Below are 453,884 nucleotides of genomic sequence, written 5' to 3'. Positions count from 1 at the left end.
CGGCGGCTATCTGTCGCCGCTCAAGGCGGCACTCGGCGCCGCGGCCTTCGGCATGGCGGAATCGCTCTGGGCCGGCTATTTCCCGCTCGAATGGCGCGACGCCTGGATCTACCTCTTCCTCGTCGCCATGCTGGTGCTGATCGGCGCCAGCCGCGACCAGGCCAAGATCGCCTGAGCATCAGACTTTGGTTGAATGACGTTTCGTAAGGCAGCGGATTCCAGCCGCTGACCGACACTCGTTGCGCCTGCCTTCCGCCGGGCGCGCCTTTGTCATGTTGACCATCCGTACCACGCACTGCATACCGTTGGGCCAAGCGGCGCGACACCGGAGGGGGAATCGGGCGCGCAGCGGCGCTTTGAGTTTACGCATCGTGCTTTCCGAAAATCGCATGCGATTTTCGGGCCGATGCGCCAGGGAGGAATATGCATGGCAGGGCTTCTCGCTCTTTCCAGGACGATCGACCGCATCAACGAATTCATCGGCCGCTGGGTCTCGTGGCTGATCCTGTTCGCGATCCTGGTGAGCGCCGGCAATGCCGTCATCCGCAAGGTGTTCGACATTTCGTCGAACTCCTGGCTGGAGCTGCAGTGGTACCTGTTCGGCGCCGCCTTCATGCTGGCCGCCGCCTACACGCTGAGGCAGAACGACCATATCCGCATCGACATCGTCTACGGCATGTTTTCACGGCGCGTGCAGCACTGGATCGACCTCTTCGGCCATCTGTTCTTCCTGATGCCCTTCGTGGTGCTGATGGTGATCTACTTCGTGCCTTACGTGTCGCTTTCGTACCGAAGCGGGGAAATGTCGAACAATTCCGGCGGGCTGATCATCTGGCCGGCAAAGGCAATCCTGCTGGTCGGTTTCTTCCTTCTGGCGGTGCAGGGCATCTCCGAGATCATCAAGAAGATCGCCATCATGCGCGGTCACATGGACGATCCCAATCCCTTCATATCGGCACATGAGCAGGCAGAGCTCGAGGCGAAGGCGCTGGCCGAGGAAGCCAAGGCGCTGGCCGGCGAGGTGCGCTCATGATCGAGTTCATCGCCCAGAACATGGCGCCGATCATGTTCGCCTCGCTGATCATCTTCCTGCTGATCGGCTACCCCGTCGCCTTCTCGCTCGCCGCCAACGGCCTCATGTTCTTCTTCATCGGCGTCGTGCTGTCGCCCTATTCGGGCGGATCGATCAACCTCGCCTGGCCGCTACTGCATGCGCTGCCCGACAATTTCTACGGCAGCCGGGTGATGTCGAACGACACGCTGCTGGCCATCCCGTTCTTCACCTTCATGGGCATCGTGCTCGAACGCTCCGGCATGGCCGAGGACCTGCTCGACACGATCGGCCAGCTGTTCGGACCGGTCCGCGGCGGCCTTGCCTATGCCGTGATCTTCGTCGGCGCGCTACTCGCCGCCACGACCGGCGTGGTGGCGGCCTCCGTCATCGCCATGGGCCTGATCTCGCTACCGATCATGCTGCGCTACGGCTACGACCGCCGCCTGGCATCCGGCGTCATCGCCGCCTCCGGCACGCTCGCCCAGATCATCCCGCCCTCCCTGGTGCTGATCGTGCTGGCCGACCAGCTCGGCCGCTCGGTCGGCGACATGTACGCCGGCGCGCTGATCCCCGGCCTGGTTCTGACCGGTATCTACATGGCCTACATCCTGGTCATGTCGATCATCCGGCCGAAATCGATGCCGGCCCTGCCGCTGGAGGCTCGCACGCTCGGCCATGGCGTGCTGTCGCTGTTGGCGGCGCTGCTGGTGGCGGTCGCGGCTTCCTATGCGGCCTATCGCTATCTGGCGCCAACGCATGGCGACAATGCCGACATCCTCGGCGCCTGCGTCGGCGTGATCCTGATCTATGTCGTGGCGATTGCCGACAAGGGCCTGAACATCAACATGATGTCCAGGCTTACGCAGCAGGTGATCATCGTGCTGATCCCGCCGCTGGCGCTGATCTTCCTGGTGCTGGGCACCATCTTCCTCGGTATCGCCACGCCGACCGAGGGCGGCGCCATGGGCTCCGTAGGCGCATTGATCATGGCGGCGGCAAAGGGGCGACTGTCGCTTGACGTCGTCAAGCAGGCGCTGGCCTCGACGACCAGGCTGTCGTCCTTCGTGCTGTTCATCCTGATCGGCGCGCGCGTCTTCTCGCTCACCTTCTACGGCGTCAACGGCCATATCTGGGTCGAGCACCTCTTGACCTCGCTGCCCGGCGGCGAGACCGGCTTCCTGATCGGCGTCAACATCCTCGTCTTCGTGCTCGCCTTCTTCCTCGATTTCTTCGAGCTCGCCTTCATCATCGTGCCGCTTTTGGCGCCGGCCGCCGACAAGCTCGGCATCGACCTGATCTGGTTCGGCGTTCTGCTCGGCGTCAACATGCAGACCAGCTTCATGCATCCGCCATTCGGCTTCGCGCTGTTCTACCTTCGCTCTGTCGCCGCCCGCGTGCCCTATCTCGACCGCCTCACCGGCAAGAAGATCCAGCCGATCACCACCGGCCAGATCTATTGGGGCGCGGTGCCCTTCGTCTGCATCCAGGTGCTGATGATCGGATTGACCATCGCTTTCCCGCAAATGGTGATGCACTACAAAGGCACGGTGGCCGAGCCGAGCACGATAGATATCAAGCTGCCGGACATGCCGGGGCTTTCGCCGCTCGGCACGCCGCCGGCGGACAAAGGGGCGGCACCCGCAAATGGCGGCACGGCGCCGGCGGCACCCGGCACGTCCGATCTGTCGCAGCCGCCGAACTTCGGCGACGCACCTGCCAAGCCGGCGGAGCCGGCGCAAGACCTGTCGCAGCCACCCAAATTCAATTGAGGTGATACCCATGAGAGCCGTGCGGCTGGAAGCGGTGGGCAACATTGCATTGCGCGAGGTCGCGAAACCCGTTCCCAGGCCCGAGGACGTTCTCGTGCGCATCGAGGCCTGCGGTGTCTGCGGCACCGACCGGCATCTTTTCCATGGCGAGTTTCCCTGCACGCCGCCGGTGACGCTCGGCCATGAGTTCTGCGGCATCGTCGAAGCCGTCGGCGATGCGGTGTCCGGCATTGCCGTCGGCGACCGGGTGACCGGCGATCCTAACATCGCTTGCGGGCACTGCGCCCACTGCCATGCCGGCCGCGTCAATCTGTGCAGCAATCTCAGGGCCATCGGCATCCACCGCGACGGCGGCTTCGCCGACTATGTGCTGATGCCCCACAAGCAAGCCTTCCGGCTGCCCGCGGAGCTCAAGTCGACGCATGGCGCTTTCTGCGAGCCGCTGGCCTGCTGCCTGCACGGCGTCGACCTTGCCGCGATCCGGCCGGGCTCGTCGGTCGCGGTGCTTGGCGGCGGCGTCATCGGCCTGCTCGTCGTACAACTGGCCAAGCTCGCGGGCGCGGCGACCATCATCCTGTCGACCAGGCAGGCCTCGCGCCGCGCGCTTGCCGAGGAGCTCGGCGCGACGGCGACGATCGACCCCAGCGCCAGCGATCCAATCGAAGCTATCGCAGGCTCGTCCGGCCTGATGCCGGGCGGTGTCGACGTGGTGCTGGAATGCGCCGGCGTGCGCGACACGGTCGAGCAATCGGTGCGGATTGCGAGGGCCGGCGGCACCGTCGTCATCGTCGGCGTCGTGCCGCAAGGCATGAAGGTGGAAATCGAGCCGTTCGACCTTCTGTTCCGGGAGTTGAAGGTGCTCGGTTCCTTCCTCAACCCGTTCACGCATGGCCGGGCGGCGCAACTGATCGCCTCGGGCGCGATTGAGATCGACAAGCTGATCTCGAGGCAGGTCAGTCTGGAGGAAGCGCCAGATGTGATCGCCAATCCGCCGGCGCCGGGCGAGGTCAAGGTGCTGGTGGTGCCGGGCCAGGGGTGAGGCGCTGGTTCTTCCCTTCTCCCCTTGTGGGAGAAGGTGTCGCCGAAGGCGACGGATGAGGGGTGTTCCAGCGGAGTGAGACGCTGGCGTTCCCTGGAGTACCCCTCATCCGTCTCGGCGCTGCGCGCCGATCCTCCTTCTCCCACAAGGGGAGAAGGAGGGCCCCGCCTACAGCTTGCCGTTGCGCTGCTGCACCATCATGAAGGTGTCGTAATTGTATTCGGCGACCTGGGCCCAGAGATAGTGCTCCTTGCGGAAGCCCTTGATCGAGTCCCAGATCTTCTTGAACGGCGCGTTCGAGGCTTCCATCTCGGCATAGACCTCGTTGGCCTTCTCGAAGCAGGCGGCCATGATCTCCTGGCTGAACGGCTGCAGCTTGGCGCCGCCCGCGACCAGCCGCTTCACCGCCGCCGGATTGAGATAGTCGTATTTCTGCAGCATGTTGGCGTCGGCGGCTTGCGCGGCCGTGTGCACCAGCGACTTGTAGGTCGGCGACAGCTCCTCGTACTTGGCCTTGTTGAACATCAGGTGCACGGTCGGGCCGCCTTCCCACCAGCCGGGGTAGTAGTAGTAGGGCGCGACCTTGTAGAAGCCGAGCTTCTCGTCGTCATAGGGACCGACCCATTCGGCGGCGTCGATGGTGCCCTTTTCCAGCGCCGGGTAGATATCGCCGCCGGCGATCTGCTGCGGCACGACGCCGAGCTTCTGCACCACCTTGCCGGCAAAGCCGCCGATGCGCATCTTGAGGCCGGAAAGATCGGCGACCGTGTTGATCTGCTTGCGGAACCAGCCGCCCATCTGCACGCCGGTGTTGCCGCCCGGCAGGCCGAACAGCCCTTGCGTGGCGAGGAACTCGTTGAACAGGTCGATGCCGCCACCATGGTAATGCCAGGCATTCATGCCGCGCGCATTGAGCGAGAACGGCACGGCGGCTCCCAGCGCCCAGGTCGGGTCCTTGCCCCAGTAATAGTATGCCACCGTGTGGCAGGCCTCGACGGTGCCGCCGGCGGCGGCGTCGGCCGCCTGCAGGCCGGGCACAAGCTCGCCCGAGGCAAAGACCTGGACCTGGAAATTGTCGTCGGTCGCTTCCGACAGCATCTTGGAGAAGACTTCGGCGCCGCCATAGATCGTGTCGAGCGATTTCGGAAAGGACGATGCCAGCCGCCAAGTCACCTTCGGATTGGACTGGGCTATGGCCGGCGTGGCGAGCGCCGCGGCCGCCGCCGCGGCGCCGACACCGGACGCACCGGCCTTGCGGATGAATGAACGACGATCCATGCAGTTTCCTCCCATTTTGGATCAACAGACCGACGTTCGGACATCCTCGCTGCCCGGATCGGTTGGAGAAGAAACATACACAGGCGACAGGTCGTGTCCAGCATCGCAGCCAAGGTTCCGGCCATTCGCGGGCCTGCCTGCAACTATAGTTTAACGCCGATGAACCTGGCCCATGCAAGGCGGCGAAACTTGCCATGGCAAAGTGCCTTCGGATCGCCTATTTAGTAGGCAGAATAGTTCGTTAGCTTCAATGGAACCCATATCCAAAATGCAGCAGCCGCTCGTTGCCATCTCGACCGATGTCCGCCAGTTCGACAACTACACCTGGCATGCTGCGCCGCAGCAATATCTGGAGGCTGCGCTTGTCGGCGCCGGCGTGTTCCCGCTCATGGTGCCGTCCTTCGGTGACCGGCTCGATTTCGACGAATTGCTCTCGTCCGTCGACGGCGTCATGGTCACGGGTTCGAAGTCCAATGTGCATCCCTCGCTCTATGGCGGCGATCCCAGCGAGGCGAACGGCCCCTACGATCCGGCGCGCGATTCAACCACGCTGCCGCTGATCCGCAAGGCGATCGAGCGCGGCGTGCCGCTTTTAGCCATCTGCCGCGGCATCCAGGAACTGAACGTGGCGCTGGGCGGCACGCTGGGCACCGAGATCCAGGAGCGCGAGGGCTCGCTCGATCACCGCGCGCCGGTGAGCGACAATCAGGACGAGCGCTTCGGCATCCATCAGACGATCTCGATCAAGCCGGGCAGCTGTCTTGCCGGCGTGTTCGGCGCCGGTGAGATCAAGGTCAATTCATTGCATCGCCAGGCGATCGACCGGCTCGGATCGAAGCTGCAGGTCGAGGCTTTAGCCGCCGACGGCACAGTCGAAGCGGTTTCGGTCAAGGACGCCCGCGCCTTCGCGGTCGGTGTGCAATGGCACCCCGAATACTGGGTGAAGTCGGACAGCAACTCCGCCAAGATCTTCCGCGCGTTCGGCGATGCCGTTCGCCTGCACGCCGCGGCGAAAGCCGGAGCACGCGCGGCGGCCGAATAGGTCAATCGTCAGAGGTCACGGCTGCCGGCGGCACAGGTCATACGGCATCGATCGCGTTTTGCGGGAACATGGCGCGACGTGATCGACCCGTCGTTTGACGGGCCAGCCATGAAAGGCCAAAGCACACCATGAGCCGGGGAATGGCAGCGGCTGCAAGGCAGCCCTGCCATCCTTTCCATCGTCATACCCGCTCGCATCGGACTATTCGCCGATCCATTCGGTAGCTGACTGATGGGTTTGCGGGTCAGGCGGCACGCTCGAGTGCAGCCCGGATTTGTGCTTCGGTGGAGGCGATCGCAGCCTTGGCAGCGTCCGGGCTTACGAGTGTCCCTTCCACGCGGACCACTTCGATATTCGTCAGTCCGATAAAACCGAGAAGATGCGACAGATAGGTGGTCTGGAAGTCTAACGCGGCGTTCCTGCCTTCCGAGAAGACGCCGCCAGTTGCGGTCACGAGATAGACTTTCTTGGCGGGCAACAATCCCATCACACCGGTTGCGTCGTAGCGAAAGGTGACGCCAGGCCAAGTGATGTAGTCAAACCAAGCCTTGAGCTGCGTCGGCGGGCCGAAGTTGATCATGCCCGAGCCAACGACAATCACGTCGGCAGCCTGAACCTCATCAACGAGGCTTTGAGCGAGATTGACGGCTTCGATCTGTTCGGGCGTACGTGTCTCGGGCGGCGCAGTGCGGCCGTCGATATAGGCTGCTGCGATATGCGGCAGCGGTGCTGTCCCAAGATCACGTTCGACAATTATGCCGCCAGAACGGGCGTTGAGGCTTTCAGCGATGTCGCGGGCAAATCGGGTGGAAAGGCTCTGAGGACCGCGTGGGCTAGAGGTGACGAGGAGGATGTTGGTCATTGGTGGCTCCTTTGGGGTAGTATCAAATTGTGACCAACCCTATTAAGGTAACCATTTGACTGCTCGCAAGAAGGCACATCCATGACACTCAGTGACATAGAGTTTCCTACCCCAAGCGAAGACGCCGACTGCCGTCCCGTTCGGGAGATCCTCGATCGCATCGCCGATAAGTGGAGTCTTTACATCTTCGTGGCCCTGAAGGATGGGCCGGTCCGCTTCAATGCATTGCGACGGCAGATCGACGGGATCTCGCAGCGGATGCTCACGATTACGCTTCGTCAATTGGAACGCGACGGTTTGATCAGTCGAACCCTCTTTCCGACGATCCCACCGCGCGTGGATTACGAGCTGACCGCGGTCGGCAGGTCGCTTCTCACCCCAGTCATGGCCTTGATGACCTGGGCAGATTCAAATCGGGACGTGATCGAGGAGGCGCGCCGGCAACATGACCAAACTAGATGATCGCTGCGGCGATATCCTCAAAGACTGCAAATCCGCCGCAATGCGTCGTTCAGGGTGCTTCCCCTGAGGTTCTGGAAATGGCGCGGCCACGCTAGTCCGGCGGCCTGCGGGCACGACAAGATTCCACCCCGTTGCCGTCATCTAGGACCGTCTAACGTCCGGCGGCCGCCAGCGACAGGAGCGGCAGCGCCGGCGCGTAGGATTCATAGCCATCGCCGTCGGCAACCGCGAACGTGACGATCGGATCGCTGCCGTTGGCGCTGAAGGCCACCGTGCCGTCCTCGCGCTCGCGCCAGAATTTCGCCCTCTCGATGCCAGGCAGAAGCCGACGGCAATTCGAAGCGACGGTCAGCAGCGACAGGCCGGCCGAGACTTCGGCGCCACGGCTGACCGCGCAATCCGCCTCGTCGCCGTTGGCGGTCAGCCGGTAATTGCTGGAAGGCGTTGCCTCACTGGCCGCACGGCTTTCGCCGGTGCCGCCGTGAAACAGCTGGAAGCCGCCGAAAAGCGCAGCGGCCACCATCAATGCAGGAAGCGTTTTCACCCTGTTTCTCCGCATCTTAGACGCGCATCGCGTTTAAAGGAGGCTGACGCGGCGCTTCAAATCCTGCTCTCATGCATGTTGCCCGAAACCGCTGCGCGGTTCAGGCGACATGCATAACGAAGTATGCAGAATGATTCCAGAGCGTTAAGCCGGCGTTAATAAGTGTGGCGGACCGCCGCTCAAGCTCGCGCTTCAACGTCCGCCGTCTCCGGCACCGGGGTCAGCGCCTTTCCTTGCGAAAACCAGGAAACCAGGTTGTCGACGCAAAGGTCGGCCATGGCACGGCGCGTATGCTCGGAAGCCGAGCCGACATGCGGCAGAAGCGAGGTGTTGGGAGCGTCAAGCAGGGCCTGCGGCACGTTCGGTTCGTCGGCAAAGACGTCGAGCCCGGCGGCTGCGATGGTGCCGTTCTCGAGGGCGGCAGCAAGGGCTGCCTCGTCCACCGTCGAGCCGCGACCGATATTGACGAAGACGCCGTTCGAACCTAGCGCCGACAGGATCCCGGCGTTGATCACTTTTTCCGTGGCGGCGCCGCCCGGGGCAATGCAGATCAGCGTGTCGACGGCTTCGGCGAGGCCTTTCAAAGTGGCATGGTATTCGTAGGGCAGGCCTTCGACCTTGCGGCGGTTGTGATACGCGATCGGCAGGCCGAAGGCTTCAATGCGATGGGCGACGGCAAGGCCGATGCGACCCATGCCGAAAATGCCCACACGGCGGCCACGCAAGGTAAGCCGGCTCAGGCGATAATTGCCTTGCTTCACCCAGTCGCCGTCGCGCAGGTATTTCTCGGCGGCGTACATTTCGCGCACGGTGTTGATCAGCAACCCGATCGTGGTGTCGGCGACCTCCTCGGTCAGCACATCGGGCGTGTTGGTGACCATGACGCCGCGCGTCGCCGCATGGCGGGCGTCGACCGAATCATAGCCGACGCCGAAATTGGCGATGATCTCGAGATTGGGCAGCGCGTCGATCATGGCCGCGTCGATGCCGCCGAAGGATGCGATCCCGCGTACGGTCTTGCGCATCTCGTCCGTCAGCAGCCCAGGGTCGGCGCGTTCGATCCGAACACGCTTGAACGCCTTGTCGATGCGGCCGATGGCATGGTCGTTGAAATTGCCCGGCACCAGGATGGCGACCGGCAAATTTCCTTCGGCCTTGGTCATGCACGCTCCACCGGCTTGCCGGTCGACTGCCGCACATGCAGCTCCGGCTTGATCAGTTCCTGCGAGGGCCGCACCGCTTGCCCGTTCAACTTGTCGAGCAAGGCACTGGCGGCGCGGCGACCGACCTCGCGCTGGCCGTTCCAGACCGTGGTCAGGGCCGGTGTCGCGATTGCCGCCTCCTCGAGATCGTCATAGCCGGTCACGGAGATATCGACGCCCGGCACGAGGCCGGCGCGCGCGATGCCGTTCATCAGCCCGATCGCGACCAGATCATTCCAGCAGCAGGCGGCGGTGGGCTTGTCTTTTAGCGCCAAAAACTGTCCTGCGGCCTCGAAACCCGCCTGCTTGGTGCGCGGTCCGGGAATGCGCCAGGACGGCTTCACCTCCAGGCCGGCCGCCTCCATCGCGTTCAGATAGCCCTGGTAGCGGTCGCGGCCGGTCGAGGTCTGATCGGTGCCGCCGACCATGGCGATGCGCTTGTGGCCGAGCGAGATCAGATGGTTGGTTGCAAGCGCCGTGCCATAGGCATCGTCGCCGCGGAACACCGGCACGTCGGCGCCGGCGACGGTGCGCGCGATCAGGACTGCCGGCAGGCCGTTTTCCTCGGCCATGATGATGTCCTCGGCCGGCGTGCCGATGGCCGGCGACATGATGACGCCATCGGCGCCGAGCTGCAGCAGCGTGTCGATGAAGGTGCGCTGCTTTTCGAGCTGGTCGTAGTGGTTGGACAGGATGAAGGTCTGGCGGCTGCGGTCGAGCTCGCTTTCGATCGAGCGCAGGATCTCGGCGAAGAACGGGTTCATGATGTCGTGCACGACGACCCCGACGATGCCGGAGCGCGAGGTGCGCAGCGAGGCGGCGCGGCGGTTGTAGATATAGCCGATGGCGCGGGCATGTTCCTTGATGCGCTCGCGCGTGGCGCCGGCTACCAGCGGGCTGTCGCGCAGCGCCAGCGATACCGTTGCCGTGGAGACGCCGAGCGCATCCGCGATCGTCGAAAGCTTGATCTTCTGTGCCAGCGCCCCTCGCTCCCTAGAGCATGATGCCGAAAAGTATTAAGCGGTTTTCGGACGATATCATGCCCTATCTCGTTGATTTTAGAGCCGGATTTAGATTCAGGTTAGAGCTGAAATCATCCGGCTCCAGGGTCCTCGGAACCACGTCTTTAAATTTTTTAAACGCGGCCTTATGCCACCGGATTTGGAGCAAATCAAAGTTTTTTCGCCAGCGACTCGGTCTCGGTGTCGAGCGAGGCGGAGTTGCGCAGCCGAAGCCGATGCTCGCGGTGGATGATATAGAGCCCGCTGGCAACGATGATGGCGGCGCCGAGCAGCGTCCAGCGGTCCGGGAACTGATGGAAGATCAGCCAGCCGGAAATGATCATCCAGACCATCTGCGAATAGGGATAAGGCGCGAGCTGCGTCGTGGTGGCCAGGCGATAGGCCCGGACCAGCAAATAGTGACCGCCGGCGCCGAAGACGCCCAGCATCAGGACCACGAACCATTGAAAGCCGCCATGCGGCAGCGCGTGCGAAAATACCAGCATCGGGGCAAGCAGCACGGACGGCGCCAGGGCGGAAAACAGGATCAGGCTTTCCGATGTCTCCGAGGCCGACATGCGCCGCGTCATGATGACGTAGAAGCTGTTGGACAGCATCGAGCCGAGCGCGAAGAGATGGCCGATGCCGAAAACGCCCACGCCGGGCCGGGTGATGACAAGAACGCCGACAAAGCCCGTCAGAATGGCCAGCCAGCGCCGCCAGCCGGCCCATTCGCCGAGCAGCGGGCCGGCGAGCGCGGTGATGACCATCGGGCCGAAGAAATAGATCGAGGTGGTTTCGGCGAGCTGCAGCGTGCGCAGAGCCAGGATGTTGAACATGGTCGAGCCCAAAAGCAGGCAGCCACGCAATATATGCGCCGGCAGGTTATTGGCGCGAAAGCGCGACGGCTCGCGCCAGCCGCGCAGGAAGAAACCGACGAGCAGCACGTGCACGGTGAAGCGGGTCCAGGCGACGATCAGCGCCGAGACGCCGGCCAGCACCAGATACTTGCTGGAGGTGTCGAGAAAGGTGAAGCAGACATAGACGCAAAGCATCAAAAGCATCGCCGCGGGCGGCGTTGCGCTGTCGTCTTGATTTTTGGGAACGCTCAAGGTCGGACCGAAGGAAGATAGACGTCTACCTTCTGCGGCAATCGCCGCGGGCCGGCAAGCCAAAAGCGACTGGCCCAACAAGCGCTCCGGACAGGCTTAGAGCGCACAGCTGCTGGCGATTTGTCCGACCATGCCTCGCGGTCGTCCTATGGTCTGCGCGCGTCGCTACGCCCAAGGACGAAGCTGGGAGGCTGCGGCCAATCTCAAACGTTCGCAATCAAACCCGAGCGAATGCTCAATCCACCGGCGCATGCACGGCAAAGGATCAGCCATGCATGCGGGCGCCCTTGGTGATCTTGTCGACCAGCTTCTTTTCGGCGCGCAGCGCGATGCCGACGATTTTTGCATCGTCCGGGGCGAATTCGGCGAAAACGGCGCGGTTGGCGACATCATGGCCGGTCGCGAACATCTCCTCGACGTAGGCGGACGTCGTCACGCCGCGCTCCAGTGCCCGACGATGGATCGCATTGAGCGTAAGGCCGTCGGCGGACAGCACGATGACGGGCTGGATCGAGAGCGGGTTGTAGAGATTGCGGGCGCGGTCGCGATAGGGCTCGCCGATGATTTCAGGGAATTGCGCGACGATGCCGCTGGTGAGGAAGGCGGTGACGTTGAGTTTCTGCCAGACGGCGAGGTCTTCCCTCAGCACGATTGCAAATTTTGTGTCGAACACCAAAATGTCTCTCCGAGATTGGGCCCATGACGGGCATGGATGAGGCGATGGCGCTGGGTCTAGGCGGCGAGACGCTCGAAGGTCTTGAACGTTCGTGCGCGGATGCGACCACTACCGGAGATAGGATCGTTTCGGCGCCGGGCGGCCTGGGCCTCGAACGCATCGAAGCGCGCTTTCATGGCAATGCCTTTGAACTGCACCGGCACGACACCTATGCCATAGGCGTGACCTTGCAGGGCGTGCAGCGCTTCCACTATCGCGGCGCGCTGCAACACAGCCTGCCCGGCCAGGTGATCGTGCTGCACCCCGACGAATTGCATGATGGCGGCGCCGGCACGGAAGACGGCTTACGCTACCGGATCCTGTACCTGGAGCCGTCCCTGCTGCTCGACTGCCTGGATGGCGAGCCGCTGCCCTTCGTCCGCGACGCCGTCGTCGACGATCCTCAGCTGCGCGACACGCTGCTGTCGGCGCTGGCGCCGCTGGACGAAGAGCTCGGCGACCTGTTCGTGGCGGATTTCGTTGCGCAGATGGCGCAACACCTGAAACGCCACGCCGGACAGCCGGCAAAGTCAACGGTCAGGACCGCATGGCGCGCCGCAGCACTTGCCCGTGACTATCTGGAGGAGAATGCCGAACGGCTGGTGCGCTCCGACGAGCTGGAGGCCGTTACCGGCCTCGACCGCTACGCGCTGTCGCGGCATTTTCGCGCGACCTATTCGACCAGCCCGCATCGCTTCCTTTTGATGCGCCGGCTGCAAAGGGCGCGGCGCATGATCGCCGAGGGAGAGGCGCTGGCGGAAATCGCCGCTGCCGCCGGCTTCAGCGACCAGAGCCATTTCAACCGGCATTTCAAGAAGGCGTTCGGCTTGACGCCAGGGCGTTGGGCGGCGCTTGTGCGCGACGCGTAGCGTCGTCGCTCACCCGCGAGACGTTCGGTGATAGCGCTCAGGCGCGACGCGCAGCGTCGTCGCCCTTTCCGCTAAGCCGTCGATGCTTGGGTGGTGCGTGGAGCGACGACGCTGCGCGTCGCGCTTTAGCAGGATTGCGAACGCCTCGCGGTTGAGCGACGACGCTGCGCGTCGCGCTTTCGTCACGCTTCATCCAGCTCCGCGTCATCGTCTATCAGCACCAGATCTTCGTTCGACAAATTGGCCTCGATGCGGGCGAGCAGCTTGAACAGTGCCTTCTGGTCCTTCTTGTCGAGGCCCCTCAGCGCCTGCTTCTCGGTCTTCTTGACCGACTTCTCGATGGCGCGGATGGTTTCGCGGCCGGACTCGGTGAGAAAGATATGCGCCTGGCGGGCGTCGGCGTTGGACGCGCGTTTTTCGAGGAAGCCCTGCGCCTGCAGCCGGTTGATCGTCTTGGTGATCGTCGGCGGACGCACGCCGAGCCGGCCGGCGAGGTTGCCGGGGGTCTGGCCGTCCTCGCGATCGAGCGCCAGCATGATCTGGTCCTGGCCGGCATAGAAACCATGGGCCAGAAGCCGCGCCGCGAGCGCCGTGCGCGCCAGCCTTGCCGCCGAATGGAGCCGGCTCATTGTCGCTGTCTTGTCCGCCTTGGCCATGGTCATCCCCTCTTCGGCCGAACCGGCGCGGGCAGCATAGAGGCTGTCCTACGGTTGGCAAATGACGATCTCTAAGAATCCGGCTTGCGAAACGCTTTGCCGGCAAGCATTGCGGTGCCCGCGCAGGTGATGCCAGATGTTTATTTCAGTTAGATGACAAACGACTTTTGAGCAGGCGAGATTCACAGCGGAAGCCCGCAAAGGCCATCGGCGCTCACGTGGCTCCTCCGTTTGGCCGGCCCCGACCGCCACCGATCCGTCTTCGGCGTCATCGCGATTGGAGGGTCCGACTGGCCCATCGGTTTGGCGCGTGCAAAAGCGTGGCACCCATCCTATATGAGGCCGACAATCCAAGATTTTCGAGGCCAAGACTTTCGAGGCAAGCCATGAGCGATGCACAGACACAAATCCCCGTAACCGTTCTCACCGGCTATCTCGGCGCGGGCAAGACGACGCTGCTCAACCGCATCCTGTCGGAGAACCACGGCAAGCGTTACGCCGTCATCGTCAATGAGTTCGGCGAGATCGGCATCGACAACGACCTGATCGTCGAATCCGACGAGGAAATCTACGAGATGAACAATGGCTGCGTGTGCTGCACGGTGCGCGGCGACCTGATCCGCGTCGTCGAAGGCCTGATGCGGCGGCCCGGCCGCTTCGATGCGATCGTCGTCGAAACCACGGGCCTGGCCGATCCGGTGCCGGTGGCGCAGACCTTCTTCATGGATGACGACGTGCGCTCCAAGACCAAGCTCGACGCGGTGGTGGCGCTGGTCGACGCCAAGCACCTGCCGCTGCGCCTGAAGGACTCCAAGGAGGCCGAGGACCAGATCGCCTTCGCCGATGTGGTGGTGCTGAACAAGACCGATCTCGTCACCCCCGAAGAGCTCGAAAAGGTCGAGGCGACGATCCGCGCCATCAACCCGGCGGCCAGGATCCATCGCACCCAGCGCGCCGGCGTGGCGCTCGGCGAGGTGCTCGACCGCGGCGCCTTCGATCTTTCGCGCGCGCTGGAGAACGATCCGCACTTCCTCGAGGCGCACGACCACGATCATGACCACGATCACGACCACCATGATCATGACGGTCACGATCATCACCATCATCACGACCATGCTTCCGACATCCATGACGTGACGGTGAAGTCGGTGTCGCTGCGCGGCGGCGAGATGGACCCGAAGAAGTTCTTCCCCTGGATCGAGAAGGTGACCCAGATGGAAGGGCCGAACATCCTGCGGCTTAAAGGCATCATCGCGCTCAAGGGCGACGACGACCGCTATGTCCTGCAGGGTGTGCACATGATCCTCGAAGGCGACCACCAGCGCGCCTGGAAGGACGGCGAAAAACATGAAAGCCGGCTGGTCTTCATCGGCCGCGATCTCGACGCCGATCGGCTCAGGAAGAGCTTCGAAGCCTGCCAGGCGTAGTTGTCCGGTAGGGGTTGATTGCCGACTTCTGTACACATATCATGTGTACAGAAGTACCGCGAGGTGACAATGCCAAGATCCGCCGACAACAAGAACGAACGCTACCAGATCCGCATTCCGTCCGCACAGAAGGCGATGATCGCGCGCGCCGCCGCTCTGTCGCACAAGGACATGGCCGATTTTATCTTAGATAAGATCGTGCCAGAAGCGCTTGCTGTAATCGAAGCTGCAGAGGTCACGAAAGCTTCCAACCGCGACTTCACGCGGATACTTGACCTGTTGGAGCACCCACCCAAGCCCAATGCCAAGCTGCGGGCAGCTATAACTGCATTGCCAGATACGCTGTGACGCTTCCCTCCTGGCACGAGGAGCCGATCGCAAAAAGCCACGATCGAACGTCCTTCGATTGCGGCGACAGGCAAATGAACGATTTTCTGCGACGATACGCGCGGCAGAGTCATGATCAAAACGCAGCAAAGACCTTCTGTGCGATCGACGACACCGCATCGGACCGAATCCTCGGCTTCTATACAATCGCCCCCTCTGCCGTCGCTCATGAAAACGTCCCCGATGCCATGGCGAGAGGCTTGGCGCGGCATGAGGTTGCGGGCTTCAAGCTGGCTCGACTTGCGACTGACCGTGCGGTGGCTGGGCAAGGGCTCGGGGGTCAATTGCTCGCCGCCGCCGCACTACGGTGCCTGCGTCTGGCCGGCGAGGGCGGCGGCATCCTGCTCATCATCGATGCCAAAAGCGAGCGCGCCGCGCGATGGTACGCCAGCTATGGTGCCGAGCCTCTCCAAAACCAGCCTCTGACTTTGGTGATGCCACTTGCAACCTTCGCGGCGGATTTACGAAACAAAGGATTGCTCTGATCTAGTGCGAGCCTTCACGTTGATCGGCATGCTTGCCGATGAATGAACTGTCGAGTAAGCCCCAGAACAGACTTACAACCTCGCCCAACCTGGAAGCCATGCCTACAGTCGCCCCACTTGATCTCGAAGGCCATTGCGTCGCTGCGGTCTTCCTCGCCGACGTGCCGCATTTCGCCTTGGCCGACGGAGCGATCCACCGGCTCGATAATGGCCACAAGACGGTGCAGGCCAACGATGGGATGCTTGCAGCCTTTCACGATGCGGCCAACGACCGGCTGATCACCGGCGGCGAGGACGGCAAGGTGTTTGCCGTAAAGGCCGGCGGCGAGGTGAGCGAACTCGCCAGCGCTGGAAAGAAGTGGATCACCAGCGTCGCCGCCGGACCACAAGGCGCGATCGCCTATGCCTCGGGCAAGACCGCTTTCGTGCGTTTCGCCGACGGCAAGACCAAGGAATTCACACATCCGCGCTCGGTGGAGGGGCTCGCCTTCTCGCCCAAGGGCATGCGCTTCGGCGTTGCCCGCTACAATGGCGCGACGCTGCATTTTCCGGCCGCCGAAGGCAAGCCGGTGGAGCTCGAATGGGCCGGGGCCCATACGGGCATCACCTTTTCGCCGGACGGCGCCTTTATCGTCACCACCATGCAGGAGAATGCGCTGCATGGCTGGAAGCTTGCCGACGGCAAGCACATGCGCATGAGCGGCTATCCCGGCAAGGTGAAAAGCCTGTCGTGGAGCGTCAAGGGCAAATGGCTGGCGAGCTCGGGCGCGCCGGCGGCGATCGTGTGGCCCTTTTCAGCCAAGGACGGGCCGATGGGCAAGGCGCCGCTGGAACTCGGCACCCGCGGCAATACGATGGTGACCTGCGTTGCCTGCCACCCCAGCCAGGACGTGGCGGCCATCGGCTATGAGGACGGCATGGTGATCGCGGCGCGCTTCGCCGACGCCAAGGAAGTGTTGCTGCGCCGCCCCGGCAAGGGCGCCATCACCGCGATGATGTGGGACAAGGAAGAACGCCGCATCGTGTTCGGCAGCGCCGCCGGCGACTGCGGCGTCATCGACATTACGGCGTAGACGGACTTCATTCCGCGCCGCAGGAGACCTTGCCGGTCGTCTCCACCGGCTTGCCGTCCTTGGCCACATCAGCCGCGACATCATAGACGGCGAGCGTGTAGCGTCCATCATAAACGCCCTCGTCGCTGGCCTTGGTCAGGATTGTCAGTTCGACGGAGCCGTAGCTGTTCGCCTGCTCGTGCTCGCGATAGATGAGCAATCGCAGTTCCTTGTCGTCCAGCCAGTACTGCGCCAGGTTGGAATCCTCGAACACCGTCTTGCGAAAGCCATCGCCGACCGGCCTTGACTTGATTTCGAGGTCGCCGCGAAAGTTGAACGTCGGCCCGCCCATTCCGGTGGTGACGCCGGCGCCGACTTCGAATTTCACCGCCGCGTCGTCGACATTGCACCAGATGCCGCCTGTGGCTGATGCGGCGCCGGCCGGCAACAGCAACGCCGCCATACAAAAGATCGATCGCATCTGCCTCCCCACTACCCCTGCAGTTGCATTGGCGCCGACATGGCCTTTCAGGTCAAGCACGGTGAGCGCTGAGCCATTGCAGGACGGCACGCGGCCAATTGCGGTTACAGGCGCTGATTGGCTAAGAGTGGAGCAGCAGAGGGGTTTTCATGCATAGCAGAGACACGTCAAAAACATCCATTGGCGGCATCGCTGCCGCCCGTATCGCGGAGTTGCGCGACACGGAAGCAGCCGCCTTCCGCAAGGCGCGGCCGAAATCCGAGGCGAAGCTCGGCAACGGCATTGCCGGCTTCCTCGGCGGCGTGCCGATGCACTGGATGACCGACTGGCCGACGCCGTTCCCGATCCTGGTCGACGGCGCGAAAGGCGCCACCATCACCGATATCGACGGCAACAGGCTCGACGATTTCTGCCTTGGCGACACCGGCTCGATGCTCGGCCATTCGCCGCCGCCGGTTGCCCGCGCGATCCGCCGGCAGTCCGGGCGCGGGCTGACCTACATGCTGCCCAGCGAGGATGCGCTGGCGATCGGCCCGCTCCTGCAGCAGCGCTTCGGCTTGCCCTACTGGCAGATCGCCACGACCGCCACCGACGCCAACCGCTTCGCGCTGCGGGTTGCCCGCGCCGTGACCGGGCGCGAGAAGATCCTGGTCTTCAATGGCTGCTATCATGGCTCGGTCGACGAGACGATGGTGCGGCTGATCGACGGCATCGCGGTCAACCGGCCGGGGCTCGCCGGCGAATTCCGCGATCTGACGCGGGCGACCAAGATCATCGAATTCAACGACATTGCCGCGCTGGAGGCCGCACTGGCCGACCGCGACGTCGCCTGCGTCATCACCGAACCGGTGCTGACCAATTCCTGCATGGTGCTGCCGGAACCGGGCTTCCACGACACGCTGCGGCGCCTTACCCGCGCGGCGGGCACGCTGCTTCTGATTGACGAGACGCACACCATTTCGACCGGGCCGGGTGGCTATACGCGCAAGCACGGGCTGGAGCCGGATCTGTTCGTGCTCGGCAAACCGGTGGCGGGCGGCGTGCCGGCGAGCATCTGGGGCATGAGCGAGGAAGTCGCTACCCGCTACGGCGCCTACAACCGGGCCAAGGAGCCCGGCTATTCCGGCATGGGCACAACACTGTCGGCCAATCCGCTGCAATTCGCGGCGATGCGCGCGACGCTTGAAGAGGTGATGACCGAAGAGGCGTACGCCCATATGGATCGGCTGGCGCGCCGCCTCGACGCCGGGCTCTCGGCGGTCATCGACCGTTATCACTTGCCATGGCACGTCGCGCGTGTCGGGGCGCGCGTCGAGTTCATCTGCGCGCCCAGGCCACTGCAAAATGGCGGCGAGGCCGAGAAGGCGCATGCGCCGGAGCTCGAAGCCGCCATACATGTGGCGCTGGTCAATCGCGGCGTGCTGATCGCGCCGTTCCACAACATGATGCTGATTTCGCCGGCAACGACTTCAGCGCAAGTGAGCCGGCTGATCGCCGCCTTCGCCGCTGTTGCAGCCAGACTTACGGCATGAGAAAAGCGGCGATGGACAATCCGAACGCCGTTGCGACCTCCCCCTCGGGCTCGACACCCGCCGAGGCAAAAGCCTTTCTCGATGCTCATCCCAAAATAGAGGCGTTCGACATCGTGCTCACAGACGCCAACGGCATCGGGCGCGGCAAGATCGTGCGCCGGCACGAGCTGATGGGCATTTTCGAGAACGGCCGGCATCTGCCGATCTCGATCCTCGGCCTCGATATCACCGGCGAGGATGTGCACGAAACAGGGCTGGTGTGGGACACCGGCGACGGCGACCTTCGAGCATGGCCGATCCCAGGCACGCTGGTGCCGCTGTATGGCACCAAGCCTGCTCGCGGCCAGGTGCTGATGTCGATGCACCATCTCGACGGCCAACCGATGACCTCCGACCCGCGGCTGGTGCTGGCAAGGCAGGTGGAGTTGCTGGCGGCCCGCGGCTTGCATCCTGCCGGCGCCTTCGAGCTGGAGTTTTTCCTGCTGTCCAATGAGCGCGATGCCGATGGCAAGGTGCAGGCGGCGCGCGCGGTGCTCGACGGCCGCCGCTCGGCCAAGACCGAGGTTTACTCCGTCGACCATCTGCACGGCATGGAGCCGCTGTTTTCCGACATCTATGCCGCGGCCAAGGCGCAAGGTATTCCGGCGGAGACCGTGATCTCCGAATACGCGCCCGGCCAGTACGAGCTGACGCTGAACTACCGCAAGGACGTGATGCGGGCGGCCGACGACCTCATCATGCTGAAGCGGCTGGTGCGGGCGCAGGCGCGGCGGCATGGCGTCACGGCCTGCTTCATGGCCAAGCCCATCGAAGCCTATGCGGGCTCGGGCATGCATTTCCATGTCTCGCTGCAGGACGATGCGGGCCGAAACGTCTTCACCGAGGCTGCCGGCGAAAAATGGTCATTGAGCCTGCTCAACGCGCTTGGCGGCCTGATCCACACCATGGCGGAATCGATGCTGGTGTTTGCGCCGCACGCCAATTCGTGGCGGCGCTTCGTCTCGCAATCCTACGCGCCGGTGGCGCCAAGCTGGGGCGTCAACAACCGCTCGGTGGCGCTGCGCGTACCGGCTGGCGACGCCAAGAACCGCCGCATCGAGCATCGGCCCTCCGGTGTCGACGCCAATCCTTATCTGGTGGCGGCGACGGTGCTGGCCGGCATCGTCAAAGGCCTCGACGAAGGGCTGGATCCAGGGCTTGAGACAACCGGGAACGGCTACGAGCAGGCGACAGAGGAATCGACCATGCCGGCCGACTGGCGCGCCGCGATCGAGGCGGCCAGGGCCTCGGATTTCCTGAAATCGGCGCTCGGCGCCGACCTGCACCGGACTTTCGTGGCGATCAAGCAGGCGGAATATCTGCGCGTAGCGCGCACCGTCAGCGAGCTGGATTACCACCTCTATCTGCATGAGGTGTGAGGATCGGGAACCATCGCAAGGCTCGCCCATTTCAAGTTTGAAGATGGGCGAGACGGAGCGATGGCGACAACACCAGCAGCCTTGCAGCATGAAGCGAAGCGTCCAGCCAGGCAGATCCCCGCACCGGAGGTAGCTGCAGGGGGAGATGCTACCTCCATCGACGAGGCGCACGAGGCGGCGAAAGGCTGCCGACGCTGCCCGCTCTGGCGCAATGCCACGCAGACCGTGTTTGGCGAAGGGCCTGGGAGCGCCGAGGTGATCTTCGTCGGCGAGCAGCCCGGCGACCAGGAGGATCTGGCCGGCAAGCCATTTGTTGGTCCGGCGGGAAGGATCCTCGACACCACGCTGGATGATGCCGAAATCGAGCGTCGGAAAACCTACGTCACCAACGCCGTCAAGCATTTCAAATTCGAGCCGCGCGGCAAGCGCCGCATCCATTCCAAGCCGAACGCCGGCGAGATCCAGGCCTGCCGCTGGTGGCTGGACAAGGAGCTCGACCTCATCAAGCCGAACCTGGTGGTGGCGCTCGGCGCGACGGCGGCGCAGGCGCTGCTCGGCAAGGCGGTGCCGGTGCTGAAGCGACGCGGCGAGGTGATCGAGCGCGACGACGGGCTGCGCGTGTTCATCACGATCCACCCCTCGCTCATCCTGCGCATCCGCGAGCCCGCGGACAAGGACGCCGAGCGCGAGCGGTTTCTCGATGATATGAAGGCGGTGAAGCGGCTGATGGCGGCTTGATGGATCGCGTGAGATTAGCCGAGACGATCGTCGCTTCGTCATCCACGGGCGGAGCAAGGAGCGAAGCGACGCGCGCAGACCCGAGGATCCATGCCGTTACTTCAATGCGTTGCAACGGTGCAGAATTCTGCTCCGCTGCACTCTTCGGCTACGGTCACGGAATGGATTCTAGGGTCTGCGCGCGTCGCTTCGCTCCTTGCTCCGCCCTAGAATGACGACTTCTGTGGGGCTCTGCGCTACCTAACCAGGATCGCCCTGAGATCATTGACATTCGTTCCCGTCGGCCCTGGCACGAACAGATCACCGACCGCGTTGAAGGCCGTCCAAGCATTGTTGCCGGCGAGCATCGCCTTGGCGTCGATGCCGGCTGCGCGCATGCGCGACACGGTCGAGCCGTCGGCGAAGGCGCCGGCGTTGTTCTCCGAGCCGTCGATGCCGTCGGTGTCGGCGGCCAAAGCGTGGACGCCGTCGATGCCGTTGATGCCGATCGCGAAAGCGAGCAGGAATTCCGAGTTGCGGCCGCCCTTGCCCTTGATGCCACCAATTGGGGCGCGAAGCGTCACCGTCGTCTCGCCGCCCGAAAGAATGAGCACCGGCCTGGCAAAAGGCCGGTTGCGGATCGCCACCTCGCGGGCGATCGCGGCGTGGACGCCGCCGACCTCGCGCGCCTCGCCTTCGATCGAATCCGACAGGATGACGGCCTCTATGCCTTGCCGCTTGGCTTCAGCGGCGGCCGCTTCCAGCGAAACGCCCGCCGATGCGGTGAGGTGCACTTCATTGCCGGCGAAGCGCGCATCGTCGGGACGCAGCGCATCGGCGGCCGGCGACTGGATATGCGCCATGACGGAGGCCGGAAGCTTCATGCCATAGGCGGCGATCGAGGCCAGCGCATCCTGCCGGCTGCCTGCGTCGGGAACGGTCGGACCCGAAGCGACCAGCGCCGGATTGTCGCCCGGGATATCGGAGACCACCAGCGACACCACGCGCGCCGGATGAGCGGCAGCGGCGAGGCGCCCGCCCTTGATGGTCGAGACATGCTTGCGGATGGTGTTCATCGCCGCGATCGGCGCGCCGGAGGCAAGCAGCGCCTCGTTGACGGCGATCTCATCGGCCAAAGTCAGCCCGGGAGCGGGCGACGGCAGCAGCGCCGAGCCGCCGCCGGAGATCAACGCCACGACCAGATCGTCCGATGTCAGGCCGCGCACCTTGTCCAGCAGCCGGCGCGAGGCCTCGAGGCCGGCGGCGTCCGGCACCGGGTGCGCCGCCTCGATGATCTCGATGCGTTCGCATTTCGCGCCATAGCCGTAACGGGTGACGACCAGCCCGTCGATCGGACCGTCCCACAGCTTCTCGAAGGCGGCCGCCATCTGCGCCGAGCCTTTCCCCGCGCCGATGACGATGGTGCGGCCTTTCGGCTTCGCCGGCAAATGATTGCGGATCGTCTTTTCCGGATCGGCGGCGGCGACGGCGGCGTTGAAGATCGACGTGAGGAAGCTTTTTGGGTCGGTCATTTTTCTTCCGGCGGCAGCGCGAGCCCGCTCGCATCGATGCCGAGATGGGCGCAGAGGGCGTCGACGACGACGCCGTGATCCTCGCGCTCCGGCAGGCCCGAGACGGCGATGACTCCGATGACCCCAGCGCCCTTTACGGTGACCGGGAAGCCGCCGCCGGCGAGCACATAGTCGGCAATGTCCAGCGCCTCGCCGACCTTGAAGGTGCGGTCGGGGCGCTGCTGCTCCAGCACGAGCCGATAGGTGCTTCTGAGATAGCGCTTCACGACATTGATCTTGCGGCGCGCCCAATCAGGATTGGAGGCGTTGGAGCCCGGCAGCGCGGCATAGAAGAGCGGCCGGTCGAAGGTCCTGATGTCGACGATGATAGGCATGTCTTCCTTCAGCGCCCGGTCCCTGATGGCGGAACCGATCTTGAAGGCGACGGCCTCGTCGAAGGCCGGGAAGACCAGCGTGGCTTCCTGTTTCTTGATCAGAGCGATGTCGTCGGCAGTGGCCATATCTCTTCCTCCGAAAAATCGACATCGTCGTTTGTACGACAACCTCCGTCTGGTCAAGCATCCGTCGCGGACGCCCTCTCATCCGGCCGCTTCGCGGCCACCTTCTCCCCGGCGGGGAGAAGAGGCAAGCGCCGACGCCGGGCTCCCTCCTCTCCCCTTGGGGAGAGGTCGGATTGCCCCGAATTGGCCTTGGCAATTCGGTTGGCAATCCGGGTGAGGGGGATTCACGCGACAATCGCGCTCTTCGCCGGCCGCCCCGCCACATAGACCTCGCGCACCACGCGGTCGTCGCCCAGCGTCTGCAGCAGGAAGAGTTCTTCCGCCAGCGTTTCCACCGTTTCCATCCTCAGCCGCATGCCAGGCGTCGCATGGGCGTCGAGCACGACGATGTCGGCATCGGTGCCTTCGTCCAGCGTGCCGACCTTGTCGGACACGGACAACGCCTCGGCATTGCCGCGCGTCAATTGCCAGAAGGACTGGAACGGATTGAGCTTCTCGCCGTTCAGCGCGATCACCTTGTAACCCTCGTCCATGGTGCGCAGCATCGAATAGTTTGTGCCGCCGCCGACATCGGTCGCCGCCGCGATCCGCAGCGGCTTGTCGCGCCGGCGATAACGCTGGTAGTCGAACAGGCCGGAGCCGAGGAAAAGATTGGAGGTCGGGCAGAATACCGCCACCGAGCCTGACTGCGACAGCGCGTCCGCCTCGCGTTCCGACAGGTGGATGCAGTGCCCGAACAGGCTCTTTTTGCTGAGCAAGCCGTAATGTTCATAAACGTCGGTGTAGTCGCGCGACCAGGGATAGAGCTCCTGGGTGAAGGCGATCTCGGCGTGGTTCTCCGACAGATGCGTCTGCATGTGGAGATCGGGATGTTCCCGGCAAAGCGCGCTCGCCATCTCCAACTGCTCGGGCGAGGAGGTGATGGCGAAGCGCGGCGTGATGGCACAGAGCTGGCGGCCCTTGCCATGCCATTCGGCGATCAGCGCCTTGCTGTCGTCATAGCCGGTTTGCGGCGTGTCGAGCACGCCGTCCGGCGCGTTGCGGTCCATCATTACCTTGCCGGCGATGTTGAGCATATTGCGCTCATGCGACTCGGCGAAGAAGGCTTCCGCCGACGATTTGTGCACCGAGCAATAGGCAGCGACTGTCGTCGTGCCGTGCCGCAGCATCTCGTCGAGGAACAGCCTGGCGATGCGGCGGCCGTGCTGCGCGTTCTGGAATTTCGATTCCTCCGGGAAGGTGTATTTGTTCAGCCAGTCGAGCAGTTCGGCGCCGTAAGAGGCGATGATCTGCATCTGCGGGAAGTGCACATGCGCGTCGATGAAGCCGGGCAGGATGAGATGCGGGCGGTGGTCGGCCGTCGCGACGCCCGCGCCGGCGCGCTTCTGGACCTCGGCATAGGAACCGGCGGCAACGATCTTGCCGTTGTCGATCAGCAGCCCACCATCCTCTTCGTAGCGCCAGGCGGAATGGTCGTCGATCGCTTCGGGCCAGCGCAGGAAGGAGAGCGTACGGCCGCGCAATAATTTCATTGTCATGCTTATTTTCCGGCGCCTTCGAACCAGGCCACAAGGAAGGCTCGCTCCTGGTCGGTGATATGGCTGACGTTGGCTGGCGGCATGGCATGCGCCCGGCCCGCCTGGATATAGATCTCGCGGGCATGCTCGGCGATGCGCTCATCGGTGTCGAGCAGCACGCCCTTCGGCGCATGGTAGATGCCTTCATAGACCGGCTCTTCCGTATGGCACATGGAGCAGCGGCCAAGCACGGTGTCGCGCACGGCCGGGAAGTGGGCCGAGGCGATGTAGACCTGCGCCGCGGCAGAAGCGGCTGAGGTCTTCGGCTCGCCGGTCAGCACTTTCGGCACGGTCGACAGCCAGATGATGATCATGAACAGCACGGCGGCACCGAGCCAGGTCCAGGTCGGATTGCCTTTGCGCGCATGCACCGTGTTGAAATAGTGCCGGATCAAGACGCCGATGATGAACACCAGCGAGGCGATGACCCAGTTGAACTCAGTCCCGAACGCCAACGGATAGTGGTTCGACAGCATCAGGAACAGGACCGGCAAGGTCAGGTAGTTGTTGTGCAGCGAGCGCTGCTTGGCGATCTTGCCGTATTTCGGGTCCGGCTTGCGGCCGGCGATCAGGTCGGCGACGACGATCTTCTGGTTCGGGATGATGACCAAGAAGACATTGGCCGACATGATCGTGGCGGTGATGGCGCCGAGATGCAGGAAGGCGGCGCGGCCGGTGAAGAGATGGGTGAGGCCCCAGGCGATGAAGACCAGCACGCAATAGAGCACCAGCATCAGCCCGGTGTCGCTTTTGCCGAGCGGCGAGCGGCAGAGCAGATCGTAGACGATCCAGCCGACGCCGATGGTGGCCATCGACAGCAGGATGCCCACCGGCACCGAGATATTGAGCACGTTGGGATCGATCAGGAAGAGATCGGCACCGGCATAATAGACCACGCAGAGCATGGCGAAGCCCGACAGCCAGGTAGCGTAGGATTCCCATTTGAACCAGGTGAGATGCTCGGGCATCTCGGCCGGCGCGACCAGGTATTTCTGGATGTGGTAGAAGCCACCGCCATGCACCTGCCATTCCTCGCCGAAGGCGCCGGCGGGCAGGCCGGGACGCTGGCGCAGGCCGAGGTCGAGGGCGACGAAATAGAAGGACGAGCCGATCCAGGCGATACCGGTGATGACATGCAGCCAGCGGACGGCGAAACTCAGCCAATCCCAGAAAATCGCGAAATCCATCATCGAGTAACCCCTGGGAAATTGTCCCCGCCGATTGAGTGACTTTACGGGGTGGAGCGCAAACGAAAAGAGGCAAGGTATGCGATGACTTTCAAAAAAAATTGGAAAATACTAGGCTTGCCCTACGCCGCCGCTTGAGAGCCACGAAAAGCCCATGGCCTATCTCGACAACATCGCCGTCTTCGTCCGCGTCGTCGAGCTCGGCAATCTGTCGGCCGCTGGGCGCGACATGCGCCTTTCGCCGGCCGTCGCCTCCAACCGCATCAAGGAACTGGAGAAGCATCTGGGCGTGCGATTGTTCAACCGCACGACAAGGCAGTTGATGCCGACAGAGCATGGCACGGTGTTCTACACCGGCGCCAAGCAGGTGCTGGATGCGATCACCGAGGCCGAAGCCGCGGTGGCAGCGCTTTCCGGCCAGCCGCGCGGCACGATCCGCGTGACCGCGCCGCTCGGCCTCGGCCGGCGGCTGATCGCCTCCGGCATCCCGGATTTCCACGACAAATACCCTGATATCGAGGTGCGGCTCAGGCTCTCCGACCACAATGTCGACATCATGAAGGAAGGCATCGACGTCGCCTTCCGGCTCGGCATCATCGAGGATTCGAGCCTCAGGATGCGCGGCATCATGGAATGCGAGCGCGTGCTGGTGGCGGCGCCGAAATATCTGGAGGTGCGCGGCGAACCGGCCGAGCCGCAGGAACTGATCGGCAAGAAGCACGATTGCCTGATGCTGCGCTACGCCGGCGCACGCGAATATGTCTGGACGCTGCAGACGCAGAGCGGCCCGCAGAAGTTCGAGGTGCACGGCCCGTACGACACCGACGACGGCGACGTGCTGACCGGCTGGGCGCTGTCGGGACGCGGCATCATCAACAAGCCGCGCTTCGAGGTCGAGCCGTTCATCCGCGACCAGCGGCTGAAGGTGATCCTGGCCAAGACGCCGCCTACGCCGGTGCAATTCGCCGCCGTCTATCCGCACAAGAAGCTGCAGGACCCCAAGGTGCGGCTGCTGCTCGACTTCATGGCCGAGCGCTGCCAGCGGCTGATCAAGGATCTTCTCGCGGGGAAGTGAGAGGCAGTGGCGTTGCATGCTTCGGGTTGGCCGAAGCCTCCGTGACGTCGTCATCCACGGGCGAAGCGACGCGAAGCGGAGCGCAGACCCGAGGATGACGACGTGATGGGCGATGGCTGGCCGGCACGTGACAGGCTGGTGGCCCACTCGATCCCGTTGCCTTGCGCGAGGGCGGACCTAGGTTGATGGCCAGACGCTTGTCCGAGTTTCAAGGCAGCCGAAGGGCCGCACTATGCATCTCGCCGTTTCGCTCAACATCGCCACCACCGACGGGCAGGCTTCCCTGACATTCGCAGAGATCGCCGCCTTCGTGCGGCAGGCCGAGGCGGCGGGCGTCGACATGATCGTAATTTCCGACGCCGCGGATGGGCCGTCGAGCAGCCCGTTCGAGGCGACGACGCTGCTTGCCGCCCTGGCGACCGTGACCGACAGGATCGGACTCGTCGCCGGCGCCTCGACGCTCGCGCACCAGCCCTACAATCTGGCGCGCCGGTTTGCTTCGCTCGACATCATCAGCCATGGCCGCATCGGCTGGAACGCCACGACGGCGCAGAGCCCGCACGAGGCGGCGAATTTCAGCCGGCCGGAAGGTTTTTCCGACAATGATTTTCGGCGGCGTGCGGAAGAATATATCGGCATCGTCCAGGGGCTATGGCGGGGCTGGGACCCGGACGCGCTGCTGTTCGACCGAGGGGGCGGCCGGTTCCACGATCCCGGCAAGATGCATTTCCTCGATCACAAGGGCGAGTTCTTCTCGGTACGCGGGCCGCTCAATGTCGCCCGCTCGCCCCAGGATACGCCGGTTCTGGTCATGTCCGGCCTGACGGAAGCAGATCTCGATTTTGGCGCCAAGGTCGCTGACGTCATCATGCTCGACGACGTGGCACCGGCAGACGCAATGGCCGCTTGTGACCGCCTGAAACGCCGGGCGGTCACTGCCGGACGCGAGCCGGAAGCGCTGAAGGTGCTAGTCACTTTCCCCGTTGGACCTGAATTCAGCACAGAGAGGCTGGACCGCTTCGCCGCGCAAGCCTGCGATGGTCTGAACCTCACTTTTTCGGCTGATCTTTCGGCAGTCGGCGACTTCACCGATCGCGTGCTGCCGGACCTTCGTCGCCGAGACCTCGCCCGCTCTGCTCATGCCGGGGCAACGCTGCGTGATCATTTCGGACTTGGCGCGGGGGGCGGACAATGAGCGCGCGCCAGATGAAGCTCGGCCTGTTCCTGTGGGCGACCGGCCACCACATCGCCGCCTGGCGCCATCCGGATGCACATGTCACGGCCGGCATCGACATCGACCACTACATCGCGCTGGCGCGCACGGCCGAGGCAGCGAAGTTCGACATGGTGTTCTGCGAGGACGCCGCCGGTCTGCGCGAGACCAATGTCCAGATCGCCAGCCAGACCTCGCGTTCGATCGGCTTCGAGCCGATCAGCCTGCTGTCGGCGCTCGCCGCACAGACGGAGCGCATCGGCCTCGTCTCGACGGCATCGACGAGTTACAACGAACCCTATGGGCTGGCGCGGGTCTTCGCCTCGGTCGACAATCTGAGCGGCGGACGGGCCGGCTGGAACCTTGTCACTTCGGCAAGCCCCATCGAGGCCGCGAATTTCGGCGCGACGGGCCTGCGGCCGCATGCGGATCGCTATGCGCGGGCGCGCGAGTTCGCCACCGTCATCACCGGCCTGTGGAACCGGCGCGCCGCCGGACATGACGGCGAGAGCTTTTCGGTGCGCGACCCGCTCGACATACCGCCCTCGCCGCAAGGCGCGCCGGTCATGGTGCAGGCCGGGGCTTCGGACGACGGCAAGGATCTTGCCGCGCGAACCGCCGATGTCGTGTTCTCGGCGGCGCAGACTTTCGAGGACGCAAAAGCCTTCTATGGCGACCTCAAGGGGCGGCTCGCCGCCTATGGACGGCAGCCGGAGGACGTCAAGATCATGCCCGGCGTGGCGCCGATCGTCGCGGCAACGAAAGCCGAGGCGCAGGCAAAATACGATGCGCTGCAGGAATTGATCCCCGACGATGTCGGCGTGGCGCTGCTGTCCAGCTATCTCAGCATTTCCGATCTTGGGCGCTACCCGATCGATGGGCCGCTACCGGAGTTGCCGGAGAGCGAAGGCATGAAAAGCCGGCAGGCGCTGGTCATCGAGCAGGCGCGCCGCGACGGCCTCTCGATCCGTGAGCTCGCGCGTTACTTTGCCGGCGCGCGCGGCCATTGGCGGGTGGTCGGCACGGCCGAGCAGATCGCCGATGAATTGCAGGCGCGCTTCGAGGGCGGCGCGGCCGACGGCTTCAATGTCATGCCATCCTGGTTTCCGGGCGAGCTCGACGCTTTTGCAACGCTGGTCGTTCCGGAGCTGCAGCGACGCGGCCTGTTCCGCAAGGACTATGAAGGCCGGACGCTGCGCGAGCATCTCGGCCTGAAGCGGCCGGTCTAGAAAGACTCAGTCCATGAGCCGGGCCGTTCCGGACACCCTGATCGAGCTGCCGGGCACCGGCGGAATATCGGCATGGAGCCGCGAGCGCATGCCCATGTCCTCGCCCTGGACGATGTCGATCGCGCCGCCATGCGGCCAGTCAAGATCGCGCAGATAGCCGGCAAAGGCAGCGGTCGCGGCGCCCGTCGCGGGGTCCTCGTAGACACCACCGGAAGCGAATGGATTGCGGGTGTGGAAGAGGCGCGGCGTCTCGGCCCAGGCGAGCAGGATGGTGACCAGGCCTTCGCGCCGCATGAAGGACTGGCCTTGCTTCAGATCATAAGCCATGGCGGCCAATGCCTCGCGTGACTTCAGCGCCAGCACGAGATGATCAGCGCCGCCATGGATGAGCGCCGGCGGAATGGCCGGATCGAGGTCGACTGGCTGATAGCCGAACAGGGAGAGCGCCTCGCCGACCAGTTCCGACGAAGCCGGCCCGCTGCGCGTCGATGGCGATTGCAGGGCGGCGGCAAAATTGGCGCCATCGCGAAAACCTTCGACGGTTATGTTGGCCTGGTTGAGGGTCAGCTTGAAAATGCCGTCGCCGAACTTTCTGACCAGCGCCGCGCCGAGCGCAATGGTGGCGTGGCCGCAGAACGGTACTTCCGATTCCGGCGAGAAGTAGCGGACGCGCCAGCTTGCACCTTCGGGCGCGGCAAAGGCGGTTTCCGAAAAGCCGACTTCGGCCGCAATACGCTGCATCTCCACGGCATCCGGCAGGACGTCGCCGATCACCACGCCGGCGGGATTGCCGCCGGTGTTCCCATCCGAAAATGCCGCTATGCGCAAAACGTCCATGTCGCTCGCCTCGTGTTGGTCAGGCGCGCAGAAAACACGGTTCGACCTCCTATGGGAAACGAAGAAAGCGACGAGCAGCTGTGAGCGGCAGTCATATCTGCGGCCGACACTGCGGCTCTTCGATCCAATGCGGAACGAAAATCGACCGATGGCCGTTTTGACGATCGGCGGTCATTCTGGCCGCTTCTTCAGCTTCACCAAGCGACGCAGCGCGACAGGAGCCGACTATGGACGCCATCGTCACCAAGAATGACCTCAAATCCGATGCCAAGAAGGAATCGATCGATATTCTCAACGCCAGGCTTGCAGACGCCATCGACCTGGCGCTGATCACAAAGCAGGCGCACTGGAACGTCAAAGGCCCGCAATTCATCGCCATCCACGAGATGCTGGATGAATTCCGCGAGGAGATCGACGGTCATGTCGACATCATCGCCGAGCGCGCCGTCCAACTCGGCGGCACCGCGCACGGGACCTCGCAGGAAGTATCGAAGGCGACCAAGCTGAAGCCCTATCCGACCGACATCCACAAGACCAAGGATCATCTGGCGGCGCTGATCGACAGCTATGCCGCGGCTGCCAAGCTGGCCCGCGAGGCCATCGATGAGGCGGACGACGCCGGCGACGCTGACACCGCCGACATTTTTACCGCCTATTCGCGCTCGCTCGACAAATTGCTGTGGTTCCTCGAAGCGCACACGCAGGAGAAGGAATAGCCAATCAGCCACCCGTTCCTTGGATGGCCGGCTGAATCAGCCGGCCATCGCCTTTTCGTGCGCGGCCGACGCGTGGGCTGCGTGCGAAACCAGCGCCGTCATGATCTCGGCGGCGGCGAGTGCAGCGATCACCGGCGGGCGCTTGTCCTTTACCGCATTGCCGCCGATCGGCGAGACGAGCCGGCCGAACTGCGCGTCGCTGCCCTCGGCGGACTTCAGGAACCAGTTCCTGAACGTCGCCTTCTTGGTCCTGGAGCCGATCATGCCGACATAGGCGGTGTCGTCGCGCTTCAGCGCTTCGGCAACGATCAGGAAATCCAGCGCATGGTCGTGGGTGAGGATGGCGAAGGCCGATCCCGCCGGCGCCTCGCGCACAATGGCCTCCGGCATTGGCGTCAGCTTGGTTTCGACCGTTTCCGGCATCCCTTCGAGCGCGTCCGCGCGCGTCTCGACGACGACGGCATGGACCGGCAGCAGCGCCAGCGACGCGGCCAGCGCCTGGCCGACATGGCCGCCGCCGAAGAGATAGACATGCGGCAGATGCGCCTCTTCGGTTTCGGCCCTGGCAATCAATTCCTGTCCGAGCGGACCATCGACGAGGCGGATCGACACCTCGACGCGGCCGCCGCAGCACTGGCCGATCTCCGGTCCAAGCGGAACGTCGAGCGTGGCGCGGGCCGCGTCGACCTCAATGCGGGCCTCTTTGCCCTTCCCCTTGTGGGGAGACAGGGGCCGCAGCATCTGCCGCGCCTTGTCGATCGCCATGTATTCGAGCTGGCCGCCGCCGATCGTGCCGAAAATGGCCGATGCCGAGACAAGCATGAAGGCGCCGGCCTCGCGCGGCGTCGAGCCTTTCGTGGCCGCCACTTCGACGAGGGCGACCCGGCCGGCTTGGCCAAGGAACTGCTTCAGGCTTTGCACTTTCGAGTTCATCGTTTGCATTTCCACGCAGGAAATATAGCGTTTTGCGTCCCGATTTGCACGTTTTCAGGCTGGCTTTGCGGCTTCCTGCTTCAACCGCTCGATCGCCATCAGCACCCGCTCGGGCGTGGCCGGCGCGTCGAGACGCGGGCAGATCTTGTGGTCGGCGACGCTCGCCACCGCGTCCGACAGGGCATGCAGCACCGACATGCCGTGCGGCAGCGGCGGCTCGCCGACCGCCTTGGAACGATGGATGGTCGGCTCATAGGCCGACGACCAGTCGGTCAGCTTGACGTTGAAGATTTTCGGCCGGTCGGAGGCGAGCGGGATCTTGTAGGTCGACGGCGCATGCGTGCGCAGGCGGCCGCTGTCGTCCCACCAGAGCTCTTCCGTCGTCAGCCAGCCCATGCCCTGGATGAAGCCGCCCTCGATCTGGCCGAGGTCGATCGCCCGGTTCAGCGAGCGGCCGGCATCGTGAAGGATGTCGGTGCGTTCGACGACATATTCGCCGGTCAACGAATCGACCGAGACCTCCGAGCAGGCCGCGCCATAGGCGTAGTAGTAGAAGGCATGGCCCCTGCCCTTGGCGCGGTCCCAGTGGATCTTCGGCGTCTTGTAGAAGCCGGCCGCCGAAAGCTGGACGCGGTTGATATAGGCCTGCTTGACCAGGTCGTTGAAGGCGACTTCCTGGTTGCCGACGCGCACCCGGTTGGGCAGGAACACGACCTGGTCGTGCGGCACCTGGTATTTGTCCGCCGCGAAATCGGTCAGCCGCTTGCGGATTTGGCGGGCGGCATCCTGCGCCGCCATGCCGTTGAGGTCGGCGCCGGAGGAGGCGGCCGTCGGCGAAGTGTTCGGCACCTTGGCGGTGGTGGTCGCGGTGATCTTGACCCGGTCGAGATCGATCTGGAACTCCTCGGCGACGACCTGCGCCACCTTGAGATGCAGGCCCTGCCCCATCTCGGTGCCGCCGTGGTTCATGTGCACCGAGCCGTCGGCATAGACATGCACCAGCGCGCCGGCCTGGTTGGCCTCGGTCTTGGTGAAGGAGATGCCGAATTTGACCGGCGTCAGCGCCAGGCCGCGCTTGATGAAGCGGCTGTTGTTGTTGAACGCGCTGATCTCGCGGCGCCGCCGCGCGTAGTTGGCGCTTTCCTCCAGCTCCGCCACGATGCGCTGGATGATGCAGTCCTCGACCCTCTGGTGATAGGGCGTGAAGCAGCGCTCGCCGATGGCCTCCATCGGGTCATAAAAGTTCAGCTTGCGGATTTCGAGCGGATCCTTGCCGACCGCGAAAGCCACCTCGTCGATGACGCGTTCGGCGCCGACCATCCCTTGTGGGCCGCCGAAGCCGCGGAAGGCGGTGTTGGAGACGGTGTTGGTGTAAAGCGGCACCGACCTGGCGTGCACCGCCGGGTAGAAATAGGCGTTGTCGCAATGGAACAGCGCGCGGTCGCCGACCGGACCGGACAGGTCGGCGGAAAACCCGCAACGCAGCGCATAGGTGAAGTCGACGCCGAGGATGTTGCCCTCGTCGTCGAAGCCGACCTCGTAGTCGATGGCGAAATCGTGCCGCTTGCCGGTGGCGGTCATGTCCTCGTCGCGATCAAGCCTGATTTTCACCGCGCGCTTCAGCTTCTTGGCGGCGATGGCGGCGAGCGCCGCACACTGGTTGGCCTGTGTTTCCTTGCCGCCGAAGCCGCCGCCCATGCGGCGCACTTCCACGGTCACCGCATGGCTCGGCACGCCGAGCGTATGCGCGACCAGATGCTGTGTTTCGCTCGGCCCCTGGGTCGAGCAATAGACGATGACCTCATCATCCTCGCCAGGGATGGCGAGCGAGACCTGGCCTTCGAGATAGAAATGGTCCTGGCCGCCGAGCCACATGCGGTTCTTGATGCGGCGGGGAGCCGCCACGATCGCCGCCGCCGCGTCGCCGCGCTTCAACACAAGCGGCGTGGTGACCTGCTTGTCCTTGACCGGATCGAGATCCCAGATGTCGATGACGGCCGGAAGCTCGTCATATTCGATCTTGGCCAGACGCGCGGCGCGGCGCGCCTCCTCGCGCGTCTCGGCGACCACGGCGAAGATCGGCTGGCCGTAAAACTGCACCTTGCCTTCGGCCAGCACCGGATCGTCATGCATGTTGCTTGGCGAAACATCGTTTTGACCGGGAATGTCGGCATAAGTCAGCACGTCGACCACGCCGGGCGCCGAGCGCACAGCCGACAGATCGACGCTCTTCAAGCTGCCGTGCGCGACCTTGGAGAGGCCCAACCCGACATGCAGCGTGCCGGCAGGCTCCGGCATATCGTCGATATAGACGGCGGCGCCGCTGACATGCTTGTGGGCGGAATCGTGCCGCTGGTCGGTAGCGACGCCGCCGACGATCTTTTCTGCCTTGATATTGGGGGTGGCGTGCTTGTTCATTGAGCGCCTCTTTTCCCTTCTCCCCGTTCACGGGGAGAAGGTGACCCGAAGGGTCGGATGAGGGGCAGCGCCAAGGCCGACAGGTTTGCGACGGTCGGCCGGCGACAGCGCCGCTCCTCATCTGCCTGCCGGCATCTTCTCCCCGTGAACGGGGAGAAGGACGCTACTCGCGGCCGTTTGCCCATCTGTGCGGTCGAGCTGGTGTTCATCAGGCCGCCTCGTCGCGCGACACTTGAAGTGGCGCTTTCGTTCCCGTCGTCTCGATATAGAAGCGCAGCAGCAGGTTCCGTGCCGCCAAAGCCCGATATTCGGCGGACGCGCGCATGTCGGTCAGCGGCGTGAAGTCGCTGGCATATTCGGCCATCGCCACCTCCACCGTCGCTTCGTTCCAGATTTTGCCGATCAGCGCCTTCTCGACCGCCGTGGCGCGCTTCGGTGTCGCGGCCATGCCGCCATAGGCGATTCGGATATCGGCCACCGTGCCGTCCTTGGCCAGCGTCAGATAGAACGCGCCGAGCGTCGCGGTGATGTCCTCGTCACGGCGCTTGGTCACCTTGTAGACGGCAAACTTCGTGCCCTTTGCCGGCACGGGCACATGGACTGCCTCGACGAACTCGCCAGGCTGCCGGTCCTGCTTGCCGTAAGCGATGAAGAAGGTTTCCAGCGGGATCGTTCGCCGCGCGCCGCCCTTGCGCAAGGTGAGTTGCGCGCCGAGCGCGATCAGCGGCGGCGGCATGTCGCCGATCGGCGAGCCGTTGGCGATGTTGCCGCCGACGGTGCCCATGTTGCGCACCTGCTCGCCGCCGATGCGGTCGACCAGCGGCCCCAAGGCCGGGATGCGTTTCGACAGCGTCTCGAAGGCCTCGCTGTAGGTGACGCCGGCGCCGATGGTGATCACCCCGTCGGCCTCGGACATCGTGCGCAGGCCGTCGAGGCCGCCGATGAAGATCGCCGGCGAGATGTCGCGCATGTGCTTGGTGACCCACAGACCGACATCGGTCGAACCGGCGACGACGGTGGCACCCGGCTCCTTTTCGAGCATGGCGGCGAAATCGTCGACATCGGCCGGCACGATCAGCCGCTGCTTGGCCGATCCGATCTCGACCCTGGCCCCGTCGCGCAATGCCTTCAGCCGCGCGGTGATGTCCTTGCGCTCCACCGCCAGCGGATCCTTCGCAGCCTTGCCGTAGCTCGAAATGGCGTGCGCGGCGCGCATGATCGCCTCATAGCCGGTGCAGCGGCAGAGATTGCCCTGCAGCGCCTTCTCGATCGCCGCGTTGGACGGATCGGGCGTCTTCATCCAGAGCGCGTAGAGCGACATGATGAAGCCCGGCGTGCAGAAGCCGCATTGCGAGCCATGGAAATCGACCATCGCCTGCTGCACCGGATGCAACTTCTCACCGTCGCCGCGCAGATGTTCCACAGTCACGACATGCGTGCCGTCGAGCGAACCCATGAAGCGGATGCAGGCATTGACGCTTTCGTAGACGAGACCTTCAGAGGAGAGCTTACCGACCAGCACCGTGCAGGCGCCGCAATCGCCCTCGGCGCAGCCCTCCTTGGTGCCGCGCAGCGAACGGTTGAGGCGCAGCCAGTCGAGCAAGGTCGCATCGGGTGCAACGTCTTTCAGCGCTACGTCGCTGCCATTCAGGATAAAGCGTATCTCGTTGCGGGTCTCTGCCATCTCTCAGCTCCCCCGATAGGTCGAGTAGCCATAGGGCGAAATCAAGAGCGGCACATGATAGTGCCGCTCTTCCGCCATGCCGAAACGGATCGGCACGATGTCGAGGAAAGCCGGCTTCGGCAGATCGATGCCCTGGCTGCGCAGATAGTCGCCGGCGGCGAAGACCAGCTCATATTCGCCGGTGCGGAAGTCGGCGCCGGCCAACAGCGGCGCGTCGCAGCGGCCGTCATCATTGGTGCTGACGGTTTTCAGATGCGTGCGGGTTTGCCGCTCGATGCGGAAAAGCTCGATCGACAGGCCCTTTGCCGGCCGACCGGTCGCGGTGTCGAGCACATGGGTCGTCAGGCGCCCGCCATCGGCTTTCGACGTTTCTGCCACTGGCCGCCTCCCATCTCGGTACAGTCCGACGTTTTCAAGTCAATTGTGCGCCAATTAAAGGCGATGCATAAGCCCAGGTCGAGCGGAGTGCGGCAAAAAGCACTTTCAAAAATTTTCGGGGGAATGCATGCGCACTCCTTTCGATATCTTCAACGCAACAATCGGGCAGGAGCGGCGATGCGTTACGACAGGGACATGCGCGGTTACGGGGCAAATCCGCCGGATCCCAAGTGGCCCGGCGGCGCGCATGTCGCGGTGCAGTTCGTCGTCAACTATGAAGAGGGCGGAGAGAACTGCGTGCTGCACGGCGACAAGGCTTCGGAGGCCTTCCTTTCGGAGATCGTCGGGGCGGCTCCCTGGGTCGGCCAGCGCCACTGGAACATGGAATCGATCTATGAATACGGCGCCCGCGCCGGCTTCTGGCGACTCCACCGGCTGTTCACCGAAGCGCAGGTGCCGGTGACCTGCTACGGCGTCGCCACGGCGTTGGCGCGCTCGCCCGACCAGGTCGCGGCGATGCAGGAGGCGGGCTGGGAGATCGCTTCGCACGGGTTGAAATGGATCGATTATCGCGACCATGCGCCCGAGGACGAGCGACGCGACCTCGAAGAGACGATCCGGCTGCATTACGAGGTGACCGGGGCGCGGCCGACGGGCTGGTACACCGGCCGCACCTCCGTCAACACGGTGCGGCTCGTCGCCGAGGAAGGCGGTTTCGACTATGTCTCCGACACCTATGACGACGAACTGCCCTATTGGTTCGACCGCGACGGGCTGGAGAAGCCGCAGCTCATCATCCCTTACACGCTCGACGCCAACGACATGCGCTTTGCGACACCGCAGGGCTTCAACTCCGGCGACCAGTTCTTCGCCTATCTGAAGGACAGTTTCGACACGCTCTATGCCGAGGGCAAAGCGGGGCGGCCGCGGATGATGAATATCGGCCTGCATTGCCGGCTGGTCGGCCGTCCCGGACGGGTCGCAGCATTGAAGCGTTTCATCGACTATGTGAAATCGCATGACAGAGTGTGGCTTACGCGGCGTATCGATATCGCCAGGCATTGGCGAGAAACGCACCCTTACGAGGCGCCGGCGCTGCGCCCCTCGCGGATGGAATTCGAAGCATTCGTGCATGCCTTCGGCGGCGTGTTCGAGCATTCGCCGTGGATCGCCGAGCGCGCCTACGAATTGGAACTCGGGCCTGCGCATGACAGCGCGGGCGGCCTCCACAACGCGCTCTGCCGCATCTTCCGCGCGGCAACGGAAGCTGAACGGCTTTCCGTGCTCAACGCCCATCCGGACCTCGCCGGCAAGCTGGCCAAGGCTGAGCGCCTGACGCCGGAATCGGCCAAGGAACAAGCCTCCGCCGGGCTCGACGCGCTGACCGACGAGGAGCGCGAGCTGTTCTCGAAACTCAACGCCGCTTATGTCACCACCTTCGGCTTTCCTTTCATCATCGCGGTCAAGGGCAAGACCAAGGACGAAATCCTGGCGGAGTTCGAGACGCGGATCGGCAACAGCCGCGGCATCGAGCTGGAAACCGCGTGCAGACAGGTCGAGCGCATCGCGCTGCTTCGACTGAAAGACATGCTCCCGCAATAACGCCAGGGATCCCCATGGATATGATCAAGACTGCCGAGCGAACCTATTACGCCCCGCGTGGCGGCCATCCCGGCCAGAACGAGCTTTTGACCGGCAGGGCCGTCTTCACCGAGGCCTATGCGGTCATCCCCAAGGGCGTCATGCAGGACATCGTCACCAGTCCGCTGCCGTTCTGGGACGACACAAGAGCCTGGATCATCGCAAGGCCGCTGTCAGGCTTCGCCGAGACGTTTTCGCAATACATCGTCGAGGTCCTGCCCGGCGGCGGCAGCGAACGACCGGAACCGGATGCGGGCGCCGAGGGCGTGCTGTTCGTCGTCGAGGGCGAGCTTACCGTATCGCTAGCCGGCAAAAAACATGCGCTGGCCCCCGGCGGCTTCGCCTTCCTGCCGCCGGCGAGTGGCTGGACGGTGCGCAACGAGAGCGGCACTGCCGTCCGCTTCCACTGGATCCGCAAGGCCTACGAGGCCGTCGACGGTATCGACGTGCCGGAAGCCTTCTTCTCGAGCGACCAGCAGGTGACGCCGAGCCCGATGCCGGGCACGGAAGGGCGCTGGGCAACGACCCGTTTCGTCGACCCGGCCGACATGCGCCATGACATGCACGTCACCATCGTCACGTTGAAGCCGGGCGCGGTCATCCCCTTCGCTGAAACCCACGTTATGGAGCACGGGCTCTATGTGCTGGAAGGCAAGGCCGTCTACCGCCTCAACCAGGATTGGGTCGAGGTCGAGGCGGGCGACTTCATGTGGCTGCGCGCCTTCTGCCCACAGGCCTGCTATGCCGGCGGCCCCGGCAATTTCCGCTATCTGCTCTACAAGGACGTCAACCGGCACGCCAGGCTTGGTGGCTATCTTGGAGGTAAGGCGCGGTGAACCGCATCGTCGCCCGACCGCTGACCCACGAAAACTTCGCGCCCTTCGGCGACGTCATCGACATGGGCGGCGACAACCGCTACCCGATCAATGGCGGCAAGGCGATGCGCTACCACGACCTCGCCACTGTCGAAGCCGCAGGCCCGAATGCGCGCGTGCTGATTTCGATGGTGCGCGGAACGCCCTACGAGATGCCGCTGAAGCTCGCCATGGTCGAGCGTCATCCGCTCGGCAGCCAGGCCTTCATCCCGCTGTCGCCGCGCCCGTTCCTGGTGGTCGTCTGCCATGACACCAAGGACGGTCCGGGCGAGCCGCATGCCTTTCTCGCCGGCCCCGGACAAGGCATCAACTACCGCCGCAACCTCTGGCACGGCGTGCTGACGCCGATCGGCGAGGAACAGGATTTCCTCATCGTCGACCGCGGCGGCGACGGCTCCAATCTCGAAGAGTTTTATTTCTCGCATCCTTACGAGATCCACCTTCCCTGAAAGCTTGCGACTTCCCATGACCGACGTTTCGCTGATCGACCGCCTGCTCGACGTCATCGAGCATGATATCGTGCCGAAAACCGCTGAGGGCGTTGCCCACGGCAACAAGCTGTTCGGCGCCGCAATCCTGCGGAAGCACGACCGCTCACTGGTGTTGGCCGAAACCAACAACGAGACGGAAAATCCGCTCTGGCATGGCGAGGTGCACTGTCTGAAGCGTTTCTACGAGATGCCCAAGGCCGAGCGCGTCGACACCAAAGATGCACTGTTCATAGCCACGCACGAGCCCTGCTCGCTCTGCCTGTCGGCGATCACCTGGACCGGCTTCGACAATTTCTACTACCTCTTCAGCCACGAGGATTCGCGCGACAGTTTTGCTATCCCGCACGATTTGAAAATCCTGAAAGAGGTCTTCACCCTCGATCCCGGCGGCTACAACGCCGAGAACGCCTATTGGAAGAGTTTTTCCATCCGCCGGCTGGTGCGCGCTTTGCCCGAGGCCGAGCGCAAGCGGCTGGAGGCTCGCATCGGCAGGATTGCGGCGCGCTACGACGAGCTGTCAAGCGCCTACCAGGCGAGCAAGGCCGAGAACGACATTCCGCTGAATTGACACGTATTGCCTACCTTACCTTCGCGTTTTTCAGCACTTCATTTATCCTTGCCTGCCAGCCCTTCCCGGTCGCCTTGAATTTTCTGACGACATCCTGGTCCAGGCGAATGGAGACGACTTGCTTTGGTTTTTCCATGGCCGGCCGGCCACGGGAACGCCTTATACTCTCGAAAAGCTCCGGGAGCGCTTCCGCGAAAGGCTTGGCTTGGGCCAGCTGTTCGTCGGTCGCCTCCCCGTCCTCGGGATCAGCAGCAATCTGTCTTTGAATCTCGGCTTCCTCGGCATCGGTAAGCCGCCGAACGTGAGACTTAGTGTTGCTCATACACGGACCTTTCCTTTCGGCTGGCATGACGCATCGAGATCACCGAGATCGCTTCGGAACCAAGCGGCTTGAAGATCACGGCGAGAATGATCTCTCCAAATTCTCCAACCGCCTTGAGCCGACCGGCCTTGGCCGAGAGGACGATTGACGTGACAAAAAACTCGATATCGAGATCGGCGAAGTCGAGACCCCGGTTTTCGAGGTTCGTCACCCGTTTTGGCTCATCCCAAACGATTTCCAGGCGAGATCATCCACTGTGTCTGCGTCGGGCCACGTGAATAAACGTAATACATAAATTAATCGAGGGATGCAAGAAGAAGCCGGATAATCGGAGGATGCGCTCGCTAACGGCCCAGGTCGCATTTTTTGATGCTCCAGTCGCGAATGGCGATTGAAAGTCGTCACGCCGCGGAGCGTTATGCGCGACCATGAAAACCGTCACCGAATTTCCCCGCAAGGTCATCGAATTCCCTGACATGGGCATCGTCATGCCGGACGGTTGCCGGTTGTCGGCGCGCATCTGGATGCCCGAGGACGCGACCGGAAATCCGGTGCCCGCGATCCTCGAGCATTTGCCCTATCGTAAGCGCGACGGCACCATCTTCCGCGACCAGCTCACCCACCCCTATTTCGCCGGGCACGGCTACGCGTCGATCCGCGTCGACATGCGCGGCAACGGCGATTCCGAAGGGCTGATGGACGACGAATATTCCGAGCAGGAATTGCAGGATGCCTGCGATGTCATCGCCTGGGCGGCGGCGCAGCCCTGGTGCAACGGCAATGTCGGCATGATGGGCATTTCCTGGGGCGGCTTCAACTGCCTGCAGGTGGCGGCCAAGCAGCCGCCGGCGCTGAAGGCCGTTATCAGCCTGTGCTCGACCGTCGACCGCTACGCCGACGACATCCACTACAAGGGCGGCTGCCTGCTGCTCGAGAATTTCGGCTGGGCCTCGACGATGCTGTCCTATTCGTCACGGCCGCCGGATCCGGCGATTGCCGGCGGCAACCGCTGGCGCGACCTGTGGCTCAGCCGGCTGGAAAACCAGCCTTTCCTGTTGCCGCTCTGGCTCAGCCACCAGCATCGCGACGCCTATTGGAAACGCGGCTCGATCTGCGAGGATTTTCCCGCCGTCAAGGCGGCCGTGCTGTCGATCGGCGGCTGGCATGACGGCTACCGCAACACGATCTCCAATCTCGTCGCCAGCATCCGGTCGCCGGTCAAAGGCATCGTCGGCCCGTGGATCCACAAATACCCGCATTACGCCGGACCCAATCCGGCCATCGGCTTCCTGCAGGAAGCGCTGCGCTGGTGGGACCGCTGGCTGAAGGACGCCGAGACCGGCGTCGAGGCCGATCCCGATTACCGCGCCTATGTGATGGACAGCGTGCGGCCGGCGCGCTGGCATCCGGAGCGGCCGGGCCGCTGGGTGGCGGAGCAGGAGTGGCCGTCTTCGAACATCAAGGTCAAGTCTATCGAACTGATTGCCGACGACGCCAAGCCCTCGATCGTCGCTTCGCCGCAGACCTGCGGACTTGCCGGCGGCGAATATTTTCCCTTCACCTTCGGGCCGGAATTGCCGGGGGACCAGCGACCCGACGACGCGTTGTCGGTTTGTTTCGACCAGGCCGAGCTTGGCGAGGCGATCGACATTGTCGGGGCGCCGGAGCTTGAGATCCGGGTTGCGTCCGACCGGCCCCAAGCTAATATCGCGGTGCGGCTGTGCGACGTGCATCCTGATGGCGCCTCGGAGCTGATCTCTTACGGCGTGCTCAACCTCACCCACCGCAATTCGCATGAATTCCCGCAAGCGCTGGTGCCGGGCGAAACAGTTTCGGCGCGCGTCGTGCTCGACCAATGCGCCTACCGGGTGCCGGCAGGGCACAAACTGCGCATCGCCGTTTCGACCGCCTACTGGCCGATGATCTGGCCCTCGCCGGAGCCGGCACGGCTTGATCTTGCAAAGGCGACGCTGAAGCTGCCGCTGCGCCCGCTGGCGAAAGGCGACGAGGTTTCGTTCCCCGAGCCGGAAGGCGCGACTCCATGGGCAACCGAGGAAATCAGGCCGGCCAACTCGGAGCGGCACGTCGACCGCGATGAGAAGACCGGCCTCGTCACGCTTTCCATAACCGACGATTTCGGCGAGATGCGCGACCTCGACCACGGGCTCGTGCACGGCAGTACTGTCCGCGAGACATGGGCCATCCACCCCGACGGTCCGCTGTCGGCCACCGGCAGCACACATTGGACGCAGACCTTCTCGCGAAATGAATGGTCGGTGCGGACCGAAACCTTCGCCGATATGCGCTCAGACGCGCAAAACTTCATCCTCAGCGCCAGAATAGAGGCCTATGAGGGCGAGAAGCTGGTTTTCGAGCGTAACTTCGAACAGACGATTCCCCGCGCCCTCGTCTGAGCGCTGGCAAGATTGGTCCAACCGCGACGTACGATTTACGCCACGGCATGTCGCATTCGGTCTTGCCTGCCGCTTTCCCTTGCGGTCATTATCCCCTCACAAGAAACAAGAAACGACCACAAGGTCGAACCAACAGAGTGAGGAACTCATAAATGTCGAACGAACTGGAATACCTCAGCCGGCGCGTTGCATCCGGCAAGCTGAGCCGTCGTGATTTTCTCGGCCGTGCTGCCGCGCTCGGCGTCACCGCACCCTTCGCCAACATGCTGCTTTCCAGTGCGGCTCGCGCGGAAGGCCCGGTCAAGGGCGGCACGCTGAAGGCCGGCCTTGTCGGCGGCGAATCCACCAACAGCCTCGATCCGGCCCTGTTCATGACCCAGGTGCCGTTCGCTTTCGGCAAGATGTGGGGCGAACTGATCGTCGAGCTTTCGCCGGAGGGCAAGCTCGAGAATCGCATCGCCGAGGAGATCGGCTCCTCGGACGATGCCAAGGTTTGGACGCTGAAGATTCGTGACGGCGTCGAATTCCACAACGGCAAGACGGTGACGGCCGAGGACGTGGCCGCCACGCTCGAGCGCCATTCAGACGAGAAGTCGAAGTCCGGCGCGCTCGGCTACATGAAGGGCATCGAGACCATCAAGGCCAACGGCAAGGAAGTCGTGCTGACCTTGAAGGAGCCGAATGCCGACCTTCCCTACCTGCTCAGCGACTATCACCTGATCGTGCAGCCCAATGGTGGCAAGGACAAGGCCGATGCCGGCATCTCGGCCGGCCCGTACAAGGTCACCACCAACGAGCCCGGCGTGCGCCATGGCGGCGAGCGCTTCGCCAATTATTGGCAAGGCGACAAGATGGGCCATGCCGACCAGATCGAGATCATCGTCATCAACGACGCGACGGCGCGCACGGCAGCCCTGCAGGGCGGCCAAGTCAACATGATCAATCGCGTCGAGCCGAAGATCGTCGATCTGATCAAGCGTCTGCCAGGCGTCACCATCCGCAACCATGCCGGCCCTGGTCACTATGTCTTCATCATGCATTGCAATACGGCGCCGTTCGACAACAACGACCTCAGGATGGCGTTGAAGCTGGCGATCGACCGCGAGGAGATGCTGGACAAGATCCTGCGCGGCTACGGCTCGCTCGGCAACGACTTCCCGATCAACGCGTCCTATCCGCTGTTCAGCGAAATCGAACAGCGCAAGTACGATCCGGACAAGGCCAAGTTCCACTACAAGAAGTCGGGCCATGACGGCACCGTGCTGCTGAGGACCTCGGACGTCGCCTTCCCGGGCGCGGTCGATGCCTCGCAGCTGTTCCAGCAGAGCGCCGCCAAGGCCGGCATCAAGATCGAGCTCAAGCGTGAGCCCGGTGACGGCTACTGGAACGAAGTCTGGAACAAGCAGCCCTTCTGCGCCTCCTACTGGGGCGGCCGCTCGACGCAGGACCAGATGTACTCGACCGCCTATCTGTCGACCGCCGACTGGAACGATACGCGTTTCAAGCGTCCCGATTTCGACAAGATGGTGCTGGCGGCGCGCGCCGAGCTCGACGAGGCCAAGCGCAAGGCGATGTACCACGACATGGCCGTCATGGTGCGCGACGAGGGCGGCCTGATCCTGCCGATGTTCAACCAGTTCATCGACGCCACCGGCGCCAAGGTCGGCGGCTGGGTCGACGATCCGCATCAGGAGCTGATGAACGGCTACGCGCTCGCGAAGTGCTGGCTCGAAGCTTGAGCTTGGCCTTGCGGATATGTCCTCACCCGTCGTGAAACTGGTGGCCCAGCGCATTGCGCTGGGCATCCTCCTCCTGCTGGCCGTTTCGGTCCTGATCTTCGCCGGCACCCAGATCTTGCCCGGCGATGTCGCGCAAGCCATTCTCGGACAGTCGGCGACGCCGGAGTCGCTCGCCAATCTGCGCGAGCAACTTGGTCTCAATCAGCCGGCTTACCTACGCTATTTCCATTGGCTGGGCGGCGTGCTGACCGGCGACCTCGGTACGGCGATGTCGAGCGGCCAGGATATCGCGACGTCGATCAAGGGGCGGTTGTGGAACACGCTGTTCCTCGCCTTCTGGGCGGCGATCGTGGCCGTGCCGCTGGCAATCATCCTCGGCCTGATCGCGGTGCGCTACCGCAATGGCTGGGTCGACAAGTTGATCTCGGGACTGGCGCTCGCCTCGACATCGTTTCCCGAGTTCTTCATCGGCTATGTGCTCGTCTATTTCTTCGCCGTGAAGTACCAGATCTTCCCCGGCATCTCGACGGTCTATGAGGGCATGCCGTTGGGCGAGCGCATGCAGGCGATCGCGCTGCCGGCGACGGCGCTGACGCTGGTGGTGCTGGCCCACATGATGCGCATGACGCGCGCCGCGATCCTGAACGTCATGCAGTCAGCCTATGTCGAGACGGCGGAACTCAAGGGGCTTTCGGCCTTCTCCGTCATCCGCAAGCACGCCTTTCCCAACGCCATCGCGCCGATCATCAACGTGGTCATGCTTAACCTGGCCTACCTGATCGTCGGCGTCGTCGTGGTCGAAGTGATCTTCGTCTACCCCGGCATGGGTCAGTATCTCGTCGACCACGTCACCAAGCGCGACGTGCCGGTGGTGCAGGCGGTCGGCCTGATCTTCGCCGCCGTCTATATCAGCCTGAACATCATCGCGGACATTGCGGCGATCGTCGCCAATCCGCGTCTCAGACATCCGAAGTGAGGGGGCGGGCATGCTCGATATCAGACGCATCCCCATCCCCGCATTGATCGGTATCGTGCTGACGGCCATGTTCGTGCTGGCGGCGGTCTTCGCACCGTGGATCGCGCCGCACGGCAATGGCGAGATCGTCGGCGACGTCTGGGAGCCGATGTCGGCAACGCATTGGCTGGGCACCGACAATCTCGGCCGCGATTTGTTGTCGCGTATGATCTATGGCGCCCGCATCACCTTGTTCATCGCGGTGCTGGCGACCGCGCTGTCCTTCTCGCTCGGCGCCATCCTCGGCTTCTCGGCGGCAGTGTTCGGCGGCTGGTTCGACACGCTGTTGTCGCGCCTCGTCGATCTCCTGATGTCGATCCCGACGCTGATCATGGGCCTTGTCGTGCTCTCGGTGCTGCCAACCAATCTGGTGACTCTCATCCTGGTCATGGGCGTTCTCGACTCGACCCGCGTCTATCGCCTGTCGCGCGCGGTTGCCGTCGACATCAACGTCATGGATTACGTCGAGGCGGCGAAGCTGCGCGGCGAAGGCGAAGGCTGGATCATCTTCCGCGAGATCCTGCCCAACGCGCTGTCGCCGCTGGTTTCCGAGCTCGGCCTGCGCTTCATCTATGCGGTGCTGTTCCTGTCGACGCTATCCTTCCTCGGTCTTGGCGTGCAACCGCCGGACGCCGACTGGGGCGGCATGGTCAAGGAGAACAAGGACGGCATCGTCTTCGGCATAGCAGCCGCGCTGATCCCGGCGGCGGCGATCGCAATGCTGGCAATCTCGGTCAATCTGGTCGCCGACTGGGTGCTCAACCGCACGACCAGCCTGAAGGGAGGGCGTGGGTGATGGCTGACAGCAAAGCAAAATCCGGCCTGCTGCTCGACATCCGCAATCTGCGCATCGAGGCGACGGTGTTCCCGCCCGGCGAGGCGCCGAAGAACATTGTGCTCGTCCACGACGTCTCGCTGACGCTGGAGAAGGGCAAGGTGCTCGGCCTGATCGGCGAGTCCGGCGCCGGCAAATCGACCATCGGCCTGTCGTCGATGGGCTATGGCCGCGGCGGCGTGCGCATCACCGGCGGCGAGGTGATCCTCAACGGCCGCGACATCCTCAAAGGTGGCAAGGAAGGGTTCCGCAGGCTGCGCGGCCGCGAGGTCTGCTATGTCGCGCAATCGGCGGCGGCGGCCTTCAACCCGGCGCACAGACTGATGGACCAGGTGGTGGAAGCCACGCTGCTGCACGGCACGGCGACACGCGCCGAAGCCGAGAAACGCGCCATCGCGCTGTTCAAGAAGCTCAGCCTGCCCAATCCCGAAACCATTGGCGAGCGCTTCCCGCACCAGGTGTCGGGCGGCCAGCTGCAGCGCGTGATGACAGCGATGGCGCTCTGTTCCGAGCCCGACCTTATCGTCTTCGACGAGCCGACCACGGCGCTCGACGTGACGACGCAGATAGACGTGCTGGCGGCGATCAAGGACGCCATCCGCGATACGCATGTGGCGGCTTTGTACATCACCCACGACCTCGCCGTCGTCGCCCAGGTATCGGACGAGATCATGGTGCTGCGCCACGGCCGGCTGGTCGAATGGGGCGGCACAAGGCAGATCATCAAGGAGCCGCGCCAGGAATACACCAACGCGCTTGTGTCGGTGCACGAGATCGAGCATGCCGAACAGAAACCCGGCACGACACCATTCCTGTCGGTCAAGAACGTCACCGCCGCCTATGGCCGCAGCCACATCAAGGTGCTGAAGAACGTCTCGGTCGACATCTATCCCGGCCAGACGCTGGCTGTCGTCGGCGAGTCCGGCTCCGGCAAGTCGACGCTGGCGCGTGCCATAACCGGGCTTTTGCCGCCGGAGGAAGGGACGGTCACTTTCGATGGGCGACCGCTTGCCAACAGGCTTGCCGACCGGCCGAAGGAGGATCTGCGCCAGTTGCAGATGATCTACCAGATGGCCGACGTGGCGATGAACCCGCGCCAGACCGTCGGCACCATCATCGGCCGGCCGCTGGAATTCTATTTCGGCATACGCGGCCGCGAGCGCGACAAGCGGGTCGCCGAACTGCTCGACAAGATCGAGATGGGCAAGGGCTTTTCCGACCGCTACCCGGCCGAATTGTCCGGCGGCCAGAAACAGCGCGTCTGCATCGCCCGCTCGCTTGCCGCCAAGCCGAAGCTGATCATCTGCGACGAGGTGACCTCGGCGCTCGACCCGCTGGTGGCGAACGGCATCCTGAAGCTTTTGCTCGAGCTGCAGAAAGAGGAGAGCGTCGCCTACCTATTCATCACTCATGACCTGGCGACGGTGAAGTCGATCGCCGATTCGATCGCGGTGATGTTTCGCGGCGAAGTGGTGCGCTACGGCGCCAAGAGCAAGGTGCTGACGCCGCCGTTCGACGCCTATACGGATCTGCTCTTGTCCTCCGTGCCCGAGATGGAGATCGGCTGGCTGGAGAAGGCGATCAAGGGCCGGCGCATGGCGAGCGCCGGCAACTAATGCATGTCGCCCAGAAGTGTGCAGCGGTTCTGGGACAACGACATGCATCAAAACAAAGACCTAAAGCACGTCGCCTGAATCCGTTTCAGCGTGACGCGCTTTAAGCTGGCTTCCTCTTCTCTCCGCATCGACGGGTTTGGCCGGCCAAGCCCTCGATGCTGATCTCTCCCGCAAGACCGCATGGAACCGCCGTGGCGCCCAAATCCAAACTGCTGCTCATCATCCTCGATGGCGTGCCTTACCGGAACTGGCGCCGGCTGATGGGCAATCTCGAGGGCTGGGCGCAGTCCGGCGAGGCGCAGGTTTGGAAGATGCGCTCGGTGCTGCCGTCGACCTCGGCCTGCTGCTACGCCTCGATCCACACCGGGGTTTCGCCGCAGGTGCACGGCATCCTTTCCAACGAGAAGCGCTTTCGCGTCACGCAGCCGGATATCTTCTCGGAAGTGAGCAAGGCCGGCGGCAAGACGGGCGCCGTGACCCATTCCTACTGGTCAGAATTCTTCCGTAGCTTCCCGTTCGACCTTGTCGAGGACATGGAGTTCGACGAGCCAGGTGGGCCGATCACGCATGGCCGCTTCCACACCATGACCGGCTACAATCTCAAGAACCAGATGACGCCGAGCGACGTCGACCTGTTCGCGACGCTGACCATGCTGGCGAAGCGCCACGGCATCGACTACGGCATCCTGCACAGCTGCACGCTGGATTCGATGGGCCATCGCTTCGGCCATGACTGCCACGAGATGGATCATGCCTGCTACGCCATGGATGCGATGCTCGCCGCCTTCCTGCCTTTGTGGCGCCAGGCGGGCTACGAGGTGATCGTGACGGCCGACCATGGCCAGACGGACCGTGGCCACCACGGCGGCCATGACGACGAGATGCAGGATTTCGCGCTGTATTATTTCGGACCTGCGAAGGGCCCCGAGGCCGACGCGCTGCTCGACCAGCTGCAGCTGGCGCCGACGGTGCTGAGCCGGCTTGGGGTGGCTATACCCGAGACGATGAAAGCGAAGGTGTTTTTGGGGTGAGTACGGCCTTTCCTTCTCCCACAAGGGGAGAAGGAAAGGCGCTCCTACTGGCAACCTCCCCGCTCTTCGGTTAGCTTCCGAAAATTCCTTGGCGGAGGATGAACCTTTTTGGACCGATCAGCGACAGAGCTTCGAGGAGCCAGGCGGCTCGACCGGCCATGAATGCGGCGACGGAAACCGATCGCGCGCTTGTAGACCGGGTCGCGAAGGGCGACCGGGCCGCCGTTCGGCTCCTGTTCATGCGTCACCACGCGCGGATCTACCGCTTCGTGGCGCGCCAGACGGGATCGGAATTGATGGCCGACGATATCGCAAACGAGGTCTTTCTGGAGCTGTGGAAGCAGGCGCCCAGCTTCGAGGGACGCTCTGAAGTCTCGACATGGCTGCTCGGCATCGCCCGCTTCAAAGCGCTGTCCTCGCTGCGCAAGAAGAAGGAAGACTGGATCGGCGACGATGACGCGGCGCAAGTTCCCGACGGCGCCGATACGCCGGAAGTCGTGACCATGAAGGAGGACAAGGCCGCCGCCTTGCGCCGCTTTATCGATGCCTTGCCTGAAGAACACCGCACGGTGATCGACCTTGCCTACTACCATGGGCAGTCGGTGACCGAGATCGGCGAAGTGCTCGGCATTCCGGTCGCGACCGTCAAGACCAGGATGTTCTACGCCCGCAAGAAACTCGGCGAAGCCCTCAAGGCTGCCGGTTACGACAGGGGGTGGCCATGAGCGCCGCTGAAAAGATGTCGCGCCGCGACGAGATGGAAACGCTGCTGCCGTTCTATCTGAACGGCTCGCTGGAAGGCGCCGAGCTGGAGGCCGTCGAGGAATGGCTGGCCACCGATCCTGCGGCGCTTGCCGCGCTTGGCGAAGCGGAGGCCGAGTTTTCCGGCACCGCCGCCGCCAACGAGGCGATCCGGCCGCCCGCCGACGCGCTCTCGCGCTTTGCCAAGGCGCTCGACGCCGAAGCGGGCCCGGCGCGCACGCCGGCCGGCCGGTCTTGGCTTGCCAGCCTGTTCGGCCGGGTGACGGCGATGCCAGCCGGCGTCGCCTGGGCGGCCGCCGCGGCGCTGCTTGCGCTCGTCCTGGTCCAGTCTTTCGAACGGCCGGGCGGCAAGGGCAACGATTTCGAGGTGGCCGGCGCGCAGGACGACCTCGCCAAGCTGCCTTTCGCCCTGGTCAAGTTCAAGCCGGATGCGAAGATGGCCGACATCGCCGCCTTCCTCGGCCAGAACGGATTGAAGATCGCCGGCGGCCCGACCGCGGACGGCGTTTTCCACCTGGCGATCCCGGCCAGCACGGCGGCCGACTATGACAGGCTTGTCGGCCTCATTGCCGCCCAGCCTTTCGCGGATGCTGTGATGCAGGGAAGGAAACCGGACGATGGCGGCTAACGCAATTCCAGGAAAAGTGCGCCGCGGTTTTCCGTTCGGAATTGCGTCGAGGCCGAGAGTCATTCTTCACGCGGCAATCCTCGCGGCGGCCTTTGTCGCCCCGCCTGCATTTGCGCAGACCAATGACCCCAACCTGACGCAAAAACAGGTCGACTGCCTGGACCGCACAAAGGCGGCCGGGGACGGCTGCGCCAAGAATGGCGGCGGAACGCCGGGCATAGCCACGACCACCGGCAGCGCGGTGTTCCTGCCGGCGCTGATCGTCGATTTGTTCCCCAATCCGCCGGCGGGTGCCGCCCCGCAAACGCCGGCGCCCTCGAATGGAACATCGTCAGCGAACGGCTCCGCCAACACACCGGCACCCGCGCCGAGCGGCCCCGTGACGGCGCCTCAAGGTCTCAATCTGGCCGAACCGCCGCGCGCGATCACCGGTGAATTCGTGCCCGACGAGGTGCTGGTGACGGTCGACGGCGATGCCGGCGTCGTCCAGCAGATTGCCAATTCCTTCGGCCTGCAGGTTCGCGCGCAACGCCAATCGCTTCTGCTCGGCACCACGCTCGTGCGTTTCGGCATCACCGACGGGCGGCCTGTCGGCGTGGTGCTGGCGCAATTGGCAGCCGATGGCCGCACGCAGCGGCGCGAACCCAATCATATCTATTCGCTGCAACAGGCGGCCGGCATCGTGAACTACGCGTTCGAGCGCATCGCGCTCGATTCGAAGCAGGCGAGCGGCGAGAACGTGCGTGTCGCCGTCATCGACACCGGCATCGACGACACCAATCCGGCTCTCGCCGGCGTCATCGCCGAGCAATATGACGCCATGCCCAACGTGCCGATCGAGAAGCGCGACCACGGCACCTCGGTCGACGGGCTGATTGCCGGCGTGGGTCCGCTGGAAGGCATGGCGCCGGGCGCCAGGATCTATCACGCACGCGCCTTCGAAGGCGGCAAGTCGACGATGGACGTCATCCTGTCGGCGCTCGACTGGGCTGCGGAGCAGAACGTTCGCATCATCAATATGAGCTTCGTCGGTCCGAAGAACGACCTGCTCGGCACCGCCTGCCGCAATGCCCGCGCGCTGGGCATCGTACTGGTCGCGGCCGCTGGCAACAACGGCCCGAAGGCGCCCTATGGCTATCCGGCCGCCTTTGACGGCGTCATCGCCGTCACCGCCACCGACGCCAGGGACGGGCTGATGCCGCAGGCCAATCGTGGCGCCTACGTCTTCCTCTCCGCGCCCGGCGTCGAAATGGTGGCGCCGAGCGGCGCCGGCTCCGACGTCGTGACCGGAACCTCCTTCGCCGCAGCGATCGTGTCCGGCGCCATCGCCAACCTCATCCATGCCGCGCCCGACCGCTCGGCCGACGACATCGAGAAGGCGCTGGCGGCCACGGCCAGGGATCTTGGCCCCAAGGGACGGGACAATGACTTTGGTTATGGGCTGCTGGATATCAAGGCAGCCGGGGCGGCGAAGGAGTGAGTCCAGGCAGTCGGCTTCAAAATGCCGGGATGGGAGCAACCAGTTGCCCCTTTAAAGAGCCGGACCTAGCCGGACAGGGCTTCCATCATAGAAGCGCGACAGCCGAAAGCGGCTGAGATCGTGCCCGGTTTCATGTCCCTGGATCATGTCCGAGACGACGCGACCTATGCCAGGCCCGATGCCGAAGCCGTGGCCGCTCATTCCCGTCGCGACGAAAAGACCGCCGATCGCCGCCACGCGATCGACGACGGGGACGACGTCAGGCATGGCGTCGATCATACCGCCCCAGCGGACCTTCAAGCGAACCGTTTCGAACTGTGGGAAAAGCCGTTTGAAATTGCGCTCGATCGAACGAAGCCGGGCGGGTTCAGGGGCTGGGTTGAGCACCCGCATTCTTTCGAAAGGACTCTCTGAATCCGGCGCCCAATCGCGCGGGGTCGACCAGCCATCGGGGTAGCCTGGCGGAGCGAACGGGAAATAGCGCGTTCCCAGCGGATTGTCCCTGAGGGCGGGAAGATATTGGGTAGCGTGCCGGAAGGCGTCAGGTCCCAGGTAATGCAGATGGCTGCCGCCTGCGGCGAGCGTGTAGCCGCCATCCTGCCGGCGCCTGAAAGCGATGCGTTCGTCAGTCGCCGCACCTGCATAGATTTCAGGCAGGGGTTCCGTTGCGGCTGCGGTTACCCTGACGCTGAGTTGGGGGATGGAGACGCCGTGTCTGCGCAAGAACAGGGATGACCACGCGCCACCCGCGACCAATACGCTGGAGGCCTCGATGTATCCCGCCTCGGTCCACACGCCCTTGATTTTACCACCTGAGATTTCGAGGGTTCGCGCTGCGCAATTCTCCGCGATTTTGACGCCTTTTCGCACGGCAAGCCGGGCAAGTGCCGGCACCGCCAGCCAAGGCTCCGCGCGCATGTCGGAGGGCGTCGTCATCGCACCCTTGAACCTGCGCGACATACCTTTGATGAGCTTCGCGGTTTCGTCTCCGTCCAGGAGGCGCGTGTCGAGCTGATGGGTCGAGGCGATCTTCATGAACGTTTCGAAGCCGGCCATGTCCTTGTCGGAGTTCGCCAGGTAGGTTACGCCCGTTTGGTTCAGCCCGATGTCTTCGCCACATTCCTCAGCCAGTTGCCGCCACAGGCGAATAGCCTCGATGACGATCGGCAGTTCATCCGCGTCTCGTCCCTGTTTTCTGATCCACCCCCAATTTCGGGAGGACTGTTCGGCCGCAACGCGGCCTTTTTCCAGCAGCGTCACCGGAATGTTCCGGCTCGCAAGGAAAAGGGCCGTCGTTACGCCGATAACACCGCCACCAATAATCACCACCTCCGAAGTCTTCGGCGGCGGCCCAGGGTACTGGATTGGATCCGCTGCGGTGAACGGGAATGTCGGCAATGGCGCACTCTGAAGAACTGGTTGACGGTCTGGCTTACCGGTTGTCACTTTCCAACATCAGGAGCAGCCGAAGGCGGACCGTTGTCCCACGGACAGTAAAGGATGCCCGGAAAGGAGGCGGTCGGGGAAGCTGTTGGATCGTGACCCTACCCCGGCGCCCCAGCCACCGAGCCCCTGACCACCAGATCGACCGGCCAGACCTCGCCTCGCGCCCCCTCTTCCAACCCCGAAATCCGCGCCGCGAGCCGTTCTGCAACGCGGGCGCCGGCGAGGCGGATCGAGGAGCGCGTCGTCGACAGCGGCACCGGGAAATTCTCCGGCCGCAGCCAGGGGAAGACGTCGTCATGCGCGACCAGCGATAGGTCGCCCGGGATGGTCAGGCCGAGATCGCGCACGGCGCGCACGACGCCCAGCGCCATGATCAGGCTCGAGCAGACGATCGCCGTCGGCGCCTCGTCCTCCTCAAGCAGGCGTCTGGCGGCGCGATAGCCGTTCTCCTCGGTCATGGTGGCCGAGCGAATATGACGCTCGCCGAGCGCCAGCCCGCTCGCGGCAAGCGCCCGGCGCATGCCGCGTTCGCGGTGAATGGCGAAGGTCTCGCGGTCGTTGCCGTTGATCAGCGCCAGGCGCTTGTGGCCGAGTTGGATCAGCAGCCGCGCCGCTTCGTGGAAGGCGCCCTCATTGTCGATGTCGAGATAGGGATAGTCGAAGTCGAAGCCCTCGCTGCGGCCATGGACGATGAAGGGAATGCCCAGCGTGTTGACCAGCGCCAGCCGCTTGTCGGCCGGACGCGGCGAGGAGAGGTAGACGGCGTCGACCTGCCGGTTGGCGACGATGCGCCGGTAGGTCGTCTCCTCGTCGTCGGCATCGGCGGGCGAAAGCACAAGGTCGAGCTCATGCGAACGGGCATAGTCGCCGAGGCCGGAGAGGAACTCGACGAAATGCGGATCGATGTCGACGGCCGCACCCGTCGGCAACACATAGCCGATCATGCCCGACTTGCCGGTGGCGAGGCGGCGCGCGCTGGGGTTCGGCCGGTAGCCGTGCCGCTTGGCGGCATCCACTACCCGGCGCCGGGTTTCCTCGCTGACCTCGGGATAGCCGTTCAGCGCCCGGCTCACGGTGGTCTGCGAGAGCGACAGCATATGCGAGAGTTGCTTGAGGTTCATCGGAGGCCTCCAGCCTCAAAGCGCTTTCAATTTGAATCGATCCGATGATTGTTGGCGAGATCGCCAAGCATGATGAGCTTAGAGGTGGACCGGCGCGGTTTGAAGCAAAATTGCTGCTGCAGCGCCAAAAAACCATGCTGCAGCGCACTTTCCTTGTCCAATCCTTCAGGATTTAAATCGATTGATGAACTCACCCCTTGACTTCCAGATGATTCAATGGCGAGATCAGAATAGCCAAAGCGCTTTGGAAGTCTCTTCGAAAGGTTGCGGTTATCCTTTCGCTGAGTCACAGTTCCACGGGCGTCGGCGGACGAAATGGAGGTTTCGTCCTGTTTGTGACCATTGGGAGGACTTGCGATGAAGAAAATGCTTCTCTTGGGCGCGGCGTTCGCGGCGCTCACCCTCAGCCTGCCGGCGCAAGCCGATTTGAAGTTCAAGCCGGGCGAGGATCCGAAGTTTCACTGGGCGAATTACGACGACCTCAAGAAGGTCGACCTCAAGGGCGAGACGCTGACGATCTTCGGACCGTGGCGCGGCGAGGACGAGACGCTTGTCCGTTCCGTTCTCGACTATTTCCAGGAAGCGACTGGCGCGGAAGTGAAATATTCCTCGTCCGAGAACTATGAGCAGCAGATCGTCATCGACACCCAGGCCGGCAGCCCGCCTAACATCGCCGTCCTGCCGCAGCCCGGCCTCATCCAGGATCTTGCTTCCAAGGGCGTGCTGACCCCACTCGGCGACGACGTCGCCGCCTGGATCAAGGAAAACTACGCCGCCGGCGAATCCTGGGCCAAGCTCGGCACCTATAATGGCAAGGACGGCAAGCCCGGCTTCTACGCCTTCCCCTACAAGATCGACGTGAAGGGGCTGGTCTGGTACTCGCCCGACAATTTCGACGAGGCCGGCTACAAGGTGCCGAAGACCCAGGAAGAACTCGCCGATCTTGAAAAGAAGATCGTCGCCGACGGCGGCAAGCCCTGGTGCATCGGGCTCGGCTCGGGCGGCGCAACCGGCTGGCCTGCGACCGACTGGGTCGAGGACATCATGCTGCGCACGCAGCCGCCGGAAGTCTACGACAAGTGGGTGAAGAACGAGATCCCGTTCACCGACCCGGCGGTGGTCAACGCCATCGACATCTTCGGCAAGATAGCCACCGACGACAAGATGGTGGACGGCGGCGCCAAAGCGGTCGCGGCGACCGACTTCCGCGACAGCCCGAAGGGCCTCTTCACCGTGCCGCCCAAGTGCTACATGCACCATCAGGCCTCGTTCATCCCCTCCTTCTTCCCCGAGAACGTGAAGCTCGGCCAGGATGCGGACTTCTTCCCCTACCCGGCTTACGCCTCCAAGCCGGAACTGGGCACGCCGCTGGAAGTGGCCGGGACGCTGGTGATGATCACCAAGGACTCCAAGGCCTCGCGTGAATTCATCAAGTTCCTCGAAATGCCGCTCGCGCATGAATTGTGGATGGCGCAGAAGAGCTTCGTCACCCCGTTCAAGGCGGCCAACAAGGACGCCTATGGCAGCGATGCGCTGAAGAAACAGGGCGAGATCCTCGTCGGGGCCACGACCGTGCGGTTCGACGGCTCCGACCTGATGCCCGGCAAGGTCGGCGCGGGCTCGTTCTGGACCGGCATGATCGACCTGGTCGGCGGCAAGTCCGCGCAGGACGTCGCCGACGGCATCCAGAAAAGCTGGGATGCAATCAAGTAGGCAACCGGCAAACGGGTCGCGCGCGGCCCGGGTTTGGATGCAATTCCGGGCGGAAGGCTACAGCGAAGTCGCCGAGCCTTTTCCTGGAATTGCTCTGAGATCCTCCTCATCCTCCTACTGGATCCGGGCTACGGCCCGGGTCCGACCGGCGGTCCACGCCGGAAGCCTTCCCGTTTCGAATTACCGAAAGTCGGTGCATCCGGTCGCCAGCCTTGGCTGACTGGTGGTACGCAGGGAGAGGGACCCATGGCGACTCAGATTTTCTCGGCCATATTCGTCATCATCATCGGCGTCGGCGGCTGTGTCGCCTATTTCTGGGGCGCCAACAAACTACTCGATCTTGTCTTCCCGTCGCGCGGCGTCTCCGGCACTGCCGCCGTCGACAATCTCCGCCGGCAAGGGCTGGTGCGGCCGTGGCTGTTCGTCGGCCCGGCGATGATCATCCTCACCATCTATCTGATCTATCCCGTGATCGAGACGCTGAGGCTCTCCTTCCTCGATCGCGGCGGCGCGAATTTCGTCGGACTGGCCAACTACAAATGGGCGTTCGGCGACCACGACTTCCGCAACTCGATCCTGAACAATGTCCTTTGGCTGGCGGTGGTGCCGGCGGCCTGCACCTTCCTCGGGCTGATCATTGCCGTGCTCACCGACAAGATCTGGTGGGGCACGATCGCCAAGAGCCTGATCTTCCTGCCCCTGGCCATCTCCTTCGTCGGCGCCAGCGTGATCTGGAAGTTCATCTACGAGTATCGCGGCGAGGGCCAGGTGCAGATCGGCCTGCTCAACGCCATCATCCAGTATTTCGGCGGCCAGCCGCAGGTGTGGATATCGCTGCCGTTCTGGAACAATTTCTTCCTGATGATCATCCTGATCTGGATCCAGACCGGCTTTGCCATGGTGATCCTGTCATCGGCGCTGCGCGGTATTCCGGAGGAGACGCTGGAGGCGGCGGTCATCGACGGCGCCAACCCGTTCCAGATCTTCTGGAAGATCATGGTGCCGCAAATCTGGGGCACCATCGCCGTTGTCTGGACCACCATCACCATCCTGGTGCTGAAGGTGTTCGACATCGTGCTGACCATGACCAACGGCCAATGGAACAGCCAGGTGCTCGCCAACCTGATGTTCGACTGGATGTTCCGCGGCGGCGGCGATTTCGGCCGCGGGGCGACAATCGCGATCATCATCATGATCGCGGTCATCCCGATCATGGTCTGGAACATCCGCCAGGCCAACAAAGAGACGGGAGGGCATTGAGATGGCTGCGACCCGCGGAAAGTCCTTCGCCGGCCGGTTCGGCGTCCATATCGCCGTGCTCGTCTTTGTGGTGATCTGGACCATCCCGACACTCGGCATTCTCGTCTCATCGCTGCGCGACAAGGACCAGATCGTGGCGTCGGGCTGGTGGAATTCCTTCGCCAGTTCCAGCCAAACCGAGGCTGGGCGGCTGCCGGCCGCCTCGGCGCAGGTGCAGAAGGACGGCAAGTATGTGATCGAAGGCAACATCTTCGGCGATGGCGCCAAGCGCGACATAAGCGCCTTCGGCTTCAAGGCGGCGACACCGACACAATACAAGGCCGGCACAGCGGCCGATCTTGGCGACGGCGTCACCTTGCAGGTGAATGCGGATGGCGGCTTCGTGCTCGCCTCGCCGAAAGCCTTCGAGGGCGAGCGTGGCCAACGCGTCTATTTCGCCTCCTCCGCGCCGCCGAAATTCACCTCGGAGAACTATCACGCCGTGCTGTTTTCCGAAGGCATCGGCCGCTCGTTCATGAACTCGTTGACGGTGACCATCCCGGCAACGATCATCCCCATCCTGATCGCGGCCTTCGCGGCCTATGCATTGGCCTGGATGCGCTTTCCGGGCCGGGCGCTGTTGATTGCCGTCATCATCGGCCTGCTGGTTGTGCCGCTGCAGATGTCGCTGATCCCGCTGCTCAAGCTCTACAACGGCGTCGGCACCTTCTTCGGCGTGCCGTCCAAGACCTATCTCGGCATCTGGCTGGCGCATACCGGCTTCGGCCTGCCTTTCGCCATCTACCTGCTCAGGAGCTATATTGCCGGTCTGCCGCGCGAGATCATGGAATCGGCGCGGATCGACGGCGCTAGCGACTTCGAGATCTTCGTCAAGATCGTGCTGCCGCTGTCCTTCCCGGTGCTTGCCTCCTTCGCCATCTTCCAGTTCCTGTGGGTATGGAACGATCTCCTGGTGGCGATGGTTTTCCTCGGCACGGCACCCGATCAGATCGTGCTGACGGCCAAGCTCAACGCGCTGCTCGGCTCGCGCGGCGGCAACTGGGAGATCCTGACGACATCGGCATTCATCACCATCATCGTGCCGCTGGCCGTGTTCTTCTCGCTGCAGCGCTATTTCGTCCGCGGGCTGCTTGCCGGCTCGGTGAAAGGAGGTTGAAGACATGCAATCGGCTTTGAAGGCGACTTCGAGACCAGACCCCGCCGTCGACCGCGACTGGTGGCGGGGCGCGGTGATCTACCAGATCTATCCGCGCTCCTACCAGGACTCGAACGACGACGGCATCGGCGACCTGAAAGGCATCGTGCGGCGCCTGCCCTACATCGCCTCGCTCGGCGTCGACGCCATCTGGATCTCGCCCTTCTTCAAGTCGCCGATGAAGGATTTCGGCTACGACGTGTCGGATTATTGCGACGTCGACCCGATGTTCGGCACGCTAGCCGATTTCGACGCGCTGGTGGCGGAAGCCCATCGGCTGGGCCTCAAGGTGATGATCGACGAGGTGCTGTCGCACACCGCCGACATCCACCCCTGGTTCAAGGAAAGCCGCTCGAGCCGCGGCAATCCGAAAGCCGACTGGTATGTGTGGGCCGACGCCAAGCCCGACGGCACGCCGCCCAACAACTGGCTGTCGATCTTCGGCGGCTCGGCCTGGCAGTGGGACACCAGCCGCCAGCAATATTACATGCACAATTTCCTGGCCGAGCAGCCCGACCTCAACTTCCACAACGCAGAAGTCCAGGACGCGCTGCTCGACATCACCCGCTTCTGGCTGGAGCGCGGCGTCGACGGCTTCCGCCTCGACACGATCAACTTCTATTTCCACAGCCGGGGGCTGGAGGACAATCCGCCGCTGCCGCCGGAACAGCGCAACGACCAGACCGCGCCCGCGGTCAATCCCTACAACTACCAGGACCATATCTACGACAAGAGCCGGCCGGAGAACCTCGGCTTCCTCGAGCGTTTTCGCGCGCTGCTCGACGAATATCCGGCGCAGGCTGCCGTCGGCGAGGTCGGCGATTCACAACGCGGCCTTGAAGTGGTCGCCGCCTACACCGCCGACGGCAAGCGCGTGCATATGTGCTATTCCTTCGACTTCCTGGCGCCGGAGAAGATCAGCGCCGCGAAAGCGCGCGCGGTGCTGGAGGCTTTCGGCACGGTCGCCAGCGACGGCTGGTCGTGCTGGGCCTTCTCCAACCATGACGTGATGCGCGTGGCCTCGCGCTGGGCCGCCAACGAGGCCGATCCGACCGCCTATCTCAAGGTGATCTCGGCGCTGTTGATGTCGCTGCGCGGCTCGGTCTGCATCTATCAAGGCGAAGAGCTCGGCCTTGGCGAGGCGGAGCTGAAATTCGAAGACCTGCAAGACCCCTACGGCATCCGCTTCTGGCCGGAATTCAAGGGCCGCGACGGCTGCCGCACGCCGATGGTGTGGGAAGCCGCGGCCAAGAATGGCGGCTTCTCGACCGCCAAACCCTGGCTGCCGGTGCCGGGCAAGCACCTTTCGCAAGCCGTCAATGTGCAACAGGGCGATGCAAGCTCGCTGCTCGAGCATTACCGTCGCTTCCTCGCCTTCCGGCGCCAGCATCCGGCGCTGGCCAAGGGCGACATCGACTTTATCGAAAGCGATGGCGACACCGTCGCCTTCACTCGCCGCGAGGGCAACGAGCGGATCGTCTGCGCTTTCAACCTCGGCAGCAAGCCCGCCGTGGTCAATCTTGGCCAAGGCGCGCTGCAACCCTTGCCCGGACATGGCTTTTCGGGACAGACTGGCAGCGGGCCGGTCCGCCTCGGCGGATACGGCGCCTGGTTCGGGCGAATCGACTGAACTTGCAGACAGAGATTAACGGGAGGAGAAAATCATGGCCGATGTCACGCTCAACCAGGTGAAGAAATCATACGGCAACCTCAACATTCTCCACGGCATCGACCTCGACATCAAATCGGGCGAGTTCATCGTCTTTGTCGGGCCGTCGGGTTGCGGCAAGTCGACCTTGCTCAGGTCGATCGCCGGCCTTGAGGAGATCACCTCGGGCGAGCTGAAGATCGACGGCGAGGTGGTGAACGACGTGCCGCCGTCGAAGCGGGGCATCGCCATGGTGTTCCAGTCATACGCGCTCTATCCGCATATGACGGTCTACGACAACATGGCCTTCTCGATGAAGATCGGCAAGGAAAGCAAGGCGGAGATCGACAAGCGGGTGCGGCAGGCGGCCGAAATCCTGCAGCTGACCAAATATCTCGACCGCCTGCCCAAGGCGATGTCGGGCGGCCAGCGCCAGCGTGTCGCCATCGGCCGCGCCATCGTGCGCAACCCGAAAGTGTTCCTGTTCGACGAGCCGCTGTCGAACCTCGACGCAGCACTTCGCGTCGCCACCCGCATCGAGATCGCCAAGCTCAAGGAATCGATGCCGAACACGACGATGATCTACGTCACACACGACCAGGTCGAGGCGATGACGCTGGCGGACCGCATCGTGGTGCTGAAGGATGGCGTCGTCGAGCAGGTCGGCACGCCGATGGAGCTGTACAAACGGCCCGGGAACCTGTTTGTGGCCCAGTTCATCGGCTCGCCGGCCATGAACATATTGCCGGCCAAGATCGAGAAGGCCGGCAATCCGACCGTGGTCAGCCATGTCGGCGGCCGCAAGGCGACTGTGCCGATCGCGACGCCGGCTTCGGCAAGCGGTGCCGCGGTCAGCTTCGGCGTGCGGCCGGAGGATCTCGCGATCGCCACCGGCGCGGACTATCTGTTCGAAGGCAAGGTGGACTATATCGAGCAGCTTGGCGAGGTTCAGCTTGTCTATGTCGATATCGGCCGCACCGACCTGCCATTGGTGACCAAGCTGCCGGGCAATGTCGAGGTCAAGCGCGGCGAGACCCTGCGGCTCAACGCCGGCGCCGGCGATCTGCACATCTTCGACACGGACGGCCACTCCTTCACGCTGCATCGCGAGGAAGCGAAGGCGGCCTGAGCGCGCAAAGCGCCTGCCGCAACGAAGAAGCGGCGGCCATGGCCGCCGCTTCTATTTTAATCGCAGTCGGCTGTTAACGGTTGCCGAAGTGGTCGCGGTCTGCACCCTGCGGAGCCGACTTCTGCACGTCACGCGACGAGTTCAGCAGCTTGTAAACCGTCGAGTCGTCGCGGATCGACGAGGTGCGCGTGGTGTCGACGGCCGGAGCCGGCTGGTTGACGCCACTGTTGTTGTAATTGTCGCTGCCTGCAAAAGCAGCCGTGGAAACGGCCATCAGGGCCGCGGTGGCAAGAAGGATCTTCTTCATTTTCAGTACTCCTGAATTCCTGTCGGGCCAAGACGGCGGGCGCACCCGCCGCCGGTCCTGAATCGGCTGTTAGTTGTTGCCGAAGAGGTTGTGGTCGGCACCCGTCTTAACGGGGTTCTGCGCGGCCGGCTCCGCCTTGCGGACCGAGGCCGTGTAGGACGAGTCGACCGAAGCGGCCGCCTGGTTGCCTTCATTCGGGTTGTAATGGTCGCTACCAGCAAAGGCGTTGCCGGAAATTGCCAGAAGGGCCGCGGCAGTGAGAACAATCTTTTTCATTTTTGCTACTCCAGTATTTTTATTCAGTCCGTCTAGCGGCGTGTCTTGGGAATGAAATCGCGTCGTTCGGACAGCGCTGATTTGGGTGAGCCGACCGCCGGATTCCAATCACGAAGTTTTTCCGGCTGGACCATGAATCCACACCTTGAAATTGTCATAAGCATGCCTACGATCTATTTTTCTCTTTTTAATTCAATTATTTAGATGAATATGCCGCTTGGCTCACCGAGTGTGTCATAGCGACAGCGTTCACCCCCTATTGCACGCACCGTCAACAGAAACGAACCGTTCGGTTCGATTTTAGGATCTGCTAATAGTCACTTTTTGATACTGTTAACTATTTCCCCCCATTGCGACGGTCGATTCGACTGGCTCCGGGGCCAGGATTCAGACTGAAGCGAACTCACTTGCCGCCCGTGTCGCGCCGCATGGATGCGATGTCGCTTTCATGCCGACGGCGCTCTCTGCTCCGTGATTAGATCAGGCCATCTCAGGTGCCGCTGCGTCGTGACGGGGCGGAGAATTGGGAAGCCGGTCGAAATCCGGCGCTGCCCCCGCAACGGTGGTGGAGTGAAGTCGCAACGGGAGACCACTGGGCCTTGGCCTGGGAAGGTGTCGCGACCGCCCCGCAAGGGCAACTCCAGAGCCCGGAAACCAGCCAGGGACATTTTTGAACTCGACTGATCGCGGTGGGCGATCAAGGGGCGGATAGCGCATGCCGGTCAGTCGGCGGCAGCCGTTCTTCTCCATCTCCACCAGTTCAGTCCTTGACATGAGGACAGGACATGGACGCGCGCAACGACATGCTGAGGCTCCTGCAGAGCCGCAAGCCGGGCTACTCGCTGGAGCAGCCCTTCTATACAGACCCTGGCTTCTTCAAGCTCGACATGGAGCTCATCTGGTACCGCGACTGGCTGTTCATTGGCCATGACTGCGAGCTGCCTAAGCCGGGCAGCTTCGTCACCGTGCAGATCGGCGATTATCCGGTGGTTCTGGTGCGCGACCAGCAGGGCAAGATCAACGCCTTCCACAATTCCTGCCGGCATCGTGGCAGCCGGGTGTGCAACACCGACAAGGGCATGGCCGCCAAGCTGGTCTGCCCCTACCATCAGTGGACTTACGAGCTCGACGGCCGGCTGCTTTTTGCTCGCCAGATGGCCGAGGGGTTCGACAAGAGCCGGTTCGGACTGAAGCCGGTCGCCTGCGAAAGCGTCGGCGGCTACATTTTCATTTGCCTCGCCGGCGAGCCGGCCGGCTTCGCGCCGATGCGCGCCATGATCGAGCCGTATCTTCTGCCGCACCGCCTCAGCGAGGCGAAGATCGCTTTCGAGTCGACCATCATCGAGAAGGGCAACTGGAAGCTGGTCTGGGAGAACAACCGCGAGTGCTATCACTGCGCCGGCAATCATCCCGAACTCTGCAAGACTTTCCCGGAAGCACCCACGGTGACCGGCGTGCACGGTGCCGAAAGCGACCCGGAAATGCAGGCGCATTGGGCGAAATGCGAGGCGGCGGGCCTGCCCAGCCGCTTCCGCATCGATCCGGCTGGCCAGTATCGCGCCACCCGCGCGCCGCTGCTGCGCGATGCGGTGAGCTATACGATGAACGGCAAGCGCGCGGTCCGTAAGGATCTCTCGGCCAATGTCAGCGCCGACCGTATCGGCACGTTGATGCACTACCATTACCCGACGACGTGGAACCACATCCTCATCGACCACGCGGTCACCTTCCGCGTGCTGCCGATCAGCGCCACCGAAACCGCCGTGACGACCAAATGGCTGGTGCACAAGGACGCGGTCGAGGGCGTCGACTATGACCTCGCCGAGCTCACCCATGTCTGGACCGAGACCAACGACCAGGACCGCCGCATCGTCGAGGAGAACGCCTTCGGCATCCTGTCACCGGCCTACGAACCCGGTCCCTATTCGGAGCTGCACGAGGGCGGCGTCATCCAGTTCGTCGACTGGTACGCGTCCTTCATAGGACCGCGCCTTGGCGAGCGGGACCGGCCGACGCTGCGCAGCGTCGCCTGAGGGCTGGGAGATGAACGCCATGACCGAACTCGGCCTCTACCGCCATCTCGACGAGATGACGCCCTGGAACGACCGGCTGCAGGTGCTGGAGGTGATCGGCGTCAGCGACGAGGCGCCCGACGTGAAGACCTTTGCCTTCCGCTCCGACAACCAGACCTGGTTCCGCTACAGACCGGGCCAGTTCATCACGCTGGAATTGCCGACCGCCAACGGGCCGCTGATGCGCACCTATACGCTGTCGTCGTCGCCGTCGCGGCCATTCTCGCTCGCGGTGACGGTAAAGGCGCAGAGCGGCAGCATCGGCACACGCTGGATGTTCGACAATTTGAAGCCGGGGGCGCTCGTCAAAGCCTACGGGCCCGCGGGCGATTTCTCGCTGCACAGCCACCCGGCGGCAAAGTATCTGTTCATTTCGGCCGGTTCGGGCGTCACGCCGATGATGTCGATGCTGCGTTGGCTGAACGACTGCGCGCCGTGGACCGATGTCGGCTTCGTCAATTGCGCGCGGCGGCCCGAGGAGATCATCTTCCGCAGGGAGCTCGAATTGCTCGGCACCCGCATGCCCGGCCTCTCGCTCGGCTTCATGATCGAGGAGCGGTCGAGCCGCGAAGGCTGGTTCGGCCATATGGGCCGCATCGACGCCATCCGGCTGCCGCTGCTGGCGCCCGATTTCCGCGAGCGCGAGATCTTCTGCTGCGGTCCCGATCCTTTCATGCGCGCCGTGCGCCAGATGCTGGACGCTTCAGGCTTCGACATGAGCCGCTACCATCAGGAGAGCTTCGCCGCGCCGCTTGTCGAGGAAATTGCGGCACCCTTCGCACCGGCGGATGGCGCACATGTCTCTGTCGACGCGGCGACGCCCGTCCGCTTCTCGCTTTCCGGCGTCGACGCCGAATGCGTTGCCGGACAGACCGTGCTGCAGACGGCACGCGCCGCCGGTGTCAGGATCCCGGCAGCTTGCGAATTCGGCCTTTGCGGAACCTGCAAGGTCAGGAAGGCTGCGGGCGAGGTCGCGATGGATCACAATGGCGGCATCCTCGACCACGAGATCGAGGACGGCTTCATCCTGGCCTGCTGCTCGAAGCCATTGTCGGCGCTGGAAATTGAGGCCTGAACCGCGAATCAATCCCAAAAAGGTCGAAATGGCGCCGACTTGCCTTAAATCGGCGTTCAAACGCCATAACGCTCGGTGCGGATAATCCCTGCCGGAACGCCGGCACCGATCAGCGACTCGGCAGCGGCCGAGACGAACGCGTTCGAGCCGCAGACATAGGCAAGCCTCGGCGCCTTCGGCAGCCGCTCGATGGCCTGCACCATCATCCGGGGGTCGACGCGCCGGGAATAGTCGGACGGCCGCCTCGCCTGTTCGCGGGTCAGCGTCAGCACCAGATCGAACCCATCGCGGCGATCGTCGAGGCCGATCAGTTCGTCGCGGAAGATCACTTCGTCCCAGACCCGCGCCGAGAACACTAGCGCAACGGGCACCGCCTTGTTGCGCAGCGTGCGATGACGCACCATCGCCATCAGCGGCACGACTCCCGATCCGCCGCCGACCAGAAGGATCGGCCCGCCGTCGCTCTCCTCCCAGATGAAATGGCCGCCCAGCGGTCCGCGCAGCTCGATCTCGTCGCCGACCGCCGCCACGTCGTGGAAGAAGGGCGAAACCTCGCCGTCGTCGAGGCGCTCGATCGCGAGCTCGATGCCCGCACCGGCTTCCGGCGCAGAAGCAATGGAGTAGGAGCGACGCGCCTGATAGCCGTCCGGCGCCGTCAGCCTGATGTCGACATGCTGCCCCGCCAGATGGGTGAAGGGCCGCGACGGCTGGAACCAGAAGCTGGTGACGCGCGGGGTGCGCTTTTCGATGCGGGTGATCTTGGCTGCCTGCCAGGGCGATTGCGGCGACGGCCCGGCGCTCATGGTTCGCCACTCACGGTTTGCCACTCACGGGGCCGCTCCTCAGGGATCGCTCGAATAGCGCTGCTCGCGCCACGGGTCGCCATAGATGTGATAGCCGCGCAGCTCCCAGAATCCCGGCTCGTCGCGCTCGGTGAACTGCAGCCCGTTCACCCATTTGGCCGATTTCCAGAAATAGAGGTGCGGCACCAACAGCCGTGCCGGTCCGCCATGATCGGGCGTGATCGGCTTGCCCTCATAGAGCAGCGCCACCATCGCCTTGCCGGAAACGAGGTCCCTGGTCGGCACATTGGTGGAATAGCCGTCGAAGGACAGCGCCAGCGTGTAGGCGGTCGGCGGTTCGATGCCGGCGTCGGCAAGGATGTCGTCGATCATCACGCCTTGCCAAGGCGTGTTGAACTTGGTCCAGGCCGTGACGCAATGGATGTCGCGGGTCATCTTGCTTTGCGGCAAGGCGTTGAATTCGGCCCAGTTCCATTTCTTGAGCGGCTTTGGCCCCTGCTTGAGCGTGAAGGACCAATCCTCGGGGCGCAGGCGCGGCGTCGGCCCCGCCGAGAGAACCGGGAAACCCTGCTCCAGATATTGGCCCGGCGGGATGCGCGTGTCGGTGTCGGAAGGAGGACGCCGTCCGGAAAAGAAGCCGCGGGTGACCATCGAGACATCCCTTACGCCAGATTTGGCCTTGCGTTGGATTTGGCCTTGCGTTGGATTTGGCCTTGCGCCGGGTTTGGCCGACCGCGGGGAGTGTTCTCGAATACGCCTCGGGGGGCAACAGAAATCTGCAGGCAAAGCCCACCGGAGACGCCGGCGGGCTCCGCCCGAAGCGTTGCTCAGCCTGCGGCGAAGGGCACGGCGACGAAGATCTGCGCGTCGCCGCGATCGATAAGCAAGAGCACCGACTTCTTGCCGGACTTACCGGCCTCGGCGATCGCCTGGTTGGCCTGCCTGGCCGTCCTTACCGGCGTCTGGTCGACACCGACGATGACATCGCCGGGCTGGATGCCGGCAGCCGAAGCCGCCTTGTCCGGATTGACCCGCTCGACCACCGCGCCGCGCTGGTTCTGGGAAAGGTTGAGCTGGTCGCGGATGTCGGGCGTAAGGTCGGTCAGGCCAAGGCCGAGCGACGGCACGCCCTGTCCGGCAGACGGCTTGCCCGGTTCGCCAGTGGAAGCGGTCTGTTGATCCTCGGTGTTGCGCCCGACATCGGCCGCGATCTGGAGCGCCTTGCCCTTGCGCCAGACATTGACCGTCTCCTTGGCGCCGGGCGCGACATCGGCCACGGCGCGCGACAGGTCCTTCGGATCCTTGATCTCCTGACCGCCGAAGCCGGTGATCACATCACCGGTCTCGATGCCCGCCTTGGCCGCTGGCGACCCGTCGGTGACCGCGGCGACAAGCGCGCCGCCCGGGTGATCGAGGCCCATTGCGCTGGCGACATCCGGTGTGACGGGCTGGATCTGCACACCGAGATAACCGTATTCGATGTTGCCGCCCTTCATCAGCTTGGCGACCACCTTCTCAGCCTGGTTCGACGGGATGGCGAAACCGACGCCGACGCTGCCGCCATTGGGCGAGAAGATGGCGGTGTCGATGCCGATGACATTGCCGTTGACGTCGACCAGCGGTCCGCCGGAGTTGCCGCGGTTGATCGGCGCGTCGATCTGGATGAAATCGTCGAACGGCCCGCTGTGCAGGTCGCGGCCGCGCGCCGAGACGATGCCGGCGGTGACCGTGGCGCCGATGCCGAACGGGTTGCCGAACGCCAGTATCTGGTCGCCCGGCATGAGCTTGTCGGAATCGCCCCATTTGACGGTCGGCAGCGGCTTGCTCGCCTTGATCTTGAGCACCGCCAGATCGTTCTTGCCGTCGTGGCCGACGAGCCTGGCGGGAAGCTCGGTGCCGTCGTCGAGCGTCACCTTGATCGATGTCGCGCCGTCGACGACGTGGTTGTTGGTGACGATGGTGCCGTCCGAGCCGACGATAAAGCCGGAGCCCAGGGCCTCGGCACGCTGCGACTGCTGCGGCGGCGCCTTGGGCACAGGCATGCCCTGATCGCCGAAGAACTGGCGGAAATATTCGTCGAAGGGTGAATTGCCGTCACCGCCGTCAGGAGGCGAGGCCTGTCCCATGGCATCGGGCTGGGCATTGGCGACCGTGGTGACGGTCACGACGGCCGGCTTGGTGGTGGCAACAATCGGCGCGAACGAGCCGTTGGGTGCCTTTGTGCCGGCGACCGGGGTCTGGGTCGTCGCGGCCACGGTGCTCAAGCCGCTGTTGCCTCCATTTTGCGCAAAGGAGATGACGACCGGGGTGATGATCAGCGCAGCGCCCAGCAGGGCCGCGACGCGATGTCTGCGAAGTATGCTTGATGGTGACATGGTCGTTTCTGTCCGGGCGAGAGTTGATCCAGCGCCGCGGGCATTTTCGAACGAATCGCCCGTCGGCGTGTCGGCGGCCGGATTGCCTGTCTCGCCGAACATGGCAGCCGGCCGGATCGACAATGAAGCATTTAGGGCGGGGAATGGCCCGATTTAGGGTTTTGGGTCGACCTTACGAAGATTTAATTCAGAGAACGCTTACAAACCGCTCCCTCCGGCGCAGGTAGGCGGACGCGATCTCGCGCATCCTCGCGCCGTCGAAGCTCGGGCCGTGGCCGCCATGGCCGATGCGGATCGGCAGGTCGAGCAGGCGCTGCATGGTGCGGCAATAGGCAGCACGGTCCGAATCCGGCAGATCGTCGATCAGCATGCCGTCATAGATGGCGTCGCCAGCGAGGAATAAGCCGTCGGCCTCATCGAAAAGCGCGATCGAATCCGGCGAATGTCCGGGCAGATGCAGCACGCGGAATTTTCGGTCGCCGAGATCGACGATGTCACCCTCGTCGAGCGCGCGTGTCAGCGGCGCAGGCGAAATCCGATAATCGGCCGGCTTCCATCCGGGCGCCGGCAATTTGGACACGGCGCCATCGAGATTATGGAACATGTAGGCATAGGTGACGGCATCGTCCATGCTGTCGAATTGCGCCGCGCTCATCCTGGGTCCCATGCGCAACGGGAATTCGTGCAGCGAGCCGACATGGTCGAGATGGATGTGGGTGGCGACGACGATGAGCGGCTTGCCGGCCGGCGTGTCGATCTCCTGCGCCAGCGGGCAGATGCCCATGCCGGTATCGACCAGAAGGTCGGCATCGCGGCCCCTGAGATGCCATATATTGGCGCGCACGAAATCATGCACGAAGGGTTCGGTCAGCATCGTCGTGCCGGCATCGACGATAGCCTTGCCGAACCAGTCGCCCACCACAAGCTCGCCCATCAGACGAACGGCTTGCCGATCTTGTATTTTTCCGGCACCAGCCGCTTGAGGTAAGCCATGCCGGCTTCCGAAAGCTGGTTGACGTCCGGCTTCATGAAATCGTCGGGCATGTGGCGCGTCTTGCCGGCCACGGCCTTCAGCGGCACCTTCTTCAGCACGGTCTTCGAGCCATCGTATTGGATCGCGACCGAGCCGCCGCCTTCGTCGGCGACGGCGACCGCGAAGGCGCCGGCATCGAAGGCTTCCCTGGCGTCGACGGCGCTGATCGCACCGACATAGCCGCGCGGCATATAGCCAAGCGCGTCGACCCGCGCGCGCTTGCCCGGCAGGCCTTCGGCCAAAGCCCGTTCAAGCGCCGCCGGCAGGTCGCTGCCCGACAATTTGACGTTGCCATGCTGGTCGCGCTCGAGCTTTTCCGGCGGAACCAGGCTCTCGACCAGCGCCTTGCCGTCGGCGGTGCTGACGCCTTCCGAGACGGCGACGATGCAGCGCTTGTGGCGGTCGAGCGTTTCGCGCACGTCGTCGATGAAGCGCTTGGCCGAGAAGGCGCGCTCCGGCACATAGACCAAATGCGGACCGCTGTCGGAATCGAGCTGCCAGGCTGCGGCCGCGGCGGTCAGGAAGCCGGCATGCCGGCCCATGACGATGCCGACATAGATGCCGGGCAGCGCGCGGAAATCGAGATCGACGGACAGGAAGGCGCCGGCGACGAATTCGGCCGCCGAGATGAAGCCCGGCGTATGGTCGTTCTCCTCGAGGTCGTTGTCGATGGTTTTCGGCGCGTGCACGAAGGCGATCGAGCCGCCCGCGGCATCGGTCAGGATCTGCTGGGTGCCCGAGGTATCGTTGCCGCCGATATAGATGAAGGCGTCGGCGCCGGCCTTTTTCAGGCCGTTGAGGATGACTTCGCAATAGGCGGCGTCCGGCTTGTCGCGGGTCGAGCCGAGCGCGGCGCTCGGCGTGCCGGCGATCAGCCGCAGCCGGTCCTCGGGGATGGCGGAGAGATCGACATAGTTGCCGTCGCGGATGCCGCGCACGCCGTGGATCGAGCCCAGCACCTTGGCGCCGGGGTGACGCTTGCGGATTTCCAGCGTGGCGCCGACGACGGTCTGGTTGATGACGGCGGTCGGGCCGCCGCCCTGCGCAATGACGAAGGTTCCAGCCATGCTTTTCTCTCCCTAGAGCATGATGCCGAAAAGTGTGAAGCGGTTTTCGGACGACATCATGCTCTACTTCTTTGATGTAGAGACGGATCCAGATTCCAGGTCCGAATGGACCTGAAATCATCCGGCTCCAGGCGAAGGTTTTCAGGGCACCTTCGCCTGTCTTGCGGCATCGCGCAACGGGGGAATGGGCTGGCGGAAAAGATCAGACGACGACGACCGGGTTCTTCTTGGAAACGCGGCTGTAGAGGTCGATGATGTCCTGGTTGATCAGGCGCACGCAGCCCGACGACATCGCCTGGCCGATGCTCCACCATTCGGGCGAGCCGTGGATGCGGTAACCGGTGTCCTTGCCGTCCTGGTAGATGTAGAGCGCCCGGGCGCCGAGCGGATTGGTGAGGCCGCCAGGCTGGCCACCCTGCCATTTCACCAGTTCCGGCTTGCGCTGGATCATCTCCGGCGGCGGCGTCCACACCGGCCATTCGCGGCCGTACTGGATATTGGCGCGGCCCGACCAGCGGAAGCCGTCCTTGCCGATGCCGACGCCGTAGCGGATGGCGTCGCCGCCCGGCTGGACCAGATAGAGCATGCGCTCCTGCAGATGGACGACGATGGTGCCGGGCGCCTCGCCGGTCTTGTCGACGACGATCTGGCGGCGGAACTGCGGCTTGACCTTCTGCCAGGGCACCTCCGGCACCTGGAAACCGCCATCGGTGAGCGAGGCGTACATGATGTCCGGGCCGGTGATGTTCTTGTCGACGCCGATCGCCGGGCGCATGGGCGGCACGGAACCGGTGACGGTATTGTCGAGCTGCATTTGCGGCAGGTCGAGCGTGTCGGTGGTGCTGCAGCCGGCGAGGCCGAGCAGCGCCATGGCGCCAGCGCCGGAAAGCACGGCGCGGCGGGAAAGCTGAATTTCGGTATCGATTGCGGCGCCGTTGGAAGACGGCGTCAGACTTTGCGGCAACTCGCGCATACACCAACCCTACGCTGCCGGCGGGAAGCACGGTCCGGCCGGATCGCAGGCATTTTCGCCATTCATGGTTGAAAAAGCGTGAAAGCGCCGGGGTCCGGCTTAACCCTGACGGATCCTTGTGCCGGCTGATCCGCCGGCACCGGCCCTGGCGTTGAAGATTCTTTCAAAGGGCTCTTTACATTCCCGGCGGCCCCAGGATTTATCCTTTTCTTTGCGCTCAAGGAGTAGGAAATGTCCTTCGAAAACTGGGCTGCCTTTGCCGCCGCTTCTTCCATTCTTCTCGTCATTCCGGGTCCGACGATCCTGCTGGTCGTCTCCTATGCTCTGGGACAAGGCTGGCGCACTGCGCTGCCGATGGCGGTGGGCGTTGCGCTCGGCGACTTCACCGCCATGACGCTGTCGATGCTCGGCATCGGTGCGCTGCTCGCGGCTTCGGCGACGGTGTTCACGGTGCTCAAGGTTATCGGCGCCGGCTACCTGATCTATCTCGGCATAAAGCTGTTCCGCGCCGGCGGCGCGCTGAAGGCGGAGCCGCGCACCGACGCGGTGCCGGCAGCCAGGATGATGGCGCATGCCTGGCTGGTGACGGCGCTCAACCCGAAGAGCATCACCTTCTTCGTCGCCTTCCTGCCGCAGTTCCTCGACCGGCACGCGGATTTCTGGACGCAGATGCTGATCTTCGAGACGACCTTCCTGACTTTGGCCTTCCTCAACGCCTTCGGCTACGCGCTGGTCGCCTCCAGGGCCCGCGCGATCGTGCGCAACCCGAAGGCGATCCGCATCTTCAACCGCACCGGCGGGACATTGCTGGTCGGTGCCGGCATCGCCACGGTGGCGGTACGGTCGGGGAATTGAGGTCAGGAGCAGGCAGCTGGTGCTAACCGCTCTTTTGCCGGGCGTTTGCGCTGCCCCTCATCCGGCTGCCGCCACCTTCTCCCCGTGAACGGGAAGAAGGACGATCACCATTTGACACTGAGCCCCAGATTGCCCTCCAGCACGCGGCGTTTGTCGCCGCCGAGGTTGGTCGTGTAGTCGCCGGTGGCGAAGACGCTGACCTTGTCCGTCACCTTGGCGACCACGCCGCCACCGAATTCGAAGGAGGTGGACCTGCTCTCGGTCGATATGTCGGTGCCTTCGAAATCGACGCGGTCGGTGCCGCCGAAATCGTGCCAGAGGTTGGCTTTGAGATATGGCTGCAACGCCATGCCATTGAGCACCGTCTCGCCTTGCAGCCTCAGTCCGATCCTGCCGGTGACATTGTCGTCGGAATCGAACGACACCGAGGAGAACCGGTCCTTGGCATCGTCAAGCGACAGATGCTGCCAGACCAGTTGCGCCTGCGGCTCCAACGTCCAACCCTGGGCGAGCGCGACCGGATAGCCGCCTTCAAGCGAAGCGGTGACCCCGGTTCCGCCGACATCGATGCCGATATCTCGCGACGACGTGGCCGAGCCGCCGAAGAACGTCGCCATCAGCACGCCGTCCAGGTACCAGCCGGCCTTGCCGATGCGGGTCCAGTAGCCGCCGACGCTGGTGCCGGTGACGTCAAGGCTGCCGACCGCGAGGTCGTCCTGTCCCAGCGCCTGGCCGCGCACGTCGCCATTCATGCTGCCATAGGCAAGGAACAGGCCGGCGCGGTCGACCGAGCCCGAGGCGGTCTCGCGGCCGACAAGATCGAAGCCGGCCTGGAGGCCGAACAACGTGCCGTCGAAGGATGGCGAGACTGTCCCCGACCAGTCCATCTTGGCGTCCTGGCCGAAGATGCGGCCCCAGACGGGCTGCAAATCGGTGTCCGACGACAACAGGCTCTGCTCGCCGCGCCGTTCATGGAAGGTGCCGAGCGTCGCCATCGTCAGGTGGTCGGCCACCGGCGGCACGGCCGAATAGACCGGCACCTCGACGCGGTAGAGCAGGATCTGCTGGCCGGGCGCCGGCGTCGGCAGGTCCGGCACGGCGGTCGGCACCGGCGGCGGCGGCGGCGGCGGGTCGGCGGGAGGCGCTTCCACCGGTGCAGGAGGCGCTTCGGGCGCGTCATCGCCGGCTTGCACCGGCGGCGTCGGATCGACCGGCGGGTTGTTGATGTCGCCCTCCGTCGGCACCGGCACCGGCGGCAATTGCGACGGCGGCGGCGGCGGCTCGGTTTCAGGAGGCACAGGCTCCAGTGCCGGCGACGGCTCGGCTTCCGGCGGGGCCGCCGCAGGCGATGTCGGCGTTATCAGCGTCGAGCGCAGATACCAGTTCTCCGCGCTGCCGGCGCTGACGCCGCCCTTGAACAGATAGTATTCGAAGGCGCCGGCGGCGACCGGCGCGTCGAGCGCAAAGGCGCTGGCGCCGGACGTGGCGCCGTTGATCGCCTGGACGACCATGATGCCGTCGGCCGTCGTCTCGGCGCCGGCGCCACCGGCATTGACCACTGCGATACCGGTCGAGCCGGAGGCTGTGCCGCCGGACAGGACGAGCCGATCGGAAGCGGAGGAATCGTCGCCAAGCTCGGTCTGGATCAGCAGCAGGCCGCCGAGCCCGGTGTAGTTGCCGTTGATGGTCAACCGGTCAGTGGCACCGGTGCCGCCATTGGTCAGGTCGATGCGGCCGGCATTGATCACATTGGCCAGTTGGCCGGACGTGAAGGCCTGGATCGACGCGTTGAAACCGCCGCCGTAAAGCGTGCTTGCCTGATCGACATTGAGCGAGCCGGTGCCTGTGCCGCTGTCGCCGAGCAAGAGGTTGCCGTCCAGCGTCAACTCGGTGTCGTTGGTGGCGTTGATGGTTTCCCAATTCTGGACTCTGGCAATGCCATCCAAGTCGACATTGTCGAATGTCAGCGTGTCAGCGCCGAGACCGCCATTCAATGCGTCGGCGCCGCCGAGATTGGCCTTGGTGAGGTTGCTGAGCTTGGCAGTGTCGTTGTCGGCGCCAAGATCGACGCTGCCGTAGATGATGCCGCCGCCGTCCCAGACGAAGCTATCGGACCCAACGCTCATCAGCACGTCGTCGCCGACGGTGCCGCCGGTGATCGTGACACTATCGGCGCCGCCGCTGACGCTGATGTTGCCGCCGATGATGCCGCCGGAGAGGATGATCGTGTCCTGGTCGAAGCCGGTGACGAGATTACGGTCGATGGTGCCGCCGGACATGTTGAAGAAGTTCTTGTCGAGCTTCATGTTGACGCGGCCGATGCGGCCGCCGGTCATCACGGCGCGGTCGCCGTCGTCGAAGAAATCGACGATGCGGCCGCCGCTCATGGTGAAGGTGTCGAGCCCATCGCCCTGGTTGAGCGAGCCGATCTGGCCGGCGCTCATGTTGAAATCGTCGATGCCCGCGCCCTGCTGGACATTGCCCGTGACCGTGCCCGACTGCATGTCGACACGGTCGACGCCGGCACCGAAAGTGACGTTGCCGCTGATCTGGCCTGAGCCGCCGGCCGGAAAGGTCAGCGTATTGTCGCCTCCGGTATCGGTAAGGCTGCCGCCCGAATCGCCACTGTCGCAAACGAAGGTGTCGTTGCCGGCCGTAGGGGCAAATATGCATGCCGCGAAGGCTGGCGCGCCAGGCAGAAATGTGAGTGCGGTCGAGGTGAAAAGGCCAATCACCCAAGGATGATCCAAACCTCTTCTATGTCGATCAGGAGTTGCTGATATAACTATACCTTCCGAGGACAGTCTCGGAAGGCAGTTTTCAGAGTGCTTCATCGCGTCCTCGCAATTCGCGATTTAAGCCCGTCCACCCCTGCCGCAATAAAGTCATAATTCGTTTCGTTTTTCAAAGCCTATTCTGCACCGTATGGTTGATAAACTGCGGCGCCTGCCGGATAGCCCCGAGTATTGATTGATCCAGGCGGCCGTTGGCACGCCCGGCGCCGATGCTTTAGGATCGGCCCCGGAATGGCCGAATTGCGATCATCGAGGGACATCCAATGGCATTGAAGGATGCGTTTGGCCTCACCTATTCCGGGGCGACCGAAGCCGGGTTCTCGTCCTACGTCCGCGCCACCCGTGAGCTGCAATGCTTCATCGGCGATCCGGTCGGATCGATCGACCGAGCCATTGCCGATGACCCGGCCTTCGTCATGGCGCATGTCTTCAAGGGCTATCTGTTCGGCCTCGCCACCGAGCGGGACGCAACGGCTGTTGCCCGGTCAAGCCACCAGGCGGCGCTGCCGCTTGCCGCCACCCCGCGCGAAGAGGCGCATGTCGCCGCACTTGGCCATCTCGCCGCAGGGCGATGGCATGAAGCCGCCCGCATCCTCGAGGATATCGCGATCGACAATCCGCGCGATGCGTTGGCGCTGCAGGCCGGGCATCAGATCGATTTCTTCACCGGCAACGCGCGCATGCTGCGCGACCGCATCGGCCGGGCGCTGCCGTCGTGGCACAAGGACATGCCGGGCTATCACGCCATTCTTGGCATGCAGGCCTTCGGACTGGAGGAAATGGGCGATTATGCGCGCGCCGAATCCTTCGGCCGGCAAGCCATTGAGATCGAACCGCGCGACGGCTGGGCGCAGCATGCGGTAGCGCATGTCATGGAAATGCAAAGCCGGCAAAGAGACGGCATCGCCTGGATGCGCGCCAACCCGGAAGCGTGGACGAAGGAGAGCTTCCTGCAGGTCCACAATTGGTGGCATCTGGCGCTGTTCCATTACGATCTCGGCGAAAGCGGCGAGGTGCTCGAGCTCTATGACGGGCCTATCTACGGATCGCGCTCGACATTGGCCCTGAACATGGTCGACGCTTCTGCGATCCTGTGGCGCCTCAATCTCGGCGGCGTCGATGTCGGCGACCGCTGGGCGGCACTTGCCGCCAACTGGACCCCGAAAGCCGCCGCCGGCAATTATGCCTTCAACGATGCGCATGCGATGATGGCCTTTGTCGGCGCCGGGCTGGAGGCGCCGGCCAGGACGCTGATCGAGGCGCAGCGTGAAGCCATGCGCGGTGATGACGACAACGCCGCCTTCACACGCGATGTCGGCCATCCGCTGACGCTTGCGATCAAGGCCTTCGGCGAGAGAAACTACGACGAGGCGGTGCGCCTGATCCGGCCGATCCGCTCGATTGCCCACCGTTTTGGCGGCAGCCATGCGCAGCGCGACGTGATCGACCTGACGCTGATCGAGGCGGCGTTGCGCGCCGGCGATACGGCGCTGGCGCGGGCGTTGGCCGCCGAACGGCAGATGGCCCGGCCCGACAGTCCGCTATCGGCGCTGTTCTCGCGTCGCGCATCCAATTTGTCTGAGAATTGACCCGAAGCGGATCTTGTCTTAAAAACTGGCGAGCCAGATTTTTTCGAGATCCGAAAAAATTAATGGCAATGGGAGGAAATCATGTTTCTCGGCCTCGACCTGGGCACCTCAGGCGTCAAGGCGCTGCTGATCGATGACGGCCAAAAGGTCATCGGCTCCGGCCATGGTTCGCTCGACGTCTCGCGGCCGCATCCCGGCTGGTCCGAGCAGGATCCGGCGCATTGGATAGAGGCCTGCGAGACGGCGATTTCCGAACTCAAGGCTTCGCATCCGAGGGAGCTTGCGGCGGTCAGGGGCATCGGCCTTTCCGGCCAGATGCATGGCGCCACCCTGCTCGATGCCTCGGACAAGGTTCTGCGTCCCTGCATCCTGTGGAACGACACGCGCAGTCATGTCGAAGCGGCGGCGCTCGATGCCGATCCGCGCTTCCGCAAGCTCACGGGCAATATCGTTTTCCCGGGCTTCACCGCGCCGAAGCTCGCCTGGGTGAAGGAACACGAAGCCAAGATCTTCGCCGCCGTCGCCAAGGTGCTCCTGCCGAAGGATTATCTGCGGCTCTGGCTGACCGGCGAGCATATTTCGGAAATGTCGGATTCTGCCGGCACATCCTGGCTCGATGTCGGCAAGCGTCGCTGGGCGCCTGAATTGCTGGCGGCGACATCGCTCGACGAGAAGCACATGCCGGCGCTTACCGAAGGCACGGCCAAGGCCGGCGCCCTGCGCGGCGAGCTCGCATCGAAATGGGGTATCGCGGCGGGCATTCCGATTGCCGGCGGCGCCGGCGACAATGCGGCCTCGGCCTGCGGCATGGGCACGGTCGGCGCTGGCCACGCCTTCGTGTCGCTCGGCACGTCCGGCGTGCTGTTTGCGGCGAACGCGTCCTACCTGCCCAACCCGGAAAGCGCGGTGCACACATTCTGCCATGCGCTGCCCGACACCTGGCACCAGATGGGCGTCATCCTGTCGGCCACCGATTCGCTCAACTGGTTGTCCGAGATCACCGGAAAGAGCGCCGGCGACCTGACCGCCGAGCTCGGCGATACGCTGAAGGCGCCGACGGGCGTCACCTTCCTGCCCTATCTCTCGGGCGAGCGCACGCCGCACAATGATTCCGCCATCCGCGGCTCCTTCACCGGGCTGGCGCATGAATCGGGCCGGGCCGTGCTGACACAGGCCGTGCTCGAAGGTGTCGCCTTCGCCTTCCGCGACAGCCTCGAAGCGCTGAAGAAGGCCGGCACGACGCTGACGCGAGTGACCGCGATCGGCGGCGGCTCGCGCTCCCGCTATTGGCTGAAGGCGATCGCCACCGCGCTACAGGTTCCGGTCGATATCCCCGCCGACGGCGATTTCGGCGCTGCCTTCGGGGCTGCGCGGCTTGGGCTGATCGCCGCGACGGGCGCCGACCCGCTTGCGGTGTGCACCGCGCCGCCTACCGATGCGACGGTCGAGCCGGATACTGCGTTTGGCGGCGCCTTCGCGGATGCCTATCAGCGCTATCGCGCGCTTTATCCGGCGATCCGGAGCGCAACCGCGTGAGCAGGCGCGAGGCGCCCCCCTCTGGCCTGCCCGTCCTACGCTGCGCTGCAGCTACGGAGGGTGGACCGGGCATCTCCCCCTCAAGGGGGGAGATTGGCAGCTTTGGCGCCCCGCTCATTCCTGTGACGCTGGAGATTGGCGAAAGCCGGAGCGACATCCAATCTTCCCCCTTGAGGGGGAGATGGCCGGCAGGCCAGAGAGGGGGGCTTCGCACCCCACCTCCCCAGCTAGCCTCACTGCGCCGGCACCTTGTCGAGGAAGCCGGTGACGCTCCTCAGGCGGCCGTTCTCGATGACGCCGATATCGGTGCCTTCGATGACGGACTCCGTGCCTTCCGGTCCGAGATGCCACGAGAAGCGGATTTGGTCGGCGAAACCGTCGGGCTCACCCTTCAGCGAGAAGCGGAAGCCGGCAAAGCGCTGCTGCACGCCGTCGATCAGCGCGGCGATGCCGTCATGGCCATCGCCCTGCATGACCGGGTCGCGATAGCTGACGTCGCTGGTGAAGGCCGCTTCGAGCAGCGCCTTGCGGCGGGTCGCATCGCTCTCGTTCCAGGCGGTGATGTAGTTGCGGGCGATCGTGTTGAGGTCGGTCATGGTCTTCATCCTTCGTTGGATCGTTTCGACATGACCCTTTTCGCCCGACAAAAGAGTGAAACCAATTACGCCTGAGGTAATCGGGCAGAACCATCTCGGAGAGGAAGGAAACCATGAGCAGCGGATTTTTCGGCGACATCAAGAAGATCAAATATGAGGGACCGGATTCGACCAATCCGCTGGCCTACCGGCACTACAATCCAGACGAGGTCGTGGCCGGCAAGCGGTTGGAAGACCATCTGCGCTTCGCCGTCGCCTACTGGCATTCCTTCGCCTGGCCCGGCGGCGACCCGTTCGGCGGCCAGACGTTCGACCGCCCCTGGTTCGCCAAGTCGGGCGGCGTCGACACGATGGAACTGGCCAAGCTCAAGGCCGACGTCGCCTTCGAGATGTTCTCGCTGCTCGGGGCGCCCTATTTCTGCTTCCACGACGCCGATGTCCGCCCGGAGGGCAAGGATTTTTCCGAAAGCGCCGTACGGCTCGACGAGATCGCCGACTATTTCGCGGCCAAGATGAAAGAGACCGGCGTCAAGCTGCTCTGGGGCACGGCGAACATGTTCTCCAATCGCCGCTTCATGTCGGGCGCTGCCACCAATCCCGATCCGGATGTCTTCGCCTATGCGGCAGCGACCGTGAAGAGCTGCATCGACGTCACCAAGCGGCTGAAGGGCGAAAACTATGTGCTGTGGGGCGGGCGCGAGGGCTATGAGACGCTGCTCAACACCGACCTTGCCCGCGAGCAGGAGCAGGCCGGCCGCTTCCTCAACCTCGTCGTCGATTACAAGCACAAAATAGGCTTCAAAGGCACGATCCTGATCGAGCCGAAGCCGCAGGAGCCGACCAAGCACCAGTATGATTACGATGTCGCGACCGTCTACGGCTTCCTGAAACGCTTCGGCCTGGAGAAGGAAGTCAAGCTCAACATCGAGCAGGGCCATGCGATCCTTGCCGGCCATTCCTTCGAGCATGAGCTGGCTTTGGCCAATGCGCTGGGCATCTTCGGTTCCATCGACATGAACCGCAACGACTACCAGTCGGGCTGGGACACCGACCAGTTCCCGAACAACGTGCCGGAAATGGCGCTGGCCTATTATCAGGTCCTGCAGGCCGGCGGCTTCGAGACCGGCGGCACCAATTTCGACGCCAAGCTGCGGCGCCAGTCGCTCGATCCAGAAGACCTCTTGATCGGCCATGTCGGCGGCATGGATGCCTGCGCGCGCGGCCTCAAGGCGGCGGCGAAGATGGTCGAGGACAAGGCGCTGTCCGGCCCGCTCGCCGAGCGTTATGCCGGCTGGAACACCGCCGAAGGCAAGGCGATGCTCTCGGGCAAGCGCACGCTGGAGGAGATCGCCGAACGCGTGGTGAAAGAGAAGATCGAGCCGCAGCCGCGCTCCGGCCGGCAGGAACTGCTCGAGAACATCGTCAACCGCTACGTCTGAGGGCCCCTGTGGCGCCCAATCGGGAGCCGCCGAGCCTGAAATTGCTTTCCGCGCGGGGTGAAACCGGACGACAAGGTTTTGCCCCGCGCTGCCCATCAATCGCCCAGCTCTTGCCTTCAAACAGCCGTCACGGACCTCCTATATTGTGGCCATGTGGCGGGAAGGAAAGAAGGAGGCGAAACGTATGCAGCACGAACGTGAAATCGACGCCCTGCTCTCTCCAAGCGAGGCCGGATCGATCATCGATCGGCTGATGGCGCTGCCTAATCCAAAGGACGGCGCCCGCAAGACAAATGAATGGGATCGCGCGGTCGCCGCGCGGCTCGAAACGGCGCTTGCCAGGAGCATGCGCTCACGCATCGTAGGCGAAGGCCGCGACGCAGCCTGATTCTTCCGCGACTTGATTCTTCCGCGACTGATCCTTCCTTGATTTGACGAACGGAGACCGTTTCTCCATCCTGCATCGATGATACGCGCGGTGCTCCTGGATCTTCTGGGTGTCGTCTACGACGGCGACACCCAGATCGCAGGTGCAGCGGCTGCGGTCGAACGGCTGCGACAGGCCGGTTTGCCGCTCCGTTTCGTCAGCAACACGACACGCTCGCCACGCAGCGCCATCATCGCGCAGCTTGCCCGGATGGGCATCAAGGTAGCGGACGAGGAACTGCTGACGCCGGCGCGCGCCGCGGTCGACTGGTTGCGCAGGCATGGCCGCCAGCCGCATCTGCTTGTCCACCCCGACCTCGAGGTCGAGTTTTCCGGGCTGGAAGGCGGGAGCGGGCGCGCTGTCGTCGTCGGCGATGCCGGCGAAGCTTTCAACCATGCCAGCCTCAATCGCGCTTTCCGCGAGCTGATTGCGGGCGCCGATTTCCTGGCTTTGGCCATCAACCGCACCTTCAAGGATGCCGACGGCCTGCTCAGCCTCGACACCGGTGCCTTCGTCGCGGCGCTGGAATTCGCCGGCGGACGTAGCCCTGTCGTGCTCGGCAAGCCGTCGCCGGATTTCTTCCTTTCAGCGCTTGCCGATTTGAACTGTCCGGCAGCCGAGACGGTCATGGTCGGCGACGACGCGGAAAGCGATGTCGCCGGCGCTCTGGGCGCCGGGCTTGGCGCGGCGCTGCTCGTGCGGACCGGCAAATATCGCCCCGGCGACGAAACGCGCTTCGATCCGGCGCCCACGGCGCTTGTCGACGATCTCGCCGCCGCGACCGACTGGATAATCAGCCGCGCCGCAGCCTGACCGGCGCCTCGCCAAAAGCCCGGGAAAATGCCCTGGAGAATGCTGCGGCCGAGGAAAAGCCGGTACGCCCGGCAATGTCGGCCATGGCGACGCGGGTGTCGACCACCAGCCGCCGGGCGGCGCTGAGGCGCAGCCTCAGATAGTAGGCGCCGGGCGTCTCGCCGATCGATTTGCGAAAAATGCTTTCCAGCGTTCTTGCCGTGACGCCGGCGCGCTTGGCCACCGCGTCGATGGTGAGCGGCTGGTCGACATGCGCTTCCATCAGCCGGATCGCCTGGGCCAGGCGCGGATCGTAGCCGTCGAGCCGGCCGAGCGACACCAGGGGCTGCGCGTCGGTCGCGGCGCGCGCCTGATCGTAGATGAAGACGCTCGCGACATCGAGCGCCGCCGCCATGCCGAGCCGGGTGCGGATGAGATGCAGCATCAGGTCGAAGGTCGGCGAAGCGCCGCCCGAGGTGAAGACCGGCCCGTCGATGACGTAGCGGTCCGGCCGCACGTCGACGCCGGGAAAGGCGGCGGAAAAATCCTCCATGTCCTCCCAATGCGTGGTGGCGCTGCGGCCCTCGAGCAGGCCGGCGCGCGCCACCAGCCAGGTGCCGGCCTCGACGCCGCCGCAGGCGCGGGCCGCGCGCGCCGCCCTCCGCAAACCGGCAAGCAACGCCGCCGTGGCGTAATTCTGCGTGCCGAAGCCGGCGACGACCACCAGCATGTCGGTCGGCTCGGCGGCATCGAAGCGGCCGCTGACCGCCACGGGGAGGCCGCAAGTGGTGACCGGCGCCTCGCCGGTGACCGAGACCAGCTTGAAGTCGAACAATGTCTCGCCAGAAATGCGGTTGGCGGCACGCAACGGATCGACCGCCGAGGCGACGCACATGATCGACGAGCCGGAGAACACCAGGAGCGTCACCTTGAGCGGCTCACGTTCGGAACGAAAGATGGTCGGCTTTTCGCTTTTTATCATGAGAGCTTCGTAAAACGCAAAACAGTTTCCGGCAAGTCGGGCATTGTTGGTCAGCTTCGGCGCGTGTCGTCATAGCAAAGCCGGTTTCCAGTTTTTTGCTCGACATGAATGGCCGATCGAATTTGGGAGGAACGACGATGCCGCTCGCGATGAACCGTGAGGTCTTCATTACCTGTGCCGTGACCGGCTCCGGCGGCACGCAGGACCGCAGCCCGCATGTGCCGCGCTCGCCCAAGCAGATCGCGGATTCGGCGATCGACGCGGCCAAGGCCGGCGCCGCCATCGTCCATTGCCATGTGCGCGACCCCGAGACCGGCAAGCCCAGGCGCGACGTCCAGCTCTATCGCGAGGTGACAGAGCGCATCCGCGATGCGAATGTCGACGTGGTGCTTAACCTGACCGCCGGCATGGGCGGCGACATGGTATTCGGCTCGCCCGAGGCGCCGCTGCCGCTCAACGAGAAGGGCACCGACATGGGCGGCGCCACCAACCGCATGGAACATGTGCGCCAGTGCCTGCCGGAGATCTGCACGCTGGATTGCGGCACGATGAACTTCGCCGAAGCCGACTATGTGATGACCAACACGCCCGGTATGCTGCGCGCCATGGGCGGCATGATGACGGCGTTGGGCGTCAAGCCCGAGATCGAGGCCTTCGACACCGGGCATCTGTGGTTCGCCAAGCAACTGGTCGAGGAGAAGGTGCTGAACCCCGACGCGCTGGTGCAGCTCTGCATGGGCGTGCCGTGGGGCGCGCCGGACGACCTCAACACCTTCATGGCGATGGTCAACAACGTGCCCTCGACATGGACCTGGTCGGCCTTCTCGATCGGCCGCAACCAGATGGCCTATGCGGCGGCGGCGGTGCTTGCCGGCGGCAATGTCCGCGTCGGCCTGGAGGACAATCTTTGGCTGGACAAAGGCGTTCTTGCCACCAATGCGCAACTCGTCGAGCGCGCGGCGAGCATCGTCACCGATCTCGGCGCGCGGGTGCTTGGGCCGGAGGAGGTGCGCCAGAAGCTCAACCTCACCAAACGGGCGCCGCTCGCGGCATGATTTGAGGGAGTCGGAAATGGCTACCGTCAAATTCACCGCAATGAAGGATGGCGACCGGGCGGACTACGAGTTCTTGACCGCCCATGAGGTCGACTACGCCGCCAAGACCGGCGACCGGCTGCTCGACGCGCTGGTGCAGTTGGACGAGGGTCTTTCCGGCTACAAGATCACCAGGCTCGGCCATTCGCTGCAGGCGGCGACGCGTGCTTGGCGCGACGGCGCCGACATCGACTGGCTGGTCTCCGCGCTGCTGCACGACATCGGCGACATCTACGCGCCCTACAACCACGATGAATACGCTGCTTCGATCCTGAAACCTTTCGTGCGCGAGCAATGCACCTGGGTGGTGGAAAAGCACGGCGATTTCCAGCGCCTCTATTACGCGCATCATCTCGGCGGCAACCGGCATGCCCGCGACCGCTTCGCCGGCCACCTCTATTTCGACGATTGCGACCAGTTCTGCGAGCACTGGGACCAGTCGAGCTTCGACCCCGACTACGAGACGCTGCCGGTTGAGTTCTTCCGGCCCTTCGTGCTCGAAGTCTTCGCCCGCAAGGCCTACGACCCGGCGGTGATCCGCGCCGGCGAGCGCGTGGCGCTTACCAACCCTGATACAGCCAAGACAAGAACCGGAGCCTGACCATGAGCATCATCAACAAGGCGGCCGCCATCGGTGGCGGTGTCATCGGCGCCGGCTGGGTGGCGCGGCTGCTCTTGAACGGCATCGACGTCTCGATCTTCGATCCCGATCCCGAGGCGTCGCGCAAAGTGGGCGAGGTGATGAAGGGCGCGCGCCGCGCTTATAAGCAGATGCTGCCCGGCGGCCTGCCCAAGGAAGGCAAGCTCACCTTCGCCAAGACCATCGCCGAGGCGGTGGCCGATGCCGACTTCATCCAGGAGAGCGTGCCGGAGCGGCTCGACCTCAAGCACAAGGTGCTGGCCGAGATCGACCAGCATGCGCCGGCCAACGCCATCGTCGGCTCGTCGACCTCCGGCATCAAGCCGACCGACATGCAGGTGGCGATGAAGAAGCACCCGGAGCGCCTGGTCGTCGGCCATCCGTTCAACCCGGTTTATCTCCTGCCGCTGGTCGAGATCGTCGGCGGTCAGCAGACTTTCCCCGAGGCGATCGAGGTCGCCAAGGAGCTCTACGCCTCGATCGGCATGAAGCCGGTGGTGGTGCGCAAGGAGATCGAGGCGTTCGTCGGCGATCGCCTGCTCGAAGCAGCCTGGCGCGAGGCGCTGTGGCTGGTCAAGGACGGCATCTGCACCGTCGAGGAACTCGACGACATCATGCGCTATTCCTTCGGCCTGCGCTGGGCGCAGATGGGCATGTTCCAGGTCTATCGCGTCGCCGGCGGCGAGGCCGGCATGCGCCACTTCATGGCGCAGTTCGGGCCTTGCCTGAAATGGCCATGGACCAAGCTGATGGACGTGCCGGAATTCAACGACGAGCTGGTCGACCTGATCGCCACGCAGTCGGACGAGCAGGCGCACGGCCTGTCGATCCGCGAGCTGGAGAAGATCCGCGACGACAATCTGGTCGCGATCATGGAAGCGCTGTCGAAGCAGAACAAGGGCAAGGGCTGGGGCGCCGGCGCGCTACACAAGGACTACACCAAGCAGCTTGCCAAGCTGGCGGCCAAGAAGCCAGTCTCCAAGGCCGCCGAGAAGGCGAAGGCTGTCAAACCGGCGAAGAAGGCCGCCAAGCCGGCAAAGGCTGAAAAACCCGCCAAGGCCGATAAGGCGAAGAAGAGCAAGAAGAAGGGCTGAGGCGATGCATTTCGGTCTGTCGGAAGAACAGAAGCTCATCGTCGAGACGACGCGCGCCTTTGTCGAGAACGAGCTTTACCCGCATGAGCGCGAGGTGGAGCGCACCGGCGTGCTGCGCCGCGAGCTGATCGACGAATTGAAGGCGAAAGCCATCGACGCCGGGCTCTATGCGGCCAACATGCCGGCCGATGTCGGCGGCGCGGGCCTCGATACGGTCAGCTGGCTGCTCTACGAGAAGGAGCTTGGCCGCGCCAATTACGCGCTGCACTGGACCTGCGTGGCGCGTCCGTCCAACATCCTGCTTGCCGGCACGCCGGAGCAGCGCGAGAAATATCTCTTCCCCTGCATCCGCGGCGAGAAATCGGACTGCCTGGCGATGACCGAGCCGGGCGCCGGCTCCGACCTGCGCGGCATGAAGGCGACCGCTGTGCAGGACGGTTCGGACTGGGTGCTCAACGGCACCAAGCACTTTATCTCCCATGCCGACATCGCCGATTTCGCCATCGTGTTCATGGCTTCGGGCGAGGAGGATTCGCCGCGCGGCAAGCGCAAAAAGATCACCGCCTTCTTCGTCGACAAGGGCACCAAGGGTTTTTCGGTGCGTGACGGCTACCGCAATGTCTCGCATCGCGGCTACACGAATTCGATCCTCGAATTCGACGATTGCCGGCTGCCGGCTTCCCAGGTTCTGGGCGAGGTGCACAAGGGTTTTGACGTTGCCAATTCCTGGCTCGGCGCCACGCGCCTGCAGGTCGGCGCCACCTGTCTCGGCCGCGCCGAACGTGCGCTGTCGCATGCCATCGAATATGCCGCGCAGCGCCAGCAGTTCGGCCAGCAGATCGGCAAGTTCCAGGGCGTGTCGTTCAAGCTGGCCGACATGGCGACGGAGCTGAAGGCCACCGACCTGATGGTCTTCGAGGCCGGCTGGAAGTACGATCAGGGCACCGTCACCGACCAGGACATGGCGATGGCCAAGCTGAAGGCCACCGAAATGCTGGCTTTCGTCGCCGACGAAGCGATCCAGATCCACGGCGGCATGGGGCTGATGGACGACCTGCCGCTGGAACGCATCTGGCGCGACGCGCGCGTCGAGCGCATCTGGGAAGGCACTTCGGAGATTCAGCGACATATTATTTCGCGGGCGTTGCTGCGCCCGTTCGGCGCTTAGAGCATGATGTTCCAAAGCCAGGATCCGGCTTTGGAAAACATCGCGCTCAAACGAAAAGATGGCCATGCATAAACTCGAACGTCTCCTGCGCCCGAAATCGATCGCCGTGTTCGGCGGGGCGCAGGCCGCCGCCGTCGTGGCGCAGTCGATCAAGATGGGCTTTGCCGGCGAGATCTGGCCGGTACATCCGACCAAGGACGAGGTCGCCGGCCGCAAGGCCTATCGTTCGGTCGCCGACCTGCCCGGCGCGCCGGACGCCGCCTTTGTCGGCGTGAACCGGCATCTCACCATTGAGGTGATCAAGGCGCTGGCCGAGCGCGGTGCCGGCGGCGCCGTCTGCTTTGCCGCCGGCTTCCTCGAGACCGAGGCCTATGACGAGGACGGCGAGCGGCTGCAGGCGGAGCTCGTCGTCGCAGCCGGTGAGATGCCGATCATCGGCCCGAACTGCTACGGCCTGATCAACTATGCCGACGGCGCGCTGTTGTGGCCCGACCAGCATGGCGGCATCCGGCTTGCGGAGGGCGGCAAGGGCGTCGCCATCATCACGCAGTCGTCCAACATCGCCATCAACATGACGATGCAGAAGCGCGGTCTGCCGATCGCCTTCCTGCTGACGGCCGGCAACCAGGCCCAGACCGGCCTGTCCGAAATGGCGCTCGGCCTGATCGAGGACGAGCGCGTCACCTCGCTCGGCCTGCACGTCGAGGCTTTCGATTCGGTAGCCGGCTTCGAAAGGCTCGCCGCGCGGGCGCGCGAATTGAAAAAACCGATCATCGCCATGAAGGTCGGCCGCTCGGAACAGGCACGGCAGGCGACTGTCTCGCACACCGCCTCGCTGGCCGGTTCGGATGCTGCTTCCGGCGCCTTCCTGAAGCGGCTCGGCATCGCGCGCGTCGATTCCATCCCGGCCTTCATCGAGGCGCTGAAGCTCCTGCACGTCACCGGGCCGTTGCCCGGCTACAAGCTGTCGTCGATGAGCTGCTCGGGCGGCGAGGCCTCCGTGATGGCCGACAGTGCCGAAGGGCGCTGGGTGCATTTCCCGGCGCTGGGCGCCGAGCATCGCGCGCATGTGAAATCGACGCTCGGACCGCTGGTCGCGGTCGCCAATCCGCTCGACTACCACACTTTCATCTGGAACAACGAACCGGCGATGACGGCCACCTTCACCGCCATGGTGTCGGGCGGCTTCGATATCAACATGCTGGTGCTCGACTTCCCGCGACCCGACCGCTGCTCCGACGTCGACTGGTGGGCGACGCTGCGCGCCTTCGAGGCGGCGCTGAAGACCAACAAGGCGCAAGGCGCGATCGTGTCCTCGCTGCCGGAGAACCTGCCGGAAGAATATACCGCCGGCCTGATGGCGCGTGGCATGGTGCCGTTGTTCGGCATCTCGGAAGCGCTGGACGCCGCCCAGGCTGCCGCCTTCATCGGCTGGGCCTGGCGCGAGCCGCAGGCGCAGCCGGTCGACACCACCGCGGCGGGCGCATCCGAAGCCAAGCGCGTGACGCCGGACGAAGCCGAAGCCAAGGAAAGGCTGATCACGGCCGGCTTGCCGGTGCCGAAGGGCGAGCGCGCTTCCAACGCGGTCGAGGCGGTGATCTCGTCCATGACGCTGGGCTTTCCGGTGGCGCTGAAGGCGCTCGGCGTCACGCACAAGTCGGAAGTCGGGGCGGTACGGCTGAACCTCAAGGACGCCGAATCCGTCAGCGCCGCCGCGCATGACCTTCTGCCGCTCGGCACCGGGCTTTATGCCGAGCGCATGGTGCGCGACGGCGTCGCCGAGCTGATCGTCGGCTTCACCCGCGATCCGATGTTCGGCGTGGTGATGACGCTCGGCACCGGCGGCGTGCTGGTAGAACTGTTGCGCGACAGCGTGACCTTGATGCTGCCGGCGACGCGCGACGACATCGAGGCGGCGCTGCGTGGGTTGAAGCTCTATCCGCTGCTCGAAGGCTATCGCGGCCGGCCCAAGGCCGATGTCGCGGCTGCCATCGACGCCATCGCGGGCATTGCCGACTTCGTGCAGAAGAACGAAGGCGAGATCGAGGAACTCGACATCAACCCGCTGATCGTCTGCGCCGAAGGCAAGGGCGCGTGGATCGCGGATGCGCTGCTGGTGCTTGGAGAAAAGAAGAATGGCTGACGTCATCACCACCCGCCGCGAAGGCGCCATCCTCGAAGTCACGCTCGACCGGCCGAAGGCCAATGCCATCGACCTGAAGACGTCGCGGCTGATGGGCGAGACCTTCAAGGCGTTCCGCGACGATCCGGAGCTTCGCGTCGCCATCGTCAAGACGGCCGGCGACAAGTTCTTCAGCGCCGGCTGGGACCTCAAGGCGGCGGCTGGCGGCGACGCCGTGGACGGCGACTATGGCGTCGGCGGCTTCGGCGGGCTGCAGGAACTGCGCGACCTGAACAAGCCGGTGATCGCTTGCGTCAACGGCATGGCGGTAGGCGGCGGCTTCGAACTGGCGCTGTCCTGCGACTTGATCTACGCCTCGGACCATTCCTCCTTCGCGCTGCCCGAGATCCGCGCCGGCACGCTGGCCGACGCAGCCACCATCAAGCTGCCGAAGCGCATTCCCTACCACATCGCCATGGACCTTTTGTTCACCGGCCGCTGGATGGATGTCGCCGAGGCGCATCGCTGGGGCCTGGTCAACGAGGTGCTGCCCAAGGACAAGCTCGAAGAGCGCGTCTGGGAGATCGCGCGGCTCTTGGCCAGCGGCCCGCCGCTGGTCTTTGCGGCGATCAAGGAGACGGCGCGGGTCGCCGAGGCGCTGACCTTCCAGGAGGCGATGAACAAGGTGACGCGCCGGCAGTTGCCGACGGTCGATATCCTCTACGGGTCGGAGGACAACATGGAAGGGTTCCGGGCGTTTGCGGAGAAGCGCGACCCTGTGTGGAAGGGGAAGTGACTCCGCGGAAATGACGGCGCCAGGCCCCCCTCTCTGCCCTGCCGGGCATCTCCCCCTCAAGGGGGGAGATTGGATGTCGCGAAGGGTTTCGCCAATCTCCGGCATTGCAGAAGGCGCGATGCGGCCGAAGCTGCTGATCTCCCCCTCTGAGGGGGAGATGTCCGGCAGGACAGAGAGGGGGGCCTGGGCGCCATCACCTAAAATTGGTCATCCGATATGACCGACTACAAAACCCTCATCGATGCCGAGACCTGGGCCTTCATCGAGAAGACCAACTCCTACTATCCGCCTGATACCATCGACTACACGATCACCCGGCAGCGCGCGATCTACGACCGGATGTGCCGGGAGTTCTTTGCCGGCTATCCGCAAGGCGTCTCCGCCGAGACGACTGCTATCGCCACGCCCAGCATCCCCATCCGCATCTACCGCAGCGCTGCCCCGAACAAGGCCGCGATGGTGCTCTACGTCCATGGCGGCGGCTTCATCCTGGGCGGGCTGGACAGCCATGACGATGTCTGCGCCGAACTCTGCGCCCGCACCGGCTACGAGGTGGTCTCGGTCGACTATCGGCTGGCGCCGGAACATCTGCATCCGGCCGCCTTCGACGACGCCATGACCGCCTTCGAATGGGCCGCCAGAACCTATGACCGCCCGGTCGTGCTTTGTGGCGACAGCGCCGGCGGCAATCTCTGCGCCGCCGTCGCGCATGCGACGCGCGGCCATGCGAAAAAGCCGGCCGGCCAGATGCTGATCTATCCCAGCCTCGGCGGCGATCACTCGAAAGGATCCTATCTGACACATGCCGAGGCGCCGATGCTGACCGTGCGCGACCACGACTTCTACAAGCATGTCCGGACCGGCGGCGTCGACCGGACCGGCGACATCACACTGTATCCGCTCGCCGACGCCGATTTCGCCTATCTGCCCCCGACCGTGCTGGTCACCGCCGAATGCGACCCGCTATCGTCCGACGGCGAAGCCTATCGCGACCGCATCGTCGCCGCCGGCGGGCATGCATATTGGTTCGAGGAGCCGGGGCTGGTGCATGGTTACCTCAGAGCCCGGCACATGGTCGGCCGGGCCCGGGCGAGCTTCACGCGCATCGTCGAGGCGGTATCGGCGCTTGGCCGAGCCGACTGGACCTGGTAACGCCCCCGGCGGCCAGAGGCGCTTTCCGCTTCGCCGTCCTCCCATGAACCTTTCCCCGCCAGCCAGCGACTGATGGCCAGGCGCCGCAATGGTGCGGCCCGGAAAGGGAAGCCTCATGACCAGAAACCCAGAGACTCCGCGGTCTCCGGGAACAGCGAAAGTCCAGCGCGATCACCGCCTTCGGGAAGCGGTCGACGCGCTGGGCTTCCGGCTGATTCCGTTGACCCTGCCCAGGAGCAGGCGTATCGTCACGCAGAGGAAAACAGACAATTCGATCAGGGAAGAACGTGCCGCAACGCCGCGCCTTGCCCTGGTTGGCGCGGTAGAGCCAGACGTTCCTTCCAGCGGCTTCGGGGGGAGTTCAATGTCTGGCGGCCACGGCTCGTTCGTGCCTTCGCATGTCGGCCGTTTGCGCCGCGCAATTGCCACAAATAGCGGAATTCTTGCTCTCGCGCTATCGGCCGGCCTCTTGCTGGGCGGTGTGGCGAAGGCGCAGGAAACCCAGATCATCTATCCCGGCTCGATGGCGGTCACCGGCTTCCCCGGCACCGTGATCCCCAATTTCGATCAAGGATTGCCGCCCGGCGTCGATCCGGTCGACGAGACTTTCATCGACACCTCGCGCGCCACGCTGCGCATTTTCGACGGCTCGCATCTCGGCGGCCCGGCCTCGGGCCAGCTCGTCTTCACGCCGCCGCCCTTCGAGGTGACGGCGGGGCAGATTGGCGAGGTTTTCGGCCTGACCTATGACGACGGCGTGCGCGATGGCGTGCCGTCGGGCATCCCCAATCTCTACGCGGCCGCGACCTCGCTGCATGGCGTCGAGATCGTGACGCCGGACGTCGATAATGACGGGCGCCCGGAACGGCAGCGCCGCGGCACCGCTGGCGCTACCTTCATGGACGGCCAGTTCGGCACCGAAAATGGCGGCGGGCCGGGCACGATCTGGAAGATCGACGGCATCACCGGCGCCGTCTCCAAATTCGCCGACATCGACACCAACAGCGGGCCGGGCATCGGCAACCTCGCCTTCGACCCCATTCACCGCCAGTTCTTCGCGTCCGATCTCGACACCGGGCTCATCCACCGCATCGACACCAATGGCCACCTGATCGACACGTTCGACCATGGTGTCGCCGGGCGTCCGGCGCATGGGCTTGCCCCGGTCGCCGATGACGGCGCCGTCATGGATATCCAGGGCGCCGCCTTCGACACGGAAGACCCGGAGACCTGGGGTTACACCCAGGACGAACGCCGCGTCTGGGCAGTCTCCTATCACGGCGGCCGGCTCTATTATTCGGTCGGTGAAAAATCCGAGATCTGGTCGGTCGGCATCGCGCGCGACGGCAGCTTCGCCGGCGATCCGCGCTGGGAACTGACGGTCAAGGCCGACAAGGATTACGCCGTCACCGACATCGCCTTCGACAACAAGGGCTTCATGTATCTCGCCCAGCGCGGTCCGGTCGAAAACCGTTACGATTACAGCCGCTTCGCCGGTTCCGGCAAGGCCGAGCTGATCCGCTACTGGCGCGAGGATCCGGATGATCCGGCGACGGAATCGGTTTGGGTCGAGGTGCCGCAGGAATATGCGGTCGGCTTCCCGCAAGGCAACCGCCAGTCGGCCGGGGGCATCGATCTCCAGTATGGTTATGACTCCGACGGCAATCTCGACACTTCCGTGTGCACCGACACCGTCGTCAACACCGGCGACAAGTTGCGCGACAACCCGGAACTTGCCGAGCGGCTCGCCGCCGGCGGGCCGCTTGCCGTGCATGGCGTGCAATTGATGCCCAGCGCGCTGGTCAAGCCGGCCAACGTGCCGCCTTTCGGCTCATGGTTCGTCGACTTCGACGGCTATTTCGAAGACCCAGAGGTCGAAGGCCATGTCGGCGACGTCAGGGTCTGGCGCCCCTGCGAGGGCCGCGCCGGCTATTATGAGGAAATCCCCGGCGGCTACCTGCCTCCGTTCTATCCGCCCGACTTCCCGCCGCCCGGCAATCTGCCGCCCTGCGTGGATGTCGAGGACGTGCATTATTACTGCACGCCGCGCGGGCTTCAGGCCGATCTCTATCTCCATGACCATGCCGGCTTTGGCGGCGATTCGATCAAGGCTCAGTCCAGGACGCCCGGCGTCGGGGTGACAACCCCCATGTCGCATGTCCCGGGCAAGCCTTACACGATCGACATCACCGGCCATTACCCTGGCGACACCGTCAATGTCGGGCTCTGCTTCTACCGCAAGTCCGACCAGGACAAGGGTGGCTACTACCCTTGCTGCAAGATGACGCTGCCGCTCAGAACGCCAGCCGTCAGCTGCGAACGTTGAGGGAGGGACAGATGGATAATCTCGCCCTTTCCCGTTTCGTTTCGAGCAATCCCAAAACCGTCATGGAGACGATCATGAAACCCCTGTCATACGCCAGGCGCGGCGCGCGCTGGCTGATGGCGGCCGGTATCGCGGTCGCCATGATGCCGGCTTTGCCGGCGCTTGCCGAAGACACCGCTCCGGCGAAGATCGCCGATGTCGCTGGCGCTGAACCCAGGCTCGACCTGGAAAACCCCCGCGTCATCAACCCCGAACCCGGCCGCATCGTGCCCTTCTTCACCAAGACGGGAGGCCAGCGCAGCTGCGACTATGTTTATTACACCTTGAACTTTGGCCTGCGCGGCAATGAGCAGGCCTTCGGCAATCCGGCTTTTGTCAATGCGCTGAAGAACGCCAGGATCGAGTTCAAGGACCAGCTTGCGCACGGCCTTAAGATCGTCAGCGTGCATGTGAGCGGCGACGGCACGGACGCCTCCGGCGGGCCGCTGCCGGCGGCCACGATCAGCAGCTCTGCCAACCCCGACGACACGGCCACGGTTTCCGATTTCCGGATCTCCGCTTCCGACCTCGACGGCTCAGGCGCGCCGAACGAACGCGTCATCACCTTCCGGATCCTGGCCAAGATCGACCAGGCGGCGTTTCCCGCGCCGGCCAATGTCGACAACCAGGGCCTGATCAAGATCGGGGCCGGCACCGGGACCGTCATCCCGTCGCAGGACCCGGGCAAGCCGGATGACGGCGATTTCCTCACCGGCGCGAAGACGACGATCCACATCGACCTGACCAAATGCAACCCGCCTCCACCTCCCGGCAAGGAATGCTTCAAGGTCGAGCGTGGCACCGTGGACTGCGTGCCCGGCGGCGGCGCTTTCATCTACCACATGCCGGTCGGCCCGGAGATGGGCGGCAAATGGGTGCAGGTGTCGACGACGACGCCCGGCATCAGCATCGTTCCGAACACGCAACTGGTGCCGGCGGGCGGCGGCGTGCTGAACTGGAAGATCATCGGCGCCTCGCCGGGCGATGTCATCCACCTCATCGTCACCGGCATCGAAACCTATGCCGGCCCGAAGGAAGGCTGGGGACTGTGCTGTACGCAGACGATCGACATCGTCATTCCACGCGACCTGAGATGTCCGCCTGAACGGCAGCCCGACCTCAAGGTCGAGAAGAGGGCCGATGTGCCGCGTTGCACGATGGCCGGCGGCTGCGACTTCACCATCACGGTCACCAATGTCGGCGGCGCGCCGTACAACGGCAAGATCGTGCTCGACGAGGTGACGCTGCCAGCAGGCTCCGTGCTGACATCGGGACCGAATGCGCCCTGGGTCTGCGTGCCCGGAACGACGCCGATGACCTGCACCTATCCGGTGACGACGCTCAACCCCGGCGCTTCCATCAACCTCAAGCTCGGCTTCAAGCCGGCAGGCGGATGGCAGGGCAGCGTGCTGCGCAACTGCGCCGTCTACGACTACCAGGCCAGCGGCAAGCCGCTGTTCGGCAGCCAGTTCAACGACCGCGGCTGCGCCTCGATCCCGATCTGCCGCCGTGGCGATCGCGACCCGCAGTGCAACCCACCGGTCGAGAAGAAAGTCGACCTGATCCTGAAGAAGCGCGCCCGCATCCCGGTCTGCACACCGGACGGCGTCTGCTATTTCGTGATCGACATCATCAACAACGGCACCAGCACCTATAACGGGCCGTTGACGGTGACCGACAACTACCCCGGCGGCGCGCCGGCCTCGTCGACCTTCGGGCCAAGCCCGCCCTGGACCTGCGGACCGAACGGCCCCGGCCAGTTCCGCTGCGACAATGCCGGCATCTCGCTGCCTCCGGGCGCCTCGACGCCGATCATCGTCAAGGCGGTGATGCCGGCGAACTACCGGCCGGACACGGTGGAGAACTGCGCCGAGGTGAGGGGCATTCCCGGCGAGGTCAACCTCGCCAACAACAAGGCCTGCGCGACCGAGCGCATCCGCCATCCAAATGGCGGCCAGCCCGGCCTGCGCATCACCAAGACCTGCGACGGCTCGCTGGCCGGTGCCGCGGCTGTTTCCTGCCGCATAACCGTCACCAACGCCGGCACTGCGGCCCCCACCGGTCCGGTGCGGGTGAGCGATGCCGCCACGCTGGTGTCGGGGGGCGCGCCTGTCCAGATTCAGACCGTCACCCCCGATGGCGCGGACTGGTCTTGCGGGCCGGTGCCTGCCAACGCGCTGTCCTGCCAGATTCCCGGCGCCGCGATGACGCCTGGAACCAGCCGGCACTTCGACGTGACGGTGAGCGGCAATGGCACGTTCGAGAACTGCGCGCGCGGCTCCTACGGGCCGGCGCCGGGCGACGACATCGTCTACCCGATCGGCCAGGCCTGCGCGAAAGGCGGTGGCACTTCCATCATCCGTGTCGAGAAGACCGGCGATGCCGAGTGCCAGCCGGGCCAGCCATGCTCGTTCGAGATCACCATCACGAATGACGGGCCGACCCCCTTCTCCGGTCCGGTTCGCATCGGCGATGCGATCGGCGTGGAAGGTCTCGGCCGGCTGGAAGGCGTCGCGATCGACTCGATCGACCCGCCCTTCGGCTGCTCGCCGGAACCGACGACGCTGCCCGCATCCTGCATCGCCGATCTGACGCTGGGCGCCGGCGAAAACCACACCCACCACGTCACCGTGATCCTTCCCGAGGATGGCCGTCTTGCCGATCTGCAGGGTTCGGTCAACGGACAGAACTGCGTCGGCGTGCTCTCTCCGAACACGCCCGTGCAAGGCGGTGGCGACGTGCTGCCGCGCGACCTGACCAACGTCCCGGACGATCGCGGCAAGGCCTATGCGTGCCATCCCTTCACCATCAGGCATGAGGTGAAGAACCAGTGCTCGGATGGGCTGGTGCTCAATTCGGCCGGCCGCTGCGCCTGCCCGGACGGCGCCATTTTCCGCAACGGCCAATGTTCGGGTAGTGGGGGCTCTGGCGGTGGCACCAAGCCGCTGCCGGTGCCGCCGCGCTGCGTCCTGCTGCAGGGCCAGATCCGGACCGCGGACGGGCGCTGCGTCTGCCCGCGTGGCACGGAGCTGGAAAACGGCAAGTGCGTGCGGGGCGAAGAGCCGCAGGAGCCGCAGTGCACGCTGCGTCCCGGCCAGTACCGCGACCAGGACGGCAACTGTGTCTGCCGCCGCGGCGAGCTGGTGAACGGTGTGTGCCAGGTCGTTGGGCCGAAGTGCACGATCCGTGGCGCAGTGCCGACTTCGAACGGCAATGGCTGCACCTGCCCGGACGGCACGCATCTCGACCGCGCGGCCAAGGCTTGCGTGCCTGACAGGCAGCCGCCCGCCCAGTGCCGTATCCGCGGCCAGTCCCGCAACGCCGATGGCGATTGCGTCTGCCCGAGCCGCACGGAGGTCCGTGACGGCGCCTGCCGGCCGATCGTGTCGAGGCAGTGCCCGATCCGCGGGCAGGTGCGCGACGCCAACGGCAACTGCGCCTGCCCGGACGGCCTGGAGGTGCGGGGCAAGGCCTGCCAGCGGCCGAAGCCGAGCCAGGAGCAGTGCACCATTCGCGGCCAGGTCCACAACAAGCGGGGCGACTGCGTCTGCCCGCGTGGAACCGAAATCCGCGACGGCGCCTGCCGCAAGCCGCAGCAGGAGTGCGCGCCGGGCTCGCGCTTCATCGATGGCCAGTGCCAGCCGGTGCTGACCAAGCGGCGCTGCCCGGTCGGCACGACCGGACGGTTCCCGGACTGCACGTCGATCCGCAGGCGGCCGGGCATCGAGATAAACCCCGGCATGCTGCTCAACCCGAACGTGCTGCAGCAGCTGGTGCCGCAGCGCCAGCCACGGCGGGTGCTGCAGGATCCGGCGGGCGCCAACATCCAGAACTTCAAGCCGTAATCCTGTGGCTGAAGACCCAGACCCGCCGGAGCGATCCGGCGGGTTTTCTTTTCCACATCGAAGATGGCCTTGTGGGCAGGCGGGCCACTGCACCTGTCGAAAACATGCTTCCCCTCGGCTGGTTCATGGTCTAGGCAATCGGCCTGACAGGCGCGCTAAGCGCACAAGATTGCCGGGAGAATTTGCGCCATGAGCAAGAAGACCCTGATTGCGCCATCGGTGCTGGCGTCGGATTTCTCCAAGCTCGGCGATGAGGTCGAGGCTGTCGTGGCCGCGGGCGCCGACTGGATCCATCTTGACGTGATGGACGGCCATTTCGTGCCCAACATCACCTTCGGGCCGCCGGTGATCAAGGCGATCCGCAACCGCACCAAGGCCTTCTTCGACTGCCATCTGATGATCGCGCCGGCCGATCCTTACCTGGCGGCCTTCGCCGAAGCCGGTTGCGACGGCATGACGGTGCACGCCGAGGCCGGGCCGCATCTCGACCGCTCGCTGCAGACCATCAAGGACCTCGGCAAGAAAGCCGGCGTGTCGCTCAATCCGTCGACGCCGGAAAGCGTCATCGAATATGTGCTCGACCGGCTCGATCTGATCCTGATCATGACCGTCAATCCGGGCTTCGGCGGCCAGGCATTCATCCCGGCCATCGTCGACAAGGTGAAACGGGTGAAGGCGCTGATCGGCAGCCGGCCGATCCGCATCGAGATCGACGGCGGCGTCTCGGCCGAAACGGCGCCGCTGGTGACCGCCGCCGGCGCCGATGTGCTGGTGGCGGGCGCCGCCGTCTTCAAGGGCGGCAGCGTCGAGGCCTACAGGGCAAATATCGAAGCGATCCGTTCAGCGGCCGACAAGGCCGCCAGTTAAAACGCATAGCTGCCACACTTCTCGCAGGAGTTGTGCAATTGGGCCTCCTGTTGAACAAGCGTTCAATATATCAAGTTGCCTGCAGATGTCAGCTTTTTCTGCACGGACTTACTTCACAGCCCAAATAGACTGGTGACCTTGTCTTAAAGTCGAATATTGTCAGCTTTCCGCTTGAGACGCCGTTGCCCGGCTGTATGATACATGTACGGGAGGATTGCTTCGCCGAGGGGCCCTGACAGAGCAGGGGCAAGCAACAGGAGCTCGATTGACAAACGGAAACGCCGAGCCGGGTGAAGGCAAGGGTGCCAAAAGCACGCTGGCCAGCTCGGTCTATCAGCAGCTCCGCGAAGACCTGCTTCGCGGAGCCCTGGAGGCCGAGACCAAGCTGCGTGTCGAGTGGGTCGTTTCCCGCTACGGCGCGGGCGCTTCTCCTGTGCGCGAGGCGCTCAACCGTTTGGCCGCCGAGGGCCTGCTCGGTCGTCATGACCAGCGCGGTTTCTTCCTGATGCCGGTCAGCGCTGCGGAGCTGGAGGAGCTGACGCGGACGCGATGCTGGCTGGAAGAACGGGCGTTGCGCGAATCCATCGCTCACCGCACGGCCGAATGGGAGGAACAGCTGGTGCTGGCCCTGCACCGCCTGGCGCGCGCCGAGCGTCGCCTGCCGGACGATCCGGCAAGCAACAATCCGGAATGGGAGAAGCTGCACCGGGCCTTCCACCGGGCGCTGATCGCCGCATGCCGGTCGCACTGGCTGGTTGGCTTCTGCGATCAGCTTTCCGACCAGGCCTCGCGCTACCGCCTGATCTCGCAAAACGCGTCGGGTACGGGGCGTGACGATCTTGGCGAGCACCGCATAATTGCCGAGCGCGCCTTGGATGGCGACGCCGACGGCGCGGTCGAAGCGCTTCTCAATCATTACCGCCTCACCGCGGCGATGTGCATGGAGCGCCTCGCGCAGGGCTATGACCCGAGGGCCGGTTCAGGCAAGTCCCAACGCAGCCGCAAGTAGCGGACGGAAGGCCAGGGCGAAGTCGCCGAGCCCAACCGCTGCGCAGTTTTTGCTCCAGCCGCCAAATCTGGTATTCGCTCGGGCGAACGCTGGTGTCATTGGGCTTCAGCGCGCCTTGAGGACGTTTCATGACCAATCATCTGTTCGGCGCTTTCCGTTCCCGCATGCCGGCGCCCGGCCGGCTGCTGATGGAGACGGATGACGGCCGTTTCATCACTTATGGCGACATGCTGGCCAAGTCCGCGCAACTGGCGCATGCACTGGCGCAGGCGGGCGTCGAACCCGGCGACCGCATAGCCGTCCAGGTCGAGAAGAGCCCGGAGGCCGCATTGCTCTATCTCGCGTCCGTACGCGCCGGGGCGGTCTTCCTGCCGCTCAACACGGCCTACACGCTGCCGGAGCTCGACTATTTCTTCCGCGATGCCGAGCCACGGCTGATCGTGTGCGATCCCGATCGTCTGTCCGGTGTTGAACCGCTGGCTGCGTCGATCGGCGCGACGGTGCTCACGCTTGGCCGCGACGGGCAAGGAACGCTGGCCAGCCAGGCTTCGCGGCAGGCGACGGATTTCAGCGATGTGGCGCGCGGACCCGATGACCTTGCCGCCATCCTCTACACCTCCGGCACGACCGGCCGCTCCAAGGGCGCGATGCTCAGCCACGAGAACCTCGCTTCGAATGCCCGCGTGCTGGTCGAGCAGTGGCGCTTCAGCACCGACGATGTTTTGATCCACGCGCTGCCGATCTTCCACACGCACGGCCTGTTCGTCGCCACCAACGTCATCCTGATGGCCGGCGCGAAAATGCTGTTCGAGCAGAAATTCGACCCGGCGCGCATCCTGTCGCTGATGCCGCGCGCGACGGCTCTGATGGGCGTGCCGACCTTCTATGTGCGGCTGCTGCAGCAGGACGGCCTGACGCGCGAGGCCGCGAAGACGATCCGGGTCTTCATCTCCGGCTCGGCGCCGCTGCTGGCCGAGACGCACAAGGCCTGGCGCGACCGGACCGGCCACGCCATCCTCGAGCGCTACGGCATGACCGAGACCAACATGAACACGTCCAACCCCTATGACGGCGAGCGGCGCGCCGGCACGGTCGGATTCCCCTTGCCGGGCGTCTCGCTGCGCATCACCGATCCCGAGACGGCCAAACCGCTGGCACAGGGCGAAATCGGCATGATCGAGGTCAAGGGACCGAACGTCTTTGCCGGGTACTGGCGGATGCCCGAGAAGACCAAGGCGGAATTCCGCGACGACGGCTTCTTCATCACCGGCGATCTCGGCCTGATCGATGCCGACGGCTATGTCCACATCGTCGGACGAGGCAAGGACCTGATCATCTCGGGCGGCTTCAACGTCTATCCGAAGGAGATCGAGAGCGAGATCGACGCGCTCGACGGCGTCAGCGAAAGCGCGGTGATCGGCATCGCCCATCCGGATTTCGGTGAAGCCGTCACGGCGGTGGTGGTGCGCAATCCGGGATCGGCAATCAGCGCCGCCGATATTGTCGGCGCCATCGCTGGGCGGCTGGCGAAATACAAGCATCCGAAGCAGGTGATCTTCGTCGACGAATTGCCGCGAAACACGATGGGCAAGGTGCAGAAGAATGTGCTGCGGGAGAGGTACAAGGATATCTACGCCAAAGCCGGCTAATGGAAGACCGAGTGGCTGAACCTCGACTGGCTTGTCGGGCAGCTCGCGAACCTTGGAAATTAGCCAAACCTATCGTGCGTTCGTCATCCTAGGGCGGAGCAAGGAGCGAAGCGACGCGCGCAGACCCTAGGATCCATTCCGTGACGCTAAAGCGCTGCTAATGTTGCAGAATTCTGCACCGTTGCACTTTACGCCACAGGTCACGGAATGGATCCTCGGGTCAAGCCCGAGGATGACGACGCGCGAGGGGCTCCGGCCAAGCGCGAACGTTTGCATTGGTTTCCTGATTGACGGTGGATCGAGTACCTACGCTCCAAACACCTTCTTGCCGCCGATCCAGACATTCCTGACGTCGAGCCCCTCCGACAACCCGACAATGTCGGCGGCGGTGCCGTTGGCGAAGCGGCCGAGGCGATGGGCCTGGCCGATGGCCTCGGCCGGATAGAGCGAGGCCATGCGCAAGGCCTCGTCGAGGTCGAGCCCAACGACGAGGTGGACGTAACGCACGGCGGAAATCATGTCGAGGTCGGCGCCGGCCAGCGTCCCATCCGCCAGCCGCAGACTGCCGTCCCTGCGGTAGATGGTGCGGCCGTTGAGCGTGAACGAGGTCATGTCGGTGCCGATCGTCGCCATGGCGTCGGTGACCAGCAGGATCTTGCCCGGCCCCTGCTTGCCGCGCAGCGCAAGGATCATCGTCGCCGGATGGACATGGATGCCGTCGGCGATGATGCCGGCGTACAAGCCGCCGGTGTCGATCGCCGCGCCGGCCAGACCCGGCTCGCGGTTGCCGATCTGGCTCATGGCGTTGAACAAATGCGTGACCACCGTGGTGCCGGCGGCGGCGAAGGCGCTGGCGGTCGAATAGTCGGTGTCGCTGTGGCCGAGGCTGACGATGACGCCGGCCTTGGCCAGCGCCGTGACACGGGCCGGTTCGACCGATTCCGGCGCGATCGTGGTGAGCAGCACCGGCAGGTCATGACGCGCCACGATGAGCGCGGCCTGATCTGCATCGGTCATCGGCCGGATCAGCGCCGGATCATGCGCGCCCTTGCGGGCTACGGAGAGATGCGGCCCTTCCAGATGCAGGCCGAGGAAGCCCGCCACGTTTTCCCGGGTTGCCTCGGCGCCTGCGGCGATGGCGGCGGCGGTGATCTTCGGCGTATCGGTGATCAGCGTCACCAGCAGCGCCGTGGTGCCGAAGGGCGCATGCGCCCGGCAGATGGTTGCGATCGAGGCGACATCGGGATGGTCGTTGAGCATGACGCCGCCGCCGCCATTGACCTGGATGTCGACGAAACCCGGCACCAGCAGGCCGCCGCCGGTCTCGACCGCCGAAACGCCGGCCGGAATGGCGCCGGCGGGCAGGATGGCCTCGACCACGTCGCCATTGACGACAAGGGCGGCATCGTCGTGCCAGTCGGCGCCGTCGAAGATGCGGGCGCCGGTGAGTGCGAAACGGTCGCTCATACGGTTTCCGTCACCTTGCGCAGGTTGCGCGGCGTATCGGGATCGAGCCCGCGATGGCGCGCAAAGGCCTCGACGAAGCCGTAGAAGGACACGATCAGCGGCAGCGGATCGGTCAGCGGATGGCCGGTGGCGACATACGGCAACAGCCTCGCGGTCTTCGCCTTGTCGGAGGTGATGAAGGCGGCCGCGCCCTTGGCCGTCAGGCCGTCAGCCGCCTCGGCGACCGAGGGTTCGGAGGCATCGCGCGCGGCAAGCGCCAGAACCGGGAAATCCGGCCCGACCAGCGCCAGCGGTCCATGCATGACCTCGGCGGCGCTATAGGCCTCGGCATGCATGGCGCAGGTTTCCTTGAATTTCAGCGCCGCCTCGCTGGCGATCGCGAAGGATGGACCGCGGCCTAAGATGAACAGCGATTGCGGGTTCTCCAAAGCGCCGGCGAGCGCCATCCAGTCGCAGGCGATCGCCTTCTCGAAATGGCCGGGCAGGCCGGCGAGCGCCCGAAGCAATGGCTGGTCGTCGGTCGCATGCGCCATCAGCGCAAGGCCGGCGACGGCCGAATTGACGAAGGTCTTGGTCGCCGCGACGGACCGTTCCGGCCCTGCAAGGATATCGATAGCGTAATCGGAAGCCCGCGCGAGCGGCGAGTCGGCCGTGTTGGTGATGGCGACGGTGAGCGCCCCTCCGGCCCTTGCCGTTTCGGCCATGGCGACGATGTCGGGGCTCTTGCCCGACTGCGAGACCGCCAGGCAGGCCGAGCCGCGCAGCCTGAGCTTGGCGCCGTAGATCGAAGCGATCGACGGTCCGACCGAGGCGACGGCCAGGCCTGCCGTCAGCTCGACGGCATATTTCATGAAGGTCGCAGCATGGTCGGACGAGCCACGCGCCACAGTGACGACGAAATGCGGGTCGCGCTCGCGAAGGCCGCGACCTGCCTCTGCCAGCACCGAAGCCGAGCCGTCGAGAAGCCGAGCGGCGGCTTCAGGGATCTCGTCGATCTCGCGCCGCATATGGGTGGTGGTTGCGCTCATGCCCGGATCTCCTCTCCCGGCCCGGTCAGCCGGAGTTCCGCGACGAAATCATAGGCGTCGCCCCTGTAGACCGAGCGGGTGAACTCGATCACCTTGCCGCTCGCCAGATAGGAAATGCGCTCGATCTGCAGACCGGCAACCCCCGGCGGCACTTCCAGGAGGCGCGCATCGGCGTCGCCAAGATTGGTGGCGGAGATGCGCTGCACCGCGCGCACCGGACGATTGCCGGTCATGCCCAGCGCGGCATAGAGCGAGGAGCCGATCGCCTCGGGGTCGGGCAGGACGCTGGCCGAGAGCGCCGCGCGCTCGATCGCCAACGGCGTATCGTTGGCGATGCGCAGGCGCGCGACACGCGCCACCAGTTCGGCCGAGGACAGGCCGAGCACCATCATCTCGTCCGGCGAAGGCGCATAGAGGCCGCGGTCGAGCCAGACCGAGCGCACCGTCATGCCACGGCGCGCCATGTCTTCGGTGAAGGAAGTGAGCCTCGACAGCGATTGCTCGACGCGCTCCATGCGCGGCGCGACGAAGGTGCCCGAGCCATGGCGCTGGACGAGGATGCCGCCCTTGACCAGGTCCTGCACCGCCTTGCGCACGGTGACGCGCGAAATGTCGGCCTTGCTGGCGATGTCGCGCTCCGACGGCAACGCGTCGCCGGGGCCGATCAGGCCGCGATTGACCGCTTCCTCGATGCTGCGCCTGAGCTGCAGGTAGAGCGGCGCGCCGCTCTGCGAGGATTCTTTCAGCATGGCGAAGATCTGGTCGGCGGTGCTCATCGCGACGCCTCCGACCCCTTGGCGAAGACGCGCACGGCCATCTGCACGGCGCCGCCCAGCGCATCGTCGAGCGGAGCTTTCAGCAGCGCCTGATAGCGTGCCGACAGGCGCGGCGTATAGAGCGGCGCCAAGCCGCCAAGCAGGCAAAGCGGAGCATCGTCGGCAAGATCGAGCGCGCCGAGCGACGCCTCGACATCGGCCACCGCCTTGGCGAGGATCCAGTTGGCGATGAGGTCGCCCTTTTCGGCATGCTCGAAGACCTTTGGCGCGAAGCCGCCGAAATCACGCGGCTTGGCGTTGGTGGTAAATTCGACCACGTCCTCGGGATTGTTGCGGAAGACGGCGAGCATGGCGTCCGTCAAGGGCGAGCCCGGACGGATGCCGTCATAGGCAAGCAGCGTCTGCTCCAGCAGGTCGCGGCCGATGCGGGCTCCGCTGCCCTGGTCGCCGACCTGGAAACCCCAGCCGCCGATGGCGCGCGACTTGCCACCTTTACGCGCCATATAGGCGGTGCCGGTGCCCAGGATGGCCATGGCGCCGTCGCCCGAACCGACCGCGCCCTCGAGCGCGATCTCGGCGTCGGTCTCGACGCGGCTCTCGCTGAAGGGCAGGATCGCCTCGAGCTGCTGGCGGTAGGTGCCGACATTGGCGCCGGCGAGGCCGAGAATGGCCGGCGTGCTCGGGATCAGCTCCGGATCCTTGCCGGCGGCCAGAAATGCCTGCCTGGCCGCCTCGACGATGTTGGCGCGGGCGCCGGTAAGGTCGGTTCGGATGTTGGCGGCGCCGCTCTTGGCACGGCCGACGACAACGCCGTCGACGGTCGCAAGGGCCGCCCTGCAGCTGGTGCCGCCGCCATCGATGCCAAGCACGAAATTCACGCGATTTTCTCCTCGATCTTGATAATACCAATAAAATACCAATAGCCAAGAGTTAATTTCAGTTCAAAAAAGATTAAGCCGTATTTTATTGAAAATCCACGATAATTTGCCGGCAGGCGAGTTGCTCGATCTGAAAAGTGTTAATGCGTGTGGACAAGTGGTATTTTTTTGGTATTGTTTCTTCAATCGGAGGAAAATGGATGGCCGAGACGCGCACGGAAGCGCTCCACCAGAATGCCGAGGGGCTGGATGTCCAGGCCCCGGAAGCCATTCTGGCGTTCCTCGCCAATGCCCAGATCGAGGCCGCCAAGGCCGTGCAAGGGGCCATCCCGGCGATCGCCGCCGCCGCCGAACTCATCGCCAGGCAATTGAAGAGCGGCGGCAAGCTCGCCTATGCGGCGGCCGGCAGCTCCGGCCTGATGGCGGTTGCCGACGCGCTGGAACTGCCCGGCACTTTCGGCATCGCCCGCGACCGCATCGCCGTCCTGATCGCCGGCGGCGACGAAGCGTTCCGCACGCTGGCCGGCGGACCGGAGGACGACACTGAGGAAGCTTCGGCGGCTGTCGCCGCAGCCAATATCGGCAAGGGCGACTGCCTGATCGCCATCTCGGCCAGCGGCTCGACCCCTTATGCGGTCCAGGCGCTCCAGGACGCGCGACGCCGCGGCGCGGCAAGCGTCGCGATCGCCAACAACAGGGGCGCCGCACTCTTCAAGCAAGCCGACGTCGCCATCCTGCTCGAGACGCCGCCGGAGCTGATCGCCGGTTCGACGCGCATGGGCGCCGGCACCGCGCAGAAGATCGCGCTCAACATGCTTTCGACGCTCACCGCCATCCATCTCGGCCATGTCCATGATGGCTACATGGTCAACCTCACCGCCGACAACATCAAGCTGCGCGACCGCGCCGTGCGCATGGTCGCCGCCATCAGCGGCCGCAGCCGCGACGATGCCGCCCGCCTGCTCGAGGAAAGCGGCGGCGTTGTCAAAACCGCCATTCTGCTCGCCGCAGGCGCCGCCAGCGCCGACGCGGCCGAGAAGATACTGGAAGGAACCGGCCAGAAGCTCAGGCCGGCGCTTTCCGCGATTGAGGGGAGCAAGGGGCGCTGAGCCTCTGTTCTCAAAACCGAACCTGAAAAAGGTCAACAGGGAGACTGAAGATGACGACCAAACTACTGACGGCCCTTCTGCTCGGCACAAGCATCCTCGGCACGACCGGGATGGCTCTGGCCGAGGACGTGACGCTCAACATCGAAAGCTGGCGCGGCGACGACCTGACCATCTGGAAGGACAAGCTGATCCCGGCCTTCGAAGCCAAGAACCCCGGCATCAAGGTGGTGTTCGCGCCTTCGGCCCCGACCGAGTATGACGCAGCCCTCGGCGCCAAGCTCGCCGCCGGATCGGCGGGTGACCTGATCACTTGCCGCCCCTTCGACAAGTCACTCGAGCTGTTCAAGAAGGGCAACCTCGCCGACCTTACCGCGCTGCCGGGCATGGAGAACTTCTCGCCCGTCGCCAAGGCCGCCTGGCAGACCGACGACGGCAAGTCGAGCTTCTGCGTGCCGATGGCTTCGGTCATCCACGGCTTCATCTACAACAAGGACGCCTTCGACAAGCTGGGCATCAAGGTACCGCAGACCCGCGACGAGTTCTTCGCGGCGCTCGACAAGATCAAGGCCGACGGCACCTACATCCCGATGGCGATGGGCACCAAGGATCTGTGGGAAGCCGCGACCATGGGCTACCAGAACATCGGCCCGAACTACTGGAAGGGCGAGGAAGGCCGCGCAGCCCTGATCAAGGGCGAGCAGAAGCTGACCGACAAGGACTGGGTCGCGCCGTATGAGGAACTGGCCAAGTGGAAGCCGTATCTCGGCGACGGCTTCGAGGCGCAGACCTATCCGGACAGCCAGAACCTGTTCACGCTCGGCCGCGCCGCCATCTACCCGGCCGGCTCGTGGGAAATCGGCCTGTTCAACACCCAGGCGCAGTTCAAGATGGGCGCCTTCCCGCCGCCGGTCGAGAAGGCCGGCGACACCTGCTACATCTCCGACCATACCGATATCGGCATGGGCCTGAACGCGGCCTCGAAGCACGCGGAAGAGGCCAAGAAGTTCCTGTCGTGGGTTGCCTCGCCGGACTTCGCCACCATCTACGCCAACGCGCTGCCGGGCTTCTTCAGCCTGAACTCCTCGCCGGTGAAGATGGAAGACCCGCTGGCGCAGGAATTCGTCTCCTGGCGCGGCAAGTGCAAGTCGACGATCCGCTCGACCTACCAGATCCTGTCGCGCGGCACGCCGAACCTCGAGAACGAGACCTGGGTTGAATCGGCCAACGTGATCAACGGCACCGACACGCCGGAGGTAGCGGCCAAGAAGCTGCAGGACGGCCTCGACAGCTGGTACAAGCCGGCAAAGTAAGAGCACCGATCGCGATCCCGGCCGGGCGCGATCCCGGCCGGCATCCAAACAGTTCCGGATAGCGATTGTCGGCGTAGCCTCACGGTCTTACCCTCACCTTGCGGGGAAGACGGAGCCGATCTGTCGCTGGCCTTGTCTTCCCCCTGAAGGGGACAATCGGGCCGCGCATCGAGGCATCATCTAGCATCATCCGACCTGGAACCGAGAGACGGCGGGGACCGAACTCATGGCCGCACAGACACGACCGAAAAGACCGATCCGCTGGCATGTCGGCGTCTTCCTGGCGCCGGCGGTGCTGGTCTACACGGCGATCATGATCCTGCCGCTCGCCGGCACGCTTCAACTCTCATTGTTCCGCAACGTCGAACAGCACCAGGTGTTCGTCGGTTTCGACAATTTCCGCACCCTGTTCGGCGACCCCAACTGGTCGGTCAATTTCTGGAATGCGCTGCGCAACAATGTCTGGTTCTTCATCATCCACATGCTGGTGCAGAACCCGATCGGCGTGCTTTTGGCGGCGCTTCTCTCCAGCCCTCGGCTGCGTTTCGCCGTCTTCTACCGCACGGCGATCTTCGTGCCGACGATCCTGTCCTTCGTCATTGTCGGCTTCGCCTGGAAGCTGATCCTGTCGCCGCTGTGGGGCGTGGCGCCGCATCTGATGGATTTCGTCGGATTGAAAAGCCTGTTCACGCCATGGCTGGGCAAGGAGCAATATGCGCTGACGGCGCTCAGCCTGGTTTCGGTGTGGCAGTTCGTCGGTATCCCGATGATGCTGATCTACGCAGCCCTTTTGTCGATCCCCGAGGAGGTGATCGAGGCGGCCGAATGCGACGGCATCACCGGCATGGCGCAGTTCTGGAAGATCAAGCTGCCGCTGATCCTGCCTTCGATCGGCATCATCTCGATCCTGACCTTCGTCGGCAATTTCAACGCCTTCGACCTGATCTACACGGCGCAAGGCGCGCTCGCCGGACCGAACTATTCGACCGACATCCTCGGCACCTTCCTCTATCGCGCCTTCTTCGGCTTCCAGTTGCAGGTCGGCGACCCCAACATGGGCGCGGCGATCGCCACGATGATGTTCCTGATCATCCTCGGCGGCGTCTGCGTCTACCTGTTCCTCGTGCAGACGCGCTTGCGTCGCTACCAGTTCTGAGGCGCGCCATGAGCACCGCTACCCGCTCTCTTCCCCGCGCCATCGGCGCCCACGCGATCCTTCTGACCTACACCGCGATCGCCCTGTTTCCGGTGATCCTGGTCATCATGAACTCGTTCAAATCCCGCGCGGGCATCTTCGGCGCGCCGCTGACGCCGCCGACGCCGAAGACCTTCGACCTGATCGGCTACACCACGGTGATCGGCCAGGGCGACTTCATCCACTATTTCCAGAACAGCCTCGTCGTCACCGTCGCCTCGCTGTTCTTCGTGCTTTTGTTTGGGGCGATGGCCGCTTTCGCGCTGTCGGAATACCGTTTTCGCGGCAACACGGTGATGGGGCTCTACCTGGCGCTCGGCATCATGATCCCGATCCGCCTCGGCACGGTCGCCATCCTGCAATTGATGGTAGCGAGCGGGCTGGTCAACACGCTGACGTCGCTGATCCTGGTCTACACCGCGCAAGGCCTGCCGCTCGCCATCTTCATCCTGTCGGAATTCATGAAGCAGGTGTCCGACGATTTGAAGAACGCCGGACGCATTGACGGGCTGTCGGAATACACGATCTTCTTCCGGCTGGTGCTGCCGCTGGTGCGGCCCTCCATGGCGACGGTCGCCGTCTTCACCATGATCCCGATCTGGAACGATCTGTGGTTCCCGCTGATCCTGGCGCCGTCGGAAGAGACCAAGACGGTGACGCTCGGCGCGCAGCTCTTCCTCGGCCAGTTCGTCACCAACTGGAACGCGATCCTGGCCGCGCTGTCGCTGGCGATCCTGCCGGTGCTGATCCTCTATGTCATCTTCTCGCGGCAGCTGATTCGCGGCATCACGTCGGGAGCCGTGAAGTGAGCGGAGCCCTACAGATCTCCGCCGGCGCCTCCACCCCACCCGGCGCTTCGCGCCGACCTCCCCATCGAGGGGAGGTAGGAGGTCGCCGCTTTATGGTCGACCGCTTGGGTTCCCAATTCAGAGCAGCTTCTTCGGTGGTGGGGATGTTCACGCCAACGCCCTACCTCCCCTCGATGGGGAGGTCGGCGCGAAGCGCCGGGTGGGGTGACACCCTCTCAGGAGATGGAGCAGTCAGGTGAGCGACAGAACACCCCTTCGCGTCGTCGTGGCTGGGCTCGGCAATATGGGCCGCAGCCATGCGCTGGCCTATCACACCAATCCGGGGTTCGAGATCGCCGCGCTGATCAACCGCTCCGACGTGCCGCTGCCTGACGGGCTTGGCGGCTACGGCATCCGACGCTCCTTCGAGGACGCGCTGCGCGACGAGAAGCCCGATGTCGCCGCCATCGCCACCTATTCCGACAGCCATGCCGACTACGCGGTGCGGGCCTTCGAGGCCGGCTGCCATGTCTTCGTCGAGAAGCCGCTGGCGACGACCGTCGCCGACGCGCAACGCGTCGTCGACGCTGCCAAGGCCAACGGCAGGAAGCTGGTGATCGGCTATATCCTGCGCCATCATCCGTCCTGGGTGCGGCTGATCGCCGAGGCGCGCAAGCTCGGCGGCCCTTACGTGTTCCGCATGAACCTCAACCAGCAGTCCTCCGGCCACACCTGGGGGACGCACAAGCAGCTGATGCAGACGACCTCGCCGATCGTCGACTGCGGCGTGCATTATCTCGACGTGATGCTGCAGATCACCGACGCCAGGCCGGTCGAGGTACGCGGCATGGGGGTGCGCCTGACCGACGAGGTGGCGCCGTCGATGTACAACTATGGCCATCTGCAGGTGCTGTTCGATGACGGTTCGGTCGGTTGGTACGAGGCCGGCTGGGGTCCGATGATCTCGGAGACCGCCTTCTTCGTGAAGGACGTGATGTCGCCCAAGGGCTGCGTGTCGATCGTGATGAAGGAGGGCGTCAAGTCCGACGATATCGACACTCACACCAAGACCTCGACCATCCGCCTGCATAGTGCCGAGACCGGGCCCGACGGCAAATTCGCCAAGGAAGACGAGCTGCTGTCCATGGAGGGCGAGCCGGGCCACCAGGAGCTCTGCGACCTGGAGCAGGCCTTCCTGCTCAAGGCCATCCGCGAAAATATCGACCTCACCCGCCACATGGACGATGCCGTGAAGTCGCTCGCCGTCTGCCTTGCCGCCGACGAGAGCGTGCGCAGCGGGAAGGCGGTGCGGCTTTGACAAGAGGGTTGTCGTCACAGGTTGCGCTCTACGGCGCCCCCCTCTGTCCTGCCGGCCATCTCCCCCTCAAGGGGGGAGATCAGATGTCGGAACTGCTTTCGCTAAATACCAGCGCCGCAAAGTGGTGCGAGACCTTGAAGCTGCCAATCTCCCCCCTTGAGGGGGAGATGTCCGGCAGGACAGAGGGGGGTGTCTTGGCGCCCACTCATCAATTTGGAGGACTGCCGTGGGCTCGCTGAAGATCGAGAATGTGAAGAAGGCTTTTGGGCCGGTCGAGGTGCTGAAGGGCATCGACCTCGAAGTGACGGACGGCGAATTCGTCGTCTTCGTCGGCCCGTCCGGCTGCGGAAAATCGACGCTGCTGCGCGTGATCGCCGGATTGGAGGACTCGACCTCCGGCCGTGTGCTGATCGACGGCGCCGACGTCTCGATAACGCCGCCTGCAAAACGCGGCATCGCGATGGTCTTCCAGACCTACGCGCTCTACCCGCATCTGACGGTGAAGAACAATATGGGCCTCGGCCTGAAGCAGGCGGGCACGCCGGGGGCCGAGATCGAGCGGCGCATCAAGATCGCTTCCGCCATGCTGTCGCTCGAGCCCTATCTCGAACGCCGGCCGGCTGAGTTGTCGGGCGGCCAGCGCCAGCGCGTCGCCATCGGCCGCGCCGTGGTGCGCGAGCCGAAGCTCTTCCTCTTCGACGAACCGCTGTCGAACCTCGATGCCGCCTTGCGCGTCAACACAAGGCTTGAGATCGCGCAGCTGCACCGGCGGCTGAAGGCGACGATGATCTACGTCACCCACGACCAGGTCGAGGCGATGACGCTGGCCGACAAGATCGTGGTGCTCAATGCCGGCAAGATCGAGCAGATCGGCAGTCCGATGGAGCTCTACAATTCGCCGGCCAACGAATTCGTCGCCGGCTTCATCGGTTCGCCGAAAATGAATTTCATCGATGGCGCGCGGCTGGGCGGGACAGCCAAGACCATCGGCGTGCGGCCGGAGCATTTGACGGTCGATGCGAAGTCCGGCACCTGGAAAGGCACGGTGGTGCATGCCGAGCATCTCGGCGCCGACACCAACCTCTATCTCGACTGCGAGAAGGCGGGACTGATCACCGTGCGCATCTTCGGCGTCTACAATGCCGAGCCGGGCGCGACGCTTTATGCGACGCCGGACGCGGCCAAGACGTACCGGTTTGGAGCGGATGGAAGAGTGTTGAAATAGACTGGCGCGGCGTCCCCTTCTCCCCTTGCGTGACGGATGAGGGGTGTTCCAGCGGAGTGAGACGTTGGCTTTCCCTGGAGCACCCCTCATCCGGCCGCTTCGCGGCCACCTTCTCCCACAGGGGAGAAGGGAAAGGTCGCGCTACTCGTCCGCCTTGAAGGTCTGCTTCTGCTGGCCGAGCCCCTCGATGCCGAGCTCGACGACGTCGCCGGCCTTCAGGAACACCGGGGGCTTCATGCCGAGGCCGACGCCGGGCGGGGTGCCGGTGGAGATGATGTCGCCGGGATGCAGCGACATGAACTGGCTGAGGTAGGAGACCAGATACTTCACGCCGTAGACCATGGTCCTGGTCGAGCCGTTCTGCATCGTCTTGCCGTTGACGGTCAGCCACATCTTGAGGTTCTGCGGGTCGGCGACCTCGTCCTTGGTCACCAGCCACGGGCCGGTCGGGCCGAAGGTGTCGCAGGACTTGCCCTTGGTCCACTGGCCCTGGCGCTCGGCCTGGAAGGCGCGCTCGGAAACGTCATGCGCGACGCAATAGCCGGCAACATAATCCAGCGCGTCGTCCTCTGAGACGTACTTCGCCGTCTTGCCGATGACGACGCCGAGCTCGACTTCCCAGTCGGTCTTGACCGAGCCGCGCGGGATCAGCACGTCGTCATCCGGCCCGACGATGGCCGAGCTTGCCTTCATGAAGATGATCGGCTCCGGCGGCACGGTGGCGCCGGTTTCGGCGGCATGGTCGGAATAGTTGAGGCCGATGCAGATGAACTTGCCGGTGCCGGCAACGCAGGCGCCCAGGCGCGGCTTGCCGGAAACGGCTGGCAGCGATTTCGGATCGAGCTTCGAGAGCATCTCCAGCGAGGCCGGATGAAGTGTCGTGCCGGCGATATCGGCGACATGAGCCGAAAGATCGCGGATCGTCCCGTCCGCATCGAGCAGGCCGGGCTTTTCGCTGCCTGTCTCACCGTAGCGCAACAACTTCATCTTTTCTCTCCTGCTTGCGGCCTACGGCCGTTTTTTCAAACTCTTTGGCTGGGCCGGTCGGACCGTAGTCATCGACCTGATCGTGGGCAAGCGCGCATCTCACTCAAGTCGGGCGAGCGGCTGGATTTTCAGACTCTGCCAACCCCTGTGCCGATAAACGCCTGCCGCCCCCGGTCTTTTCCCAAGGCAGCCGTCAGATCGACCAGCCGCCGTCGATATTATAGGCCTGCCCCGACGTGTAGGTGGCGCCGGCCAGATAAACGGCGAGATCGGCGATCTCTTCCGGCGTGCCGAGCCTGCCCATCGGCTGGCGAGCTATAAAAGCCGCGCGGGCCGCCTCATAGTCGCCCTGGGCATGCATGCGGTCCTGCAGCGACGGGCTTTCGACCGTGCCCGGGCAGATGGCGTTGCAGCGGATGCCCTTGGCGACATAGTCGGCGGCAACCGATTTGGTGAGGCCGACCACCGCCGCCTTGGTCAGGCCATAGGCAAAGCGGTTCGGCACGCCCTTCTGCGAGCTTGCCAGCGACGCCATGTTGATGATCGAGCCGTCGCCGCGCTCCAGCATGCCGGGCAGCACCGCGCGGATGGTGCGGATCATCGAACGAACATTGAGGTTCAGCGCGAAATCGAGGTCTTCATCCTTCATTTCAAGGATCGAGCCCGAATGGACGAAGCCGGCGCAATTGAACAGCACATCGACACGGCCGATCTCGGCGAAGGCAGCGGTGACGGCCGCGTCGTTCAGCACATCGAGCTTGCGGGTTTTTATCCCGGAAGTCCTGGCGAGATCGGCAAGAAGCGGCTCGTTGATGTCGGTGGCGTGGACCGTGGCGCCCGCCTTGGCGAAGGCCAGCGCGCTGGCCCGCCCGATGCCTTGCGCCGCTGCGGTGACCACGACCACCTTGCCTGCCAGGTCTGCCATGCCTCTCTCCTTGCCTGCCTGATGCGTCCGCCTTTATCGATGGCCCGCTGCGGCGCCGTGTGCCAGACAGCCGGCATCGTGCGGCCTACGCCGGGATTTCACAGATAAAGATGTTTTTTCTCGTTAAAGAACACAGGCAGAAGCGTCAAGCCCGAACGGGATCATCTTCGCGATAGCAGGCTCGGCATCAGTCGCCGTAAGGTACCCAGACGTTCTTTATCTCGATGGCGCGGCGCAGGAAGGCCTCGCCGGCGGCCTCGCTCGAGGTCCAGTCGAGGCTACGGCCATTGCCGGTCCAGACGCGCTTGAGGTTGCCGATGGAGTCGGCCTCGGCCTTGGCGCAGGTGTCGGCATCGGCGAATACCCAGAGCCCGTCGACATCGTCATGCTTGGCCAGCACGCCGCAAAGCTCGGCGCTGCGGCCGGTGACGATGTTGATGGCGCCGGCGGGAACATCGGAATATTCGATCACCTGGTAGAGGTCGGTGGCCAAAAGCGGGTGACGCTCGGACGGAACGGCGACCACGCTGTTGCCCATCGCGAGCGCCGGCGCGACCAGCGACACGAAGTTGAGCAAAGGCTGGTTGTCCGGCGCGACGATGCCGACGACGCCCACCGGCTCATGCAGCGCAAGCGTGACGACACGGGCCGGCGGCTGGTGGACGCTGCCTTCGAATTTGTCGGCGAGACCGGCATAGAGGAACAGCCGTTCGACCGACTGCTCGACCTCCTCGCGCGCGGCTTTTGCGGCGACGCCGGTGAGCTGGACGAGGCGCGCCGCAAACTCGTCGGCGCGGCCGGACAGGTTCTCGGCGAAATAGTAGAGCACCTGGCTGCGGTTGTAGGCCGTCGCTTCCGGCCAGGCTTTGCACGCGCGCGCGGCGGCGACCGCGTCGCGGATGTCCTTGCGGCTGCCGAGACCGACTTCGCCGGCAAGCTTGCCCTTGGCGGTAGCGACGGCAAGCGAGTAGTTGCCGTCCGGCCGCACCTGCTTGCCGCCGATGAACAGCTTTGCCGTGCGGTCGATAGTCGTGCCGTCGGCCTGTTCGACCGGCTGGGCCGAGCCCGCTGCAGCCGGCTTGAGGACCGCGCCAACCGGCAGTTTGGCGGCAAGATATTCGAACATGCCTTCACGGCCGCCTTCGCGGCCAAAGCCGCTTTCGCGATAACCGCCGAAGCCGCAGGCGGCGTCGAACATGTTGGTGCCGTTGACCCAGACCACGCCGGCCTTCAACTGCGGCGCGGCATGCAGCGCTAGGTTGATATTCTCGCTCCACACCGAGGCGGCCAGGCCGTAGCGCGTGTTGTTGGCAAGCTCGATCGCTTCCTCGGTGTTGCGGAAGCTCATCGTCGCCAGCACCGGGCCGAAAACCTCCTCCTGCGCCAGAATATTAGCCGGCGAAACACCGGTTGCCAGTGTCGGCAGATGATAGTAGCCCGTTGCCGGCAAGGCAGCGTCCGGCTGCCAGCAGACGGCGCCCTGCTTCGCGCCCTCCGCGATCAAGCCTTTGACGCGATCAAGCTGGGTGCGATCGACAAGCGGGCCGATGTCGGTGTTCTTGTCGAGCGGACTGCCGACACGCAGCCGGCTCATCCTGACCTTGATCTTGGCGATAAAGGCTTCGGCGATGCCCTCCTGGACCAGGAGGCGCGAGCCGGCGCAGCAAACCTGGCCCTGGTTGAACCAGATGCCGTCGACCAGGCCTTCGACGGCGCTGTCGAGATCGGCATCCTCGAAGACGATGAAGGCCGACTTGCCGCCGAGCTCCAGCGACAGTTTCTTGCCCGATCCAGCCGTCGCCTTGCGGATGATCTTGCCGACCTCCGAAGAGCCGGTGAAGGCAATCTTCTGGACGCCGGGATGATTGACGATGGCGGCACCCGCTTCCGGTCCGCCCTGGACGATGTTGACGACGCCCTTCGGCACGCCTGCCCGCTCGCAGATTTCGGCGAACAGGATGGCGGTGAGCGGCGTGAACTCGGCCGGCTTCAGGACCACCGTGCAGCCGGCGGCAAGCGCCGGCGCGATCTTCCAGGCCAGCATCAGCAGCGGGAAATTCCACGGGATGACCTGGCCGACGACGCCGACCGGCTTGTGGTCGGGGAAATCCTTCTCAAGCGCCTGCGCCCAGCCGGCATGGTGGATGAAATGGCGGATGGCCAGCGGCACGTCGATGTCGCGGCTCTCGCGGATCGGCTTGCCATTGTCGATCGATTCCAGCACCGCGAACAGGCGCTGGTGGCGCTGCATGGCGCGGCCGATGGCGTAGAGCACTTTTGCACGTGCATAGCCCGAACTGGCGCTCCATTTCGGCAGCGCCTTGGCGGCGGCCGAGACCGCGGCGTCGATGTCGGCGGCACCCGCGTCCGAGACCTTGGCCAGAAGCTTACCGGAGGACGGCTCGCTGGTGTCGAAAGTCTTGCCGCTGGCGGCGGCTTTCCAGGCGCCGTCGATGAACAGCGCTTTTGCGAAATCGCGCCCGGCGAGCCAGGCATCGGCCTCGTTGCGGGCTTCCGGCGCCGGGCCGTATTCCATGGCGTGATAGCGTTCGAGGATGTTCATGTGGCGCCTCCTTTACCCTCCCCCTTGTGGGGAGGGTCGATCGGCGAGGCCGATCGGGGTGGGGGTAAATGGCTGATGGTTTCGTGCATTGGATAGGCTGTTGTTCTTTCGACCCCCACCCCGCCGCTGCGCGGCGACCCTCCCCACAAGGGGGAGGGTGGGGCGCTCACGCCATCGCGTGACGGTGGTTGGCCGAATAGTGGCCGGTCAGATGATGCTCAAGCTGGCGCTCGATGTCGGTGAGCAGGCTGGACGCGCCGAAGCGGAACAAGTCGGGCTCCAGCCAGGGCCGGCCGAGCTCTTCCTTCATCAGCACCAGCCAGTCGAGCGAGACTTTCGCTGTCGAAATGCCGCCGGCCGGCTTGAAGCCGATGAGGTAGCCGGTCTCCTCGAAATAGGCGCGGATGGCGCGCACCATGGCGAGGCCGACGGGAAGCGTGGCGTTGACGCTTTCCTTTCCGGTCGAGGTCTTGATGAAATCGGCGCCCGCCATCATCGCCACCATCGAGGCGAGCATGACGTTGCGCAGCGTGGCGAGATCGCCGGTGCCGAGGATGACCTTGAGGTGGGCGTCGCCGCAGGCGGCGCGCATGGCGACGATCTCGTTGAACAGCTCGCGCCATTTGGCGCCGTAAACCAGGCCGCGCGGAATGACGACGTCGATCTCGTCGGCGCCATCCTTTACCGAGGCCTCGATCTCCTGCAGGCGGGTCGAGAGCGGCGCAAGCCCGTGCGGGAAGGCCGTGGAGACGGCAGCGACATGGATACCGGTGCCGCGCACGGCGTCGACCGCGGTGGCGACGAAAGGATGATAAACGCAGACCGCCGCCGGGCGGATGGTTTCGCCGGCGATGCCGAGACCCTCGACGATATCGCGACGCAGCGGGTTGATCGCCTTGGCGCAGAGCCGGCGCACGCGCTCGTCCGTATCATTGGAGTTGAGCGTGGTGAGGTCCATGCAGGCAATGGCGCGCAGCAGCCAGGCCGCCTGGTTGTCGGCCTTGATCGAGCGCCGCTTGGTCAGCGTCGCGACGCGGCGCTCCAGCGCCGAGCGGTTGACGCTACGCACCGATTCGAGAAAACCGAGATCGAGCTTCATGCCGGGGTTGCGGGCAATGCCATGTTCCTGCGGCGCAGGGGTGTTGGCGGCGGCGCGCGCCGGCAGCGGCATAACCTTGGACGCGCCTGCGCCGGCCTCGCGGATCGTGCTCATCTCCTGCCCTTTCACTCAGCTTTTTGCCGTTTTTCTTGGTGCGTGTCGTTTTCCCAAAACCGCTCGACACTTTTGGGCGACGCGCACAAAGATAGCCCGCGAAGCAACGCTTCACGAGTCTTTCAAAGGCTCATAGCGGAAAAAGGCTGGCAAGGCAGTAGATTTTTGACCGTATGGTCAAAGCATCGTGCTGAGTGGGCGCTCCCGGCGTTGGAGATTGGCCGAAACGCCCTTCCCTTCGTCATACTCGGGCTTGACCCGAGTATCCATTCCGTGACCTCAGCCGCAGAGTGCAATGGCGCAGAATTCTGTAACCGCTGCAACGCCTTAGCATCGCGGAATGGATTCTAGGGTCTGCGCGCGTCGCTCCGCTCCTTGCTCCGCCCTAGAATGACGAAGCTCGAATGTCGTCGCTAATCTCAGACGCCTCCAACAGAGCTGGCGGGCTGAGACGTGCCTCAGCCGACGAAGGCGCGCTCGACGACGAAGCTCGCCGGATGGCTGAGCGAGCCTTCCTGGAAGCCGAGGCTTTCGGCGAGTTCCTTGACGTCCTTCAGCATATGCATCGAGCCGCAGATCATGATGCGGTCGGTCTCGGGGTTGAGCTTGCCGATGCCGAGGTCGGAATAGAACTTGCCCGAGCCGATCAGCGCTGTGATGCGGCCCATGCGCGCCGACTCCTCGCGGGTCGTCGAATTGTAGAGCGTGACGCGGCCGCCGGTCAGCTCGCCGATCAGCGGGTCGCTCTCCAGCGCCGCCACCAGCTCCTGGCCGTAGGTAAGCTCGGCATTGTCGCGGCAGGTGTGGGTAAGGATGACCTCATCGAACTTTTCATAGGTGTCGGGATCGCGCAGCAGGCTGGCGAAGGGCGCGATGCCGGTGCCGGTCGAGATCATGACGACGCGCTTGGCGGGCGTCAGCGCGTCGAGCACCAGCGTGCCGGTCGACTTCTGGCGCATAATGACGGTGTCGCCGACCTGGATCTTCTGCAGCTCGGAGGTCAGCGGGCCGTCCGGAACCTTGATCGAGAAGAATTCGAGCTCGTCGTCCCAGGCCGGGCTGGCGACCGAATAGGCGCGGAAGATCGGCTTCTCGGCATTGGGCAGGCCGATCATGACGAACTCGCCGGAGCGGAAGCGCAGCGACTGCGGACGGGTGATGCGGAAGGAGAACAACCGGTCGGTATAATGCTTCACCGATACCACGGTCTCGGCATAGACGTTGGCCGGGATCGGGAATTGCAGCGGCCTGGCGCCGGCGACGTTGACCGCGGATGTCGTGTTCATCAAACCCAACTTTCCGGCGCGGACGTGAGACGCTGGCGCCAAAATTTCTCCTGTGCGCCCGAACCGTCAGGTTCAGGCGTGCTCCCTGCACACTGCCAAGCGGTAAGCTCTTGTGTCCCGAATTTATTAGTATACAAATGATATTCAGGTCAAGATGGCAGCGTAAAACGCCTTTCCAAACCAAGGCATATCCGTAGTCCCGGCATTTCGAGTTTCGGCAATGAATGAGAAATTTTCGGCGTTGGCGGGAAGCGTCGTTGCCGGTATCGATGTCGGCGGAACCTTTACCGATCTGCTCCTGATCGACGGCAAGGCGGGCGGCAAGGTGCATATCGCCAAGACGCCGACCACGGTCGAAAACCAGGCCTTTGGCGTGGTCGCCGCGCTTGGCGCCACCGGCTTTCCGATCGACGGCATCGACCTCATCGTGCATGGCACGACGACCACCACCAACGCCGTGCTGGAGCGCCGGCTGGCCCGAACCGGCATGATCACCACGCGCGGCTTCCGCGACGTGATCGAGCTTGGACGGCGCACAAGGCCGCAGGCCTATGGCATGACGGGCACCTTCATGCCGGTCATTCCGCGCGATCTGCGGCTCGAAGTCTCGGAGCGGGTCGAGGCATCCGGCGCCGTGCGGGTGCCGCTCGACGAAGCCGAGATGCGCGACGCGGTGAGCCGGCTTCTCGACGCCGGCTGCGAGTCGCTGGTCATCCATTTCCTGCACTCTTACGCCAACCCGGCGCATGAGCGGCGCGCGGCGGAAATCGCGGCGGAGCTTTGGCCGAACGGCCACATCACCACCGGCCACGCGCTGCTTTCGGAAGCGCGCGAGTTCGAGCGCGGCGTGACGGCCGCGGTCAACGCCTCGGTGCAGCCGATCCTGGAACGCTATGTCGAGCGGCTGCGCACGGAACTCGGCGCCAAGGGCTATGCCCGCGACTTCCTGATCATGAACGGCAATGGCGGCATGATCTCGGCGCGTTTCGTCACGCTGGAATCGGCAAAGACGGTGATGTCCGGCCCGGCCTCCGGCGTGATCGCCGCCGCCTATACCGGAAAGCGCGCCGGCTTCGGCAATCTCGTCACCTATGACATGGGCGGCACCTCGACCGACGTGGCGCTGATCCGCAATGCCGAGCCGGCTGTCTCCAACGAGATCGAGATCGAATATGCGATGCCGATCCACGTGCCGATGGTGGCGGTGCATACGGTGGGCGCCGGCGGCGGCTCGATCGCCCGGGTCGACGCCGCCGGGCTGATCCAGATCGGCCCGGAGAGCGCCGGCGCCAATCCCGGCCCGATCTGCTACGGACGTGGCGGCAGCGAGCCGACCATTACCGACGCCAACCTGGTGCTGGGGCGGCTGGCGCCGAAGAAGCTGCTGGCGGTCGACAACCCGGTCACCGTCGAGCGCGTGACCTCGATCTTCGAGGACAAGATCGGCACGAGGACCGGCCTTTCCGGTGTCGAAGCGGCGGGCGCGGTGCTCAGGCTGGGCAACATGAAGATGGCGGGCGCCATTCGCATGGTCTCGGTGTCGCGCGGCCACGACCCGCGCGATTTCGCACTGTTCGCCTTCGGCGGCGCCGGACCGCTGCATGCGACAGCGCTGGCGCGCGAGCTCGGCCTGCCCAGGGTGCTGGTGCCGGCGCGGCCCGGCATCACCAACGCTCTCGGCTGCGTGGTCGCGGATTTGCGCCACGACTTCGTCAACACAATCAACATGCCGGTCGGTGGGCTCGACGAGGCTACGCTTCGCGAGGTGTTGATACGGCACCGTAACGAAGGCGAGGCGCTGATCGCCAAGGAAGCGGTGAAGCCGGACGCGATCCGCGTCACCCATTCGGCCGACATGCAGTTCGTCGGCCAGACGCACATCATCAACGTGCCGCTGCCCTCCTCATCGGTTTCACGAGAAACGCTGCAGCAACTGTTCGAGAAAGCGTATTTCGCGCGCTTCAAGGTCGAACTGCCGGAGATCCGCGCCAACCTCGTCAACCTCAACACCTCGGTCACCGGCGTGCGGCCGCAAATCGACCTGTCGCGGCTGATCGACCCGGCAGGCCGCGCGGCAACACTCGAGGAGGCCAGGCGCGAAATCCGGCCGGTCTGGTATAGCGGTCGCTGGCACGACACGCCGGTCTACGCCCGCGAAAAGCTGCCGCTCGACGCCGTCATCGAGGGTCCGGCGATCCTCGAGCAGATGGACGCAACAACGGTGCTCGAACCCGGCGACCACGCGCGCTCGGACGCGGACGGCAACATCATCATAGAGGTGGGGCAGTTATGATAAGGCTTTCCTCGAAGAGGACCCCCACCCCTAGCCCCTCCCCACAAGGAGGAGGGGGATTTGGTCGAGCCAGCAGTTCCTGGCATGGACACGCAGCGATTTTCCGCTTTCAGCGCCGACGAGAATCCCTCTCCCCCTTGTGGGGAGGGGTTAGGGGTGGGGGTCCCTCTTCGTCAGAATCCGTATGTCAGCTCTCGGCGTACAAAATTAACGCCCGCTTCGTCCAACTTAAGGCGCGCGGATGATCACTCTCGACGCCATCACGCTCTCCGTCCTCCAGGCGGCCCTGCAGCAGGTCTGCGACGAGATGGATTTGACGTTTTCCCGCGCCGCCTTCTCGCCGGTCATCGCCGAGGCCAATGACCGCTCCGACGGCATCTATTCGGCGGTCGACGGCTCGCTGATCGCGCAAGGCAGCCAGGGCCTGCCGGTGTTCGTCGGTGTCATGCAATATTCGACCAAAACCGTGATCGAGATGATCGCCGACGGCCGCTGCCTCGCGCCTGAACAAGGCGACATCTACATCGTCAACGACCCCTATCTCGGCGGCACACATCTGATGGATGTGCGCTTCGCCATGCCGGTCTACCGGGATGGAAAGATCTTCTGCTGGCTGTCCAACACCGGCCACTGGCCGGACATCGGCGGCTCGGTGCCGGGCGGCTTTTCCGCTTCGGCCACTGCCGTCGAGCAGGAAGGTTTGCGGCTGCCGCCGGTCAAACTGTTCAAGAAGGGCGTGCTTGATCCGGAGATCTACGCCATCATCTGCTCCAACATCCGCGTCGCCGACCAGCGTATCGGCGATATCCGCGCGCAGGCGGCGGCACTGCTGATCGGCCAAGACCGGCTCAATGAAATCCTCGATCGTTACGGAGACGAAACCGTCGTCGAGGCAATCGCTGAGCTGCGCCGTCGCGCCGCCGAGCAGATGCGCGCCTCGATCGCGGCGATACCGGATGGCGTCTACCGCTCGCAGGCCTTCGTCGATTCCGACGGGGTGGTGAACGAGCCGCTGACCATCAATCTGGCGGTCGAGAAGAAGGGCGATACGCTGACCTTCGATTTCGCCGGCTCGTCGAAGCCATGCGCCGGGCCGATGAACAGCGTGCTGGCGACGACCTTGTCGTCGGTCTATCTCGCCATGCGCCATATTTTTCCGGAAGTGCCGATCAGCGCCGGCGCCTTCGAGCCGCTGAATGTCAAGCGCCCGGAAGGCACATTCCTCGACGCGAAATATCCGCGCCCGGTGTCGGGCTGCGCGGCGGAGGTTTCTCAGCGCATTGCCGAAGCGGTGTTCGCCGCCATGGTGCAGGCGCTGCCCGAGAAGGTGACGGCGGCGCCGGCCGGCTCCAGCGGCAATTTCGCGCTCGGCGGCAACGATCCGGCGCGCGGCCGCGACTATGTCATGTACCAGATTTCCGGCGGCGGCTATGGCGGCAATGCCGGCCATGACGGCTTGAGCAATGGCTGCTCGACCATCGGCATTTCGAAATCGCCGCCGGTCGAGATCATGGAACAAGCCTTTCCGGTGCTCTACCGGCACTATGCGCTGCGCGAAGGCTCCGGCGGCGCCGGCAAGCACCGCGGCGGCTTCGGCCTTGCCTATGAAGTCGAGATCCTGCGCGGTGAAGCCCGTGCGTCCTTCGTCATGGATCACGGCCGCTTCGGGCCGCAGGGCGCGCTCGGCGGCAAGGACGGTGCTCCCAACACCGTAACCGTGTTCCGGGGCGGCGAGGCGCATGTGCCACCGCATCTGTCTAAGGAACAAGACATCGCGCTCAAGGCCGGCGACCGCGTGCGGGTCGGCACGCCCGGCGGTGGCGGCTATGGCGATCCCCGCGATCGCGATCCCAAGCTGGTCGCGGAGGATGTCAGGCTCGGCTACTATACGCCCGAACAGGCCAGGGAGATGTTCGGCACTATTATTCCCCCACCGGCCGTCTTTTAAGTATAGTTCCTTGTATTTCGTATTGCTAAATTGTTTTCTCGACACCTCAAACGCGAGTTAATCCGATAACGGTATATTAAGCCGACAACTATAGATAGAAGTCGCGGCGGCGTTTTGGGGGCGCTCATGGACTTATCCTGCAATGCACTCGATGATGCAAATTTGCCTGACCAGGCGTGGCGCGACCACGGTCGGCAGGCGAGCCTCCTGAGAATCGGCAATGTCCCGCAAAAACTGCTTGCGCTCTGCCTGGTCTATATTTCCGGAGCGGCACTGATCTGGCCATCGGCATACGCTGCGATGATGGAAATGCATCTGCAGCGGCTCTTCGTCTTCGGGCTACCCGCCTTTCTGGTCATGATGATCCCGGCGGCCATGATCATCTCACCCAAGGCTCCGCTCACATTCATCGCAACTTCAATCCGCACCAACGGGCTGCGCGCGGCGATAGTCGTGACCGTGTTCATCCTGTTGCTTGCCGCATTCACCGTCTACAAGGTGAACATACCTGACATCGTTCCCTTTTACTGCGACAAAGCCTTTGCCGACATCGGCGAATTGCTGCACGGTCAAGCGCCATGGCGAATCGCCCACGCATTCGATTCCGATATTTTGGCGATGGTCGTGGCGGTGACCTATGCCAAGCTCTGGTTTTTAGAGTGGTTCGGCTTAGCGTGTTTTGCAGCGCTATTCGCCAATCAGCCGGTGCATCTGCGATATCTCACCGCGATGGCCCTGGTCGTTGTGTTGGTGGGAACCGTCTTGGCGACGCTGTTTTCCTCGGTCGGCCCAATCTTCTATGATGAGTTCCTGGGAGGCGAGCGCTACTCGGAACTTCTGGAAGTATTGAAGCAGCACTCCTACAACGAGCATGTGCTGTCTTATTCCAACTACCTTCTTAGCGTGTACAAGGCCGACAAGCCGGCGCTTGGTTCCGGGATTTCCGCCATGCCCAGCATGCATGTGGCGATCGCCACGCTAAACGCCTTTTATCTTGGGCGTCTCAACCGCTGGGTCGGGATTGCGGGCTGGGCATTTGCGATCGTCATCCTCTTTGGCTCCGTGTATACCGGCTGGCACTATGCTGTTGATGGCTATATTGCGATGCTCGTCGTCGCCGTGATCTGGCAACGTACCGTAAGCATCAGCGACGGCAAGCTTGCCGCTTCCGGCTCGACGACGGACGCATTGTACCCCTCGCCCGCTACCTGACCGACAGACACAAGCCCGCGCGGCGTTTGCCGGCAGCAATCGCTCTAGAGCGTTTCACGGAAACGGCGAACCGCTCTATCTCTTTGTTTTTACGCAATTCCGGACGGAAAACCGCTCACACTTTTCCTGAAATTGCTCTAGGCAAGCTTCGCCAGCAGCCGCAGGAAAGTCGCGGATTCCTTTGCCGTCAGCGGCGCCAGGGTTTCTTCGGTGATGGCGCGGGCAAGCGGGATCAGCCGCTCGATGGCCGCACGGCCTTGCGGCGTCAGGTTGACCAGCAGCCGCCTTTTGTCGACCTCGTGCTTGGAAACCTCGACCAGCCCGCGCGCCTTCAAGCGGTCGATGACGCCCTTCACCGTGGCGGCATCCATGGCGATCAACGTTCCCAACTGGTTCTGCGAGGTTTCGCCGATGTCGTAGAGCTTGGCCAAGGCGGCGAATTGCGGCGGCGTCAGGTCGCCGATGTGCGAGGCGAAGATCGAGACATGGCGCTGATGCGCCTTGCGCAGGATGAAGCCAACCTGGTTCTGCAAGCGGTAATCATGATCGTCAGGCTCTTCGGCCTCGACGAGCTTGAGCAGATTGTCCTCGCCGCTCATCGCAAACCGTCCCATGCCTTGATGTCCTCGGCCGCCAGGCCGCCCATGCGGTTGTGGACGCGCGGGCCGCAGGTCATAGCGAGGCAGAACAGGATTTCGTCGGGACGCGGGCCGTCGCTGATGCCGACTTCCATGGCGTCGAAATGGCTGCGCACATAGGCGGCGTTGATGTGGCCGAGCGGCACGTCGAGCTTTGACCCGAAGGCGCCGACCTTCTTGGCCGACGGAACGATCGCCTTGGCGTCGCCGAGGCGTTCGCGCATGGCGTAGCCGCCCGGCACATGCCACAGCGCGCCATGTTCCAGCTCGCCGGCGGAGCCGACGATGGCGCCCTTGCCGTAGCCGTCGATCTTCTTCACGTCGCCGCCGAGCACTGCGATCAGCCTGTCCGAGAGCAGAAGCCCGAGCGGCTTCAGATCCTCCATCGCGCCCTGCAAATCCTCGACATAGCGGCCGGCAAAGGGATTCTTGACCACGGCGAGAGCGGCGGCGCGCAGGCGCGGCTGCCTGGCCACGGGACCTCCATCGTGGAAGATCTCCTCGGTCAGCACCGCGACCTTGCGGATCGGAAAGTCAGGCATGGGCAAATTCCTCCTGGGCATGCTTGTTGGGCGCGGCGAGCGTCACCGAACCACTGATGCGGGCTTCGCCCGCAAGAAACAGCGCCGAGGCGGCAATCAGGCCGCGCCGGCGAAAATCTTCGGCGACGGCAAGGCCGTTGTCCAGCGCCCGCGCAACCTCGCCGGGTGCAAGCGCGCCGACGTTTTGCGTCACCAGTTGCTCACCCAGATCGCTGTCAGGCGACAGGTCGCGCGCCGAAACGCGCGTGATGGCGGGATGGCCGGGCAGGTCGACGGCATTGGCAATCAGCGTTGCCGCCGCGTCGGCCTCGGCGCCGGTGCGCGCAAGAACGGTAACGGCATCGGCGATGCCCAGCGAAAACGATCGGCCGCGCCAACCGCTGGTGGCAACGCCGCGCACGCCGTCCTCGGCGCGGATGGCGACGCGGTCGGCCATGCCATTCCCGGTGCCGGCGATCGCCACTGTCATCGACTGGCCGATGCCAAGATGGAGAGCGCAATCGCCGCCATTGTTGACGTAGGCGCGGTCGAGCCGGCGGCCGGCGAGCATTGCGCCAAGAATTTCGTCGGCTACCGAACCGGCAACGGCGGCCATCGGCGTGATAAAGCATTCCGCCAACGGCATGACGGCTGCCTCCATGCGGCGCGCGGTCGGGCCTGCGAAGTCGCGCGCCGCCAGGAAGAAGGCCGGCAGGCGCAATTCGGGAAGCTCTTCGACCAGCTCAATCAGGATCGTCTGAAAGCGCGCAACCGCCTGCTCGTATGCTCCGCGACGTTCGTCTTCAGAACCAAACGTCTCTGCAATGAGGTCAATCGGCCCATGATTGAGATGGAGCCGCCTGCCGTCGGCCAGCCAATGCGCCTGCGGGCCGTTCATCACCCGGCACCATTCGCCGCTGCGCGACGCAACTGCGCCAATGGCGGCCAGGGGTTGTTGACCGGCGCTCCCGTGCCGCGGCGCGGGTTGAGATACTCGCCGCCTTTGGCGAGGATATCCTCGACGCTTCGGATCTCGTTCTCATAGCCGCCGAGCCGGACATAGTCGTCGCGGCGCATGGTGAATTCTATCGGCGCCACCAGCGCCGGCGTCGGCACATAGCCGAAGGCGCCTTCCGGCACGCGGGTGACGTCGACCATCAGCGTGATGCCGCCGCCCGGCCAGACATAGACCGGCGCGCCGCCGACCGTCACATAGGTTCTCAGGCCCTGCACCGAGCGCGTCAGGTTGACCGGGTTTTCGGTGACGCCGGCGCGCAGCGAGCCGCCGGCGCCGCCGACGAACAGCACGGTGCACAATGCCGGCTCGCAATTGTCCTCGATCAGGCCGACCGATTTCTGCAGCCGCTCCGGAAACGGTTTTTCGATCGGCTTCAACTGGTCGTCCAACTCGTAATAGGCGAACTGCTCGCCGGTTGTCGAAACCATGAGCAGCGACAAGCCGGGACGCGCGCCCTTCTTGGCGTTCCAGTCGCCGAGGATCGACAGAGGATCGGAGATCGTGGTGCCGCCCCAGCCGAGGCCGGGTTCCGACACCTTGAAATAGCGGCCGGGCGTCGAGCGGCGGCCGATGATCTTGATGCCGGTATCCTGCCAGCCCAGCACCTTGCCGGCCTGATGCTCGGAGACGACACCGGTGATGTGGTCGTCGACCACCACCACCTCGTCGACAAGGCCGCGCCACTGCGTGGCGAACATGCCGATGGTGGCTGAGCCGCAGCCGACGCGCATGCGATGCTCGACCTTGCCGTCGATGACCGGCGCCTTGCCGGCCTCGACGGTGACCGTCGCGCCGCCGTCAATGGCGAGCTCGACCGGCTTCCGGTTGCATAGATTGAGCAGCGCGTCGCAGGTGGCGCGTCCCTCGGCCTTCGAGCCGCCGGTCAGGTGATGGACGCCGCCGAGCGACAGCATCTGCGAGCCGTATTCGCCCGTCGTGACGTGGCCGATCGCCTCGCCTTGCGAGCGCACGATCGCCGTCTCGTCGCCGATATGGCGGTCGGTGTCGATCTTCACCTTGACGCCGCAATAGGAGAAGATGCCCTCGGTGACGACGGTGACGAGATCGACGCCCTCGACCTCCTGGCTGACGATGAAGGGCGCCGGCTTGTAGTCGGGATAGGTAGTGCCGGCGCCGATAGCGGTGACGAAGCGGCGCCCGGTGTTGACCAACTCGCCATTCCAGGCTTCGCCTTCGGCAATGAACGGCACGACGGCGCCATCGGTCTCGGCCGCGTGGTCGAGGATGGTCAGCGGGTCCATGCGCACGATGCGGCCGCCGACATTGCCGTAGCGGTCGCAGGCGCCGGTGCGGCCGTCGGCGATGTAGCACATGACCGGGCAGGCATCGCAGCGGATCTTTTCCGCGACCTGCTTCTCGCCGGGATCATGGGTTTCGAAACGTTCGGCAAGCTCGCTCATCGACGCGCCTCCTTTTCACGGATCGCCGCCAGGATGCGGCCCGGCGTCGCCGGCACCTTGGCGACCAGGACGCCGGTGGCATGGCGGATGGCATTGAGGATCGCCGGCGCGGTCGGGATCAGCACGTGCTCGCCCAGGCCCTTGGCGCCGAACGGCCCTTCCGGATCCGGGACCTCGACCAAGATATGCTCGACCGGCGGCACGTCGCCGATGGTCGGGATCAGATAGTCGTGCAGGTTCTCGGTGCGGCCGGGGATGTATTCCTCCATCAGCGCCATGCCGATGCCTTGCGCGATGCCGCCCTCGATCTGGCCCTCGACCAGCAGCGGGTTGATCGCCTTGCCGACGTCATGCGCGGCGGTGATCTTGATCAGCTTGACGGTGCCGAGCTTGAGATCGACCTCGAGCTCGGCGATCTGGGCGCCATAGCCATAGACGGCGTAAGGCTTGCCCTGGCCCTTGGCGTCGAGCGGCAACGTCGGCGGGTCGTAGGTTTCTTCGGCGACGAAGACCAGGCCGTCGGCATCGGCCTTCAGCGCCGCGAGATCAATGCGCCGAGCCGCATCGCCTTCACGAATTGCGAGGCTTGATCCTTCGAGCGCAATCGTCGCCTGACCGGAGACATTGGCGAAGCGCAGGATTTCTTCACGCAGCGCGCGGCCGGCCTTCTCGGCGGCCTTGCCGGTGACAAAGGTCTGCCGCGAGGCGGATGTCTTGCCGGCGTCGGGCGTGATGGCAGTGTCGGCGCTTTTCAGCCGGAATCTTTCCAGCGGCAGGCCGAGCGCGTCGGCGCAGATCTGCGTGATGACGGTGTTGGAGCCCTGGCCGATATCGACCGCGCCCTGGTGCAGGACGACGTCCCCCGAGGCCGAGATGCCGACCTTGATGGTCGAAGGATTGGGCAGCGAGGTGTTGCCGCAGCCATACCAGCAGGAGGCGATGCCGACCCCGCGCTTGCTTGCCACGCTGGTGGCGTTGAAGGCTTCAGCCTCGGCCAGCGCACGCGACCAGTGCGGCTGAAGCTGCTCCAGGCATTCGGCGATGCCGACGCCGGACTCCAGGCACTGGCCGGTGACCGTTTCGGACCCGTTCCGAAGGCAGTTCTTAAGGCGGAAGTCGAGCCGATCCATGCCGAGCCTGCCGGCGAGCTCGTCATAGAGCGTTTCCTGCATGATGGTGGCCTGCGGCACGCCGAAGCCGCGGAAGGCGCCGGCGATCGGGCCGTTGGTGTGGATGGCGTAGCCGGTCGCCCGGTAGTTCGGTGTCAGATAGGGGCCTGAGGCATGCACCGGCACGCGGTTCGCGACCGTCGGCCCCCAGCTGGCATAGGCGCCGGTGTTGAAATCGCCCTCGAAGACCATGCCTGTGACACGGCCCTCGGCATCGGCGCCGATGGTCGCCTTCATCTCGGCCGGGTGACGCTTGGTGGTCGACATCATCGATTCATTGCGCGTGTAGGCAAGTGCTGCCGGTCGGCCCGTCTTCATCGCCACGAGGCCGATGAGAGGCTGCAGCGAGACATCGAGTTTCGAGCCGAACCCGCCGCCGGTGGCGGTCGGCACGATGCGCACCTTTTCGACCGGCAGGCCGAGCACCTTAGCGGTGTCGTCGCGGTCCATGTAGGGAGCCTGGGTGCAGGCGACGACGACCAGAGTATCGCCGTCCATGTAAGCATAGCCGGCTTCCGGCTCGATATAGGCGTGCTCGACGAAGGACGTCTCAATGGCGCCGGATGCGGTGACAGCGGCGCCAGCCAGCGCGTCGTCGGGATCGCCGCGCTCGACATAGCCGGAGGTGAGCAGGTTGGCCGGGCGATGCTGATGGATCAGCGCTGCGCCGTCGGCTTTCGCCTCGGCGGGCTGCAGCATATGCGGCAGCTCGGTCCAGGTGACCGGAAAATCCATCAGGTCGAGATCGAGGATGGCTTCGCGTTCGCCCGCCACCAGCGCCACCGCCTCGCCACGCAAGCGAGCGAAATCCTCGGCCAAGGCCGGCTGGTCGGCAAAGGGGCCGATAACGCCAAAACAATTCTTGCCGGGAATATCGGAAGCGGTGAAGACACCGGCGATGCCGGGGTGCGCTTTCATCCAGGCGCCGAGATCGCCGAAGCTGAAACGGGCATGGTGGTGCGGCGAGCGGACCACCAGTACCGAAAGCGCATCGGCCGGGAAGGAGTCACCGCCGAACTTCTCGTCGCCCGTGACTTTCGGCACGCCGTCGAGGCGGATTGGCGAGGCGCCAACGGCATGGCCGGCCTTCGGCAGGCGATGGTCGACGCCATTCATGTGCTGTGAGGCCTGCATCACCGCCGCGACGATCTTCCTGTAGCCGGTGCAGCGGCAGAGCACGCCGCCCAGCGCATCCTGCGTCTCGGCTTCGCTCGGCGTGGGGTTGTCCTCCAAAAGCGCGGTGGCCGCCACCAGCAGGCCCGGCGTGCAGATGCCGCATTGCGCCGCGCCATGCTCGAGGAACGATGCCTGCAAGGCGGAGAGCCGGCCGTTGCCGAGGCCTTCGACGGTGGTGACGGAAGCGCCCGCCACCGAGGCTGCCGGCATCAGGCAAGCGCAGACCGGATCGCCGTCGATGAGCACCGTGCAGGCGCCGCAATCGCCCGCATCGCAGCCGACCTTGGTGCCGGTCAGCCGCAACTCGTCGCGCAAAACCTGCGACAACCGCCGCACCGGCGGCACCGAGACCCTGACGCTTGCGCCGTTGACCTCGAAGGCTATGTCGGCGCGTTCCATTCCGGACTGGGCCATGCCTGATTGGACCATGCTCATGCCGCCACCTTGGCTTCGCCGGGGCCAGCGGCGGCGCGCACCGCGCGGGCGACGATCTCGCGCGCCGCATCCTGCCGATACTCGGCGCTGCCGCGCACATCGGCGATCGGCGACAATTCATCGATCGGCGCCGACAGCACGGCATCGGCAAGTGCAGCCGTGATGGGTTGGCCGCGCAACGCCGCCTCGACGCCGGCGAGACGGCGGGCGACCGCCGAGCAGGACCCGACGGCGATCGCCGCATCGGCGATCATGCCATCCTCGATCACGAGCCGCGCCGCGGCCATGGCGATCGAGATGACAAGATAGCGCCGGGCGCCGAGCTTGACGAAAGCCGAGGCGCCGACCGCGGAAGACTTCGGCACGCGAATGGCGGTGACCATCTCACCTGGCTGCAGCGCGGTGCGGCGATTACCGAGGACGAACGCGCCGAGCGGCAGATGGCGGGTGGCGTTCACCGAGCGCAGTTCGACATCGGCGTCGAGCGCCAGCAGTCCCGGCACGCCGTCGGCGGCGGGCGAGGCATTGCAGAGATTGCCGGCAATTGATGCGACATTCTGGATCTGGACCGAGCCGACTTCGCGCGCGGCCGCCTTCAGGGCGTCGAACGCCGCCGGCAGTGGGTGGCGCACGATATCGGTCCAGGTGGCGCGGGCGCCGATCCGCCAATGCTCGCCGGTCTCGGCAATACCGCGCAGCGCGGCGAGACCGTTGATGTCGAGGATGTTTTCGCGGAAAGGTCTCGCGCCCTGCGCTGGATAGAAATCCGTGCCGCCGGCGAGAATGCGCCAGCGATCCTCGCCAAGCAAAGCGAGCGCCTCGTCGACCGTGGTGGGTTTCGCGTAACGGATCACGCTTTGCCTTCCAGACAATTGGGCCTTCCAGACAATCAGGCCTTCCCCGGGCCTCCCGAAGTGCCGGCTCCGGGTGTTCTTGCCGGCCTGTCGGCCGGTCAAATTCATTCGTATGCAAATGATATCAGGCCGGTCGGAATTGTCAAAGCCGGAGTTGGCGCCGCAAAGACCTGAACGCGATTGTTATGGCGCCGGAGGTTGACGCCGCCGGCCATCTGGTCAAGGTTCTGCCTCCGGTCGCGTCAGCGACTTTGACTGCGGCCCCGAAGCCGAACCGGGGGGCCGAAACGAGAAGGAAGCTGCATGGCCGAAGAAGCGCTTATCGTCATCGACCTGCAGAACGATTTTTGCCCCGGCGGCGCGCTGGCGGTGGCCGGCGGCGACGAGATCGTGCCTTTGGTCAACGACCTGATCCGGCGCAGCGAGCATGTGATCCTGACGCAGGACTGGCACCCCGCAGGACATTCGAGCTTCGCTTCCAGCCATCCCGGCAAGCAGGCCTTCGAGACCATCGAGATGCCTTACGGGCCGCAGACACTTTGGCCCGACCACTGCATTCAGGGCAGCCTCGGTTCCGATTTCCATTCCGGCCTCGCCTGGACCAAGGCGGAAATGGTGATCCGCAAGGGTTTTCGTACCGCGATCGACAGCTATTCGGCCTTCTTCGAGAACGACCATACGACGCCGACCGGCCTCGGCGGCCATCTGAGGGAGCGCGGCATCGATGCGGTGACCCTGGTCGGCCTCGCCACCGATTTCTGTGTCGGCTTTTCGGCGCTCGATGCGGTCAAGCAAGGCTTCAAGACGACGGTGCGGCTCGATGCGTGCCGCGGCATCGACCTCAACGGGTCGCTCGACACGATGATCGCGCGCATGCGCGAGGCCGGCGTGACGCTCGAAGACCATTCGTCGGATTGATCCGCCGGTGGGGCAGGCGAAAGTTCCTTTCGTATCTTCCTGGCGGGGGCGCCTCACCCGCGAGTTTGCGGCGCCGGGATGCGGGCTCCCCCTTCTCCCCTTGTGGGAGAAGGTGTCGCCGAAGGCGACGGATGAGGGGTGTTCCAGGGAAAGCCAGCGTCTCACTCCGCTGGAACACCCCTCATCCGTCTCGGCGCTGCGCGCCGATCCACCTTCTCCCACAAGGGGAGAAGGGGGGCCGCGCAGCGGCCTTTTCCTATTTGCCACGCTCGCCGCTGCAATGCTGCTTCCGGCACAGGCCTTCGCGGCCGAGGAACACGGACTGCCCGGCGCCGCGATGTCACTCTGGTGGGCGCTGCCCTTTGCCGGCTTGCTGCTGTCGATCGCAACCGGGCCGTTGCTTTTCCATCATGTCTGGGAACATCACTACGGCAAGATCGCCGCTGCCTGGGCAGCGCTTGCCGTGGTACCACTCGCGGTCGCGTTCGGCATTCCGGTGGCAGGCGAGGCGGTGCTGCACACGCTGCTCACCGAATATATGTCCTTCATCATCCTGTTGTTCGCGCTCTACACGATCTCGGGCGGTATCCTGCTTGCCGGCAACATCCACGGCACGCCGCTGGTCAATGCCGGCCTGCTGCTTATCGGGGCGCTGCTCGCCTCGGTCATCGGCACGACCGGCGCCTCGATGATCCTGATCCGGCCGATCCTGCGCGCCAACGACAACCGGCCGTTCAACGCGCATGTGGTGATCTTCTTCATCTTCCTGGTCTCAAACATCGGCGGCTCGCTGACACCGCTCGGCGACCCGCCTTTGTTCGTCGGCTTCCTGCGCGGCGTCGATTTCTTCTGGACGACGGTGCACATCCTGCCCGACACGCTCTTCGTCGGCGGCCTGGTGCTGGCGGTTTTCCTTGCGATCGACATCATCCTGCACCGCCGCGAAGCCGGCATGCCGAAGATCAAGGACCCGACCCCGGACACGAAGGTGCGCCTGCGCGGGCTGGCCAATTTGCCGCTGCTTGCCGGCGTCATCGGCGCGATCCTGCTTTCGGCGAGCTGGAAACCGGGGGTAAGCTTTTCCATCCTCGGCGTCGGCCTGGAACTGCAGAACCTGGTGCGCGACGCGATCATCCTGGCGCTGGCCTTTCTCTCGCTTCGCGTCTCCTACAAGAGCCATCGCGAGGCGAACGGCTTCACCTGGGGGCCGATCGCCGAGGTGGCGAAATTGTTTGCCGGCATCTTCATCTGCATCGTACCGGTCATCGCCATCCTGCGAGCCGGTCACGACGGCGCGCTGGCGCCGCTGGTGGCACTGGTCACGTCCGGCGATGGCCAGCCCAACGACCTCGCCTATTTCTGGCTGACCGGGGCACTGTCGTCCTTTCTCGACAACGCGCCGACCTATCTGGTGTTCTTCGAGCTAGCCGGCGGCGATGCAAGGCACCTGATGACGGAGGCGGCCTCGACGCTTGCGGCAATATCAGCCGGCGCCGTGTTCATGGGCGCCAACACCTATATCGGCAACGCGCCCAACTTCATGGTCTATGCCATCGCCAGGCATCGCGGCGTGAAGATGCCCGGCTTCTTCGGCTATATGGCGTGGTCGGGCCTGGTGCTGATCCCGACGTTTCTGATCGCGGGATTTTTGTTCTTCAGGTGAGGCGCTTTACCCCCCTGTGGGCAGGGCGATCGCATATGAGTTTTACGAGGAAGACCCCCGCCCCGCCGCTTCGCGGCGACCCTCCCCACAAGGGGGAGGGTAAGCCTTATCCCACGCCCACATATCGCCTGACAGCCGACGGATCGGCGCGCAGTGCCTCGACATCGACGGTCTCGCGGTTGCGGCCGTTCTCGATGAAGGAAACGCGATCGGCGACCGAGAGCACGGCGTCGACGCGCTGCTCGACCAGGATGGTGGAGACGCCGAGCCCGCGCAGCTTGGCCACCGTCTCGCGGATCTTGGCGATCATCGAGGGCATCAGCCCTTCGGTCGGCTCGTCGAGCAGAAGCACCTGCGGCTCGAGACAGAGCGCGCGGGCCATGGCCAGCATCTGCTGCTCGCCGCCGGAAAGGGTGCCCGAGCGCTGCTTCAGCCGCTCCCTGAGCAGCGGGAAGAGATCGAGGACGTTGTCGCGTGTCTGCTTGCCCTTGCCGCGCGCCATCAGGCCGATCTCGATGTTTTCCGCCACACTCATCTCGGCGAACAAGCGCCTGCCCTGCGGCACATAAGCGACGCCGGCCTTCGGCACGTCATGCGCGGCGAGCCCGGTCAGTTCCTTGCCGTCCAATTTGATCGAGCCGGCCGCCGCCGGCACCAGCCCCATGATCGCCTTCAGCGTCGTCGTCTTGCCGGCGCCGTTGCGGCCGAACAGGCACAGCACCTCGCCCTTGTTGAGGACGAGGTCGAGGCCGTAGAGCACCTGGACCTCGCCGTAGAAGCAGTCGAGGCCGGAAATGGTGAGCGCCTCAGCCATGGGTCGCTCCGAGATAAGCATCCTGGACCTCGGCGTTGGCGCGGATCTGTTCCGGCGTGCCCTCGGCGAGGATCTTTCCCGAATTGAAGACGGTGATGCGGTCGGCGAGTTGCATGACGACCGGCATGTTGTGCTCGATCAAAAGCACCGTTGCATCCCTGGCGATCTCGCGCACCAGGGTGATGAAATTGTCGATCTCGCTGTCGGCCAGGCCCTGCGTCGGCTCGTCGAGGATCAGGAGGCGCGGCTTCAGCGCCAGGCCCATCGCCACTTCCAGCAGGCGCTGGTGGCCGTAGGACAATTGCCCGGCCAGCGTGCCGGCGCGGTCGGCAAGGCCGGTGCGCTCCAGCGCCGCCATGACGCCACTCCTGACCTGTCCCTTCGAGCGGCCGTCGGTCAGCGTGCGCTGCACCGGCAGCGCGACATTGTCGAAGGCTGTGAGGTTGGCGAAGACGCTGGTGATCTGGAAGGTGTAGGCGACGCCGAGCCGAACCCTTTGGTAAGCCGGCATGGTGGTGATATCGGCGCCGTCGAAGACCACCATGCCGGAGGATGGCCGGATGCGGCCCGAGAGCAGGCTGACGAAGGTGGTCTTGCCGGCGCCGTTGGGGCCGATGATGGCGCGGATCTCGCCCGGGATCAGCGCAAAGTCGACCCCGTCGACAGCACGCAGGCCACCGAAATTTCGCGACAGGCCCTTGGTGGTGAGCAGCGGCATCATGGCAGCCACCCCAGCCAGCGCTCACGGATGCTGCCCAGGATGCCTTTCGGGAAGAACAGCACCAAAAGGATGAGCGCGACGCCGACGATCAGGAGATAGGCCGAGGTGAAGCCGCTGGTGATGTCGGTGACGTAGTACATGAACAGCGTGCCGACCAGCGGTCCGAGTGTCGTCGCGGCGCCGCCGAGCAGCACCCAAAGCAGCGGCAGGATCGAATACTGCACGCCGGCGAAGCTCGATCCGACATAGCCGAACAGCAGCGCATAGGCGGCGCCCGACGCCGCGCAGATGGCGCCGGAGGCAACGACGGCGGCGAGCTTGTTGGCGACCGTGTCGTAGCCGAGCATCTTTGTCCGCTCCTCATTCTCGCGGATCGCGACCAGCACGCGACCGAAGCGCGAGCGGACGACAGCGAGGGTGATGAGCAGCACGACCGCGAACAGCGCCAGCGCGCTCATGTAGCGCACGGTCGGATCGGTCAAGTCGAGCGAGGCATCACCGAGATTGAGGGTGCGCGACGCCTGCTGGATGACCAAGCCCTGGTCGCCGCCGGTCCAGGCGGCGAAATAAAGGATGAGCAGATAGAAGACCTGCGCAAACATCATGGTGACGATCATGAAGGCGACGCCCGAGGTGCGCAACGCAAGCAGGCCGATGACAAGGGCAAGCAGCGCGCCGCAGGCGACACCCGCGACGAAGGCCTCCGGCACGCCCCAGCCGAGATGGTAGACGGTAAGCCCCGCGCCATAGAGGCCGGCGGAGAAGAACATGGCGTGGCCGAGGCTGAGCAGGCCGACATAGCCGAAGAGCAGATTGTAGCCCATGGCAAAGACGGCGAGGGCCATGATGCGGGCAAACAGGCCCTGGTGGTAGTCGGGCAGGACGAAGTTCAGCGCGAACAGAAGCGCTACCACGGCGATATGCAGTGCGTAGATCTTCGCCGGCGAAGCATCCTTCATCGCGGCGTGGTCCCGAACAGGCCTTGCGGCCGGAACACCAGCACCATGGCGACCACCAGCGTGGCGATGATCTTGGCCAGCGTCGGCGAGAAGAACATCGAGATGATGCCGTCGGAGAGGCCAATCAGGACGGCCGCGACCACCGTGCCGCGCAGCGAGCCGAGGCCGCCGATGATGACGACGATGAAGGACAAGAGCAGCGGGTCCTGCCCCATCAGATAATGCGCCTGGCTGATCGGCACGATCAGCACCGCGGCGATCGCGGCCACCATGGCGCCGACGGCGAACACGCCGGCATAGACACGCTCGACCGGAATGCCGAAAGCCTGCGCCGTCTCGCGGTCATATTGCGTGGCGCGCATGATCAGGCCGATCCTGGTGCGCGTCAGCACCAGCCAGGTGATCACCAGCAAAATGGCGGAAGCTGCAACGACCGACAGCTTGTAGCCGGAATAGCCGAACCACGGCAGGAGGATGCGGTAGCTGAAGGGCGGCTCGACCGGCCGCGCCTCGGGACCATAGAAGGTCAGCGCCAGTTGCTGGATGATGTAGAGCATGCCGATGGTGGCGACGATGGTGCCTTCTGGATTGTAGTTGAGCCGGCGCAGCACCAGGCGCTCGGCGACCAGCGCGACCAGCCCGACGAGCAAGGGCGCGACGACGAGCGCTGCCACGAAGCCGACCGCCGGATGACCGGAAATCGCCGTCGAGATCGCCCAGGCAAGCACCGCGCCGAGCATGAAGAACTCGCCATGCGCGACGTTGACGACACGCATGACGCCGAACACCAGCGACAGGCCCAGCGCCGTCAGCGCCAGCACGGCGGAGGTGACGAGGCCTTCGAGGGCGGCGAGGAGGAGATGGGGGCCGAAATGCATGGGCTAAGCACCAGCGGATGCGCGAGGCACCCCCCTCTGCCCTACCGGGCATCTCCCCCGCAAGGGGGGAGATTGGCAGTTCGCGCGGCGGCGTCCACTTGTCGACTTTGACGATTGGCGAAACCCAAAGCGACATCTGATCTCCCCCCTTGCGGGGGAGATGGCCGGCAGGCCAGAGGGGGGTGACTGGGCTCCCACGTTTGCAGGCGAAGCCGTGCTACAGCGCCTGCGTCGTGTAATCCCCTTCAGCCTCGTACAATCCGTCCTCGATCTTGGTCTTGTGCACGACCTTGAGCTTGCCGCCTTCGACCTTGGAGATGTTCTGGATGCCGAAGCACTGGTGGATCTTGCCGTTGAAGGTTTTCGGACCCTGCGGATGCTCCGGGCCCTCGGCGAATTCCTTCAGCGCCTCGGTCGCCTCGACGAGCTTGGCGCGGTCTTCCGGTCCCTTGTAGCCGGCATCCTCCATCGCCTTCTTGACGACATAGAGCGTTTCCCAGCAGCCGAACATGTGGGCGGCGGTGGAGACGTCCTTGGGGTCGCCGACGGCGGCGCCGTTGTCGTCGATGCCGACGGCGGCGCGGTAGGCCTTCTGCGCGGCGGAATCGTCAGGCTGGGCGTAGCGCGGCGAGCCTTCCCAGAAATGGCTGCCGTCGAGGAATTCCAGCCCGGGGCTGTTGATGTCGACGGCTTCGAGCGAATCGATGAAGCCGAAGAGCTGCGGCCTTTGCGAACCGTAGAACTCACCGAGCTCCTTGACGAAGGTGAGCACGGCCGGGCCGACCATGACGTGGTAGATCACATCCGTCTCGGCCGGGATCTGCGGGAAGTATTTGGTGAAGGAACTCTCCGTCGGCGGGATGGCGATCTGCGCGATCACGTCGGCGCCTTGCGCCTTCAAGGCCGGCGGCAGGTAGTCGCGATGGTCGTAGCCGAAGGCGAAGTCGGGGAATATCTGCGTCACCTTCTTGCCGGCATTGGCGGCAATCCACGGCGCCATCGACTGGATCTGGCTCTTCACGTCGGTGATGCCGGGCTGGAAGACGTAGCGGTTGAGCTTGGTCGAGGCGACGTGATGGCCTTCGCTGACCACGAAATAGGGAATCTTGTTCTCGCCGGCGGCGGGCGCGGAGCCGATCACGACATGCGAGAACAAGGTGCCGAAGACGATGTCGGTCTTGTGCTGCTTGGCGAACTTGGCCACCACCTCGGCGCCGCGGGCGGGATCGGTGCCATCATCCTCGATGACCAGCTCGACCTTGCGGCCGCTGATGCCGCCGGCGTCGTTGATCGCCTTGACGGCGGCGGCGCTGGTCTTCTCGTACCAGCGGCCATAGGCGGCGCCTATGCCGGTGCGGTGCGACTGGAAGCCGATCTTGATCGGCGCCGAGCTCTGCGCCTGGCTGTAGCGGACGAAACCGGGCGCCAGCGCAAGGCCGGCGCCGGCGGCGATCCCCTTCAGCGCGGTGCGGCGCGAAAACGTCGTCTTGGAGAGGTCGAAAAATCCGTTCTTGTCAGCCATGTCCGTTCCCCTGTTTTTTTCAGTTTTGACCAGCGATAAGGCGACTAAACCGTCCTCACCCGGAGGATGGAAAATTGCATGTGTACAAACTAAATCACCAAAGCCCTGACGTGGCAAGCGAGCTTCCCTCTCCAGTGCCGCGCGTCCGTCGTGACGCGCAAAGGACGCTGGAGCACTTTTAATTTGGGCATGACACGACCTTGTCTCATCCGGCGGTCGGCGTGGCAAGCAACCAGAGGCCGAAGATCGTGTAGGCGATCATCAACAGGGTAAGCGGAAGCTGGCTGAGCGCGGCGCGCGATGCCTGTTTGTGCAGCCGCCAGGCGAGGCCATGCGCGACGAGCACGGCCAGCACATGGCCGGCGATGATGACGCCGGCCTGAATGTTCCACAGCCACCAGGCCGACTCGGCGCCGGCGACGACGCCAGCCTCGACCATCATATTGGCGGTGCCGAACAGGTTCCAGCCGCGCGCGAACGGATCGGAAAAGGCGACCAGCGCATACTGGCCGTCGACCAGCAGCACGGTGAGGTAATGCGCGATGTGATAGGCAAGCGCGATCGGCACAATCGACCAGACCAGCAGGCCGGTGGCCTCACTGAATGAGCGGTCGTCGCCGACGAGGCGCTGGCCGAGAAAGACAGCGAGCGCGAACACCGCCGCAAGCAAAACGAAAGTGAGCACGAGGCCGAAGCTGCCGACGCCGATCAGCGCGGTGCGGCCGGGATATTCCAGCGGATTGATGCCGGACAGGCCGAGCCAGAAGAAGGTTTTGGACAGGCCATCGAAGGATACCGACGACAGCGCCAGCAGAAGGAAAGCCGTGCCGCTCAGGGGCCGCGGCTCGGCCGCCAGCAGCTTGGCGCCGGGCCAGCAGAGGCCGAGCCGGCCTTCGCGGCGCTCGAAAGGCGCAAAGCGGGCGACCATGGAGAAAAAGACGGTCAGGAATTCACCGCGCCGGCTCCAGTCGTAGCCGAAGATGAGCATCGCTATGAAGCTCATCAGCCAGTAGATGCCGGCGGCATGTGCCAACCGCGCCGGGTCGTCGGGCGCCGGGTCGATCAGTTCGAACCAGGCGAAGGCGACGAACAGCACAAAAGCCGGCCAGAAGCCGAGCCATTCAGGCAGACGCGACCGCTCGTTTCCGCTCCATCGTCCGCCAACAAGCCGGCTTATGACGCGCCAAGGCCCATACCATGGATTTAGCCACGACCAGAGATCGCCGAACACGCCCTGCAGCAGCGTGAGGCCAGCCCAAAGCAACGTCCAGATCACCAGCGGCAGCGGATTGGAGAGCGGGTCGCGGCTGCCGAAGAGGCCGGCGGCGATGAGGAGCGCGAAGCAGGCAAAGGAAATCAGGCTGACGATGGCGCGTGGACTGCCACCGAGGGTGAACAGGGAGACGCGCCGGCGCCAGAAATTGTCGAGGGCGGCAGGCGGCAGAAGCGCCAGGACCAGGAAGCTTATGGCCACGGCAAAAGCGCCGCCGGCGATATAGTAGCCGGTCGGGAGAAGCAGGACGTGGCCGCGGTCGGAGGCGTGGGCGAAGGCGGGAGTGGGGAGGAGCGCAAGGAAAGCGAGGGCGAAGGCTAACCTGTGGCGACGGCGTTCTACGGCCCCCCTCTCTGTCCTGCCGGACATCTCCCCCTCAAGGGAGGAGATTAGCAGTTTCGGCGCCGGTTCTTTCTTAGCAACATCGAAGATTGGCGAAAGCGGAGACGAAAGCTTAATCTCCCCCCTTGAGGGGGAGATGTCCGGCAGGACAGAGAGGGGGGCGAAGGAACTCGACCTATCCAGCCGCGCAATATTGCTCGACGATGCGGGATACGCACAGGTCACAGGGAATAGCCGCTCACACCTTCACCAGCTGCTCGACCCGCCCCTTCTCGCCGAAGATGCGCAAATACCGCTTGATCTCCTTCGCATCCCCCGTCGCCTTGGCCGGGTTGTCCGACAGCTTCACCGCCGGCCTGCCATTGGCTTCGCTGACCTTGCAGACCAGCGAGATGGCGTCGAGGCTCTTGGTTTCGGTCGGGGCGCAGCCTTCGAAGTCGTTGGTGAGGTTGGTGCCCCAGCCGAAGGACATGCGCACCTTGCCGCGGAAGTGCCTGTAGGTTTCCTCGATGCTCTCGACCTCGAGCCCGTCGGAGAAGATGAGCAGCTTCTGCTTGGGGTCCTTGCCCTTCTTGCGCCACCAGTCGATGATTTTTTCGCCGCCCTCGATCGGCGGCGCGCTGTCGGGGCGGAAGCCGGTCCAGTCGGCGATCCAGTCCGGCGCGTCGCGCAGGAACGCAGCGGTACCAAAAGTATCCGGCAGCACGATCAAGAGATTGCCGCCATAATAACGCTGCCAGTCCTGCAGCACCTTGTAGGGTGCTTCGCGCAGTTCCTCCTCGGAATCGGCAAGGGCGGCAAACACCATCGGCAGTTCATGCGCGTTGGTGCCCAAAGCTTCGAGGTCGTTGTCCATGGCAAGAAGCACGTTGGAGGTGCCGGTGAAGGCGTCGCCGATGCCTTCCTTCAGCGCTTCGACGCACCAGCGCTGCCACAGGAACGAGTGGCGGCGTCTTGTGCCGAAGTCGGAAATGCGGATGCCGGGCAGCGCCTTCAGCCGCTCGGTCTTGGCCCACATCTTGGCCTTGGCGCGGGCATAGAGCACGTCGAGCGCGAACGGGCCATAGGAGCGCATCGCCGCGCGAGATCGAAGTTCATTGATAATAGCCAGCGCCGGGATCTCCCAGAGCGTGGTGTACATCCACGGTCCAGGGAAGGAGAGCTCGTACTGACCGTCTCGCTTGGTGAGTTCGTAATCGGGCAGCCTGAATCCTTCCAGCCAGGCGAGGAATTCCGGTTCGAAGATCTGCTTGCGGCCGTAGAAATTGTTGCCGCCCAGCCAGATCATCTCCTTCTTGGAGAAGCGCAAGGTGCGAGCGTGGTCGAGCTGCTCGCGCAATTCGCCCTCGTCGATGTCGTCGGCGAGGCGCACCGAGGTCGTGCGGTTGATCAGTGTGAAGGTGGCGTCGACCTTGGGATACATGCCCCAGATCATCTGCAGCATCAAAAGCTTGTAGAAGTCGGTGTCCAGCAGGCTGCGGACGATCGGGTCGAGCTTCCATGTATGGTTGTAGACGCGCCGCGCTATATCGGTTTTTGTCATGTCTCAATGCGCTTTCGTTGCTCGCTAGATCGGGATGACGTTTCGTTGAATCGCCATCCTGATCTAACTTTCTGTTGGCGCATGATCTTTCCCGAAAACCGGTTCCCACTTTTCGGGATCATGCTCGAGCCGCGGGAATGCCTCTTAGCACTGTATTTTCGAACGCGCTTCCTGCTTTGCAAGCTGGCCCGACAAAAACCAGCTATGCAAGTCCAGCCGTCAGGAGCCGGCCCTAGCTTTTTTGTCTGACGCAATTCCAGACGGAAAACCGTTTCACACTTTTCCTGGAATTGCTCTCGCGCCGATAACCTTAAGGGCGGGGCGTTTCCTGCGGCTGGGCACACGGCCGGCCACCGGCGCGTCGGCGCGGCCTTCGTCCTGCTCCTTTTCGGCGAACAGCCAGTCGATGAAGAGCTGGACGATCGGGGCCGAGCGCATTTCGTTGCGGCAGACGACGTAGAAATCGTCGACCGCCGGCACCGACAAGGTGAAGGGCGCGACGAGCATGCCCCTGGCGAGCAAGGCGCGCGCCGTCACGGAATCGCCGAGCGCCACGCCATGGCCGTGCACCGCCGCCTCCGTCGCCATGCGCGCATCGCCCAGATGGTGGCGGCGGCCGCGCTCCAGATCGAGCGCGTCGGCGGCGGCCAGCCAGGTGTGCCATTCGCGGCCGTCGTCGCCATGCAGGAAGACGTGATCGGCAAGGTCTCGGACGCTGCGGATCGGCCGGTTGTTGATCAATGTCGGGCTGACCACCGGGAAGAGCTCCAGGCCCGACCATTTGCGCATCCAGCAGTCGGTCCAGCTGCCGTCGCCGTAGTGCACGCAGACATCGATCTGCGGAGCACGAATATCGCGGGCATCGTTGGACGGGATCAGGGTGAGCTGTATGTCCGGGTATTGCGCGGTGAAGGAGCCGAGCCGCGGCGTCATCCAGAGCAGCAGCAGCGCTGGCACGCAGGACACGGACAGCGCACCGGCGCTTGCCGGGCGCGTCATGCGCTGGGTGGCGGCGGCGATGCCGTCGAAGGCGGCCGAGACGGCGGGAAGGAACTCGGCGCCATGCGGCGTCAGCTTCACGCGCTGACCGGTGCGCTCGAACAGCTTTACGCCGAGCGACTGCTCGAGCGCCTTGATCTGGTGACTGACGGCGCCGTGCGTGACACTGAGCTCGCCCGCGGCCTTGGTCAGCGAGGCGTGCCGTGCCGTGGCCTCGAAGGCGCGCAACGGGTTCAGCGGTGGCAGGCGCTTGGCCATGGGGGCTCCTACTTTGTGAGATTTTCTCACAAGGTGAACCCTAACAATATCAATTGATTTTTCAATGCGGCTGCCCGACACTTTTGCCCGGAACAGCTTCAAGAGACGTGGAATCCGCGGGCGCCAGCGGGGCAACGATCCAGCCGGGCAACAGGCTGGCTTGGCAAACCGTCCATGCGGGCAGCGCTGCAAGCAGGCAAGAGAGGAGAACCGGACATGGGTTACGATCGCGGTAAGCTCGAAGCGTTGCGCCGCAAATATGGCGAGAGCCACGGCGGCGAGATGTTCGACCCGAAATTCCGCAAGGTCGCCGACAAGATCTTCAACAAGTCGGGCACAAGGCTCGCGCCCTATTCCGGCATCCCGACCTTCCTCGCCGCGCCCTATCGCGAGATTGCGGCCGAGAATCCCGATTTCGGCGACCTGCAGGTGGCGATGATCGGCGTGCCGATGGACCTCGGCGTCACCAACCGTCCCGGCGCGCGCTTCGGGCCGCGCGCGCTGCGCGCCATCGAGCGCATCGGGCCCTACAACCATGTGTTGGAATGCGCGCCGACGCATGAGCTTCGCGTCGCCGACATCGGCGACACGCCGTTCCGCAGCCGCTACCGGCTGGAAATCAGCCATGAGGACATCGAAAAGCGCACCAACCAGATCGTCGATGCCGGCGTGCTGCCGCTCTCGATCGGCGGCGACCACTCGATCAGCCATCCGATCCTGAAAGCGGTCGGAAAAAAAGCTCCGGTCGGCATGATCCATATCGATGCCCACTGCGACACCAGCGGGCTGTTCGACATGACCAAGTTCCACCATGGCGGCCCGTTCCGCAACGCGGTGCTGGACGGCGTGCTCGATCCGTCGCGCACCATCCAGATCGGCATCCGCGGCTCGGCCGAATATCTGTGGGAGTTCACCTACGAGTCCGGCATGACCGTCGTGCATGCCGAAGAGGTGACCGGGCTCGGCATTCCGGCCATCATCGAAAAGGCCAGGAAGATCGTCGGCGACGGGCCGACCTACATCTCCTTCGACGTCGACAGCATCGATCCGGCCTTCGCGCCGGGCACAGGCACCCCGGAAGTGGGCGGGCTGACGACGCGCGAGGTGCTCGAGCTGCTGCGCGGCCTGAAAGGCCTCAACATCGTCGGCGGCGACGTCGTCGAGGTGGCGCCGCAATACGACGCGACCACCAACACCGCCCATGTCGGCGCCCAGGTGCTGTTCGAGATCCTGAGCCTGATGGTGTTCAGCCCGGCGATCAAGAAGGGCTGACGCTCTTTGTTTTCACGCAATTCCGGACGGAAAACCGCGTCCCACTTTTCCTGGAATTGCTCTGACCAACGGCCGCCGCGCTGGAGCCGGCGGCCGGTTTCAACAACAAGCTTCCAGCAGGGGAATAACAATGACAATCCATGCCAAGTTCAAGTCATCCATTGCCGCCGCGATGATGCTCGCCACGGCGGGCTTCGGTCTTGCCACACAGGCCGCCAAAGCCGACGCCGTCGACGACATCACCAAGGCCGGCGCCATCAATGTCGGCATCTTCTCGGACTTCCCGCCCTTCTCCTCGGCCAGCGCCGACATGAGCATCAAGGGCTACGACATCGACGTCGCGCAGGCCATCGCCGATTCTCTGAAGGTGAAGCTCAACCTGGTCAGCGTGACCGGCCAGAACCGCATCCCCTATCTCACCGACAAGCGGGTCGATATCCTGATGAGCGTCGGCTACTCCAAGGAGCGCGAGCAGGTGATCGACTTCGCCGCCGCCTACGCGCCCTACTATATCGCGGTCATCGGCCCGGCCGCGCTCGCGGTCAAAGGCAAGGAGGACCTCGCTGACAAGTCGATCGCCGTCAACCGCGGCACGCTCGAGGATACGTCGCTGACCCAGGCGGCTCCGGCTTCGGCCGATGTCCGCCGCTTCGACAACTACAATTCCGTCATCCAGGCCTTCATCTCGGGCCAGACGCAACTGATGGTGGTCGGCAACGACGTCGGCGCCCAGGTGCTGGCCAAGCAGGATGCGCTGAAGCCGGAGCAGAAGTTCCAGCTGCTCACCTCGCCCTCGCATATCGGCCTCAACAAGAACGAGGACCGGCTGAAGACGGCGGTGAACGACGCGGTCGCCAAGATGCTGGCCGACGGCAAGCTCGACGAGAGCTCGAAAGCCTGGCTGAAGACGCCGCTCAATCCCGACAACCTCAAGGATTGATCCCGGGCGGTTCGGCGCTCTCTACTGGCACCGAACCGCTCTCTTGCGCTAGACGCTGCCAACAAGGTCAATCGCCATGGGCTACAGCCTCGACTTCGGCTGGCTTGCGGGCGCCGTGGGCGCGATCGCGCGCGGCGCGGCGATGACGGTCCTTCTGATCGCCGTCACCACGCTGGCGGGAACTTTCCTCAGCATCCTCGGCGCCGCCGGCAAAAGAAACGGCCCGAAGCCGCTTCGGCTGGCGATTGCGGCCTATGTCGAGGTGATGCGCAACACGCCGTTCCTGGTGCAGCTGTTCTTTATCTTCTTCGGCCTGCCCAGCCTCGGCGTCAGGCTCGACCCGATCCTGGCCGCGATGCTGGCGATGACGCTCAACATGGCGGCCTACACGATCGAGATCGTCGGCGCCGGTCTCGACGCGGTGCCGCGCGGGCAGACGGAAGCAGCACTAGCGCTGGGGCTCAGGCCGCGCCAGGTGTTCATCAAGATCGTGCTGCCGCAGGCGCTCAAGGTGATCTATCCGGCGCTGACCAGCCAGATCGTCATCATGATGCTGGAATCGGCCGTGGTGTCGCAGATCGCGGTGCGGGAACTGACCTATGAGGCCGACATGCTGCAGGCGCGCACCTTCCGCGCCTTCGAGACCTATTTTGTCGTGACGTTGGTCTATCTCGGCCTGTCGATGAGGCTGCGCCGGCTGCTGGTCGGCGGCGGACGCCGCGTTCTCGGAGCCGGCGTGTCATGATCGAATTCACGTTCTGGGACATCGTTCGCAACCTTCTGCTCGCCGCGCGCTGGACGGTGCTGTTGTCGCTCGCCGCCTTCATCGGCGGCGCGGCGGTCGGGCTTGTCGTGCTGTTCTTGCGCATCGCCAAGAACAAATGGGTGAAGCGGATCGCCTCCGGCTATATCGCGCTGTTCCAGGGCACGCCGCTTTTGATGCAGCTCTTCATGATGTTCTTCGGCCTGCCGATGCTGGGCCTGCGCATCGAGCCGTGGACGGCGGCGGTGCTCGGGCTCACCTTCTTCGCCAGCGCCTATCTGGCCGAGATCTGGCGCGGCGGCGTCGACGCGCTGCCGCGCGGACAATGGGACGCCGGCGCCAGCCTCGGCCTGCATTATTTGCAGGAGCTGAGGCTGATCATCCTGCCGCAGGCCTTCGCGATAACCCGCGCGCCAACCGTCGGCTTCCTGGTGCAGCTGATCAAATCGACGGCGCTGACCTCGATCATCGGCTTCGAGGAACTGGTCAGGACCTCCAACGCCATCAACAACGCCACCTTCGAGCCGTTCAAGGTCTACGGCCTGGTGGCGCTGATCTTCTTCGTCATGTGCTTTCCGCTGACGCAATATGCGCGGCGGCTGGAGAAGCAGACGCCGGCGCGCTAGCCGCAAGCATGTCGTGATTGATCGAGCACGAGTCGAGCCACGTCGAACGTCGCCTGTCTCACCGTGCGAATTTCTACCATTCGGCGCTTATTAACCGCGGCCGAACACTCTTGCAGTTTCAAATAATATCCCGTATGTGTTTTTCATATGTGAAAGAAAACTCATTCAATTCTTTCCCTTTGTGAAAGCCTGGGCATTTGCGGGAACATCTCGATCAGACTGACCGGCGACTGGTCAAGCTGCTGTCGCAGGACGCGCAGCTTGGCGTCAATCGCCTTGCCGAGAAGATGGCGATCTCGGTGCCGACGGTGCGCATGCGGCTGCGCAATTTGCTCGACCGCAACCTGCTCAAGATTGTCGGACTGCTGAACCTGACCGAGCGTCCGGAGCTGATCTCGGCGGTGGTCGGCATCAACGCGCAGGGGCGCGGCCGGGCGCGGGAACTGGCGCAGCGCATCTCCGAACTGCCGTTCGTGAACTCAGCCTCGGTGGTTACCGGGCGCTTCGACATCATCGTCGACGTGACGGTGGCCGGCGACGTCGCCGACCTCTACCGCGTCACCAGTGAATTGATCCCCGGCGCAGGCGAGCCAGGAGAAGTCGTGCGCAGCGAGACCTTTGTCGTCATGGCCTCCTGCAACAAGTGGGTCAGCTTGCCGGAAGGCTGCTGGTCGGACGAAACCCCGGCACGCAAGGAGCCGGCATGAAGATCGCGGTTCTCGGCGGCCTCGGCCTGCAAGGCCGGGCGGCGATCGCCGATCTCGTCGCCAGCGACGGCGTCGAACAGGTGGTCTGCGTCGATACCGCACCCGATGGTGCGGCCCGGCTTGGCGCCCTGACCGACCTTTCACGCGTCCGCTTCGTCGTGCCAGAGAGCGCAATCGCTCCGGTGCTCGCCAACGTGCTGGCAGATGTCGACGCCGTCATCGATTTGTTACCGCAGCCGCTGATGCGCGAGGCGGTCCAGGCCGCCATCGCGACCCGCACACCATTGGTCACCACCAATTACGGCAAGGCGATCGCCGACCTGGCGCCGGTCGCCGAACACGCTGGCGTGTCGATCATGACCGAATGCGGGCTCGATCCCGGCATCGATCTCGTGCTCTACGCGCGCGCCGCCCGCCAGTTCGATACGATCGCCGCGATCGATTCCTATTGCGGCGGCATCCCCGAGCCGAAGGCGATGGCGAAGCCGCTCTGCTACAAGGTGAGCTGGAATTTCGACATGGTCCTGGTCAGCCAGAACCGCGACAGCGTGATGATCGAGGACGGGCAACGCATCGCGGTGCCCGCCGCGCGCCAGCACGACAACTCTTTCATCCACGAAATCGAGGTCGAGGGCCTCGGCAAGCTCGAAGCCTTTCCCAATGGCGACGCCCTGCATTACGTCGAGATGCTGGCCGCCGCCAGGGGACTGCGCCGCTCCGGCCGCTACACGCTGCGCTGGCCGGGATGGTCGGCGTTCTGGGCGCCGCTGAAGGAGCTCGGCTTCCTGTCCGAGGACAAGGTTGCCGGCACCGGCGCCAGCCCGCGCGAATTTCTCGGCCGGCTGCTCGGCCCGCAATTGCAATATGGCCCCGGCGAAAAGGACCTTTGCGTGATGCGCAACGTCTTCTCCGGCCTCGAAGGCGGCCGGGCCAAGACGGTGACATCGGACCTGATCATCGAGCGCGACCTGGCTTCGGGCCTGTTCGGCATGAGCCTCGGCGTCGGCTATCCCGCCAGCATCGTGGCGCAGATGCTCGCGCGCGGTGACATCGCCAAGCCCGGCCTGCTCAACCCGCTGCTCGACGTGCCTGACGGTCCCTTCTTCGACGAACTGGCCAAACGCGGCATCAAGGTCGCCGAGACTGTGGCCTGGGACTGAGAATTTTCGAACGGTGGCTGCCGCCGGCAACGGCGCCGCCGCTCAAAAAGAGCCCAAGGGAGTCCGCGGGCAAACAACAACCAACTGGGAGGAATGCCACATGAAGATTGCCAGACTTTTCATCGCCGGACTTGCGCTCGCCGGGCTTGCCACGGCGGCCAGCGCCGGAACGCTGGACGAGATTACCAAGCGCGGCGAATTGCGCGTCGCCGTGCAGACGCAAGGACCGCCCTTCTCGCTGGTCGGCGCCAATGGCGAACGCACCGGCAGCTCGGTTGAACTCGCCGAACTGATGGCCAAGGAAATGGGCGTCAAAGTCACCTTCCTCGACTTCGACTGGGACGGGCTGATCCCGGCGCTGCTGTCGGGCAAGGCCGACCTGCTGGTCGCCGACATGACGCCGACACTGGCGCGCGGCATGAAGGTCGCCTTCACCACGCCTTACATGTATACGGGCAGCACCGTCTTCACCAAGGCCGACAGCAAGTTCAAGACCACCGAGGACTGCAAGGCCAAGGGCACCAAGATCGCCGTGCTGCTGGGCGCCACCGGCGAGAAGGAAGCCAAGACCACCTTCCCCGACGCCGACATCAAGAGCTACAAGGGCGGCGGCCCGCTGCTGCTCGACGCCGTCAACAACGGTCAGGCCGATTGCGGCGTCAATGACGTCTCGGCGGTCAAGGGCCAGTCGACGGCTTACCCGGCCGGTACCTTCACCATCATGCCGGACCTTTTGTCGAAGGAGCCGCTTGCCTTCGCCACCCGCTATGATGAGCCGGACCTCTTGACCTGGATGAACCTGTTCCTCAACCAGGTCAGCATCGACGGCCGCCTGCAGAAGAACCTCGACTACTGGGTCAATTCCGACGCCTGGAAGAAGGATCACTGAGGAATTGGGGAGTAGTGAGTAGGAAATAGCGAATCGCCATTCCGCGCTTCGCTACTGCCTACTGCCTACTCACTACTCCCTACTCACTGTTCACCCCCATGCTCGAAAACTTCAGTTTCCGCACCATCGCCGAATACCTGCCCCTGTTCGGGCAGGGCCTGGTCACGACCGTGTGGCTGTCGGCGCTGTCCTTTATCGGCGCGCTTGTCGTCGGCATCGTGCTGTGTGCTGCGAATCTGCAGCGTGCATGGATGTTTCGCGCGCCGGCCAAGGCCTATATCGACGCCGTGCGCGCCACGCCCTTGCTGGCGCAGCTCTATTTCCTCTATTTCGGCTTGCCGCGGCTCGGCTTCGTCCTGCCTGAACTGGTCGTCGGCATCCTCGCTTTGTCGCTGAACAGCGGCGCCTATGTCGCCGAGATCATTCGCGCCGGCATATTGTCGATCCCACGCGGCCAGGTCGAAGCCAGCGTCGCTTCGGGCATGACCTATGCCCAGCGCATGCGCCTGGTGATCCTGCCGCAGGCGTTCAAAGTGACGATCCCGCCGCTGCTCGGCCAGGCGATCGTGCTGGTCAAGGATTCCGCACTTTTGTCGCTGATCTCCGTCGCCGAGCTGACCCGCGCGGGACAATTGCTTGCCTCCGACCGCTTCATGCCGGCGGAAGGCTTTCTCACCATCGCCGCCTTCTACCTCCTGCTCTACTACTGCCTCAAAGGATTGGCTGTTCTCTCCAGCCGCTGGCTCGGCACGGCGGGGGCGCGCATATGATCTGGCAACAGTTCCTCAGCCTCGCCGGCAGCTATCCCCTCGCCTTGCGCGGTCTCGGCATGACGGTGATGCTTTCGCTAATCAGCCTGGTGCTGGGCACGGCTCTCGGCTTTGGCCTCGGCATCCTGCGGACCGGCGGCAACCGGCTGATCGCCAGCATCATCGGCGCCTGGGTCGACCTGATCCGCGGCACGCCGTTCCTGGTGCAGATATTCCTGATCTTCTTCATCCTGCCGGAATTGGGCATCGAGCTCGACGCCTTCACCGCCGGCATCATCGCGCTGACCAACCTCGCCGCCTGCTTCATCTGCGAGATCGTCGCGGCGGGCATTCGTTCCGTGCCGACCGGACAGGTCGAGGCGGCGCTGGCATCCGGCCTGTCGCGCTGGCAGCGCATGCGCCAGGTGGTGCTGCCGCAGGCGATGCGCATCGTGCTGCCGCCGCTGGTCGGGCAATATGTGCTGCTGATCAAGGACTCTTCCGTCGTCTCGGCGATCGGCCTGACCGACCTCACCCGCGTCGGCTGGCTGGTGGTGCAGCGTGTGCCGAACGGCCTGCTGGTCTTCTTCCTCGTCGGCGTCGGCTATTTCATCGTCTGCTATCCGCTGATCATGCTGGCGCGCCGGCTCGAACGCCGCATGGGTGCCGCTCATGGCGAGGTGCAGCTTTGACATCGAACCCCAAAGGCCCAGAAAACATGACCAAAACGGGCATGATCGACTTTCGCGGCGTCAACAAATGGTTCGGCGCGCTCAACGTGTTGAAGGACATCACGCTGAGCGTCGAGCCGCGCGAGGTGGTCGTCGTCTGCGGTCCGAGCGGCTCGGGCAAGAGCACGCTGATCCGCTGCATCAACGGCCTGGAGACGATCAAGGACGGCGATCTCGTCGTCGACGGACAGCGCCTCGGCGATCCCGCCACCAACATGACGCGGCTGCGCACCGAGATCGGCTTCGTCTTCCAGTCGTTCAACCTCTACCCGCACAAGACCGCGCTGGAGAACGTCACGCTGGCGCCGATCCATGTCCGCAAGATCCCGCGCGCCGAGGCCGAGCATGCCGGGCGCGAATTGCTGGCCAAGGTCGGTCTCGCCGACAAGGTCAATGCCTATCCCGCGCAGCTCTCCGGCGGCCAGCAACAGCGCGTCGCAATCGCACGCTGCCTCGGCATGCGCCCGAAGATCATGCTGTTCGACGAGCCGACCTCGGCGCTCGACCCCGAGATGATCTCGGAAGTGCTCGACGTCATGGTCGCGGTCGCCGAGGAGGGCATGACCATGATGGTGGTGACGCACGAGATGGGCTTCGCCCGCAAGGTCGCCCAGCGCGTGGTGTTCATGGATGCCGGCGCGATCGTCGAGGCCGGCACGCCCGACGAATTCTTCTCGCATCCGAAGACCGACCGCAGCCGCGCCTTCCTGGGCAAGATCCTGCGGCATTAGGGTCAAGAGTCAGTCGGCTGGCTGGCGCAGATGTCGAGCAATGCCCGCGCCATAGCCTGTTGTCGCAATTGCGGCCTGGTAGAGCAAGGGCGTGAGCGTGAAGCAGCTTTCGCCGACAGGCCCCCTGTCCCGAACGCGGGGCGCCAGGTGGCTCGCTCACGATCTCGGCCCGGTATGAAAGCCAGGTTTGGAAGCCTCGGGCTATACGTAGAACCAATCCGCTATTGCGATAAGATGTTTCACCATTTCCGGTTTTCGAGGCCCAATGTCTGAAGTGGACTGGCTCAGCCATCTGTTGCAAATCATCACCGTCACCGGCCAGCTCGAGGTCCGCTGCGCCTATGGTGCGCCGTGGCGGATTGCCTGGAGCAGGGCTGCCGCGAACGAAATTCCCTACCACGTCATAGTCAATGGCCGGGCCATTCTCGAGGATCCGGAGACGAGAGCCGCAAGGGAGCTGGTGGGCGGAGATATCGTGTTGCTGCCTCACGGCGCGGCGCATGTACTGCACGACGGCAGCGGTCAAACACCAATCCCTACCCAGCAACGCTGGGGGTCTGCCGGATGGATGCTGAGCGAGAATGATGGCCAGGGCGAGCAACTGGATCTGCTGTGTGGGCGATTTTTCATCGCGCCGCCCCATGATCGACTGATCCGCAATTACATGCCCGCGAACCTGGTGGCGCGGTCCATGGACGGCCACGAAGAAAACGGCATCGGCTCCGCCTCCAACCAACTGGCCAGCCTGGTGAGGCTGATGCGAATGGAGTCCGCCGGAGACAGAGTGGGGGGACGGGCTATTCTCAACGCACTTTCTTCGGCCCTGTTCACCTTGGTACTGCGCTCGGCGAGCGAAGCCGAGAAAGCGCCCGAAGGCTTGTTGGCCCTGGCCGGCCATCCGCGGCTGGCACCAGCAATTGCTGCGATGTTTGCCGATCCGGCGCGGTCTTGGAAACTGCCTGATCTAGCGGACATGTGCGGCATGTCGCGGGCCACATTCATGAGGCACTTTCAAGACAGGCTGGGTTGCTCCGCCCTCGATTTGTTGACCGATCTCCGCATGAGTCTGGCCGCCAACGAGTTGAAGAAGCCAGCGATCAGCACCGAGGCCGTGGCCGAGACGGTCGGGTATCAATCCGTTTCGGCATTTCGACGTGTGTTTGCCGAGCGGATGGGGATGACACCGGGGGAATGGCGGCGACTGGCGCACAAGGGGGAGTAAGACGCGCGGTCTGGGATCCGGAAGGCGCAGCTTGATCCTTTCGCGCATCATATTGAGCTAATTCAGCCTCGAAATTATCACTCGTCCCCGTAGATTAGGCTCTGATAAGGGAGCCATCCAATGAACTGCATCAGCCTCGCCACCGGACCCGCAACCCGGGTAGCCGCCGAAATCTTCGGGGAGACCGGGAAGAGCCAAAACCTGGCGCCGGTGGTGGGTGGAGCAGAACGAGAGAAGTTTGAGGAGCGGCGTCATGTCTGGCGTCCGCAATTGGTCAAGCTCTACGACGAAGCCAAAACATACATCGACGGGAAATGGCTGACGATTGCCATTTCATCGGCAGATGATCTGCATGATGTGACGGAGCTTCTGACCATGAAGCGCCAGCCAAAGTCGCGCGGCTGAAGGCGACAAAATCCTGGATTCGCGGTGCGGTGGCTCCGAAGAACCAGAGCAGAATTACCCCCGAACCAACAAATGTCTGAGGAGACAATTCCCATGAAAGCGATCGTAGTGACGGACCAGGCTGCAGGAACGGCCGGAATGAAGTTGGTGCAGCGGCCCGAGCCGCAGGCGGCAATAAACGATGTCGTGGTACAGGTTCATGCGGCGGGATTCGTCAACACTGAACTGGAGTGGCCTTCGACCTGGGCCGATCGAGCCTTCCGTGACCGGACGCCATCGATCCTCGGCCATGAGCTGGCCGGTGTGGTCACAGCGCTCGGCTACGGCACCACGGGGCTTTCAATCGGTCAGCGAGTGTTCGGCCTCGCCGACTGGCATCGCGACGGCACGCTCGCCGAGTATGTCGCCATGGAGGCACGCAATCTCGCGCCTCTGCCCGGCGACGTCGACTTCACGGTGGCTGCGAGCCTGCCGATCTCCGGCCTGACCGCGTGGCAGGGGCTGTTCCAGCACGGCCGCCTTCAGGCGGGGCAGAGCGTTCTCGCGCATGGCGCGGCCGGTGCCGTCGGTTCGATGGTGACGCAGCTTGCAAGGGAGGCCGGGGCCTATGTCATCGGCACCGGACGCGCCGCCGACCGCCAGAAGGCGCTCGACTTCGGTGCAAATGAATTCGTCGACCTCGGAAATGACACCCTGGAAGACGTCGGCGGTGTCAATCTGGTATTCGATGTCATCGGCGGCGTAATCCAGAAGCGGTCCGCAACGTTGGTCCGGGCTGGAGGAACGCTCGTAACAGTCGTCGGACCAACGGATATTCGATCTGCAGATGGCCTGACGGTTGACTTCGTCGTCGAGGCTGATCGAGGCCAGCTTTGGGAGATCGTTCAGCGGATCCGGGACGGACGACTGCGGACGAATATCGGCAAGGTCTCGAGCCTGGATGATGCCGTCGCCACCTTCAACTCGACCGAGCGGCGTGCGGGAAAGACGGTTATCCGCGTTCGTCCGTAAGAACTTGGGGAGAGAGGGAGGTTCCTCTCTCCTCGTCTCAAAACGCAACTGTTCGAAAGCTGCCGATTCGGCACGCTTCCATAGGAACGTCCGGCATGTTCAAGCTTCCATCAGTCTGGAGGACAGGAATTCGATGAAGCGCTGGGTCTTGGCCGGAATAAGGCGAGTTTCGGTGACGGCGTGAATACTGACCGGCGGGCCCTGCCATTCGGGCAGGATGTGCCGGAGCCGGCCGGAAGCCAAGTATGGCCGCCGGGCTATCGGCGATCGTTTTCGCTTTTTAATGCCTGAACACTTTAATGCCTGAACACCGGCGGCGGCGCGATGCGATCACGCCTGAGCCAGCGCGCCAGCAGCAGTGCCGCCACCGCGGCCAGTCCCGATGCCAGGCCGATCCAGATGCCGACGCCGTTCAAGCCGAAATGGAAGGCGAGCAGCACGCCGAGCGGCAGGCCGATGCCCCAATAGCCGATCGCGGCATAGATCATCGGCACCTTGGTGTCGTGCAGGCCGCGCAGCATGCCGGCGGCCACCGCCTGCGCGCCGTCGAAGATCTGGAACAGCGCCGCGAACGCCAGGAACGACACGGCAAGCGCGATCACCCTGGCATTGGCCGGGTCGGCGAGATCGATGAAAGCGCTGATCAGCGCATGCGGCCACAGGATCATCACCAGGCCCATCAGCGCCATGAACGAGACGCCGATGACAAAGGCGGTCCAGCCGGCACGCGAAACACCTTCCGGATTGCCGGCGCCGTGCGCCAGGCCGACGCGCACGGTCACCGCTTGGTTGAGGCCGAGCGGCACCATGAAGGAGATCGAGGCGATCTGGATGGCGATCGCGTGCGCTGCCAGCGACTCCGCATCGATCAGGCCCATCAGCAGGGCCGCCGCGTTGAAGATCGTCACCTCGAAGGCGAGGATGCCGGCGATCGGCAGGCCGAGCCTGAGCAGGCCGCGGAAACGCGGCCAGTCGGAGCGCCAGAAGCGGCCGAACAGACGATACCGGCGGAACTTCTTCTCCAGCATCACCACCGCCGCCATGCCGACGAACATCAGCGCGCTGGACAAAGTGGTGGCCAGGCCGGAGCCGGCAATGCCCATCGATTTGACGCCGAGATTGCCGAACATGAACACCCAGTTGAAGAAGGCGTTGCAGGCGACCGCGACGAAAACGATGATCAGCGCCCAGCCCGGCCGCTCAAGCGCCGAGATGAAGGAGCGCAGCACGATGTAGCCATAGAAGGGCAACACGGCCCATTGCAGCCAGTGCAGGTAGATGCCGGCCTGGTGCGCGAGTTCCGGCTTCTGGCCCATGGCCAAAAGCACCTCTTCGCCATGCGAGAGGAAAATCCATATCGGCAGAGAGATCAGGATCGCCAGCCACAGGCCCTGGCGCACGGTGCGGCGCAGGTCACGCACCGAATGGCGGCGCCGGCCAAGCTCGGTCGCCATCATCGGCGAGGTGGCAAGCATCAGGCCCAGGCCGAAGATCAGCGGCATGAAATAGAGGTTGGAGCCGAGCGCCCCGGCGGCCAATGTATCGGGGCCCAGCCGGCCCATCATCATGACGTCGGTCGCGGTCATGGCGGTCTGACCGAGATTGGTGAGCACCATCGGCCAGGCGAGCGCGATCGTCGCCCTGATTTCCTGACGCCAAAGGTTTTCCGGCGCGAGAGCGCCGGTTTCGATCGCAGACATTGTTCTGCTCTTTCAGAACACGGCGCGTCGGCCAAAGGGCCGGAAGCCGCACAGCAACGGCGCGAAATGGCGCCATTTGCGTCGCCTTGTGAACGAAATGCGACATGTTGGCAAGGGAGGAGGGTCGGGCAGCGATTGATCCAGACGGAGCCGGGTTTCCTCGGCGCCTCTTTCATTTGCCGCCCTTGGGCTGCTACGGATGCCCAGGCATGTGCGGCAGCCGGCGCACCATGCCCGGAGGAATGGATGCCGTTCAGGCGCAGAAAGAACACGGCCGCGATCCCGCGCACGGCGCCCGCCTTCGAGCACATCGTGACCGAGGCGAGCGACAGTTTCCTGTGGCGGCTGGACGATTATCCGTGGGAGCGCAATGTCTGGAATTTCCATCCCGAATACGAAATCCATCTGCTCAGGAAATCGTCCGGCGTCGTGCTGGTCGGCGACCATATCGGCGAATTCGGGCCGGGCTATCTGACCATCGTCGGCGGCGGCCTGCCGCATGACTGGGTGACGGCGGTGCAGCCCGGCGAGCTGATCGAAGGCCGCGATATCGTGCTGCAGTTCGATCCCGAGCGGCTGCGCGGTTCGGCCGGGCTGCTGCCGGAGCTGCGCGAGCTGGAGCCGTTCCTGGAGCGCTCGCTGCGCGGCATGGTCTTCCATGGCCGCACCGCGCTCGACGGCGCCGGACTGATGGAGAGAATGGGTGAGGTGCATGGACTGACAAGGTTCCGCCTGTTCCTCGAACTGCTCGACCTTCTGGCCGCCACCGACGAATACGAGCTTTTGTCGTCGCCCGACTTCTCTCCGCTTCTCGACGCCGAGTCGCTGGACATCATCCAACGCTCGCTGACCTATCTGTTCCAGCATTTCGCCGAAGACCTGAAGCTGCCGGACGTGGCGGCATTGGCCGGCATGAGCGAAAGCACGTTTTCCCGCTTCTTCCAGAAGAACACCGGCAACTCCTTCAGCGACCATGTCGCCAAGCTGAGGCTCTGGCAGGCCTGCAAGCTGCTCGCCGACACCGATATCCCGATCACCGACATCTGCTTCCAGGTCGGCTACATGAACATCTCGAACTTCAACCGCGCCTTCCTGCGCAAGCACAAGATGACGCCGTCGTCCTATCGCAAGCTGTCGCGGCAGCGGCTGACGCTACGGGCCTGATCGGCTACCCCTGATAGCATTGATACTCGTGTGACAAGCAGGCTCTGCCTGTGCCGTTTTTTGCGCTGCACAATGCATAAAAGTACAGGTCTGCTGCAACGGGGCTTCTAGTCTCGCTCTTCCCAACCGCTCATTTTGGCGACGGGTGGCAGGTCACAAGGGCGACGGTGAGGATCGCCTAGCCTGAGGACCTTCGCTTCCCGCGAGCTTTCCTGGAGGAGAAAAATCAATGAAAACATATCGGCTCGCTGCCAGCCTTGGCGCAGCGTTCGTGCTTACCGCTTCCGTATCAACCGCGGCGCTGGCGCAGGCGCCGGTCTGCCCGGCGCCGGTCAAGGTGCTGGCGCAGCCGCGCGACGGGCTGACGCTTCTCGAGGACTCCAAGGACGAATTCAAGAAGCTCTCCGGCGCCTCGTTCCAGATCGATTACCTCAACGAGAATGACCGCCGCGCGAAGTCGCGCGCCGACGCTTCCACCGTCGGCAATTACAACGTCTACTATGTCGACGAAGCCAATGTCGCGCTGTTCGCCTCCTCAGGCTGGATCGCGCCGCTGGCCGATTATTACCCGGCTGACTACGATTTCGCCGATTTCGATCCGGGCCGCCAGAAGGTCGCCACTTATGACGGCAAGGTCTGGTTCGCGCCGCTGACCGGCGGCGGGGACCTCATGGTCTACCGCAAGGACGTGCTGGAGGCCGCAGGCATCCAGCCGCCGAAGACACTGGACGAGCTGGTCGCCGACGTGGCGAAGCTGAACGACCCCGACAAGGGCATGTACGGCATCGCGCTGCGCGGCGCGCGCGGCTCGGGCGCCAATGTCTGGCGCTGGATGCCGTTCTTCAAGGCCTATGGCGGCAAGTGGTTCGACGGCGACAAGCCGGCTTTCAATTCGGACGCCGCCGTGAAGGCGACGGAAACTTATCTGAAGCTGTTCAAGGACTCGGCCCCGGGCACGCAGACCGGAAGCTGGGATGAATCGACCGGCGCCTTCCTCTCCGGCCAGGTCGCCATCCTGGTCGAATCGACGCCGCTGTCGGGCATGGCGGTCGATCCCAAGACCTCGCAGGTGGTCGGCAAGGTCGGCTTCCTGCCGCCGCCCTCGCCGCTGCCGGGCGGCGGCTACGGCCACGGGCTGGCCATCGGCACCAAGGCCAATGCGGACGACGCCTCGAAGAAATGCGCCGGCCTGTTCATCGCCTGGGCGACCTCGAAGGAGAACGAGAAACGACGGCTCGACGCGCACCAGTTCGGCGAGCTCAACCGCACCAGCATCCTGTCCAGCAAGGAATTCGCCGACATCTACGGCGCCGATCTCGGCAAGGCGCTGGCCGATACCGGCAAGGTGACGGCGGTGAACTTCTGGCAGGATCCGCGCTGGCCCGATCTCGGCGATCGCTGGGGCATCATCCTCGAGGAGCTGGTCACCGGCACGCGCACCGACGTCAAGGGCGGCCTCAACGAGCTCGAGGCCTACGCCAACGAACTGGTGAAGAAGAAGTAATCCTCCCGCCGCGGCGCGCAGTTCACGGCATTCGCCGGAATGCCGGGACTTGTGCGCCGCGGGTTCACTCAAGCGATCCGAATGCATCCGCTATATCGAGGATAGGCAATGCGCCGACGCTCTTCCCTGCCGGTCACATTTCTCGTTCCCACCCTCGTCATCCTTCTGGTGCTGTCGATGGTGCCGACGCTCTATGCCATCGTGATCGCATTGCAGAACCGCGAGTTGAGCACGACCGGGTATTCCTGGGTGTGGTTCTCGAATTTCGCCGACCTGTTTTTCGACCGCCGTTTCCTCAATGCGGTCTGGGTTTCGGTGAAATGGGAGATCGTCACCGTCGTGGCGACGATGGTGGCCATCGGGCTCGGCGTGCTGATGTTCGAGGTCGCCTCGCCGCGCATGCGCAATGTCTACTGCCTCTTGTTCATCATCCCTGTGCTGTTGCCGCGCGTCTCGGCTGCCTTTGTCTGGAAGTTCGCCTATCATCCGCTCTACGGCATCGCCACCTATCCCTACCGGCTCGTCACCGGCGGGCTGATCTTCGATCCGTTGTCCAAGCCCGCGACCGCCCTGTTTGCCGTCGCGTCGGTGGATGTCTGGCAATGGGGGCTGTTCTTCGCCGTCATCGTGCTGAAGCTGCTCGAGACATTGCCGCCGCAGCCGATCGAGGCGGCGCGGCTCGACCACGCCAAGCGCTGGCAGATCCACGCCTATGTCACCCTGCCGATGCTCAAGGCGCCGCTGATCAGCCTGATGTTCGTCAAGATGATCGAATCGCTGCGCTCCTTCGACCTGATCTATGTGATGACGCGCGGCGGGCCCGGCGTGGCGACCGAGACGCTCGACATGTATGCCTTCTCGCAAGGCTTCATCGAGTCCGGCAAGGTCTCCTACGCTTCGGCCATGGCGGTGCTGATGATGATCGCGACGGTCATCACCTTCACCTTCCTGTGGAAGCGGGTGCAGGCATGAAGCTGTATCCGATAAGACTGGGCCGCCTGATCGCCAAGGCCATCCTGGCGCTGGCCGGATTCCTGGCCGTGTTCCCGCTGGTCTGGACGGCGCTCAACGCGCTGAAGAACAATGTCGACATCATCACCCGCGTGCCGAAGGTTATATTCACGCCGACGCTTGCCAACATCGGCTATATCCTCGGCCGCGACAGCGTGCTGACCGGCCTCTACAATTCGGTCGTCGCCTGCGGCTCGGCGGTGCTGATCGGCGTCGCGCTTGGCCTGCCGGCGGCTTATGCGGTGGCGCGCTATCCCAACCGCTTCGCCGGCGACATCCAGTTCTTCGTGCTGTCGCTGCGCTTCCTGCCGCCGGTGGCGGTCGCCATTCCGCTGATGGTGATCTGGCTGCAGGTCGGGCTCTACGACACTTTGCCGGCTTTGATCGTCACCTACTCGCTGCTCACGATCTCGGTCATCATGTGGCTCGCCATCCCGGCCTTCCAGGGCGTGCCGAAGGAGATCGAGGAAGCGGCCTTCGTCGACGGCTACGGCGCCTACTCGGTGTTCTGGCGGATCGCGCTGCCGGTCGCGGCACGCTCGCTCGCCGGCGCCATCGCCTTCAGCTTCGTGCTGGTCTGGAATGAGTTCCTGATCGCGCTGATGCTGTCGAGCTCCAACGCCAAGACCCTGCAGATCGTGGCTTCCGAACTGTCGCAGCAAGGCATGAACGTGCCCTGGGGCATCCTCAATGCCTCGGTCGTGCTCTTGTCGCTGCCGCCGCTGCTGTTCCTCGGGATCTTGAGCGGCTTCCTGAATTCCGTTTTCCGGCAAAAGAAAAGTTGATGCGAGGATATCCGATGCGGGCACTGGTGCTTGAGAAAAAAGGTGAACTGTCGCTGCGCGAGATCGCGCTGCCGCTCGATGTCGGACCGGACGATGTCAGGATCGCCATCCACACCGTCGGCGTCTGCGGCAGCGACGTGCATTACTACACGCATGGCGCCATCGGCAGCTACATCGTGCGGGCGCCGATGGTGCTCGGCCATGAAGCGTCAGGCACGATCGTCGAGGTCGGCGCCAATGTCACCAGCCTGAAGATCGGCGACCGCGTCTGCATGGAACCCGGCGTGCCGAACCTGGCATCGCGCGCGACGAAGCTCGGCATCTACAATGTCGACCCGGACGTCCGCTTCTGGGCAACGCCGCCGGTGCATGGGGTGCTCGCTCCTCAAGCCGTTCATCCGGCGGCCTTCACCTACAAGCTGCCGGACAATGTCTCCTTCGCCGAGGGCGCGATGGTCGAGCCCTTCGCCATCGGCATGCAGGCGGCGGCGCGGGCCCGCATCGTGCCCGGCGATGTCGCCGTCGTCGTCGGCTGCGGCCCCATCGGTATCATGATCGCCTTGGCCGCGCTGGCGGGCGGCTGCGCGAAAGTGCTGATCTCCGATTTCTCCGCGCCCAAGCTGGAGATCGCCGCCCAGTATCCCGGCATCGTGCCGGTCAATATCGGCGAGCAGTCGCTGGTCGATGCAGTGCGGACCGCGACCGACAATTGGGGCGCCGATATCGTGTTCGAGGCGAGCGGCAGCCCGAAGGCCTTCGCCAATCTGTTCGAAATCGTGCGGCCGGGCGGCGCAGTGGTGCTGGTCGGACTGCCGGTCGAGCCGGTCGAGCTCAATGTGCCGGCGGCCATCTCCAAGGAAGTGCGCATCGAGACCGTGTTCCGCTATGCCAACATCTTCGACCGCGCCCTGCAGCTCATCGCCTCGGGCAAGGTCGACCTCAAGCCGCTGATCACCGGCACCTATGATTTTTCCGAGAGCATCCAGGCGTTCGAGCGCGCCGCCGAAGGCAAGCCGCAGGACGTCAAGCTGCAGATCCTGCTTACCGGCGAGAAGGGATAAGGGATGTCCGCGATCGTTTGCTCGCATGTCGACAAGGCCTATGGCGCCACGACCGTCATCCGCGACCTCAACCTCTCGATCGAGGAGCATGAATTCGTCGTGTTCCTCGGCCCGTCCGGCTGCGGCAAGTCCACTCTGCTCAGGATGCTGGCGGGGCTGGAGGACATCAGCGGCGGCGAGGTGTCGATCGGCGGCAAGGTAGTGAACGATCTCGACCCCGGAGATCGCGGCATCGCCATGGTGTTCCAGAATTACGCGCTCTATCCGCATATGACGATCTTCGACAACATCGCCTTTGGGCTGAAGCGCCAGAAGGTGCCGGCGGCCGAGATCAAGAAGCGGGTCGAGACGGTCTCCAGGACACTCGGGCTGGAGCCATATCTCGGCCGCAAGCCGACCGAGCTCTCCGGCGGCCAGCAGCAGCGCGTGGCGATCGCGCGCGCCATGATCAAGACGCCGAAAGTGTTCCTGTTCGACGAGCCGCTGTCCAACCTCGACGCGAAGCTGCGCAACCATATGCGCGTCGAGATCGCCAGGCTGCACCAGTCACTGAAGACGACCACCGTCTACGTCACGCATGACCAGCTCGAAGCGATGACGCTCGCCGACCGCATCGTGCTTTTGAAGGACGGCGTGATCGAGCAGATCGGCTCGCCGGCGGAAATCTATCGCCATCCCGGCAATTTGTTCGTAGCCGGCTTCATCGGCACGCCGAACATGAACTTCATCGAGGTCACGGTCGGCCGAGCAGAGAAGGGGTGGTCGCTAAACGGTGTCGGAACGGTCCTTTCGATCGAGGGCCAGGGATTCCATCTGCAGCAGGGTGAACGCGCCGTGCTCGGCATCCGGCCTCCGGACCTGAAGACGGCAGGTGGCGATGCGGGCGGCAATCTGCTGCTCGGCACGGCCGACCTTATCGAGTTCCACGGCAATGATGCGCTGGTGACGTTCGGCTCGGGCGGCAAGGAAATCAGCGCTCTGGTTCCGGCGCGCGAATGTCCGGAGTTGCGCGCGCCTGTCCGCTATACGTTCGACGAGGAAAGCGTCCATTTGTTCGACGCCGAGACAGGCGAGACGCTGCGCAGACAATAAGACGGATCGATTTCTACGCAATTCCGGACGGAAAACCGCTACTTCCCCTACACAGGGATTCTGAAAGGCTGCCGTTTGTCTTGGCGCAGATTTTCTGCTCAGACCCGTGAAATCGGCGCAAGCGCCGGGGATTGGTCGAGGCCGCCTCAACCTCGTCATTCTATGGCGGAGCATGGAGCGAAGCGACGCGGCGCAGACCATAGAATCCATGCCGTGACTTGGAAGCGTTGCTGCGGTGCAGAATTCTGCTCCGTTGCACGCCTTGGCGAAGGTAACGGCATGGATTCTAGGGTCTTCGCGACGGAGCTTCGCTCCTGCTCCGCCCTAGAATGACGATCGCGATGGGCGTTTCGCCCAATCTCCAACGCATGCCACCTGCCAACGCAAACATAACGACCGGTCAAAATCCCTGTGCCGGGGAACTACACATTTTTCCTGGAATTGCTCTAGCCAATCGCGTCGAGCGCCTGCCGCTGGCGGTGCATTTCGAGGAAGATGCGGTAGTCGCGGTCGAAACGGGCGCCGGCGGCCTTGTTGGGCGCGCGCGTCCTGCCGCCCTGCTGCATGGCGACACAGGCCGCGTTGAGATCGCCATAGAGACCGGCGGCGGTCGCCGCCACCATGCCGGTGCCGAGCAGCACGGCCTCGTCGGCCAGCGGCTCGACCACCGTGCAGCCGGTGGCGTCGGCATAAAGCTCCATCAGCAGCGGGTTCTTGGTGTGGCCGCCGGTGACATGCAGCGTGTCGATCAGATAGCCGTTCTCGTTCAGCGCCTCGAGCACATGGCGCACGCCGAGCGCGATGCCGACGGCGGTGCGCCAGTAGAGCTTGCACAGGCTGTCGAAGGAGGAATCGAGCGTCAGGCCGCTGATGACGCCGACCGCATGCGGATCGGCGAGCGGCGAACGGTTGCCGTGGAAATCCGGCAGCACATGCAGCCGCGCCGCCAGCGCATCGCCGTCCTCGGCGCGCAGCTCGGCGACGCGCCTGGCGATCTTCATATGCATGGCCGCGTCCGGCTCGCCGCCGGCGCCATGCCAGCGGATGATGTGGTCGAGCAGCGCGCCGGTGGCCGACTGGCCGCCCTCGGACAGCCACAGCGTCGGCAACGCCGCGCCGTAATAGGGACCCCAGACGCCGGCAAAGGGCTGCGGGTCGAGCGACATCGCCATGACACAGGACGATGTGCCGGCAATCAGCGCCAGATGCCGGCTGATGTTCTTCTCGTCGCCGGCAAAGCCGCCCAGAACGCCGAGCGCGCCGGCATAGGCATCGATGACCCCGGCGCCGACGCGGCATTTTTCGGTCAGGCCCAGTTCAGCCGCGGCCCCAGCCGTCAGCGGACCGATATCGGCGCCGACCGGGCTTGCCTTTTCCGGCAGGTTGCCGTGCTCGAACAGATCGCCGAGGCCAACGAGCTCGAAGAAATCGCGCCGCCAGCTTTTTTCCTCATGCGCGAGGTAGGTCCATTTTGCCGTCAGCGTGCATTGCGAACGGGCAAGCGAGCCTGATGCCTTCCAGGTCAGGAAATCGGCGAGGTCGAATAGATAGCCGGCTTCATTCCATGTCTTCGGCAGGTGACGCTTCAGCCACATCAGCTTCGGCGTTTCCATCTCCGGCGACATCACGCCGCCGATGTAATCGAGCACGGCGTGGCCGCTCGTCGTGCACTCATCGGCCTCGGCAATGGCGCGATGATCGAGCCAAACCATCGTGTCCCAGCGTTTCTCGCCGGTGACCGAGACGCTGAGCTGGGCGCCGTGCCTGTCGCGCGCAACCAGCGAGCAGGTGGCGTCGAAAGAGATGCCGGCGATATCTGTGGCAGCGACGCCGGATTTCCGGAGAGCGTCCCGCACGGATTTGCACACTGCCGACCAGATATCTTGCGAATCGTGCTCGGCATGATCGGGCTTGGGCTGATGCATGGCGATCGGATGATCGGCGCGGCCGAGCAGGTTGCCTTCGGAGTCGAGAATGCCCGCGCGAGCGCTCCCGGTGCCGACATCGACCGCGCAAACAAAGCTTTTCGTCAAGATGCTTTTACTCTCGCTCCCAGGCCTGCAATCAGATCGGGCAATTGCAGCATGTCAGCGAATATAAAGTCCGGTTCCGTCGACGCAAGCCGCGCCTTGAGGGCAGGGTTGGACGCATGCGAGCCACCGGTGAAGGCAAAGACGCGCATGCCCGCCGCGCGGGCGGCGGCGATGCCGGCCGGGCTGTCCTCGATGACCAGGCAATCGCGCGGATGCGCCCGCATGCTGGCGGCGGCATGGAGGAAAAGGTCGGGGGCCGGCTTGCCGCGCTTGACCATGGTGGCGCTGAAGAGATGCGGTTCCAGCAGCGGGAGCAGGCCGGTGACGTCGAGCGCGTAGCGGATGCGTTCGAGCGTGCCGGACGAGGCGACGCAGCAGGGCCGGCCGAGCTTCGGCAGCACTTCCTTGACGCCGGCGATCGGCTTCAATTCCTCGCGGAATTTGCGCATCAGGTCGACGCGCATGGCGGTCAGGTGCCGGTCGCTGATCTCGACCCCGAAATCGCGGCCGAGGATCTCGCGCACGCTCTTCATGCTCTTGCCGAGGAAATGCTCGTAGGCGGCGTCCTCCGAGACGGTGCCGCCGGCGAGCTCGATCATGCCGAGCAGCGCCGAGACTGAAAGCGCCTCGCTGTCGACCAGCACGCCGTCACAGTCGAAGATGACCAGCTCAGGCGTCATCGCGGCATGCTTTCGATATTTTTAGAGCTTGCCAGCGAGATAGCGCGTCAGGGTTTCGCGCGCGCCGTTCGCCCACAGGACCTTCAAGGCGTGGGCGAAGGCCTCGGCGAAGACGGGCGAGCGGCCGACATCGCCATAGATGTCCTCCATCGCCAGCCAGGCCTTCGGATCGTCCTTGGCCGCTTTCGCGGTCGCCTGCATGCGGTCCCAGCTCGGATCATTCGGTTCGATGACGGCGCCGCTGTCGGTGGTGCCGAAGCAGTAGCGGCACCACAAGGCCGATTCCAGCGCGAGGCCGGCGACGCCCTTGCCCGCCTTCAGCCGGTCGGCAATCGTCGGGATGATGAATTTCGGCTGGCGGTTGGAGCCGTCGAGGCAAAGCCGGCGGATGGTGTCGCCGATCTTGGGATTGGAGAAGCGGCGCTCGATGAGCTGGTAATAGTCCTCCAGATCGGTGTCCGGCACGGGCGGCACGGTCGGGATGATCTCGTCATGCTCGAGCTTGGCGAGGAAGGCGCGCACCAGCGGCTCCTGCATGCCTTCATGGACGAAATGGATGTCCATCAGCCCAGCCGGATAGGCGATGGTGGCGTGGCCGCCATTGAGGATGCGGATCTTCATCAGCTCGTAGGGCGAGACATCCTTGACGAACTGCACGCCGACCTTCTCCAGCGCCGGGCGGCCGGCGGTGAAGTGATCCTCCAGCACCCATTGCTTGAACGGCTCGCAGAACACCGGCCAATTGTCCTCCAGGCCGAAATCGTCGGCGAGGATCTTTCGCTCACGGTCGGTGGTGGCGGGCGTGATCCGGTCGACCATCCCGTTTGGGAAGGCGACCTTGTCCTCCACCCATTTGGCAAGGTCCTCGTCGATCAGCCGGGCGAGGCCGATGACGCCATCGGACGTGACATGGCCATTGTGGGGGATGTTGTCGCAGGACATGACGGTGAACGGCACGATGCCGTCGGCGCGCCGGCGCAGCAGTCCGGCGAGGATGATGCCGAAGACGGTTTTCGGCACCGCACCAGCTTGCGCGTCGGCGACGATGTCGGGATGGGCCGGGTTGAACTTGCCGGAAGCCGGATCGATGAAATAGCCGCCTTCGGTGATGGTCAGCGACACGATCTTGATGGCCGGATCGGCAAGCCGCTCGATGGTCGCGGCCGCGTCGCCGGGCGTCAGGAAGTCGATCATGGCGCCGGTGACGCGGGCGCTCATATGGCCCTGGTCCTGCTCGACCACGGTGGTCAGCCAGTCCTGTTCCTGCAGCTTGGCGCGGCCGATCTTCTCGCCTTCGAACACGCCGGCGCCGATCAAAGCCCAGTCGTGACCCTCGCTGGCGCCGAACAGGTCGTCGAGATAGACCGCCTGGTGCGAGCGGTGGAAGTTGCCGACGCCGAAATGGACGATGCCAGCCTTCAGGGCGGAGCGGTCATATTTCGGACCTGCGACCTTGGCCGGCAGCTTGGCGAGGTTCGAGGACGAGAGTTTCACGGTCATCTCATTTTACCCTTTGGCCGATCTGCAGCCCGACTGTTTCCGCCTCCTTCGGGAGAGCGAGGATGAGGGGCAGCACCTGGTGTTCCAGCATGCCGCCCCTCACCTGCCCCGTGGCGTCTTCTCCGGAGGAAGAAGAGAAGCGCCTCCCCCTCAACCCATCTCCGTCAACTCATCCATTGGCCGCCATCGACATTGTAGGTCTGGGCGACAATGTATTCGGCCTCGTCGCTGGCGAGGAAAACCGCCATGCCGGCGAGGTCCTCCGGCTTGCCCATGCGGCCGTAGGGAACGCCTTCGCCGACCAGCCGCTTCTTCTCGCCTTTCGGCCGGTTCTCATATTTTGCGAACAGGGCGTCGACCTGGTCCCACATATCGCTGTCGACGACGCCCGGCGCGATGCCGTTGACGTTGATGCGGTGCTTGATGAGATCGAGCCCCGCCGACTGGGTGAGCGAGATGACGGCAGCCTTGGTGGCGCAATAGACCGCGACCAGCGGCTCGCCGCGGCGGCCGGCCTGGCTCGCCATGTTGATGATCCTGCCGCCATTGCCACGCGCAATCATCGAGCGGGCGGCGGCCTGCAGCATGAACAGCGTGCCGGCAACATTGACCGCGAACAGCTTTTCGTAGCTCGCCCTCGTTATCTCGACGATCGGCGCCAGGTCGAAGATCGCCGCGTTGTTGACCAGCACATCAAGGCCGCCGGCCTTTGCCTCGACCGCCTTCACCGCCGCCTCGATCGAGGATTGGTCGGTGACGTCGAGCTGGACCGCGTAAGCCGCAGAACCTATGGCCTTCGCGGTCGCTTGCGCCGCTTCGAGGTCGATATCGGCAATCGCCACCGTCGCGCCGTCGCGCGCATAGGCTTCGGCGAAGGCCTTGCCGATGCCGCGCGCCGACCCGGTGATCAGCGCCGATTTGCCTTTCAACCTCACTGTTCCATCCTCACTGGGCCAGCGCCTTGCCGTCGGCGCCGAAGCGGTGGAGTTTGGTCTTGTCGGGGGTCAGGTAGACGGTGTCGCCATGCTTGACCGCAACCTCGCCGTCGGCACGCACATTGATCGTGCCGATGCCATCCGTCTGGACATGCAGGAAGGTGTCGGAGCCGAGATGCTCGGCAACGCCCACCGTCGCCTTCCAATCGCCGGCTGTGGTCGAGATATTGACGTGCTCGGGACGGATGCCGATGGTCTTGGCGCCGTATTTTTCCGCCGGCGCGCCTTCGATCATGTTCATCTTGGGCGAGCCGATGAAGCCGGCGACGAAGAGGTTCTTCGGCGTCTTGTAAAGCTCCATCGGCGAGCCGACCTGCTCGATGTTGCCGGCATTGAGCACGACGATCTTGTCGGCCATGGTCATGGCTTCTACCTGGTCGTGGGTGACGTAGACCATCGTCGTCTTCAGCTGATGGTGCAGCTCGCTGATCTCCAGGCGCATGGTGCCGCGAAGCGCCGCGTCGAGGTTCGACAGCGGCTCGTCGAACAGGAAGGCCGAAGGCTGGCGCACGATGGCGCGGCCGATGGCGACGCGCTGGCGCTGGCCGCCTGAGAGCTGGCCCGGACGGCGCTCAAGATAATTGGTGAGATTCAGGATACGGGCGGCGTCCTTCACCTTCTTGTCGATGGTCGCCTGGTCCTCGCCGGCCATCTTGAGCGGAAAGGCGATGTTCTTGGCGACGGTCATATGCGGGTAGAGCGCATAGGACTGGAACACCATGGCGAGCTTGCGCTTGGCCGGCGCCTCGCCGGTGACGTCGCGGCCATCGATGCTGATGATGCCGCCGCTGGTGTCCTCGAGCCCGGCGATCAACCGGAGCAGCGTGGACTTGCCGCAACCGGACGGGCCGACGAACACGACGAACTCGCCGTCCTCGATACTGAGGTCGATGTTCGGAATGATCGTCGTCGACCCGAAGGACTTGGAGACGTTCTTGAGCGTGATGTTTCCCATGGTTTCCTCCCGGGGATCGTTTTCGTCGTCCGCTGCCTGGCGGTGCTGTTACTTCACGGCGCCAAAGGTCAGGCCGCGCACCAGCTGCTTCTGGCTGAACCAGCCCATGATCAGGATCGGCGCGATCGCCAGCGTCGAGGCCGCCGACAGCTTGGCCCAGAACAGGCCTTGCGGGCTTGAGAAGGAGCTGATGAAGGCGGTGAGAGGTGCTGCGTTGGTGGTGGTGAGCCGGATCGTCCAGAACGCTTCGTTCCAGGCCAGGATGATGTTGAGCAGCATGGTCGAGGCAATGCCCGGCACCGCCATCGGCGTCAGCACGTAGATGATCTCGTTCCACAACGAGGCGCCGTCCATGCGCGCCGCTTCGAGGATCTCGCCCGGGATCTCGCGGAAGTAAGTGTAGAGCATCCACACCACGATCGGCAGGTTGATCAGCATCAGCATGATCATCAGGCCGATGCGGCTGTCGAGCAGGCCGGTGTCGCGGAAGATCAGGTAGATCGGAAACAGCACCGCGACCGCCGGCATCATCTTGGTGGACAGCATCCACATCAGGATGTCCTTGGTGCGCTTGCTCGGCGAGAAGGCCATCGACCATGCCGCCGGTATGGCGACCAGCAAGGCCAGGATGGTCGAGCCGACCGAGAGCAGCACCGAGTTGAAGAAGAACTTGAAGTAGCCGCTCTGCGCCTGGACCTCCGAATAGCTCTCGAAGGTTCCCGATGGGATCAGGTTGAAGCCCTGGATCGCCTCCTGTTCCGATTTGAAGGAGGTGATGATGGTGTAAAGGATCGGAAAGAAGATCAGCAGGGCGACGATCCAGGCCGCGGCCGTGGCGATCGTCTTGTGCTGGGTGGTGACTGCGCGTGCCATCTTATCCTCCCTTACTTGTCCAGGTTCTTGCCGACGGCGCGCATGGCGAAGAAGGCGACGATGTTGGCGAGAATGACGGCGATCACGCCGCCGGCGGACGCCTGGCCGATTTTGAACTCCAGCAGCGCCTTCTGGTAGACCAGGAAGGGCAGGTTGGTGGAGGCGTAGCCCGGGCCGCCATTGGTGGTGACCAGGATCTCGGCATAGACCGAGAGCAGGAAGATCGTCTGGATCAGGATCACCACGGTGATGGCGCGCGACATATGCGGCAGCGTCAGATAGATGAAGCGGCTGATAAAGCCGGCGCCGTCCATCTCGGCGGCTTCCTTCTGCTCGCCGTCGAGCGACTGCAGCGAGGTGAGCAGGATCAGTGTCGCGAAGGGCAGCCATTGCCAGGCGACGATGATGATGATCGCGGTGAGCGGATGCTGCCCGAACCAGTCGACCGGCTCGGCGCCGAAGAAGCGCGCAATATCGGCAAAGACACCGTATTGCGGATGCATGATCATGTTCTTCCATACCAGGGCGGCAACCGGCGGCATCACGAAGAACGGCGAGATCACCAGGATGCGTACGATCCCCTGGCCCCACATCGGCTGATCTATAAGCAGCGCGAGCAGAATGCCGCCGACCACGGTGATGACCAGCACGCTGACGACGATGGTGAGCGTGTTGAGGATCGACTGCAGGAAGGCCGGGTTGGAATAGAACAGCGCGTAATTGGAGAAGCCGACGAAACCATCGCGGATCGGATTGAGCGGATTGTACTGCTGGAACGAGAACCACAGCGTGAAGGCCAGCGGCACGATCATCCAGACAAACAGCAGGACGACCGATGGGGCCATCATGAAACGGGCAAGCGAACGGGTTTGCTGAGTAGCCATGATGGTCACCCTCCCAAAGTCAGCCGGATTTTCAGAGTTGCGCCAGTACTTTCCCGATTTTGAAGGGTGGCCGCCCGAACTGGGTTTCGGGCGGCCACCTGCCGGTCATGATGCGCGACCGGCATTCGGCACCGGGAGGAGCCTTACTTGATGTAGCCGCCTTCGGTCATCGCCGCCGTGGCTGCGTCCTGGGCCTGCTTCAGCGCATCGTCGACGCTCGACTGGCCGGCAAGCGCGGCCGAGAAGAGCTGGCCGACGGTGGTGCCGAGGCCCTGGAATTCAGGAATGGCGACGAACTGCACGCCGACATAGGGCACCGGCTTGACGGTCGGATGCGTCGGATCGGCGGCGTTGATGGAGTCCAGCGTCATCTTGGCGAAAGGCGCAGCCTTCTGGTACTCGGCATTGGCGTAGAGCGAGGTGCGCGTTCCCGGAGGAGCGCTGGCCCAGCCTAGCTTGGAAGCGACCAGCTCGGAATAATGCTTGCTGGTTGCCCACGACACGAACTTCTCGGCGGCATCGGCCTTCTGGGTGCCGGCGGGGATCGCCAGAGACCAGGCCCAGAGCCAGTTGCCGCGCTTGCCGAGGCCGGTGTCGGGCGCCAGCGCATAGCCGACCTTGTCGGCGACCTTCGAGCTCTTCGGGTCGGAGACCATGGATGCGGCGACAGTTGCATCGATCCACATGCCGCACTTGCCCTGCTGGAACAGCGCCAGGTTCTCGTTGAAGCCGTTGGACGAAGCGCCCTCGGGGCCGTCGGCCTTCATCAGGTCGACATAGAATTGCAGCGTGTTCTTCCATTCCGGCTGATCGAACTGCGGCTTCCAGTTCTCGTCGAACCAGCGGGCGCCGAAGGAGTTCGACATGGCGGTGAGGAAGGCCATGTTCTCGCCCCAGCCGGCCTTGCCGCGCAGGCACACGCCGTTCACGCCGTTGGCGCGGTCGGTCATCTTGTCGGCGGCCTGCTTGATGAAGTCCCAGGTCGGCGCGTCGGGCATCTTGAGGCCGGCCTTCTCCATCAGGTCCTTGCGGTACATGACGAAGGAGCTTTCGCCGTAGAACGGCGCGGCATAGAGCTTGCCGTCGACCGAAAGGCCGCCGGCGATGGCCGGCAGGATGTCCTTGGCGTCGTAGTCGTCGCCGAGCTTGTCGAGCGGCAGCAGCCAGCTCTGCTTGGCCCAGATCGGAACCTCGTAGGTGCCGATGGTCATGACGTCGTACTGGCCGCCCTTGGTGGCGATGTCGGTGGTGACGCGCTCGCGCAGCACGTTCTCTTCGAGCGTGACCCAGTTGAGCTTGATGTCGGGGTTCGCCTTGGCGAAGTCGTCCGTCAGCGTCTGCATGCGGATCATGTCGGCGTTGTTGACGGTGGCGATGGTGATGGATTCGGCATGCGCGGCGAACGCAAGGGCGCTGGCCGACAACAGGCCCAGGGTGAGCGTGCGAAGTTTCATCAAATTCCTCCCTTAAACCAAGATGAGCATTTGCCTTGGCTTTGAGCAATTACTCACTTGGTGTGAATTATGTCAAGCCGGAATCTATGCTGCGCCGCAGCAGAAATGACGCGACGTGACCCCGGTCCGGCGACGCGGTCGGGCTATTTCGGGGAGGAAGCTGAGGGGCTGTTGGCCTACGGACAGGCGATCTCGGCCAGGATCCAGTCGCGGAAGGCGCGGATCTTCGGCACGTTGCGGCGCGCCGTCGGATAGACCAGCCAATAGGCATGGCCGTCATCGCCGACAAGGTCGAAGGGCTGGATCAGGCGGCCGTCGGCGAGTTCGTTCTTGAACAGCGCACGGGTCAGGATCGCAACGCCATGGCCGGCCATCGCCGCGTTCGCCTCATAGGCCTGCGCGCCCATGCTCGAGCCGGGCCGTTTGGCGAGGTCATGACCGCTTACGCCGGCGGCCTCGAACCATTGCGTCCACCAGATGTCGCCGGGGTCGAGGATCGGCAAGCGCAGCAGGTCGGCCGGCTCCTTGACGCCGCCGATGCTCGCGGCGAGCTTCGGGCTCAGCATCGGGGTGAAATCGGCGTCGAGCAGCTTGTGCGCCTCCAGGCCCGGCCACTTGCCGCCGCCCGAACGGATGGCGAGATCGACGTCCTCGCGCGCGAAATCGGTCAGCCGGCTCGACGTGTCGAGCCGCACGGCAAGCGCCGGATGGGCAAGCTGGAACGCGCCCAGGTGCTGCGCCAGCCAGTTCGAGGCGAAGGTCAGCACGGTGGTGACGCATAGCAGGCCGTCGGCGCCGCCGCGCGCCGCGGCATAGGCCTGAGCCAGGATGGCGAAGGCCTCGCTGACGGCGGGCGCCAGGCGCTGGCCGGGCTCGGTCAATTCAATCTGCCGTGGACGGCGCAGGAACAGCGGCGCGCCGATGCGCTCCTCGAGCAGCTTGATCTGGTAGCTCGCCGCGGCCTGGGTCATGCCCAGTTCCTGCGCCGCCCTGGTGAAGGACAGGTGCCGGGCCACTGCCTCGAACACCCGGATAGCCTGCAGGGGCGGCAGCGGCGCAAGCTGCGGAGAGCTGAGATCGGGCATAAGGCCTCCTTATGGGTCATGATCGAGGTTTAATTGGAAGCGCGAACGGGCCAACCCGATATTTGGGGTCGACGATCAATACAGTTCAAGCATTGCGAAGGCTGAAGATCATGGTCACGGTTCAGGAAAAACTCGTTTCAACCCCGGTACGCGGCTGGTTTTTCATGCTGGCGCGGGAATTCTCGCGGTTTTCGGGTCGCCGACGCGGCTATATCGACGTCCGCGAATTGCCGGAGCATCTGCAGCGCGACATGGGCTTTCTCGATGGCAACGATCCGCGCGGCCGCTCGCAATAGCCGGCTCTTTTAATCGGCAATCAGGCGGCAAGCAGGGCTTCGGCCGTCCGTTCATCGGTAATGAGGCCATTGACCAGCCGGCGGTTGACGGCCGCCAGGATGCCCGGCAGCTTGCGTTCGCCCATGGCCAAAGCGATGACCAGCGACTTTTCCCGCGACGGCAGCGCGGCGGAGGAGACGCGGTCGTTGGTGATGCCCTCGATCATGCGGCCTTCGCGATCGAAGACCCAGCCGACGATCTCGGCGATGCCGCCGGCCTTCTGCAGCGCCTTCAACTCGCTTTCCGAAATGAAGCCGTCCTCATAGAGCGGCGCCCTGGGACCGAGGTCGCCGATGCCGACGAAGGTGACATCGGCCTCGGCCGCCAGCGCCAGGGTCGGCTGGATCATCGGCTGGTTGAGCAGCATCTCGCGCTCCTCCGGCGAGGAGGCGATGACCGGCAGCGGCATCGGGAAGGACCGTGCCTTGACGCGGTCGGCCATGGTGAAGATGACGTTGTAGAAGGCGGCCGAGCCGTCGGGCGAGATGTTGCCGGTCAAGGACACCACCTTGTGCTGCGGGCATTCCATCGGCGGCAGTTGCTCGATCGCCGCCTTCAGCGTGCGCCCGGTGCCGATCGCCATGACGATGGGTGACGACGAACGCAGCCGGCGTTCGATCTCGGCGGCGGCGGCCTCGGCAATGCCGATCGTCGTCGAGGACGAGGTCGGATCGCTCGGCACCACTTCGACTAGGTCGAGCGCGAAGCGCGACTTCAGCCGCGCGGCAAGGTCGAGGCAGTTGGCGATCGGATGATCGACACGCACCTTGATCAGGCCCTCCGACATGGCGAGCGATACCAGGCGCTGCGCCGTCTGCCGGGAAATACCTAGTTTGGCGGCGATCTGGTCCTGTGTGTTGCCGGCAACATAATAAAGCCAGCCGGCGCGCGCGGCGTCGTCCAACCTGGTGCTGCCGGGTTCCTGTCGCGAATTCACGTCCTGCCTCCCAGCCCGTTCAACACTGAAACGGGCACCCTAGCTTACAGCGAATATGCCCGCGCGCAATTGTCTATCGAAAGAGCAATTGCTTAGGAGTGTTGCGAACTCCCGACGGACCAATAGGCCGCTTGTCCAACCATTTGCCAGCCAGACGGTTTATCTCCACCGGGAAACCGACTAAGGGGATCGGCGAAGGGAGCCGCGCATGACGCCGAAAGCCGTTTTCTGGGATATGGACGGGACGCTGGTCGACAGCGAGCCGCTGCACGAGGCCGCTTTGGTGGCGGCGCTGCGCAGCGTCGGCGTCGCGCCGCCGGTCGACCTGCACCAGCGCGTGCTGGGCATCGCCGCATGGCCGGTCTACGAGATGCTGCGCGACGAGTTCGGTCTTGGCCTGCCCTTCGACGACTGGATCGTGCGCAAATACGATCACTATCTGCCGCTGGCCGAAACGCTGAAGCCACGCCCCGGCGCGATCGAAGTGTTCAACGAATTGCGCGCGCTCGGCGTCGAGCAGGCGGTTGTGTCCAATTCCGACCGACTGATCGTCGACGCCAATCTAACCGCCGTCGGCCTTATCTATCCCGGCATGCGCACGGTGAGCCGCAACGACGTGATCGAAGGCAAGCCGTATCCCGAGCCTTTCCTGCGCGCGGCTTATCTGGCCGGCGTCGATCCGGCGGATGCAGTCGCGGTCGACGACAGCGTGACCGGCGCCACGGCCGGGGTCGCGGCCGGCATGAAGACGATCTTCTGGCCGGAAGCGCCGATGGAAGGCCCGCCCGGCGCTATCGTCATCAACAGCGCCGAGGAATTGCGGGCGCAGCTGGGGCTCTGAGAAAACCGCCAAAGCCGGCGCTGCCCCTCATCCGCCTGCCGGCACCTTCTCCCCGTGAATGGGGAGAAGGAAGAAGTTTTAATTCCGGTAGACCGGCTCTTCCTCGTCGAGGATCGCCTTCAGCTCGGCAAGATGGCGCTCGGCCTGGCCGGGGTAGTCGTCCATTTCGCGCGCGGCCTTCTCGGCGATCTCGTCGGAGAGCGTGCGCAGCGGGCGGCCGGTCCACAGCGCCTTGATGTAGGTCTCGGCGGCGCGCTCGAAATAGAACATGCGGTTGAAGGCGTCGGCGACACTGTCGCCGATGACCATCACGCCGTGATTGCCCATGACCATCACCTTGACCTTGGGGTCGGTCAGAAGCTGCGAGCAGCGCTCGCCCTCTTCCTCGAAAGCCAGACCGCCATAGTTGGCGTCGACGACATGACGGTTGAAGAACATGGCCGAGTTCTGGTCGACCGGTGGCAGCGTCGAGTCGGCCAGCGAGGCAAGCACTGTGGCGTGGATCGAATGGACATGCATGGCACAGCGCGCATGCGGGACGTTGCGGTGGATGGCGCCGTGCAGGCCCCAGGCGGTCGGATCGGGCGCATTGGGACCGGACAGCGTTTCGGGATCGTTGGCGTCGATCAACAGCAGGTCGCTCGCCTTGATGCGCGAGAAATGCACCTGGTTGGGATTCATCAGGAACTTGGTGCCGTCCTCGTTGACGGACAGCGAAAAGTGGTTGGCCACCGCCTCATGCATGTTCAGCCGGGCGGTCCAGCGGAAGGCGGCGGCGAGGTCGACCCGCTCCTCGTAATAGGGCAGGTTGCTCAGCGGTTCCTTGTGCAGGCGGGCAAGGCTCATCGAAATCCTCCGCTTGGGTTTTGTTTTACGAGAATGCCGCGCGTGGTGGCCGCCAGCAACCGATAATTGGTGGCTCAGCGGATCAAGCCGCCGTGCGCGCCGACTGCAGTCCGCCCTGCTCGACAATGAAGTCGATCACTTCCTGCAACCCCTTGCCGCGCGACAGGTCGGTGAAGCCGAATGGCCGCTTGCCGCGCATGCGACCGGCATCGTTCTCCATGACGTCGAGATTGACGTTCACATAGGGCGCCAGATCGCTCTTGTTGATGACCAGGAAATCCGAACGGGTGATGGCCGGGCCGCCCTTGCGCGGGATCTCCTCGCCCTGGCAGACCGAGATGACATAAAGCGTCAGATCGGCAAGGTCGGGCGAGAAGGTGGCGGCGAGATTGTCGCCGCCGGACTCGATGAAGATGATGTCGAGGTCCGGGAATTTCTTGTTCAGCTCCGCGATCGCCCGCAGATTGATCGAGGCATCTTCTCGGATGGCCGTATGCGGGCAGCCGCCGGTCTCGACGCCGACGATGCGCTCCTCCGGCAGCGCCTGCAGGCGCGCCAGCATCATCGCGTCTTCCTTGGTGTAGATGTCGTTGGTGACGACGGCGATGGAAAAGTCATCGCGCAGCGCCTTGCAGAGCTTTTCGGTGAGCGTCGTCTTGCCGGAGCCGACCGGGCCGCCAATGCCGATGCGAAGAGGACCGTTTTTCGACGTCATGCCGGAAACTCCGTGATGGCAAGGATTGCAAAGCCCAGCCCGATCAACAGGCAGAGCGGCGAATAAAGGCGCTGGTCGAGCCGTGCGAAAGGCTGCTCGGGCGCAAGCCGGCGCCACCAGGGCGTGAAGCCGGCGATGCCGCGGCCGAGGAAGACGAGGCCGATCATCAGCGCCGTGGCAGCAAGCCCCTCTCTGGGAAAGGGCGTGGCAAAGACGCCGGCCAGCGCCAGCGGCCAGAGCGTCGCCAGCGCGAGGCAAGCGGCGACAGCAAAACTCGCCAACGACGACGGCATCTCGTCGACACCGCGGAAGCCGACGACGGTGCGGGCGCAGGACGCCTGATCCGTGCCGGGCCAGATGCCGCCTATGCCCCAATAGACATGCAGCGTGGTGATCAGGAGCAGCACGAAGGAGAGGATGACAGCGAGGACGGTCATGACCGGAACAGCCGCGAATATTGTGTTTCGTGCTGCATCGCCATGATGTCTGAGACAAAGGCCGCGCCGCCCAGATCGTCCAGGCTGGAAGCGGCGGCGCGTGATGCAGTCGCCAGCGCCAGAGGCTCGAAGCCGGCTAACAATGCGACGGCATCGACCTGACCAATGACGCCTAGCCTGATCGCCGCCTGCACCAGATTGGAGAAGAAAGCTTGCAGGAAGGCGGACAGCGCCTCAGGGAGTGCGATGCCGCCGCTGCCGGCAACAGCGCCAACCGCAATGCAGTAGGGGCAATCGGCCGGCAAACGCTCCAACGCCGGAGACGGCCAGGCGGCGGCTGCCTGGAGAAAGGCTGTGCCCTGCAGCATGGTCTCGAGATGGCGCTCACTCGATCCGGCGAGCGCCTCGGCCAGCGCGGCGACTTCCGCCAGGTCGCCACCATCACGCGCGCGGCGCCAGCTTTCGGCGAAGAGCACGGCATCGTTCCAGCCGGAACCTATTTCGACCAGCGTCTCCAGCCAGAAGGCGAGATCTTCGCGATCGGCGATCAGCCCATCCTGCACGGCGCGCTCGAGGCCATGACTGTAGGAGAAGCCGCCGACCGGAAAGGCCGGCGACAGCCAGGCCATCAGCCGCAGCAGCGCGACGGTGGAAAGCTGCTCAGTCATGGTGATGGTGGTGGCTATGGTCGTGGTGGCTATGGTCGTGGTGGTCGTGATCATCGTGGTCATGATCATGATGGTCATGCGAATGGCCGTGATCGTGGCCATGCCCGGAATAGGCGCCGCGCACCGGGCTGAACGGTTGCGAAACCTCGCTTACGGTGGCGCCGAGACCTTCGAGCATCGCCTTGATGACATGGTCGCGCAGGATGAGGATGCGGTCCGGCTCGATGCTTGCGGCAAGATGACGGTTGCCGATGTGCCAGGCAAGCTCGGCGAGATGAACAGCATTGCGGGCGCGGATGTCGTAGACCTCCTCCGGCGCCGCGACGATCTCGAGCTGACGGCCGTCTTCCAGAACCAGTCGGTCGCCATTGTTCAGAGCCACCGGCTCGGGCAGGTCGACCAGCACCTTGTCGCCGGCCGCCGTCTCGATGGCGCGGCGGCGCAGATGCCGCTCGTCATGCGGTAGCACGGCCTTGTCATAGGGTGCCGTCGAGCCGGCTTCGCCGGCTGGAAGAACCGAGACGGCGCGCGGGAATTTGGTGAAATCGGTGTTGATGTTGAGCTTCATTTCATGGCTCCGCCATTAGCTTGCGCACGTGCACGAGTTGGTCGAGACAGCACGCGATCGAAATAGGCATTTACCCGTTCGGACTCGATCGCAAACCGTCCGGCGCGGGCCCAGCCGCCCATGTCGCCAAGCAGGACGTCAACCGCCGAGAAGCGGTCGCCGAGCGCGAACAGCCTGTCACCGAGCCGACGGTCCAACGCCTTTATTTCGGATGCGAAATCATAAGCTGCGGCCGGGCCGACATCGACGCGGACGTCCTTGGGCAGAACGAAGCGGTGGCGCAGCTTGTTCCACAGCGGCGCTTCGAGCTCGCTCTGGGCGAAATGCGTCCAGGAATCCATCTCGGCACGGCCGGCGAGACCGGGATTGGCCCCCATGCCCTTATCGGCATGCTTGTCCGCCAGATAGACGCAGATCGCCGCCGAATCCGTGATCCTGAGATCGCCGTCGATCAGGATCGGAACCTTGCCGGAGGGATTGAGCGCATAGGCCTCGGCCGAGCGCAATTTGACCTCGACGAACTCGTAGCGCTGCCCGAGTTCCTCAAGCATCCAGAGCACCCGGCTGACCCGCGACCCGCGCGATCCGACGGCCTTATACATAGTTGAATCCTGCCTTTCGCCGGACTCTAGACCATCCGCCATAATCATACGATCGTGTCGAAGAGCCGCAGGATGAACGATATCTGATAGATCAACGCCGCCGCGACGAAGGCGATGTGAAAGCGGCGGTCGCGCACCAGGATCGCCACCAGGCAGAGCGCCACGAAGACCGGCGTGCGGAACAGATACTCGTTGCCGAAGCGGGCGAAATGCTCCGGCCCCTTGAGCAGCGTGTCGACCACGTCGAGCAGATAGGTGAAGCCGAGCAGCCCGAAGAACCAGGCGCGGCGCGAGTAAAAATAATCCTCGTAGCCAGTGTAATCGAGCATCGAATCCGGGAACAGCAATGCGCAAAGCAGGAACAGCGTGATCGCGTAGAAGATGATGAACAGGTATTTGCCGAAGGTCCAGTTTTCGATGGCGTAGAGGCCGAACTCCCACCACCAGAAATGCACCAGCATCAACAGCACCGAGGCGACCCAGGCCAGATGCACCGCATAGAGCCGGTACTGGCCAGGATGCTGGACGATGCGGGCGGTTCCCGAAAGCAGCCGGGTGACGCCAAGGCCGATCACCATGCCCATGACGATGCGGATATGCGGGAAGATGTCGTGCGGGGAGGCGATTTGCTGTTCCATAGGCGCTATGCTCAGTTGTCGCCCATCCTAATGCCCGCTGCCTGAAAAAGCTGAAGCATTCGACCAACCTCGGTTGCAGCAAGCGTTTTTGTGAGCTTGGTTTGGATATCGCCAATCATTTCTCGGAATGTGACGATTTTCAAAGGATTGCCACCCATGGCCTGAATAAATGGCGCATATCTTTCCCAAACCAATCGGTCGCCGCGGAGGTTTGTAACTGCATTCATGTACGTGAAATTGGCAGCGCCGGTCGCCTCAAAGACAGCTTGGACGAACGCGTCCGACCACTTTGGAATGCAGAGTTCACGAAAGCCCTTCCAAGCCTCGCGGCCGTAAATGATCTTCTTTCCTTCAATGGCAGCAATCAAAGCACGAGGATCAAAGCCACTCTGCCAGCTCTTACAGCTGACGGCGATAACCCTCTCGGGTCCCTGAAGTTTTGGATGATACCCTAAGACATCAATATCGCTATGATTTGAATCCTGATTTACTACATGATCCGGATGATCTTTTCGCGGAAGAAATTTTACGTTGTGTCTGACGAAATACCCTCTGTGTATAAGATACTCTTCTACAATTTGCTCTAGGATATCTTCCTTCGTCGCCATGACGTGCCTTCAAAATAGCGTTCGATGGCAGCATTCCTAAAACAGAAAATACCTTTGCGCCATCGGCAGCACCGTCGCCGGCTCGCAGGTGAGCAACTCTCCGTTGGCCCTCACTTCGTAGGTCTCCGGATCAACCTCGACATGCGGCGTGGCGTCGTTGAGCACCATGGAATGCTTGCCGATGCCGCCGCGGGTGTTCTCGACCGCGACCATCGCCTTGTCGACGCCGAGCCTCGATTGCAGGCCGGCATCGAAGGCAGCCTTGGAGACGAAGGTCACCGATGAATTGGTCAGCGCCTTGCCATAGGCGCCGAACATCGGCCGGTAGTGCATCGGCTGCGGTGTCGGGATCGAAGCGTTGGGGTCGCCCATCGGCGCGGCAGCGATCGTGCCGCCGACCAGCACCATCTCCGGCTTGACGCCGAAGAAGGCCGGGTTCCACAGCACCAGATCGGCCCGCTTTCCGGCGGTGATCGAGCCGATCTCCTTCGACAAGCCATGCGCGATCGCCGGATTGATCGTATATTTGGCGATGTAGCGGCGGACGCGAAAATTGTCGTTGTCGCCGGTCTCGCCGGGCAGCGCGCCGCGCTGGCGTTTCATCTTGTCGGCGGTCTGCCAGCAGCGGATCGCCACCTCGCCGACACGGCCCATGGCCTGGCTGTCGGAGGAGATGATCGAGAAGGCGCCGATGTCGTGCAAAATGTCCTCGGCCGCGATCGTCTCCTTGCGGATGCGGCTTTCGGCAAAGGCGATGTCCTCGGGGATCGACGGCGACAAATGATGGCAGACCATCAGCATGTCGAGATGCTCGGCCAGCGTGTTGACCGTGTAGGGCCGGGTCGGGTTGGTCGAGGACGGGATGACGTTGGGCAGGCCGCAGACCTTGATTATGTCGGGGGCGTGGCCGCCGCCCGCGCCTTCGGTGTGGAAGGCATGGATGGTGCGGCCCTTGATCGCCGCCACGGTGTTCTCGACGAACCCTGACTCGTTCAGCGTGTCGGTGTGGATCATCACCTGCACGTCGAACTCGTCGGCAACCGACAGGCAGCAGTCGATGGCGGCAGGCGTGGTGCCCCAGTCCTCATGCAGCTTCAGCGAGCAGGCGCCGGCCAGCACCATCTCTTCAAGCGCCGACGGCCGCGAGGCATTGCCCTTGCCCGACAGGCCGATATTCATCGGGAACGCGTCGAAGGACTGGATCATGCGTGCCATGTGCCAGGGGCCGGGCGTGCAGGTGGTGGCTAAAGTGCCATGCGCAGGACCCGTGCCGCCGCCGAGCATCGTTGTGATGCCGCTCATCAGCGCTTCCTCGATCTGCTGCGGGCAGATGAAATGGATGTGCGCGTCGAAGCCGCCGGCCGTGAGTATCTTGCCTTCACCGGCGATGATCTCGGTGCCTGGGCCGATGATGATGGTGACGCCGTCCTGCGTATCGGGGTTGCCGGCCTTGCCAATTGCGGCGATGCGGCCGTCCTTCAGGCCGACATCGGCCTTGACGATGCCGGCGAGCGCGTCGACGACCAGCGCATTGGTGATGACGGTATCGACGGCGCCGCCCGCCCGCGTGACCTGGCTCTGGCCCATGCCGTCGCGGATGACCTTGCCGCCGCCGAATTTTACTTCCTCGCCATGGACGGTGAAATCCTTCTCGACCTCGATGAAGAGCTCGGTGTCGGCAAGCCGCACCTTGTCACCGACGGTCGGGCCGTACATCTGCGCATAGGCGGCGCGGGTTATCCTGGCCATCAGCGATTGCTCCCTAAATTCAGGTTGATTGAGTGCGAGGTACACATTGTCGCCATCCAATGGTCACGCAATGACCCGCTCGGCGACACTTTGAGTGCCCATTTGGGCGTTCCCATCGGGCCGTTGAGGCGGGCGGTATCACTCCCAAGCCGATGGAAGGAATATCCATGCGCACAGCGATACTTGTCGCCGCAGCCGCCACCCTGATGATGGCGGGGGCGGCGAGCGCCCAGCAGCAGCCAACGCCGCAGCCCAATCCGGCGCCGGCGGCACCCGCGCAGCCCGCGCCGAAGTCCCAGACTGCCGCGCCGGCAATCCAGAGCGTCAACGTCGTCGATATCACCGAACTGCCGAAGGATACGCAGACCCAGGTCAACCAGATCGTGGCGCAGCGCGGCGATGCAGGCCTGCAGACATTGCGCAAGTCCATCGACGCGACACCCAAGGTGAAATCCGCGCTCGAGGCCAAGGGCGTGACTTCGGCGCAGGTGATCGCCGCCAGCATGCAGCCCAATGGCGCGCTGACGCTGATCACGAAGAAGGCAAGCTGATCGCCTGCCAAGGCGGGCCGCCCTGCGGTCCGCCGGCCAACTTTTGAAGGGAACCTCCGGCCAAGCCGGGTCGTTTTGCTGTTTTCGCCCCGCCACAAATTCAGCCAGGAGCGAGTAATGGCGAAGGCCCCGCGTCTTGCAAAATGGAGTTCTGTGGTTGCCGCCGCGCTTTTCACGGCCGCGCCCCATGCCGTGTCCGCGGCGCAGCCGCTGAACAACGACAGGCCGGACGCGGCAATCGTCGATTCCGATATCCGTCAGGAGGAGACGCTCGCCAGGACGGAAGCCGGAAAGGTCATCACGGCCATCGACCGCACCCGCGAGAATATCGGCACGGTGCGCAAGACCACCAAGCTCGACACGGTCGACATCGTGTTCCTGACCGATGCGGCGCGCAGCGAAGGCGGGCCGCCGCCGGCCATCGAGAACAAGGTAAAGCAGCATCAGGATGATGTTGCCGAACTGCGCCAGGAGATCGAGGCGAACGCCCTGCTCTTCAACGCGATCGATTCGCGGCGCGTGATGGCCGAGGACGTGCTTGCGGTGGAGTTCGACAATCCCGGCAAGATCGTCATCTACGCCGCCGCCAAGCCCCCGAAGTGATTTGAGCGTCCAAGACCTCATCATAGCTTGCCGGACGTCACAGCTTGCCCATCACCTTCTGCTGGAAGCCATAGACCTCGCGCTTGCCACCGAGCGGCACCAGCGTGACATCGCGCTCCTGACCCGGCTCGAAGCGCGTGGCGGTGCCGGCAGCGATATCGAGCCGCATGCCGCGCGCGCGTTCGCGGTCGAATTTCAGGCCCTCATTGGTCTCGAAGAAGTGATAGTGGCTGCCGACCTGGATCGGCCGGTCGCCGCTGTTGGCAACCTTGAGCGTGACGGTCGGCCGGCCCTTGTTGAGCTCGATCTCGCCCTTGGCCGCAATGACTTCGCCGGGGATCATCGTGCCCTCACAAAACGCCGAAGACCAGGCCGACGCCGACCGCCGCGCAGGCGGCACCGGCGGCGCGCGCCAGGCTGCGGAAGCGCGGGCCAAGCGCGAGGGCGGATGCGATGCCGATGCCGTGGAGCAGCGCCGTCGCCACGGCAAAGCCCGCGATATATTCGAGACCGCCGGCATTTTCAGGCACTTCGGTGCCATGGGCGTGGCCGTGGAACAGCGCGAACAATCCGATGACAGCGACACCGGCAGAGACCGGCAGGTCGATCGCCAGCGCCACCAGCAGGCCGAGCGCCACGACGGATGCGAGGATGCCCGGCTCGACGAAAGGCACCGGCACATGCAGCATGCCGAGCGCGCCGCCGACCAGCATGACGCCGACGAAGGCGAGCGGCCATGCCCAGACCGCCTTGCCGCCCTTCATCGCCGCCCACAGGCCGACGGCGACCATGACCGTCATATGGTCGAGCCCGGACAGCGGATGCGCGAAACCGGCGGCGAAGGAAGAGGTCGTGCCTATGCCGACATGGGCTTCGGCCGGCATCGCCGCGGCCAGCAACAAGATGACGGCGAGCGTGCTGCGTTTCGTCGAAGCGGAGATCATCTTTCTGCCCTTTCCAATTGACCCGGTTAAGCGGCCTTGCGCGGACCGCAGCCTTCGGCCTTGAGCACGCGCCTGGTCGATGGCGGATATTTCGTCAGCTTGGCTGCCGGCCGGATCGGCCGCGGCGCAAAATTGCCGCCGCAATTCGGACAGGCGCCGCCCAGCACATTGTCCACGCAGTCGGCGCAGAAGGTGCATTCGAAGGTGCAGATCAGCGCATCGGTCGCCTCCGGCGGCAGATCCTTGTCGCAGCATTCGCAATTGGGCCTGAGCTCCAGCATCGGTCTCACCTTATGGGTTCGTGCACGGTCACCAGCTTGGTGCCGTCGGGAAACGTCGCTTCGACCTGGACGTCGTGGATCATCTCGGCGATGCCATCCATGACCTGGGCGCGGGTGATGACATGCGCTCCCGCCTCCATCAATTCGGCGACCGGGCGGCCGTCGCGCGCGCCTTCGACGACGAAGTCGGTGATCAAGGCGATGGCCTCCGGGTGGTTGAGCTTGACGCCACGCTCCAACCGCTTGCGCGCCACGATCGCCGCCATGGCGATGAGCAGCTTGTCTTTTTCACGCGGCGTCAGGTTCATGCAATGTCCCGGCAATCGAAATCAGAGTGACCACAATTTAGGCAGGCCCGCCCGCCCATTGAGCAGTTCGACGAGCGGAACCAGCCGCTTGCGGAGCTGGTAGCCATCGCCGGCACAGAGCCTCGCAAGAAGCTTGCCAGATCGGCCGACGCTCCAGAAACTGGCGCCGCCCGAACCACCGACAGGGGCACCGTCAACGGGGCCGCCGATGATAGCGCGGGCCGGCTCCAGCAGGCTTTCCGCTTGCGGCGAAACGAGCAGCAGTGTGGCGACGGCAAGCGCGCCCCCGGTCGCCGCCGGCCGCCGAAGCATCGCGGCGATATCCGGGCTGACGCGGAAATCCTCAGCATGGATCAGCGCGCCGCCCTGGCGGACCCGCCAGCGGTCATGGAAACTGCCCTGAAGCGTCCGCTCGCCCATCGCAAGCCGACCGAACAGCGTGGCTTCGAGCACCAGGGCCTCTGCATCCTCGGCGAGCTCGACATCCAGCGTGCGGGCGAAGGCGGCACGATCGAAAACGATGGTTTCCTGCGGCAGCCAGGCGATGCGGCCGCCCGGACCGACCCGCAGGCCGACGCTTGTCTCGGCCCTGTCGGCGGCGGCGCGATAGACCTTCTCGCAGGCTTGGGTGGTGATGGAGGCGGAGGCGTCGGCGCCAACCTCGATCGTCCAACCGAGGCGGTCGCCGCCGGTCAGGCCGCCCGCGGTGTTGATCAGCACCGCCTCGAGCGGATCGCCTTGCACCGACGGCAGCCGGATCTTGGCCGATCCGGCCTGGTAAAGCCGCCGCAGGCGCGTGCGGTCATCGCTCTTGCCGCAGAAAAGCCTGCCTAGCCCGGCAACACGTTGCGTGGCGGGCATAGGAGCGGCGGCCGAAGGAGGGGCAGGCAAGGATGCCAAAATGTTTTCGATCATGTCCACGACCCCAGGTTAAGCACTCCTACGGCTTTGTCGATATATCGCTTGTTGCTTGACATCGTTTCGGTTTCTATAGAGGGAAGCCACGCTGGAGCGGTCGCGCGGTGCCTGGCGAGGGAAAGGCAACGGCGTTTGTTGGGATCCGGGGGGGCCAAAAAAGGACGCTGATCAGTTGGCGTCGGGAAACGACAGGGAAGGAACCGAATGGCTGACCAGCTGACGACCGAGATCATCGAAAAGATCAAAGCGCATGCAGATACCGGCGGTGAGGAAATCACCACCAGCACCGATCTCGGCACGCTCGGCATCCATTCGCTGGAGCTGACCGAGATCATCTTCGATCTCGAGGAAAAATATGGCATCGAGATCGAGATGAACACGGTCGACGCCTGGAGCAATCTCAAGAACGTCGGCGACATGGTCGAGGCGGTTCGCGAACTGATCGCGAAAAAAGCCTGACTGCATGCTGAAACGCGTCGTCATCACCGGGATCGGCGGGATTTGCGGGCTCGGCAACGACGTGCCGGCGATGTGGGACGCCATGCGCGACGGCCGGTCGGCCATCGGCCCGATCGACAATCCATCGCTGCATGACCTCAAGGTCAAGGTCGGCTGCGAGATCAAGCAGCTGCCGGACCACGGCATCGACCGCAAGCAGGTCGTGTCGATGGACCGCTTCAGCCTGCTGGCGGTGATCGCGGCGCGGGAAGCCATGCAGCAGGCGGGCCTGGTGGCGCATGCCGACAACACCTACCGGATGGGCGCAATCGTCGGCATCGGCGTCGCGGGCTTCGAGACCATCGAGGAGAATTACCGCGCGATCCTGATCGAGGGACGCAGCCGCGCCGCCATCTTCACCGTGCCGAAAGTAATGCCGGGTGCGGCCGCCGGCCAGGTCAGCATGAATCTCGGGCTGCGCGGCCCTGTTTTCGGCGCCACTTCGGCCTGCTCGTCGGCCAACCATGCGATTTCCACGGCGGTCGACCAGATCAGGCTCGGCCGCGCCGACGTCATGCTTGCCGGCGGCACCGAGGCGCCGCTGGTGTGGGGCGTGCTGAAGGGCTGGGAGGCGCTCAGGGTGCTTTCGCCCGATACGTGCCGGCCGTTCTCGGCCGACCGCCAAGGCCTTTCGCTCGGCGAAGGCGCCGGCATGGCGGTGCTCGAAAGCTACGATCACGCGATGGCGCGCGGCGCCACCATCTTGGCCGAGATCGCCGGCATCGGGCTTTCGGCCGACGCCTCCGACATCGTCGCGCCGACCGTCGAGGGACCGGAAGCGGCCATGCGTTTCTGCCTGGCGGATGCCGGGCTCAATCCGGAAGATGTCGACTACCTCAACGCGCACGGCACCGGCACCAAGGCCAACGACCAGATCGAGACCGCGGCGATCAAGCGGGTTTTCGGCGAGCATGCCGCTTCGCTTTCGGTGTCCTCGACCAAGTCGATGCATGCGCATTGCCTCGGTGCTTCCGGCGGCCTGGAGATGATCGCCTGCGTCATGGCTATCCGCGACGGCATCGTGCCGCCGACCGCCAATTACCGCGAGCCCGATCCGGAATGCGACCTCGACGTGACACCGAACGTGGCGCGCGAGCGCAAGGTGCGCGCCGCGCTCAGCAACAGCTTTGCCTTCGGCGGAACCAATGCGGTGCTGGCCTTCAAGGCGGTCTGATCGCAAAGCAATTCCAGGAAAAGCGTGGAGCGGTTTTCCGTTTGGAATTGCGTCCGGGTAAATCACCCGGTTGACTGTGTGCACGGCAAGCCGGCTGCCGGTGTATTGATCCAGGCCGGCAAGGGTCCTAATTCTTCCCCACCCGCCATGAGCGCCGCCCGGCGCCAATCCGCATCCGGAGTTCCGATGACCGACCTGTCCGCCTTTCCGATCGCCAAGCGCTGGCCGGCCAAGCACCCCGATCGCCTGCAGCTTTATTCCGCCACGACGCCCAATGGCGTGAAGGCGTCGATCGCGCTGGAGGAGATCGGCCTGCCCTACGAGCCGCATTACATCGATATCGGCAAGAACGAGAGCTGGACGCCGGAATTCCTATCGCTCAATCCGAACGGCAAGATACCGGCGATCATCGACCCGGACGGTCCGGGCGGCAAGCCGATCGGCCTGTTCGAGTCCGGCGCCATCCTGCTCTACCTGGCCGACAAGACCGGCAAGCTCATTCCCGCCGATCCGGCACGGCGCTACGAGACGATCCAATGGGTGTTCTTCCAGATGGCGGCGATCGGCCCGATCTTCGGGCAGGTCGGGTTCTTCCACAAATTCGCCGGGCGCGAAATCGCCGACAAGCGGCCGCTGGAGCGTTACCGCGACGAGTCGCGGCGGTTGATCGGCGTCCTGGAAACGCGCCTCAAGGGCCGCAAGTGGATCATGGATGACGACTACACCATCGCCGATGTGTCGATGCTGGGCTGGGTGCGCAACCTGATCGGCTTCTACGAGGCGCGCGAACTGGTCGGCTTCGACGATTTCCCGACCGTCGCCGATTGGCTGGAGCGCGGCCTGGCGCGGCCTGCGGTGACGAGAGGCCTCACCATCCCGGCGAAGGGTTGAAAGCAATTCCGGCAAGGGTGTGCACGGTCGGGCCTTGTGACCTCGCCGTAGCCTTCCGTCGAATTTCGTAAGCTTTAGGCGCCTATTTCGCCTTGGCCTTGGCGCCACCGCGGCCGAACATGGAGGCCGCGAGCCGCGCGGTGGCGACGACCGCTCCTGTCGCAACGCTCGCTGCGGTGCGGATCGGTCCCGACTTCTTTGCCGCCGGCTTGGGGTGCGTCGCGCTCTTGGCCGCAACCTTGTGAGCCGCGCCAGGCGTCACTTTCTTCGGCGCCGCCTTGCCGAAAGCCGGCTTGGCATCTTTCGAACGCTCGGCGATCGCCGGGCCGGCGCTGGCCTTGGCCTGCGTCGCCCTGGACTGGGCGGCCCGGTTTTTCCTGGGCGCGGGTTTTCTGCTGTTGGTTGCCATCTGACGGCTCCTGCAATGTTCTTTTCGCAACTCCGGACGGAAGCGGTTGCACGCTTTCCTGGAATTGCTCCGGCGCCGGACAATTCGGAATGGCGTCATAACGGCCTGGAAACCTTAAAGTTCCGGCCGGAAAATATCGAAAATTGAGCAGGTTAACCAATCACCAGGGTCATTAACCAATGACCAGTCATTGACCAATGACCGTCATTAACTAATGACCATGTCCGCCGGCCGGCGCCGTGCCAGCACCCGCTCGATGTTGGGCATGTCATTGGATGCGATCCAGGCCAGCGCGTCCTCATCGGACTTGCCATGGCCGCGCCAGCGCTCCATCAGCCGGCGCTCGAGCTCATTGCGCGGCACATCGACAAAGATGGTGAAATCGAACAAAGGCGCCAGCCGCGACCACGGTTCCTCGTCGAGCAGCAGGTAATTGCCCTCGACCAGGATGAACTTGGTGTCGGCGGAAACGATCTCGGCCGCCGCGCGCGACAGTTCGATATCGCGATCGAACACCGGGATGGCGATATCGGGTTCGCCGGAGCGGATGCGCTTCAACAGCGTCTCGAAACCGGCAAAATCGAACGTTTCCGGCGCGCCTTTGCGCGAACGCAGGCCGCGGCGGTTGAGAATGATGTCGTCATAATGAAAGCCGTCCATCGGCACGATTTCGGATGTGCCTTCCGGCAGCAATTCATGCAACCTGCCCGATATGGTCGACTTGCCGGCTCCCGGCGGGCCGGCAATGGCAACGACGAACCGCTTGGCTTTGCCGGCGCGCTTGAAAATGGCGGCAGTGATATGGGCTAGGTCGGACATCGGCGGCTTTCCATTGGCAATCTCAGGTGCATTTTGGCGGGTGTCGGCGGAAATTTCAAACCTGGACGGCGAGCTAGCAGTCGCATGCCGCCGCAGCGGCGCAGAAATCCGAAATGCCGGCGGGACAGCACCCCCTCTGTCCTGCCGGACAGAGGGGGTGTGAAGGAACGCGGCGCCACAGTACTTCATCATCCCGCCCTTGAAGCTTCGCCCTGGAATGACGAACTCTCAGGCGTCCTGGCCTGAACCTCACGCCGGCTCCGGACGGCCGATGCGCAGGAAATCGTCATCGAACGGCACCTCCTTCGTCGTGCCGTTCGGAGCAAGAATGCGCAATCGGTCGCGCGCGGTTTCGATCCCGCTCGGTTCGGCCTGGGCCAACGGAACCGCGCCAATCACATGACGGAACGAGACCGACCGCCCCTCGCCCAGCGTGAAGGCCGTGGCGACACCTTCATGCTTCAGCCAGTTGTCGCCGAGCGAAGCGGCGTGGCCGACCGCGGCGCGGCCGTCCTCGATGCCGAGCACGCCGAGATGGCGGCCGCTCCACGGCGCGTAATCGCGGCCGCCATTGCTGAACCACAGCATGGTGACCGGCAGCTCGGCCGGGTTTTTCAGCACCAGCACCAGGTCCCGCTCGGCGCGGCGGGCGATCGCCGTCCAGCCCGGGCCGCCGTGATCGGCCTCGACCAGGGTGATGAAATCCTCGCGCCTGTCCTCCATGCGGTAGTCGGCGAGATCGGCGGTGCCGCCGGCGGCGAGCGGGAACTGCGCAAGGTCGGTGGCGCGGGCGGGGTAAGCCAGCATGAAGCGGCCGCGCGCCGGATCGGGCTCCAGCGGCGCCGCGGGCGTCACCGCCAGCCGCTTGGGCGAGAAGGCAAGCCGGCCGCCGCCTTGCATCGCCGTCATCGGATGATGGGCGACGGAGATGGCGCCTGAGCCGCCGGAAAGGATGTGCTCCTGGTAAAGGAATGGGTGGCCGTCGCGCAGCGTGAAGACCTTGTCGACAGCCGCGCCCATCACCTTGCGGCGCAGCCGGAAGACGGCGCGCCAGCCGCCGGCGATGGCGCCGTTCTCGACGACATCCCATTCGCTGTTGGCCGGCCAGCCATGCAGGGGCGCCGCCTCGACGTCACTGGCGGAAAACGGCGCACAGAGGAAATCGCCGGAAAGGCGCACCGTGCCTTCGGACAGGTTTTCCGGCAGCGACTCGCGCGACGCGCCAACCCAGGGCGCACGGTGCAGCGGCTGCAGGATACGGCCCCCGGCCTCGACCTGCATGGCGGCGATATGGCCGACGGCGAGATCGAGGGAAACCGAGATGCCCCTTGCGCCGATCGTGACCGTGTCCATGAATGCCCTCCCCCCGAATCTTTTCCGGCGGCAGCAAAGCCTGTCCGGTGGCGGGTGCGCAAGCAGGGTGATCGGCATTTTGCATCAGCTCCACCCTCCCCCTTGTGGGGAGGGTCGGCGAGCGGTCGTAGCGAAGCGAAGAACGCTTGACGGGGTGGGGGTTCAACAAAAGAGTCTTTTTTTCGACCCCCTCCCCGATCCGCTGCGCGGATCGACCCTCCCCACAAGGGGGAGGGTGGGAGCGCTACTGCCTCTTATATTCCCTGACCGGCGACTTCGTTCCGTCCGTATAGGTCACCTGCACCGCCATCGATTTCACCTCGTCCTTCACCTTGAAGTAGGGCTGGTAGTCGGCGGGGATGGCGTAGGGGTCCTTGGCGTCGCAGGGCGGCATCTTGATCTCCTTGTCGAGCGCGGTGCCGTTCAGGCTGTAGCGAACCTGCTTGATGGCGCAGCGGAAAGAGAGCATCTGGGTGAAATAGACCAGGCCGCGATTGCCGCCGGCGTCGAAGGCGATCCACGAGGTCCAGAACTGGTCGAGGATCTGCTTGTTGCCCTGCTGCAGGGCGGAATCCGGATCGAAACGGATGTCGAACGGGCCCGTCTCGCGGCCCCTTGTGTCGAGATATTTGATGCCGATGGTGGTGGCCGCGGTGCTGTCGGGCAGCTCGAAGCTCGGATTGGGCATCGGCTTGCCGGTGCGCTGGTCGTTCAAGGCAAGCAGGCCGGTGTCGGTGAACGGGCCAGAGTCGCCGAGCCGCCAGGAAATCGCCGTCGCCGGCTCGGGCAGCGAGATCGTCATCGACCAGCCGGCATTGGACCGCGTCGGCGTCAAGGTCGGGGCGAAGCGCGACGGGTCGAGCACGTCGCCAAGCGCTGCCAGCCGGCTGCGGCTGCGGTCGAGCCAGTCGGCCAGTTGCGTCTGGTCGACGAAATATTTGAGCAGGCCGCCATCCTTTTCGTAGGAGACGAACTTGGTCAGCGCCTGCGCCTCGCTGCGCTTGTCGGCGAGCGTCTGGCTGCCGAGGCGGTCCTCGGAAAATTCCTGCGCCAGGAGGAAGTAAGCCGGCGCGTAATCCGGGTTGGCCGCGATGAAGGCGTTGAGCTTGTCGAGCCGCTGGGCGTCGTCGAACTGCAAGAGGTGGACGAGCTTGATCGACGGCGCCTTGGCCTTTTCGGCGAGCTGGCCGAACACTTCGCGGGCGCCGGCCTTGCCGTCCTGGACCCTGAGCAGCGTGGCAAAGCGCGTATAAGGGTCGATGGCGTCGACATCGAAGCCAGCAAAAGCGAGGTAGGAGCGGCGGGCATTGAGCATATCGCCGGCCAGCTCGTAGACGCGGGCATTGTGGTAGAACTCGTCCGGACGCTTCGGGTCGGCGATCGCGCCGCCCTGCGCCGACAGCTGCGCAAAGCCCTTGGCGATGGTGTCGATCGAAGCGGCGATCTGCTCGGTGGTCGCCTGCAGCTTCTGCGCCTGCGCCTGCTGCTGTTGCTGGCCGGCGGCCAAGGTGTCGGTGGTCTGCTTGACCGCCTCGACCGTCTTCTGCGTCTCAGCGCCCTGCTCGGTCTGCTGCTTCTGTGCCTGCGCGATCTCGTCAGTCGTCTTCGCCACAATGTCGGTGGACTTCTTGACCTCCTCGACGGTCTTCTGGGTTTCGGTGACGGTCTTTTCGATCTTCGCCACCTTTTCGGAGACGATGCCCAGCGACTGCTGCAATTGCGCCACCGCTGGCACCAGCGTGGCGACGACGCCGTTCTGCGAATTCGTCTCTTGCTGGATGCCGTAGACGCCGCCGGCGATCGCGGCAGCACTGGTGGCGAAGATCAGCGCCGGCATGGCTTTCGCCGCCAGCACCAGGCGCAGCACGACGGCGACGGCGATGATGATGGCCGCGATTGCCGCGACCAGCGCGATGTAGGCCGCAAAAGGGCCGAGCGGGTTGAGCACGTCGCCGACCGCGCCGCTGATAAAGGCGAAGCTCGCCGCCCATTTGCCGGTGCGGCTGAGCGAGGCGCGCAGCAGCGAGGTCGTACCCGTGGCGATTTCCGACATGCCGATCCCCCCAAAACCAAGCCGCGCGCATCATAGCGGCAAGGGGGCGGGGAAGGCAAAGCGGGGGAAGGCAAAGCGGGGTGGAGCGGCCCCTCACCCAGCCTCCGCTTCGCTCGGCTGACCTCTCCCCGGCGGGGAGAGGAGATTGCCGACGCCGGCGCCAACCTCTTCTCCCCGCCGGGGAGAAGGTGGCCGCGTAGCGGCCGGATGAGGGGGCCTGCGCTGCCATATGTGATTGCCTGCCGTTTGCGGGGACAAGGCGGCTAACCCACAAAACCTGGGCAAATGCCTTGATGTCGCCGTTAACCGGTTGGACGCGGCCTATGCGTTACGTTAGCTTCGCCGCATCTCAGCAACAGCTTTAGAACAGTCTTGCCCCATCCCTTTCCGCTCCTCCGACAACTGATCGCCGCGCTCGCGGTTTTGCTCCTGGTCGCCGGCTGCACCACGGCTCCGGCGGAAAGCGTGCTGGCCGTGCCGGCGCAACCGCAGAAATACGCGGCGATCGTGGTCGATGCCTCGTCCGGCAAGACGCTGTTCGAGGTCAACTCGACGGCGCAGCGCTATCCGGCGTCGCTGACCAAGATGATGACGCTCTACATGCTGTTCGAGGCGCTGCAGAGCGGCCGCGTCACCAAGGAGACGCGGATCCCGGTTTCCGACCACGCCGCCTCGCAGCCGCCGACGAAGATGCGTTTCCGGCGCGGCGAGACGATCGACGTCGATTCCGCCATCCGCGCCATGGTGGTGAAGTCGGCCAACGACGTGGCGGTGGCGGTGGGCGAATATCTCGGCGGCGGCAGCGAGGACCAGTTTGCCGCCATGATGACCGCCAAGGCGCGCCAGCTCGGCATGACCAGCACGAGCTTCCGCAACGCCTGCGGCCTGCCCGACGACGGCCAAGTGACGAGCGCGCGCGACATGGCGGTGCTGGGCATCGCGCTCGAGCACCGCTTCCCGCAGCATTTCCACTATTTTTCCGAAAGCGACTTCATGTTCCGCGGCCGGCTGGTGCGCGGCCACAACGATATGCTGGGACGGGTGCGCGGCGTCGACGGCATCAAGACCGGCTACATAAGAGCCTCCGGCTACAACATCGTCACCTCCTACAATGCCGACGGACGGCACCTGATCGTGGTGGTGATGGGCGCCGTCAGCGCGCGCCAGCGCAACGACCATGTCGAGGCGCTGATCCAGAGGAGCCTGGGGCCCACGACCGCCGATGCCCAGCCGCGGCTGATGTACGCCCAGCAGCCGGCGGGCTCGGCGCTTCCCGGCCTGCCGGCGCCCGGGTCGCCGCCGCCCGCGTCGGGGCTGCCCGGCCTGCCGGCGTCCGATTTCCCGTCGCCGGACCTGGCGTCACCCGGCTCGCCGCTGCTGCCGGCGCAGTAGAGCGGTCGAGAGGAGCGCCTGCCACTCTTCCGGAATGATGCCTGAAGGACGGCGAAGCCCGTTCCTTCGTCATTCCAGGGCGGAGCAAGGAGCGAAGCGACGCGCGCAGACCCTGGAATCCATGCCGTGACCTGTAAGCGTCACCGCGATGCAGACAATGGCACCGGAGCGCCAGCCTAGGCGGCCTCTTTCTGCACCACCGCATTCCTCGGCAGGTGTAACGGCATGGATTCCAGGGTCTGCGCGACGCTTCGCGTCGCTCCGCCCTAGAATGACGAACTGAAAGTGGCGCGCCGCCCTATCCGTAGACCTACCGCACCACCAGCACCGGGATCTGTGTCAGCGACACCACTTCCGCGGTCTGGCTGCCGAGCACCAGGCGGCCGATGCCGCGGCGGCCGTGCGAGGCCATGACGATCAGGTCGCTGCCCTCCGCACCGGCGACCTGGAGGATCGCTTCGGCGGGCGCCTTGTTCTCGACATGGATGCCCTTGGAGCCGACGCCCTTCGCATCGGCCTCGGCCTTGCATTTGTCGAGCACCTCGCGGCCATATTTGCGCGCGCTTTCCTCGTAATTGGTGAGCTCGTCGGCGGCGACATAGCCCGCCATGGCGCCGCCCCAGGCCAAAGTCGGGAACGGCTCGGAGACGGTGACGAAGGTGACGGCGGCGCCGAGGCCCTTGGCCAGTTCCAGCCCGTGGGCGACACCCTTCTGGGCGAGTTCCGAGCCATCGCTGGCGATCAGGATTTTCTTGTACATGGTGGCGATCCCTGTTTTGCGGGGCGACGGGCGCCCCTGGTGGCGGGAGCCTGGTCCTGCGAGCGATCAGGCCTGATCCCGATATAATTTCGCTATCAGGCCAACCACAGGGGTCGGCTTGATATGGATCAAGGCCAGCCGGGACGGATGATTGCTCCAGCGAGACTTTGTTGTCACCTCAAATAGCGGTGGCATGCCCTCCAAAGCAGGCCGGGTATCAAGGCGTTCGTGGCCGGCGCCGCCCCTCACCTGCCTGCCGGCATCCTCTCCCCGTATAGTGACGGGGAGAGGGGGCGCTCTCTTCGATGATTTCGCCAATCACCAACGTTGAGAGAAAGGCGCCGACGCGGCAGCCAGCCTCCTTCTCCCCGTCACTATACGGGGAGAAGGTGCCCGAAGGGCGGATGAGGGGCAGCGCGGACTCCGGAGATTGGCCGTTGCTCGCCAGTCCGTGCGGTTTGCGTTCTCCGCTAAGGTTTGCGCCCCGACGGCACCAGCCAATCACAAGAACTTGTTCCGTCACACCAGATACACACTCACCATGGATATGCCGCCGGCTTGGCGTATCGTATCGCAAAGCCTGGAACAGGAGCACTGAGCATGGCCAGCGACCCCAAGGCGCAGAAGCAGGCAGACAACGAGAACGACGTGGCCGGCGAGTATCTCGAGGCCGAGACCGTGGCGGAGGACGCGCACGAAGCGTCGGACGAGATCCTCGAAGCGCCGGAAGTGCCGGATTCCGAGCCGCATATCCCTGGACGGATCAAGCCGAAGAAGAAACCCTCGGCAATCAGCGGCAGAAAATTCCGCAAGCGCGACCTGGTGCGCATCGACGATTTGCGGCCGAGCCTCGCCGACCGCATCCGCTCCGACCATCCCGACCTGCCGCGCGGCGCCCGCATCAGCCGCGAGGAGCTTGGCCGCTACCGCATGCGCTACATGGAGGAATTGCTGCAGCAGGAGCACGGCGAGTTCTCCGAGCTCGACCGCCAGGTGGTGGAATCGATCGCCAGGCAAGACACGATCTCGGAAAACTCCGAAGAGGAGTTCGAGGAGCACCGCTCCTTCGCCGACCACGTGTCCGACAACATGGCCGAGTTCGGCGGCAGCTGGTGGTTCCTGATCTCGTTCGGCGCCGTGCTTCTGGTCTGGATCGGCATCAACCTGGTCGCCGGCCTTGCGCACGCCTTCGACCCCTACCCGTTCATCCTGCTCAACCTGCTCCTCTCCTGCATCGCCGCCATCCAGGCGCCGGTGATCATGATGAGCCAGAAGCGCCAGGAAGCCAAAGACCGGCTGCGCTCCTTCAACGACTACCGGGTGAACCTGAAGGCCGAGCTTGAAGTGCGCCACCTGCACGAAAAGCTCGACTACCTCATCTCGCGCCAATGGCAGCGCCTGGCCGAAATGCAGCAGATGCAGCTGGATGCGATGCACGAGCTGGCCGGCGCGAAGAAGCAGAAGCGGGCGACAGGCACGGTGAGGCGGAAGACGGCGAAGGTGGAGGGGTGAGGAGCTTGGCTTCCTCGCCCCACGGAGTGGGGAGAGGTGGCTCGGCGAAGCCGAGACGGAGAGGGGAAGCGCCGCATAATCGCCGATTGCCCGTTGAAGCCCGGTGCGGCTTCCGCTAAGAAGCCGTGGCCGGCCGGCTCACCGGCCGGTTCGTTTTCCGGTTTCTGGGAAGCACCCGTAGCTCAGCTGGATAGAGCGCTGCCCTCCGAAGGCAGAGGTCACAGGTTCGAATCCTGTCGGGTGCGCCAGAGCGCTTTCGTTTCGAGTGTAAATTTCCAAGTTAAGCCACTAGCCAGTTCTGGTATTGCCGGCAAGTAGTCGCTAGTTTTACGAGGGGGACTCAGTCTATCGCTTGTCGAAAGGCGCTTCGCGTCGAAGCAGCGATTGGCCTTCGTTCAATTGTCAGGTCGGTGATGTCGAGCAGTCCGAGACCACATCTTGTCGTCGACATATTCGCCGGACCTGGTGGTCTTGGCGAAGGTTTCCTGTCGCGTCGCTCCGCGAACGGAGGCGTGCGCTACAAAAGTGCCTTAGCGATTGAGAAGGATAGTGACGCCCACGCAACACTAACATTGCGGCATTTCATTCACTCGTTCTGCGATGACGAATTCCCGGAAGACTACTATCGATACCTTGCAGGGCAGATAACGCTCGACGGCCTCTATGAGGCGCATCCTGCGGAATACCAAACTGCCAAGAGCAGTGCGCGCCAGATAACACTCGGTGCCCAGAGCAACGTCGAGGTTCGCAGCCTCCTTAAGAAGAAGTTGAAGGACAGACAGCGCTGGACTCTGGTCGGCGGACCTCCATGCCAAGCCTACTCACTCGTCGGCCGTTCCAGAATGGGCAGCAATCCTGAGTTCGAAAAGGACGAACGGCATTTTTTGTATAAGGAGTATCTAAGGATCATTGCCGATCATGAGCCTCCCGTGTTCGTCATGGAGAACGTGAAGGGCCTTCTGTCGGCGACGATCGAGGGCGTCTTGATGATTTCGCGGATCGTGGAAGACCTTCAAAATCCGTCGAGGGCGCTGCGCGAGCGATCCAACGACGTTACCTATCGCCTCTATTCTCTTGTTGAGGAAGAGGAACCCGGCGGTAAGGTGGACCCCCGGCTGTTCGTCGTTCGGGCCGAGGATTTCGGTGTCCCGCAGGCGCGACATCGGATGTTCATTGTCGGCATCCGAAGTGACCTTAATATCCGTCCTGCTCTGCTTGCGCCGCAGGGCGCTCCGTCTGTTCGTGAAATGATTGGTGACCTGCCGCGTATCCGTAGCCGGTTGTCGCGAACACCTGATTCACCTGAAAACTGGCGCGCGGCCATAGCGCAACTTGAACCGAAAGAAGTGGTGCGCCATCTGAATGGGTCGGAGTATACAGGGGCTATCAAGAGTAAAATCGAAGTCATTCTTGGAGAGGACGCAGACTGGCCTAAAGAGGCAGCAGATCGACAATACATTCCACAGCCAAAACGGCCGTCAAATGCACTTTCGCTCGTCTGTGATCCATTGCTGACCATCCTTGATGGTCACGAGGCGCGCGGGCACATGGCATCTGATCTGCGCCGATATATGTACGCAGCTGTGTTCGCGGAAATAACTGGAAAAAGTCCGAAACTTGCAAACTTTCCATCGGTTTTATTGCCAGCCCACGAAAACGTGTTCGAGGGCGTGGCTGGTGAAATGTTCGCGGATCGCTTTAGAGTACAACTCGCCGACAGAGTTTCTACGACCGTTACGTCGCATATTTCCAAAGATGGCCATTACTTTATTCATTATGACCCTCTCCAGTGCCGAAGTCTCACGGTTCGCGAAGCAGCTAGACTTCAGACGTTTCCGGACAATTACCGCTTCCTTGGAAACCGAACCTCTCAATATCACCAAGTGGGCAATGCGGTGCCGCCTTATCTCGCCGGGCAGATCGCAGATATTATTGCGGACGTCCTTGACCAGGTGGAGGAGGCTCAATGACAGATACGCTGACGCATGAGCACCGCAGCTGGAACATGTCGCGGATCGGGGGGCGCGATACAAAGCCAGAGCTGCTTCTGCGCTCTCTCCTGCATCGGGCCGGATTCAGATTCCGCCTCCATGCGAAGGACCTTCCGGGCAGGCCGGATATTGTTCTTCCAAAGTACCGTATCGCAATCTTCGTTCACGGATGCTTCTGGCACCGCCATCCGGGATGCCGGAACGCGACAATGCCATCCACACGCACCGATTTCTGGGCTGCCAAGTTCAAAGGTAATGTCGAGCGCGATGCCCGCAACAAAGCTGCGTTAGAGGAAGCTGCTTGGATGGTTCTCACAGTCTGGGAATGCGATCTGGAGTCTGATCCACAGGCTGTCGTCACCCGTCTGTCGAAAACGATCAGAGGAGATTGAATGGCAAAGTCGCATCATCTTCCGCCGAGCGCGGCTTGTCTTTCGGCATCTCTCCGGGACTTGGGTTACTCCCTTGAGACCGCCGTCGCCGACCTGATCGACAACAGCATCTCGGCCGATGCAACTGATATCCAGATATTCTGCGATATGAGTCGCAATCCTCCGGCCCTCGTGATCGCTGACAACGGACGGGGCATGAGCGAGGCGGAAGTCATCGCCGCTATGCGCCACGGCTCGAAAGACCCCCGGCAAAAGCGCGAGCCGAAGGACCTCGGGCGTTTCGGACTCGGTTTGAAGACAGCCTCCTTCTCACAGTGTCGCAGGCTCACGGTCGCCAGCGCTCAGAAAGGCGTGCGAGCCGGAGCGGAATGGGATCTGGCTAAGGTCGAGGATGAAGATGACTGGTTTATATCGATCCTCGATCCGGATGAGATCGCCGCGCTACCCTTCGTCGAGACCATGGGAGACACCAGCACGATCGTCGTCTGGCGTGACCTAGACCGGCTCTTTGAGGATGAGACCGGCAACAGGCGCGATGAGATCGTCAACGAAAAACTTGCCGTCGTCGAGCGGCATCTGTCCTTGGTCTTCCACCGGTTTCTTTCGGGCGATGTCAAAGGCCGCAGGAAAATCAGCATCCGGATCAACGGACACCCCGTCACGGCCTTCGACCCGTTCTGTCGGAAAAATGAAGCGACGCAGATGCTTCCTGCCGAGACGGTCTGGATCGACGATGAGGCGGTGCATATGCAACCCTACATCCTGCCGCATCACAGCCGCCTCTCGGCATCCGAGTATGATTTCTATCAGGACCGCAGCGATTTCATTTCCAATCAGGGGGCCTATATCTACCGCAGCGGCCGACTGATGGCATGGGGTGACTGGTTCCGCCTTGTTCCTAAAGGCGAAGCCACCAAACTTGCGCGCGTCCAGATCGATTTTCCTAACAGCCTTGATGAGGACTGGACCATCGATATCAAGAAGGCGCGAGCAAGACCGCCGCATGCGGTGCGGGAACGCCTGCGCCAGATCATCGCTAAGATTACAGCCAGAAGCGTCATTGTTCATCGTGGACGCGGGCAGAAGCTCTTCCAGGAAACGCAGGCTCCCCTCTGGGAGCGGTACGCTGACCATGGCGGCATCCGCTTCGCCGTGAATCTGCAGCATCCTCTTATCCAGTCACTTAATGCGCGGCTGTCTCAGGAGGACATCAGCGCTCTGCATGTCCTGTTGGAATCTATCGGCGCGTCACTGCCGGTGGAAATGATCTATTCCGACTATTCCACCAACCCGCGAGACGTGGTGCAGGTGCCTGCCAGCGAAAACGAGGTGATCGAGCGCCTTAAAGGGCTGCGCAGCGCGCTCTATGGGCAGGGACCGGGTGATCCGAAGGCATTCCTTCAGATTGTCCGATCGACACGGCTGTTCGACAACCAGATGGAGACGGCGGAAAAATTCATGAGGGAGGCATTTGCATGAGCGGCGGCGACAGCGGCACACAAGAGAAGAATTTCAGGAACGGCCTTATCGCCGCGCTTTCCAATCGCGAACAGATACCGACGCTTCAGGAGGTGGAAGACCTCGCGAAGCAAATGGCTCCATTCTTCAACTACACGGGCGAGCTTCAGGACGTCGTCAATGAGGCTCTGACATCGATCGTGACCCGGATGAATGCCGGCGTCTCGCTCATTGATCCGAACACAACGCACGACGATCAGTGGGTGCGGAAGCGTGAGGATATAAAGTGGACCTATTCGAACGCCTATGAGGGCTATCTCCAGCAGGATGGCTGGGCTGAACCCATGGTCCAGTCTCTCAGCGATGTAACCGGAAAAATACTCGCGCTCCTGCAGAACCCGCAGGAAGGAGGCAGTTGGGACCGGCGCGGCCTAGTCATCGGCCACGTGCAGTCCGGTAAGACCGCGAACTATACCGGGTTGATCGCGAAGGCTGCCGACGCTGGTTACAAATTCATCATCGTCATCGCCGGCATCCATAACAATCTCCGCAAACAGACCCAGGAGCGCATTGATGAAGCCTTCATCGGCCGATCGAGTGACCCGGCGGACAGAAAGAGCATCGGTGTCGGACTCAATCAGAACTACCCCCACCCTGCGACGCTGACGACCGTCGACGGGGACTTCAATAAGAATACGGCGGAGAAGAGCGGCTGGAAGATCAATGACTTCAGCAAGCCGATAATCCTAATCATCAAGAAGAATGTCACGACGCTGACGGCTCTCTACAAATGGCTGCGGGAGCTGAACGCTACCGGCGATGGGTTGATCTCGGATGTTCCGATGCTGATGATCGACGACGAGGCTGATAACGCTTCTGTCAACACGAACAAAGAGGATGTGAACCCGACCCGGACCAACGCCGAGATCAGAAATATTCTGAGCCTCTTCGCCAAATCCTGCTACGTCGGCTACACGGCGACACCGTTTGCAAACATCTTTATTGACCCCGATGCATATGATGAGAAGGTGCGGGAGGAACTGTTCCCGAAAGACTTCATCTACTGCCTTGACGCGCCGACAACGTATTTCGGAGCGGAGAAGGTTTTTCTGAATGACGAGACAAGCGACGGCATCGTCAAGACGATTACCGACTGCGAGGACCTGCTTCCGTTTTCTCACAAGAGGGACGACAGGGTCTCCGAACTGCCCCCAAGCCTTTATCGTGCACTGAACCAGTTCATTGTGGCCCGGGCAATTCGCAACCTACGGGGGCAGCGAAAGAAGCATTGCTCGATGATGGTCAATGTCTCCCGGTTCGTGCCGATCCAGAAGGCGGTCCGGGACTTCATCAGCCTGCGCGAAAGAAAAATCAGAGAAGCCGTCAAGGCAAACTACATGATGCCCGAATCGCATTCCTCAACAAACATCTACATGCAGGAACTGAGGGCTGCTTTCGATGAGGAATACGCCTCAAGCGGCTGCACCTGGGAGCAGGTGAAAGCTGAACTGAACAACGTGTTCGAACATCTCCACCTCTATGTCATCAACAGCAAGAGCGAGGATGACCTGGATTTCGGCAAGTATGAGAAAGAAGGAGTCGGACTGACTGCAATTGCCGTCGGCGGTCTCAGCCTGTCGCGCGGCCTTACGATCGAAGGCCTGACCATCAGCTACATGTACCGCAACACCAAGATGTACGATACGCTGATGCAGATGGGGCGCTGGTTCGGTTACAGACCGAATTTCGAGGATCTGTGCCGCGTCTACCTGTCTCAGGATTCCATCAACTGGTACGCACATATCGCGCGCTCTTCAGGTGAGTTGATGGAACAGATCTACCGGATGCGGCAACTGAAGAAGAGCCCGAGAGATTTCGGTCTCTATGTGATGAAGCACCCGGACAGTCTGCTTATCACCGCAAGGAATAAAATGCGAACTGGCACAGAAGTGACGTTTGAACAGAGCCTCTCAGGCTGCCTGCGGGAAGCATACACAGTATCGATCGACGAGACCGTAAATAAAAGAAACTTTGCGCTGATCGAGGAGTTTTGGAAGCGCGGATTTGACGGCAGCTTGGAGGACACCGACAGGAAGGGTTTCATTGCCCGCGATGTGCCTGCCAGAACGATCGAGGATTTTCTCCTCCGTTTCGAGACGCACGGAGATTGGCAGCAGGAGAAGGAGTTCGCCATTGAATATCTGCACGCGATCTCCAAGCAGTATCCTCTGGGGGATATTCTGCTGATCTCGCCTTCGGGAGGCGAAGGCGGAGAGCTGCCTTATCGTTTGAAGCATCAGCTCCGGAAGGTAGGGGATGGCCAGCCCAAGGATAAAGGATGGCATCTCAACAAGGATCGCGTTGCGTCACGGGGTGATGAAAGTCTCGGCCTGACGGCAAAACAGATTGAGCAGGCTGAAGCCGCAGCACAGGTACTGGTCAAGGAAGGTGGTTCCGGGAAACCCTCCGATGCTCATTTCCGTGCCGTCCGGAACAAGCCGCTGCTTATGATACACAGTCTCAAGGCCCGCAACCTTGAAGACATTCCGAATCCTGTTGCCACGTTCGGCATCAGCTTCCCTTACGATGGCAGCGGTACCTCGATCACGGTGGTCGCCAACAAGGTCTGGATGGAACAGAACAGCCGCGCGCAAGTCGATGAAAACATCGATGATGGAGATGAACTTGACGACTGAGGCGTCTCCTTGGGATCAGATTGCGATGCCGGCCTCAGACTATAATGTTCTGCGCTTGGCAGCCCATATGGCTGTCCCATGCTTCTGGGCGAAAGACCCCGCCGGGCGGTGCCTTTTCGTCATAGAACTTGACGGCGATCATTCTGCTGAATTCCGGAAACATCAGGTTATCGTGAAGGGACTTGAGGTCGATCTCCGCACTGAGAAGAGTGGTCAGCGCCTGGTTCTCTCCCTTGAGAAACAGGCCGACCGGGACCTGTTCGAGGCGCTCTGCCGTACTCTGGCAAGGGCGCTTGAAAATGCGAACAATTCGACAAGTTCCCTGTCCATTGCCCTCTCACATCTCCGTCGCTGGAAGACCTTCATGTCCGGCCGTGCACAACATCTCTCAGATGAGGAGGTGCGCGGGCTGTTTGCGGAACTGATCTACCTTATCGAACTCATCTCACGTGTTGGGGCAGCGCGGGCTGTTGAAGCCTGGAAGGGGCCAGAGAAGTCGCATCAAGATTTCATCTACGGCAATACAGCAGTCGAGATTAAATCGCTCTCGGGAACAGAGCGAAGTACGGTTCGCATCTCCTCAGAGGACCAGCTGGAATCGCTGAATGATAACCTGTTTCTTCGTATCTACAGGATCAGCAGCGCGCCTGATTCACCCTCTGCCCGCTCGTTGAACATGATTGTCGAGGAAGTACAGTACCAGCTCGACAGCGCGGAAGCCGTGGAAGGTTTCGATGGCAAACTTGTGGCTCACCCCTATGCGCCGCTGCCCGAGTATGACGAGCCGTTGTTCATCGTTTCGGATATTCAGACCTATAGGGTGGAGGGGGAGTTTCCGCGCCTGGTTCGCTCTGGAATACCGGAGGGAGTGGGGCGGGTCGGTTACGATATCAAGCTGGAAAGCATAGAAAACTACGCGTGCGATTCAGACAGTGTATTCGAAGGATACTATGGAACAGACGGTTGAGGAATTTTTTCACGATTTCAGGCAGGAGACGCTTGCAGACGCAGAAGCCGGAAGCACCTATCAGCTTGAAGCGTTCATGGATGCTGTATCCAACGAACTGATTGAAACCGGCTTTGTCGAAGGTTTCGAACATTGTCCGTATCGCGCACCGAAGGGCATGCGGGTTGACGGTTACTGGTTCAATGACGAAGGCACGCTCGACGTTTTTGTCGCTGATTTCGACTGCCGCCGCACCTTGGAGACGTTGACCCGCACGGACGTGGATGTCGCCTTCAAGCGCGTCGTGAATTTCTTTGAGGCCAGCCTAGAAGGCACACTGCGGCCAGATGTGACAACCCCCGAATTCGGGCTCGTCCGCCAGATCTCCGAACGGAAAGACGGTCTCCGGCAGGTTAACTTCTATCTGGTATCGGAGAGGACTCTCAGCGACCGTTTTCAGGCCATTCCCGACAACGATGTCGGTGGCGTCCGCGCAACTTATCATATCTGGGATATTGCCCGCTTCCAGCGTCAACGCAGCTCACGCGGACACAAGGAGGCGCTGAATATCGATTTCGTCGAACTATTTGGAGATGGCATCAACTGCCTGCCTGCCAATCTCGGCGACGGCTCGTACCAGTCATTTCTGATCGTGATGCCCGCGCCCATGCTGACGAAGCTGTACGATCGTTACAGTGCGCGGTTGCTTGAGCAGAACGTCCGCACGTTCCTTCAGGCACGCGCCCAAGTAAACAAGGGGATCAGGGCCACGATCCTCAACGAGCCGCACATGTTCTTCGCCTATAACAACGGCGTGACTGCCACCGCGCAGGCCGTGGAAACGCGGTTGAAGGATGGTCATCTCCAGATTACCGGAATGACTGACCTGCAGATCGTCAACGGCGGACAGACGACGGCTTCACTGTACCATACGCACCGTCGCGATAAGGCCGATCTTTCCGGCATATTTGTCCAGATGAAGCTCTCTGTCATCGACAGTGAGCAGAGCGAGATGATTGTACCGCGCATCTCCGAGTACGCGAACACCCAGAACAGGGTGAACGCAGCAGACTTCTTCTCCAACCATCCTTTCCATGTCCGGATGGCGGATTTCTCGCGTCGTATCTGGGCTCCTGCGGAGCAGGGAGCGCAGCGCGAGACAAAATGGTTCTATGAACGCGCCCGAGGCCAGTACATCGATGCGCAATCCAAACTTACCCCGGGCGAGCAGAAACGGTTCAAGGCCGAATACCCTAAACCGCAGATGTTTACGAAGACCGATCTCGCCAAGTTCGAGAACGTCTTCGACGATCATCCGAAATGGGTAAACCTTGGGGGTCAGAAGAACTTCGCAAAATATGCACAGCGTATCGGCAAAGAGTGGGAGAAGTCGTCGGACGGCTTTAACGAGCTGTATTTCAAGAGAGCCATTGCACGCGGCATTCTGTTCCGGGCGACCGAAAAGCTCGTCTCGGATCAACCATGGTACAACGGCGGCTATCGCGCCAATATCGTGGCCTACACGCTGGCAATGCTCGGTGAAATCACAAAAAGGCGCAGCGCATCGCTGGACTTTCAGCGCATATGGAACAACCAGAGTATCGACGAAAAGATGACCAAGGCCCTTGAGAACGTGTCAGGTGCCGTGAATGACGACATCATCCATCCTCCGCAGGGTATTTCTAACATTTCGGAATGGGCGAAGAAGGATGGTTGTTGGGCACGCCTGCTTGGCAAAGCAGATGAGATTGCCGGCATCCTGCCTGATGATTTCTGGTCAGTTCTTTCAGGTCAGGATGATACGAGATTTGACGCTAGGACGGCTAGGCAGACACAGCGGATCGACAACGGGATTGAAGCACAAAGTCAGGTGATTGCAATACCAGGTGGCATGTGGCGCGACCTATGCCGCCAGATGACGGCACGGCGAATGCTTACTGAACGGGAGATCGGGATATTGAACGTCGCCTCCCAGCTGCCGGGTCGTGTGCCAACCGAGCGGCAGTGCGAGGTGTTGATAGAAATACTAAACAAGGCACGGCAGGAAGGGTTGACGATCCCATAGATCTGTCGGCATGAGCGCGAGGCCTCCCGGCGTGACTGGTGCCCGTCCCCTTCACCCCAGCGTCTCGCGTATCGCCGCCGCCAATCTCTCCACCCCATCCCTCATCTGCGCCGCGTCACACGCCGCGTAGCCCAGCACCAGCCCTTGCGTCGGCGCCGTGTTCTGGAAATATTTCGACAGCGGCGAGACGTTGATGGCCCGCCTTGCCGCGGCCTGGCTGACTTTGATGTCGTCTATACCTGCCTTGAGATAGCCCACCACCTGGATGCCGGCTTCGGCGGGGGACAGCGTGATCTCGTCGCGCAGGCGCTCGGTCACGATCTCGCGGAAGAGCTGGCGGCGCTGGGCGTAGATGCGGCGCATGCGCTTCAAATGCCGGCTCATATGGCCTTCGGTGATGAAATCGGCCAAGGCGGCCTGTAGCAGCAGCGGCGCGAACTGGCCGGTGGTGGAGAGCGCGTTGACGATGCGGCCGGCGAGCTCCGGCGGCAGCACCATGAAGCCGAGGCGGAGCGCCGGGAACAAAAGCTTGGCGAAGGTGCCGACATAGATGACACGGCCGGAGCGGTCCATGCTCTGGATCGCCGGCACGGGGCGGCCCTGGAAGCGGTATTCGCCGTCGAAATCGTCCTCGATCACCCAGGCATTCGCGGTCTCGGCGATGTCGAGCAGGCGCAGCCGCTCCTCCATTCGCATGGTGATGCCGAGCGGATGCTGGCAGGCCGGCGTCACATAGATGAGGCGCGGCGAGAAGCTTGGTGTGCCTGGACTGTGATGGCATTTCGTTGAATCGCCATCACGCTCCAGCTCTTTGTTGGAGCCCGATCTTTGTCCGAAAACCGGCTCCCACTTTTTGCTTCCGCTGACCTTCGGTTCGGGATCATGCCCTGGCTCTTTGTTGGAGCATGATCTTTCACCGAAAACCGGTTCCCACTTCTCGGGATCATGCTCAAGGCGCCAGCCGCGCTCCTGGTCGACCGGGATGGGCAGGATTCTTGCGCCGGCCACGGTGAAGGCGGCCTTGGCGCCGTAATAGCCGGGCTCCTCCATCCACACCGTGTCGCCGGGGTCGAGCAGCAGGCGCGCCAGCAGATCGAAGGCGGCCTGCGCGCCGGTGGTGACGACGATCTGCTCGGGCCGGCAGCGCACGCCGCGCGCCGACAGGAGGTAGCCGGCGATCGCCTGCTTCAGCGCCGGATGTCCGGTGACGTCATAGGTGCCGAACAGCGTCTCGCCGCCATGGCTGGCGCGGCGCGCGACCAGCCGGCCCCAGACGCCGAAGGGAAAGCTCTGCGCATCCGGCATGCCGGGGTGGAAGGCGACGTGTCCCGGCCTGCCGTGATGGTAGGGCTGGCTGAGGAGTTGCTGGCCGCGCAGCGAAGGCGCGCGCAGCGGCACCGGCGGTTCCTCGCGCGGTGTCTCGCGCGGGCCGTCGGGCAGGTCGACGATCACCGGGCGCGCGCCCTGGCGGTTGGCGAGGTAGCCTTCGGTGACGAGCTGGTCGTAGGCGGTGACGATGGTGTTGCGGCCAAGGCCGAGCTCGGCGGCCAAAGCGCGGGTGGAGGGCAGCTCCGAGCCCGGCGGCAGCGCGCGGTTTCGGATGATGGCGACGAGGCCATGGTAGAGCTGGCGCGAGAGGTGCTCGGGGCTGGCGCGGTTCACGGCGAGCATGTCGAGGGGGAAGGTTTGGGGTTTGGGGTGGTGGCGCATATCTTACCTTGCGCCATAGGGGCAATGGCGTGCCGAGACACGCATGCCTGGCATCGTCGAGTTCCTTCGCCCCCCTCTCTGCCCTGCCCGTCCTTCGCAGCTGCTGCGAAGGACGGGCAGGGCAGAGAGGGGGGCCTCGCGCCGACGATCAATGATTTCGAGATTGTCCATCCTTCCCATCCTGCCACAGCCGCCAACCAACACAAACTGGTTCCTTCATTTTCCGGAAAACTGGACCTCGCGATGGAGACAGAGCGAGATAGACTTCCTCCTATGACGTTGGGGTAAGACGTCGACCAAGACATGTCGGGCAGGATGCTGGGAGGGGCGTCTGGCCGACCAAGAACGGCGGGGCTTCCACCCGGCCAAGCAGTACCGCAGCCATCTCCTCCCGAGACCAGCGCAGCAACCCGGCTGCGGGGCGGAAAGCGAGCAATGACCACAGTTCGACTTGGCATCAATCCGATCACCTGGAGCAATGACGACGTGCCGGAACTGGGCGGCGACACGCCGCTCGAGACCTGCCTTAGCGAGACCGCGGAAGCGGGCTATGCGGGAACCGAGCTCGGCGGCAAGTTCCCGCGCGAGGCCCGCGCGCTCAGGCCGATCCTCGACCATCACGGGCTGGCGCTGGTCTCCGGCTGGTATGACGGGCGCATCTGCGAGAAGGAGGTGGATGAGGAATTCGAGGCGATCCGGCCGCATCTGACTTTGTTGCGCGACCTCGGCGCCAGGCGTGTCGTCTATGCCGATACCTCGCGCGGCCGGCACGGCGCGATCCACGATCCGATCTCGCAGCGGCCGAAGCTGATGGACGGGGAATGGAAGGCCTACGGCGCCAAGATCACGCGGCTTGCCGAACGTTTTGCCGATTTCGGCGTCGGCATGGCCTTCCATCATCACATGGGCACGATCGTCGAGACCGACCGGGAGATCGACAGGCTGATGCATGCCACCGGCGAGGCGGTCGGGCTGCTCTACGATACCGGGCATTGCGCGTTTTCCGGCGGCGACCCGGAGCGGCTGCTGCGCCGGCATGTCGAGCGGGTCGTGCATGTGCACTGCAAGGATGTGCGCCCGGCGATGCTGAAGAAGGCGCGCGACACCGACATGAGCTTTATGGGCGCAGTGATGGAAGGCATCTTCACCGTGCCCGGCGACGGCGCGATCGACTATCCAACGCTGCTGAAGATCCTCGCCGGCCAGGGCTACTCGGGCTGGCTGGTGGTGGAGGCCGAGCAGGACCCGGCCAAGGCGCATCCGCTGACCTATGCCACGATGGGCTACCGCAATTTGAAGAAACTGGCGCAAAGCGCCGGGTTCTACGTGCACGAGCGCAGCGAGGAAGTCCGCCATGCCGGCTGAACGCAAGGTCGTCATCAATATCGACGATGTCGGAATGTGCCATGGCGCCAACGTCGCCTATCTGAAGCTGAAGCGCGCCGGCGCGGTCGACAGCGGCTCGGTGATGGTGCCCTGCCCGTGGTTCCTCGAGATCGCCGAGGAAGGCGCTAAGGACGCTTCGCTCAATCTCGGCGTCCATATCACGCTCACCGCGGAGAAGAAGTACTACCGCTGGCGGCCGCTGACCAAGGCGAGCCAGGCTTCCGGCATCGTCGACGGCGACGGCTACCTGTTCCGCAGCGTGCCGGAATTGCGCGCCAAGGGCGAGCCGGAGGCGGTCGAGGCCGAGATGCGGGCGCAGATCGACGCGGCTTTGGCCGCCGGGCTGACGCTCACCCATATCGACGGGCATATGGGCGCGGTGTTCTCGCCGGAATTCGTCGACCGCTATGCGGCGGTCGGCATCGATTACGGCCTGCCGACGCTTTATCCGAAAAGCATTTCCGTCTACGGGCCGATCCACAATCTGGGCAGGCTGGACGACGGTGTCTATGCCGCGCCGGGCAAGCGACTGACTGAAGCCGGCGAGACGCTGGCAAGCGCGGTGCTGGAGACCCCATGGCATCGCAACCAGCCGGCCCGTGCGCGCTACGAGGCGCTGTTCAGCCAGATCGGCGAGGGGCTCAACTTCCTTTGCCTGCACGCCAATGCGCCGGGCGAGATCGAGGTGATCGAGCCGAACTCGGCGCAGATCCGCATCGACGAATTCGAGCTGCTTGCAGACCCGGGCTTCATGGCCTTCGTGGAAGGACTGCCCATCCGCCGCGGCTCGCTGCGGGATTTCCGGGCATGATCATGTCCGACACAGATTTGGAGTGAACGCGAAGCGGCCTGACCGGGAGGGTCGAGGCCGGAACTGAAGAAGACAACAATAACTGAGGAGAACCACTATGAGTGCCTTATTCTCGATGTCCGGAATGCGAAATGCGTTGAGTGCGGCGGCGCTCTCGCTTGCTTTTGCCGGCGCCAGCATCCTGCCTGCGCCGGCACAGGTGAAGAAGGAAAGCGACGTGCGCATCGTCTTCGTCACCCACGGCCAGGCCAACGACGTCTACTGGAGCGTGGTGAAGAACGGCATGCAGGCCGCCGCCAAGCAGCTTAGCGTCACCGTCGAATACCAGGCGCCGGAGACGTTCGACGTGGTGCGCATGGCGCGCATGATCGAGGCCGCCACGGCCTCGAAGCCGGACGGACTGGTCATCTCCATTCCGGACATGGACGCGCTGAAGGCGCCGGTCGAGGCGGCCAAGGCGGCCGGCATTCCGGTGGTGGTCATCGACAGCGGCGAGGAAGCGGTGGAGCCCTGGGGCCTCGACCTCTTCGTCGGCGGCGGCTCGGAATACGAAAATGGCGTCAAGGCCGGCGAGATCATGGCCAAGGCCGGCGTCAAGAAAGGCATCTGCATCAACCACGAAGTCGGCAACGTCAGTCTCGACAAGCGCTGCGAAGGCTATAATGACGGGCTGAAGAAGAGCGGCGGTTCCTCCGACGTGGTCGCGGCCACCATGGACCCGACCGACGTGACGCGCCGTGTCGAAGGCTACCTCACCGCGCATGCGGACGTCACCGGCGTGCTGACGCTAGGGCCGACGGTCGCCGCGCCTCTGCTCAAGATGTTTTCGGATGCCGGCACGATCGGCAACTACAAGATCGGCACCTTCGACCTGTCGCCCGAGATCCTCGATGCGGTCGCCAAGGGCACGATGATGTTCGGCATCGACAACCAGCAATATATGATGGGCTATTATCCGGTCGTCTTCCTGACCAACAAGGCGATGTACAAGACCTTCCCGACCTCGGCCGTGCGCACCGGTCCGTCCTTCATCATGAAGGATGACGCGGCCGCCGTGCGCGATCTCAGCAAGGCCGGCATCCGCTGATGCTATAATGGCTCGCCGGTGTTTAGCCGGCGGGCCTTTTGCTATCGATTGGGAAGACGATTGTGACCGATGCACTGAACCCTGCCCATCCACCGGAGCCAAGGCCCGTTTCGCGCAGGCTGGTCCGCCTGATGCGGCGGCCGGAGCTCGGCGCCATCACCGGCACGGTCATCGTGTTCCTCGCCTTCGGCATCACCGCCGGCAATAGCGGCCTGTTCTCGATGGCCGGCATCGCCAATTTCCTGCAGGTGTCGGCGCAGCTCGGCATCCTTGCCGCGGCCGTGGCGCTTTTGATGATCGGCGGCGAGTTCGACCTGTCGCTCGGCTCGATGATCGGCTTTGCCAGCGTCACCATCGGCCTCTGCGTCACCCAGTTCGGGCTTTCCATCCCCGTCACCGTGGCGATCACCTTCGTCGTCGCCATTATCGTCGGCGCGCTGAACGGCATCCTTGTCGTGCGCACCAGGCTGCCGTCCTTCATCGTCACGCTGGCCGGCCTGTTCATCCTGCGCGGGCTGACGCTGGCCATCACCCGCACCGTCACCGGGCGCACGCAGATCCCCTACATCACCGACGGCCAGGAAGGCAGTCTCGTGGTCTGGCTGTTCGGCGGCAAGTTCGGCGCGCCGGTCTTTGCCTGGCTCGCCTCGCATGGCGTGATCGCGGCGCGGCCCGACGGCTCGGCGATGGTGCAGGGCCTGTCGATGTCGATCCTGTGGTGGGTGCTGGTGACGGCCTTCGCCACCTGGCTGCTGGTCAAGACGCGCTTCGGCAACTGGGTGTTCGCCGTCGGCGGCGACGACCGCGCGGCGCGCAATGTCGGCGTGCCGGTCGACCGGGTGAAGATCCTGCTGTTCATCGGCACGGCGCTTTCGGCGACGCTGTTCGCGGTCATCCAGGTGCTGGAATCGGGCTCCGCCGACACGCTGCGCGGCACGCAGAAGGAGTTCCAGGCGATCATCGCCGCGGTGATCGGCGGCTGCCTGCTGACCGGCGGCTACGGCTCGGCGATCGGCGCCATGTTCGGCGCGCTGATCTTCGGCACGGTGGAGATGGGCATCTTCTACACCGGCATCGACACCGACTGGTTCCAGGTGTTCCTCGGCTCGATGCTGCTGATCGCGGTGCTGGTCAACAATTACGTGCGCCGCAAGGCGACGGAGGCGCGCTGATGACTGAGGCCGTTCCGCTCATCGAGCTGCGCAACGTCACCCGCCGCTTCGGCTCGGTGACGGCGCTGCGCGACATGTCGTTTGCCGCGCATGCCGGCGAGGTGCACTGCCTGCTCGGCGACAACGGCGCCGGCAAGTCGACGCTGATCAAGACGCTGTCGGGCGTGCACACGCCGAGCGAAGGCCAGATGTATGTCGACGGCAAGCCGGTGACGTTCGGTTCACCCAGGCAGGCGCTCGATGCCGGCATCGCCACCGTCTTCCAAGACCTGTCGATGATCCCGCTGATGAGCATCACGCGCAATTTCTTCCTCGGCAGGGAGCCGGTGAAGGGCTGGGGGATTGCCAAGCGCTTCGACATGAAGTCGGCCGACGCGATCGTCTACGAGGAGCTCGGCAAGATCGGCATCAATGTGCGCGACCCGCAGCAGGCGGTCGGTACGCTCTCCGGCGGCGAGCGGCAATGCGTGGCGATCGCGCGCGCGGTCTATCACGGCGCCCGGGTGCTGATCCTCGACGAGCCGACCTCGGCGCTCGGCGTGCACCAGGCCTCGATCGTGCTGCGCTATGTGGCGCAGGCGCGCCAGCGCGGGCTCGCCGTCATCTTCATCACCCACAACATCCACCACGCCTATCCGATCGGCGATGTCTTCACCATGCTGAACCGGGGCCGCTCGCTCGGTACGTTCCGCAAGGGCGACATCAGCGAGAAGGAGGTGCTGGACATGATGGCCGGCGGCCGCGAGATCCGCGAATTGCAGCAGGAACTGGAGCGCTTCACCAAGCCGGGTGCCGGCACTGAAGCGACTCTTTCCTGAGGAATCGAGAAGAGAGACTTATGATCGACGCCGCATTGTTCGGCGCCGGGCTGATCGGCTCGGTGCATGCGAAAAATCTTGCCCGGCATCAGGGCGTGCGCTTGCGCGCAATCGTCGACCCGCGCCGCGACGCGGCCGAGCGGATCGCCGCCGGCACGGGCGCGGAAATCGCCGACACGGCGACGGTGATGAACGATCCGTCGGTGAAAGCGGTGGTCATTGCTTCCGCGACCCGCACCCATGCCGATTTGATCATCGAGGCTGCAGCAAAGGGCAAGGCGATCTTCTGCGAGAAGCCGATCGACCTCGACATCGCCCGCACCGACCAATGCCTGGCGGCGGTCGAGAAGGCCGGCGTGCCGATGCAGATCGGCTTCAACCGCCGCTTCGATCCGTCCTTTGCGAATGTCCGCAAAAGGATCGACGCCGGCGAGATCGGCGCGGTCGAGCAGGTGATCATCACCAGCCGCGACCCGGAGCCGGAGACCGAGGAAGCGCTGGCCGGCGGCGGCGGCGTGTTCCGCGAGATGACCATCCACGACTTCGACATGGCGCGTTTTTTGTTGGGTGAAGAACCGGTCGAGCTCTTCGCCACCGGCTCGTCGCTGGTCGAGCCCTATTACGCAAAACTCGGCGACTTCGACACGGCGATGTTCATCCTGCGCACGGCGTCGGGCCGCCAGTGCTACATCAACAACAGCGTGCGCGCCGTTTATGGCTACGACCAGCGCATCGAGGTGCACGGCTCAAGGGGCATGCTGCAGGCCGGCAACCGTACGCCGACCTCGGTCAGCTTGAGCGGCGAGAACGGGATCGCGGCCGACCGGCCGCTCTATTTCTTCGTCGAGCGCTATGCCGAATCCTACGAAGCCGAGCTCGACCATTTCATCCAGTCGGTCGCCGCCGGGCGGAAGCCCGCGGTCGGCGCGGCGGACGGCCGCAAGGCGATGATCCTGTGCGAGGCGGCGCTTGCCTCGGTGAAGTCCGGCCGTTTCGAGCCGGTAAGGCTCTGAGGTCCGTCGCGTTGCCTGCCCTATCTCACATCGACCCAGCGCTGCTCCTGGAACGAGCGCGCCATCGCATGCACGGTGCGCTCGATCTCCAGCCCCTCGTCGAAGTCGATGATGCGGGCCGGCTTGCCGGCGATGCGCATCAACAGCTCGCGGCATTCGATCATCTTGAGGTCGTTGAAGCCGAGGCCGTGGCCGGGCGCGGGCAGGAACGAATCATAGGGCTTGTGGTGCGGCGCCACCAGGACGGTGCGGTAGCCCTGCTCGGTCGGCCGGTCGGCGGTCAGGTAGAGCTGGAACTCGTTCATCCGCTCCTGATCGTAGAGGATCGAGCCCTTCGAGCCAAAAATCTGGATGGCGATGCGGCCCTTGCGGCCCCAGGCCGAGCGGTTGACCAGCAGCGTGCCGGCGACGCCGTTCTCGAGATGCATGAGCACGCTGGCGATGTCGTAGGTCTCGACAGCGCGGCGGCCGCCGGAAGCGACTTTCCGGTCGGCATAGGGTTTCACCATGTCGCACATGACGCGGCTGACGCGGCCGAACAGCGCCTTGATCAGCGACAGCGGGTGCACGGCGAAATCGTCGAGCGCGCCGTAGCCGGACGAAGCCTCGTGCTTCCAGAAGAACAGCGCTTCCGGGTCGGCCATGAAATCCTCGTCCATCTCGATGCGCACGAGGTTGACGTTGCCGATGATCTTTTCATCGAGCAGCGCGCCGATGTGGCGGATGGCGGGATTCTGGATGTAGTTATAGCCAAGCGCCGCGACCTTCCCAGATTTCTTCGCGGCCGCCGCCATCGCCTCGGCCTCGGCAAAACTCGGCGCCATCGGCTTCTCGCACCACAGATGCTTGCCGGCTTCCAGGATGGCTATCGCCATTTCGGGATGGAACTGGTTGGGCGTGGTCAGCGAGACAACGTCGACTTCCGGATCGTCGACCACGGCGCGCCAGTCGCCGGAGCCTTTTGCGAAGCCGAACTCGCCGGCCTTGCGCTTGGCAAGCTCGTCATTCACCTCGCCCAGATGCACCAGCCTCGGCTTGTCGACATCGGGAAAGACGGTGCCCACCGCATTCCAGGCGATGGCGTGGCACTTGCCCATAAAGCCCGTGCCGATGAGGCCCACTCCGACCATGTCGATGTCTCCGAGATGAAGGAAATATTGATGTGGATGAATTAGTCTATTTTTCGAAAGAATGGAACATCCAAATCATTTTTAATGGTGTTCTTGCGCGGACTCGCTATGATGAGGCAGGAGAGGGACAAACATTATGGGCGCGGACGGAGCGACGATGGACGAACTTGTGCCTCGCGATTTCGAGACGCTGCGCGCGACGATCCTGGACAGGCGCCAGAGCCTGCCCAAGCGCATCGCGCAGATCGCCGCTTACGCGCTCGACAACCCCGACGACATCGCTTTCGGAACGGCGGCGAGCATTGCGGCTTCGGCCGGGGTGCAGCCCTCGACGCTGATCCGTTTTGCCCAGCAGCTCGGCTTCGACGGCTTCACCAGCCTGCAACAGGTTTTCCGCGAACGCCTGCGCGAACGCAACTCCTCCTATGACGAGCGGCTGGCGGTGTTGCGCGCCAAGGCCGAGGACGGCGGCGGGCACCGGGCGATCTTCGACGGCTTCGTCGCCGCCGCCAGTACCTCGCTGGGCGACATTTCACGCTCGCTCAACGATGCGCATTTCGAAGAGGCGGTGGCGCTTTTGGCAAAGGCCGAGACCATCTATGTGCTGGCCAAGCGCCGCTCCTATCCGGTCGCTTCCTACATCGCCTATGCGCTGGGCAAGCTCAAGATCCGCAACCAGCTGGTGGAATCGGCCGCCGGCCTCAATGCCGAGATGATCGGCTTCGCCACGCCGCGCGACGCCGTCATCGCCATCAGCTTCTCTCCTTACGCGCCCGCGACCATCGAGGAGACGCGCTCGATCGCGGAACAGGGCGTGCCGATCGTGGCGATCACCGACTCATCCTTCTCGCCGCTCGCGCAATTCGCCAAGATCTGGTTCGAGGTCGCCGAGGCTGATTTCGGCGGCTTCCGTTCGATCTCGGCGACAATGGCTTTGGCCATGGCGCTGACTGTCGCCGTTGGCGAGAAGCGCCGCGAAGCCGGGCGCAGGCGCAAGGTCTGAGCCTCGCCGACGAAACGCTTTTCGCCACGGGAATGCTCATTCCATATTGACTGTAGATTGGAATTAATATTTCATATTGACGACGCCACGCCGCTGTTTGCGCGTGCCGTCCAAAACGACGCTGCTCTGCACAACAAGGCCGATGGGAGGTTCGAATGGGCGAAGCCGTGGAAGCGAAATACCCGCCGCTCGACGTCATCACCATCGGCCGCGCCTCGGTCGATCTCTATGGACAGCAGATCGGCTCGCGGCTGGAGGACATCGCCTCCTTCGCCAAGTCGGTCGGCGGGTGCCCGGCCAATATTTCGGTCGGCACGGCAAGGCTCGGGCTGCGCTCGGCGCTGCTGACGCGCGTCGGCGATGAGCAGATGGGCCGCTTCATCCGCGAGCAGCTCCGGCGCGAGGGCGTCTCGGTCGACGGCTTGAAGACCGACAAGGAACGGCTGACGGCGCTGGTGCTGCTCTCGGTCGAGGACGAAGGCGTCTCGCCGATGATCTTCTACCGCTCCGACTGCGCCGACATGGCGCTCGCCGAAGAAGATATCGACGAGGCTTTCATTGCCTCGGCCCGGTCGGTCGTCGTCACCGGCACGCATTTCTCACGACCCAATTCGGATGCCGCGCAGCGCAAGGCGATCCGCCTGATGAAGGCCAAGGGCGGCAAGGTGGTGTTCGATATCGACTATCGCCCGAACCTGTGGGGCCTTGCCGGCCATGCCGAAGGATTCGAGCGCTACGTCAAATCGGACCGCGTCTCGGCGCAGCTTAAGACCGTGCTGTCCGATTGCGACCTGATCGTCGGCACCGAGGAAGAGATCATGATCGCCTCGGGCGCCGATGATTGCCTGAGCGCACTGAAGACGATCCGCGCGCTGTCCTCGGCCACCATCGTCCTGAAGCGCGGCGCTCAGGGCTGCATCGTCTATGACGGCCGGATCAGCGACGACCTCGAGGACGGCATCGTCGGCAAGGGTTTTCCGATTGAGATCTACAATGTGCTGGGCGCCGGCGATGCCTTCATGTCGGGCTTCCTGCGCGGCTGGCTCGGCGGCGAAAGCTTTGCCACGGCCGCCACCTGGGCCAATGCCTGCGGCGCCTTTGCAGTCTCGCGCCTGCTCTGCGCGCCGGAATATCCAACCTTCGAGGAGCTGCAATTCTTCCTCAAGCACGGCAGCAAGCACCTTGCGCTGCGCAAGGACGAGGCGATCAACCACATCCATTGGGCGACGACGCGCCGGCGCGACGTCCCCTCGCTGATGGCTTTAGCCTGCGATCATCGGGTCCAGCTCGAGGATGTTGCCGCGAGGGTCGGCGCCGATGCCGCGCGCATCCCCGACTTCAAGGTGCTGACGGTCAAGGCGGCCGCTAAAGTCGCCGCTGGCCGCGACGGCTACGGCATGCTGATCGACGAGAAATACGGCCGCGACGCGATGTTCGAATTCGCCCGCCATCCCTTCGCTTGGCTCGGCCGTCCGGTCGAATTGCCCGGATCGCGGCCGCTGCGCTTCGAATTCTCGCAGGACATCGGCTCGCATCTCACCGAATGGCCGGTCGACCACTGCATCAAATGCCTGTGCTTCTACCACCCGGACGACCCGGAGGTGCTGAAGAACGAGCAGCAGCAGAAGCTGCGCGCGCTGTTCGAGGCGGCGCGGAAAGTCGGCAGGGAACTGCTGGTCGAGATCATCGCCGGCAAGCACGGCAAGCTCGACGACACCACCATTGCGCGTGCGCTGGCGGAACTCTATGCGCTGGGCATCAAGCCGGACTGGTGGAAGCTCGAGCCGCAGGCTTCGGCAGGTGCCTGGGCGAAGATCGAGCAGGTGATCGTCAAGAACGATCCCTGGTGCCGGGGCGTCGTGCTGCTGGGGCTGGAAGCGCCGCAGGACGAACTGGTCGCGGCGTTCGCCGCAACCAGCAACGCGCCGATCGTCAAGGGCTTCGCCGTCGGTCGCACGATCTTCATCAACGCCGCCGAACGATGGCTGGCCGGCAAGATGTCGGATGAGGAGGCGATCGCCGACATGGCCGCGCGCTTCGAGCAGCTGACCGAGGCGTGGCTTGCCGCGCGCGGCCGCAAAGCGGCATAACGAGACAGCGGAAGGACTGCGGAGGAAATACCATGAGCAAGACAATTCGCCTGACCATGGCGCAGGCGCTGACGCGCTTTCTCAGCCGGCAAATGACCGAGATCGACGGCAAAAAGGCGCCCATCTTCGGCGGCGTCTGGGCGATCTTCGGCCACGGCAATGTCGCCGGCGTCGGCGAGGCGCTCTACCAGGTGCGCGACGAGCTGCCGACCTTCCGCGCCCATAACGAACAGGCGATGGCGCATGCGGCGATCGCTTACGCCAAGGCGAATTTCCGCCGCCGCTTCATGGCCGCGACCTCTTCGATCGGCCCCGGCGCGCTCAATATGGTGACGGCGGCGGCGCTCGCGCATGTAAACCGGTTGCCCGTCCTGTTTTTGCCGGGCGACATCTTCGCCAACCGCTTGCCGGATCCGGTGCTGCAGCAGGCTGAGGATTTCTCAGACGGCACGGCGAGCGTCAATGACTGCTTCCGCCCGGTATCGCGCTATTTCGACCGCATCACGCGGCCGGAGCAGATTATCCCGGCGCTCAATCGCGCCATGCAGGTGCTGACCGATCCGGCCGAATGCGGGCCGGTGACGCTGTCGCTCTGCCAGGACGTGCAGGCCGAGGCCTATGACTATCCCGAAAGCCTGTTTGCCGAGCGTGTCTGGACGCCGCGCCGGCCGCGCCCGGACCGCAATGAACTGGCCGCCGCCGTCGCGGCGCTGAAGGGCGCGAAGAAACCGCTGGTGATTGCCGGCGGCGGGGTGCTGTATTCACAGGCCTCTGACGAGCTCGCCAAGCTGGTGCAGGGCGCCGGCATTCCGGTCTGCGAAACGCAAGGCGGCAAATCCTCGCTGCCGGACGACCATCCGCTCAACATGGCCGCGGTCGGCGTCACCGGCACCTCCGCCGCCAACCGATTGGCCGAAGAGGCCGATGTCGTGCTCGCCGTCGGCACCAGGCTGCAGGACTTCACCACCGGATCCTGGGCGCTGTTCAAGAATGCAGGTCGCACCATCATCGGCCTCAACTCCCAGGTCTTCGATGCCGGCAAGCATTGGGCGCTGCCGCTGGTCGCCGACGCGGCAGAAGGCCTCGCCGAGCTCGCCGCCGCGCTGAAGGGCTGGAAGGCGCCTGCCGCCTGGACCGACAATGCGCTGAAGGGCAAGAAGGAGTGGCAGGCCGAAGCCGCCAAGGTGACCGCCTCGACCAACGCCGCCTATCCTTCCGATGCGCAGGTGATCGGCGCCGTGCAGCGCGCCATGGGGGCAGGCGTGACTTTGCTGAATGCGTCGGGCGGCCTGCCGGGCGAACTGCATAAGCTGTGGCAAGCCGGCGCGCCCGGCTCGTACCATGGCGAATATGGCTTCTCGACCATGGGTTACGAAATTGCCGGCGGGCTCGGCGCCAAGATGGCCAAGCCTGACCAGGAGGTGGTCGTCATGGTCGGCGACGGCTCCTACCTCATGATGAATTCCGAAATCGCCACGTCGGTGATGCTTGGCCTGAAGCTCACCATCGTGCTGCTCGACAATCGCGGCTATGGCTGCATCAACCGGCTGCAGATGGCGACCGGCGGCGCCAACTTCAACAATCTCTTGAAGGACGCCCGCCACGAGGTGATGCCCGACATCGACTTCGCCGCCCATGCGGCGAGCCTGGGCGCAATCGCCGAGAAGGTGGCGTCGATCGCCGAGCTGGAGACGGCGCTGGCCAAGGCGAAGAAGAACGACAAGACCACGGTGCTGGTCATCGACACCGATCCGCTGGTTTCGACCGAGGCCGGCGGCCATTGGTGGGACGTCGCCGTGCCGGAAGTCTCGGCGCGACGCGAAGTCAACGCCGCGCGCAAGGCGTATGAGGACAAAAAGCAGATGCAGAACATCGGAAATTGATGCTGGCTAGGCCAAAACCTCTACCTCCCCCCTTGTGGGGAGGTCGGACCGAAGGTCCGGGCGGGGGTCGGCGCTGCCCCCTCCCCGCTGCTTCGCAACGACCCTCCCCACAAGGGGGAGGGTGGAAACGAACCGACATTGGAGTGACGACTTGAAAGCCAAACTGGGCATGTCCCCCATCGCGTGGTGGAACGACGATCTCGTGGAATTGAGCGATGACGTGTCGCTGGAAGAGTGCCTGCGGCAATCGCGCTCGGCTGGCTTCACCGGCATGGAGATGGGCCGCCGCTTCCCCAACGATCCGAAGGTGATGCTGCCGATCCTGAAGGAGGCCGATGTGACGCTTTGCGGCGGCTGGTTCTCCGGCACGCTGGTCGACGAAGACTTGGCCAGCAACAAGGACCGCATCCAGCCGATGATCGACCTGTTCAAGGCCGTCAACGCGCCCTGCATCGTCTATGGCGAGGTCGGCCGCTCCATCCAGGGCGACCGCTCAAAGCCTTTGGCCACCAAGCCGAAACTCTCCGGCGACGAGATGAAAGCCTATGGCAGGCGCGTCACCGAATTCGGCGAATGGTGCGCGGAACAGGGCATGCCGCTCTCCTACCACCATCATATGGCGGCGGTCGTCGAGACCGAGCCGGAGCTCGACTCCTTCATGCGCCATTCCGGCGAAGGCATACCGCTGCTGCTCGACGCCGGCCACCTGGCGTTTGCCGGCGGCGACGTGCTGCGCGCCATCGACAACCACCACAAGCGCATCAACCATGTCCATGTGAAGGATGTGCGCATGGGCGTCATCGACGGTCTCGACCGCTCCAAGCAGTCCTTCCTCGATGCCGTGGCGCTCGGCGCCTTCACCGTGCCGGGCGACGGCTCGCTCGATTTCGGCGCCATCGTCCAGCGCTTCGCAGATCATGGCTATGAAGGCTGGTTCGTGGTGGAGGCAGAGCAGGATCCGAAGAAGAACCCGCCGCTGAAGATGGCTCAAGTCGGCCACAAGGAACTGATGCGGGTGATGACGGCCGCCGGCTATACGGTCGAGACGCAGGGTTTTCCAGCCTGAACGGTGGATTAGTCCGGGCGCTCGGTCTATCTGATGCGCTTTGGACAAATCCTGGATTGGCGCGATGAAAGACTATGAGCATCCCTTCTTCCGGCCGCTATGGCGCCGCATCGCCATCGTCGCGGTCTGCCTGGTCTGGTCGGTGATCGAGTTCGCTTCCGGCACGCCGTTCTGGGGCGTCATCGCGCTCGGCTTCGCCGGCTACGCGGTGTGGCAGTTCTTCTATCTCTACAAGCCGGCCGAGGAAGCCAAGCCTCCAGCCGAACCGAAGGAATAATCCAAGGAGCTCCGCATGTCGAAACTGCTCGTCAAGGCCGACAAGGGCCACGGCCATGTCGCTCATGTCACGCCGCAAAGCGCCGGCTGGACCTATGTCGGTTTCGATCTGCATCGGCTGAAGGCGGGCGAGACGGCGTCCGGCAAGACCGGCGACCGCGAGGTCTGCTTGGTCTTCGTCACCGGCAAGGGCAAGGCGTCCGCCGACGGCAAGGAACTCGGCCTGCTCGGCGAGCGGATGTCGCCCTTCGAAGGCAAGCCCTGGTCGGTCTATGTGCCGCAGGGATCGGACTGGTCGGTAACCGCCGACACCGAACTGGAGCTGGCCGTCTGCTCGGCGCCGGGCTTAAGCGGCGGGCTGCCAATGCGCGTCATCGGACCTGACGATCTCGGCCAGGAAGTGCGCGGCAAGGGCACCAACACGCGTTACGTCACCAATATCCTGCCCGAGGGCAAGCCGGCGGATTCGCTGCTGGTGGTCGAGGTCATCACACCCGGCGGCCATACCTCCAGCTATCCGCCGCACAAGCACGACCAGGACAATCTACCGGCGGAGTCCTATCTCGAGGAAACCTACTACCACCGCCTCAACCCGCCGCAGGGCTTTGCTTTCCAGCGCGTCTACACCGATGCCGACCGCAACGGCGTGCGCGAGCTCGACGAAGCGATGGCGATCGAGGACGGCGACGTCGTGCTGGTGCCGAAGGGATATCACCCATGCGCGGCCTGCCACGGCTACGACCTCTATTATCTCAATGTCATGGCCGGACCGAAGCGGACGTGGAAATTCCACAACGCGGCCGAGCACGAATGGCTGATGAAAGCCTGATAGGCAGGTCGGCAAAGCCGTTGGTCCAGCTCGGGAAAAATCGTCGGCTAAGCACCTCGATGCTGGACTTGCCTTCGAAAACCCATGAAAGCTTCGTCAATCCGTCATGGAAATCACCTATGGCAGCGGGTCTGATGCACGTCGCCGCAAGCGCCTGGGCGTTTTTGGAACACGACTTGCCAAAAACAGGGACTTGAAGCGCGTCGCATAATCCTTCGGGCGCAGCGCGCTTTGTTGAGGAACGATCATGCGCTACGCTATTTATTTCACCCCAAGGCAGGACGAGAAGCTGGCGCGCATCGCTGCCAACTGGCTGGGCCGCGACCCGTTTGGCGCGGCGACGCGGTCGGTCGAGGCCGTTGGTGATCTGTCGGCGGCGGAAGTCGCTTTCCACACCGCCTCCGCCAGGCGTTACGGGTTCCATGCGACGCTGAAGGCGCCGTTCCGGCTCGCGTCCAGCGAGACGGAAGCTTCGCTGCGCGCCGCGCTCGATAGTTTTGCCGAGGCGACACCGCCGGTCGTCATCCCGCGTCTCGTCCTCGGCCAGATCGACGGCTTCTTCGCGCTGGTGCCGGAAGCGCAGTTTGCGCCGCTCAACGATTTCGCCGACGAGGTCGTGCGCGTCTTCGACAGCTTCAGGGCGCCGCTGACCGAGGCCGAGATCGAGCGCCGCAGTCCCGATTCGCTGAGGCCGGACGAGTTCCGCAACCTCTGCCAGTGGGGCTACCCTTACGTTTTCGACACTTTCCGCTTCCACATGACGCTGTCGGGGCGCGTCGGGCCACAGGAAAGCCCACGTCTTCGTGCAGCGATCGACAGCCTGTTCGCCGAGGTGCTGCGGCAGCCGGTGCCGGTGGACGCGCTGACATTGTTCGTCGAAAGCGAGCCCGGCGCCCCGTTCATGGCGCTTTCGCAGCATGCGCTTGGCCGTGGCCCGGCCCGCAAGACCGCTTGATTGACCGTTCGAGATAGGACCGCCTGAGATGACCACCGAAACCGTCCTCACCAATGCCCGCATCGTGCTGGCCGACGAAATCGTCGAGGGCTCGCTGCTGCTGCGCGATGGCCTGATTGCCGCCATCGAACCCGGTGCTGCCCGCACCGGCGAGGATATGGGCGGCGACTACATCATTCCCGGCCTGGTCGAGCTTCACACCGATCACCTCGAAGGCCACTACGCGCCGCGCCCGAAGGTGCGCTGGAACCCCATCGCCGCCGTGCTTGCCCACGACGCCCAGGTCGCGACCGCCGGCATCACCACGGTTCTCGACGCCTTGCGCGTCGGCATGGACGAGGATGCCGACCTGAAGGCCGACGACGTTCGCAAGCTGGCCGACGCCATCGAGGACAGCGTGCGCCAGGATCGGCTCAGGGCCGACCATTTCATCCACCTGCGCTGCGAGGTCTCGGCGCCGGACTGCCTCGAGGCTTTCGCCAATTTCGAGACCGATGACAGGGTGAAGCTCGCCTCGCTGATGGATCACGCGCCTGGACAGCGCCAGTTCGTCAACCTCGAGACCTATGCCTATTACTACCAGCGCAAGCTGAAGCTGACGGACCGCGACTTCCAGAAATTCTGCGAGAAACGGATGGCGGAATCGGCCCGCAATTCCGGTCCGAACCGGGTCTTCATCTCGGCCGCCTGCCATGGGCGCGGCATCGTGCTTGCGAGCCACGACGACGCGACCTCCGGCCATGTCGACGAAGCGATCGAGCAAGGTGTGCGTGTCGCCGAGTTCCCGACCACGGAGGAAGCGGCCAAGGCCTCGAAGGCGGCGGGCCTCGGCGTGCTGATGGGCGCGCCGAACGTCATGCGCGGCGCATCGCATTCCGGCAACGTCTCGGCGCGCACGCTTGCCGCCGACGGCCTGCTCGACATCCTGTCGTCCGACTACATTCCCTTCAGCCTGATCCAGTCGGCCTTCTTCCTCGGCGATGTCGTCGAGGGCATCACGCTGCCGCAGGCGGTCGCCATGGTGTCCAAGAACCCGGCCGAAGCGGTCGGCCTCGCCGATCGCGGCGTCATCGAACCCGGCCGCCGCGCCGACCTGGTGCGCGTGCGCGTCGACGACCATGTGCCTGTGGTGCGAACCGTGTGGCGCCAGGGCGGTCGGGTGGCATGATGGTCTCGGCCCTGATCGAGCGCGAGCTGGCTGAGAGCCTGCCGATCCGCAACGGCGTCTTCGTCGCGGTCGTCGGCCCGAGCGGCGCCGGCAAGGATACGGTGATCGGCTATGCCAAGGCGCGCTTTGCCGGCGAGACGCGGCTGGAGTTCGTGCGCCGTGTCATCACCCGAGCCAGCGACGTGGCAAGCGAAGACCACGATACGCTGGCAGATGCCGCCTTTGCCGAAGCGGAGGCCGACGGCGCCTTCTCGCTGTGCTGGGACGCGCACGGCCTGCGCTACGGCCTCCCGGCCGATGTCGACTGGGCCGTGGCGAACGGCCACGTGGCGGTCGCCAACGTCTCGCGCGCGGTCATCCCGGCGCTGCGCGAACGCTACGCCAATCTCGCCGTGGTCGAGATCACCGCGGCGCCGGAGGTCCTCGCCGAGCGGCTTGCGGCGCGCGGCCGTGAATCGCGCGGCGAAGTGCTTGCCCGCCTGGCGCGCAGCACCAGCGTCAAGCTGACAGGACCGGACGTCACTTCGATCGACAACAGCGGCGAAAAGGAAACCGCCGGCGAACGTTTCGCCGAGGTGCTGCGCAAGGCGATGGCCTTCTCGGATCTGTCGGACATGATCTAGCGCCTTTTCCCTTCTCCCCTTGTGGGAGAAGGTGGCCGCGAAGCGGCCGGATGAGGGGTGCTCCAGCGGAGTGAGACGCTGGTGTTCCAGCGGAGTGAGACGCTGGCGTTCCCTGGAACACCCCTCATCCGTCTCGGCGCTACGCGCCGATCCACCTTCTCCCACAAGGGGAGAAGGGAAAGCAGCGGCTCATTTGTTGAAGTTGGCGATGAACTGTTTGAACTGCTGCGTCGGCGGCCTGGCGAACATTTCCTTCGGTTCGCCGACCGAATCCACCTCGCCCTTGTGAAGAAACATCACCTGGCTCGACACGTCGCGGGCAAAACCCATTTCATGCGTCACGACCAGCATGGTGCGCCCTTCTTCGGCAAGCGAGCGCATGACGCGCAGCACCTCGCCGACCAGTTCCGGATCGAGCGCGGATGTCGGCTCGTCGAACAGCATCACCTTGGGATTCATCGCCAGGGCCCGCGCGATTGCCGCGCGTTGCTGCTGGCCGCCCGACATGTGGGGCGGATAGTAGTTGCGGCGCTCCCATATCCCGACGCGCTTCAGCAACGCCTCGGCCTGCTCCAGGCACTCGGCGCGCGGGCGCTTGAGCACATGCGTCGGCGCGGCGACCAGGTTCTCGAGCACGGTCATGTGCGACCAGAGATTGAAGCTCTGGAAAACCATGGCAAGGTTGGCGCGGATCCGTTCCACCTGGCGGGTGTCGGCCGGCGTTTGATGGCCATCGCGGCCCTGCTTCATCCGGATGAGCTCGCCATCCACCCGCACTTCGCCGGAATCCGGGGTCTCCAGGAGGTTGATACAGCGCAGCAACGTGCTTTTGCCGGAGCCCGAGGAGCCGAGGATCGAGATGACATCGCCCTTGTGAGCTTCGAGCGAAATGCCCTTGAGCACCTCGTGGTCGCCGAAACACTTGCGCATGTCCTTGACGCTGATGGCTGCCTTGTCATCCTGGGACGATGCTGCTTTCGCGGCAGCGGCAGAACTTGCCGGCATCACAACACCTCCGGGACGGGTTTGACCTGCTGGGATTGTTCGGGCGCGGGGCGCAGATGGGGTGAAAGCAGGTATTCGACCCAGGCAAACAGCCGGGCGATCGACAGGTTGAGCAGAAGGTAGATCACGCCGGCGCAGGTAAGCACCTCGATCGGGCGGAACGTGTCGTGCTGGATCTTCTGTGCCGTCCCCATCATCTCCATGATGGTGACCACGGAAGCGAGCGCGGTCGCCTTGGTCATGAGGATGATCTCGGTCGAATAGGCCGGCAGGGCGAGCCGCAGCGCGATCGGCAGCGTGACAAGGCGGAAGCGCGTGAACGCCGACATGCCGAACGCCTTGGCCGCCTCGATCTGGCCGACAGGCACCGCCCGCAGCGCGCCGCGGAAAATCTCGCTCTCATAGGCGGCTGTGTTCAAGGCCATGGCGACGATCGTGCAATACATCGGATCGCGCAGGATCGGCCACAGGACCGGGCTGTGGCGAACAAAATCGAATTGCGAGAGGCCGAAATAGATCAGATAGAGCTGCACCAGCAGCGGCGATCCGCGGAAGATGAAGACATAGGCGCGGGTGAAATATTCGCCCAGTTTGTGGCCGGAAGCCCGCAGCCAGGTCAGGCCGGTGGCGATGATGAGCCCAAAGGCGATGCCGAAGAACCATATCTCGAGCGTCAGCGGCAGCGCCTTCAGCACGCTCCACATGGTCGAGAGGTAGAAATCAAAATCCACCGCGACCTCTCATTTCGGTCGCAAGAAACTGCGCGAGGTGTAACGCTCGGCCTTGTCGAAGATCGGCGTCGAGATCGACGTCATCACCAGATAGAGGATGCCGGCGAGCGTGTAGAAAAGCAGCGAATGATGCGTCGAACGCGCCGCCTTGTTCGCCGTCAGCATCAGCTCGGCGACGCCGGTCACCGAGATCAAAGCCGAATCCTTGATGGTCAATTGCCAGACATTGCCCAGCCCCGGCACTGCGAGGCGCAGCACCTGCGGCATGATCACGAGGCGAAACCGCAGCCAGGCCGACATGCCATAGGCGCGAGCCGCTTCCAGCTCGCCGCGATGGATGGCCAGGAACGACCCGCGAAAAACCTCGGCCTGGTAGGCGCCAGAAATGATGCCGACCGCAAGCACGCCGCCCAGGAAGCTCGGCATGTTCAAGATGTCGGTCGAGCCGATCGAGCCGGTGGACCTTGCCACGTCGGTCAGCACCTGCGTGCCGCCATAGTAGAAAAGATAAATGATCAAGAGTTCCGGTTCGCCGCGGAAGACGGTGGTGTAACTCTCGCCGATAAACCTCAATCCGCCGCGATGCGAGAGCTTGGCCGCCGCCACCAGCGACCCCAGCACCGCGCCGATCAGCATCGAGACCATTGTGACGGCCAGCGTCCATGCGATGCCCCAGAGCAGCTGCACGCCCCAGCCGGCGGCCAGGAGCTCGTAGGCCGTCGACAGTTGTTCCTGCAGACTGTTGAGAAACTCCACCTGCGCCTGCCTCCGGGACGAGCTTAGCTTTCGGGCGACATGCACTCAATGCAAAACGGGAGCAGCCTTGGCTGCTCCCGTTGCGACATTACTTGGTAATGTCGATCTTGAACCATTGCATGGAGTATTTCGACACCGAGCCGTCATCGAGCGCGGCCTTGAGTGCCTTGTTGTAGATGTCCTGCAGGTCCTTGTCGGTCTTGCGGAAAGCGGCGCCGATGCCCGGTCCCAGGATCGGCCCGCCCTTGAATTGCGGTCCGACGAACGCCAGGTCCTTGGCATCGGGCTTGGCCAGCGTGCCGAGGAAATAGGTGGTGTCGGCGAAAGCCACGTCGATGCGGCCCGCCATCAGGTCGAGGTCGTGCTCGTCGGTGGTCTTGTATTCATGGACGTTGGCGACGTCCTTGAGATATTTGTCGGCGAACGTCGCCTCCGTGGTCGAGACCTGCAGGCCGACATTCTTTCCGGTGAGTTCCTTGCGCAGCGTGTCGAGCGCCGCCTTGGATTCGGCGTCGTCCTTCGACAGGTCGATCGTCTTGCCGCTGTTGGACAGCTGCGCCAGCGGGCCGTTCTTGTCGGCAAGGAAGGCCACCGGCGAAGAGGCATAGGGGATCGAGAAGTCGATCGTCTTCATGCGCTCCTCGGTGATGGACATTCCGTCCATCACGATGTCGAACTTGCCTGCCGTCAGGCCGGGAACGACGCCGTCCCAATCCTGCGCCACGATGTTGCATTCCAGCTTCGCGCGAGCGCAGACGTCGTTCAGTATGTCCACCTCGAAGCCGACGATCTTGCCGCTGGCATCCGTCTGGTTCCAGGGGGCATAGGAGCCCTCCATCGCGACGGTGACGGTCTTCCAGTCCTTGGCCATCGCCGGGGTCGAACAGGTCAGCGCCAGCGCGGCGAGCGCAATCCAACGTGATGATGTCACGGTAATTTCTCCCATTTTTTGTAGTTGGAACCCTCAGATACCAATTGCTTAGCCCAGCCCCGATTCGCCGACAAGGGCTGTTTTCCGGTTCACGCGTTGTTGCGATCCGCCCCGAATCCGGACTTGCGGCAGCTTCCCCCGCGGGCATCGATCCGATCAGGGCTGTGTCCTGGAGAGCGAGGCTACTCGGCCGGCGCGCCGGCGACATTGCGGCGCGTCGCTTCCATCATGCGGCGGCGGGCGCGGAAGACGCCCCATTGCTGGTCGACCAGCACGCCGATCAGGATCACGCCGCCCATCACCGCGAAGTTGAGCGAGGACGGGATGCCGAGCAGGTTGACGAGGTTCTGCAACTCCTGCAGCAGCACGGTGCCGAGAATGACACCGACCAGCGAGCCCTCGCCGCCACGCAGCGAGAAGCCGCCAAGCACGGCCGCTGCGATGGCATAAAGCTCGTAGAACTGGCCATGGCTCGCCGGCGAGATCGAGCGCGTGTACATGGCGAAATAGATCGCCGACAGCGCCGTCAGCACGCCGCAGATGACGTAGGCGGCGATCACGATACGGCCCGTGCGGATGCCCGAATATTTCGCGGCTTCCTCGTTCTTGCCGATGGCATAGAGGTAGCGCCCGAACACCGAGCGGTGCAGCACCACCCACATGACGATGGCGATGACGATCAGCGCGATGAAGCTGTTCGGCACGCCGTATGAGCGGCCGGCAGTCAGGAATTCGAGAGTCGGGAAATTCTGGCCGAAGGCGAAGCCGGCCGTGCCGTCGGCGGTGTAGAAGCGGGCCACGCCGCGATAGATGAGCAGGCCGCACAGCGTCACCACGAAGGGCTGCAGCTTCAGCCTGGTGATCAGCCAGCCATGCACGAAACCGATGACAGCGCCGAGCACGATGATCAGCACGAAGGCCAGCGGCCAGCCCACCTCGCGCACCGCGATGAAGTCGATGAACAGCGTGCCGAGCAGCGCGACAACCGAGCCGACCGACAATTCGATGCCGCCGGTGATGATGACGAAGGCCTGACCGATCGACAGGATGCCGAACAGGCCGATCAGGTTCGAGGTGTTTGCGAGGTTGATCGGCAGCAAGAAGCGCGGATTGATGATGGCAACGACGGCGCCGACCACCAGGATCAGGATCAGCAGGCCGAGATCTTTCTTGTTCATTGCACCCCTCCCGCCGCTTGCAGCAGTTTCGGCTTCTTGCCGACTGCCAGCAAGAGCACGTTTTCCTGGCTGAAATCGTCTTTGTCGAGGATGCCGGAGATCTGCCCCTCATGCATGACCGCGATGCGATCCGACACGCCGATCACCTCTTCCATGTCGCTGGAGATCATCAGCACCGCGACGCCGGCATCGGCCAGCGCCCGCATCAACCCGTAGATTTCGGCCTTGGCGCCGATGTCGATGCCGCGCGTCGGCTCGTCCAGGATCATCACCTTGGGGTTCATCGCCAGCCATTTGGCCAGGACCACCTTCTGCTGGTTGCCGCCCGACAGCGTGCCGGTGCGGGTCAGGACCGACGGCGCCTTGATGCCGAGGTTCTTCTTCTGCTTTTCGGCCGTCGCAAGTTCGGCGCCGGTCGAGACCAGCGAGCGCCTGGCATGCGCCGGCAGGTTGGGCAGCGAGATGTTCTGCGCGATCGACAGGTCGAGCAGGATGCCGGTCAGCTTGCGGTCCTCCGGCACGAGGAAGATGCCGTTCGCCACCGCGTCGGCTGCCGAGCCGACATTGAGCGGCTTGCCGTCGAGCGCGACATTGCCGCCAAGCCGCTCGTCGATGCCGAACAGCACGCGCGCGAGTTCGGTGCGGCCGGAACCGACAAGGCCCGCAAGGCCGAGGATTTCGCCGCGCCTCACCTCCAGGCTCACCGGCCGATCCGGATAGGTGCTGGTGCGTATGGCATCCGCCGACAGCGCCACGCTGCCCGGCGCGCGCGTGGCTTCGCCGGCCTTCTCGCGCGCCTTCAGCATGCGGCCGATCATCAGCCTGACCATCTCGTCGTGATTGATCTGGTCCTTCGCCAGCGTGCCGGCCAGCGTGCCGTCGCGCAGCACCACGACACGGTCGGCGACGCGCTCGATCTCATGCAGCCGGTGCGAGATGAAGATGACGCTGATGCCTTGCGCCTTCAGCCCCTTGATGACGTCGAGCAGTTTTTCGGTCTCGGCCAGCGGCAGGCTGGAGGTCGGCTCGTCGAGGATGACCAGCCGCGCCTTGATCGACAGCGCCTTGGCGATCTCGACCATCTGCTGCTGGGCGAGCGACAGCAATGCCACCGGCGCGTCGGCCGAGAAATTGGCGCCGACCCGCTTCAGGAGTGGCGCCACCATTTCGCGCAGCCTGGCACGGTCGACCAGCTTCAGCGGCCCGGCGCGCAGCGGCTCGCGGCCGAAGAAGATGTTGGCGGCGACATCGAGGTTTTCGAAGAGATTGAGCTCCTGGTGCACGAAGGCGACGCCGGAACCGATGCTTTGTTCGACGGTCAGTCCGTCATGCGCCACGCCATCGACGGTGATGGTGCCGCTGTCCGGCCGCGTCACGCCGCCGAGGATCTTCATCAGCGTCGATTTGCCGGCGCCGTTTTCACCGACCAGGCCGATGACCTCGCCGGCCCGGACCTCCATCGAGAACCTGTCCAACGCCACAACACCCGGATAGGTCTTGCGCACGGCCTCCAGCCCCAGGAACGGAGCGGTGGTTGGTTGAGTGGTATCGGTAGAGGTCATCACGCCATGATTTACCGCGCTTGGCAGCAGCCGGTTGGCCACAGACTGACGGGCCTTGGCAGGTCCGTCAATACAAACGCCGGCTCAAGGCGAACCCTGAGCCGGCGCAACTGCTCATCGATCAATTGCCGGACATCGCCTTCAGATTGGCGGCGTAGGCGTCGACATCATCCTTGCCGATGATCTTGGTCGGGATGATGATCAGGCCCTTCTCCGGGATGCCGGACTTGTCGCCCTTGAGGTAGGCGGCCATCAGCTTCATGCCCTGATAGGCCCACTCGAACGGCTGCTGCACGACGGTGGCGGCGACGGTGCCTTCCTTGACGCCGCCCAGCGTGATCGGATCGTCGTCGAAACCGACAACCGTGATCTGGCCAAGCTTGCCGGCATCGCGCAGCGCTTCATAGATGCGCGGCGTGTTGTAGGAGTAGAAGCCGACCATGCAGGTGATGTCGGGGCTGGCGACCAGCGCGTCCTCGACGTTCTTCTTGGCGCGCGCCTGGTCGATGTCGTCGCCGCGCACGTCGACCAGCTCGATCTTGCTGCCGGCGAGCCCATCCTTCATGCCCTGGATGCGCTCCTTGGCGTTGTCGGCGCCGAGCAGCCCGACGAAGCCGAGGCACTTGCCGCCGTCCGGCATCGCCTTCTTGGCGATTTCGGCCGCCTGCTTGCCGGCGTCGACATTGGACGAGCCGATATAGGCGACGCGCTTGGTCTGCGGCGCATCGGAGTCCGTGGTGAACAGCGCCGTTTCCGACGCGATCTTGTTCAGCCCGTCGGTCGAGGTCTTGGGATCCACGGCCGAGACCATGATGCCCTTGACGCCGGCCGTCACCAAATCGTCCATCAGCCGCTGCTGGATGGCGACCGAGGACTGTTCCGGATATTTGAGCTCGAGATTGTAGTCGGGCAATTCGCCCTGCGCCTTCTTCACGCCGGCTTCCGCCGCCTTCCAGAAGTCTGACGCACCGTTGACGACGAAGGCCAGCGTCGGCTTGTCGTCGGCGCGCACGCTGGCGCTTACCGACAGGCCGATGAGCAAGGCCGCCGCGGCGACAGATGCATTACGGATCGTGGATTTCATAGTTCAACCTCCCTTGTAGAACTCGTCACTGATGTCTCGGCTGCGGCCCGGACAACCCTCCTCCTCAAGGGTGCGGCGCAAAGGTCCGCCGACTTAAGAACGGTGCCGATCCGGCCGCGGTCGAGACACTAGACACTCATGTGGCGTTCGTAAATAGTCCGATTTGTCTGACATTTTCGTGAGATGGGCCGCGGGCCGAAGCCGGCGATGTTGCCGGGATATCGAGCGGGCGTCCGTCACACTTGCCGGCACCGATCCGAGGCCCGGACGGCTACGACAAGTTGACACTAGATCGCTTGCGGCTATTAGTAAAGAGTATTAGTTATGGCGCTGGAGCGCGCGCCTTCGAAGCGGAGGAGACGCTGGTCGCGAGACGCGCCGGGGAGTGAGGAGAGCGAGCGCGGCAAGGCCCGCCACCGCACGGAAAACACAGGAATTGTCAGTGCTGCTGACCTTTGTCCGGCCGGTTTCGTCGCGATGCCAGGCGGCTGGCGGTTTGCGTGCCGCGCATGATAATATCTATTAGTACAGATGCGCTTTCGACACGCGCACCGACTTCGACCATCTTGCCGTTGCCGGCGGCCTTTGCTTTGGAGCCGGCCGGGTTTGGGAAACGACCATGAGTGAACCGACGGAACTGCGCGATCCTCCCGCGGCCTCCAGGCGCCGTAAGCCAGCCGCCAAGCCCAAGGGGCGTGTCACCATGACCGATATTGCGCGCGCCGCCGGCTGCTCGCAGGCGACGGTGTCGTTCGTGCTCAACAATTCGCCGGGCATCAGGCTGTCGCAGCAGACACGCGACCGGGTAATAGAAGCGGCGCGGGCGCTGGGCTACTCGCCCCCGGTTTTTTCAGCGCTCCGGCCGCCGGTGACGCCGTTCGAAGGCCTGGACGGCGTCATCGGCTTCGCGGTCGACCAGCTTGCCACCAGCCCCGAGGCGGTGGTCGCCATCGAGGGCGCGCGGCAGGCCTCGTGGAACGCGGGCAACGTGCTTCTGGTGGCGCAGACCATGGGCGATGCGGTGATGGAGCCGCGCGCCATCCAGGCCCTGACAAGGCGCGGCATCTCGGCGCTGATCTACATGACCATCTTCACCCGCGAGATCGCCGCGCCGGATTTCCTCTACAGCCTCGAAATCCCGGTCATCCTGCTCAACTGCTACACCGCCGACTATGCCTTCCCGGCCGTGGTTCCCTCCGAGATCGCCGGCGGCCAGAGCGCCACCAGGCATCTGATCGGCCATGGCCACCGCCGCATCGCCACCATCACCGGCGAGCCGTGGATGCAGGCCGCGCAGGACCGGCTGAAAGGCTATCGCCGCGCTTTAGCCACCGCCGACATCCCGTTCGATCCGGCGCTGGTGGTCGAAGGCGACTGGTCGGCCAGCGCCGGCTACGCTGCAACGGTCAAGCTGCTTGGGCTGAAGGAGCGGCCCACCGCCATCTTCTGCCAGAACGACCGAACGGCGATCGGCTGCTACGAGGCGCTGAAGGAAGCCGGCCTGCATATCCCGCAGGATATTTCCGTGGTCGGCTATGACGACGAGGAGATCGCCCGCCACCTCTTCCCGCCGCTGACGACCTCGATCCTGCCGCATCTGGCGATGGGCCAATGGGCGATCGAGCAGCTCGAAACCCCGCCAACGCCCGGCCGCGGCCGCTATCCCATCACCAAGCTCGAATGCCCGTTGGTGGAGCGGGAGAGCGTGGGGCCTGCTGCGGCCTGAGCATCACCCGGCGATCAACGACGCCATTTGTTGCCTATCAATGATGTTGGCGTTCGGCGGCAAGGGGCGACCGTCCAGCTCGGCCAGTTTTGCCGCGATATGCGGCCTGGCGAAGATGTCCTGGGGCAGCGAGACGCACATGGCGATCTCGACCACGCCGCGGAAGACGTCTGCATCCTGGGCTGAGGCGGCAAAAAGCTTGGCCATCATCGGATTCGGGGGTGGCATCGGGAGACCTTCAGCAAGCGCCTCCATCTCGGCGATCCTGGCGCGGTCGGCGGCGATCTGGTTGCGATAGAACGGGCCGATCTGGCGTTCGGTCTCCGCGTCGTATTCCCGCGAGAATTCGCCGGGATCGTCGATGTGCCGGCGCGCGACATTCCTGAGCACCTGCGCGTGCAGGAGGCCGACGCTCAGGCCTCGTCCGGCGGACGGATTGGTGCATGCCCAGGCATCGCCCACGGCCGCGTATCCCGTGACGACGGGCTGCCCGTCGACGACGAACCGCCGGTACCGGTCGAGGACCCCCGCCATCAGCAGGACATGGGTGATCGGCTCGCCTTCGAGCCAATGAGCTTGCAGCGGGCATGCCATCACCACACGATGGAACGTGGCCGCGTCGCGCAAGGCGCGCATCGCCTTGTTCCGCGCTGAGGTGAACAAGGTGACCGACCAGGTATCGTTGTCGCTGTCCAGCGTGAGTATCGAGAACAGCCCCATCGGCGTAAGCAGGCGGCCCATTCGGCGCGGCCGCTGCTTGCCCGTGAAGTAGCGAGTGAAATAGACGAAATTACTGTCCTCGGCTTCCTCGCTCGGGCTGCGGCCTCCCGCCGCAACAATCCATTCGCAGGCAGGGCTTCGCCGCCCCATCGCATCGATCACCAGATCGGCGCGAATCTCCTCGCCGGAAGTTGTACGAACGCCAGCAATATGCGGCACGCCGGGAATAGCTGAGGCGCCCGTGATCAGTTCGCGAACCTTGATCCCTCGCCGTACCGTTACATTGGGCGCAGCTTGCGCCATCTCGGCCACGGCCCATTCGATCACCGGCCGCCGGCCGGTGACGAAGCGCATGGCTTCGTCACCCGGGCGGGGCGCCCTGTCCGTTATTGTCGGGGGCAATGACCCGGGGTCGAAGAAGTCCATCCAGACGCAGCCGGCGCGCAGCAATGTATCCGTCAGCCCGGGCAGCTCCTGATCGGCGACCATCCGGAAACGCGAGCTGAGGTTGTGAGGCTGCCTGAATTGCGCAACGCCGGGGCGCTCCCAGTCCCATCCTTGAATGGAACGCGAGGGGTGACCTGCCGGGTCGGCCTCGAGCACCGTCACGTCATGACCGTCGCGGCCAAGCATGGCCGCCGTGCACAATCCGATCACGCCTCCACCGCAAATCAGGATCTTGCTCACCCCGTCCCCCATGCCTGAGAGGGTTCGGCGCTATATTAGCTCTTGTGCAGGTTCCCGGCAACTTGCCAGCCGGGCGGCGCCGACCCGCTGCTCGCACCCTTGTCCGATCCCGGCACGATTGGCTGCTTTCGTCGCTTGGCATAGCTCCCGCGGAGGTCTAGCCTGCAACGGCGAGGGAGAGCGGGATGACATCAAGCTTCACGGTTCAGGCGGCGTCGGGCTATGAGCAGCTCATGGGGCGCTGGAGCCGGCGGCTCGCGACCAAATTCATCGATTTCGCCGGGCTTGCCGCCGGCGAGAAGATCCTCGATGTCGGCTGCGGCACCGGCAGCCTGACCTTCGAGCTGGCAAAATCCGGCGATCTTGCCGAAATCCAGGCCATCGACTTCTCGCCGGTGTTCGTCGAGGCGGCCAGGCAGCGCAACACCGATCCGCGCGTCACCATCAGTCAGGCGGACGCCACGGCGCTGCCATTCGCGGATGGTGCGTTCGACCGTTCGCTGGCGCTGCTGGTGCTTCACTTCGTGCCGGAGGCCGGCAAGGCGGTGGCAGAGATGCGCCGCGTGGTGCGTCCGGGCGGCATGGTCGCGGCCGTGGTGTGGGATCATTATGGCGGTATGACCGGCATGCGCATGATCATCGACACCGTCGCGGCGCTCAGCGAAAGCGGGCGTCAGATGCGCAGCCGCTACTGCTTCCAGCCGATGATGCAGCCAGGCGAAATGAAGCGGACCTTTGTCGAGCGAGGCCTAGCCGACGTTACCGAGGCCGAGCTGATGATCCGGATGGACTACTCAGATTTCGACGACCTCTGGGCGCCGATCGGCGCCGGAGAAGGTCCGCTCGGCAAATATATGACCACGCTGGACACAGCCGAGCAGAAGCGCGTCGAGGCCGCAGTCCGCGACGCCTATCAGGCCGGCAGGCCCGATGGCCCGCGATCCTTCGCCAATGTCGCCTGGGCCTGTCGCGGCATCGTTCCCTGAATTCACCTCGACCGAGGCCGGGCAGAGCACCGCATCGCGAAACCGGCAACATGTCAGTTGCCAACGGCCGCCGGGGCATTGATCTCCCAGCCGTCGACCCACACTTGCCGCAGCCCGTCGCCTTCGCCCTTGAACCACAGGCCGGTCGGCCGGCAGTCCTCGATGCGGTCGCTGCGGAAATTGCGGATGGCCTGGCGCAATTCGCACCAGGCGACGATGTTGGCGGTCTCGGCATAGTAGATCAGCGCGATCGGGCGGATGATGCGTTCGGTCGGCCGTCCCGCTTCGTCGCGATAGGAGAGGCTGAGCTTCTCCTCGTCGCGGATGGCGCGGCGGACCAGCGCGAGGTCGACGGCAGAAGCGGAAGGCGCTGCAAAACCCCATGCGTGGAGCGCGTTGGCGTCGAGGGTCTGCCGCAAGGGCGGCGGCACCGCACCGGCGATCTTGGCGCCGACGCGTTTTGCGGCCTGCTTGAGCTCGTCGTCGCCGGTGCGTTCGAGCAGCGCCAGCGACAGCACGATTGCTTCCATCTCCTCGATGGAAAACATCAGCGGCGGCAGGTCGAAGCCGGGGCGCAGGATGTAGCCGATGCCGCGCCCGCCCTCGATCGGCACGCGCATGGCCTGCAGGGCCGCGATGTCGCGATAGACGGAGCGCACCGTCACTTCCAGTTGTCCGGCGATCGTCGCTGCGGTCACCGGCTTTCGAGCCAGACGCAGGATCTGGATGATCTCGAACAGGCGCGAGGCCTTGCGCATTTCTTCACCTGGCTGCAACGCAACTGACACATCCCCGTCAGTTGGGGTGACCTATAGGGCCGCCTACCGGCTTGAAAATCAACAGATTCCTTTGCGCCTTCGCCGGCGCGGCAACAGGCAACTGACATGAGTTACGCGGAAAACCTCTGGCTCTTCTTCATCCTGCTGTTCGGCATCATTGCCGTGCCCGGCATGGACATGCTGTTCGTGCTGGCCAATGCGCTGACCGGCGGCAGCAACAGGGACCTGGCGGCGACCGCCGGCATCATGCTGGGCGGCGCAGTGCACACGCTGAACGGCGCGGTCGGCGTCGGCCTGCTCATGCATTTCGTGCCGATCCTGTTCACGCCGCTGCTGGTGGCCGGCGCCGCTTACATGGCCTATATCGGCATTTCGCTGATGCGCAGCTCGATCACCGTCGGCGACAACGGACCCACGGGGAGCCGCTCGGCCTGGAAGGCGTTTCGGCAGGGAATGGTCACCTGCCTGATCAACCCGAAGGCCTATCTCTTCATCCTTGCCGTCTATCCGCAATTCCTGAAACCGGCTTACGGTCCGATCTGGATACAGGCGACGGTCATGGGATTGCTGACGGTCGCCACCCAGGCGGCGATCTATGGCGGGCTCGCCGTCACCGCCGGGCGCAGCCGCAAGCTTTTGATCGCCAATCCACAAGCGACCATACTTGCGGGCCGGGCGGCCGGGTTGCTGCTCTTTGCGGTCTCGGCGTTCACCGCATGGGAGGGACTGAGGGCGGTGTAATCACCGCCCTCGTTCATAGCCATCACGCCGCGCCTTGACGGCTGCCAAGCATCTCGCGCTTCACCGACCGGCGCCATTCGACGGCGCCGGCGAGGCCGTGCAGCACCGTCTCGGTGGTCTCCCAGTCGATGCAACCATCGGTGATGCTCTGGCCATAGGTGAGCGGCTTGCCGGCCACCACGTCCTGCCGGCCGGCGACGAGATTGCTCTCGATCATGACGCCGATGATGCGCTCGTCGCCAGCCGCGACCTGGCCCGCCACGTCGGCCGCGACCTTCGGCTGGTTTTCCGGCTTCTTGGCGCTGTTGGCGTGGCTGACATCGATCATCAGCCGCGGCGCGACACCGATGCGGCCGAGTTCGGCAGCGGCGGCATCGACGCTTGCGGCATCATAGTTCGGCGTGATGCCGCCGCGCAGGATCACATGGCAATCCTCGTTGCCGGTGGTCGCCGCGATGGCGCTGCGGCCACCCTTGGTCACCGCCATGAAATGATGCGGCTGGGCGGCCGACTTCACCGCCTCGCCAGCGATCTTGAGATTGCCGTCGGTACCGTTCTTGAAGCCGACCGGGCAGGAGAGGCCGGATGCCAGCTCGCGATGGATCTGGCTTTCGGTGGTGCGCGCGCCGATGGCGCCCCAGGCGACGAGGTCGGCGATGTATTGCGGCGTCGTCATGTCGAGGAACTCGGTTGCCGCCGGCAGGCCGAGATTGTTGACGGCCGACAGCACGTTGCGCGCCATCCTCAACCCCTTGTCGATGTTGAAGCTGCCGTCGAGATCGGGATCGTTGATGAGACCCTTCCAGCCGACCGTGGTGCGCGGCTTCTCAAAATAGACGCGCATGACGATCTCGAGCCGGTCGGCCAGGGCCTCGCGCAGCGCCGCCAGACGGCTGGCGTAGTCCACGGCGGCGACCGGATCGTGGATGGAACAAGGGCCGACGATGACCACCAGTCGATCGTCGGCCCCTGTCAGGATGGAATGGATGGCGTTGCGCGAAGCGGCAACGGTGCGCGTCGCCGTGAGCGAGCGCGGTATCTCGCGCATCACCTCTTCCGGCGTGGTCAGTACCTTGAGTTCGGTGACCCGGAGGTCGTCTGTAGTGGTCAACACGGCTTTCTGCTCCTGGTTAGGAGACCTGCCGGCTGAAACAAAAAAAGCCGCCAGGTCTGGCGGCTTGTCGGATTTTGATCTGCAATCTTCAGATCGAGCGCAATCCTCCCGCCGCCAGCGAGCTGCTAAAATACCAATACGTGGCGGTCAGGTTGATCATGCGGCTCATATAGTCGATGCGGAGGCGATTGTCACGTGGCCTGATGACAGCCAATTCGAGATAGCAGAAGCCTCACGATTTCGTCATCCCGGGCGAGCAGGAGCGAAGCCCCCCGCAGACCCGAGGATGACGAAGGGGTGGGCGTTTCCGCCAGATTCGCTGACGCTACTCCGGCGACGACCCGGCGATGCTCTGATCATAGTCGACCAGCGATCCGGTCATGACGCCCGATTGCGGGCTAACCATATAGGTGATCAGCCGTGCAAGCTGCGCCGGCTTCACCAGTTGGCCCATCGGCTGCGTGGCCTCGGCCTTTTCCAGCCAGTTGTCGGGTGCTGCGTGCCACTTCTTCTGCACGATGTCCTCGCCCTCGGTATCCATCCACCCGGGCAGCACCGCGTTGCAGCGGATGCGGTTGAAGCGATAGGCGTTGGCAACATTCTTGGTCAGCGTCATCAACGCGCCCTTGCTGGTCGAATAGGGCGTCAGGAAGGACTGGCCGGCATGCGCCGACATCGACAGCACGTTGACGATCGAGCCAGGCGCCTTGCGCTCCAGGAGATGCGCGACCAGGCCCTGCATCAGGAAGAAGGGACCGCGAACATTGGTGTCGAAGATCTGGTCGAAAAGCTCCTCGGTGGTTTCGACCAGCGAGCCGCGCGCCGAGGTGGCGGCGGCGTTGACCAGCGCGTTCAAGGTGCCGAAATGCTTGATCGCCGTCTCGACGGCGCGCTTGCAGTCGGCGACCTTGGCGACATCGGCGCTGATGAAGATGGCATCGACGCCGCTCTTCTTCAGCGCGGCGACCGCCTTGTCGCCCTTCTCCTGCGAGCGGCCGATCAGCGCCAGCGCGCGGCAGCCCTCGTCGGCCAACGCCTCGGCGACGGCGAAGCCAATGCCTTGCGCGCCGCCGGTGACGATGGCGCGCGTTTGTGAATTGCGACCGGCCAAACCGCTCATCGCTGTGCTCCTTATTCCCTGTTCAAATCTTCAATCGACGCGGATGGTCTTGCCTGTCTTGGCCGACTTCAGCGCCGCATCGGCCAGCTTCAACGCTATGAGCCCGTCCTTGCCGCTCGGCGTCGCTTTCTTGCCCTTCGTTGCGGCGACGATGAAGGAAGCAATCTCAATGGCGTAGGCGTCGATGTAGCGGGTCATGAAGAAGTCGTGCAGCGGCGGGCGGGTGTAGCCCTTGTCGTTGGCGAGCTCGATCGACACCGGCCGCTGGTTCTCGGCCGCGACCATGCCCTTGGACCCGTGCACTTCGATGCGCTGGTCGTAGCCATAAGTGGCGCGGCGCGAATTGGAGATGACGGCCTGCTTGCCGGACGCGGTTTCGAGGATGACGCTGACCGAGTCGAAATCGCCGGCTTCGCCGATTTTTTTGTCGACCAGCACCGAGGCGTGGGCGCTCACCGCAACCGGCTCTTCACCCAAGAGGAAGCGCGCCATGTCGAAATCATGGATGGTCATGTCGCGAAAGATGCCGCCGGAGCGGGCGATGTAGTCGAGCGGCGGGGCGCCGGGATCGCGCGACGTGATGGTGACCATCTCGACCGTGCCGATGGCGCCGTCGTCGATCGCCTTGCGGACGGCGGCGAAATGCGGATCGAAGCGGCGGTTGAAGCCGACCATCAATGTGGCTTTGGTCTGCTCGACCACGGCCAGGCATTTTTCAACGCGCTCGACGGAGAGATCGATCGGCTTCTCGCAGAAGATCGCCTTGCCGGCCCTGGCGAAGCGCTCGATCAGGTCGGCATGCGTGTCGGTCGGCGTGCAGATGATGACGGCATCGATATCCTTGGCCTTCTCGATGGCGTCGACGGTGCGGACTTCGGCGCCATAGGCCCCAGCAAGCTCGGTCGCCGCTTTCTCGAAGGCGTCGGCTACGGCCACCAACTTGGCCTGCGGGTTGGAAGCGACGGCCCGGGCATGCACCTTGCCGATGCGGCCGGCGCCGAGAAGAGCGAAGCGGAGTGTCATGGAATGTCCTTCGAAGATGGGTTTTAGAACCTGTCGCGCCCATCAGGCGCGGAGATTGATCTGGCTGGCGGGAATCGCGGGTCGATCCGCCGTCGTGAATATCAGGCGGCCGCCAGTTCCGCCTCCCCGGTCTTGGCGCCGGTGATGTAGGAGACGATATCGTTGCCGTCGGTATTCTCCTTGCGCAGATTGGCGACGATGCGGCCGCGCCGGAAGACGACGATACGATCGCAAAGGTCGAAGACCTGGCGCATGTTGTGGCTGATCAGGATCAGCGGCTCGCCGTTTGCTTTCAGCGTGCGGATGATGTTCTCGACCTGCGCCGTTTCCTGCACGCCAAGCGCCGCCGTCGGCTCGTCCATGATGATCAGCTTGGAGGCGAAGGTCGCCGTCCGGGCGATCGCCACGCATTGGCGCTGGCCGCCCGACATGTGGCGGATGGTGCTGGAAAGGTTCGGGATCTTCACCGCCGTACGCACCAGCGCCGCTTCAGTTGCCTTGCGCATATATCTGCGGTCGAGGATCGAGAACGGACCGAGGTTGAACAGCACCTTTTCGCGGCCGAGGAACAGGTTGGACGGCACGTCGAGATCGTCGGCCAATGCCAGATTTTGGAACACGGTCTCGATGCCAGCCTCGCGCGCCTCGATCGGGCCGTTGAAGTTCACTTCCTTGCCGTCGAACCAGATCTTGCCGTCGGTGCGCTGCTCGACGGCAGTAATCTGGCGCACGAAGGTCGACTTGCCCGCGCCGTTGTCGCCCATGATGGCGACATGCTCGCCCTTGCGCAGCTCGAAATTCGCGCCTTCGAGCGCCTGCACGCCACCATAGCGCTTGGTGAGGTTTTCGGTCTTCAGAACGATGTCCGACATGGTCATGCCCTCAATGCCCGCATGCGTTGACGCCATTGGTCGAGAACGACCGCGCCGACAATGATCACGCCCTTGACCATCTCCTGATAGTAGGCGTCGAGGCGCAAGAAGGTGAAGCCGGAGATGATGACGCCGAAGATCAGCGCGCCGATCACCGTGCCGATGATCGAGCCGCGGCCGCCCGACAGCGAGACGCCGCCGATGACCGCCATGGCGATGGCGTCGAGTTCGTACATCACCCCCATGCCCGACTGCGCGGTCAGGTTCTTGGAGCAGAGCACGACCGCTGCGAGCGAGGCAAGGATGCCGGCGATCGTGTAAACGAGGATCTTGTGGTTGGCGATCTTGATGCCGGACATGCGCGCGGCGTCTTCATTGGAGCCGATGGCATAACAATGCTTGCCGTAGCGCGTATAGGTCAGGATCAGCTGGAACAGCACGGCCAGCGCCAGGAAGATGACGACCGGTCGCGAGCCCGTGCTGATGGCAGCGAAACTATCGGTGGGAAACGAGATCGGCTGGCCCTTCGACCACCATTTGGCGATGCCGCGCGCGGTGATCATCATGCCAAGCGTGGCGATGAAGGGCGGAATGCGCGTGTAGGCGATCAACGAACCGTTGATCAGGCCGGCGATCAGGCCGCAGCCGATCGCGACCAGAACCGGCACGATGACCGGCAGGTCGGTCCAGCCCTGGGCCAGGAACATCGCCTTGGGATTGGGGTTGCCGTTGACGGTCGCCACCTGCGCGAAGCTCATGGCGATCATGGCGGTGGCGCCGACGATCGAGCCCGAGGACAGGTCGATGCCGCCGGTGATGATCACCTGCGTCACGCCGATGGCGATGATGCCGACAATCGACACCTGCAGGATGATGATCTGCAGGCGCGCCTGGTTGAAGAGGCCGCCAACGTCACTTCGGGTGTTGAACAGGAAGCTGTCGCCGAGAAAGACGCGGCCGATCAATTCGAAGACGACAACGAGAATGATGAGCGCGAGGAACACGTTGAATTCGGCCGGCCATGCGCGCTTCTTCGCATCGTAGCTGAGCCCGCCGACGCCATGAGATGTCTGTGCCACGTCTTGTCCTCCGTCAGGCCGCACCTGCCCTCCCGCCCATTCGGGCGGTGGGGAAGAACAGGAGCGGCGCTGTTGTGGTTATCTGGTGCGCCGCTCTGTTTTCATTTTAACGCAATTCCGGACGGAAACCGCCCTGGAATTGCTCCCGCGAGCCGCCAGCCTCAGTTCTTCTTCAGGAACTTGTCGATGTTGGCCGGCGTGACAAGCTGGAAGGGCACATAGACCTTGTGCTCCACCTTCTCGCCCTTGGCGAGCTTCAGCGCCGCATCGAGGGCACCGGCGCCCTGACCGGCGGCGTCCTGGAAGACCGTTGCGTCGAGGTCGCCGGCCTGCATTGCCGCCAGCGCGTCCTGGGTGGCATCGACGCCGCCGACAACAACCGACTTCATGTCGACGTTGGCGGCCTTCATCGCCTGGATGGCGCCGATGGCGCTTTCGTCATTGTTGGCGATGACGCCGTCGAACGGCTTGCCGGTCGAGAGCCAGTTGGTCATCAGGTTCTGCGCTTCGTCGCGGTTCCAGTTCGACGTCTGCTTGTCGATGATCTTGATGAAGCTGCACTCCGGCGTGGCGATCACATTGTCGATGTCCTTGGTGCGCTGCACGGCCGCCTGGTTCGACAGCTCGCCCATGATCACATAGACATTGGCTTCCTTCTTGCCGGCTTCGGTGAACAGGCGGCAGACTTCCTTGGTCTCGAGCGTGCCGGAATCGGCCTCGTTCGAGGCGACGAAGGCCTGGTTGTCGGGCAGCTTGTCGACATTGACCGGCTCGCGGTTGACGTAGACCAGCGGGATCTTGGCGGCAGCCGCGGCATCCGACATCGCCTGCGTGGCCGAGGTGTCGACCGGGTTGACGATGATGGCGTCGACGCCCGAGGCGGCGAAGTTCTTGATCTGGTCGAGCTGCTTGGCGACGTCGTTCTGCGCGTCCTCGACCTGCAGTTCGACACCGCTCATGCCCTTGGCCTGCGCGATCATGCCGTTGCGCAGCACGGTCAGGAAGTTGTCGTCGAATTTGGCCATCGACACGCCGATCTTGGCGGCGAAGGCGGATGAACACATCAGCGCCGAAAGCGCGACGCCCAAAAGCAGTTTCTTCATTTTATCTCTCCTCCACTTGGTGTCCGGCTGCACCCATTGAACCGGAATCCCCGGTTTGCCCGGAGAATCTCTCCCTGCGGCCATGCGGCGTTGCCATTCGATGGAACGCCTCGTCCTCCGTTCGAATAGACGTTCCGGAACGAAAGAACCAAAAAGCCTAGTTAGTGAAATATTTATTCCATTTCGTTTCGGAAACGTCAAGGGCGATTCCGACCGAGGCCGCCGGTTTTTCGATCGCCGGCACCGTTACGAGGACCACGATCACCGAAATCTGCGCCTGAACCCGGGCGAAGCGCCATGACAGAATCCATCAGTCTGATGGATTCTATCATATCGATTCCGTCGCTCCGGGGGGTTAGTTCCCCTACACAGGAATTTTTGAAAGGTTGCCGTTTGTCTTGGTGCAAGATCTCCATTCATTTCCGTGAAGTCAGCGCAAACGCTGGGGATTGGTTGAAGCCGCCCCAACCTCGTCATTCTATGGCGGAGCAAGGAGCGAAGCGACGCGCGCAGACCATAGAATCCATGCCGTGACTTGGAAGCGCTGCTGCGGTGCAGAATTTTGCTCCGTTGCACGCCTTGGCGAAGGTAACGGCATGGATTCTAGGGTCTGCGCGTCGCTGCGCGCCGCTCCGCCCTAGAATGACGATCGTGATGGGCGTTTCGGCCAATCTCCAACGCATGCCGCATGCCAACGCAAACAGAGCCGACCGATCAAATCCCTGCGCTGTGCAGCTAGATGTTTTCCGGCAGATAGATGTCGAAGGGCAGGAAGGTCTGCCCCGGCGCATTGGCGGCGCCGCTTTCGATGGCATGCGCCATCAGCCCCACGAGTTCCCGGCAAAGCGCCGCGAGCGGCGTCGAGATCACCATGGTGAGGATGTTGTCGGCGAGCGCCGCGCGCGACGTGGCGTTGATTTCGTTGCAGATGACGACCGGCATATCCGCCGGCTTCGCCGTCCTCAGCGCCGAAACCGCGCCCTCCATGCCGCCACCGGCGACATAGCAGCCGACGAGATCGGGATGGCGCGCCAAAAGCTCGAGCATGGCGTCGTGCGTCACATCGTTCGCCTCGAGGTTGACCAGCGTCTCCATCACGGTGAAGTCCGGCGCGTGCTCGCGAAAGAAGGAGCGGAAGCCGATCTCGCGCAATTCATGGCCGTGGAAGCGGTGGCTGCCGACGAAGAGCGCGACCTTGCCGGGCTTTCTTGCCGCCTTGGCGATCATCCAGGCCGCGCTGCGCCCGACCTTGCGGTTGTCGAGCCCGACATAGCCCTCGCGGATGCCGGCGGCAAAATCGGACAGCAGCGAGAAGACCGGCTGCCCGCGAGCCTTGAGCGTCTCCACCACCGCCGTCAGCGTCGGATGGTCCGGGCCGACGACGGCGATCGCTCTCGACTTGGCCGCCAGCCTGCGCATCTGGCCGGCGATCTCGTCGGGCGCCAGCGAAGCGGCGAAGTCGATCGTCGCGGTGCCGCGGAACCGTTGCGACTGCACAACCGCCAATTCGAGCTCCCTGGCGAAATCGCCGTAGAAGACATCATTGCCCCTGAGCAGCAGGAAGCCGAGCCGGTATTCCGGCAATTCCTGGCGCATGCGCTGCCTAATCAAGCCTGCCGCGTGGTAGCCGATCTCGGTGGCGGCCTCGTAGACCCGGCGCGCCGTCTCCTCGCGCACCGGCAGGCGGCTGTTCAGCACCCTGTCGACGGTGGCGACGCTGACGCCCGAGGCGCGCGCGAGATCGGTAATGGTCGGCCGCTTTGCCATGAATGCTTTCCTCGCTTGTCCGACTCAGGATATCTCGTCCTGATAGGAAATGATAGAAACTATCTTTATGATGTTGAGACTATCAGACCCTGCGCCTATGCTGAAGTGGAAAGTCAGCGATGCGCGAGCCCCGCATGGTCGGGCGGTTCGCCGAGGCGCTGGCGGAGGAACCCCAATGACGGCAATCACGTCTTCGGCGGCGTCGCCGCGCGACTACAGCCTGACCGGGCGAGACGCCAAGCTCGCGGTCGAGAACGGGCTCGCTGCGGCCGAGTGGTATCACACGGAAATCCCGCGCAAGCAGATGAAGGAGCTGATGCAGCGCTCCGACCAGCCGGCGATCCGCGACACCATCATCTGGCTCGGCGCGCTGATCCTCAGCGGCGCGGGCGGCGCCTGGTTCTGGGGCAGCTGGTGGTGCGTGCCGTTCTTCTTCGTCTATGGCACGCTCTATGGCTCCTCGACCGATTCCCGCTGGCACGAATGCGGCCACGGCACGGCCTTCCGCACGCAGTGGATGAACGATGCCGTCTACCAGCTCGCCTGCTTCATGATCATGCGCAATCCGGTGACTTGGCGCTGGAGCCATACGCGCCACCACACCGACACCATAATCGTCGGCCGCGATCCGGAGATCGCCGTCATGCGGCCGCCGGACCTTTTGCGCGTCGTCCTGAATTTCTTCGGCATCCTCGACGCCTGGCATGCGATGACCGACATGGTGCGCAATGCCGCCGGCGTCATCAGCGCCGCCGAAAAGACCTTCATTCCCGAGCAGGAGCAGCCGAAGGCGATTCGCGTGGCCCGGATCTGGCTGGTCATCTATGTCGCGACCATCGCGCTGGCGTTCTATCTGCATTCATGGCTGCCGCTGATGCTTGTCGGCCTGTCCCGCCTCTACGGCGCCTGGCATCACGTCATGACCGGGCTGCTGCAGCATGGCGGCCTCGCCGACAATGTCATCGACCACCGCCTGAACAGCCGCACCGTGCTGATGAACCCGATCAGCCGCTTCATCTACTGGAACATGAACTACCATGTGGAGCACCACATGTTCCCGATGGTGCCCTATCACGCGCTGCCGAAGCTGCATGACATGATCAAGCACGACCTGCCGGCGCCGACGCCGTCGATCCTGGCCGGCTACCGCGAAATGATCCCGGCGTTCCTGCGCCAGCTGCGCAACGAGGACTATTTCATCAAGCGCAAGCTGCCGCCGACGGCGCGGCCCTATCGCGAGGAACTGCACAACGACATTCCGATGGCTGCCGCCGCGGAGTGAGGCTCAAGGAAATTCAGGATTTCGCGGGAGGACGAGATGAGCGACTGGGTCGAGGCCTGCGCGGCCGGAGACATCGACGAAGAAGACGTGATGCGGTTCGACCATGCCGGCCGTAGCTTCGCCATCTACCGCAGCCCGGACGATGAATATTTTGCGACCGAAGGGCTGTGCACGCATGAGAAGGTGCATCTGGCCGACGGGCTGGTGATGGACGACATCATCGAGTGCCCGAAGCATAATGGCCGCTTCAACTACAAGACCGGTGCGGCGCGCGGCGCGCCGGCCTGCGTCAACCTGAAGACCTATCCGGTCAAGGTCGACGCTGGCAAGGTCCTCATCCAGGTCGGGTGAGAGCCATGCAGGCGGCGGGGATGACGGGAGGAATGGTGATCATTGGCGCCGGCGAATGCGGCGGGCGCGCAGCACTTGCCCTGCGTGATCTCGGCTATGAAGGGCCAGTGACGCTGGTCGGCGACGAGCCGCATTTGCCCTACGAGCGGCCGCCGCTGTCGAAGGAAGCCATGACCGGCGAGGCCCCGGCCATCAAGGCGATCGCCACCGACGAGCTTTTCGCCGAGCGCTCGATCCGTCACATCCATTCCGTCCGCGCCGTTGCGATCGACCGTGCCGCGCATGCCGTGCGCCTGTCGGACGGATCTTCCCTACCCTACGACAAGCTGCTGCTGGCGACCGGATCGGTGCCGCGCAAGCTGCCTATGCCGGGTGTTGGGCCGCGCTGCGTTTATCTGCGGACCTTCAACGACGCGCTGGCCATACGCGCCCATCTTAGCGCCGGAAATCGCGTCGCCATCATCGGCGGCGGCTTCATCGGCCTGGAGCTTGCCGCCGCGGCGCGAAAGCTTGGCGCCACGGTCACGGTCATCGAGGCGCAGCCGCGCATCCTGATGCGCGGCGTGCCGGCCGAGATCGCCGAGATCATCCACGAGGCGCATGAGGCCGAAGGCGTTTCGATCCACGCCGGCCAGGGCATCGCGGCGATCGCCGATGATGGCGCCGAGGTCGGCATCACTCTGGCCGACGGGCAAAAGATCGTCGCCGATCTGGCGGTGATCGGCATCGGCGCCATACCGGTGACCGGGCTCGCCGCCGAAGCGGGGCTCACAATCGACAATGGCATCGCCGTCGACGAGCGGCTGCAAACGGCCGATCCGGATATCTTCGCCGCCGGCGATTGCTGCTCGTTCCCGCTCGCCATCTATGGCGGACGGCGCGTGCGCCTCGAAGCCTGGCGCAACGCGCAGGAACAAGGCGCGCTCGCCGCGAAGAATATGCTCGGCGCTAATGAGGCGCATGCCGCCGTGCCGTGGTTCTGGTCGGATCAATACGGGCTGACGCTGCAGATCGCCGGGCTTTCGGACGAGGGCCGCTCCATCGTGCGGCGCGACCTCGATGACGGCGCCTTCATCCTGTTCCATCTCGCCGAGGACGGCAGGCTTGTGGCCGCCAGCGGCATCGGGCCCGGCAATGCGGCGGCGCGCGACATCCGCCTGGCGGAGATGCTGATCGCCAAGCGGGCGACGCCGGCGCCGGAAGCGCTGGGCTCGCAAGCGGTCAAGCTGAAATCGCTGCTGGCGGTGTGAGGCTGGCTAGAAGAGCGCTTTCAGCTCGTCGAGCTTGTCGTTGACCAGCCAGCCGTAATAGTTCTCCTCGGGCAGTTTTTCCGGTCCGCCTTCGGCGCGGCGCTCGTCGTTCTCCGCCTTCAGCGCATAGGCGCGCTGCTCAGGGTTGCCGACATTGTAGAGCGTGGCGGTCAGGCCCGGATTTTTCGAAATGTCGAAGCCGGCAATGCTGCGATAGGCGTCGATCGACTTCCTGATGGTCGCGGCGACGTAGGGCAGCGTCAGGTCCGGATCCATGATGGTCTTGTAGACCGCGTTGGGATCGCTGACGTCGAGTTCGGGCAGGCCGGAGACCTTGTGCACCAGGTCGCTCATCTGCAGCGCCGTCAGCGGGTTGAGCTGGCCTAGACCGAAGGTCTGGCCGGCATAGTAAGGCTGGAAGAAGGTGGCGCCGAAGCGGTCGTTGGGGAAATCCTCGCCGCCAACGGTCTTGCCGCGGAAAGCGTGGTTCCACACCTGCTCGCGGCATTCCCACAGATCGTAGCTATCGTGCGTGCCGTCGCATTTCTTGAATTCCGGCCGCTGGATGAAATCGCTGACGTCCTCGCCGTCATAGGCAAAGGTAAGCTTGCTCGACAGGTAGGAGATCGCCTTGACGTAATAGGTCTGCAACCGGTCATAGGCGTCGACATTGTAGGTATGCTCGCCGACGATGGCGCCGACGATATGCATGGGGTCGATGCCGTAGGCCGCCGCCGCTTTCCTGATCTTGGCGCGAAGGTCGGCGTCGTTCTGCAGCAGCGCATAGACCTTGCGGTATTTCGCCTGGAAGGTGGTGTTGGTCGCCTGGGTGCGCCGGCTGGACGCGCCAGGAATGTCGGGTTGCTCGGCATTGCGGTTGCCGGCCGGCACCAATGTCGCCGCTTCAGCGCCGAACAGCGTCGCCGCCAGCATCAAGCCGAGAATGACCAGGATGAGTTTTTTCATGCGCCGCCGCCCAAGCAATTCCAGGAAAAGTGTGAAACGGTTTTCCGTCCGGAATTGCGTCAAACCAAGAGATCGAGAATTGCCGCGCAAACTAGGTAAAGCGCTTTGTCGAGTCGAGAGCCCCCTTTCACCCGGCGAGACGAAGGTGGTCGAATGGTACCATCCGGCCACACATGAGTGTGTTTACCGGGACGTGTTGCCGGGGCCGGCGCCCGGTTCGGGCCGGGATGCATAAATGTCGCGGCGAGCCGGATCATCGCCATCTCGCCGTACGGTCGAACGATGGGCTTGTTGATTCAGGTATATTTCGGCAACTGCCAGTCGCCGCCCCGGTCTTCCTTCGAAAGCCGGCCGATCAGATTCGGAATTCGCAGGCCGCAGGCCAATGCTGCAACAGCATGAAAAGCGTCAATTCCTAACTGCGTTTTAGGCATACCCAGTCGCAGGAGAAGTGGCTTGACCGCTTTTTGAATTTCATTGGCGAACGGCCGCAGCAACTTGTCGTAATTTGCAAGAGCCTCCGGCAAATTTTGGGAGTTCCGATTGATCTCACCGGCAAGGACATACGCTCCCACTAGGCCACCAGAGACCCCCATGCCGCTAAAGGGAGAAGCACAATGTGCGGCATCGCCGACCAGGGCCACTTGCCCCTTAGACCATGTCTGCGTACGCACCTGCACCACTTCCTGGGAATAAAAACTCTCAGTCACCATCATACCTTCGAGAAACCGTTGGGTCTGCCATCCTGCGTTTTGAAAACGGTCTGTCCAAAACTGCTTTTGGCGCTCGATCGACTGTTTGTGAATAGCCGGTGCCTCTTTGGAATCATCCCTGAGCACAAAGTAGACCTGGGTCTCCGTTGGGCTGTGGCTCCTGCGCATGATCATTCTACCGTCCGGTGCAAGGTACGTTTCACGAATGCTGCTGTCCGACGGAAGGCGCGGAATGAACCAGTATGCCATATGCATCCCCAGCCGCAGGTAGGGATCAGGAGAAGCGGTTGGCAGAATGGCTTTACGAATGCGCGACCCTTGACCGTCCGCCCCAACCAGGAGGTCAAACTCGTCGGAAGAACCGTCGGAGAAATGGGCAATGACCTGTCCCTCATCCTGTTCGAAACGCTCGACGGCTTTGCCAAAGACGTAGGCGACGGCGTCCTTCGTTGCATCGAAAAGAATGCGCACAAGGTCCCCGCGCATGATCTCGTATTCGGATGTCAGGGACTGACGGCCTCGGCCTGAAGTGTTGGCCATGATCGTCGCCATGGCTTTGCCTTTGGCGTTCACAAAGGAGACTCCGGCCTCATCGACAAGCCTGCTCCTGACAACGTCAAGCAGGTCCATTCGCTTGATGGCATCGATGCCTTGGCCGCGAAGGTCGACCTGCGCCCCTGTGGCCCGGAGAACCGGAAAACGTTCGACAACGACGACCCGGTGGCCGCCTCGGGCGAGCCAATAGGCCAGGGCCGGCCCGGCAATGCCGCCGCCACAGATGAGGATTTTGAGGGAGGAAGTTCCCGATCCAATTGTCATGCACATCCCTAGTCTATCACTGATAGGTTTATTGCAACATTCCCTATCAGTGATAGATTGTCAACATGACAAAATTGAATCGTGAAATCGTGATTGCCGAAGCACTGGACCTGCTCGACGAGGTTGGCCTGGATGCCATCAGCACCAGGCAACTGGCGAAGCGGCTGCGCGTCGAACAGCCATCGCTCTACTGGCATTTCCGGAAAAAGGAGGAGTTGCTCGCGGCCATGGCAGAAGCCGCAATGGCGTCCCATGCGACCGCTCGGCTTCCGATGCCATCCGACAATTGGCATGACTGGTTCGCGGACAATACGCGCAGCTTCCGGCGAACGCTGCTGATGCACCGCGACGGCGCACGACTCCACGCCGGAACCCGCCCGGGGGCGGCAGACATCGACCGAATTACACACAAGATTGCGTTTCTGGTCGCGTCCGGGGTGCCTGAGCATGACGCCAAGATGGCGATGCTTGCTGCCAGCCGCTTCACGGTCGGCAGCGTGTTAGAGGAACAGGCCGAGGCCAGCCTTGCCACCAATACGAGCCGCACTATCGACGTCCCGCACATGGATCATGCGGCAGCGTTCGAGGCGGGGCTGACGCTTATTCTGGAGGGCTTGGCGGAACGTATGAGGCGCCAACAACGTCATGAATCGATCGAATGAAACTCGATCCTCGTCTTGGCCGGTTTTGAGTTCACAGCCTGGTCCGCCGCCTCCTTTTTTCTCAAAGGATGAACCGCGACAGGTCGGTGTTGCGCGACAGGTCGCCGACATGCTTCTCGACATAGGCGGCGTCGATGGTCACGGCGGTGCCGTTGCGGTCCGGCGCATCGTAGGAGATCTCGTCCAGCACCCGTTCCATCACCGTCTGCAGGCGCCGCGCGCCGATATTCTCGACGCTGGCGTTGAGGTCGACGGCGATGCCGGCGAGCGAATCGATGGCGTCGTCCGTAAATGTCAGCTCGACGCCTTCGGTCTTCATCAGCGCGATATACTGCTTGATCAGGCTCGCCTCCGTCTCGGTGAGGATGCGGACGAAATCGGACTTCTCCAGCGCGCGCAGCTCGACGCGGATCGGCAGGCGACCCTGCAGCTCGGGCAAAAGGTCCGACGGCTTGGAGACGTGGAACGCGCCCGAGGCGATGAACAGGATATGGTCGGTTTTTATCGGCCCATATTTGGTCGCGACAGTCGTGCCCTCGACCAGCGGCAGCAGATCGCGCTGCACGCCTTCGCGCGACGGACCGCCCGAAATGTCGCTCCTGGCCGCGATCTTGTCGATCTCGTCGAGGAAGACGATGCCGTCATTCTCGGCCGATTCCAGCGCCCTGCGCACCACCTCGTCCTGGTCGAGCAGCTTGTCGGACTCGTCGTTGACCAGCAGCGCATAGGAATCGCGCACCGTCGTCTTGCGGGTCTTGGTCTTGCGGCCGCCCATCGCCTTCGACAGCATGTCGTTGATGTTGAGCACGCCGACATTGGCGCCGGGCATGCCGGGAATCTCGAAGCCGGGCATGCCGCCGGTGCCGGTGTCGGCCACCTCGATCTCGATCTCCTTGTCGTCGAGCTCGCCGTCGCGCAGCTTCTTGCGGAAACTATCGCGCGTGGCCGGGCTCGCCGTCTTGCCGACGAGCGCTTCCAGCACGCGCTCCTCGGCATTGATCTGGGCGCGCGCGCTGACGTCCCCGCGCATCTTTTCGCGCGCCAGGCCGATGGCGACCTCAACGAGGTCGCGCACGATCTGCTCGACGTCGCGGCCGACATAGCCGACCTCGGTGAACTTGGTCGCCTCGACCTTGACGAAGGGGGCGCCGGCGAGCCGTGCCAGGCGGCGCGAGATCTCGGTCTTGCCGACGCCGGTCGGGCCGATCATCAGGATGTTCTTCGGCATCACCTCTTCGCGCATCTGGCCTTCCAGCTGCTGGCGGCGCCAGCGGTTGCGCAAGGCAATCGCCACGGCGCGCTTGGCGTCCTTCTGGCCGATGATGAAGCGGTCGAGTTCCGAAACGATTTCACGGGGAGAAAAGGTGGTCATACTCAGATTCCACTTTGCCACTGCTTGATGGACTCGAACGGATGCAGCAGCATGATCACGTTGAGCGTCAGATTGTCCCGGATGATGTAGCCCGTGCCGAGTTCGAAAATGAGCGCCAGGGCCACGATCACCGATATAGGTAGCTTTCGCGCCATGACAAATCCCAGCACCATGAACAGCGTGTCGGACACCGAGTTGATGATCGAGTCGCCGTAATAGTTGAGCGAGATGGTGCCGGCGCGGTAGCGGTCGATGATGAAGGGACTGTTTTCCAGGAGCTCCCAGCCGCCTTCGATGAGGACCGCAAAGGCGAGCCTCAGCCCGACCGGCGAGCGTGGGAACAGAAATGTCGCCAGCGCATAGAACAGGAAGCCGTGGATGACGTGCGAGAAGGTGTACCAGTCGGCGATGTGCTGGGAGTTCTCCGAGCTGTTGACCACGCCGTGCCAGAGCTTGACATAGCCGCAGGTGCAGATCGGCGGATGGCCCATGCCGTACAAGGCGCCTGCCTGGAAGATGACCAAAGCGAGTACGAGCAGCAGGCCCATGCGCCAGCTGTCTTCATAGGCCGAAAGCGTCTTGTCCTCTCCGGATGCGGTCATTCGGTCAGTCCCCCAAAATTTCGTCGTCCTCGGCCGCATCGACGGCCATCAGCACGACGTCCCCATATTGCGAATGCCTCCGGCCGATCGGCCTGAAGCCGGCCTTCTCATAGGCACGGATGGCGCGGGCATTGCCGGGATGCGGATCGATGATGACGCGCGGCGCGCCCTCCTCGAAAAGCTCCTCGACGAACTGACGCACAATGGCCGGGCCATGACCGATGCCGACCAGCTCCGGCGGACCGATCGACAGATCGATGCCCAGCGTGCCGAACGGCTGGTCGGCATAAGGATGGTCGTCCTCCATATGCGGATCGTAGCTTTGCAGGTAGGCGATCTGCCTGCCGTCGAGCTCGACGATCAGCGGCTCCACCGAGACCGAACCGATATGCTCGCGGATTTCGGCGATTTCCTTCTCCGGGTCGCCCCACCATTCGGCCATATGCGGCTCTTTGAGCCAGCCGGCGATCATCGGCAGGTCCTTAACCGTGACCGGCCGAAAATCATAGCTGTGTTCTTGTTCGGCCATGATCTCTTCCAAAAACCGGGTCCCACTTTTTGGGATCATGGCCAGTTGCATCAGGCGGCATCGAGCGTTTCGACGACGAAGTTGTTGTTGGTGTAGACGCAGATATCGGACGCGATCTGCATCGCCTTTCGGGCGATCGCCTCGGCATCCATGTCGGTGTCGATCAGCGCGCGGGCCGCTGCCAGCGCGTAATTGCCGCCGGAGCCGATGGCCATGATGCCATGTTCGGGCTCGAGCACGTCGCCATTGCCGGTCAGCGCCAGTGAGACCGACTTGTCGGCGACCAGCATCATGGCTTCGAGGCGGCGCAGGTAGCGGTCGGTACGCCAGTCCTTGGCGAGCTCGACGCAGGCGCGCGTCAGCTGGTCGGGATATTGTTCGAGCTTGGCTTCGAGCCGCTCGAGCAAGGTGAAGGCGTCCGCGGTGGCGCCGGCGAAGCCGGCAATGACGCTGCCGCCTTTGCCTATGCGGCGCACCTTGCGGGCGTTGCCCTTCATGATCGTCTGGCCAAGGCTGACCTGGCCGTCGCCGGCGATCACGACCTTGTTGCCCTTGCGCACACTGACGATGGTCGTGGCGTGCATGGTCAGTTCATTCGACATATGCTGCTCCGATACGCGCTATCCCTTGAAAGGCGATTGGCGCGGTACGAGTGAGATTGATCGGCCATATGTATGCACATGGCCAACGATTGCAAACCGCTTCCGGCAAGGCGGATTGCCGCCGGAATGGCAACTGGCAATCGCCGGATCATGCTGATAGAAGGCTTTCGTTTTCAAGCCCCGAGGCTTCCGTGCAGGGCAATAAGGACAAAGCGATGACGCGTTCCGCCGAAGTCAGCCGCAAGACGAAGGAAACCGAGATTGTCGTTTCGGTCCATGTCGACGGCACCGGAAAGTCCGACATGTCGACCGGCGTCGGCTTCTTCGACCATATGCTCGACCAGCTGTCGCGGCATTCGCTGATCGACATGACGATCAAAGCCAAGGGCGACCTGCATATCGACGACCACCACACGGTCGAGGATACCGGCATCGCGATCGGCCAGGCGCTGAGCAAGGCGCTGGGCGAGCGGCGCGGCATCATGCGTTACGCCTCGATCGAGCTTGCCATGGACGAGACGCTGACCAGGGCTGCGATCGACGTCTCCGGCCGGCCCTTCCTGGTCTGGAACGTCGCCTTCTCGTCGCCCAAGATCGGAACCTTCGACACCGAGCTGGTGCGCGAGTTCTTCCAGGCGTTGGCACAGAATGCCGGCATCACTCTGCATGTGACCAACCATTATGGCGCCAACAACCATCATATCGCCGAGACCTGCTTCAAGGCGGTGGCGCGGGTGCTGCGCGCGGCGCTGGAGCCTGATCCGCGCCAGCCCGACGCGGTGCCTTCCACCAAGGGATCCCTGAAAGGATAGCCCTATGGCGATCTATGTCGTGATGGAGCCGCCGGCCGGCAACAAAGCCGAGGACGCAAGTCTCGTGCGCGACAGCTTCACCTGGCTGGGTTTCCTGGTCGCGCCGCTCTGGCTTGCCTGGCACCGGCTGTGGATCGAGGCGGCATTGACCTTCATCGTCATGGCGATCCTGTCGGTGGCGGGTGAGCGGCTGGGGCTCGAATGGGCCGGATCGATGCTTTCGCTGCTGGTCTCGCTCTATGTCGGCTTCGAAGGCCGGGGGCTGCGCATCGCGGCGCTGCGCCGGCGCGGCTGGCGCGAATGGGGCGTGGTCGAGGCCGACAATCTCGACGATGCCGAGATGCGCCATGCGCTGGAAACCGGCGACGGTGGGGAGGAGAAGGCGCCCATGCCGCGAATCGTGCCGGACGCATCGCTGGCGCGTCCGCCGCAAACCGGCATGGCGCTGGGACTGACCCATACGCCCGGAAGGCCCTGACATGCGGGTAGCCATCATCGACTACGGCTCGGGCAATCTGCGCTCGGCCACCAAGGCCTTCGAGCGCGCTGCGCATGAGGCGGGCCTTGCCGCGACCATCGAGCTTACGGCCGACGCCGAGCGCGTGCGTTCCGCCGACCGCATCGTGCTGCCGGGCGTCGGCGCCTATGCCGACTGCGCCGCCGGCCTGCGCGCGGTGTCAGGCATGTGGGAGGCGGTGGAGGAAGTCGCCATTGCCAAGGGGCGGCCGTTCCTCGGCATCTGCGTCGGCATGCAGCTGATGTCGGAACGCGGGCTGGAGAAGACCGTCACCCAAGGGCTCGGCTGGATCGCGGGCGACGTCAAGGAGATCACGCCGTCCGATCCGGCGCTGAAGATCCCGCAGATCGGCTGGAACACGATCGAGCTTACGCGCCGGCATCCGCTGTTTTCCGGCATCGAGACCGGCCCGAAGGGGCTGCACGCCTATTTCGTCCATTCCTATCACCTGGAAGCAACGAACCCGGCCGAGATCGTGGCGACCGCAGACTATGGCGGCGCGGTGACGGCCGCGATTGCCCGCGACAATCTCGCCGGCACGCAGTTCCATCCCGAAAAGAGCCAGGCGCTCGGCCTGGCGCTGATCACCAATTTCCTGAAATGGAGGCCCTAAATGAGCAAGAAGGGCTATTGGATCGTCATGCTCACCGTGACCGATACCCAGGGCTATCAGCGTTATCGTGACGCCATCGGCGATGCCACTTCCAGTTTCGGAGGCCGCTATCTCGTCCGCGGGGGACCTGCCACGAACCCCGAAGGATCGGATTTTGGCAGGCACGTCGTGGTCGAATTCGATTCCTATGAGACCGCTTTGAATTGCTACCGCTCGGAGGCTTACCAAAGAGCGCTGAAACACAGGCGGGCAGCATCAACTGGACACTTCGTCATCGTCGAGGGCGCCTGAGCGTGATCCTTTTTCCGGCAATAGACCTCAAGGACGGCCAATGCGTGCGCCTGAAACACGGCGACATGGCCACCGCCACAATCTACAATGACGACCCCGCCGCGCAGGCCAAGGCCTTCGAGGAGCAGGGCTTCGAGTGGCTGCATGTCGTCGACCTCAACGGCGCCTTCAAGGGCCAAAGCGTCAACAGCGCCGCGGTCGGCGCCATCCTCAAGGCGACCAAGAACCCGGTGCAGCTCGGCGGCGGCATCCGCACCTTGCCGCAGATCGAGGATTGGCTGGATCGCGGCCTGGCCCGCGTCATCCTGGGCACGGTCGCGGTGCGCGAGCCGGAGCTGGTCAAGCAAGCCTGCAAGGCTTTCCCGGGCAAGGTCGCCGTCGGCATCGACGCCAAGGGCGGCAAGGTGGCGGTCGAAGGCTGGGCCGAAGCCTCCGAACTCGGCGTCATCGAGCTGGCGAAGAAATTCGAAGGCGCGGGCGTGGCGGCCATCATCTACACCGACATCGACCGCGACGGCGTGCTTTCCGGCATCAACTGGGATTCGACGATCAGCCTCGCCGAGGCGGTGTCCATTCCGGTGATCGCGTCCGGCGGCCTCGCCTCGATTGCCGACATCGTGCGCATGACCATGCCCGATGCGCAAAAACTCGAAGGCGCGATCTCCGGCCGCGCCCTATATGACGGGCGTATCGACCCGGCCGAGGCGCTGGCGATCCTGCGCGGCGAGAGGGCGGAGGCAAGACCGTGAATATTTCGATCATCCTGGCATCCTATGACAGCGGCCATTTCCATGGCGGCTGCGGCCAGGGCCCGGACGCGCTGATCTCCGGCGGACTGGCCGAGGCGCTGAAGCTCGCCGGCCACGACGTCGAGGTGTATGACATCGGCAAGGTGGTCGAGGATGAGCAGGAGCGCGAGATCGGCACCGGCTTTGCCGTCTGCAACGCCGTTTCGGGCGAGGTCCGCATCGCGCTGGACAAGGAGCGGTTTCCGATCGTGCTGGCCGGCAACTGCCTGACCAGCGCAGGCGCTGTGGCCGGCGCGGGCGCCGATGCCATCATCTGGGCCGATCAGCATGGCGACCTCAACACGCCGGAGACCTCCACCACCGGCTTCCTCGACGGCATGGCGCTGGCCACCGTGCTCGGCCTCTGCTGGCGGCCGATGGCGAACCAGATCCCCGGCTTCAAGCCGGTCGATCCGTCGCGCTGCGTTCTGGTCAATGCGCGCGACCTCGACAGCGCGGAGAAGGAGCTGCTGGAAAAGCTGCCGATCATCCGAACCGAGTGTCCGGACTGGAAGAGCGCGGCGCAAAGACTGAAGGCCGACGGCGCCCGGCAAGTCCACATGCATGTCGACCTCGACGTGCACGACCCCGAGAAGCTGCAGGCCAACCGCTACACCACGCCCGGCGGTCCGGCGCCCGAGCAGGTGCGCACCGCGATGTGCGGCCTGGCCGGCCCGCTCAGCATCGCCGGGCTGACCATTTCCGCCTACGATCCCGCCTTCGATCCCAAGGGCGACGTGCCGCCGCTGGTCGGCGAGTTGGTGGTCGACCTGCTCTCGACGCTGGAAGGCAAGTGATGCTCAAGGCCCGCGTCATCCCTTGCCTGGACGTCAAGAACGGCCGCGTGGTCAAGGGGGTCAATTTCGTCGATCTCGTCGATGCCGGCGATCCGGTCGAAGCCGCCAAGGCCTATGACGCGGCAGGAGCCGACGAACTCTGCTTCCTCGACATCACCGCATCGTCGGACAACCGCGAGACGATCTTCGACGTGGTCGCCAGGACGGCCGAGCAATGCTTCATGCCGCTCACCGTCGGCGGCGGCGTGCGCCAGGTGGCCGACATCCGCAAGCTGCTCCTGGCCGGCGCCGACAAGGTATCGATCAACACGGCAGCGGTGAAGAACCCGGATTTCGTCGCGGAGGCCGCCGACAAATTCGGCAACCAGTGCATCGTCGTGGCGATCGACGCCAAGAAGGTGTCGGGGCAAGGCGAGGCCGACCGCTGGGAGATCTTCACCCATGGCGGACGCGAGAAGACGGGCATCGACGCCGTCGACTTCGCCAGACGCATGGTCGAGCGCGGCGCCGGCGAGATCCTGCTCACCTCGATGGACCGCGACGGCACCAAGGCCGGCTACGACATTGCGCTGACACGCGCGATCGCCGACGCGGTGCGCGTGCCGGTGATCGCATCGGGCGGCGTCGGAACGCTCGATCACCTGGTCGAAGGCGTCCGCGACGGCCATGCGGGCGCGGTGCTGGCCGCCTCGATCTTCCATTTCGGCACCTACACGATCGCCGAGGCCAAGGCGCATATGGCCAGAGCCGGCCTGCCGATGCGGCTGGACTCGGCGGTTCATCGGGCTTAAAGCATGATCCCGAAAAGCGGGACCCGGTTTTCGGAAAAGATCATGCTTAAACAAGTAGATAGATGACTGTTATGGCAGACTTTTCGCTCGCCGAGCTTGAATCGATCATCGATCAGCGCGCCCATTCCGGCGATCCCGACTCGTGGACGGCGAAGCTGTTCGCCAAGGGCATGGACAAGGCGGCGCAGAAGCTCGGCGAGGAGGCGGTCGAGACGGTAATTGCCGCCATCAAGGGGGACAAGAAAACCCTCGTTTCGGAAAGCGCCGATCTTATATATCATTGGCTGGTCGTCCTCGGCATCGCAGGGGTTCCTCTGGACGACGTGCTCAAGGAGCTCGAAGGCCGCACGGGCCGTTCGGGCATCGCCGAAAAGGCAGCCCGGTCAAAGGGTTGAAAGAGACGGATAGAGCATGATGTCGTCCGAAAACCGCTTCACACTTTTCGGCATCATGCTCTAGGAGGGCAGGAGACTCGATGGACCAGCTTGCTCCTACCGAGAAATATTCCCCCTATCGATTCTTCTCCGCCGAGCAATGGTCGCAGTTCCGCGCCGACACGCCGCTGACGCTGACCGAGGACGAGATCGATCGGCTGCGCTCGCTCAACGACCCGGTCGACCTCCAAGAGGTCAAGCGCATCTATCTGTCGCTGTCGCGGCTGCTCTCGGCCCATGTCGAGGCAAGCCAGCTTCTGTTCCGGCAGCGCCAGGCTTTCTTCAACGCTCAGGATGTCGTCAAGACGCCTTTCATCATCGGCATTGCCGGCTCGGTCGCGGTCGGCAAGTCGACCACGGCGCGCGTGCTGAAGGAGCTTCTGGCGCGCTGGCCGTCAAGCCCGAAGGTCGACCTCATCACCACCGACGGCTTCCTGTTGCCGAACGAGATCCTGCGCCGCGAGAACCTCATGGAGCGCAAGGGGTTCCCCGAGAGCTACGACGTCGGCGCGCTGCTCAGGTTCCTGTCCGGCATGAAGTCGGCCCAAAGCAGCGTCCGCGCGCCGGTCTATTCGCACCTGACCTACGACGTCATCCCCGGCGAGTTCGTCACCATCGACCGTCCCGACATATTGATCTTCGAAGGCATCAACGTGCTGCAGCCGGGCAAGCTGCCGAAAGACGGCAAGATCGTGCCGTTCCTGTCCGACTTCTTCGACTTCGCCATCTATATCGATGCAGACGAGAAGCTGATCCATCAGTGGTACATCCAGCGCTTCATGCGGCTGCGCGAGACCGCCTTCCGCAATCCGGACTCCTTCTTCCACCGCTATTCGCAACTCTCCGAGGATGCCGCGCGGGCCATAGCCGAGGGACTCTGGGCCAATATCAACCTCAAGAACCTGCGCGAGAACATCCTGCCGACCAGGGCGCGGGCCGATCTCATCCTGCGCAAGGGCACCAACCACCTGATCGAGGAAGTGGCGTTGAGGAAGCTGTGAGGCCGCGCGTGAGCCGCGCGGCACCGGCCGACTTTCAGGTTTCTTAAGAGATTCCTGCAAGAAACCGACCAGGCAACAGGCAAGGTTTCATGCAACGGCTGCTGGCACTGCCGAAGCCATATCTGTTCGTGTTCGCGGCCGCATCCATCGCGGCAGCGGTGCTCGCTTGCGCGACCGTGGTTGCGATCCTTGCGCCGGGCCTCGACTCGCACTTTGCCGACAAGGATTTCGCCAACTACTGGATGGCGTCCAGATTGCTGCTTTCCGGCAGGGTGCAGGACCTGTTCGGGCCTTGGGACGTCTATTTCAGCCACCTCAAGGAGGCTTTCGGCAGCGGATATCCCTGGCACAACTGGAGCTATCCGCCGCATTTCCTCTTCCTGATCTGGCCATTCGGATTGCTTGGCTACAAGACCGCGCTGCTGCTTTTCCTGGCAACGACAGGCATCGCTTTCCTTTTCGCCTATCGCGCGTTCATCGGCGAACGGAACCTGATGGCTTGGGTCGCCGCAATGCCCTTCGTGGTTCTCAATTTCTGGGCCGCCCAGAACGGCTATCTCTGCGCGGCCCTGGCGCTCGGCGCGCTGGCACTGCGTGAAAAAAGGCCGATCATTGCCGGCATCCTGCTCGGCCTGCTGACGATCAAGCCGCAGCTCGGCCTGTTGTTTCCCTTCCTGCTGGTGGCCGAGCGGCGTTGGACCGTCATCGCCAGCGCCATCATAACCACGCTGCTGCTGGTGGCAGCCTCGGCCGCTGTCTTCGGGCCCGACACGTGGCGCGGCTATATCCAAAATGTCGTGCCGTACCAGAACGCGGTCATGAGGGTGCTCGAGGGCCTGTTCCTGGCGATGATGCCCTCCGTCTATGGCGCGCTCCGCAACTGGAACTTCGGTCCGGACCTGGCGCTCATGCTGCATCTCTCGGTCGCCGCGCCCGTGGCGCTAATCGTCATCATAGCCTTCTTCCGTCTCGGCGATGCGCGCGACCGCAGCATTCTTTTGCTGATCGCCACATTTATCATCACGCCTTATGCGCTTACCTACGATCTCGGCCTGCTTGCCGGCGCGCTCGGGCTGATGGCTTTGAAGGACCCGCCATTGCCCGAGGGCAAGGCCCGGATCACCATCTTGACCTTGGCGATGCTGCTTCCTCTCGCCATGATCCAGTTTGGATTGCTGAAAATCCCGCTCGCCGCGGTTGTCATGTTCGCGCTCCTTGTTGTGGCATTGCGCGACGCCGGCCTTACGCCTGACCTCCTGCGGCGGCGTGTGAGCGCCAAGATGGACGCGGCGCCATAGAGTCTTTGTTTTTGCGCAATTGCGAGCGGAAAACCGCTACGAACGCTTACGCCAGGGACGGCTCCCCGGAGAGTTCGGTCTTGCGGCCTGTCGTCCATATCGAAAGCAGCATCCACGCGGCGAGGAACAGCGGGATCAGGACAGCGACGCAATATCCGCCCCAGGTGAAAAAATGCGTGACGAAAGGCCAGAGCCAGCAAATCGCCAATATCAGTCGAGGCGGCCTCGAAACCATCGTGGCGAGCATCGCCACCGCTACGGCCACGCCGATCGTGTCGTAGGTGTAGCCATAGGGCGTGGCAAGGATTGCAAGGACAGCGGTAAGCGCCACGCGTTCCTGATGCGAAACCAGGCGCCCCGGCCTCCAGAGCCAGACCGCCGCGGCAATGGAGACGATGGTCGCGACCGCCTGCACGCCATAGGCGGCGGTCAGCCCAAAACCGATCGCTCTTGCCGTGAAAAACACCGTTATCGCGTTGTACTGATAGGGCTGCGGATAAGGCGCCTCCATGATCGACGTCATCAAGGGACGGGTCTCGGTCAGGAACAGCCGCCAGACGTCGAAGCCGAAGAACAGGCCGGTGGCGACGGCGATCAGGGCGGCAGTCCCGATGGCCGCGAGAATGGCTCGCCAGTTGCCGCTGGCGAGCAGGCAGAAAGGCACGAGAATGCCGAGATGCGGCTTGATCGTCAGCAGGCCGAACAGTATCCCGGCCAGCAGCGGACGCTTTGGCGCCACAGCGAGGCCTCCAATCAACAGGGCAGTCGTCAGCGCGCCGTTCTGGCCGAACACCGAGTTCCAGATCACCGCGGGGCTGAGGACAATCGCCAGTTCCAGGGCCGCTCCGAGCTTCAGCGGCCGGATAGCCAGCCACAGGCACAGAACGGTTCCAATCGTCCAGACCAGGTAGGCAGGCAGGATCGGCAGGGTCGCAAGCGGAACGCCGAGCAACAGGATGTTCGGCGGATAGCTCCATTCCTGATTGGGAAGGTCGGGCGAGAACATGTCGCGCAGCGCCGCGCGGTAGGCGTCCACGTCGAAGAGGGTAGCAACATGGCCGTCGACGGCCATGCGGGAACCAGCCCAGAGATTGGTGAAGTCCCAATAGGGAAGCCTGTGCGAAAGTTCAGAAAGACCTTTGCTGTTCAGGTTCCACAACATGCTCAGGTAGATGTCGGCCATCCACAGAGCGATGATCGATACGACCGTGACGATGGCCACGTCCAAGAGGCTTCGGGTCCTGATCCAATTCGGTTCCATGGCGACCTCGGTTTCGCAACCGTGCTTGTAGCTGAGCTGTCCTTAAAATCGCGTTGCCGCAGGCATGGTCAGCCGGGCTCCGTCACCCGCCGCAGCGTCAGATTGATGCGGCCGCCATTCTTCAAGAGGGCCGACGTCGCGGGGTAGATGCGGTCGACGCCATGGAAGGCGAGGCGCCCCTCGCCGCCGAGAACGACGACGTCGCCGCTCTTCAGCCTGAACGACTTCGTGCCGCCCTCGCGCCTGTCCTCGCCGACCCGGAACAGGCAGTCGTCGCCCAGCGAGACCGACACCACGGGCGCGGCGAAATCCTTCTCGTCGCGGTCCTGGTGCAGGCCCATCTTGGCATCCGCCGAATAGAAATTGACCAGGCAGGCCTCGGGCGGATGCAGGTAGGCCGAGACTTCGCGCCATATTTTCAGCAGCGCCTCGGGGATCGGCGGCCAGGGCTCGCCCGTCACCGGATGCGTCGGCTGGTAGCGATAGCCGCGCTCCTTGTCGGTCACCCAGCCAAGCGCGCCGCAATTGGTCATGCGCACGCTCATCTCCTTGCCGGTGCGCGGCATGGCCGGCACATAGAGGGGCGCCGCCTGCACGACGCGCCGGATCTCCTCGACCAGCGCCTCCTGGGCGGGGCGGGCGATGTAGCCCGGCATATGGCGGACGCCTTTGGGCAGAACGAGCATGGGTCGATCCGGTTTATCCGCGCTACAGCATGATGCCGAAAAATGTGAAGCGGTTTTCGGACGACATCATGCTCTATCTCTTTGATTTAGAGCCGGATTCAGATTTCAGGTCGCTTCGACCTGAAATCATCCGGCTCTAAAGCGTGCCGCGCTGAAACGGATTCATGCGGCACGCTTTAAGTCTTTGTTTTTATGCATGTCGTTGTCCCAGAACCGCTGCACACTTCTGGGCGACATGCATTAGCATGCCACCGGCAAACGGAAACGGCGACCCGAAAGCCGCCGTTCCTGTTCTTGCAAGCCGATCGCCGGTTCAGGCGAGGTCCGGTATGCGCAGCACCTGGCCGGGATAGATCTTGTCGGGATGCGTCAGCATCGGCTTGTTGGCCTCGAAGATGATGTTGTTCTTCGCGCCCTTACCCTTGCCGTATTGCTTTTCGGCGATCTTCCAGAGGTTATCGCCCTTCTGGACCGTATAGAGCGTCGGTTCCTTGGCCGGCGCCGCCGCCTTGCCGGCTTCGGGCGCGACTTTCAGCTCGTCTGCCTGCACCTTGGAGACGCCGAGCGTGTTGCCGACGGCGATCACCGCCTTCTCGAAGACCGACTGATCCTTGACGGTGCCCTTCAGCACCGCGGTATCGCCTTGAACGGCAACCTCGACGCCGTCCGTGCCCAGTCTGTGCGAATCGAGCTCCTTCTTCAACGTGTCCGCGTTTGGCGATGCCTCGTCGTCGCCGCCAAGCCCGAGCTTCTTGCCGACGCCTTTGACGAAATCGAAAATACCCATTGCTGGTCTCCTCGCTGTTGCAGCAACCCGAGCTTGCCATCTGCAACCCTGAATTGGAAGCAGCCGATTCAACCGTGCCAGAGCGGTTCACCGTTTCAGGGAAACGGCGAACCACTCTATCTCTTTGTTTTGACGCAATTCCGGACGGAAGGCTACGGCGTGGGCGCCGAGCCTAACCGCTCCCACTTTTCCTGGAATTGCTCTAATCGTTCTCGACCCGACCGCGCAGCTTCTTCACCGTCGACCGGCCTGCCTTGCTCTTGAGGCGGCGCTCCACGGCGCCTTTGGACGGCCTGGTCTTCTTGCGCGGCGGCGGCGGCGGCTCGGCCGCCTTGGCGATCAGCGCGGTCAGGCGCATCCGCGCGTCGGCGCGGTTCTGCTCCTGGGTGCGGAAGCGGCCGGCCTCGATGACGATGACGCCGTCCTTGGTGGCGCGCTGGCCGGCAACCTTGATGGCGCGCTCGCGCACGCGCTCGGACAGGCCCGATGCGTTCGCGGCGTCGAAGCGCAGTTGCACGGCGGTGGCCACCTTGTTGACGTTCTGGCCGCCCGGGCCCGACGAGCGGATGAAATCCTCGTGCAGGTCGCCCGGGTGGATAATTGCTTCGCCGGTAATGATGATGTCGTCGTCGCTCGCCATGCATGCACTCATGACGCGATGGCCACAAAAAGAAAAGGCCCGGTGTGAACCGGGCCCTTGAAGCAAGACGCTCGAGCATTCACCGTTTCACGGAAACGGCGAACCGCCCTATCTCTTTGTTTTGGCGCAATTCCGGACGGAAAACCGCTCGCACTTTTCCTGGAATTGCTCTAGAGGCCGCGATTATTCGGCCGCTTCCTGCAGCCGCGGCGCGGCGCCGAGGATGGTCGCGTCGACATGGCCTTCGAACTTCTCGAAATTGACAGCGAACATGCCGACCAGCTTCGCGGCCTGGCGGTCGTAACCGGCCTTGTCCGCCCAGGTCGAGCGCGGATCGAGAATGGCGCCGTCGATGCCCGGAACCGCGACCGGCACCTCGAAGCCGAAGTTGGCGTCGGTGCGGAACTCGGCCGATTTCAGCGAACCGTCGAGCGCGGCGCCCAGCAGGGCCCGCGTCACCTTGATCGGCATACGGCGGCCGGTGCCGTAGGCGCCGCCGGTCCAGCCGGTGTTGACCAGCCAGCAGTCGACGCCATGGCTGGCGATCAGCTCGCGCAGCAGATTGCCGTATTCGGACGGGTGGCGCGGCATGAACGGGGCGCCGAAGCAGGTCGAGAACGTCGCCTCCGGTTCGGTGACGCCCTTTTCCGTGCCCGCAACCTTGGCGGTATAGCCCGACAGGAAGTGGTACATCGCCTGCGCCGGCGTCAGCCTGGCGATCGGCGGCATGACGCCGAAAGCGTCGGCCGTCAGCATTATGATGTTCTTCGGATGGCCGGCGCGGCCGGTGTTCGAGGCGTTGGGGATGAAGTCCAGCGGGTAGGCGCAGCGCGTGTTTTCGGTGAGGCTGCCGTCGTTGAAATCCGGCACGCGGCCGGCATCGAGCACGACATTTTCCAGCACCGTGCCGAAGCGCTGCGTGGTGGCGAAGATTTCCGGCTCGGCCTCGGCCGAAAGCCTGATCGTCTTGGCGTAGCAGCCGCCCTCGAAATTGAAGATGCCGTGCGGACCCCAGCCGTGCTCGTCGTCGCCGATCAGCGTACGCGACGGATCCGCGGAAAGCGTCGTCTTGCCGGTGCCGGACAGGCCGAAGAAGACGGCCGTGTCGCCGTCCGGCCCCTCATTGGCCGAACAATGCATCGGCATCACGCCCTTTGCCGGCAGCAGATAGTTCAGCATGGTGAACACCGACTTCTTCATTTCGCCGGCATAGGAGGTGCCGCCGATCAGCACGATCCTGCGGGTGAGATCGACCGCGATCACCGTTTCGGTGCGGGTGCCGTGGCGTGCCGGGTCGGCGCGGAAGGAGGGCAGGTCGATGATCGTCATCTGCGGCGCGAAGCGCTCGAGCTCCGCGGCTTCGGGGCGGATCAAAAGATTGCGGATGAACAGCGAATGCCAGGCGAATTCGGTGACGACCCGGGTCGTCAGCTTCAGCTCGGCGTCGGCGCCGCCGACGAGGTCCTGGACGTAGAGGTCCTTGCCGGCTGCATGGGCCTTGAAATCGGCGAACAGCGCTTCGAACTGCGCCGGCGTGACCGATTTGTTGTTGTCCCACCAGACATGCGGGCCGGTCGCCTCGTCGCGCACGACGAACTTGTCCTTGGGCGAACGCCCGGTGTGCTGGCCGGTTTCGGCGACCAGCGCGCCCTGCGCGGTCAATCTCGCCTCGCCGCGCCGGATCGCTTCCTCATAGAGTTCGGCCGCGCCAAGATTGTAGCGCACCATGCCCGTGGTCTTCAGGCCGATCGCGTCAATAGCGCAGTCGGGGTTGCGTTTGCCGGCTTCCGACATCAAATTTCCTCTCTGGATTTGGCCGCGTCTGACGGTGATTTCCCGAAGCGCGCGCCGGGGGCTGTCAGGTTCAGAAACAGAAAAGCCGAATGATATCAAATCATTAATCGATTTAAAAAATTTGAAAGTTGTTTAAATCGTTTATATGTGCAAAAAGTCATAGAGGTTGCCCAAAGGATTGGCAGGGTTGCTTCGTCCAATCCCAATAGGGGTGCGATGGTGTGTAGCGGCAGGCCGCCCGTGACTTCGGACAAGGCCCGTGCCACATTTTGTACCCAATTTGTCCTGCAAAAGCCCCTTCTCGACGACAGAAGGGAACGCTCATGAGGGAGCCAGTTGAAATGGCAACAATCGCGCTTGTCGACGACGACCGCAATATTTTGACTTCGGTGTCGATCGCGCTCGAGTCCGAGGGCTATCGGGTCGAAACCTACACCGACGGTGCGTCGGCGCTGGAAGGCCTGGCGGCTCGGCCGCCTAACCTCGCCATCCTCGACATCAAGATGCCGCGCATGGACGGCATGGAGCTGTTGCGCCGCATGCGCCAGAAGTCGGACCTGCCGGTCATCTTCTTGACGTCGAAGGACGATGAGATCGACGAGTTGTTCGGCCTCAAGATGGGCGCCGACGACTTCATCCGCAAACCGTTCTCGCAGCGACTGCTGGTCGAGCGCGTGCGCGCGGTGCTGCGCCGGACCAGCGCCCGCGAGGCGGCGGCCAAGGCGCCCAGCCAACAGGCGCGCTCGCTCGAACGCGGCCAGCTGGTGATGGACCAGGAGCGGCATACCTGCACCTGGAAGGGCGAGCCGGTGACGCTGACGGTGACCGAGTTCCTCATCCTGCATTCGCTGGCGCAGCGCCCCGGTGTGGTAAAAAGCCGTGATGCGCTGATGGATTCGGCTTATGATGAACAGGTCTATGTCGACGACCGCACCATCGACAGCCACATCAAGCGGCTGCGCAAGAAGTTCAAGGCCGTCGACGACGACTTCGAGATGATCGAAACCCTTTACGGAGTCGGATACCGGTTCCGCGAGGCATGAATAGGCAGTAGGGAGTAGTCGGTAGTCAGTTTTGAATGGTGCGAGCGGCCACTCATGCATAGCCGCGGTCAGCCAACCATTTCTCTATCCCCTACTGCCTACTCACTACTCACCAACTAAGCAGGGCCTGCTATTCGATGGCAGTGGAAGTAGAGCGAGGCAGACGGGCCGGCGCGGCAAGGCGTCAGCCGCGGATCGTGCCCGCATTCCTGTCGAAGATCACCGTGCCGATGCGCCGGTTTCTCGGCCATCACATCTTTTCCAGCCTGACGCGGCGCATCCTGTTCCTCAACCTGGCCGGCCTCGCCGTGCTGGTCACCGGCATCCTCTACCTCAACACCTTCCGCGACGGCCTGATCGACGCCCGTGTCGAGAGCCTGATGACGCAGGGCGAAATCATTGCCGGAGCCATCGCGGCCTCGGCGACGGTGGAAACCGATTCGATCAGCATCGATCCGGAAAAGCTGCTCGAGCTGCAGGCCGGCGAGAGCCTGGGGCCAGGGTCGGACCAGCTCGACAATCTCGACTTCCCGATCAACCCAGAGCGCGTCGCGCCGGTGCTCAGGCGACTGATCTCGCCGACGCGCACGCGCGCGCGCATCTATGACCGCGACGCCAACCTCCTGCTCGATTCCCGGCATCTCTATTCGCGCGGCCAGATCCTGCGCTACGACCTGCCGCCCGTCGACGACGAACAGCCCGGCGCCGTGGAGCGGGTCGAGAAGTTCATCTTCGACTTCTTCCGCAACAAGGACCTGCCCATCTATCACGAGCAGCCCGGCGGCAATGGCGCGGCCTTCCCCGAGGTGGTCAAGGCGCTGACCGGCAGCCCATCGACCATCGTGCGGGTGAGCGAGCAGGGCGAGCAGATCGTCTCCGTCGCGGTGCCGATCCAGCGTTTTCGCGCCGTGCTCGGCGTGCTGATGCTATCCACCGAAGGCGGCGACATCGACAAGATCGTCGCGGCCGAGCGCAAGGCGATCCTGCGCGTGTTCGGGGTGGCGGCTTTAGTCACCGCGATCCTGTCGATGCTTCTGGCGTCCACCATCGCCAATCCGCTGCGGCGGCTGTCCGCCGCCGCCGTCCGGGTGCGGCGCGGCGTCAAGAGCCGCGAGGAAATCCCCGATTTTTCCGACCGCCAGGACGAGATCGGCAATTTGTCCATCGCCGTGCGCGACATGACCAACGCGCTTTACGCGCGCATCGAGGCGATCGAAAGCTTTGCCGCCGACGTGTCGCACGAATTGAAGAACCCGCTGACTTCGCTGCGCAGCGCGGTCGAGACGCTGCCCCTGGCAAAGAACGAGAACTCGCGCGGCCGGCTGATGGAAATCATCCAGCACGATGTGAGGCGGCTCGACCGGCTGATCACCGACATCTCGGATGCCTCGCGGCTCGATGCCGAGCTCGCGCGCGATGATGCGGCAACCGTCGATCTGAAGAAGTTCACCACCGATCTCATCGCGGTCTCGCGCGAGACCACGCGCAACAAGAAGGCTGTCGAGATCGAGCTCAAGGTCGCCAAGCTGCCGGCCGGCGCCAAGGGCTATTTCGTCGTCGGCCATGATCTCAGGATCGGCCAGGTCATCACCAACCTGATCGAGAACGCGCGCTCCTTCGTGCCCGACGAGCATGGCCATATCACCATTTCGCTGGCGCGCGCCGGCAAGTTCAACATCATCACCGTCGACGACAACGGCCCGGGTATCCGGGCGGAGAAGATCGATCGCATCTTCGAGCGCTTCTACACCGACCGGCCCGCCGGCGAGGCGTTCGGCCAGAACTCCGGCCTCGGGCTGTCGATCAGCCGCCAGATCGTCGAGGCGCATGGCGGCACGCTGACGGCCGAGAACATCCCGGGCACCAAGCCCGGCGAGATCAAAGGGGCGCGCTTCGTGGTGACGCTGCCCGCGGAAGGCTGATCGCCTAACCGACATGCCAGACGCAGCCACCAAGCACCGGAACATCCATGGGACGGCCATCCTGATCGGCGAGCGCGGCGTGCTGATCGCCGGGCCGTCGGGCGCCGGCAAGACGACGCTGGCGCTGGCGCTCCTCGATCATTGCCTCGCTCGCGGGGTGTTTTCCCGGCTGGTCGGCGACGACCAGTTGCTTGCGGCAGCGCATGGCGGCCGGCTGGTGTGCCGCGCGCCGGCAACCATCGCCGGCCTGGTCGAGGTGCACGGCATCGGACCGCGGCCGCTTGCCTTCGAACCGGCCGCCGTGATCGACCTTGTGGTTCGGCTTGTCGAACCGGCCGAGATGGCGCGGCTGCAGGACGAAGCCGTCGAAACAATCGACGGCTGCCGGCTACCCCGCATCGACGTCGCCCGGCAAAACGTCACAACCGCGCTGCCGATGCTGATGGCGCGGCTGTCGATCCAGCCTTTTTCATGATCCGGCCTGAAGCGCGCCGCGATCTTCAGATTCGCTCCATGCGCCTTAGGTTTTGATTCTGCGCATGTCTTTGTCCCGAAACCCGCTCCCACTTTCGGGAGACATGCTTTGGTTTTTTGTTGCGATGCGTCAAAATGGCCCGGGCTGCCGCAATTTTGGGCTTGTCAACCGGCCGTGCGTCGACAAGATAGCGCTCCCGCCGCCTAGAATGGCTGGCGAACATAAGATACGCCTATGAAGCGGCGATGACGGGAGCCACCAGAGAATGATCGGACTCGTGCTCGTGACGCACGGTCAACTCGCCACCGAGTTCCGGCATGCCGTAGAGCATGTCGTCGGGCCGCAAGACAATTTCGAAACCGTGGCGATCGGCGCCGACGACGACATGGAGCAGCGCCGGGCCGACATCGTCGACGCGGTTGCGCGCGTCGACACCGGAGCCGGCGTCATCGTGCTCACCGACATGTTCGGCGGCACACCCTCCAACCTTGCCATCTCGGTGATGGAATCCGGCCGCACCGAGGTCATCGCCGGCATGAACCTGCCGATGCTGATTAAGCTCTCCTCGATCCGCAAGGGCGACAACATGGCCGCCGCGCTCGACGAAGCGCAGGCGGCGGGCCGCAAATACATCAATGTCGCCAGCCAGCTCCTGAGCAGCAAATGAACGCATCGGCGCCGGAGAAAGCTGAGGTGGTGCGGGAGTTCCCGATCATCAATCAGCGCGGCCTGCATGCGCGCGCTTCGGCCAAGTTCGTCCAGGTCGCCTCCGGCTTCGACGCCACCATCCATGTCGAGAAGGACGGCGTGAGGGTCGGCGGCACCTCGATCATGGGCCTGATGATGCTGGCGGCAAGCCCGGGCTATTCGATCCGTGTCATCGCCAGCGGTCCGGAAGCCGTGCCGGCCATGGATGCGCTGGAGCAGCTGGTCGCCTCGCGTTTCGGCGAGGAAATCTGATCGCGGGTTTCTTTGCTGGATGCACGTCGTTGTCCCAAAACCGCTTCGCACTTTTGGGCGACATGCATTGCTCCCAAGACATGCGCGCATAAAGATTTCTTTATATCCCATTGTCGTGTGACGGCCGATCTGCTAGTCAGGCCGGCAATTCGCGCCCTCATTGCGCCCTCCCGGCGCCGGCGCGCCTTTGAGATAAATCACACCGGAGCACTGCCATGACGGGTAGCAAGGACTATGTGGTCGCCGACATCTCGCTTGCCGGCTGGGGCCGCAAGGAGATCGAGATCGCCGAAACCGAAATGCCGGGCCTGATGGCCTGCCGCGAGGAGTTCGGCGCCAAGAAGCCGCTCAAGGGCGCGCGCATCACCGGCTCGCTGCATATGACCATCCAGACGGCGGTGCTGATCGAAACGCTGAAGGCGCTGGGCGCGGATGTCCGCTGGGCCTCCTGCAACATCTTCTCGACCCAGGATCACGCGGCCGCTGCGATCGCCGAGGCCGGCATTCCGGTGTTCGCCATCAAGGGCGAGTCGCTGGATGATTATTGGGACTACACCGACCGCATCTTCCAGTGGACCGACGGCGGCATCTCCAACATGATCCTCGACGATGGCGGCGACGCCACCATGTACATCCTGCTCGGCGCGCGCGCCGAGGCCGGCGAGGACGTGCTGTCCAATCCCGGCAGCGAGGAGGAGGAGATCCTGTTCGCCCAGATCAAGAAGCGCCTGAAGGCCTCGCCCGGCTTCTTCACCAAGCAGCGGGAAGCGATCCGCGGCGTCACCGAGGAGACCACCACCGGCGTCAACCGCCTCTACCAGCTGCAGAAGAAGGGCCTGCTGCCCTTCCCGGCGATCAACGTCAACGATTCCGTCACCAAGTCGAAATTCGACAACAAGTATGGCTGCAAGGAATCGCTGGTCGACGGCATCCGCCGCGGCACCGACACGATGATGGCCGGCAAGGTCGCGGTGGTGTGCGGCTATGGCGACGTCGGCAAGGGCTCGTCGGCTTCGCTGCGCGGCGCCGGCGCCCGCGTCAAGGTGACCGAGGTCGACCCGATCTGCGCGCTGCAGGCGGCGATGGACGGCTTCGAGGTCGTCACGCTGGAGGACGCGGCGCCCACCGCCGACATCATCATCACCACCACCGGCAACAAGGATGTCGTCACTCTCGACCATATGCGGGCGATGAAGGACATGGTGATCGTCGGCAATATCGGCCACTTCGACAACGAGATCCAGGTGGCGTCACTGCGCAACCTGAAATGGACCAACGTCAAGCCGCAGGTCGACCTGATCACCTTCCCGGACGGCAAGCGGATGATCCTCCTGTCCGAGGGACGCCTGCTCAACCTCGGCAACGCCACCGGACATCCGAGCTTCGTCATGTCGGCCTCGTTCACCAACCAGGTGCTGGCGCAGATCGAGCTTTTCACCAAGCACGGCCAGTACCAGAACCAGGTCTATGTGCTGCCCAAGCACCTCGACGAGAAGGTGGCGCGGCTGCATCTCGACAAGCTCGGCGCCAAGCTCACCGAGCTATCCGGCGAACAGGCCGCCTATATCGGCGTGACGCCGCAGGGCCCATACAAGCCTGAACACTACCGCTATTAACCAAAGCGAAATTATCTACCATATATTGAAGCCGGGCGGTTGACTTTCCGCCCGGCTTTATTTTTTACGCCAATGATTCTTCACGCCGATTCCGGCAAGCGTTATTGTTGTGATTCGCGGCCGGGGACATGTTGGGCCGGGGACGCATTCAGGGCGGTCTTGCATTCAAGCACCGAAGAGGACCAAGACATGCCGGGGGATTACCCGCCACGCGCGGGAAAGGCCGTTTCCGGCGGCCATAAGGATTCGAACGATGCCGGCCCTGCCGTGAGCGGCGGTGCTTTTCGTGCCAGCGCGAGGCTGGGCTTGCTTCTTGCCACCTCGGCGCTTGCCAGCCCGCTGCTCGCCTTTGCCGCCCATGCCGACATAGGCATCCCGGGAAAGGCCGCTGCGCCGGTCAGCACCGTCGAGGTCATGCAGCTCGCCATGTTCGTCGGCGTCATGGGCGCAGCGCTTGTCTCGGCCATCTTCCTGATCCGCGAGCGCGCACGCACCGCCTCGCAGAATGTCCAGCTCAGAGCTCGCATCGCGGATGTCAACGCGGCTCTGCAGCGTTCCGAGGCGCTGCTCAACCTGCGCGACCAGCGCCTGATCGTCTGGACAACGGACAACAAGAAACCCGAACTCATCGGCAGCCTGCCGCTGGAAAGCGGCGCCCCCGACGACAGGTCGGCTTTCCTTGCCTTCGGCCGCTGGCTGATGCCGCGCTCGGCGGCGGCGCTGGAGCACGCGGTTGCCGCCCTGCGCGAACAGGCGAAGGCCTTCGATCTCGTCATCGAAACGCAAGCCGGCGTGCCGCTGGAAGTGCACGGCCGCAAGAGCGCGGCGCATGTGCTGGTGCGCTTCGTCTCACTGTCGGAGACGCTGCGCAGCCAGGCCAGGCTGAAGATCGAGAACCAGCGGCTGAGCGCCGACTACGACACCATGGTTGGCCTGCTCGACGCGTTGAAGATGCCGGCATGGCTGCGCGGCGCGGACGGGCGATTGCAGTGGGTCAACCGCGCCTATGCCGAGGCGGTGGAGGCGGAAAACGCGGCTGCGGCCGTGCGCGACGCCAAGGAATTCCTCGGCGGCCAGGCGCGCGAGCAGATCGCCGAGCAGCACAAGTCGCGCCCGGTCTTCGAACAGACGCTTTCCACCGTGATCGAGGGCGACCGCCGCATGTTCGCGGTCACCGACTTCGCCGGCGCCGACGGTTCGGCGGGGCTTGCCTGCGACACCAGTGCCGCCGAGACGATCCGCGCCGAATACGAGCGGACCGTGCGCAGCCATGCCGACACGCTCGACCAGTTGAACACCGCGGTGGCGATCTTCGACACCGACGAAAAACTGCGCTTCTTCAACCAGGCCTTCCAGAAGCTTTGGGGTCTCGACAGCGGCTTCCTGCTCAGCGCGCCTTCCAACACGCTGCTGCTCGACCGGCTGCGCAGCGAAGGCAAGATCGCCGAACAGCCGGAATGGCGGCGCTGGAAGGAAAACCTGCTCAGCGCCTATCGCGCCGTCGAATCGCAGGAGCACTGGTGGCACCTGCCCGACCGCAAGACGATCCGCGTGGTAGCGAACCCGCAGCCGAAGGGCGGCGTCACCTGGGTGTTCGAGAACCTGACCGAGAAGATGGACCTCGAAAGCCGCTACCAGACCGCGGTGCGGGTACAGGGCGAGACGCTGGACAACCTCGCCGAAGGCGTGGTCGTGTTCGGTCCGGACGGGCGGCTGCGCCTGTCCAATCCCGCCTTCATCGCGCTGTGGGGGCTGACGGTGGAAGCAGTCAAGCCCAACGTCCATGTCACGGCGATCCGCGACCTGTGCGACCAGCGGGTCGCGAACAGCCCATGGGGCGGCTTCGTCGCCGCGGTCACCGGCTTCGACGACGAGCGCCGCGACCGCCGCGGCCAGATCGAGCTTGTCGACGGCACCGTGCTGAGCTACGCGGTGATCCACCTGCCGAACGGCCAAGTGATGATCACCTTCGTCGACGTCACCGACACCGTCAATGTCGAGCGGGCGCTGAAGGACAGGAACGAGGCGCTGGAGAAATCCGACCAGTTGAAGAACGAATTCGTGCAGCACGTGTCCTATGAGTTGCGCTCGCCGCTGACCAACATCATCGGCTTCACCGAGCTTCTGTCGCTGCCCTCGACCGGTCCGCTGACGCAGAAGCAGGCCGAATATGTCGAGCATGTCGGCTCATCGTCATCGGTGCTGCTCACCATCGTCAACGATATCCTCGACCTGGCGACCGTCGATGCCGGCATCATGCAGCTCGACATCTCCGAAATGAACATCGACCGGACGATCGCCGCGGCCGCCGAGTTGGTCGCCGACCGGCTGGACGAGCACCGGATCAAGCTCGAGATCGTTGCGGCGGAGGCGCCGGCAAGCTTCCATGGCGACGAAACCCGCATCCGCCAGATCCTCTACAACCTGCTCAGCAACGCGGCGAACTACGCGCCGGAGGCGAGCACGATCACGCTGACCTGCCGCCGGTTGGCCGACAGCGTCGAGTTCTCGGTGCATGATGACGGCCCCGGCATGCCGCCGGACGTGCTGGAATCGGTATTCCGCCGCTTCGAGCCGCGCACCAATGGCGGGCGGCGGCGCGGCGCCGGGCTGGGGCTCTCCATCGTCAAGAGCTTCGTCGAATTGCACGGCGGAACCGTGCGCATCGAGACCGGCCAGGACAGGGGCACCACGGTCATCTGCACCTTCCCGGACAAGCCTTCGGGTATCCCGGATACGCCGGGCATCCGCGACGCGGCCGAGTAGCGCGGCCCGCATGGCAGGGACGGTGCTGGAGCGTTTTCTCGTCGACGAGGCGGCAACGGCAAGGCTTGGCGAAGACCTCGCCATGGCGTTGCGCGCCGGCGACGCGATCGCGCTGAAAGGCGATCTCGGCGCCGGCAAATCGACGCTGGCCCGCGCCCTCATCCGAGCGCTTGCCGACGACGCCAATCTCGAAGTGCCGAGCCCGACCTTCACGCTGGTGCAGAGCTACGAGACGCGCGTTCCGGTCCATCATTTCGACCTCTATCGGCTGTCCACGCCGGACGAACTCGACGAGCTCGGCCTCGACGACGCGCTCACCCAGGGCGCGGCGCTGATCGAATGGCCCGAGCGCGCGGGAGACCGGTTGCCGGCAAACGCGCTGTGGGTCGATCTTGCCGAGCACGGCGAAGGCCGCGTGGCGAGGTTGTCGGGACGGGGACCGGTCCACGAGCGCGCGGCGCGATCGCTGGCCATGCGCGATTTCCTGGCCTCGGCCGGATGGGGCCAAGCCAGCCGCCGCCATTTCGTCGGCGACGCTTCCGCCCGCTCCTACGAGATCGTCTCGCTGCCCGGCCGGGCGTCGCGCGTGCTGATGAACTCGCCACGCCTCGTGCTCGGGCCACCGGTGCGCGACGGCAAGCCCTATGCGGTGATCGCCCATACGGCCCAATCCGTCACCGCCTTCGTCGCCATCGACCGGGCGCTGCTTGCGGCCGGCGTCAGCGTGCCGGTGATCCACGCCCAGGATCTCGACCAGGGTTTTTTGCTCATCGAACATCTCGGCTCCGAAGGTTTTCTCGGTCGCGACGGCCAGCCTGTCGCCGAGCGTTACGAAGCGGCGGCGGAGCTGCTGGCCATGATGCATGACAAGACCTGGCCCGAGCGCATGGAAGCGGCGCCCGGCGTGTTCCACGACGTGCCGCCCTTCGATCGGGAAGCCATGCTGATCGAGGCCGATCTGCTGGTCGACTGGTATGTGCCATGGATCAACGGCGAACCGGCAGACGATGAATTGCGGGCAGGCTACCACAAGGTATGGAATGCCCTTCTCGATCGCCTAGCAGGCAGCGAATACACGCTGATGCTGCGCGATTTCCATTCGCCCAACATCATCTGGCGCGCGGAACGTTCCGGCCTCGACCGGCTCGGCATCGTCGACGTCCAGGACGCGCTGATCGGTCCGGCCGCCTATGACGTCGCCTCCTTGGCCATGGATGCGCGCGTCACCGTCTCGCCCGAGATCGAGCGGCGGACGCTCGCCGCTTATGTCGCGGCGCGGCATGCCGCCGGCGTTTTCGACGAGGCCGGGTTCGCCGAGGCCTATGCGATCATGGCGGCGCAGCGCCATTCGAAGATCCTCGGCATCTTCGTGCGGCTCGAAAAGCGCGACGGCAAGCCTTACTATCTGAAACACCTGCCGCGCATCCGCGATTATCTGAGGCGGGCGCTGGCGCATCCGGCGCTTGGCGGCCTGAAGGATTTCTACATGGCCCACGGCCTGCTCGAGGAACGCCTGCCATGAAGCCGACCACCGCGATGGTGTTGGCGGCCGGGCTGGGCAAACGCATGCGGCCGATCACCGACACGATGCCCAAGCCGCTGGTGAAGATCGCCGGCAAGACGCTGCTCGACTGGGGACTGGACAGCCTGGAGGCGGCGGGTGTCAGCAAGGCCGTCGTTAATGTGCACCACCTGCCCGAGCAGATCGTCGCCCATGTCGCCGGCCGCAAGGCGCCGAGGATCGTCATTTCCGACGAGCGCGAAGCCCTGCTGGAATCGGCGGGCGGCATCGTCAAGGCGCTGCCGCTTTTGGGAAGCGAGCCCTTCTACATCATCAATGCCGACACGTTCTGGATCGACAGCGGCAAGCCCAGCCTCGAACGCCTCGCCCTTGCATGGGACGCTGCCAGAATGGATATTCTTCTGATGCTTACCGATCTCGACTCAGCGACCGGGCACTGCGTCGGCACCGACTTCCTTGTGGCGCCGGACGGTGCCTTGCGGCGCTCCAAGGGTGATCCGACGGGGCTGATCTATGCCGGCGCGGCGATCATCCATCCGCGCGTCTTCAGGCAAGCGCCTACGGGATCGCATTCGCTCAATGTCTATTTCGACAAGGCGATCGCCACTGGGCGCCTGTTCGGCATGAAGATGAACGGAAGCTGGATCACCGTCGGCACGCCGGACGCCATCCCGGCCGCCGAGACAGCCGTCGCCGGCGCGCTAGCGAAAGCAGTATGAGCGGCGCGCGCCGCGTCTTTTCCATCCCGCCCGGAGCGCCGTTCCTGCCGACGCTGGCGGGGGCATTGCTCGACGGACGCCTGATCCCCGGTTTCCGCTTCGACGGCGATCCGCTGGCGCTGGCCGACGCCACCATCTATGTGCCGACACGGCGCGCCGCGCGCGCGCTGCGCGGCGCTTTCGTCGACATGCTCGGTCAACGCTCCGCCATCTTGCCGACGGTGCGGCCGCTCGGCGAGTTCGACGAGGACGAGGCGGTCTTCGACGCGGAGGCGGCACCGGCCATCGAGCTCGCGCCGCCGATCGCCGCGCAGGAGCGGCTGCTTTTGCTGGCGCCGCTTGTTCGGGCCTGGAAGGAAAGCCTGCCGGACCATGTCAGGGCTCGGTTCAACGAGGAATTCGTCGTGCCGACCTCTGCCGCCGACGCCATCTGGCTGGCGCGCGACCTCGCCCGGCTGATGGACGAGATCGAGACAGAAGGCACGGATTGGGCAAAGCTCGCGACGCTTGTCACCGGCAACCTCGCCGGCTGGTGGCAGGTGACGCTCGATTTCCTCGGCATCGTCACCGACAACTGGCCGCACCTGCTCAAGGAGCGCAACCGCTCCAACCCGGCCGCCCATCGCAGCGCGCTGATCCGCCTGGAGGCGGCGCGGCTGAAGCGCAATCCGCCCGCAGGACCGGTGATCGCCGCGGGCTCGACCGGCTCCATTCCCGCCACTGCCGAACTGCTTGCCGTGATCGCCGGCCTGCCCGACGGCGCCGTCGTGCTACCCGGGCTCGACCACACGCTGGACGATGCATCCTTCGCGGCGATAACGGCGGCGGGCGCGCGGCCGGCAACGCTCGGCCACCCGCAATATGGCCTCGCCAAACTGATCGGCAGCATCGGCATTCCGCGCCGCGATGTCGAGGACATCGTCGCCGCGCCACCGCCGCTGGCGTTGCGCGCCGCACTTGTCGGCGAGGCGTTGCGGCCGGCCGAAACCACCGAATATTGGACCGAGACACGGCCGCGCTTCACGGCAAGTGACCTCGAACAGGCGCTTGCAGGCGTGACGCTGGTGGAAGCGGCGAATGAGCGCGACGAGGCGGCGGCAATCGCCATCGCGCTAAAGCGCGCCGTCGAGGTACCGGGCAAGCGCGCGGCGCTCGTTACCGGCGACCGCGCGCTGGCTCGGCGGGTTTCAGCCGAGCTTTTGCGCTTCGGTGTCGTTGCCGACGATTCCGGCGGTACGCCGCTCACCAACACGCCGGCCGCCAGCCTGCTCAGGCTTGCGCTGAGCGCCGCGTTCCGGCCCGGCGATCCGGTGGGCCTGCTTGCCTTGCTCAAACATCCGCTGCTCGGGCTTGGCCTGGAACGCCAGACCGTGCGCAAGGCTGCCGGACTTGTCGAGCTGGTCGCCTTGCGCGGTGGCACGGGTCGGCCCGATGTCGCATCGCTCGCCGAACTTTTCGACACGCGACTTGCTGAGCTGAGTGGCGACACAAGGCAACCTTTCTGGTTTTCGCGTCTGACCGTGCGCGCCATAGGGCAGGCGCAAGAAGTGCTTAGCCGTCTTACCAACGCACTCTTGCCGCTCACCGCGATGCGCCAGGAAAAAGACGCCGACATCGCGACGTTGACGCGCGCGAGCGTGGTTGCGCTGGAGGATCTGGGCCGCGCGGCCGATGGCAGCCTGGCGGAACTCTATGCCGGCGACGCCGGCGAAAAACTCGCCGAGCTGCTGCGCGGACTGGTGGCCGCGTCGTCGCCGTTCACCTTCGCTGCCCTGGAATGGCCTGACGTGATGGAGGCGCTGATCGCGCCGGAGACGGTAAAGCCGGCGCAAGGTACCGACCGCAATATTGCCATCTGGGGCGCGCTGGAAGCCCGGCTGCAGAACGTCGACACGCTGGTCATTGGCGGGCTCAATGAAGGGGTTTGGCCACGCAAGCCCGAAAGCGACCGCTTCATGTCACGGCTGATGAAGACTGGCATCGACCTCGAACCGCCGGAACGGCGCATCGGTCTCGCCGCGCATGATTTCCAGATGGCGATGGGTGCGAGCGAAGTGGTGCTGACGCGGTCGGCCCGCTCAGGCGATGCGCCGGCGGTGCCGTCGCGCTGGCTGCAGCGTATCCTCACCTTCATCGGCAAGGAGCCGGCGGGGGCGCTTCGTAGGCGCGGCGACGCGCTGCTTGCCTGGGCGCGCGCGCTTGATGCCGGCGAGAAGAAGGATTTCGCGGCGCGCCCGCAGCCCAAGCCGCCGCTCAGCCTGCGCCCGCGGCATTTCTCGGTCACCGAGATCGAGACGCTGCGCCGCGACCCCTACGCGGTCTATGCAAGGCGTATCCTTGGCCTGATGCCGCTCGATCCGCTGATCCGCGATCCGGGTGCCGCCGAACGCGGCACGCTGTTCCACGAAATCCTGCATTTGTTCTCGCGGCGGGTCGAGGATCCGAGAGCGCCAAGCGCGCTGGCGAGCCTCATCGAGGCCGGCCGCGTTTGCTTTGCCGACGCGAAGCTTCCGCCGGATATCGAGGCTATCTGGTGGCCGCGTTTCGAAAAGCTCGCCGAAAACATCGTCGAATGGGAGCATGGCCGCGCCGATGCCGTCGCCCGGCGCTACGCCGAGGAACGCGCTGAAAAGACGGTCGTCGGCCGCACTGGGGTGACGCTTTCCGGCTATGCCGACCGCGTCGACCTGCTTGTCGGCGGCATGGCCGATATCCTCGACTACAAGACCGGCTCCTCGCCCTCGAAGGCGCAGGCGCATACGCTGCTGTCGCCGCAGCTTGCCCTGGAAGGCGCGTTGCTCAGGCGCGGCGCCTTCAAGGAACTCGGTATTCGCGAGCCCTCGCAGCTCGCCTTCGTGCGGCTGAAGCCGAATGGCGAGGTGTTCGAGGAATCGATCCTCGAATACAACCGCAAGCCCCGCACCGCCAACGACCTGTCCGAGGAGGCCTGGGCGCGGCTGGAGCGGCTGCTCTTCCACTATGCGGATCCTGCGATCGGCTATCTGTCGCGCGCGCTGCCGTTCCGCGAGGGCGAAGCCGACGGCGATTACGACCATCTGGCGCGCGTGCTCGAATGGTCGGCGGGCGGCGCCAGCGAAGACGAGGCGGAAGGATGAAATATCCGATCCCCTCCGATACCGCCGCCAGCCAGGCGCGCGCTTCCGATCCGGCCAATTCCGCCTGGGTGTCGGCCAATGCCGGCTCTGGCAAGACGCATGTGCTGGCGCAGCGCGTCATCCGGCTTTTGCTCAACGGCACCGATCCGTCGAAGATCCTGTGCCTCACCTATACGCGGGCGGCCGCCGCCAACATGTCGAACCGGGTGTTCTCGACCCTGTCGGAATGGACGGCGCTGCCCGACGCGGAGCTTGCGGTCAGGATCGCGGCGCTGGACGGCCGCAGCGCCGACCGCGACACCATGCGGCGCGCGCGCCGGCTGTTCGCCGAGGCGCTGGAGACACCGGGCGGGCTGAAGATCCAGACCATCCACGCCTTCTGCGAATCGGTGCTGCACCAGTTCCCGCTCGAAGCCAACATCCCGGCGCATTTCGAGATGCTCGATCCGCAGATGGAGGCCTCGCTGTTCGGCGATGCCCGCCGCGACATGATCTCGGGCGCAGGTGCCGGCGTCCATGGCCTGGCGGAAGCCTTCGCCACCGTGCTGGAGCGCGGCGGTGAGTTCGGTCTCGATACGCTGCTTTCCGAAATCGTCGGCAAACGCGACGAGTTGCGCGGCTTCATCGCCAGGCTCGGCAAGGATCGCGACTTCCGGCCGCTGTTCGCCGAATTCGGCTTCCAGCCCGGACAGACGGGCGAAGACATCGCCGCGTCGATCTGGCCGCTGCCTGGCTTTGCCCCCGGTGAGTTCGCCGAATTCGCGCATGCCGCCGAAGCCACCGACGCGCGGCAGGTGCTGAACAATGTTGTCCCCTATGCGCGCGGCGCATTTGCCGAAGCCGACCCGATCCGCCGGCTGCGGCTCTTGGCAAAAGCCTTTCTCAAGGCCGACGGCGACCCCTACGAGCCGCCCAAGATCTTCAAGAAGGCGCTGGTCGACCGGCTGCCCGACCTGGCCGAGCGCTATCTCGCGGCGGCCAAGGCGATCCTGGACGTGTCGGACCGGCTGGCGCTGTTTCGCATGGTCGAAGGGACCGCGGCGGCGCTCACCGTCGCCGGTTGGCTGATAGCGCGCTATGAGCAGTTGAAGCGCAGGCGTGGCTTCCTCGATTTCAACGACCTGATCACCCGCACGGTCAACCTGTTGTCGCGCCCGGATGCCGGGCCATGGGTGCAATTCAAGCTCGACCAGGGCATCGACCATATCCTGCTCGACGAGGCGCAGGACACCAGCCCGGACCAGTGGGAAGTGGTGAAGAAGCTGACCGAAGAGTTCTTTGCCGGGCTCGGCCAGCGCGAGACGGTCAAGCGCACGGTGTTCGCCGTCGGCGACGAGAAGCAGTCGATCTACTCCTTCCAGGGCGCCGCGCCGGATTCCTTTGCCGAGAGCCGGCTTTTGTTTGCCGGTCGGGTGCGTGACGCCGAAGCTGCCTTTGCCAATCTGAAGCTCACGTGGTCGTTCCGTTCGAGCGACGACGTGCTTGCCGCCGTCGACCGCGTCTTCGCCGAACCGGGAGTGCGGCGCGGCATCAGCCACGATCCCGATCCGCTCAGCCACAAGGCGATCCGCAACGATGCGCCAGGCTATGTCGAGGTGTGGCCCTCGGTCGGCGCTGAAATGGTCGAGGAACCGGACGACTGGACCTTGCCGGTCAACCACGCCAGCGCGCCGGCCGTGCGCGTGGCCGAGCATGTGGCGACGACCATCCAGAACTGGCTGCGCAGTGGCGAGGTCATCGAAGGCAAGGGCAGGAAACTGACCGCCGGCGACATCCTGGTCCTGGTGCGCAAGCGCGACCGCTTCGTCCACGCGCTGTCGCGCAGCCTCAAGAACCGCCAGATCCCGGTTGCAGGCGCCGACAGGCTGAGGCTGCCCGGCCATATCGCCGTGCAGGACCTGATCGCGCTCGGCCATTTCCTGATCCAGCCGGAGGACGATCTTTCGCTCGCCGCCGTGCTGCGCAGCCCGATCTTCGAGATCTCCGAGGAGACGTTGCTGGCGCTGGCCGGCGAGAGGCCGAGAGGCCAGTCGCTGGTTGCCTCGCTGCGTCAGCATGCGGCCGAAGATGTCGCCCTGGCCGCTGTCGTTAGCCGGCTCGATGCCTGGGCGAACGAGGTCGCTTTCAAGCCGGTGTTCGAATTCTACGCCGCCGTGCTGGCGCGTGACGGCCTGCGCCGCAAGATGACGGCGCGGCTTGGGCCTGAAGCCGGCGATATCCTCGACGAGTTCCTGAGTTTTTGCCTGGCCGAGGAACGCACCGGCCTGCCGGGACTGGGATCCTTCCTCTCGACGCTGGAAAATGCCGGCCCCGAGATCAAGCGCGAGATGGACCAGACCCGCGACGAGGTACGCGTCATGACCGTGCACGCCGCCAAGGGCCTTGAGGCGCCGGTCGTCTTCCTCGTAGACGGCGGCTCGGCGCCGTTCAGCGACCAGCATTTGCCGCGGCTGATGCCGTTCGAAAGCTCGGGAACGCAATGGAGGGGCAAGGGCTTTCTGTGGCGCTCGGCCAGCGATGTCGCCAACGGCGTTTCGCGCGCTGCCTCGATCAAGGCGCGAGAGCTGGCGGACGACGAATACCGGCGGCTGCTCTATGTCGGCATGACGCGCGCCGAGGATCGGCTGATCGTCTGCGGCTATCACGGCAAGCGGCAGCCCAGCACCGGCACGTGGCATTCGATCGTCAGCCGGGCATTGCTCGGTGCGCCGGAGAGTTCCGAGCGCCGGCATCCTGCAACGGCCGATGTCGCGGTGCATCGTTTCCATATGACCAAGCTGCCGCCGGTGGCGCTGACCAGCATCGACGAGGCAGGCCCGTTTGAGCATGCCGCCGCGCTGCCTGAAAACCTGTTCCGGCCGCTGCCGCCCTATGAGGACCTGCCGCGACCGCTTTCGCCTTCCGGCGCCTCGGCGCTGATCGATGAGGCCAAAGACACCGTCCCCGACACGCGCTCTCCGGTGCTCGACGCCGCCGCCGAACCCGGCTTTGCCGTCATGCGCGGCCTGGCCCTGCACAAATTGCTGCAAATGCTGCCGGGCGTTGCGGAAGAGGAAAGACGCGGCGCGGCCGAGCGCTACCTGGCGCGCGCCGGCGTCGACTGGCCGCACGGCGAGCGCGACAGAGCGCTGGAGGCTGTGCTGTCGATCCTGTCCGACAACCGCTTCGGCGCGCTGTTCTCGCCATCCTCGCGCGCCGAGGTCGCGGTCATGGGCAGCCTCGAGGTGAAGGGCAAGCTGCGCTCGATTTCCGGCAAAATCGACAGGCTGGCGGTGACTGCCGAAAAGGTGTCGATCGTCGACTACAAGACCAACCGGCCGGCGCCCAGGACCCTGGCGGAGGTGCCGCCTGCCTATGTGCTGCAGCTTGCGCTCTACCGCGCGCTGCTCAGACCGCTCTATCCTGGCCGCGAGGTTTCCGCGGCGCTGCTGTTCACCGAGGCGCCGCGCCTGATCGAGCTGCCGGCCAAGGCCATGGACGACGCCCTTGCCCGACTCACGGCAGCGTGACACAAGAACTGCTTGAACATCGCCGCCATAACCACCACATTTGGTGCAACCCGAGTTTTCGAAAGGATTTCAGCATGGCCACCGTCAAGGTCGACAAGGGCAATTTCCAGGCCGATGTGCTCAACGCCAAAGAGCCGGTCGTGGTGGATTTCTGGGCAGAGTGGTGTGGTCCCTGCAAGATGATCGGCCCGTCGCTGGAAGAGATCGCCAACGAGCTCGGCGCGAAGATCAAGGTGGCAAAGCTCAACATCGACGAGAACCCCGAGCTCGCCGCGCAGTATGGCGTGCGCTCGATCCCGACGCTGATGATCTTCAAGGGCGGCGAAGTCGCCGACATGAAGGTGGGCGCCGCGCCGAAGACGGCGCTGTCGCACTGGATCAACGGCAGCCTCGCCTGAGCCAATCCGAAAAAGTTCAAGAACAAGCCCGGCCATCGTGCCGGGCTTGTTCTTTGGCGCCATCGCTGATGGCGCTCTGGCCCTGACGTCGCGGCTCTCCATCTCCTCTTCTACAAAAAAGGAGAACGCCATGACCGGAACAGCCAAAGCCACAGTTCACGTCGACAATGAGCGCGTCATCGTCACCGAATACCGCTTCGCCCCCGGCGCCAACACCGGCTGGCACCGCCATGGCCACGACTACGTTGTCGTGCCGCTGATGGACGGCAAGGTGAAACTGGTGACCAAGGACGGCGAATCCTTCGCCGAGATGAAGCAAGGCGCGCCCTATTTCCGCCGGGAAGGCGTCGAGCACGACGTCATCAACGCCAATGACGGCGAATACGCCTTCATCGAGATCGAGCTGAAGTAAGCTAGATGGCTAGCCATCAATTGCCATTTTGATGGCTAAGCTCTGTCGGTATCAATTTGCGGCAAGGGGGGTTCGAAATGGCCGGACCAAAACTCTCAGTCCATAGCGCAAAAGCATGGGACATTGCTCATCGACTTGCGCGTCGCGAGAATCGTTCCATAGCTGATGTGATCGAACGCGCGCTCGAGTCCTATGAGATTCAGGAAGCACGCCGCGAACCCGCATCCAGCTTCTATGTTCGGCTGGTTGCAAGCAGCGGGGCCGACATCGATCTGGAGAAAATTATCCGCGAAGGTCGCGAACTCTAGTGGCACTGCTTAGGGATTTTGACCGGTCGGCTCTGTTTGCGTTGACCGGTGGCATGCCTCGGAGATTGGCCGAAACGCCCATCGCGATCGTCATTCTAGGGCGGAGCAGAAGCGAAGCTCCGTCGCGAAGACCCTAGAATCCATGCCGTTACCTTCGCCAAGGCGTGCAACGGAGCAAAATTCTGCGCCGCGGCGGCGCTTCCAGGTCACGGCATGGATTCTATGGTCTGCGCCGCGTCGCTTCGCTCCTTGCTCCGCCATAGAATGACGACGTTGGGGCGGCTTCAACCAATCCCCGGTGTTCGCGCTGATTTCGCGGAAATGAACGAAAAATCCTGCACCAAGACAAACGGCGACTTTTCAAAATCCCTTTTTCTAGCCGAATATCGGACCGGTCAATCCAGCTGAACTAGTCACCAGTCGGCGACACGATCGCCGCCTGCAAATTGCGCGCTTTTGGCGGTGTATTCGAACAACTCGATCTTCACGCCGTTGGGGTCGGTGCTCCAGGCCTGGTAGGTATCGTCGCAGGCGAGCTTCTTCGGCGTCACCGCGACGCCCTTCGAGCGGATATGAGCGACCGCCGCATCGATGTCTTCCACTTCGAGGCAGAAGTGGTTGATCTGGTTGGCCTCGTTGTAGCTGGCTTCGCTCTTCTCGAAGACCTCGACATGGCTGCGGCCGCCGCAATTGAGGTAGAAGCCGAAGATCCTGCCGTCGCGCAGGAAATTGAACTGCGTGTCCAGGCCGAGCACGTCCCGGTAGAAGCCTCGTGTCACTTCGAGATCATGCGCGAAGATGCAGACATGGGCGAGCTGCTTCACCTTGATCATTGCCCGACTCCTAGCGATCGCCCCGGGGGTTGCCTCTATCAGGTCGGCGGCGTGCCGTTTTCGGCCAGCACAGCGCCGGCGAAATAGAGCGAGCCGCCGATCAGGATGCGCGGCGCCGGGCCGTCCCAGCTGTCGCGCAACAGCATCAGCGCGCTGGCGACGGAGCTGACCGGCTCGGCCGACAGGCCGGCCTCGGTGGCGCGCAGTGCCAATTCGTCGTTCGGCACGCCGGCATCGCTGTTGGTTACCGGCACGGTATAGACATGGCGGGCAAGGCCCTTGAAGGCGCTGAAATAGCCGGTCTGGTCCTTGGTGCTGATCATGCCGGAGATCAGGATCAGCGGCCTCGGGTTCTTTTCCTCCTGCTCGGCCAGCGCCTCGGCAACGACCATGCCGGCGCCGGGATTGTGGCCGCCGTCCAGCCAGATGTCGGAGCCTTTCGGCGCCAGGTCGACCAGCTTGCCCTGCGTCAGCTTCTGCATGCGTGCCGGCCAGGCGACATGGGTCATCGCCCGCTCGGCGGCGCGGTGGCCGATCTCGAAGCCGGCCGCCTTGACGGCGGCGATCGCCGCTGCGGCGTTGGCGTATTGATGGCGCCCGGGCAGGCGCGGCGAGGGCAGGTCCATCAACCCGTCCTCGTCCTGATAGACCATGCGGCCATTTTCCTCGAAAGCGAGGAAATCCTGACCGTAGACGAAGGTCGGACAATCCAGCCGCTCGGCCGTCTCGATCAGCACATGAAGCGCCGTCTCGCTTTCCTGGGCGCCGATCACCACCGGGCAGCCGCGCTTCATGATGCCGGCCTTTTCGGCGGCGATCAGCTCGACGCGGTCGCCGAGATAGGCCTCGTGGTCCATCGATATCGGCATGATCACCGAAACCGCCGGCCGCTCGATGACATTGGTGGCGTCGAAACGGCCGCCGAGGCCGACCTCGATGATCGCCGCCTCCGCCGGGTGCTCCGAAAACAGGATGAACGTGACCGCGGTGAGGATCTCGAAGACAGTAATCTTCTGACCTGCATTGGCCTCGGCGACGCGTGCGATCGCCTCGGCGAAAACCTCGTCGTCGACAAGCTTGCCGCCGCTGTCGGCCGCCAACCGGTAGCGCTCGTGCCAGTTCACCAGGTGCGGCGAGGTATGGACGTGGACGAGGTGGCCAGCCGCCTCCAACAGCGCACGCGCGAAGGCGGCGCAGGAGCCCTTGCCATTGGTGCCGGCGATGTGGATGACCGGCGGCAGCCGGTCCTGCGGATTGCCGAGGCGTTCGAGAAGCCGCGTGACGCGGTCCAGCGAAAGGTCGAAGCCTTTCGGATGCAGCGTCATCAGATGTTCGATTTCGCGTTCGGCGGAAAGCGTTGTCATGGCAGAATCCTAGAGCGGTTCATCATTTCATGGAAATGCAGAGCCGCTCTCTTTTTTTGTGGACGCAATTCCGGACGGAAGATCGTTTCACACTTTTCCTGGAATTGCTCTCTCTTTGACGCAATTCCGGACGGAAAACCGTTTCACACTTTTCCTGGAATTGCTTCAGCGCATGACCTTGAAACCGGGAATCGGTTTCAAGCGGGCCATGTGCGAATCAAAGCTACAGCACGCAGCAGGCGACGCAAATCGCGGTTCGCGGCGAACGATGTCGCGTCGGGCCGATATCACGTCAGGCTTGAGGCCGTGCCTCGGCATTGACCACCGCCGGCGGCAGGATCTCCGACTCGCGCGACTTCTCGGCTTCCGGCATTTTGAGCAGCATCTTCAAGAGCCGCGCGATGGTGGAGCGCATCTCCAGGCGCGAGACGACCATGTCGACCATGCCGTGCTCCATCAGGTACTCGGCGCGCTGGAAGCCGTCGGGCAGCTTTTCGCGGATGGTCTGCTCGATGACGCGCGGGCCGGCAAAGCCGATCAGCGCGCCGGGCTCGGCGATCTGGACGTCGCCCAGCATGGCGTAGGAGGCGGTGACGCCGCCGGTGGTCGGGTTGGTCAGCACGACGATATAGGGCAGGCCGGCTTCCTTCAGCCGATCGACGCCGATCGTGGTGCGCGGCAATTGCATCAGCGACAGGATGCCTTCCTGCATGCGGGCGCCGCCGGAAGCGGCGAACAGGATCAGCGGCCGCTTGCGCTGCAGCGCGACCTCGAAGGCATGCACGATGGCTTCGCCGGCGGCCATGCCGAGCGAGCCGCCCATGAAGGCGAAGTCCTGCACGGTGACGATGACCGGCAGCCCGTCGACGGTGCCGGCGCCGTTGAGGATCGCGTCCTCGAGGCTGGTCTTGGCCTTCGCTTCCTTCAGGCGGTCGGTGTAGCGCTTCTCGTCGCGGAACTTCAGCGGGTCCTGGACGACCTTGGGGTTTTCCAGCACCTCGTATTTGCCGTCGTCGAAGAAGTACCGCAGCCGCTCCTTGGCCGAGATCTTCATATGGTGGCCGGAGGCCGGGATGACGAACTGGTTGGATTCGAGATCCTTGTGGAAGACCATCTCACCGGTCTCGGGGTCCTTGATCCACAGATTTTCCGGCATGTCGGCGCGCCGGCCGAGCATCGAATTGATCTTCGGGCGGACGTAATTGGTGATCCAGTTCATGGCTTCGGCTCCTGTCCTGGAAGAGACTTCAAGCAATTCAGGAAAAGTCTGTGGCGGATTTCCGGCCTGAATTGCGTAGCGAACAAATAGTCAGGCTATTCGGCGGCAGCAAGACGGGCCGAACGCACGCCCTGGGCAAGTCCGGAGACCAGGGTGGCGACGGCCTCGGCCGGATCGGCAGTCTTTTCGCCCTTGGGTCCCAGCACATTGGCTATCGCGTTGACGATCGCCGTGCCGACGACGACGCCGTCGGCCGAGGCGCCGATCACCCGGGCCTGCTCGGCGGTCTTGACGCCGAAGCCAACGCAGACCGGCAGCGCCGTGTGTCCCTTGATGCGTGTGACCGCCGCCGACACCTTTGCCGTGTCGGCAAGGGCGGAGCCGGTGATGCCGGTCATCGAGACGTAGTAGACGAAGCCCGAGGTGTTTTGCAAAACCTTAGGCAGGCGCTTGTCGTCGGTGGTCGGCGTGGCGAGGCGGATGAAGTTGACGCCGGCCTTCAGCGCCGGAATGCAAAGCTCCTCGTCCATCTCCGGCGGCAGGTCGACAACGATCAGGCCGTCGATGCCGCTGGCCTTGGCGTCGGCGAGGAAGCGGTCGACGCCGTAGATGTAGATCGGATTGTAGTAGCCCATCAGCACGATCGGCGTCTCGTCGTCGCCAGCGCGGAATTCGGACGCCATCTTCAGCGTCCTGGCCAGCGTCTGGCCGCCTTTCAGCGCCCTGAGACCCGCCGCCTGGATGGCCGGGCCGTCGGCCATCGGATCGGAGAAGGGCATGCCGAGCTCGATGATGTCCGAGCCTGCGACCGGCAGCCCCTTCATGATGGCCAGGGCGGTGTCGTAATCGGGGTCGCCGCCCATGATGTAGGTGACGAGAGCCGGACGGCCCTCCGATTTGAGCTTCGCCATGCGGCGGTCGATGCGGGTGGTCATTGTCAGATCTCCATGCCCAGCATGTTGGCCACCGTATGCACGTCCTTGTCGCCGCGGCCGGATAGGTTGACGATGACGATCTGGTCCTTGTCCATCGAAGGCACGATCTTCATCGCATGGGCGATGGCATGCGCCGATTCCAGCGCCGGGATGATGCCTTCGACGCGGGTGGTGAGCTGGAAGGCTTCCAGCGCCTCGTCGTCGAGGATCGGCACATATTCGACGCGGCCCGAGTCGCGCAGCCAGGAATGCTCCGGCCCGACGCCGGGATAATCGAGACCGGCCGAGATCGAATGGCCGTCCATGATCTGGCCGTCGGCATTCTGCAGCAGATAGGTGCGGTTGCCGTGCAGCACGCCCGGCTTGCCGGCACTCATCGAGGCGCAATGCTCGATGCCGTCGAGGCCGCGGCCACCGGCTTCGATGCCGATGATGCGGACGTCCTTGTCGTCGAGGAAGGGATGGAACAGGCCGATGGCGTTGGAGCCGCCGCCGACGGCGGCGATGATGGTATCGGGCAACCGGCCTTCCTGTTCGAGGATCTGCGCACGCGCCTCGGTGCCAATGACCGACTGGAAGTCGCGCACCAGCTCCGGATAGGGATGCGGGCCGGCGGCGGTGCCGATCAGGTAATAGGTGTCCTCGACATTGGTCACCCAGTCACGCAGCGCTTCGTTCATGGCGTCCTTCAGCGTGCCGTGGCCGGCGGTGACCGGCCGCACTTCGGCGCCGAGCAGCTTCATGCGGAACACGTTCGGGCTCTGGCGGGCGACATCGGTGGCGCCCATGTAGACCACGCAAGGATAGCCGAAGCGGGCCGCGACCGTGGCCGAAGCGACGCCATGCTGGCCGGCGCCGGTCTCGGCGATGATGCGCTTCTTGCCCATGCGCTTGGCGAGCAGGATCTGGCCGAGGCAGTTGTTGATCTTGTGCGAGCCGGTGTGGTTCAGGTCCTCGCGCTTGAAATAGACTTTTGCACCGCCCCCGAGGCCCTTCGCCGAGGAAACCTCACGAAGATGCCTCGTCAGGCCTTCGGCGAAATAGAGCTTCGAGGGCCGCCCGGCATAGTGGGTCGACAGGTTCTGCAATTCGGCCTTGAAGTCCGGATCGTTCTTGACCTCGTTCCAGTGCCGTTCGAGATCGAGGATCAGCGGCATCAGCGTTTCGGCGACGAAACGACCGCCGAAAATGCCGAACATCCCCTGCTCGTCGGGCCCGGTGCGGAAGGAATTGGGCATAGCCGGCTTGTTCATCGCCGATCTCCTAAGTCTTGACTCTTGAGCATGTCCTTTGTCGGAAAACCGGTTCCCACTTTTCCGGGACATGCTCCAAATGTGCTTTGCTCTCAGGCGGCGCGGTCGTCGCGCGCGGCCCTGGCGGTCCGGAAAAACTGCTCGATCAGCGCCGGATCCTTGACGCCCGGAGCGCTTTCCACGCCGGACGAAACGTCAATTCCGGGCGGATTGGCCAGTCTCAGAGCATCGCCGATATTGGCTGCGTTGAGCCCACCGGAAAGCATGTATTCGACGCCGGCGTCAAGGGCGGTAAGGATACGCCAGTCGAAGGCGACGCCGTTGCCGCCCGGCAGCTGCGATCCCTTCGGCGGCTTGGCGTCGAACATGAAACGGTCGGCAATGCCAATGAACGGCTTTAACCGCTCGAGATCGGCCGCCTCGCTGACGGAGAACACCTTCATCACCGGCAGGCCGTAGCGGGCCTTGAGCTCCGCCACCCGCTCCGGCGTTTCGGCGCCATGCAGCTGCAGCATATCCGGCTGCATTTTTGCAACGATCTCATCCAGAAACGCATCATCGGCATCGACGGTGACGGCAACCGCCACGGCCTTGCCGCGCGCGGCTTCGCGCAACCGGCCGGCCTCGGCCGGCTCGACGTAACGCGGGCTCTTGGCGAAGAAAATGAAGCCGACATGGCTGGCACCGCCGGCAAGGGCGGCGGCCATCGCGGCGTCGGTCTTCAATCCGCAGATCTTGATGTCGAGCGTCATGGCGCGGGATTGGCACGAAACGGCCAAAGAGTCGAGAAAAAGCATGCTGTTGCCGGCTCTGCGAAAAACACTACCTTCATATAGGAACCAAAGGCGGGAGCACGATGACAATGGCCGACCGGACCGTCGCCGAACTCAGGCAAAAGATCGCGCAAGCGCGCGAGGTGATCGTGCATCTGATGGACAAGGCCGCCTTCAACGGCGCCGAGGCGCACCGGGCGCTGGATTATTTCGGCAGCGACGCCTTTGACCGGAACTTTTTGCCATGGCCGCAGCAGGGCGAGGAGGGGCTCCGGCCGGAGGAGTTGAACGCGGCGAATGACGATTGAGCGGTCACTCAGTTTAAGCCCATAGCGGAGAGGTTGGCGGGACAGCACCCCCTCTGGCCTGCCGGCCATCTCCCCCGCAAGGGGGGAGATTGAGCGCGCAATCGCTTTCGCCAATCCTCAACGTCGCAGAAGGAAACTGAGCGCCGAAGCGCCAATCTCCCCCCTTGCGGGGGAGATGCCCGGCAGGGCAGAGGGGGGTGTGACGGATCGCTACGGCAGATACTTGTCGTCCTGCCCGCCCAGGCACCCTACTCAAACACGATCGCCTGCAACGCCCCGCCGTTGCGCTTCAGCCAGTCCTTGCAGCGGTCGGTGTCGGGGCAAAGCTTTTCGCACAGCTTCCAGAATTTCGGGCCGTGGTTCATCTCCTTGAGATGCGCCACCTCATGCGCGACCAGGTAATTGATGACCGGCGGCGGCGCCATCATGATGCGCCACGAGAAGGAGAGATTGCCCTCCGAGGTGCATGACCCCCAGCGGCTGGAGGTATCCTTGTACCTTATCGCCTTGGCGCGCTTGCCGATGGCCTCGGTGTGCTTGACGACCAACTTCTCGATCTCCTTCTTGGCCTCGCGCTTGAGATGGTCGGCAATGCGGCGCGGCAGATGGATGCGCTCGCCATGGACGATCAAGAGCGGGCCGCGCTCGTCGCGCGAGATGGCGACGGTGCCGCGCTTCGAGGGCTCGTGGACGATGCGGTGCGGCACGCCGCGGATCGGAATCCTGATGCCCGGGCGCACCTGGGGCCTCGTCGGCACCTTGGCCAGCCGCTGCTCCAGCCAGTCCTGGTGGCGGTCGAGGAATTTCTCCACCTCGCCGCGGCGCAGGCCGGGCGGCACGGTGACGCGCAGGCCCTGGCCGCCGGAATCGATGCGCAGCGTGAGCCGCCGGGCCCTGGCGCTTTCGACGATTTTCAGCGGCAGCGTGCGGCCGGCGACGCAATGCTCGCGCTCCACGACAGGCGTGGGCTTTGGCTTGGTCAGATTGCGAAAGAAGCCGAGGGTCATGGCTGGACGATACGCGATTCGAAAAAAACGGCCAGAGGAGGGAAGTCACACTTAGAGCGGTTCAGCTTCGAAAAGGGCGCTGGTCCGCTCCAAGTGCTTATTTTTTGCATTTCCGGACGGAAAACCGCTACGCAGTTTTCCTGGATTGCCTTTAGAACAAAAAAGAAACGGCGCCGCTAGACGCGACGCCGTTTGATCAGCCTAAGATCTGTCGCGGGATCTCAGTCGTCGAGCAGGTTCGTGCCCTTGCCGCGCTTGGGAGCGGGCTTGTCGGTCGAGCCGGTGGCGGTCGGCGCGGTCGACTTGTGGCGGTTCGCCATGAAGCGGTCGAACTCTTCCTGGTCCTTGGCGCGACGCAGTTCGCGGGCATAGTCGTCGAACTCGGTCAACATCTCGTCGAGCTTGCGGCGCTCCTCGGCGAGGCGCTCGAGCTCCTTCTCGCGCCAGTCGTCGAAGGCGACGTTGCCGGTGCGGGCCGAGCCGTGGCCCCAGCGGGCCGCCTTGTCGGAGCCGCGGCGGCAGCCGGCGAAGATGCCGTCCGTGGCGCGGTTGACGTCGCGCTTGAAGCCTTCGAGCCGGTCACCCCAGATGATGTAGGCGAGCATGGCGAAGCCGAGCGGCCAGAACACCATGAAGCCGATGACCATCAGCGCGATGGTGGCCGGCGTCCAGGCCGGACGGATCAATGCACTCGTGTTCATTTCTCCCAATCCTTCCGTTGGAGACAGCCAAACCGACTGCGTGGAATCGAAATGGGAAGGCGAAATCGGCGATTCAAGGCAAGTCCGGCCAAAACCGGCGAAGCGATTGAAATGATTATCGCTTTTTGAGTTTCTCGAGGAAAAGCACTGCCATTCCCGCGACAAGGCCCCAGAATGCCGCGCCGACGCCGAAGAGCGTAAGCCCCGAAGCCGTGACGGCAAAGGTAATGGTGGCGGGCATGCGCTCGGCCTCGTCCCTGAGCGCGATCGACAGGGCGTTGGCTAAAGCCGCCATCAGCGCCAGCCCGGCGACCAGCACGATCAAGCTCTGCGGCAGGACGGCGAAGATGGCCACCAGCGAGGCGCCGAAGACGGCAAAGAGCAGGTAGGCCAGCGCATAGAACGGCCCCGTCTTCCAACGCTCGGCCGGGTCGGGATGCACGTCGGGGCCGGTGCAGATTGCCGCCGAAATCGCCGCCAGATTGGTGGTACCGGCGCCGAACGGCGCCGACAGCAGCGAAAACAGGCCGGTGACGCCGATCAGCGGGCCAGGTTCGGGTTCGTAACCCGCCGCGCGCAGCACGGCGAGGCCGGAGAGGTTCTGCGAGGCCATGGTGACGAGGTAGAGCGGCAGCGCCAGGCCGACGATCGCCTTGACGGTGAAGCTTGGAGCAATCAGCGTCAGGGTCGACAGTTCCGGCGCCGGCAGGCCGCCGACGCGGCCGGTGAGGAAGGCGGCGAGCCCGCCGCCAACCAGAACCGCCAGCACCGACAGCGCCGGATTGAACAGGCGGATGACGAAAAAGGCCGCGATCAGCGGCAAAATCAGCCAGGGATCGGCCGGAACGGCTTTGACCGCATTGATGGCGAAAGTGACGACGATACCGGCCAGCATGCCGGAGGCGACGGACGCCGGTATGCGCGCAATCAGCTTGGTCAATGGCTTGAACAGGCCGGTGGCGACCAAAAGAACGCCAGTGACGATGAAGGCGCCGACGGCTTCGGGCATGGTGAAGCCGCTTGAGGCGGCGACCAGCGCGAGACCCGGCGTCGACCAGGCGGTGATGACGGGCATTTTCGTGCGCCAGGACAGCCACAGGCATTCGATCGCCATGGCGAGGCAGATCGCCGTCACGCCGCTTGCGGTCTCGACCTGCGTCGCGCCGACCGCCCTGGCGGCGGCGATGACGATGGCCAGAGTGCCGCCGAAACCGACGATCGCCGCGACGAAGGCTGATATCGGGATGGAAATGCGCATTCTCAGGCGGCCCGCCTGACCATGTCGGCTACGGCTCGCTTGAGCATTTCGAGATCCTCGGGACGGGACAGGCGGTGATCGCCGTCGGGGATCAGCGACAGCGTCACGTCGTCGGCGGGCAGCATGGATGCGAGTTTCAAGGCATGGCCCGAAGGCACGTCCGGGTCGACCAAGCCCTGCAGGATGTGCACCGGACAGTGGGTGTCGATCGGCCCGGTCATCACCCGGTTGGCGCGGCCGTCCTCGATCAGCGCGCGCGTGTAGACATAAGGCTCGTCCGAGTAATCGGACGGCTCGGCGAAGAAGCCTTTTTCCTGCAGGTCCTGCCGCTGCGCGTCGGTCAGCACCGGCTCGATCAGCTCGACGGTGAAATCCGGCGCCGGGGCGAGCAGCACCAGGCCGGCAACGCGATCTTCGCCGGCCTTATGCAGTTCCTGCACCATGCGCAGCGCAATCCATGCTCCCATCGAAGAACCGACCAGGACCTGCTTGCCCTGGCTGAACCGGCGAAAGACGGCCAGGCTCTCGGCCAGCCATCTGGAGATCGTGCCGTCGGCGAATTCGCCACCCGACTCGCCATGGCCGGAATAATCGTGGCGCAGATAGGCGCGGCCCTCGCCGCCGGCCCAGGCGACAAGCGTCTCGGCTTTGGTGCCCAGCATGTCGGACTTGTAGCCGCCGAGCCAGACCACGCCGGGCGCGGCGCCGGGCGTCTGCCTGACGGCGATGCTCGTTCCGTCCACATCGATGAAAACCGGGGTGCTGGCGGCCATGACGTCGTTCCTTTCGCCGGTCTTTTGGCACATGCGGTGGTTCAACGAAAAGTGCTCGCGACGTTTCTTTGCTTGGTGCAGGTAAAGGCAAGCGAACAGGTGATTTTCCTCAAAGCCTATGCTATTGACTCCGGCCGCGCGCTCACCACATAGGCGCGTCCAGCGATTTGAATCTACCGAACCCTGAACGAAACGGCCGAGGAGACCACGACCATTCGCAGACCTTTTAAAGCAGCGGCGCCCACCAAGGACGGCCCGCGCTCCAACCGAGACATCCGGGTTCCCCGGGTCCAGCTCATCGACGCCGAAGGCCAGAACCGCGGCGATGTTTCCATCAACGACGCATTGCTGCTCGCCGAAGAGGCCGGGCTCGATCTCGTCGAGATATCACCCAACGCGGTGCCGCCGGTCGTCAAGATCCTCGATCTCGGCAAGCTGAAATACGCCAACCAGAAGAAGGCGGCCGAAGCGCGCAAGAACCAGAAGGTCATCGAGATCAAGGAGATCAAGATGCGCCCGAACATCGACAGCCATGACTACGAGACCAAGATGAAGGCCGTGCGGCGCTTCTTCGAGGAAGGCGACAAGGTCAAGCTGACGCTGCGCTTCCGCGGCCGCGAGATGGCGCATATGGAGCTCGGCATGCAGCTTCTGAACAAGGTGCGCGAGGAAGTGGCGACCATTGCCAAGGTCGAGGCGGAGCCGAAGCTCGAAGGCCGCCAGATGATGATGGTTCTGGCGCCGCGCTAAAATCCCGCCAAAATCATGGTGCAAGGCGTCCCGACGATCGGCGGGGCGCCTGTTTTCTATCCGATCGCCAGCGACGATCGGCATTGCCGATCGCGAGCAAATCGACGATCGAGTTCCTCGATCGCGAGCAATCCAGCGATCGGGTTCCTTATGGCCGATGAAGTGAAGTCTCCGCCCGCCAAGCAAACCGAAGGTCTTGGCGGCTACCAGCATATGCGCCGGGTCGTGCTGGCCGTGCTGGTCGTGGTGCTGTTTGCCGCGCTTCTGTTCGGCCAGTCTTCCTTTGCGCCGGACACGCCGATGCACGAGACGATCGAGATGTTCGGCGTGCTGTTGATCTTTCTCGGCATCGTCGGTCGGCTGTGGTCGACGCTCTATATCGGCGGGCGCAAATCCTCCGAAGTGGTCACCGGCGGTCCTTATTCGATCACCCGCAACCCGCTCTATCTGTTCTCGACGGTGGCTGCAGCCGGCGTCGGCGCGCAGATCGGCTCGTTTTCAGGCATCATTCTCTTCGCGCTGCTGTGCGCCGGTGCGTTCCACATCGTCATCCTGCGCGAGGAGCGGTATCTGAAGGAAGTGCTCGGCGCGCCCTACCAGGCCTATCTCGCCAAGGTGCCGCGCTTCTTCCCGAACCTGACGCTCTACAAGGAAGGCGATACCGGCAGCTTCAAGCCGCGCCTCTTGTTGAACACGCTGCTCGACGGGCTGGTGTTCCTCGTCGCGTTGCCGGCGTTCGAGCTGATCGACGGCATGCAGCAGTCGGGGATGTTACCGGTGTGGTTCACGTTGCCGTAGGTCTCTAGCACAGAAGTTCTGACCGGTCGGCTATGCGTGCATTGGCAGATCCCATGCCTTGGAGATTGGCCGAAACGCTCGTCACTTCGTCATCCACGGGCGGAGCAAGGAGCGAAGCGACGCGCGCAGACCCGAGGATCCATGCCGCGACTTGGAAGCGCCGCGGCGGTCCAGAATTCTGCACCGTTGCACATTTCGATCGAGGTAACGGCATGGATTCTAGGGTCTGCGCCGCGTCGCTTCGCTCCTTGCTCCGCCCTAGAATGACGAGGTTGGGAAGCTTCAACTCATCGCCAGCGTTTGCGCTGGCTACCCCTACGGACGTTGATGACCCTGCCCGCCGACAAGCCTGCAATCTTTCAAAACCCTGTGCTGAGAAACCAGGAGCATATTGATATTCAGGTGATGCGGGCCTGACCTGAATCTCAACCGTTCCCGCCGGCGCACGGCGAGGACAGAGCGTCGCACGGCTTCGGGTGTTGCGCACTGGCCCTGTTTGATCTATAGGACCGCCGTTCCAAGAAAACCGCCCGGCAGGGCATGCCGTGGCGGTTTCATTTGCTTTTCGGGCTTTGGTCGGCCCGAAGCGAAAAAAGAAGCGCGATGGTGCGCCACCAATACGGAGTAGCAAAATGCCCAAGATGAAGACCAAATCGGCCGCCAAGAAGCGGTTCAAGATTACTGCCACCGGCAAGGTGCTGTCGGCTGCCGCCGGCAAGCGCCACGGCATGATCAAGCGTTCCAACAAGTTCATTCGCGATGCCCGAGGCACGATGGTTCTGGCTGAACCGGACGGCAAGAAGGTTATCAAGAATTTTCTGCCGAACGGCCTCTAATCCCTCGGCTTGGACAACGTTTTAAGGAGATCATGACATGGCACGCGTAAAGAGAGGCGTTACCTCCCACGCCAAGCACAAGAAGGTCCTGAAAGCCGCCAAGGGTTTCTACGGCCGCCGCAAGAATACCATCCGCATCGCCAAGCAGGCGGTGGAGAAGTCGCTGCAATACGCCTATCGCGACCGCAAGAACCGCAAGCGCTCGTTCCGCGCGCTGTGGATCCAGCGCATCAACGCCGCGACGCACGAGCACGGCCTGACCTATGGCCGCTTCATCGACGGCCTCAACAAAGCCGGCATCGAGATCGACCGCAAGATCCTTTCGGACATGGCCATCCACGAGCCGCAGGCTTTCGCAGCACTTGTGGCCAAGGCCAAGGTCGCGCTCGAATATCTGAAGAACACCACGCCGAACGCTTTTGAGAGCGCTGTCGCCTAAGCCAGCGCTTCCCAAGCATTCGCAATACTGATTTGGGGAACCCGCGCTGGCTCGGCTGGCGCGGGTTCTTTTTTGACCGAACATCACGTTTAACGTGATTTTCACGTTAATGCGGATTTTCCAACGTAGCGAGTTTGACCGTGAACGACGCAACTGCCGGCTTGGATACACTTGAAAATTCCCTTCTAGCCGATATCGCGGCGGCCTCGGACGAGGCTGCCATCGAGGCGGTGCGCGTCTCGGCGCTGGGCAAGAAGGGCTCGGTCTCCGAAATGTTGAAGACGCTCGGCGCCATGAGCGCCGAGGAACGGCAGGTGAAGGGCCCGGCGATCAACGGCCTGAAGAACCGCGTCACCGAAGCGCTCACCGCACGCAGGGCGGAGCTGAAGGATGTGGCGATCGGAGCTCGTCTGGCGGCCGAGACGGTCGATGTTACGCTCCCCGTTCGGCAGTCGCCGGCCGAGCGCGGGCGCATTCATCCGATCAGCCAGGTGATCGACGAGATCGCGGCGATCTTCGGCGATCTCGGCTTCGCGATCGCCGAAGGCCCGGACATCGAGACCGACTATTACAATTTCACGGCGCTGAACTTCCCCGAGGGACATCCGGCGCGCGAGATGCACGACACCTTCTTCTTCCAGCCGGACGAGAAGGGCGAGCGCAAGCTTTTGCGCACGCACACCTCGCCCGTGCAGATCCGCACCATGGAGAAGCAGAAGCCGCCGATCCGCATCGTCATCCCCGGCAAGACCTACCGGCAGGATTCGGATGCCACCCACTCGCCGATGTTCCATCAGGTCGAGGGGCTGGTGGTCGACAAATCAGCCAACGTCGCCAACATGAAATGGGTGCTGGAGGAGTTCTGCAAGGCCTTCTTCGAGGTGCCGGCGGTCAAGATGCGCTTCCGGCCGTCCTTCTTCCCGTTCACCGAGCCCAGCCTCGAGGTCGACATCCAGTGCGACCGCTCGCGTCCGGGCGAAGTGCGCTTCGGCGAAGGCTCCGACTGGATGGAGATCCTGGGCTGCGGCATGGTGCACCCCAACGTGCTGCGCGCCGGCGGGCTCGATCCGGACGAATACCAGGGCTTTGCCTGGGGCATGGGCATCGACCGCATCGCCATGCTGAAATACGGCATGCCGGACCTGCGCGCCTTCTTCGACGCCGACGTGCGCTGGTTGTCGCATTACGGTTTCAGGCCGCTCGACCTGCCGACGTTGTTCGGGGGCTTGAGCACGTGACCGCTCCCCATACCGGGGGCTGTCGCTGCGGCGCGGTGCGGTTCGAGGCGTCAGCCGAGCCGCACCACATCAGCTATTGCCATTGCGGCGACTGCCGGCGCGCGACAGGCGCGCCGGTGTCGGCTTTTGTCGGCTTCATGGCCGACCAGGTCGCCTTCACCGGCAAGGCACTGAAGATGTACGAGAACGGGCCGGTGACGCGCTCGTTCTGCGGCATTTGCGGTTCGCCAATCGCCTATGTCGACGAGCGGCTTGAAGACCAGATCTATTTCATGCTCGGCGCCATGGACATGCCGGCCTATTTCAAGCCGACGCTGCATGCCTATGTGCGCGAGCAGCTGCCTTTCCTGCATATGCCCGACGACCTGCCGCGCCATTTGAAGACCAGTGTGCCTAGATCCAATGGGCAAGGACCAGACGGAACAGAACGATGAAATTCACCCTCTCCTGGCTCAAGGACCATCTCGAGACCGACGCCTCGCTTGCCGAGATCGTCGAGCGGCTGACCGCGATCGGCCTCGAAGTCGAACATGTCGACGACAAGGCGGGCCTGAAACCCTTCGTCATCGCCAGGGTGCTGACCGCCGTGCAGCATCCCGACGCGGACCGGCTGCGCGTTCTCACCGTCGACACCGGCGACGGCAAGCCGCCTGTTCAAGTCGTATGCGGGGCGCCGAACGCCCGCGCGGGCCTGATCGGCGCTTTCGCGGCGCCCGGCACCTATGTTCCCGGCATCGACGTGACGCTTTCGGTCGGCAAGATCCGCGGCGTCGAGAGCCACGGCATGATGTGCTCCGAGCGCGAGTTGCAGTTGTCTGACGAGCACACCGGCATCATCGACCTGCCTGAGGATGCGCCGGTCGGCACCAGCTTCGCGGCTTACGCGCATCTCGACGATCCGGTCATCGAGATCAATCTGACGCCGAACCGCCCGGACGCCACCAGCGTCTACGGCATCGCGCGCGACCTTGCGGCGAGCGGGCTCGGCCGTCTCACCGGCGGCGCGATCATGCCGCATGCCGGCAACGGCCTGTGCCCGGTCAAGGTCACGATCGAAGCACCGGAGCTCTGCCCCGGTTTCGCGCTGACGCTAGTGAAGGGCGTCAAGAACGGCCCCTCGCCGAAATGGCTGCAGCAGCGGCTGATCGCCATCGGCTTGCGTCCGATCAGCGCGCTGGTCGACATCACCAACTACGTCACCTTCGACCGCGGCCGGCCGCTGCATGTCTTCGACGCCGCCAAGGTCGCCGGCAACCTAACCGTGCGGCGGGCGCGCGAAGGCGAAAAGGTGCTGGCGCTCGACGGGCGCGAATACACGCTGACGCCGGAGATGTGCGTGATCGCCGATGAGGACGGCGTCGAGTCGATCGCCGGCATCATGGGCGGCGAGCATTCGGGCTGCGACGAGAACACCACCGACGTGCTGATCGAATCGGCGCTGTGGGACCCGATCGCCACAGCGCGCACCGGCCGCACGCTCGGCATCATCAGCGACGCGCGCTACCGCTTCGAACGCGGCGTCGATCCCGAATTCATGGTGCCGGGCATCGAGCTGGCGACCAAGCTGGTGCTGGATTTCTGCGGCGGCACGCCTTCTGAAATCGAGGTTGCCGGCTATGCCGGCCACAAGCCGAAGATCGTCTTCTTCCCGCTTTCGGAGGTGAAGCGGCTGACCGGCATCGAGGTGCCAAGGGAGGAAGCCCTCGCTATCCTGACCCGTCTCGGCTTCGAGCTGCGCAGTTCGGGCGACGCCGTCGAGGTGAAGGTGCCTTCCTGGCGGCCGGATATCGACGGCAAGGCCGACCTTGTCGAGGAGGTGATGCGCATCCACGGCGTCGACAATATCGCGCCGCAGCCGCTGACCTCGCATGACGCCGTCAATGGCAAGATACTGACCACGCTGCAGGTGCGCACCCGCGCGGCCAAACGCGCGCTGGCCGTGCGCGGCATGATGGAGGCCGTCACCTGGTCGTTCATCCCGGCCAGGCACGCCGAGCTGTTCGGCGGCGGCCAGACGGCACTCAAGCTCGCCAACCCGATCGCCGCCGATATGTCCGACATGCGGCCTTCGCTGCTGCCCGGGCTGATCGCGGCCGCGCAGCGCAATGCCGACAAGGGCATCGGCGACGTTGCGCTGTTCGAGGTCTCCGGCACCTATGAGGGCGACGGCGCCGACCAGCAGCGGCGCGTCGCCGCTGGCGTGCGGCGCGGCACGGCAAAGCTCGACGGCTCGGGCCGCAGCTGGGCCGGCATTGCCGGCCCGGTCGGCGTGTTCGACGCCAAGGCCGATGCCATCGCAGCACTCGAAGCTTGTGGCGCGCCGGTCGACCGGCTGCAGATCGAGCCTGGCGGTCCGGCCTGGTATCATCCTGGACGGTCCGGCACGATCAAGCTCGGGCCGAAGACGGTGCTCGGCACCTTCGGCGAGTTCCATCCGAAGACGCTGGAAACGCTTGATGTCTCCGGACCGATCTGCGGCTTCGAGGTTTTCGTCGATGCCGTGCCGGAGCCGAAGGCCAAGCCGACGCGCACCAAGCCGAAGCTGGAGCTGTCGCCCTTCCAGGCGGTGAAGCGCGACTTCGCCTTCGTCGTCGACAGGTCGGTCGAAGCCGGCACGCTGGTGCGGGCAGCTTTGGCCGCCGACAAGAAGCTGGTCACCGGCGTCTCGGTGTTCGACGTCTTCGAAGGCGCATCGCTGGGTGCGGCCAAGAAGTCGATCGCCATCGAGGTCTCGATCCAGCCGGTCGAAAAGACGCTGATCGACGAGGATTTCGAGGCGCTGGCCAAGCGCATCGTCGACAACGTCAACAAGCAGACGGGCGGCGTGCTGCGCGCGTAAAGCATTGCGGAGTGATGGCGAATCGCCTTCCAAAGGACGATGGACCATCTCCGCTATTCCGGCCTTCCGTTCGAAGAGCAGCGCGCGGCTTTCCTCGCCATCGTCGCGGCGGACCCGCTGCTGGCTGAGACGCTGGCGCGGGTACGGGCGCTTGCCTTGCCGGACTGGCTGGTGGTGTCCGGCGCGCTCTACAACGGCGTCTGGAACCATCTGACCGGCAAGCCGCCGGGCTACGGCATCAAGGATGTCGACCTGTTCTATTTCGACGACGCCGACCTTTCCTACGAAGCGGAGGACGCGGTCATCCGCCGGGCGGCGCGGCACTTCGAGGGACTGAAGCTGCCCGTCGAGGTGCGCAACCAGGCGCGGGTGCATCTGTGGTATCCGGAAAAATTCGGGCAGGAGTGCCCGCGTTATGCGAGCGCGAGCGAATCGGTGAGCTACTTTGCATCGAAGACGCACGCGGTCGGGGTGCGGGATGGCCGGGACGGCGCGTTGGAATTGGTAGCGCCGTTCGGACTGGATGACATTTTTTCGTTCCGCATCGTGCCGAACCGGGCGCTGGATAATCAGCGGACGCATGAGATGAAGGGCAGGCGGGCGCGGGAGTGCTGGGCGGAGATTGAGGTGGTGCCTTGGTAGGGGCGTAGAGATAAGATAACTTTGCGCGAGGCCCCCCTCTCTGTCCTGCCGGACATCTCCCCCTCAAGGGGGGAGATTAGCGGTTTCGATGACGGCGCTCCCCTTTAAACGCCGGTGATTGGCGAAAGCGACCCGCGACGGCTGATCTCCCCCCTTGAGGGGGAGATGGCCGGCAGGCCAGAGAGGGGGGCCTGGCGCCGGCATCTCAACAAAAAAGGGCGCCGCCCCCTTCTGCTCACCCATTCACCAGCGCCAGCAATTCCTCCGTATAGCGCTTGCCGACCACCTTATCCGGCGACAGCGCGTCGCCGATCGCAGAAACCTCAGCCGCGCTCAGCTCGATCCCGGCCGCCGCCGTGTTCTGCTCGAGATGGCGGATTTTCCTTGCGCCGGGGATCGGCACGATAAAATCGCCCTGGTGCAGCACCCAGGCGAGCGCCAGCTGCGCCGGTGTCACGCCCTTTTCAGCCGCCAGCTTCTCCAGCACCGCGATGACGGCGTTGTTGGCTTCCATGGCTTCCGCCTGGAAGCGCGGCAGGGTACGGCGCCAGTCATCCGTACCCAGCGCATCGGGCTTGCCGATCGCGCCGGTGAGCAGGCCACGCCCGAGCGGGCTATAGGGAACGAAGCCGATGCCGAGCTCGCGGCAGACAGTAAAAACCTCGTCCTCCGGGTCACGGCTCCACAGCGAATATTCGCTCTGCACGGCGGCGATCGGGTGCACGGCATGCGCCCGGCGCAGTGTCGCGCCGCTCACTTCCGAGAGGCCAAGCGCGCGCACCTTGCCCTCGCGCACCAGCTCGGCCATGGCGCCGACCGTGTCCTCGATCGGCACGTTCGGGTCGACGCGATGCTGGTAATAGAGGTCGATGACGTCGGTGTTCAGCCGCTTCAGCGAGGCCTCGGCCACCGCCTTGACATGCTCGGGGCGGCTGTCGACGCCGACCATGCGGTCAGTGCCTGTGCCGTGCTCGGAAATCTTGAAGCCGAACTTGGTGGCGATGGTGACATGATCGCGCACCGGCTTCAGCGCGTTGCCGAGCAGGATCTCGTTCTCGAAGGGGCCGTAGACTTCGGCCGTGTCGAAGAAGGTGACGCCGATCTCGACGGCGCGGCGCAGCGTGGCGATGGCTTCCGCCTCCGGCTGGCCGCCATAGCCAAAACTCATGCCCATACAGCCGAGTCCGACGGGGAAGACTTCCAGTTCAGTTCCAAGTTTGCGGGTTTTCATGGCGCATCTCCTTGTTGCGATGAGGGAGAGATAGCGCCTTGTGTCGCGTTCGATAATTCTGTCTCTTTTGCACGGCTTGGTCTATAAAATAGAACAATGAACCGAACGAACCTCTCTCAGCTCGCCGTGCTCGCCACGGTCGCCCAATGCGCCAGCTTCCGCGGCGCCGCCCGCGAGCTCGGCATCGCGCCCTCGGCTGTCAGCCATGCGGTATCGAGCCTCGAAGCGCGGCTCGGGGTGCGGCTCCTGGCGCGCAGCACGCGCAGCGTCGCCCCGACCGAGGAAGGAGCGCAATTGCTCGAGCGGTTGCGGCCGGCGCTCTCCGAGATCGACCTGGCGCTGGAGGCGGCGGTCGAGGCGCGTGACCGGCCGGCCGGCAATTTGCGGCTGAGCGTGCCGCGCACCGCCGCGCATCTGGTGCTGACGCCGCGTCTCGGCGCTTTCGCTGCTGCCTATCCGGACATCGTGCTGGAGATCATCATCGAGGACCGTTTCACCGATGTCGTCGAAGGCGGCTTCGACGCCGGCGTGCGGCTCGGCGAGAGCCTGCAGCGCGACATGATCGCGGTGCGCATCGGGCCGAACATCCGCGGCGCGGTGGTCGGCGCGCCATCCTATTTCGCGACCATGCCGAAGCCGCGCCACCCGCGCGAGCTGGCCGGTCATAGCTGCATCCGCTTCCGGTTTTCGAGCGGCATCCTTTATCGTTGGGAGTTCGAGAAGGGCGGCGAAGAGATCGAGATGGCGGTGCAAGGGCCGCTGATCCTCGACGAGGACCATTTGATCGCCCAGGCGGCGATCGACGGGGCAGGGCTTGCCTTCGTATTCGAGGATTATGTGACGGCGCCGCTCGCCGACGGAAGGCTGATGCGTGTGCTGGAGGACTGGTGCCCGGCTTTCGACGGCTTCTTCGTCTACTATCCGAGCCGCCGCCAGATGCGGCCGGCGCTCAGGGCTTTCGTGGATTTCTTCAAGGTGAGTGGGGAGTCCCACCCTCCCCCTTTGTGGCAGGGCTATCGCTTATAGATTTTTGTGAAGAGGACCCCCACCCCGTCGCTTCGCGCCGACCCTCCCCACAAGGGGGAGGGTGGAAGAAAGCCGGCGCCAGCTTCGTTCGTCTCACATGCAGTCCATCACCAACACCTCCACCCGTTACGGCTGGCCAATGATCATCCTCCATTGGCTGATCGGCATCATCTTCATCGGCCAGTTCGTGCTGGGCTTTGTCATGGTGCGGATCGAAAGCCAGCGGATGTCGTTCGAGCTGATCCAGCTGCACAAATCCTTCGGCTTCCTGCTGCTCGTACTGATCATCCTGCGTATTGCCTGGCGGCTCGGCAACGCGGCGCCGGCACTCCCACCGTCGGTCGGAATCTTGGAGCGGCGAGCGGCGCCGCTGGCGCATTTCGCGCTCTATGCCTTCCAGGTCGCCCTGCCACTCTCCGGCTGGGCCCTGGTCTCGGTCTCGACGCTGGAGATCCCGACGATGCCGTTCAACCAGTTCGTCATGCCCAACCTGCCGCTTGCCGAATCCGATGCCGCGGAAAGCTTCTGGTCGGCGGCGCACTGGTACCTGGCCTATGCCGGCATCGCGCTGGTGGCGCTGCATGTCGCGGCGGCATTTCGCCATCACTTCCTTCTGCGCGACAATGTGCTCACACGCATGATCACGCCTTCGTCAGACGGGGAATAGAACAGGCCCATCATTCGTTGGTGGGGCGAGATGACAGCAAGGCGCTGCCTCAGGAAAAGGACCATCCCCATGCATGCGCGTATTCTCGGATTGGCGGCATTTGCCGCTTGCCTTGTCATGCCTGTGTACGCAGCCGTCGCTCTCAGCGACGCCGCCGGCAGCTACACGATCAACCCGTCGGGGTCCTCGATCCACTTCAGCATCGGCAAGGCCGGCGGCGGCGGCTTCGACGGCGCCTTCGGCCGCTTCAAGGGCACGATCCGCATCGACAACAGCGATGTCGGCCGCTCGAAGGTCGACCTCACCATCTATCCCGAAAGCGTCGGCACCGGCCAAGGCCGCATCGACGCCTTCCTGCGCTCCGACGCGGTGTTCGACGCCGCCAACAATCCCGAAATCCAGTTCCGCTCGACCAGCGTGGCCCGCACCGGCGACACGACGGCGCTGGTCACCGGCCGGCTGACGGCGCGCGGCAGGACGTTTCCGGAAAAATTCACCGCCGAGCTCGGCGGATTGAAGGGCGGGACCATCAAGTTCCATGTCACCGGCAAGGTGCTGAGGTCGCGCTACGGCATGGACGTCGGCACGCCGCTCTATTCCAACGTCGTCGACTTCGACATGACGCTGATGGGGAAAAGGGGGTAGGTACAGCGCCTTTCCTCGCCCCCGGCAAGGCGGGCTACGCTACGAACTCATGTTCTGTGACTGGCGTGACTGATCAGGTCGTAGCTTGATTGCCACGTGGTTCCCCCAATCCGTCGCTGCTTCGCAGCGCCACCTTTCCCCCCTCCGGAGGGAAAGGAAGGGAGCGTGCCGGACGAGCGTTGACGGCAAAAAGCTCGGCTCCTTTCCTCTACCCGTCGATCGGGGGAGAGGTGGCTCGGCGAAGCCGAGACGGAGTGGGGGTCGACCAGCGCTACATTGGACAATGCAAGCGCCGAGCTGCACGGAGCGTCTGCGATTGGCTTTTCCCTCGATTTCGGGCACACCTCCATCGATGTAATCGACATGGAGAAGCGTGATGTTCCGATGGGGTGTTCTGTCGACGGCAAAGATCGGCCGCGAGCAGCTTTTGCCGGCAATCGTGGATTCGGAAAACGGCGTGCTTTCGGCGATCGCCAGCCGCGACCTGTCGAAGGCCAAGGCTTTGGGCGAGCGTTTCGGCGCCCGTCATGCCTTCGGCTCCTATGAGGAGCTGCTCGCCTCGAAGGAGGTCGACGGCGTCTACATTCCGCTGCCCACCTCGCAGCATGTCGAGTGGACGGCGAAGGCGATCGAGGCGGGCAAGCACGTGCTGGTCGAGAAGCCGCTGGCGCTCGACGCCAAGGACATCCCGCCGCTGATCAAGCTGCGCGACAGCAAGAAGGTGCTCGTCTGCGAAGCCTTCATGGTCGTCTACCATCCGCAATGGATCAAGGTGCGCGACCTCATCGCCAGCGGCGCCATCGGCCGGCTGCGCCACGTGCAGGGCGCGTTCTCCTATTACAATGTCGACCCCAAGAACATGCGCAACCAGCTCGATCTCGGTGGCGGCGCGCTGCCCGACATCGGCGTCTATCCGACGGTGTCGACGCGTTTTTCGACCGGCAAGGAGCCGCTCCGGGTGCAGGCCACCATCGAGCGCGACAAGAATTTCGGCACCGACATCTACTCCTCGATCCGCGCCGATTTCGGCGACTTCGAACTGTCCTTCTACCTGTCGACGCAGATGGCGGCGCGCCAGGTGATGGTGTTCCACGGCGAGAAGGGTTTCATCGAGGTGTTTGGGCCGTTCAACGCCGGGCTCTACGAGCATCACCGCATCGAGCTGCACAACCAGAACCACACCGAGGCACAGGTGTTCCGTTTCCCCGGCACGCAGCAGTACCGGCTGGAATGCGAAGCCTTCGTGCGCGCCGCACAAGGCGGCAAGGACCGCGTCTTCACGCTGGAGGAATCGGTGCTCAACCAGAAGGTCATCGACGCCATCTTCCGCGCCGGCGAAAAGGACGGCTGGGAGCCCGTCTGAGAGAAACGCCGACGGCCGTCCTGAGGGGAGCGAAACCATGGCTGACGATGCGGACGTGATCATTGTCGGCGCGGGGCTGGCAGGCCTCGTTGCCGCGGCAGAGGTGGCCGAGGCCGGCAAGAAGATCATCATCGTCGACCAGGAGCCGGAGCAGTCGCTGGGCGGTCAGGCCTTCTGGTCGTTCGGCGGGCTGTTCCTGGTCGATTCGCCCGAGCAGCGGCGCATGCGCATCCGCGACTCCCACGATCTCGCGCTCGAGGACTGGATGGGCACCGCCGCCTTCGACTGTCCCGAGGATTTCTGGCCGCGCAAATGGGCGGAAGCCTATGTCGGCTTCGCCGCCGGCGAGAAACGCTCCTGGCTGATCGAGCGCGGGCTGAAATTCTTCCCCGTCGTCGGCTGGGCCGAGCGCGGCGGCGGCAACGCTTCCGGCCACGGCAATTCGGTGCCGCGCTTCCATATCACCTGGGGCACCGGGCCAGGCGTGCTGGAGCCCTTCGTCCTGCGCGTGCGCGAGGCGCAAAAGCGGGGGCTTGTGCAGTTCAAGTTCCGCCACCGGGTCAACGAGATTGTCCGCACCGGCAACACCGTCACCGGCGTGCGCGGCGATGTGCTGGAGCCGAGCAGCGTCGAGCGCGGCCGCAAGAGCGCGCGCGATGTGAGCGGCGAGTTCGCGCTCAGCGCGCAGGCGGTGATCGTCGCTTCGGGCGGCATCGGCGGCAACCATGAGCTGGTGCGCAGCAATTGGCCGCAGCGCCTCGGCGCGCCGCCCAAGCAGATGATCACCGGCGTGCCGGACCATGTCGACGGCCGCATGCTGGCGATCACCGAGGCGGCTGGCGGGAGGGTCATCAACCGCGACCGCATGTGGCACTATGTCGAGGGTATCAAGAATTGGGCGCCGATCTGGACCGATCACGCGATCCGCATCCTGCCCGGGCCGTCCTCGATCTGGCTCGACGCGCGCGGCAGGCGGCTGCCGGTGCCGCTTTATCCGGGCTTCGACACCTTAGCCACGCTCAGCCACATCATGAGCACCGGCTTCGACTATTCCTGGTTCATCCTGACCAGGAAGATCATCCAGAAGGAGTTCGCGCTGTCGGGCTCCGAACAGAACCCCGACCTCACCGGAAAAAGCTGGCGGCAGGTGCTGGGACGCGCCACGTCGGGCATTCCCGGCCCGGTGAAAGCCTTCATGGAAAAGGGCGAGGACTTCATCGTCGAGGCCGACCTTCCCGGGCTGGTGGCACGCATGAACGCGCTGGCCGGCGGCGCACCGCTGTTGGAAGTGACGCAGGTCGAGCGCGAGATCCGCGCCCGCGACAGGCAGCTCGACAATCCGTTCTCGAAAGATGCCCAGATCACCGCGCTGCGCGGCGCGCGCGCCTATCTCGGCGACAGGCTGATCCGCACCGCCAAGCCGCACAGGATGCTCGATCCCGCGAACGGCCCGCTGATCGCCGTGCGGCTCAATATCCTCACCCGCAAGACGCTGGGCGGGCTGCAGACCGATCTCGACAGCCGCGTGCTCGATGCCGAGGGGCAACCCGTGCCAGGGCTATATGCCGTCGGCGAAGTCGCCGGCTTCGGCGGCGGCGGCGTGCATGGCTATGCGGCGCTGGAAGGCACCTTCCTCGGTGGCTGCATCTTCTCGGGCCGCAGTGCAGGCAGGGCGGCGGCGAAGGCGGTTCGCTGAATGATCGAGCGGTGTTGCCGCAAGCTCGTGAAGCGCGAACTACCTCATCTCCGGCATCATTCCAGCGATTGATTATCCCTTGAAGGCGATACCGAAAAGCGTCACGAAGCCCGGAGACCCACGGCGAGCAAGACCGTTTCATACGGTACCAACGCGCTTTAACAGATGCTAATGTTCTCGGCTACTCGGGACCGTCGCAATGTCCAAGATTTGCTTATTGTGCGCGTGCCTTCTTTTTCTGGGCGGCTTGTCGACACCAGCATTCTGTGAGGCCGAGATCGGCCAACGCAGCCACAGATATGCACTTGTCATCGGCAACTCTGCCTATCGTTATGCGCCATCGCTCACCAACGGAGTGAATGATGCAAATGCGATCGCTGGAGTTTTGGAGGAGACGGGTTTTGAGGTCACCCTTGGCCTGGACGCTGACGCGTCGACGTTTAGGGAGCTCGTCGCGAAATTCAGGCGAAACTTGCAGCCGGGCGACGTCTCACTTTTTTACTATGCCGGACACGGGCTCCAAGCGAACGGAGAGAACTACCTATTGCCTGTCGATGCCGCCCTCCAGCGTCCGGCGGACTTGGCTCTAGAGGCAGAGCGCTTACAAGATATCATCGCAGCCATGACGGTCGAGGAAAATACCGCCATCGTCCTTCTCGATGCCTGTCGGGACAATCCTTTCGTTAAGCAATTAAGTGGGCAGAGTCAGAGTCGCGGCCTTGCAATAGGAACGGGGCTGGGAGCCTTGGATGCTGGCAGGGGAGTCTTTATCGGCTTTGCAACACAGCCCGGCAATGTGGCTCTCGATGGGGCCGCCAGTCATAGCCCTTTTGCAGACTCGCTTGTGAAGCGCATAAAGACTCCTTCGATCGACATTGAAATTCTTATGCGTCGCGTCCGGTTGGACGTCATGAACGTGACTTCTGGGAGGCAGATACCCTGGAGCAACTCGTCCTTGGTAGAACCGGGATTCTCATTCAACCCAGATGCCGCGTCCAGTCAGTTTCCATCAGAACTCCATCAGCCAGATTTCAACACGGCGACGGAACTCGAATTTTGGAAATCGATCAAGGATACATCCGATGTCTCTATGTATCGTGCTTATCTAGCGGCATTCCCGAATGGTGCATTCATCGAAATTGCAAAGAGTCGAATTGCCAAGTTCAAAGCACCTGCGCCGCCACGGAAAAAAGTCCTGCCAAAGAAAGTTCCTCGTAAACCGCAAGCCTCGTTGCCTATCAACGAGCCTTCCACCAATCGTTCAGCGGAAACGACGGCACCTGCTAAACCGGAATCCGTTGGACGATGCAGAGATGGCAATAAGGAGCAATGTCGCCTAAGATGCCAAGAGGGTAGGAGGCGCGCCTGCCGTAAGCTGCAGCTGCTTGGGGGTTAAACAATCGCGCGCACGATTGCCTTGTGTCGCGAATTCGGCGGACGCGGTGGCGAATGCCAGGGCATGCCGCCGGCTACCGGCTGGTCAACATCATGCGGTTGCCTTCGCTGTCGCGGAGCTCGGCGACGGTGCGGCCTGGCTGCCAAGGCGCTTCCTGCGGCTCGGTGATGATCTCGACGCCTTTGGCCTTGAGCGATGCTACCCTTGCCTCGACATCATCGTCGACCAGGACGAGCACCGGCTCCGCGCTTGGCGCTGTATCGGCGCGCTTGATGAAATGCAGGTTGGTGACCGCGTGGGGGAACGCTAGCTCTACCCAGCGCCAGCCGCCATCCCCCATCGACTGGTCGGCTATGACGTGGCACGCAAGGTTGTCGGTGTAGAACGCCCTGGCGCGATCCTGGTCGAACACCGGGAGTTCGGCAAACTGGATATGCATGGATGTCTCTCCTCATCGTGGAAGCCGCGGGTGCGGCCTCCACGCGTCTAAGACGGTGTCGGCCAGCAAAAAGATTCGCCAGCCGGTGAGAATCTTTTCGGCAATGCGGAACGTCTTCCTCACGCAGACCCACCAACCAGGAGACGACCATGACCTACAATCTCATCCGCTACGGCGTGAAGGACGCCAGCATCGCCGAGAACCGGGCGCTGGTGGGGAAGGTGTTCGAGGCGCTGGATGAAACGCAGCCGCAATCGGTGCGCTATCTGGTGCTGGAGCTGGAGAATGGCGAATTCGTCCATATTGTCGGCTACGACAAGGACAGCTCGGCGCTCACCGAACACGACGCTTTCAAGGCCTTCGGCGCCAATCATGGCGAACGGCGTTCGACGCCGCTTGCCAGGTCGCCGGCGAAGATCGTCGGCAATTATCGTATGCTGGCCAAGGCCGACGAAGCCGTGCCGGCCTGACTCGGGCACGGTATGGCCCACGAGCCGGCGATCAAGAGAACGAGGACGATGAGCCCAGCAAAATTCGGCCGCGCGGAACTTGAAGCCATGCTCGTCGGCCTGCGCCCGAAACTGCACCGCTACGCGGCGCGCATGGCCGGCTCGGCGATCGAGGGCGAGGACATCGTGCAGGATGCGGTGGTGAAGGCGCTTGCCGCCCATGATGGCGGCGCTCTCGTCGAACGCCCCGAGCAATGGCTGTTCCGTATCGCCCACAACGCGGCGCAGGACCATCTGCGCCGCCGCCAGCGGGAGCGTTCCCGCATCACCGAGGCCGACATGACAACGGTTGAGGACCTCTCCGCCAGCGCGGAGGCAAGACTGGCGGCGGCAACGAGCCTGCGCAGCTTCATGCGGTTGACGCCGGCGCAGCGCAGCGCCGTCATCCTGGTCGATGTGCTCGGTCTCAGCCTGTTCGAGACCTGCGCGGTGACGGGCGCAACGCTCGCCGCCACCAAGGCGGCGCTGCATCGCGGCCGGGCGGAGTTGAAGGCATTGGCGACGGCGCCGGACGACGTGACCATGCCGAAGCTCGATCCGGAGGAAGAGCGCCGGCTGCGCCGCTATATCGACCTGTTCAACGCTCGCGATTTCGATGGCGTCAGGGCGCTGATCGCCGAGGACGTCCAGGTCGACGTCGTCAACCGGACCCGCTTGCGCGGCAAGAAGGAAGCCTCGACCTATTTCGGCAACTACGACCGTATCAGCGACTGGGCCTTGTCGCTCGGCTTTGTCGAGGCGCAGCCGGCGATCCTGATCCGCAATCCGCAGGCGGACAATGCGGTGCGCGGCTTCATGCTGATCGGATGGCGGGATGATGAAGTCGTCCGCATCCGCGATTTCCGGCACGCGCCGTACTGCGTCGCGGAGGCCGAAATCCTCGTCGTCCCCGGCGAGCGGGCATGACGGGATCCGGGCCGAGTTTGCTCTCGCCACGGACGCGTCTAGTCTTTGTTTTGATGCATGTCGTTCTCTCAAAACCGCTGCGCACTTTTGGGCGACACGCATTATAAATCCGTATTGGAGCGGAACGGACACGAGGTCATGACGCAGGTTGATCTCGAAACGCACGGCGTCCCGGCGCGGCTCTTCGCGACACTTATCGCACTGGCGGCCTGGATCGGGATAGGCGTGCATTTCCATGCCCTCGCCGACGGGCCGGCATCGTGGCCCGGCGTGCTGTGGAGGCTGTTCGGTTATTTCACGATCACCACCAATCTTCTGGTCGCGGTCGTGTTCACTGGCGTCGCGGCGAAGGCGCGGTTCGCGACGACCTGGCTGCTCGGAGCGACCTTGCTCAACATCCTGCTCGTCGGCGTCGTCTATGGCCTGTTGCTGCAGGGCCTGAAGGAGCTGACCGGCGGCTCGCAGTTCGCCAATATCCTGCTACACCGGGTGACGCCGGCACTGACCACCGTCTTCTGGCTGGCCTTCGTCCGCAAGGGAACGCTGAACCGCTACGCGCCGCTTCTATGGGCTCTCTACCCGCTCGGCTATCTCGCCTACGCCCTGGCTCGCGGGTCTTTCGAAGGGCGTTATCCCTATCCGTTCATCGATATCGCCCGGATCGGCTGGGCGCAAACCCTGACCAACAGCGCCCTGATCGCACTTGGCTTCGTCGTGGCCGGGGAAGTGCTGGTCTGGCTCGACCGGCGGCTCGGCGGAGCAGGGAAACCGTGAGCGGACCGAGCATGGCTCTTTTGTTCTGACGCAATTGCGGAGGTCGCCGAGCCCAACCGCCGCACTTTTCCCAGAATTGCCCTAGTGGCACTGCACAGGAATTGACCGGTCGGCTCTGTTTGCATTGGCAGGCAGCATGCCTTGGAGATTGGCCGAAACGCCCATCGCGATCGTCATTCTAGGGCGGAGCAGGAGCGAAGCTCCGTCGCGAAGACCCTAGAATCCATGCCGTTGCTTTCGCCAAGGAGCGCAACGGAGCAAAATTCTGCACCGTGGCGGCGCTTCCAAGTCACGGCATGGATTCTATGGTCTGCGCCGCGTCGCTTCGCTCCTTGCTTCGCCATAGAATGACGAGGTTGGGCCGGCTTTCAAAATCCCTGTGTCGGGGAACCAGCCACCGGTAGGTAAGTTCGGCCTGATGGCCTGTCTGACGATTTCCGCGATGCGGGCCTCGGCACAGCCATTGGCAATCGATCGTCACGACCGGCTGCCGCGTCGCCATCAACATAGATGTTTTAAACATCAATCCTTGACGATAGAACCTTTTTATGTAGGTTAAACCACCGAGACCTCATATCTCAGAACTGAACCAGAGAGTCGTCGGTGATAACCGCACCGCAATTGCGCGCAGCAAGATCGCTGCTTGGCATCGATCAACGCAGGCTTGCCGAATTGTCCGGCCTGTCGGTGCCGACGATCCAGCGCATGGAAGCCAGCAGCTCGATCATCCGGGGCAATGTCGATTCGCTGATGAAGCTGATCGCGGCGCTCGAGGTGGCCGGCATAGAACTGATCGGGGAAGGCGCGGCCAGCCAGGGCGGCGGGCGCGGCGTGCGGCTGAAGGCCGGCGTCGATCCGGCCAAGGCGCCCGGAGCCGACGGCGACCATGTCGAACCCGGCGGGAGCCTGCCGTGAATTCGACCGTCGCCCTTCTGCTGTGCGGCCCTGCCGCGCTTCTGGGAACAGCCATATTGGCCGCGGCCGTCAGCCGGCATGCCGCCGCGACGCGTCTGGTCTATGGCGCCGCGCTTGTCATTTCAGCCGCCCTGCTGGTGGCCGTTGCCGGTCATCTTGCCGGCAATCCCGGCGAGGTGTCCGCCATAACCTTGCCGCTCGGCCTGCCCTGGACCGGCGCACGGTTCCGTCTCGACGGCCTGTCGGCGTTCTTTCTCGTCGTCGTCAACCTGGGCGGCGCAATCACCAGCCTCTACGGTCTAGGCTACGGCCGGCACGAATCCGAGCCGCATCGCGTGCTGCCGTTCTATCCGGCATTCCTCGCCGGCATGAACCTCGTGGTACTGGCCAACGACGCCTTCAGCTTCCTCTTGTCCTGGGAGTTCATGTCGCTCGCCTCCTGGGCGCTGGTCATGGCGCATCACCGCGACGAGGCCAACCGGCGGGCAGGCACCATCTACCTGGTGATGGCAAGCTTCGGCACGATGGCGCTGCTGCTTGCCTTCGGCCTGCTGGCGGGGCCCGCGGGAACCTATGCGTTCGACGCGATGCGGACGGCGCATCCCGACCGGTTCGCGGCCGGCGCGGTGCTGGTTCTCATGCTGCTTGGTGCCGGCTCAAAGGCGGGCTTGGTGCCGCTGCATGCCTGGCTGCCGCTTGCCCATCCGGCAGCACCCAGCCACGTCTCGGCGCTGATGAGCGGCATCATGACGAAGGTCGCCATCTACGGCTTCATCCGCGTGGTGTTTGACCTGCTTGGCGAGCCGGCATGGTGGTCGGGCATTGCCGTGCTGCTCATCGGCGGCGTGACGGCGGTGCTGGGCATCCTCCACGCGCTGATGGAAAAAGACCTCAAGCGGCTGCTTGCCTATTCGACCATCGAGAATATCGGCGTCATCTTTGCCAGCCTCGGCCTAGCACTGGCCTTCAAGGCGAACGCCATGCCGTCGGCGGCGGCGCTGGCCTTCACCGCGGCGCTGTTCCACGTGCTGAACCACTCCTTCTTCAAGAGCCTGCTGTTCTTCGGCGCCGGCGCCGTGCTGTCGGCGACGGGGGAACGCGACATGGAAAAGCTGGGTGGCCTCATCCACCGCCTGCCGGTGACCAGCTTCGTCTTCCTCGTCGGCTGCGTCTCGATCTCTGCGCTGCCGCCCTTCAACGGCTTCGCCTCCGAATGGCTGGTCTTCCAGGCGATATTGCTGAGCCCCGAGCTGCCGCAATGGGGGCTGAAAGTTATCGTGCCCGCGGTCGGCGGCATGCTGGCGCTGTCGGCGGCGCTGGCAGCGGCCTGCTTCGTGAAGGCATTCGGCATCACTTTCCTTGGCCGGGCGCGGTCGGCGGCGGTGGAACGGGCGCATGAGGTCGACCGCTGGTCGCTGGCGGCGATGGCCTTGCTTGCCGCCTTCTGCCTGCTCGCCGGCATTCTGCCCGGCTTCGTCATCGACGGCCTGTCGCCGGTGACGCTTTCGCTCATCGGCGACCGCATGCCGGTGCAGATGGCTGAGCCGTGGCTGTCGATCGTGCCGATCGCCGAGAGCCGCAGCTCCTATAACGGCCTGCTGGTGTTCGTCTTCATCGCCATCTCGGCATCGCTCGCGGCCTTCTTCATTCACCGCTTTGCCTCGCATGCGCTGCGCCGGGGCATTGCATGGGGATGTGGCTTCGCGGATGCGGTGCCGGCCGCGCAATACACGGCCGTCAGCTTCGCGCAGCCCATTCGCCGCGTCTTCGGCGGCTTCGCCTTCCGCGCCCGCGAGACGGTGGAAATGCCGGCGCCGGGCGCCCTCGAGCCGGCCCGCCTCAAGGTGGATATGCACGATGTGACCTGGGAGATTTTCTACCAGCCGATCACCGGCGCGATCGATTTCGCCACCGAGCGGCTGAACCACCTGCAGTTCCTGACCATCCGCCGCTACCTGACGCTGGTCTTCCTCTACCTCGTCATCCTGCTCCTGGTGCTTGCGCTATGGCCGTGATCTTCGATCTGGCCGTGCAGGGCGCGCAGATGCTGTCGGTGCTTCTGCTGGCACCGCTTTTGATCGGCTTCGTGCGCAAGGTGAAGGCAAGGCTTGTGAGGCGGCAGGGGCCCTCGGTGATCCAGCCCTATCGCGATCTCGTCAGGCTGATGCGCAAGGAGGTCGTGCTGGCCGACAACGCGTCCTGGCTGTTCCGCGTGACGCCCTACCTGATCTTCGCCGCCACCTGGGTAGCGGCGGCGCTCGTCCCGACATTCGCCACCGGCCTCGAATTCAGCTGGGCCGCCGACCTCATCGTCATCGTGGCGCTGCTCGGCAGCGCGCGCTTCTTCCAGGCGCTGGCCGGGATGGATGTCGGCACCAGCTTCGGCGGCATCGGCGCCAGCCGCGAAGTGATGATCGCATCGCTGGCCGAACCGGCGATGCTGCTCATCGTATTCAGCCTGGCGCTCGTCGCCGGCGCCACGCAGCTTTCGACGGTCGCCGCCTTCATGGGCTCGCCGCAGGTCGGATTGCGGGTGTCGCTCGGCATGTCGCTGATCGCCCTGGTGATGGTGGCGGTCGCCGAGAATGCGCGCGTACCGGTCGACAATCCGGCCACGCATCTGGAGCTCACCATGGTGCATGAGGCGATGATCCTGGAATATTCCGGCCGCCATCTGGCGATGATCGAGCTCGCCAGCTTCCTCAAGCTGCTGCTCTACATGTCGCTGATCTCCTGCGTTTTCCTGCCCTGGGGGCTGGAGAGCGCGGCGACCGGGCCGAGATCGCTTGCCATCGGCGCAGCCGCCTATCTCGGCAAGCTCGCGGTGCTTGCCATCCTGCTTGCCGTGTTCGAGACGGCGGTCGCCAAGATGCGTGTCTTCCGCGTGCCGGACTTCCTCGGCGCGGCGCTGATGCTGGCGCTGCTCGGCACGCTTTTGCTGTTCGTCTCGCGGAGCCTGTGATGAGCGGTCTCACCTTCGACATCGCCCATCTGCTCGCCGGCAGCCTGGTGCTGATCTCCTTCATGATGCTCTACCAGGACCGCCTGTTCGCGCTGATCAACGTCTTTGCGCTGCATGCTGTCGTGCTTGCGCTGTCGGTGGCCTGGCAGGCCTATATCCAGGACGCGCATCATCTCTACATCACCGCCGGGATCGCGCTGGTCTTCAAGGCGATCGTCATTCCGGTCGGGCTGCATCGCATTATCCAGCGGCTCGGCATCCACCGCGACATCGAGACCGCCGTCGGCATCGGCCCGACCATGCTGGCGGGCATCGGGCTGGTGACACTGTCCATGGTGCTGATGCTTCGGGTGACGCCCGAGGCCGACCCGCTGGCCCGGGAGGACCTGGCCTTCGCGCTGTCGATCATCTTGCTGGGACTGCTGGTGATGGTCACCCGCCGCAATGCCGTCAGCCAGGTCGTCGGCTTCATGTCGCTGGAGAACGGCCTGGTGCTGGCAGCTACCGGCGCCAAGGGCATGCCGCTGGTGGTCGAGATCAGCGTCGCCTTCTCAATCCTGATCGCCTTCATCGTCATCGGCGTCTTCCTGTTCCGCATCCGGGAACGGTTCGATTCGGTCGATGTCGGCGCGCTCGACGACTACCGGGGAGAACGCCGGTGACCGGGTTTTCCTTCGACGCCGTGGCCGCGATCCTTTTTATCCCGGCGGCTGCCGCGGCTGTCCTGGCGACAATGCCTAACTACCGCATGACGGCGGTCGTCAACGTCGCGGCCAGCCTGCTCACCTTGCTTGCGGCGCTGTCGCTGTTCGTCACGGAACGGCCGGCGCCGGGACAATATCTGCTGATCGACGACCTCAACATCGTCTTCATCGTGCTCAACACATTCGTCGGCTTCACCACCAGCGTGTTCAGCGCGTCCTATATCGGGCATGAGCTGGAAACCGGCAGGCTGACCGCGCCAAACCTGCGGTTCTACCACGCGATGTACCAGATCATGATGTTCGGCATGAACCTGGCCTTCGTGTCGAACAATATCGGCCTGATGTGGGTCGCGGTGGAGCTCGCCACGCTGACCACGGTGCTGATGGTCGGCATCTACCGCACGCATGAGGCGCTGGAGGCGGCGTGGAAGTATTTCATCCTCGGCAGCGTCGGCATCGCGCTCGCGCTGTTCGGCACCATCCTCGTCTACATGGCCGCGCAGCCGGTCGTCGGCGAGGGCACCAACGCCATGGTCTGGTCGGTGCTGATCGAGAAGGCAGCGCATTTCGATCCGGCCCTGCTCAGCGTCGCCTTCATCTTCCTGCTGCTCGGTTATGGCACCAAGGTCGGGCTCGCACCCCTGCACGCCTGGCTGCCCGATGCGCATGCCGAAGGCCCGACGCCGATCTCGGCGGTGCTGTCGGGCCTGCTGCTCAACGTCGCGCTCTACGCGGTATTGCGCTTCAAGCTTTTGCTCGCGGCGAACCCGCAGGCGATCGGCCCTGGACCGCTGATGGTCACGATGGGGCTGACCTCGCTCATCTTCGCGGCCTTCATGCTCTACCGCCGCCGCGACATCAAACGCCTGTTCGCCTATTCGTCGATCGAGCATATGGGCATCATCGTCTTTGCCTTCGGCATGGGCGGCCCGCTCGCCAACTTCGCCGGCCTGCTGCACATGGTCATGCACAGCCTGACCAAATCGGCGATCTTCTTCGCCGTCGGCCATATCGCGCAGGTCAAGGGCACGCAGAAGATTTCCGAGATCAGGGGGCTGACCGAAAGCCATCCGGGGCTTGGCTGGGCGCTCGTCATCGGTGTCGTGGCAATAGCCGGCCTGCCGCCGCTCGGCATCTTCATGAGTGAATTCCTGGTCGTCAGCTCGACCTTCGCCAGGCATCCGTGGCTGGCGATCCCGCTGGTGTTCGGGCTGCTCATCGCCTTCGGGGCGCTGTTGCTGCGGCTGACCGGCGTCGCCTTCGGCGAGCCGCGCGGCGGCATGGCGCCGGTCGAAGCGTCCTACGTGCCGATGTATTCGCACCTCGCTCTGGTGTTTGCCGCCGGCATCTATCTGCCGGCGCCGTTGGTCGCGTGGTTCCAGCATGTCGCCGGTATACTGGGGTAAGCCGCATGGTGAGGAAACGCGTGCCAGCACTCGCCGATCTCATCGAGGCCGATCGGCAGGTCGAGCATCACGCGCCCTGGCGGCGCGCCGTGGTGGCCCCCAAGGTCTGGAACCTTGCCGTCGAGCAGCTGGCCGACGGCCGCTGGAGCCTGCTCGGCCTGTGGGGGGAGCCGGACAAAGTGCACATGGCGCTCCTCGACGAAGCGCTGAACATCGGCGTGATCAGCCTGGATTGCCGCGGCGGCCGCTACCCTTCGGTCAGCCAGTGCCATCCGCCGGCGCTGCGGCTGGAACGCGCCGCGGCGGACCTCTTCGGCCTGGCGCCGCAGGGCCTGCCCGATACCCGCCGCTGGCTCGACCACGGCCAATGGGGCATCAGCCATCCGCTGGCGACGCAGCCCGGGGGACCGGCGGCCGCTGCCTCCTACCGGTTCCTGGCGGCCGAGGGCGAAAGCCTCCACCAGGTTGCGGTCGGGCCCGTGCATGCCGGCATCATCGAGCCCGGACATTTCCGCTTCACGGCCGGCGGCGAAACGGTGGTGCGACTGGAAGAACGGCTGGGCTATGTGCACAAGGGCATTGAAGGCCTGATGGCAGGCGCTTCCATCGACCGTGCCGCAAGACTTGCAGGCCGCATTTCAGGCGACAGCACGGTCGCCTATTCGCTGGCCTTTGCCCGCGCGGTGGAGGCGGCGCTCGGCGTCACGCCACCGCCGCGCGCGATATGGCTGCGGGCGCTGATGGCCGAGCTGGAGCGCCTCGCCAATCACCTCGGCGATATCGGCGCCATCTGCAACGACGCCGCTTTCGCGATCATGCATGCGCATTGCGGCGTGCTGCGCGAGCGCGTGCTGCGCACCGCCGACGCGGCCTTCGGCCATCGCCTGATGCGCGACCGCATCCTGCCCGGCGGCACGGCAAGCGATCTGGACGAGGCGGGGACCAGCGCCATCCGATCGCTGGTCGCGGAGATCAGGCAGCGCTTCCCGCATCTGGTGGAACTCTACGACAACACCGCCTCGCTGCAGGACCGCACGGTGGCGACCGGCCGGCTCAAGGTCGAGCTTGCCCGGCAATATGCCGCCGGCGGCTATGTCGGGCGGGCGTCGGGCCGCAATTTCGATGCGCGGCGCACCCCAGGCTACGCGCCTTACGACGAGCTCGCCTTCGATGTGCCGGTGCTGCAGGAGGGCGACGTCAATGCGCGCGTCTGGATCCGCGTGCGCGAGGTCGAGCAGAGCCTGTCGCTGGTCGAGCAGATTCTCGGGCGGCTGCCCGCCGGACCGATCGGCGTCGACGTCGCCACGGCGGGCAATGCCGTGGATGGACCGCACGAGGGCATGGCGCTGGTCGAGGGTTTTCGCGGCGACATACTGGTCTGGCTGCGTATCGGCGCGGACGGCTTGATCGAGCGCTGCCACCTGCGCGACCCCTCATGGTTCCAGTGGCCGCTGCTGGAAGCGGCGATCGAGGGCAACATCATCGCCGACTTCCCGATCTGCAACAAATCGTTCAACTGCTCCTATTCCGGCCACGATCTCTAGACCATGATTCCGAAAAGTGGAGGCCGGTTTTTCGGAAAAAATCATGGTCAAACAATAGGCATGCCATCATGCGAAAACTGCTCTTCGAAAGCCTGATCCGCCCGCCGCTGACCGAGCGTCCGCCGCAAGTCAGCGACGCGGCCGTAGACGAGCTGGCGCGCGCGCTTGACGGCGTTGCCCGCAAGCGGCTTGGCCGGAGCCTGTCGATCCGCGCGGTCGACGCCGGTTCCTGCAATGGCTGCGAGCTCGAAATGCACGCGCTCAACAACGCCTTCTACGACATCGAGCGCTTTGGCTTCCGCTTCGTGGCATCGCCGCGCCATGCCGACGTGCTTTTGGTCACCGGGCCGGTCACGAAGAACATGCGCGAGGCGCTGAAGCGGACCTTTGACGCGACGCCTGATCCGAAATGGGTGGTCGCGCTCGGCGACTGCGCCAAGGACGGCGGCTGCTTCGCCGGCAGCTATGCCGTCGTCGGCGGCGTGTCGGACGTCGTGCCGGTCGACCTGCACATTCCGGGCTGTCCGCCGGCGCCGATCGAGATCCTCAAGGGATTGATCGCGCTGCTCGACGGCGCGAACGGGAAGGCGCGCGCTCAGCGAGACTGAGCATCGATGCCATCGTTCTTTACGACCTGTCGAGAACGTCGACGATGCTTGGCCCTGCCCCTTCCCGGAAGGCATTGTCCCGTCTGAGTTTCCACTGGCCGTCCACATGATCTGAAATGGCGAGCCGCACGGCGCAGCCTTTAACCGGTTCCGCGCCTGCGCTGCTTCAATTTTCTCAAAAAATCGATTTGCAAATGCATTCACATGGCATAATCATGCCGTTCCATGAGCACGATCTCCAAAGTTGCCGAGCGGGCAGGCGTGTCGCGGACGACCGTTTCGCATGTGATCAACCATGCCGATCGCGTGTCGAAGTCGCTGCGCGAGCGCGTCGAGAAGGCGATCGCGGAGCTTGGCTATTCGCCCAATCCGCAGGCGCGGAGCCTGCGAACCGGGCGCACCAACACGGTCGCCATGCTCATTCCGGATATCCGCAACCCGTTCTATCCGGAGATGGTCAAGACCGCGCAGTCCGAGCTTGAGGCTGTCGGCCTAGACATGCTGATCTTCAACACCGATGTGCCCGGCGGCCATAGCCAGGAGCATGGTCATGAATATCTGCGCCAGATCCGGCACCGCCGGGTCGATGGGCTGATCGTCGGCGACTTCGCGCTGCATGGCATGCATGACACATTGATCGGTATCGACATTCCCACTGTGTTCATTGGTGATCTGCCCAACCGCTCGGTCGACAGCGTCAGGCTGGATGACCATGGCGGTGGTTATCTGATGGGCGAATACCTGGCGCGCAAAGGTCATCGGCGCGTCGCCTACGTCACGGGGCCGACCTCGTTCCGCGAGGCGATGGAGCGTGCCGACGGTTTCGAGAAAGGGCTTGCCGACAATGGGGCGCCGCCCCTGGCCGACCTGCGTTTCACCGGCTCCTATCTACCACCCTCCGGTGTCGAAGCGGTCGCCTGGCTGCTGGAACAGCATAGCGATCCGCTGCCGAGCGCCATCTTCTTCGCCAACTATCTGATGGCGGCGGGCGCGCTGGCCGCATTCCACGACCGCGGCATCGTCGTACCCCGCGACATTGCCGTGGCGGTGTTCGAGGACCTGCCGCAACTCGAATATGTGCGGCCGCGCCTTACGCGCGTCGGCAACAGCCCGGCCAACCTCGCGGGGGAAGCGACGCGGATGCTGCTCGAAAGACTTTCGGGCGCCTACGTGGGCGAGCCGCGCACTGTAACGGTGCCGTCCTTCCTCCACCCCTTCGACACGGCGTGAGGAGATCGAAGCCAGCGGGAAGCCACTCCGCCAAAAGTTCACCAGAGACGATCAACAGGGAGGAAACCATGACTGATCGACCGACTTCGCCAATGCTATCCGGCCTTACCCGCCGCCGCGTCCTGCAAGGCGGCGCGGCCCTTGCTGGCGGCATTACCTTGCCCTTCATCAATCGCACGGCGCGCGCCCAAGGCGCGGCGCTGAAATTCTGGCAATTCTACGCGCCGGGCGGCGACGTGAAGCCGCAGGTGAAATGGTTCGAGGACATGGTGGCGGGCTGGAACGCCAGCCATGACGTCAAGGTCGAGCTCGAATATGTGACCAACAGCGAGTACATGAACGGCTCGAAGCTCTCCACCGCGTTCGCTTCCGGTGAAGGCCCCGACATCTTCATCATCAGCCCCGGCGACTTCCTGCGCTACTACAATGGCGGCGTGCTCGCGGACCTGACGCCTTACATCGACGATGTGGCAAAGGCCGATTTCCCGGAGAGCGTGATCGCCAATCGCATGGTCGACGGCAAGATCTACGGCGTGCCGATGGAGGTCGAGCCGATGGCCTTTTACTATTCGGTGAAGGCCTTCGAGGAGGCGGGGCTCAACGAGAACGACGTGCCCAAGACCTGGGACGAGTTGCTGGAGGTAGCCAAGAAGCTGACCACGCCTAACCGCTACGGCGTGCTGTTCGAGACGACGCCAGGCTATTACCAGAATTTCACCTGGTATCCCTTCCTATGGCAGGGCGGCGGCGAGTTCCAAGGCAAGGACGGCAAGAGCGCCTTCGATTCGCCGGCGACCGTCCAGGCGCTGAAGCTCTGGCAGGACGCCATCAAATCGGGCGCGGCGCCGCGCCAGGTGCTGAGCGGCGGCTTCGACATCGCCGCCAATCTCGGCTCCGGCTATTGCGCCATGCAGAATGTCGGCATCTGGGGCATCTCGGCGATGGACAACAACGCCAAGAACATGCCCTACGGCATCTTCAAGCTGCCGACGCCCGCCAACGGCAAATATGTGACGGTCGGCGGCGGCTGGGCCTTCGTCGCCAACGCCAAGGGCAAGAACCCGGAAGCGGCTGCACGATTCTGCGCCTGGGCGCTCGCCTCGAAGGATCAGGACTCGGTCCAGCGGGTCGTCGACTGGTGCACGGTGGCCAAGAGCGACATGCCGCCGCGCAACAGCGCGCTTGCGGCTGGCGGCGCCGCCTTCACCAACGGCAAGATGGGCGTCTTCTCCAAGGAGGTCCATCCCGGCACCCGCGCCGAGCCGCGCGTGCCGCCTGAAGTCTACAAGATCATCTCGGATGCCATCCAGGCCGCGCAGTTGGGCGGCGCCGACCCGCAGCAGACAGCGACGGCCGCCAGCCAGCAGCTCGACGCCTTCCTCGCCAGCTACTCGGGAGCCCCTATACTCTAGGGCATCCAGGAGAATGCATCGGAGACCCCTCGCTTGCGTTGCAGGCAAGGGAGGGGTCGCAGAAAACGGCCGGCACAACATGACCTACTCCGCCACCACCCTAAGCTCAGCCGCTGCGGAAGAACACGCGGCGGCCTCGCGCACACGCCGCCGCGATTGGCTGGCCGGATATCTGTTCGTGCTGCCGGATGCGCTGGGGCTGCTCGTCTTCGTCGGCCTGCCGATGCTGCTTGCGCTCGGCATCGGCTTTTTCGAGGTCGACGGCTTCGGCTCCTACAAGTTCGTCGCCTTCAAGAATTACGCGAGCATGTGGCACGACCCGCTGTTCTGGTCCGCGCTCAGGGTCACAGTGCTCTATGCCGTCATGCTGGTTCCGGCGCTCTATGTCTCGGGCCTCGGCCTGGCGCTGCTCGTCCAACGCGGCGGCCGCTTCGCGACCGTGATCCGCGCGATGTTCTTCGCCCCGCAGATGGTGAGCCTGGTCGTGGTGGCGCTGGTCTGGCAGATCCTGCTTGTCGAGAAGGTCGGCGCGATCGGCCGGCTCGCCGCAGCGATCGGCTGGGGCCCGGTCTCGTTCCTCGGCGATCCGAACCTGGCGCTGATCACCCTGGTGGCCGTCAGCGTGTGGTTCATGATGGGCTTTTACATGCTGATCTTCCTCGGCGGCCTGCAGGATATTCCGCGCGAATATTACGAGGCGGCGAAGATCGACGGCGCCGGGCCGGTCACCAGCTTCCGGTACATCACGCTGCCTTTGCTCAGGCCGACCAGCTTCTTCGTCCTGCTGGTCTCGATCGTGATGGCGGCGGCCGGCGGCCAGGTCTTCGACCTGATCTACGTCATGACCAATGGCGGCCCGGTCAACGCGACCGCGGCGCTCATCGTCTACATCTACAAGCAGGCCTTCCAACTCGGCGCCTTCGGCTATGCCTCGGCGATGGCCTCGCTGCTCGTCGTGATGCTGATGCTGGTCACGCTGTTGTTGTTCGCGCTCACCCGCGGCGGGCGTTTTGACCATGACTAGCGCGCATTCCGCCGGCTCCGCCCACATCCTGCGCCTGCTGTGGATGCTGATCTCGGCGGTGCTTGCGTTGATGACCATTTTCCCGCTGGTCTGGATGCTGGTCATCGCCTTCAAGCCGGCGCCGGAAGTGTTCGCGCCGAACTTCCTGCCGGTCTCGCCGACGCTCGGCAATTTCCTCTACGTGCTGACCGAAGTGCCGTTCTTGCGCTACCTCGCCAATTCCTTCTTCATGTCGGCGACCGTTACAATCGTCGCGCTGTTTTTCCACTCCATGGCCGGCTACGCGCTGGCGCGGCTCCATTTCCCCGGCCGCGACTTCATTTTCCTTGCGATGTTCTCGACCTTCCTGGTGTCGCTGCCGGTCATCATCGTGCCGCTGTTCATCCTGGTGAAGGCGCTCGGCCTCATCAACACCTATGCCGGCCTGATCGTGCCTTCAATCTTCAACGCCTTCGGCATCTTCCTTCTTCGGCAATACTATCTCTCGCTGCCGCGCGAGCTGGAGGAGGCCGCGATCATGGACGGCGCCGGCCGCTGGCGCATCTACTGGTCGATCGTGCTGCCGCTCAGCCGGCCGATCCTCGCGGCGCTGGCGATCCTGTTCTTCCTCGCCAACTGGAACGCCTTCCTGTGGCCGCTCACCGTCGCCTCCGACACCAATCTCTGGGTCGTGCAGGTGGCGATCGTCAATTTCAAGAGCCAGTACGCCGGCGCCTGGAACTATGTCATGGCCGCCTCGACCATCGTGGCGCTGCCAATGCTCGTGCTGTTCGTGATCTTCCAGCGGCAGATCACCGAATCCATCAAGACCAGCGGCCTCAAGTGAGTAACAAGCATAGGAACGACAGATGACCCAAGCCGGACTTTCGCCGCTGCGCGGCCTCGCCAAGCTGCGCGATGCAAGCACGCGCCGCTTCTCCAGCTACGACCGCACCGGCGGCAATGACGACCGCCTGCACATCGAGCCGGGCCAGACCGTGACTATCGCCGAATATCAAGGCGGCGGCATCGTCACCCACATCTGGGCTACGCTTGCCTGCAAGAGCGAAAGCTTTCTGCGCAAGACCGTGCTGCGTGCCTACTGGGACGGCGAGGAGCACCCAAGCGTCGAGACTCCGGTCGGCGACTTCTTCGGCATGGGTCACGCCGGCACGAAAAACTTCGCCAGCCTGCCCGTGCAGGCAAGCCCCGAGGACGGCAAGGCCTTCAATTGCTATTTCCCGATGCCGTTCGCGGCCGGCATGAAGATGACGATCACCAACGAGGCCGAGGACGATCTCCTGTTCTACTACTATGCCGACCTCGAGCTGCATGAGCAGCTTGAGGACGGCTTCGGGCGCTTCCACGCGCAGTACCGCCAGGCGCGGCCCGAAGGCATGGCGGAGACCGGCCTCACCAACGAGCAGTTTCTGTTCGGAGGCGAGACCTCGGACGGCAAGGACAATTACACGATCCTCGAAGCCGAGGGCCGCGGCCACTATGTCGGCGTGCTCTACAGCGTCTATTCGCGCCGCCGCTCCGCGCTGTGGGACTGGTATGGCGAGGGCGACGACATGATCTTCATCGACGGCGAACCCGGCCTTTCGGTGCCCGACACGGTGCGCAAGCCCGACCCGCGCATCGGCCCGAAGGCGGCACTCATCGAGCCGCGCGCAGAGAGTTCGGCCGGCGCCAACGATGCCTGGCCGCCGACACTGCACGGCACCGGCACGGAAGACTATTTCAACACCGCCTGGTGCCCGACGCAGGATTATTCCGCGCCCTATCACGGCATCATCGCCGCCGGCGGCCCGAACTGGACCGAGCCCGTCACGCTTTACCGCTGGCATATCGAGGATCCGGTGATCTTCCGGAAGCGCATCCGCGTCAGTATCGAGCACGGCCACGCCAACCGGCGCGCCGATGACATCTCGTCGGTCGCCTTCTGGTACCAGGCCGAGCCGCACAAGCCGTTCGCGCCGCTGCCGCCGGTCGCCGAGCGCATCCCCACCTTCCGCCGCCCTTACGAGAGCTGGGACGCGGCAAGCGCCGCCGCGATGCGCGAGCGAGAGTGAATAATCGTCTGGTACTCGTTGGAACGCCACGGATATCTACGCGTTTGCACATGGACCCGTGTGGTGAAGACGGAGCGCGCGCGCAAATGGCATCCATCCGATACATCGTGACGGACATAGATGGATCGGTCGAATTCTATCGCGATAAACTCAGGTTCTCGGTGAACATGCACAATCCCGGCAAGTTCGCAGCGCTTATACGTGATGATCTGACGCTCTACTTGAGCGCCCCAGGAGCGGGCAGTGGAGGAACTGCTGGCGGCGATCCAGAGCCTGGTGGATGGAACCGGTTTATGATTGTTACGAAGGACTTGGACGGTCTCATCAGCCGGTTGAACGCCGGTGGTGCCGAATTTAGAGGGGCAATCAGCGAAGCGGGGGCTGGTCGAGCCAGGCTTCTGAAAGATCCATCGGGTAACCTGATTGAACTGTTTGAATTCAAGTAAGATGCCGCTGCCTGTCTACTCTGCGCAAATGCGGTGGCCACATAGAATATCGCTTCCATTGCCCGCGCTCCATTCGAGAGCCCAGCATCCGGCGCGACGGGTCGACAACCTCACGATACGGTCCTCATCCACGCCAGGAAGGTTTCCATCACCGCCGATCGCGGACTGTGCTGCATCCATACGACATAGAAGCTGTAGCCCGGCAGCGACATTGGATGCGCTTTGACGAGCGAGCCGTTTTCCAGCTCGCGGCCGACCACGACGTCGCTCAAGATCGCAATGCCTTGCCCGGCGACGACCGCATCGATCGCATGCAGTTCCTCGCGGAAGCTCAAATCCCAGGCTTTGTCCGGGATCAGTTCCGGATCGATCGAACGGGCCGTCGCCAGCCATCGGCGCCAGGTGGGAGCGTCCGGATCCCGGTTCATCCAGTCGAAATGGATCAACGGATAGCGCAGGAGATCGGCGGCGCGCTCGATCGGGCGTCCATCGCCGGCCAGCAAGCCTGGACTGCAAACGGGAAAGAAGGAATCGCGGCACAGCTCTTGCCCGGCAAAGCCCACAGGCGGGCGCCGTGTGTAGCGGATCGCCACATCCGCGGCGCCGGCGCGCAGATCGAGCAGCGCGTCCGTCCCGATGATCTCCAGCGGCACGGCCGGGTTGGCCTGCCGCCACTTCGGCAAACGAGGCACCAGCCATCGGCTGGCGAAGGCGTTCGGACTTGTCACCCGCAATGGCGCCTGGACATCGGGCTCGGCGACCGCGGCAAGGGAACCGGCGAGAAGATCGAAGCCATTGCGGACGATCGGGAACAACCGCGCTCCCGCGCTGGTGAGCGCAAGCGGGCGCGGCCGGCGCTGGAACAGCTTGCGGTCGCATATCTCTTCCAGCAGGCGGACCTGGTGGCTGATCGCCGTCGGCGTCACGCCGAGCTCCACCGCCGCGGCCTTGAAGCTGCCGTGCCGGGCGGCGGCCTCGAAGGCATGCAGGGCGCGGAGCGGCGGACTGTTCCTCATGCCGGCAGTGTAGATGAATTCCGCTCATCCAGTCGCTAAGAATTTCGCTTTTGCAGAAAGCCGGGCCCTGTGAGACCGTGGTCCGGTTGGAACCGGGGACGGCGACGATGGAGTTTCCGCAACAGACCGGCGTGTTGTCGAGCCGATCCAATTTCTCGAATGCGGCGATCGAACGGCTACGACAGGGCATAGAAGGCGAAGTGATATCGCCGACGGACGCCGGCTACGACCAGGCGCGCAGGGTCTGGAACGGGGCTATCGACAAACGGCCGGCCGCAATCGTCTTTTGCGCCAATGCCGATGATGTCATCCATGCCGTGACCCATGCCAGGTCGCAAGGCTGTCTCGTCGCCGTTCGCAGCGGCGGCCATAACGTCGCCGGCCTGTCGGTCTGCGACGACGGGATGGTGATCGATCTATCGCGCATGAAGAAGATCGCCGTCGATCCGGAGCGTCGCATCGCCAGGGCCGAAGTCGGCCTGACCCTTGGCGAGTTCGATGCCGCCACACAGGCGCACGGCCTGGCCACGACCATGGGCGTGAACAGCGACACCGGCATTGCCGGCCTCACGCTGGGTGGCGGCATCGGCAAGCTCGGGCGAAAGCACGGCCTGAGCTGCGATAACCTGATCGCGGCTGACATCGTCACCGCCGACGGACGGTTGTTGCGGACAAGCGCCAGCGAGCACCCCGACCTGTTCTGGGCCTTGCACGGCGGCGGCGGCAATTTCGGCATCGTGACAGCGTTCGAATACCGGCTGCACCCGCTCGGCCCGGCGCTTCTCGTGGGCTCGGTGCTTCATGACTACGGTCATGCGCGCGAGGCCATGCGATTTTACGACAAGTTCTCCCGTGACGCGCTGGACGAGGTGAGCGTCGATGCCGCGCTCGTCACGCTGCCCTCCGGCGAACGTGCCTTCAGCATCTCGGCCTGCTATGTCGGGTCGCCCGAAGCAGGCGAAGCTGTCATCGCGCCGCTGATGAAATTCGGATCCCCCATCGACAGTCGCCTTCAAGCAATTCCTTATCTCCAGATCCAATCGGCGGGCGACCGCCTCTTTCCACGCGGGCGACGCTATTATTGGAAAGCGCAGTTCATGCGCGAGATCGGCGATGGTGCGATCGAGGCGCTGCTCGACGCTTACGCTAGGGCTCCCAATCGCTCCGCCCTGCTGGTTTTCCAGCAGGTCGGCGGCGCGATCGCCCGCGTGCCCGCGTCGCACTCGCCCTACGCCAACCGCGATGCGGCGCTTGACTGCTTCCCGATCGCGATCTGGGACGACCCGGCCGACGACGCGGCAAATATGGACTGGGCGCGCGACCTGTGGAATGCGGTCAGACCATTCTCAACTGGCGGCGTCTATGCCAACAATCTTGGCGATGAGGGTGACGAACGCGTGCGTGATGCCTACGGCGCCAATTATGCGCGCCTCGCCGCCATCAAGAAGCAGTACGACCCGGCCAATTTCTTCCGATTGAACCAGAATATCAGGCCTGGATAATCCGGAATTCGCGGAGGAACCGTGCGCAGTCGCTGGACGATCCTTGCGGTCCTGTTTGTCGCCCGCACCGCAATGGCGGTGCAATTCCAGAGCATCGCGGCCGTCGCGCCGGAACTGGAGAAGACACTGAACGCCGATCTCGCCGACATCGGCGTGCTCATAGGCCTCTATTTCGCGCCGGGCATCGCGCTGGCGCTCCCGGGCGGCGCGATCGGACGGCGCTTTGGCGACAAGGCGACCGTGCTTGCCGGATTGGTCATGATGCTGGCGGGCGAGGCGCTGCTTTGCAGCTCGACTTCATGGAGCGTGCAGGTCGCAGGCCGGCTGATCGCGGGCACAGGCGGCGTGCTGCTGAACGTGCTTATGACCAAGATGATGGTCGACTGGTTCGCGGGTCGGCAGATCGCCACCGCGATGGCGATCTTCATCAACTCATGGCCGCTGGGCATCGCGCTCACGCTCGTCGCGCTGCCGCTGATCCAGGCTGAACTCGGAATTGCCGGCGCGCAGATCGCGGTCATGGCGCTTATCGGCGCAGCCCTGGCATTGGTGGGGTTTTTCTACCGGCCGCCAGGTCAGTCCGTCGCTGCGGTTTCAGCGCAAGCCGCGCGGCTTGGGCCGCCCGCCGTCTGGGCCGTGCTGCTGGCAGGCTTGATATGGGCCTTCTACAATGTCGGCTTCGCCATGATCTTCAGTTTCGCGCCGTCGATGCTGGTCGAGCGCGGCTGGTCGACCGCCGCCGCTGGCTCGGCCGTCAGCATCGTGCTGTGGCTCGCGGCCCTGTCGGTTCCGCTCGGAGGCTACCTCGCGGACCGCGCGGGAAGCCGCCGCAATGTGCTGCTCACCGCAAGCAGCCTCGCTTTCGCTGCACTGATTGCGCTGCTGTGGCGGGGCACGCCGGTGCCGCCCACGTTGGTTGCGCTCGGCCTCATCTGCGGACTCCCGGCCGGATCGATCATGAGCCTGCCGGCGCGGGTGCTGGCGCCGGCGACACGAGCGCTGGGAATGGGACTCTTCTACACGGTCTACTACGCCACGATGCTGATCGCGCCTTGGCTCGGCGGCAGGCTTGCGCTTTGGACTGGCGGCGCAGGCGCGGCCCTCGGCCTCGGCTCGGCCGCTCTTGCCGCGTGTCCGATCCTGCTGTGGCAGTTCGAACGTCGGCTGCTCCTGCCGGAGAGGACGGTACCGCTGGTGAATTGAAATTCGGCGCCGGCAGCGGCCGGTTCGCGCCGCGGCTACGAGCCGCGAGATCAAGCAAGGAGGCTTCGATTGGATGAACGGCAGAGGATGAAATTGGGCACCGGTATGTCGTTGTCGGGTGCTATCTGATTTCTGTAGCGGCAGTCGCTTTGGGTGAGAATGCGATGGTCCGTCCATCGCGCGCGGCAGCGATCCACGCGGAACCCTCAGGCGGGGTGACCAGTTGAAAGAGTTTGAACTGGGAGACGATGTCATGGCCGACGCCCTGCAACCCGCCACTGCGATCGCTCACAAGAACCGCGCCCGCCAGCCGAACGAAAGCGTCGAGTACCGCAAGGCGCGCGAGGCCCTGCTGGCCGAGGAGATCGAACTCAAACGCCACATCGCGCGCGTCGCCGCGCAGCGTCGCGCCTTGCCGCCTGGCGGCGAGGTGAAAGGCGACTATCAGTTCATGGGCGAAGCCAGCAGCGTGGCCGGCGCCAATCCCGTCGGTTTCGAGGCGCTCTTCGGCGATAGGGACACCCTGTTCGTCTACAATTGGATGTACGGCCCCAAGCGCCAGCGCCCTTGCCCGATGTGCACCGCGTTGCTGAGCTGCCTGGACGGCAACGCCGATCACCTCCGCCAGCGGATCGCCATTGCCGTCGTCGGCCTTTCGACTATCGAGCGGCAGATCGCCTTCAAGGTCGAGCGTGGCTGGAAGAACCTGCCGCTCTATGCGGACGTCAACGGGAATTTCAGCCGGGACTACCACGCCATCATGGACGATGGGACCGACACCGCCGCCGAGAACATCTTCACCCGGCGCGACGGGACCATCCGGCACTTCTGGGGTGCGGAGCTGGGCTTCGAGTCGGCCGATCCGGGCAAGGACCCGGTAACCGAGCCGGACCTGATGATGCTGTGGAACGTCCTGGACTGGACGCCGGAAGGCCGCGGCACCGACTGGTACCCGAAGATCACCTACTGACAGTCAGGGCCCGCGCGATGTGAAGGCGCGGTCTGTCCCTTGGCATGAACCGAGCATACTGTCGCCGGGCGCAGGGATCATTGACCCGGGCCGGGGGATGAGAGCGGCGCCACGGATTGCGTCACGACCGGCGCGCAGCTGTCGCCGACCACCAGCGACGGCTGGAAGACGACGTTGCGCCGCTCGACAGGACCGCCACGCCTGATCTGGTCGACGAGGAGCCGTACCGCCTCGTTGGTCATGTCGACCAGCGGATGCTCGGTGCGCGTCAAGCGCGGACGCAGGCCTCCGATGCCGGGGATGGTATCTGTGGAAGCGATGGAGATGTCGCCGGGGCAGCGCAGCCCGAGATCCGCGACTGCCCGCATCACACCGAGCGCCATCAGGCCGCTCGCGACATAGAGCGCCGTCGGTCGCGCCGGCTGCTCCAACAGGCTGCGCGCCACCGAATAGGCGGCATCCTCGCGGAACTCGCCCGAGCGTATGTAGCGCGATTCAAGCGTCAGTCCGCGCGACCGCATCGCAGCCAGCATGCCGTCGAGGCGGCCGCGCCCGGTGGTGACATGCAGTGGCCCGGTAATCGTGCCGAGGCGGGTATGGCCGAGATCGAGCAGATATTCCGTCGCCTGCCTGCCAGCCGATATGTTGTCGATCGTCACCGTGTCCGACTTGTCATCGGCGACGGTGCGGCCGAACAACACCGTCGGGATAGGTTTGCCGTCGGGATCGTTCTGCAGATGCTCAGTCGAATCGCCGACCGGAACCAGGATGACCCCGTCGCAGGAGAGTGTCCGCACGCGGGCGAGAATGCGCCGCTCGACGTCCGGCTTCTCGTCGCTGTTGAAGATCAGGAGCGAATAGCCCCAGGCGGCGACCGCCGCCTCCGCCGCCCACACGACGCGCGAGAAGAAAGGGTTGGCGAGATCGGCGACGACCAGGGCGATCAGCTGGCTGCGACCGCGCTTCAGGTTCCGCGCGGCGAGCGAGGGCGCATAATTGAGGTCGCGGACGGCGGACAGGACGCGGGCGCGCAACTCCGCGCTCACATAGGCGGAATCGTTGATCACCGCCGACACCGTTGCCGTCGATACCCCGGCGGTACGGGCAACGTCCTTGATGGTGGCCATGGCGAGCGAACCCAACTAATCGATTAGCTGAGTTTTGGTCGCCAAAATGGCCTTTGTCCAGCTAAAATCACCGAAAATTTGCTTGATTGCCCGCGCTGTCTGCTTAATCTAGCGAAACGGTTCGGCGAGGTAGGCGCCGCAACTGCAAGGGAGGAGATCATGAAGTGGATAATGATTGGGGCTGCATTGGCGGCTGCAGCCGGAGTGGTTCCCGCTCAGGCGGACACGCCGCTGGTCGGCATTGTCTCGATCTCGGCGACCGAGGCGAATAACGCCCGCTACATCGTCGGCGCCAAGGCGGCCGCCAAGGAGATCGGCTGGGAGGTTTCCGTTATCGACGCGGCGGGCAGCGCCGACCAGGCGAACGCCGCGATCCAGAATTTCGCGCAACGCGGCTCGGCGGCCATCGTCGATATGGTGTTTCCTTATTCGTCGATCGGGGCCGGGCTCCAGGCCGCCAAGTCGGCCAATATCCCGGTCGTGACCTGGGGCGGTGGGCTTGGAAGCTCGGTCGCCGCCACCAACGGCTCGGGCGGCCCGATGGTGGTGCCGGTCGACGATCTGATGCTGAAGACGATGGGCGGCAAGGGTTCCATCCTGGCGCTGACCTATCATACCGGCGAAGTCTGCCGGAACCGCGAGGTCGAGCTCGACAAGGCGCTGCAGGCCAATCCCGGCATCAAGGTCACCAAGAACGAGGTGCGCATCCCCGGTTATTTCGAGGATGGCGCGCAATACGCCAATGCCTGGCTTGCCTCGCATCCGGCAGGCCAGGAGAACCTCGCCATCTGGGGCTGCTGGGACGATCCGGCGATCGGCGCCATCGGCTCGCTCAGGGCGCAGAGCCGTGACGACGTCAAGGTCTTTGGCGTCAACGGCAATGCGCAAGCGCTGGAAAACATCAAGAACGGCTTCATGACCGCGACCGCCTGGCAGGACAGCTATACAGAAGGCTACAATATGATCAAACTGCTGCCGGAGATCCGCAAGGCTGGCGCGGACTGGAAGCCGAAGGCGGTGGAGGTGTCCGCGGTGCTCGTCACCAAGGACAATATCGATGATTTCATCGCCAAGCATCCGGACGCCATGAAATAGGAACCTGCACGCTTCGTCCATGAACCCTGTCCCGACATCGATGGCGGCGCCGGCGGCGCCGCTCGTGGTGGCGAATGCGATCAGTAAGTCCTACGGAGGGGCGCAGGCGCTGCGCGGCGCTGCGCTCTCCGTGCTGGCTGGCGAAGTGCACGGATTGGTCGGGGCCAACGGCGCCGGCAAGTCGACGTTGATCCGGATTCTAGCGGGCCTGACCCAGCCAGATTCGGGCGAGATCGCCATCGAGGGCAGGCCGGCGGCGATCGCTTCCCCGCATGAAGCGAGCGCGCTCGGCATGAGCTTCATCCATCAGGAACTCGCCTTCGTGCCGGACATGACGGTGCTCGAGAACATCATGCTCGGCCTGCCCAAGAAGAAGACGAGGCTCGGCCTGGTCGACTGGGCCGCGATCCAACGCGACGTTGCGCCGATCATCGAACGTGTCGGCATAACCGCGCCGCTCGATGCCGCGGCGAAGGGACTGTCGACGGCCGAGAACTGGCTGATCAGCATCGCCCGCGCCCTGGTGTGGAAGGCGCGCCTCATCGTCATGGACGAGCCGACCGCTTCGCTCTCGGCAGGCGAATGCCGCAAACTCTTTTCCATCATCCGGGGGCTTTCGGCATCGGGCGTGGCGGTGCTGTACGTGTCGCACCGGCTGGACGAAATCCTCGATTTGTGCAGCCGCGTCACCGTCTTGCGCGACGGCCAGTCGGTCGCGGTCCTCGACGGCGCCGAACTGACCCGGCGCGGGCTGGTCCAGGCGATCGTCGGCGGGGCGGTCGAACACCTGCCCAAGTCACGCGATGCGGCGCGCGGCGAGGTCGTGCTGTCGGTACGGGGCCTGCGCCGCCTGCCACGGGTGATGGAGGCGAGCTTCGATCTGCACCGCGGCGAGGTGCTCGGGCTCGGCGGCCTTGTCGGCGCCGGACGCAGCGAGCTTGCGCGACTGCTCTACGGCGCGGACCGGCCCGATGCCGGCAGCATGACGATAGAGGCACGGCCGTTCGCCCCGCGCACGCCTGCGGGCGCCGTGCGTGCCGGGCTGGGCCTGGTTCCGGAGGAGCGCCGCACGGAGGGGCTGCTGCTCGGCAAATCGATCGCCTTCAACCTCAGCCTCGGTAATCTTACGCCCCTGCTCGCCAGTCCGCTCCTGCCCTTTATCAGCCTGCGCAAGCGGGCGCGGCTGGCGGAGCTGACGATCCGCGACCTGTCGATCAAGGCCAGTTCCACGGAACAGCCGGTCGGCCGGCTCTCCGGCGGCAACCAGCAAAAGGTCGTCATCGGCCGCTGGCTGCGCTCGAAGCCGAAGATCCTCATCCTCGATGAGCCGACGCGCGGCGTCGATATCGGCGCACGCGGGGAAATCCATCGGCTCATCCGCGAACTCGCGGGACGCGGCATGGCCGTACTGGTCATCTCGTCCGAGCCGGACGAACTCCCCGATCTTTGCGACCGGGTCCTGGTGATGGCCGAAGGACGGATCGTGCGCGAGCTCGCCGGCACGGACCTCACCCGAAGCGCCATCATCGAGGCAAGCTATGCCGCAACCGAGGAAAGGGTTCCCGCATGAACGACGCCGGCTACACGCGACGGCTTTCGCCCAACGCCAAGGCCGCGCTCGGCGTTTTCGCGCGCTATGGCACGATCATCGGCCTTCTTGTAATGATCCTCGTGTTCTCCTTCCTCTCGCCGCACGCCTTTCCGACCTACAGCAATTTCATCAACGTGCTGAGCCAGGCGTCTCTCGCGATGATCATCGCCGGCGGGCTGACCATGGCCGTGATCGTCGGCGAGCTCGACCTCTCGGTCGGCTATGCCGCCAGCCTGCACGGCGTGCTGGTCACCGGGTTGATCGTGGACAACCATCTGCCGATCCCGGTCGCGGTTCTCATCGAGCTCGTGCTGGGCGCTCTCATCGGCGTCGTCAACGGTCTGATCGTCACCAAGCTCAAGGTAAATTCGGTGATCGCCACGCTCGGCGTCGGCACCGTGCTGGTCGGTCTCTCCTTCGCCTATTCGGCCGGCGTGCCGATCGTCTCCGGCGTGCCGGAATCCTTCCTGCAGCTTGCGCTCGGGCGCTGGCTGTTCGGCGTCCCCAACCCGATCATCTTCATGCTGCTGGTGTTCGGCGGCCTGTGGCTGCTGGTCGAGCGCACAGCGATCGGCCAGGAGATCCAGGCGGTCGGCGGCAACCCCGCCGCAGCCCGGCTCGCCGGCATCAATGTCGACCGCATCAAGATCCTCGGCTTCGTGCTTTCGGGCATGTGCGCGGCTCTCACCGGCACCTTGCTTGCCGCCCGGCTCGGCAGCGGCACGACCAATGCCGCCGATTCCTATCTCCTGACCGCCTTCGCCGCCGTGTTCCTTGGATCAGCCACGCTGCGCGACGGCGAGTTCCACATATTGGGCACGTTCATCGGCACGCTCATCATCGTGCTCGGCTTCAACGGGCTCAACATCTTCGGCGCGCCGACCTTCTCGCAGTTCGTGTTCCAGGGCGCCATCCTGATCGTCGCGGTCGGGCTTGCCAGCCTCGGCCGCTCGCTTGCCGAAAGCTGAAGTGGAGGAGAATGCCCATGACCGCCCCGCAATCCGCGAAATGGCAAGTCTTCGTGCTGGAATATGCACGCTCCAAGCAGCAGCCCTGGGTCGATCTCATCAGCGGCATGTACAATGACGGCGTGGTCGACCTGCCCTTCTCCTTCGTGCTCGCGCGCAACGGCGAACGCAACGTGCTGATCGACGCCGGCTTCATGCAGGACGACCACAGCTTCTCGCAGAAGTTCGGTATCCCGACATGGATCTCGCCGGTGCGGATGCTGGCGGCGCTCGACATCGCACCCGATCAGATCAGCGACATCGTGGTCACGCATGCGCATTTCGACCATATGGGCTCGATCGCCGAGTTCCCGCGCGCGCATATCCACATCCAGAAGAGCGAGCTGCTTTCGTGGTACGAGGCGATCGCGCTGCCGAAGCGCTTCGCGCATCTGACCGCCATCATCGATCCCGACAATTTGCGCACCGCCCTCGAAGCCTCGATCGAGCATCGCGTGACGCTCATCGATGGCGACAAGGACAACATCCTGCCCGGCATCCATGCGCGGCTCGGCAGCGGCCACACGATCGGCCAGCAATTCGTGCTCGTCGACACCGATGCCGGCCGTCGTGTCATCTCCGGCGATTGCGTCTATTCGCGCCGCCAGCTCACCGGGCACAATGACGATGGCGTCTATGTGCCGCTCAACAACGCGGTGGGCAGCGTCTGGGAGCAGCTGAAAACCATCGACAAGATGAATGACGAGCTCGGCGGCGACCTGTCGAAGCTTGTCGTGCTGCATGATGTCGAGCGCTGGAAGGACCACCCGGTCGTCAAGGAGATCGAGGGCTTCAAGATCGTACGGCTCACCTGATCTTTCAGAGTGGACGTTTGAACACTGAATGGCGCGCCCGAAGACGGGCGGGCGTCGCGAGATCAGGCGGGAACGTAGGACAACCGGATCACATCCTCGCCGATCCGGTCGTGCGCCATCAGGCGCAGCGGCGGCTGGGCTCCGGCGAAATAGGGCTTGCCGTGACCAAGCACCACGGGGTGCAGGTAGATCCGATACTCGTCGATCAAGCCGAGGTCAGTAAGGCTTCGCGCCAGGTCCGGGCCCGCGACTTCGATCTCACCGTCGCGTCCGGCCTTCAGCTTGCGGATCACGCCCTCGAGATCGCCCTCGACAAGCGTGGCGTTGGGGCCGACAGATTGCAACGAACGCGAGACGACCCATTTCGGCTGGCGCCGCCACGCCGCCGCGTAGGCAAGCCGCTCGGCATCCCATTCAGGATGATCGTCGTCCCAATAGCGCATGATCTCGTACATACGGCGGCCGTAGATGCTGCCGGCCTGCCTCCGCGCGTCCTCGATGAAGTGGCGGAAGAGTGTGGGGCTCGGCCCAAACGCCATGTGATCGACGTAACCGTCCAGCGACTGGTTCATTCCGAACACGAGCTTGGCCATTGCCTGTCCCTAACATGGCATTCGCGCAATCTGATTGCGTTATGCAATCAGTTCAGGTTAGATCGACCGATTTTATTTTGCAATTGGTTTTGGAGCGCGCATGAGCAACCCCGTCCGCTCCCGCCAAGCGGATCATCCTGTCGAGCAAACCTTAGTGTCGACCTCGTGGATGCGGCGCGAACGGATGTTTTCGAGATTATTGGCGCGCCCGAAGAGATTCGAACTCCTGACCCCCAGATTCGTAGTCTGGTGCTCTATCCAGCTGAGCTACGGGCGCGCAACAGGCTGTGCATGACACAAGCCCCGCGTTCCGGTCGAGACGACCGGCCGCGATGTGGAGTGTTCCCTAACGACTGAATTTGTGAAAAGCAAGCCGATCCGGCAAAAGTTTTGTCGCAGGTGGTTTGCCGGTGCCGAGGTTGTGTCGCGACCCAAGTCGGGCTTGGCCCAAGGCGTTGCACCTTAAGCGGGTCGGCGCAAACTTCCGCGCGCTTGCTCGAGCCGCACCGGCTGGTCGGGGATGGTGACGGCGAAGACGGTGCGGCCACCGATCGATTCGACGAGCTCGACCGCGCCGCCATGGGCGCGGATCAGCTCATGGGCGATCGCCAGGCCGAGGCCGGTGCCGCCGCTGCGCGCCGAGCCGCGGAAGGCGGCGAACAGGTTCTCGCGCGCCTTGGGCGGCAGACCGGGACCGGTGTCGGTGACGGTGATGCGGCTGACGCTGCCATGGCGCTCGGCCCCGACCGCCAGCCGGCGCACCACCGCGCTTTCGGTATCGGCCGCCATCGCCTGCACGGAGTTGCGACAGAGATTGGTGAGCACGCGGAACAACTGGTCGGAATCGGCGTCGACCTCGAAGGCGTGCTCGATGGCGTTGATGAACTCGATGCCGTCCTCGATGTCGAGCAGGCCATGCACGTCGTCGACCAGCTGGCGCAGCCGCACGCGCCGGCGCGACGGCGCCGGCTCCTGTGTGCGGCCATAGGCAAGCACGCCCTCCGAATAGGCCACGGCGCGGTCGAGCGCGCGCAAAAGCTTGGGCGCGAAGGACTGCACGGTCGGGTCCTTCACGTGGCGCAGGCGATCCGACATCAGTTGCGCGGACGCCAGGATGTTGCGCATGTCGTGATTGATCTTCGACACGGCCAGACCAAGATCCGCCAGATGCTTCTGCTCCGACAGCATCTTCTGCAGCCGGTCCTGCATCAGCGACAGCTCGCGCTCGGCCACCCCGATCTCGTCGGCGCGGTCGCCGGGGCGGATGACGCGGCCGGGATCGTCGGGCGCCTCGGAGAAGGACAGGATCGAGCGCGTCATGGTGCGGATCGGCCCGATCATGATCAGGTCGATCGCCGCATAGACCAGCATGGCGGTGAACAGCGAGATGAGCAGCGACACGACGGCGACATTGCGCGAATATCTGAGCATGGCGTCGCGCAAACGGTAGTCGGGCATGATCAGCTCGAATTCCTTGTCGCTGTCGCCGACCGGGCCGAAGACGCGCAGCATGCGCTTGCCGCCGAAGAACAAGGTGTCGAGCGCGCCGGTCATGCCGTTGACCAGGCCGACATTGGTGATGTCGATATGCTCGTCGACCTGGGGCGGCATGTCGGAAACGACGAGCAGCCGCGAAACCCCGCCGTCGCGAACGGCGATCGCCTTGGCGCCGATCGCCATCAGCACGTCGCTCTGGGCGTTGTGCGACAGCGAGTTGGGCTCGCCCTGCAACAGCACGATCGACACGGCGGCGGCGGTGCTCAACCGCTCCTTCAGCCAATTGACCCGGTAGCTGGCGATCCAGGGCAGGAAGATCAGGATTTCAGCCAGCAGCACGAAGGCGATGGTGAGCAGGAGAAGCTTTGTCGACAGGCCGCGCGACAGCGGCACCCGGCGCGTGGAGTTCGCCGCCGCCGGAGTTGCCTTCTCATTCGTGGACAGAGTTTCACTCGTCATTGACGCGCATTCACAAAGGCTTGATCGGTCAAGGTTATGCGATTTGCGGCTTTTTTGCCAATTTCATCGTCACCCCGCGAAAAATTGCCTCGCGGCGGGGCGGATTGACTTCCAAAACCCTTCTTTCTATAAGCCCGCTCACGCTCGGGCCATTCGTCCCGGCGCGGTTTCGATCGCGCCTAAGCCGGCCTGGCAAAGCTCCTGTTACAGAGTGACAGAATCAAGAAGGGCCGCACCCCGCGGTATTAAAACAAATGAAGCGTACTTACCAACCGTCCAAGCTCGTCCGTAAGCGCCGGCATGGTTTCCGTGCCCGCATGGCCACCAAGGGTGGCCGTGGTGTCGTTGCTGCCCGCCGTAATCGCGGCCGCAAGCGGCTCAGCGCCTGAACGGAAGACGAGATCGTTGCCCGCAACCGGCAAGCCAAAGGGACACGCTCCCGGGCGGCTTCTGAAACGCGCGGACTTCCTGGCTGTGCGCGGCGGCGAGAAACGCCGCGGACGGCTTTTTCTCGTTGAAGTTCTCGACCGCGGCGATGACCTTGCGCCGCGTGTCGGCTACACCGTCACCAAGAAGGTCGGCAACGCCGTGGTGCGCAACCGCGTCCGGCGTCGGCTCAGGGAAGCCGTGCGCGTCCATGCCGCCGATGACATGGCGCCCGGCAATGACTATGTGATCGTCGGGCGCGAAGACGTGCTTGCCACTCCGTTCGGTCAGTTGAAGGCCGAACTTTCCCGCCGGCTGCGCGGAACACGATAGGCCAGGGCTTTCGATGGAAACCAACCGCAATTTCTTCATCACCATCGCGCTGTCGGTGCTGATCCTGACGCTCTGGCAGGTGTTCTACATGAACCCGCGCGTGGAGCAGCAGCGCGAGCAAGCCCGCATCGAGCAGCAGCGCGTCGAGGCGCAGAAGAAGGAAGCGCAAGGAACCAATCCAGGCGCGGCCGGAACGCCCGCCCCTGCGCCCGGCGCCATTCCGACCACGCCCGGCGGCGATGCGGTGACGGCGGCCAGCCGCGACCAGGCGATTGCCGCGAGCAAGCGCGTCAAGATCGACACGCCCAGCCTCGAGGGCTCGATCAACCTGACCGGCGCGCGCCTCGACGACCTGAAGCTCAAGCACTACAACGAGACGGTCGACAAGAACTCGCCCGAGATCGAGCTGCTCAACCCGTCCTCGCTGCCCAACGGCTATTTCGCCGAGATCGGCTTTGTCGGCAACGACGCGACAGGCAAGGTGCCGGGCGCCGATACGGTGTGGAGCGTCGACGGCAATCCGACGCTGACGCCGTCGACGCCGGTGATGCTGAGCTTCACCAACGACAAGGGCCTGACGTTCAAGCGCACCATCTCGATCGACAACAACTACATGTTCACCGTTTCCGACACGGTGCAGAATTCGGGAACGGCTGCCGTCTCGCTTTACAATTACGGGCGCGTCACCCGCTTCGACAAGCCGGCCGTCGCCAGCACCTACGTGCTGCATGAGGGCCTGATCGGCGTGACCGGCAGCGAAGGGCTGCAGGAGTACAAATACGCCAAGATCGAGAAGGACAAGGAATACACGCCGAGCAAGTCGACCAATGGCTGGCTCGGCATCACCGATAAATACTGGGCCGTGACGCTCATCCCGACGGAGAAGCAGCCCTTCCAGCCGAAATTCTCCTATTTCGAGTTCAAGGACGGTCCCCACTCGCACAGCTACCAGTCCGACTACCTTTCCGACGCGATCAGCGTTGCGCCCGGACAGTCGACGACGGTGGAGTCCGAAATCTTCGCCGGCGCGAAGGAAGTCTCGACGATCAATGCCTACGAGGCCGACCGTCATATCCGCCAGTTCAGCCTGATGATCGACTGGGGCTGGTTCTATTTCATCACCAAGCCGATGTTCTGGCTCATCGACACGCTCTACAAGTTCTTCGGCAATTTCGGCCTGGCGATCCTCGCCACCACCGTCATCGTCAAGGCCATCTTCTTCCCCCTCGCCAACAAGTCCTATGCCTCGATGGCGAACATGAAGAAGGTGCAGCCGAAGATGGTCGAGATCCGCGAGAAATACGCGGACGACAAGATGAAGCAGCAACAGGCGATGATGGAGCTCTACAAGACCGAGAAGATCAATCCGCTGGCCGGCTGCTGGCCGGTGGCGCTGCAGATCCCGGTGTTCTTCTCGCTCTACAAGGTGCTCTACATCACCATCGAGATGCGGCATGCGCCGTTCTTCGGCTGGATCCACGACCTTGCGGCGCCCGACCCGACATCGGTCTTCAACCTGTTCGGCCTGCTGCCGTTCGCGGCGCCCGCCTTCCTGCCGCATATGGGCGCCTGGGCGGTGGTCATGGGCATCACCATGTTCCTGCAGATGCGCATGAACCCGGCGCCGCCGGACCCGACGCAGGCGGCGATCTTCACCTGGATGCCGGTGATCTTCACCTTCATGATGGGCTCATTCCCGGCCGGGCTCGTCATCTACTGGGCCTGGAACAACACACTATCGATCCTGCAGCAGGGCGTGATCATGAAGCGCCAGGGCGCCAAGATCGAATTGTGGGACAATCTGGCGGCGCTGTTCCGCAAGAAACCATCGCCGGCGGAATAGAAGGCACCCTCGACTTCCGATCAGAACCCCGGCCTTGGCCGGGGTTTTTTGTTGATCAGTCCCAGTGAGCAGTCGCCAACCTTCGTGATTGACCGCGGCCATATTCCCGGTCGTCAGTCTAGGGCGGAGCAAGGAGCGAAGCGACGCACCGTTGCACCCGAGTAGGACGACGTCGCGGGGGTTTCGGCCAATCTCCAACGTCGGCGACAGAAGCGCCGGTGCCAGCGTGTCGACGATTGAGCCGAGATCGCTGGCCGGATGGCCGAGCCGCGCGACGCCTTCACTCCATGACCGCGCTGTGATCGATCTTGGCTGGCGTGCCGGGCTTGCGCAGGGTTCGACAGCGCGCTTTCCAATCCGATCGTGATCTGCCGCGGCAGCCACTGAACGGTTGGTGCTACAGGCGGATCACGTTAGTTTGATCGCGCGCGGCCATCGCCGGCCGCGCCCGAACATGCCTGCGAACCCTGGAGGGACCGCGTTGACCGGACCCAACCCCAACATCAAGCATCCCGTCGCGATGCATCCGCGCGTCGGCTTCCTGAAGCCGCTGGTGAGCGCGCCCAACATCGAGATCGGCGACTTCACCTATTACGACGATCCCGACGGCCCCGACAAATTCGCCGAGAAATGCGTTCTGCATCACTATGACTTCATCGGCGACAGGCTGATCATCGGCAAATTCTGCGCCATCGCGGAGGGCGCGCGCTTCATCATGAACGGCGCCAACCACGCCATGTCCGGCTTCTCGACCTATCCCTTCAACATCTTCGGCCATGGCTGGGAGGAAGGTTTCGACCCGGAGACCTGGTCGAAGGAGATCCGCGGCGACACCACCGTAGGCAATGATGTGTGGATCGGCATGGATGCCGTGATCATGCCGGGCGTCAAGATCGGGCATGGCGCCATCGTGGCGGCGAAATCGGTTGTCACGCACGACGTGCCGCCTTATGCGATCGTGGCCGGCAACGCGGCCAAGGTGGTGAAAATGCGCTTCGACGAATTCACGGTACGGCGGCTCTTGAAGGCGGCCTGGTGGGACTGGCCGGTCGACAAGATCAGCCGCAACCTCAACGCCATTCGCGGCGCCGACATTTCCAGGCTGGAGGCAGCGGTTTGAACGCGCCCGACAAATACACGAGCGAAACTGCAATAAGTCCGGAGCTGTTCACCCGTGCGTGGATCTTCATTCGCGGCGTGCCGTCGATGAAATTCCTGCCGCCGGAAGGCCCGCCGGAGATCGCCTTCGCCGGCCGCTCCAATGTCGGCAAGTCGTCGCTGATCAATGCGCTGGTCGGGCACAAGGGCCTGGCGCGCACCTCCAACACGCCCGGCCGCACGCAGGAACTCAACTATTTCGTCCCAGACGGGTTTTCCGGCGAAGGCGCCGACCTGCCGCCGATGGCGCTGGTCGACATGCCGGGCTACGGCTATGCCAGCGCGCCGAAGGAAAAGGTCGATGAGTGGACGAAACTCATCTACGAATATCTGCAGGGCCGCGTCACGCTGAAGCGCGTCTATGTACTGATCGATGCCCGCCACGGCATCAAGGCCAAGGACGAAGAAGTGCTGACCCTGCTCGACAAGGCGGCGGTCTCCTACCAGGTGGTGCTCACCAAGACCGACAAGATCAAGGCCGCCGGCGTGCCGAGGCTGATCGAGGAGACGCTGGCCAAGATCAAGAAGCGCCCGGCGGCGTTCCCCGTGGTGCTGGCGACGTCATCGGAGAAAGCCGCGGGTCTCGACGAGTTGCGCGCGGCAATCGCCCTGGTGGCGAACGGCGGCTGACGCTTTCTTTTTTGCGCAATTCCGGACGGAAAACCGCTTACACTTTTCCTGGAATTGCTTCGGGATCAATCCATCTCGTCGCGTTCAGCCTCGCGATCGCGCCGGCCGGTGAGGATCTCGCGCTTGCCGACATGGTTGGGGGCGCCGACCAGGCCCACCTTCTCCATGCGTTCGACCAGCGAGGCGGCGCGGTTGTAGCCGACGCCGAGGCGGCGCTGGATGTAGGAAGTCGAGCATTTCTTGTCGCGCTTGACCACCTTGACGGCTTCCTCATAGAGCGCGTCGCCATCCTCCTCGGCGATCGCGCCCTTGTCGAAGACCGGGCCGGCGTCCGCCGCTTCCTCACCCTCTTCCTCGTCGGCGGTGACCGTGTCGAGATATTCGGGGCGCCCTTGCGCTTTCAGATGCGCCACGACGTGCTCGACCTCCACGTCGGAGACGAAGGGGCCATGCACGCGCGAAATGCGCCCGCCGCCGGCCATGTGCAGCATGTCGCCCTGGCCGAGCAACTGCTCGGCGCCCTGCTCGCCCAGGATGGTGCGGCTGTCGATCTTCGACGTCACCTGGAAGGAGATGCGGGTGGGGAAATTGGCCTTGATGGTGCCGGTGATGACGTCGACCGAGGGACGCTGCGTGGCCATGATCAAATGGATGCCGGCGGCGCGCGCCATCTGCGCCAGCCGCTGGATGGCGCCTTCGATCTCCTTGCCGGCCACCATCATCAGGTCGGCCATCTCGTCGACGATGATGACGATGTAGGGCATGGGCGAGAGGTCGATGGCACGCTCCTCGAACAGCGGCTCGCCGGTGCCCTTCTCGAACCCGACCTGCACCTGCATGGCCACGACCTCGCCCTTGTCGCGGGCGCTTTCCGCGCGCTGGTTGTAGCCGTCGATGCTGCGCACGCCGAGGCGCGCCATCTTGCGGTAGCGGTCCTCCATCTCGCGCACCGCCCATTTCAGCGCCGTGACGGCCTTCTTGGGATCGGTGACGACCGGCGTCAAAAGATGCGGGATGCCGTCATAGACGGAGAGTTCAAGCATCTTGGGATCGACCATTATGAGGCGGCATTGCTCCGGCTTCATGCGGTAGAGCAGCGACAATATCATGGTGTTGATGGCGACCGACTTGCCGGAGCCGGTGGTGCCCGCCACCAGCAGATGAGGCATCTTGGCGAGCTCGGCGATGACCGGTTCGCCGCCGATCGTCTTGCCGAGGCCGAGCGCCAGCTTGCAGGAGGTGTTGCGGAAGCCCGCCGAGCCGATCAGCTCGCGGAAATAGACGGTTTCGCGCGTCTCGTTGGGCAGCTCGATGCCGATGACATTGCGGCCCGGCACCACGGCGACGCGCGCCGAGATGGCCGACATCGAGCGGGCGATGTCGTCGGCGAGCCCGATGACGCGGCTGGATTTCACGCCCGGAGCCGGCTCGAATTCGTAGAGCGTGACGACCGGGCCCGGCCGGACATGGATGATCTCGCCCTTGACGCCGAAATCCTCCAGCACGCTTTCAAGCAGGTCGGCGTTCTGCTCCATCCGCTCCTGCGCCATGTAGAAGCCCTGGCCTTCCGGCGGCATCTGCAAAAGGTCCTCGGAGGGAAGCTCGTAGCCAATGGAAGCGGACGGCGGCACGACCGCGCCGGCGATCGGCAGGGAGGGTTTGGATTTGGCGGTCGATTTGGCGGTCCTGGCGCTCACCGAATGAGAGGCCGGCGCAGTCTCTACGGGAATGGGCTGGACGGCGGGAAGCGCAGCCGGCGCAGCGTTCGGGAGCGTCGTGTTGGAGCGCCATTCGATGACGCGGTAGAACGATGTCGCGTCGCCCATGAGAGCGGGGCGCGGTTGGCTCGGCTGCTGTCTCGGGATCACTGACGGCCGCGCTGCGACGGCTGACGGCCGCGCTGCAACGGCTGGCGCCTGTGAGCTCTCGTTGGCACGCGCCCGCGCAAGGCGCTCGGCAAGGAAAGGCATGCCGAACTCGAAAAAGGCGTGATCGGAAAGATAGGACCAGCGCAATCCGGTCGGACGCGGCTTCGGCGCCGGAGCGGCGGCAATCCGGGGCGCCGCGGCGGGAGCGGCGGCGGCGGAAGGCACCTGGACCGGTCTGGCTTGCGCCGGCGATGCGGTGGTAGCCGGCATTGCCCTGACTGGATTGGCTGTTGCGTGGGTCGGCGGCGCGGACCGGACGGGCTCGACCGCGGGTGCCTTGCCCTGCGCGGCATTCTCCCCTTGCGGGGTGGTCCGCCTGGCGAGATCGGTGTCCGGCGTGCGGGTGAAACGCACGTTGGGCGCAAGGAAAAAATAGTCCTGCCAGGCCGGGCGGCTGAATTCGCCGTCATCGGCCGATTCGAACGATGCGACGCGGGCGGCGTTCGATTCGCTCTCCTGCGCGGCGCGCAACGTGACGACCCGCCCCGCTTGCGCCTGTTGCTGCGAGACCGCGCCACGGCGCCCGGCGTCCTCCGCGCGACGGTGATCGTCGTCGCCGTAGGCGGAAGCGCCAGAAAGATTGGCACGGGGATAACGCGTGGATGTCATTCTCGAGACTCGCCGATTGAACGTGTCCCGAGACATAGGAAGCGACGGTTAACAGGTTCTTCCGACAGCGCCTGCCGGATGATCCCTGTGGATGTTTTTGAGTGGGGCCGGCAGGCGGCCTTCGCGGTACCGAGGTCGATCGCGCCGACGGGCTCCCTGGAGACACGTCGCGACCCTTCAGGTTCGCCATGCGCTCCGGGATGCGCGTTCTCGAACGGTCAGGCCGATGCCAGGGCCTTTTCCTCGGCGAGGAATTTTTCCGTGCCGTAGGCCTTGAGAAAAACGTCGACGCCGGACGTCACAATGTGCTCGATTTCCGCGTGGCTCGGCGCCTTGGTGCGGTAGGAAAAGATGCATTGGCGGAACAGCCCGGCCAGGCACAGCTCGGTGAACTGATAGGCGGCAAGGTCGACATCGTCGATCTGCAGCAGGCCGCGTTCGATGACTTCGTTGAGGAAGGCCATGACCTTGTCGTGGCCGCGCTTCGGGCCGCGTTCGTAGAAGCGCGCGCCAAGCTCCGGTATCCTGTCGGATGCGCCGACCACCGTCCGCTGCGCCTGGATGACCTTGACTGAGGTAATCTTGGTGGCGAGCACCGTGCCGAACTTCACCAGCGTCTTGCGCAGGTCCTGGAAATGGTCGAGCACCTCATACATGTTCTTGAAGATGGAGCCGCGCTCTTCCTCTATGAGCGCCTCGAACAGCTCTTCCTTGTTTTCGAAATAGACGTAGATCGTGCCCTTCGAGACGCCGGCCTCGCGGGTGATGTCGTTCATCGAGGCGGCCTCGAAGCCCTTGTCTATGAAGACGCGGCGGGCGCCCTCGATGATCTGGGCCCGTTTTACAGGATCCTGCCCGGCCGCCGGTCGGCCTTTGCGCAGGTCGAGCAGATCGCTATCGGCTGTCGTGTCGACCATGGACGTCATTCCCTAGAAAAATATTTCGAACCGCTCGGTTCGATTTCCTCTTGATATGGTCCTCTTTCCGCGCTATGTCAATGTCGAATTCGAACCGAACGGTTCAGTCTGACTGACATCCCAGAGAGATCGCCAATGTCCTCCAACGCGCCCGCCACCGCCGAAGTCCGCACGTTTCCAAACGCCAAGGTCCAGCCCTCGACCGAAGCCCCGGAAGTTCCTGTCCAGCCCGCCACCCCGGTCGCGCCGCCCGCAGCCGAGGCCCCGGCCAAGAAGAAGCGCTCGGCGCGCTCGTTCCTGTTGCCGATCATTGGCCTCGCCCTGCTCGGCGCCGGCTCCTGGTATGGCTATAACTACTGGACCGACGGTCGGTTCATGATCTCCACCGACGACGCCTATGTCCAGGCCGATATGTCGTTCGTGTCGCCGAAAATAACTGGTTATATCGATAAGGTGCTGGTGAGCGAGAACCAGCAGGTCAAGGCCGGCGATCCGCTGTTTGTCATCGACAATGGCGACTACAAGATCGCGGTCGCCCAGGCCGAAGCGCAGATCGCCACATTGGCGAAGACGCTCGACCGCATCGACGCGCAGACCAAGGCGGCCCAGGCCTCGCTGCAGCAGGCGCAAGCGCAGAAGGTCGCGGACCAGGCCGCCGCCGACAATGCGGCGCGCGCCCAGGTGCGTGCCGCCCAATTGCTGAAGACCCATGTCGGCACGCAGGCGCAGCTCGACGACGCCCAGACCGCGCTCGACCAGGCCAAGGCGGCGCTTGTCGGCGCCGACGCGCAGATTGCCGCGGCACAGGCCAATATCGGCGTGCTGGAAGCGCAGCGCGCGGAGTCGGCCTCGACGCTCGCCTCGCTGCAGCTCACCCGCGACAAGGCCCAGCGCGACCTGTCCTTCACCGTGCTGAAGGCACCTTATGACGGCGTCGTCGGCAACCGCTCGGTCGAGCAGGGCGACCTCGTTAATCCGGGCCAGAAGCTCGCCGTCGTCGTGCCGATGGACAAGCTCTACATCGTCGGCAACTTCAAGGAAACGCAGCTTGGCCGGATGGTGCCCGGCGAGAAGGTCCGCATCACGGTCGACGCGATCGACGGCCAGAGCTTCGAAGGCACGGTGTCTTCGCTGGCGCCGGCTTCCGGCGCGGTGTTCTCGCTGCTGCCGCCGGAAAACGCCACCGGCAACTTCACCAAGGTGGTCCAGCGCGTGCCCGTGCGCATCGATGTGCCGGCCGACGTGCTTAAGACCGGCAAGCTGCGCGCTGGTTTGAGCGTCGTCGTCGCAGTCGACAGCCGAACCGCGCCGGCCTCGACGACCAACTAACAATCGGAGGGCGGTTCGGTGGCCATTCGAGCGCCGAGCCGCCCGGCCTGCTTTATCTGTTTCGACGCAATTCGGGACCGCCACGCGCTTGTCCTCGAGAATTGCCTAGGGAGGCCATGACATGGCAACCGCAACCATCACCGCAGGATCAGCGCCGGGACGCCCGGTGGCCGCTGCCGCGCCGGCCCTGCCGGCAGACCATATGCCTGTACGCCGCGTCGTCGCCTTCCTGGCGATGGTGTTCGGCATGTTCATGGCGATCCTCGACATCCAGATCGTCTCGGCCTCGCTCTCGGAAATCCAGGCGGGCCTGAGCGCCAGCTCCGACGAGATCCCATGGGTGCAGACCGCCTATCTGATCGCCGAGGTGGTGATGATCCCGCTGTCCGGCTTCCTCAGCCGGATGCTGTCGACGCGCGTGCTGTTCACCATCTCGGCGGCCGGCTTCACCGCGGCCAGCGCGCTCGCCGCCACCGCCACCAACATCGACCAGATGATCGTCTACCGCGCCATCCAGGGTTTTATCGGCGGCGGCATGATCCCAAGTGTCTTCGCGGCCGCCTTCACCATCTTCCCGCCGTCGCGGCGCGCCGTCGTCTCGCCGATGATCGGCCTGGTGGCGACGCTGGCGCCGACGATCGGCCCGACAGTGGGCGGCTATATCAGCCACGCCATGTCCTGGCACTGGCTGTTCCTGATCAATGTCGTGCCCGGCATACTGGTGGCGACGGCCGCCTGGTCGCTGATCGATTTCGACAAGCCCAACCTGAAACTGTTCTCGAAGTTCGACTGGTGGGGCCTGGTCGGCATGGCCGCCTTCCTCGGCTGCATGGAATATGTGCTGGAGGAAGGTCCGAACCATGACTGGCTGCAGGAGCCGGCGGTCTTCGCCTGCGCCGTGATCATGACCATCGGCGGCATCATCTTCTTCTGGCGCGTCTTCACCGCCGAGGAGCCGATCGTCGACCTCAGGGCCTTCAGCAACGTCAACTTCGCCTTCGGCTCGCTGTTCTCCTTCGTCGTCGGCATCGGCCTTTACGGGCTCACCTATCTCTATCCGGTGTTCCTCGGCCGTATCCGCGGTTACGATTCGATGATGATCGGCGAGGCGCTGTTCGTCAGTGGCCTGGCGATGTTCTTCACGGCGCCCGTTGCCGGCATCCTGTCGAACAAGATCGATCTCAGGCTGATGATGATGATCGGCTTCGTCGGCTTCGCCACGGGCACCTGGTGGATGACGCATCTCACCGCCGACTGGGATTTCTATGAGCTCCTGATCCCGCAGATCCTGCGCGGCTGCTCGATGATGCTGTGCATGGTACCGATCAACAACATCGCGCTGGGCACTTTGCCGCCGGAACGGCTGAAGAATGCGTCGGGCCTGTTCAACCTGACCCGCAACCTCGGCGGCGCCGTCGGCCTCGCGCTCATCAACACGGTGCTGATCGACCGCAACGCCTTCCACTATGCGCGGCTCTCCGAGCATGTGCAGTGGGGCAGCGAGGCGGCGCAAACCAAGCTGCAGAACATGACGCAGAATTTCGAGCAGACCGCGGGGCTCGACGCCGCAAGCGCCGCGATCTCGAAACTGTCCGGCATGGCGCATCAGCAGGCGGCGCTGCTGTCCTTCATGGACGTGTTCATGATGCTGACGGTGCTGTTCGCCTCGCTTGGATTCTTCGTGCTGTTCATCAACAAGCCGGCCCCGCAGGGCGGCGGCGGCGGAGGCCATTGAGGAGCCGGAACCCCCGCCTGGCTTCCTCGACGTGACCCCGAAATCGGCAACGATTTCCGGGGTCATTCCTTTGGAGAGAGGCTGAAAATGTTTCTGTGTTTTGACGCAATTCCGGACGGAAAACCGCTAGTGGCAATGCGCAGGGATTTTGACCGGTCGGCTCTGTTTGCGTTGGCAGGCGGCATGCGTTGGAATTGGCCGAAATGCCCATCGCGATCGTCATTCTAGGGCGGAGCGGGAAGCGAAGCGTACCGCGTAGACCCTAGAATCCATGCCGTTACCATCGCCAAGGAGTGCAACGGAGCAAAACTCTGCACCCGTGGCGGCGCTTCCAAGTCACGGCATGGATTCTATGGTCTGCGCCGCGTCGCTTCGCTCCTTGCTTCGCCATAGAATGACGAAGTTGCGGCGGCTTTCGACCAATCCCCGGCGTTTGCGCTGATCTCACAGATATGAACGGAAAATCCTGCACCAAGACAAACGGCAACCTTTTCAAAATCCCTGTGTCGGTGACACTTTTCCTGGAATTGCTCAGGCGGCGGCCGGCTTGAAGCTCAGCGCCACGCCGTTGATGCAATGGCGCAGGCCGGTGGGCGGCGGGCCGTCGTCGAAGACATGGCCGAGATGACCGCCGCAGCGCCGGCAATGGACCTCGGTGCGGGTCATGCCGAGCGAGCTGTCCTCGGTCTTGCCGATGGCGTTGGCGATCTCCTGATAGAAACTCGGCCAGCCGGTGCCGGAATCGAATTTCGTTTCCGACGAATAGACCGGCAGGTCGCAGCCGGCGCAGGCGAAGATGCCCTTGCGATGCTCGTTGAGCAGCGGGCTGGTGCCGGGATATTCGGTGCCCTGCTTGCGCAGCACGTCGAAGGCGGCGTCGGAAAGGATGGCGTGCCATTCGGCGTCGGTCTTGGTGACCTCGAAGGTCTCGGCCGCGAGGGCGGGTCTTGGCGCGCCAGCACGCAGCATCGCTCCGGTTCCAACGACGAGAGCGGTGGCGGCGGCGCCGCTCCAGAGAAAATCGCGACGGTTCATTGGCCGTTCCTCCTAGGGTCTTCTGCCAAATTACAGCGCCATCCGGAAATCAAAAGCCGGTGACGCTCGCTGTTTAGCGCTGCTCCGCATCGACCCAAGCCCTGGCGATGCGGAGCGCGCTTGCCGGCAGCGCTGATCATGAGAGAAAGACCCTGCGGCCGGCGGGACAGTCTTATCTTCGCCGGCCGCTTGGGCTTTGTTACATCTTCGGCAGAAGAACCTTGTCGATGACGTGGATGACGCCATTCGACTGGCGGACATCGGCGATGGTGACATGGGCGACGTTGCCGTTCTCGTCGGTCACGGTGACCTTACCCTTTACGGACTTGAGCGTCAGCGCGCAGCCCCCGACGGTCTTGGCCTCATGCGCGCCGCCGTCGGCCTTGGCCATCTTGGCGACGTCCGCGGCCAGCGCCTTGGCGGCGATGACGTGGCAGGTGAGTATCTTGGTCAGCTTGTCCTTGTTCTCGGGCTTGAGCAGCGTCTCGACCGTGCCAGCGGGCAACGCCGCGAAAGCCTCGTTGGTCGGCGCGAAGACGGTGAAGGGACCGGGGGTCTGCAGCGTGTCGACCAGGCCGGCGGCCTTGACGGCGGCGACCAGCGTGGTGTGGTCCTGCGAATTGACGGCATTCTCGATGATGTTCTTCTTGGCATACATCGGCGCGCCGCCGACCATCGGATTGGCGGCATAGGCAACAGCGCCGAGCGCGGAAAAGCCGATCGTAGAGGCGAGCAAAAGGGTGGCGAGTTTACGCATGGTATCAGTCTCCTCAGGTTATTTTTCCCGTCCGTGGGAACGTGAGGAAATACGGACGATAAAAGACTTAGTTTCGTGAAGCTGGAAGATTTTTTGATCGCCGCCCCGGAGCGAGATATACCGCGTGGCGACGCCATCCACCGAATTCACCGGCAGATAGACTTTTACTACTCTTGAAAGATGTCAGAACTGGTCAGATGCCCTTCAGGTCACCCGCGGCGACGACCGGACCGGTCGGCTGGCCGGTCGGCGAACCGCCGGTCGGCTCGAGGCTGACGGCGAGCACGGCGCCTTGCGCCAGCTTCTGCTGGACGGCCGGCGCAACGGCCATGCGCGCGGTCTGGCCGGCGGGGATGACGCCCATCGAGACCGGCGCGTTCTTGCCTTCGATCATCCACAGCTCGAAGTCCTTGCCAGCGCCGCGATCGCCGGAAACCAGCGACAGGCCGACCTCGTGGCGGGCCGCGTCATAGACGGCAAGATATTTGACGGGGCTATTGTCGGCGGCCAAAGACGCGACCAGCCTGGTCTCGGGCTGCGACGCCGGCGGATTGACGTAAGGCAGGGCGACATAGACGGCCAAGGCGGCAACGGCCGCGGCGGCGAGGCCGCGCCAGAAGGCAAGGCTCGCCCACAGGCCGCCGCCAGACGTCGCGGAGGTGGAAGCGGAGGATGCGAACAGGCGGCGGTCGATCGCCACCTTGACCGAACCGGGGGGCTCGACCGCGGCATAGGCGGCGGCCATCGGCCCAAAATGGACCTCCCATGCGTCGACAAGGCGGGCGAATGCGGTTTCGGTGTCAATGCGGCGGGAAGCGATCTGGCGTTCGTCGGCGGCGAGGACGCCGAGAACGTATTCGGCTGCGAGCAGGTCGTCGCCTCCACGTTCCGGTCCGTTGTCTTCCGCCAGTGTCATCTTTCCAGGCATTCTCTAAGTTTGAGCAGGCTTCGTCGCAGCCAGGTCCGCATCGTGTTCAGCGGAACCTTGAAGCGCTCCGCCAGCTCGGCATAGCTCTCGCCGCTCAAATAGGCGCCCCGGACGGCCGCCGCCCGGTCTTTTTCCAATTCGTCGAGGCAATGGTAGATGCGTTCGGTTTCGCCGCCCGCCACGGCCATGGCCTCCGGCCCAGGCGTCGGGTCGGCGACGTCGAGGGCTGCATCGATATCGGCGGAAGGACCGCGCCGCGCCCTGATGCGATCGATCGCATGGTTGCGGGCAACGGCCACCAGCCAGGAAATCGGGCTCAGATCGGAAACCGCGAAACGATCCGCCTTCGTCCATATCTTGACGAAGACCTCCTGCAGCGCTTCTTCCGCATCTCCCCGGTCCCTCAATACACGAAGGCAGACGCCGAAAAGTTTCGCGCTGGTCTGCCTGTAGAGCAGATCGAAAGCAGCCCGGTCCTTCATCGAAGTCCGGACGATCAGCTTGCTGATGTCCTGCGGCGCCATAGCGGCAAATTAGAAGATTGCGATTTATTTGCAACGGGCCGCGGAGGCATTGTCCCCCAAGCGTTGCCGGCACATTCGCCGCAAGCGCAACGCCGGGGATGGCTGAGGCCTTCCAAACCTCGTCATCCCTGGGCGGAGCAGCCGCGAGGCGGCGTCGCGGAGACCCTGGGATCCATTCCGTGACCTTGATCGAAGAGTGCAGCGGAGCAGAATTCTGCACGGTTGTACCGCTCGTATGTAACGGAATGGATCCTCGGGTCTGCGCGCGCCGCTACGCTCCTTGCTCCGCCCGTGGATGACGAGGCCGGGCCGTTTCGGCGAATCTCCAAGGCGTGCCAACTGCCAAGGCAAACATAGCCGGCCCGGTCAAAGTCTCTGTGCTGGGGAGATTTCGCAATTGTGAGCGCAAAGCCGTTTGCGGCCCGCGGCAATTCCCGCTAAGACGCCGCCCATTCTGGCCACTTTGGGAACCGACCGATGACGGACATCGCCGCCACCGCCGAAATGCAGGCCGCGCTGCTTTCGCGCGCGCTGCCTTACATGCAGCGCTACGAGAACAAGACGGTGGTGGTGAAATATGGCGGCCATGCCATGGGCGACCATGAGCTCGGCAAGGCGTTTGCCCGCGACATAGCGCTGTTGAAGCAATCCGGCGTCAACCCGATTGTGGTGCATGGCGGCGGGCCGCAGATCGGCGCGATGCTGACCAAGATGGGCATCGAATCCAAGTTCGAGGGCGGCCTGCGCGTCACCGACCAGAAGACGGTCGAGATTGTCGAGATGGTGCTGGCCGGCTCGATCAACAAGGAGATCGTGGCGCTGATCAACGCCGAGGGCGAATGGGCTATCGGGCTCTGCGGCAAGGACGGCAACATGGTGTTCGCCGAAAAGGCGCGCAAGACCATGATCGACCCGGATTCCAACATCGAGCGCGTGCTCGATCTCGGCTTCGTCGGCGAGCCGGTCGAGGTCGACCGCACGCTGCTCGACCTTCTTGCGCGCTCGGAGATGATCCCGGTGCTGGCGCCTGTCGCACCCGGCCGCGACGGCCACACCTACAACATCAATGCCGACACTTTCGCGGGGGCTATCGCCGGCGCATGCCGCGCAACGCGCCTGCTCTTCCTCACCGATGTGCCCGGCGTGCTCGACAAGAACAAGAAGCTGATCGACGAGCTGACGGTCGCCGAAGCCAGGGCGCTGATCAAGGACGGCACGGTGTCGGGCGGCATGATCCCTAAGGTCGAGACCTGCATCGAGGCGATCGAGCGCGGCGTCGAGGGCGTCGTCATCCTCAACGGCAAGACGCCGCATTCGGTGCTGCTCGAGCTGTTCACCGAGCACGGCGCCGGCACGCTGATCGTTCCGTAGAAAGAGCAAGTTCACCGTTTCGGTGAACTGCAATAATCAGCCGGCTAATCTTTTTTCTTCCACCGCTGCCAGACCATCGATAGCAGGCCGAGCCGACCCGCTGGATGGCCGCCTGACGATCATCGATTCCTCCTCGGCGTCCTGCGGCGCGCCCCAGAATTCGGCGAGCGTCGGCCCGTCCGCCACGCGGCGGTCTCGGGCCAGAAATCCCCAGACCTCGCGGAACCATACGCGGCGGCCCATCCTGGTGTACCAGCGCATCGAATGGCGCTGCTCGGGGTCGGGGTGGAACAGGATGCGCGCCAGCGCCTTCGGCCTCGATTGCACCGCGACTTCGATCAGCTTGACGGCGAAGAACAGCATCCAGGGTTTCAGCCGCGTCATCGCCAGCACCTGGTGCTTGTAATCCCAGAGACGCACGTCCTGCTGGATCACCTTGCGCTTCGCGGCGATGCGGAAGAACGGCGTCCAGCGATGCGGCGTGACATAGAGCGCCTGGATCTGATCGGGATCGTAGGCGATGAGCTGGCGGAAGCCGCGCCAGAGATCGCGAAAACCTTCGTCCTCGAAGCCGGCAACCCAGGTCGCCATCGACAGGATGCCATGCCGGCGCAGCAACCGGATCGCCTCGCGGTCGGACCTGGTGCTGCCGCCCTTGCGGATCAGCGACAGCGTTTCTTCGTCGGTGTTTTCCATGCCGAGCAGCCAGCGGATGATGCCGGCCTTGCGATAGAGGTGCAGGCTATCGGCGTCGCGCACGATGTCGTCGGCGCGCGTCGACCCGACGATCAGCACCGGCACGTTCTGCGCGATCATGGCGTCGAGAAAGGCGCGCCAGGCCTTTTTCGAGGAGGTCGGGTTCTCGTCCGCCAGGTTGATCAGCTCGACGCCGTGCTCGCGATGCAGCCAGGCGATTTCCTTGGCGAACTTGACGGGGTCGCGGTGGCGCCAGCGGGTCCAAAAGCCGCGCTGGCCGCAATAGTTGCACAGATGCGGACAGCCGCGCGAGAACTGCATGACGACCGCGCGCTTGCCGCCCCAATAGCTATAGCGGCGATGATCGATCAGCTCCCAGCCGACGCGCCAGGCGTCGAGGTCGGCAATGGTCATGGCCGGCTGCGTGGCGACGGGGCGGCCGAGGTCGTCGCGGTAGGCAATGCCCGCAACGCTCGCCACCGGCTGGCGCATTTCGACGGCCTCGACCAGCGCCGTCACCGTCGCCTCGCCCTCGCCGCGCACGATAAAGTCAAAAACATCCGTCGCGGCGAGAATGTCGCGCCAATGATAGGTCGGGAAGACGCCGCCATAGATGACGATGACACAAGGCGCGCGCGCCTTGATCATTTCGGCGATGCGCAACGCGGTCGGATGCGCCGAGGTCGAGCCGGAATGGCCGATCAGCACGAATTCCGGACCGTTGCTCAAGGCCTCATCGACCAGCGTGCCAAGCGGCATCGGCCCGAACTCGGCATCGACCAGCCGCACGTCATGGCCGGAATCGATCAGCGGACCGCCGATCGCCAACAGGCCGAGCGGCGGCAGATGGTCGTCGGGCACGCGGCTGCCGATGGCGGTGTGCGGCGGATTGATCAGCACGATGTTCAAGGCGGACCTCCATTGTTGGTCCGCTCGTGCTAGTTGCCGATGTCGAAGCCGCCTTGGCGCGGTTCAGCAGTTTCCAAGCAGCTTTTCCGGAGAAATCCGCCCGGCGAGCGACTAGCGCCTGAGATGTGCAAGCGGCACGTGGCCGGGCCCCTTGATGTTTTGCAGCACAAGTTGGGTGTGGACGTCGCGCACGCCGGGCAGCCGCATCAGCCGGTGCATGACGAAGGCGTTGAGGTCGTCGACCGACGGCACCATGACATGCAGCAGGAAATCGTGGTCGCCGGTCATCGTCCAGCAGGACGAGACCTCGTCCATGCGCTGCACGGCGGCGATGAAGCTTTCCGGCGAGCCGTCGCTGTGGCTGACCAGGCGCACCTGGATGAACACCTCCACCGTCAGGCCGACGGCGCGGCGGCTGAGCACGGCGGCAAAGCCCTTGATGATGCCGGTTTCCTGCAAGGCCTCGAAACGGCGCGCGCAAGGCGTCGTCGACAGGCCGATCTCCTGCGCCAGCTCCGAGACGGGCTTGCGGCCATCGCGCTGCAGGATGTCGAGCATCCTTATCTCGAAATCGTCGAACTGAGGCATGTCTTCCCGATCTTTTCTTGAATCGAGTTCTTTTACCTCAAAAATAGCCAGAGCGCCATTGAACAAGGCTGATTTCCCTCACGGGAGGCCGCTAAACTGCCTTCCACGATCCGCCGATCACGATCTCGAGGAGGATATGATGACGATCAGCGTTGCCGATTATGCCGCCGAATGCGCGGCGCAGGGCCTTCGCGGCGACTATTCGGTCTGCCGCGCCGACTTTACCGTGGAGCAGGCCTACGACTATTCAGCCGAGGAGCAGGCGGTATGGCGCACGCTGTGCGACCGCCAGACGAAGCTGACGCGGAAGCTCGCGCACCGCTCCTATCTGGATGGCGTCGCCGCGCTCGGACTGCTCGACAGGATCCCGGATTTCGACGACATAAGCGAGAAGCTCTCCAAGCTGACCGGCTGGGAGATCGTCGCCGTACCCGGCCTGATCCCGGCCGGCCCGTTCTTCGACCATCTCGCCAACCGGCGCTTCCCGGTCACCAACTGGCTGCGGAAGCGCGAGGAGCTCGACTACATCGTCGAGCCGGACATGTTCCACGACTTCTTCGGCCATGTGCCGATCCTGACCCAGCCGGTGTTCGCCGATTTCATGCAGATGTATGGCGACAAGGCCGAGGACATGATCGCGCTCGGCGGCGACGAGATGATCACAAGGCTTTACTGGTACAGCGCCGAATACGGCCTCATCCAGGAACCCGGCCAGCCGGTCAAGGCGTTCGGCGCCGGGCTGATGTCGTCCTTCACCGAGCTGCAATTCGCGGTCGAGAGCAAGGACGCGCATCAGGTGCCGTTCAATCTCGAGACGGTGATGCGCACCGGCTATGAGATCGACAAGTTCCAACGCGCCTATTTCGTGCTGCCGTCCTTCGACGTGCTGCGCGATGCTTTCGCCAAGGGCGACCTTGCCGGCATCGTGGCGCGGTTCAAGGGCCAGCCGGCGCTGGACCCGGCTACGGTTTGAGGTCGGTTTTCGCCCAACCGACGTCAGGGCGGTTCAGCTGCCGGCAGGCGGCTGGGCCGCTTTGTCGGGTTCGGCCTTGATCCTGTCCAGCTGCTCGCTCTGCAGGTCGAGGGCGGCGTTGATGAAGCGCAGCACGGTCGCCAGCTCGGCATCGCTGAAGCTCGCCACCACCTTCTCGCCCTCCCGCGCGATGGCGCCATAGTAACGCTCCGACAGTTCCCTGGTCAGCTCAGTCGCCTCGATCACCACCTTGCGCCTGTCCTCAAGGCTGCGGGTCCGGGTGACGTATCCGCGCGCCTCCAGCCGGTCGATCAGGGCCGTCACCGCCGCCGGGGTCAGCCCCGTTGCCGTTGCCACGGCGCCCGCCGATTGCGGTCCGGCATAGAGCAGGCCCAGGCAATGCCGCTCGGCGGCGATCAACCCGAGCCGCGCGCCCACCGCTTCGTCATAGGCCTGGGTGGCGTCCTGCCAGCGCATGACGGCAAGGCCGACGGCCTTTGTCATCTCATCGCGTTTCGCGCTTGACGAATTTATTTCGATCATCTAACTATCAATCTGTCTAACATTAAGACGATGATAGCAATATGCGGCCGCGGCTCCCACAAGGCAAGAGCCAGATGCGGCCGCCAACACGGAGAAATGCGATGTTCGAGACCTCAATCCGCGCCCCCATGACCCCGGCCGAAGAGTACAAATACGCCAAGCTGGCGATGGAATGGTACGGCTGGGGTTCGCCCATCGGCCTCGGCATCCTGCTGGTGACGCTGGCCGCCGCGGCCGTTCTGGTGCGCGTCGCCGTCTACGGGCTGTAGGAAGCCGCAATTTGCCCAAAAGGCGCGCAAGGGCGGCGCCGGTTGCCACTCCAGGCGCCGGCGCCGTCTGCCTTTCGCGGTTGTCAGACGGCGATCACCTTGCCGAGATGCTCGCCCAGCCGGCAGGCAAGCGCGGTGATGGTGGTGGTCGGGTTGCACTGGCCCGATGTGCAGAACACCGAGGAGCCGCCGACATAGAGATTGTCCATGCCATGCACCTTGCAATTGGCGTCGACGACGCTCTTCAGGACATCGGTGCCCATGCGGGTGCCGCCCATATGGTGGTGGCCGGCCGTTTCCTCATTGGTCGGATAGTCGCCGCCATTGCTAATCCAGTCGTCGATGCGGACACGGCCGAGATTCTTCTGCGCCAAGGTCGCGCCGAAAAGCCTCAGGCCCTCGAGCAGGGTACGCCGTTCGAGCGGCGACTTCTTCCAATGCAATTCGATGCGCGGCACGCCGGCATGGTCGACATCGGCCTTCGACAGCTCGATCTGGTTGGAGGCAAGCGGCGCCTGCTCCCAGGCGACGTAAAGCTGGGCCGCGCAATGCAGCCTCTGGTCCAGCTGCGAGGACATCCACTCCGCCATGTTGGGCGCCGTGCAGGCGAGATCGGCGATCAGCTTCTTGACATTGGGATAGGGCGACTCGATCAGGCGGATGCCGAAATTCAAGATCTGCAGCCGTTCCATGGCCGCCAGCGTCGGCGAGAAGAAGGCTTCGTTCGAGGCATCGACCTCAAACTCCGAGTAATTGGCGAGGATCGCGTTGCCGCCCTCGAAAGTCGGATGCTCCATCCAGTAGCGGCCGAGCGCCGTGGCATTCGGCACCACGCCGCCATTCGAACGCTGGTTCGACCACAGGAGCAGCCGCGAGTTTTCCAGTCCGCCGGTGCAGGTGACGAAATAGTCCGCGCTGAAGGTGCCGGCGTCCTGCCCGTTCGACCACAGTTTCGCGCCGGTGACCCGCTTGCCGTCGCCGGCGAGCTCGGTTGCGTAGGTGTTGAGCACGACGGCGATGTTCTTGCTCTTGTCGAGCTCGTCGGCGAATTTCTCGCCGAAGCGCACCGCGGGGCTCTTGATCAATTGCACCCAGCGGATGTCGTCCGAAACCGGCACATCGGGGCGGAAGTCCGGCAGTTCGAGGATATCGTGGACTTCGCCTAGATAAGGCTCGATGTCGGCACGGCTGATCGGCCAGCCGGTATCCGGCGCCCAGGCCTTGGGCTCGAAGTCCTGCTTGTCGAGCACGCGGCACCAGCCTGCCCAGTGGTTGGACGAGCCGCCCATGAAACGCAGCCTGGTGATGTCGAGGTCGAAATAGTAATCGCCGACCGTGGCGCCGCGGTAAAAATCCTGCGACTCGTCGCTGAATTCGCGCGAACCCGCCTCCAGGACGACGACCGGAATGCCGGCGGCGCCGAGCTTCCTGGCGATCGTCGTTCCGGCCGGGCCGGAACCTAGAATGCAGGCCTTGGGCTTGAAGCCGGCCTGCTTGTAGGCTTCGTAGCTGTCGAAGATCATGCGAGATCGCTCCGCCGCAGGATCCAGCCATTGATCTCGACGATTTCATCTGGCTCGGTCACGGCCGGCTGGCTGCGGAACAGCGACAGCGCGGGCAGCGCGATCAGCGCCTGCACGATCGCGCGGCGCGACATTTTTCTGATGAAACCGCTCATGACACGCCTCTCGACACGGGCCTCGATCCACGTATGCCGTTCCTGAACGGCACACATGACGCCGAGGCCAATTCCGTGCCAAACCTAGGTGAAGACGGCGTTACACGGGGAAGTTTAGCGCGGTTGAATATGGACATGGTTAGGGCTTTGCTAATCCGCGTCGCACTGAAAAGGATTCAGACGACGCGCTTTAAGTCTTTGTTTTGATGCATGTCGTTGTCCCAGAACCGCTGCGCACTTCTGGGCGACATGCATTGACGCGCGCGGCGAGGCTTCATGCCGCTTCCGGAAGCTCGCGGTCGAGGATCGAACGATTGCGGCCGCGGTGCTTCGCCTCGTAAAGCCTGCGATCGGCGGCGCGCATCAACTCGGAAACGGTGGCGCTCTCGCCGCAGGTTATGCCGCCGATCGAGACAGTGAGCGGCACGGTGCGCTCATCGACGGGGCGGAAACGGATCAATTCGACCTCGCGGCGGATGCGTTCGGCGACATGCTTCGCTTCAACGTCAGTGGCGCCAACCAGGAAAGCGCCGAACTCCTCGCCGCCGATGCGACCGAGCACATCACCGCTGCGAATGCCTCGTTCGATGGCGCCGGCGATCAGCAGCAGCGCTTCGTCTCCCGTCAAATGACCATAGCTGTCGTTGATCCTCTTGAAGTGATCGGCGTCGATGATGAGCAGCGCGCCGCGATCGCTCTTGCGCCGCGAACCGTCGAGGGCGGCAAAGAAGGTTTCGCGGTTGAGCATGCCGGTCATGTCGTCGCGGCTTGCCTTATCCGAGAGGCGCCGGTGCGCGGCGGCGAGCTGCGCGTGGGCGCGGGCGAGTTCGCGATGCGCATTCTGCAACCGGTCGCTCTGCCAGAAGCTGCTGGCGCTGGCGGCCCAGGCAAGCACGAGCGGGCAAACCGTCGATGCCAGCCAGACAGTGCGGCTCATCGGAAAGCCCATTGCCGGAACCACAATCAGCGTCAACAACAGTGAGACGGCAACCGAAGCGAACGCCACGGCAGCTGCCCTCAGAAATATGCGACTCATCACTTGCTCCCACGGAAAGCTTGTGTGCCAGCAAGCGTTAAAGGCGACCTTTCCAGGACTTTTAAAATTTGAAGTGAGACGGCATTTTCACACTTCGTGACGCGCATAAGTTGTGGATAAATTCAGCGCCGGCATGCCATAAGAAACTTATGACAACGACACCCGATCCCGCCCGCTTCGCCCACGTCACGGATTGGGTGTTCGACCTCGACAACACGCTCTATCCGCATCACTCGAATCTGTTCGCGCAGATCGACGTGAAGATGACCGCCTATGTCGGCGAGCTGCTGACGCTTTCTCGCGACGAGGCGCGCAAGCTGCAGAAGGAACTCTACCTGGAATACGGCACGACGCTGAACGGGCTGATGAAGCGGCACGGCATCGATCCCGACGATTTTCTCGAGAAGGTGCACGACATCGATTATTCGAGGCTGGTGCCCGACCCGGTGCTGGGCGCGGCGATCCGCCAGCTTCCGGGACGCAAATTCATCTTCACCAATGGCGACCGCAGGCATGCCGAGCGCACCGCGCGCCAGCTTGGCATATTGGAGCATTTCGACGCCATCTTCGACATCGTCGCGGCGGGGCTCAATCCCAAGCCGGAGCGCCAGACCTATGAGCGCTTTGCCGCATTGCATTCGGTGACCGGACACAATGCGGTGATGTTCGAGGACCTGGCGCGCAATCTGGCCGTGCCGAAGACGCTCGGCATGACGACGGTGCTGGTGGTGCCGCGCAATTTCGAACCGACCTTTTCGGAGATCTGGGAACGTGACCCGGCGAACGAGGACGACGTCGATTTCGTCACCGACGACCTTGCCGGGTTCCTGACCGCAATCGTCGACGTGGTGGCCTGAACTTGGAGATTGGCCGAAACGGCTCGAGGTTCGGGCGGTTTCCGCCTATCTCCAGCGTCTGTGCCGATTTCACTGACATGAACGGTGAAAATAAATCGCGTCGCGCTGAAACGGAATCAGGCGACGCGCTTTAGGTCTTTGTTTTGATGCATGTCGTTTGCCCCAGAACGCTGCGCGCTTCCGGGCGACATGCATCAATCGAAATCCGGAATCGTACCGGGCAGCAGTCCCAGCCGGCCATTCAGGTCCTTCAGAAACCGGCACCAGGCCGGAGTGCCTTCGGCTCCCTTGCCGTTGCCATTGCCGTCGGACGAATTGCCGTTGCCGAAGCCGTTGCCGCAATTGGCGTTGCCGTTGAAGCTGCCGCCATTGAAGTTGCCGCTGAAGCTCCCGGAATTGCCATTGCCATTGAAATTGCCGCGATTGCCATTGCCGTTGAAGTTGCCGGAATTGCCGTTGCCGTTGAAATTTCCGGTGTTGCCAAGGCCATTGGCGACACCGGCGCCGATTGGAAGGTCTCCAATCCTGACCAGGGTCGAGGCGTCGGCAACAATCATCGCGGCAAGCAGGATGCCGAGCGCGAGGCCGTTCCCCTCAAGCAGCTGCGCCGCCACCTGGCGCTTGCGGGGCCGAACCGAGCCGGACGGTCTCAGGCCGGTCATCGGCGGTTTCCCCGGCCGTTGGAGTTGCCGTTGAAGGCGCCGACATTGCCGTTGCCGTTGAACGACCCGCCGTTGAAGTTGCCGTTGCCGGCGCCGATGTTGCCGTTTCCGTTATATTGGCCGGTGTTGCCGTTGCCGTTGAAGGCGCCAATGTTGCCGTTGCCGCTCGTCGGCGAGGTGTTGTTGTTTCCGTTGAAGGCGCCGACATTGCCGGTACCGCTGTTGAAAGCACCGACATTGCCGCTGCCGCTGTTCTTGTAGCCGGCATTGCCGCCCAGGCTGCCAAGCGGATTCATGCTCCTGACGTCGGAACCGATGGACTGGCCGTATTTGCCGACCGCCGCCTGGACGGCCGACATGCCGAAGGACTGGCTACCCGTCGTGGTGTCAGCCTTGGCCGCGGTTGCACTCAACAACCCCAGGCATAGCGCCGGTATGACGTAGCGTTTCATCTGCGAGCTCCTTCCATGGCTTTGCTTTTGAAAATTGGGACTTCGAAAAAGACCGGGATGCGAAAGGGACTGGGACCGCCGGCGACATGTCGCGATAGCCTTGCGCGGGGGACGGGCGCGTGGCTCGACGATCCCAGAGACGTCAGCGTCATTCCAAGTTAAAGCCTGGCGACGCTGCGGTTGGCGGCGCTAGTGATTGGCGTTGCCGTTGCCGTTGCCGTTGCCGGCGCCCCAGTTGCCGTTGCCGTTGGCATTGCCGTTGCTGATGCCGAAGTTGCCGTTGCCGTTCACGTTGCCGTTGGCGAGGCCGAAATTGCCGTTGCCGTTTCCGTTGCCGTTGGCGACTCCGGCATTCAGGTTGCCGTTATAGTTGCCGTTGAAGGCGCCCATGTTGGCATTGCCGTTGCCATTGCCGTTGCCGAAGCCGAAGTTGCCATTGCCGTTGAAGTTGCCGTTGTAGGCGCCGGTATTGGCGTTCCCGTTGCCGTTGCCGTTGCCGACGCCGACATTGCCGTTGCCGTTGCCGTTACCGCTACCGACCGAAAATGCGGATGCCGAACCAGTCAGAGCCGAGAGGACAGCCGCGGCCAGGATGATCTTTCTCATGACGTTCTCCTTTGTTTGCGTTGAGCTTCCCGGCCAGTTCAAGGTGACCAGGAGGACGCTTGAAGGATGCACGCAGAAACAGTGAGGATACATTCGGGCTGATCGGCAGGTGTGTCGGTTTTTCTGCTGAGCCCCGTGTCAGGAAAAGTTGAAGCAATCGGGAAAAAACTGACAGGCATAAAGGCATATGCCGGTGTATATTGAGCGAAGCAACGACACCTCATGCCTCTTCTCGCAGGCTTGCATTTCGCGGCATTGACGAGCAGGGAAGTCGATGGAGGGTGGCATCGACACCGGCAAAGACAACAGGGCAAAGGTCCGGCGCCAGGAGTTGGCGCGGCATCTTGTTGCCGTGCAGGAAGAGCAGCGCCTGCGCCTGTCGCGAGAGCTGCATGACGATCTGGGCCAGATGCTCGCCAGCGTCGCGCTCGAATTGCACATCGTTCGCGCCGGCTCGCGGGAGATGGACAATCGTCTAGAGCGCGCCGCGATGCTTATCGACCAGCTGAGCGCCAAGGTGCATGACGTCGCCTGGAGCCTGCGGCCCGCGGACCTCGATCGCCTCGGCTTGCGGACTTCGGTCGAGGACCTGGCCACCGTGCTTTGCAGTCAGCTCGGCATTGCATGCGAGATGGACATCGAAGCCCTTGCGAGCCCGCTGCCCGCCGAGATAGCGCTGACGCTCTACCGCATTGCGCAGGAAGCTCTCACCAACATCGGCAAGCATGCCGCGCCGAGCCGCGTGAGCGTGACGGCGCATGTCCAGGACGATCGATTGCGCCTGACGATCGAGGACGACGGCCGCGGCTTTGACAGCCGCGCCGAACCTGGCGCGGGCCATTTGGGACTTGCAGGAATGCGGGAGCGCCTTGCGCTGGTCGGCGGCGAATTGTCCATTGAAACAGCCAGGGGCAAGGGGACCACCATTTACGCCGATGTGCCCCTGATCGACGGTTCGCACCCTCAAGTCTGAAATGGCATCTGCGGCTCACGTGGGGTTACGTGAAGCGCCGCACATCCCGGACATTAGCCACGGCTTACAGTCCGGGTCTCTTGGGTTAGGCGGGGGGATAGCATTACCCGCATCGGCCGCCTCACGGCTTGCCGAGACAGACGGGCGTCCCGCGCCATGCGGGGCAGTGGCCTAGACCATCAAGGACAAAAGGGCCCTTTTCCTGGTGATGAGGGTCTTTCATCGACTGATGGAGGTTAAAGGTGAGCTGCAGAAGGATATTTCTGGTCGACGACCACCCGATCATGCTGGCGGGAGTCGGTGCGATGATCAACAGCCAGGACGATCTGACGGTCGTCGGACTGGCCGGGAATGCCGACGATGCCGTTGAAGGGATCGGCAAGACGCTGCCCGACGTCGCCGTGGTCGACATATCGCTTCCGGGTGTCAACGGGGTTACGCTGATCGAACGGCTTGGCGAACGCTTTCCCGAAGTCAGCTGCATAGCGCTGACGGCGAATGAGGACCCCGGTTGCCTGCGCCAGGTGCTTGCCGCGGGCGGGCGCGGCTTCGTGGTCAAGCGGTCGACCGCAACCGATCTGCTGCAGGCCATCCGATGCGTGCTGGCCGGCGACAACTATGTCGACCCCGCACTTGCGGCGCGCATCCTGAGCCCACGCAGCATCACGCAATGCGATCCGGGCAATCTCAGCGAGCGCGAGCGGTCGGTCATCCAGCTGGTCGCGCAGGGCTACAGCAACAAGGAAATCTCGTCCCGGCTCAGCCTCAGCATAAAGACGATCGAAACCTATCGCACCAGGGCGACCGATAAGCTCGAGCTGCGCTCACGCGCGGCCATCGTTCGCTTCGCGCACTCCAACGGCTGGCTGGTCGAACTGTCGGCGTAGGCAGGCAGACCGGGCAGGTCCGTTGTCCCCGGTCGCGCTTTCAGAGCTTGTAGAAGCGACGGATGATGTCCCAGGCTTCCTCGGCGGTGTCGACGAAATCGATGATGTCCTGATCGCCGGGCGAGATCGTGCCCTGCTCGGCGAGGAAATCGAGATTTATCGCCCTTTGCCAGAACGCCTTGCCGAACAGGATCACCGGCACGCGCTCCATGCGCCCCGTCTGGATGAGCGTCAGCGTCTCGAAGAACTCGTCCATCGTGCCGAAGCCGCCCGGGAACACCGCGACGGCCTTGGCGCGCATGACGAAATGCATCTTGCGGATGGCGAAGTAATGAAAGTTGAAGCAGAGCTCCGGCGTGACATAGATGTTGGGCGCCTGCTCGTGCGGCAGCACGATGTTCAAGCCGATCGACGGCGCGCCGACGTCGTCGGCGCCGCGATTGCCCGCCTCCATGACGCCGGGCCCGCCGCCGGTGACGACGACGTACTCACGATAATAGGAGATGGCCGACTGCTGCGAGCACAGGCGGGCGAATTTGCGCGCTTCCTCGTAATATCTGCTGTTCGCCTCGAGGTTCTTCTTCTGCGTCTCGTTCTTCGCCGCCCAGGCCTCGCCGCCGGGTTCGGGCAGGCGGGCGCCGCCGAACAGGATAACGGTCGAGCGGATGCCGCGTTCGGCCAGGATCATTTCCGGCTTCAGGAGTTCGAGCTGCAACCGCACGGCGCGCAATTCGCGCCGCGTCATGAAGTCGGGATCATTCCAGGCCAGCCGGTAGGTTTCGGCGCGTGTCTGGGGGGTATCCGGCACGCTTTTCGAGCGTTCCAGGTCCTCGTCCGAATGCGGCAGCGGCGTCCACCCTGCCTTTTCCATGGGAGTCATCGAATCCACCCGTCCAATTCCCTTACTTGCGCCGTCCCGTGACGCAGGCGCGATTGACCCCCATTAAGCCTTAACATAGGGTCCGCGCGACTTTTAAACAGGTTAAGGCGCAGCCCCTTAACAGCTTGGTAATGGAGCGAAATCATGTCGAAGCCCGATCTGGCGAGTCTCGAAAAGACCATCGAGAAGGCCTTCGAGGAGCGCGACACGATTTCGACCGCGACGCGCGGCGAGACGCGCGACGCCATCCAGGCCGCGCTCGACCTGCTCGATCGTGGTGTCGCCCGTGTCGCCGAGCGTCAGGACGACGGCAAGTGGCAGGTCAACCAGTGGCTGAAGAAGGCGGTGCTGCTCTCCTTCCGGCTGAACCCGATGGAGATCATCAAGGGTGGTCCCGGGCAGGCCGTCTGGTGGGACAAGGTGCCGTCCAAGTTCGACGGCTGGAGCGCCGTCGACTTCGAGAAGGCCGGCTTCCGCGCCGTGCCGTCCTCGGTGGTGCGCCGCTCGGCCTATGTCGCCCCGGGCGCGGTGCTGATGCCGTCCTTCGTCAATGTCGGTGCCTATGTGGATTCGGGCACGATGGTCGACACCTGGGCCTCGGTCGGTTCCTGCGCCCAGATCGGCAAGAACGTGCATCTATCCGGCGGCGTCGGCATCGGCGGGGTGCTGGAGCCGATGCAGGCCGGCCCGACCATCATCGAGGACAATTGCTTCATCGGCGCGCGCTCGGAAGTGGTCGAAGGCTGCATCGTGCGCGAAGGTTCCGTCCTCGGCATGGGCGTGTTCATCGGCCAGTCGACCAAGATCGTCGACCGCGCCACCGGCGAGGTTTTCTATGGCGAGGTGCCGCCCAATTCCGTGGTCGTAGCCGGCTCGATGCCGGGCAAGCCACTGCCCAATGGCGAGCAGGGCCCGAGTCTCTACTGCGCCGTCATCGTCAAGCGCGTCGACGCCAAGACCCGTTCCAAGACCTCGATCAACGAATTGCTGCGCGATTGATCCTCCACAACGGAGCCGACGCGGTTGTCTGAAAGATCGCAATTCCTCTGGCTGTTCTTCAGCCTTTCCGGGCGGCTGAGCCCGGTCGCCTATGCGCTGGCCGGTATCTTGCTGGTGCTTGTCCAGTTTTTCCCGTTCTACCAGTTCGCGCGGGTTGAACTGAACACCGCGGCCAGCCAGAACTGGGCCATGATCTGCTGGGGCGTGCTGCTGATCTCGGCCTGGGCCACATTCGCGGTGACGGCAAAGCGCTTCCATGATTTCGGCAAGCCGACCTATTTTGCGCTGATCTCGCTTATCATCGGCCCCATTCTGCTCATCATCCTCGCCTGCTTCCGCAGCGATCCCGGACCGAACCGCTACGGCAGGCGCACCAACGCGCCTGGCGATTCCTGAAACCATGCGCTACCGCACGCTCGATCCGCAATTGATCATCGAGACGGCCGAAAGGCTGGAAGTGCGTGTCGGCGATCGTTTCCCGGAAGCTGGCCTGCGCGGCGTCGCCGGCGAACTGGTATCGTTGTCGCGCGACCTGGCCAAGGCCGCCAAGGAACTGGAGGCGCCGATCTGGTGGCTGCGCGGCGTCATCGTCGCGGCCTTCATCGCCGGGGTGGCGATGTTCCTGTTCGTCGGCACCATCCTGCCGCTCGACCGCATTTCGGGGGCCGACGATGCCGTGCAGTCGATGCAAGGCATCGAGGCGACGATCAACACCGTCATCCTGGCGGTGCTCGGGCTGCTGGCGCTGATCCGCACCGAGGAGCGGATCAAGCGCAAGAAAGTATTCCGGCAATTGCACGGGCTGCGCTCGCTGATCCATGTCATCGACATGCACCAGCTGACCAAGGACCCGGCCGCGCTATCGGCCGATTTCAAGCCGACCTCGCATTCGCCCATCCGCATCACCGACGCGGCCGATCTCGCGCGCTATCTCGACTACTGCTCGGAAATGCTGTCGCTCACCGGCAAGATCGCGGCGCTGTTCGCGCAGTCGGTCAACGACGATGTCGTCGTCAATGCCGTCAACGACATCGAGAACCTGGCTTCCAACCTGTCGCGCAAGATCTGGCAGAAGATCACGCTGATCGAGGATGGCCGCTAATCGGAAACGGCGAACCGCTCTATCTCCTTGTTTGACGCAATTCCGGACGAAAGGTTACGGCGAAGACGCCGAACTTAACCGCTCACACTTTTCCTGGAATTGCGCTGACCTCGTCCGGTCTCAGCCTCGGCGGACCGCGCTTTTCCGTTTCAGCCTGACGCACCAGCGCAGTGACGCGTTCGATGATCGGCGTCGGGATGCCCGTTTGCTTGCCCAGGCGGATGACGGCGCCCTGCAGTTCGTCGATCTCGGTCGGACGGCCGCGCTTCAGGTCGTCCCACATCGACGAGCGCGCTTCCGCGTCGATCGCCAGCATGCGGCGAGCCAGAAGCCCGAACAGCCTGTCGGGAAGCCGCAGCACTTTCAGCAGCAGCGACGGCGGCAGGCCGGTAATGCGCGCCGGCGCTATGCCGGCCGCCCTCATCGCGGCGAGAGCCTCGTCGATCTGGCCGGCGAGGATCGCGCGCCAGCGTCGGTCGGCGAGTTGTCTCGCCAGCGGCAGGTCGGAGAGCGCCACCAGCGCGTTGTTGAGGTTCATCAGCAATTTGCTCCACTGCACCGCCTTCATGTCGGCGCGCGCCTCGACGGCAAGCCCGTCGGCATCGAGCAGGCCGGCAAGGCCATCGACACCGTCGTCGATCATCACCTCGCCCTGGCTGGCGCGATGGACGCGGAACGGCAGTTCGTCCGGCGACTGGACGACGTTGAACATCACCATGCCGGTCAGCACTCGCCGGCCGGGGAGCCCGGCGCGCAGTCTGTCCGCATTGTCGACGCCGTTCTGCAGGCTGACCACCACCGCGTCCGGACGCCCGTGGGCGGCGATCAGCTTCGCCATCTCCCCGGTTGCGCCGCTTTTGACCGTCACCAGAATGACGTCGGCGTCGCGCAGCGCGATCGGCGGATCGTCGGTGGCCGAAATCGCTTGCGCTTCGACATGGCGGTCGCGGCCGTCGAGATCGCTGACGCGCAGCCCGCCCTGGCGCATGGCCTCGGCCACGCGGCCGCGGCCGAGGAAGACAACCTTGCGTCCGGCAAGGGCCAGGCAACCGCCTACATAGCAGCCGATGCTGCCGGCGCCGGCTATCGCGATGGTGGTTGCTTGGCTGGCCATGCTTAATCCTCGCCTGGTCCGCAACTTGCCATGATGCAGGCCGTTCTCCCAGAACCGCTGCACACTTCTGGGCGACATGCATTTATTTGCTATGATGCATGTCGTTCTCCCAGAACCGCTGCACACTTCTGGGCGACATGCATTTATACGCCATGAAAACCATAATGTCGGCGGCATGGCCGGCGATCATCTGCCACCGTGACACGACAAACGCTTTCGACTATCGCTTTGCCCATGACATTGCCGACCGACCCCGCCCAGAACCTTGCCGCCTTGATCCGCTGCCCATCCGTGACGCCCGCCGAAGGCGGCGCGCTTGCGGCGCTGGAAGACATGCTGGCGCCGCTCGGCTTCTCGGTCGAGCGGCCGGTCTTCTCGGAAGACGGCACGCCGGACATCGAAAACCTCTATGCGCGGCGCTCGGGCAATGGCCCGCATCTGATGTTTGCCGGCCATACCGATGTGGTGCCGGTGGGCGACGAAGCGGCCTGGACGCACCCGCCCTTCGCCGCCGAAATCGCCAATGGCGAGATGTATGGCCGCGGCGCCGTCGACATGAAGGGCGGCATTGCCTGTTTCATCGCCGCCGTGGCGCGCCATGTCGAGAAGAATGGCGGCCCGAAAGGCTCGGTCTCCCTGCTCATCACCGGCGACGAGGAAGGGCCGGCGATCAACGGCACCACCAAGCTGCTCGATTGGGCGGCGGCCAAGGGCGAGAAGTGGGACGCCTCGATCGTCGGCGAGCCGACCAATCCGGATGCGCTCGGCGACATGATCAAGATCGGCCGGCGCGGCTCGATGTCTGGCAGCGTCACCGTCAACGGGCGCCAGGGCCACGCCGCCTATCCGCAGCTTGCCGACAATCCGGTGCGCGGGCTGGTGAGCCTAGTCGATGCGCTGCTCCATCCGGTTTTCGACAAGGGAACGAAGGATTTCCAGCCGACCAACCTCGAAGTGACGTCGATCGATGTCGGCAACCCGGCGACCAACGTCATCCCGGCCAAGGCGACGGCCATTTTCAACATCCGCTTCAACGACACCTGGGACGCAGAAACGGTGCAGGCCGAGATCCACAACAGGCTCGACCAGGCAGCGGGGCGCAAGAAATACCGGCCGGGCAAGAAGACGCCGGTCGACTATGAGCTTGTCTGGCGCGACCGGCCGAGCCATGTCTTCCTCACCCGCGACGACAAGCTGATCGACACGCTGAGCGGCTCGGTCAAGGCGGTGGTCGGCAAGACGCCGGCGCTCTCCACCTCCGGCGGCACATCGGACGCGCGCTTCATCAAGGATTATTGCCCGGTGGTCGAATTCGGGCTGGTCGGCAAGACCATGCATATGGTGGACGAACGCGTCGCGCTTGCCGACCTCGAGACGCTGACGCAGATCTACGAGCGCTTCATCGAGGACTGGTTCGGACAAGGCCTTTCGTGACCATGCTTTCGGCAGACGAAACCTACGCTTCGCTGGCCGGCGCCTGGCGGCTGATGTTCGGCAAGGCCGACGGGCTGCGCCTGCTCGACCTTTCGGCGGACGGTTTCTGGAATTCCTTCTTCGCCATCGTCGTGGCGGCGCCGGCGCTGATCGTCGGCTGGGTCGGCATCGCCAACGAGATCGGCGATCCTACCGCCTTCGCCGGGCGACTCGGCGTGCTGATCCGGCTGGCGACCGTCGATATCGGCTCCTGGGTGCTGCCGCTGGTGGTGCTGGCACTGGTCGCGCCGCGCGCCGGCATCGGCGGCCGCTTCGTCCATTATGTCGTTGCCTCCAACTGGACGTCGGCGATCATCGCCTGGCTCATGCTGCCTTCGGCGCTGCTCCGGCTTTTCCTGCCTTCCAGCAGCGATATCAACAGCCTGGTGTCGCTGTTCTTGTTCGCCCTGTCGATGCTGCTGACCTGGCGGATGACCAACGCATCGATCGGCAAGGGCGCCGCAGTGGGCACCGCCGTGTTCGTCGGCATGTTCATTGCCTCGCTGCTGGTCCTGTTCGGCCTGCAGGCGCTGCTCGGCATCGACATGCCAGACACCACGACGGGCTAGCTCGGGGTATCCTTAGCGGTAGGTTCTGGTGTCGTCGGATAATCCACGCCGACGAGAAAAAGTCCATCGGGCGGCGCGACCTGGCCGCAGGCGGCGCGGTCGCGCGCTTCGAGCGCCGCCTTGAGATCGGCGGCGTCCCAGGAGCCATCGCCGACGCGGCGCAAGGAGCCGACCATCGAGCGCACCTGGTTGTGCAGGAAGGAGCGTGCCGAGGTCCGGACTTCTATCAGGTCGCCAACGCGGCTGACATCGAGGCGATCGAGCGTGCGGACCGGGCTTTCGGCCTGGCACTGGGTGGAACGGAAGGTGGTGAAGTCGTGCCGGCCGAGCAGCACTTTGGCCGCCTCGTGCATGGCCTCGGCATCGAGGCGCTTCGGCACCCACCACACCTTGCCCTTTTCCAGCGCCGAAGGCGCCCGACGGTTGAGGATGCGATAGAGATAGTGGCGGCCGATAGCGGAAAAGCGGGCGTCGAAGCCGTCGGCGACGACGCGCGCACTGAGAAGGACGACGCGGGCGCCAGCCGCCTGCAGATGGGCGTTCACGGCATCGCGCACCTTGTCGCCCGGCCAGTCCCTGGCCAGGTCGACATGGGCCACCTGGGCGGTGGCGTGCACGCCGGCATCGGTGCGGCCGGCGGCGCGTATTCTTACCTCTTCCCCGCAGAACTTTTCGATCGCCTGCTCGATCGCCTGCTGCACCGAGGGCTGGTCGGCCTGATGCTGCCAGCCGGCGAACTGGCTGCCGTCATATTCGATATCGAGCCGAAAACGCGGCATGTTCAGACAACTGCCGATGTCTGAGACGAGACCTTGTTTTCTCGATTGAGCATGATCCTGCCCGAAAACCGGTTCCCAATTTTCGCGAACGCGGACCTTCGGTTCGGGATCATGCTCTAGGCGGCTAAGGCGGTGAAGGCCGAAGCGTAGACCAGCTTGCCGGTCTCCGGCGCCTCGCCCCAGGCCAGGGCCTGCAGCGCCTCGCCCTGATACTCGCTCTCGAAGTTTGCGGCGCGGGCATGGGTGTAGCCGAAGCGGCCGTAATAGACCGGATCGCCCAGAACCACGGCCAGCGTCTCGCCGGCTTGCTTGAGGCGGATATGCGCCTCGCGGATCAGCGCGCCGCCGATGCCGGTGCCGTGGAAGGAGGGTTCGACGGCCAGCGGCGCCAGCGCGACGGCCGCGAAGCGCTTGCCGCCATTCTGCACGTAAAGCCTGGAAAACAGGATGTGGCCGACGACCTGGCCGTCTTCTTCCGCCACCAGTTCGACGACGGCATCGCCGCCGGTGACCAGCGCGTCGACCAGGCCGGCTTCCGCCTGCTGGCCAAAGGCATGCTCTTCGACGAGACGGATCGCCTCGCGATCCCGCGGCGTCGCAGCGCGTATCGACATCATGCTCATTTGAGTTTCATTCCTTTTTCGATCTTGGCTCCGCGCAAAAACTCCTGCGCGGCGGCGGGCCTTCCGCCCGCCCGTTGAACTTCGACCAGCCTGACCGCGCCTGCCCCGCAGGCGACTGTCAGTCGGTCATCGAGAATTCCTCCCGACTCGCCGACGCCATCCGAGAGCGTCGAGCGAAGCAGTTTCAGCCGCTCCATGCGGCCGCCAATGTCGACCTCGCACCAAGCGCCGGGAAAGGGCGAAAGGCCGCGAATGTGGTTGTGGACTTCGCCGGCAGGCCGCGTCCAGTCTACGCGTGTCTCCGATTTATCGATCTTTCGGGCGTAGGTCACCCCTGCCGTTGCCTGTTGGGTAAATGTCAGACAATTTATCCCCAACTGCGCGAGCGCCCGCACCATCAGCGAAGCGCCTTGAGCCATCAGGCGGTCATGCAGTTCGCCGGCCGTCATATCGGGAGCGATGGCGCATTTTTCAACCATTGCCACCGGCCCGGTGTCCAAACCCTCTTCCATCTTCATGACCATCATGCCGGTCTCGGCATCGCCGGCCATGATGGCACGCTGGATGGGAGCGGCACCACGCCAGCGCGGCAAAAGTGAGGCATGGCCGTTGAGGCAGCCGAGCCTGGGGGCGTCCAAGATGGCTTTCGGCAGGAGCAGGCCATAGGCCACGACAATGGCGACATCGGCCTGCAAGGCGGCGAAGGCCCGCTGCTCGGCCTCGCCCTTTAGCGACGTCGGCGCATGCACCTCAAGGCCAAGCCGCTCGGCCTCGCGCTGCACCGGCGAGGGCGTCAGCTCCAGCCCGCGCCGGCCGGCGGCGCGCGGCGGCTGGGTGTAGACGGCCGCTATCTCGTGACCGGCCTCGGCGATGGCGCGGAGCGTGGGCACGGAAAAATCCGGCGTCCCCATGAAGATGACGCGAAGCGGCATGACGTTTTGCGATCCTGTTTTCGTGCCCAAAATGCGAGCTGACTTAGGCGCCCGCTTCAAAAGGGTTTACAAGCTTCAGGTCAAGCCCGTCGAAATCGCGGACGTTGCGCGTCGCCAACGTGGCGTCATGCGCCAGACAAATCGCAGCGATCATGGCGTCAGGCAGGCTCATTGGGCGGCCAATTCGTTCGCGCATAGCCCGGAGCTTGCCGGCGAGACGAGGGGACGAGCCCGCAAACTCCGCGATACGGCCGGCAAACTGATGTAAAATCAGATGATCCAGGACTCGGATATAGCGATCCGACCCCGTCCTGTTCAGGAATCTTTCCGCGCCAAAAGATTGCTCCATGATAACCGGGCCGCACACGTAGAGTTCGAGAACATCCTGTTTACGAAGCCATTCGGCAACGATCGGATCGGGCGCAGGCTTACCGGCTTCGGAAATGACATTGGTGTCGAGGACGATCACTCGAAATCCTCGATCGGGCGACCGAAATCCCGTTTTCTTTCCGCTTCGATCTCGTCCATTATCTCTGCGAACGCCTCGTCGGTGGCGTTTTCAGCGACGAATGCCGAGCGGATAGCATCCCAAGCCGAAACGCCCCGCTCAGGTCTAGGCTCTTTCTCCGCGACAATACCTTTGCGCAAAAGGTCGATGGCCTTGCCCGACAGGCTCTGGCCGCCCTTGCGGGCAGCTTGCTCGATTTCGCGCTTCAAAGGTTCGGGAATGCCTCGGATCAGCATGTCGCCCATCGGTTATATCTCCTGGTCTGATATCATCGATATCACACTGGGGGCTCCTGCTCAAGGCAGAGCGGTTCAAGGCCGGCTTACCCCACCATCTTGCCCGGCGCCTTGTCCTTGGCGAGCTTCTTGAATTTCCTCACCACCATGTCGCGCTTCAGCTTCGAGATGTGGTCGATGAACAGCACGCCGTTGAGATGGTCGATCTCGTGCTGCAGGCAGGTGGCCATCAGGCCTTGCGCCTGCATCTCCTGCAACTTGCCGTCGCGGTCGAGATATTTCACCCGCACGGAAGCCGGGCGCTCGACCTCGGCGTAGTAGTCGGGGATCGAGAGGCAGCCTTCCTCATAGACCGAACGCTGATCGGCGGTTTCGAGGATTTCGGGATTGATGAAGACATGCGGCTCGGGCGGCTCGCCTTCCTTGGCGAGGTCGATGACCAGCAGCCGCCGCGGCTCGCCGACCTGGATCGCCGCCAGACCGATGCCCGGCGCGTCATACATGGTCTCCAGCATGTCGTCGGCGAGCTTGCGCAGGTCGCCGTCGACGCGCTCCACCGGCTTGGAAACCTGGCGCAGGATGGGATCGGGAAGAATGATGAGCGGCTTGATCGACATGGCGTCTCACCTAAGACCTCGTTGGAAAAGCGTCAACGGGGGCATGTTCGGCCCGTTCACGTTTTGATCTGTGCCGGCGAGGCGAATCGGCTATGCTGCCCAAATGAACGACATGACCACCATCCTTTCGCAACCGGTCGCGCGGCTCGGCGCCACCACGATCACGCTCGGGCAGGCGTTTGGTTTCGGCGCACTCCTGCTGGTCGTGCTTTTCGCGGCGCTCGTCGTCGCCCTGTGGCGCGCGGCCAAGGCGCGCGCGGTCGCCGCGACTGAGGCGGCAGACCATGCACGCGACACCGAGGCCCGAATGGCCGATATTCTGCAGAGCCAGGCCGAAATGCAGGGCCGCATGGGCGCGATCGCGGAGGTGTTCGGGGCTAGGCAGGCCGAGCTCACCCAGTCGCTGGGACAACGGCTCGACGCCATGACCGGCCGCCTCGGCCAGACGATGACCGAGCAGACCAAGTCGACGCATGAAAGCCTGGCCAAGCTGCAGGAGCGGCTGGCGGTGATCGACACCGCGCAAGGCAACATCCAGTCTTTGGCCGGCCAGGTCGTGCAGTTGCAGGCGATCCTCTCCAACAAGCAGACGCGCGGCGCCTTCGGCCAATCGCGCATGGAGGTGATCGTCGCCGACGGCTTGCCGCACGGCGCCTACGAGTTCCAGGCTACTCTTAGCAACGGCAGCCGGCCCGATTGCCTGGTGCGGATGCCGAACAGCGCGCCGTCGCTCGCCATCGACGCAAAGTTCCCGCTGGAAGCGTGGAACGCCATCCGCGCCGCCGAGGGCGCCGATATGCAGAAGGCGGCGGCGCAGGCCTTTCGGCGCGACATCGAGGTGCATATCCGCGATATCGCGGAGAAATACCTGATCCAGGGCGAGACGCAGGACACCGCCTTCATGTTCGTGCCGTCGGAATCGGTATTCGCCGAGATCCATGAGAATTTCGAGGCGGTCGTGCAGAAGGCGCACCGCGCCCGCGTCGTCATCGTCTCACCCTCGCTGCTGATGTTGTCGATCCAGGTCATCCAGGCGATCCTGAAGGACGCCCGCATGCGCGAGCAGGCGCATCTCATCCAGGGCGAGGTCATCCGGCTGATGGAGGATGTGGCCAGGGTCGATGAGCGGGTGCGCCGGCTGCAGACGCATTTCGGCCAGGCGACGCGGGACATCGACGACATTCTCGTGTCGACATCGAAGGTGACCAAGCGCAGCCAGAAGATCGAGGCGCTTGAATTCGCGGAGACCGAGGCGCCGCACGGTGGCCCTGCCAAGACGGAAACCGGGGCACGCGTGGCCGATTCGAAAACAGGCCAGTTGCGGCTGCGCGTTGTCGAAGGCGACGAGTAGGTGGGTTGTTCCACCGTTGGCGATTAGCCGAGCGCCCGTCCCTTCCCGCCCGACGCCGCGCCTCCTACTGCTCCTCGACGATCCTCGTGCCCTCGAATTCCGGCAGCCAGTGCAGCGCCGAACGATGCCAATACTGCGTCTTCGGCACCAATTGGTCGCGCTGGCGCGCGGTGCCGACCCTGATGCCGTAGATCTTAGGCCCGTCGCCGACCGACGTTGCATAAAGATGCGAGCCGCAGTCGCCACAGAAGCCCTGCGCCCGCTTGGCGCCGCTCGACCCGGTCTTGATATAGACCTTCGGCTCGCCCTTGGTGATGCGGTAGTCCTCTTCCGGCACCCGGATCGAGACGCGGAACGCCGTGCCGGTCAGCTGCTGGCAGTCGGTGCAGTGGCAGATCGAGGTCTTTTCCGGATCGACCTCCGCCTCATAAGTGATGGCGCCGCAATGGCACCCGCCGTCGATCTTCATCGGTCTTCCTCCTGATAGGTTCGCTGTATCAAAACCTAGCCTCCTCCGAGGCCTCGGCGATAGCCTTGCGCCGTCGCTCCCATGTGCCAGCCGCTTGCGGCTTGACGAAGAGCCGCGAGATTTGCGGCATGTCCTTCTTCAACCTTGCCTCCAGGCGTTCGACGCAGGCTTCGATCTCCGGCGCGGTGAGATGATCCTCGAATTCGATGCTCAAACCCGCGACGATTTCCTCCGGCCCGATATGGACGCTCAGGATGCCGTTCGCCCGCTGGACGGCCGGATCCTCCTGGGCGATCGCCAGCACCTTGTCCTGCACCTCGGGCGACGCGGGCTCACCCAGCAGCAGGCCCTTGCTCTCGCGTGCCAGGAAGATTGCGGTCGCGCCCAGGATGACGGCGATGCCGATCGAGCCGACGCCGTCGAGCTCGGGCATTTCCAGAAGTTCGGCGGACAGGATGCCGGCAAAGGCAACGATGAGGCCGAGCAGCGCGGCGCTGTCCTCGAACAGCACCGTGTAGACGCTCGGATCCTTGCTGCGGCGCACGGCTTCGAACCAGCCCTGGCGGCCCTTCTGCTGACGGAACTCCTTCAACGCCACTAGCCACGAGCTGCCCTCGAACAGGAAGGAGAGGCCAAGCACGACATAGTTGACCCTGGCGTTGACGACCGGTTCCGGCGCCATGATGTGGATGATGCCCTCATAGAGAGAAACGCCGGCGCCCAGCGCGAAGACCAGAAGCGCGACGATGAAACTCCAGAAATAGAGCTCGCGTCCGTGGCCGAGCGGGTGCGCGCGATCTGGCGGGCGCGCTGCGCGGTGCATGCCATAGAGCAGGAGCCCGCCGTTGCCGGTGTCGACCAGCGAATGCACGCCTTCCGACAGCATGGCGGACGAACCGGTGAAGGACGCGGCCGCGAATTTGGTCAGCGCGATCGCCAGGTTGCCGGCGAGCGCGGCGTAGATCACTTTTCTCGAGCCGGCGTGGCCTGCCATCTGGTTCCTGACCCCTGTCCGATGCGACCGACCTTAGCGGCCCGCCGGCCGAAGCTCCACAGCTATGCGCAACGCGCCACGGTCGGGTCGTTCAGGGAGGAAGGTGGCTCGTGACGCGAAGCCCTATTCGACGACTTCGTCGGTCCATACCCTGAACCCGGCGAGCGTGCCCGGTCCAAAGATATGGGTCAGCGGCACATCGGCCGCGTCGCGGCCGGAGGCAATCAGGATGCGGCCGATGCGCGGGGCATTGTTGCGCGGATCGAAAGCGTGCCAGCGGCCGCCGAGATAGACTTCCATCCAAGCGGCGAAATCCATCGAGGCCCATGGTTTTGGCAGGCCGATGTCGCTGATATAGCCGGTGCAGTAGCGGGTCGGAATGTTGAGCGCCCGGCAAAAGGCGACGGCGAGATGGGCAAAATCGCGGCAGACGCCGCTCTGCTCGCGGTAAGCCTCCGCCGCGGTGCGCGTCGGCCGCGCATTGGCGTAGTTGAAGACGAGATGGTTGTGGACGAAGTCGCAGACCGCCTGGACGCGCGGGACGCCGAGGGGAGTGTGACCAAACAACCGCCAGGCGTCGCTTGCCAGCACGTCGCTTTCGCAATAGCGGCTGGGCAGCAGGAACAAGAGCGTGTCCGATGGCAGGTCGCGCACCTCGTGTTGCCAGGCCAACAGGTCACCCATCTCGAAAGTGCCGGAATCGCGGATGATGGCATCGGTGCCGAAGGTAAAACGTCCCGGAGGGGCGACAAGCCGGTTGCACCAGTTGCCGAAGCTGTCGCGGTAGCTCTGGATCGGCACCGGCGGCGTGGAGGTCAGGAAATCCGGCCGCTCAAGATCGGAGGCGCGGGAGTAATGGACGTTGAGCATCGCGATCAGTGGCGCTTCCTGCGGAAAGTCGAAGCTCATCTCGCAGCCGATGTGAATTCGCATTTTCTCCCTGACCGGCTGCTTGATCATCGCCCGGCGAAGGCCGGGCCGATGCTGCAGTGCGAAGAAGACCATCGCACGGACCGGTGTGGTTTACGAGCAAATTAGAAACCGGTTGAAAGCGCTCGACTGTTGGCTTCAAGAGGCGCTACCCTCTTGCAGCCGGGCATTTCTCTTGTTTCACTCGCACGTCCACAATCGGAGGAGCGAATCATGGCTAAAGGTGCGATGAAGGCGGGCAAGGAAGCCCGCAAACCGAAGAAGGACGCCAAGAAGCCCGCCGCGGCCCCGGCTCCGAAGGCGCCGCCGGTCAAGGCGTTGCGCATTAAGGAAAAATAGGCGGCCGAATTCGGTCGATCCGGCTCAATACAGAATTTGAACCGGCGGCATGACAATGCTGCCGGTGTTTTGTTGATCGGGGAACAGGGCACCCTATATCGACGGGCGAGGACGACCTCGCTTCCCCGAAAACGGCCGGGACGGCCCGCCACACCGAGCATCTCAACCGATGCCGGATGACGGAGTGTTCTCGATGTCCTGGATCGTTCTTTTCTTCGCCGGCCTGTTCGAGATCGGCTGGGCGATCGGCCTCAAATACACCGACGGCTTCTCCAAGCCGCTGCCGACCCTTCTCACCATCGCCTCGATGATCGTCAGCCTCGGCCTGCTCGGCCTGGCGCTGAAGACGCTGCCGGTCGGCACGGCCTATGCGGTATGGACCGGCATCGGCACCGTCGGCACGGCGCTGCTCGGCGTCTGGCTGCTCGGCGAACCCGCAACTGTTGTGCGGCTTGCCTGCATTGGCCTGATCGTCTGCGGCATCGTCGGCCTGAAGCTCGTTGCCTGAATATTTCCGGGGCCTGAATATTTCCGAGGCCTGAATATTTCCGGACGCAAACACGTTCAGGGCCGCTTTCGGCGACCCTGAACATTTTCCATCGAACCCGGACTTGCAGCGCCTCGCGCCGACACGGAGTCAGGCGACGCGCTTCAAGCCATTGTCTTGATGCATGTCGTTGCCCACTTCTGGGCAACGTGCATTAGCGGGCGGAGAAGCCCGGAGGCGTCCTGCCGGTACGCGCCTTGCGGGCGGCGTAGCGTGCGTCACGCTTGGCCTTGCGCTCGGCTTCATCGGCAAGCTCGAAAGCGATGCGCTCGGCTTCCTCGGCCTCGCGGATTTTTGCTTCCGCGGCAGCCGCCTCTTCGGCGGCTTTACGCGCCGCCTCGGCCACAGCATCGCGCTCGGCCTTCTCGGCCGCTTCGCGGGCCAGCTTTTCCTGCTTCAGCCTTGCCTTCTCGGCTTCGCGGATCTCGCGGGCCGCGAGGATCGCCTTGCGCTCGGCCTGCTTGGCCAGCACCGCGGGATCATCCGCCGCCGGCTTTGCCTTGAAGCGCTCGAGAAGCGCCTTCTTTGCCTCGTTCGCGGCATTGCGCCGCTCGAAAATGTCTTTTTCCCTGTAGATAGCCAAGTCCACTTCCTTGCAGTCTATTCGCGACGCTTACATACGCGCGAAAACGGCGAGTTCAAGCGCGAAAACGATATGCCAGCCATGAAAAAATGGGCTTGTTGCCGCAGGGATACGGCCCGGCAGGCACGATGCACTGTTCACAGATCGCACCTCTGGCGGACGGCGGGGTAGATGGCTACCTCTAGCGCCGACAACCAACGCCCATATGAACATTGAGGACGCAGCCTGATGGAACTCGGTCTCTACACTTTCGCCGATGTCAGCCCGGAGCCGGGTCCCGGCGCCATCGGCCCGCATGAGCGGCTGCGCAACCTCATCGAGGAAATCGAGCTGGCCGACCAGGTCGGTCTCGACGTGTTCGGCCTCGGCGAGCATCACCGTCCCGACTATGCCGCCTCGGCGCCGGTGGTGGCGCTGGCCGCGGCGGCCGAGCGCACGCAGCGCATCCGCCTTACCAGCGCGGTCACCGTGCTGTCCTCCGACGATCCGGTGCGCGTCTTCCAGCAATTTTCGACGCTCGACCTTTTGTCCAACGGCCGCGCCGAGATCATGGCCGGGCGCGGCTCCTTCATCGAGTCCTTCCCACTGTTCGGCTACAATCTCGAGGACTATGACGAGCTCTTCGCCGAGAAACTCGACCTGTTGCTCGCCATCCGCGATCAGGTGAAAGCAACGTGGCAAGGCAAGCTGCGCGCGCCGATCAACGACCGCGGCGTCTATCCGCGTCCATTCCAGGAAAAACTGCCGATCTGGATCGCCATCGGCGGCACGCCGCAATCGGCCGCCCGCGCCGGCGTGCTAGGCCTGCCGCTGGCTCTGGCCATCATCGGCGGCGAGCCGGCGCGTTTCGCGCCTCTGTTCGATATCTACCGCGAGGCGGCGAAGCGGGCCGGCACCGATCCGGCAACGCTTGCCACCAGCATCAACGTGCACGGCTTCATCGCCGAGACGACAGAGCAGGCCGCCGACGATTTCTATGGCCCGCAGGCCGAGGTGATGAACCGCATCGGCCGCGAGCGCGGCTGGGGTCCGACCTCGCGCGCCCATTTCGACCAGGCGCGAGGGCCCAACGGCGCGCTGTTCGTCGGCAACCCGGAGCAGGTGGCGGAAAAGATCGTCGCCCAGCATAAGATCTTCGGCAACGACCGCTTCCTCCTGCAGATGGCGATCGGCACCATGCCGCACGCCAAGATCATGAAGGCGATCGAGCTCTACGGCACCAAGGTGGCGCCGATCGTGCGCATGGAGACGGCAAAGGCCGCTCCGGCTATCGCGGCGCCAGTCGCCTGAACGGCGGCAGCCGAAGGCCTTCCATGACCGCCGGCTAACGGAACCTTGGCGCGGCAGCCACGTTTCCCCGTCGATTGCACCGGTTGCGGTGCCTGAGGGAACCGATGAAAGCCGAACCGATCGCTTCGGGCGCGAGCGTTGCCGAAAGCCCTGACACGCGCGCCGATGCGCGGGCGGACATGCGCCTGGTGCGGTCGCTGCTGACCGGTATCTTCATTCTGATGACGGCCGGCGCACTCTATTTTGCCCGCGCCTTCTTCATGCCGGTGGTGCTTGCGTTCCTGCTGGCGCTGACGCTGACGCCGATCGTGCGCTTCCTGCGCAAGCGCGGCATTCCGGAGGTGGTCTCGGCGACGCTGCTGGTGCTGCTGTCGATCTTCATATTCGCTGTTGCCGGCTATCTGCTCAGCGCTCCGGTCATCGACCTGATCAACAACAGCTATTCGATCGGCCAGCAGCTCACCGAGCGGCTGGCGCCACTCAGGCGGCCGCTCGAACGGGTGATGGATCTCGCGCATCAGCTGGAAGCGCTGACCGAGACCTCGCAGGAGCCGGGCGTGCAGAAGGTCGCGGTGGCGCCATCCGGCGTCCTGTCCACGGCCGCCAGCAACATCCTCGAAGCAGGCACCTCGATCACCATCGTCTTCGTGCTGTCGCTGTTCCTGCTCGCCTCCGGCACGCTGTTTTACGAGAAGATCGTCCAATCCTTCACCAGCCTCACCCAGAAGAAACGGGCGCTGCGCGTCGTCTATGATGTCGAGCGCGAAATCTCGCACTATTTGCTCACGGTCGCCATGATCAATATGGGTCTCGGCACGGTGATCGGGCTTGGCCTTTGGGGGCTCGGCATGCCCAACCCCCTGGTCTGGGGCGCGGCCGCGGCGCTGCTCAATTTCCTCCCCTATGTCGGCGCGCTGATGACGATCCTGCTCGTTACGGTCATCGCGCTGATCAGCTTCGATACGATCGCCTATGCGCTGCTGGCGCCCGCCTTCGTGGTGCTGTGCGACATCGTCGAAGGCCAGTTTGTGACGCCGATGGTGGTGGGCCGGCGGCTTGAGATCAACGCGGTGGCGATCTTCATCGCCATCGCCTTCTGGTCATGGCTGTGGGGCTTCGTCGGCGCGCTGATGGCGGTGCCGCTGCTGGTCGTCATCAAGGTCTTCTGCGACCATTTCGACGGCTTGAGCCACGTCGGCAACTTCCTGGCGGCGCAGCACACGGCCGTCGTCGACGACGAGCCGGCCGAGAACAATCACAAGTCAACGCCGTAACGCTGGCCCAATTCCATGTCCCGGCCGATCGTTTGCGGCGCCGGCGGGGAGTGCCTATATCGGACCGGTCAAGCCGGACCTGTCCCTGAATGAGCTTAGATCTCGATGGCTATTTCGCCCGCATCGGCTACGGCGGGCCGACCGACCCTACGCTGGCCACGCTGCAGGCGCTGCACGCCATCCATCCGCAGGCGATCCCGTTCGAGAACGTCGATGCCTTGATGGGCGTTTCGGTCGGGCTCGATGTCGCTTCGCTGCAGGACAAGATCATCAGCCAGGGCCGCGGCGGCTATTGCTTCGAACACAATCTGATCTTCATGCATGCGCTGGAAGAGCTGGGTTTCATGGTCAGCGGGCTGGCCGCCCGCGTGCTGTGGGGGCAGCCGGACGATGCCATCACCGCGCGCAGCCACATGTTGCTGCGTATCGAGCTTGGCGGCCGCACTTACATCGCCGATGTCGGCTTCGGCGGCCTCACGCTGACGGCGCCGCTGCTGTTGGAGCCCGGGCTTGAGCAACAGACGCCGCATGAGACCTTCCGCCTGGTCGGAACTGGCGACCAATTCCGCCTGCAGGCCAATATTGGCGGTGCCAACATTGCCGATAACTGGCGCACGCTCTACCGCTTCGACATGAGCCAAGCCCATGAGGTCGACTACCGGGTCGCCAGCCATTTCCTGTCGACGCATCCGAGCTCGCATTTCCTGTCGACGCTGGTGGCTGCGCTCGCCCTGCCCGACCGGCGCTACGCGCTGCGCAACAACCGGCTGTCGACGCATCATGCCGGCGGCCGCGGCGAGCAGCGCGAGATCGCGACGGCCAGCGAACTCGCCGACCTGCTGGAGAACCAGCTTGCCGTCGTCATTCCCGACCGCACCGCCTTCGAAGCAAGGCTGCGGGAAAAACGCATCGTGGAGACCTGACCAATGACCGCACTTTCGGTTCTCGACCTGTCGCCGATCACGCAAGGCAGCACCGCTTCGCAGTCGCTTGCCAATTCGCTCGACCTTGCCCGCCATGCCGAGCGTCTCGGCTACACGCGCTACTGGCTGGCCGAGCACCACAACATGCCGGGCATCGCCAGCGCCGCCACATCGGTGGTGATCGCGCATGTCGCCGGCGGCACCAGGACCATCCGCGTCGGCGCCGGCGGCATCATGCTGCCCAACCATGCGCCGCTGGTGATCGCCGAGCAGTTCGGCACGCTGGCGGCACTTTTTCCTGGCCGCATCGACCTCGGCCTCGGCCGCGCGCCGGGCACCGATATGCTGACCGCGCGGGCGCTGCGCCGCAACCTCGAAAGCGCCGACAACTTCCCGCAGGACGTGGTCGAGCTGATGGGCTATTTCCAGCCGGCCGAGGAAGGCCAGCGCATCCGCGCTGTGCCCGGTGAAGGCCAGACCGTGCCGGTGTGGATCCTAGGCTCCAGCCTCTACGGCGCGCAACTCGCCGCGCTTCTCGGCCTGCCCTATGCGTTCGCCTCGCATTTCGCGCCGGCCGAGCTAGACCATGCGCTGGAGGTCTACCGCACGCGCTTCCAGCCCTCGGCGCAACTCGACAAGCCCTACGTCATACTCGGCCTCAACGTTTTTGCGGCGCCGACGGATGCAGAGGCAAAACTGCTGTTCAGCTCGCTGCAGCAGGCCTTCGTCAATCTGCGCAGCGGCCGTCCCGGGCAATTGCCGCCGCCGGTCGAGAATTACGACCGCGATCTCGATCCCGTCGCGAAAACCACGCTTGCCCAGGCGCTGTCCTGCGCCGTCGTCGGTTCGCCCGACACGGTGCGCCAAGGCATCGACGCCTTCATAAGCCGCACCGGTGCCGACGAACTGATGGTGACGGCGCAGTGCTTCGACCACGCGGCGCGCGTGCGGTCCTTCGAGATTCTCGCCGACGTGCACAAATCGATGTCGAAGGCGGCCTGATCGCACATCGGCTTTTGCCTGACATGCTGGTCTGCTAAGGGCATGGAGCATTTCTCCTCAATCACGAGCGTCCCGTGGCCAGAGATCTCGACGACCGCATGCATTTTGCCATCGACCTGGCGCGGCGCGCCGGCGAGCTTGGGCTGAAATATTTTCGCGACCTCGACAATTTGACCGTCGAGAGCAAGGGCCACCAAGACCTGGTTTCCGAAGGCGACCGGGAGGTTGAGCTGTTCATCCGCGCGGCAATCGCCGAGGCCTATCCGCAAGACGGCATCGTCGGCGAGGAGCACGCGGCCGTGGCGGGAAAGACCGGTCATGTCTGGGTGATCGACCCGATCGACGGCACCGCCAATTTCGTGCGCGGCATTCCCGCCTGGTGCGTGGTGATCGCCTGCGCCAAGGACGGCGAGACGATTGTCGGCGTCATCCATGAACCTTCGACGGACGAGACATTTTACGGCCGCCTCGGTGGCGGCGCCTTCCTCAACGGCAATCCGATCAAGGCCAGCCATGCGGCGTCGCTTTCCGAAGGCTCGGTCGGCACCGGGCTTTCCAACCGCGCCTCGACCAAGAATGTCGTCATTCTCATCAGCCTGATAATGGCCGAGGGCGGCGTCTTCTACCGCAATGCCTCGGGCGCGCTGATGCTTGCCTATGCGGCGTCCGGCCGGCTGCTCGGCTATGTCGAGGAGCACATGAACGCCTGGGACTGTCTCGCCGGCATGCTGCTGGTCGAAGAGGCCGGCGGCACGGTGCTCAAGGCCGATCCGAAGACGGTGCTCGGCCAAGGCACGCAAGTGATCGCCGGCGGCAAGCGCATCTTCCCCATGCTGCAGCTGCTCTGCAGGAGTTCTTTCTTACCTACGCGCTGACGGTCTGCGCGACCGCGCCCAGCGGCCGGCAGGAATTGCGGATCATCAGCCGGCCCTTGAGGACGAGCTTGCGCGGCGGCGCGTCCCTGTTGCCGGCCAACCGGTCGAGCAGGAGGTTGGCCGCCTGCTCGCCGATCGCCTGCACCGGCTGCGCCACCGTGGTCAGTTGCGGCACGAAGACGTCCGACCAAGGAAAATCGTCGAAACAGGCGACCGAGATGTCTTCGGGGCAGCTAAGGCCGATGTCGCGGATCGCCTTCATGGTGCCGATCACCATCGGGTTGTTGGCCGAAAAGATCGCGCTCGGCCGGTCGTGCAGCGAGAGCAGCTGCATGGTCGCATTGTAGCCGTCGATCTCGTGGAAATTGCCGGAGCGCACGAGCTCCTCCGCCACCGGCAGGCCGGCCGCCTGCAGCGCCTCGCGGTAACCGGTCATGCGGCCATGCATGGGGGATATGTCGGATGTTCCGGTGATGTAGCCGATGCGCTTGTGGCCGAGGTGGACGAGATAGGTGATGGCGTCGAACACGGCGCGGTGGTTGTCCAGCACCACAGCATCGGTGTCGACACCTTCGCAAAGGCGGTCGAGCAGCACCACCGGCACATTGGCGTCCTCGACGATGCTCTTCAAAATGCCGCCATCGCCGACGCGCGCCACGATCAGCCCGTCGACCATCCGGTCGAGCAGCAGGCGGATCTGCTCGTCCTGCGTGTTCAGGTCCTCGTCCGTGCAGCACAGCATGACGGCATAGCCGGCGCGGTCGAACGCCTGCTGGATGACCGACACGACATCGGTGAAGAACGGGTTGGTGATGTGCGGCACGGTCAGGCCGATGGTCCGCGTGGTGCCCATCTTCAGGCTGCGGGCAATCGCATTGCGCTTGTAGCCGATGTCGCGGATCGCCTGCTCGATGCGCTGGCTGAGCTCCGGACTGACGGTCGCGGTGCCATTGAGCAATGCCGAAACGGTGGCGACGGAAACGCGCGCCGCCTCCGCCACATGCAGCATGGTCGGCGCTGTTGATTTCCGCTGGTTTTTCCGCCCTGACACTGTCATTTTCGAAACGTTTCGCCGCCCTTATTTGGCTGAGCCTACGTAAACCGGATGTTTTTCGCAAGAATTGAAATGCATCAACCCTCGGTTACCAGATATGCGCTTGACACATTCGAAACGTTTAGATTAGCGTTCCAGGCAGCCAAAGACGACGGAGGGAGGCCGTACTTTGTCATGCAGCGCGCTGACTCCATCACGACCGGGTCCATGACGACGGAGAATATGGCGGCCGACGGTCCAGCCGTCGTCCTCAGCGCTACCGGTATTTCCAAGCGATTCGGCGGCATCACGGCGCTGTCCGATGTCGGCCTGGAGCTGAGACGCGGCGAGGTGCACGCGCTGATGGGCGAGAACGGCGCCGGCAAGTCGACGCTGATGAAAATCCTCTCGGGCGTCTATACCGATTACGAAGGCGACGTGGCCATCGACGGCCGGCCGGCCCGTTTCGCCGGTGTGCGCGACGCCGAGGATGCCGGCATCGCCATCATCCACCAGGAGCTCAACCTCGTCCCCGAGCTCAGCGTTGCCGACAACATCTTCCTCGGCCGCGAAAAGCTGATCGCCGGGCTGGTCGTCGACCGCAAGGCGAGCAGCCGCACTGCCAGCGCGCTGCTGCAGCGGCTGGGCATCGAGCTCGATCCGGAAGCGCGCGTCGGCACGCTCAGGGTGGGCGAGCAGCAGCTGGTGGAGATCGCCAAGGCGCTGTCGAAGTCAGCACGCATCCTGATCATGGACGAGCCGACCTCGGCGCTGTCGCCGGCCGAGTGCGAGAGACTGTTCCGCATCATCGGCCAACTCGCGGCAAGCGGCGTCGCGATCGTCTACATCTCGCACCGGATCGACGAGGTCATGCATCTGGCGAGCCGGGTGACGGTGCTGCGCGACGGACGCCATGTGCTGACGCGGGACATGGCACGACTGGACGAAGACGCCATCATCTCGGCCATGGTCGGGCGCGACCTTCTGGCTTCCTCGGAGCACGAACGCGGCCGCGGCGGCAAGGTGGTGCTCTCGGTTAGGGACCTGTCGCTCTCGAAGCCCGACCGGCACGGCTGGCGCACGGTGATCGACGGCGTCGGCTTCGACCTCTGCGCCGGCGAAATCCTCGGCATCGGCGGGCTGCTCGGCTCGGGCCGCACCGAAATCCTGGAGGCGATCTTCGGCTCCAGCGGCGGCCGCACTGGCGGCGAGATCCGGCTTGACGACGTGCCTATCGAGATCGGCTCGCCGCGCGAGGCCCGCCGGCTCGGCATCGCCCTGGTGACAGAGGACCGCAAGACGCAGGGCCTGCACCTCAAGGCCTCGATCACCGACAATGTCGCTCTGCCGCTGGTCGGCGCGCTGGCGCGCTTCGGGCTGCGCTCGCGCTCCGGCGAGCAAGGCCTGGCACGCGACGCGGTAAGCGCGCTCGGCATCCGCTGCGAAAATATCGAGCAGGCCGCCGGCACGCTCTCCGGCGGCAACCAGCAGAAGGTGGTCATCGGCAAATGGCTGGCGACGCGGCCGCGCGTGCTTTTGCTCGACGAGCCGACGCGCGGCATCGATGTCGGCGCCAAGCGCGAGATCTACGACCTCATCTTCAAGCTGGCCGGCGACGGGCTGGCGATCGCCTTGATCAGCTCCGAGCTGCCCGAGCTTCTGCATCTCGCCGACCGCATCCTGGTCATGGCGGAGGGCCGCCAGCGCGGAATCCTTCCCCACGCCGAGGCCAGCGAAGAGGCGATCATGCGGCTTGCCGCGCCAAGACTTACCACGCCAAAACGGGCCGCGAGACCTGCCGCATGAACCTCATCAGCCTTCTCTCCCGCACCAAGCTCTACTGGGGGCTGATCGCCATCTTCCTGATCGGCGTGTTCGGCTCGCCGATCAGCTCCAAGGGCAACAACATCTTCTTGTCCTACGGCAACCTGCTCGACGTGCTGCGCCAGGTGTCGACCACGGGCCTCATCGCCACGGGCATGACCGCGGTGATCCTGACCGGCGGCATCGATCTTTCCGTCGGCTCGCTGATGGCGATCTGCTCGGTCGTCTGCGCCATGCTTCTGACCGTGCCGGGCGTCACGCCATCCGCGGCGCTCGGCGTGCCGACGGTCGCGCTGGCGGCACTTTGCCTCGGCGTGCTGGCCACGCGCTTCATCCTGCTCAACATCGAGAAATCCCGCGCCGGCGCGCAAGCCGGCCGCGACGCGCGGCTGGACAAGACGCGCGGGCTGGTCGTTCCGGGCGTCGTCGGCGTGATCCTGTGCTGCCTGTCGCTGTGGTACCTGCTGCCGCAGGTCGAAACCAAGTTCGGCGTGCTCGGCGTGCTTCTGGCGGCGCCCTGCGTCGGCCTTCTGTTCGGCACCATCAACGGCTTCATCATCGTCGCCGGCCGGCTGCAGCCGTTCATCGTCACGCTTGCGATGATGGTGACGGCGCTTGGCATCGCCAGGCTGACGGCCGGTCAGAACAACGCGGTGCTGCCGGTCTATACCGGCTCCAACGCCACCGCGGAATTCGAGATTCTGCGCTCGCTGGTGTTCGGCATCGTGCCGATGCCCGGCCTGTTCTTCCTCGGCGCGATCGTGATCTACGGCGCGGTGCTGCGCTTCACGCCCTTCGGCCGCTATGTCTATGCGATCGGCGGCAACGAGGAGGCGGCGCGGCTTTCCGGCATCGCCGCCGGGCGCGTCAAGATCGCCACCTATGCCATATCGGGCCTGCTCGCCGGCATCGCCGCGGTGCTTTACGTGGCGCAGTACCGGCAAGGCAAGCCGGATGCCGGCGCCGGGCTGGAGCTCGACGCCATCGCCGCCGTGGTCATCGGCGGCACCAGCCTGATGGGCGGGCGCGGCAGCCTGATCGGCACCTTCTGCGGCGTGCTGATCTTTGGGCTGCTGTCCAATATCCTGCAGCTGCACAACATCAATTCGAACCTTCAGCTGGTGCTGAAGGGGGCGATCATCATCGGCACCGTGCTCGTGCAGGAGCGCAACGCCGGCGATCTTCTAAGCTATCTGCGCCTGCCCGGCCGACGGACGGCGCACAAGGAAACGGCCGCAGCCAAGCGGCCGTCACAGGAGACCTCGTCTCTATAATCCGGAGGAAACAGGACCATGAAACGACGTGATATGCTGAAGCTCGCCACCTTCGCGGCGGCACTTCTTACGACCACCGCGCTCTTTTCCGGCAACCATGCCTTTGCCCAGGACAAGAAGTGGAAGATCGGCTTCTCGCAGGTGACGACCATCGAACCCTGGCGCGCCCAGTTCAACAAGGACATCATCGCGGAAGCCGCCAAGCATCCCGAAGTCGAGCTGATTATCACCGACGGCGAAGACAAGACCGAAAAGCAGGTCGCCGATGTCGAGAACCTGATCCGCCAGGAGGTCGACGCGCTTCTGGTGTCGCCGAAGGAATCGGCCGGCCTGACCGGCGTCGTGCAGCAGGCGATCGACGCCAAGATCCCGGTCTTCGTGCTCGACCGCAATGTCGAGACCAAGGACTACACCCAGTTTGTCGGCGGCGACAACGCGCTGATCGGCCGGGCGGCGGGCGAATATGCCGTCGAGCTTCTCGGCGGCAAGGGCAAGGCCGCCGGCAATGTCGTCGAGATATGGGGCGGCATGGGCACGCAGCCGGCGCATGACCGTCATGACGGCTTCCACGAATTCACCGACAAGGAGCCGGGCATCAAGTACCTGCTCGACCAACAGTCGGGCGACTGGAAGCAGGACCAGGCCTACAACATCATGGCCAACGCGCTGAAGACCAACGAGAAGATCGATCTCGTCTACGGCCACAACGATCCGATGGCCTATGGCGCCTATCTCGCGGCCAAGGACGTCGGGCGCGAAAAGGACATCAAGTTCATCGGCATCGACGGCCTGCCCAACGAAGGCGTGCAAATGGTCAACAAGGGCGAGCTGACGGCGACTTTCACGTATGTGACGCCGGGCGCCGAGGGCCTGCGCCAGGCGATCAAGTTCCTGAACGGCGAGAAGGTCGAGAAGACCATCACGCTGCCGACGGAAAAGATCACCAAGGACAACGCCGCCAAGATCCTCAAGGACAACGGGCTTTAAGTCCACGATCCCTGCCGGGCGACCTCGTCCGGCAGGGATTGCCCGAGCGCCAAGCGCTCTCCACAGCTTGCCGCCAGATGCCAAAAGCATGGCGGCAATGCCGAATTTCCGCTCTTTCGCGACCGAAAGTCACGCCTGCCAGGGCAAGCCCAGCCCTCGCCGGATCGCTGATCTGCGCGCCGCCAGCGGCATCGGTTCCAAAAAACCAAGCCGGAACAACTGGATAGAACGATCTCGCGCCGATCCCGTTGCAAATCGCGGCAAGTCGCGCTCTGGTCCTTGTCAAGACAAGGGACAGCTTGCGCAGAATGCTTGCGCCCCGTGTCGCCTGTTCTTATATACGCGCCAGCCGTCCGGCCCTGAAAAGCGGGGACCGCGATGGAATTCTTATGAACAGGGGCTTTCGTCGGAACGCCTTTTCAGGGTCCTGAGAGCCTGCTTAGAGGAGAGACTAGAACAATGGCAAAAGTTATCGGTATCGATCTCGGCACGACCAATTCCTGTATCGCCATCATGGATGGCAAGGACCCCAAGGTGATCGAGAACGCTGAAGGCGCGCGCACGACGCCTTCCATCGTCGCCATCTCGAATGATGGCGAGCGTCTCGTCGGCCAACCGGCCAAGCGCCAGGCGGTCACCAATCCGGAAAACACCATCTTCGCGGTCAAGCGCCTGATCGGCCGCCGCTATGACGACCCGGTGACGGAAAAGGACAAGAAGCTTGTCCCTTACAAGATCGTCAAGGGCGACAATGGCGACGCATGGGTCGAGGCCGGCGGCAAGAAGCAGTCGCCCAGCCAGATCTCGGCCATGATCCTGCAGAAGATGAAGGAGACGGCGGAAGCCTATCTCGGCGAGAAGGTCGAGAAGGCGGTCATCACCGTTCCGGCCTATTTCAACGACGCCCAGCGTCAGGCGACCAAGGACGCCGGCAAGATCGCCGGCCTCGAGGTGCTGCGCATCATCAACGAGCCGACGGCCGCGGCGCTCGCCTACGGCCTGGAGAAAAAGGACGGCAAGACCATCGCCGTCTATGACCTTGGCGGCGGCACCTTCGATATTTCGGTGCTCGAAATCGGCGACGGCGTCTTCGAGGTGAAGTCGACCAACGGCGACACCTTCCTCGGCGGCGAGGACTTCGACATGCGCCTGGTCGAGTACCTGGCGGCCGAGTTCAAGAAGGAACAAGGCATCGACCTGAAGAACGACAAGCTCGCGCTGCAGCGTCTGAAGGAAGCGGCCGAAAAGGCCAAGATCGAGCTGTCGTCGACGACGCAGACCGAGATCAACCTGCCCTTCATCACCGCCGACGCCACCGGGCCGAAGCACCTGACGATGAAGCTCACCCGCGCCAAGTTCGAGAGCCTGGTCGACGACCTCGTCCAGCGCACGATCGAGCCCTGCAAGGCGGCGCTCAAGGATGCCGGCCTGAAGGCGGGCGAGATCGACGAAGTGGTGCTGGTCGGCGGCATGACCCGCATGCCCAAGATCCAGGAGATCGTGAAGCAGTTCTTCGGCAAGGAGCCGCACAAGGGCGTCAACCCGGACGAGGTCGTGGCGCTTGGCGCCGCCATCCAGGCCGGCGTGCTGCAGGGCGACGTCAAGGACGTGCTGCTGCTCGACGTGACGCCGCTGTCGCTGGGCATCGAGACGCTGGGTGGCGTGTTCACCAGGCTGATCGAGCGCAACACGACGATCCCGACCAAGAAGAGCCAGACCTTCTCGACCGCCGAGGATTCGCAGAGCGCGGTGACGATCCGCGTCTTCCAGGGCGAGCGTGAAATGGCGGCCGACAACAAGATGCTCGGGCAGTTCGACCTGGTCGGCATCCCGCCGGCCCCGCGCGGCGTGCCGCAGATCGAGGTCACCTTCGACATCGACGCCAACGGCATCGTCAACGTCTCGGCCAAGGACAAGGGCACCGGCAAGGAGCACCAGATCCGCATCCAGGCATCGGGCGGCCTGTCCGACGCCGACATCGAGAAGATGGTCAAGGACGCCGAGGCCAATGCCGAGGCGGACAAGAAGCGGCGTGCCCTCGTCGAGGCCCGCAACCAGGCCGAAGCGCTGGTGCATTCGTCCGAGAAGTCGCTCAAGGACTATGGCGACAAGGTCTCGGAGACTGACCGCGCCGCGATCTCCGACGCCATTGCCGCGCTGAAGAGCGCTGCGGAAGGCGACGATCCGGCCGATATCGAGGCCAAGTCGCAGTCGCTCGCCGAAGTTTCGATGAAACTCGGCCAGGCCATGTACGAGGCTTCGCAGAAGGAAGCGGCAGAAGCCGACGCCAAGGCGGACGCCGCCAAGGATTCGGACGTGGTCGACGCCGACTTCGAGGAAATCGACGAAGACGACGAGAAGAAGAAGTCGGCCTGAACCGGCTGACGGCAAAAACATGCGCATGACCCCAAAATCGATATCGATTTTGGAAAGGATCATGCGCCGATTCAAAGGTGCTACAGCGTCCTTTGGGCGTCCGAGAGGACGCGGGGCGCTGTAGAGCAGCCCGGCTCGAAGCCGGGCTTTTTTGCAACCTTTGTTGGAAAAGTGCGGGCCTATCTGAAAAAGTGACGGAAAACCCGGAGCGAGCCCCGCTTGGTACTAGTATCCGGGAAACATCGCTCCTAAATCCAAGAACGTGCCGGCAAACGTCGCCAACAATGCTTGAAGACATTGAGCATCCGGACAGCGGGAAAAAATGAAAGCTGATTTCTACGAAACGCTGGGCGTGCAAAAAGGCGCCGACGAAAAGGAACTCAAGAGCGCTTTCCGCAAGCTCGCCATGCAGTTCCATCCCGATCGCAACCCCGGCGATCATGCCTGCGAGCACAAGTTCAAGGAAATCAACGAAGCCTACGAGACGCTGAAGGACCCGCAGAAGCGCGCGGCCTATGACCGTTTCGGCCACGCCGCCTTCGAACAGGGCGGCATGAACGGCGCGGCGCACGGCTTTGGCGCCGGCGGCTTCGCCGACATCTTCGAGGACATCTTCGGCGACATGATGGGCGGCCGCCAGCGCCGTTCTTCGGGCGGGCGCGAGCGCGGCGCCGACCTGCGCTACAACATGGAAATCACGCTGGAAGAGGCCTTCGCGGGCAAGACGGCCCAGATCCGCGTGCCGGCCTCGATCTCCTGCATGGAATGCTCCGGCAGCGGCGCCAAGCCCGGCACGCAGCCGGTGACCTGCTCGATGTGCCATGGCCACGGCAAGGTGCGCGCCACGCAAGGCTTCTTCTCGATCGAGCGCACCTGCCCGCAATGCCAGGGCCGCGGCCAGACGATCAAGGACCCTTGCCCGAAATGCGCCGGCCAGGGCCGCGTCACCGAGGAGCGCTCGCTGTCGGTCAATATCCCGGCCGGCATCGAGGACGGCACCCGCATCCGGCTTGCCAATGAGGGCGAGGCAGGCCTGCGCGGCGGACCGTCCGGCGACCTCTATATTTTCCTGGCGGTGAAGCCGCACGAATTCTTCCAGCGCGACGGCGCCGACCTTTACTGCAAGGTGCCGATCTCGATGACGACGGCCGCCCTTGGCGGCTCCTTCGAGGTCACCACGCTCGACGGTACCCAGACCAAGGTCAAGGTGCCGGAAGGCACCCAGAACGGCCGCCAGTTCCGGCTCAAGGGCAAGGGCATGCCGGTGCTGCGGCAGCCCAATATCGGCGACCTCTACATCCAGACGGCGGTCGAGACGCCGCAGAACCTGTCGCGGCGCCAGCGCGAGCTCCTGGAGGAGTTCGAGCAGCTCTCCTCGAAGGACAATTCGCCCCAGTCGAGCGGCTTCTTCGCCCGCATGAAGGACTTCTTCGAGTCGTTCGGCGAAGGCTGACGACCGTGACCGCATTGCGCACCGGCACCGAAGGCGGGCGCTTCCCAAGCGTCATCAACACCTTATGCCAGGCCGATATCTTGCCTTGTCCCACCCAACTGCTAAGTAGCGGACCGGGGGCGGAGCATTGAGGAGAGCTCGCATGGCACGTAGTCCCGGGTTGCGCAAAGCGCTGGCCGAAAAATTCGACGACGAGCTGAAGTTCTTCAAAGGCTGGATCGACAAGCCGAAAACGGTCGGCTCGATCGTCCCCACCAGTTCCATCACCGCCCGCAAGATGGCGTCGATCGTCAATCCGAGATCGGGCCTGCCGGTCTTGGAAGTCGGACCCGGCACCGGCGTCATCACCCGTGCCATCCTTGCCCAGGGCATAAAGCCGGAAAATCTCTACGCCGTCGAATATTCGACCGACTTCGTGCGCCATCTGCGCGGGCTCTATCCCGGCGTCAACGTGATCGAGGGCGATGCCTTCAACCTCAATGCCACGCTCGGCGACAAGCGCGACATGGTGTTCGATTCGGTCGTCTCCGGCGTGCCGTTGCTCAATTTCCCGGTCGCCCAGCGCATCGCCTATATCGAAAGCCTGCTCGACCGCATTCCGCATGGACGGCCGATCGTGCAGCTGACTTACGGCCCGCTGTCGCCGATCCCGGCCGGGCGCGGCGACTACACGGTCGAGCATTTCGATTTCATCTTCCGCAACATCCCGCCGACGCAGCTCTGGATCTACCGGCGCGCGGTGGGAAGGGAATAGGGCAGTAAGGCAGTAGGGGAATAGGGAATGAACGTTCCGCTTCCACGCTATCCCTACTGCCCTACTGCCCTACTGCCCTCCCTTAGCGAAGCGAGCCAATGGCAGTGATCCCCAGAATCCTCGTCTTCGCCGGCTCGGTCCGGACCGGCGCCTTCAGCGGCCGGGTCGCCGACGTGGCGCAGAAGGAACTTGCCATTCAGGGCGCGGAGGTGACGCGCATCTCGCTCGGCGACTATCCGCTGCCGATCATGGACGAGGACTTGGAGAAGGAAAAAGGCGTTCCTGAGAATGCTGTGAAACTCGGCCGGCAGATCGCCGCCCATGACGGCTTGCTGATCGCGACGCCGGAATATAACGGCTCTATCCCGCCGCTGCTCAAGAACACGATCGATTGGGTGAGCCGCATCCGTCGGGAAGGCAGCCGCTCGTTCAGGCCGTTTTACGGCAAGCCCGTCGGCCTGTGCTCCTCCTCCGGGGGCAAGTTCGCCGGCATACGCTGCATCAACCATCTGCGCGCGGTGCTGGTGCGCTGCCAGATGGAGGTGATCACACCGGAATGCTCGGTCTCCGAGGCCCGTGAAGCGTTCGCCGAGGACGGACAATTCAGGGACGACCGACTACACCAATCGATGGAGCGCCTATGCCGTACACTGATCGAAACCTCGCGCCTGCTGTCCACCCGGATCGAGGCGTGATGCATTTCGCCGAGGCCGATACAATGCGTGAGCGGCTGATCGTCGGGCTCGACCTGCCGACGCTGCGGGAAGCCGAGAAGGCGGTGCGCGAGCTCGAAGGCACCGTTTCCTTCTACAAGATCGGCTACCAGCTCGCCTTCGCCGGCGGGCTGGAGTTTGCGCGCGAGCTTGCCAGCGGCGGGACCAAGGTGTTCCTCGACATGAAGCTGCTCGACATCGACAACACGGTGGCCAAGGGCGTCGAGAACATCGTCAGGATGGGCGTGACGATGCTGACGCTGCATGCCTACCCCAAGGCCATGAAAGCAGCGGTCGAGGCGGCCAAAGGCAGCGATCTGTGCCTGCTCGGGGTGACTGTGCTGACCTCGATGGACGAGCAGGACATGATCGACGCCGGCTATGAATACGACCCGCACACGCTGGTGCTCAGGCGCTCCGAACAGGCGCTGCATGCCGGCATGGGCGGCATCGTCTGCTCGGCGGAGGAAGCCGAAGCGGTACGCCGGATCGTCGGGCCCGACCTGGCAGTGGTGACGCCGGGCATCCGGCCTGCAGGCAGCGACCATGGCGACCAGAAGCGCGTGGTGACGCCGGCGCAAGCGATCCGCAACGGCTCCAGCCATCTGGTCGTGGCCCGGCCGATCGTCGCGGCGCCGGACCGCCGCGCGGCGGCAGAGGCGATACTCGCCGAGATGCAGTCAGCCTGATTTTCGAACCGGAGAAAACAAATGCCCAAGGGATACTGGATCGCCCGTGTCGATGTGCGCGACGCCGAAGGCTACAAGGACTATGTCGCCGCCGCCAAGCTCGCCTTCGACCGCTTCGGCGCGAAATTTTTGGCGCGCGGAGGCGAGCACGAGAAGGCCGAGGGGCCGGGCCGCGCCCGCAACGTGATCATCGAGTTCGAGTCGTTTGCGGCGGCGCATGATTGCTACCACTCGCCGGAATACCAGCGCGCCGTCGCCATCCGCCAGAAAGTGGCCGATGGCGAGATCGTGTTGGTCGAAGGCGTTTAGTTCGTCGGCGCAGGAGTTGGCAGCGTTGGCGTATGTTGGAGGTTGGCCGAAACGCCCATCTTGTCGTCATCCACGGGCGGAGCAAGGAGCGAAGCGACGCGCGCAGACCCGAGGATCCATGCCGTGACTTCGACGCGCTACCACGGTCCAAATCCTGCTCCGCTGCACTCCACGGCCGAGGTAACGGCATGGATTCCAGGGTCTGCGCGCGTCGCTTCGCTCCTTGCTCCGCCCTGGAATGACGAAGTCGTTAGCCGATCATGAAGTCACACCCTCAATCGGTTCGCCGCCGTCTGCGCCATCGCGTCGGCAAGGCTCATGCCCCATTGCCTGCGGCAATAGTCGCGAAAATCGAAGCAGGGCAGGCCCGGGCAGACCTCGAACTCGATGAGGTGGACGGTATCGTCGGCCTCGACCCTGAAATCGACGGAAAAGACATCTTTCAGACCAAGGCCGCTAATCAGCCTTTGCGCGATGGCGCGGATTTTCCGGTCGGCCCCCGGCTGGCTGGCGCCGACCGGCTCGAGCTCCGGCTCGGCATAGGTGCCCGCATCTCTCGCCGCCTGGCCGGTTTCGCCATAAAGCGCCATCGAGTCGGCCATGGTTTGGAAATCGCCGCCGGAATCGACGAAGAAGATACCCAAAGCCTCGGTGCCGGTCTCGGGCTTGAGGCCGAGGAAGCTCGCGCGCACGTTGCGGCCGCCGACATAAGGCTGCACGACGACGTCGTCGCGATAATGGGCAAAGACACGCCGGCTAAGCTCCAGCGCATGGCCGAGATCGGCGATGCGCGAGTCCGGCCAGATGCCGATCTTGGCGCCAAGCCGGTTCGGCTTGACGAACCAGCCGGCGGGCGAGGCCGGCGGCTCGACCAGCCATTCGCCGTTGCGCGCCAGGCCGGCCTGCGGCGCCGGCAGGCCGAGCGCGCCGAGCACGGCGCCGGAGCGGAGCTTGTCCTGGCAGAGCGCGAACAGCGAATCGTCGGCGCCGATGGTGCGCAGCCCGTTCAACCGCGCCAGCGCCGGCGCCACGCCACCGCGGAAATAGGCGACGCCATCGGTCAGCGTCCAGACCAGCGTCGTCTGCGGATCGGCTTTCGCCAGCACCGGCGCCGCGTCGTCGAGCTCGACAGCCATGAAGGCGAGGCCGCGCTTTTGGCAGGCAGCGGCGAGCAGTTCGAATTCGGGCGCAAGATCGGTCGACTGCGCCAGGTAGGAAGAAATCTCGGTGGCGCGTTCGGCTGGATAGCCAGCCGCGACAAGCCGATCGAAGCAGGCCCTTTCCGGCTCGTGGACAAGGATCAGCGTCGGCTGCGGCATCGAATGCTCCGGGCGATATCAGGCGCGCTACCATCGCATGGCGGGAGCGATCGGCTTGCGGGAAACCGACCGGTCCGAGGCGGTTGCGCGATAGCTTAAAGCGCGTCGCGCTGAAACGGATTCTGGCGACGCGCTTAAGTCTTTGCTTGATGCATGTCGTTGTCCCAGAACCGCTGCGCACTTCAGGGCGACATGCACTAGGCGATCAGCACGCGCGGCTCGAAGCGGCCCCGGACCGGAATGTCGAGCAGGAAGGTCATGCCGGCCTGCGGATCGAGCGCGCGCTGCTTCTCGTCCTTGCCCTTCCAGGCCGAGGTCACCGCCAGGCGGTCGGCCTTCTGACCGACAAAGGCCGGGCAGGAAGCCTGCGTCACCGGCATCGCGATCTCGTGCAGCAGCGTGCCGTCGGGCGCATAGGCCTTCACCGCCCTGCCGCCCCAGACGGCGTTCCACAGCACGCCGTCGCGGTCGACGACCGAGCCGTCGACATAGCCTTTCGACGAGCGATGGTCGACAAACACCCTCGGCTCGCCTTTGGGCAGGCCGTTCGCGGGATCGCAAGCGACGCGCATCAGGAGCCCGGTCGAGGTGTCGGTGCAGTAGGCGGTCGCGCCGTCTTCAGAAAAACAGATCGAGTTCGAGACGGTGATGTCGGAAAACAGCCGGCGCAGCTCGCCCTTGAAGAACCAGTAGATCGAGCCTGCGCCCTTCTCCTCGCCCTTGCCCATCGTGCCGGTCCAGAAGGCGCCGCAGGGATGGACGCGGGAATCGTTGGAGCGAGTGGCCGGATTGTCGGCCTCGATCGGCGTGTGCAGCGTCAGCTTGCCGGTCTTGACGTCCCTGACTTGCAGGCCGATCTCGGTGGCAATGAGCTGGCGATCGTCGTCGATGACGGCGATCGCGCTTGCCATCAGGCCGAGATCGTGGATTTTCAGCGCACCGGCGAGCGGCTTTTCCAGGAGCTTGCCGTTGACGATGTCGAACCAGAACAGCGTGTCGGTGGCGGGATCATAGCTCGGGCCTTCGCCGAGCTCGCAGATGTGGTCGGAAAAAACCGAAACGCCGTCCATCTTCATCCTCCGAAGGCCTCGTCCCAAGCGGCGACCGCGGCGCGGGCGCGTTGCGCCACGTCCTCGACGCTTGCGCCCGGCTTGTAGAGGCTCGACCCCAGGCCGAATACGCTGACGCCGACCGCCTTGTAGCCGGCAAAATCCTTGTCGGAGACGCCGCCGACCGCGCCGATGAGCGTCGTTGCCGGCAGCACCGCGCGAATGGCCGCGATGCCGGCCGATCCAAGCACGCTTGCCGGGAAGAATTTCAGCGCCGAGGCGCCGAGCCGGATCGCCTGGAGGGCTTCGGTCGGCGTGAACACGCCAGGCATCGTCACCATGCCATGGTCCATCGCGCGGCCCATGACCTCGGCATCGATGTTGGGGCTGACCAGCAGGCGCCCGCCGGCCTTGTGCAAGGCGTCGACATCGGCGGCCGTCAGCACCGTGCCGGCGCCGACCAGCGCTGTCCTGGGAAGGACCTCGACGATCCTGGCGATCGACGAAAACGGTTCGGGCGAATTGAGCGGTACCTCGATTGCCTCGATGCCGGCGTCGAACAGCGCCTGGCCTATCGAGATCGCTTCCGCCGGCTTGAGGCCCCGCAGGATGGCGACAAGGCCGCGCTTGAGTTTCGGGAAGGGTGCGGTCTGGCTCATCGAGCGCCTCCAATCATGCCGTTCTCGCGCGCGGCCTCGACGAGGCCGGCGCGCACCGCTTCATCGGCGTCCACGGTGCGAAAGGCAAGGCCGGCGAGGTCGAACGCCGCTCCATACAGCGTGGCCAGCGCGCCGGAGGCGATCAGCGCCACCGGCGCATCGCTGGCGCCATAGCGCCGCCTTGCCGAGGCGATCTCGCCGCCGATCAAAAGTCCGGACAGGCACGCCGCCACGTCGCTGGGCTGCAGGTCCTGCAGAAGCCCGGCGGCGCGAATGGCAAACAGCTTCGAGGTGACGTCGCCGCCCTCGCCAAGGGCCCGCTCGCACCATTGGCGGAAAAACGGGCTGTCCGCGGCAACCGGGGCCGGATGCTCGCCCAGCGAATGTTTCAGGATCGAATGCGCAGCAAGCACCGAATAAAGCTCGCCGGTCGGCCAGGTGCCGAAACCTTCGACCGCGCCGTCCTCGACCGCGACCCATTTCGAATGCGTGCCCGGCATGCAGGCCAGATGCCGGCCCTTTGCCGGCAAACCGGCGCCGGCGAGTTGGGTTTCCTCGCCGCGCATGACATCCGGCGCGTCGGCCAGGCGCTGGGCGAGGCCCGGTACTATGCGAATGTCGCGGCGCTCGCTTTCGATGCGGGCGGCGCCGCGCAAGATGGCGCCGAGCGGCGCCGGCACGGTGACGTAAGGCGCCTCGATCCAGCCCTGGCGGGAGCCGGCCATGCCGCAGATGATGACCGGCAGCGCCTCCGGCGCGCCCATGGCGCCAAGATGGCCTTCCAATACCTTGGCAAAACCTTTTTCGCGGGCGGTGATCAGCCCGTCGTCGCCGCGCTGCTCGGCAAGCACCTTGCCGGAGCCGTCGAGCAGCCACGCTCTGAGCCGGGTCGTGCCCCAGTCGAGCGCGGCGACCGCAGGCGCCGGGCTCACAGGAAACCTCCGTCGACGATCAGCATTTGGGCGGTGAGCATGCGCGAGGCGTCCGATGCCAGGAACAGCACCGTGCCGACCATGTCGTCGGGCTGCATGATGTCCTTGATGCACTGCTTGGCGACATGGGCGGCAAGCCCTTCGTCGGTAACCCAGAGCTCGCGCTGGCGTTCGGTGATGACCCAGCCTGGCGCCACTGCGTTGACGCGGATGCGGTCGGCGCCGAGCTTGCCGGCAAGGCCCTTGGTCAGGCCGAGTATGCCCGCCTTAGCCGCGGTGTAGGCCGGCATATCCGGGTGGTTGATGAGATAGGAGGTGGAGGTGAAGTTGACGATCGAGCCGCCGCCGGCGCGCTTCATGCCGGGCGCCACGGCCTGCGCAGTGAAGAAATGCGGCCGCAGGTTGATGGCGAGATTGTTGTCCCAGAACTCGACGGTGACGTCTTCCACCGCGTGGCGGTCGTCGAGCGCGGCGTTGTTGACGAGCGTCGTGACATCGCCATGCGCCTCGGCCGCCTTTGTCGCGGCGGCGCGCAGCGCCTCGATGTCGCGAAGATCAGCCTTGAGATAGAGCGGGCGGCGGCCGAGCTCCTTTTCCAGCCGGCCGGCAAGGGCCGTGCTGGACTTGTCGGCTATGTCGATGAAGGCGACCTTGGCGCCCTGCCGCATGAAGCCTTCCGTCAGCGCCGCGCCGATGCCGGAACCGCCGCCGGTGATCAGCACCGAGGCGCCGTCGAGGTCGGCGAAACGCGCCGATGGCATCATGATCAGTTCTCCCTTTCAGCCGGCGCGCATCCTAGCCACGTCGGCCCCGGGGGCAAGTGCGAAAAGGCGGATTTCCGGCCTAATGTCAGACAAATGACCGGCGCGCCGCAGGCGGCGAAAGGTCGCCGTTTGTCTTGGCGCAAGATTTTCCATTCATTACCGTGAAATGGGCGCAACCGCCGGGGATTGGCTGAAGCCGCCCCAACCTCGTCATTCTATGGCGGAGCAAGGAGCGAAGCGACGCGCGCAGACCATAGAATCCATGCCGTGACTTGGAAGCGACGCCATAGTGCAGAATTTTGCTCCGTTGCACTCCTTGGCGAAGGTAACGGCATGGATTCCAGGGCCTTCGCGACGGAGCTTCGCTCCTGCTCCGCCCTAGAATGACGATCGCGATAGGCGTTTCGGCCAGTCTCCAACGCATGACACCTGCCAACGCAAACAGGGCCGACCGGTCAAAATCCCCTGTGCTGGGGAACTAGTCAGATCGCCTTGGCGTGCAGCGCGCCGCGATAGGAATCGCGCAGATAGCCGAGCGTGGCGTCGGCATCGACCGGCTTGCCGAACAGATAGCCCTGCCCGCCGGCGCAGCCGAACTGGACGAGGCGATCGGCCTGCGCCTCATCCTCGATGCCTTCGGCCACGACATCCATGCCGAGCCCCTCGCACATGGCGAGGATGGCGCGGATGATGTGTTCCGAGGGCCGGTCGTCGAGGATGGAGGAGACAAAGGCGCGGTCGATCTTGAGCTTGTCGAAATGGAATTCGCGCAGGCGGCCGAGCGACGACTGGCCGGTGCCGAAATCGTCGAGCGAGACGCGGATGCCGACGCGGCGCAAATCCTCGACGATCTTCTCTGCCGAGGCCGGATCGTTCATCAGGCCGGTCTCGGTGATCTCGATCTCCAGCCGGCGCGGATCGAAGCCGGTGCGGTCGAGGATGGCCAGGATATGCAGCCCGGTGTTCTGATCGACCAGTTGCGAGGGCGACAGGTTGAAGGACAGGAACAGTTCCTTCGGCCAGCTGCGCGCCGCCTCCGTCGCCTTGCGCAGCACCAGCTGCGACAGCGGGCCGATGATGCCGCGCTCCTCGGCGATCGGGATGAAGACGGATGGCGGCACGACGCCGAGGTCGCGGTCGGTCCAGCGCGCCAGGGTCTCGAAGCCGATGGTGCGGCGGCTGTTCAAGTCGACGATCGGCTGGAAATGCGGTTCGACCTCGCCGGCCGAGACGGCGCGGCGCAGCGCCTGCTCGATGCGGGTGACGCGCTTGGCCGCCTCCTCCATCTCGCGGGTGTAGACGACGACGCGGCCGCGGCCCGAACGCTTGGCGTGATAGAGCGCGGTCTCGGCCTTGTTGACGAGTATCTCGGTGGTCTCGTCGCCGGAATAGAACAGCGAGCAGCCGACCGAGGCCGAGAGCCTGGCGGTGCGCTCGCCGACGTCATAGGGCGCCGACAGGATCTCGATCAGCATGCGCGACTTCTCGGCCGCCTGCTCCTCCGAGAACACCATCGGGTAGAGGTAGGCAAACTCGTCGGCACCGATGCGGCAGACAGTGGAATAGCCGTCCATGGAGGCGCGCAGCCGCATCGCCACCTGGATCAGGATGTCGTCGCCGGCCTTGTGGCCGAACAGGTCGTTGATCGGCTTGAAGCCGTCGAGGTCGAGGATGCCGACGGTGAAGGGCGCGGGATCGTCGGCGCGGTCGCTGATCAGGCGATCGACCTTGTCGAAGAAGCGACGGTGATTGCCGAGACCGGTCAACGAATCGGTGAAAGCCAGATCCGTGTTTTCCTTGCCTGGCTGACCGGTGCCAAACGTCGTTTGCATCATGTCCCTGTTCTGATGTCGGTATTTACGGCCAGACTGGCAGCAAAGCGTTTAGGAAACGTATCGGAAAATCGATTTTTCCATCGTCCAACAGTTGCTTGCTTCGTCGGCAACAGATCAGCTTTCGACAAGGAACGCTGATCTGCATGAGATATTCGTTTATGCGTAATTTCTAATGGAATATCGAAGGCTTTCCCGGGGAGACACTTCCTCTAAGCGATCGTGGACGGAAGGCTACTGCGAAGGCGCTGAGCCCAAGCGATCGCATCCTTTCGCAGGATTGCTTTTAGCCGGCTTGCCTGACGCGATAGAGCTCGATCGGGCTGCCCTTGGTTTCGGCGATCGGCTCGAGCCAGTCCGGCACCTTGCCTTGCAGCAGGCCGCCAAGGAAGCCCTGCGGCGCCTTCTGGGTCAGGATCCGGGTCTCGACGTTGCCGGGGCAGATGGCGACGAGGCCGACACGATGCGCCTCGACAATGCCGTGCGCATCGTCGGCCGAGCCGAGAAAGGCTTCCAGCGCCAGGATATTGCCGGCGACATTGCGATGATAGGGGCCGGCGAAGACGCGATGGCCGCTGTAGACGAGGACCGGCGCTCCGAGATTTGAGATCGTCAGCACGGTGGTGCCGGCCATGCCGCCAAGCGGTGCAAAGGTGGCCTTCTTCTCGCATGTCTTGTCCGCGGCATCGCCGGCGGCGACGGCCGTGTCTTTTTCGAACGCCACCGAGGCGGCGGCGGCAACGCCGGTCCAGACCGGGTTGATCGAAACCAGCCAGACGGCCGCAAGGCGCAGCGCCACGCCGAGCGACGAGCTGGTTTCGGCTCGCGCCCGCCATTTCGCGATCCACGCCGAGAGCGGGATGACGGCGAAAGCGATCGAGAAGGTGGTGGCGCGCACCTGCCAGACGCCGACCGCGAAGGCGACGACGAGCAGCGCGGCGACGAGGCTGTCCTGCCGCCGCCAGCCGCCGCGGCGGAAGCGCTGCGCCATCAGGATGATCGCGACCAGCGGCGTCGCGTAACGCGCCGCCACGCGCGCCGGATCGCGGACAAGCAGCGTGAACAGCGACTGGGCCTCGTTGACATGGTCGAGCCACAATTCCTTGAGGCGCGGATCGAGGGCGGCGTAGGGCGCGGACAGGCATTGCGGGAACAGCGCCGCCACGACCACGCCGAGAACGACGCCCAGCGCGGCAAGCGACGCCAGCCTGCGCTGCCAGTTGCGGGCGGCGGGCTCGATCGCGGCGATCGCCGCCAGCCCGATGCCGGCAATGGCGGCGACGACGAACTGCGCGACCGAAAAGGCATCGCACTGCGCCACGCCCCATGCGGAAGGCGGGATGGTGGTGACGAAGACAAGCGTCGCGATGCCGGCGAAGCCGAGGCCGAAATCCCGGGCGATCGCCCGCTCGCTACCCGCATCGGCGACGAACAGCAGCGACACGCAAACGCCGATGGTGGCGACGTAGGGCACGGTTTCCATGCCGACGGCGAGCGTCAGCGCGGCGCTGAGACCGGAAAACAGCGCGGCCCCGCGCCGGGCGGGCGCCTCGAGCAACAAGGCGAGGCTCGCCATGGTGAGCATCAGCTGGACGTTATGGTGATCGAGCGCACCGGGGTCGTAGATGCCGATGAAATAATAGCCGGCGCCACCGATCAGGATGGCGGGCAGCACCGCGCCGCCACCGCCGAAGGCGCGCGCGGCGCGGGCGGTGAAGAACAAGGTCGACCAAAGCAGCAGCGCCGGCCACAGCACCTGCGCCACGTCCTCGGCAAGCGGCCTGCTGCCGGTGAGCGCCGAGGCGGCAAGGACAATCGCGGCGATCGGCGCGTCGACCAGCCTCGACCAGTGCATGACGAAGCCGCCTTCCAGCCCCATCCGGTACTGGTGCAGGTCGAACCAGCCCTGGCCGGCAAGCAGGTCGCGCACCTCGACGAGACGCAGCAGGTTGTCGTTGTCGCCGCCGGGATCGGTCAGCGGGCCAAAGCCGGTCCACGCATCGAGCGCAAACGCGAACAACGCGGCCAGCAGCGCCAGCATGAGATCGGACTTCCAGGTGGCGGCGCCGTTCTCAGCTGTGCCCATTGCCGTAGCCTTTGAAGGGAAAGGATCGGTTTTAAACCTAGCCTTAACGGCTTCAATAAATAGTAAAGCGGCTCGAAGGGACCGGCGTAGGCGCGGCCGGAGGCTGGTCGGGCGCCCGGAGACAGACATGCCGCATGCAGTCCGCCACGAGCCGGTCATCGCCGTGCTCCTGCCTTGCTACAACGAGGAGCTCACGATCGGCGAGGTCGTGTTGCGCTTCCGCGAGACGCTGCCTTTGGCCGCGATCTATGTCTATGACAACAATTCCAAGGACCTCACGGCGCTGAAGGCCCGCGCAGCCGGCGCCATCGTCGTACGCGAGCCGCGCCAGGGCAAGGGCAATGTGGTGCGGCGCATGTTCGCCGACATCGATGCGGACATCTATGTGATGGCCGACGGCGACGGCACCTATGCTCCTGAAGATGCGCCGCAGCTGATCAACGTGCTGCAGACCGAGCGCTCGGACATGGTGGTCGGCACCAGGCGCGGCGTGACCGACGATGCCGGCCGCAATGGCCACGCCTTCGGCAACCGCATCTTCAACCGCCTGTACAAGAGCCTGTTCGGCACCGACTTCACCGACATATTCTCGGGCTACCGGGTGTTTTCCCGCCGCTTCGTCAAGAGCTTTCCGGCCGTGTCCGGCGGCTTCGAGATCGAGACCGAAATGTCGGTGCATGCCTCGCAGCTCAAGCTGCCGGTAAGCGAGATGGCTCTCGACTACGGCCGCCGCCCGGAAGGCTCGTCCTCGAAACTGTCGACCTTCCGTGACGGCGCCAGGATCCTGTGGATGTTCGCCATGCTGATGAAGGAGACGCAGCCACTCCGCTTCTTCGGCACGTTCGCGCTGTTCTTCCTGGCGGCCAGCATCGGCCTGATGATCCCGGTGCTGGTCGAGTTCGCGGAGACGGGACTGGTGCCACGCATGCCGACCTGGGTGCTGTCGATCGGCATGCTGCTTCTGGCCATGCTGTCCATGATGACCGGGCTCATCCTCGATTCGGTATCGCGCGGTCGGGCCGAGCAGAAGCGCATCTTCTATCTGTCGATTTCCTCCGGCCGCGCCGAGCGCCTGGTATCCGGGCAGGCCTTGCCGAAGAGCGAGCCAGGCAAGGCGCCGCGGGCGGCATAGTGGGCCGCCTCGTCCGTTTCGCCCTTGCCGGCGGCATCGGCTTCCTCGCCGACGCGGCGGCGCTGTGGCTGCTGCTTGCCGCAACGCCGCTCGGGCCGCTGACGGCGCGGGTGCTTTCGATCGGCTTCGCGCTCTGTGTCACGTGGCAGATCAACCGCCATCTGACCTTCTCGCCATCGGGCCGGGGCATCGCGCAGGAAGGCGCGCGCTATGGCGGCGTCGGCATCGCCACCAGCGTCGTCAATTACCTGGTCTACTGCGCGCTGCTCTTGGCATTGCCGGCCTTGCCACCACTGGCGGCGCTCGCCATCGCCTCGATCGCCGCCATGACGCTCTCCTTCCTCGGCTATTCCCGGCTGGTCTTCGACCGGTAGCCTCTGGCCGATTGGCAGACGCCGCCGAGTTCCGTATATCCACGGCACTTAAAGCGCATCGCGCTGAAACGGATTCAGGCGACGCGCTTTAAGTCTTTGTTTTTATGCATGTCGTTGTCCCAGAACCGCTGCACACTTCTGGGCGACATGCATTAGGATCGCCGGGGAGTAAGAAATGCCGCTGAAAATCGCCGTCCAGATGGACCATGTCTCCACCGTGTCGATCGCCGGCGACACGAGCTTCGCGTTGTCGCTGGAGGCGCAGCGGCGCGGCCATAAGCTTTTCCACTACACGCCCGACCGGCTGTCGATGCGGGACGGCAAGGTGTTCGCGCGCATCGAGGAGATGCAGGTGCGCGACGAGAAGGGCAACCACTACGCACTGGGCGAGAAGGTGCGCACCGACCTGTCCGAGATGGACGTGGTGCTGCTGCGGCAGGACCCGCCCTTCGACATGAACTACATCACCACCACGCACATGCTGGAGCGCATCCATCCGAAGACGCTGGTGGTCAACGACCCGGCCTGGGTGCGCAACAGCCCGGAAAAGATCTTCGTCACCGAGTTCCCGGACCTGATGCCGGAGACGCTGATCACCAAGGATCCATTGGAGGTGGCGGCCTTCCGCAAGGAGTTCGGCGACATCATCGTCAAGCCGCTCTACGGCAATGGCGGCGCCGGCATCTTTCATCTCTTGGAAGCAGACCGCAATCTTGCCTCGCTGCTGGAAATGTTCGGCCAGCTGTTCCGCGAACCCTATATCGTGCAACGCTATCTCAAGGACGTCCGCAAGGGCGACAAGCGCATCATCCTGATCGACGGCGAGCCGGTCGGCGCCATCAACCGTGTGCCGGCCGAGCACGATTCGCGCTCCAACATGCATGTCGGCGGCCGCGCCGAGAAGACCGAGCTGACCGAGCGCGAGCGCGAGATCTGCGCCCGCATCGGACCGGCGCTCAGGGAACGCGGCTTCATCCTCGTCGGCATCGACGTCATCGGCGACTACATGACCGAGATCAACGTCACCTCGCCGACCGGCGTGCGCGAGGTGCAGCGTTTTGGTGGGGCCGATATAGCGAGCTTGTTTTGGGACTGCGTGGAAGGGAAGCGGGGGTAATTTTCGACACGATGCAGGCGGCGCTCTATGCATCGGACCTGCCGAGAGGCTGGTTGCCAACCCGCTGCCCATGATCATGAATGCTCTCGCGCCCTACCAACTACAGCAGGACCCAGCTCCCCGTTTTCAAGGAGTCGCAATTTCATGATAATTGTTACTGCAAGCGACAATAACTTTGTACCCGGGCTTTTTTTATTCATCTTTTCTGCTTGGATTCATAACCGCGAGGCGAAATTCGTCGTTATCGACGCAGGAATAGAGTCCGCGAGCTTGATAGAGCTTCGCCGTTTTTGCGAACGAAATAGAATTGACTGTCAGATCGTCCAGGCAGACGCCGAGCAGATTTCCGATCTGCCGACAAGAGGCAAGCTGCTGACGGCTGCCACATATGCCCGAATACTCATTCCCGAGTTATTGCCTGATTGCGATAAGGCCATCTACATGGATGCAGATACGCTGGTGGTATCCGATCTCGGCGGCCTCTGGTCGGCGGACTTGGGCGACAATTTAGTCGCCGGCGTGATTGACGGCTTCGTCGAGCAGGAGGAACTCGACGACGTCGGAATGTCCCGGAATGAATATATCAATGCCGGCGTTCTGATGATGAACCTCGTCGCCTGGCGCAGGGATGGCATTGCGGACAGTATCTTTGCAAAAGTTCGGGAAACCGCCAAGTCGCGATACCTCGACCAGACAGCCTTGAATGCGGTGGTGCGCGGACGAGTTCTTTTCCTGGGCAGGGAATGGAATTTCTTTTCAGATCGGTATGTGGAAATCGAACGGCGGCTTCCCAAGGTGATCCATTATGCGGGATCGGCCAAGCCCTGGCGCTACAAGCGCGTGCCTTTTGCCGATGTTTTCAATTTCTACAGAACCATGTCGGGATTGGATATTGCGGAGGGGACGCTGATTTTGAAATCCGCCCGTAGGCGGAAGATGATCCTTGGCCTTATGGGGCTGCGAAGAAAATACTGGTCCTCTGCCCTGGCAGCTCATTACTACCGCCGTCGATTTACCAAGCCGCACCTACGAGGCCTGGGCAAGATGTTCCCGAAGGTTCCATTGCCGCGGCAACATTCGACTGCTGCGCCGTAACGAGACGCGCGGTTGCATATGTTCTCGTAATGTTCTTGCCCAAAGCGAAAATCTGTGGTTGTCTGGAGTTCACGCGCTCGCCGCCTGATGGCGGATGGCGAGCGCGCTAACGCCGGGGGCTCGAGACAAATGGTGGCGCGGGTTCGCACGGTCGCTTTCCAAGGCATCGAGGCCGTGCCGGTCGATGTCCAAGTGATGGTCGGGCCGGGCAAGGTCGGCATGCAGATCGTCGGCCTGCCGGACAAGGCGGTGGCCGAAAGCCGCGAGCGCGTGCAGGCGGCGCTCCACGCATCCGGCCTGTCGATGCCGTCGAAGAAGGTGACGGTGAACCTGGCGCCGGCGGACCTTCCAAAGGAAGGCAGCCACTACGACCTGCCGATCGCGCTCGGCCTGATGGCGGCGCTCGGCGCCATCCCGGGCGATATGCTGGGCGGCTATGTGGTGCTCGGCGAATTGTCGCTCGACGGCACGATCACGGGCGTGGCCGGTGCGCTGCCGGCGGCGATCGGCGCCAATGCCGAGGGCAAGGGCCTGATCTGCCCCTTCGCCTGCGGACCGGAGGCGGCCTGGGCCGGCAAGGACTTCGATATACTGGCGCCGCGCAGCCTGATCGCCGTCGCCAACCACTTTCGCGGCACGCAGGTGCTGTCGCGGCCCGAAGCCGGCATCCAGCTTGCGGCGCGCGACCTGCCGGACCTCTCAGACATCAAGGGCCAGGAGAGCGCCAAACGGGCGGTCGAAGTGGCTGCCGCCGGCGGGCATAACCTGCTGATGGTCGGGCCGCCAGGCTCGGGCAAGTCGATGCTGGCGCAGCGCCTGCCCTCGATCCTGCCGCCGCTGGCGCCGAAGGAGCTGCTCGAAGTGTCGATGATCGCTTCCGTTGCCGGCGAGCTCGGCGAAGGCAAGCTGACCGACCGGCGGCCGTTCCGCGCGCCGCACCATTCGGCCTCGATGGCCGCGATGGTCGGCGGCGGCATCCGCGCGCGGCCGGGCGAGGTCTCGCTCGCGCATCACGGCGTCCTGTTCCTCGATGAGCTGCCGGAGTTCACGCCGCAGACGCTGGATGCGCTGCGTCAGCCGCTGGAGACGGGCGACTGCATGATCGCGCGCGCCAACCACCGCGTCACCTATCCGGCGCGTATCCAGCTGGTGGCGGCGATGAATCCGTGCCGCTGCGGCATGTCGGGAGAGCCGGGCTATCGCTGCCTGCGCGGCGAACGCTGCCGCACCGACTACCAGGCGCGCATTTCCGGCCCGCTGCTCGACCGCATCGACCTTCGGATCGAAGTGCCGGCGGTCTCGGCCAGCGACCTGATCCGGCCCGACAAGGCCGAAACGAGCGCCGCGGTGGCGCAGCGCGTGGCGCGTGCGCGCGCCATGCAGCGCGAACGGCTGGAAAGGCTGGGCGCCAGCGCCACCACCAACGCGCATTGCCCGCCTTCGATCATTGAGGAGATCGCCAAGCCCGATACGGCCGGCCTGACGCTGCTCAAGGATGCCAGCGAAAAACTCGGCTTTTCGGCGCGGGCCTATCACCGCGTGCTGAAGGTGGCGCGCACGCTGGCCGACCTCGACGCCAGCGAGACGGTCGGCCGCATCCACCTCGCCGAGGCGATTTCCTACCGGATGAGCGCGGAGCGGATGGCGCAGGCGGCGTAGTCGGAAGACATCGCAGCTACGCCGGATCCGCCGAGGCCGATCTCACGTCATCGGTTGTTTTTGACGCAATTCCGGACGGAAGGTTACGGCGAAGACGCCGAACTTAACCGCTCACACTTTTCCTGGAATTGCTCCAGGGATCAGCTTCTGCAATGTCGGCGCCAGGATCATGCCGAAGGTCAAGACATCGCCATAGGCCCGCGCGGAAATCATCGCCCCGTGCACGGTCGCCATGAAGGCTTCCGCTTCGACGCGCGGCGCGGCGGCGATCGTCAATGTTCCCTGCTCGGCGCCGCGCTCGAAGACGCGGGTCAGCCACCCCGAGAGAAACTGAAAATAGGCCCGGACCTCCACGGCCACCTGCGGGGGAAGGGCCGGAAGCTCGCTCGCGAGCAACGCGCAGACGCAGATCGGCCTGCTCGCGTCCTCGATGCACTGCGCCCAGAAGCCCGTGTAGGTTCGAAGCAGCTCGGGCTGCTCAGGCACATTGCGCTCAAGCTCCGTCATGCCCGTCACAGCCTCCTCGAGGTAACGCCTGACCAGGGTTTGCACGAGGTCGACCTTGCTCGGGAAATGATGATGGATGCTGGCTTTGCGGATACCGACCACCTCGGCGATGTCGGCGTAGCTAAACCCGTTGTAGCCGCCGGCGACGATGAAGCTTCGCGCGGCGGCCAGGATGTCATCGGCGGTGTTCGAGGGCTTATCCATAGACATGCCTAGAACGTTTCATCGTTTCACGGAAACGGCGAAACGCTCTATCTCCTTGTTTTTACGCAATTCCGGACGGAAGGCTACGGCGAAGACGCCGAGCCTAACCGCGCACACTTTTCCTGGAATTGCTCTAACCTCCAGCGGAGGAAATCTCAACGCGCGGCCTGCGGTGACTTGCGAAGGATATCGCTGACCGAAAGCCACACGGCGGACACCAGGAAGTAGAAGGCGCCGAAAGCGGCGTAGGGCGCCACGTTGGCGATGCCGATCGCCTCCGTGCCGCCTGCCATCTTCACGAAGAAGAGACCGGCCAGCGCCGACTGGGCGCCGCTTAGGATCATCGCCCACTGGGCGCCGTTGATTTTCCAGCGACGCAGGGCGGTGAGAAGCTGAAACGCGCCGGAGATAACCGCCCAGACGCCATAGACCGCGAGCACCGCGTTCATGCCGCGGCCAAGCGCGATGGCGACCGCGATCGCGGTGAAGATACTGACGGCGAAATTGAGCAACTGCGACCTGTTGCGACCGAGGCCGCCGCTGCGCTGCGCGTCGACATAGTTCGCGAGTGCGTCCCAGGCGGGATAGGCAACCAGCATGACCGCTGCGAGCGTCGGAACGGCCTTCGCGACGGTGACGGCCGCCAGGACCCAGGCAGCCGATACGGCAAACCGCAGATAGTAATAGGTTTTGAGCCAGCCGTTTGAGGACCGGGCGCGATTCATTTGTGCAGACATGACGATACCTTTCATCCAATTGCCTACCAACTAGTAGGTAGATTGACAACCGTCAATGCCTTGCAGGACCGATCGCGATCACCTCGTCATCTCGTTTATGTGATCGGCCATCAAGGGGTAGCGAAAGCTGCGCTACTGCTCCCGCGCCTTTAGCTCCAGCCGCCGTGCATGCAGCACCGGCTCGGTATAGCCATTGGGCTGCACCGTCCCTTTGAACACCAGGTCGCAAGCGGCCTGGAAGGCTACTGAGTTGTCGAAGTCCGGCGCCATCGGCCGGTAGAGCGGGTCGCCGACATTCTGGCGGTCGACGATGGCCGCCATGCGCTGCAGCGAATCCCGGACCTGGATTTCGGAACACACCTTGTGGCGCAGCCAGTTGGCGATGTGCTGCGAGGAGATGCGCAGCGTGGCGCGGTCCTCCATCAGGCCGACATCGTTGATATCGGGCACCTTCGAGCAGCCGACGCCCTGGTCGATCCAACGCACGACGTAACCCAGAATGCCTTGCGCGTTGTTGTCGATCTCGCGCTGGATCTCGTCCGGCGTCCAGTTCGGCCGCACCGCCACCGGCACCGACAGGATGTCGTCGAGCTTGGCCTTCGGCCGGCTCTTCAGCGCCGCCTGCACGGCGTGCACATCGACCTTGTGGTAATGCGTGGCGTGCAGCGTCGCCGCCGTCGGCGACGGCACCCAGGCGGTGTTGGCGCCGGCCTTGGGATGCGCGATCTTCTCCACCAGCATCGCCGCCATCAGATCGGGCATCGCCCACATGCCCTTGCCGATCTGGGCGTGGCCGGCGAGCCCGCATTCCAGGCCCGTATCGACATTCCAGGCTTCATAGGCGGAAATCCAGGCGGCTTGCTTCATGTCGCCCTTGCGGATCATCGGGCCGGCTTCCATCGAGGTGTGGATCTCGTCGCCGGTGCGGTCGAGGAAGCCGGTGTTGATGAACACGACGCGCTCCTTCGCGGCGCGGATCGCTTCCTTGAGGTTGACGGTGGTGCGCCGCTCCTCGTCCATGATGCCCATCTTGATGGTGTTCTTCGCCATGCCGAGCAGGGCCTCGACGCGGTCGAATATCTCGACGGCGAAGGCGACTTCCTCCGGCCCGTGCATCTTGGGCTTCACCACATACATCGAACCGGCGCGGGAATTGGCGCGGCGGCCGTTTTCGCCGACATCGTGCAGGGCGATCAGCGCGGTGAGCGCGGCATCCATGATGCCTTCGGGCACCTCATGGCCATCGCGATCGGTTATCGCCGGATTGGTCATCAGGTGGCCGACGTTTCGAACCAGCATCAGCGAACGTCCCGGTAGCAGGAGCTGGCCGCCATTGGGCGCCGTGTAGCGGCGGTCCGGATTGAGCGTGCGGACAAAGGTCTTGCCGCCCTTGGTGATCTCTTCCGCAAGATCGCCCTTCATCAGGCCGAGCCAGTTGCGGTAGATGACGACCTTGTCCTGCGCATCCACGGCGGCGACCGAATCCTCGCAGTCCTGGATGGTGGTCAGGGCCGATTCCAGGATGACGTCGGCGATGCCGGCCGGATCGGTCCTGCCGATCTGGTTGGCGTGGTCGATCACGATCTCGATATGCAGGCCGTTCCTGGCCAGGAGCACCGCTTCCGGATTGGCGGCATCGCCGCGATAGCCGGCGAACTGCTTTGGATCGGCGAGCGTCGTGGCGCCGGCGCCCTCGCCCGCCTTCAAGGCGCCATTGGCGACCGAGAGCCCGTTGACGCCGGCCCATTTGCCCGTGGTCAGCGGCACCGACTGGTCGAGGAAATCCTTGGCCCAGGCAATCACCCTGGCGCCGCGCGCGGGATTGAACCCCTTGCCCTTCTCGGCGCCGCCCGTCTCGGGAATGGCGTCGGTGCCGTAGAGCGCATCGTAGAGCGAGCCCCAGCGCGCATTGGCGGCGTTGAGCGCATAGCGCGCGTTCATCACCGGCACGACCAGCTGCGGCCCGGCGACGACGGCGATCTCGGGGTCGACATTGACGGTCGAGACACTGAAGGCCGGGCCTTCCGGCACCAGATAGCCGATCTCCTTCAGGAAGCTCTTGTAGCCCTCCATATCGATCGGCGCGCCGTTCTGGCGATACCAGCCGTCGAGCTTTTCCTGCATGGCGTCGCGTTTTGCCAGCAGCGCCCGGTTCTTCGGCGCGAGGTCGTGGACGATCGCCGAAAAGCCGGTCCAGAATTTCTCCGGGTCGATGCCGGTGCCGACAGCTGCCTCTTCGGCCACGAAGTCATGGAGCTCCCGGGCAATCTGCAACCCGGCGATCTCGATGCGGTCGGTCATCAGGGCTTCTCCAGAGGGGTGGCTTTGGCCTTGTTAGCTGGCTCGGGGGCCTTTGGCATGTTTGGGGGGCGAGGGTCAATTCGGCTTAGGGTGAAGTAGGGCATTTGGGCAAGTTGGCGAAGCCGGCGGCGCGGGCGTCCTTCTCCCCGTGCACGGGGAGAAGATGGGGGCAGCCAGATGAGGGGCGGCCCGGCGTTGCGAGAACTGGCGCTACAGCGAAACCGCGTCGGCTAGCGCTGCCCCTCATCCGCCCTTCGGGCACCTTCTCCCCGTAAACGGGGAGAAGAAAAGGGCGCGCTACACCGCAATCCGTGGCCTTCCAGACGCCACCGCCACGACATGCGCCTCGATGAACATGCGCTGGCCCTCGATGGTCGAGACCTTGAAATCGGTGGAAACGTCGATCTCGGCGTTGTCGGTGCCGGCGTCCCTGGCGCGGTCGGCGACGATCGCCCGCACGTCGGCTTCGGCGGCGGCGATCGCCTTTTCCTCCTCGGTGAAGTCGCGCACCGTCTGGCCAGAGGCGAGGCGGAACAGGCCTTCCTTGGGCTGGCTGACGCGGGCTTCGGCCGAGACGCGCACCTGGCCGACCACGGCGCCGAGCGCGTTGGCGACGTCGGTGTCCTCCGGCACGATGCAGCCATTGCCGATCAGCGGCGGCAGGCCAGCATAGTGCAGCGGCGCCGAGGCGCCGAGGCCGATGACCGGGCGGTCGAGGGCGACGGTGAAACGGGCGATGCCGGGATGGGCATCGACCGCGCGCTGCACCAGCGCATGCGCGACGGTCGCGGCGCCGTCCAGCCCGTCCTCGGCGAAGGCGGTTTCGAGGATGTATTCGGCCGACCAGCGGGTGAGCGTGACCAGCACGCGCTCGGAAATCTCCTGCGGCGTCGCCGCGATGGTCTGGCCGCGGCCGTCGCGACGGCGGGCGAAAAGCTCGGCGCCGAGGCGCGCGGCCACAGCGTCCCAATTGGCCTGCTTGCCCAGCACATGGGCGGCGTCGGACGGCGTGAAGCCCGATATGTGTACCAGCCCACGCGCGACCAGCCGGTTCAGCGTGGCGTTCTGGGCATTCGAAGACAGCAGCCTGTCGAGCGCCAGCGGAGTGGCGCCGATCGTCTCGTAGAGCTTCGCTTCCGGGCCGGTGAGGCCGGCGGCGAGACGGTCCGGCACGCCGGTTCGCACGGCGAAACGCCCGTCCATGCGGCCGGGGTTGGGCGCGCGGAGTTGTCTTTCCAGTTCGACAGTGACGGGCTCGCCATGCGCCATGCCGGCCAGCGCCAGCGGCACCAGGCGGCGCGGTCCGAGCAGGATCTTCGGGTCGAGCGCGCCGTCCTCCAGCGTCACTTCGGAGTCACCGCCCAAGCCGAAGGTGCGCATGGCGACCGCCTCGACCATGGTGCGGAAGCCGCCGACGGTGGCGCCTTCGGGATCGAGGCGCGGCCGGCCGCCATCGAGCACCGCGACGTCGGTGGTGGTGCCGCCGATATCCGAGACCATGGCGTCGTCCAGCCCGGTCATGTGGCGGGCGCCGACGAGGCTGGCGGCAGGGCCGGACAAAATGGTCTCGATCGGCCGCTGGCGGGCGAAGGCCGCCGAGACCAGCGCGCCGTCGCCGCGCACCACCATCAGGGGCGCGGCAATGCCGCGATGGCCAAGAAAACCTTCGGTCGCCGCGACCAGACGGTCGATCATCGAGATCAGGCGGGCGTTGAGCAAGGTGGTGAGCGCGCGGCGCGGACCGCCGAGCTTGGCCGAAAGCTCGTGGCTGGCGGTGACCGGCAGGCCGGTCCTGTCGCGGATCAGGTCGCGGGCGGCAAGCTCATGCGCCGGGTTGCGGGTGGCGAAATAGGCGCAGACGGCGAAGCCCGACACCGAACGCGCAAGCTCGGGAAGTGCTGCCTCGAGACCGGAAAGGTCGAGCTTGGCCGCATTGCCGTGCACGTCATGGCCGCCGGGGCAGAACACCACCGGATCGGTGCCGAGCGCCGTCTTCAGCCCGTCGCGGGCAAGGTCGGCCTCGGAAAAGCCGATCATGACCAGCGCCACGCGCCCGCCCTGGCCCTCGACCAGCGCGTTGGTGGCCAAAGTGGTCGACATCGAAACCAGCTTTATCGCGGCCGGGTCGGTTCCGGATTTCTCCAGCACCGCATCGACAGCGCCGGAAATGCCGACAGCGAGATCGTGGCGCGTGGTCAGCGACTTGGCCTTGGCCAGAACTTTTCCCTTGGGTCCACCTTCCTCAGACCACAGCACGGCGTCGGTGTAGGTGCCGCCGGTGTCGATGCCGAGGAAGAGGGGGGAGGGCTTGGCGGTCATTTTGGGATGGTGGTCCGGGGCAAGAGGTTCGGTGCCTGCCCCTTAGCCGATACGGGCTGGCGGATAAAGGTTGGAGGGGTGGGCCAAGGGTGGAGGTTGGTGCGGTGGGGGATATCTGCTGAGTCGCTGGTGCGAGGCCCCCCTCTCTGGCCTGCCGGCCATCTCCCCCTCAAGGGGGGAGATTGGCAGCTTGGGCGCCGGCGCTCTCCTTGCTACGTTGGCGATTGGCGAAAGCAGCGGCGACATCTGATCTCCCCCTTGAGGGGGAGATGCCCGGCAGGGCAGAGAGGGGGGCCTCGCGCCGGCCTGCGTAAATTACCCCACAAACCCCACCCTCTTATGCGACCCATCGCAGAACGGCTTGTTCGCCGAATGCCCGCAGCGGCAGAGGAACACCTTGGTGGTGCGGGCGATGGTATGCCCCGTGCCGGTGACGATCTCGGCATTGCCTTCGACCTTCAGCGGGCCGTTGACGGTGGGCGTCACGTTGAGCGGGCCGTCGCGCGCGTCCAGCACCTGCGCTTCCTTCAGCGGCGGCTCGCCGGTGGCGGTGAAGCCTGCCTTGATGTGGCTGTTGTCGCAGAACGGCTTGTTCTGCGACAGGCCGCAACGGCAGAGCGTGGCGCGGAAAAAGGTCTCGTCACCGAGCACGATCTCGGCATGCACCGCCAGCGGGCCGTTTTCGCGCACGCGCACGGTGTTGACGACCGGCGGCTTCTCCTGCGGCCCGCCATCCTTGCGGTTGTAGGTGATGGCGCCCGACGGGCAGTTCTGCGCCAGCGCCACGACCTGCTCGACATCAGCCGCTTCCGGATGGATCCACTCGCCCGGCGCATTGGGCACGAAGACATGCGGATTGCCGAGCACGCAATTGCGCGAATGGATGCAGCGCTTGCCGTTGAAACCGACGTCGATCTTCTCGCCTTCGACCGTGCCTGCCATTTGGGTGGTCTCCTGTTGGTGGGTGGAGGCAAGGCTAGGGCGAGGCCGGGAAGGGCGTCAAGCTGGCCGGGGGAACAGCCTCCCCTTCTCCCCTTGCGGGGTCCGAAGGACGGGGCGAGACCCGTGGCTCGCCCCCGGGCGGTGGATCGGCGCGCAGCGCCGAGACGGATGAGCGGTGCTCCAGCTTGGCAACGCCGCCGGCGACATCACCGCCAAGGCCGCAAACTCTCATCGCGGACATACACAATGATTGTATCACACACCGCGTCCAGTTCCTTCAGCACATCGTCGTTCCAGAAACGCAGCACGCGAAATCCCCTGGCCTTCAATTCGGCGTGACGCTCCTGGTCGTGGCGCGACTCCGCATGCTGACTGCCGTCGATTTCAATGATGAACTGTGCTTCGGCGCAAACGAAGTCGGCTATGAACCGTCCAATCGGCACCTGCCGCCTGAACTTGATCCTGTCCAGACGCCGGCCGCGCAACTCGTGCCACAGGCGCTCTTCTGCCTCGGTTGGCTCGCGACGCATCGCGCGGGCGAAATTTTGTTTGGCCGGGGGTATGGGTTGATGCGGCATGGCGGAAGATTTGCCAATCTTGGTGACCGCTCAAATATCCAGCGCCTCACTCCGCTGGAACACCCCTCATCCGTCTCGGCGCTAAAGCGCCGAGCCACCTTCCCCCACAAAGGGGGGAAGGGAAGAGGCGCCGCCCTACTCCGTCAGGTCGATCTCCTCGGTCTGGCCGCCGCTGCAGGTGTGGCAGCAGTCGTCGCAGGTTTCCTTGTTGTTGGGGCCGACGCCCCAATAGGTTTCCTCGTCGCCGTCTACCCAGGCGCCGTAGCAGATCTTTTCGCCCTCGTTGCAGGAGATCGGCAGCTGCCTGGTCTCGCCGTCGTCGAGATAGAAATCCTTGCCCTCGCCCGGCCAGACATAGTCGCGGTCCTGGCTGTAGAGCTCGACGCGCATGGCGTTGGGGTGGTTGTTCTTGATCTGGAAGGTGACGTCGCCGGCATGGGCGGCGGACGAGAAGATGACGGCAAGGGAGAGCGCGGCGGCCGCGCGGCGCGCGAAAGTGGCAGACATGGAAAAACCCCCGATAGAGAATCGGCCCCCACGGCCGATCGCGGAATTCATCGCATAGTGCGGGGAGCCGCTAAAGGGGCGGCTGTGAAATCCGCTGACTGAATTTGGGTGGATTGGCGACTGCGCCGGCGACAGCTGACCTCCCCCTTGTGGGGGAGATGGCCGGCAGGCCAGAGGGGGGCGCTGTCCCGCCGACCTCTCAATCCTGCAGATCAACCTTGGATTGGTTTTCGCCCATTCGACAAACGTGAAGGTTGGCGATCCTTCGCGCCCCCCTCTGCCCTGCCGGGCATCTCCCCCACAAGGGGGGAGATCAGCAGCTTCGGCGCCCCGCTACTCCGCCAGATCCACCGTCTCGGTCGAATGCTCGGTGCAGATGAAGCAACAGGTGTCGCAGGGCTGGTCGTTGTCGGGGCCGACGCCGGCGGTGACCTTGTCGTTGCCGTTCACCCAGGCGCCCCAGCAGATGTGCTCGCCGGGCTCGCAGGAGATCGGCACGGATTTCTTCGCCTTCGGGCGGATGAAGTACACCTTGTCGTCGCCCGGCCAGACCTTTTCGCTGTCGCGGCTGAACAGCTCCACCGCGACGCCGTCCGAGCGCTGGTTGCGCACGAAGACGGACATGTCGGCGGCGAAGGCCGGAGTGGTGAGGAGGAGGAAGGCGAGCAGAGCGCGAATCATGGTGAGGTCCCCGAGGGGAGTAAAGCACGGGAGGAGAAGCCGCGCGACCTCCCCCTTCTCCTCCCCTTGTGGGAGAAGGTGTCCGCGAAGCGGCCGGATGAGGGGTGTTCCAGCGGAGTGAGACGCTGGCATTCCCTGGAGCACCCCTCATCCGTCTCGGCGCTTCGCGCCGATCCACCTTCCCCCACAAGGGGGGAAGGGGAGATCAGCGCCTCACCGCCACATGCGGCGCGAACTTCCGCACTGCATCCACCATGTCATCGCCCCTCACGTCGAGCGAGGAGATTTCCATGTGCACGGTGGTCTTGCCGAAGGGCATCAGGCCGAAGACGTTGGCGGAGGAATATTTGATCTTGTCGGGCGGCTCCTCGGTGAGCTCGAAATTGAGCATCGCCGCGCCCTTGCCGCCGGCGGCGAGGCGCACGCTTTTGACCTTGCTCCACGGCACCAGCACGTCGCCGGCGCGCGCATCGCGGAAACCTTGGCTGTCCAGGGTCACCTTGGCCGAAGTGTCGAAGGCGCCTCGGGCGATAAAGACGCCGAGCCCCAGGCAGGCGACGGCGAGCAGCGCGATCCACAGCACAGGCCCACCATCCGCGCCCGTGGCCACGCCCTGCAGCGCGCCGAAGCCGAAGATGCCGCCGAGCAGGAACGGCCCGACGGCGGGCAGGATCTTTCCCGACGGGCTGTTGCGGATTTCGAGCGGCGCGGGCATGGCGCGTTGGCGCTCAGCGTTCGGATTTCAGCAGCGTCCAGATCCAGCCGATGAAGGTCAGCACCAGGAACGGATAGCCGATCGCCGGCAGCGGCGCGGAGGTGGGCAGTAGCGGCGCGCCCCACAGGATCATCAGGACCGAGACGGTGAACAGCAAAGCGGCGATCAAAGCCGTGAGCCGCATCCACAGCGCGAAGGTGGCTTGCGCGCTGACCATGGTGAGCCCGGCCGCCCACAGCGCAATGCCGCCGGCATAGGAAGGCACGCTGGCCTGCAGCCCCGCCGCATTCCCGGCCAGAAGCAGGCTTTCGCCGGCCAGGAAGGTGAGGAAGCCGGCCGCGACGAGGTCATTGCCGAGCCGCTGATATTTCATCGTGAGCAGCGCCGTGGCGACGACGATGCCCACGCCATCCATGGTCCAGACCGTCTCGCGCAGCGCGTCGCTGGCGACAAACGTGCCGGCAAGCCCAAAAGCGCCGCCGATGGCGAGGCCGAGAGCGGCGATGGTGTCGGAGCGCATGTGATGTCTCCCCAAGCTGGAGGGGAGGATAGCGCTACGCAGGTAGAACGGAAAGGGTGGACTACGGAGGCGGTTCCGAAACGACTTTATTTGGGCATTAATCGACGATCAAATGCCTGATAATTGAAGAATCTCGCAAACTAGGCTTAGCTGCGTTGATTCGTGGCAACTTGATAATCCTCCAATGGCGCGAAAATCAGATCTGCTTGATTGGGTTGTAGAAGCTCTGACGAGTCTCGGCGGCAGTAGTAAAATTGTTCCTATTTGCCGATTTATCTGGGAGCGCCACGGCGCTGAGCTAGAAGGCTCAGGTGACCTGTTCTTCGTATGGCAGTACGAAATGAGGTGGGCGGCGACTGTCCTGAGACGTGATGGGATACTTACCCCAGTCTCTAGCTGCCCTAGGGGCGTATGGCAGCTTGCCGGCAAACGGGAGAAATAATTGTGGCGGGGGCATCGTTTGATATTAGTCGTTTCTCCAATCGCCTAAGCACGATGGGGCAATACGAGAGGCAGCTGCAGCGCCTGCGAGCTGCTGGCAAGGAAGTGCTTGCCGTTGAGTCGGCGGTGAGGGACGCGCTTCGCAACCTTCAGAAGTTGCAGGGACGCTCCTTCGTGATCTACGGAGAGCCTCAAAGCGGGAAGACAGAAATGATGATCTGCCTTACCGCCAAACTCCTCGACGAAGGATTCAATTTCATAGTCCATCTTTTGAACGACAGTGTCGATCTCCTGGGCCAAAATCTTGGGCGCTTTAAGGCGTCGGGCCTTGCACCAGCCGCTCGAAACTTTAGCGAGATCATTGACCCCGCAGTGGTGCTAAAGGGCCAAAGTCATGTAATCTTTTGCAAGAAAAACGGAGCCGACCTTCGCAAACTTCTCGAAAAAATTGGAAAAGTAAAGGGAATCGTTGTAATCGATGATGAAGCTGATTTCGCCTCACCAAACGCTAAAGTTAATAAAGGCGAAAAAACAAAAATAAACCAGCTAATCAGCGATCTTATCGGATCAGATGGTTACTATCTGGGTGTTACTGCTACCCCTGCGAGACTTGATTTAAACAATAGTTCGATAACGATAGTAATCTTTGGGTAGATTTTCCCCCACACAGTAAGTATACTGGACAGGACGTTTTCTTTCCGCTTGATGGCGGGGTTAAATATTATCAAACTTTGTTACCCGATTCGGGAAGCGACCCTCGCCACGCTCGGAAAGCATTGTTCGGGTTTCTGGTAAATGTAGCCTATCTAAACTTGTATGTTAATGCGCCTCTCGAAAGAAACTACTCTATCCTCATTCACACAAGCGGAAAGAAGGCTGATCACAAGACCGACTGGGCCAACGCCCATGGCGCCTTAACAGCGCTGATTCAGCGCTCGTCGGCAGATTTTGAGAAATATACGAAGCAAATATGGACCCTCAGCAGGGAGCGCTTCCCCGACGCAGACAGCGATAGCATCACGAGCTACGTTTTAGACAACATAACTCGGCACTCCATTGTTGTCCTTAATAGCGAACGCGACTGGAAGGATAACTCCTCCGCTGCCACAAGTCCGACTAGCCTGTTTACTATAATAATTGGAGGGAATATCGTTTCTCGAGGCGTTACACTCGATAACCTCCTCTCTATGTATTTTACCAGAGACGTTCAACACAAAATCCAGCAAGATACTTATATCCAGCGCGCCCGTATGTTCGGAAGCCGGGGACAGTATTTGAGCTTTTTCGAACTTACGATCCCCCAAGGGCTGTACCTCGATTGGCATCGGTGTTTTGTTTTTCACCGATTGGCGCTGGCCGCAATCAAGGAAGGCTTAGGGTCACTGGTCTGGCTAGGTGATACACGTATTCAGGCCGTATCGAGTGCAAGCATCGATCTCTCTACGGTCGATCTCGACCGCGGCGAGATGGCGTTCAGTCTGTTTCCCTTTTCTGACCGGATCACCCAGTTGATCAACGGAAGCGGTTCGGTGTTCGAGCGAATGGAGCAACTCGCGGCAGCGCTAGGCCCAACGGCGTTCCCGGATTATTTGCTCAGATACATCCGTGGAACGTCTTCAGGCCTGAAGACTGCTGTCGCGATTCACGACCCAATTCCCATTGCGGGCTATACCGATGGCCCAGATATCGACAAGGATCAGATCCTTCGCAAGCGCGGATTTATCGGCAAATCGCAAATTGGGAAATCTACCACCGCGGTACACCACCTCTTTGTGCTGTACAATGGCAAAGGCAACGCACGGCTGATTTATAAGTTTATCGGCTCTATTCAGTTTATAAAGAATAATGCGTCCCATGATACCGGAGTATAAGTTCTATCACGGGGCGGTCTTAGCCGAGATTGTGCATCAATGCACCATTCCGATTCAGATTGACGAACTCCACGAGGAGGGTCGGTTATCGTCCTACATTTTGGAGTCGCGCGTTGGAATGCAGATAAAGCATTCGACTCAGAGGCTACATCCTTGGAGCTTCACCTTTACAAAGCGCAATGTTCAAGAACTAGTTGATCTTCGGACAATTTTTCCGAAAGTTTTTGTAATCCTTGTCTGCCACACAGACGGCATGCTTTGCATCGATTTGCCGGACTTTATTCAATTACTCGCTGTGGGAGACAGCGAGCAGGCGTGGCTGAGAGTCGATCGCAAGAAAGGAAAATGGTACGAGGTCAATGGCAGCAAAGAACAAGGACCGCGCAAATGTCCAAAAGGAATCGATGCGCTGATGGATGCCCTCGGATTTCAAGGTAATGCCGAGCGACCAGCTAAGGCATTGCAAACGTAAGAACCGTCTCAGTTCGCATTCGCTTAGCTAGCTGCTCACTGGTCATAGGGAGATAGCGGCTTTGATTTGGCAACGGCCTCTCTGACCGAGAGGTCAATTTTAGCCCGACTTGATGGGCGGCTGAGACGACTGCTTCTGAGTTTCTAATGAAAACTCCTCGCAGGCACGAATCTCCGACCACAAAGATTGCCCGTCCTCCGGCTTTAAGGACACGAGCAATTTCTTCGACCACACCGAGGATGTCTACGACATAGCGGTCTACCATACTCAGAAACCGTTTGGGCAAATTGGTCAAATCACCCATACTGCCCTTAACCGTCAGGTGGCTCTTGGATGTTAGGTCGGTTCCTAGCTGTCGTTCGGTGCCGATACTGCCCGATCTAATTGCCCGGAGATCGGCAAGTCTGTGGCCCAGCCAGACCAGGGACAATCTGTGCCCTCGCAGATAGTCTATCGCATTGAGATACGGCGGCGATGTAAGAACAGCATCTATGCTGCCATCCGCGACCGACGCCATCGACCGCGCGTCGCCAATTGCGACTTCGGCTCTACAAGTTGGAGGCGATTGAGCGAGGCGCTTCCTAACAATCTCCATCGATCGCTCAAATGCCTGCCTGACATCAAAGTCATTGGTATCCGCCACCTTGTGAGGACGGCTGTGAGAAACATCTCTGGCCAAGGACGCTCCACGTTCCTTGGTTATGATAATTCGACTGAGAGCAAGCCTCGCCAAATCTAGTGCTGGCAGTTGGTCAGGGCGAGCGGTCGCGGCATACTGATTCAATGCGTAGGAAATCCGACGAAGGGAGCTCCGCTGGGGCTCAGCGAACCAGAAGTCTACGAAGGTCGACGTTTCCTTATCGCTATCGACCCACGGGATCGAGATGGGCTCTGCAGAAAGCCCATCTATGGTCTCCAGCAACTCAGAGGACGTGCGCTTAGCGATTTCGTCATCGATGGGGCTCGTCCATACGCGGCTCATAAGAACTGCCAGTGGATCTAAATCAAATCCAATTGCACGATGACCGAGGTTTGTTGCCTGGCGGAGCACCGTTCCCGAACCTGACATCGGGTCGAGTACAACGCCCTTGGGGGCAAGTTCGGCCAATTTTTCTAGGGCAAACTCAGGTGACATACGAGCCGGAAACGGATGTATTGTCAGCATGCAGAGCGCCTAATGATGCGGAATCGGTAATTATACTATTCGTCAGAAAAATGAAAAAGTCACGATCAAGAATTTTTTGACAAGAGAGTTACCTAAGCAAAATTCTCAACGTTTCTCAATCGCCCATCTTCAGCGCCTGGATAAACGCCTCCTGCGGGATATCCACCTTGCCGAACTGCCGCATCCGCTTCTTGCCCTCTTTCTGCTTGTCGAGCAGCTTGCGCTTGCGGGTTACGTCGCCGCCGTAGCATTTGGCGGTGACGTCCTTGCGCAGCGCCGAGATGGTCTCGCGGGCGATGACCTTGCCGCCGATCGCGGCCTGGATCGGGATCTTGAAGAGATGGTGCGGGATCAGCTCCTTCAGCTTCTCGCACATCTGCCGGCCGCGCTTTTCCGCCGCCGTGCGGTGCACCAGCATGGACAGCGCGTCGACAGGCTCCTCGTTGACCAGGATCGACATCTTGACCAGGTCGCCCTCGCGGTAGTCGGTCAGGTGATAGTCGAAGGAGGCGTAGCCCTTGGAGATCGACTTCAGCCGGTCGTAGAAATCGAAGACGACCTCGTTGAGCGGCAGATCGTAGGTCAGCATGGCGCGTTTGCCGACATAGGACAGATCGGCCTGGATGCCGCGCCTGTCCTGGCAAAGCTTCAGGATGCCGCCGAGATAGTCGTCCGGCGTCAGGATGGTGGCGCGGATCCACGGCTCCTCGATGGCCGATATCTTGACCACGTCGGGCATGTCGGCCGGGTTGTGCAGCTCCTTCACCGTGCCGTCATTCAAGAGCAGCCGGTAGACGACCGAGGGCGCGGTGGCGATCAGGTCGAGGTTGAACTCGCGCTCCAGCCGCTCCTGAATGATCTCCAGATGCAGCAGGCCAAGGAAGCCGCAGCGATAGCCGAAGCCGAGCGCGGCACTGGTTTCCATTTCGTATGAGAAGCTGGCGTCGTTGAGGCGCAGCTTGCCAACGGCGGCGCGCAAATCCTCGAAATCGGCGGCGTCGACCGGGAACAGGCCGCAGAACACCACCGGCTGGGCCGGCTTGAAGCCGGGCAGGGCGTGGGCGGTCTGGCGCTTGTCCTCGGTGATGGTGTCGCCGACGCGGGTGTCGGCCACTTCCTTGATCGAGCCGGTGAAGAAGCCGAACTCGCCGGGGCCGAGCTCGTCGACATTGATGCGGGCCGGCGTGAACACGCCGGTGCGCTCGACGAGGTATTTGGCGCCGGTGCCCATCATGCGGATGGTCTGGCCCTTCTTGAGCACGCCGTCGATGATGCGCACCAGGACGATGACGCCGAGATAGGCGTCGTACCAGCTATCGACCAGCATCGCCTTCAGCGGCGCCTTGATGTCGCCCTCGCGCGGCGGCGGCAGGTCGTTGACAATCGCCTCCAGCACGTCGGGAATGCCGAGGCCGGTCTTGGCCGAGATCAGCACGGCGTTGGAAGCGTCGATGCCGATCACCTCCTCGACCTGCTCGCGGATGCGCTCGGGCTCGGCGGCCGGCAGGTCGACCTTGTTCAACACCACGACGATCTCGTGGTTGTTGTCTATGGCCTGGTAGACATTGGCCAAAGTCTGCGCCTCGACGCCCTGGCTTGCGTCGACCACCAGCAGCGAGCCCTCGCAGGCGGCCAAGGAGCGCGAGACTTCATAGGCGAAGTCGACATGGCCGGGCGTGTCGATGAGGTTGAGGATATAGTCCTCGCCATTGTTGGCGCGGTATTTCAGCCGCACCGTCTGCGCCTTGATGGTGATGCCGCGCTCGCGCTCGATATCCATCGAGTCCAGCACCTGCTCCTTCATGTCACGCGCCTCCAGCCCGCCGGTGGACTGGATCAGCCGGTCGGCAAGCGTGGATTTGCCATGGTCGATATGGGCGACGATGGAGAAATTGCGGATGTGGTCGAGGGGCGTCGTCATGCGGCGCGCTTTAGCAGGGGCAGGGTTGAGGGGCAAGCGGCGGGGTCTTTTCCCTTCTCCCCTTGCGGGGATCGGCGCGTTGGCGCCGAGACGTGAACGCCGCGATCCTTCACACCCCCCTCTGGCCTGCCGGCCATCTCCCCCGCAAGGGGGGAGATCAGATGTCGCGCGGCTTTCGCCAATCGCCAACGTTGCAGAAGAAGCGCCAGCGCTTGAACTGCCAATCTCCCCCCTTGCGGGGGAGATGTCCGGCAGGACAGAGGGGGGTGCCTCGAGCCGGCTTTCCGCATTGAGGGGTATCCTAACATCACAAACCGGTGAAGCTGTAACGAAGCCCTCCATGCCGGCGAAATGGGAGCATACCCGCCAACGGAGACTGTTTCCCATGACTGGATCGAAGACAAGGATCGGCCTGCTTGCCGGCGCGATGCTCGCAGCCACGATGGGCGCGGCGGCCGCGCAGCCGCTCACCGTGGTCGAGCTGTTCACCAGCCAGGGCTGCTCGTCCTGCCCGCCGGCCAACGCCAATCTGATCAAGGTCAAGGACCAGCCGGGCGTGCTGGCGCTGTCGTTCAACGTCACCTATTGGGACTATCTCGGCTGGAAGGATACTTTCGGCCGCAAGGAATTCACTGAGCGCCAGGTGACCTACGAGCCGCCGCTCGGCCATGACGGGCCGTTCACGCCGCAGGTGGTGGTGAACGGCAGAAGCGACGCCGTGGGCGCGGCGCCTGGCGAGATCCAGAGCCTCATTGCCAAAAGCGGCCACACAAAGGGTCCGGACCTTTCGCTCAGCGGCGGCAAGGTCAGCATCGGCGCCGGCAAGGCGCCGGGCGGCGGCGCCGACATCTGGCTGGTGCGCTACACACGCGGCGTCGTCGAGGTGCCGGTGGCGCGCGGCGAAAACACCGGGCGCACGCTGCCGCATGCCAATGTCGTGCATGCGCTCACAAAGCTAGGCAAATGGAACGGCGAGGCGACGACGCTGCCGCTGCCGGCGGCCACCGGCGGCTTGAGCACCGCGGTGCTGGTGCAGGCGCCACGCGGCGGACCGATCCTGGCCGCGGCCGCCAACTGATTTTTCCTTCTCTTCGCGCGGGGCCGCAGGACGCGGCAACGCAACACCCAGGGCCCGCATCTGCGCGCGCCAAAACCCCCAGAGAGACCAACAAAGGAGACTACCATGACCAAGTTCCTCACGCTGCCGGCGCTCGCCCTCGCGCTTTCCGCGTCCGTCTTCATTGCCGGCGCCCGCGCCGACGAGACGACCAACGCCATGAAGCCCGCCGACGCGATGGCGACCGAGGCGATGAAACCGGCGACGGATGCGATGAAGCCCGCCGATGCCATGAAGCCCGATGCGATGAGCACCGAGGCGATGAAGCCGGCGACGGATGCGATGAAGCCTGCCGACGCGATGAAACCGGCCACGGATGCGATGAAGCCGGCGGATACCACCGCCAACTAGTTCTTGAACACAGACTGCTCGGATATGTTTGAGTCAGCAGGTCGCAGGCCTTGGAGATTGGCCGAAACGCCCGTTACTTCGTCATCCTATGGCGGAAGCAAGGAGCGAAGCGACGCGGCGCAGACCATAGGATCCATGCCGTGACTTCCAAGCGTTGCAGCGGTTTAGAATTCTGCTCCGCTGCGCTCGTCGATCAAGGTCACGGCATGGATTCCAGGGTCTCCGCGACGGAGCTTCGCTCCTGCTTCGCCCTGGAATGACGACGTCGGGAAGGCTTCAGCCATGAGCCGCCGCACGGCAAAGTGAGAACCGCGTGGCGGCTTGGTTCGTATATAATGGAACAACAACAGGAGATCAGGACATGAACGGCATCGATAAAAAGGCCGCGCGGCGATCACCGTTCCGCGGCGCGCTTGCGGCGCTTGGCCTTGCGGCGGTCGCCGCGGCCGTGCTGTGGCAGAGCCCGGCCCGCTCGGCCGAGGACGCGGTGGTGATCCCGCCGCCGGCGATGGACGAAAAGGCCACGAGCGGCAGCGAGAAGGCGATCTTCGCCGGCGGCTGCTTCTGGGGCGTGCAGGGCGTGTTCCAGCACGTCAAGGGCGTCAGCAAGGCGGTGTCCGGCTACACCGGCGGCAGCGCCGAAAACGCCGTCTATGAAGTGGTCGGCAGCGGCCGCACCGGGCATGCCGAATCCGTCGAGATCACCTACGATCCGTCGAAGGTCACCTACGGCCAGCTGCTGCAGGTGTATTTCTCGGTCGCGCACAATCCGACGCAGCTCAACTACCAGGGGCCGGATTCCGGCACGCAGTACCGCTCGACGATCTTCGCCGAGAACGAGCAGCAGAAGAAGGTCGCCGCGAGCTATATCGCCCAGCTCGACAAGGCCAAGGTGTTCGGCAAGCCGATCGTCACCACGCTGGAAACCGGCAAGACCTTCTATCCGGCCGAGGACTACCATCAGGACTTCCTGACGCTGAACCCGACCTATCCCTATATCGTCTACAACGACCTGCCGAAGATCGAGAATCTGAAGTCGCTGTTCCCGCAGCTCTACAGCGAGAAGCCGGTGCTCGTGCTGGCCTCCAGCAAGAGCTGAGAGACCGTTTGGAAATTCTACTCCGGCGGCCATCTGATGGTGGTTTCTGCGCTTCCGGCCTTCGCCGGCCGAAGCACTCATGAGTGGCGTGGCAGCTAAATTAAGGCTACGGCCGGCGTAGGCCGGTGCTCACGGACCTGATGCTGGCCTCCAGCAAGGGCTGAGAGGCGCCGGCCAGCGTTGGCAGGTGGCATGCCCTTGGCGATTGGCCGAAACGGCCGGCCTCGTCATCCACGGGCGGAGCAAGGAGCGAAGCGACGCGCGCAGACCCGAGGATCCATTCCGTGACTTCAACGCGCCGCTACGGTGCAGAATTCTGCTCCGCTGCACTCCTCGATCAAGGTAACGGCATGGATTTCAGGGTCTGCGCGCGTCGCTTCGCTCCTTGCTCCGCCCTGGAATGACGAGGTTGGGGAGGCTTCGGCCAATCTCCAGCGCTTGCGCTGATTCTCGGTGAAAATCCTGCCCGCCGAGAAGCGGCAACCTGGCCGCCCGCAGCCGCCGGTCAGCTTCTTGGCACAGGGATTTCGACCGCCGGTATGTCTGCGTTGGCAGGCGGCATGCCTTGGCGATTGGCCGAAACGCCCATCGCTTCGTCATCCACGGGCGGAGCAAGGAGCGCAGCGACGCGCGCAGACCCGAGGATCCATTCCGTGACGTATGAGCGCCGCTACGGTGCAGAATTCTGCTCCGCTGCGCTCTTCGATCAAGGTAACGGCATGGATTCCAGGGTCTGCGCGCGTCGCTTCGCTCCTTGCTCCGCCCTGGAATGACGAGGTTAGGAGGCTTGCGCCAATTCCCGGCGTTTGAGCAATGTGAAGTAGCTCATAGAGCTATACTTGCGTTTTTCTAACATTGACAACGCACGTTCTGCCGCTACATAATCGTTGCCGTCCTTCTTTCTAATTTTCTGCTTCAGCCGTCCGGAAACCTGTTTCCGGCACCGGTTCTTGTTGGCTGCGCTCGAACCATCGGGGGAGGAATGACATGGCCAGCATAAAAGTGTCCGTCTACACCAATGGCGACGACGCCTTCGTCGCCTGGGCGCCCAGCGACTTCATCGCGGGATGCCGGGGCTTCCTTCTGGAGCGCGGCCGCAAGGTCGGCGCCACCGAGAGGATCGATCCGGTGGAGAACCGCGTCGGCTTCACCAAGGACAAGCCGAAATCGGGCGACCACAGGCCGTCCGACGTCTGGCCGTTCCAGCGCTTCAACTGGACCGACCATGCGGCGGACGTCGGCAATATCGTGCGCTACCGGGTGACGGCGATGATGAGCGCCGGCCCAGGCAAGCCGCTGACCAAGGGCGTTTCCAGCGACTGGACGGACTGGAAGACGCTTGCCACCGACGCCGGCGGCGGCTTTTCCTGCTTCTTCAACCGCGGGCTGGTGCTGTCGCAATTCGTCGCCCGCTACATGGCCAAGAACAAGCTCTCGCCCGCTGCCTTCAAGAAGAGCCTGCAGACCAATGGCGACGCCAAGTTCCGCGCCTTCCTCGAGGGCGACCTCGGCCTCCGCATGGTCGGGCTGACCCAAGTTGCCGGCGACGAACTGCATGCAGCGCTTTATGAGCTTGGCGACGCGACGCTGGAGACGGCGCTGATCGGGCTCGGGCCGCGCCTGCATCTCATCCTCGCCAACGGCTCAGATAAAAGCGGCGACGGCAACAAGGACGCGCGCAAGAACCTCAACGACCACGGCATCGCGACCGTCGACCGGATGCTGAAATCGAAGGGTCTCGGCCACAACAAATTCGTCGTCGTGTCCAAGGACGGCGAGCCGAAGATGGTGTGGACCGGCAGCACCAACTGGAGCACGACCGGCCTGTGCACGCAGGTCAACAACGGGTTGCTGATCGAGGACGCGGCGGTGGCGACGCATTTCCGCAAGCATTGGGACCTGTTGAAGGACGCCTCGCCGCCGAAGACCGACCCGGCCAATTTCACGCCGGCGCTGATGGCGGACAACGATGCGCCGAAAACCTTCGCGATCGGCAGCGCCAAGGCGACGGTGTGGTTCACCCGCACTTCCGACGGGGCCGACATGGATGCGCTGCGCGACGTCATCGGCTCGGCCAGGCAGTCGGTGCTGTTCCTGATGTTCACGCCGGGCAAGCAGGGGCTGCACACGCTGGCCGGCCAGCGCGCCAGGGAAAAGGGCATGTATGTGCGCGGCGTGGTCTCTACGCTGAGCGCCGACGAGGGCGGCACCGAGCAGAATTTCCTCGACATCGACCTGGTGAGCAGCGACCGGACATTCACGCCCGACCGCTACGCGGTGGCGCAGCCGCAAGGCCTCGACGCGGCGCTCGGACCGTGGATCGCGGAGGTCAACCGGCGCAGCTTCCTGTCGCAGATCGGCCACGCCATCGTGCACTCGAAGATCCTGGTGACCGACCCGCATTCAAATGACTGCGTGGTGGTGACCGGCAGCCACAATTTCTCGGCGCCGGCGAGCCAGAAGAACGACGAGAACCTGGTGATCGTCCGCGGCCACAGGAAGCTTGCCGCCGCCTATGCCACCTACGCGATGTCGGTCTACAGCCATTACCGCTACCGCTCCTACATCCGCGAGATGCGGGCGCAGGGCAAGACGCCCTGGAGCTATCTCGACGACGACGATCAATGGCTGAAGACCGAGCTCAGGACCAAGGCGCGGGAAATCGCGTTTTGGACGGGGCAGGTTTAGACCTTCTCCCCGTTCACGGGGAGAAGGTGCCCGAAGGGCGGATGAGGGGCAGCGCCGGCGTTCGTAATTGGGGCGCCGGGAGCACATGGTCGAAAGTCGGCGCCGCCCCTCATTGCCCTGCCGGGCATTTCTCCCCGTAAACGGGGAGAAAGAAGCTCACTGTCCAGAACTGTCAGGAGCAGCGTCGATTTTCGGTTGCAGCGGGCGGCATCCGACCTATATCAGGTCACATTTTCCAGCCGGCCATTTTTCAGCATGTCATCCATCATCTCGATCTCCGGTGTCACGAAAACCTATGCCACCGGCTTCAAGGCATTGAAGGAAATCAATCTCGACATCGAGCGCGGCGAGATCTTCGCGCTGCTCGGGCCGAACGGCGCCGGCAAGACGACGCTGATCTCGATCGTCTGCGGCATCGTCAACCGCTCGTCGGGCAGCGTCAGCGTCGATGGCCACGACATCGGCAAGGATTATCGCGCCGCGCGCAGCCTGATCGGGCTGGTGCCGCAGGAGCTGACCATCGATGCCTTCGAGACGGTCTGGGCGACGGTGAACTACAGCCGCGGCCTGTTCGGCAAGGCCCCCAACCCGGCCTTCGTCGAGAAGGTGCTGCGCGACTTGTCGCTGTGGGACAAGAAGGATTCCAAGGCGATCACGCTGTCGGGCGGCATGAAACGCCGGCTGATGATCGCCAAGGCGCTGTCGCACGAGCCGCGCGTGCTGTTCCTCGACGAGCCGACGGCAGGCGTCGACGTCGAGCTGCGCCAGGACATGTGGGCGATGGTGCGGCGCCTGCGCGAGGACGGCGTCACCATCATCCTGACCACGCATTACATCGAGGAGGCCGAGGCGATGGCCGACCGTGTCGGCGTCATCAACCGCGGCGAGATCATCCTGGTCGAGGGCAAGGCCGAGCTGATGCGCAAGCTCGGCCGCAAGCAGATGAAGCTGGAGCTGCGCGCGCCGCTTGCCGCCGTGCCCGACGGCCTGTCGGGTTATGCATTGGAATTGTCTCCTGACGGCAGCCAGCTCACCTACACCTACGACAACCAGAGCGACCGGCCGGGCGTCGCCTCGCTGATCCGCGACCTCGAGGCGGCCGGCGTCCAGTTCCGCGACCTCGACACCAAGAACAGCTCGCTCGAAGAAATCTTCGTCAGTCTTCTGAGGCAAGAGCCATGAACCTGCGCGCGGTATGGGCGATCTACCGGGTGGAGATGGCGCGCGCCTTCCGCACGGTGCTGCAGAGCATCATCTCGCCGGTCATCTCGACATCGCTCTATTTCGTCGTCTTCGGCTCGGCCATCGGCTCGCGCATCACCGAGATAGACGGCATCAGCTACGGCGCCTTCATCGTGCCCGGGCTGATGATGCTGTCGCTTTTGACGCAGTCGATCTCGAACGCCTCCTTCGCCATCTATTTCCCGAAATTCGTCGGCTCCATCTACGAGCTGCTGTCGGCGCCGGTCTCCTATCTCGAGATCATCATCGCCTATGTCGGCGGTGCGGCGACCAAGTCGATGATACTCGGTCTGATCATCCTGGGCACGGCAGCGCTGTTCGTGCCCCTGCGGATCGAACATCCGTTCTGGATGATCGCCTTCCTGGTGCTGACGGCGGTGACCTTCAGCCTGTTCGGCTTCATCATCGGCATCTGGGCAAAAACCTTCGAGCAGCTGCAGCTGGTGCCGCTCCTGATCGTCACGCCGCTCACCTTCCTCGGCGGCAGCTTCTATTCGATCCACATGCTGCCCGGCATCTGGAAGACGGTCACGCTGTTCAACCCGGTCGTCTACCTGATCAGCGGGTTCCGCTGGAGTTTCTACGGCAAGGCGGACGTTTCGGTCGGCGTCAGCCTGGGCATGACGCTGGTGTTCCTGGCCGTCTGCATCGGGATTGTCGCCTGGATTTTCCGGACGGGGTATCGGCTGCGGAATTGACGCGCTCCGGATTCTGCGCTGGAGCAATTGCGAGCCTTCGCGATTAGCCGCAACGTCCGTCCCTGTCGTCATTCTATGGCGGAGCAAGGAGCGGAGCGACGCGCGTAGACCATAGAATCCATTCCGTGACGTCAAAGCGTTGCGACGGTGCAGAATTCTGCTCCGCCGCATCCCTCGGCAAAGGTAACGGCATGGATCCTCGGGTCTGCGCGCGTCGCTTCGCTCCTTGCTCCGCCCGTGGATGACGAAGCAGCGAGGCTTCGGCCAATCGCGAGACGTACCAGCCCGGTTCAGATCGCTTTGATCAGGCGCAGCAGCCCGAGCATCTCCATCAGCGTCCCCCTTCGGAACGCGATGTAGGTCGGCTCCTCGACCCCGTGGAAGCGGCGCTTGAAGGCCGCCTGACCCTGCAGGTTGAAGCGCGAGCGGTTGACCCAGGGCGAGTTGTAGGCGCGCTGGAAGGCGCCGCGCCAGAAACCCGATTCGGCGAAGCCGCTGGGCTCGATATCGAGCAGTGGCGAGAGACCGAGCGTCACTTGCGAGATGCCTTCCTCGCGAAAACGGTCGACGGCGAATTTGGTCAGGCCGACCTCGGCATGCGGCGTCGCATCGACCTGCTTGCGCTTGAAGGAGGTGGTGTAGCCGATGACCTTGCCGTCGCGGAACAGCGGGTCGAAATCGAGGATGGCGAGAAGCCGGCCTTCGGGGCTGTGCAGGAGGAAGCGGCGCATGTCGGCGCCGAGCTCTTCGGAAAAGCGACGATTGAGGAAACCCATCTCCCAGCGCTTGATAATGCGTTCTTTGCGCCAGTCGGCGGAAAGCTGAACTATCTCGTCGAGCAGTCCGTCGCCGCTGTCCTCGGCGAGGGTAAAACCTTTCTTCGTCAGCCAGCGCTCCGAATAGCGCACGGTCTCGTTGCGCTTGCCGGAAAAGTCGTGCGTCGCCAGCAGCAGCCTGGTGTCGATGCCGAGGCGATTGACGTGGTAGCCGAGGCCGGCCAGCACCTTGGCTGTGTCGGCGCCGATCTGGACGAACCAGGGGCCGCCGGCGGCCTCGACGAAGCGCTTGATATAGGCCGGGCGGTCTACCGGATCGGCCACCGGATCGCCCAGCGCGAAATGACGGCTCATCTTGGTGCCGAAGGCGATGTAGCCGTCCCCGTCGCTGAAATAGGACAGTTTCTGCTGCACCGCCGTCGAATAGGCGAGCGAGAAATCGCCGTGGCGGCGCACCAGCGCCAGGCGCTCCTCATCTGTCAATTCGCGCCGCGGCACCTTGGGCGCCACGGCATCGAGAAGCCTGTCGAAGTAGATGCGCAGGGGCGCCATGAGCTCCGCGTGCCAAGAATGGATGACCTGCCGCCCTCAGGTCGCGAATCGCTGGCGACCGATGCCGGTCGCGTCGCGTCAGCGCGATATAGGATGCAATTGGCGGCGAATGAAGGGCAAATGTCCGAAAGCGCCGGCTGTCGCCCATCGGGGGACGGGTGAGAGCTGCGACGCTTGCGCAGGCGGGTCGCACGCCTCGATGGGATGAGCAGGACGCCCGCCGCTTCGTCATCCACGGGCGGAGCAAGGAGCGTAGCGACGCGCGCAGACCCGAGGATCCATTCCGTGACTTTTAGGCGCCGCGGCGGTGCAGAATTCTGCTCCGCCGCGCCTACGATCGAGGTAACGGCATGGATTCCAGGGTCTGCGCGCGTCGCTTCGCTCCTTGCTCCGCCCTGGAATGACGAAGTTAGGGAGGCTCCGGCCAATCCCCGGGGCTTGCGCTGATTCTCGGTGAAAAATCCTGCCCGCCGAGAAGCGGCGACCTGGCCGCCCGCAGCCGCCGGCCAGTTTCCTGGCACAATGGTTTCGACCGTCGTTATGTCTGCGTTGGCAGGTGGCATGCCATGGAGATTGGCCGAAACGCCCGCCGCTTCGTCATCCTCGGGTCTGCGCGTCCGCTTCGCTCGCTCCGCCCGTGGATGACGACGTTGGGGAGGCGTCAGCCAATCCTCAACGTTTGCGATCATGCTCGCCCGCGCCGCTTCAGCGCACTACACCGCGATCTTGCCGCCGCCCTGCTTCGTAATGGTGACGACCGCCGGCCGCACCGGCATGTCCGGCTTGAAGTCCGGCCAGCGGGTCGACGGGTCCTCATAGTAGGACGGGCGGCCAAAACCTTCCCAGTCCTCGCCGCCGTCGCCCGGATGCTGCACGGCGACGAAAGCGGTCCGGTCGTCCGGCGTGAACAGCGGGCCGCACATTTCGGCGCCGATCGGCACGCGGAAGAACAGTTTCGACGTCGCCCGCGCGGCGCCTTCCGTATCGACCGCCCACAGGCCGTCGGTGCGGCCGGTGGCCTTCGGACCCTGGCCGTCGGTGGCGACCCACAGGCGCCCGGCGGAATCGACCGCGCAATTGTCCGGCATGCCGAACCAGCCATGGGCGGTGGTGGCGGTCGAGAAGGTGGCGCCGACATCGGCGACCGAGGGATTGCCGCATTTCAGCAGCACTTCCCATTTGCCTTTGCTGGCGGCGAAGTCGCCGCCATCCTCGACGATCTCGATAATGTGGCCGAAGGCGTTCGCCGCGCGCGGATTGGCGGCGTCGACCTGCTCGGCCTTGCGCTTGGAATTGTTGGTCAGCATGACATAGACCTTGCCGTTGCCGGCATTGGGCTGGATGTCCTCGGGACGGTCCATCTTGGTGGCGCCGAGCAGGTCGGCGGCGCGCCGCGTCTCGATCAGCACGTCGGCCGGGGAAGCAAAGCCGTTCTGCGCCGTCAGCGGACCTTGGCCGAACACGATCGGCATCCATTCGACCGAGCCGTCCTCGGCGAATTTCGCCACATGCAGCGTGCCGTCGTCGAGCAGGTCCATATTGGCCGCGCGGTCATCGGGATTGAACTTACCCGCGGTGACGAATTTATAGACATAGTCGAAGCGCTCGTCGTCGCCGAGATAGAAGACGACGCGGCCGTCCCTGGCGACGATCGATTCGGCGCCCTCATGCTTGAAACGGCCCATGGCGGTGCGTTTCCGCGGCACCGAGTTCGGATCGTTCACGTCGACCTCCACGATCCAGCCGAAACGGTTCGGCTCGTTCGGTTCCTTGGCGAGGTTGAAGCGGTCGTAATGCGCGCCCCATTCATAGGCGCCTTCCGGGATGCCGAGGCGCTTGTAGTTGGCGGCTTCCTTGTGGCCCTCCGGCAATTCGCCCGAGAAATAGCCGTGGATGTTTTCCTCGGCCATCACATAGGTTCCCCAGGGCGTGACGCCGCCGGCGCAATTGTTGAGCGTGCCGATGACCCTGGCGCCGGATGGATCGGCATTGGTCTTGACGCGGTCATGACCGGCGACCGGGCCGGACAGCGCCATTTCCGTGGTCGACATGATGCGACGGTTGAGCTTGCCGTCGCGCACGACCTGCCATTTGCCGCCCTGCTTGCGGATCTCAACGATGGTGCCGCCATGCGCGGCCATCTCGACGTCGACCTGCTCCTTGCTGAGCGGCGCGACCTCGGCGGCCTTCTTGCCGTCTTTCTCGACGATGTTGACGATGCCGGGAAACATCAGATGCGGGTTGGTGTATTCGTGGTTGACGACCAGCAAGCCATGCTCGGCCGAGCCGTCGATCGGGATATAGCCGACATAGTCGTTGTTGTAGCCGAACTGCCGGGCCTGGGCCCCGGCCGACTGCTTCAGCGGATCGAAGTCCGGCGAATCGGAAAACAGCGGATCGCCCCAGCGCAGCAGCACGTCGGCATCATAGCCCGGCGCGACGTGGTGCTTGTCGTCGATGCCGGCCTCGAGCTCGTCGAAGTTGAAGGCCGAGCCTTCCGCCGCGCGCGCCTCGTCGGCGGCGACCAGCGCCAGCGGACTGACGGTGGCGGCGATGGCCGAGACGGCCAGCGAGCCCATGAGAAAGCCGCGGCGCGAGAAACGCGCGGCGATGATCTCGCCCATGGTGCGGTTGTCGGTCGGGTTGACGGGCGGGCCGTCATTCTCCTCGAGCTGGCTGGTGCGGAAGCGGGTCTCAGGGGTCGCGGTCATGGGATTGTTCCTCTGGCTTCTTGAGGTGGCTGGAGTTTCGACCTTTCGACCCCTAAAGCTGAACGATCACATTTTCGTGACATGGGCTTCGACGTAGTTCCTCGGTGATTGGCGAAGCCGTCGATGCCGCCCCCTTTCTCCCCGTCGCTATACGGGGAGAAATGCCCGGCAGGGCAATGAGGGGCGGCGCCGACCTAGCAAACAGAGGCGCCGTGACGATCGCTTCAGCAAACAAGGCCTCGGGCGTGCAATGCTGATGGCCAATGCTGGCGCCGCCCCTCATCTGCCTGCCGGCACCTTCTCCCCGTATAGTGACGTATAGTGACGGGGAGAAGGGGACTTGCCGCGGCTTTCGCCCAATCCTCCACCGCCCAGCTTGACGGTTTCGCCCGCTTCGGAAACAAGGGCTGCGGCCGGCGTGGCGACGGCGCTTCAAAAGGGGGGACGGCGGTGAGTTTCTGGGGACTGGCGCAGCTCGGCATTTCCACGGTGATGTTCCTGCTGGCGGCGATGGCGGCCAAGCAATGGGGGCTGGCGCCGAGCTTCGCCAAGCTCTTGCTGACCCTGGCGCTCTACACGGCGGGCAATCTGATCATGCTGAGGCTGGTGCGCGAGTTCGGCATGTCGGTGTCGTTCAGCCTGTCGGCGGTGATCCAACTTGTCTCGGTCAACGTCGTGGCGCTCGCCTTATTCGGCGAGCGGCTCAATGCTTTCCAAGCAACCGGGATGATGCTGGCGATCGCTGCCGTCGCGCTGATCACGCTCGGGCCCTATATGCAGAGGCTGTAGCTGGACCCGAGAGCTCGAATGAAATCGACCGCCAATGCGCTGCTCAACAGGTTGGAATTCCCCCTGCTGCTGGCCGGGCTGGTGATCGCCGGCGGGCTGTGGGGCCTGGTGGAACTCATGGAGGTGGCGCGCGCCACGACGCCGCATGCCTTCGACACCGAAATCCTGCTCGCCTTCCGCCATGCCGGGCAGCCGGACAGCCCGATCGGCCCGCTCTGGCTGGAAGGCGCGGTTCGCGACGTCACCGCGCTCGGCAGCTCCGCCGTGCTGGTGCTGATCACGACGGCGACGATCGTCTATCTGCTCTTGATCCGCAGACCCTCGACGGCGCTGTTCATGTTCGTGGCGGTGGCGGGCGGACAGGTGCTTTCCAGCCTGCTCAAGCTCGAGGTCGACCGGCCGCGGCCCGATCTCGTCTCGCATCTCGTCAACGAGACGTCGCTGTCCTTTCCAAGCGGTCACGCCATGCTGTCGGCGGTGACCTATCTGACGCTCGGCTCCTTAGCCGCGCGCTTCCTTCCGGACCGCAGGACGAAAATCTTCGTGCTTTGCCTCGCGGTACTGACCACCGTGCTGGTCGGCGCCAGCCGCGTCTATCTCGGCGTCCACTGGCCGTCCGACGTGCTTGCCGGCTGGTGCGCCGGCTTTGCCTGGGCCATGCTGTGCTGGCTTGCGGCACGCCTGCTGCAGCGGCGCAAAATGGTGGCCGACAGCGACTGATCGATGGCGATCGCAGGCCGGCCCGCAATCGGCATTTCAGTCGAGACCGAGCGCCGCGACCTCGCCTTCGCCCATCAGCGGCACGAAGATACTTTTGCCGTCGGTGCCGATGTCGGCGCTGCCCGGCTTGAAGGCGGCGACCACCTGCGGCGCGCCGCCGGGCTTGTAGCTGTAAAGCGTGCCGGTCATGTAGGCGGTGGCGTAGATGGTGTCGCCAATAGCGACGACGCCGTCGAGGTCGGCGAAATTCTGCGCGCCGGGCAGCGGCGTGACCTTCCTGGTGGCGAGGTCGACCGACAGCAGACCGCCGGGCTCGGCGGTGCTGAAGTCGGTCTTGTCGATGCCCTTGCCCCAGGACGCCACGATCAGCCTGCCGCCATCGGCGAACACGCCGTTGGGCGAGGCGAGAGCCGCGTCCTTGACGAACAGTTCCGGCTTGTCGCCGTCGATGCGGTAGATGGCGTCGGCCAGCATGTCGCTGACATAGACCTTGCCGGCGCTGTCCTGCGTCATATCGTTGAGGAAGACGGCGCCCGGCACCGCGATGGTGGCGACCAGCTTGCCGCTGGCGAGATCGACGACGCGCAGCTTGGTGATGTCGGCGGCATAGAGCTTGCCGCCGGAAATCGCCATGCCCTTGGGTGCGTCCATGCCATCGACCCAGTGACGGGTGATGACCTTGCCGTCCATCGACAAGAGCGACAGGTAGCCATTGCCATCCGCTTCGCCGGGATTGCCGGCGATGTTGGAGACGATGACGCGGTTGCGGGCGGTATCGACAAGCGCCGATTCCGGCTGCTCGAAGCCGGTGGCGCGCCAGAGCTCGCCGGCCTGCGCGACAGACATGGCGAAAGCGCCGATGGCGGCGAAGGCGGTTGAGGCGACGAGGTGTTTCATGGGGTGCTCTCCTTGATGACGGCGGAGAGCTAGTATTTCCGATACTTTCCTGGAAGCCGGAACGAGGCTAGTATCGCAATTCAATACGAATTCGCACGAACGAGGTGCATTCCATGAACGGTCCGATCTTCGAGGCGCTGAAACGGACGCTGAAGGCCAAGGGCCTGACCTACCGGACGCTGGCCGAGCGCATGGGCATTTCCGAGCCGACGGTGAAGCGCATCTTCCATGAGCGCAACTGCAAGCTCGACCGGCTGATCGAGATCTGCGCGGCGGCGGATGTCGAGCTGGAGAACGTGCTCGGCGCAATGAACCGGGGGCCGGGTCCGGCCAACCGCGTTTCACCGGAGATCGAGCGCAGGCTGGCGGCGCGGCCGGCGCTGCTGTTCGTCTTCATCATGCTGTCGGAGAAATTCACGGCCGAAGGCATCATGCGCTCGCAAGGCCTGAGCGAAGCCTCGATGTTCCTCTATCTGCGCGACCTCGAGGAGCTCGGGCTGGTGGCGCTGGGGCGCGGGCTGTCGGCAAGGCTGCTCGTCGACACGCCGATCCAATGGGATTTCGAGGGGCCGCTGAAGCCGCATTTCGAGACGACCAACAAGAACTTCGTCGGCTGGGCGATCGCCCATATGGAACGGGCCGCGACCTTCATCAGTTTTTCCAGGCGGATGCGGCCGGAAACGGCGGAGATGCTGCGCCGCGAGGCCGAGGAGCTCGCCGAACGCGCCAGGCTGCTTGCCCATCACGACCAGCACACCACGCCGGAGGACCAGCTCACCGGCTACAAATGGACCTTTGCTTTCGGGGCGACGCCGTTTCCGGCAATCATGCCGATCGGACCGCATCCGAGAGATGCGGGTGCCAGGGCGGCGAAGGAGAAACGGGCGCTGCCGGCATAGTGAGGCGCTTCTCCCTTCTCCCCGAGGGGCCCCTTGTGGGAGAAGGTGTCGCCGAAGGCGACGGATGAGGGGTGTTCCAGGGAATGAGATGTTGGCGATTGCGGCTTTAGACGAGCGCGTTGGCCAAGCTGGATCACCCCTCATCCGTCTCGGCGCTGCGCGCCGATCCACCTTCTCCCACAAGGGGAGAAGGGAGAAGCGCTAGGCCGCCTTTGCTTCTTCCTGCGGTCCGGCGAGATCGCCGCGCGCCTTGCGGGCGAGTTTCTTGGCCGAGCGCTTGGGGCTGTCGCCGAACAGGTCGGCGGCGTCGGCAAGGCAGGCCTTGGTCAGGCTCTTTTCGGAGCGCTTCAACAGCTTGCGCAGAAGCTTGGTCTCGTCGGCCGGGCCAAGCGGCTCGCCTTCGGCATCGAGCAGCGCGCGCATGACGAAGACGTCGTGCAATTCGCCGAGCTCTTCACCAAGCTTGTCGACCGCCTTGCGGCGCGCCTTGATCGGCGTCGGCCACAGACGGCCGAGCAGGGACAGATGCATGGAGTGCGTCTTGGCCGCCTTGCGCAGATCGTGAAAATCCTCGTCCTCGCCGCGCGCCTGAGCCTTGTCCAGCGCCTTCTTCGCCCGCCGCAAGGTGGCGCGGGCGCCGTCGGCCAATATGTCAGCGGCGTGCTCCGGCTGATCGGGCAGGGCCAGCCTATCGATGCGCTCCAGGCCTTCCTGGCAAGCGGCTATGGCCGCATTGATGGCGGCGTCGAGGCCAGGACCGGCATGAAGCTCGTGCTGGCGCAGCACCAGCCGTTCGCGCACCGGATCGAGACCGCTACCGGCGGAATGTTCCGCGGCGAGACGGTCGACGGTTTCGATCAGGGCGGTGGCTTCGCGCGGGCCGGCGAGCAGCGCCGACACCTGCTTGTAACATTCATTCTCGGTCTGGCAGAACGGTTCGTCCCCGGAACGAACCAGGCGCAGCAAGGCGCGCACGCTTTTCAGCCGCTTGCGGCATTTGTGCAGCCCCTGCTCCGGCTTCTCGCGCGCCGTCTCGAGATGACCGATTGCCTTGCCGATCTCGTCGGCCAATATGCGCCTGACCTCGCCGGTCAGTGGCGAGCGCGGATCTATGCGAAAGCTCATGCGGCGATCTCCGGAATCCCCCCGAGGGCCAGCGACGCGTTGTAGAACCTCGACTCGCCGGTGACCTCGCGACCGAGCCAGTCGGGCAGCATTTCGTCAGATACGTCCTCCGGCGTCTCCAGCTCCGCGATCACCAGCCCCGCGAGCTTTGCGCCGAACACATCGACTTCATAGAGATAGCCGCGGTGTCTAACATGGTGGCGTGTCTTCTCGATGACACGCCCGACGGCAAACGCCATCAATTCCTCGGCCTCGTCGAGCGGGATCGGATATTCGAATTCGTCGCGCTCGCGCGCCCTGTCGCCGAACTTCAGCGTCAGCTTGGCGGAGCGCCCGTCGCTGATGCGCACACGCACCGTGCGGCCGGGCTGGGCGGCGAGATAAAACTGGCGGATGCGAATATGCGCCTCGACCCTATCGCGCCAGGCGGGACTGGAGACCAGGAACTTACGCTCGACTTCCTTGCCCATGGCCGCGCACTAAAGCCTGAGAGGGTCGAGAAGGCAAGCCGGGTCAGACTTCAAATTTGACTTTAATCAATCGAATGATTAAAGTTGGAGCATGAACAAGCAACCAGGTGTAAAAAGGCAGCAGCGCGAGGCCAGCACCGCCGATCAAACGCGCGCGGCGCTGGTGCAAGCGGCGCTCAAGCTGTTCGGGCGGCAAGGTTTCGACGGCACGTCGACGCGCGCGATCGCGGCGGAGGCCAAGGCCAATATCGGCTCGATCGCCTATCATTTCGGCGGCAAGGAAGGCCTGCGCGCCGCCGCCGCCGATCATATCGTCGACACCATACAAGGGATCGCCGGCGAGGCGCTGGGCGGTGCTCAGCAAGCCGCGCCGCTCAACCCGGAGGCGGCCCGGGCCCAGCTTTTCGCCGCGCTCGAGCGGATGGTGGGCTTCGTCGTTGCCAGTCCGCAGGCCGGCGAGATCGTACAATTCGTACTTCGCGAGCTCTCGCATCCGACGGCCGCGCTCGACCGCATCTATGCCGGCGTGTTCGAGCCGACGCACCGCAGGCTGTGCGAGATCTGGGAGCAGGCGACCGGCGAGCCGGCCGAGAGCGAGGCAACCCGGCTCACCGTTTTCACGTTGATCGGCCAGGTCATCTATTTCCGCATCGGCCGCGAGGCGGTGATGCGCCGGATGGGCTGGCGCGAGATCGGCAATGAAGAGGCCGCCAAGGTGGTGGCGGCCACGACCGACAACCTCAGGGCAATGCTGGCGGCGCGCAGGCCTGCCGCCGGCGGGAAGGGCAAATCATGAGCTTTCTGTGTTCGCTGCCGCTCGCGGCGCAGCTGTTCGGCGCCTGCACGCCTTCAGCGCCTTTGGCGGTCGGCTATGTCGAGGGCGAATATGTGCTGATGGCGCCGATCGAGGTGGCGCAAGTCGCGACGGTCGGAGTCAGGCGCGGGGACCGGGTGACACCAGGCATGCCAGTGGCGACACTGGAAGATGCCGACGCCAAGATCGCCGTGACGCAGGCGCAAGCCGCACTGGCGCAGGCCGAGGCGCAGCTTGCCGACCTGCAGGTTGGCAAGCGGCCAGAAGAGATCGCCGTGCTCAAGGCGCAAGTGGACATGGCGAAAGCCCAGGCCGCCGACGCCAAGCGCAAATATGACCGCGCCAGCGACCTCTACAAGCGCGGCACCGGCACGCAGGCCGACTACGATACGGCCTCCGCCTCGCTGGAGACCGCCAATGCGCAGGTCGGCCAGGCCGAGGCCAATCTCGCCGTCGGCGGGCTGCCCGGACGGGCCGAGATGATCAAAGCGGCCGAGAACCAGGTCAAGCAGGCGCAATCGGAATTGGGGCAGGCTAAATGGCGCCTGTCGAAGCGTGTTCTTGCGGCACCCTCGCCCGGGCGCGTCAACGACGTCATCCGCAATCCTGGCGACACCGCCGGGCCAACCGCGCCGGTGATCTCGATGCTGCCGGACGGCGCGGTGAAGCTCAGCGTCTACGTGCCCGAAAGCGCGTTTTCGGCGGTCAAGGTCGGCACCGAGCTCAACGTCCGCTGCGACGGCTGCGGGACGGGACTGAAGGCACGCGTCAGCTATGTGTCGCCGGATCCGGAATTCACGCCGCCGGTGATCTACTCGCTGGAGAACCGGCAGAAGCTGGTCTACCTCGTCGAGGCGCGGCCGGAAGGCGATGCCGGCCCGCTGCAGCCCGGCCAGATCGTCGACGTCGATCTCGCGGATTTGGGGCAATGAGCGTCATCGACGTCCGCGGGCTGGTCAAGCGCTTCGGCGACAAGACCGTCGTCGACCATGTCACGATGACGGTCGCCGAAGGCGAGATCGTCGGCTTCCTCGGGCCGAACGGCTCGGGCAAGACGACGACCATCCGCATCATGTGCGGCCTGCTGACACCCGATGAAGGCGAGGGCACGGTGCTGGGGTTCGACATCCTTACCGACGCGCTCAGGATCAAGCGCGAAGTCGGCTACATGACGCAGAAGTTCTCGTTCTACGAGGATTTGACGATCGGCGAGAACCTCGAATTCGTGGCGCGGCTCTACCGGCTGAGACCGGTCGAGCAATATGTGGCGAGAACGCTTCAGGATCTCGGCCTGACGAGCCGCCGCAACCAGCTGGCCGGAACGCTCTCCGGCGGCTGGAAGCAGCGGCTGGCTTTGGCCGCCTGCATCATGCACGAGCCGAAGCTGCTTTTGCTCGACGAGCCGACGGCCGGCGTCGATCCCAAGGCGCGGCGCGAGTTCTGGGACGAGATCCATCGCCTGGCCGGCGGCGGGCTGACGGTGCTGGTCTCCACCCATTACATGGACGAAGCCGAGCGCTGCCACCGCATCAGCTACATCTCCTACGGCAAGATGCTCGCCACCGGCACGGTGGACGAGGTGGTGCGGAACGCCGGGCTGACCACTTTCGTGCTGCAGGGGCCGCGGCTCGACCAAGTGGCCGAAGCGCTGCAGGGCCGGCCCGGCGTCGACCAGGTGGCGCCGTTCGGCGCAACGCTGCATGTCGTCGGCTCCGACAAGGCGGCGCTCGAAAAGGCGCTTGCCGATGTCGAGAAGGAGCACAAGGGCGTCACGGTGAAGCCCGGCGAGACCAGCCTCGAGGATGTGTTCATCCAGTTCATGTCCGGCTCGAAGGACAATATGGCATGAACGCGGTCTTCTCCTTCGCCAGGCTGGGCGCGCTGCTGATCAAGGAATTCATTCAGATGCGGCGCGACCGCATCACCTTCGCCATGATGCTCGGCGTGCCGCTGATCCAGCTGGTGCTGTTCGGCTATGCGATCAACAACGACCCGAAGAGCCTGCCGGCGGCACTCGTGGCGACCAGCAGCGACCCCTATACGCGGGCCATGGTCTCGGCGCTTCAGACCACTGGCTACTACCGCTTTGACCATGTCGCGCAAAGTGCCGAGGAGGCCGAGTTCCTGATGGCGCGCGGCGATGTCTCCTTCGTCGTCACCATCCCAGCCGATTTCGCGCGGCGGGTCGAGCGCGGCGACAACCCGCAGATCCTGATCGAGGCCGACGCCACCGACCCGGCGGTGGCCAGCGGCGCCATCTCGACGCTCAGCACCGTTGCCGGCCAGGCGCTGCTGAGGGCGCAGGGCACGCAGGCAGCAGCCAAGGAAGCGGCGCGCGGCCAGCTCGATGTCGTCGTGCACCGGCGCTACAACCCCGAAGGTATCTCGCAATACAACATCGTTCCCGGCCTGCTCGGCGTCATCCTGCAGATGACGATGGTGATGATGACCTCGATCGCGCTGACGCGCGAGACCGAGCGCGGCACGATGGAAAACCTTCTGGCCATGCCGTCCAGCCCGCTCGAGATCATGATGGGCAAGGTGCTGCCCTACCTGGTGGTCGGCGCGGTGCAGGTGGTGGTGGTGCTGGCGGCGGCGAAGCTTCTGTTTGCCATTCCCTTCATGGGCTCGATGTCGCTGCTTCTGTCGGCGGTGCTGGTGTTCGTGCTGGCGCTGGTGCTGCTCGGCTACACGATCTCGACGATCGCGCGCACGCAGATGCAGGCGCTGCAGCTCACCTTCTTTTTCTTCCTGCCGTCGATCATGCTGTCGGGCTTCATGTTCCCCTATCGCGGCATGCCGGGCTGGGCGCAGATCTTCGGCGAGATATTCCCGCTGACGCATTTCTTGCGCATCACCCGCGCGGTCATGCTGAAGGGCGCGGAGCTGCCGGCAGTGGCGGTGGAAATCGGCTGGCTCGTGGTGTTCGTCGCGTTGTTTGCCGGCGTGGCGTTGGTGCGGTTCAGGCGGACGCTGGATTAAAGTCAAAACCCAATCGCCCTGAACGACCGAGTTCGGCCCGTCGCGGTTGCGGGCGCCAAGCGACGGAAGTCGTAGGCCCAGACAGCGATATCGGCGCCGCCCACTCGCGCCTCGCTTCTGCCTTGGCCTTGACTTGGCCGATTCTTTCAATCGCCGCACGGCCACATTCGGTATTTTTCACCTATGTCTGGTCGTGGCCAAGGGCCCCGGTCTGGCAAGGACAGAACGAAAAATACAAGGGAGAAGTGCAATGAGAGCGCGATTTGGAATATTGACGCTTGGAGTAGACGATCTTGAGAGGTCGCTGAAGTTCTACCGCGACGGCCTCGGATTTCAGACGGAAGGCATCGTCGGGCAAGAGTTTGAGCACGGTGCGATCGTCATCTTCCACCTTGAGCGCGGCAACGTGCTTAGCCTGTTTCCGCGCAGCGACCTCGGACTCGATGCAGGCATCGATCCGACACCTCGCAGCCCCACCGAATTCAGCATTGGCCACAATGTGTCCAGCGAAGCTGAGGTCGATCAGGTGATGGCTCGGGCCGGGGCGGCGGGGGCTCACATCACGATGCCAGCGCGCAAGACCTTCTGGGGCGGCTATGCCGGGTATTTCCAGGATCCCGACGGTCATCTTTGGGAGATCCTTTATAATCCGGCCTACGTGCCGAATGAGGAATGAGACCCTCGAAGTCGACGCACGTGCGTTGAGAGCTATCCCGTCCCGTGGCCCGGCGTTCGCACCGTGGCGAACCGAAACCACCGCCTCGTCTATGCCGCGGCCATGATCCCGGCGTAAGTACCGAAATCGACATTGCCGCCGGAGAGCACCACGGCGACGCATTTGCCGGCGAGGTCGATCTCGCCGGAGGCGAGCGCGGCAAACGCGACGCAGCCGCCCGGCTCGACCACCAGCTTGAGATGGGCCATGGCGTCGCGCATCGCTTGCGCGGCGGCCTTGTCGGAGACGGCGATGGCGCCGGCGAGATTCCTGCGGTTGATCTCGAAGGTGATGGCGCCGGGCTCGGCAGTGAGGAGCGCATCGCAGATCGAGCTGTGGCCGGGCTCGTTCGCGACCCGCTCGCCCTTGGCCAGCGATCGGCGCGTGTCGTCGAAATGCTCCGGCTCGACGGCCCAGACGGCGGTTCGCGGCGAGGCGTCCTTCACGGCGACGGAAATGCCGCTCGACAGGCCACCGCCGCCGCATGGGACGACGACGGCGTCGAGCGCCACGCCAAGGGCTTGCGCCTGCCTCATCAGCTCCAGCCCGATCGTGCCCTGGCCGGCAATGATGGCCGGATCGTCGAAGGGTGGCACCAGCGCCATGCCCTTCTCGATATAGGGGCGGACGACCGTCATGCGGTCGTCCTTGAAACGGTCGAACGGCACCACTTCGGCGCCCATCCTGCGGACATTGCCGACCTTGAGCGCCGGCGCGTCGATGGGCATGGCAATGACCGCCCTGACGCCGAATATCGCGGCCGAAGCCGCCACCCCCTGCGCGTGGTTGCCGGAGGAAAAAGCGACGACGCCACGGCTGCGCTCTTCCTCGCTTAAGCACGACAGCTTGTTGTAGGCGCCACGGATCTTGAAGGAGCCGGTGCGCTGCAGCGTCTCCGGCTTGAACAGGATGCGGCCGCCATAGCGTTTGTTGAGCTCGGGCGACTCGATCAGCGGCGTTTCGACGATCAGGCCGGAAAGCCGCGCGGCGGCGGCGCGGATGTCGGAGATGCCGGGCAGGGTGGTCATGGTGGGCCTCGCGGGATGAGTGCCGGCATGGTGCACGGAAATCGTCGCGGCGCGCCAACGAAAAAATGTGATGGAGACAAGGTTGGCGGTGGTGAGGGCGCGGCGGAGTGCTGATCTCCCCCTTGCGGGGAAGATGGCCGGTTCACCCTCCGAAGCTGCAGCGCAGCTGCTGCGAAGGACGGGCAGGCCAGAGAGGGTGCTGTCCCGCCGACATATCAGCCGTTCAATGCTGAGCACGCTTGCAAGTTGCTGGCTGCCCCACGTTTGCCGGAAAGGCCGGCGTTCCTTCGCACCCCCCTCTGTCCTGCCGGACATCTCCCCCCGCAAGGGGGGAGATTGGCAGCTTCGGCGCCGACGCCCTTCCCTCACCCCAGCAGCGTCCTTGTCCTCTTGCTGCCGCCCAGCTTGCGCCAGTTGTTGAAGCGGTGGGTGGCGGCGGCGAACGAGATCTTCATCTGCTGGGCGACGGTGTAACGCGACTTGCCTTCGTCGAACATACGGTAGCAGCACTCCGCACCTTCCTCGGTCAGCTTGCCGTCCGGCGTCTTGTTATGCGGGTTGGCGGGATCGAACTTTTCGACCTGTTCTTCGACAAGGCCCTTCAGGCGCTGAAGGTCGGCCTCGATGCTGGCGATGAGGTCGAGAACGGGCTTCGCATCGAACTTGTGCGGTGGCTTCTTGTCCGTCATTCAGTTGGTCTCCTTCGATTTTGGCTGTTTGCGCCTATATAGGCGAACATTCGGCAATAATGAAGGGCGAGGCGAATTCCGCTGGATCACCCCATTTGCGCGCGGCCCGCACCGTTCGCGATTGACGTCCGGCAGCCGAAATCCTAGTTTAGAATTATTCTAAACTAGAGTGATCCCATCATGCTTTCCCGCGTTTTCGGCTTCGGCCGCCGTTCGTTCGATTCACTGTCGGAGCAGGAGATCCTGGCGCTGGCGATCTCTTCCGAGGAGGATGACGGGCGCATCTACCGCGCCTATGCCGATGGCCTGGCGCAGGACTTTCCGCAATCGGCCAAGGTGTTCGAGGCCATGGCCGAGGAGGAGGACGGCCATCGCGATTCGCTCATAGAGCTTTACCGCAAGCGCTTCGGCGAGCGCATCCCGCTGCTGCGGCGCGAGCATGTGAGGGGTTATTTCGAGCGCAAGCCCGACTGGCTGGTGAAACCGCTCGGCATCGAGCATGTCAGGCGGCAGGCCGAAGCGATGGAGCAGCAGGCCTACCGCTTCTATGTCGCGGCGGCCAAGCGCACCACCGACGCCTCGACGCGAAAACTGCTCGACGACCTCGCGGTGGCCGAACAGAGCCACGAAAGCTCGGCGCACAGGCTGGAGCAGGAACATGTCCCCGGCCAGATCAAGGTCGAAGAGGCGAGCGCCGAGCAGCGCCAGTTCATCCTCACCTATGTGCAGCCGGGGCTGGCCGGGCTGATGGACGGGTCGGTGTCGACGCTGGCGCCGATCTTCGCCGCCGCCTTCGCCACGCATGATACCTGGCAGACGCTGCTGGTCGGTCTGGCCGCCTCGATCGGCGCCGGCATTTCGATGGGTTTCACCGAGGTCGCCTCCGACGACGGCAAGCTGTCGGGGCGCGGCTCGCCGGTAAAGCGCGGGCTGACGGTCGGCCTGATGACGACGCTGGGCGGGCTCGGGCACGCGCTGCCCTATCTCATCCCGCATTTCTGGACCGCCACGGCGGTCGCCGCCGTGGTGGTGTTCTTCGAGCTCTGGGCGATCGCCTTCGTCCAGAACCGCTACATGCAGACGCCGTTCTGGCGCGCCGCCTTCCAGGTGGTGCTGGGCGGCGCGCTGGTGTTCGGAGCAGGCGTGCTGATCGGGAACGCGTAGGCGCCGCCTTCCCCTTCTCCCCTCACATGAGGACCATGGGGTCAAGAGGTTGATCGGGCTGGCTGCTGGTTTGGTTCGTGGGCAGCTGTTC

The 453,884-nt window shown here is 64.0% G+C and carries 429 protein-coding genes, 2 tRNA genes, 2 pseudogenes and 1 riboswitch (1 of these 434 running past the window's edge); of the genes and pseudogenes, 245 read left to right on the top strand and 188 right to left on the bottom strand.

The annotated features are described in order from the left end of the window. From AC0L2L_RS02165 to AC0L2L_RS02150, 4 genes are all read left to right on the top strand, one after another. Positions 1-175, top strand: partial view of a branched-chain amino acid ABC transporter permease gene (locus tag AC0L2L_RS02165; RefSeq protein ID WP_473575870.1) — the 3' end only. Its footprint begins 731 nt before the window's first position; only the last 175 of its 906 coding nucleotides appear in the window; its start codon lies off the left edge, out of view; it ends in the stop codon at positions 173-175. Positions 176-427: 252 nt separating this feature from the next. Then, complete coding sequence (locus tag AC0L2L_RS02160) at positions 428-1,033, top strand: TRAP transporter small permease subunit (protein ID WP_473575869.1); 606 nt, start codon at positions 428-430, stop codon at positions 1,031-1,033. Beyond that, positions 1,030-2,823, top strand: a complete 1,794-nt coding sequence (locus AC0L2L_RS02155; protein ID WP_473575868.1) for a TRAP transporter large permease subunit — start codon at positions 1,030-1,032, stop codon at positions 2,821-2,823. The genes AC0L2L_RS02160 and AC0L2L_RS02155 overlap by 4 nt, the downstream gene beginning before the upstream one ends. 10 nt (positions 2,824-2,833) lie before the next feature. Continuing rightward, positions 2,834-3,862 (top strand): zinc-dependent alcohol dehydrogenase family protein, encoded by a 1,029-nt coding sequence (locus AC0L2L_RS02150; protein ID WP_473575867.1) that lies wholly within the window; start codon positions 2,834-2,836, stop codon positions 3,860-3,862. A 168-nt stretch (positions 3,863-4,030) separates the two neighbouring features. Here AC0L2L_RS02150 and AC0L2L_RS02145 read toward each other — a convergent pair whose 3' ends face one another. Beyond that, the gene (locus AC0L2L_RS02145; protein ID WP_473575866.1) at positions 4,031-5,140 is read right to left on the bottom strand and encodes a TRAP transporter substrate-binding protein; all 1,110 of its coding nucleotides are present in this window, start codon (positions 5,138-5,140) and stop codon (positions 4,031-4,033) included. Positions 5,141-5,408: 268 nt separating this feature from the next. Here AC0L2L_RS02145 and AC0L2L_RS02140 point away from each other — a divergent pair, with 268 nt between their 5' ends. Continuing rightward, a complete protein-coding gene (locus AC0L2L_RS02140) occupies positions 5,409-6,182 on the top strand; it encodes a gamma-glutamyl-gamma-aminobutyrate hydrolase family protein (protein ID WP_473575865.1) in 774 nt (257 codons plus the stop codon). A 244-nt stretch (positions 6,183-6,426) separates the two neighbouring features. Here AC0L2L_RS02140 and AC0L2L_RS02135 read toward each other — a convergent pair whose 3' ends face one another. Beyond that, positions 6,427-7,044: an FMN-dependent NADH-azoreductase gene (locus AC0L2L_RS02135; RefSeq protein WP_473575864.1), complete on the bottom strand. Its 618-nt coding sequence runs from the start codon at positions 7,042-7,044 to the stop codon at positions 6,427-6,429. An 81-nt stretch (positions 7,045-7,125) separates the two neighbouring features. Here AC0L2L_RS02135 and AC0L2L_RS02130 point away from each other — a divergent pair, with 81 nt between their 5' ends. Then, the gene (locus tag AC0L2L_RS02130; protein ID WP_027166199.1) at positions 7,126-7,506 is read left to right on the top strand and encodes a winged helix-turn-helix transcriptional regulator; all 381 of its coding nucleotides are present in this window, start codon (positions 7,126-7,128) and stop codon (positions 7,504-7,506) included. A gap of 151 nt (positions 7,507-7,657) precedes the next feature. On the opposite strand, the gene AC0L2L_RS02125 is transcribed toward AC0L2L_RS02130, so the two are convergent. The 5 genes from AC0L2L_RS02125 to AC0L2L_RS02105 all read right to left on the bottom strand — a co-directional run bounded on the left by AC0L2L_RS02125 (position 7,658) and on the right by AC0L2L_RS02105 (position 12,038). Next, positions 7,658-8,050 (bottom strand): hypothetical protein, encoded by a 393-nt coding sequence (locus AC0L2L_RS02125; RefSeq protein WP_473575863.1) that lies wholly within the window; start codon positions 8,048-8,050, stop codon positions 7,658-7,660. Between the two features lie 179 nt (positions 8,051-8,229). Further along, complete coding sequence (locus AC0L2L_RS02120) at positions 8,230-9,213, bottom strand: 2-hydroxyacid dehydrogenase (RefSeq protein WP_473575861.1); 984 nt, start codon at positions 9,211-9,213, stop codon at positions 8,230-8,232. Beyond that, on the bottom strand, positions 9,210-10,232 hold the full coding sequence (locus AC0L2L_RS02115) for a LacI family DNA-binding transcriptional regulator (protein ID WP_051334212.1): 1,023 nt from the start codon (positions 10,230-10,232) through the stop codon (positions 9,210-9,212). The genes AC0L2L_RS02120 and AC0L2L_RS02115 overlap by 4 nt, the downstream gene beginning before the upstream one ends. 191 nt (positions 10,233-10,423) lie before the next feature. Continuing rightward, a complete protein-coding gene (locus tag AC0L2L_RS02110) occupies positions 10,424-11,308 on the bottom strand; it encodes a DMT family transporter (RefSeq protein WP_473576091.1) in 885 nt (294 codons plus the stop codon). A 322-nt stretch (positions 11,309-11,630) separates the two neighbouring features. Beyond that, complete coding sequence (locus AC0L2L_RS02105; protein WP_473575860.1) at positions 11,631-12,038, bottom strand: DUF2000 family protein; 408 nt, start codon at positions 12,036-12,038, stop codon at positions 11,631-11,633. Positions 12,039-12,085: 47 nt separating this feature from the next. Between AC0L2L_RS02105 and AC0L2L_RS02100 the strand changes: the two genes are divergently transcribed. Further along, positions 12,086-12,949, top strand: a complete 864-nt coding sequence (locus tag AC0L2L_RS02100) for an AraC family transcriptional regulator (RefSeq protein WP_473576089.1) — start codon at positions 12,086-12,088, stop codon at positions 12,947-12,949. Positions 12,950-13,131: 182 nt separating this feature from the next. Here AC0L2L_RS02100 and AC0L2L_RS02095 read toward each other — a convergent pair whose 3' ends face one another. Then, positions 13,132-13,605, bottom strand: a complete 474-nt coding sequence (locus AC0L2L_RS02095; RefSeq protein ID WP_027169177.1) for a MarR family winged helix-turn-helix transcriptional regulator — start codon at positions 13,603-13,605, stop codon at positions 13,132-13,134. A 386-nt stretch (positions 13,606-13,991) separates the two neighbouring features. Between AC0L2L_RS02095 and AC0L2L_RS02090 the strand changes: the two genes are divergently transcribed. The 4 genes from AC0L2L_RS02090 to AC0L2L_RS02075 all read left to right on the top strand — a co-directional run bounded on the left by AC0L2L_RS02090 (position 13,992) and on the right by AC0L2L_RS02075 (position 16,977). After that, entirely contained in the window at positions 13,992-15,032 is a 1,041-nt protein-coding gene (locus AC0L2L_RS02090; RefSeq protein WP_473575859.1) for a CobW family GTP-binding protein, read from the top strand. Between the two features lie 69 nt (positions 15,033-15,101). After that, positions 15,102-15,380: a type II toxin-antitoxin system TacA family antitoxin gene (locus AC0L2L_RS02085; protein WP_473575857.1), complete on the top strand. Its 279-nt coding sequence runs from the start codon at positions 15,102-15,104 to the stop codon at positions 15,378-15,380. Beyond that, the gene (locus AC0L2L_RS02080) at positions 15,377-15,904 is read left to right on the top strand and encodes a GNAT family N-acetyltransferase (protein ID WP_473575855.1); all 528 of its coding nucleotides are present in this window, start codon (positions 15,377-15,379) and stop codon (positions 15,902-15,904) included. Before AC0L2L_RS02085 ends, AC0L2L_RS02080 begins: the two co-directional genes overlap by 4 nt. A gap of 98 nt (positions 15,905-16,002) precedes the next feature. Continuing rightward, complete coding sequence (locus AC0L2L_RS02075; protein ID WP_473575854.1) at positions 16,003-16,977, top strand: WD40 repeat domain-containing protein; 975 nt, start codon at positions 16,003-16,005, stop codon at positions 16,975-16,977. 7 nt (positions 16,978-16,984) lie between these two features. Here AC0L2L_RS02075 and AC0L2L_RS02070 read toward each other — a convergent pair whose 3' ends face one another. Continuing rightward, the gene (locus AC0L2L_RS02070) at positions 16,985-17,437 is read right to left on the bottom strand and encodes a hypothetical protein (RefSeq protein WP_473575853.1); all 453 of its coding nucleotides are present in this window, start codon (positions 17,435-17,437) and stop codon (positions 16,985-16,987) included. A 149-nt stretch (positions 17,438-17,586) separates the two neighbouring features. On the opposite strand from AC0L2L_RS02070, the gene AC0L2L_RS02065 reads away from it, so the two are divergent. The 3 genes from AC0L2L_RS02065 to AC0L2L_RS02055 are packed head-to-tail and all read left to right on the top strand — an operon-like array spanning position 17,587 to position 21,125. Continuing rightward, positions 17,587-18,969 carry an aspartate aminotransferase family protein gene (locus tag AC0L2L_RS02065; RefSeq protein ID WP_473575851.1) on the top strand — a complete coding sequence of 461 codons (1,383 nt, stop codon included), beginning with the start codon at positions 17,587-17,589 and terminating at the stop codon, positions 18,967-18,969. An 11-nt stretch (positions 18,970-18,980) separates the two neighbouring features. Then, on the top strand, positions 18,981-20,387 hold the full coding sequence (locus tag AC0L2L_RS02060) for a glutamine synthetase family protein (protein WP_473575850.1): 1,407 nt from the start codon (positions 18,981-18,983) through the stop codon (positions 20,385-20,387). Positions 20,388-20,447: 60 nt separating this feature from the next. After that, on the top strand, positions 20,448-21,125 hold the full coding sequence (locus AC0L2L_RS02055) for a UdgX family uracil-DNA binding protein (RefSeq protein ID WP_473575849.1): 678 nt from the start codon (positions 20,448-20,450) through the stop codon (positions 21,123-21,125). Between the two features lie 236 nt (positions 21,126-21,361). On the opposite strand, the gene AC0L2L_RS02050 is transcribed toward AC0L2L_RS02055, so the two are convergent. From AC0L2L_RS02050 to AC0L2L_RS02035, 4 genes are all read right to left on the bottom strand, one after another. Next, on the bottom strand, positions 21,362-22,636 hold the full coding sequence (locus tag AC0L2L_RS02050; RefSeq protein ID WP_473575848.1) for a glycerate kinase type-2 family protein: 1,275 nt from the start codon (positions 22,634-22,636) through the stop codon (positions 21,362-21,364). Continuing rightward, complete coding sequence (locus AC0L2L_RS02045; RefSeq protein ID WP_473575847.1) at positions 22,633-23,136, bottom strand: heme-degrading domain-containing protein; 504 nt, start codon at positions 23,134-23,136, stop codon at positions 22,633-22,635. The genes AC0L2L_RS02050 and AC0L2L_RS02045 overlap by 4 nt, the downstream gene beginning before the upstream one ends. A 224-nt stretch (positions 23,137-23,360) precedes the next feature. Next, positions 23,361-24,674 carry a guanine deaminase gene (gene guaD / locus AC0L2L_RS02040; protein ID WP_473575846.1) on the bottom strand — a complete coding sequence of 438 codons (1,314 nt, stop codon included), beginning with the start codon at positions 24,672-24,674 and terminating at the stop codon, positions 23,361-23,363. 2 nt (positions 24,675-24,676) lie between these two features. Further along, complete coding sequence (locus AC0L2L_RS02035) at positions 24,677-25,903, bottom strand: urate hydroxylase PuuD (RefSeq protein WP_473575845.1); 1,227 nt, start codon at positions 25,901-25,903, stop codon at positions 24,677-24,679. Between the two features lie 151 nt (positions 25,904-26,054). Here AC0L2L_RS02035 and AC0L2L_RS02030 point away from each other — a divergent pair, with 151 nt between their 5' ends. The 3 genes from AC0L2L_RS02030 (at position 26,055) to AC0L2L_RS02020 (ending at position 29,417) form a co-directional block, all read left to right on the top strand. Continuing rightward, entirely contained in the window at positions 26,055-26,975 is a 921-nt protein-coding gene (locus AC0L2L_RS02030; protein WP_473575844.1) for a LysR family transcriptional regulator, read from the top strand. A gap of 232 nt (positions 26,976-27,207) precedes the next feature. Beyond that, a complete protein-coding gene (locus AC0L2L_RS02025; protein ID WP_473575841.1) occupies positions 27,208-28,170 on the top strand; it encodes an LLM class flavin-dependent oxidoreductase in 963 nt (320 codons plus the stop codon). Then, positions 28,167-29,417: an LLM class flavin-dependent oxidoreductase gene (locus AC0L2L_RS02020; protein WP_473575839.1), complete on the top strand. Its 1,251-nt coding sequence runs from the start codon at positions 28,167-28,169 to the stop codon at positions 29,415-29,417. Before AC0L2L_RS02025 ends, AC0L2L_RS02020 begins: the two co-directional genes overlap by 4 nt. Before the next feature lie 6 nt (positions 29,418-29,423). Here AC0L2L_RS02020 and AC0L2L_RS02015 read toward each other — a convergent pair whose 3' ends face one another. After that, positions 29,424-30,254, bottom strand: coding sequence for a PhzF family phenazine biosynthesis protein (locus AC0L2L_RS02015; protein WP_473575838.1), 831 nt, complete (start codon positions 30,252-30,254; stop codon positions 29,424-29,426). A gap of 227 nt (positions 30,255-30,481) precedes the next feature. On the opposite strand from AC0L2L_RS02015, the gene dps reads away from it, so the two are divergent. Further along, positions 30,482-30,970, top strand: coding sequence for a DNA starvation/stationary phase protection protein Dps (gene dps / locus AC0L2L_RS02010; protein ID WP_473575837.1), 489 nt, complete (start codon positions 30,482-30,484; stop codon positions 30,968-30,970). Between the two features lie 36 nt (positions 30,971-31,006). Here the strand turns inward: dps and xdhC are convergent, their stop codons facing one another. The 4 genes from xdhC to uraH all read right to left on the bottom strand — a co-directional run bounded on the left by xdhC (position 31,007) and on the right by uraH (position 36,383). Then, complete coding sequence (gene xdhC, locus AC0L2L_RS02005) at positions 31,007-31,903, bottom strand: xanthine dehydrogenase accessory protein XdhC (protein ID WP_473575836.1); 897 nt, start codon at positions 31,901-31,903, stop codon at positions 31,007-31,009. 54 nt (positions 31,904-31,957) lie between these two features. Continuing rightward, positions 31,958-34,321: a xanthine dehydrogenase molybdopterin binding subunit gene (xdhB, locus tag AC0L2L_RS02000; protein ID WP_473575835.1), complete on the bottom strand. Its 2,364-nt coding sequence runs from the start codon at positions 34,319-34,321 to the stop codon at positions 31,958-31,960. 208 nt (positions 34,322-34,529) lie between these two features. After that, positions 34,530-36,005 (bottom strand): xanthine dehydrogenase small subunit, encoded by a 1,476-nt coding sequence (gene xdhA, locus AC0L2L_RS01995; protein WP_473575833.1) that lies wholly within the window; start codon positions 36,003-36,005, stop codon positions 34,530-34,532. Between the two features lie 3 nt (positions 36,006-36,008). Beyond that, positions 36,009-36,383 (bottom strand): hydroxyisourate hydrolase, encoded by a 375-nt coding sequence (gene uraH / locus AC0L2L_RS01990; RefSeq protein ID WP_473575832.1) that lies wholly within the window; start codon positions 36,381-36,383, stop codon positions 36,009-36,011. A 177-nt stretch (positions 36,384-36,560) separates the two neighbouring features. Between uraH and puuE the strand changes: the two genes are divergently transcribed. The 4 genes from puuE to AC0L2L_RS01970 are packed head-to-tail and all read left to right on the top strand — an operon-like array spanning position 36,561 to position 39,958. Further along, positions 36,561-37,985, top strand: coding sequence for an allantoinase PuuE (gene puuE / locus AC0L2L_RS01985; protein WP_473575830.1), 1,425 nt, complete (start codon positions 36,561-36,563; stop codon positions 37,983-37,985). Between the two features lie 14 nt (positions 37,986-37,999). Next, on the top strand, positions 38,000-38,860 hold the full coding sequence (locus tag AC0L2L_RS01980; protein WP_473575829.1) for a bifunctional allantoicase/(S)-ureidoglycine aminohydrolase: 861 nt from the start codon (positions 38,000-38,002) through the stop codon (positions 38,858-38,860). Then, positions 38,857-39,348 (top strand): ureidoglycolate lyase, encoded by a 492-nt coding sequence (locus tag AC0L2L_RS01975; protein WP_473575827.1) that lies wholly within the window; start codon positions 38,857-38,859, stop codon positions 39,346-39,348. The genes AC0L2L_RS01980 and AC0L2L_RS01975 overlap by 4 nt, the downstream gene beginning before the upstream one ends. Before the next feature lie 16 nt (positions 39,349-39,364). Then, positions 39,365-39,958, top strand: coding sequence for a nucleoside deaminase (locus tag AC0L2L_RS01970; protein WP_473575825.1), 594 nt, complete (start codon positions 39,365-39,367; stop codon positions 39,956-39,958). 10 nt (positions 39,959-39,968) lie between these two features. Here AC0L2L_RS01970 and AC0L2L_RS01965 read toward each other — a convergent pair whose 3' ends face one another. Both AC0L2L_RS01965 and AC0L2L_RS01960 read right to left on the bottom strand, forming a co-directional pair. Then, positions 39,969-40,280 carry a BrnA antitoxin family protein gene (locus tag AC0L2L_RS01965; RefSeq protein WP_473575824.1) on the bottom strand — a complete coding sequence of 104 codons (312 nt, stop codon included), beginning with the start codon at positions 40,278-40,280 and terminating at the stop codon, positions 39,969-39,971. Continuing rightward, complete coding sequence (locus tag AC0L2L_RS01960; protein WP_473576088.1) at positions 40,267-40,521, bottom strand: BrnT family toxin; 255 nt, start codon at positions 40,519-40,521, stop codon at positions 40,267-40,269. The genes AC0L2L_RS01965 and AC0L2L_RS01960 overlap by 14 nt, the downstream gene beginning before the upstream one ends. 187 nt (positions 40,522-40,708) lie before the next feature. Between AC0L2L_RS01960 and AC0L2L_RS01955 the strand changes: the two genes are divergently transcribed. The 9 genes from AC0L2L_RS01955 (at position 40,709) to AC0L2L_RS01915 (ending at position 51,800) form a co-directional block, all read left to right on the top strand. Further along, positions 40,709-42,694 carry a CocE/NonD family hydrolase gene (locus tag AC0L2L_RS01955; protein ID WP_473575823.1) on the top strand — a complete coding sequence of 662 codons (1,986 nt, stop codon included), beginning with the start codon at positions 40,709-40,711 and terminating at the stop codon, positions 42,692-42,694. Between the two features lie 152 nt (positions 42,695-42,846). Next, positions 42,847-44,433, top strand: coding sequence for an ABC transporter substrate-binding protein (locus AC0L2L_RS01950; protein WP_473575821.1), 1,587 nt, complete (start codon positions 42,847-42,849; stop codon positions 44,431-44,433). A gap of 16 nt (positions 44,434-44,449) precedes the next feature. After that, entirely contained in the window at positions 44,450-45,409 is a 960-nt protein-coding gene (locus AC0L2L_RS01945) for an ABC transporter permease (protein ID WP_473575820.1), read from the top strand. A 10-nt stretch (positions 45,410-45,419) separates the two neighbouring features. Further along, positions 45,420-46,244 (top strand): ABC transporter permease, encoded by an 825-nt coding sequence (locus tag AC0L2L_RS01940; RefSeq protein ID WP_027169205.1) that lies wholly within the window; start codon positions 45,420-45,422, stop codon positions 46,242-46,244. Beyond that, positions 46,244-47,899, top strand: coding sequence for an ABC transporter ATP-binding protein (locus AC0L2L_RS01935; RefSeq protein ID WP_473575819.1), 1,656 nt, complete (start codon positions 46,244-46,246; stop codon positions 47,897-47,899). The genes AC0L2L_RS01940 and AC0L2L_RS01935 overlap by 1 nt, the downstream gene beginning before the upstream one ends. 191 nt (positions 47,900-48,090) lie before the next feature. Further along, complete coding sequence (locus AC0L2L_RS01930) at positions 48,091-48,930, top strand: alkaline phosphatase family protein (protein ID WP_473575817.1); 840 nt, start codon at positions 48,091-48,093, stop codon at positions 48,928-48,930. A 158-nt stretch (positions 48,931-49,088) separates the two neighbouring features. Next, a complete protein-coding gene (locus AC0L2L_RS01925) occupies positions 49,089-49,655 on the top strand; it encodes a sigma-70 family RNA polymerase sigma factor (RefSeq protein ID WP_473575816.1) in 567 nt (188 codons plus the stop codon). Then, a complete protein-coding gene (locus tag AC0L2L_RS01920; protein ID WP_473575814.1) occupies positions 49,652-50,320 on the top strand; it encodes an anti-sigma factor in 669 nt (222 codons plus the stop codon). The genes AC0L2L_RS01925 and AC0L2L_RS01920 overlap by 4 nt, the downstream gene beginning before the upstream one ends. Further along, entirely contained in the window at positions 50,310-51,800 is a 1,491-nt protein-coding gene (locus tag AC0L2L_RS01915; protein ID WP_473575812.1) for a S8 family serine peptidase, read from the top strand. Before AC0L2L_RS01920 ends, AC0L2L_RS01915 begins: the two co-directional genes overlap by 11 nt. A gap of 51 nt (positions 51,801-51,851) precedes the next feature. Here AC0L2L_RS01915 and AC0L2L_RS01910 read toward each other — a convergent pair whose 3' ends face one another. The 3 genes from AC0L2L_RS01910 to AC0L2L_RS01900 all read right to left on the bottom strand — a co-directional run bounded on the left by AC0L2L_RS01910 (position 51,852) and on the right by AC0L2L_RS01900 (position 54,768). Continuing rightward, positions 51,852-53,198 carry an NAD(P)/FAD-dependent oxidoreductase gene (locus tag AC0L2L_RS01910; protein WP_473575811.1) on the bottom strand — a complete coding sequence of 449 codons (1,347 nt, stop codon included), beginning with the start codon at positions 53,196-53,198 and terminating at the stop codon, positions 51,852-51,854. A 146-nt stretch (positions 53,199-53,344) separates the two neighbouring features. Then, the gene (locus AC0L2L_RS01905; RefSeq protein WP_473575809.1) at positions 53,345-54,367 is read right to left on the bottom strand and encodes a substrate-binding domain-containing protein; all 1,023 of its coding nucleotides are present in this window, start codon (positions 54,365-54,367) and stop codon (positions 53,345-53,347) included. A 26-nt stretch (positions 54,368-54,393) separates the two neighbouring features. Continuing rightward, positions 54,394-54,768 carry a hypothetical protein gene (locus AC0L2L_RS01900; protein ID WP_473575807.1) on the bottom strand — a complete coding sequence of 125 codons (375 nt, stop codon included), beginning with the start codon at positions 54,766-54,768 and terminating at the stop codon, positions 54,394-54,396. On the opposite strand from AC0L2L_RS01900, the gene AC0L2L_RS01895 reads away from it, so the two are divergent. From AC0L2L_RS01895 to AC0L2L_RS01875, 5 genes are all read left to right on the top strand, one after another. Next, positions 54,725-56,080: an ABC transporter substrate-binding protein gene (locus tag AC0L2L_RS01895; RefSeq protein WP_473575806.1), complete on the top strand. Its 1,356-nt coding sequence runs from the start codon at positions 54,725-54,727 to the stop codon at positions 56,078-56,080. The genes AC0L2L_RS01900 and AC0L2L_RS01895 overlap by 44 nt on opposite strands. Before the next feature lie 246 nt (positions 56,081-56,326). After that, positions 56,327-57,340: a carbohydrate ABC transporter permease gene (locus AC0L2L_RS01890; protein ID WP_473575804.1), complete on the top strand. Its 1,014-nt coding sequence runs from the start codon at positions 56,327-56,329 to the stop codon at positions 57,338-57,340. Position 57,341: 1 nt separating this feature from the next. Beyond that, positions 57,342-58,496, top strand: a complete 1,155-nt coding sequence (locus tag AC0L2L_RS01885; RefSeq protein WP_473575802.1) for a carbohydrate ABC transporter permease — start codon at positions 57,342-57,344, stop codon at positions 58,494-58,496. A gap of 4 nt (positions 58,497-58,500) precedes the next feature. Then, positions 58,501-60,165, top strand: a complete 1,665-nt coding sequence (gene bglA / locus AC0L2L_RS01880; RefSeq protein ID WP_473575801.1) for a beta-galactosidase BglA — start codon at positions 58,501-58,503, stop codon at positions 60,163-60,165. Positions 60,166-60,199: 34 nt separating this feature from the next. Further along, on the top strand, positions 60,200-61,312 hold the full coding sequence (locus AC0L2L_RS01875) for an ABC transporter ATP-binding protein (RefSeq protein WP_473575799.1): 1,113 nt from the start codon (positions 60,200-60,202) through the stop codon (positions 61,310-61,312). 73 nt (positions 61,313-61,385) lie between these two features. Here the strand turns inward: AC0L2L_RS01875 and AC0L2L_RS01870 are convergent, their stop codons facing one another. Beyond that, positions 61,386-61,619, bottom strand: a complete 234-nt coding sequence (locus tag AC0L2L_RS01870) for a DUF680 domain-containing protein (protein WP_027169218.1) — start codon at positions 61,617-61,619, stop codon at positions 61,386-61,388. 69 nt (positions 61,620-61,688) lie between these two features. Further along, positions 61,689-61,895, bottom strand: coding sequence for a DUF680 domain-containing protein (locus tag AC0L2L_RS01865; protein WP_473575797.1), 207 nt, complete (start codon positions 61,893-61,895; stop codon positions 61,689-61,691). Between the two features lie 475 nt (positions 61,896-62,370). Beyond that, positions 62,371-62,572, top strand: a riboswitch (cobalamin riboswitch). 108 nt (positions 62,573-62,680) lie between these two features. On the opposite strand from AC0L2L_RS01865, the gene AC0L2L_RS01860 reads away from it, so the two are divergent. Together AC0L2L_RS01860 and AC0L2L_RS01855 are read left to right on the top strand one after the other, a co-directional pair. Continuing rightward, positions 62,681-63,928 carry an aromatic ring-hydroxylating oxygenase subunit alpha gene (locus tag AC0L2L_RS01860; protein ID WP_473575795.1) on the top strand — a complete coding sequence of 416 codons (1,248 nt, stop codon included), beginning with the start codon at positions 62,681-62,683 and terminating at the stop codon, positions 63,926-63,928. Between the two features lie 19 nt (positions 63,929-63,947). After that, the gene (locus tag AC0L2L_RS01855) at positions 63,948-65,042 is read left to right on the top strand and encodes an FAD-binding oxidoreductase (protein ID WP_473575793.1); all 1,095 of its coding nucleotides are present in this window, start codon (positions 63,948-63,950) and stop codon (positions 65,040-65,042) included. Positions 65,043-65,098: 56 nt separating this feature from the next. Here AC0L2L_RS01855 and AC0L2L_RS01850 read toward each other — a convergent pair whose 3' ends face one another. The 6 genes from AC0L2L_RS01850 to AC0L2L_RS01825 form a co-directional block, all read right to left on the bottom strand. Then, positions 65,099-65,845, bottom strand: coding sequence for a ferredoxin reductase (locus tag AC0L2L_RS01850; RefSeq protein WP_473576086.1), 747 nt, complete (start codon positions 65,843-65,845; stop codon positions 65,099-65,101). A 39-nt stretch (positions 65,846-65,884) separates the two neighbouring features. Further along, on the bottom strand, positions 65,885-66,496 hold the full coding sequence (locus tag AC0L2L_RS01845) for a molybdopterin-dependent oxidoreductase (RefSeq protein ID WP_473575791.1): 612 nt from the start codon (positions 66,494-66,496) through the stop codon (positions 65,885-65,887). A gap of 176 nt (positions 66,497-66,672) precedes the next feature. Continuing rightward, positions 66,673-68,220 carry a DegQ family serine endoprotease gene (locus AC0L2L_RS01840; RefSeq protein WP_473575789.1) on the bottom strand — a complete coding sequence of 516 codons (1,548 nt, stop codon included), beginning with the start codon at positions 68,218-68,220 and terminating at the stop codon, positions 66,673-66,675. Positions 68,221-68,407: 187 nt separating this feature from the next. Continuing rightward, on the bottom strand, positions 68,408-69,154 hold the full coding sequence (locus AC0L2L_RS01835) for an MBL fold metallo-hydrolase (RefSeq protein ID WP_473575787.1): 747 nt from the start codon (positions 69,152-69,154) through the stop codon (positions 68,408-68,410). Next, complete coding sequence (locus tag AC0L2L_RS01830) at positions 69,154-70,320, bottom strand: diphosphate--fructose-6-phosphate 1-phosphotransferase (protein ID WP_473575786.1); 1,167 nt, start codon at positions 70,318-70,320, stop codon at positions 69,154-69,156. The genes AC0L2L_RS01835 and AC0L2L_RS01830 overlap by 1 nt, the downstream gene beginning before the upstream one ends. 202 nt (positions 70,321-70,522) lie before the next feature. Further along, a complete protein-coding gene (locus tag AC0L2L_RS01825; protein WP_473576085.1) occupies positions 70,523-71,191 on the bottom strand; it encodes a L,D-transpeptidase in 669 nt (222 codons plus the stop codon). Between the two features lie 333 nt (positions 71,192-71,524). Between AC0L2L_RS01825 and AC0L2L_RS01820 the strand changes: the two genes are divergently transcribed. Further along, the gene (locus AC0L2L_RS01820) at positions 71,525-72,148 is read left to right on the top strand and encodes a LysE family translocator (RefSeq protein WP_473575784.1); all 624 of its coding nucleotides are present in this window, start codon (positions 71,525-71,527) and stop codon (positions 72,146-72,148) included. 104 nt (positions 72,149-72,252) lie between these two features. Here AC0L2L_RS01820 and AC0L2L_RS01815 read toward each other — a convergent pair whose 3' ends face one another. Then, a complete protein-coding gene (locus AC0L2L_RS01815; protein WP_473575782.1) occupies positions 72,253-74,883 on the bottom strand; it encodes an autotransporter family protein in 2,631 nt (876 codons plus the stop codon). A gap of 323 nt (positions 74,884-75,206) precedes the next feature. On the opposite strand from AC0L2L_RS01815, the gene AC0L2L_RS01810 reads away from it, so the two are divergent. Both AC0L2L_RS01810 and xylB read left to right on the top strand, forming a co-directional pair. Next, on the top strand, positions 75,207-76,532 hold the full coding sequence (locus tag AC0L2L_RS01810) for a tetratricopeptide repeat protein (protein ID WP_473575781.1): 1,326 nt from the start codon (positions 75,207-75,209) through the stop codon (positions 76,530-76,532). Between the two features lie 81 nt (positions 76,533-76,613). Then, on the top strand, positions 76,614-78,068 hold the full coding sequence (gene xylB / locus AC0L2L_RS01805) for a xylulokinase (protein WP_473575779.1): 1,455 nt from the start codon (positions 76,614-76,616) through the stop codon (positions 78,066-78,068). A 233-nt stretch (positions 78,069-78,301) separates the two neighbouring features. Here xylB and AC0L2L_RS01800 read toward each other — a convergent pair whose 3' ends face one another. Next, on the bottom strand, positions 78,302-78,664 hold the full coding sequence (locus tag AC0L2L_RS01800; protein ID WP_473575778.1) for a nuclear transport factor 2 family protein: 363 nt from the start codon (positions 78,662-78,664) through the stop codon (positions 78,302-78,304). 113 nt (positions 78,665-78,777) lie between these two features. Here AC0L2L_RS01800 and xylA point away from each other — a divergent pair, with 113 nt between their 5' ends. From xylA to AC0L2L_RS01785, 3 genes are all read left to right on the top strand, one after another. Next, entirely contained in the window at positions 78,778-80,103 is a 1,326-nt protein-coding gene (gene xylA, locus AC0L2L_RS01795) for a xylose isomerase (RefSeq protein WP_473575776.1), read from the top strand. Between the two features lie 184 nt (positions 80,104-80,287). Next, a complete protein-coding gene (locus tag AC0L2L_RS01790) occupies positions 80,288-80,491 on the top strand; it encodes a hypothetical protein (protein WP_473575774.1) in 204 nt (67 codons plus the stop codon). A 90-nt stretch (positions 80,492-80,581) separates the two neighbouring features. Further along, complete coding sequence (locus AC0L2L_RS01785; protein WP_473575772.1) at positions 80,582-81,343, top strand: TIGR01458 family HAD-type hydrolase; 762 nt, start codon at positions 80,582-80,584, stop codon at positions 81,341-81,343. Here the strand turns inward: AC0L2L_RS01785 and AC0L2L_RS01780 are convergent. Further along, positions 81,324-82,304 carry a GlxA family transcriptional regulator gene (locus AC0L2L_RS01780; protein WP_473575770.1) on the bottom strand — a complete coding sequence of 327 codons (981 nt, stop codon included), beginning with the start codon at positions 82,302-82,304 and terminating at the stop codon, positions 81,324-81,326. The two genes, AC0L2L_RS01785 and AC0L2L_RS01780, sit on opposite strands and share 20 nt — an antisense overlap. Before the next feature lie 137 nt (positions 82,305-82,441). Between AC0L2L_RS01780 and bcoG the strand changes: the two genes are divergently transcribed. The 12 genes from bcoG to AC0L2L_RS01720 all read left to right on the top strand — a co-directional run bounded on the left by bcoG (position 82,442) and on the right by AC0L2L_RS01720 (position 100,105). Further along, entirely contained in the window at positions 82,442-83,359 is a 918-nt protein-coding gene (gene bcoG / locus AC0L2L_RS01775; RefSeq protein ID WP_473575768.1) for a 3-dehydrocarnitine:acetyl-CoA trimethylamine transferase BcoG, read from the top strand. 16 nt (positions 83,360-83,375) lie between these two features. Then, a complete protein-coding gene (locus AC0L2L_RS01770; protein WP_473575766.1) occupies positions 83,376-83,999 on the top strand; it encodes an HD domain-containing protein in 624 nt (207 codons plus the stop codon). 2 nt (positions 84,000-84,001) lie between these two features. Continuing rightward, positions 84,002-85,132, top strand: coding sequence for a carnitine 3-dehydrogenase (locus tag AC0L2L_RS01765; protein ID WP_473575765.1), 1,131 nt, complete (start codon positions 84,002-84,004; stop codon positions 85,130-85,132). Between the two features lie 4 nt (positions 85,133-85,136). Continuing rightward, positions 85,137-86,300, top strand: coding sequence for an acyl-CoA dehydrogenase family protein (locus AC0L2L_RS01760; RefSeq protein ID WP_473575763.1), 1,164 nt, complete (start codon positions 85,137-85,139; stop codon positions 86,298-86,300). A 64-nt stretch (positions 86,301-86,364) separates the two neighbouring features. Beyond that, complete coding sequence (locus tag AC0L2L_RS01755; RefSeq protein WP_473575761.1) at positions 86,365-88,443, top strand: acetate--CoA ligase family protein; 2,079 nt, start codon at positions 86,365-86,367, stop codon at positions 88,441-88,443. After that, positions 88,436-89,218 carry a carnitinyl-CoA dehydratase gene (locus tag AC0L2L_RS01750; RefSeq protein WP_473575759.1) on the top strand — a complete coding sequence of 261 codons (783 nt, stop codon included), beginning with the start codon at positions 88,436-88,438 and terminating at the stop codon, positions 89,216-89,218. The genes AC0L2L_RS01755 and AC0L2L_RS01750 overlap by 8 nt, the downstream gene beginning before the upstream one ends. Before the next feature lie 216 nt (positions 89,219-89,434). Then, positions 89,435-90,370 (top strand): alpha/beta hydrolase, encoded by a 936-nt coding sequence (locus AC0L2L_RS01745; protein WP_473575757.1) that lies wholly within the window; start codon positions 89,435-89,437, stop codon positions 90,368-90,370. An 88-nt stretch (positions 90,371-90,458) separates the two neighbouring features. Beyond that, positions 90,459-92,696 (top strand): NHL repeat-containing protein, encoded by a 2,238-nt coding sequence (locus tag AC0L2L_RS01740; RefSeq protein ID WP_473575756.1) that lies wholly within the window; start codon positions 90,459-90,461, stop codon positions 92,694-92,696. Positions 92,697-92,707: 11 nt separating this feature from the next. Next, complete coding sequence (locus AC0L2L_RS01735; protein WP_473575754.1) at positions 92,708-96,580, top strand: DUF7929 domain-containing protein; 3,873 nt, start codon at positions 92,708-92,710, stop codon at positions 96,578-96,580. A gap of 189 nt (positions 96,581-96,769) precedes the next feature. Continuing rightward, positions 96,770-97,447, top strand: a complete 678-nt coding sequence (gene rpe / locus AC0L2L_RS01730) for a ribulose-phosphate 3-epimerase (RefSeq protein WP_473575752.1) — start codon at positions 96,770-96,772, stop codon at positions 97,445-97,447. 265 nt (positions 97,448-97,712) lie between these two features. Continuing rightward, positions 97,713-98,456: a GntR family transcriptional regulator gene (locus AC0L2L_RS01725; protein ID WP_473575751.1), complete on the top strand. Its 744-nt coding sequence runs from the start codon at positions 97,713-97,715 to the stop codon at positions 98,454-98,456. 128 nt (positions 98,457-98,584) lie between these two features. Then, entirely contained in the window at positions 98,585-100,105 is a 1,521-nt protein-coding gene (locus AC0L2L_RS01720; protein ID WP_473575750.1) for a malonate--CoA ligase, read from the top strand. A gap of 306 nt (positions 100,106-100,411) precedes the next feature. Here AC0L2L_RS01720 and nagA read toward each other — a convergent pair whose 3' ends face one another. Genes nagA through AC0L2L_RS01700 form a run of 4 tightly spaced genes read right to left on the bottom strand, consistent with a single transcriptional unit; the run spans position 100,412 to position 104,254 of the window. After that, positions 100,412-101,572, bottom strand: a complete 1,161-nt coding sequence (gene nagA / locus AC0L2L_RS01715) for an N-acetylglucosamine-6-phosphate deacetylase (protein ID WP_473575749.1) — start codon at positions 101,570-101,572, stop codon at positions 100,412-100,414. Beyond that, on the bottom strand, positions 101,569-102,600 hold the full coding sequence (locus tag AC0L2L_RS01710) for an SIS domain-containing protein (protein WP_473575748.1): 1,032 nt from the start codon (positions 102,598-102,600) through the stop codon (positions 101,569-101,571). Before AC0L2L_RS01710 ends, nagA begins: the two co-directional genes overlap by 4 nt. Beyond that, entirely contained in the window at positions 102,597-103,376 is a 780-nt protein-coding gene (locus AC0L2L_RS01705; protein WP_473575746.1) for a GntR family transcriptional regulator, read from the bottom strand. The genes AC0L2L_RS01710 and AC0L2L_RS01705 overlap by 4 nt, the downstream gene beginning before the upstream one ends. Continuing rightward, positions 103,373-104,254 (bottom strand): glucosamine kinase nucleotide-binding domain-containing protein, encoded by an 882-nt coding sequence (locus AC0L2L_RS01700; RefSeq protein ID WP_473575745.1) that lies wholly within the window; start codon positions 104,252-104,254, stop codon positions 103,373-103,375. The genes AC0L2L_RS01705 and AC0L2L_RS01700 overlap by 4 nt, the downstream gene beginning before the upstream one ends. A 200-nt stretch (positions 104,255-104,454) precedes the next feature. Between AC0L2L_RS01700 and AC0L2L_RS01695 the strand changes: the two genes are divergently transcribed. The 6 genes from AC0L2L_RS01695 to AC0L2L_RS01670 all read left to right on the top strand — a co-directional run bounded on the left by AC0L2L_RS01695 (position 104,455) and on the right by AC0L2L_RS01670 (position 111,199). Next, the gene (locus AC0L2L_RS01695; protein WP_473575743.1) at positions 104,455-105,363 is read left to right on the top strand and encodes an N-acetylmuramic acid 6-phosphate etherase; all 909 of its coding nucleotides are present in this window, start codon (positions 104,455-104,457) and stop codon (positions 105,361-105,363) included. 50 nt (positions 105,364-105,413) lie between these two features. Beyond that, a complete protein-coding gene (locus AC0L2L_RS01690) occupies positions 105,414-106,673 on the top strand; it encodes an ABC transporter substrate-binding protein (RefSeq protein ID WP_473575741.1) in 1,260 nt (419 codons plus the stop codon). A gap of 226 nt (positions 106,674-106,899) precedes the next feature. Next, positions 106,900-107,829, top strand: a complete 930-nt coding sequence (locus tag AC0L2L_RS01685) for a carbohydrate ABC transporter permease (protein ID WP_027169255.1) — start codon at positions 106,900-106,902, stop codon at positions 107,827-107,829. 8 nt (positions 107,830-107,837) lie between these two features. Then, positions 107,838-108,677 (top strand): carbohydrate ABC transporter permease, encoded by an 840-nt coding sequence (locus tag AC0L2L_RS01680; protein ID WP_473575738.1) that lies wholly within the window; start codon positions 107,838-107,840, stop codon positions 108,675-108,677. A gap of 235 nt (positions 108,678-108,912) precedes the next feature. Beyond that, positions 108,913-109,974 carry a Gfo/Idh/MocA family protein gene (locus AC0L2L_RS01675; protein WP_473575737.1) on the top strand — a complete coding sequence of 354 codons (1,062 nt, stop codon included), beginning with the start codon at positions 108,913-108,915 and terminating at the stop codon, positions 109,972-109,974. A 226-nt stretch (positions 109,975-110,200) separates the two neighbouring features. Next, positions 110,201-111,199: an ABC transporter ATP-binding protein gene (locus AC0L2L_RS01670; protein WP_473575735.1), complete on the top strand. Its 999-nt coding sequence runs from the start codon at positions 110,201-110,203 to the stop codon at positions 111,197-111,199. Positions 111,200-111,340: 141 nt separating this feature from the next. Here the strand turns inward: AC0L2L_RS01670 and AC0L2L_RS01665 are convergent, their stop codons facing one another. The 5 genes from AC0L2L_RS01665 to AC0L2L_RS01645 all read right to left on the bottom strand — a co-directional run bounded on the left by AC0L2L_RS01665 (position 111,341) and on the right by AC0L2L_RS01645 (position 118,173). Further along, positions 111,341-112,186: a fumarylacetoacetate hydrolase family protein gene (locus tag AC0L2L_RS01665; protein ID WP_473575734.1), complete on the bottom strand. Its 846-nt coding sequence runs from the start codon at positions 112,184-112,186 to the stop codon at positions 111,341-111,343. A gap of 193 nt (positions 112,187-112,379) precedes the next feature. Then, positions 112,380-113,111: an SDR family oxidoreductase gene (locus tag AC0L2L_RS01660; RefSeq protein ID WP_473575733.1), complete on the bottom strand. Its 732-nt coding sequence runs from the start codon at positions 113,109-113,111 to the stop codon at positions 112,380-112,382. A gap of 187 nt (positions 113,112-113,298) precedes the next feature. Further along, positions 113,299-115,674 (bottom strand): aldehyde dehydrogenase family protein, encoded by a 2,376-nt coding sequence (locus AC0L2L_RS01655; protein WP_473575731.1) that lies wholly within the window; start codon positions 115,672-115,674, stop codon positions 113,299-113,301. 166 nt (positions 115,675-115,840) lie between these two features. Then, the gene (gene deoC, locus AC0L2L_RS01650) at positions 115,841-116,887 is read right to left on the bottom strand and encodes a deoxyribose-phosphate aldolase (RefSeq protein WP_473575729.1); all 1,047 of its coding nucleotides are present in this window, start codon (positions 116,885-116,887) and stop codon (positions 115,841-115,843) included. Between the two features lie 458 nt (positions 116,888-117,345). Continuing rightward, a complete protein-coding gene (locus tag AC0L2L_RS01645) occupies positions 117,346-118,173 on the bottom strand; it encodes a ferredoxin--NADP reductase (protein ID WP_473575727.1) in 828 nt (275 codons plus the stop codon). Positions 118,174-118,393: 220 nt separating this feature from the next. On the opposite strand from AC0L2L_RS01645, the gene AC0L2L_RS01640 reads away from it, so the two are divergent. The 3 genes from AC0L2L_RS01640 (at position 118,394) to AC0L2L_RS01630 (ending at position 123,626) form a co-directional block, all read left to right on the top strand. Continuing rightward, entirely contained in the window at positions 118,394-120,466 is a 2,073-nt protein-coding gene (locus AC0L2L_RS01640; protein WP_473575726.1) for a hydantoinase/oxoprolinase family protein, read from the top strand. 241 nt (positions 120,467-120,707) lie between these two features. After that, positions 120,708-122,414, top strand: a complete 1,707-nt coding sequence (locus tag AC0L2L_RS01635; RefSeq protein WP_473575724.1) for a hydantoinase B/oxoprolinase family protein — start codon at positions 120,708-120,710, stop codon at positions 122,412-122,414. Between the two features lie 126 nt (positions 122,415-122,540). Further along, entirely contained in the window at positions 122,541-123,626 is a 1,086-nt protein-coding gene (locus AC0L2L_RS01630) for a phosphatase PAP2 family protein (RefSeq protein ID WP_473575723.1), read from the top strand. Positions 123,627-123,763: 137 nt separating this feature from the next. Here the strand turns inward: AC0L2L_RS01630 and AC0L2L_RS01625 are convergent, their stop codons facing one another. From AC0L2L_RS01625 to AC0L2L_RS01600, 6 genes are read right to left on the bottom strand one after another with little or no spacing between them, the layout of a single operon-like run. Then, complete coding sequence (locus tag AC0L2L_RS01625; RefSeq protein WP_027167099.1) at positions 123,764-124,225, bottom strand: MarR family winged helix-turn-helix transcriptional regulator; 462 nt, start codon at positions 124,223-124,225, stop codon at positions 123,764-123,766. Next, the gene (locus tag AC0L2L_RS01620; RefSeq protein WP_473575721.1) at positions 124,222-124,806 is read right to left on the bottom strand and encodes an amino acid synthesis family protein; all 585 of its coding nucleotides are present in this window, start codon (positions 124,804-124,806) and stop codon (positions 124,222-124,224) included. Before AC0L2L_RS01620 ends, AC0L2L_RS01625 begins: the two co-directional genes overlap by 4 nt. Continuing rightward, positions 124,799-125,683, bottom strand: coding sequence for a UPF0280 family protein (locus AC0L2L_RS01615; RefSeq protein ID WP_473575719.1), 885 nt, complete (start codon positions 125,681-125,683; stop codon positions 124,799-124,801). Before AC0L2L_RS01615 ends, AC0L2L_RS01620 begins: the two co-directional genes overlap by 8 nt. Next, positions 125,683-127,224 carry a 6-hydroxynicotinate reductase gene (locus AC0L2L_RS01610; RefSeq protein ID WP_473575718.1) on the bottom strand — a complete coding sequence of 514 codons (1,542 nt, stop codon included), beginning with the start codon at positions 127,222-127,224 and terminating at the stop codon, positions 125,683-125,685. The genes AC0L2L_RS01615 and AC0L2L_RS01610 overlap by 1 nt, the downstream gene beginning before the upstream one ends. Then, the gene (locus AC0L2L_RS01605; RefSeq protein WP_473575716.1) at positions 127,221-130,004 is read right to left on the bottom strand and encodes a molybdopterin-dependent oxidoreductase; all 2,784 of its coding nucleotides are present in this window, start codon (positions 130,002-130,004) and stop codon (positions 127,221-127,223) included. Before AC0L2L_RS01605 ends, AC0L2L_RS01610 begins: the two co-directional genes overlap by 4 nt. Next, a complete protein-coding gene (locus AC0L2L_RS01600) occupies positions 130,001-130,858 on the bottom strand; it encodes an FAD binding domain-containing protein (protein ID WP_473575714.1) in 858 nt (285 codons plus the stop codon). The genes AC0L2L_RS01605 and AC0L2L_RS01600 overlap by 4 nt, the downstream gene beginning before the upstream one ends. 303 nt (positions 130,859-131,161) lie before the next feature. On the opposite strand from AC0L2L_RS01600, the gene pncA reads away from it, so the two are divergent. Together pncA and AC0L2L_RS01590 are read left to right on the top strand one after the other, a co-directional pair. Next, positions 131,162-131,776, top strand: coding sequence for a bifunctional nicotinamidase/pyrazinamidase (gene pncA / locus AC0L2L_RS01595; protein ID WP_473575713.1), 615 nt, complete (start codon positions 131,162-131,164; stop codon positions 131,774-131,776). A gap of 280 nt (positions 131,777-132,056) precedes the next feature. Further along, positions 132,057-133,439 (top strand): sodium:proton antiporter, encoded by a 1,383-nt coding sequence (locus tag AC0L2L_RS01590; RefSeq protein WP_473575712.1) that lies wholly within the window; start codon positions 132,057-132,059, stop codon positions 133,437-133,439. A gap of 106 nt (positions 133,440-133,545) precedes the next feature. Here AC0L2L_RS01590 and AC0L2L_RS01585 read toward each other — a convergent pair whose 3' ends face one another. From AC0L2L_RS01585 to gcvA (AC0L2L_RS01550), 8 genes are all read right to left on the bottom strand, one after another. Beyond that, positions 133,546-134,253, bottom strand: a complete 708-nt coding sequence (locus AC0L2L_RS01585) for an ABC transporter ATP-binding protein (RefSeq protein WP_473575711.1) — start codon at positions 134,251-134,253, stop codon at positions 133,546-133,548. Next, positions 134,246-134,974, bottom strand: a complete 729-nt coding sequence (locus AC0L2L_RS01580) for an ABC transporter ATP-binding protein (protein WP_473575709.1) — start codon at positions 134,972-134,974, stop codon at positions 134,246-134,248. The genes AC0L2L_RS01585 and AC0L2L_RS01580 overlap by 8 nt, the downstream gene beginning before the upstream one ends. Continuing rightward, entirely contained in the window at positions 134,971-135,933 is a 963-nt protein-coding gene (locus AC0L2L_RS01575) for a branched-chain amino acid ABC transporter permease (RefSeq protein ID WP_473575707.1), read from the bottom strand. The genes AC0L2L_RS01580 and AC0L2L_RS01575 overlap by 4 nt, the downstream gene beginning before the upstream one ends. Next, positions 135,930-136,811: a branched-chain amino acid ABC transporter permease gene (locus AC0L2L_RS01570; protein ID WP_473575705.1), complete on the bottom strand. Its 882-nt coding sequence runs from the start codon at positions 136,809-136,811 to the stop codon at positions 135,930-135,932. Before AC0L2L_RS01570 ends, AC0L2L_RS01575 begins: the two co-directional genes overlap by 4 nt. Positions 136,812-137,028: 217 nt before the next feature. Then, complete coding sequence (locus AC0L2L_RS01565; protein ID WP_473575703.1) at positions 137,029-138,333, bottom strand: ABC transporter substrate-binding protein; 1,305 nt, start codon at positions 138,331-138,333, stop codon at positions 137,029-137,031. A 205-nt stretch (positions 138,334-138,538) separates the two neighbouring features. Continuing rightward, positions 138,539-139,975, bottom strand: a complete 1,437-nt coding sequence (locus AC0L2L_RS01560) for a hypothetical protein (RefSeq protein WP_473575701.1) — start codon at positions 139,973-139,975, stop codon at positions 138,539-138,541. A 211-nt stretch (positions 139,976-140,186) separates the two neighbouring features. Next, positions 140,187-141,491: a nicotinate phosphoribosyltransferase gene (gene pncB / locus AC0L2L_RS01555; protein ID WP_473575700.1), complete on the bottom strand. Its 1,305-nt coding sequence runs from the start codon at positions 141,489-141,491 to the stop codon at positions 140,187-140,189. 273 nt (positions 141,492-141,764) lie between these two features. After that, positions 141,765-142,748 carry a transcriptional regulator GcvA gene (gene gcvA / locus AC0L2L_RS01550; protein WP_473575699.1) on the bottom strand — a complete coding sequence of 328 codons (984 nt, stop codon included), beginning with the start codon at positions 142,746-142,748 and terminating at the stop codon, positions 141,765-141,767. 216 nt (positions 142,749-142,964) lie between these two features. Between gcvA (AC0L2L_RS01550) and speB the strand changes: the two genes are divergently transcribed. The 13 genes and pseudogenes from speB (at position 142,965) to AC0L2L_RS01485 (ending at position 153,954) form a co-directional block, all read left to right on the top strand. Further along, positions 142,965-144,020, top strand: coding sequence for an agmatinase (speB, locus tag AC0L2L_RS01545; protein WP_473575698.1), 1,056 nt, complete (start codon positions 142,965-142,967; stop codon positions 144,018-144,020). Positions 144,021-144,150: 130 nt separating this feature from the next. Continuing rightward, positions 144,151-144,960, top strand: coding sequence for a transporter substrate-binding domain-containing protein (locus tag AC0L2L_RS01540; protein WP_473575697.1), 810 nt, complete (start codon positions 144,151-144,153; stop codon positions 144,958-144,960). Positions 144,961-145,036: 76 nt separating this feature from the next. After that, on the top strand, positions 145,037-145,705 hold the full coding sequence (locus AC0L2L_RS01535; protein ID WP_473575696.1) for an amino acid ABC transporter permease: 669 nt from the start codon (positions 145,037-145,039) through the stop codon (positions 145,703-145,705). Further along, the gene (locus tag AC0L2L_RS01530) at positions 145,702-146,349 is read left to right on the top strand and encodes an amino acid ABC transporter permease (protein ID WP_473575695.1); all 648 of its coding nucleotides are present in this window, start codon (positions 145,702-145,704) and stop codon (positions 146,347-146,349) included. The genes AC0L2L_RS01535 and AC0L2L_RS01530 overlap by 4 nt, the downstream gene beginning before the upstream one ends. 197 nt (positions 146,350-146,546) lie before the next feature. Then, positions 146,547-147,056 (top strand): Lrp/AsnC family transcriptional regulator, encoded by a 510-nt coding sequence (locus AC0L2L_RS01525; protein ID WP_473575694.1) that lies wholly within the window; start codon positions 146,547-146,549, stop codon positions 147,054-147,056. Then, on the top strand, positions 147,053-148,216 hold the full coding sequence (locus tag AC0L2L_RS01520) for a saccharopine dehydrogenase family protein (protein ID WP_473575692.1): 1,164 nt from the start codon (positions 147,053-147,055) through the stop codon (positions 148,214-148,216). The genes AC0L2L_RS01525 and AC0L2L_RS01520 overlap by 4 nt, the downstream gene beginning before the upstream one ends. Before the next feature lie 100 nt (positions 148,217-148,316). Then, complete coding sequence (locus AC0L2L_RS01515) at positions 148,317-149,105, top strand: ABC transporter substrate-binding protein (RefSeq protein ID WP_473575690.1); 789 nt, start codon at positions 148,317-148,319, stop codon at positions 149,103-149,105. A gap of 98 nt (positions 149,106-149,203) precedes the next feature. Beyond that, a complete protein-coding gene (locus AC0L2L_RS01510; protein ID WP_473575689.1) occupies positions 149,204-149,875 on the top strand; it encodes an amino acid ABC transporter permease in 672 nt (223 codons plus the stop codon). Beyond that, positions 149,872-150,546 carry an amino acid ABC transporter permease gene (locus AC0L2L_RS01505; protein WP_473575687.1) on the top strand — a complete coding sequence of 225 codons (675 nt, stop codon included), beginning with the start codon at positions 149,872-149,874 and terminating at the stop codon, positions 150,544-150,546. The genes AC0L2L_RS01510 and AC0L2L_RS01505 overlap by 4 nt, the downstream gene beginning before the upstream one ends. Positions 150,547-150,572: 26 nt before the next feature. Beyond that, positions 150,573-151,316: an amino acid ABC transporter ATP-binding protein gene (locus AC0L2L_RS01500; RefSeq protein ID WP_473575685.1), complete on the top strand. Its 744-nt coding sequence runs from the start codon at positions 150,573-150,575 to the stop codon at positions 151,314-151,316. Positions 151,317-151,581: 265 nt separating this feature from the next. Then, positions 151,582-152,538, top strand: a complete 957-nt coding sequence (locus tag AC0L2L_RS01495) for an AraC family transcriptional regulator (protein ID WP_473575683.1) — start codon at positions 151,582-151,584, stop codon at positions 152,536-152,538. Positions 152,539-152,748: 210 nt separating this feature from the next. Then, positions 152,749-152,943, top strand: a pseudogene (locus AC0L2L_RS01490) (DUF3788 family protein); the annotation flags it as partial. A gap of 93 nt (positions 152,944-153,036) precedes the next feature. Continuing rightward, entirely contained in the window at positions 153,037-153,954 is a 918-nt protein-coding gene (locus tag AC0L2L_RS01485; RefSeq protein WP_473575681.1) for an NADP-dependent oxidoreductase, read from the top strand. A gap of 99 nt (positions 153,955-154,053) precedes the next feature. On the opposite strand, the pseudogene AC0L2L_RS01480 reads toward AC0L2L_RS01485, so the two are convergent. Next, positions 154,054-154,197: pseudogene (locus AC0L2L_RS01480) on the bottom strand (LysR family transcriptional regulator); the annotation flags it as partial. A gap of 53 nt (positions 154,198-154,250) precedes the next feature. Then, a complete protein-coding gene (locus tag AC0L2L_RS01475) occupies positions 154,251-155,654 on the bottom strand; it encodes an MATE family efflux transporter (RefSeq protein ID WP_473575679.1) in 1,404 nt (467 codons plus the stop codon). 246 nt (positions 155,655-155,900) lie between these two features. Between AC0L2L_RS01475 and AC0L2L_RS01470 the strand changes: the two genes are divergently transcribed. The 6 genes from AC0L2L_RS01470 to AC0L2L_RS01445 all read left to right on the top strand — a co-directional run bounded on the left by AC0L2L_RS01470 (position 155,901) and on the right by AC0L2L_RS01445 (position 162,271). Beyond that, positions 155,901-156,818: an AraC family transcriptional regulator gene (locus AC0L2L_RS01470; protein ID WP_473575678.1), complete on the top strand. Its 918-nt coding sequence runs from the start codon at positions 155,901-155,903 to the stop codon at positions 156,816-156,818. Positions 156,819-157,047: 229 nt separating this feature from the next. Next, the gene (locus tag AC0L2L_RS01465) at positions 157,048-158,322 is read left to right on the top strand and encodes an ABC transporter substrate-binding protein (protein ID WP_473575676.1); all 1,275 of its coding nucleotides are present in this window, start codon (positions 157,048-157,050) and stop codon (positions 158,320-158,322) included. A 108-nt stretch (positions 158,323-158,430) separates the two neighbouring features. Continuing rightward, a complete protein-coding gene (locus AC0L2L_RS01460) occupies positions 158,431-159,294 on the top strand; it encodes a carbohydrate ABC transporter permease (RefSeq protein ID WP_473575675.1) in 864 nt (287 codons plus the stop codon). Beyond that, the gene (locus AC0L2L_RS01455; protein WP_473575673.1) at positions 159,291-160,118 is read left to right on the top strand and encodes a carbohydrate ABC transporter permease; all 828 of its coding nucleotides are present in this window, start codon (positions 159,291-159,293) and stop codon (positions 160,116-160,118) included. Before AC0L2L_RS01460 ends, AC0L2L_RS01455 begins: the two co-directional genes overlap by 4 nt. A 14-nt stretch (positions 160,119-160,132) precedes the next feature. Next, positions 160,133-161,179, top strand: a complete 1,047-nt coding sequence (locus tag AC0L2L_RS01450; RefSeq protein ID WP_473576083.1) for an NAD(P)-dependent alcohol dehydrogenase — start codon at positions 160,133-160,135, stop codon at positions 161,177-161,179. A gap of 3 nt (positions 161,180-161,182) precedes the next feature. Further along, the gene (locus tag AC0L2L_RS01445; RefSeq protein ID WP_473575672.1) at positions 161,183-162,271 is read left to right on the top strand and encodes an ABC transporter ATP-binding protein; all 1,089 of its coding nucleotides are present in this window, start codon (positions 161,183-161,185) and stop codon (positions 162,269-162,271) included. 446 nt (positions 162,272-162,717) lie between these two features. Here the strand turns inward: AC0L2L_RS01445 and AC0L2L_RS01440 are convergent, their stop codons facing one another. The 9 genes from AC0L2L_RS01440 to gcvA (AC0L2L_RS01400) all read right to left on the bottom strand — a co-directional run bounded on the left by AC0L2L_RS01440 (position 162,718) and on the right by gcvA (AC0L2L_RS01400) (position 172,730). Beyond that, positions 162,718-164,304, bottom strand: coding sequence for an FGGY-family carbohydrate kinase (locus AC0L2L_RS01440; RefSeq protein ID WP_473575671.1), 1,587 nt, complete (start codon positions 164,302-164,304; stop codon positions 162,718-162,720). Continuing rightward, on the bottom strand, positions 164,301-164,984 hold the full coding sequence (locus AC0L2L_RS01435) for an HAD family hydrolase (protein ID WP_473575670.1): 684 nt from the start codon (positions 164,982-164,984) through the stop codon (positions 164,301-164,303). Before AC0L2L_RS01435 ends, AC0L2L_RS01440 begins: the two co-directional genes overlap by 4 nt. Before the next feature lie 21 nt (positions 164,985-165,005). Then, entirely contained in the window at positions 165,006-166,484 is a 1,479-nt protein-coding gene (locus tag AC0L2L_RS01430) for a mannitol dehydrogenase family protein (RefSeq protein ID WP_473575669.1), read from the bottom strand. A 164-nt stretch (positions 166,485-166,648) separates the two neighbouring features. Beyond that, on the bottom strand, positions 166,649-167,419 hold the full coding sequence (locus AC0L2L_RS01425; RefSeq protein ID WP_473575668.1) for an L-iditol 2-dehydrogenase: 771 nt from the start codon (positions 167,417-167,419) through the stop codon (positions 166,649-166,651). A 10-nt stretch (positions 167,420-167,429) separates the two neighbouring features. Continuing rightward, positions 167,430-168,434, bottom strand: a complete 1,005-nt coding sequence (locus AC0L2L_RS01420) for an ABC transporter ATP-binding protein (RefSeq protein WP_473575666.1) — start codon at positions 168,432-168,434, stop codon at positions 167,430-167,432. 48 nt (positions 168,435-168,482) lie between these two features. After that, positions 168,483-169,307, bottom strand: coding sequence for a carbohydrate ABC transporter permease (locus AC0L2L_RS01415; protein ID WP_027167056.1), 825 nt, complete (start codon positions 169,305-169,307; stop codon positions 168,483-168,485). 11 nt (positions 169,308-169,318) lie between these two features. After that, a complete protein-coding gene (locus tag AC0L2L_RS01410; RefSeq protein ID WP_473575665.1) occupies positions 169,319-170,191 on the bottom strand; it encodes a carbohydrate ABC transporter permease in 873 nt (290 codons plus the stop codon). Between the two features lie 143 nt (positions 170,192-170,334). Then, positions 170,335-171,645, bottom strand: coding sequence for an ABC transporter substrate-binding protein (locus AC0L2L_RS01405; RefSeq protein WP_473575663.1), 1,311 nt, complete (start codon positions 171,643-171,645; stop codon positions 170,335-170,337). Positions 171,646-171,821: 176 nt separating this feature from the next. After that, positions 171,822-172,730: a transcriptional regulator GcvA gene (gcvA, locus tag AC0L2L_RS01400; RefSeq protein ID WP_473575661.1), complete on the bottom strand. Its 909-nt coding sequence runs from the start codon at positions 172,728-172,730 to the stop codon at positions 171,822-171,824. Positions 172,731-172,840: 110 nt separating this feature from the next. On the opposite strand from gcvA (AC0L2L_RS01400), the gene AC0L2L_RS01395 reads away from it, so the two are divergent. Continuing rightward, positions 172,841-173,026, top strand: a complete 186-nt coding sequence (locus tag AC0L2L_RS01395) for a hypothetical protein (protein WP_473575660.1) — start codon at positions 172,841-172,843, stop codon at positions 173,024-173,026. 20 nt (positions 173,027-173,046) lie between these two features. Here AC0L2L_RS01395 and AC0L2L_RS01390 read toward each other — a convergent pair whose 3' ends face one another. Further along, positions 173,047-174,003, bottom strand: coding sequence for a sugar-binding transcriptional regulator (locus AC0L2L_RS01390; protein ID WP_473575658.1), 957 nt, complete (start codon positions 174,001-174,003; stop codon positions 173,047-173,049). A gap of 208 nt (positions 174,004-174,211) precedes the next feature. Here AC0L2L_RS01390 and AC0L2L_RS01385 point away from each other — a divergent pair, with 208 nt between their 5' ends. Then, positions 174,212-174,844 carry an HAD family hydrolase gene (locus AC0L2L_RS01385; RefSeq protein ID WP_473575656.1) on the top strand — a complete coding sequence of 211 codons (633 nt, stop codon included), beginning with the start codon at positions 174,212-174,214 and terminating at the stop codon, positions 174,842-174,844. Between the two features lie 78 nt (positions 174,845-174,922). Here AC0L2L_RS01385 and AC0L2L_RS01380 read toward each other — a convergent pair whose 3' ends face one another. The 9 genes from AC0L2L_RS01380 to ureC all read right to left on the bottom strand — a co-directional run bounded on the left by AC0L2L_RS01380 (position 174,923) and on the right by ureC (position 181,675). Beyond that, positions 174,923-175,690, bottom strand: coding sequence for a class II aldolase and adducin N-terminal domain-containing protein (locus AC0L2L_RS01380; RefSeq protein WP_027167048.1), 768 nt, complete (start codon positions 175,688-175,690; stop codon positions 174,923-174,925). An 82-nt stretch (positions 175,691-175,772) separates the two neighbouring features. Then, a complete protein-coding gene (gene ureG / locus AC0L2L_RS01375) occupies positions 175,773-176,405 on the bottom strand; it encodes an urease accessory protein UreG (RefSeq protein WP_473575653.1) in 633 nt (210 codons plus the stop codon). Further along, on the bottom strand, positions 176,402-176,842 hold the full coding sequence (locus AC0L2L_RS01370) for a DUF3995 domain-containing protein (protein WP_473575651.1): 441 nt from the start codon (positions 176,840-176,842) through the stop codon (positions 176,402-176,404). The genes ureG and AC0L2L_RS01370 overlap by 4 nt, the downstream gene beginning before the upstream one ends. After that, positions 176,839-177,510 (bottom strand): urease accessory protein UreF, encoded by a 672-nt coding sequence (locus tag AC0L2L_RS01365; RefSeq protein WP_473576082.1) that lies wholly within the window; start codon positions 177,508-177,510, stop codon positions 176,839-176,841. The genes AC0L2L_RS01370 and AC0L2L_RS01365 overlap by 4 nt, the downstream gene beginning before the upstream one ends. Further along, a complete protein-coding gene (gene ureE, locus AC0L2L_RS01360) occupies positions 177,503-178,078 on the bottom strand; it encodes an urease accessory protein UreE (protein ID WP_473575650.1) in 576 nt (191 codons plus the stop codon). The genes AC0L2L_RS01365 and ureE overlap by 8 nt, the downstream gene beginning before the upstream one ends. Next, entirely contained in the window at positions 178,075-178,680 is a 606-nt protein-coding gene (locus tag AC0L2L_RS01355; RefSeq protein WP_473575648.1) for a glutathione S-transferase family protein, read from the bottom strand. Before AC0L2L_RS01355 ends, ureE begins: the two co-directional genes overlap by 4 nt. A gap of 44 nt (positions 178,681-178,724) precedes the next feature. After that, positions 178,725-179,318, bottom strand: a complete 594-nt coding sequence (locus AC0L2L_RS01350) for a hypothetical protein (RefSeq protein WP_473575646.1) — start codon at positions 179,316-179,318, stop codon at positions 178,725-178,727. Between the two features lie 11 nt (positions 179,319-179,329). Further along, entirely contained in the window at positions 179,330-179,926 is a 597-nt protein-coding gene (locus tag AC0L2L_RS01345; protein WP_473575644.1) for a hypothetical protein, read from the bottom strand. A 36-nt stretch (positions 179,927-179,962) separates the two neighbouring features. After that, positions 179,963-181,675, bottom strand: a complete 1,713-nt coding sequence (gene ureC, locus AC0L2L_RS01340; RefSeq protein WP_473575642.1) for an urease subunit alpha — start codon at positions 181,673-181,675, stop codon at positions 179,963-179,965. 167 nt (positions 181,676-181,842) lie between these two features. Here ureC and AC0L2L_RS01335 point away from each other — a divergent pair, with 167 nt between their 5' ends. Both AC0L2L_RS01335 and AC0L2L_RS01330 read left to right on the top strand, forming a co-directional pair. Beyond that, complete coding sequence (locus AC0L2L_RS01335) at positions 181,843-182,226, top strand: hypothetical protein (protein WP_027167040.1); 384 nt, start codon at positions 181,843-181,845, stop codon at positions 182,224-182,226. 117 nt (positions 182,227-182,343) lie between these two features. Next, a complete protein-coding gene (locus AC0L2L_RS01330) occupies positions 182,344-182,829 on the top strand; it encodes a hypothetical protein (RefSeq protein WP_473575640.1) in 486 nt (161 codons plus the stop codon). Between the two features lie 37 nt (positions 182,830-182,866). Here AC0L2L_RS01330 and AC0L2L_RS01325 read toward each other — a convergent pair whose 3' ends face one another. Genes AC0L2L_RS01325 through AC0L2L_RS01305 form a run of 5 tightly spaced genes read right to left on the bottom strand, consistent with a single transcriptional unit; the run spans position 182,867 to position 185,223 of the window. Next, on the bottom strand, positions 182,867-183,172 hold the full coding sequence (locus AC0L2L_RS01325; RefSeq protein ID WP_473575638.1) for an urease subunit beta: 306 nt from the start codon (positions 183,170-183,172) through the stop codon (positions 182,867-182,869). A gap of 7 nt (positions 183,173-183,179) precedes the next feature. Continuing rightward, entirely contained in the window at positions 183,180-183,773 is a 594-nt protein-coding gene (locus AC0L2L_RS01320) for a HupE/UreJ family protein (protein WP_473575636.1), read from the bottom strand. A 26-nt stretch (positions 183,774-183,799) separates the two neighbouring features. Then, on the bottom strand, positions 183,800-184,054 hold the full coding sequence (locus AC0L2L_RS01315; protein ID WP_473575634.1) for a DUF1272 domain-containing protein: 255 nt from the start codon (positions 184,052-184,054) through the stop codon (positions 183,800-183,802). Positions 184,055-184,059: 5 nt separating this feature from the next. After that, a complete protein-coding gene (locus tag AC0L2L_RS01310; RefSeq protein ID WP_027167035.1) occupies positions 184,060-184,362 on the bottom strand; it encodes an urease subunit gamma in 303 nt (100 codons plus the stop codon). A 21-nt stretch (positions 184,363-184,383) separates the two neighbouring features. Then, positions 184,384-185,223 (bottom strand): urease accessory protein UreD, encoded by an 840-nt coding sequence (locus AC0L2L_RS01305; RefSeq protein WP_473575632.1) that lies wholly within the window; start codon positions 185,221-185,223, stop codon positions 184,384-184,386. A gap of 261 nt (positions 185,224-185,484) precedes the next feature. On the opposite strand from AC0L2L_RS01305, the gene AC0L2L_RS01300 reads away from it, so the two are divergent. From AC0L2L_RS01300 to AC0L2L_RS01290, 3 genes are all read left to right on the top strand, one after another. Beyond that, a complete protein-coding gene (locus AC0L2L_RS01300; protein WP_126063251.1) occupies positions 185,485-185,739 on the top strand; it encodes an acyl carrier protein in 255 nt (84 codons plus the stop codon). A gap of 4 nt (positions 185,740-185,743) precedes the next feature. Continuing rightward, a complete protein-coding gene (locus tag AC0L2L_RS01295; protein WP_473575629.1) occupies positions 185,744-186,952 on the top strand; it encodes a beta-ketoacyl-[acyl-carrier-protein] synthase family protein in 1,209 nt (402 codons plus the stop codon). Positions 186,953-187,138: 186 nt separating this feature from the next. Then, positions 187,139-187,843 carry a glutathione S-transferase family protein gene (locus AC0L2L_RS01290; protein WP_473575627.1) on the top strand — a complete coding sequence of 235 codons (705 nt, stop codon included), beginning with the start codon at positions 187,139-187,141 and terminating at the stop codon, positions 187,841-187,843. 82 nt (positions 187,844-187,925) lie between these two features. Here AC0L2L_RS01290 and AC0L2L_RS01285 read toward each other — a convergent pair whose 3' ends face one another. From AC0L2L_RS01285 to AC0L2L_RS01270, 4 genes are all read right to left on the bottom strand, one after another. After that, positions 187,926-188,252, bottom strand: coding sequence for a hypothetical protein (locus AC0L2L_RS01285; RefSeq protein WP_473575626.1), 327 nt, complete (start codon positions 188,250-188,252; stop codon positions 187,926-187,928). 207 nt (positions 188,253-188,459) lie between these two features. Then, positions 188,460-189,071: a nucleoside triphosphate hydrolase gene (locus AC0L2L_RS01280; RefSeq protein WP_473575624.1), complete on the bottom strand. Its 612-nt coding sequence runs from the start codon at positions 189,069-189,071 to the stop codon at positions 188,460-188,462. Between the two features lie 249 nt (positions 189,072-189,320). After that, positions 189,321-190,424 carry a hypothetical protein gene (locus tag AC0L2L_RS01275; RefSeq protein ID WP_473575622.1) on the bottom strand — a complete coding sequence of 368 codons (1,104 nt, stop codon included), beginning with the start codon at positions 190,422-190,424 and terminating at the stop codon, positions 189,321-189,323. Positions 190,425-190,668: 244 nt separating this feature from the next. Further along, entirely contained in the window at positions 190,669-192,477 is a 1,809-nt protein-coding gene (locus AC0L2L_RS01270) for a methyl-accepting chemotaxis protein (protein ID WP_473575621.1), read from the bottom strand. Between the two features lie 372 nt (positions 192,478-192,849). On the opposite strand from AC0L2L_RS01270, the gene AC0L2L_RS01265 reads away from it, so the two are divergent. After that, complete coding sequence (locus AC0L2L_RS01265; protein WP_473575619.1) at positions 192,850-193,869, top strand: D-alanyl-D-alanine carboxypeptidase family protein; 1,020 nt, start codon at positions 192,850-192,852, stop codon at positions 193,867-193,869. A 310-nt stretch (positions 193,870-194,179) separates the two neighbouring features. Here the strand turns inward: AC0L2L_RS01265 and AC0L2L_RS01260 are convergent, their stop codons facing one another. Further along, complete coding sequence (locus tag AC0L2L_RS01260) at positions 194,180-194,629, bottom strand: universal stress protein (protein WP_473575617.1); 450 nt, start codon at positions 194,627-194,629, stop codon at positions 194,180-194,182. A 600-nt stretch (positions 194,630-195,229) separates the two neighbouring features. Between AC0L2L_RS01260 and AC0L2L_RS01255 the strand changes: the two genes are divergently transcribed. The 8 genes from AC0L2L_RS01255 (at position 195,230) to AC0L2L_RS01220 (ending at position 205,689) form a co-directional block, all read left to right on the top strand. Beyond that, the gene (locus tag AC0L2L_RS01255) at positions 195,230-196,141 is read left to right on the top strand and encodes a DUF1003 domain-containing protein (protein ID WP_473575615.1); all 912 of its coding nucleotides are present in this window, start codon (positions 195,230-195,232) and stop codon (positions 196,139-196,141) included. A 171-nt stretch (positions 196,142-196,312) separates the two neighbouring features. Continuing rightward, positions 196,313-196,389 (top strand) — tRNA-Arg (locus AC0L2L_RS01250). Positions 196,390-196,653: 264 nt separating this feature from the next. Further along, positions 196,654-198,111 (top strand): DNA cytosine methyltransferase, encoded by a 1,458-nt coding sequence (locus AC0L2L_RS01245; protein ID WP_473575613.1) that lies wholly within the window; start codon positions 196,654-196,656, stop codon positions 198,109-198,111. After that, entirely contained in the window at positions 198,108-198,524 is a 417-nt protein-coding gene (locus AC0L2L_RS01240; RefSeq protein WP_473575612.1) for a very short patch repair endonuclease, read from the top strand. The genes AC0L2L_RS01245 and AC0L2L_RS01240 overlap by 4 nt, the downstream gene beginning before the upstream one ends. Next, positions 198,525-200,003: an ATP-binding protein gene (locus AC0L2L_RS01235; protein WP_473575610.1), complete on the top strand. Its 1,479-nt coding sequence runs from the start codon at positions 198,525-198,527 to the stop codon at positions 200,001-200,003. It begins immediately after the preceding gene. Next, the gene (locus AC0L2L_RS01230) at positions 200,000-202,678 is read left to right on the top strand and encodes a Z1 domain-containing protein (RefSeq protein ID WP_473575608.1); all 2,679 of its coding nucleotides are present in this window, start codon (positions 200,000-200,002) and stop codon (positions 202,676-202,678) included. The genes AC0L2L_RS01235 and AC0L2L_RS01230 overlap by 4 nt, the downstream gene beginning before the upstream one ends. Next, on the top strand, positions 202,653-203,645 hold the full coding sequence (locus tag AC0L2L_RS01225) for a PD-(D/E)XK motif protein (RefSeq protein WP_473575606.1): 993 nt from the start codon (positions 202,653-202,655) through the stop codon (positions 203,643-203,645). The genes AC0L2L_RS01230 and AC0L2L_RS01225 overlap by 26 nt, the downstream gene beginning before the upstream one ends. Continuing rightward, positions 203,629-205,689 (top strand): AIPR family protein, encoded by a 2,061-nt coding sequence (locus tag AC0L2L_RS01220; RefSeq protein ID WP_473575604.1) that lies wholly within the window; start codon positions 203,629-203,631, stop codon positions 205,687-205,689. The genes AC0L2L_RS01225 and AC0L2L_RS01220 overlap by 17 nt, the downstream gene beginning before the upstream one ends. A gap of 51 nt (positions 205,690-205,740) precedes the next feature. Here the strand turns inward: AC0L2L_RS01220 and AC0L2L_RS01215 are convergent, their stop codons facing one another. Continuing rightward, complete coding sequence (locus tag AC0L2L_RS01215; RefSeq protein ID WP_473576081.1) at positions 205,741-207,360, bottom strand: aminotransferase-like domain-containing protein; 1,620 nt, start codon at positions 207,358-207,360, stop codon at positions 205,741-205,743. Positions 207,361-207,834: 474 nt separating this feature from the next. Here AC0L2L_RS01215 and iolE (AC0L2L_RS01210) point away from each other — a divergent pair, with 474 nt between their 5' ends. The 6 genes from iolE (AC0L2L_RS01210) (at position 207,835) to iolG (AC0L2L_RS01185) (ending at position 213,686) form a co-directional block, all read left to right on the top strand. Continuing rightward, positions 207,835-208,764 carry a myo-inosose-2 dehydratase gene (gene iolE / locus AC0L2L_RS01210; RefSeq protein WP_473575602.1) on the top strand — a complete coding sequence of 310 codons (930 nt, stop codon included), beginning with the start codon at positions 207,835-207,837 and terminating at the stop codon, positions 208,762-208,764. Next, entirely contained in the window at positions 208,754-209,596 is an 843-nt protein-coding gene (locus tag AC0L2L_RS01205; protein WP_473575600.1) for a polysaccharide deacetylase family protein, read from the top strand. The genes iolE (AC0L2L_RS01210) and AC0L2L_RS01205 overlap by 11 nt, the downstream gene beginning before the upstream one ends. 97 nt (positions 209,597-209,693) lie before the next feature. Continuing rightward, entirely contained in the window at positions 209,694-210,683 is a 990-nt protein-coding gene (locus tag AC0L2L_RS01200) for a rhizopine catabolism ABC transporter substrate-binding protein (RefSeq protein WP_473575598.1), read from the top strand. Positions 210,684-210,745: 62 nt separating this feature from the next. Continuing rightward, entirely contained in the window at positions 210,746-211,855 is a 1,110-nt protein-coding gene (locus AC0L2L_RS01195) for an ABC transporter permease (RefSeq protein ID WP_473575597.1), read from the top strand. Then, positions 211,855-212,673 carry an ATP-binding cassette domain-containing protein gene (locus AC0L2L_RS01190; RefSeq protein WP_473575596.1) on the top strand — a complete coding sequence of 273 codons (819 nt, stop codon included), beginning with the start codon at positions 211,855-211,857 and terminating at the stop codon, positions 212,671-212,673. The genes AC0L2L_RS01195 and AC0L2L_RS01190 overlap by 1 nt, the downstream gene beginning before the upstream one ends. 20 nt (positions 212,674-212,693) lie before the next feature. Further along, on the top strand, positions 212,694-213,686 hold the full coding sequence (gene iolG, locus AC0L2L_RS01185; RefSeq protein WP_473575595.1) for an inositol 2-dehydrogenase: 993 nt from the start codon (positions 212,694-212,696) through the stop codon (positions 213,684-213,686). A 20-nt stretch (positions 213,687-213,706) separates the two neighbouring features. On the opposite strand, the gene AC0L2L_RS01180 is transcribed toward iolG (AC0L2L_RS01185), so the two are convergent. Continuing rightward, the gene (locus AC0L2L_RS01180) at positions 213,707-214,816 is read right to left on the bottom strand and encodes a Gfo/Idh/MocA family protein (RefSeq protein ID WP_473575594.1); all 1,110 of its coding nucleotides are present in this window, start codon (positions 214,814-214,816) and stop codon (positions 213,707-213,709) included. Between the two features lie 157 nt (positions 214,817-214,973). On the opposite strand from AC0L2L_RS01180, the gene AC0L2L_RS01175 reads away from it, so the two are divergent. From AC0L2L_RS01175 to phnN, 10 genes are all read left to right on the top strand, one after another. Then, positions 214,974-215,819 (top strand): MurR/RpiR family transcriptional regulator, encoded by an 846-nt coding sequence (locus tag AC0L2L_RS01175; RefSeq protein ID WP_473575593.1) that lies wholly within the window; start codon positions 214,974-214,976, stop codon positions 215,817-215,819. Between the two features lie 155 nt (positions 215,820-215,974). Next, positions 215,975-217,909: a bifunctional 5-dehydro-2-deoxygluconokinase/5-dehydro-2-deoxyphosphogluconate aldolase gene (locus AC0L2L_RS01170; RefSeq protein WP_473575592.1), complete on the top strand. Its 1,935-nt coding sequence runs from the start codon at positions 215,975-215,977 to the stop codon at positions 217,907-217,909. A 32-nt stretch (positions 217,910-217,941) separates the two neighbouring features. Then, positions 217,942-219,792 (top strand): 3D-(3,5/4)-trihydroxycyclohexane-1,2-dione acylhydrolase (decyclizing), encoded by a 1,851-nt coding sequence (gene iolD, locus AC0L2L_RS01165; protein WP_473575591.1) that lies wholly within the window; start codon positions 217,942-217,944, stop codon positions 219,790-219,792. A 151-nt stretch (positions 219,793-219,943) separates the two neighbouring features. Further along, complete coding sequence (gene iolE, locus AC0L2L_RS01160) at positions 219,944-220,858, top strand: myo-inosose-2 dehydratase (RefSeq protein WP_473575590.1); 915 nt, start codon at positions 219,944-219,946, stop codon at positions 220,856-220,858. 64 nt (positions 220,859-220,922) lie between these two features. Then, a complete protein-coding gene (locus AC0L2L_RS01155; protein WP_473575589.1) occupies positions 220,923-221,135 on the top strand; it encodes a DUF3329 domain-containing protein in 213 nt (70 codons plus the stop codon). 15 nt (positions 221,136-221,150) lie between these two features. Beyond that, positions 221,151-221,963, top strand: a complete 813-nt coding sequence (gene iolB, locus AC0L2L_RS01150; RefSeq protein ID WP_473575588.1) for a 5-deoxy-glucuronate isomerase — start codon at positions 221,151-221,153, stop codon at positions 221,961-221,963. Next, positions 221,945-222,160, top strand: coding sequence for a hypothetical protein (locus AC0L2L_RS01145; protein ID WP_156913471.1), 216 nt, complete (start codon positions 221,945-221,947; stop codon positions 222,158-222,160). The genes iolB and AC0L2L_RS01145 overlap by 19 nt, the downstream gene beginning before the upstream one ends. A 50-nt stretch (positions 222,161-222,210) precedes the next feature. Beyond that, positions 222,211-222,918, top strand: coding sequence for a DUF1045 domain-containing protein (locus AC0L2L_RS01140; RefSeq protein ID WP_473575586.1), 708 nt, complete (start codon positions 222,211-222,213; stop codon positions 222,916-222,918). A gap of 28 nt (positions 222,919-222,946) precedes the next feature. Further along, positions 222,947-224,086: an alpha-D-ribose 1-methylphosphonate 5-triphosphate diphosphatase gene (locus tag AC0L2L_RS01135; protein WP_473575584.1), complete on the top strand. Its 1,140-nt coding sequence runs from the start codon at positions 222,947-222,949 to the stop codon at positions 224,084-224,086. Next, positions 224,083-224,709, top strand: coding sequence for a phosphonate metabolism protein/1,5-bisphosphokinase (PRPP-forming) PhnN (gene phnN / locus AC0L2L_RS01130; protein WP_473575582.1), 627 nt, complete (start codon positions 224,083-224,085; stop codon positions 224,707-224,709). Before AC0L2L_RS01135 ends, phnN begins: the two co-directional genes overlap by 4 nt. 189 nt (positions 224,710-224,898) lie before the next feature. Here the strand turns inward: phnN and AC0L2L_RS01125 are convergent, their stop codons facing one another. From AC0L2L_RS01125 to AC0L2L_RS01095, 7 genes are all read right to left on the bottom strand, one after another. Next, the gene (locus AC0L2L_RS01125; RefSeq protein WP_473575580.1) at positions 224,899-225,714 is read right to left on the bottom strand and encodes an ABC transporter ATP-binding protein; all 816 of its coding nucleotides are present in this window, start codon (positions 225,712-225,714) and stop codon (positions 224,899-224,901) included. Further along, positions 225,714-226,445 (bottom strand): ABC transporter permease, encoded by a 732-nt coding sequence (locus AC0L2L_RS01120; RefSeq protein ID WP_473575578.1) that lies wholly within the window; start codon positions 226,443-226,445, stop codon positions 225,714-225,716. The genes AC0L2L_RS01125 and AC0L2L_RS01120 overlap by 1 nt, the downstream gene beginning before the upstream one ends. Positions 226,446-226,454: 9 nt before the next feature. Next, positions 226,455-227,201, bottom strand: coding sequence for an ABC transporter permease (locus AC0L2L_RS01115; RefSeq protein WP_473575576.1), 747 nt, complete (start codon positions 227,199-227,201; stop codon positions 226,455-226,457). Positions 227,202-227,289: 88 nt separating this feature from the next. Further along, on the bottom strand, positions 227,290-228,132 hold the full coding sequence (locus tag AC0L2L_RS01110) for a transporter substrate-binding domain-containing protein (protein ID WP_473575575.1): 843 nt from the start codon (positions 228,130-228,132) through the stop codon (positions 227,290-227,292). Between the two features lie 182 nt (positions 228,133-228,314). Continuing rightward, a complete protein-coding gene (locus AC0L2L_RS01105; protein ID WP_027166999.1) occupies positions 228,315-229,310 on the bottom strand; it encodes an ABC transporter permease in 996 nt (331 codons plus the stop codon). Next, entirely contained in the window at positions 229,307-230,872 is a 1,566-nt protein-coding gene (locus tag AC0L2L_RS01100) for a sugar ABC transporter ATP-binding protein (protein WP_473575574.1), read from the bottom strand. The genes AC0L2L_RS01105 and AC0L2L_RS01100 overlap by 4 nt, the downstream gene beginning before the upstream one ends. A 121-nt stretch (positions 230,873-230,993) precedes the next feature. Then, positions 230,994-231,956 carry a sugar-binding protein gene (locus AC0L2L_RS01095; protein WP_473575572.1) on the bottom strand — a complete coding sequence of 321 codons (963 nt, stop codon included), beginning with the start codon at positions 231,954-231,956 and terminating at the stop codon, positions 230,994-230,996. A 619-nt stretch (positions 231,957-232,575) separates the two neighbouring features. Between AC0L2L_RS01095 and AC0L2L_RS01090 the strand changes: the two genes are divergently transcribed. Next, positions 232,576-233,682 carry a LacI family DNA-binding transcriptional regulator gene (locus tag AC0L2L_RS01090; protein ID WP_473575570.1) on the top strand — a complete coding sequence of 369 codons (1,107 nt, stop codon included), beginning with the start codon at positions 232,576-232,578 and terminating at the stop codon, positions 233,680-233,682. Between the two features lie 3 nt (positions 233,683-233,685). Here AC0L2L_RS01090 and AC0L2L_RS01085 read toward each other — a convergent pair whose 3' ends face one another. Then, the gene (locus tag AC0L2L_RS01085; protein ID WP_473575568.1) at positions 233,686-235,089 is read right to left on the bottom strand and encodes an FAD-dependent oxidoreductase; all 1,404 of its coding nucleotides are present in this window, start codon (positions 235,087-235,089) and stop codon (positions 233,686-233,688) included. A gap of 185 nt (positions 235,090-235,274) precedes the next feature. On the opposite strand from AC0L2L_RS01085, the gene AC0L2L_RS01080 reads away from it, so the two are divergent. Beyond that, positions 235,275-236,075, top strand: a complete 801-nt coding sequence (locus AC0L2L_RS01080) for a class I SAM-dependent methyltransferase (protein ID WP_473575566.1) — start codon at positions 235,275-235,277, stop codon at positions 236,073-236,075. Between the two features lie 53 nt (positions 236,076-236,128). On the opposite strand, the gene AC0L2L_RS01075 is transcribed toward AC0L2L_RS01080, so the two are convergent. Continuing rightward, the gene (locus tag AC0L2L_RS01075; RefSeq protein WP_473575564.1) at positions 236,129-236,833 is read right to left on the bottom strand and encodes a helix-turn-helix transcriptional regulator; all 705 of its coding nucleotides are present in this window, start codon (positions 236,831-236,833) and stop codon (positions 236,129-236,131) included. A 126-nt stretch (positions 236,834-236,959) separates the two neighbouring features. On the opposite strand from AC0L2L_RS01075, the gene AC0L2L_RS01070 reads away from it, so the two are divergent. Beyond that, on the top strand, positions 236,960-237,595 hold the full coding sequence (locus AC0L2L_RS01070; RefSeq protein ID WP_473575563.1) for a LysE family translocator: 636 nt from the start codon (positions 236,960-236,962) through the stop codon (positions 237,593-237,595). A 22-nt stretch (positions 237,596-237,617) separates the two neighbouring features. Here the strand turns inward: AC0L2L_RS01070 and AC0L2L_RS01065 are convergent, their stop codons facing one another. From AC0L2L_RS01065 to AC0L2L_RS01035, 7 genes are all read right to left on the bottom strand, one after another. Next, on the bottom strand, positions 237,618-238,709 hold the full coding sequence (locus AC0L2L_RS01065; protein ID WP_473575561.1) for a 3-deoxy-7-phosphoheptulonate synthase: 1,092 nt from the start codon (positions 238,707-238,709) through the stop codon (positions 237,618-237,620). Positions 238,710-239,034: 325 nt separating this feature from the next. Then, positions 239,035-239,829, bottom strand: coding sequence for an SDR family oxidoreductase (locus AC0L2L_RS01060; protein ID WP_473575560.1), 795 nt, complete (start codon positions 239,827-239,829; stop codon positions 239,035-239,037). Between the two features lie 30 nt (positions 239,830-239,859). Then, positions 239,860-240,852 carry an inositol 2-dehydrogenase gene (gene iolG / locus AC0L2L_RS01055; protein ID WP_473575558.1) on the bottom strand — a complete coding sequence of 331 codons (993 nt, stop codon included), beginning with the start codon at positions 240,850-240,852 and terminating at the stop codon, positions 239,860-239,862. 101 nt (positions 240,853-240,953) lie between these two features. Beyond that, the gene (locus AC0L2L_RS01050) at positions 240,954-241,724 is read right to left on the bottom strand and encodes an ATP-binding cassette domain-containing protein (RefSeq protein ID WP_473575557.1); all 771 of its coding nucleotides are present in this window, start codon (positions 241,722-241,724) and stop codon (positions 240,954-240,956) included. Positions 241,725-241,726: 2 nt separating this feature from the next. After that, a complete protein-coding gene (locus AC0L2L_RS01045; protein ID WP_473575555.1) occupies positions 241,727-242,803 on the bottom strand; it encodes an ABC transporter permease in 1,077 nt (358 codons plus the stop codon). A gap of 161 nt (positions 242,804-242,964) precedes the next feature. After that, positions 242,965-243,906, bottom strand: a complete 942-nt coding sequence (locus AC0L2L_RS01040) for a sugar ABC transporter substrate-binding protein (protein WP_027166987.1) — start codon at positions 243,904-243,906, stop codon at positions 242,965-242,967. 735 nt (positions 243,907-244,641) lie between these two features. After that, the gene (locus AC0L2L_RS01035) at positions 244,642-245,673 is read right to left on the bottom strand and encodes a LacI family DNA-binding transcriptional regulator (protein ID WP_473575554.1); all 1,032 of its coding nucleotides are present in this window, start codon (positions 245,671-245,673) and stop codon (positions 244,642-244,644) included. A 175-nt stretch (positions 245,674-245,848) separates the two neighbouring features. Between AC0L2L_RS01035 and AC0L2L_RS01030 the strand changes: the two genes are divergently transcribed. Genes AC0L2L_RS01030 through AC0L2L_RS01020 form a run of 3 tightly spaced genes read left to right on the top strand, consistent with a single transcriptional unit; the run spans position 245,849 to position 248,556 of the window. Further along, positions 245,849-246,955 (top strand): fatty acid desaturase family protein, encoded by a 1,107-nt coding sequence (locus tag AC0L2L_RS01030; protein WP_473575553.1) that lies wholly within the window; start codon positions 245,849-245,851, stop codon positions 246,953-246,955. A 36-nt stretch (positions 246,956-246,991) separates the two neighbouring features. After that, positions 246,992-247,306, top strand: a complete 315-nt coding sequence (locus AC0L2L_RS01025) for a MocE family 2Fe-2S type ferredoxin (RefSeq protein WP_027166984.1) — start codon at positions 246,992-246,994, stop codon at positions 247,304-247,306. A gap of 32 nt (positions 247,307-247,338) precedes the next feature. Next, on the top strand, positions 247,339-248,556 hold the full coding sequence (locus tag AC0L2L_RS01020; protein ID WP_473575551.1) for an NAD(P)/FAD-dependent oxidoreductase: 1,218 nt from the start codon (positions 247,339-247,341) through the stop codon (positions 248,554-248,556). Positions 248,557-248,562: 6 nt separating this feature from the next. On the opposite strand, the gene AC0L2L_RS01015 is transcribed toward AC0L2L_RS01020, so the two are convergent. After that, entirely contained in the window at positions 248,563-249,522 is a 960-nt protein-coding gene (locus AC0L2L_RS01015) for a DUF1402 family protein (protein WP_473575549.1), read from the bottom strand. 296 nt (positions 249,523-249,818) lie between these two features. After that, positions 249,819-251,054, bottom strand: a complete 1,236-nt coding sequence (locus tag AC0L2L_RS01010; protein ID WP_473575547.1) for an FAD-dependent oxidoreductase — start codon at positions 251,052-251,054, stop codon at positions 249,819-249,821. Positions 251,055-251,119: 65 nt separating this feature from the next. On the opposite strand from AC0L2L_RS01010, the gene AC0L2L_RS01005 reads away from it, so the two are divergent. After that, complete coding sequence (locus AC0L2L_RS01005; RefSeq protein WP_473575545.1) at positions 251,120-251,716, top strand: TetR/AcrR family transcriptional regulator C-terminal domain-containing protein; 597 nt, start codon at positions 251,120-251,122, stop codon at positions 251,714-251,716. A gap of 61 nt (positions 251,717-251,777) precedes the next feature. Here AC0L2L_RS01005 and hslU read toward each other — a convergent pair whose 3' ends face one another. From hslU to hslV, 4 genes are read right to left on the bottom strand one after another with little or no spacing between them, the layout of a single operon-like run. After that, positions 251,778-253,088 carry an ATP-dependent protease ATPase subunit HslU gene (gene hslU, locus AC0L2L_RS01000; protein WP_027166981.1) on the bottom strand — a complete coding sequence of 437 codons (1,311 nt, stop codon included), beginning with the start codon at positions 253,086-253,088 and terminating at the stop codon, positions 251,778-251,780. A 2-nt stretch (positions 253,089-253,090) separates the two neighbouring features. Then, positions 253,091-253,690 (bottom strand): DUF2585 domain-containing protein, encoded by a 600-nt coding sequence (locus AC0L2L_RS00995; protein ID WP_473575543.1) that lies wholly within the window; start codon positions 253,688-253,690, stop codon positions 253,091-253,093. A gap of 4 nt (positions 253,691-253,694) precedes the next feature. After that, a complete protein-coding gene (locus AC0L2L_RS00990; RefSeq protein ID WP_473575541.1) occupies positions 253,695-254,219 on the bottom strand; it encodes a GNAT family N-acetyltransferase in 525 nt (174 codons plus the stop codon). Between the two features lie 50 nt (positions 254,220-254,269). Then, a complete protein-coding gene (hslV, locus tag AC0L2L_RS00985; RefSeq protein ID WP_027166978.1) occupies positions 254,270-254,821 on the bottom strand; it encodes an ATP-dependent protease subunit HslV in 552 nt (183 codons plus the stop codon). A gap of 215 nt (positions 254,822-255,036) precedes the next feature. Here hslV and hisB point away from each other — a divergent pair, with 215 nt between their 5' ends. The 10 genes from hisB (at position 255,037) to AC0L2L_RS00935 (ending at position 262,163) form a co-directional block, all read left to right on the top strand. Further along, on the top strand, positions 255,037-255,633 hold the full coding sequence (gene hisB, locus AC0L2L_RS00980) for an imidazoleglycerol-phosphate dehydratase HisB (RefSeq protein WP_473575539.1): 597 nt from the start codon (positions 255,037-255,039) through the stop codon (positions 255,631-255,633). 4 nt (positions 255,634-255,637) lie between these two features. Next, positions 255,638-256,111, top strand: a complete 474-nt coding sequence (locus tag AC0L2L_RS00975) for a DUF2628 domain-containing protein (RefSeq protein WP_473575537.1) — start codon at positions 255,638-255,640, stop codon at positions 256,109-256,111. Position 256,112: 1 nt separating this feature from the next. Continuing rightward, on the top strand, positions 256,113-256,763 hold the full coding sequence (gene hisH, locus AC0L2L_RS00970; RefSeq protein ID WP_473575536.1) for an imidazole glycerol phosphate synthase subunit HisH: 651 nt from the start codon (positions 256,113-256,115) through the stop codon (positions 256,761-256,763). Then, positions 256,764-257,054, top strand: a complete 291-nt coding sequence (locus AC0L2L_RS00965) for a DUF1330 domain-containing protein (protein WP_473575534.1) — start codon at positions 256,764-256,766, stop codon at positions 257,052-257,054. It begins immediately after the preceding gene. A 2-nt stretch (positions 257,055-257,056) separates the two neighbouring features. Next, positions 257,057-257,803 (top strand): 1-(5-phosphoribosyl)-5-[(5-phosphoribosylamino)methylideneamino]imidazole-4-carboxamide isomerase, encoded by a 747-nt coding sequence (gene hisA, locus AC0L2L_RS00960; protein ID WP_473575531.1) that lies wholly within the window; start codon positions 257,057-257,059, stop codon positions 257,801-257,803. After that, positions 257,800-258,639 (top strand): arginase family protein, encoded by an 840-nt coding sequence (locus AC0L2L_RS00955; RefSeq protein WP_473575529.1) that lies wholly within the window; start codon positions 257,800-257,802, stop codon positions 258,637-258,639. The genes hisA and AC0L2L_RS00955 overlap by 4 nt, the downstream gene beginning before the upstream one ends. Continuing rightward, positions 258,639-259,430 (top strand): imidazole glycerol phosphate synthase subunit HisF, encoded by a 792-nt coding sequence (hisF, locus tag AC0L2L_RS00950; RefSeq protein ID WP_473575528.1) that lies wholly within the window; start codon positions 258,639-258,641, stop codon positions 259,428-259,430. Before AC0L2L_RS00955 ends, hisF begins: the two co-directional genes overlap by 1 nt. A 71-nt stretch (positions 259,431-259,501) precedes the next feature. Further along, a complete protein-coding gene (locus AC0L2L_RS00945; protein ID WP_473575526.1) occupies positions 259,502-259,825 on the top strand; it encodes a phosphoribosyl-ATP diphosphatase in 324 nt (107 codons plus the stop codon). Positions 259,826-259,905: 80 nt separating this feature from the next. Then, positions 259,906-260,865 (top strand): type I pantothenate kinase, encoded by a 960-nt coding sequence (gene coaA, locus AC0L2L_RS00940; protein WP_027166969.1) that lies wholly within the window; start codon positions 259,906-259,908, stop codon positions 260,863-260,865. A gap of 89 nt (positions 260,866-260,954) precedes the next feature. Continuing rightward, positions 260,955-262,163 (top strand): glycosyltransferase family 87 protein, encoded by a 1,209-nt coding sequence (locus tag AC0L2L_RS00935; RefSeq protein WP_473575524.1) that lies wholly within the window; start codon positions 260,955-260,957, stop codon positions 262,161-262,163. 46 nt (positions 262,164-262,209) lie between these two features. Here the strand turns inward: AC0L2L_RS00935 and AC0L2L_RS00930 are convergent, their stop codons facing one another. The 5 genes from AC0L2L_RS00930 to AC0L2L_RS00910 all read right to left on the bottom strand — a co-directional run bounded on the left by AC0L2L_RS00930 (position 262,210) and on the right by AC0L2L_RS00910 (position 267,331). Continuing rightward, positions 262,210-263,424 carry a glycosyltransferase family 87 protein gene (locus AC0L2L_RS00930; protein WP_473575522.1) on the bottom strand — a complete coding sequence of 405 codons (1,215 nt, stop codon included), beginning with the start codon at positions 263,422-263,424 and terminating at the stop codon, positions 262,210-262,212. A gap of 68 nt (positions 263,425-263,492) precedes the next feature. Further along, the gene (locus AC0L2L_RS00925) at positions 263,493-264,110 is read right to left on the bottom strand and encodes an alpha-ketoglutarate-dependent dioxygenase AlkB (protein ID WP_473575520.1); all 618 of its coding nucleotides are present in this window, start codon (positions 264,108-264,110) and stop codon (positions 263,493-263,495) included. A gap of 313 nt (positions 264,111-264,423) precedes the next feature. After that, positions 264,424-264,897, bottom strand: a complete 474-nt coding sequence (gene lysM, locus AC0L2L_RS00920) for a peptidoglycan-binding protein LysM (RefSeq protein ID WP_027166963.1) — start codon at positions 264,895-264,897, stop codon at positions 264,424-264,426. A gap of 202 nt (positions 264,898-265,099) precedes the next feature. Continuing rightward, the gene (gene arfB, locus AC0L2L_RS00915) at positions 265,100-265,537 is read right to left on the bottom strand and encodes an alternative ribosome rescue aminoacyl-tRNA hydrolase ArfB (RefSeq protein ID WP_473575519.1); all 438 of its coding nucleotides are present in this window, start codon (positions 265,535-265,537) and stop codon (positions 265,100-265,102) included. Between the two features lie 183 nt (positions 265,538-265,720). Continuing rightward, positions 265,721-267,331, bottom strand: a complete 1,611-nt coding sequence (locus AC0L2L_RS00910; protein WP_473575517.1) for a phosphoenolpyruvate carboxykinase — start codon at positions 267,329-267,331, stop codon at positions 265,721-265,723. A 341-nt stretch (positions 267,332-267,672) separates the two neighbouring features. Between AC0L2L_RS00910 and AC0L2L_RS00905 the strand changes: the two genes are divergently transcribed. From AC0L2L_RS00905 to AC0L2L_RS00840, 14 genes are all read left to right on the top strand, one after another. Further along, positions 267,673-268,374: a response regulator transcription factor gene (locus AC0L2L_RS00905; RefSeq protein ID WP_006201274.1), complete on the top strand. Its 702-nt coding sequence runs from the start codon at positions 267,673-267,675 to the stop codon at positions 268,372-268,374. A gap of 137 nt (positions 268,375-268,511) precedes the next feature. After that, complete coding sequence (locus AC0L2L_RS00900; protein ID WP_473575515.1) at positions 268,512-270,296, top strand: stimulus-sensing domain-containing protein; 1,785 nt, start codon at positions 268,512-268,514, stop codon at positions 270,294-270,296. Positions 270,297-270,309: 13 nt separating this feature from the next. Beyond that, positions 270,310-270,771: an HPr kinase/phosphorylase gene (locus tag AC0L2L_RS00895; RefSeq protein WP_473575513.1), complete on the top strand. Its 462-nt coding sequence runs from the start codon at positions 270,310-270,312 to the stop codon at positions 270,769-270,771. Positions 270,772-271,036: 265 nt separating this feature from the next. Beyond that, positions 271,037-271,438 carry a PTS sugar transporter subunit IIA gene (locus tag AC0L2L_RS00890; protein WP_027166957.1) on the top strand — a complete coding sequence of 134 codons (402 nt, stop codon included), beginning with the start codon at positions 271,037-271,039 and terminating at the stop codon, positions 271,436-271,438. Then, positions 271,435-271,731 carry an HPr family phosphocarrier protein gene (locus AC0L2L_RS00885; RefSeq protein ID WP_473575512.1) on the top strand — a complete coding sequence of 99 codons (297 nt, stop codon included), beginning with the start codon at positions 271,435-271,437 and terminating at the stop codon, positions 271,729-271,731. Before AC0L2L_RS00890 ends, AC0L2L_RS00885 begins: the two co-directional genes overlap by 4 nt. Before the next feature lie 215 nt (positions 271,732-271,946). Then, positions 271,947-273,347 (top strand): adenosylhomocysteinase, encoded by a 1,401-nt coding sequence (ahcY, locus tag AC0L2L_RS00880; protein WP_473575511.1) that lies wholly within the window; start codon positions 271,947-271,949, stop codon positions 273,345-273,347. 189 nt (positions 273,348-273,536) lie between these two features. Next, a complete protein-coding gene (locus tag AC0L2L_RS00875; RefSeq protein WP_473575510.1) occupies positions 273,537-276,113 on the top strand; it encodes a sensor histidine kinase in 2,577 nt (858 codons plus the stop codon). A gap of 10 nt (positions 276,114-276,123) precedes the next feature. Beyond that, a complete protein-coding gene (gene tsaE / locus AC0L2L_RS00870; RefSeq protein ID WP_473575508.1) occupies positions 276,124-277,635 on the top strand; it encodes a tRNA (adenosine(37)-N6)-threonylcarbamoyltransferase complex ATPase subunit type 1 TsaE in 1,512 nt (503 codons plus the stop codon). Next, on the top strand, positions 277,632-278,354 hold the full coding sequence (locus AC0L2L_RS00865; RefSeq protein ID WP_473575506.1) for a nucleotidyltransferase family protein: 723 nt from the start codon (positions 277,632-277,634) through the stop codon (positions 278,352-278,354). The genes tsaE and AC0L2L_RS00865 overlap by 4 nt, the downstream gene beginning before the upstream one ends. After that, the gene (gene addB, locus AC0L2L_RS00860) at positions 278,351-281,470 is read left to right on the top strand and encodes a double-strand break repair protein AddB (RefSeq protein WP_473575504.1); all 3,120 of its coding nucleotides are present in this window, start codon (positions 278,351-278,353) and stop codon (positions 281,468-281,470) included. The genes AC0L2L_RS00865 and addB overlap by 4 nt, the downstream gene beginning before the upstream one ends. Further along, on the top strand, positions 281,467-284,979 hold the full coding sequence (gene addA / locus AC0L2L_RS00855) for a double-strand break repair helicase AddA (RefSeq protein WP_473575502.1): 3,513 nt from the start codon (positions 281,467-281,469) through the stop codon (positions 284,977-284,979). Before addB ends, addA begins: the two co-directional genes overlap by 4 nt. 74 nt (positions 284,980-285,053) lie before the next feature. Next, positions 285,054-285,377, top strand: coding sequence for a thioredoxin (trxA, locus tag AC0L2L_RS00850; RefSeq protein ID WP_027166949.1), 324 nt, complete (start codon positions 285,054-285,056; stop codon positions 285,375-285,377). Positions 285,378-285,507: 130 nt separating this feature from the next. Beyond that, positions 285,508-285,789, top strand: coding sequence for a cupin domain-containing protein (locus AC0L2L_RS00845; RefSeq protein WP_027166948.1), 282 nt, complete (start codon positions 285,508-285,510; stop codon positions 285,787-285,789). A 77-nt stretch (positions 285,790-285,866) separates the two neighbouring features. Continuing rightward, positions 285,867-286,097: a plasmid stabilization protein gene (locus AC0L2L_RS00840; protein ID WP_473575500.1), complete on the top strand. Its 231-nt coding sequence runs from the start codon at positions 285,867-285,869 to the stop codon at positions 286,095-286,097. A gap of 413 nt (positions 286,098-286,510) precedes the next feature. Here the strand turns inward: AC0L2L_RS00840 and AC0L2L_RS00835 are convergent, their stop codons facing one another. The 6 genes from AC0L2L_RS00835 to AC0L2L_RS00810 all read right to left on the bottom strand — a co-directional run bounded on the left by AC0L2L_RS00835 (position 286,511) and on the right by AC0L2L_RS00810 (position 292,453). Further along, complete coding sequence (locus AC0L2L_RS00835) at positions 286,511-286,930, bottom strand: VOC family protein (RefSeq protein WP_473575498.1); 420 nt, start codon at positions 286,928-286,930, stop codon at positions 286,511-286,513. Between the two features lie 38 nt (positions 286,931-286,968). Next, positions 286,969-288,294 (bottom strand): bifunctional folylpolyglutamate synthase/dihydrofolate synthase, encoded by a 1,326-nt coding sequence (locus AC0L2L_RS00830; RefSeq protein ID WP_473575496.1) that lies wholly within the window; start codon positions 288,292-288,294, stop codon positions 286,969-286,971. A 292-nt stretch (positions 288,295-288,586) separates the two neighbouring features. Continuing rightward, positions 288,587-289,513: an acetyl-CoA carboxylase, carboxyltransferase subunit beta gene (gene accD / locus AC0L2L_RS00825; RefSeq protein ID WP_473575495.1), complete on the bottom strand. Its 927-nt coding sequence runs from the start codon at positions 289,511-289,513 to the stop codon at positions 288,587-288,589. A gap of 95 nt (positions 289,514-289,608) precedes the next feature. After that, positions 289,609-290,448 carry a tryptophan synthase subunit alpha gene (gene trpA, locus AC0L2L_RS00820; RefSeq protein WP_473575493.1) on the bottom strand — a complete coding sequence of 280 codons (840 nt, stop codon included), beginning with the start codon at positions 290,446-290,448 and terminating at the stop codon, positions 289,609-289,611. A 2-nt stretch (positions 290,449-290,450) separates the two neighbouring features. Further along, positions 290,451-291,701 carry a tryptophan synthase subunit beta gene (gene trpB / locus AC0L2L_RS00815; protein ID WP_473575492.1) on the bottom strand — a complete coding sequence of 417 codons (1,251 nt, stop codon included), beginning with the start codon at positions 291,699-291,701 and terminating at the stop codon, positions 290,451-290,453. A gap of 92 nt (positions 291,702-291,793) precedes the next feature. Next, positions 291,794-292,453, bottom strand: coding sequence for a phosphoribosylanthranilate isomerase (locus tag AC0L2L_RS00810; protein WP_473576079.1), 660 nt, complete (start codon positions 292,451-292,453; stop codon positions 291,794-291,796). Positions 292,454-292,563: 110 nt separating this feature from the next. On the opposite strand from AC0L2L_RS00810, the gene AC0L2L_RS00805 reads away from it, so the two are divergent. Further along, positions 292,564-292,782 (top strand): hypothetical protein, encoded by a 219-nt coding sequence (locus tag AC0L2L_RS00805; protein ID WP_473575490.1) that lies wholly within the window; start codon positions 292,564-292,566, stop codon positions 292,780-292,782. Positions 292,783-293,030: 248 nt separating this feature from the next. On the opposite strand, the gene AC0L2L_RS00800 is transcribed toward AC0L2L_RS00805, so the two are convergent. The 4 genes from AC0L2L_RS00800 to AC0L2L_RS00785 all read right to left on the bottom strand — a co-directional run bounded on the left by AC0L2L_RS00800 (position 293,031) and on the right by AC0L2L_RS00785 (position 296,521). Continuing rightward, positions 293,031-293,789, bottom strand: coding sequence for a M48 family metallopeptidase (locus AC0L2L_RS00800; protein WP_027166940.1), 759 nt, complete (start codon positions 293,787-293,789; stop codon positions 293,031-293,033). 221 nt (positions 293,790-294,010) lie between these two features. Further along, positions 294,011-294,490, bottom strand: coding sequence for a DUF2852 domain-containing protein (locus tag AC0L2L_RS00795; protein ID WP_473575488.1), 480 nt, complete (start codon positions 294,488-294,490; stop codon positions 294,011-294,013). A 115-nt stretch (positions 294,491-294,605) separates the two neighbouring features. Continuing rightward, positions 294,606-295,748, bottom strand: a complete 1,143-nt coding sequence (locus AC0L2L_RS00790; RefSeq protein WP_473575486.1) for a benzoate/H(+) symporter BenE family transporter — start codon at positions 295,746-295,748, stop codon at positions 294,606-294,608. Between the two features lie 2 nt (positions 295,749-295,750). Next, positions 295,751-296,521: an alpha/beta hydrolase gene (locus AC0L2L_RS00785; protein ID WP_473575485.1), complete on the bottom strand. Its 771-nt coding sequence runs from the start codon at positions 296,519-296,521 to the stop codon at positions 295,751-295,753. A 213-nt stretch (positions 296,522-296,734) separates the two neighbouring features. Here AC0L2L_RS00785 and infC point away from each other — a divergent pair, with 213 nt between their 5' ends. From infC to AC0L2L_RS00745, 8 genes are all read left to right on the top strand, one after another. Next, positions 296,735-297,271, top strand: a complete 537-nt coding sequence (gene infC / locus AC0L2L_RS00780; RefSeq protein WP_010912915.1) for a translation initiation factor IF-3 — start codon at positions 296,735-296,737, stop codon at positions 297,269-297,271. Positions 297,272-297,421: 150 nt separating this feature from the next. Beyond that, the gene (locus AC0L2L_RS00775; RefSeq protein WP_027166936.1) at positions 297,422-298,069 is read left to right on the top strand and encodes a methyltransferase family protein; all 648 of its coding nucleotides are present in this window, start codon (positions 297,422-297,424) and stop codon (positions 298,067-298,069) included. A 632-nt stretch (positions 298,070-298,701) separates the two neighbouring features. Next, entirely contained in the window at positions 298,702-298,905 is a 204-nt protein-coding gene (rpmI, locus tag AC0L2L_RS00770) for a 50S ribosomal protein L35 (protein WP_027166935.1), read from the top strand. Positions 298,906-298,942: 37 nt separating this feature from the next. Beyond that, positions 298,943-299,344, top strand: a complete 402-nt coding sequence (gene rplT, locus AC0L2L_RS00765; protein ID WP_006201247.1) for a 50S ribosomal protein L20 — start codon at positions 298,943-298,945, stop codon at positions 299,342-299,344. 140 nt (positions 299,345-299,484) lie between these two features. Next, positions 299,485-300,582: a phenylalanine--tRNA ligase subunit alpha gene (pheS, locus tag AC0L2L_RS00760; protein WP_473575484.1), complete on the top strand. Its 1,098-nt coding sequence runs from the start codon at positions 299,485-299,487 to the stop codon at positions 300,580-300,582. Continuing rightward, positions 300,579-301,016, top strand: a complete 438-nt coding sequence (locus AC0L2L_RS00755) for a GFA family protein (protein WP_473575483.1) — start codon at positions 300,579-300,581, stop codon at positions 301,014-301,016. Before pheS ends, AC0L2L_RS00755 begins: the two co-directional genes overlap by 4 nt. Then, positions 301,013-303,421, top strand: coding sequence for a phenylalanine--tRNA ligase subunit beta (gene pheT, locus AC0L2L_RS00750; protein WP_473575482.1), 2,409 nt, complete (start codon positions 301,013-301,015; stop codon positions 303,419-303,421). Before AC0L2L_RS00755 ends, pheT begins: the two co-directional genes overlap by 4 nt. A gap of 39 nt (positions 303,422-303,460) precedes the next feature. After that, positions 303,461-304,063 (top strand): nucleotidyltransferase family protein, encoded by a 603-nt coding sequence (locus tag AC0L2L_RS00745; RefSeq protein ID WP_473575481.1) that lies wholly within the window; start codon positions 303,461-303,463, stop codon positions 304,061-304,063. Positions 304,064-304,298: 235 nt separating this feature from the next. On the opposite strand, the gene AC0L2L_RS00740 is transcribed toward AC0L2L_RS00745, so the two are convergent. Then, positions 304,299-305,294, bottom strand: a complete 996-nt coding sequence (locus tag AC0L2L_RS00740; RefSeq protein WP_473575479.1) for an aldo/keto reductase — start codon at positions 305,292-305,294, stop codon at positions 304,299-304,301. A 96-nt stretch (positions 305,295-305,390) separates the two neighbouring features. On the opposite strand from AC0L2L_RS00740, the gene AC0L2L_RS00735 reads away from it, so the two are divergent. The 6 genes from AC0L2L_RS00735 (at position 305,391) to AC0L2L_RS00710 (ending at position 312,087) form a co-directional block, all read left to right on the top strand. Then, positions 305,391-306,320 carry a LysR family transcriptional regulator gene (locus tag AC0L2L_RS00735; protein ID WP_473575478.1) on the top strand — a complete coding sequence of 310 codons (930 nt, stop codon included), beginning with the start codon at positions 305,391-305,393 and terminating at the stop codon, positions 306,318-306,320. A gap of 97 nt (positions 306,321-306,417) precedes the next feature. Beyond that, entirely contained in the window at positions 306,418-306,987 is a 570-nt protein-coding gene (locus AC0L2L_RS00730; protein ID WP_473575476.1) for a cytochrome b, read from the top strand. Positions 306,988-307,056: 69 nt separating this feature from the next. Next, the gene (locus AC0L2L_RS00725) at positions 307,057-307,632 is read left to right on the top strand and encodes a YceI family protein (protein WP_473575474.1); all 576 of its coding nucleotides are present in this window, start codon (positions 307,057-307,059) and stop codon (positions 307,630-307,632) included. Between the two features lie 376 nt (positions 307,633-308,008). Continuing rightward, positions 308,009-308,995 carry a Gfo/Idh/MocA family protein gene (locus tag AC0L2L_RS00720; protein WP_027166926.1) on the top strand — a complete coding sequence of 329 codons (987 nt, stop codon included), beginning with the start codon at positions 308,009-308,011 and terminating at the stop codon, positions 308,993-308,995. A gap of 37 nt (positions 308,996-309,032) precedes the next feature. Continuing rightward, complete coding sequence (locus AC0L2L_RS00715) at positions 309,033-310,691, top strand: FAD-binding dehydrogenase (RefSeq protein ID WP_473575473.1); 1,659 nt, start codon at positions 309,033-309,035, stop codon at positions 310,689-310,691. Between the two features lie 199 nt (positions 310,692-310,890). Then, entirely contained in the window at positions 310,891-312,087 is a 1,197-nt protein-coding gene (locus tag AC0L2L_RS00710) for a caspase family protein (RefSeq protein ID WP_473575472.1), read from the top strand. A gap of 73 nt (positions 312,088-312,160) precedes the next feature. Here AC0L2L_RS00710 and AC0L2L_RS00705 read toward each other — a convergent pair whose 3' ends face one another. Next, positions 312,161-312,526 (bottom strand): VOC family protein, encoded by a 366-nt coding sequence (locus tag AC0L2L_RS00705; protein WP_473575471.1) that lies wholly within the window; start codon positions 312,524-312,526, stop codon positions 312,161-312,163. Between the two features lie 149 nt (positions 312,527-312,675). Here AC0L2L_RS00705 and AC0L2L_RS00700 point away from each other — a divergent pair, with 149 nt between their 5' ends. From AC0L2L_RS00700 to AC0L2L_RS00625, 16 genes are all read left to right on the top strand, one after another. Then, on the top strand, positions 312,676-312,996 hold the full coding sequence (locus tag AC0L2L_RS00700; RefSeq protein WP_473575469.1) for a hypothetical protein: 321 nt from the start codon (positions 312,676-312,678) through the stop codon (positions 312,994-312,996). Positions 312,997-313,044: 48 nt separating this feature from the next. Further along, positions 313,045-313,941 carry a sigma-70 family RNA polymerase sigma factor gene (locus AC0L2L_RS00695; protein WP_473575468.1) on the top strand — a complete coding sequence of 299 codons (897 nt, stop codon included), beginning with the start codon at positions 313,045-313,047 and terminating at the stop codon, positions 313,939-313,941. Between the two features lie 138 nt (positions 313,942-314,079). Continuing rightward, a complete protein-coding gene (locus tag AC0L2L_RS00690) occupies positions 314,080-314,715 on the top strand; it encodes a Pr6Pr family membrane protein (protein ID WP_473575466.1) in 636 nt (211 codons plus the stop codon). A gap of 603 nt (positions 314,716-315,318) precedes the next feature. Beyond that, positions 315,319-315,630 (top strand): helix-turn-helix domain-containing protein, encoded by a 312-nt coding sequence (locus AC0L2L_RS00685; protein ID WP_473575464.1) that lies wholly within the window; start codon positions 315,319-315,321, stop codon positions 315,628-315,630. Continuing rightward, positions 315,627-317,645, top strand: coding sequence for a hydrogenase 4 subunit B (hyfB, locus tag AC0L2L_RS00680; protein ID WP_473575462.1), 2,019 nt, complete (start codon positions 315,627-315,629; stop codon positions 317,643-317,645). The genes AC0L2L_RS00685 and hyfB overlap by 4 nt, the downstream gene beginning before the upstream one ends. Then, complete coding sequence (locus AC0L2L_RS00675; protein ID WP_473575461.1) at positions 317,636-318,592, top strand: respiratory chain complex I subunit 1 family protein; 957 nt, start codon at positions 317,636-317,638, stop codon at positions 318,590-318,592. Before hyfB ends, AC0L2L_RS00675 begins: the two co-directional genes overlap by 10 nt. After that, positions 318,592-319,254 (top strand): hydrogenase-4 component E, encoded by a 663-nt coding sequence (locus AC0L2L_RS00670; protein WP_027166917.1) that lies wholly within the window; start codon positions 318,592-318,594, stop codon positions 319,252-319,254. Before AC0L2L_RS00675 ends, AC0L2L_RS00670 begins: the two co-directional genes overlap by 1 nt. Further along, positions 319,251-320,702, top strand: a complete 1,452-nt coding sequence (locus tag AC0L2L_RS00665) for a hydrogenase 4 subunit F (RefSeq protein ID WP_473575460.1) — start codon at positions 319,251-319,253, stop codon at positions 320,700-320,702. Before AC0L2L_RS00670 ends, AC0L2L_RS00665 begins: the two co-directional genes overlap by 4 nt. A 20-nt stretch (positions 320,703-320,722) precedes the next feature. Beyond that, positions 320,723-322,246, top strand: coding sequence for a hydrogenase large subunit (locus tag AC0L2L_RS00660; protein ID WP_473576077.1), 1,524 nt, complete (start codon positions 320,723-320,725; stop codon positions 322,244-322,246). Between the two features lie 68 nt (positions 322,247-322,314). Then, positions 322,315-322,854 (top strand): NADH-quinone oxidoreductase subunit B family protein, encoded by a 540-nt coding sequence (locus AC0L2L_RS00655; protein WP_473575459.1) that lies wholly within the window; start codon positions 322,315-322,317, stop codon positions 322,852-322,854. A 225-nt stretch (positions 322,855-323,079) separates the two neighbouring features. Then, positions 323,080-324,084 carry a LacI family DNA-binding transcriptional regulator gene (locus AC0L2L_RS00650; RefSeq protein ID WP_473575458.1) on the top strand — a complete coding sequence of 335 codons (1,005 nt, stop codon included), beginning with the start codon at positions 323,080-323,082 and terminating at the stop codon, positions 324,082-324,084. A gap of 68 nt (positions 324,085-324,152) precedes the next feature. Beyond that, positions 324,153-325,496, top strand: coding sequence for an ABC transporter substrate-binding protein (locus tag AC0L2L_RS00645; RefSeq protein WP_473575457.1), 1,344 nt, complete (start codon positions 324,153-324,155; stop codon positions 325,494-325,496). Positions 325,497-325,575: 79 nt separating this feature from the next. After that, entirely contained in the window at positions 325,576-326,520 is a 945-nt protein-coding gene (locus AC0L2L_RS00640) for a carbohydrate ABC transporter permease (RefSeq protein WP_473575456.1), read from the top strand. Then, positions 326,513-327,346 (top strand): carbohydrate ABC transporter permease, encoded by an 834-nt coding sequence (locus AC0L2L_RS00635; protein ID WP_473575455.1) that lies wholly within the window; start codon positions 326,513-326,515, stop codon positions 327,344-327,346. Before AC0L2L_RS00640 ends, AC0L2L_RS00635 begins: the two co-directional genes overlap by 8 nt. A 22-nt stretch (positions 327,347-327,368) precedes the next feature. After that, positions 327,369-328,574 carry a glycoside hydrolase family 172 protein gene (locus AC0L2L_RS00630; RefSeq protein WP_473575454.1) on the top strand — a complete coding sequence of 402 codons (1,206 nt, stop codon included), beginning with the start codon at positions 327,369-327,371 and terminating at the stop codon, positions 328,572-328,574. Positions 328,575-328,660: 86 nt separating this feature from the next. Further along, complete coding sequence (locus AC0L2L_RS00625) at positions 328,661-329,020, top strand: VOC family protein (RefSeq protein WP_473575453.1); 360 nt, start codon at positions 328,661-328,663, stop codon at positions 329,018-329,020. 110 nt (positions 329,021-329,130) lie between these two features. On the opposite strand, the gene AC0L2L_RS00620 is transcribed toward AC0L2L_RS00625, so the two are convergent. After that, positions 329,131-330,036: a LysR substrate-binding domain-containing protein gene (locus tag AC0L2L_RS00620; RefSeq protein WP_473575451.1), complete on the bottom strand. Its 906-nt coding sequence runs from the start codon at positions 330,034-330,036 to the stop codon at positions 329,131-329,133. A gap of 107 nt (positions 330,037-330,143) precedes the next feature. Here AC0L2L_RS00620 and AC0L2L_RS00615 point away from each other — a divergent pair, with 107 nt between their 5' ends. The 3 genes from AC0L2L_RS00615 (at position 330,144) to AC0L2L_RS00605 (ending at position 333,711) form a co-directional block, all read left to right on the top strand. Then, a complete protein-coding gene (locus AC0L2L_RS00615; protein WP_473575450.1) occupies positions 330,144-331,538 on the top strand; it encodes an FAD-binding oxidoreductase in 1,395 nt (464 codons plus the stop codon). 21 nt (positions 331,539-331,559) lie between these two features. Further along, positions 331,560-332,741, top strand: coding sequence for an MFS transporter (locus AC0L2L_RS00610; protein WP_473575448.1), 1,182 nt, complete (start codon positions 331,560-331,562; stop codon positions 332,739-332,741). Between the two features lie 253 nt (positions 332,742-332,994). Further along, entirely contained in the window at positions 332,995-333,711 is a 717-nt protein-coding gene (locus AC0L2L_RS00605) for a DUF899 family protein (RefSeq protein ID WP_473575447.1), read from the top strand. A gap of 77 nt (positions 333,712-333,788) precedes the next feature. Here the strand turns inward: AC0L2L_RS00605 and AC0L2L_RS00600 are convergent, their stop codons facing one another. Then, the gene (locus AC0L2L_RS00600; protein WP_473575445.1) at positions 333,789-334,838 is read right to left on the bottom strand and encodes a LacI family DNA-binding transcriptional regulator; all 1,050 of its coding nucleotides are present in this window, start codon (positions 334,836-334,838) and stop codon (positions 333,789-333,791) included. A gap of 159 nt (positions 334,839-334,997) precedes the next feature. Here AC0L2L_RS00600 and AC0L2L_RS00595 point away from each other — a divergent pair, with 159 nt between their 5' ends. The 4 genes from AC0L2L_RS00595 to AC0L2L_RS00580 are packed head-to-tail and all read left to right on the top strand — an operon-like array spanning position 334,998 to position 339,346. Next, the gene (locus tag AC0L2L_RS00595) at positions 334,998-335,933 is read left to right on the top strand and encodes a sugar ABC transporter substrate-binding protein (RefSeq protein ID WP_473575444.1); all 936 of its coding nucleotides are present in this window, start codon (positions 334,998-335,000) and stop codon (positions 335,931-335,933) included. A 19-nt stretch (positions 335,934-335,952) separates the two neighbouring features. Next, positions 335,953-337,503 (top strand): sugar ABC transporter ATP-binding protein, encoded by a 1,551-nt coding sequence (locus AC0L2L_RS00590; RefSeq protein ID WP_473575443.1) that lies wholly within the window; start codon positions 335,953-335,955, stop codon positions 337,501-337,503. Next, positions 337,500-338,492: an ABC transporter permease gene (locus AC0L2L_RS00585; RefSeq protein WP_473575441.1), complete on the top strand. Its 993-nt coding sequence runs from the start codon at positions 337,500-337,502 to the stop codon at positions 338,490-338,492. Before AC0L2L_RS00590 ends, AC0L2L_RS00585 begins: the two co-directional genes overlap by 4 nt. 17 nt (positions 338,493-338,509) lie before the next feature. After that, positions 338,510-339,346, top strand: a complete 837-nt coding sequence (locus AC0L2L_RS00580) for an N-acyl homoserine lactonase family protein (RefSeq protein ID WP_473575439.1) — start codon at positions 338,510-338,512, stop codon at positions 339,344-339,346. A 62-nt stretch (positions 339,347-339,408) separates the two neighbouring features. Here AC0L2L_RS00580 and AC0L2L_RS00575 read toward each other — a convergent pair whose 3' ends face one another. From AC0L2L_RS00575 to AC0L2L_RS00565, 3 genes are all read right to left on the bottom strand, one after another. Next, complete coding sequence (locus tag AC0L2L_RS00575; protein WP_473575438.1) at positions 339,409-339,939, bottom strand: dihydrofolate reductase family protein; 531 nt, start codon at positions 339,937-339,939, stop codon at positions 339,409-339,411. A gap of 200 nt (positions 339,940-340,139) precedes the next feature. Continuing rightward, positions 340,140-340,216, bottom strand: a tRNA-Arg gene (locus tag AC0L2L_RS00570). Between the two features lie 185 nt (positions 340,217-340,401). Next, positions 340,402-341,895, bottom strand: coding sequence for an ATP-binding protein (locus AC0L2L_RS00565; protein ID WP_473575437.1), 1,494 nt, complete (start codon positions 341,893-341,895; stop codon positions 340,402-340,404). A 254-nt stretch (positions 341,896-342,149) separates the two neighbouring features. On the opposite strand from AC0L2L_RS00565, the gene rpmH reads away from it, so the two are divergent. The 5 genes from rpmH to yihA all read left to right on the top strand — a co-directional run bounded on the left by rpmH (position 342,150) and on the right by yihA (position 346,285). Beyond that, positions 342,150-342,284, top strand: a complete 135-nt coding sequence (rpmH, locus tag AC0L2L_RS00560; protein WP_008833937.1) for a 50S ribosomal protein L34 — start codon at positions 342,150-342,152, stop codon at positions 342,282-342,284. Positions 342,285-342,300: 16 nt separating this feature from the next. Continuing rightward, complete coding sequence (gene rnpA, locus AC0L2L_RS00555) at positions 342,301-342,654, top strand: ribonuclease P protein component (protein ID WP_473575436.1); 354 nt, start codon at positions 342,301-342,303, stop codon at positions 342,652-342,654. A 13-nt stretch (positions 342,655-342,667) separates the two neighbouring features. Next, the gene (gene yidC / locus AC0L2L_RS00550; protein WP_473575435.1) at positions 342,668-344,497 is read left to right on the top strand and encodes a membrane protein insertase YidC; all 1,830 of its coding nucleotides are present in this window, start codon (positions 342,668-342,670) and stop codon (positions 344,495-344,497) included. 454 nt (positions 344,498-344,951) lie between these two features. Further along, positions 344,952-345,617, top strand: coding sequence for a CatB-related O-acetyltransferase (locus tag AC0L2L_RS00545; protein ID WP_473575434.1), 666 nt, complete (start codon positions 344,952-344,954; stop codon positions 345,615-345,617). Next, on the top strand, positions 345,614-346,285 hold the full coding sequence (yihA, locus tag AC0L2L_RS00540; protein WP_473575433.1) for a ribosome biogenesis GTP-binding protein YihA/YsxC: 672 nt from the start codon (positions 345,614-345,616) through the stop codon (positions 346,283-346,285). Before AC0L2L_RS00545 ends, yihA begins: the two co-directional genes overlap by 4 nt. 65 nt (positions 346,286-346,350) lie before the next feature. Here yihA and AC0L2L_RS00535 read toward each other — a convergent pair whose 3' ends face one another. Together AC0L2L_RS00535 and AC0L2L_RS00530 are read right to left on the bottom strand one after the other, a co-directional pair. Then, the gene (locus AC0L2L_RS00535) at positions 346,351-348,822 is read right to left on the bottom strand and encodes a DNA translocase FtsK (RefSeq protein WP_473575431.1); all 2,472 of its coding nucleotides are present in this window, start codon (positions 348,820-348,822) and stop codon (positions 346,351-346,353) included. 218 nt (positions 348,823-349,040) lie between these two features. Continuing rightward, positions 349,041-349,739, bottom strand: a complete 699-nt coding sequence (locus AC0L2L_RS00530) for a TetR/AcrR family transcriptional regulator (protein ID WP_473575429.1) — start codon at positions 349,737-349,739, stop codon at positions 349,041-349,043. Positions 349,740-349,874: 135 nt separating this feature from the next. Here AC0L2L_RS00530 and AC0L2L_RS00525 point away from each other — a divergent pair, with 135 nt between their 5' ends. Next, entirely contained in the window at positions 349,875-351,068 is a 1,194-nt protein-coding gene (locus AC0L2L_RS00525) for an HlyD family secretion protein (protein ID WP_473575428.1), read from the top strand. A 121-nt stretch (positions 351,069-351,189) separates the two neighbouring features. After that, positions 351,190-352,803 (top strand): DHA2 family efflux MFS transporter permease subunit, encoded by a 1,614-nt coding sequence (locus AC0L2L_RS00520; RefSeq protein ID WP_473575426.1) that lies wholly within the window; start codon positions 351,190-351,192, stop codon positions 352,801-352,803. A gap of 531 nt (positions 352,804-353,334) precedes the next feature. Here AC0L2L_RS00520 and msrB read toward each other — a convergent pair. From msrB to AC0L2L_RS00500, 4 genes are all read right to left on the bottom strand, one after another. Then, positions 353,335-353,838, bottom strand: coding sequence for a peptide-methionine (R)-S-oxide reductase MsrB (gene msrB / locus AC0L2L_RS00515; RefSeq protein WP_473575424.1), 504 nt, complete (start codon positions 353,836-353,838; stop codon positions 353,335-353,337). 199 nt (positions 353,839-354,037) lie between these two features. After that, complete coding sequence (locus tag AC0L2L_RS00510) at positions 354,038-354,595, bottom strand: fasciclin domain-containing protein (RefSeq protein ID WP_473575422.1); 558 nt, start codon at positions 354,593-354,595, stop codon at positions 354,038-354,040. 193 nt (positions 354,596-354,788) lie between these two features. Continuing rightward, positions 354,789-355,511, bottom strand: coding sequence for an anti-sigma factor (locus AC0L2L_RS00505; RefSeq protein ID WP_473575421.1), 723 nt, complete (start codon positions 355,509-355,511; stop codon positions 354,789-354,791). Beyond that, complete coding sequence (locus AC0L2L_RS00500) at positions 355,508-356,047, bottom strand: sigma-70 family RNA polymerase sigma factor (protein ID WP_473575420.1); 540 nt, start codon at positions 356,045-356,047, stop codon at positions 355,508-355,510. Before AC0L2L_RS00500 ends, AC0L2L_RS00505 begins: the two co-directional genes overlap by 4 nt. 477 nt (positions 356,048-356,524) lie before the next feature. Between AC0L2L_RS00500 and argB the strand changes: the two genes are divergently transcribed. After that, positions 356,525-357,418, top strand: coding sequence for an acetylglutamate kinase (gene argB, locus AC0L2L_RS00495; protein WP_473575418.1), 894 nt, complete (start codon positions 356,525-356,527; stop codon positions 357,416-357,418). Positions 357,419-357,454: 36 nt separating this feature from the next. Here the strand turns inward: argB and bchE are convergent, their stop codons facing one another. Both bchE and AC0L2L_RS00485 read right to left on the bottom strand, forming a co-directional pair. Further along, entirely contained in the window at positions 357,455-359,023 is a 1,569-nt protein-coding gene (gene bchE / locus AC0L2L_RS00490) for a magnesium-protoporphyrin IX monomethyl ester anaerobic oxidative cyclase (RefSeq protein WP_473575416.1), read from the bottom strand. 111 nt (positions 359,024-359,134) lie between these two features. Beyond that, entirely contained in the window at positions 359,135-359,611 is a 477-nt protein-coding gene (locus tag AC0L2L_RS00485; RefSeq protein ID WP_473575414.1) for an Lrp/AsnC family transcriptional regulator, read from the bottom strand. A gap of 136 nt (positions 359,612-359,747) precedes the next feature. Between AC0L2L_RS00485 and phhA the strand changes: the two genes are divergently transcribed. Then, a complete protein-coding gene (phhA, locus tag AC0L2L_RS00480; RefSeq protein WP_473575412.1) occupies positions 359,748-360,584 on the top strand; it encodes a phenylalanine 4-monooxygenase in 837 nt (278 codons plus the stop codon). Positions 360,585-360,617: 33 nt separating this feature from the next. On the opposite strand, the gene AC0L2L_RS00475 is transcribed toward phhA, so the two are convergent. Further along, the gene (locus AC0L2L_RS00475; RefSeq protein ID WP_473575410.1) at positions 360,618-361,127 is read right to left on the bottom strand and encodes a MarR family winged helix-turn-helix transcriptional regulator; all 510 of its coding nucleotides are present in this window, start codon (positions 361,125-361,127) and stop codon (positions 360,618-360,620) included. 101 nt (positions 361,128-361,228) lie between these two features. Between AC0L2L_RS00475 and AC0L2L_RS00470 the strand changes: the two genes are divergently transcribed. Further along, a complete protein-coding gene (locus tag AC0L2L_RS00470) occupies positions 361,229-361,396 on the top strand; it encodes a hypothetical protein (protein WP_473575409.1) in 168 nt (55 codons plus the stop codon). An 83-nt stretch (positions 361,397-361,479) separates the two neighbouring features. Here the strand turns inward: AC0L2L_RS00470 and AC0L2L_RS00465 are convergent, their stop codons facing one another. The 3 genes from AC0L2L_RS00465 to AC0L2L_RS00455 all read right to left on the bottom strand — a co-directional run bounded on the left by AC0L2L_RS00465 (position 361,480) and on the right by AC0L2L_RS00455 (position 364,110). Next, positions 361,480-362,919 (bottom strand): GMC oxidoreductase, encoded by a 1,440-nt coding sequence (locus tag AC0L2L_RS00465; protein WP_473575408.1) that lies wholly within the window; start codon positions 362,917-362,919, stop codon positions 361,480-361,482. Continuing rightward, positions 362,916-363,074: a hypothetical protein gene (locus AC0L2L_RS00460; RefSeq protein WP_473575407.1), complete on the bottom strand. Its 159-nt coding sequence runs from the start codon at positions 363,072-363,074 to the stop codon at positions 362,916-362,918. Before AC0L2L_RS00460 ends, AC0L2L_RS00465 begins: the two co-directional genes overlap by 4 nt. Before the next feature lie 274 nt (positions 363,075-363,348). Further along, positions 363,349-364,110, bottom strand: a complete 762-nt coding sequence (locus AC0L2L_RS00455; RefSeq protein ID WP_473575406.1) for a GGDEF domain-containing protein — start codon at positions 364,108-364,110, stop codon at positions 363,349-363,351. A 149-nt stretch (positions 364,111-364,259) separates the two neighbouring features. On the opposite strand from AC0L2L_RS00455, the gene AC0L2L_RS00450 reads away from it, so the two are divergent. Further along, the gene (locus AC0L2L_RS00450) at positions 364,260-364,967 is read left to right on the top strand and encodes a pyrimidine 5'-nucleotidase (RefSeq protein ID WP_473575405.1); all 708 of its coding nucleotides are present in this window, start codon (positions 364,260-364,262) and stop codon (positions 364,965-364,967) included. Positions 364,968-365,161: 194 nt separating this feature from the next. On the opposite strand, the gene AC0L2L_RS00445 is transcribed toward AC0L2L_RS00450, so the two are convergent. The 3 genes from AC0L2L_RS00445 to AC0L2L_RS00435 all read right to left on the bottom strand — a co-directional run bounded on the left by AC0L2L_RS00445 (position 365,162) and on the right by AC0L2L_RS00435 (position 366,687). Next, positions 365,162-365,629 (bottom strand): hypothetical protein, encoded by a 468-nt coding sequence (locus AC0L2L_RS00445; protein WP_473575404.1) that lies wholly within the window; start codon positions 365,627-365,629, stop codon positions 365,162-365,164. Then, positions 365,626-366,081 (bottom strand): hypothetical protein, encoded by a 456-nt coding sequence (locus AC0L2L_RS00440; protein WP_473575402.1) that lies wholly within the window; start codon positions 366,079-366,081, stop codon positions 365,626-365,628. Before AC0L2L_RS00440 ends, AC0L2L_RS00445 begins: the two co-directional genes overlap by 4 nt. A gap of 189 nt (positions 366,082-366,270) precedes the next feature. Further along, positions 366,271-366,687: a hypothetical protein gene (locus tag AC0L2L_RS00435; RefSeq protein WP_473575401.1), complete on the bottom strand. Its 417-nt coding sequence runs from the start codon at positions 366,685-366,687 to the stop codon at positions 366,271-366,273. A 274-nt stretch (positions 366,688-366,961) separates the two neighbouring features. Here AC0L2L_RS00435 and AC0L2L_RS00430 point away from each other — a divergent pair, with 274 nt between their 5' ends. Both AC0L2L_RS00430 and AC0L2L_RS00425 read left to right on the top strand, forming a co-directional pair. Then, entirely contained in the window at positions 366,962-367,660 is a 699-nt protein-coding gene (locus AC0L2L_RS00430) for a sensor histidine kinase (RefSeq protein ID WP_473575400.1), read from the top strand. A gap of 242 nt (positions 367,661-367,902) precedes the next feature. Further along, positions 367,903-368,547 (top strand): response regulator, encoded by a 645-nt coding sequence (locus tag AC0L2L_RS00425; RefSeq protein ID WP_473575398.1) that lies wholly within the window; start codon positions 367,903-367,905, stop codon positions 368,545-368,547. A gap of 40 nt (positions 368,548-368,587) precedes the next feature. On the opposite strand, the gene AC0L2L_RS00420 is transcribed toward AC0L2L_RS00425, so the two are convergent. Beyond that, the gene (locus tag AC0L2L_RS00420) at positions 368,588-369,427 is read right to left on the bottom strand and encodes an LOG family protein (protein WP_473575397.1); all 840 of its coding nucleotides are present in this window, start codon (positions 369,425-369,427) and stop codon (positions 368,588-368,590) included. Positions 369,428-369,571: 144 nt separating this feature from the next. Here AC0L2L_RS00420 and dapD point away from each other — a divergent pair, with 144 nt between their 5' ends. Genes dapD through AC0L2L_RS00405 form a run of 3 tightly spaced genes read left to right on the top strand, consistent with a single transcriptional unit; the run spans position 369,572 to position 371,528 of the window. Next, a complete protein-coding gene (dapD, locus tag AC0L2L_RS00415) occupies positions 369,572-370,426 on the top strand; it encodes a 2,3,4,5-tetrahydropyridine-2,6-dicarboxylate N-succinyltransferase (protein ID WP_027166874.1) in 855 nt (284 codons plus the stop codon). A 24-nt stretch (positions 370,427-370,450) separates the two neighbouring features. Beyond that, positions 370,451-370,822, top strand: coding sequence for a DUF805 domain-containing protein (locus AC0L2L_RS00410; protein WP_027166873.1), 372 nt, complete (start codon positions 370,451-370,453; stop codon positions 370,820-370,822). Between the two features lie 4 nt (positions 370,823-370,826). Beyond that, the gene (locus tag AC0L2L_RS00405; RefSeq protein WP_473575396.1) at positions 370,827-371,528 is read left to right on the top strand and encodes a hypothetical protein; all 702 of its coding nucleotides are present in this window, start codon (positions 370,827-370,829) and stop codon (positions 371,526-371,528) included. An 82-nt stretch (positions 371,529-371,610) separates the two neighbouring features. Here the strand turns inward: AC0L2L_RS00405 and AC0L2L_RS00400 are convergent, their stop codons facing one another. Continuing rightward, positions 371,611-372,642, bottom strand: coding sequence for a 2-dehydropantoate 2-reductase (locus AC0L2L_RS00400; protein ID WP_473575395.1), 1,032 nt, complete (start codon positions 372,640-372,642; stop codon positions 371,611-371,613). A 234-nt stretch (positions 372,643-372,876) separates the two neighbouring features. Here AC0L2L_RS00400 and dapE point away from each other — a divergent pair, with 234 nt between their 5' ends. After that, positions 372,877-374,076, top strand: coding sequence for a succinyl-diaminopimelate desuccinylase (dapE, locus tag AC0L2L_RS00395; protein WP_473575394.1), 1,200 nt, complete (start codon positions 372,877-372,879; stop codon positions 374,074-374,076). A 2-nt stretch (positions 374,077-374,078) separates the two neighbouring features. After that, positions 374,079-374,684: a transporter gene (locus AC0L2L_RS00390; RefSeq protein WP_473576075.1), complete on the top strand. Its 606-nt coding sequence runs from the start codon at positions 374,079-374,081 to the stop codon at positions 374,682-374,684. Here AC0L2L_RS00390 and truA read toward each other — a convergent pair. The 6 genes from truA to def all read right to left on the bottom strand — a co-directional run bounded on the left by truA (position 374,681) and on the right by def (position 378,379). Next, positions 374,681-375,463: a tRNA pseudouridine(38-40) synthase TruA gene (gene truA, locus AC0L2L_RS00385; protein ID WP_473575392.1), complete on the bottom strand. Its 783-nt coding sequence runs from the start codon at positions 375,461-375,463 to the stop codon at positions 374,681-374,683. The genes AC0L2L_RS00390 and truA overlap by 4 nt on opposite strands. Before the next feature lie 116 nt (positions 375,464-375,579). Continuing rightward, positions 375,580-376,086 (bottom strand): GNAT family N-acetyltransferase, encoded by a 507-nt coding sequence (locus tag AC0L2L_RS00380; protein WP_473575390.1) that lies wholly within the window; start codon positions 376,084-376,086, stop codon positions 375,580-375,582. Next, the gene (gene fmt / locus AC0L2L_RS00375) at positions 376,083-377,018 is read right to left on the bottom strand and encodes a methionyl-tRNA formyltransferase (protein WP_473575388.1); all 936 of its coding nucleotides are present in this window, start codon (positions 377,016-377,018) and stop codon (positions 376,083-376,085) included. Before fmt ends, AC0L2L_RS00380 begins: the two co-directional genes overlap by 4 nt. A gap of 43 nt (positions 377,019-377,061) precedes the next feature. Then, positions 377,062-377,487 carry a PIN domain-containing protein gene (locus tag AC0L2L_RS00370; RefSeq protein ID WP_473575386.1) on the bottom strand — a complete coding sequence of 142 codons (426 nt, stop codon included), beginning with the start codon at positions 377,485-377,487 and terminating at the stop codon, positions 377,062-377,064. Further along, on the bottom strand, positions 377,484-377,771 hold the full coding sequence (locus AC0L2L_RS00365) for a plasmid stabilization protein (protein ID WP_473575384.1): 288 nt from the start codon (positions 377,769-377,771) through the stop codon (positions 377,484-377,486). The genes AC0L2L_RS00370 and AC0L2L_RS00365 overlap by 4 nt, the downstream gene beginning before the upstream one ends. Positions 377,772-377,848: 77 nt before the next feature. Then, on the bottom strand, positions 377,849-378,379 hold the full coding sequence (gene def / locus AC0L2L_RS00360; protein WP_473575382.1) for a peptide deformylase: 531 nt from the start codon (positions 378,377-378,379) through the stop codon (positions 377,849-377,851). A 103-nt stretch (positions 378,380-378,482) separates the two neighbouring features. Between def and AC0L2L_RS00355 the strand changes: the two genes are divergently transcribed. Next, positions 378,483-379,730, top strand: coding sequence for a DNA recombination protein RmuC (locus AC0L2L_RS00355; RefSeq protein ID WP_473575380.1), 1,248 nt, complete (start codon positions 378,483-378,485; stop codon positions 379,728-379,730). A 64-nt stretch (positions 379,731-379,794) separates the two neighbouring features. Here AC0L2L_RS00355 and AC0L2L_RS00350 read toward each other — a convergent pair whose 3' ends face one another. The 3 genes from AC0L2L_RS00350 to AC0L2L_RS00340 all read right to left on the bottom strand — a co-directional run bounded on the left by AC0L2L_RS00350 (position 379,795) and on the right by AC0L2L_RS00340 (position 382,126). Beyond that, positions 379,795-380,199: a GFA family protein gene (locus tag AC0L2L_RS00350; protein WP_473575379.1), complete on the bottom strand. Its 405-nt coding sequence runs from the start codon at positions 380,197-380,199 to the stop codon at positions 379,795-379,797. Between the two features lie 28 nt (positions 380,200-380,227). Continuing rightward, complete coding sequence (locus AC0L2L_RS00345; protein ID WP_473575377.1) at positions 380,228-381,193, bottom strand: cation diffusion facilitator family transporter; 966 nt, start codon at positions 381,191-381,193, stop codon at positions 380,228-380,230. A gap of 123 nt (positions 381,194-381,316) precedes the next feature. Continuing rightward, on the bottom strand, positions 381,317-382,126 hold the full coding sequence (locus AC0L2L_RS00340; RefSeq protein WP_027166860.1) for a transglutaminase-like domain-containing protein: 810 nt from the start codon (positions 382,124-382,126) through the stop codon (positions 381,317-381,319). A 210-nt stretch (positions 382,127-382,336) separates the two neighbouring features. Here AC0L2L_RS00340 and AC0L2L_RS00335 point away from each other — a divergent pair, with 210 nt between their 5' ends. Together AC0L2L_RS00335 and sugE are read left to right on the top strand one after the other, a co-directional pair. Next, positions 382,337-382,462: a hypothetical protein gene (locus AC0L2L_RS00335; protein ID WP_095769470.1), complete on the top strand. Its 126-nt coding sequence runs from the start codon at positions 382,337-382,339 to the stop codon at positions 382,460-382,462. 193 nt (positions 382,463-382,655) lie between these two features. After that, on the top strand, positions 382,656-382,970 hold the full coding sequence (sugE, locus tag AC0L2L_RS00330; RefSeq protein WP_473575375.1) for a quaternary ammonium compound efflux SMR transporter SugE: 315 nt from the start codon (positions 382,656-382,658) through the stop codon (positions 382,968-382,970). A 193-nt stretch (positions 382,971-383,163) separates the two neighbouring features. On the opposite strand, the gene AC0L2L_RS00325 is transcribed toward sugE, so the two are convergent. Continuing rightward, on the bottom strand, positions 383,164-383,592 hold the full coding sequence (locus tag AC0L2L_RS00325) for a DUF6481 family protein (protein ID WP_473575374.1): 429 nt from the start codon (positions 383,590-383,592) through the stop codon (positions 383,164-383,166). Between the two features lie 228 nt (positions 383,593-383,820). On the opposite strand from AC0L2L_RS00325, the gene AC0L2L_RS00320 reads away from it, so the two are divergent. The 5 genes from AC0L2L_RS00320 (at position 383,821) to AC0L2L_RS00300 (ending at position 388,956) form a co-directional block, all read left to right on the top strand. Continuing rightward, positions 383,821-384,882, top strand: coding sequence for an LLM class flavin-dependent oxidoreductase (locus tag AC0L2L_RS00320; RefSeq protein WP_473575373.1), 1,062 nt, complete (start codon positions 383,821-383,823; stop codon positions 384,880-384,882). A gap of 104 nt (positions 384,883-384,986) precedes the next feature. Beyond that, entirely contained in the window at positions 384,987-386,156 is a 1,170-nt protein-coding gene (locus AC0L2L_RS00315; protein WP_473575372.1) for an AI-2E family transporter, read from the top strand. A gap of 89 nt (positions 386,157-386,245) precedes the next feature. Continuing rightward, positions 386,246-387,079 carry an arylamine N-acetyltransferase family protein gene (locus AC0L2L_RS00310; protein ID WP_473575371.1) on the top strand — a complete coding sequence of 278 codons (834 nt, stop codon included), beginning with the start codon at positions 386,246-386,248 and terminating at the stop codon, positions 387,077-387,079. Positions 387,080-387,082: 3 nt separating this feature from the next. Further along, positions 387,083-388,081, top strand: a complete 999-nt coding sequence (locus AC0L2L_RS00305) for an LLM class flavin-dependent oxidoreductase (RefSeq protein ID WP_473575370.1) — start codon at positions 387,083-387,085, stop codon at positions 388,079-388,081. A gap of 74 nt (positions 388,082-388,155) precedes the next feature. Further along, positions 388,156-388,956 (top strand): inositol monophosphatase family protein, encoded by an 801-nt coding sequence (locus tag AC0L2L_RS00300; protein WP_473575369.1) that lies wholly within the window; start codon positions 388,156-388,158, stop codon positions 388,954-388,956. Here the strand turns inward: AC0L2L_RS00300 and AC0L2L_RS00295 are convergent. Continuing rightward, positions 388,946-389,965, bottom strand: coding sequence for a LacI family DNA-binding transcriptional regulator (locus AC0L2L_RS00295; protein WP_473575368.1), 1,020 nt, complete (start codon positions 389,963-389,965; stop codon positions 388,946-388,948). The two genes, AC0L2L_RS00300 and AC0L2L_RS00295, sit on opposite strands and share 11 nt — an antisense overlap. Before the next feature lie 252 nt (positions 389,966-390,217). Between AC0L2L_RS00295 and AC0L2L_RS00290 the strand changes: the two genes are divergently transcribed. The 9 genes from AC0L2L_RS00290 to AC0L2L_RS00250 all read left to right on the top strand — a co-directional run bounded on the left by AC0L2L_RS00290 (position 390,218) and on the right by AC0L2L_RS00250 (position 400,368). Beyond that, positions 390,218-391,795 carry a sugar ABC transporter ATP-binding protein gene (locus AC0L2L_RS00290; RefSeq protein WP_473575367.1) on the top strand — a complete coding sequence of 526 codons (1,578 nt, stop codon included), beginning with the start codon at positions 390,218-390,220 and terminating at the stop codon, positions 391,793-391,795. After that, entirely contained in the window at positions 391,792-393,087 is a 1,296-nt protein-coding gene (locus tag AC0L2L_RS00285; RefSeq protein ID WP_473575366.1) for an ABC transporter permease, read from the top strand. Before AC0L2L_RS00290 ends, AC0L2L_RS00285 begins: the two co-directional genes overlap by 4 nt. Positions 393,088-393,105: 18 nt before the next feature. Then, positions 393,106-394,074: a substrate-binding domain-containing protein gene (locus AC0L2L_RS00280; RefSeq protein ID WP_027166849.1), complete on the top strand. Its 969-nt coding sequence runs from the start codon at positions 393,106-393,108 to the stop codon at positions 394,072-394,074. A gap of 459 nt (positions 394,075-394,533) precedes the next feature. Further along, positions 394,534-396,450: a molecular chaperone DnaK gene (gene dnaK / locus AC0L2L_RS00275; RefSeq protein ID WP_473575365.1), complete on the top strand. Its 1,917-nt coding sequence runs from the start codon at positions 394,534-394,536 to the stop codon at positions 396,448-396,450. 322 nt (positions 396,451-396,772) lie between these two features. Continuing rightward, positions 396,773-397,903 (top strand): molecular chaperone DnaJ, encoded by a 1,131-nt coding sequence (gene dnaJ / locus AC0L2L_RS00270; protein WP_027166847.1) that lies wholly within the window; start codon positions 396,773-396,775, stop codon positions 397,901-397,903. 142 nt (positions 397,904-398,045) lie between these two features. Continuing rightward, complete coding sequence (gene pmtA / locus AC0L2L_RS00265) at positions 398,046-398,657, top strand: phospholipid N-methyltransferase PmtA (protein WP_473575364.1); 612 nt, start codon at positions 398,046-398,048, stop codon at positions 398,655-398,657. 98 nt (positions 398,658-398,755) lie between these two features. Then, positions 398,756-399,352 (top strand): NADPH-dependent FMN reductase, encoded by a 597-nt coding sequence (locus AC0L2L_RS00260; RefSeq protein WP_473575363.1) that lies wholly within the window; start codon positions 398,756-398,758, stop codon positions 399,350-399,352. After that, positions 399,352-400,059 carry an orotidine-5'-phosphate decarboxylase gene (pyrF, locus tag AC0L2L_RS00255; protein ID WP_027166844.1) on the top strand — a complete coding sequence of 236 codons (708 nt, stop codon included), beginning with the start codon at positions 399,352-399,354 and terminating at the stop codon, positions 400,057-400,059. Before AC0L2L_RS00260 ends, pyrF begins: the two co-directional genes overlap by 1 nt. A 21-nt stretch (positions 400,060-400,080) precedes the next feature. After that, entirely contained in the window at positions 400,081-400,368 is a 288-nt protein-coding gene (locus tag AC0L2L_RS00250) for a DUF1330 domain-containing protein (protein WP_192249355.1), read from the top strand. Between the two features lie 266 nt (positions 400,369-400,634). On the opposite strand, the gene AC0L2L_RS00245 is transcribed toward AC0L2L_RS00250, so the two are convergent. From AC0L2L_RS00245 to AC0L2L_RS00215, 7 genes are all read right to left on the bottom strand, one after another. Continuing rightward, complete coding sequence (locus AC0L2L_RS00245) at positions 400,635-401,687, bottom strand: D-alanine--D-alanine ligase family protein (protein WP_473575362.1); 1,053 nt, start codon at positions 401,685-401,687, stop codon at positions 400,635-400,637. Positions 401,688-401,884: 197 nt separating this feature from the next. Beyond that, complete coding sequence (locus tag AC0L2L_RS00240) at positions 401,885-402,757, bottom strand: SMP-30/gluconolactonase/LRE family protein (protein ID WP_473575361.1); 873 nt, start codon at positions 402,755-402,757, stop codon at positions 401,885-401,887. 2 nt (positions 402,758-402,759) lie between these two features. After that, the gene (locus tag AC0L2L_RS00235) at positions 402,760-403,395 is read right to left on the bottom strand and encodes a 2-dehydro-3-deoxy-6-phosphogalactonate aldolase (protein ID WP_473575360.1); all 636 of its coding nucleotides are present in this window, start codon (positions 403,393-403,395) and stop codon (positions 402,760-402,762) included. Next, positions 403,392-404,327: a 2-dehydro-3-deoxygalactonokinase gene (locus AC0L2L_RS00230; protein WP_473575359.1), complete on the bottom strand. Its 936-nt coding sequence runs from the start codon at positions 404,325-404,327 to the stop codon at positions 403,392-403,394. Before AC0L2L_RS00230 ends, AC0L2L_RS00235 begins: the two co-directional genes overlap by 4 nt. Then, a complete protein-coding gene (locus tag AC0L2L_RS00225) occupies positions 404,324-405,091 on the bottom strand; it encodes an SDR family NAD(P)-dependent oxidoreductase (RefSeq protein WP_473575358.1) in 768 nt (255 codons plus the stop codon). Before AC0L2L_RS00225 ends, AC0L2L_RS00230 begins: the two co-directional genes overlap by 4 nt. A gap of 482 nt (positions 405,092-405,573) precedes the next feature. Further along, a complete protein-coding gene (locus AC0L2L_RS00220; RefSeq protein WP_027170127.1) occupies positions 405,574-406,923 on the bottom strand; it encodes a putative bifunctional diguanylate cyclase/phosphodiesterase in 1,350 nt (449 codons plus the stop codon). A gap of 286 nt (positions 406,924-407,209) precedes the next feature. Beyond that, the gene (locus AC0L2L_RS00215; RefSeq protein WP_473575357.1) at positions 407,210-409,009 is read right to left on the bottom strand and encodes a GtrA family protein; all 1,800 of its coding nucleotides are present in this window, start codon (positions 409,007-409,009) and stop codon (positions 407,210-407,212) included. Positions 409,010-409,136: 127 nt separating this feature from the next. Here AC0L2L_RS00215 and AC0L2L_RS00210 point away from each other — a divergent pair, with 127 nt between their 5' ends. The 5 genes from AC0L2L_RS00210 (at position 409,137) to AC0L2L_RS00190 (ending at position 414,386) form a co-directional block, all read left to right on the top strand. Then, entirely contained in the window at positions 409,137-410,141 is a 1,005-nt protein-coding gene (locus AC0L2L_RS00210; protein ID WP_473575355.1) for a glycosyltransferase, read from the top strand. Next, complete coding sequence (locus AC0L2L_RS00205) at positions 410,141-410,515, top strand: GtrA family protein (RefSeq protein ID WP_473575354.1); 375 nt, start codon at positions 410,141-410,143, stop codon at positions 410,513-410,515. Before AC0L2L_RS00210 ends, AC0L2L_RS00205 begins: the two co-directional genes overlap by 1 nt. Before the next feature lie 175 nt (positions 410,516-410,690). Next, entirely contained in the window at positions 410,691-411,632 is a 942-nt protein-coding gene (gene gshB / locus AC0L2L_RS00200) for a glutathione synthase (RefSeq protein ID WP_473575352.1), read from the top strand. A gap of 144 nt (positions 411,633-411,776) precedes the next feature. Further along, a complete protein-coding gene (locus tag AC0L2L_RS00195) occupies positions 411,777-412,727 on the top strand; it encodes a glycosyltransferase family 8 protein (protein ID WP_473575351.1) in 951 nt (316 codons plus the stop codon). 129 nt (positions 412,728-412,856) lie between these two features. Next, the gene (locus tag AC0L2L_RS00190) at positions 412,857-414,386 is read left to right on the top strand and encodes a YifB family Mg chelatase-like AAA ATPase (protein ID WP_473575349.1); all 1,530 of its coding nucleotides are present in this window, start codon (positions 412,857-412,859) and stop codon (positions 414,384-414,386) included. 111 nt (positions 414,387-414,497) lie between these two features. Here AC0L2L_RS00190 and AC0L2L_RS00185 read toward each other — a convergent pair whose 3' ends face one another. The 10 genes from AC0L2L_RS00185 to AC0L2L_RS00140 all read right to left on the bottom strand — a co-directional run bounded on the left by AC0L2L_RS00185 (position 414,498) and on the right by AC0L2L_RS00140 (position 424,397). Beyond that, a complete protein-coding gene (locus tag AC0L2L_RS00185; protein ID WP_473575347.1) occupies positions 414,498-415,097 on the bottom strand; it encodes a TetR/AcrR family transcriptional regulator in 600 nt (199 codons plus the stop codon). 155 nt (positions 415,098-415,252) lie between these two features. Beyond that, complete coding sequence (locus AC0L2L_RS00180) at positions 415,253-415,834, bottom strand: DUF308 domain-containing protein (protein ID WP_473575345.1); 582 nt, start codon at positions 415,832-415,834, stop codon at positions 415,253-415,255. A 132-nt stretch (positions 415,835-415,966) separates the two neighbouring features. Then, positions 415,967-418,135, bottom strand: coding sequence for a malate synthase G (locus AC0L2L_RS00175; RefSeq protein WP_473575344.1), 2,169 nt, complete (start codon positions 418,133-418,135; stop codon positions 415,967-415,969). A gap of 297 nt (positions 418,136-418,432) precedes the next feature. After that, entirely contained in the window at positions 418,433-420,454 is a 2,022-nt protein-coding gene (locus tag AC0L2L_RS00170) for a hydantoinase/oxoprolinase N-terminal domain-containing protein (RefSeq protein WP_473575342.1), read from the bottom strand. 315 nt (positions 420,455-420,769) lie between these two features. Beyond that, the gene (locus AC0L2L_RS00165; RefSeq protein WP_473575341.1) at positions 420,770-421,396 is read right to left on the bottom strand and encodes a CDGSH iron-sulfur domain-containing protein; all 627 of its coding nucleotides are present in this window, start codon (positions 421,394-421,396) and stop codon (positions 420,770-420,772) included. Positions 421,397-421,602: 206 nt separating this feature from the next. Continuing rightward, entirely contained in the window at positions 421,603-421,974 is a 372-nt protein-coding gene (locus tag AC0L2L_RS00160; RefSeq protein WP_473575340.1) for an endonuclease domain-containing protein, read from the bottom strand. 135 nt (positions 421,975-422,109) lie between these two features. Beyond that, the gene (locus tag AC0L2L_RS00155) at positions 422,110-422,481 is read right to left on the bottom strand and encodes a hypothetical protein (protein WP_473575338.1); all 372 of its coding nucleotides are present in this window, start codon (positions 422,479-422,481) and stop codon (positions 422,110-422,112) included. Positions 422,482-422,814: 333 nt separating this feature from the next. Then, positions 422,815-423,162, bottom strand: a complete 348-nt coding sequence (locus AC0L2L_RS00150; protein ID WP_473575337.1) for a hypothetical protein — start codon at positions 423,160-423,162, stop codon at positions 422,815-422,817. Positions 423,163-423,367: 205 nt separating this feature from the next. Beyond that, positions 423,368-423,877, bottom strand: a complete 510-nt coding sequence (locus AC0L2L_RS00145) for a hypothetical protein (RefSeq protein ID WP_473575335.1) — start codon at positions 423,875-423,877, stop codon at positions 423,368-423,370. Between the two features lie 13 nt (positions 423,878-423,890). After that, positions 423,891-424,397 (bottom strand): hypothetical protein, encoded by a 507-nt coding sequence (locus AC0L2L_RS00140; protein ID WP_473575333.1) that lies wholly within the window; start codon positions 424,395-424,397, stop codon positions 423,891-423,893. Positions 424,398-424,841: 444 nt separating this feature from the next. Here AC0L2L_RS00140 and AC0L2L_RS00135 point away from each other — a divergent pair, with 444 nt between their 5' ends. From AC0L2L_RS00135 to AC0L2L_RS00125, 3 genes are all read left to right on the top strand, one after another. After that, positions 424,842-425,492, top strand: a complete 651-nt coding sequence (locus AC0L2L_RS00135) for a DEAD/DEAH box helicase family protein (protein WP_473575331.1) — start codon at positions 424,842-424,844, stop codon at positions 425,490-425,492. A gap of 122 nt (positions 425,493-425,614) precedes the next feature. Continuing rightward, positions 425,615-426,709: a Z1 domain-containing protein gene (locus tag AC0L2L_RS00130; protein ID WP_473575329.1), complete on the top strand. Its 1,095-nt coding sequence runs from the start codon at positions 425,615-425,617 to the stop codon at positions 426,707-426,709. A gap of 118 nt (positions 426,710-426,827) precedes the next feature. Then, the gene (locus AC0L2L_RS00125; RefSeq protein WP_473575327.1) at positions 426,828-427,181 is read left to right on the top strand and encodes a hypothetical protein; all 354 of its coding nucleotides are present in this window, start codon (positions 426,828-426,830) and stop codon (positions 427,179-427,181) included. Here the strand turns inward: AC0L2L_RS00125 and AC0L2L_RS00120 are convergent. Next, on the bottom strand, positions 427,162-428,346 hold the full coding sequence (locus tag AC0L2L_RS00120) for a hypothetical protein (RefSeq protein WP_473575326.1): 1,185 nt from the start codon (positions 428,344-428,346) through the stop codon (positions 427,162-427,164). The genes AC0L2L_RS00125 and AC0L2L_RS00120 overlap by 20 nt on opposite strands. A 115-nt stretch (positions 428,347-428,461) precedes the next feature. Further along, positions 428,462-430,267 carry a translation elongation factor 4 gene (lepA, locus tag AC0L2L_RS00115; protein WP_473575324.1) on the bottom strand — a complete coding sequence of 602 codons (1,806 nt, stop codon included), beginning with the start codon at positions 430,265-430,267 and terminating at the stop codon, positions 428,462-428,464. 385 nt (positions 430,268-430,652) lie between these two features. Between lepA and AC0L2L_RS00110 the strand changes: the two genes are divergently transcribed. From AC0L2L_RS00110 to AC0L2L_RS00085, 6 genes are all read left to right on the top strand, one after another. Next, positions 430,653-431,345 (top strand): DUF1223 domain-containing protein, encoded by a 693-nt coding sequence (locus AC0L2L_RS00110; RefSeq protein WP_473575322.1) that lies wholly within the window; start codon positions 430,653-430,655, stop codon positions 431,343-431,345. 105 nt (positions 431,346-431,450) lie between these two features. Next, positions 431,451-431,735 carry a hypothetical protein gene (locus AC0L2L_RS00105; RefSeq protein ID WP_473575321.1) on the top strand — a complete coding sequence of 95 codons (285 nt, stop codon included), beginning with the start codon at positions 431,451-431,453 and terminating at the stop codon, positions 431,733-431,735. A gap of 361 nt (positions 431,736-432,096) precedes the next feature. Then, complete coding sequence (msrA, locus tag AC0L2L_RS00100) at positions 432,097-432,834, top strand: peptide-methionine (S)-S-oxide reductase MsrA (RefSeq protein WP_473575319.1); 738 nt, start codon at positions 432,097-432,099, stop codon at positions 432,832-432,834. A gap of 987 nt (positions 432,835-433,821) precedes the next feature. Next, on the top strand, positions 433,822-435,522 hold the full coding sequence (locus tag AC0L2L_RS00095) for a phospholipase D-like domain-containing protein (protein WP_473575317.1): 1,701 nt from the start codon (positions 433,822-433,824) through the stop codon (positions 435,520-435,522). A 255-nt stretch (positions 435,523-435,777) separates the two neighbouring features. Continuing rightward, positions 435,778-436,704, top strand: coding sequence for an ABC transporter ATP-binding protein (locus AC0L2L_RS00090; RefSeq protein ID WP_473575316.1), 927 nt, complete (start codon positions 435,778-435,780; stop codon positions 436,702-436,704). Beyond that, positions 436,701-437,462 carry an ABC transporter permease gene (locus tag AC0L2L_RS00085; protein WP_473575314.1) on the top strand — a complete coding sequence of 254 codons (762 nt, stop codon included), beginning with the start codon at positions 436,701-436,703 and terminating at the stop codon, positions 437,460-437,462. The genes AC0L2L_RS00090 and AC0L2L_RS00085 overlap by 4 nt, the downstream gene beginning before the upstream one ends. Before the next feature lie 290 nt (positions 437,463-437,752). On the opposite strand, the gene AC0L2L_RS00080 is transcribed toward AC0L2L_RS00085, so the two are convergent. Continuing rightward, positions 437,753-438,790: a phosphatidylglycerol lysyltransferase domain-containing protein gene (locus AC0L2L_RS00080; RefSeq protein WP_473575312.1), complete on the bottom strand. Its 1,038-nt coding sequence runs from the start codon at positions 438,788-438,790 to the stop codon at positions 437,753-437,755. A gap of 713 nt (positions 438,791-439,503) precedes the next feature. Next, positions 439,504-441,501 (bottom strand): PhoX family protein, encoded by a 1,998-nt coding sequence (locus AC0L2L_RS00075; RefSeq protein WP_473575310.1) that lies wholly within the window; start codon positions 441,499-441,501, stop codon positions 439,504-439,506. Between the two features lie 450 nt (positions 441,502-441,951). Here AC0L2L_RS00075 and AC0L2L_RS00070 point away from each other — a divergent pair, with 450 nt between their 5' ends. Next, on the top strand, positions 441,952-442,290 hold the full coding sequence (locus AC0L2L_RS00070; protein ID WP_473575308.1) for a hypothetical protein: 339 nt from the start codon (positions 441,952-441,954) through the stop codon (positions 442,288-442,290). A gap of 18 nt (positions 442,291-442,308) precedes the next feature. Further along, positions 442,309-443,010 (top strand): phosphatase PAP2 family protein, encoded by a 702-nt coding sequence (locus AC0L2L_RS00065; RefSeq protein ID WP_473575306.1) that lies wholly within the window; start codon positions 442,309-442,311, stop codon positions 443,008-443,010. 36 nt (positions 443,011-443,046) lie between these two features. On the opposite strand, the gene AC0L2L_RS00060 is transcribed toward AC0L2L_RS00065, so the two are convergent. Continuing rightward, positions 443,047-443,907 (bottom strand): SMP-30/gluconolactonase/LRE family protein, encoded by an 861-nt coding sequence (locus AC0L2L_RS00060; RefSeq protein ID WP_473575304.1) that lies wholly within the window; start codon positions 443,905-443,907, stop codon positions 443,047-443,049. Positions 443,908-444,020: 113 nt separating this feature from the next. Here AC0L2L_RS00060 and AC0L2L_RS00055 point away from each other — a divergent pair, with 113 nt between their 5' ends. Further along, positions 444,021-444,806: a helix-turn-helix domain-containing protein gene (locus AC0L2L_RS00055; protein WP_473575302.1), complete on the top strand. Its 786-nt coding sequence runs from the start codon at positions 444,021-444,023 to the stop codon at positions 444,804-444,806. Positions 444,807-445,007: 201 nt separating this feature from the next. Here AC0L2L_RS00055 and AC0L2L_RS00050 read toward each other — a convergent pair whose 3' ends face one another. Continuing rightward, a complete protein-coding gene (locus AC0L2L_RS00050) occupies positions 445,008-445,931 on the bottom strand; it encodes a CHAD domain-containing protein (protein WP_473575300.1) in 924 nt (307 codons plus the stop codon). Further along, a complete protein-coding gene (locus tag AC0L2L_RS00045) occupies positions 445,928-446,401 on the bottom strand; it encodes a CYTH domain-containing protein (protein ID WP_027169998.1) in 474 nt (157 codons plus the stop codon). The genes AC0L2L_RS00050 and AC0L2L_RS00045 overlap by 4 nt, the downstream gene beginning before the upstream one ends. 91 nt (positions 446,402-446,492) lie before the next feature. On the opposite strand from AC0L2L_RS00045, the gene AC0L2L_RS00040 reads away from it, so the two are divergent. The 5 genes from AC0L2L_RS00040 (at position 446,493) to AC0L2L_RS00020 (ending at position 450,873) form a co-directional block, all read left to right on the top strand. Beyond that, entirely contained in the window at positions 446,493-447,197 is a 705-nt protein-coding gene (locus tag AC0L2L_RS00040) for a DUF1956 domain-containing protein (protein ID WP_473575298.1), read from the top strand. Next, on the top strand, positions 447,194-448,147 hold the full coding sequence (locus AC0L2L_RS00035; protein WP_473575296.1) for an HlyD family secretion protein: 954 nt from the start codon (positions 447,194-447,196) through the stop codon (positions 448,145-448,147). Before AC0L2L_RS00040 ends, AC0L2L_RS00035 begins: the two co-directional genes overlap by 4 nt. Then, positions 448,144-449,064, top strand: coding sequence for an ABC transporter ATP-binding protein (locus tag AC0L2L_RS00030; protein WP_473575295.1), 921 nt, complete (start codon positions 448,144-448,146; stop codon positions 449,062-449,064). The genes AC0L2L_RS00035 and AC0L2L_RS00030 overlap by 4 nt, the downstream gene beginning before the upstream one ends. Continuing rightward, positions 449,061-450,197: an ABC transporter permease gene (locus tag AC0L2L_RS00025; protein ID WP_473575294.1), complete on the top strand. Its 1,137-nt coding sequence runs from the start codon at positions 449,061-449,063 to the stop codon at positions 450,195-450,197. The genes AC0L2L_RS00030 and AC0L2L_RS00025 overlap by 4 nt, the downstream gene beginning before the upstream one ends. A 250-nt stretch (positions 450,198-450,447) precedes the next feature. After that, the gene (locus tag AC0L2L_RS00020; RefSeq protein ID WP_473575293.1) at positions 450,448-450,873 is read left to right on the top strand and encodes a VOC family protein; all 426 of its coding nucleotides are present in this window, start codon (positions 450,448-450,450) and stop codon (positions 450,871-450,873) included. An 89-nt stretch (positions 450,874-450,962) separates the two neighbouring features. Here AC0L2L_RS00020 and AC0L2L_RS00015 read toward each other — a convergent pair whose 3' ends face one another. Next, positions 450,963-451,940, bottom strand: coding sequence for a threonine/serine dehydratase (locus AC0L2L_RS00015; protein ID WP_473575291.1), 978 nt, complete (start codon positions 451,938-451,940; stop codon positions 450,963-450,965). A gap of 365 nt (positions 451,941-452,305) precedes the next feature. Next, positions 452,306-452,629 (bottom strand): hypothetical protein, encoded by a 324-nt coding sequence (locus tag AC0L2L_RS00010; protein WP_027170004.1) that lies wholly within the window; start codon positions 452,627-452,629, stop codon positions 452,306-452,308. Between the two features lie 180 nt (positions 452,630-452,809). Here AC0L2L_RS00010 and mbfA point away from each other — a divergent pair, with 180 nt between their 5' ends. Continuing rightward, entirely contained in the window at positions 452,810-453,793 is a 984-nt protein-coding gene (mbfA, locus tag AC0L2L_RS00005; RefSeq protein WP_473575290.1) for an iron exporter MbfA, read from the top strand. Positions 453,794-453,884 lie beyond the last annotated feature (91 nt).

This window comes from Mesorhizobium sp. WSM4832, from assembly GCF_055811115.1.
The sequence above is the reverse complement of the archived record's forward strand: the minus strand, read 5'-3'. Positions and strand labels throughout refer to the sequence as shown.

Bases quoted from the DNA above. Each gene is read 5' to 3' on its own strand.
- AC0L2L_RS02160 (WP_473575869.1), top strand. From the start codon at position 428: ATGGCAGGGCTTCTCGCTCTTTCCAGGACGATCGACCGCATCAACGAA.
- AC0L2L_RS02155 (WP_473575868.1), top strand. From the start codon at position 1,030: ATGATCGAGTTCATCGCCCAGAACATGGCGCCGATCATGTTCGCCTCG.
- AC0L2L_RS02150 (WP_473575867.1), top strand. From the start codon at position 2,834: ATGAGAGCCGTGCGGCTGGAAGCGGTGGGCAACATTGCATTGCGCGAG.
- AC0L2L_RS02145 (WP_473575866.1), bottom strand. From the start codon at position 5,140: ATGGATCGTCGTTCATTCATCCGCAAGGCCGGTGCGTCCGGTGTCGGC.
- AC0L2L_RS02140 (WP_473575865.1), top strand. From the start codon at position 5,409: ATGCAGCAGCCGCTCGTTGCCATCTCGACCGATGTCCGCCAGTTCGAC.
- AC0L2L_RS02135 (WP_473575864.1), bottom strand. From the start codon at position 7,044: ATGACCAACATCCTCCTCGTCACCTCTAGCCCACGCGGTCCTCAGAGC.
- AC0L2L_RS02130 (WP_027166199.1), top strand. From the start codon at position 7,126: ATGACACTCAGTGACATAGAGTTTCCTACCCCAAGCGAAGACGCCGAC.
- AC0L2L_RS02120 (WP_473575861.1), bottom strand. From the start codon at position 9,213: ATGACCAAGGCCGAAGGAAATTTGCCGGTCGCCATCCTGGTGCCGGGC.
- AC0L2L_RS02110 (WP_473576091.1), bottom strand. From the start codon at position 11,308: ATGCTTTGCGTCTATGTCTGCTTCACCTTTCTCGACACCTCCAGCAAG.
- AC0L2L_RS02100 (WP_473576089.1), top strand. From the start codon at position 12,086: ATGGCGCTGGGTCTAGGCGGCGAGACGCTCGAAGGTCTTGAACGTTCG.
- AC0L2L_RS02095 (WP_027169177.1), bottom strand. From the start codon at position 13,605: ATGGCCAAGGCGGACAAGACAGCGACAATGAGCCGGCTCCATTCGGCG.
- AC0L2L_RS02090 (WP_473575859.1), top strand. From the start codon at position 13,992: ATGAGCGATGCACAGACACAAATCCCCGTAACCGTTCTCACCGGCTAT.
- AC0L2L_RS02085 (WP_473575857.1), top strand. From the start codon at position 15,102: ATGCCAAGATCCGCCGACAACAAGAACGAACGCTACCAGATCCGCATT.
- AC0L2L_RS02075 (WP_473575854.1), top strand. From the start codon at position 16,003: ATGCCTACAGTCGCCCCACTTGATCTCGAAGGCCATTGCGTCGCTGCG.
- AC0L2L_RS02070 (WP_473575853.1), bottom strand. From the start codon at position 17,437: ATGCGATCGATCTTTTGTATGGCGGCGTTGCTGTTGCCGGCCGGCGCC.
- AC0L2L_RS02065 (WP_473575851.1), top strand. From the start codon at position 17,587: ATGCATAGCAGAGACACGTCAAAAACATCCATTGGCGGCATCGCTGCC.
- AC0L2L_RS02060 (WP_473575850.1), top strand. From the start codon at position 18,981: ATGGACAATCCGAACGCCGTTGCGACCTCCCCCTCGGGCTCGACACCC.
- AC0L2L_RS02055 (WP_473575849.1), top strand. From the start codon at position 20,448: ATGGCGACAACACCAGCAGCCTTGCAGCATGAAGCGAAGCGTCCAGCC.
- AC0L2L_RS02050 (WP_473575848.1), bottom strand. From the start codon at position 22,636: ATGACCGACCCAAAAAGCTTCCTCACGTCGATCTTCAACGCCGCCGTC.
- AC0L2L_RS02045 (WP_473575847.1), bottom strand. From the start codon at position 23,136: ATGGCCACTGCCGACGACATCGCTCTGATCAAGAAACAGGAAGCCACG.
- guaD (WP_473575846.1), bottom strand. From the start codon at position 24,674: ATGACAATGAAATTATTGCGCGGCCGTACGCTCTCCTTCCTGCGCTGG.
- AC0L2L_RS02035 (WP_473575845.1), bottom strand. From the start codon at position 25,903: ATGATGGATTTCGCGATTTTCTGGGATTGGCTGAGTTTCGCCGTCCGC.
- AC0L2L_RS02030 (WP_473575844.1), top strand. From the start codon at position 26,055: ATGGCCTATCTCGACAACATCGCCGTCTTCGTCCGCGTCGTCGAGCTC.
- AC0L2L_RS02025 (WP_473575841.1), top strand. From the start codon at position 27,208: ATGCATCTCGCCGTTTCGCTCAACATCGCCACCACCGACGGGCAGGCT.
- AC0L2L_RS02020 (WP_473575839.1), top strand. From the start codon at position 28,167: ATGAGCGCGCGCCAGATGAAGCTCGGCCTGTTCCTGTGGGCGACCGGC.
- AC0L2L_RS02015 (WP_473575838.1), bottom strand. From the start codon at position 30,254: ATGGACGTTTTGCGCATAGCGGCATTTTCGGATGGGAACACCGGCGGC.
- dps (WP_473575837.1), top strand. From the start codon at position 30,482: ATGGACGCCATCGTCACCAAGAATGACCTCAAATCCGATGCCAAGAAG.
- xdhC (WP_473575836.1), bottom strand. From the start codon at position 31,903: ATGAACTCGAAAGTGCAAAGCCTGAAGCAGTTCCTTGGCCAAGCCGGC.
- xdhB (WP_473575835.1), bottom strand. From the start codon at position 34,321: ATGAACAAGCACGCCACCCCCAATATCAAGGCAGAAAAGATCGTCGGC.
- xdhA (WP_473575833.1), bottom strand. From the start codon at position 36,005: ATGGCAGAGACCCGCAACGAGATACGCTTTATCCTGAATGGCAGCGAC.
- puuE (WP_473575830.1), top strand. From the start codon at position 36,561: ATGCGTTACGACAGGGACATGCGCGGTTACGGGGCAAATCCGCCGGAT.
- AC0L2L_RS01980 (WP_473575829.1), top strand. From the start codon at position 38,000: ATGGATATGATCAAGACTGCCGAGCGAACCTATTACGCCCCGCGTGGC.
- AC0L2L_RS01970 (WP_473575825.1), top strand. From the start codon at position 39,365: ATGACCGACGTTTCGCTGATCGACCGCCTGCTCGACGTCATCGAGCAT.
- AC0L2L_RS01965 (WP_473575824.1), bottom strand. From the start codon at position 40,280: ATGAGCAACACTAAGTCTCACGTTCGGCGGCTTACCGATGCCGAGGAA.
- AC0L2L_RS01955 (WP_473575823.1), top strand. From the start codon at position 40,709: ATGAAAACCGTCACCGAATTTCCCCGCAAGGTCATCGAATTCCCTGAC.
- AC0L2L_RS01950 (WP_473575821.1), top strand. From the start codon at position 42,847: ATGTCGAACGAACTGGAATACCTCAGCCGGCGCGTTGCATCCGGCAAG.
- AC0L2L_RS01945 (WP_473575820.1), top strand. From the start codon at position 44,450: ATGTCCTCACCCGTCGTGAAACTGGTGGCCCAGCGCATTGCGCTGGGC.
- AC0L2L_RS01940 (WP_027169205.1), top strand. From the start codon at position 45,420: ATGCTCGATATCAGACGCATCCCCATCCCCGCATTGATCGGTATCGTG.
- AC0L2L_RS01935 (WP_473575819.1), top strand. From the start codon at position 46,244: ATGGCTGACAGCAAAGCAAAATCCGGCCTGCTGCTCGACATCCGCAAT.
- AC0L2L_RS01925 (WP_473575816.1), top strand. From the start codon at position 49,089: ATGAATGCGGCGACGGAAACCGATCGCGCGCTTGTAGACCGGGTCGCG.
- AC0L2L_RS01920 (WP_473575814.1), top strand. From the start codon at position 49,652: ATGAGCGCCGCTGAAAAGATGTCGCGCCGCGACGAGATGGAAACGCTG.
- AC0L2L_RS01915 (WP_473575812.1), top strand. From the start codon at position 50,310: ATGGCGGCTAACGCAATTCCAGGAAAAGTGCGCCGCGGTTTTCCGTTC.
- AC0L2L_RS01905 (WP_473575809.1), bottom strand. From the start codon at position 54,367: ATGAACCTCAAGCAACTCTCGCATATGCTGTCGCTCTCGCAGACCACC.
- AC0L2L_RS01895 (WP_473575806.1), top strand. From the start codon at position 54,725: ATGAAGAAAATGCTTCTCTTGGGCGCGGCGTTCGCGGCGCTCACCCTC.
- AC0L2L_RS01890 (WP_473575804.1), top strand. From the start codon at position 56,327: ATGGCGACTCAGATTTTCTCGGCCATATTCGTCATCATCATCGGCGTC.
- AC0L2L_RS01885 (WP_473575802.1), top strand. From the start codon at position 57,342: ATGGCTGCGACCCGCGGAAAGTCCTTCGCCGGCCGGTTCGGCGTCCAT.
- bglA (WP_473575801.1), top strand. From the start codon at position 58,501: ATGCAATCGGCTTTGAAGGCGACTTCGAGACCAGACCCCGCCGTCGAC.
- AC0L2L_RS01875 (WP_473575799.1), top strand. From the start codon at position 60,200: ATGGCCGATGTCACGCTCAACCAGGTGAAGAAATCATACGGCAACCTC.
- AC0L2L_RS01870 (WP_027169218.1), bottom strand. From the start codon at position 61,619: ATGAAGAAGATCCTTCTTGCCACCGCGGCCCTGATGGCCGTTTCCACG.
- AC0L2L_RS01865 (WP_473575797.1), bottom strand. From the start codon at position 61,895: ATGAAAAAGATTGTTCTCACTGCCGCGGCCCTTCTGGCAATTTCCGGC.
- AC0L2L_RS01860 (WP_473575795.1), top strand. From the start codon at position 62,681: ATGGACGCGCGCAACGACATGCTGAGGCTCCTGCAGAGCCGCAAGCCG.
- AC0L2L_RS01855 (WP_473575793.1), top strand. From the start codon at position 63,948: ATGACCGAACTCGGCCTCTACCGCCATCTCGACGAGATGACGCCCTGG.
- AC0L2L_RS01850 (WP_473576086.1), bottom strand. From the start codon at position 65,845: ATGAGCGCCGGGCCGTCGCCGCAATCGCCCTGGCAGGCAGCCAAGATC.
- AC0L2L_RS01845 (WP_473575791.1), bottom strand. From the start codon at position 66,496: ATGGTCACCCGCGGCTTCTTTTCCGGACGGCGTCCTCCTTCCGACACC.
- AC0L2L_RS01840 (WP_473575789.1), bottom strand. From the start codon at position 68,220: ATGTCACCATCAAGCATACTTCGCAGACATCGCGTCGCGGCCCTGCTG.
- AC0L2L_RS01835 (WP_473575787.1), bottom strand. From the start codon at position 69,154: ATGGGCGAGCTTGTGGTGGGCGACTGGTTCGGCAAGGCTATCGTCGAT.
- AC0L2L_RS01830 (WP_473575786.1), bottom strand. From the start codon at position 70,320: ATGGCTGGAACCTTCGTCATTGCGCAGGGCGGCGGCCCGACCGCCGTC.
- AC0L2L_RS01825 (WP_473576085.1), bottom strand. From the start codon at position 71,191: ATGGCGCTGCTCGGCCTCGCCGGCTGCAGCACCACCGACACGCTCGAC.
- AC0L2L_RS01820 (WP_473575784.1), top strand. From the start codon at position 71,525: ATGTCCTTCGAAAACTGGGCTGCCTTTGCCGCCGCTTCTTCCATTCTT.
- AC0L2L_RS01810 (WP_473575781.1), top strand. From the start codon at position 75,207: ATGGCATTGAAGGATGCGTTTGGCCTCACCTATTCCGGGGCGACCGAA.
- xylB (WP_473575779.1), top strand. From the start codon at position 76,614: ATGTTTCTCGGCCTCGACCTGGGCACCTCAGGCGTCAAGGCGCTGCTG.
- AC0L2L_RS01800 (WP_473575778.1), bottom strand. From the start codon at position 78,664: ATGACCGACCTCAACACGATCGCCCGCAACTACATCACCGCCTGGAAC.
- xylA (WP_473575776.1), top strand. From the start codon at position 78,778: ATGAGCAGCGGATTTTTCGGCGACATCAAGAAGATCAAATATGAGGGA.
- AC0L2L_RS01790 (WP_473575774.1), top strand. From the start codon at position 80,288: ATGCAGCACGAACGTGAAATCGACGCCCTGCTCTCTCCAAGCGAGGCC.
- AC0L2L_RS01780 (WP_473575770.1), bottom strand. From the start codon at position 82,304: ATGATAAAAAGCGAAAAGCCGACCATCTTTCGTTCCGAACGTGAGCCG.
- bcoG (WP_473575768.1), top strand. From the start codon at position 82,442: ATGCCGCTCGCGATGAACCGTGAGGTCTTCATTACCTGTGCCGTGACC.
- AC0L2L_RS01770 (WP_473575766.1), top strand. From the start codon at position 83,376: ATGGCTACCGTCAAATTCACCGCAATGAAGGATGGCGACCGGGCGGAC.
- AC0L2L_RS01765 (WP_473575765.1), top strand. From the start codon at position 84,002: ATGAGCATCATCAACAAGGCGGCCGCCATCGGTGGCGGTGTCATCGGC.
- AC0L2L_RS01760 (WP_473575763.1), top strand. From the start codon at position 85,137: ATGCATTTCGGTCTGTCGGAAGAACAGAAGCTCATCGTCGAGACGACG.
- AC0L2L_RS01755 (WP_473575761.1), top strand. From the start codon at position 86,365: ATGCATAAACTCGAACGTCTCCTGCGCCCGAAATCGATCGCCGTGTTC.
- AC0L2L_RS01750 (WP_473575759.1), top strand. From the start codon at position 88,436: ATGGCTGACGTCATCACCACCCGCCGCGAAGGCGCCATCCTCGAAGTC.
- AC0L2L_RS01745 (WP_473575757.1), top strand. From the start codon at position 89,435: ATGACCGACTACAAAACCCTCATCGATGCCGAGACCTGGGCCTTCATC.
- AC0L2L_RS01740 (WP_473575756.1), top strand. From the start codon at position 90,459: ATGGTGCGGCCCGGAAAGGGAAGCCTCATGACCAGAAACCCAGAGACT.
- AC0L2L_RS01735 (WP_473575754.1), top strand. From the start codon at position 92,708: ATGGATAATCTCGCCCTTTCCCGTTTCGTTTCGAGCAATCCCAAAACC.
- rpe (WP_473575752.1), top strand. From the start codon at position 96,770: ATGAGCAAGAAGACCCTGATTGCGCCATCGGTGCTGGCGTCGGATTTC.
- AC0L2L_RS01720 (WP_473575750.1), top strand. From the start codon at position 98,585: ATGACCAATCATCTGTTCGGCGCTTTCCGTTCCCGCATGCCGGCGCCC.
- nagA (WP_473575749.1), bottom strand. From the start codon at position 101,572: ATGAGCGACCGTTTCGCACTCACCGGCGCCCGCATCTTCGACGGCGCC.
- AC0L2L_RS01710 (WP_473575748.1), bottom strand. From the start codon at position 102,600: ATGAGCGCAACCACCACCCATATGCGGCGCGAGATCGACGAGATCCCT.
- AC0L2L_RS01705 (WP_473575746.1), bottom strand. From the start codon at position 103,376: ATGAGCACCGCCGACCAGATCTTCGCCATGCTGAAAGAATCCTCGCAG.
- AC0L2L_RS01695 (WP_473575743.1), top strand. From the start codon at position 104,455: ATGGCCGAGACGCGCACGGAAGCGCTCCACCAGAATGCCGAGGGGCTG.
- AC0L2L_RS01690 (WP_473575741.1), top strand. From the start codon at position 105,414: ATGACGACCAAACTACTGACGGCCCTTCTGCTCGGCACAAGCATCCTC.
- AC0L2L_RS01685 (WP_027169255.1), top strand. From the start codon at position 106,900: ATGGCCGCACAGACACGACCGAAAAGACCGATCCGCTGGCATGTCGGC.
- AC0L2L_RS01680 (WP_473575738.1), top strand. From the start codon at position 107,838: ATGAGCACCGCTACCCGCTCTCTTCCCCGCGCCATCGGCGCCCACGCG.
- AC0L2L_RS01665 (WP_473575734.1), bottom strand. From the start codon at position 112,186: ATGAAGTTGTTGCGCTACGGTGAGACAGGCAGCGAAAAGCCCGGCCTG.
- AC0L2L_RS01660 (WP_473575733.1), bottom strand. From the start codon at position 113,111: ATGGCAGACCTGGCAGGCAAGGTGGTCGTGGTCACCGCAGCGGCGCAA.
- AC0L2L_RS01655 (WP_473575731.1), bottom strand. From the start codon at position 115,674: ATGAACATCCTCGAACGCTATCACGCCATGGAATACGGCCCGGCGCCG.
- deoC (WP_473575729.1), bottom strand. From the start codon at position 116,887: ATGAGCACGATCCGCGAGGCCGGCGCAGGCGCGTCCAAGGTTATGCCG.
- AC0L2L_RS01645 (WP_473575727.1), bottom strand. From the start codon at position 118,173: ATGAACACGACATCCGCGGTCAACGTCGCCGGCGCCAGGCCGCTGCAA.
- AC0L2L_RS01640 (WP_473575726.1), top strand. From the start codon at position 118,394: ATGAATGAGAAATTTTCGGCGTTGGCGGGAAGCGTCGTTGCCGGTATC.
- AC0L2L_RS01635 (WP_473575724.1), top strand. From the start codon at position 120,708: ATGATCACTCTCGACGCCATCACGCTCTCCGTCCTCCAGGCGGCCCTG.
- AC0L2L_RS01630 (WP_473575723.1), top strand. From the start codon at position 122,541: ATGGACTTATCCTGCAATGCACTCGATGATGCAAATTTGCCTGACCAG.
- AC0L2L_RS01625 (WP_027167099.1), bottom strand. From the start codon at position 124,225: ATGAGCGGCGAGGACAATCTGCTCAAGCTCGTCGAGGCCGAAGAGCCT.
- AC0L2L_RS01620 (WP_473575721.1), bottom strand. From the start codon at position 124,806: ATGCCTGACTTTCCGATCCGCAAGGTCGCGGTGCTGACCGAGGAGATC.
- AC0L2L_RS01615 (WP_473575719.1), bottom strand. From the start codon at position 125,683: ATGAACGGCCCGCAGGCGCATTGGCTGGCCGACGGCAGGCGGCTCCAT.
- AC0L2L_RS01610 (WP_473575718.1), bottom strand. From the start codon at position 127,224: ATGAGCGAGCTTGCCGAACGTTTCGAAACCCATGATCCCGGCGAGAAG.
- AC0L2L_RS01605 (WP_473575716.1), bottom strand. From the start codon at position 130,004: ATGAGCATGGTCCAATCAGGCATGGCCCAGTCCGGAATGGAACGCGCC.
- pncA (WP_473575713.1), top strand. From the start codon at position 131,162: ATGGCCGAAGAAGCGCTTATCGTCATCGACCTGCAGAACGATTTTTGC.
- AC0L2L_RS01590 (WP_473575712.1), top strand. From the start codon at position 132,057: ATGCTGCTTCCGGCACAGGCCTTCGCGGCCGAGGAACACGGACTGCCC.
- AC0L2L_RS01585 (WP_473575711.1), bottom strand. From the start codon at position 134,253: ATGGCTGAGGCGCTCACCATTTCCGGCCTCGACTGCTTCTACGGCGAG.
- AC0L2L_RS01580 (WP_473575709.1), bottom strand. From the start codon at position 134,974: ATGATGCCGCTGCTCACCACCAAGGGCCTGTCGCGAAATTTCGGTGGC.
- AC0L2L_RS01575 (WP_473575707.1), bottom strand. From the start codon at position 135,933: ATGAAGGATGCTTCGCCGGCGAAGATCTACGCACTGCATATCGCCGTG.
- AC0L2L_RS01570 (WP_473575705.1), bottom strand. From the start codon at position 136,811: ATGCATTTCGGCCCCCATCTCCTCCTCGCCGCCCTCGAAGGCCTCGTC.
- AC0L2L_RS01565 (WP_473575703.1), bottom strand. From the start codon at position 138,333: ATGGCTGACAAGAACGGATTTTTCGACCTCTCCAAGACGACGTTTTCG.
- AC0L2L_RS01560 (WP_473575701.1), bottom strand. From the start codon at position 139,975: ATGTCCGGCAGGACAGAGAGGGGGGCCGTAGAACGCCGTCGCCACAGG.
- pncB (WP_473575700.1), bottom strand. From the start codon at position 141,491: ATGACAAAAACCGATATAGCGCGGCGCGTCTACAACCATACATGGAAG.
- gcvA (WP_473575699.1), bottom strand. From the start codon at position 142,748: ATGGCCAAGCGCCTGCCACCGCTGAACCCGTTGCGCGCCTTCGAGGCC.
- speB (WP_473575698.1), top strand. From the start codon at position 142,965: ATGGGTTACGATCGCGGTAAGCTCGAAGCGTTGCGCCGCAAATATGGC.
- AC0L2L_RS01540 (WP_473575697.1), top strand. From the start codon at position 144,151: ATGACAATCCATGCCAAGTTCAAGTCATCCATTGCCGCCGCGATGATG.
- AC0L2L_RS01535 (WP_473575696.1), top strand. From the start codon at position 145,037: ATGGGCTACAGCCTCGACTTCGGCTGGCTTGCGGGCGCCGTGGGCGCG.
- AC0L2L_RS01530 (WP_473575695.1), top strand. From the start codon at position 145,702: ATGATCGAATTCACGTTCTGGGACATCGTTCGCAACCTTCTGCTCGCC.
- AC0L2L_RS01520 (WP_473575692.1), top strand. From the start codon at position 147,053: ATGAAGATCGCGGTTCTCGGCGGCCTCGGCCTGCAAGGCCGGGCGGCG.
- AC0L2L_RS01515 (WP_473575690.1), top strand. From the start codon at position 148,317: ATGAAGATTGCCAGACTTTTCATCGCCGGACTTGCGCTCGCCGGGCTT.
- AC0L2L_RS01510 (WP_473575689.1), top strand. From the start codon at position 149,204: ATGCTCGAAAACTTCAGTTTCCGCACCATCGCCGAATACCTGCCCCTG.
- AC0L2L_RS01505 (WP_473575687.1), top strand. From the start codon at position 149,872: ATGATCTGGCAACAGTTCCTCAGCCTCGCCGGCAGCTATCCCCTCGCC.
- AC0L2L_RS01500 (WP_473575685.1), top strand. From the start codon at position 150,573: ATGACCAAAACGGGCATGATCGACTTTCGCGGCGTCAACAAATGGTTC.
- AC0L2L_RS01495 (WP_473575683.1), top strand. From the start codon at position 151,582: ATGTCTGAAGTGGACTGGCTCAGCCATCTGTTGCAAATCATCACCGTC.
- AC0L2L_RS01485 (WP_473575681.1), top strand. From the start codon at position 153,037: ATGAAAGCGATCGTAGTGACGGACCAGGCTGCAGGAACGGCCGGAATG.
- AC0L2L_RS01475 (WP_473575679.1), bottom strand. From the start codon at position 155,654: ATGTCTGCGATCGAAACCGGCGCTCTCGCGCCGGAAAACCTTTGGCGT.
- AC0L2L_RS01470 (WP_473575678.1), top strand. From the start codon at position 155,901: ATGCCGTTCAGGCGCAGAAAGAACACGGCCGCGATCCCGCGCACGGCG.
- AC0L2L_RS01465 (WP_473575676.1), top strand. From the start codon at position 157,048: ATGAAAACATATCGGCTCGCTGCCAGCCTTGGCGCAGCGTTCGTGCTT.
- AC0L2L_RS01460 (WP_473575675.1), top strand. From the start codon at position 158,431: ATGCGCCGACGCTCTTCCCTGCCGGTCACATTTCTCGTTCCCACCCTC.
- AC0L2L_RS01455 (WP_473575673.1), top strand. From the start codon at position 159,291: ATGAAGCTGTATCCGATAAGACTGGGCCGCCTGATCGCCAAGGCCATC.
- AC0L2L_RS01450 (WP_473576083.1), top strand. From the start codon at position 160,133: ATGCGGGCACTGGTGCTTGAGAAAAAAGGTGAACTGTCGCTGCGCGAG.
- AC0L2L_RS01445 (WP_473575672.1), top strand. From the start codon at position 161,183: ATGTCCGCGATCGTTTGCTCGCATGTCGACAAGGCCTATGGCGCCACG.
- AC0L2L_RS01435 (WP_473575670.1), bottom strand. From the start codon at position 164,984: ATGACGCCTGAGCTGGTCATCTTCGACTGTGACGGCGTGCTGGTCGAC.
- AC0L2L_RS01430 (WP_473575669.1), bottom strand. From the start codon at position 166,484: ATGACCGTGAAACTCTCGTCCTCGAACCTCGCCAAGCTGCCGGCCAAG.
- AC0L2L_RS01420 (WP_473575666.1), bottom strand. From the start codon at position 168,434: ATGGGAAACATCACGCTCAAGAACGTCTCCAAGTCCTTCGGGTCGACG.
- AC0L2L_RS01415 (WP_027167056.1), bottom strand. From the start codon at position 169,307: ATGGCACGCGCAGTCACCACCCAGCACAAGACGATCGCCACGGCCGCG.
- AC0L2L_RS01410 (WP_473575665.1), bottom strand. From the start codon at position 170,191: ATGGCTACTCAGCAAACCCGTTCGCTTGCCCGTTTCATGATGGCCCCA.
- AC0L2L_RS01405 (WP_473575663.1), bottom strand. From the start codon at position 171,645: ATGAAACTTCGCACGCTCACCCTGGGCCTGTTGTCGGCCAGCGCCCTT.
- gcvA (WP_473575661.1), bottom strand. From the start codon at position 172,730: ATGCCCGATCTCAGCTCTCCGCAGCTTGCGCCGCTGCCGCCCCTGCAG.
- AC0L2L_RS01395 (WP_473575660.1), top strand. From the start codon at position 172,841: ATGGTCACGGTTCAGGAAAAACTCGTTTCAACCCCGGTACGCGGCTGG.
- AC0L2L_RS01385 (WP_473575656.1), top strand. From the start codon at position 174,212: ATGACGCCGAAAGCCGTTTTCTGGGATATGGACGGGACGCTGGTCGAC.
- AC0L2L_RS01380 (WP_027167048.1), bottom strand. From the start codon at position 175,690: ATGAGCCTTGCCCGCCTGCACAAGGAACCGCTGAGCAACCTGCCCTAT.
- ureG (WP_473575653.1), bottom strand. From the start codon at position 176,405: ATGACGTCGAAAAACGGTCCTCTTCGCATCGGCATTGGCGGCCCGGTC.
- AC0L2L_RS01370 (WP_473575651.1), bottom strand. From the start codon at position 176,842: ATGACCGTCCTCGCTGTCATCCTCTCCTTCGTGCTGCTCCTGATCACC.
- AC0L2L_RS01365 (WP_473576082.1), bottom strand. From the start codon at position 177,510: ATGACTGAGCAGCTTTCCACCGTCGCGCTGCTGCGGCTGATGGCCTGG.
- ureE (WP_473575650.1), bottom strand. From the start codon at position 178,078: ATGAAGCTCAACATCAACACCGATTTCACCAAATTCCCGCGCGCCGTC.
- AC0L2L_RS01355 (WP_473575648.1), bottom strand. From the start codon at position 178,680: ATGTATAAGGCCGTCGGATCGCGCGGGTCGCGGGTCAGCCGGGTGCTC.
- AC0L2L_RS01350 (WP_473575646.1), bottom strand. From the start codon at position 179,318: ATGGAACAGCAAATCGCCTCCCCGCACGACATCTTCCCGCATATCCGC.
- AC0L2L_RS01345 (WP_473575644.1), bottom strand. From the start codon at position 179,926: ATGGCGACGAAGGAAGATATCCTAGAGCAAATTGTAGAAGAGTATCTT.
- ureC (WP_473575642.1), bottom strand. From the start codon at position 181,675: ATGGCCAGGATAACCCGCGCCGCCTATGCGCAGATGTACGGCCCGACC.
- AC0L2L_RS01335 (WP_027167040.1), top strand. From the start codon at position 181,843: ATGCGCACAGCGATACTTGTCGCCGCAGCCGCCACCCTGATGATGGCG.
- AC0L2L_RS01330 (WP_473575640.1), top strand. From the start codon at position 182,344: ATGGCGAAGGCCCCGCGTCTTGCAAAATGGAGTTCTGTGGTTGCCGCC.
- AC0L2L_RS01325 (WP_473575638.1), bottom strand. From the start codon at position 183,172: ATGATCCCCGGCGAAGTCATTGCGGCCAAGGGCGAGATCGAGCTCAAC.
- AC0L2L_RS01320 (WP_473575636.1), bottom strand. From the start codon at position 183,773: ATGATCTCCGCTTCGACGAAACGCAGCACGCTCGCCGTCATCTTGTTG.
- AC0L2L_RS01315 (WP_473575634.1), bottom strand. From the start codon at position 184,054: ATGCTGGAGCTCAGGCCCAATTGCGAATGCTGCGACAAGGATCTGCCG.
- AC0L2L_RS01310 (WP_027167035.1), bottom strand. From the start codon at position 184,362: ATGAACCTGACGCCGCGTGAAAAAGACAAGCTGCTCATCGCCATGGCG.
- AC0L2L_RS01305 (WP_473575632.1), bottom strand. From the start codon at position 185,223: ATGCCCGCCACGCAACGTGTTGCCGGGCTAGGCAGGCTTTTCTGCGGC.
- AC0L2L_RS01300 (WP_126063251.1), top strand. From the start codon at position 185,485: ATGGCTGACCAGCTGACGACCGAGATCATCGAAAAGATCAAAGCGCAT.
- AC0L2L_RS01295 (WP_473575629.1), top strand. From the start codon at position 185,744: ATGCTGAAACGCGTCGTCATCACCGGGATCGGCGGGATTTGCGGGCTC.
- AC0L2L_RS01290 (WP_473575627.1), top strand. From the start codon at position 187,139: ATGACCGACCTGTCCGCCTTTCCGATCGCCAAGCGCTGGCCGGCCAAG.
- AC0L2L_RS01285 (WP_473575626.1), bottom strand. From the start codon at position 188,252: ATGGCAACCAACAGCAGAAAACCCGCGCCCAGGAAAAACCGGGCCGCC.
- AC0L2L_RS01280 (WP_473575624.1), bottom strand. From the start codon at position 189,071: ATGTCCGACCTAGCCCATATCACTGCCGCCATTTTCAAGCGCGCCGGC.
- AC0L2L_RS01275 (WP_473575622.1), bottom strand. From the start codon at position 190,424: ATGGACACGGTCACGATCGGCGCAAGGGGCATCTCGGTTTCCCTCGAT.
- AC0L2L_RS01270 (WP_473575621.1), bottom strand. From the start codon at position 192,477: ATGTCGGAAATCGCCACGGGTACGACCTCGCTGCTGCGCGCCTCGCTC.
- AC0L2L_RS01260 (WP_473575617.1), bottom strand. From the start codon at position 194,629: ATGTACAAGAAAATCCTGATCGCCAGCGATGGCTCGGAACTCGCCCAG.
- AC0L2L_RS01255 (WP_473575615.1), top strand. From the start codon at position 195,230: ATGGCCAGCGACCCCAAGGCGCAGAAGCAGGCAGACAACGAGAACGAC.
- AC0L2L_RS01240 (WP_473575612.1), top strand. From the start codon at position 198,108: ATGACAGATACGCTGACGCATGAGCACCGCAGCTGGAACATGTCGCGG.
- AC0L2L_RS01235 (WP_473575610.1), top strand. From the start codon at position 198,525: ATGGCAAAGTCGCATCATCTTCCGCCGAGCGCGGCTTGTCTTTCGGCA.
- AC0L2L_RS01230 (WP_473575608.1), top strand. From the start codon at position 200,000: ATGAGCGGCGGCGACAGCGGCACACAAGAGAAGAATTTCAGGAACGGC.
- AC0L2L_RS01225 (WP_473575606.1), top strand. From the start codon at position 202,653: ATGATGGAGATGAACTTGACGACTGAGGCGTCTCCTTGGGATCAGATT.
- AC0L2L_RS01220 (WP_473575604.1), top strand. From the start codon at position 203,629: ATGGAACAGACGGTTGAGGAATTTTTTCACGATTTCAGGCAGGAGACG.
- AC0L2L_RS01215 (WP_473576081.1), bottom strand. From the start codon at position 207,360: ATGCTCGCCGTGAACCGCGCCAGCCCCGAGCACCTCTCGCGCCAGCTC.
- iolE (WP_473575602.1), top strand. From the start codon at position 207,835: ATGACCACAGTTCGACTTGGCATCAATCCGATCACCTGGAGCAATGAC.
- AC0L2L_RS01205 (WP_473575600.1), top strand. From the start codon at position 208,754: ATGCCGGCTGAACGCAAGGTCGTCATCAATATCGACGATGTCGGAATG.
- AC0L2L_RS01200 (WP_473575598.1), top strand. From the start codon at position 209,694: ATGAGTGCCTTATTCTCGATGTCCGGAATGCGAAATGCGTTGAGTGCG.
- AC0L2L_RS01190 (WP_473575596.1), top strand. From the start codon at position 211,855: ATGACTGAGGCCGTTCCGCTCATCGAGCTGCGCAACGTCACCCGCCGC.
- iolG (WP_473575595.1), top strand. From the start codon at position 212,694: ATGATCGACGCCGCATTGTTCGGCGCCGGGCTGATCGGCTCGGTGCAT.
- AC0L2L_RS01180 (WP_473575594.1), bottom strand. From the start codon at position 214,816: ATGGTCGGAGTGGGCCTCATCGGCACGGGCTTTATGGGCAAGTGCCAC.
- AC0L2L_RS01175 (WP_473575593.1), top strand. From the start codon at position 214,974: ATGGACGAACTTGTGCCTCGCGATTTCGAGACGCTGCGCGCGACGATC.
- AC0L2L_RS01170 (WP_473575592.1), top strand. From the start codon at position 215,975: ATGGGCGAAGCCGTGGAAGCGAAATACCCGCCGCTCGACGTCATCACC.
- iolD (WP_473575591.1), top strand. From the start codon at position 217,942: ATGAGCAAGACAATTCGCCTGACCATGGCGCAGGCGCTGACGCGCTTT.
- AC0L2L_RS01155 (WP_473575589.1), top strand. From the start codon at position 220,923: ATGAAAGACTATGAGCATCCCTTCTTCCGGCCGCTATGGCGCCGCATC.
- iolB (WP_473575588.1), top strand. From the start codon at position 221,151: ATGTCGAAACTGCTCGTCAAGGCCGACAAGGGCCACGGCCATGTCGCT.
- AC0L2L_RS01145 (WP_156913471.1), top strand. From the start codon at position 221,945: ATGGCTGATGAAAGCCTGATAGGCAGGTCGGCAAAGCCGTTGGTCCAG.
- AC0L2L_RS01140 (WP_473575586.1), top strand. From the start codon at position 222,211: ATGCGCTACGCTATTTATTTCACCCCAAGGCAGGACGAGAAGCTGGCG.
- AC0L2L_RS01135 (WP_473575584.1), top strand. From the start codon at position 222,947: ATGACCACCGAAACCGTCCTCACCAATGCCCGCATCGTGCTGGCCGAC.
- phnN (WP_473575582.1), top strand. From the start codon at position 224,083: ATGATGGTCTCGGCCCTGATCGAGCGCGAGCTGGCTGAGAGCCTGCCG.
- AC0L2L_RS01125 (WP_473575580.1), bottom strand. From the start codon at position 225,714: ATGCCGGCAAGTTCTGCCGCTGCCGCGAAAGCAGCATCGTCCCAGGAT.
- AC0L2L_RS01105 (WP_027166999.1), bottom strand. From the start codon at position 229,310: ATGAACAAGAAAGATCTCGGCCTGCTGATCCTGATCCTGGTGGTCGGC.
- AC0L2L_RS01100 (WP_473575574.1), bottom strand. From the start codon at position 230,872: ATGACCTCTACCGATACCACTCAACCAACCACCGCTCCGTTCCTGGGG.
- AC0L2L_RS01095 (WP_473575572.1), bottom strand. From the start codon at position 231,956: ATGAAATCCACGATCCGTAATGCATCTGTCGCCGCGGCGGCCTTGCTC.
- AC0L2L_RS01090 (WP_473575570.1), top strand. From the start codon at position 232,576: ATGAGTGAACCGACGGAACTGCGCGATCCTCCCGCGGCCTCCAGGCGC.
- AC0L2L_RS01080 (WP_473575566.1), top strand. From the start codon at position 235,275: ATGACATCAAGCTTCACGGTTCAGGCGGCGTCGGGCTATGAGCAGCTC.
- AC0L2L_RS01075 (WP_473575564.1), bottom strand. From the start codon at position 236,833: ATGCGCAAGGCCTCGCGCCTGTTCGAGATCATCCAGATCCTGCGTCTG.
- AC0L2L_RS01070 (WP_473575563.1), top strand. From the start codon at position 236,960: ATGAGTTACGCGGAAAACCTCTGGCTCTTCTTCATCCTGCTGTTCGGC.
- AC0L2L_RS01060 (WP_473575560.1), bottom strand. From the start codon at position 239,829: ATGAGCGGTTTGGCCGGTCGCAATTCACAAACGCGCGCCATCGTCACC.
- iolG (WP_473575558.1), bottom strand. From the start codon at position 240,852: ATGACACTCCGCTTCGCTCTTCTCGGCGCCGGCCGCATCGGCAAGGTG.
- AC0L2L_RS01050 (WP_473575557.1), bottom strand. From the start codon at position 241,724: ATGTCGGACATCGTTCTGAAGACCGAAAACCTCACCAAGCGCTATGGT.
- AC0L2L_RS01040 (WP_027166987.1), bottom strand. From the start codon at position 243,906: ATGAAGAAACTGCTTTTGGGCGTCGCGCTTTCGGCGCTGATGTGTTCA.
- AC0L2L_RS01035 (WP_473575554.1), bottom strand. From the start codon at position 245,673: ATGGCAAAGCGGCCGACCATTACCGATCTCGCGCGCGCCTCGGGCGTC.
- AC0L2L_RS01030 (WP_473575553.1), top strand. From the start codon at position 245,849: ATGACGGCAATCACGTCTTCGGCGGCGTCGCCGCGCGACTACAGCCTG.
- AC0L2L_RS01025 (WP_027166984.1), top strand. From the start codon at position 246,992: ATGAGCGACTGGGTCGAGGCCTGCGCGGCCGGAGACATCGACGAAGAA.
- AC0L2L_RS01020 (WP_473575551.1), top strand. From the start codon at position 247,339: ATGGTGATCATTGGCGCCGGCGAATGCGGCGGGCGCGCAGCACTTGCC.
- AC0L2L_RS01015 (WP_473575549.1), bottom strand. From the start codon at position 249,522: ATGAAAAAACTCATCCTGGTCATTCTCGGCTTGATGCTGGCGGCGACG.
- AC0L2L_RS01010 (WP_473575547.1), bottom strand. From the start codon at position 251,054: ATGACAATTGGATCGGGAACTTCCTCCCTCAAAATCCTCATCTGTGGC.
- AC0L2L_RS01005 (WP_473575545.1), top strand. From the start codon at position 251,120: ATGACAAAATTGAATCGTGAAATCGTGATTGCCGAAGCACTGGACCTG.
- hslU (WP_027166981.1), bottom strand. From the start codon at position 253,088: ATGACCACCTTTTCTCCCCGTGAAATCGTTTCGGAACTCGACCGCTTC.
- AC0L2L_RS00995 (WP_473575543.1), bottom strand. From the start codon at position 253,690: ATGACCGCATCCGGAGAGGACAAGACGCTTTCGGCCTATGAAGACAGC.
- AC0L2L_RS00990 (WP_473575541.1), bottom strand. From the start codon at position 254,219: ATGGCCGAACAAGAACACAGCTATGATTTTCGGCCGGTCACGGTTAAG.
- hslV (WP_027166978.1), bottom strand. From the start codon at position 254,821: ATGTCGAATGAACTGACCATGCACGCCACGACCATCGTCAGTGTGCGC.
- hisB (WP_473575539.1), top strand. From the start codon at position 255,037: ATGACGCGTTCCGCCGAAGTCAGCCGCAAGACGAAGGAAACCGAGATT.
- AC0L2L_RS00975 (WP_473575537.1), top strand. From the start codon at position 255,638: ATGGCGATCTATGTCGTGATGGAGCCGCCGGCCGGCAACAAAGCCGAG.
- hisH (WP_473575536.1), top strand. From the start codon at position 256,113: ATGCGGGTAGCCATCATCGACTACGGCTCGGGCAATCTGCGCTCGGCC.
- AC0L2L_RS00965 (WP_473575534.1), top strand. From the start codon at position 256,764: ATGAGCAAGAAGGGCTATTGGATCGTCATGCTCACCGTGACCGATACC.
- hisF (WP_473575528.1), top strand. From the start codon at position 258,639: ATGCTCAAGGCCCGCGTCATCCCTTGCCTGGACGTCAAGAACGGCCGC.
- AC0L2L_RS00945 (WP_473575526.1), top strand. From the start codon at position 259,502: ATGGCAGACTTTTCGCTCGCCGAGCTTGAATCGATCATCGATCAGCGC.
- coaA (WP_027166969.1), top strand. From the start codon at position 259,906: ATGGACCAGCTTGCTCCTACCGAGAAATATTCCCCCTATCGATTCTTC.
- AC0L2L_RS00935 (WP_473575524.1), top strand. From the start codon at position 260,955: ATGCAACGGCTGCTGGCACTGCCGAAGCCATATCTGTTCGTGTTCGCG.
- AC0L2L_RS00930 (WP_473575522.1), bottom strand. From the start codon at position 263,424: ATGGAACCGAATTGGATCAGGACCCGAAGCCTCTTGGACGTGGCCATC.
- AC0L2L_RS00925 (WP_473575520.1), bottom strand. From the start codon at position 264,110: ATGCTCGTTCTGCCCAAAGGCGTCCGCCATATGCCGGGCTACATCGCC.
- lysM (WP_027166963.1), bottom strand. From the start codon at position 264,897: ATGGGTATTTTCGATTTCGTCAAAGGCGTCGGCAAGAAGCTCGGGCTT.
- arfB (WP_473575519.1), bottom strand. From the start codon at position 265,537: ATGGCGAGCGACGACGACATCATCATTACCGGCGAAGCAATTATCCAC.
- AC0L2L_RS00910 (WP_473575517.1), bottom strand. From the start codon at position 267,331: ATGTCGGAAGCCGGCAAACGCAACCCCGACTGCGCTATTGACGCGATC.
- AC0L2L_RS00905 (WP_006201274.1), top strand. From the start codon at position 267,673: ATGGCAACAATCGCGCTTGTCGACGACGACCGCAATATTTTGACTTCG.
- AC0L2L_RS00900 (WP_473575515.1), top strand. From the start codon at position 268,512: ATGGCAGTGGAAGTAGAGCGAGGCAGACGGGCCGGCGCGGCAAGGCGT.
- AC0L2L_RS00895 (WP_473575513.1), top strand. From the start codon at position 270,310: ATGCCAGACGCAGCCACCAAGCACCGGAACATCCATGGGACGGCCATC.
- AC0L2L_RS00890 (WP_027166957.1), top strand. From the start codon at position 271,037: ATGATCGGACTCGTGCTCGTGACGCACGGTCAACTCGCCACCGAGTTC.
- AC0L2L_RS00885 (WP_473575512.1), top strand. From the start codon at position 271,435: ATGAACGCATCGGCGCCGGAGAAAGCTGAGGTGGTGCGGGAGTTCCCG.
- ahcY (WP_473575511.1), top strand. From the start codon at position 271,947: ATGACGGGTAGCAAGGACTATGTGGTCGCCGACATCTCGCTTGCCGGC.
- AC0L2L_RS00875 (WP_473575510.1), top strand. From the start codon at position 273,537: ATGCCGGGGGATTACCCGCCACGCGCGGGAAAGGCCGTTTCCGGCGGC.
- tsaE (WP_473575508.1), top strand. From the start codon at position 276,124: ATGGCAGGGACGGTGCTGGAGCGTTTTCTCGTCGACGAGGCGGCAACG.
- AC0L2L_RS00865 (WP_473575506.1), top strand. From the start codon at position 277,632: ATGAAGCCGACCACCGCGATGGTGTTGGCGGCCGGGCTGGGCAAACGC.
- addB (WP_473575504.1), top strand. From the start codon at position 278,351: ATGAGCGGCGCGCGCCGCGTCTTTTCCATCCCGCCCGGAGCGCCGTTC.
- addA (WP_473575502.1), top strand. From the start codon at position 281,467: ATGAAATATCCGATCCCCTCCGATACCGCCGCCAGCCAGGCGCGCGCT.
- trxA (WP_027166949.1), top strand. From the start codon at position 285,054: ATGGCCACCGTCAAGGTCGACAAGGGCAATTTCCAGGCCGATGTGCTC.
- AC0L2L_RS00845 (WP_027166948.1), top strand. From the start codon at position 285,508: ATGACCGGAACAGCCAAAGCCACAGTTCACGTCGACAATGAGCGCGTC.
- AC0L2L_RS00840 (WP_473575500.1), top strand. From the start codon at position 285,867: ATGGCCGGACCAAAACTCTCAGTCCATAGCGCAAAAGCATGGGACATT.
- AC0L2L_RS00835 (WP_473575498.1), bottom strand. From the start codon at position 286,930: ATGATCAAGGTGAAGCAGCTCGCCCATGTCTGCATCTTCGCGCATGAT.
- AC0L2L_RS00830 (WP_473575496.1), bottom strand. From the start codon at position 288,294: ATGACAACGCTTTCCGCCGAACGCGAAATCGAACATCTGATGACGCTG.
- accD (WP_473575495.1), bottom strand. From the start codon at position 289,513: ATGAACTGGATCACCAATTACGTCCGCCCGAAGATCAATTCGATGCTC.
- trpA (WP_473575493.1), bottom strand. From the start codon at position 290,448: ATGACCACCCGCATCGACCGCCGCATGGCGAAGCTCAAATCGGAGGGC.
- trpB (WP_473575492.1), bottom strand. From the start codon at position 291,701: ATGAACAAGCCGGCTATGCCCAATTCCTTCCGCACCGGGCCCGACGAG.
- AC0L2L_RS00810 (WP_473576079.1), bottom strand. From the start codon at position 292,453: ATGACGCTCGACATCAAGATCTGCGGATTGAAGACCGACGCCGCGATG.
- AC0L2L_RS00805 (WP_473575490.1), top strand. From the start codon at position 292,564: ATGGCCGACCGGACCGTCGCCGAACTCAGGCAAAAGATCGCGCAAGCG.
- AC0L2L_RS00800 (WP_027166940.1), bottom strand. From the start codon at position 293,789: ATGACCCTCGGCTTCTTTCGCAATCTGACCAAGCCAAAGCCCACGCCT.
- AC0L2L_RS00795 (WP_473575488.1), bottom strand. From the start codon at position 294,490: ATGAACACGAGTGCATTGATCCGTCCGGCCTGGACGCCGGCCACCATC.
- AC0L2L_RS00790 (WP_473575486.1), bottom strand. From the start codon at position 295,748: ATGCGCATTTCCATCCCGATATCAGCCTTCGTCGCGGCGATCGTCGGT.
- AC0L2L_RS00785 (WP_473575485.1), bottom strand. From the start codon at position 296,521: ATGGCCGCCAGCACCCCGGTTTTCATCGATGTGGACGGAACGAGCATC.
- AC0L2L_RS00775 (WP_027166936.1), top strand. From the start codon at position 297,422: ATGGCCGATGAAGTGAAGTCTCCGCCCGCCAAGCAAACCGAAGGTCTT.
- rpmI (WP_027166935.1), top strand. From the start codon at position 298,702: ATGCCCAAGATGAAGACCAAATCGGCCGCCAAGAAGCGGTTCAAGATT.
- rplT (WP_006201247.1), top strand. From the start codon at position 298,943: ATGGCACGCGTAAAGAGAGGCGTTACCTCCCACGCCAAGCACAAGAAG.
- pheT (WP_473575482.1), top strand. From the start codon at position 301,013: ATGAAATTCACCCTCTCCTGGCTCAAGGACCATCTCGAGACCGACGCC.
- AC0L2L_RS00745 (WP_473575481.1), top strand. From the start codon at position 303,461: ATGGACCATCTCCGCTATTCCGGCCTTCCGTTCGAAGAGCAGCGCGCG.
- AC0L2L_RS00740 (WP_473575479.1), bottom strand. From the start codon at position 305,294: ATGAAAACCCGCAAACTTGGAACTGAACTGGAAGTCTTCCCCGTCGGA.
- AC0L2L_RS00735 (WP_473575478.1), top strand. From the start codon at position 305,391: ATGAACCGAACGAACCTCTCTCAGCTCGCCGTGCTCGCCACGGTCGCC.
- AC0L2L_RS00730 (WP_473575476.1), top strand. From the start codon at position 306,418: ATGCAGTCCATCACCAACACCTCCACCCGTTACGGCTGGCCAATGATC.
- AC0L2L_RS00725 (WP_473575474.1), top strand. From the start codon at position 307,057: ATGCATGCGCGTATTCTCGGATTGGCGGCATTTGCCGCTTGCCTTGTC.
- AC0L2L_RS00720 (WP_027166926.1), top strand. From the start codon at position 308,009: ATGTTCCGATGGGGTGTTCTGTCGACGGCAAAGATCGGCCGCGAGCAG.
- AC0L2L_RS00715 (WP_473575473.1), top strand. From the start codon at position 309,033: ATGGCTGACGATGCGGACGTGATCATTGTCGGCGCGGGGCTGGCAGGC.
- AC0L2L_RS00710 (WP_473575472.1), top strand. From the start codon at position 310,891: ATGTCCAAGATTTGCTTATTGTGCGCGTGCCTTCTTTTTCTGGGCGGC.
- AC0L2L_RS00705 (WP_473575471.1), bottom strand. From the start codon at position 312,526: ATGCATATCCAGTTTGCCGAACTCCCGGTGTTCGACCAGGATCGCGCC.
- AC0L2L_RS00700 (WP_473575469.1), top strand. From the start codon at position 312,676: ATGACCTACAATCTCATCCGCTACGGCGTGAAGGACGCCAGCATCGCC.
- AC0L2L_RS00695 (WP_473575468.1), top strand. From the start codon at position 313,045: ATGAGCCCAGCAAAATTCGGCCGCGCGGAACTTGAAGCCATGCTCGTC.
- AC0L2L_RS00690 (WP_473575466.1), top strand. From the start codon at position 314,080: ATGACGCAGGTTGATCTCGAAACGCACGGCGTCCCGGCGCGGCTCTTC.
- AC0L2L_RS00675 (WP_473575461.1), top strand. From the start codon at position 317,636: ATGGCCGTGATCTTCGATCTGGCCGTGCAGGGCGCGCAGATGCTGTCG.
- AC0L2L_RS00670 (WP_027166917.1), top strand. From the start codon at position 318,592: ATGAGCGGTCTCACCTTCGACATCGCCCATCTGCTCGCCGGCAGCCTG.
- AC0L2L_RS00655 (WP_473575459.1), top strand. From the start codon at position 322,315: ATGCGAAAACTGCTCTTCGAAAGCCTGATCCGCCCGCCGCTGACCGAG.
- AC0L2L_RS00650 (WP_473575458.1), top strand. From the start codon at position 323,080: ATGAGCACGATCTCCAAAGTTGCCGAGCGGGCAGGCGTGTCGCGGACG.
- AC0L2L_RS00645 (WP_473575457.1), top strand. From the start codon at position 324,153: ATGACTGATCGACCGACTTCGCCAATGCTATCCGGCCTTACCCGCCGC.
- AC0L2L_RS00640 (WP_473575456.1), top strand. From the start codon at position 325,576: ATGACCTACTCCGCCACCACCCTAAGCTCAGCCGCTGCGGAAGAACAC.
- AC0L2L_RS00635 (WP_473575455.1), top strand. From the start codon at position 326,513: ATGACTAGCGCGCATTCCGCCGGCTCCGCCCACATCCTGCGCCTGCTG.
- AC0L2L_RS00630 (WP_473575454.1), top strand. From the start codon at position 327,369: ATGACCCAAGCCGGACTTTCGCCGCTGCGCGGCCTCGCCAAGCTGCGC.
- AC0L2L_RS00625 (WP_473575453.1), top strand. From the start codon at position 328,661: ATGGCATCCATCCGATACATCGTGACGGACATAGATGGATCGGTCGAA.
- AC0L2L_RS00620 (WP_473575451.1), bottom strand. From the start codon at position 330,036: ATGAGGAACAGTCCGCCGCTCCGCGCCCTGCATGCCTTCGAGGCCGCC.
- AC0L2L_RS00615 (WP_473575450.1), top strand. From the start codon at position 330,144: ATGGAGTTTCCGCAACAGACCGGCGTGTTGTCGAGCCGATCCAATTTC.
- AC0L2L_RS00605 (WP_473575447.1), top strand. From the start codon at position 332,995: ATGGCCGACGCCCTGCAACCCGCCACTGCGATCGCTCACAAGAACCGC.
- AC0L2L_RS00600 (WP_473575445.1), bottom strand. From the start codon at position 334,838: ATGGCCACCATCAAGGACGTTGCCCGTACCGCCGGGGTATCGACGGCA.
- AC0L2L_RS00595 (WP_473575444.1), top strand. From the start codon at position 334,998: ATGAAGTGGATAATGATTGGGGCTGCATTGGCGGCTGCAGCCGGAGTG.
- AC0L2L_RS00590 (WP_473575443.1), top strand. From the start codon at position 335,953: ATGAACCCTGTCCCGACATCGATGGCGGCGCCGGCGGCGCCGCTCGTG.
- AC0L2L_RS00585 (WP_473575441.1), top strand. From the start codon at position 337,500: ATGAACGACGCCGGCTACACGCGACGGCTTTCGCCCAACGCCAAGGCC.
- AC0L2L_RS00580 (WP_473575439.1), top strand. From the start codon at position 338,510: ATGACCGCCCCGCAATCCGCGAAATGGCAAGTCTTCGTGCTGGAATAT.
- AC0L2L_RS00575 (WP_473575438.1), bottom strand. From the start codon at position 339,939: ATGGCCAAGCTCGTGTTCGGAATGAACCAGTCGCTGGACGGTTACGTC.
- AC0L2L_RS00565 (WP_473575437.1), bottom strand. From the start codon at position 341,895: ATGACGAGTGAAACTCTGTCCACGAATGAGAAGGCAACTCCGGCGGCG.
- rpmH (WP_008833937.1), top strand. From the start codon at position 342,150: ATGAAGCGTACTTACCAACCGTCCAAGCTCGTCCGTAAGCGCCGGCAT.
- yidC (WP_473575435.1), top strand. From the start codon at position 342,668: ATGGAAACCAACCGCAATTTCTTCATCACCATCGCGCTGTCGGTGCTG.
- AC0L2L_RS00545 (WP_473575434.1), top strand. From the start codon at position 344,952: ATGCCTGCGAACCCTGGAGGGACCGCGTTGACCGGACCCAACCCCAAC.
- AC0L2L_RS00535 (WP_473575431.1), bottom strand. From the start codon at position 348,822: ATGACATCCACGCGTTATCCCCGTGCCAATCTTTCTGGCGCTTCCGCC.
- AC0L2L_RS00530 (WP_473575429.1), bottom strand. From the start codon at position 349,739: ATGGTCGACACGACAGCCGATAGCGATCTGCTCGACCTGCGCAAAGGC.
- AC0L2L_RS00525 (WP_473575428.1), top strand. From the start codon at position 349,875: ATGTCCTCCAACGCGCCCGCCACCGCCGAAGTCCGCACGTTTCCAAAC.
- AC0L2L_RS00520 (WP_473575426.1), top strand. From the start codon at position 351,190: ATGGCAACCGCAACCATCACCGCAGGATCAGCGCCGGGACGCCCGGTG.
- msrB (WP_473575424.1), bottom strand. From the start codon at position 353,838: ATGAACCGTCGCGATTTTCTCTGGAGCGGCGCCGCCGCCACCGCTCTC.
- AC0L2L_RS00510 (WP_473575422.1), bottom strand. From the start codon at position 354,595: ATGCGTAAACTCGCCACCCTTTTGCTCGCCTCTACGATCGGCTTTTCC.
- AC0L2L_RS00505 (WP_473575421.1), bottom strand. From the start codon at position 355,511: ATGACACTGGCGGAAGACAACGGACCGGAACGTGGAGGCGACGACCTG.
- AC0L2L_RS00500 (WP_473575420.1), bottom strand. From the start codon at position 356,047: ATGGCGCCGCAGGACATCAGCAAGCTGATCGTCCGGACTTCGATGAAG.
- argB (WP_473575418.1), top strand. From the start codon at position 356,525: ATGACGGACATCGCCGCCACCGCCGAAATGCAGGCCGCGCTGCTTTCG.
- AC0L2L_RS00485 (WP_473575414.1), bottom strand. From the start codon at position 359,611: ATGCCTCAGTTCGACGATTTCGAGATAAGGATGCTCGACATCCTGCAG.
- phhA (WP_473575412.1), top strand. From the start codon at position 359,748: ATGATGACGATCAGCGTTGCCGATTATGCCGCCGAATGCGCGGCGCAG.
- AC0L2L_RS00475 (WP_473575410.1), bottom strand. From the start codon at position 361,127: ATGATCGAAATAAATTCGTCAAGCGCGAAACGCGATGAGATGACAAAG.
- AC0L2L_RS00470 (WP_473575409.1), top strand. From the start codon at position 361,229: ATGTTCGAGACCTCAATCCGCGCCCCCATGACCCCGGCCGAAGAGTAC.
- AC0L2L_RS00465 (WP_473575408.1), bottom strand. From the start codon at position 362,919: ATGATCTTCGACAGCTACGAAGCCTACAAGCAGGCCGGCTTCAAGCCC.
- AC0L2L_RS00460 (WP_473575407.1), bottom strand. From the start codon at position 363,074: ATGAGCGGTTTCATCAGAAAAATGTCGCGCCGCGCGATCGTGCAGGCG.
- AC0L2L_RS00455 (WP_473575406.1), bottom strand. From the start codon at position 364,110: ATGAGTCGCATATTTCTGAGGGCAGCTGCCGTGGCGTTCGCTTCGGTT.
- AC0L2L_RS00450 (WP_473575405.1), top strand. From the start codon at position 364,260: ATGACAACGACACCCGATCCCGCCCGCTTCGCCCACGTCACGGATTGG.
- AC0L2L_RS00445 (WP_473575404.1), bottom strand. From the start codon at position 365,629: ATGACCGGCCTGAGACCGTCCGGCTCGGTTCGGCCCCGCAAGCGCCAG.
- AC0L2L_RS00440 (WP_473575402.1), bottom strand. From the start codon at position 366,081: ATGAAACGCTACGTCATACCGGCGCTATGCCTGGGGTTGTTGAGTGCA.
- AC0L2L_RS00435 (WP_473575401.1), bottom strand. From the start codon at position 366,687: ATGAGAAAGATCATCCTGGCCGCGGCTGTCCTCTCGGCTCTGACTGGT.
- AC0L2L_RS00430 (WP_473575400.1), top strand. From the start codon at position 366,962: ATGGAGGGTGGCATCGACACCGGCAAAGACAACAGGGCAAAGGTCCGG.
- AC0L2L_RS00420 (WP_473575397.1), bottom strand. From the start codon at position 369,427: ATGACTCCCATGGAAAAGGCAGGGTGGACGCCGCTGCCGCATTCGGAC.
- dapD (WP_027166874.1), top strand. From the start codon at position 369,572: ATGTCGAAGCCCGATCTGGCGAGTCTCGAAAAGACCATCGAGAAGGCC.
- AC0L2L_RS00405 (WP_473575396.1), top strand. From the start codon at position 370,827: ATGCGCTACCGCACGCTCGATCCGCAATTGATCATCGAGACGGCCGAA.
- AC0L2L_RS00400 (WP_473575395.1), bottom strand. From the start codon at position 372,642: ATGGCCAGCCAAGCAACCACCATCGCGATAGCCGGCGCCGGCAGCATC.
- dapE (WP_473575394.1), top strand. From the start codon at position 372,877: ATGACATTGCCGACCGACCCCGCCCAGAACCTTGCCGCCTTGATCCGC.
- AC0L2L_RS00390 (WP_473576075.1), top strand. From the start codon at position 374,079: ATGCTTTCGGCAGACGAAACCTACGCTTCGCTGGCCGGCGCCTGGCGG.
- truA (WP_473575392.1), bottom strand. From the start codon at position 375,463: ATGCCGCGTTTTCGGCTCGATATCGAATATGACGGCAGCCAGTTCGCC.
- AC0L2L_RS00380 (WP_473575390.1), bottom strand. From the start codon at position 376,086: ATGAGCATGATGTCGATACGCGCTGCGACGCCGCGGGATCGCGAGGCG.
- fmt (WP_473575388.1), bottom strand. From the start codon at position 377,018: ATGCCGCTTCGCGTCATCTTCATGGGGACGCCGGATTTTTCCGTGCCC.
- AC0L2L_RS00365 (WP_473575384.1), bottom strand. From the start codon at position 377,771: ATGGGCGACATGCTGATCCGAGGCATTCCCGAACCTTTGAAGCGCGAA.
- def (WP_473575382.1), bottom strand. From the start codon at position 378,379: ATGTCGATCAAGCCGCTCATCATTCTTCCCGATCCCATCCTGCGCCAG.
- AC0L2L_RS00355 (WP_473575380.1), top strand. From the start codon at position 378,483: ATGAACGACATGACCACCATCCTTTCGCAACCGGTCGCGCGGCTCGGC.
- AC0L2L_RS00350 (WP_473575379.1), bottom strand. From the start codon at position 380,199: ATGAAGATCGACGGCGGGTGCCATTGCGGCGCCATCACTTATGAGGCG.
- AC0L2L_RS00345 (WP_473575377.1), bottom strand. From the start codon at position 381,193: ATGGCAGGCCACGCCGGCTCGAGAAAAGTGATCTACGCCGCGCTCGCC.
- AC0L2L_RS00340 (WP_027166860.1), bottom strand. From the start codon at position 382,126: ATGCGAATTCACATCGGCTGCGAGATGAGCTTCGACTTTCCGCAGGAA.
- AC0L2L_RS00335 (WP_095769470.1), top strand. From the start codon at position 382,337: ATGGCTAAAGGTGCGATGAAGGCGGGCAAGGAAGCCCGCAAACCGAAG.
- sugE (WP_473575375.1), top strand. From the start codon at position 382,656: ATGTCCTGGATCGTTCTTTTCTTCGCCGGCCTGTTCGAGATCGGCTGG.
- AC0L2L_RS00320 (WP_473575373.1), top strand. From the start codon at position 383,821: ATGGAACTCGGTCTCTACACTTTCGCCGATGTCAGCCCGGAGCCGGGT.
- AC0L2L_RS00315 (WP_473575372.1), top strand. From the start codon at position 384,987: ATGAAAGCCGAACCGATCGCTTCGGGCGCGAGCGTTGCCGAAAGCCCT.
- AC0L2L_RS00310 (WP_473575371.1), top strand. From the start codon at position 386,246: ATGAGCTTAGATCTCGATGGCTATTTCGCCCGCATCGGCTACGGCGGG.
- AC0L2L_RS00305 (WP_473575370.1), top strand. From the start codon at position 387,083: ATGACCGCACTTTCGGTTCTCGACCTGTCGCCGATCACGCAAGGCAGC.
- AC0L2L_RS00295 (WP_473575368.1), bottom strand. From the start codon at position 389,965: ATGCTGCATGTGGCGGAGGCGGCGCGCGTTTCCGTCGCCACCGTTTCG.
- AC0L2L_RS00290 (WP_473575367.1), top strand. From the start codon at position 390,218: ATGACGACGGAGAATATGGCGGCCGACGGTCCAGCCGTCGTCCTCAGC.
- AC0L2L_RS00285 (WP_473575366.1), top strand. From the start codon at position 391,792: ATGAACCTCATCAGCCTTCTCTCCCGCACCAAGCTCTACTGGGGGCTG.
- AC0L2L_RS00280 (WP_027166849.1), top strand. From the start codon at position 393,106: ATGAAACGACGTGATATGCTGAAGCTCGCCACCTTCGCGGCGGCACTT.
- dnaK (WP_473575365.1), top strand. From the start codon at position 394,534: ATGGCAAAAGTTATCGGTATCGATCTCGGCACGACCAATTCCTGTATC.
- dnaJ (WP_027166847.1), top strand. From the start codon at position 396,773: ATGAAAGCTGATTTCTACGAAACGCTGGGCGTGCAAAAAGGCGCCGAC.
- pmtA (WP_473575364.1), top strand. From the start codon at position 398,046: ATGGCACGTAGTCCCGGGTTGCGCAAAGCGCTGGCCGAAAAATTCGAC.
- AC0L2L_RS00260 (WP_473575363.1), top strand. From the start codon at position 398,756: ATGGCAGTGATCCCCAGAATCCTCGTCTTCGCCGGCTCGGTCCGGACC.
- pyrF (WP_027166844.1), top strand. From the start codon at position 399,352: ATGCATTTCGCCGAGGCCGATACAATGCGTGAGCGGCTGATCGTCGGG.
- AC0L2L_RS00250 (WP_192249355.1), top strand. From the start codon at position 400,081: ATGCCCAAGGGATACTGGATCGCCCGTGTCGATGTGCGCGACGCCGAA.
- AC0L2L_RS00245 (WP_473575362.1), bottom strand. From the start codon at position 401,687: ATGCCGCAGCCGACGCTGATCCTTGTCCACGAGCCGGAAAGGGCCTGC.
- AC0L2L_RS00240 (WP_473575361.1), bottom strand. From the start codon at position 402,757: ATGGACGGCGTTTCGGTTTTTTCCGACCACATCTGCGAGCTCGGCGAA.
- AC0L2L_RS00235 (WP_473575360.1), bottom strand. From the start codon at position 403,395: ATGAGCCAGACCGCACCCTTCCCGAAACTCAAGCGCGGCCTTGTCGCC.
- AC0L2L_RS00225 (WP_473575358.1), bottom strand. From the start codon at position 405,091: ATGATGCCATCGGCGCGTTTCGCCGACCTCGACGGCGCCTCGGTGCTG.
- AC0L2L_RS00220 (WP_027170127.1), bottom strand. From the start codon at position 406,923: ATGCAAACGACGTTTGGCACCGGTCAGCCAGGCAAGGAAAACACGGAT.
- AC0L2L_RS00215 (WP_473575357.1), bottom strand. From the start codon at position 409,009: ATGGGCACAGCTGAGAACGGCGCCGCCACCTGGAAGTCCGATCTCATG.
- AC0L2L_RS00210 (WP_473575355.1), top strand. From the start codon at position 409,137: ATGCCGCATGCAGTCCGCCACGAGCCGGTCATCGCCGTGCTCCTGCCT.
- gshB (WP_473575352.1), top strand. From the start codon at position 410,691: ATGCCGCTGAAAATCGCCGTCCAGATGGACCATGTCTCCACCGTGTCG.
- AC0L2L_RS00195 (WP_473575351.1), top strand. From the start codon at position 411,777: ATGATAATTGTTACTGCAAGCGACAATAACTTTGTACCCGGGCTTTTT.
- AC0L2L_RS00190 (WP_473575349.1), top strand. From the start codon at position 412,857: ATGGTGGCGCGGGTTCGCACGGTCGCTTTCCAAGGCATCGAGGCCGTG.
- AC0L2L_RS00185 (WP_473575347.1), bottom strand. From the start codon at position 415,097: ATGGATAAGCCCTCGAACACCGCCGATGACATCCTGGCCGCCGCGCGA.
- AC0L2L_RS00180 (WP_473575345.1), bottom strand. From the start codon at position 415,834: ATGTCTGCACAAATGAATCGCGCCCGGTCCTCAAACGGCTGGCTCAAA.
- AC0L2L_RS00175 (WP_473575344.1), bottom strand. From the start codon at position 418,135: ATGACCGACCGCATCGAGATCGCCGGGTTGCAGATTGCCCGGGAGCTC.
- AC0L2L_RS00170 (WP_473575342.1), bottom strand. From the start codon at position 420,454: ATGACCGCCAAGCCCTCCCCCCTCTTCCTCGGCATCGACACCGGCGGC.
- AC0L2L_RS00165 (WP_473575341.1), bottom strand. From the start codon at position 421,396: ATGGCAGGCACGGTCGAAGGCGAGAAGATCGACGTCGGTTTCAACGGC.
- AC0L2L_RS00160 (WP_473575340.1), bottom strand. From the start codon at position 421,974: ATGCCGCATCAACCCATACCCCCGGCCAAACAAAATTTCGCCCGCGCG.
- AC0L2L_RS00155 (WP_473575338.1), bottom strand. From the start codon at position 422,481: ATGTCTGCCACTTTCGCGCGCCGCGCGGCCGCCGCGCTCTCCCTTGCC.
- AC0L2L_RS00150 (WP_473575337.1), bottom strand. From the start codon at position 423,162: ATGATTCGCGCTCTGCTCGCCTTCCTCCTCCTCACCACTCCGGCCTTC.
- AC0L2L_RS00145 (WP_473575335.1), bottom strand. From the start codon at position 423,877: ATGCCCGCGCCGCTCGAAATCCGCAACAGCCCGTCGGGAAAGATCCTG.
- AC0L2L_RS00140 (WP_473575333.1), bottom strand. From the start codon at position 424,397: ATGCGCTCCGACACCATCGCCGCTCTCGGCCTCGCCATCGGCGGCGCT.
- AC0L2L_RS00125 (WP_473575327.1), top strand. From the start codon at position 426,828: ATGCAGATAAAGCATTCGACTCAGAGGCTACATCCTTGGAGCTTCACC.
- AC0L2L_RS00120 (WP_473575326.1), bottom strand. From the start codon at position 428,346: ATGCTGACAATACATCCGTTTCCGGCTCGTATGTCACCTGAGTTTGCC.
- lepA (WP_473575324.1), bottom strand. From the start codon at position 430,267: ATGACGACGCCCCTCGACCACATCCGCAATTTCTCCATCGTCGCCCAT.
- AC0L2L_RS00110 (WP_473575322.1), top strand. From the start codon at position 430,653: ATGACTGGATCGAAGACAAGGATCGGCCTGCTTGCCGGCGCGATGCTC.
- AC0L2L_RS00105 (WP_473575321.1), top strand. From the start codon at position 431,451: ATGACCAAGTTCCTCACGCTGCCGGCGCTCGCCCTCGCGCTTTCCGCG.
- msrA (WP_473575319.1), top strand. From the start codon at position 432,097: ATGAACGGCATCGATAAAAAGGCCGCGCGGCGATCACCGTTCCGCGGC.
- AC0L2L_RS00095 (WP_473575317.1), top strand. From the start codon at position 433,822: ATGGCCAGCATAAAAGTGTCCGTCTACACCAATGGCGACGACGCCTTC.
- AC0L2L_RS00090 (WP_473575316.1), top strand. From the start codon at position 435,778: ATGTCATCCATCATCTCGATCTCCGGTGTCACGAAAACCTATGCCACC.
- AC0L2L_RS00085 (WP_473575314.1), top strand. From the start codon at position 436,701: ATGAACCTGCGCGCGGTATGGGCGATCTACCGGGTGGAGATGGCGCGC.
- AC0L2L_RS00080 (WP_473575312.1), bottom strand. From the start codon at position 438,790: ATGGCGCCCCTGCGCATCTACTTCGACAGGCTTCTCGATGCCGTGGCG.
- AC0L2L_RS00075 (WP_473575310.1), bottom strand. From the start codon at position 441,501: ATGACCGCGACCCCTGAGACCCGCTTCCGCACCAGCCAGCTCGAGGAG.
- AC0L2L_RS00065 (WP_473575306.1), top strand. From the start codon at position 442,309: ATGAAATCGACCGCCAATGCGCTGCTCAACAGGTTGGAATTCCCCCTG.
- AC0L2L_RS00060 (WP_473575304.1), bottom strand. From the start codon at position 443,907: ATGAAACACCTCGTCGCCTCAACCGCCTTCGCCGCCATCGGCGCTTTC.
- AC0L2L_RS00055 (WP_473575302.1), top strand. From the start codon at position 444,021: ATGAACGGTCCGATCTTCGAGGCGCTGAAACGGACGCTGAAGGCCAAG.
- AC0L2L_RS00050 (WP_473575300.1), bottom strand. From the start codon at position 445,931: ATGAGCTTTCGCATAGATCCGCGCTCGCCACTGACCGGCGAGGTCAGG.
- AC0L2L_RS00045 (WP_027169998.1), bottom strand. From the start codon at position 446,401: ATGGGCAAGGAAGTCGAGCGTAAGTTCCTGGTCTCCAGTCCCGCCTGG.
- AC0L2L_RS00040 (WP_473575298.1), top strand. From the start codon at position 446,493: ATGAACAAGCAACCAGGTGTAAAAAGGCAGCAGCGCGAGGCCAGCACC.
- AC0L2L_RS00035 (WP_473575296.1), top strand. From the start codon at position 447,194: ATGAGCTTTCTGTGTTCGCTGCCGCTCGCGGCGCAGCTGTTCGGCGCC.
- AC0L2L_RS00030 (WP_473575295.1), top strand. From the start codon at position 448,144: ATGAGCGTCATCGACGTCCGCGGGCTGGTCAAGCGCTTCGGCGACAAG.
- AC0L2L_RS00025 (WP_473575294.1), top strand. From the start codon at position 449,061: ATGAACGCGGTCTTCTCCTTCGCCAGGCTGGGCGCGCTGCTGATCAAG.
- AC0L2L_RS00020 (WP_473575293.1), top strand. From the start codon at position 450,448: ATGAGAGCGCGATTTGGAATATTGACGCTTGGAGTAGACGATCTTGAG.
- AC0L2L_RS00015 (WP_473575291.1), bottom strand. From the start codon at position 451,940: ATGACCACCCTGCCCGGCATCTCCGACATCCGCGCCGCCGCCGCGCGG.
- AC0L2L_RS00010 (WP_027170004.1), bottom strand. From the start codon at position 452,629: ATGACGGACAAGAAGCCACCGCACAAGTTCGATGCGAAGCCCGTTCTC.
- mbfA (WP_473575290.1), top strand. From the start codon at position 452,810: ATGCTTTCCCGCGTTTTCGGCTTCGGCCGCCGTTCGTTCGATTCACTG.